The organism is Streptomyces sp. NPDC104371, from assembly GCF_055583785.1.
This window is the reverse complement of the sequence record NZ_JBVJNF010000001.1, coordinates 1-457,341: the sequence shown is the minus strand read 5'-3', so window position 1 is coordinate 457,341 and position 457,341 is coordinate 1. Positions and strand designations below refer to the sequence as shown.

Sequence of the window (457,341 nt, the reverse complement as noted above, 5' to 3'; positions counted from 1 at the left end):
TCAACCTCGGCGAGTGGGCGTGGCACATCATCGACTGCATCCGGGCCGAGAGCGTACGCAACCCGGACGACCGACTCCAGCGCCTGGCCTGCGAACTCACCGACCTGGTGCCACCACGTCCGTGCGACTCACCGCACCACCTCGGCTTCGCCGTACCGCTGCGCCTGCGGGCGCAGGATCCGGCCGACGAACGGGAGTTCACGCTCATCACCACGCTCACCCACTTCGGCACGGCCATCGATGTCACCGTCGCCGAACTACGACTTGAGGCGTTCCTGCCCGCTGACCAGGCGACCAGTGTCATGCTGGCCGAACTCATGAAGCAGTGACCCGGTCCCCGAACCGCCCATGACCCTTCGGAGAACCCCGCATGACCTGGACCGAACGCACCGTGATGCGCGACGGCGTCCGGCTGTCCTGCCGGGACTGGGGTGGGTCCGGTCCGCCCGTCGTCCTGTTGCACGGGCTGGCCGGACATGTCGGTGAATGGGACGCCGTCGCAAGGGAGTTGAGGTCTCGCCATCGCGTTGTCGCCGTGGACCAGCGAGGGCACGGAGCCAGTGAGCGCCGTCCGGCCGATGTGTCCCGCGCCGCGTACGTCGCCGATGTCGTCGCCGTCACGCACGGGCTCGGCCTGCACCGGCCCGTCCTGGTCGGCCAGTCGCTCGGGGGACACTGCGCCCTGCTCACCGCCGCCGCGCACCCCGAGCTGTGCTCCGCGCTCGTGCTCGTCGAGGCCGGTCCCGGCAGCGCGAACCCCAACGTGCAGGCGAAGATGGGGGGTTGGCTCGACTCCTGGCCCACGCCGTTCCCCTCACAGGAGGCCGCCGTCGCGTTCCTCGGTGGCGGACCGGTCGGTGAGGGCTGGGCGGCGGGGTTGGAGGAACGCGACGGCGGTTGGTGGCCTCGCTTCGACCGTGACGTGATGGTCGACTCCCTGGCGGAGAACGCCCGGCGCTCCTTCTGGGCCGAGTGGGCGAGCATCACCTGCCCGACCCTGGTGGTGCTCGCCCAGTCCGGCATCCTCCCCGCGAACGAGGTCGACGGCATGTTCGGGCGCCGTCCGCAGACGGTGGCGGTGAGCGTACTCGGGGCCGGGCACGATCTGCACCTGGAACGGCCTGCCGTCCTGGGAGGTCTCCTGCGGGAGTTCCTGGGGGAAGTCGTCGAACAGCCGGTCCGAGGGTAGATCTGAGTTGCTGTCAGGTCTCCCCGGAGGGGCTCAGTACCTCAACGCCGCCCGCCAGGCTGCCAGTTGTGCACCTCGACAGCCGCGTACCGGTCCACCGTCAGGACGGCGCGCGCCCGGTCCGGGTCCGGCGCCCGTACCAGCGCCGCGGTGCCCAGCCAGGTCGCGCCGTCGTCGGACAGCAGTGGCCCGTAGGCGATCAGCCCGTCCTGGTCGAGCGGCACCGTGAGATCGGCCGGCCGCCCCTCGCCGAGCCCGAGCACCAGGTACCGGTCGCCGTCGGCCAGGTCGCCGGGGAAGTCCCACATGGTGCGCCCCAGGAGGTTGCGCCACCGTCGCAGCAGCACATCCCGGTAGGCACCGGCCTGGTAGGTCGGCTCGTCGAAGGCGAACGCGCGGGCCGCGGCGGGATCGGGCAGATCGACGATGTGCACACTGCCGGTGGGCGTCTCGCCGTCGTCGGCCAGCGTCGGACCCCGGGCGATCATCTCCTTCGCGTACTCGTCCATGTACGACCAGTGCTCTTGCAGCAGTGCCTTGCGCAGCCCGAAGGAGCCGGGCCGGTCGCGGTGATAGCAGAAGTACTCCATGCCCGAAGGATCTCCCCAAGAAGGGCGGCGGGTCGAGCGGTTTCGCTGTCGGCCTGCCGCGCGGCGCTCCCGGCGGGCAGACCCCAGGCCGGTGGGTGGGGACAGCTACACCTCAGGACACCGGTGAGCACCATGGGCCGGGCCCCGCTCCCCTTCCTACCGTGGATCACACCCCGTTGACCTGCGGCAGAAGGAGCAAGGACCACCATGGTGGCATGGCACGAGCGGCCCCCGAGCGAGCGACGGCAAGTCGCCGAGCCCGCAGTCGAGTTGAGCGCGTTGCGGCGCGCCTACACAGGCAGGCAGGGGACCGTGCACGCACTGCGGGGCGTCGATCTCACGCTGTGGCGGGGCACGTTCAGCGCGGTGATGGGGCCTTCCGGCTCGGGCAAGAGCACGCTGCTGCAGTGCGCGGCCGGGCTGGACCGCCCGGACTCCGGCACGGTCCTGCTCGGCGGGCAGGACATCACCCGGCTCAGCGAGAACCAGCTCACCCGGCTGCGCCGCCGCGGCGTCGGCTTCGTCTTCCAGGCCTTCAACCTGCTGCCCGCGCTGACCGTGGCGCAGAACGTGCTGCTGCCGCTGCGGCTGGCCGGTGAGCGCCAGGACCGGGCGCGCGCACGGGAGTTGCTGGCCCAGGTGGGTCTGCCCGACCACGCCGACCGCCGCCCCGGCGAGCTGTCGGGCGGGCAGCAGCAGCGCGTGGCCATCGCCCGCGCCCTGATCACCCGGCCCGACGTGGTGTTCGCCGACGAGCCGACCGGCGCGCTGGACACCCGTACCGCGCAGGAGGTCCTGGGCCTGCTGCGGCACGCGGTGGACACCCTGGGCGCGACCGTCGTCATGGTCACCCACGACCCGGCAGCCGCCTCCCACGCGGACCGGGTCCTGTTCCTCGCCGACGGGCTGCTAGTGGACGAACTGGTCCGCCCCGACGCGGGAACGGTCGCCGCCCGGATGGCCACGCTGACCCGCCCCGTGGGCGGCTCCTACGCGGGGCGCGCCGCATGACGAACGGACTGGCCCGTGCCTGTGTGCGCTTCCGTCCGGCCTCGTTCGTGGGTTCCCTGGTGGCCCTGCTGTTCGCCTCCGCGATCACCACCGCCTGCGGTCTGCTGTTGCAGACCGGCGTCACGGTCGACAGCGCGCCCGTCCGGTACGCGCACACCCCCGTGGTGGTCGCCGCCGAACCGTACGCCCAGATCACCCGCAGGACAGGTGAGAACCGGGAGACCGTCCAGACGCCGCTGCCGGAACGCGCCCGGGTCGACACCCGGTTGGCGGCCCGGATCGCCGCCCGGCCCGGCGTCGCGGCGGCGATCGCCGACCTCTCCTTCCCGGTGCAGGCCTCGCGAGGTGGCGCGCTGCCCCCGCTCACCGGCCATGGCTACGCCTCCACGGGGCTCCGTACCTCCGCTGCCTCCGGTGTTCTCGCGGCCGGGCGCGCGCCGTCGGCGGGGGAGGTCGTCCTGGACGAAGCGACCGCGCACACCGCCGGGTTGGCGCCCGGTGCACGGGTGGCCCTGACGGCGCCGGGCGCGTCCGGCACCTATCGGATCTCCGGAGTGGCACCGGCGCGGGCCGGTGCGGCGACCGTATGGTTCGCCGACCCGGATGCCGAGCGGCTGTCCGGGCATCCGGGCCGGGCCGATGCCATCGCCGTCCACGCGCGCACAGGTGTGACCGACGACGAACTGGCCCGGCAGGTACGCAAGGCGGTCGACGGCAAGGCGAAGGTCCTCACGGGCGTCGCCCGCGGCGCCGCCGAGCAACCCGGGCTGGCCGAAGCACGGGAGGCACTGACCGGCCTGGGCGGCTCCTTCGGCGGTATCGCCGTGATGACCGCCGTCTTCGTCGTGGCGAGCACCGTCGGACTCGCCGTCGGCCAACGCGCCCGCGAATTCGCCCTGTTGCGGGCCGTCGGCGCCACACCGCGGCAGATCCGCCGCACCGTGGCCACCGAGGCCGCGCTCATCGCCCCGGTCGCCGGAGCGATCGGCGTCCTGCCCGGTCTGCTGCTGGCGCGCTGGTGGTTCGGGGAACTGGTCAGCCGCGGTGTGGTGCCCGAGGGGCTGCGGCTCGACACCGGGGTGATCCCGATGGCCGTGGCCGTCGGCGTGACCGTCCTCACGGCCCTGACCGCCGGGTACGTCGCCGCCCGGCGCCCCGCGCGGCTGCGCCCCTCCGAAGCGATCGGGGAAGCGGCGGCCGAACCGAACCGCCTCGGGCGCGTACGCATCCTGTCGGGCCTGGTCATGCTGGGTGGCGGGGTGACGCTGTCCGTGCTCGCCGCCGGGCTCGACGGATCCCAGGCCGCCAACACCGCGCTCGGTGTGGTGCTGTGCCTGCTGATGGCGGTGGCCCTGCTCGGCCCGTTGCTCGCCCGGCTCTTCGCCACCGTGCTCGGCGCCGCGCTGCGGGCCGGTGCCGGTGCGCCCGGTTCGCTCGCCGCCGACAACGCGCGGGTCAACGCCCGCCGTATGGCCTCGGCGATCACTCCCATCGCGATGGTCGCCGCGTTCTGCGGGACGCTGCTGTTCCTCCAGACCACGATCGCTCATGTGTCCGCCCAGCAGGCCCGAGCGGGCATCGTCGCCGACCGGGTGATCACCACGACCGGGCCGGGCCTGCCCGCCTCGACCGCCGAACGGGCCGCCCGGATCCCGGGAGTCGAGGCGAGCGTCGGGGTGCTGCGCACGGCCGTCGTCCATCGCTTCGACGGCGCGCTGTCCTCGGCGACCGCGCTGGGCGTCTCCGGAGACCCGGCCCGACTGCCGCAGGTGCTCGACCTCGGCGTCAAGACGGGCTCCCTGGGCGCGCTGGGCACGTCGGAGCAGACCGTCGCGGTCGACGAGATCCTGGCCGCGGAGGTCGGCCTGAAGGTCGGTGACCGCTTCGAACTGTGGCTCGGCGACGGCACCCGGGTACGCCCGAAGGTGGTCGCGACGTACGCGCGAGGACTCGGCCTCGGCCAGGTCCTGCTGCCGCGCGCCGCCGTGGCACCGCACGTCACCGCGGCGTACGACGCCCAGGTACTGGTCAAGGAGACATCGAGCGGCCAACCGGCGGCGGTCGCCGCGCAGTTGAGGGACCTCGGTCCGGGGCTGACCGTCCTGGACGCCGCCGGTTACACCGCCCAGGTGGGACATGACCTGGAGATCAACGCCTGGGCGAACCGTGTGATGGCCGCGGTACTCGGAGGGTTCGCCGCCATCGCCGTCGCCAACACGCTCGTCATGACCGTGCTGGACCGCAAGCGCGAGGTCGGGCTGCTGCGCCTGGCCGGTACGACCCGGCGTCAGGTGCGCGGCATGATGCGCTGGGAGGCCCTTCTGACAGCGGTCACCGGTCTGCTGATCGGTGGGGCGATCGCCGGGCTCGTCCTGTTCCCGATCGCGCGCGGGGTGACCGGGTCCGCGCCGTACGTACCGGCGGGCACCGCCTTGTCGTTGGCGGCGGGAACGCTGCTGCTCGCCTTGGGCGCGATGGGTCTGCCGACCCGAGGCCTGCTGCGCGCGCGTCCGCTGGACGCCGGTACCGCACGGAGCTGACGGAAGCCGGATCCGGGAAGTCACGTCCCCCGCGGCGGGCGGCGCGGCTTCCCGGATCCAATGCTCAGCTTCCTGGCGCGGCGTCCAGGAACGGCAGGACCGCCCCCGTCAGCGACGGGGAGGTGAGCACGGTGTCATGCGTGGTGTCCGGCAGGACGGCCAGCCGGGTCGCCGCGCGCCCGGCCCCGTCCCAGCCGGGGTGACGCAGGCCGCCGCCGAGCAGGCCGAAGAACTCCACGACATGCGCGGGCCGTACGGCGTCGGCGTCCCCGAACACCAGCAGGGTCGGTGCGGTGATCGCCTTCACCTCCACTGTCCAGTCGTAGTCCTGGTTCTTCAACTCGGCGATCTTGCCGATGAGTCGCGGCCAGTCCTCGAGCCGGGGCGCGAGGCGCGTGTACAGCTCGTAGGGCGGGGACTGCTTCATCGGCTCGGCAGCCGCGGCGGTCATCCGGTCCATCTGGGCCACGACCTCGGGGAACCAGCCGTCCCGCTTGCACGGCGTGGAGATCACCACCAGGCGGCGCACCAGGTCCGGATGGCGGAAGGCGGTGCACAGCGCCACATCGGCGCCGAAGGAGTAGCCCAGCACGTCCGCCCGCGCCAGGCCCAGATGCCCGAGGAGGGCGGCGATGTCGTCCGCCATCAGCTCGGGGCGCAGCGGGCGGTCGATGTCCGCCGTACGCCCGTGCCCTTGCAGGTCGACCAGGATCACCCGGCGCCGCTCGCCCAGGGCGGGCAGGAGGGGTGCGAACATCTCGCCCGCCCCCAACCCGCCGTGCAGCAGCACCAACGGCTGCCCCGGACCCGAGCCGTGCTCCTCGAAGTACAGGGACAGTCCGCCCACGTCGGCGTAGCTCACTCGGCTCACCCTTCCCCTTCCGATGAACGGACGAACAGTCGGTCATCGCAGGGACAGACGCCGATGGCCCGCCGAACTCATCGGTCCGGGGCGGCCGTTGTCGCGAGGTGCTGCTCTCACACGGCCTTGACGAGACGGTTGGCGAGCGTCGACATCGTGTACGTACCGATCCCCATGATGACTTCGAGAGCGTTGCGCTCCGTGTAACCCTGCGCCAGCAGGGACTTGAGCGTGTCGTCGGCCACGGCGCCCGCGGTGGCCACGGTGGCGAGCGTGAACGTCCGTATCGTCTCGAGCCGTTCGTCGGACAGCGGGCGCTCCTCGCGCAGGGCGGCGATGAGTTCGGTGTCCGCGTCGAGCTTGCGGAGCTTGCCGGTGTGGATGGCGACGCAGACATGGCACTGGTTGCGGACGGCGATCGTCATGATGACGACCTCCCGGGACAGCGGATCCAGTGTGCACTGCTCGAAGCTCGCGCTCAGGGACAGGAAGCCGTTGAGCAGTTCGGGCGACGTGGCCAGACGCGCCACCGCGTCGGGCAGCGTGCCGCCCCATGCCTTGGCCACGGCCTGCATCGTCGGTCGGGACTCCTGCGGAGCGCTCTCCACGGTGTGGGCGGGGAACATGCACCCTCCTAAGGTGGTCAACATGGCTGACGATCAGATGGTAAACCAGGTTGACCTTCTTGGCGAGGGTGCGGGGGAACGGGGGCGAGCGAAGAGCGCGGATACGGGTCGGTCGAGGGCCGGGTACGAACTCCCGCTGCTGCTGTTCGCCGGGTTCCGCACGCTCATCGACGCGGTGCACGCCGAACTCGCCCGGCAAGGCCATCCGGACGCCCGTCCCGCGCACGGGTTCGCCCTCCAGGCGATCGGCCCGGACGGAGCCGCCGCCAGCGACATCGCCCGCCGCCTGGGGATCTCCAAACAGGCCGCGGGCAAGACCGTGGACAAGCTGGTCGCCCTCGGCTACGCCGAACGCGCCGACGACCCCGCCGACGCCCGGCGCAGGCTCGTACGGCTGACCGCGCGGGGGCGCGACATGCTGGCCCGCTCGGCCGCGATCTTCGACACGTTGCGTGCGGACTGGGCCGCGGTCCTCGGCGAGGAGCGCCTGCGCGCCCTCGAGGACGACCTGCGGGCCGTGACGGTCCCCGGGGCCTTCCGGCTCGACGCGGCAGGGTGGATCGGCGGAACGAGCTGAGAGACGACCGGTGCCCCGGCAAGCACTGCCTGCCGGGGCACCGGTCGTCTCGGTCCTTGCTCCGAGGTCAGACCTCGCCACCGCGCCACGGCGGCGGGGTGGCCGACCTGCGCGCGGCCTCGTAGCGGTGCAGTACCCGGGTCAGTTGGCCCCGCAGCCGGTCCTGCAGCCGGTCCGCGAGTTCATGGGCCGTCGCCTCCTGGGCATGGACGACCACGTAGGTGTTCCGCACGACCAGTTCGGCCACGGCGGTCCAGGGCCGCGCGGTGTGGTGCGCCGCCGCCTTGGCGATCCTCACCTCACCGCCGGCGAGGGGGACCCCCGGCCGGTCGAGGAGCGCGTCGACCTTGGACTGGATGTAGGCCAGAGCCTCCTCCACGTTCCCTTCCGCCCGTACCCGTACGGCGACCATGGTGCCGGTGTTCTTGGCAGTCATGTGTCCGCTCCTTCTGATCGTGCTGATCGTTGGTCGGCAGGACCAGACTTCTGTGCGCGGCGGCTCGCGCCCATGGGCTGTCAGGCCCCACTGGGAGGCCCAATGGATCTAGCGACTTCGAGGGGGGCCTCGTCGGCCTATGCGCAGGTCAGAGCGGTGGGACGTTCAGCCCCATGGGCCGAGACCTTCGGCATCGGGCGCAAGCGGGCGGACCCGAGGAGAGTAGGGGGTGTCAGGAGAACGATGGCCTGAACATCCCCGAAGGGACCTGCCATGACCGCGCACGAGCACTCTCACCGGGGCCCGGTCTTCCACCTGCCTCCCTTCCGTAGACGCCGGGACCCCGCACCCGGAGGACGCGAGCCCACACCTGGACGCGAGCCGATGCCCGGACGGGAACCCGCCCCCGGACGGGAACCCGCCCCCGGACGTGAACCCGCGTCCGGGCGAGAAGCGGGACCGGGACCGGGGCGCGAGCCGATACCCGGACGGGAACCGGCGCCCGGACGTGAACCGGCGCCCGGACGTGAACCGGCGCCCGGACGTGAACCGGCGTCGGGGCGCGAACCCGCACGCGGACGGGAATCCGCACGCGGCCCCACCGCCACATCCGCATACGCCGCCTCGGCAGACACCCCCAGGCGCACCGCGGGCGCCCGAGCCCTCGCGGCTCTGCGCCTCCTCACCGGATTCATCTTCCTGTGGGCGTTCCTGGACAAGACCTTCGGCCTTCGCTACTCCACGCCGTCCGGCCAGGGCTGGATCGACGGAGGGTCGCCGACGAAGGGCTTCCTCAGCCGGGTCACGGTCGGACCGATGCAGTCGATCCTGCGCTCATGGGCCGGATCCTGGTGGGCGGACTGGCTGTTCATGCTCGGCCTGCTCTTCGTCGGGGTGGCTGTCATGGCCGGCGTGGCGCTGCGCCTGGCCGCGGTGGCCGGAACGCTGATGCTGGCGCTGATGTGGATCGCCTCCTGGCCCCCCGCCATCCACCGCGGGGACGGATCCCCGACCATGTCCACCAACCCGTTCGACAACTACCACGTGATCTACGCGGCCGCCCTGATCGCCGTCGCGGCGGCGGGCGCGGGCGCCACCTGGGGCCTGGGCCGACTATGGGCCCGGCTGCCGATCGTCCGCGACCACGCCTGGCTGCGCTGACCGCGGTACCCAGTGCCGCGACAGGCACGGGAAGAACCCTTGCAACACCACGGAATCGGGTCCCCCGATTCAGGAGGAGGAGACCATGCCCCGCACCATCACCGTGGGTCTCGACGGCTCGCCCGAGAGCCGTTCCGCCGCGGAATGGGCGGCCCGTGAAGCGACGCTGCGCGGACTGCCGGTCAAGCTGGTCCAGGCCTGGGAACCGATGTCCGAGCCCGTGGCCCTGGTACAGCTTCTCGGCGCCGACACCCGCCAGCACTGGACCGAGCGCATCCCGCGGGAGACCGCCGAGAACCTTCGGGAGTCCTACCCCGGCCTCGAGGTCACCACCGAGCAGCTCACCGGAGGCCCCGCCGAGGTCCTGACCCGCGAGGCGCAGGAAGCCGAACTGCTCGTCCTCGGCTCACGCGGCCTCAGCGGGCTCGGCGGCTTCCTGCTCGGCTCGGTCGGCCTCGCCGTCGTGGCGCGCACCGACCGCCCCGTCGTCCTGGTCCGCGCCGCCGACCAGACCAAGGGCAAGGAAGGCAAGGAGAGCGAGGGCGAGGACACCGCCGACACCACCGTCCGCCCCGTCGTCCTCGGCGTCGACATCGCCGAGCCCCACGAGAAGCTCATCGAGTTCGCCTTCGACACCGCCGCCCGCCATAAGGCCCCCCTGCGCGCCGTGCACGGCTGGAACCCGCCGCCGTACTACGCCTACGGCATGACCGTGGACGCCGGAGCGCACGAAGCACTGGCCAAGAGCGACGCCGCCGCCCTGGCCGAGGTGCTGCGCCCCTGGCGGGAGAAGTACCCCGACGTCGAGGTGGCCGAGGAGTGCCGCTGCGGCAGCCCGGCGAGCCTGCTGATCGAGGCCTCCCGCGACGCCTCGCTGGTCGTCGTGGGCCGCCGCATCCGCCGCGCCTCGGTCGGCGCCCACATCGGCTCCTTCACCCATGCGGTCCTGCACCACGCCACCGTCCCGGTCGCGGTGGTCCCGCACGACTGACAACCTGACCGAGAGACGGTGAACCGGCCGGGGGCGGCGTACGCCCCCGGCCGTCCCCATGAGCGCCTACGTGGGACGGGCGCGCGCACCGTTCGACGGGAGGAGAGCAGTGGAGATCATCGCGTACGGCGTCCTCGTGGACGAGGAGCCACTGCTGCGGGAAGAGTTCGGCAAGGCGTTCGGCGACCGGCACGAGCTGCGCTGTCTCCGGCTGTTCCTGGACAAGGACACCGTCCCGACCGCCTCCGGTCACGAGATCCTGCTCAGCAGCGTGAACGACACCCTGGACGCCGCGGTGCTGCGGACGCTGGCCGAGGGCGGCACCCGGATGATCGCCCAGCGCTCCACCGGCTACAACAACATCGACCTGAAGGCGGCCGAGGAGCTCGGGCTCTCGGTGGCCCGGGTCTCCTTCTACTCGCCGTACTCCGTCGCCGAGTTCGCCTGGACGCTGGCCCTCGCGATCGACCGCCGTATCGTCCGGGCCGCGCTGCGCACCCGGGACTTCGACTTCCGGCTCGACGGGCTGATGGGCCGCGATCTGCACGGCCGTACGGCCGGGGTGGTGGGCACGGGCAAGATCGGCGCGGCGTTCGCGCGGATCGCCCACGGCTTCGGGATGCGGCTGCTGGGCACCGACGTCGCGGAGAACCCCGAGTGTCTCGCCCTCGGCATGGAGTACGTCCCGCGCGAGCGGCTGTTCGCCGAGTCGGACCTGATCAGCCTGCATGTGCCGCTGCTGCCGGACACCCGCCATCTCGTCGACACCACGACCCTGGCGCTCATGAAGGACGACGCGATCCTGGTCAACACCGGGCGCGGCGGCCTCGTGGACACCGACGCGCTGCTGGAGACGCTGCGCGCGGGGCGGCTGGGCGGTGTCGGCCTCGACGTGTACGAGGAGGAGGCCGGCGTGTTCTTCCTCGACAAGTCGCTGGAAGTCATGACCGACGAACGCCTCGCCCGGCTGATGACCTTCAACAACGTCCTCGTCACCTCGCACCAGGCGTACTTCACCAAGGACGCCGTCGGCCAGATCGTCGAGACCACGGTGGCCAACATCGCGGACCACCTCGCGGGCCGCCATGGCGACAACACACTGGTCCGCCCCCGAGCCGCCTGACACCGGCCCCCTCGGGGCACCCGTTCGGGCCAACCGCAGGAGGACGGCCGACCCAGTCGCCTCCTGGGTCCGTCGGCATCTGACCAGGGACGATCGGCCCCTGCCCGCATCATCGCCGGGCGAGTTGACTGAGAACTACAGGCGCCGGGCCCCAGAACCCCCCGACGCCACACGTGCACATCTCGGCCGCGGTCGCGGCCGAACGCCACCCGCGGCGCACGGCCTCCCGACCACCGTCGGGCTCCCGTGCACCGCGGGCGGCCAGAATGGAGAGTCGTCATGACACACGCTCCGCAGCAGCCCCGCGCCTACTTCGCCGGTGGCGGCATCGCCTCGCTGGCCGCCGCCGTCTTCCTGATCCGCGACGGAGGCCTGCCCGGCGAGAACATCCACGTCCTGGAGGAACTCCCGCTCGTCGGCGGCGCGATGGACGGCGGCGGCGAGCCCGCCGGATACGTCAGCCGCGGCGGCCGGATGCTCGAGGACGAGGCCTACACCTGCGTGTGGAACCTCCTGGAGACCATCCCCACCCTCACCGACGACACCCTGTCGGTCCGCGAGGAGATCCGGCAGTTCAACATCAAGTGGCCCACCGAGGCGAAGGCCCGCCTGATCGGCGAGGGCACGACCGTCCTGGACGCCGCCGACTACGGCCTCGACACCCACGACCGGCTGGAACTGACGCGCCTGCTGATGCTGCCCGAAGCGGTCATCGGGGCCCGCCGGATCGAGGACTTCTTCTCCCCGCACTTCTTCGAGACCAACTTCTGGGCGATGTGGCGCACCACCTTCGCCTTCCAGACCTGGCACAGCGCCGTCGAACTCAGGCGCTACTTCCTGCGCTTCATCCAGGAGTTCCCGCGGATGCACACCCTCTCGGGCGTGCGCCGTACCCGGCTCAACCAGTACGACTCGATCATCCGCCCGGTGCGGGCCTGGCTGACGTCGCGCGGGGTGCGCTTCGAGCACGGCGTACGCGTCGTCGACGCCGACTTCACCACGGAGGAGGACGGCACCCGCCGCGTCCACCGGCTGCACCTGGAGCGCGACGGACAGCCGGAGACCCGCGACCTCGCCGAGACCGACCTCGCCTTCCTCACCATCGGCTCGATGACCGCCGACGCCTCCTACGGCAGCGACGACCGCGCCCCGGAGCTGATTCGCGACCTGCGCGACGGCGGCTGGCGGCTGTGGGAGACCCTCGCGGCCAAGGCGGACGACTTCGGGCGGCCGGCCGCCTTCCACGGCAACGTGGACGAGGCCAAGTGGGAGTCCTTCAGCCTCACCATGCGCAGCCCCCTGCTGCTGCACCGCATCGAGGAACTCTCCGGCAACCTCCCCGGCACCGGCGCGCTGATGACCTTCAAGGACTCCAACTGGCTGATGTCCATCGTCGTGCCGCACGCCCCGCACTTCGACGGCCAGCCGGAGGACGTGTACACCCTGTGGGGCTACGGCCTGTTCGTCGACAACGACGGTGACTTCATCGGCAAGCCGATGGCCGAGGCCACCGGCCGGGAGATCCTCACCGAACTCCTCGGCCACCTCGGCATGTCGGACATCGAGGACGAGGTCGCGGCGACCACCACCGTGATCCCGGTCATGATGCCCTACATCACCAGCCAGTTCGCCCCGCGCACCCCGAACGACCGGCCGCTGGTCATCCCGCGCGGCGCGGCCAACTTCGCCTTCCTCGGGCAGTTCACCGAGATCCCCGAGGACGTGGTCTTCACCGTCGAGTACTCCGTCCGCGGCGCCATGCACGCCGTCTACGGCCTTCTCGGCCTGCCCGACGAGATCCCCGGCATCTACCACGCCCTCGCCGATCCGAAGACCGCCTTCGGCGCGCTCAAGGCCGCGCTGGCCTGATGGCAAGTCCGGGGCGCGGGACGTGGGCGACCACATCCCGCGCCCCGGCCGTGCGTGCTCCGGTCGTACGCCGACACACACCCCGCCGCTGCTCGCGGGCCCCCGGTGCCGGGCGGACAGTAGGTGCCATGACCGACATGCCGGAACCGGACCCGCAGCACCCGCGCCGTGAGACACCGGAGGAACGCGCCGACCGCAACCTGATCGAACTGCTCCAGGAACTGCGGGTCGTGCTGACGGGCGTGCAGATCGTCTTCGCCTTCCTGCTCGGCGTGGCCTTCACCAGCCGCTTCCCGTACCTGGACCGCTTCCAGCACAGTACGTACGTGGTGACGCTGCTGCTCACCGTGATGGCCTCGGCCATCCTGGCCGCGCCCGTCGCCCTGCACCGCGGCCTGTTCCACCGGGGCGTGAAGCCGCGCATCGTGGCCCTGTCCGCCCGCCTCGCGCAGATCGGGCTGCTCTTCCTCGCCCTGGCGCTCAACGGGGCCGTCCTGCTGCTGATGGACATCGTGCTCGGACGTGTCGCGGCGATCGTCATCACCGCCCTCACCCTGCTGCTCTTCGCCGGGCTCTGGCTCGTGCTGCCGTGGGCGCTGCGCCGGGAGTGAACTGCCCTGGCATAGCGCTCTCGTGACGGCTCGTCAGCTTCGGGGCTCAGGGCGGGAAGGGGCCTCCCGCAGCAGGGACAGCCGCCGCGCGGTCAGTTCGTCGACGACGTCCGTGCCCGCGCGCCTGGCGGACTCCGGGCCGGACGCCTCCATCAGCAGGCTCGGGATCTTCGTCCCGTCGAACCGGGCGCAGACCAGCCGGTGGGCCGCGTACACCCGTTGCAACGCCGCGTCCAGCTCCAGGACCGCCGGGTCGTGGAGCCCCAGGGAGCGCAGGGAGGGCCGAGCCGCCCGGAGGGTCTTCACCAGCAGGGCGTGATCACGGGTCTGGAAGCCGCTGAAGCCCCGGCGGACCATCGGCGGAAGCATGGAGGGCCGCACCTCGTACTCGTAGTCCACGGGGCTGAGCCCGCCCGCGAACTTCATGGCGAGGGCGGAGTGGCGGCACATCTCCGACGCCAGCCCCAGCGCCCTGTTCGCCGCCCGCGCGTCGCCCGCCTTCAGCTCGCCCATGAAGCACTGGACGCCCGCGACGACGGCCTGGATGAGGACGAAGAAGAGCTGGTGTCCGACCCGCCAGTGCTCGTGCGGGCGCGGGCAGTCGGTCAGCGCCGCGTCGTCGTCGGCGGTGTGCGCGGGGCAGGCGGCGGGCGGCACGGCGGCGTCCGGGTACTCCAGCAGGCAACGCCAGCCCGACGACAGCACCTTCAGGTCGCGCGGGTCCCCGCAGCCGCAGCGCTCCTGGTGCGCGGCCACGACGTGATGCGTGTGCAGTCCGCCGAGCAGGAAGGCGTCCGTGGAGTGCTCCCTGGCCCGCGCGACCCCGAAGTAGACATCGTGCTCGTCGTGTTCGTCGTACCCCTCGACCCCCGGCCGGGGGATCACCGGGTCGCCCGCAGGGTGCGGTACGGCGTCCACGGCATCGAATCGCCGTGCCGCCGTGGCCAGTTCGGCCATACGGCGCGGCAGGGCGGCCGGGTCCGCCAGGACCAGCCATGGTTCCCGACACACCGGACACTCGCGGGCCTCGTGCACTGCGGCCACGGATCCCCCTCACCCTCAAAGCCATGACGCCGGCCACGCGGCGTCGAGCGATGACCATCGACCCTAGGTCTTCGCCCCACCCGTTCCAGCGGACCGTCACCGAACAAGCAGCGCACTGCAACGCCCAGGTCCGCGACGGCCGACGGCACTTGATGGCGGTGGTCATGTTCGCGTGGCCGGGATGGACAACACACGGGCGGACGCGGTCCGATGAACGGGCAGAGCCTGCACGCCGACCGGTCGCCCCAGGGCCTTCCAGCCCGTGGTTCTCGAAGGTAGGGACTGCATGAGCCACCCCGTCGTCGAGACACTCGCCCCGCTGTCCGGAACGCGCTGCGCCGTCGCGGGGACCAGCACCGCGGCGCGGGTGATGCGCGACCATCTGCGGTGCCTCGGCGGGGAGTTCGCGACCGACGGAGCCGACAGCGAGGGTGGTGACGGCGCCGACGACCACGCGGTGGCGGCCCGAGCAAGGGTGGACGGCCCGCTCGGAGCCGCCGGGACGGTGGTCCGCTGGGCCGACGTGCTGCCCGCCGACCTCGTCTTCGACGAGGCGTCCGCGCAGGCCGTGTGCGGCATCATGCACGTGCACGGCCGCCGCCACGGGCGCCCGCGGGCGCTGATGCTCGACGTCGCGGGCACCGCCGCCGGAGTCCTCGGCACCATCGGGCTGCTCGGTCAACTCGCCTGTGTCGACCCGGACATGGCGCGCCGGGCGGCGGCCACCGGGGTCGACCGCGCCGCCCTGCTGCTGAGCGCCCACTACCTGGCCGTCGCCTCCGCCGACTCCCCGCTCCCCGCGTGCCGCCCTGGCGGGCCCCCCTTTCGGAGCCTGGACGGGGTGTGGTTCGAGATCGAGGCCCTGGACGCCGAACCCTGGGCGCGCTTCTGGGCGGCTCTGGGGGCGCCGCGCGAGGCGGTTCGCGACGGCTGGCAGGCGTTCGCCGCACGCTTCTCCGTCGCCGCGGCCCCGCTGCCGCGCGCCCTGCACACCGCGACCCGCAGGCCCTTCGCCGAGGTGCGCGCGTCGGCCGAGCGGTGCGGGGTGAGCATCTGCCCGATCACGACGATCGCCGAGCGACGCCATGAACTGGGCCTGGACCAGCGGGCGTTGCCGCCCGACCCCTGGCTGCTCAGGCCCGGCCCGGAACCGGACCCGGCGGCACCCGACGCCGCGCGCTCCCGGACGGCCCGACCCGCGAGCGGACCCCTCGGCCCCCTCAGCGGCCTCGTCGTCCTGGAGGCCGGGCGCCGGATCCAGGGCCCGCTCGCCGCGCATCTGCTGCGGCTCCTGGGCGCCGAGGTCGTACGGGTCGAACCCCCCGGCGGCGACCCCATGCGGGGCATGCCGCCCCTGTGCGGCGACCACTCCGCCGTATGGCTGGCGCTCAACCACGGCAAGAGCGCCGTACAGATCGACATCAAGAGCGGGCGCGGACGGCGCGACCTGCTGGAGGCGGCCCGCGGCGCCGATGTCTTCCTGCACAACTGGGCGCCGGGCGCGGCCGATCGGCTCGGCCTGGACAGCGAGACCCTGCACCGGGCGAACCCCGCGCTGGTGTACGCCCACACCTCGGGCTGGTCGGACGCTGTACCGGAGCCGCCGTTGGGCACGGACTTCATGGTGCAGGCGCGGTCCGGCGTCGCCGACGCCCTGCGCCCCGACCCCGGCGAGCCGCCCCGCCCGACGCTGATGACGGTCGTGGACGCCCTCGGCGGCATGCTCGGCGCCGAAGCCGTGGTCGCCGGACTGCTGCACCGCCGACTGACCGGCCGCGGCAGCGCGGTGGAGTCCTCGCTGCTGTCGGCGGCGAACCTGCTGCTCGACCCGGTTCTCAGAAGCGGGCGCCCGCCGTACGGGCGGCGACCGGACCCCGTACCCGCCGCGCACGGCTGGGTCACCGTCCCCGACGCGGACGACCGGGGAGCGTACGACGGCCGGACGATCCCGGTGACGACGTCCCTGCGCGCCACCGACCCGGACGGACCACCGGCAGCCGTACTGACCACCACCGCCCACGGCTGCGCCCTGCCGCCCGGCCCCTGGTCGGCCGAGCCGCACCGGATATCACGGTAGACCTCCGGCGCCGTCCGCAACTCACCTCCCGCGACGGGGACTTCAGGGGTGCGCGCGGGCGAGACCGGCGCCGGGAACGCAAGCGACCACACTAGGGGGACATCCATGGTGGCTTCGCCGACGGGACAGGACTGCTGGCACATCGTGCCGCCCCGGCCGCTGCGGGTGCTGTGCCTGCGGCACACAGGGGAGGGGGAGTTCTGGCTGAACACCTGGCGCACACTGACCGCGCTGCTCTTCGAATGGGGGCTCGCCGGACCGCACACCCGCGCGGTCGGCGTGCTCTACGACCTCCCGGACCGGCCGGACGGCGGGATCCGCTACGACGCCTGCCTGAGCGTGGACCAGGCGGACGTGATCGAAGGCGACGTCTGGCGCTGCCTGGACAGCGTGCGCGGGCTCAGGTACGAGGTCATCATGAGCGAGGCGCCGCTCGCCCGGGTCGGCTCGCGGCACTCCCGGCGCCTGACCGACATGTCGGTGACCAGCGGTACGTGGGCGAAGAAGCCGCGCAGGGGCTCGGGCCTCGGCGCCCCGCTGTACGAGGTCTATCCGTGCAGCCCCATCTTCCTCGAAGGAGATGTCCCGGTGGTCGAGTGGTACCAGACCGTCCACGCCGCCCAGGACGGTCCGGTGCGTTGTGGCTCAGGTGGCTCAGGTGGCTCAGGTGGCTTGGGCGGTTCGGGCGGCTCGATCGGCTCGGTCGGTGAGCTGGTCAGTCGGCGGCATCGAGGCCACGACACGCGATCGTCCTGAGCCGGCGCCGGTCCACCTTGCCGGTCGGGGTGTGCGGCAACTCGCCCAGCAGCACCAGGCGTTCGGGGAGCTTGCGGTCCTCCAGCGCCCGGTGCCGCAGGCGGGCGACGAGATCCTCCAGGGTGAGCGTCGCGCCGGGGGCGGGCACCACGCAGGCGCACAGCCGTTCGCCCATCAGCGGGTCCGGCACGCCCACACACGCGGCGTCGCGCACCCCGTCGAGCTGGACCAGCACCTGTTCGACCTCCAGCGGGCTGATGCTCGCCCCGCCCCTGACGACGATCTCCTTGCGCCGGTCCACGACCGTCAGCCTGCCCTCGGCATCCAGCCTCCCGAGGTCGTCCGTCCGCACCCACCCGCCCGGAGTCCGGTACCGGGTGTTGAGATGGGGAGCGCCCACGTAGCACAGCGGGGTGAAGGGGCCGCGGGCCACGATCTCGCCGACCTGCCCGGGGCCGACGTCGTTCAGGTCGTCGTCCACCACCCTGATGTCCACGATCGCCGGATTGGGACGGCCCGACTTGGCGCCCTCGGCGTCGTCGGAGATCGTGCAGTGCACCCCGTCCGACGATCCGTACGTGCTGATGACGGGGCACGCGAAGAGCGCGGCGGCCCGGCGCGCGGTGGCGTCGTCCAGCTTCGCGCCGCCGACGACCACGGCGCGTACGCCGGTGAGGTCCGCGGTGGCGGCCGACGGGTCGCCGGCCATCATCCGCAGCATGGTGGGCACCCCGAAGACATGGCTGGGGCGGTGGCGGGTGATCAGGCGGAGCGCCTCGGCCGCGTCGAACCGCGCCTGGAGGACCAGCGTGCCGCCGTGCACCACGAGCGTTCCCACGGTGGCGTTGCTGCCGAACGCGGCGGACAGCGGCACCAGCCACAGGCTCCGGGGCCGTTCGCCGGGGTCGAGGACCTCGCCGACGACGGCGCCGAGGCCGGTGGCGAGCGCGTTGTGCGAGAAGGCCACCATCTTCGGGGCGGCCTCGCTGCCCGAGGACACCATGATCCGCGCGGCACCGTCCGGATCCGGGCGCACGGGCGCGGCAGGTGTGCGGCGCAGCAGATCGTCCAGGCAGGGGGCGCGGTCCGTGCGCTGAGCCGAGACCACCGTGTGCAGATGGGGCAGGGTACGGGTGAGCGCGAGCGCCGGGGTCAGGTAGTCGTGGCCCCGATGGGTGCCGGGGACGATGACGCAACTCGCCCTGGCCCCGGCGAGCAGCGCGGCGGCCTCCTTGCCGCCGCGCCCCGGCGGGAACGGCAGCAGGACGGCGCCCAGCGCGGCGACCGCCAGTTCGGCCACGCACGACAGACGGCTGTTCGGCAACTGGACCCCGACCACATCGCCCTGCTTGACGCCGTGTTCGGCGAGGCCGCCCGCCAACCGCAGGGCCAGGTCGCGCAGTTGACCGAAGCCGGTCTCGCCCTCGGTGTCGATGACGGCGGTCCGGTCGCCCGACCTGCGCGCCTGCTCCTCGAACAGGCTGAACAGGTCGAGATCGCGGTAGAGACCCTGAGCGGCCCAGCGACGGCGCAGGGGATACGGCACGAGATCGGTGAGGAAGGACGTCGAATGGTCGGTGGTGGTCAACAGGCACCTCCAGGTCCGGCGACGTGTCGGTGTCAGGGCGGAGTGTGTCGGGGTCAGGCCGGGGTCGTCTCCCCGCGCCGGTAAGCGGTGAGGACCGCCTCGCGCTGCCCGTCGTCGAGATAGCGGACGGCCTCGCGCACCGTCACCCCCGAGGAGCGGCCGGCCCGTGGCAGGAGCCAGCCGTGGACCTCGGCGGGGTGCTTCTTGCTCGCCTGCCGCAGCACCCAGCCGAGGGCCTTGCGGACGAAGAAGCGCGGGTCCTCCAGAAGCGGGTCGCCGATCTCCGTGAAGACCGGCCAGTACGGTGCGAATCCCGCGTCGTCGCCGACGGGGAGGAGGAAGCCGAGGATGCCCGAGCGGCGGATCCACTGGTGTTCCTCGGCGGCCCAGCGGCGGTAGGTGTCCACCACGGCGGGCTCCCGCAGCAGCAGCCGTCCCGCGACGGATCCGGCGAGCAGATCGACGAGGGCCCAGGTACGGCTGTCGCGCAGCAACTCCTCCAGGAGCGCGGTGTCTTCGGGGCGCAGCACGGGAACGTGCCGTTCGAGCAGGATCGCGGCGGCGATGCGGGACTCGTGCACCTCCGGGGCCCACAGCGCGCGGGTGCACGCCACGAGTTGAGGGTGACCGAGGCGGCCGTTCGCGCGGACGCTGTCGGCCACCGCCTTGCGGATGACCGGCAGTCTGACCCCGTAGTGCAGCAGATCGCTCTTGAGGTACCGCTTGGCGCCCTCCGCGGTCTGCGGGTCACCGGCCGCGCGCAGGCGGGCCGTGAGCTGCTCCACCAACCGCGTCGTCTCCGTCGTCTCCGCGTCCACCGGTTCGTCCCTTCTGTCACCGTCACTCGCGCCTACCCTGCGGGTGGTCGGGGGCGACAGGCAAGGCCAACGCGCGGGCCGCACGGGTGAGTGCGTCGGCGAGCTGACTCAACCGCTCAGTGACCAGGGGGTCTTGGAACCGTCCGTCCAGGTGTGCGGAGCGCGCGTCGGGGATCGCGACCTGGTCGGGCAGCATCCAGCCGTGCAACCAACGCACCGAGGTACGAAGCTGGTTCAGGGCGTTGCTGTTGGACCGGCCCCCCAGCGCGCTGACACCCGCGAACACCTTCCCCCGGGCATGGGGGATGTCCAACAGGTCCAGGGCGTTCTTCAGCGCCCCGCTCATCCCCCCGTGGTACTCGGGGGTCGCCAGCACCACCGCGTGCGCCCGCGACACCGCACGCCGCAGTACGGCGACCGCCGGATACTCCGGCCAGGGAGCGGTCTTGTCCCCGTCACAGAACGGCAGTCGCAGCTCGGCCAGCCGGAGCACCTTGGTCCGGCAGCCGAGTTCGGCGGCGCGGGCGAGAACGACGTCCAGGGCGGCGCCACTTGTCGAGTTCTTGCGCGCGCTCGCGGCGATACCGAGGATGTGGACAGGTCGTTCCCCGGGCATCACGTCTCCCCGACGGCGCGCGGGCCCGCGGTCATCAGACCGTCTCCGGTCCGCAGGCGTGCGCGGGGGCCTCGTACACGATCTCCAGGACCAGGCCGGTCTCCTTGCTGTGCACATGGCCGTAGGTGTGGCCGAGTTCGTCCGCCGGGGTGTACGCGAGCTGCTCGATGTCCGGCCGTGCGGCGAGGAAGTCCAGTACGGCGGGCACCTGTTCCGGCCATTTCACCGACAGCGCGTGGTGGGACATCAGGGCCGACTTGCGCCGGACGCCGTACGTGGCCCACTCACCGCGGGCGCGGCAACTGAACAGCTCGTACTCATGGCCGTCCACGCGGAGGTTGATCCAGTGCCCGGGTGTGCCGTACCGGCGGGGAGCGATGTAGGAGGGGCCGTGGCGGACGTCGCTGGTCGCGCCGAACGCCTCCACGGATGCGAGCCAGTTGTCGAAGTCGTCCTCGCTCACGTAGTCGCCCGCGTACACGGCCACGTGGTGGACGCTGTCCACCTGGAGCGTCGAAGGGTCGGCGGACGTGCCGAGGAACTCCTTGAGGACCTGCTCGGGCGTACTGCGCCGGGCCTGCTCCAAGTGGTCCACGATGCGGTCCAGATAGGCCGGATGGTCGTCCTGCGGCGGCAGTACCGCCGGGGCGTCGAAGAGCGTCACGTGATCACTCCTGCCGGGCTGTCGCGAACGAGGGTTCGGCGGTGGGGCTCGGGGGATGCGGTGGATGCAGCGGATTCGGTGAAGTCGGTGGAGTCGGTCGGGAGTCGGAAGAACGTCGCCGCGTTCTCCCGGGCGACGCGGTCGAGGAGAGCCGGGTCGACACCGGCGAGCCGGAGCCGCAGAACCGTCTTCGCCAGGCCCAGGGGATCGGCCGAGCCGAAATGGAGACCGGAGTTCAGCATCAGCCGGTCGGGGCCGAACTCCTCCAGCAGCGGGAGGAGTTGCTGGTGATCGGTCTTGAGGCGGACCTGGAAGAGCCGGTCCGAGGCCGGGGACACGGCGATGCCGAGGCCGCCGCAGCCCAGTCCGGCGGCGACCGGCAGCATCGGCGGCGCGACATCCATCAGCGCCAGGCGCGCCGGATCGACCAGACCGTCGCCGATCGCCTGTCGCAGCACCTCCACCATGCGGTGGAACTCCGGTATCCCGGGCGGCAGTTCCACCATCACCGGCTTGCCCAAGGCGGTCGCCAGCTCCAACTGCTTCGCGAACACTGTCAGTTCGGCGTCCGAGAAGCGCCGGATCGACAACTCGCCCAGCGCCAGCACCCGAGGATCGTCCAAGCGGGCCGCGAGCCGGTCGACGCCGTCCATGGCGCTCGCCAGATCGGCCATGTCGGCGGCGTGCACCGACAGGCCGAGCCAGACACGCACCCCGTAGTGGGCCGCGCGCCGCGTCTCGGTGGTCAGCAGCCGCTCGAAGCGCGCCTCGTAGGACGCGCCGCACGGCCGGGTCTCGTTCGACGCCGAACAGGGGATCAGCACGGTGTCCACCCCGCTGAGCGCCATCAGTTCGTAGTCGTCGGCGTTGCGGCCGTCCGCGTGGATGTGGTGGTCGAAGACCCGGGTGGGCGGGCGGCCGATCGCCTCGTCAGGCGGCAGTTGCGGCATCGTACTGCTCCTGCAGATAGGCGATGCTGCGCTTGAGAGCGGCGTCGAAGTCGTCCGAGTGGTTGTACAACTCGACGCTGTAGTAGCCCTCGTAGCCCTGCTCGTGGCAGATCTCGAAGAACGCGCGGAAGTCGATGTCACCGTCGCCAGGGATCTCGTGATGGTGATGACGGCCCTTGATGTCCTCCACCTGGATCACCGAGGTCGCGCGCAACGAGCGGGCCACGGAGGCGAGATAGTCCTCCTCGACGACACGGCAGTGACCGAGGTCCTGGGCCAGCGTGAAGCGCGGGGTGGCGAAGTCGTCGATCAGCGCGACCGCTTGGTCGTTGGTCTCGACGAAGAAGCCCGGCTCCGGCTCCATGGCCAGCACGACCCCGTCGCAGTGCTCGATCAGCCGGGTCAGGCCCTCCCTGAGCCAGCGGTCCGCGTCCTGCTCGGACACCTCCGGCTTACGGATGCCGCTCGCGAAGTTGATCACAGGCACGCCGAGGTCGGCCGCGATGTCCAGGGCCCGCTTGACGAGGTCGATGCGCCGCTCACGGCCCTCCCGCGTGGGGTGGATCAGCGACGGCTCGAACCGTTCGGCGCTCAGCAGGTTGTCGGCCCCGGCCGCCAGACAGCAGGCGACGATGCCGTAGCGCTCCAGGGCCGACGACACCCGGTCCGCGTCGGCCGGACCGAAGGTGAAGGGGTCGATGTGCTGGGGGTGCAGGGACAGTTCGATCGCCTGGTAGCCGGCGTCCGCGACGGCGCGCACCGCCTCGGTGACGGGGACACTGCGCAACCCGTTGGCGTTGTAGCTCGTCTTCAGCACGGTGGTTCCTCCGGTTCGACTCGGATGGGCAGTTGAGCCCTGATCGGTCAGTCGTGACCTTGCTCGGGCCGCCTTGCGCAAGGCGCTTCACACACCCTGGAGCGGGAAGGCGTCCAGGTATCCCTCGATGTCGAGCAGACCGTGCCCGCTCACACACACCACGATCACGGCCGGTCGGCGGGCGGCCGAGGCCTCGTCGATGGCCGCGCGCAGAGCGTGACACGACTCCGGTGCCGGCAGGAAGCCCTCCAGCCGCAGCACGAGCCGTCCGGTCTCGAAGATCTCGCGCTCCTCGTAGGCGACCGCGTCCAGCCAGCCCGCGGCGCGCAGCACGCCCACGGCCGTCGACCCGCTGTGCTGGCGCAGCCCTCCCACATGCGTCTCGGGCAACTCGTAGTCCAGGCCGAGGGTGTACGACTTCGACAGCGGCGTCATCCGGCCCGGATCCGCGTGATCGTAGCGCCAGGTCCCCTTGGTCAGCCGGGGCGCGGCGGCCGACTCCGCGCCGATCAGCCGCAGTCCGTCGCCGCGCGCCCGCTTCTGTTCCAGGAACGGCGCCATCAGCCCCATGAGGTTGCTGCCGCCGCCCACCGCGGCGACCAGGACGTCCGGCTCCTCGCCGAGAGCGGTGAGCTGCGCGCGGGTCTCCTGGCCGATCACCGTCTGGTGCATCAGCACATGCGGGAGGTTGCTGCCGGACACATAGCGCACCTCCGGATGCTCGGCCGCGTACGAGATGGCCTCGCCGATGGCCGTGCCGAGGGAACCGGAGGCGTGCCGACCCGACTCGAGTACCGCCCGGCCCACGGCCGTCACCGCGCTCGGGGACTCGTGCACCCGCGCGCCCAGCATGGACAGCACGGCACGCCTACTGGTCTTCTGCCGGGCCGACACCCCGGCCCAGAAGACGATGCTCTCCAGGCCGAACATCCGCGCGGCGTACTGGACCGCGTGGCCCCACTGCCCGGCTCCCGTCTCGGTGACCAGGGTGCGTACGCCCTCACGGGAGGCGAAGTAGGCTTGCGCGATCGCCGAGTTCAGCTTGAAGCTCCCGGTGGGGAGCTGGTCCTCGCGCTTGAGGTAGATCCGCGCCGGAGTACCGAGATGCCGCTCCAGGGCCCGCGCCCGCGTCAGCCGCGTCGGGCGCCCGATCTCCGCGTACCGGCGGCGCACCTCCTCGGGCACGGGCAGCAGCGCCGCCTCGGAGCGCTCCTGCTCCTGCACGGCCCGCAGCCGGATCCGTGTCATCAACTCCAGCGCGGAGCCGCCCTCGGCGTCCTGTGGGGGCGGCAACTCCTCGGGCAGGTACCTGGTGAAGTTGAGCCAGGCGGTGGGCACTTGGACGGCACCGTCCGGCGCGGGGCACGAGGTGCTGGACTCATCGGTCGATACGGACATACGCCTCGCCTCGTCGCTGGGGCTGGGTGGCCTACGCCCTAGCAGCCTCCGGAGTGGGTTGCCGCCTCACAAGGCGGCACAGGGCTTCGTGCCGAGGGGCATCAACGCGGCCGTGAGCGGTCTCGCCGGGCGTTGACCTTCTCGGGCAACCCACCGCCCGATCCTCCGGCCCCGCCGAACTCCCGTGGTCTGCTGGGGCTCCGGTTCGCTCCAGGGAGGGGACGGCGAGGCGACGATGACCACGCGTGAGGTGCCCACGGTCTGCCGGATGTGCCACGGGGGGTGCGGTGCGCTCGTGACGGTCGAGGGCGAGCGGGCCGTGTCGATCAAGGGCCACCCCGGCAACCCCAACAACGCCGGGTTCCTGTGCGCCAAGGGCCGGGCCTCCATCGAGCACGCCTACCACCCCGACCGGCTGAGGCAGCCGTTGCGCCGCACCGGCCCGCGCGGCAGCGGGAGTTACCGGCCGATCGGCTGGGACGAGGCGCTCGACGAGGTCGCCGAGCGCCTGGCCGCGGCACGCGAGCGGGACGGCGCCGAGTCGGTCGTCTTCGCCCAGGGCACCGACCGCAACTACCAGGAATGGCTGTTCCGTTTCGCCAACGCCTTCGGCTCGCCCAACGTGCTGGGCCCGGCGCACGTCTGCTTCTACCCCCGGGTCATGGCCGGCATCCTGACCCTGGGCGGATTCACGTTCTGCGACTACGAGCACGATCCCGAGGTCGTCGTCGTATGGGGCAGCAACAAGGCCGCCACGCACGGCGACGGCGTCATCGGCACCCGCCTGCTGTCGGCCGTCTCACGCGGCACCCGGCTCATCGTCATCGACCCGCACCGCACGGGGCTCGCCGCCCGCGCCGACTGCTGGCTCCCGCTGCGCCCCGGCACGGATGCCGCCCTCGCCCTCGGACTGCTGCACGTCGTCATCGCGGAAGGCCTGCTCGACAAGGAGTTCATCGAGCGACACACCACCGGCTTCGAACAGTTGAGGGACCACGTCCGCGACTGGGACCCACGGCGGGTGGCCGCCGTCACGGGCGTGCCCGCCCGACTGATCGTCCGCGCCGCCCGCCTCTACGGCACCGCCGGGTCGGCCGCCGTCGAACTGGGCACCGGCACCGCGCAGCACGCCAGTTCCTTCGACACCGCCCGCGCCGCCATCCTGCTGTCGGCGCTGTGCGGGAACATCGACCGGCCGGGCGGAGACGTGCTCTGGGACCCCCAGGGGATCATCGGCCGCCGGACCATGCCGATGAGCGAGGCGCTGCCCGCCGACCAGGCCGCCAAGCGACTCGGCGCCGACCGGCACCGCGTGCTCTCCATGTCGGGCTGGGCCCACCCCTCCGCCGTATGGCGGTCGGTGTTGGACGAGAACCCCTACCCGGTCCGCACCATGGCGGTCTTCGGCAGCAACCTCCTGGTGGCCTACCCCGACTCCGACCGGGTGCGCCGGGTGCTCGGCGCCCTGGACTTCCTGTGTGTCACCGACCTCTTCCTCACCCCGACCGCCGCGCTCGCCGACATCGTGCTCCCCGCCAGCGGCTGGCTGGAGCGCGACCAGATCGTGGAGCACGCCAACTACGTGGCCGCCCGGCGCGCGGTGACCTCGGTGGGGGAGTCCCGGTCGGACGAGGAGATCCTCAACGACCTCGCGGGCCGCCTCGGTCTGGAAGGCTTCTGGGACAGCGCCCGTACGGCGCTCGACGCCCGGCTGGCCCCGGCCGGTACCACCTGGCGCGAGCTGGCCGACGGCTACTACCGGCCCACCGAACTGCGCCACTTCAAGTACCGGGAGCGCGGATTCGCCACCCGCAGCGGACGCGTCGCCCTCTACCACGAAGGCCTGCTCCGCATGGGCTACGAGCCACTGCCCGTGTACGAGCCACCGATCCGGCAGCCCCGCCCAGGGGAACACCTTCTGACGAGCCGTCACTCGCGCTTCTACTTCAACTCCGAGTTCCGCAACGTGCCGTCCCTGCGTGCCAAGGAGCCCCACCCCCGCCTGGAGATCCATCCCGGCACGGCGGCGGCCGAAGGTGTCGAGGACGGCGACTGGGCGGTGTTGGAGGCGCGCGGACACCAGGCGCTGTTCCGGGTGCGGGTCACCGACGAGGTGCGCCCCGGCGTGCTGTGCGCCGCCGCCTCGTGGTGGTACCCCGAGCTGCCGCCCGACCGCTCCTGGCGGATCTCCAACGTCAACCGGCTGCTGCGCGACGGCGACGAGAACCCGGCGATGGGCTCGTCCACCCTGCGCGGCGTCCCCTGCACCGTGCGGCGCGCCCCCGACGACCTGGTCGCCGCCTGCCTCGACACCGCCCGCGCCGAGTGGGCCGACGAACTGGCCTGAACGACCGGCCCGCCCCGCACCAGGAGTACCGGAACACGCGGCAGTACTGGAGTACCGGAGCACCAGGAGGGATGACCACATGGCAGCGGCGACACCAGCGGGCCCGTCGTGGGCGGACGGGGTGAGCGACCACCAAGTCCGCGACGAGATCCGGCAGTTGTGCGCGGACGACCACGACTACGCGGACGGCACCGTCTTCAACTCCATCTGCTCCGAGCCGTTCTCGCTCGCCCGGGAGGTCTTCGCCGAGCACTTCAGCGCCAACATGGGCGACCACCGGATCTTCCCGAGCCTGCCCCGCGTCACGACGCTCGTCACCCGCATGCTCGGCGATCTGCTGGGCGCGCCCGACGCGGGCGGGGTGCCCACCTCCGGGGCCACCGAAGCCAATCTGCTCGCCGTACTGGCCGCCGTCCGCGACGCCCGCGGCCCCGGACGGCCCCGCGTCCTCCTGGCCCGCAACGCCCACTTCTCCTTCGAGAAGATCCTCGCGACGCTGCCGGTCGAACCTGTCTGGGTCGACCTGGACGCCCGCTTCCGCGCCGACACCGCCGTCTTCCGCGCCGCCCTCGCCACCCGGCCCGCGCTCGCCGTCCTCACCTCCGGAACCAGCGAGTGCGGCGCGGTGGACGACATCGAGACCCTCGCCCCCTACGCCGCCTCGGTCGGCGTCCCCCTCCACGTCGACGGAGCGAGCGGCGGGTTCCTGGTGCCGTTCGCCCGCGAACTGGGCCACCCGATCTCCGGCACCGGCTTCGAGATCGAGGGTGTGGAGTCGGTCTCGGTGGACCCGCACAAGTACGGCGGAGCACCGATTCCCTCCGGATACCTGCTCGTTCGCGACCCGGCCCGGCTGGAGGCGCTCCGCTCGCCCTCCCACTACCGGGGCGCCGCCGACCACTTCGGGCTCCTCGGCACCCGTTCCGGCGCCGCGCTGCTGGCCACCTACGCCGTGCTGCGACAGCAGGGCCGGGCCGGATACCGGGCGGCGGCCCGCGAGATCTTCCGCCTCCGCTCGGTGACCCTGGACCTGCTCGAACGGGCCGGACTCCGGGTGGCGTTCGCACCCGACCTCATGGTCGTCGGCGTCTCCTGCCCTGACCCGACCGCCGTCCAGCGGGAGATGGAACGCCGAGGGCTGATCGTCTCGGTCTCCCGGCGCTTCGGGTTCGTCCGCCTGGTGATCCAACTGCACCAGACCGACGACCAGTTGGCGGTCCTCGTGGACCACCTCGCCGAAGCGGTCAAGGAGACGTCCGCATGACCGACCTCGTCATCACCGCCCCCGGTCGGCTGGAGGTACGTGAGGCCGCCGCGGCCCGCCCCGGCGGACCGGACGACGTGGTCGTCCAGGTGGACCGGGTGACCCTGTGCGGCAGCGACTACGGGCTCTTCGACGGCGGGTACGGCGGACCCAGCAGCTACCCCCTGCGCTTCGGGCACGAGTGGGCCGGTCACGTCATCGACGCCGGGCCCGCCGCCACCGAGCTGCTCGGCCGCGCCGTGACCGGCGACTGCTCCCTGTGGTGCGGCCGGTGCCCGCAGTGCCGTACCGACCGCAACCGGTGCGCGCACATCGAGAAGTTCGGGCTGACCGTCGACGGGTTCTCCGTCCTGCGGCGCACCGTCGACCGGCGCTATCTGTACCCGGACGACCACGGCCTGCGCCCCGCCACCCTCGCGATGACCGAGTTCTTCGCGGTCGTCCATCACGCGCTGTCGACCGCGCGCCGGGCGGCTCAGGGCGCCGAAGTCCTGGTCGTCGGCGGGGGAGCGCTGGGCCTGGCGGCCCAACTGCTGCTCACCCGCGCGTTCGGCGCCACCCGCGTGCGTCTGCTCGAACGCGACCCGGTCAAACGACGCATCGTACGCGGCCTGTTGGAGCCCGAGACCGAACTGGGCACACCACCGGACCCCGAGGAGATCGAGGCCGTCCGCGGATACCGCACGATGGCCCGGCACGCACGGTATCCCCTCGTCCTGGAGTGCTCCGGTACGGCGGACGGCGTCAACTGCGCGCTGGCGCAGGCGAGTCTGGGCGGCACCGTGCTCTGGCTCGGCCTGGCGCGGCGCGGCATGCTCCGCCCCGATCTCGTCGTCGCCAAGGGACTGACGGTCACCGGATCCATCGGCGGCACGGGCGACTTCCCCGAGGCGATGCGCTTCCTCGCCGCACACGAGGAACGCGCCTCGGCCCTCATCACCGACCGCTTCCCCGCAGAGAAGGCCCAAGTCGCCCTGGCGGCAGGCCCCGAGGAACGCGCGGCACGCGTCAAGGCCCAACTCTGCTTCTCGGACGACGCGGACGCCTCCCCGGACGCGGAGGCCCGCTGATGAGGACCGCGACGGAACAGACCCTGGACAGGCTCGGCGCGCAACTTGAGTACGCGCTGTCCCGATCCCCCTACTACCGGCGGGCCTGGCGCGCCCACCGCGCCTCCGCACTCGGTGATCTCGCGGACCTGCGTACCCTGCCCTTCACCACCACCGACCAGATCGACGCGGCGGGCCCGCTCGGGCTCAGCGCGGTGCCCCCGGCCCGCATCGCGCGCTACGCCGAGTCCCGAGACGTACGCGGCCGTACCCTCGGCGCCGCGGCCACCGCCGCCGACCTCGAGCGCGCCTCGGCTGCCATGGAGGAGGCGCTGCGCGCCCATGTCAGCCCGGACGACCTGGCGTTCGTCGCCGTGCCGTACGAACTGTCCGGCGGCGCCCATGACATGGACCGCGCGCTGTCGGCCCTCGGCGCGGGCGTGGTCGGGGTGGGCGCGCTGTCCGCCGTGTGCCCACCGGCCCGGACGGTCGCCCTCATGGCCCGGATGCACCCGAGCGTGCTCGTCGCCACCCCCGACCGCGCGGCCCGTACCCACCACGAACTGGCGGTCGCGGGACACGATCCGCGCACGGTCGGCCCGCGCACCCTGCTGCATGTCGGCGGCGCCTGCGCACCGGCCAGAGCGGCCAAGGTCGCGGCGCTGTGGGGGACTTCGACCGTCTGGGCCTACGGCTCGACGCTCACCCCGGCGGCCGGACTGCCCTGCGCCCTGGGCGGCCTCCACCTCAACGACGCCCAGTACCTCGCCGAGGTCGTCGACCCCGACGGAGCCGACCCCGTACCCGACGGACACCCCGGCGAGCTGGTGCTGACCACCCTGACCGCCGAGGCCACCCCGCTGCTGCGGTGGCGCACCGGAGACCTGGTCCGGAGCACGCGCTGCGGCTGCGACGACCTCCGGCCGAGCCTCGAACAGCACGGCCGTGTCGAGGACCGATGGCGGTCACCGACCGGCCGCGCCCTGACCGCCGTCGAGCTGGAACAGGCGGCCCTGACCGTGGCGGGAACCGGCCTGTACTGCGTGACCGGCACTGTTGACGGGCAGCCGACCGCACGGATCGACACGACAGCACGGCTCGACGCGACCGCGCCGGACGTCTGCCACGAGGTCGCCGAAGCCCTGCGCCAACTCACGGGCGCCGCCTGGCAGGTGACGGCGGCCGACCGCCGGACCTTCCTGGACGCCACCGTACGGGCGGGCCGCCGACGCCTCGACCTACGCGATCTGGAGGCCGAATGAACCACCCCGTACGCTCGGTCGGCGTACTCGGCTCGGGACGGCTCGGCAGCGCCCTTGCCGCACGGCTCACCGGCCGACTGACCCTCGCCGTCAGCGACCGTGACCCGGCCGCCGCCCAGACCCTCGCCCGCCGCCTCGGCGTACCGGCCGTGGCCCCGGCGGAGCTTGCCGCCCGCTGCGAGGCCGTCCTGGTGTGCGTGCCACCCCCCGTCGTCGCCGACGCCATCGCCTCCTGCCGGGCCCACGCCGTGACCGCCGCGCCGACGACCGTGTTCGTGAACCTCGCCACCTCCGTACCCACCGCACAGCTTCGCGACGACCCCCGGCTCCGGGACCTGACCGTCGTCGCGCTCAAGCCCGTCTGCCAGTACACGGCCGTCGCCCACGGCGTACCCACCGTCTTCGTCACCCCGGACGCGGGCCAACTTCCGCTGCTGCGCGCCCTCGTCGGCGACCTGGGCACCGTACTCCTCGTCGACGAGAAGACGGAGAACACGATCGGGACGATCAACCGGATCGCCACCAAGGCGGCCCTGCACGCCTGTTCGGCCCTCCGCGAGGAGCTGGCCGAACTCGGCGCCGACCCCGCCCTGGTCGCCGCCGCCGTCACCAACGTCTTCGCCGGAACCGCCGTGGACTTCCCGCCGGATCCCGCCAACCCCTACACCGCGGCGCTGCTGCGCGAGTTGGCCGCCACCGGCAACGAACTCGCCTCCGGCAACGGATCCGTCACCGGCAACGGACCCGACACCCGCATCAACTCCACGGCGACGTCCGCCCGTTCCGTTGGCGGTGCCGTCCATCCCGCCGCCCGCCCGTAGTCCCGGGTCACGCGCCCGGCCAATCTGACCTCCTGGGGCACCAGACGACGAGAAGGGAACGGCACGTGGCACGCGTACCGCTCATCGAACTGACCACGGGGCTCAGGCCGGCCAGCCCCTATCACCTCGGCGACGGCATCACCGACCTGCTCCCGGACCACCTCGCCCGGCATGACTTCGACGAGCTGTTCCTGGTGTGCGGCGAGGGCATTCGCGACCTCCTCGCGAAGCCGCTGGCCCGGCGGCTGAGCGACGCGCAGCTCCCGGTCACCGTCCTCACCGTCCCCGAGAGCGAGGGCAACAAGAGCTGGACGCGGCTGACGGAGCTGTGCGAACGGCTGGTGCACGCGGGCGCCACCAAGCAGTCCATCATCCTGGCCCTCGGCGGTGGCATGGTCAGCAACCTCACCGGCCTCGCGGCCGGGCTGCTGTACCGCGGGGTGCGCTACGTCGACATCCCGACGACCCTGCTCAGCCTCACCGACGGCACGCTCAGCAACAAGCAGGCCATCAACGGGCGAGGCGGCAAGAACCAGTTCGGGCTCTACCACGCCCCGCTGTTCGTCTGGGCGGACGTCGCCCACCTGCGCACCGAGCGGCCGGTCAACCACAAGAGCGGCCTGGTCGAGGCCGTCAAGAACGGACTCATCGACGACAGCGCCTGGTTCGACCGGCTCGCCGCACAGCTCACCCCCGATCTGGCAGCCGTCCACGACGACCTGCTCGGCGTCTGCCACCAGATCGTCGAGTCCAAGCTGCGCATCCTCGCCACCGACCCGAGCGAGCGCGAGCGGGCCGTGATCCTCGAATACGGGCACACCGTCGGCCACGCCACGGAGTTCCTGTGCGGCGACCTCCCGCACGGCGTCGCCGTCGGCATCGGCATGTGCCTTGCCGCGCGCGTCGGCATGCGCCTCGGCATCACCCCGCCCGAGGTCCTGGAGAAGCAGGAATGGGTGCTCGGCGAACGGCTCGGACTGCCCACCCGCATCCCGCCGAACTGCACACCCGACCAGATCCTCACCGTCATCCGCACCGACAACAAGCGCCGCTCCAGCGAGGAGACCCAGCTGATCCTCCTCGACGCCATCGGCCGCGTGCACGACTCGGACGGCACCTTCGAGACACCCGTACCGGAGTCCGTACTCAAGATCGTGCTCCAGGAGAGCTGAGGTCCCATGGCCATCCTCCACCCCACCCCGCCCGCGGCGACCCCACCGCCCACGGGCCCGGCGCGCGAACGCTACTGCGCCGTACGCGAGCAGGCACTCGCCGAACTGCACGCCTTCGAAGCGCTCGGCAGCGCACGGGTACGCGCCTGGCAACTGGACCGGCTGAGCGAGCAGGTGGCGTACGCCCGCCGCGAATCCCCGTTCTACCGGCGCCAGTTCGCCGAGGCCGCGCTGCCCGACGGCAGCGACGGCGAGAAGCTGCTCGCCGCCCTGCCCTTCACCACCAAGAAGGACCTGCGCGAGGGCTATCCGCTGGACCTGATCGCGGCACCCCTGACCAGCCTCGCCCGCTACGGCGAGTCCACCGGCTCCACCGGCTCGCCCACCTCCTCCGCCATCACCTACCGGGACTGGGTGCGTGGCAACGTCTCCACCGAACAGTCCGTCGGACACCACTACGGCCCCGGCGACACCGTCTTCGTCGCCATCCCGTACGAACTGTCCTTCGCCGCCTACGACGTGGACCGCGCGCTCGAAACGGTGGGCGCCACCGTCGTCGGTGTCGGCATCCTGTCCGCCGTCTGCCCCATCGAACGCACCGCCCGCATGATCGCCGCGCTGCGCCCGGCGGGCATCGTCTGCTCCCCGACCCGCGCGCTGCGCCTGTTCGACCTGCTCACCGAGATGGGGCACGACCCGGCCGCCCTCGGCGTCCGTACCGTCCTGTACGTCGGAGAGACTTGCTCCCCGGCGAAGCTGGCGAAGATCGCGCGGATGTGGCAGGCCGAGCTGGTCCCGGCGTACGGCACCACGGAGACCAACTCCCTCGCGCTGAGCTGCGGGCACGGCAGGGCCCATCTGACCGAGGACCGGCACCTGTTCGAGGTGCTCGACCCGCTCACCGCCGCCCCGCTCGCCGACGGCACCACCGGCGAGCTGGTCGTGACCACGCTCGTCGCCGAGGCCATGCCGTTGCTGCGCTACCGCACGGGCGACCTCGTGTCGATCGCGCCCGGACCCTGCCCCTGCGGCAGCGTCCGGCGCACCGTACGCCACCACGGCCGGGCGAGTGACCGGCTCCTCGTGGACGGGCGGCCCATCGACCGCCTGGACCTGGAGGAGGCGGTCCTCTCGGTGCCCGGCACCGGCTTGTACTACGCCGCCGGGATGCGGGACGAGCGCTTGCACATCCGCGTGGAGTGCGCGGGCCGTGCGGCCCAGCAGGTGTGCACCGACATCGCCGACGGCGTCGAGGCCCGCTTCGGGGCCGCCGCCACGGTGACGGAGGTGGACCGCGCGACGGTCGGCCGTGCCATGGACCGGATGCTCAAGCCCGGCAACCTCACCCTGGAAGACCTGGAGGCGGTCCGATGAGCGGCCCTCTGCCCGCACCCCGGCCCGTCGGCCCCCTGGTCGCCGACCACGGGGAGTACGGCGGCGAGCACTGCGAGACCTCGTCGCTGCGCAAGCAACTGCTGGTGCACGGCGTCGACTTGAGCGAACCACTGCTGTTCGGCCTCGGCGGCGGCATCGGCTTCTGGTACCAACCGTCCGCCCCCGGCGGCCTGTTCCGCAGCATGACCTCCACCCGCAACGGCCCCTTCCCGGTGTTCATCACCCGACTGGCCCGCGCGCTCGGCCTCGTTCTCACCGTCCACCGCACCGACGCCCCCGACCAGGCACTGGACGAACTGCGCCGCGAACTCGCCGCGGGCCGCCCCGTGATCTGCTACGTCGACCTCTTCCACCTCCCGTACTTCCAGGCGAGCAGGCACTTCGGCGGACATGCGGTCGTGGTGTACGCGCTGGACGAGGAGACCGGCACCGCGTGGATCTCCGACCGCTGCCCGCGCCCCATGCCCGTCCCGCTCGACGCGCTGGCGACCGCGCGCGGCTCCACCCACCAGCCGTTCCCGCCCGCGCACGCCCGGCTGTCGGCCGACTGGTCCACCGCCCGGCTGCCCGACACGGACGGCTTCCGCGGCGCCGTACGCGCCTGCCACGCCGCACTGGTCGGCAGCACCCTGCCCAACGAGGGACTGGCCGGTCTGGAGGCGTTCGGCGCCGAACTCACCCGGGAGATCCGCACCGCCCCCGCCGAGCGCGTCATGGACCGACTCACCGCCGCGCACATCGACTTCGAGTTCGCCGGGACCGGCGGCAGCGGATTCCGCAACCTCTACCGCGCCTTCCTCGCCGAGGCCGACCCCTGGCTGTCCGGCGACGCGCACACCGCCGCCCTGACCGCCGTCGACCGGTCCCGGGCCGCCTGGGAGTGCCTGGACGAACTGCTGCTGCCCGACACCGGCGAGGCGGGCAAGGAACTGCGCCACACCTACCAGGACCGCGAGGACGCCCTGCGCTCAGGAGAGCCCGACCGGCTGGAACACGCCGCCGGACTGACCGCACGACTGCCCGACCTGCGCGCCGCCGCGGCCGGTGAACTCGACGCCCACCGCGACCGGTTGGCCGAACACACCGCGGCCGCCTTCCGTCGCCTGCTGCGCGCGGAACGCGCCCTGGCCGACGCGCTCGGCCGCATCTGACCGCCCCCGACCACCGCACCCCGTCGCTCCACCCGCCCCACCACAAGGAGAGGGCACCGATGACCGAAGCGAAGAGCGCCGCCCCCGCGGCCAAGGAGACCATCACCCGCAACTTCCTGGACACCCCGAGCTTCTGGCGCGAATACCCGGACCGCGACATCGAGTTCGTCCGCTGGTACCCCTGCAACATCACACCGCTGACCTCGGACCAGATCTTCTCCAGCATCGAGACACATCCCCGGACCGTCTCGTTCTATCTGCACATCCCGTTCTGCAACCAGGTGTGCACCAGTTGCCCGTACAACAAGCTGCACACCCGCAACACCCTCGTCACCGACTACCTCGAGGCCCTCAAGGCCGAGATCCTGCTCTACTCCAAACTCGGCTACCTCGACGGCGTGAAGTTCTCCTCCGGCTACCTCGGCGGCGGCACCCCCACCACCCTGCGCGCCGAGCAACTCGACGACCTCCTCGGCTTCCTGCGCCGCCACCTGGAGTTCACCGACGACTACACCGTCACCATCGAGAGCACCCCGGTCGACATCGACCAACGTAAGATCGACGTCCTGCTCCGGCACGGCGTGAACCGCGTGAGCATGGGCGTCCAGACCTTCCACGACCCCCTGCTGCGCTACCTCGGCCGGGCCAGGGCCCACACCGGTGACTCCGCGCTGCGCACGATCGAACTCCTCGACCGCAACGGCATGGAGAACATCTGCATCGACTTCATGATCGGCATCCCGGGTCAGACCCCGGAGCTGTGGGCGCAGGACATCGCCACCCTCACCAGCATCCCGGTGACCTCGTTCTCCGTGTACAACTACGCGGTCCTGCCCGGCTCCGAGGCCTTCTTCGCGGTGCAGAGCGGCATCACGCCGCCCTGCCCGAGCACGAAGGAGGCGGACGCCATGTACCACTACATGCATGAGGAGTTGCTCTCCAAGAACTACCTCGCGCTGACCTACAACGACTTCGCCGAACCCATGAAGCCCGAGTGGGCGGCGAAGGGCGCCCAGACCTTCCCGATCCTGCCCGACGGCTCCAAGCCCTACCAGGGCCTGAAGGCCGAGACCCTCTCGCTCACCGACCACCTCGCCCAGGTGTGGGGACGCTGCGGCGACATGGTGGCCATCGGCTCCGGCGCCTACGGCTACCTCAACAACCACCTGTACTGCACCGAACCGGACATCGGCCGCTACATCGAGACGGTCCGCTCCGGCCGGCTGCCCGCTGTCATGGGCTCCTACACCGACGAGCACGAACGCCGCTGCCGCACCCTCGTCCTCGGCCTCAAGCTGCTGCGCGTCAGCCGCGCCGAGTACCGCGCCCGCCACGGCGTCGACCCGTACGAGTACTTCACGGAGAAGATCGACGACCTCGTCGGCAAGGGGCTGCTGGAGGTCACCGAGGACGCGCTCCAGGTCACGTACCCCAAGGGCTGGCACTACATCGACAACATCTCCAAGACGTTCTACTCCGAGGCCAACCAGCGGCTGCCCCAGCCGACGTCGGCCAGCACCGAGATCCTCAACTGGCAGGTCAGGCCCGAGTCCGGAAGGCGGATGCTGAACATTGTCTGAGCAGCCCACGCGCATCTTCGACCTCGCCGAACGCGTCTCCGTACCGGACCCGTTCACCGAGATCGAGCAGTGCCGCGAATTCGACCGCACCATGCGGACCCAGCTCATCATCCCGATGCAGCACCTGATGAAGCTCCTCACACCTCATGTCTCCCAGGCGGCCGAGGTGTTGGAGGTCGGCTGCGGCCCCGGTCTCGTCTCCCTGCGCCTTGCCGCCCTGCACAGGCAGGCCGAGTTCGTCGCAGTCGACGCCAACGACCGGTTCCTCGAAGTCGCCCGCGAGAACGCGATCTTCGCCAACCTGGTCAGCTACGGCGGCCGCTTCACCTGCGACTACGCCCACAGCAACCATCTGCCCTTCGACGACGACTCCTTCGACGTCGTCTTCAGCTTCTGCGCCGTACCCCGATGGCGGCGTCCGGAGAAGACCATCGCCGAGTGCGCCCGTGTCTGCCGCCCCGGCGGCACCGTCGTGATCTATGACCTGGCGCGCGACGCCGACGAGGGCATGATCTCCTTCGTCCTCCAGTACTCGGCAGGCGAGGCCGACCAGTTCATGCGGTCGCTGCGCAGCGGCTACACCGTCCCCGAGATGCGGGAACTGCTCACCGGCCTCGGCCTCGGCGACTGGTCCGTCGCCCGCGAAGGCATCAACCTCGTCGTCTCCTCCGTCCCGCTCGGCGTCAACTACGCCGTCGGCGACCCCGGGATCTACGAGGACATCTTCACCGAGCGGTGACCGCCCGACCGGAGACAGGAGTACCCATGCAACCCACCCGCCATCCCCGGGTCGCCCTGCTGCAGACCCGGTGGCGCGAGGACCCCGAGGAGAACCTCCGGCAGGCCACCGACATGCTGGAGTCCCTTCAGGAGGGCACCCATCTCGCCGTCCTCCCCGAGTTCTTCCTCGGACCCCCGTTCTACTTCCCCGGCCGCCAGCATCTCCAGGGCGTCGTCGACCACCCGATCCCCGACCCCGTCTTCGACCGCCTCGGCGCCATCGCCCGGCGCAAGGGCTGCTGGATCATCTGCGGCTCCGTCATCGAGCGCACCGACGACGGCACGTACTACAACACCGCCGTCGTCCTCGACGACACCGGCGCGATCGTGGCCAAGGTACGCAAAGTCCACCTGTTCTCCGCCGAGTTCGTCGCCCTGCGCGCCGGAGAGGAGGCCGTCGTCCTCGACACCCCCTTCGGCCGGCTCGGCATCTGCGTCTGCTCCGACTTCTGGATCCAGGAGATGCCGCGGCTGCTCGCCCTCAAGGGCGCCGAGATCATCGCCGTACCGGCGGCGGCCCTGCGCAACAACCTCCCGGCCACCAAGCCGTGCGTGCTGTCGACCGCCGTGCTGAACGCGGCCGATGTGCTGTACGTCGGCAGCATCGGCAAGGTCAGCGGCGAACGCGGCGGACGCACCGTCACCATCGACCTCGCCGGACACAGCACCGTCGCCACCCCGGAGGGGATCACCGCCGAACTGGACGAGGAGGAGGCCGTCCTCTACGCCGACCTCGACCTCGAACGGCTCCGGCAGTTGCGGGAGATCGACTTCAGCTTCCAGAAGACCCTCTACTTCGGCCTCCACGGCCGCCGCCCGGAACTCTACGAACGGCTGCTCAAGCACGCCGACGGCGTGAGCGACCTCGGGCCCGTGCTCGGCGACTACTTCCGCCGACGTCTGAAGGAGACCTTCGAGTCCTCGTCCGCTCGCGAGTGAGAGGAGAGTGCCGTGCAGTTGCTCGGGACCACCAGCATCGACTGGAACAGGACGTACGAGACAGGGCAGTTCACCCACTTCTGGGAGATCAGCAACCCCTCCCAGGAACTGGTCGGCTTCCTGACCTCCCGTCCGCCGGGAGATGGCCGTACCGCCGTCGACCTCGGCTGCGGCACCGGCAGTGATGTCATCGAACTGGCCCGGCAGGGCTATCGGGCGACCGGCTTCGACCTCAGCCCGTGCGCGGTCGAGATCGCGACCGGCCGGGCCGCCGAGCAGGACGTCACCGCCGCGTTCCAGGTCGCCGACGTGCTGACGCTGCCCCTCGTGGACGGCAGCGTCGACCTGGTCGTGGACCGCGGCTGCTTCCACCACCTGGGCGACGACGACCGCGCACGGTACGCGGCCGAGGTGGGCCGCGTCCTCAAGCCGGGCGGCGAACTGTTCCTGCGCGGCGTACGGTTCACGACCTTCCCGTTCAAAGCGGTGACCGCGGAGGCGATGCACGCCTTCTTCACCCCGGCCGGTCTCGTGGTGGACCGGATCGTCCCCGCGGTCCTCAGCACCGACTCCACCTCGCTGGAGAAGAACGTCTGCCTGCTGCACAAGGCCGCGCCCGCGAACGCCCCGGAAGGGACCCGGGGATGACGGCGGCCCGGGGTGAACGCAACCCCTGGCAGATCCTCGGTGTGCTGACCATCGGGCTGTTCATGACGCTGCTCGACCTGACCGTCGTGAACATCGCCTTCCCCAGCATCATCACCGACCTCGGCGCGACGCTTGACGAGGGTCTGTGGACCTTCAGCGCCTACACCCTCGCCTTCGCCACCTTGCTGATCGTCGGCGGACGGCTCGGCGACTGGTTCGGCCCACGGCGCGTCTACCTCGCGGGCCTCGCCCTCTTCGTGGCCGCGTCGATGGTCTGCGGCGTCGCCGACGACGCGACGGTGCTGATCGCCGCCCGCGCCGTACAGGGACTGGGCGGAGCCCTCGTGGCCCCCCAGTTGCTGCCGGTCACGGCGGCGGTCTTCCCGCCCTCCAAATGGGGCGCCGCGTTCGGCGTGTCCGCGGCCCTGTCCGGACTCGCCATCCTCGCCGGACCCACCCTCGGCGGACTCATCGTCACCTATCTGAGCTGGCGCTGGATCTTCTACATCAACCTGCCCCTCGGACTGCTCACGCTCTTCCTCGTCGCACGGATCGTGCCCGACCTCCGGCCGGGCCGCCGCCGGTCGTTCGGCCTCGGCTCGACCGCGCTGCTCATCGCCGGGCTCGGCGCCTTCAGCTTCGCCCTCATCGAGGGGGAGCGCCTGGAGTGGTCCCCGCTGGTGTGGACGCTGCTCGCCGTCGGCGTGCTGCTGGCCGCGCTCTTCGCCCTCGTGCAGCGGCGCGGCCAGAACGGGAGCGCGCTGGTCCCGTTCGCGTTGTTTCGCAGTAGGAACTTCGCCATGATGAGCGGGGTCATCGCGATCATCGGCTTCGGGATGCTGGGCACCTTCCTCCCGCTGACCATCTACCTCCAGTCCATCCTCCACATGAGCCCCCTGCGGGCCGGGCTGACCATCGCCGCGATGCCGCTCACCTCGACCCTGGTGGCCGGTGGCGTGGGCAAGCTCGCCGACCGGTACGGCGGCCGGAACTTCCTGGTCGGCGGGTTGCTGCTGTTCACCACCGGGGTGGTCCTGCTCGCCGCCGTCAGCACCCCCGACGCGACGACCTGGCGGCTGATCGGCCCGCTCGCCCTCGTCGGCCTCGGCACGGGCATGGTCTTCGCCCCGCTCTTCGCGGTGGCCTTCGCCGACCTGGACCCGCAGCTCTCCGGCGCCGCGTCGGGCGTCATCAACACCGCGCAGGAACTCGGCGGTCTGATCGCGACGGCTGTCGTCGGCGCGATCCTTCAGGCCCGGCTGGTGGCAGGCATGCGCCACTGGGTCGACCAGCAGGCGCTGGCCCTGCCGGAAGCGGGCCGCGAGCGCTTCAGAGCCGCGTTCGACCCCCTGACGAGCGGGGCCGTCGACGTGACCACGAGCGGCCCGGCCGCGATCCCGAAGGGCACCGACCCCGACCAGGTACGGGCCACGATGTCCGCCTTCGCCGACGCGTTCGTCTCGGCGATGCGCGAGAGCTACGCGGCCCCGGCCGCCGTCCTCCTCCTCGGCGTCGTCGTCGCCCTGTTCAGCCGCCGCACACCGGCCCTCGCCGCCTCGGCAACCCCGGCCGCCGGGCCGCCCGGCGACCGACCCCACGAACCTCACGAGAGGACAGCCATGCCGGAACAGCACACCGCCGCGAGCGCCGAAGGGACCACGATCATCGGTCTCTACCAGGTCCAGAAGGGCAAGGAGGACCAGGTGCGGGAGGCGATCGCCCGGCACTGGCCGGTGCTCGCCCGCCACGGTCTGGTCACCGGCGCCCCCGCGAAGATCTACCAGGGCGAGTGGGGCGAGGGCACCTACTTCCTGGAGATCGCCACCTGGACCAGCGACGAGGCGCTCCACTCCGCCTTCTCGATCCCGGAGATCACCGCCATCTGGCAGGAGATCAAGGACCTCACCGTGGACCGCAACGGCCGCGACGGCGTGGAGTACCCCGCCGTGACCCGCCTGCCGGCCTTCGACTCGATCACCCCCGAGCCGTACGACGGCCCGGTCGCCACAGGTGTCGCCATCCACCAGATCCGGTCCGACAAGCTCGAGGCGATGCGCGAGCTGCTGGCACGGGAGTGGAACGTCCTGCTGGCCGAGGGGTTCATCCCGCGCCACCGGCCGCAGGCGTACCTCGGCAAGGACAAGCACGGCCCGTTCTCGATCTCCATCGTCGACTGGTACGAGCCGTCCGGCCCCGGCAAGGCCTTCATGAACGAAGCGGTCAACGGGCTGTGGCGTGAGGTCCAGGCGAACACGACGGGCCGAGCGGGACGGCCCGCCAGCGAATACCTGTGGGCCGAGGAGATCACCGCGGACAAGGGCACCGCAAAGTGAGGTGAGTGCGGCAGAGCGTAGCTGCGTCCCGCGCTCCGCCGCACCCCTCGAAAACTTGTGGCGAAAGGTGTGTTGGGCAGTTCTCGTGGCAGACGGGCCGCCGGTCTGCAAGGGTGGAGCCGTTCCCGGTCCGGCTCTTACGAGGATTGGCGCTCATGCCCAGCACAGCGAAGAAGATCGATTACAAGCGTGAACTCAAGACGCTGTACTCCGCCCGTAGACAACCCGCTCTCATCGATGTTCCGCCACTGGACTATTTGGTGATCGAAGGCGCCGGAGGGCCGTACTGCGAGGAATACCGGGACGCCGTCGCCGCCCTCTTCGCCGTCTCCTACAAGGCCAAGTTCCTGGCGCGGGATCTCGCGGGAGTCGATTTCGGCGTGATGCCGCTGGAGACGCTGTGGCACACGGACGGGGAGAGCACGGGAAAGGGCTCCTGGCGCTGGTCCGCCATGATCATGCAGCCGGAACCGGTCGACAAGGACATCCTCAACCGGGCCCTGGAAGCCGTCCTGGCGAAGAAGGAACGCCCCGCCGCCGTCGACACCGCGGTCTATCAGCGGCTGGACGAGGGGAGAGCGGCGCAGCTCCTGTATGTGGGCCCCTACGAGGAGGAGGACCCGGTGATCGACGGGCTGCACGCCTTCATCGAGGACAGCGGCGCGAAGCCCGACGGTGTGCACCACGAGATCTATCTCAACAGCCCCGACCGCACGGCCCCCGAGAAGCTGAAGACGGTCATCCGCCAGCCTGTTCAGCTCTGACCGGCCTCCGCAGCGGTATCCCCACCTGGGCGATCACTCGCGGGCTGTCCTTGGCCGGGCGCTGGTCGAGATAGGCGACGAAGGGCAGCGCGGCGGTCGGCTCCGCCAGGCCGCCCATCACCGCGGCGACGGCGAGGTGCATATAGCTGAAGGGGAGGAACTCCAGCGGGCCGGCGTGCCGCGCCAGCAACAGCCGCTGCTCCTTGACGACTTGGACGCCGATGCCGTCGTCCGGCTTGGCGCCGTCCGCCATCGTGACGCCCACGTCGTAGCGCATCGACTCGCCGAGGAATCTTCCCGGATCGTCGTAGCACAGGAGCACATGGCGGGCGGCTCCCTCGCTGTCGCCCTGCCGCGCGGACCACCGACTCACCTTGCGCCAGACCGAGTTGACGTCGCCGAGCAGGCCGAAGTGCCGGTAGAAGGCGATGGTCTGTGCGCCCTGGGTGACCGTGTCCAACCCTTCACAACACAAGCCGTACGAGGGCCAGGGGCTCTCCGGCCGAACGGACCGCGTGCTCGCCGGACAGCTTCCATAGGCTTCCCGGAACGCCCTGCTGAACGCGGCGGCCGAGCCGTAACCCGCCGCCAGCGCGATGTCGATCACCGGTTCCGCGGTGAAGACCAGCCGATACGCCGCCAGTTGCAGCCGCAGCCGACGGACGAATCGCAACAGCGGCTTTCCCGTGGCATCACGGAATATACGGCGGAAGTGGTGGGGCGCGGTGTTCGTTTCACGGGCCAATGACTCGATATCGATATGCGCCCAGCCGTCCCGTACCCACGCGGACACATACCGGACGGCATGCATGATGCGCTCGTCATTGCGCGCGATGGTGTCGTGCCGCATGCGTTTCCCCCGCTTCTCCCTCAAGGGAGCTGCCCCGCCGCTTCAGGAATCTCGCCCGCACCTCATGCATCGATCTACGGTGAGATCTTCAACACCATCATATTCACCATGCATTCGTATACTGCCCCCTTTTGGCTTGCGCCCGATCGGGTGAATAGCTCGCTCATTTGTGCGGTCACGGGAAAGGGCTCAAGAAGCGATGAGGCCGTTGTTCCTCAGCAGGGGCAGTACCTGATCCCGCACCGCCGGAGCCAGCCGTACGTCCGCCTCGGCGCCCGTGATCCACCGCATCCGCGCCAGCTCGGCCGCGGGCCGGGGCTCCTCGTCGATGCTCGCCTCGAAGACCGTCATCCTCATGGGCACGCCCTCCAGGGCCGCCACCGCTTCCACCTCGGCGAGGAACCGCGGCTCCAGCGGGCGTACCCCCAGCTCCTCGTCCAGCTCCCGGGCCAGCGCCCGCAGCGGCTCCTCGCCCGCCTCGGGCTTGCCGCCGGGCAGATAGAACACCTCGGGAGCGGCCTGCTTGCTCACCACCAGAAGGCGCCCCTCCTGGACGATCGCGGCGGCCACGACCACCAACGGCTCCGCTCCGTCCAGGCCTGCGGGAACGGTCACGGTCTGCTTCATGGGGAACTCCTTACGCACACAACCCCCGGCTGCGCCCGGGGAGGGCAACGTATCGCCGGACCCGCGGGCGCCCGGCAGCGGGGTGTCCTCGCAGGTCATGGCGGCGTCTCGGCATGCATGGTGACAGCACTCCGCCCTGCCGGGCAGAGACCGGCAGGGCGGAGGGTGGGGGGATCCGTGGGGGGTCCGGGGAGGTGACGAGGGTCAGGCCGCCGCGGTGACGGGCTGCGGCTCGTCGTAGACGCTCTCGATCTCGTCGACCGGGGACGCCGACGCGTTGTCGTACTTCGCGCGGTCGAGGATGTTCTCCCGCGCGGAGACGAGGACCGGGATGAGGGCCTGGCCCGCGACGTTGGTCGCGGTACGCATCATGTCCAGGATCGGGTCGATCGCCAGCAGCAGGCCCACGCCCTCCATCGGCAGGCCGAGGGTGGACAGGGTGAGGGTCAGCATGACCGTCGCGCCCGTCAGACCGGCGGTGGCCGCCGAGCCGATCACCGAGACGAAGGCGATCAGCAGGTACTCCTTGATCCCGAGCTGGACGTCGAAGATCTGGGCCACGAAGATCGCGGAGATGGCCGGGTAGATCGCGGCGCAGCCGTCCATCTTGGTCGTCGCGCCGAACGGCACGGCGAAGGAGGCGTACTCCTTCGGGACCCCGAGGTGGATCGCCGACTGCTGGGTGACCGGCATGGTGCCGACCGAGGAGCGGGAGACGAAGGCGAGCTGGATGGCGGGCCAGGCGCCCTTGAAGAACTGCACCGGGTTGAGCTTGCCGGCGAAGGCGAGCAGCAGCGGGTAGACGCCGAACAGGACCAGGGCGCAGCCGATGTAGATGTCGGCGGTGAAGGTCGCGTAGTTGCCGAGCAGGTCCCAGCCGTACTGCACGATGGCGCGGCCGATGAGTCCGGCGGAGCCGATCGGGGCGAGCAGGATCACCCACCACAGGGCCTTCTGCAGCAGCTCCAGGACGGACTCGGAGAGGGTGAGGATCGGCTGGGCCTTCGGGCCGATCTTGAGGATCGCGATACCGGCGACGACCGCCATGAAGACGATCTGGAGGACGTTCAGCTCGGTGAACGGCGTCACGACATCGGTCGGGATGATCCCCGTGAGGAAGTCGAGCCAGCTACCGGCGTGTTCGGGCTTGGCGCCGTCGGCCGGGGTGAGGGAGGAGCCGGAGCCCGGGTTGGAGACCAGACCGATGACGAGGCCGATGACGACCGCGATCAGCGAGGTGATCATGAACCAGAGCAGGGTCCGCCCGGCCAGGCGAGCCGCGTTGTTGACCTTCCGCAGGTTGGTGATGGACACCAGGATCGCGAAGAAGACCAGGGGGGCCACGGCCAGCTTCAGCAGCTGGATGAAGATGCCGCCGACCTTGTCGAGGGTGGTGGCGAGCCAGGAGGCGTCGTAGGTACGGGCGACATAGCCGAGCACCAGGCCGACGACGAGGCCGAGCAGGACCTGGGCCCAGAAGGGGACGGGTATCCGGAAGCCTGACTTCGCGGGCTTCGGATCAGCGGTGTTCGTGGACACGGACACACTCCAGTAGGGACGCGCGGGGAAGAGCTGAGCGGGACATACGGGAGCGGCGACCGTGGGAGGTCAACGGCGCCGCTGCATCGAGGAGTTCGCGATCAGACGCAACAAGCCGCGGACATGCAGCGGCAGAGATCGACATGCAGCCGCTCCACGAGCAGAACGCTCGTGATGGTGCGGCCGACACCACGCGGGGCGTCGAGGCGGCACACGGCTGCTGTCTTCATGACGGAGATACTAACACTTCTGCTTTGAGAACATCAAAGCCGTTCTTTGAGCCGGTCCGCGGGGGCCAGGTGTTCCGCGGGGGCCATGTGTGCGGCGGCCCCCGCAGACCGGCGTGTGATTTCGAACGGCTAGGCGAACTGCTGCTGGGCGGATCCGTTGCAGGTCTGGAGGCGCAGCGGGTCCTCGGCGGACGCCACGGTCAGGCACAGCCCGGTCGCGGCGGCCGGGCGGATCGTGCCGGACTGGCGGACGAACTGCTGGTTGGCGCCACCGCGGCAGTCCCAGAGGATCAGCCCCGTACCGGCCGTGTACGCGCTGTTCGGCACGTCCAGGCACCGGTCCTGGCTCAGCTCGGTGTGGAGGGACTTGCGGTCGGTGTCGTACCACCAGTTCTGGTTGCGCCCGCCGTGGCAGGCCCAGCCGATGACGGTGGTGTCGTTGGCGCTGGAGCCGCCCTTGGCGTCCAGGCAGGTGCCGTTCGCCTGGTTCTTCAGCGGCTTGAAGCTGTCGTCCCAGGCTGTCGGGTACAGCTTGGGGGTCCCGGTGCTGGCGGGGTCGGCGCAACCCGCTTCGGACAGGCCGGAGTTGTAGATCTGGGTGAAGCAGGACGCGAAGGCGGCGTGGCCGCGGGCGTTGGGGTGGAAGGACTGGCGGACGGTGTTGGAGTCCGGCGGGAAGTGGTCGCCGAGATCCAGCCACAGGCCGCGGACCCAGGTGTTGTCGGTGCAGACCTCATGGCCGTGGAAGAGCCGTGAGTTGTCGAGGTAGGTCGCTCCGGTGTCGAGGGCGGCCTGCCGGATGCCGCGCTCGAAGAGCGGTACGGCGGCGTTGCGGCCCCAGGCGGCGTCCTCGTCGTAGAAGGTGCAGCCGCCGGGGAGCTTGCCGGGGAAGTCGGGGTTGTCACCGGTGTCGGGGCTGATGGGGCTCGGATAGCCCATGACCACGAGCTTGTAGTCGCCGCTCGTGTACCCCGCGCCGGTCATCACGGTGCGCAGATCCTGGATCGACTGCTCGACCTTGGGGCGCAGCGCGTCGACGCGGGCCTGCCAGCCGGGGGAGTAGGCCGGGTTGCAGGCGCCCTGGCTGAGGAGCCAGCGCACCACGCAGTCGGTGACGACCGGGGCGAACTGGAGGTCGTCGTTGGCCCCGATGACCAGGACGATCATCTTGATGTGGGTGTTGCGGGCCTTGATGGCGAGGTTGTCGCTCTGGACGAGTTCGTCGGCGTACTGCTTGCTGCCGCCGATACGGATGTTGGCGGTGGTGGCGCCGGAACACGCGACGTTGTAGGTGACGTCGGCGGGGATGCCGGTGCGGTGGATCGCGGAGTCGGGCGAGCGATGGCACCAGTTGTCGGGGCCGTTGGTACCGGCCTCGTAGGTGCCCACGCCCTCACCGGAGATCTCGCTGTCGCCCAGCGAGATCAGTGAGGTCTTGCGCTGGTCCAGCGGGCGCTCGGCCGGGTCACCGTACAAGGCGGTGGCCTCGGTCGCGCGGATCTGCTCCAACTCGGCGGGGAGCGGGGCCGATACGGCGGCGGCGGGTGCGGCGGGTGCTGCCCCGGCGCTGGGTGCGCTCAGCCCCAGCAGACCGGCGGCGGCTGCCGCGATCGCGGCGACGGTACAGCGGACTCCTGGTCTGGTGCGTCTCACTACGCCTCCTGGGGACAGGGACTTGTGAATCCGTCCGCTCGTTTGTACTGGCGAGTAGGCGCGGTGGGAATACCTTGGACACGAGGAACCTGAGCAATGCTCAAGATTCTTGGCGCGCGTACTCGGGCAGCGGGGTGGGAGCGGTCCGGGTCGCCGGGCGCATGGCGAGGACCAGGACGCTCAGCCCGGCGAAGACGATCGCGGCGATGACCCCGGTGACGTGCAGACTCGCGGTGAACGCCGCCCGTGCGGCGCGCAGCAGCGCGGCGCCCTGATCGCCGGACAGGTGCCGCGCGGCGGCGACCGCACCGGCGAGCGAGTCGGAGGTACCGTCCATCCGGTCGCGGTAGACCACGGCGGCCACCACACCGAGCAGGGCGAAGCCGAGCGAGCCGCCGAGGTAGTTGCCGGTCTCCGACATCGACGCCGCCGAGCCGGCCCGCTCCGGCGGTACGGACCCCACGACCAGCCCGGTGCCCAGCGCGAACAACGGGCCCGTGCCCAAGGCCAGTACGGCGATGCCGGTCATCACCAGCGGCAGGCCGCTCGCATCGTCGACGCCGACCAGCAGCAGACTGCCCAGCGCCGACGTCGCCAGCCCACCGGCGATCGCGGTCGTCCGCTTCATCCGGCGGGCCAGCGTCGGCGCGGCCATGGTGCCGACCGCCACGCCCAGGCCCATGGGGGCGAACAGCACCGCCGACGCGAACGGCGAGTAGCCCAGCACGCTCTGCAGATACTGGGTCACCAGCAGACCCGTACCGGCCATGGCGAGCCCGGCGAGGACCAGCGCGACAAGGACGGCCGTGAACGGACGGTTGCGCAGCAGTCGCAGGTCCAACAGGGGGTCCGGCAGCCGCAGTTGGCGCCGTACGAACAGGGCCGCGACGGCGGCGCCGACCGTGAGGCCCGCCGCCGGGACGAGCACCACGCCCTCGACGGTGAGCTGCTTGACGCCGTAGACCATCGACAGCACGGCCATCAGCGACAGTCCGACACTGGCCGGGTCCAGGCGACCGGCCCGGTCGCTGCGGAACTCCGGCAGCAGGGCGGGCCCGGCGAGCAGCAGCAGGGCCATCGCGGGCACGGCGAGCAGGAACACCGAGCCCCACCAGAAGTACTGGAGCAGGAACCCGGCGAGCACGGGGCCGAGCGCGCCGCCGGTGAACTGGCACGTCGCCCAGATCGCGATGGCCTTCCCGCGCCGGCGTTCGTCGCGGAACATGCTGGTGATCAGGGCGAGGGTGGACGGTGCCAGGGTCGCGCCCGCGACACCGAGGAGCGCCCGCGTGACGATCAGCATCAGCGGACTGACCGCGAAGGCGGCCACGACCGACAGCACGGCGAAGGCCGCCGCGCCGATCAGCAGCAGCCGCCGACGGCCGATCCGGTCGCCGAGCGTGCCCATCGTGATGACCAGACCGGCCACCATGAGTCCGTAGCTGTCACTGATCCACAACTGCTGGACCGTGCCCGCCCCCAGGTCGGCGCTCAGCCGGGGGAGGGCGAGGAGCAGTGCCGTCGTGTCCAGTGCGACGAGCAAGGTCGGCAGTGTGAGGAGGGCCAGGCCCAGCCATGCCCGGTCGAGTCGCATATCCGAAGCGTCCTGTTCTCTCGATGCGTCATCTGTGGGTGGCACCTGTCGGTGTCGCCTGTCGGTCGGAGCGGTCGAGAGGTTCTTGACATCGGTGGGGGCGGCCGGAGATGCCGAGGAGGATGTCAAGACGACGGCGACGGCTCCGACCAACTGGTCGAAGGGCCCCGCCGGGGCTCGTGAACCGCGAGGAGTACGCGATGAAGTTCCTGATCAGCATGCACATCAGCCCGGCCGTGATGGACGCGCTGACCGACGACGAGAAGGCGGCGATCGGCGCCGGGCACGGCGCGTTCATCGAGGCGCTGAAGGCGTCCGGCGAGCTGATCACCACGCAGGCACTGGTCGACCCGTCCCAGGCCGCCGTGGTGTCCGTACGAGGCGGCCGACGCGTGGTGACCGACGGGCCGTTCCTGGAGTCCAAGGAGTACCTGGGCGGCTTCTACCTGGTCGACTGCGAGAACAAGGAGCGAGCGATCGAACTGGCGTCGCGGATCCCGGACGCCGCGGTCGAGGGGCTCGGCATCGAGGTACGCCAAGTGATGTTCGCCGACGGACAATTGGAGGCATGACACATCTGGCCTTCGAGGACCTGCTGCGTGACCTCGCGCCGCAGGTCCTCGGCACGTTGGTACGTCGGCACGGACAGTTCGAAGGGTGTGAGGACGCCGTACAGGAGGCCGTCCTCGCCGCGACCGTGCAGTGGCCGGTCGAGGGGGTGCCGAACAACCCGCGCGGCTGGCTGACGACTGTCGCGTCCAGGCGCCTCATCGACCAGATGCGCAGCGATCACGCGCGCCGCGAACGGGAGTTGGCGACGACCGCCGCCGAGGTGGTCCCCGAGGACGTACCGGACACCGACGACACACTCGTCCTGCTGTTCCTGTGCTGCCACCCGGCGTTGACCCCGGCCTCCCAGATCGCCCTGACACTGCGGGCGGTCGGCGGCCTGACCACGGCCGAGATCGCCCGTGCCTTCCTGGTGCCCGAGGCCACGATGGCGGCGAGGATCAGCCGGGCCAAGCAGCGCGTCAAGGCCGCGGGCAGCTCGTTCAGCCTGCCGGACGGCGTGGAGCGCGAGGAGCGGCTACGGGCCGTCCTGCATGTGCTCTACCTCGTCTTCAACGAGGGCTACACCGCCTCATCGGGCAGCGAGCTGCACCGCGCCGACCTCGCCCGCGAGGCGATCCGGCTGGCCCGGACGGTGCACGCGCAACTCCCCGAGGACGGCGAGGTGACCGGGCTGCTCGCGCTGATGCTGCTGACGCACGCCCGCCGCGCGGCCCGTACGACTCCCGCCGGAGACCTGGTGCCGCTGGACGAGCAGGACCGTACGACATGGGATCGCGAATTGATCGACGAGGGCACGGAGTTGGTCAAGACGTCGCTGGCGGCCACGGCCCTCGGCCCCTACCAGGTGCAGGCCGCCATCGCCGCCACACACGCCGACGCGGCCAAGGCGGAGGAGACCAACTGGCCGCAGATCCACGCCCTTTACCTGATCCTCGAACGCATCGCCCCCAACCCGATGGTCACCCTCAACCGGGCCGTCGCACTCGCCGAGACAGAGGAACCGGCGGCCGGACTGGCCCTGCTCGCCACGCTGGACGCGGACGAGCGACTGGCCGGACACCACCGGCTGCTGTCCGTACGAGCGCATCTGCTGGAGCAGAGCGGCGACTTGACGGGGGCGTACGAGCACTACCGCCGCGCCGCGAAGTCCACGGCCAGCATGGCCGAGCAACGCTACCTGGAGTCCCGGGCGGGCCGGGTGAAGCCCACGTCCTAGCTGCACACCTTCGATGCCCGGCAACGGCAGTCACCGGAAAACTGCCGACTTCCGGCAGTGTTTCGGCGGTGCGCAAGGGCGAAGATCTCGCTGTTCTCGACATGAGGGGGACGGGGATGTCAGCCAAGGGGGAACAGGTCGCGCCTGCCGGGGCGGGCTGGTCGAGGGCGGCCGCGTACGGCCTCGCGGGTCTGGTGCATCTGGTGACGGCGGGACTGCTGATCGGCGCTCTGCTGCTGGTCGTGCTCGGTTGGGGCACGGTCACGCAGCCAGTGCTCGGGCTGATTCTGCTCGGGCTGGTCACCCAGGTGCGCCCTCGTTTCGGTCGCCCCGCACCTGAACTGCCCACGCTCCGACGGGAACAGGCACCGGCTCTGTACGCGCTGCTGGACGGGATCGCGGACGCTGCCGGTGTGCGGCACGTCGACATCGTTCAGCTCAGCGCGCGCTTCACCGTACGTGTGTCCGCCGTGGGCATCCGCCGTGAGCTGCTGCTGGAACTGGGCGTCCCGCTGTGGTCGACGTTCACACCGCAGCAGAGGGTCGCGGCCATCGCGCATGAACTGGGGCACTTCGCGGCGCGTGACATCCGGCGCGGGCTGATGGTCGACATGGCCCTGAGAACACTGCGGAGTTCAGCGGAGTTCGCGGGCCGCCACCCGAGCGCGTCGGACGCGGCCCCGACCGCGATCGGCAACGTCCGGTACGCGAGCATCGCGGCTATGGCGACCGTCCGGTTCGCGAACCGGGGGCGCTTCGCGGACTGGGCGCTGTGGATCCCGGGACTGGTGGCGCAAGGCGTGGCTCGGTTGCTGACCCGGCTGACGCTCCCGGGGGCGCGGTGTGCGGAGTTCCAGGCGGACGCGGTGGCGGCGCGGATCGCTTCCACTCGGGCGGCCACGTCAGCTCTGCGCGATCGGCGACTGGCCGGCGCCGTCACCGCAGAGGTGCACCGACTCGCCATTGCCACGCGCTCGTTCGGCCGGAGTGGCGCGACCCCGGGCGCGGCGCGGGAATTCTGGAGCAGCGTGTCCGCGCATGCCGAGGGGTTGCCCGACCGGCTGGGGGACAAGGCCGAGGTGCCCAGCCGCGATGACATGACGCGGGCGGCCGTGGACACCCCGCGCCTCGTGACCGAGCGCCCCGGACTCCCGGTGCTCAGCCTGCGTATCGCGCGCCTGTCCCGAGCGGCGGCACAACCCGCGGCGCTCACGCTCGACGCGAGAGCCGCGGACGCCATCGAGGACGAACTCCTCGACTCGAAAGGGTTGTTGGCCCGACAGGTCATCCAGGACTGCGTCCGCAGCTGAACCGTACGGCACAGTCATCGGCGGGTGAGGTGGGTGAAGGTGACGCCGCTGGGGAACGCGGTGCGTTCGGCGACGTCGAAGACCGTGGGGTCGAACGCGCCGTCGAAGGCCGGGATTCCGGCACCGGCGACCACTGGGTAGTTCTTGATGAGCAGTTCGTCGATCTCGGGCAGGAGGGCGCCCGCGAGCTTGCCGCCGCCGCAGAGCCAGATGTCCAGGCCGGTGCCCTCCTCCCGCTTGAGCTCGCGCACGAGGGCGAGCGGGTCGCCCGGGACGACGGTGACGGCCGGGTCGATGTCGGGCTGGAGCGTGCTGGACACCACGTACTGGCGCAGGTGTGCGTACGGACTGGTGATTCCGGCGTCGAGGGCGACGCGGTAGGAGCCGAGGCCCTGGACGATCGTGTCGAAGCGCCGGTTGGGCGCGTCGGTGAGGCCTACGGCGGCGCGGTGGGCGCTCGGGACGGTCTCGGGGTACAGCGAGTTGATCCAGGTGAAGTAGGCGGCGGTCTGCTGTTCGTCGCCGCCGGGGAAGAAGTCGTACTCGCCGCCGGGTCCGGCGATGCGGCCGTCGAGCGTGACCGCGACGTAGTACACGAGCTTTCGCATCTCTGATGACCCCCATGCGTAGTACTCTGGTTGAAGTGGTCTGAACGTAGTACTACAACCGGAGTGGTGTCAATGGCGAGACGAAACGACCAGCGGCGCGCCGCGCTTGTCGACGCCGCGATCGAGGTGTTGGCCAAGGAGGGTGCGCGCGGTCTGACGTTCCGGGCGGTGGACACCGAGGCCGCCGTACCCGTCGGCACGGCGTCCAACTACTTCGCCAACCGCGATGACTTGCTCACTCAGGCGGGCGCCCGTGTGTACGAGCGACTGCAGCCCGACGAGGCCACGATCGCCCGCCAGCGAGCGGCCGGCCGCGACCGCGAGACGTACGTGGAGCTGATGCGTGAACTCGTCGGCCGCGTAGCCTCGTTCCGCACCGGCTACCTCGCGCTGCTCGAACTCCGCCTCGAGGCAACCCGTCGCCCGGAACTGCGCAAGGTTCTCACCGAGCGTGTCCGGGCCGACGTGGACGCCAACGTCGCGTACCACGAGGCCTCCGGCCTTCCCGGCGACGCGATGGCCGTCAAGTTGCTGATCCTGGCGCTGAATTGGCTGATCGTCGAGCAACTCACCCTGCCGGACGTCTTCACGGAGGCGGAACGCGAACAACTGGTGACGGCTGCGGTCGAGCGCATCGTGGCGGCGGAGTAGACGGTCGACGAGCGGGGGCCTTGCGTTCTGCAGAGCGCGTGTGGAGATTCCTTCCCCACGGCTCTTGCTGACGTGTGCGGCGACCAACGTGGTGATCAAGAGGTTCGGGACACGCTACCGGGCCTCGGCGCCCGGGACAGTGCCAGCACGCTCAGGCCGAACATCGCGACACCCAGGGGGAGATGGACCGACGGGACGTGTGCGATGCCCAACACGACCTGGATCGAGGCGAGGACGAGGAACCCCGACGCGTGCCAGATGGGCCGGGTGGAGCCGCCGCCCGGCTTCCACGCCAGTACCGCCGCGAGGACGTACAGCATCGACGCCCCGTACATCACACGCGCGCCGATGCCGTGCAGCGTCTCTCCGTACGACACGGTCAGCAACAGGCCCGCGGAGACCGCCTGAAGGAAGATCGTCAGGGTCTGCAACGCGATCGCGATCCGCAGGAACGAGGCGGCGCGTCCTGTCTTCGCCGTCGCCTGAGTGGAGTTCGCCGTCACCTGAGTGGCCATGTCACGGTCCTCGCTTCCGCCCTCGGGCAGTAGATCGATAAGGTCTCGACTGTCCGACGACACGGGCGGGTGAAAGGTAAGGCGGGGGGCGGCCGGAAGTATGGAGACTGTCGGGCTCGACACGGCGGACGTCGTCGGTGAGCGACGTCAACTCATCAATGTGGCCTACCGGTTGCTCGGGTCGGTGACCGAGGCCGAGGACGCCGTACAGGACGCCTACGCGCGCTGGTACAAGCTGCCGCGCAGCCGTCAGCGGGAGATCCGGTCCCCCAGCGCCTGGCTCACGACGGTGACCAGCCGCATCTGTCTGGACCTGCTGGGCTCGGCGCGGGCCCGCCGCGAACGCTATGTCGGCGCGTGGCTGCCCGAACCCCTGCCCGACCGCACCGAGTGGGACGACACCGGCGGCACCGCCACGACCGGCCCTGCGGACCCCGCCGACCAGATCGTTCTGGACGAGTCGGTGGACATGGCCCTCCTCGTTGTCCTGGAGTCGATGACGCCCGCCGAACGCGTGGCGTTCGTCCTGCACGACGTCTTCCGGTACCCGTTCGCCGAGATCGCCGACGTACTCGACCGGACCCCGGCGGCCTGCAAGCAACTCGCGTCCTCCGCCCGACGGCGCGTGAGCGCCGCCCGCGCCCCGGCCGCGGCGACCGGCCGGGCGGACGTGGTCAGGCATGTCAAAGAGGCATGGGAGAGCAAGAACATCCCTGCCCTCATCGGTCTCCTCGACCCGGCCGCCGTGATGACCGCCGACGGCGGCGGTCTGGTCGGCGCCGTCCTGCACCCGGTCGAGGGCGGCGCGCGCATCGCCCGCTACATGGCCGCCATCGCCGACATGGCTCCGGGGCTCGAACTCCTGGAGCGGACGGTCAACGGCGTGCCGGGACTGGTGGCCCGGCGCGCGGGCGTGGTCGTGACCGTGGCCGCGTTCGATGTCGACGACGGGTGTGTCACCCGGATCTGGGCGGTCCGCAACCCGGAGAAGCTGCGGTGGTGGGCGGGGGAGGAGTAGGACCCGCTGCGAGAGCCCCGTCGGCTGCCGGGCTCACCCCTCGGCCCGTTGGGTGATGGACGCCTCCGTGCGGTCGCCGGGGAATTCGTACCACCGGCGCGCCAGGCAGACGTACCGCACATCGGCCTCGACCAGGCTGAGGAACCCGGTCACGGTCTCGGACAGGCGTTGCTGGAGCCCCGCGTCGGTCAGTGTTCCGTCGTCCGCGAAGGCCTGGTAGCTGTTGGCGAGGCTGAACATGTCCGGATAGACGCGGGTGCCCAGGTGTTCCAGGGGGACCCGCAGCGCCCACAGCCCGCGGTTGCCGCCGACCAAGGACGGTGAGGCGGAGACGAGCAGCGCGTGCTTGGTCTTGAACGGCTGCGGTCGCACCCGCGAGACCCAGTCGATCGCGTTCTTCAACAGGCCTGGTACGGAGGCGTTGTACTCCGGAGAGGAGATGACGAAGGCATCGGCCTGCTCGATCCGGTCACGGAGCGAGAGAGCACCCTCCGGCAGTCCTTCGCGGGCCTCCACGTCGCCGTCGTACAACGGCATGTCGAAGTCGTGCATCGCGGCGTGGTCCACGGTGGCGCCGGTGTCGGAGATCAACCGGGCCACGAGGGAGGCCAGTCGGGCGTTGGAGGAATCGGCCCGCAGCGCGGCGCCGAAGACGAGCACCCGCAGCGGGTGGGGCTGGGCGTCCGTGGGCATGGGGTACGTCCTTTCGTCGCAGGGGCCCGTGCAGGGGCCCGTGTCAGGGCCGGGGCACCACGCGGACCATGGGGCGTGATCCATGGTGAGGTCTCGACCGTCCCGAGGGCGGCAAGGGCTCGCCCGGGACAGGGCGGTTGTGGGACCAGCGTGTTGACCACCTGCGTGGCGCGCGGCCGGACGGAAGGCGGCGCGCGGCCCGCGCGGAAGAGTGAACGGCCGCTCGCGCCCCGCCCGTTGACGTAGTGACCCAGGCCGCGAGGCTACGCCGGGGCGTCGGTCTGCTGGAGGTAGCAGGCCGTACCGGTACGGCGCGCCTCGGCGACGGCGGCCAGACGACGGAAGGCGGCTTCGCTCATCTCCCGCTGCCATTCCCGCACGGAGCGGACGGCGACTTCGCTGTGCTCGTCCGGGTCCAGGGCGATGCGGTCGATCTGCTCGGCGGTGAGTCGGCCGCCGTCGAAGACGAGGCCGAGCTTGAGCGCGGGCCAGTCGACCCGCTCGGTCAGGAAGTGCACACCGAGGAGCCGAGGTGTCTCGGCGAGACGCAGTCCGGTCTCCTCCAGACCCTCACGGACCGCGCAGTCCCACGGTGTCTCGCCCGGGTCCATGTTCCCGCCCGGCCATTGCCATACGTGCGGATCGCGCGCCGCGCGCAGTTGGATCGGGCGATCGGCTTCGTCGGTGATGAAGAAGCAGCCGTACACCGTGGCCTTGGGGAGCATGGCCACGTACTCGGCGGGTGGCAGCCAGTCGGCGCTCAAGGGCATCTCCCGTGGATCTACCAGGTGGTGGGGTCGGTGAGTTCGGTGAAGGGCTGGTGTGCGGCCCTGGGGATGCCGAGGCGTTCGCGGGCCTGGTGGACGGCGGCGAGTTGGTGGGTTGCCGACGGCCCCCAGTCGAACAGCTCCGCCGCCTGCTCCGGGGTGGCCAGCACGCGGACGTAGGTGCAGCCGGTGGCGGGGTCGGGCCGCACGGGCCCGACGGAGGTGAGCGTGGCGGCGTACCGGACGCGTGCGTACGGTTCGGCCGGGTCGGGGAGATGACCGAGGAACAGCGGCTCGCCGAGCTGGGCGGCGGCCTCTTCGGCGGCCTCACGGATCAGGGTGGTGACGGGGTCGCCGCGGTCCTCGGGTTCGGATGTGCCTCCGGGGAGGCAGGCGCCTTCGCCGTCGGGTCCGAGGAGGACGAGGACGCGGCCGTCCGGCGCGAACAGCCAGCCCCAGGACTGGCGCACCGTGAGGCCGTCGGGGACCGGGCCTGGATGGAAGGGGTAGTGGCGCGCGTGCCGGGCGGTGCTCAGGGCGCGGGTGGTGTCGAGGACGGTGGGGGCGAGCGGGAGGCCGTTCTCCAGCAGCACGGTACCGCCGCCGTTGATACGTGCACGCAGCGCGGACAGGGCTCGGCGGGCGTCACCTGGGGCCATGAGGTCGGGCAGGCGCGCGGGTTCGACGCACTCGATGGCCTCGATCTCGTGGCCGGGCAGCCGGACGGCGGCGATCTGGGCGTCGGTCCAGGTGCCGCCGTCGTAGACGTAGAGGATCTCGCCGGGGAACCGCATGGCGCTCGGTGCGCCGAAGCGGTCGGCGGAGACCCAGTCGACGGCGAGGCCGCGCTCTACGGTCGTGGTGATGCCGAGTTCCTCCCGCAGTTCGCGGGCTGCGGCGTGGGAGGGGGCTTCGCCCTTGTCGACGGCGCCGCCCGGCAGAAGGCAGGTATCGAGGTAGTCGACGTGCTCGACGAGGACCCGCCCGCGCTGGTCGGTGATGAGCACGGAGGTGCCGGACCACAGGGAGGCGGCGGCTCGCAGGGCCCCGTAGTCCTCGTCGGTCATCGAGGTACCGGGCAACTCGTCGGAGGCGGAGGGCGTTGTGGTCATGTTGCTCCGATCAGGCGGTGAAGCGGCGGTCAGGTGCTGGTCAGTTGATGCGGATCGCCCGGGACGGGGCCAGGCGTGAGCCGGGTGAAGTACTCGGTCTCGATGATCTCGCGGCGGGTCGCTTCGGGCAGGCGGGCGAGGATACCGGGCAGCGACCGCTCACGCGCGACCTCGCTCTGATGCGCGAGGATCCCACGCCACTTCACGTCGGCCCACGGCGCCACGTCCACGACCGTGGTCACGTACGCGTCCGGAACACAGAGCAGGCTCTTGCCAACTGCCGTAAGAAGTGGCCCCAGTTCACCGACGCCGCTCTCGGGGTGAGTACCCGCGTACAGCGCTCGGGGCTGCCACGGTTCCCCGGCGTCCGGGTACAGATGCGGAAGCCCGGCGGCCTCGAGGGCGAGGAGGGTGATCTGGTGCGTACGGCGGTGGTCCGGGTGGCCGGTCAGTTGGCCGAGTGCGTCATGGGTGACGACGACATCGGGGCGGAACTCCCTTACGTGCCGCACAAGAAGGCCGACCGGTTCATCGAGTGGCGCGTCACAGAGGCGAGTTCGTCCGGGCGCGGAGGACGGGTTGCGGGCGTCGGCGTAGCCGAGCATGCGCGGCTCACCCGCGCCCAACGCACGTAGAGCGTCGGCGAGTTCGGCCGCACGGTGACTGTTCGTGCTCCACGTGGTGGTGACGACCGCGGTGCGGGCGCCGTGGGCGGCATGTCGGGCCAGCACGCCGCCCGCGAGCAAGGACTCGTCGTCGGGATGGGCGAACACGCCCATCAAGGACGGGGGAGAGGACAGCGTCACGGAGTGCATTCTTCCACTGAACGGGTCCTCAGAGGATGACGGTCTCGTGTCCTCCGCCGCACCCGTTCGCCCGCTGTTCACCGAGCGGTTGCCCCAGCACATGACGCGCTCGCTGACGACGGATCCAACGGGAGCTCGTCCGGCCTCGTCCGGCCTCATCTGTCGGTGACCCCCGACAGCCACGCCGTGTCCTCCGGGCCCGGCGCGTCGGGGCCGGGCTCGGGCAGCCGTCGGACCTCGCCCGTGCGCAGGGCGACCGTGGCCCGTGGCCGCATCGGTCCGTCGCCTCTGCGGGAGAGTAGGACGAGTTCCCACACTGTGGCCGTCATGGCGTCGAGCCGGGTGGCGCAGTCGGCGGTGACGTGGCGCGGATTCCGGGTCCGGCCCAGGGACAGATGAGGGGTGAAGTGCCCGGCGCGTCCGACGCAGCGCGGGAACCGCCGCTGAAGGGAGCGGTACAGGTCCGACCACGGTGCCTCACCGGCTGCCGTCGGATCGAGCCACACGGTGAAGTACGCCGGGTGCCGGAAGGTACGCAGCCCCTCCAGCCGGGTCGTGAAGACCGGGGTCTCGGCCGCCGCCGCGGCGAGCAGCGGGGCGGCCCGCTCGAAGTCGGACTCCGGTACGAAGCCGAAGAGCACATTGACGTGTGGCGGCCACCGGTGGATCTGTGGGTCGTAGTCCCGGCGGATGTCCTGGATCGGCGGCCACAGCTCTGCGGGCGGGATCCAGGCCAGCGCCGTACGGGACGTCGGTGACACATCGAGGAAACGGACGGGCTCGCACGTGCCGCTGCTCGCGGCGACGCCCGGCTCCGCTCGCGCGTCCCGTACCCGCCCCGCCTCCGACGCGTCGACGCGGTCCACGCCCGTGGCCCGGTCCCAGACCACCTCGCCGTCCGCCTCGATGAACACCACCCGGTGCCACGGGATGTCGCCGCCGGGTACGAAGCACGGCAGCGGGACGCGTTCGACGGTGCCCCCGCGCTGGCTGATCCCCAGCACGAACCGGGCCGGATCGAACCTCGGGTCCCAGCGGACCTGGTGATAGATCTCGTCACTGGTACGCATCAGGACCCCTCTCTGCCCCCTGCTGCTCACCATCCTGGGCGCTCGGGGTCAGGGATTCCAGGCCGAGCGCGGCGACCGCTCGGTAACTTCGCCGGGCCGACCGGCAGGGTGATCACGAAGGTGCCTGTTCGGGCTCCGCGCCGGTAGGCCCAGGCGCCGCGGCGCGGGCCGGTGCCCGTACCGCCCGTCCCACCTCCGCCCGCAGCGTCACGAACTCCGGCAGGCCCCGTGTCGCGATCTGGTCGCGCCGCGAGGGGAGTTCGACCGGCAGGTCACGGGCGACGTGTGAGTCCGGGCCCGCGGAGAGCACGACCACGCGGTCGCCGAGGTAGACGCTCTCGTCGATGTCGTGCGTGACGAACACGATCGTGGCGCCGTCCGTGCGGTGCACCTCCAGGAGCAGGTCTTCCAGGTCCTCGCGGGTCCGCGCGTCAAGGGAGCCGAAGGGCTCGTCCATGAGCAGCAGCGAGGGGCGTACGACCAGGGCGCGCGCGATGGCGACCCGCTGCTGCATACCGCCGGAGAGCTGCCAGGGGTAGCGGCGGGCCGAGGCCTCCAGGCCGACGCGCTCCAGCATGTGCTCGGCCGCGGCGCGCCGCTCGGCCCGGCGCAGCCCCTGACGGCGCAGCGGCAGCGCCACGTTGTCGCGGACCGAGAGCCACGGCAGCAGCGAGCGGCCGTAGTCCTGGAAGACGACCGCGAGCCGGTCCGGCACACCGGTGACCGGCGTGCCGTCGATCGTGACCGCGCCCTCGCGGACGGGCAGCAGCCCGGCGATCGTGCGCAGCAGCGTCGACTTGCCACAGCCGGACGGGCCGACGACACACAGGAGTTGACCGTCCGGCACGCTCAGCGACACATCGCGCAGGACACGGTGCTCGCCGTACGACTGGCTCAGGGAGTCGAGTCGGAGCATCCGGGCCTCACCCGGCCCACGGTTCGTAGAGCACGCCCTCGCTGCCGCTGACGCGCAGATGGAGGAGGTGGGGGCCGTCGTCGTCGCCGAGCGACGTCACCGCGCGGTCCAGGGCCGGGCCGAGGTCGCCGGGGCGGTCCGCGTGATGCGCCGGGCAGCCGAACGACGCGGCGAGCCCGGCGAAGTCGATGCCGCCGATGTCCGTGCCGGGCACCGGGGCGACGCCGATCCGACGGCCGAGCGCGCGCACCGCCCCGTAGCCGCCGTTGTCGAGGACGACGAAGGTGACCGGCGCCCGGTGCCGGGCCGCCGTCCACAGTGCCTGCACCGAGTACAGCGCCGAACCGTCGCCCAGCACGCACACCACCCGCCGCCGGTCGGCGAGCGCGCGGCCGACGGCCAGCGGCAGGCCCCAGCCGAGCGCACCGCTGCCCGTGGTGAGGAATCCGCCCGGCAGATCGACCGGCACGCGCGCGTGCAGCGCGTCCCGGTGGCTGGGGGCCTCCTCGACGAGCACCCGGTCGCGGGGCAGGCGCCGGTGCAGTTGCTCCAGGACCAGTTCGGGCGTGAGGGCGCCGCCCGCGCTCACCGGCGCGGGCCGACCGCGGGCCGGGGGCGGTTCGCGGTCCGCCCTGCCGACCAGTTCGGTGAGCCGGGCGAGGGCGGGGCGCAGCGTGGTGATCAGGCTCGTGCCCGTCGGCAGCCACGCCGCCTGGGCCGGATCGCAGTCCAGATGGAAGAGCGCGGTGCCCGGCGCGAGCGGGGGGCTGTCGTCGGCCACGTGGTACGTGAACACGGGTGCCCCGAGCGCCACCACGACGTCGTACGGGGCCAGGCGCGCGGCCAACTGGCCCGCGACCGGCGGCAGGAAGCCCTGGAAGAACGGATGGGACTCGGGGAACCCGGAGCGGCCGGACAGCGGGCTGATCCACACGGCCGCGCGGATCCGCTCGGCCAGCGCGACCGCCTCCGGGAGCACCGCCTCGTCGTCCACACCGGGGCCGATCACCAGCGCGGGCCGCGCACAGGTGGCGAGACGGTCGGCGAGCGCGGCGAGGGCTTCCGGGTCGGCGGTGAATCCACTGTGCACCGTGCGGGGCTCGACCGGTTCGGCCGCCCGGTCCCAGTCGTCCTCGGGAACGGACACGAACACCGGCCCGCGCGGAGGCGTCATCGCGATGCGGTGCAACTCGGCCAGAACGGCCGGCACATCGGCGGCCCGGTCCGGCTGGCGGGCGGACTTCACGTACGGGCGCGGGAACCGGTCGGGTTCGTCGGCGCCGAGGAACGGGCGCAGTTGGAGCAGCGAGCGCGCCTGCTGACCGGCGACGATCACCAACGGCACCCGGTCGCGGTACGCGTTGAAGACGGCGCCCAGCGCATGACCGACACCGCCCGCCGAGTGCAGGCTGACGAACGCGGCGCGCCCCGTGCCCAGGGCGTGGCCCGCGGCCATGGCCACGGCGCAGGACTCCTGCAACCCGAGGACATAGGTGAAGTCGTCGGGCCAGTCGCGGAACATGCGCAGTTCGGTGGAGCCCGGGTTGCCGAACACGGTGGTCATGCCGGTGTCGCGCAGCAGCCGGACGACCGCGTTCAGGACTGTCGTCGTCACGTCTTCCTCCCTGTGCCGAGCAGCCGCCTCTCGACCGCCAGCAAGCCGGTGTTGAGCAGTTGACCCAAGACGCCGAGCAGCACCAGTACCGCCCAGACCGTGAGCAGGTCGGAACGCGACTGGGCGTCGGTGAGCAGGAAGCCGATGCCGTTCTCGGTGCCCGGCAGCAGCTCCGAGAACACCATGAGGATCAGCGCGAGCGACAGACTGAGCCGCAGCCCGGCGAAGACACGGGGCAGCGCGGAGGGCAGGATCACGAACCGGAGCCGTTCGACCGGGGTGAGCCGCAACACGGCGGCGACGTCCAGGCGCAGCGGATCCGCGGCGCGGGCGCCCTCCGCCGTGTTGACGAGGATCGGCCACACGGCGCTGAACACGATCGACGCGACCTGCATCGGCGTACCGAAGTCGAGGACCACGACGAAGACCGGGACCAGGGCGGGCGGCGGAACGGCACGCGCGAACTGCAACACCGGATCGCACAGCGCCCAGGCCCGCCGGGAGCGGCCGATCGCCAGCCCGAGGGCGATCCCGGCGACGGCGGCGAGCACGAATCCGGCCGCCATCCGGCCGAGGCTCGGCCCGATGGTGTCGAACGCGGCGTCGGTGAGGAACAGATGGCTCACCGGGCCGGAGAACCACAGATCGTAGGCGTGCCGCGCGATGCGGGACGGCGGCGGGAAGAAGACGCTGCCGTGCGCGCGTGCCGTCAACTCCCAGGCGCCGACGGCGATGGCCAGGACCGACCAGCGCAGCAGGGCACCGAGCGCGGGCCGCCGCGCGGCCTCGGCCGATGGCAGCGTCGTCACGCTCGCACCGCGCGTCGCTCGGGCGTCCACGGGAACAACCGCCGTTCCCCCCACACCAGTACGCCGTTGACGACCAGGCCGAGCGCCCCTGCCCACACCACGCCCGCGAGCACGTCCCGCGTGCCGTCCGTGGCCAGTTGGGCCTGTGCGATGAAGATCCCGAGGCCCTCGCCGAACCCGGACAGCAGTTCCGTGGCCACGGCCAGTACGAGCGCGACGGCCGCCGAGATACGGACACCGGCGGCGATGAACGGTGCCGCACCGGCCAGTTCGACCCGCCACAGCACCGCGGCCCGGCCGAAACCGAAGGCGCGGAGCGTGTCCTTGGCCAGCGGCTCGCTCTCCCGGAGGCCGTACACCGTGTTGAACAGGATCGGCCACACCGAGGCGTAGGCGATGAGCGTGACCTCGGTCCGGGCGCCGGAGCCGAGCAGCAGCGACACCAGCGGGATCAGCGCCACGGACGGCAACGGCCGCAGGAACTCCACGATCGCGCGCACCGCGGCCTCCATGACGGGCACGCTGCCGAGCAACAGGCCGACCGGCACGGCGATCACACAGGCGAGGGCGAGCCCCAGCGCCCAGGCGCGCACCGTGGCTCCGATGCCGTCGAGGAACGCGGAGTCTCCCGCCAACTCGACGGCGCGAGCGAGGACTTCGGACGCGGGCGGCAGATACGTACGCCGCACGATCCCCGCTCGTGACACGGCCTCGCACACGCCGAAGGCCAGCAGTACGCCGAGGACGCCGAGCCCGACGTCCCGGCGGCCGCGCCGACTCACTTGACAAGCAGCGTCGACGGGTTCACGGCCTTCTTCAACAGCCCCTGTTTCCGCATGAGTTCGGTCAGACGACGCAGCTCTTTCGGATCCGTGGCAGCCGGATAGGCGGGCAGTCCGATCGACTTCGCCTGCGCCGCGGACACCTTGGCGTACTTCGGCAACTCCTCGCGTACGGCCGACGGGTCCTCGTGCGCGATCTTCGACGCGGCCTCGATCGCGCGCCGGAACGCGGCGGCGGTGTCCGGGTGTTGCTTCGCGTACCGCGCGGTGGTGACGTATCCGCTGATGGGCAGCGACTCGACGGGGGACGCGCCGCCGTCGACGAGGACACGGGCCCGCAAGCTGTCCTGGATCGCACTGTCGAAGGGCTCGACCACATGCACCGCGTCGACCTGGCCCTTCTCCAGGGCGGGCCCCATCTGCGGGAACGCGATCTGCCGGTAGACGGGCCCACCGGCTCCCTGCTGCTCGAGAATCGCGTTCAGGGTCAGCGTCTGGATGTTGTTGAGGATGTTGACCGCGACCTTCTTGCCCTTGAGGTCGGCGGCGGTCTTGATGGGGGAGTCCTTCGGCACCAGGACATCCATCATGTGCGGAGCGACCCGTACGCCCTCCGCGAGGACGCGTACGTCGAGGGTGCCCTCCTCGTACGCCTGGAGGAACGTCACGTAGTTGGCGCTCGCGATCACGTCGACCTGGCCCTTGGACAGGGCGGGCAGCGCCTGGATGCTCTGCTGCACGGGCTGGATACGGACCTTCAGTCCCTCCTTCTCGAACAGGCCCCGGTCCTGGGCGATGTACAGCGCCGCGGAGTCCGTCAACGGCAGGGCGGCCACGGTGACTTGGGCCCCCTTACCGTCACCGGCCCCATCCGAGCCGCCGGACCCGCAGGCCGCGGCCAGCAACGCGAGTGCCGCCACGGCCGCCGCCGTCCTTGCCGTTTCCGTCCTTAACCGACGTAACGTCATAACCTCTGTTTACCAGGGACATGACGATGATCGCCACAGTGGGCGCATCGCCTGTACGGCAGGTACGGGCGTTCACCCGGCCAGGCAGCGGAGTTGCTCGTCGACAGCGGCCGTGAGCGGTTCGGCGAGTTGGTGGTCGGGATCGGTCACCGTGCTCAGGACCGCTCCGGTGTGGTGGTGGGTCATCGTGACGGCCAGCGGATGGCCCGGCCCCAGCGGCGGCAGGGCCGCCGCGGCGGTGAGTCGGGCGGTTCCGAGAGTGAGACCTCCCCGCGGGCCGGGCACGCTGCTGCACAACAGCGAGAAGTACCAGGGAGAGTCGACGTATCGGCCTGCGGCCGTGCTGAGGGCCGTGAACCGGTGCGGTCGTGAAGAGACCACGTCCGCCTGCGCGTTCGCGCGCTGATGAAGGCGCGCTCCGCGGATGCGCTGCTCCATGGCCGCCAGCCGCCGGTACGGATCTCGGTGGGTGGGAAGCGGCAGACGGACGGTCGCGTAGTGGTTGCCCAGTAGCGCCGCCTCGGAAACGGTGCGCACATCGACCGGGACCAGGGCGCAGACCCCGGGAAGTCGCGGGAACCGACCGGTCAGCCCCAGATCCTGGAGCGCGCCCGCGACCGAGGCGAGGAACACCGCCGTGTTCGACGCCTTCGTACCCGTGCCGAGGGCGTCCCGCGCGGCGGTCAGCACCTCGCGCGGCAGTCGGCTGAAGGCGATGTCGCGACGGGGCCCGACGGGACCGTGGAACGGCAGCGACCGCCCCTTGGGCAGAAGGTCGTCCAGCGCCCACGTGATCCTCCTGCCGAGCGACGGCGCGACCGACACAGGCTCCTGCCGTCCGGCGCGCGCCGGTTGCGGAGATGAGCCGGTGTCCAGGAGCGCGTAGAGCACGGTACGGAGGGACTGGCCGTCCAGGAGCGCGTGATGGGCCCGCAGCAGGAGGGCGAACCCGTTCTCGGCCGGGAGCAGGTGCAGTTGCCAGGGCGGGCGCCCGTGATCCAGTGGCGTCGCCAGGAGTTGGTCCAGCCTCAGCGGCGTGGGGCTCATGTCGCCGGGGGCGGTGATGTGGTGTTCGACATCCAGTTCGTCGGATTCCCGCCAATGCGGCCAGTTGTCGATGCCGGTTCCGTCGTCGGTGAGGTGGTGAGGCAGGGTCCGTAGCCGCCGGAACGGCTGAAGGCGTCGACGTGCTCGCGCGCGCAGCGCCTCCAGCGTGGGTGCCGGTCCCTCGAACCAACTCACGTACAGCGCGGTCATGCAGGCCGCGCCGCCGCTCTGCTGCCGGTGGAGCCATGCGTCCAACGGCGGCATGGCCGCGAGCCGTGCCGGATCGTCGGAGTCGAGCCGCTGGGTACAGGGTGACGCGGGTGGGTGGAGTGACACGGAAGGCTCCCGGTCTGCGGGTCGTTCGTTCGGCTGTGTCGCCGCTCGTCAGGCGCGGCGGGCGAGGGCGTCCGCGACGGTTCCGGCCCCGTCCTCCCGCGCGAGTGCACGGGAGACGGCTGCCGCGTTGCGGCGCAGCGCCTCGCTCTGGGTGGCCGTGGTGAGCGCTTCGGCCAGGCGGATCTCCGTCAACTCGGCGTAGGGCAGGCTCCGCGCGCTCACTCCGAGGCCCACCAGCCTTGCCGCCCACCAGGGTTGATCGGTCATGACGGGCACGGGGACGGCGGGAACGCCCGCGCGCAGTCCGGCCGCGGTGGTGCCCGCTCCGGCGTGATGGACGACCGCGGAGGTTCGCGGCATCAGCCAACTGTGCGGAACGGCACCGACGGTGATGATGTCGTCGTCGATCACGTCGAGGCCTGCCCAGCCGGACTGGACGATGCCGCGCAGCTTCGCACGACGCAGCGCGCCGGCCGCGAGTCGGCCGAGTCGCTCCGGGTCGCCCGGCATCATGCTGCCGAATCCGACGAGGACGGGAGGGGGACCCGCGGCAAGGAAGTCGGCGAGCAGATCGGGTGGTTGCCAGTGCGGGCACTCGTGCGCCCACCAGTAGCCCGCCACCTCCAACCCGGGGCGCCAGTCCGCCGGTCGCGGCAGTACGGAGGGGCTGTAGCCGTACCAGATCGGCCAGTTGCCGCGCTCGCGCTCGGCGCGCAGTCGACGGCTGCCGCGCGGGGCGAGCCCGAGACGACCGTGCACCGCGCGCACGGCCGGACCGTAGAGGGCGTCGAACGCCGTGTTCGCGATCCTGGCACGGAGCCGGTTGGCCGGGCTCGGTGGCCGCCAGGCCATGGAGCAGGGGGAGAAGTCCCGGCTGGGGACGTCGGGTTGGAGGAAGACGCCCGTCGTCGGGATGCGGTGGTACCGCGCGACGACCGAGCCGATCGGGGCCGCGAGGGTCGACAGCAGGATCAAGTCGGCCTTCGGGTCGACAGCGGTCAGGATTCCGTCGACCAGGGCGAGCGCGGCCTGCTCGCCGGCCCGGCGGAGTGCGCGCAGCGTCTTCAGCGGTCCGTCCGGCCGTCGTCCCCGGGCCTCGCCGCGACGGGCGTGCGCACTGATCAGAGCCCCGAACGGATCCGCCTCCATGGGGCGCATACGCAGACCGCAGCAGGACACCATGGCCGCGAAACGCGCGTGGGTGGCGATCTCGACATCGTGGCCCTCGGCCATGAGGCGGTGCGCCAGACCCGTGTACGGGGCCACGGAGCCGGTGGTGCCCACCGTGACGATCTGGATCCTCATCCGTCACACCGCCACCAGCGGCGAGATCCGCTCGGCGGTGCGGAGGTACTCGAGCGCCTCCAGTGGCTCACCGCAGAGGAACCGCATGATCAGATCGACGAGTTCGACCGGCCGCTCCACCGGCAGCATGTGGTCGGCGTCGGCCACCACCGCGAACCAACTGTCGGCGCAGGTGGCGGCGAGGGCGCGGCACTGACCGGGCGTCGTGAAGCTGTCGTGTTCCCCGGCGGCGACCAGGACAGGCATCGTGGGCGGCTCGTTCAGGTCGAGGCCTTCGTGGCGGAGCAGACGCTGGGTGTTGGCGATGAACTGCTCCTTGTCGTGCGGAGTCAGGTTCAGCAGCCGCCGCAGCAGGAACCGCCGCACCCGCGCCCCCGCGACCACCGACGCGACCGTGTCGACGTTCATGAGCAGGCCCAGGGTGACATCGGTGAACTCCTCGGTCTGTCCGGCCGTGAGGAGGTCGACGCTCCGGCACATCATGGCCCGCGCCTGTTCCGGGATATGGGTCATGGTGCCGACGAGCACCATCTTCGCCGCGAGGCCGGGACGCCGCTGCGCGAGCCGGTAGGCGACCGCGCTGCCGTACGAACCTCCGATGAGGTTCACCGAGGGCAGGCCGAGGTCGTCGAGCATGTGCCCCAGGGCATCCGCCAGGAAGTCGGTTCCGTAGTGCTCGGGAAGGACGGGGCTGGCCCCCCAGCCGGGCAGATCGACGGTGATCACGTCGGCGAACCCCAGCATCTCGCGCTCCAGACGACCCCAGCTCTCCTTCGTCTGGAACGCGCCGCCCACGAGCACCAGCGGCGCGATGCGCGCCGACGTACTGCGGACGCGTCGCGACTCGCACCGGAAGTCACCCCACTGATGTGGCCTGACGACAGCCTCACCCGGGCCCCCGTCCCGGTCGGCCGCGAATTCGGTCACCGACCTCATAGAACCTCCATTGCTCAGCATTACTCATCGAATTCTGCGCAATCATTCCAGATCCGGAAGGGCGCTTACTCGCGTCGAATGCAGAGGTGAATATGGAGGTGCTATGAAGGATTATCGGTTGAGCGAATTGGCGTGACGGCTGAGTTGAACGAATTGGCTCGAGGATCCACGCAGCCGTTGCGCTTGAGGATCGGGCGGCCGGGCTCTGAGGATGGGCGGCCGGGGCGGGTTCCGCGCTCAGCGGATATGCCGCGCCAACCCCGTCGCCTTGGTCATCAGCCATTCGAGAGGCCCGCGCCGCTGGAAGCGCGACCAGATGGTCGCGAATGCCATGGCGGCCAGGATGAAGCCGACCAGCACGTGCAGCGGCGATCCGGGCAGCTCCTCGATGCCGAGGAACCGTATGGCGAAGAGATGGAAGACGTACGCGCTCAGTGACATGGACCCGACCGCGATGATCGGCCGGGCCAGGGTGTGGAGCCGCGGGAGGGCGTCCATCGCGGCCAGGCACACCGCCACGACGAGGACCGCCACACCGGTGTTGCCCAGGATCGACAGCGTGGTCTCACTGTGCGGAGAGGCGGCCAGCAGCCAGGCAGGGGTGTCCCCGGACGGAGAACCCGAGGTGTCCGACCACCACATGCTCGTCCCGTCCCCGGCCCCCGCCGACGCACCGATGGCGTCCGCGACACCGGGGAGGTGCAGCGCCAGCCACGAGCCTCCGTAGCCGATGACCATGAGGGCCGCACCCGTGACGGCCAGGCGGGCCCGGATGACGGTGGACGCAAGATCCAGGCGGGCCACGGCCATACCGGCGATCACGAACGGGACCCACGACAGCGCCGGGTAGGCGCCGGTGAAGAGCAGCGAGACAAGGCCGTCGGCCTCACCGGGCGCATGGACGTCGTCACCGATCGTCTGCTGCACGACATAGAGCACCTGTGGCAGCACGAGGGCCGTGCCCGCGGCGATCGCCGCCAGGGGGCCCGGGCCCAGCCGGTACAGCGGCAGCACGAGCAGGAAGTACAGACCGTAGAAGGCGAGGATCACATCGACCGGGGTGCCGCTCACGGTCAGCCAGGTGCCGAGGCCGAGCAGGATCGCGGCCCGGATCACCACCTTGGCCTGCGCCTGGCGTCCGGCGAGCCCGGTCTTCGGCGCGCCGCGTCCGGTGATGAGGACGACGGCGAAGCCCGCCAGGAACGCGAAGAGCGCGGAGGACCTGCCGTGGGCCAGCTCCATCAGGAAGCCGGTCACACCGCCCTGCTCGGGGTCGGGACCCACGTGGGCCGCGTACATGCCGAACACGGCGAGTCCGCGTGCCAGGTCCAGCCCGATCAGGCGGCCTGCGGGTGCCTTCCCGCTGCCGCGCACGGGGGCAGGCGTGTGCACTGCGGGAGCTGCGACGTCTGTGTACTGAGCCATGCCGTCCAGGGGTGAGAGTGGGTGTGATCGCCGGGTGACCGGCGGATATACGGGCCGCCCCCACCACGCGGCGGGGGCCCACCCGCCGGGTGTCCACGGCCATGCCACTGCTCACGGAGCCGCCTCTGGGCTCGGTGTCGCAGTACAGCAAGTAAGGACAGCCATCGGCGTGTGTACTACGAAGGTACAGGCGAGGGTCGCGATAGAGGAGGTATGGCGCAGAAGGTGTGACTCTACTCATTTCCGGCACGCGCAAGGCCGCCGGAATTCCCCCGCGAACCTGTCATATGCATGTCCTAGGGTGGGGGACATGTCATCGCAGCAGCCTCAGTACAGCACTCCCGCCCCGTCGGCCTCACCGGCACCGGCATCGGCGACGCCCCGGCGTCCCGGCCTCGTCCCGGTCGCCCTGCTGGTGGCGGGTCTCCTGATCGGCGGGGGCGCCGTGGGCGCGGCCTGGGCCCTGAGCGATGGCGACGGGGCCGCCACGGGATCCGCCCCGGCGGACGACGCGCGCGACGCGTGCCGCGCCCTCGACGGATTCGACGAGTCGAAGTACAACGCGAAGGGACCGGAGGCCGAGATCGCGGTGAACCGGTTCACCGCGGCCGGTGCGCTCTCGCAGGCGGCGGCTGCGGGCGACAAGCAGTACAAGCCGCTCGCCGAAGCGGTCCGGCGAGCGCAGAACCTCCACGCGCGGACCTTCGAGTTCGGCAAGGAAGTGAAGCAGGAGCTGGCAACGGCCCGGAATCTCTGCGGTGACCTCTGACGAGGCCGTCGCTCAGTGAGCCGTGGTGCGGCGGAGCGGGTGATCCCGTTCACGGACTCCCGTGCCGAGCGTCACGGCCCGGCGCAGGGGCACCGCCGAGGTGAGGACGAACAGACCGAAGAGGGTGATAGGCAGCAGCCCGACCGGGCGCAGCAGCCAGGTCCAGTCGTCCCGCAACTGCGGCCAGTTGGTGATCCAGTTCGCGGTGACGTCCAGCGCCATCACCGCGCAGGCCGACCAGAGTCCCACGGGCCGTACGAGTCCCACCAGGACGACGACCAGCGGATCCAGGACGGCCAGGCTGACGAAGAACACCTGCAACGGGAGCGGGGCGAAGGACGCGTAGACATGGATCCCGCCCCTGAGCAGGTCCAGGAGATGAGCGCAGGTCCCCTCGAGGAAGCCGATCACGTACACCGCGAGGGCCCAGCGCACCCACCGCGGCTGGTTCCTCCACTGTTCCCGTGACCCACCCCTCACGTGGCCAACCTATGCGGCGCACCGGCATGGATCAAGGTGACGGAATGCGGTGGGCGGGTGTCCCGTTCGGGACCCCGCTCACTCATGCCCCGGTCCTGCGCTTCACCAGTCCCAGGTGTCGAAGTAGGCGGCCACGCCCGTGCGCCGGGCCTCCGCCACGGCGCTCAGGCGTGCGAAGTCCCGGGGTGGCATCAGCGCCTCCCAGTCGGGCAAGGGCAGGACCCGGACCTCGTCGTGCTCCTGCGGATTCACGACGATGGCGCGGATCTGCGCCGTGGTGAGCCGACCGCCGTCGAAGATCAACCCCATCGTGCTGTACGGCCATTCGGTGCCGGGCAGGCTGTACACCATCGCCAGCAGTTGGGGCGGCCCGGACGGCGTGAACCCGGTCTCCTCCTGGCACTCGCGCACGGCCGTCTGCCAGGGGCGCTCGCCCGGATCCATCGTGCCGCCCACCAACTGCCAAGGGTGGACAGGGGAGTAGACGGAGTGCAACTGAAGTGGCCGGTCGTCCTCGTCGGTGAAGTAGAAGCACGCGAAGGCGGTGGCCTTGAGTACCGTCTCGGCGTACTGCTCGGGCGGCATCCAGACGTGTTCGTGATCCCGCTCGCTCGGGACGGCCGGTTCGTCGGTGGAGCGCAGCCGCGCGATGCCCTCGGCGTCGGCGGACGCGGCAGCGTGGACCACCGGTCGCGCGGCCATGGCCAACGCGTCGGCTGCGGTCGACGATTCGGCGGGCGCCAACGCGTCGGCGGGGGCCATGTCGCGGTTCATGAGACGTCTCCTTACGGCGAGTTGCGTACGCGGCACGGGGCGTGCGGTCGGGTCGGGATCCGTCGCGTCCACGGGCGGCACGAGGCGGAGGCGGTCGGCCCCTGGGTCGTGGGCGATCGTGTCGCCGGGCAGTTGGAAGTGGATCGCGAGCCGTGCGCCCGCCGCATAGGCGTCCAGTCCGGCACGGCAGTACGCGACCATCGGGGCGGGCAGCGCGTCGAGGCGCACCCACTCCATCGCGTCGCAGACGTCCGGCTCCGCGATCCGTGGAACCCCCGTCCACCGCCGCACCTCGAAGAAGACCCCGGTACGGGCGGAACCGGCCGGTGACCGGTGGTGCACGGTGACGGCGGCGCGCACCTCCGCCGGTTCGATGACGACGCCGGTCTCCTCCCGCGCCTCACGCACCACGGCGGTGACGACGTCCTCGTGCGGGCCGTCCAGATGCCCGGACGGCAGATGCCAAAGACCGGCGGCGTAGACCGCACCGGCCCGCCTCGACAGCAGGATCTCCGGTCCGTGGCCGGTCTCCCGGCGCAGGAGCAGATGGACATCCAACGGCTCGGTGTGCCGCCCCGCCCCGCTCGTCCCGCTCATGCCTCACCCCAGCCCGACTCCGAGTACACGCGGCCCGCGAGAACCCCTTCGATCGCCACACGGGCGTACGGCACGATCTCCGTCGGCAGCTCTCGCGGCGCCCACCAGCGCCACTCCACGCACCGGTCGGGCTCCAGCACCTTGGGCGTGCCGGTCCAGGACCGGGCCCGGAAGACGAGTTGCATACGGGGGCGCGCGCCCGGGGAGCCGACGACGTGGACCGCGTGGACGAACTCGACATCGGCGGGATCGATGATGAGCCCGGCCTCTTCCTCGGCCTCTCGCACCAGGCAACTGACGGCGGACTCCCGCTCGCAGTGCCCGGCCAGGAAGTGCCAGACGTTCCCGGCGTACGCCGAGTCGGGGTGGCGCAGACCGAGCAGGAGACGGCCTTGGTCGTCCTCCAAGTGGAGGTGGACGCCGACGACATGAAGCTCCGTCCCGTCCGACGGGCGCGCGGTGTCGGCCGGAACGTGCTCGGCGGCGTGTCGGCGGATCAGGGCGCGAGTGTCCGGGCTCAGGCGCAGCCGGTCCAGCAGATCGGGGGTGAACCACCGGAGAAGTACGCCTTCGCGCAGGTCCACCGCGTCGGGGTCACCGTTCCAGCGGCCCGAGTAGACCTGGATGGGCACCGAGAGACCTTCGACACTCGTCGCCTCCTCCTGTGCGTACGGCTTCAGGTCGACGACCTCCAACCCTGGTGTCTCCTCCGCGAGTTCGCGCCGCAGTGTGGCTTCCAGAGAGGCGTCGCCGGGCTCGCGGCCCCCGCCGAGGAGCGCGAACGCTCCCGGTTCCCAGATGCCGTCATGGTGATCCCGGAGATGGAGCAGATAGCGTCCGCGGCCGTCATGGATCAGGACGGACGCGTTCACCGGCTCAGGTCTGCCGTCGAGCCCGGAGCCCAGCAGCTTGGCACGCACCGTGGGCGACGTGACCTCGGCGAACGGTCGCCACAGCGCCCCGGAGACCTCGTCCTCCTGCAACTCGAGCACCGGCGGCTGGTCCGCCACGAGGTAGAATGCGTATCGGAAGTCGTAGTGCCGGTGGGCGGGTTCGCCCTTGGCCGGGTTCGCGTCGATGGTGTGGACGTCGATGTCCAGCGGCGTACCGAGGAACTGCGGAGTCAGGCACAGGGCACCGGGCTGGATCCCGGTCTCCTCGCGCAGCTCCCGCAGCGCCGCGCCCAGCAACGAGCGGTCGTCCGCCTCGACGTGGCCGCCGGGAGCGAGCAGCAGCCCGGTCGCCTTGTGCGCGATGTGCAGCACACGCCGGTCGCGGTCGATGACGACCGCGCTGCACGTGACATGACCCGAGAGGGTCGCGCGGTCGCACGGGTCGCCAGGGCTGTCGAGGGCGGTCAGCAGCTCCAGGGCGGCGCGCTCCCCGGGATGCCGGTCCAGATACGTATCGACGGCCTCGCGCAGGTGGGACCGGGTGGGCGGCATGTCATCTCCTCACGCTGGAAAGGGACTTGAGGCACAGGTGAACCCTAGGGGGAGGCGGCCACGACCGTCGTCTCACGAGGCGTCCTCGACGGGTGAGGACGGGCGACGGGCCCCGGGCACCGACACGCCCGGCGAGGTCGTCAGCCCGTACTGGGCCGCCTGAGCGACGAACATGCCGTGATAGAGACCGTCTTGACGTGTCATCAGCTCGTCATGCGTGCCCTCTTCGGCCACGCTCCCCTGATCGAGTACGTAGATACGGTCCGCCTTGGCGGTCGCGGCGAGCCGGTGGGTGACGAGGACGACCGCGTGCCCCTGCTCGGCCAGGGACCACAGCCCCTCGAACGCCGCGATCTCCGCGTGCGGATCGAGCGCGGACGTCGGCTCGTCGACGAGCAGGAACGGCGCGCCCCGGTACAGGCTGCGCGCGGTGCCCAGCTTCTGCCACTGTCCGCCGGAGAGCTGCACCCCGCGCTCGTAGCCCTTGAAGACGATCGAGTCCCAGCCGTGCGGGAGGTTCTCGATGAGCGAGCGGACGTTCGCGGCCCCGGCGGCCTCCTTGACCCGGTCCATGTCCCGGACGCGGTCGCCCGCGCCGATGGCCACGTTGGCGGCGGCGGTCATCTCCCAGCGCGGGAAGTCCTGTGCGAGCAAGCCCACTTGGCCGAAGACCTGGGTCCGGTCCGCCTCCCGCAGTCCGACCCGTCCGCCCTGCTCGTCCTCCCACCACACCTGTCCCTCGGTGGGCAGCAGCAGTCCGGCGAGCACCTTGGTCAAGGTGGTCTTGCCGGAGCCGTTCGCCCCCACCAGGGCGGTCACCTCGCCTCTGCGGACCGACAGGCTCACCCCTTTCAGGGCGGGGGAGTCGGCCCCCGGGTAGGTGAACGACACGTCGGTGACGCGTACTTGGTCCACGGCAGCGGGCAGGGGAGTGCCGGTGGACGGGATGGCGTGCTCGGTGGCCACGTCGATGGCCGACTCGGTGTCGGTGAGGAACAGCAGTTCCTCGTAGAGCCTGTTGACCTGCTGGATGAGGGAGGTCAGGCGCGAGGTCGAGGTGCGGATGGCGATGACCGCGGTCCCGCCCACGGCGAGCGGCAGCCCACCGCTCGCCAGCAGCCACCACAGGAGCCCGTAGCACGCGAGCGACGCCAGCCCGGCGAACCCACCGGCCACGAGGTCCGTGGAGGCCTGCGCACGCGCCAGTCGCCGCTGTTCGGCCTCGGTCTGCCGCGACATCTCCTCGTAGCTGCCCAGGAGTTTGGTTCCGGCCGCGTGCACGCGGATCTCGCCCGCCGCGTGCGGACGGGTCAGATAGGCCAGGAGTGAGGCGATCGCCCGTCGGTGGTCGACCCAGTGCAGCCGTGAGATGTAGTCGCGGCGCGCGGAGCGGACGGCGCCCCATCCCTTGGGCAGCGCGATCGCCAGCAGCATCGGCAGCAGGGTCCAGTGCAGCGAGGCGAGGACGACCGCGGCTGCCGCCATGCCGATGAGCACGCTGCCCACGCCCACCGACAGCCGCAGCATGTTGCGGGCGGAGTCGGTACCGAACCTGCCCGCCTCCAGGACGCGTTGGACCTCCGGGCGCTCGGTCGCCTCCACCTCGACCCCGGTGACGGCCGTGTAGTACCGCGCCGACACCGCCCGCTCCACCTGTGGCTCCAACCGGCCCGACATCGCCGTCGACCACGCCGACAGCAGCGCCGTCGCCACCGCGGTGACCGCCAGGACCAGCAGCGAGGGCAGCGCCTCATGGAGCTTGTCGGCGGTCGGGCCGTTCGCGAACAGCTTCGTGAGGACACTGTTGACCGCGACCAGCCCCCAGGCGGCCGTCACCCCCTGCCCGAGCTGGGACACCACGACCCCGGTCAGCGCCCGGGGGTCCGTCTGCCATCCGGTGCGCAGCACCATGGTCACCATGCGCGGAAGCGCGGCTGCCATGTGCCCGAACGACAGCCGTGCCAGCGGCCCTTCATGGCGTACGAACGACTGGTCGTAGCGGAGCCTGCCCCCGTACAGCTCGCGCTCCGCATTCGAGATCCCGTTCTCGACCGCCTTGGCTCGCGTGCTCCTACGCGCCTGACGGCGTTCTCCGGCCGATGTCAACGTCGGTTCCCCTTGGCGCTCGCGGTTCTGTCTCCGGGCTCAACGACGCGGCGCGAATTTCGAACACATGTATTTCGGTCGCTCCGGGAACCCCGGTACTGAGCGGATCGCGACGGGTGCGCACCGCACCGGCCCTTGTGCCGCAAGAGTGCTCCGGTGTCACGGAGTTGGCCGAAACCCGACGTCGCTCCACGCGGACATCGGCGCCTACGCCCGCGTAGAGCGGTCCGTCACCTGCTGGCAAGGAGGCGCCGTACGGCGAGCGGGCGCACGTGCCCAACTCCTCGACTCACGCGAGGATCACGCGTGTTCCGCCCTTGGTCAGGACGGCGAGTACCTGGGCGAACAGGTCCCAGGGCTCGCCGTCGTAGGCCAGCGTCCGGGACAGGTGTTCGCGCGCCGTCGAGGAGTTCTGCCACCGCAGGGTGGCGGGGGCGGTGTAGCCGAAGGCGCCGCGCAGGCAGTCGTCGAGGGCGTCGAGGCAGCCGCCGAAGTAGCCGCCCGGCCCGTTGACCGCCTCACCGAGCGCCAGGTAGAGGCCTGGTTCGTCGGTGATATGGCTGCCGTCGAGTACGTAGGTGTGACCGGCCGGCCGGTCGTGACGAAGCCGTCGGCAGGACCTCTCGCGGACGAGTTCGAGCCAGGCCTCGCGGCGTCGGGTGTCAAGGCCCGTCCAGGCGCCCGAAGTGCCCGGCGGCCCGGCGATCCACCGCTCCCAGACGGACCGGGCGTGTACGGGCACAGGCGCGAAGCGCTCTCCGCAGAGTTCCAGATCGATCAGATCCGTTCCGTGGGACGAGGGCTGCCAGGCGCGGACCTGGGTGGACCACACCCGATCGGTGAGCCGCTCGCCCCGGTCGTCCCGTATCCCCAGGGCGACCTCCTCCAGGTTCAGCGCCCGCCGGGTCCCCTGCGCCAGCGCCGCCCGCAGCCGATCGCTCGGGGCGAGCCCGCGCAGGACGAGCGGGGGCGACGCCCGCTCCGGCGGCAGAACGCGAGTGAACTCCCGGCAGGAGCCCAGCCAGCGGTGCTCGTCGTGCACGCGGACGGGACCGCGGTGCCCCTCGGGAGGGCCCAAGTAGTCGTCCAGACCGGTGAGTACGAGGCTGGTCGCCCCGGAGGGCCGCGCCAGGCTCTCGACGTCCTCCACCAGCCAGGGCCCGTACGCCTCGTCGTCCACCGCAGAAGTGCGTGCCGCCTCGTCCGGTACCAGCCACACCCGGCTGCCGACCCAGCCCCGTACCGCGGCGCCTTCCGGTACCCAGTCGATCAGTTCGTACGTCCCGCGCCGGGGCTCTCCGAAGAGCCCGTCCACCGCGGCGGCCACGCCCCAGACATGTCCGTTCCCGGTGTCCGTCAGCGTGTACCGCCCGTACTCATCGCGGGCCTTCCCCTCCTGCACGACGGGAATCATGCCACCCTCGGGCCTTCACCGGGCCTTCACCGGGCGTTCGGCCGCAGGAACAGGCAGACGACGCCGACGAGGGCCATCAGCCCTTCCATGACCCACTTCGACGGGCTCGCACCGAGCAGCGCGCCGTGGATCAACTCGGAGAACGGCACGGTCAGCCAGAGCCAGCCGAAGGTCGGCAAGGTGACCAGACCCGCCGGTCGTCCGCTGACCGCGACCCACACCGCCACGCCCAGGAGCAGCCACAGGACGGACAGCCGCCGTCGCACGGAGTCGTCGGCCGGAGCCTCGTACGTCGCGGTGTGCCCGCGCACCGTCATCCGCACCACCGCGCCGTGCCATATCCGCAGCTCCGCGGGGTCGCCACGGCGCGCCTCGTCGTACGTGTCCTTGCCGACGCCGCGCCACGCCGTGCGCTCCCCGTAGCGCAGGCGCAGACGGTAGTACGGGGTGCAGCTCCGCACGCCGTCGGAGTCCGTGGTGCAGTTCTGACCGGCCTCCTTGCCGGTGACCGTTCCTGTCGCCCGCGCGACGCAGTCGGCCGCCGGTCCGTTCCGGCAGACGGACGCGTGCCGGAAGGTCATGGCACCGTCGTACGCTTCGGCCACCCACCGCGAACATCCGATGAGTCCGACGACGGCCGCCGCGAGGATCAGCGCCCGCAGCCACCGCCACATGCGCATGTGCCAAGCTCTCATGACCTTTCGACCCCGTGTCTCTCCCCGTTGGAGCGCTTCCAGGCCGGTGACGTCTACGGGTGAGGGTGCCCTCCCTGGCCTCGGTGGGAAACGCCGACCAGCCTGGCGGGCCACCGCTGTTACAGGATGGGTCCAGGCGCTGAACCTCCTTGCGCTGTGCGCCCTGGCTCGGGCGTCAGGATTCGCGCTGCGGGGCGCCGAGGTAGGTGAGGACCGCGAGGACCCGTCGGTGGCCGCTGTCCTCGGGAGGGAGGTCGAGCTTCACGAAGATGTTCCCGATGTGCTTGTGCACGGCCCGCTCGGTGACCACGAGGCGGTCGGCGATCTCGGAGTTCCCGTATCCCTGGGCCATCATCGCGAGTACTTCGCGTTCCCGCTCGGTGAGCCGCGCCAGAGGGTTGCCGCGCGTCACGAGCAACTGCCGGACCACCTCGGGGTCCAGCACCGTACCGCCCGCCGCTACCCGGTGCAGCGCGTCGAGGAAGTCGTCGACGCGGGCGACCCGGTCCTTGAGCAGGTAGCCGACCCCGGTGCCGTCGGCGAGCAACTCTCGGGCATAGGTGTCCTCGACGTACTGGGAGAGCACGAGGATCGGAAGGCCGGGGACGCGTTCCCTGGCGCGCAGTGCGGCCCTGATGCCTTCGTCGGTGAAGGACGGGGGGAGGCGTACGTCCACCACGGCCACGTCCGGCCGGTGGGAGCACGCGGCCGTCACGAAGGACTCGGCGTCCTCGGTCGTGGCGACCACCTCGTTCCCCAGCGCCTCCAGCATCGCGGAGAGCCCCTGCGCGAGCAGTGCGTTGTCCTCGGCTATCAGGATGCGCACGGGCACTCCACGGTGATCACTGTGGGCCCGCCGGGCGGGCTCTGCACCCGCAGCACGCCGTCGACCGCCTCGACGCGCTGCCGTATACCGCGCAGTCCGGTGCCCTGACCTTCGGCTGCCCCGCCTCGGCCGTCGTCGGTGATCTCCGCACGGACCACGCCCGCGGTCCTGGTCAGGGTGACCGACACGGAACCGGCGCGGCCGTGCTTGGCCACGTTGGTGAGCGCCTCGGTGACGGCGAAGTACACAGCGACCTCGACCTGCGCCGGTACGTCGCCGAGTTCACCGAGTTCCACGGTGGCGGGTATCGGGCAGCGGGCGACGACCGCCGAGACCGCGCCGGCCAGGCCCCGGTCGGCGAGGATCGGCGGGTAGACGGAGCGCAGCACGTCGCGCAACTCGGCCATCGCCTCCTCGGCGCCCTCACGTGCCCGGGTCAGGAGCGGGCCCACCGCCGCCGGGTCCGATCCCAAGGTCCGCTCGGCGAGCCCGAGTTGCATGGCAAGGGACACCAGCCGCGCCTGCGTTCCGTCGTGCAGGTCCCGCTCGATGCGGCGCAGTTCGTCACCGTGCGCGTTGATCGCCCCGGTACGCGTCCGGTCCAGGGTCGACACGCGCTCGGCGAGGATCGCGGCAGCCGAGGGGGCGAGCAGCCACCGGCTCACGGACGCCTCCAGCCTGGCGAGCACGGGCGGTCCGAACAGGGCGAGCAGCACGCTCAGCAAGAACTGAGGCAGTCCGGCGTAGACCGCGGATCCCCAGCCGTCGACCGGGATGCCCAGGATCAGCCTGATCGGTTCGTCCGCGGGGAACAGCCACCACAGGCCGATGAGTACGAGTACGGCCACCGGGAACAGGAACAGCGCCGCGCCGATGAGCCCGAGCACGGTGCCGGTGACCATCATGCAGGGCGCCCAGCGCAGGTCGCGGCCGGTCGCCGGGTCCGACAGCATCGTCATCAGGCGCCTTCGCGCATGCGGTCCGGCCGGCGCCGCGGAAGCCGTCCACCGTCCCAGCCGCTCGCGCTCGATGTCGGCCAGCCTTCGCAACAGCCGGAGTTCGAGCGGCAGTACGAGCAGACCCACACCGACGAGGCAGAGCACGGCCGAGTACATCAGCACGGGCACCAGCACGATCAGGGACAGTCCGCGGACGAACGCGACCGCGCAGTACCCGGCGGCACGGGCCGAACGCACCGCGCTCACCCGTGCCATCGATAACGTGTTCACAGCGGCCAGTCTTCCTCCCTCGGCTCCCCGGCGCAGTGGTGCCCGCTACACCATGAGTCGGTGAGCGCGCACGATCGCCCCGGTCGCCATGCCGTTCGTAGCGTCACCGCCATGAGACGAACGAACACCCCGGAGGACTCGCGCCCCGGTCTCGCCCCCTTCCTGGCGATCAGCTTCGTCGGAGCGTGGATCACGATGATCCCGCTCTGGCTCGGCGGCCTCCGCCGGACGAGCGCCGCGCAGGGGACGCCGCCGCTCGCGGCGCTGTGCATGATCCTCATGATGCTGGTGCCCGCGCTGACCGCCTTCGCCCTCACCGCGCGCCGCCACGGGCCGCGCGAGGCCGTGCGTGTCCTCGGACTTGCCAGAACCACACCATGGCGGCGCGAAGTTCACTCCGCCGCGACGGCGATCACGATCCCGCTCGCCCTCACCACCGTCGGCCTGACCCTGGCCACGCTCGTCGGCTGGTACACCCCCGCGCACCTGCCAGGGCCCGCCACGATCACGCCGCTCGTGCTGAGCGCGCTGGTGTCCGTACCGCTCTACTTCGGCGAGGAACTCGGCTGGCAGGGCTACCTGTTGCCCCGGCTGATACGCCATGGCAAGTTCCGCGGCCTGCTGATCGGCGGCGCGATCTGGGGGGCGTGGCACGTTCCGATGACCGCACTCGGCGGAAGCTACCCCGGCCATTCCGTACTGCTGGGCATACCCGTCGCCATAGTCACCGCCATGCTGCTCGGTACGGTGATCGCCGCCGTCCGGCTGTTCACCGGGTCGGTGTGGGCGGCCGTTGCGGCGCACCTGTCACTCAACGAGTTCGCGCTGCCGCTGACCCACGATGTCTCGGGCCCGGACCACCTCGTCGACCCGCTGCTCGCCGGGCCGCTGAGCATCTCGACCTGGCCGGCGACCACCCTCGCCGTGCTGGGCATCTGGCTGGCCTACCGTCGACGCACCGGGCACCAACACCCGGCGGCGCAGCAGCGGTCAAGCGCGTAAGTCCCGTCTGCCCCGCGCCGCCGCCCTCGAAGCTAGAGGTGCGTCAGCAACTCCGCGACCCTGTTGACGGCTTCGAGGACCGGCTGGCCCAGCGCCCCTGCGGTCGCGGCGATGGTGGCCACCGCGATCAGGGCGCGGTGCCGCTCCTGCGGGGGGCTCGCCTGGGAGGAGAGCGCGGGCAAGGAGTCGTCGATCACCCGCGCGGTCGCGGGCGCCACCTGGTCCCGTAACTCCCGCAGGAGGCCGGACAGTTCCTCGATGGCTTCGAGGAGAGCCGGGGGCGCTGGTTGCGCCGGGTGAGCCGCGCCGGAGTACTGGTTCATGATGCCCGTGTTGTTGGTCCCGCCGTACATGTTGACGATCTCGCCGCTCACTTCTTCAACACCCCCACATTGCCCACGCCGCCGTACATGTTGACCTGGTCGCCATAGTGGTACTCCCTGCGGTTGAACCGAACGGTCTCCACCCGCATATGGACGGTCTTGTCCGGGTTCTCGACCGCCTCCACGATGGCGCCGACGAGCCTGCGCAGCTCATGGTGGTCCGGCAGCGTCACCAGCGCGCTCGCCGTTCCGGACGTGTCGACGACCAGCGCGAACTTGCTCGGCGACGTCAGCACCTTCACGAACCGCGCGAAGAGCGCGACCGCCGCGAGGACGCCCACGAACCGCAGCTCCGGCGCCGCCCTCGCCACCGCGAGCCCGGCACCGCCCCCGAGCACGAAGTACCAGAACGCCTCCCAGCGCTTGGGCTTGAACTCGGCGGTATAGACCCGCGCGATGTTGTGTAGCGGATAGGCGGCCTCGCCCAGCCAGAGCAGGTGCTTGCCGACCCGCAGTTCGACAGTCTTGCCGTCGGCCGACGGGACCGGCTGCATCGGCGGCGGGCCCAAGGTTCCTCTCGTCTCCACAAGTCCCCCGTACGCCATACGACTCCATGGCCGCGTGGGACCATTAAGCATCGGTGCCTCTTCCTTTGGAAGGGGGGAGGCGGCGGGAACCGAATCTGTCCGGTCCGGGTCGGCGTCAGCGGCTCACAGCCCGGGAACCCCGGTCTCCGTCAGCTCACCGTCGGCCAGTCGCAGCCGACGGTTCACCCCGATCTCGCGCAGGAACCGTTCGTCGTGGCTGACCACCACGAAGGCTCCCTGGTAAGAGTGCAGCGCACTCTCCAACTGGCCCGTGCTGACCAGGTCGAGGTTGTTCGTCGGCTCGTCCAGGAGCAGCAGGTGCGGTGCCGGTTCCGCGCACAGGACGCAGGCCAGCGTGGCCCGCAGCCGTTCGCCGCCGGAGAGTACCCGGACCGGGAGATGGGCGCGGGCGCCGCGGAAGAGGAAGCGGGCGAGCAGGGTCATCCGCTCGGCCTCCGGCCGCCGCGGGGCGCGGTCGGCGAAGTTCTCCGCGACCGTACGGTCCAGGTCCAACAGGTCCAGACGTTGCGAGAGATACGCGATACGCCCCTCGGCCCGCTTGATCTCACCGCTCGCTGGGGCCAGATCACCGTTGAGCACACGCAACAGCGTGCTCTTGCCCGCGCCGTTGGGACCGGTCAGCGCGATGCGCTCCGGACCGCGGATGCTCAGCTCGACACCCTCGCCCGCGAACACCTCCTTCTCGCCGAACCGGGCCCGGAGCCGCTCACCGAGGAACAGCGTGCGACCGGCGGGCACACGGGTGCCCGGCAGATCCACGGTGATGCGCTGCTCCTCGCGCAGGGCGCGCTCGGCCTCGTCCAGCCGGGCCTTGGCCTCGCCGACCCGCCCGGCGTGCATCTGGCCCGCCCGCCCCGCGGACTCCTGTGCGCCTCGCTTCATGGCACCGGCGACGATACGGGGCAGACCGGCGCTCTTCAGATTGCGGGCGGCGTTGCTCTGCCGACGTTCGGCGCGCTCGCGAGCCTGCTGCATCTCCCGCTTCTCACGCTTCAGTTCCTGTTCGGCGTTGCGGACGTTCTTCTCGGCGACCTCCTGTTCGGCCCGTACGGCCTCCTCGTAGTCGGTGAAGTTGCCTCCGTGGAAGCGGAGTTCACCTCGGTCGAGTTCGGCGATGCGCTGCATGCGGTCGAGCAGGGCGCGATCGTGGCTGACCAGGAGCAGGCAGCCGGTGAAGTCCTCCAGTACGTCGTAGAGCCTGTGCCGGGCGTCGAGGTCGAGGTTGTTGGTGGGCTCGTCGAGCAGCAGGACGTCGGGCCGCTTCAGCAACTGGGCGGCGAGGCCGAGGGAGATGATCTGGCCGCCGCTGAGGGTGTCCAGGCCGCGGTCCAGGGTGAGGTCGGTCAGACCGAGGCGGTCGAGCTGGGCGCGGGTGCGTTCCTCGATGTCCCAGTCGTCGCCGATGGTGGTGAAGTGCCGCTCGTCGACGTCACCGGACTCCACGGCGTCGATGGCCTGGACGATCGGGGCGACGCCCAACACCTCGGCGACCGTGAGAGCTTCGGTCAGCGGGAGGCTCTGCGGGAGGTGGCCGAGGGTGCCGGTGACGGCCACCGACCCGCTACGGGGCCGCAGTTCACCGGCGATGAGCTTGAGCAGAGTGCTCTTGCCGCTGCCGTTGGGCGCGACGAGGCCGGTGCGGCCGGAGCCGAGGGTGAAGGACAGGTTCTCGAAGACGGGAGTGTCGTCGGGCCAGGCGAAGGACAGGTTCGAGCAGACGACGGACGCGTCGGACATGGAGATGACCTCATGGGGAGAGCGGGCGGGAAGCGCACTTCCGCCCTGGCAGCAGACAAGGGAACGGGGGGACGACAGCGAGACCACACGGCGGCGCGTCCACGCACCGGCCGGTGGCCTGTCGGGTCCGGGTATCACCCGGAGATGTCGTCGTCCACCACCATGTCTGGGCTCCTCGACGAGAGATCAGTGACCGTGCCAGCGTAACAGCAGGGGACTTGGGGGGGGCGGGGGATGCGCCATCGAAGGGGCGTCTGACGCTGGGTGGCGCCGCGTGGCATCGCGTGGTGCCGGGTGGTGCCACGTGGCGCCATCGGGTGCCACCGGTTCCGCCCGATGCTTTTGGGCTCCTGAGGCCGTGGGGACGTGGGTTGGTGCCACGCTGACGTCTCTCGCCTCTCGGTGTATGCCCAGTTCAGAGCGGTGTTCATCAACTTCCCTTCCGCTGGGTGCCATTGGGGGTTGCGGATGGCGCCATAGTGGTGCCACTATTGCGTCATGGACCTCACCCCGTATGTCGACTCCCTTCGCCGTGAACTCGCGGTGGCCGCCGAAGCAGGCGGTGACGAAGCCCGCGAACTGGCCGAACGGCTCACCGCTCCCTTGGAGTCGGCGACCCGGCTGACGATGCTCAACGTGCTCTCCGCCGCGATGGACGAGATCACCCGCGAGCTGGCCCCCGGCTCGGTCGACGTACGACTGCGCGGACTGGACCCCGACTTCGTGGTCACGCCGCCGCCCGCCGACCGGGGTCCCTCTGAAGCGGCCGCCGCGCCTCTCGAACCGCTCAAGGCCCCGCTGCCCGCCGACGGTGACGAGGGTGGCACCGCCCGCGTCAATCTGCGCCTGCCGGCGCACCTCAAGGCGCGCGCCGAAGAGGCCGCGAGCCGCGAGGGCCTGTCGGTCAACGCCTGGCTGGTGCGGGCCGTTTCGGCGGCCGTCGAGGGCGGCGCGCGGCCCCGTACGACGGAGAGGACCCGCACCGTCGGGCAGAGCTTCACCGGCTGGGTGCGCTGACCGCGCCCGCAACCACGTCACACTCCGTACCACCTCACACCCACACCACGTCCCACCAGCGGGGACGTCACGAAGACCCAAGAGGACGGGACAGCCATGCCTTCTTTCGACACCCCTGAGCCGATCGCGGTCACCGCACGCGTGGAGGCCGGTTCCATCCAGTTCACCGCGGGCGACCGCCTCGACACCCTCGTCCAGGTGCGGCCCCGCGACCCGAAGCGGGACCAGGACGTGCGGGCGGCCGACCAGACCGAAGTCACGTACACCGGCGGTGTTCTGACCATCAGGACACCCAAGTCCAACCTGTTCGGCCGCACCGGCACCGTCGACGTGACCGTCGATCTGCCCACGGGCTCGCGCATCGACATGACCGGCGCCTGGGCCCAAGTCCTCGGTGAGGGACAGCTTGGCGAGGTTCGCGTGAAGACCTCGTCCGGCGACGTCCGCTTCGACACGACCGGCCCGCTCCAACTGACCGCCGCCCACGGCTCGATCACCGTCGACCGCGTCGAGGGCCTCGCCGAGATCACCACCAGCTCCGGCAGCCTGCGTGTCGGCCTGGTCGACGGCCCCGCCGTCCTGAAGAACTCCCACGGCACCACCACCGTCGGCGCCGCGACCGGCGAGCTGCGGGTCAGCGGCTCCAACGGCGACATCGAGATCCGGCGCGCCGAGGGCTCGGTCACCGCCACCACCGCGCACGGCACCCTGCGCGTGGGTGAAGTGGCCCGTGGCACCGTCCAGTTGGAGACCTCCCACGGTGCCATCGAGATCGGTGTCCGCGACGGCGCCGCCGCCTGGCTCGATGTCGAGTCCGGCTTCGGCCAGGTGCGCAATATCCTCGCGTCGTCCACGGCCCCGGAGGACACCGAGGACACCGTCACGGTCCGTGCCCGCACCCGGTACGGCAACATCGACATCCGCCGCGCCACGGCCTGAGTACCGGCCCCGCGCGCGCACTCACCACCTCACCCCGATCACCTCATCCTTCGAGCCGGAGGACTCCATGCCTTCATCTGTCATGCCCACATCCAGGCGAAGCGACGGTTCACCGTTACCCGCCGCCATCTCCACCATCGGCCTGCGCAAGTCGTACGGCGACAAGACCGTTCTCGACGGCATCGATCTGCGGATCCCGGCCGGTTCCGTCTTCGCGCTGCTCGGGCCGAACGGCGCGGGCAAGACCACCACCGTGCAGATCCTGTCCACGCTCATCAGCGCCGACGGCGGACGGGCCCAGGTCGCGGGCCATGACATCGCCGCCGCGCCGGACGCGGTGCGCGCCGCGATCGGTGTCACCGGGCAGTTCTCCGCCGTCGACGGGCTGATCACCGGCGAGGAGAACATGCGCCTCATGGCGGACCTGCACCACTTGCCGAAGCGCGAGGGACGCCGCGTCACCACCGAACTGCTGGAGCGGTTCGACCTCACCGACGCCGCCAGGAAGCCCGCCCAGAGCTACTCCGGCGGCATGAGGCGCCGCCTCGACATCGCCATGACCCTCGTCGGTGACCCGCGGATCATCTTCCTCGACGAGCCGACGACCGGCCTCGACCCGCGCAGCCGCCACACCATGTGGCAGATCATCCGCGAGCTGGTCACGGGCGGTGTCACCGTCTTCCTCACCACTCAGTACCTAGAGGAAGCGGACGAACTCGCCGACCGTATCGCTGTGTTGAACAACGGCAGGATCGCCGCCGAGGGCACGGCCGAGGAGTTGAAGCGGCTGATCCCCGGCGGACACGTCCGGCTCCGCTTCTCCGATCCGGCCGCGTACCGGGGCGCCGCCACAGCGCTGCGCGAAGTCACCCGGAACGACGAGGCGTTGACGCTGCGGATCCCCAGCGACGGCAGTCAGCGCGAACTGCGCTCCCTCCTCGACTGGTTGGACGCCGCCGGTGTCGAGGCGGACGAACTGACCGTGCACACGCCCGACCTCGACGACGTGTTCTTCGCCGTGACCAGCAGCACCGCCGTGACCAGCGGCACCGTGCCGAGCCTGCCCGGCCGCACCCAGGAGGACGTCCGATGAGTTCCCTCTCCCTCGCCGTGCGCGACTCGTCCACGATGCTGCGACGCAACCTGCTGCACGCGCGGCGCTACCCGTCCATGACCCTGAACCTGCTGCTGACGCCGATCGTCCTGTTGCTGCTGTTCGTCTACATCTTCGGCGACGTGATGAGCGCGGGCATCGGTGGCGGGGGCGCCGACCGCTCCGAGTACATCGCGTATCTCGTCCCGGGCATCCTGCTGATGACCATCGGCAGTACCACGATCGGCACCGCGGTGTCCGTCTCCAACGACATGACCGAGGGCATCATCGCCCGCTTCCGCACGCTGGCGATCCACCGCGGGTCGGTGCTCATCGGACACGTCGTCGGGAGCGTGCTCCAGGCGCTCATCAGCGTGGTGCTCGTCGGCGCCGTCGGCGTGGCCATCGGCTTCCGCTCCACGGACGCCACGTTCCTCGAGTGGATCGCGGCGTTCGGACTGCTCGCGCTGTTCGCCCTGGCGCTCACCTGGATCGCGGTCGGGATGGGCCTGATCAGCCCGAACGCCGAGGCGGCCGGCAACAACGCGATGCCGCTGATCTTCCTGCCGCTCATCTCCAGCACCTTCGTGCCGATCGACGCGATGCCCGGCTGGTTCCAGCCGATCGCCGAGTACCAGCCGTTCACCCCGGCCATCGAGACCCTGCGCGGGCTGCTGCTCGGCACCGAGATCGGCCACAACGGGTGGCTGGCCGTCCTGTGGTGCCTGGGGCTGGCCGTGCTCGGCTACTTCTGGTCCATGTCGACCTTCAAGCGCGACCCGAAGTAGCACCCGAAGCAGCACCCGAAGGACCGGATCGGTACGGACCGGTCGGCACCGTGTGGGCCGCACCCCGAGGCAGGGGTGCGGTCAGCGGCCGTCGGCGTGCCACTCGGGGGCCAGGACCGCCCAGATCTCGGTGTCATGACGCACGCTGTCGTAAGGCCAGGACTCGCGCTGCACACCCTCACGTGTCATGCCGAGCCGCTGGGCCACGGCGGCGCTGCGCCGGTTGTCGGCCCGGCAGTGCCACTCGGCGCGGTGCACACCCCGGGAGGTGAACGCCCACTCCAGCAAGGTGTCGCACGCCTGCGTGATCAGGCCCCGGCCCTCGGCGGCCGGCTCCAGCCAGCAGCCGATCTCGCACGAGCCCCAGGCGGCGTCGAACGTCACGAACATCACACCGCCGACCAGCACACCGTCGAGCCAGATGCCGTAGAGGCGGGCGCCGTCCGCGGCCTGCCGCTCGGCGTACCGGCGCAACGTGACCCGCGCACCGTCGAGATCGTCGGTGACGAACGCCGCCCCCACCCACGGCCGGATGTGCTCGCGAGCCCGGTCCATATGGGCGGCGAACTCCTCGGCATGCCAGATCTCGAGCGGACGCAGACAGGCGCCGTCCCGCAGGGGGAGGGAGAACATGATGACCTCATTCACACAACAACCGTTATGGTTATGTACGGTAGCAGCATGCCACGTACCAAAGGGGACCACGACGCCCGCCGCCGCGACGTCTCCGAGGCGGTCTGGCGGGTCCTGGCCGCGCACGGCTTCGGCGGACTGACCATGCGCGCCGTCGCCACGGAGCTCGGCGCGACCACCGGCCTGCTCACCCACTACTTCCCCACCAAGCGCGACCTGGTCACCTGCGCCCTCGACCTGCTCGACACACGCAGCGGCTCCCGCCCCCGGCGCACCGCGGGCACCGGCATGTCCGCCGTGCGGGCCGCGCTGCTGGACATCCTGCCGCTGACCGGCGAGGCCACGGTCAGCAACCGGATCTGGGTGTCCTCCTGGGACACCGCGCTCGCCGACCCGGAGTTGAGCGACGACTACGCTCGCAAGTACGCCCGAAGCCGCGACAAGCTGCGCGATCTGGTCGCTGCGGCCCAGGAGTCGGGCGAACTGCCCGCCGGGGACCCGGCCCGTGTCGCCGCCGGTGCCCAGTCCTTCGTCCTCGGCCTCGTCGTACAGGCCCTGTTCGCCCCCGAGGCCTTCCCACCCGACCGTCAGGCGGAGCTGCTTGACGACTACCTGGCGGGGCTGGTCCCGCCACCGTCGCCCAACGACGGCCGTACAGCGCTGACTTGACGAGGGCGGCGCCTCGCCCTGCTCAGCGATCACGCCACGCCGGGGCCACGGCCACGAGCATCACGGCGGCCGTGAGAGCGAACGCGGCCGGGTACCCGGTACGGGCCGCCGCCGCGCCGAAGCCGAGCGCGCCGAGGCCCATGCCGCCGTCGTAGGCGATGTTCCACAGCGCGCTGACCGTCCCGTACCCGGACTCCCGCACCCGCGCGTACATCAGCGTGAGCGTCGCGTTCTGCGTCACCCCGAAGCCGACCCCGAACAGGGCGACCCCGGCCAGCACCGCCACCGGGCTGCTCGTCATCGCCGTCACCAGCAGCCCGGCGGACGACGCGAGCAGGCCGGGCAACACCAGACGGCCCGGACCGTGGCGGTCACCGAACCGCCCGGCGTACCAGCGGGCCACGGTCGCCATCGCGGGCTGGGCGAAGAGCGCGACCGCCACCAGCCCGGACAGCGACGCGGGGACGGCGACCGGCAGGAATGTCACGATGATCCCCGCGCCCAGCGCGGTCGTCGCGAACACCAGGGCGGGCCGGGCCAGCGCCCCGGTGCGCAGACCCGCGATGAGACCGGCGTCCCGGCCCGCGGACCGTTCCCGACCGGGCAGCCCCGGCACCACCACGACCACGGCCAGGGCCGCCACCCCACCGGCCACGCACACCGGGGTGAACCCCACATGACGGGCCAGCCACACCCCCGACGGCAGGGCCACCAGGGACGGCACACCCGACACGATCCCCACCAGCGCCAGCCCCTCGCCGCGCCGCTCGGGCGGGATCAGCGAGGCCGTCAGCGCGCCTCCGGCGACGACGGTGAGCGCGAAGCCCAGCCCGCGCAGCAGACACACCACCGTGATCCACACCATGCCGTGCCCGGCGGTCAGTATGAGCGCGGGCGCGCCCAGCAGCACCAGCCCCACGGCCAGCGCCACCCGGTAGCCGTACCGCGCGACCAGACGCGGGGTCGCCAACTCGCCGACCACCGTGGCGAACATCAACGCCCCGGTGGCCAAACCGGCGTTCCCGCCGCTGCGTTGGGCGTACAGCGGCACCACCGACAGCAGCAGGAAGAAGCCCGCGGAGGCGCCGATCACCGTCAGGAAGCGCAGCAGCAACGGCCGTGTCACCAACGGGGGTCGGGCAGGCGCGGGATGTGTGTCCGGGGGATGCGCGTCCGAAGGGCCCTCGGTCATGTCGTCGGACGGACGGCTGGATGGCGTGGTCATGTATCCGACGGTAGAGGCCGTCCGGCCCCTCGATAAGCTCCATTTCCATGCCGCTCGAGTGGTCCGGTCTGTCACCGGAACTGTTGCTCACCCTGGACCGGGGGAGCGGGGAAGGGCTGCGCGCGCAGCTCGAACGCCAACTCAGGGACGCCATCAGGGCCGGGCGTCTCGAGGTCGGCGAACGGCTGCCGTCCTCCCGCGAACTGGCCCGCCGCATGGGCGTCTCGCGCGGGCTGGTCCAGGACTGTTACGCCCAACTGCGCGCCGAGGGCTACCTCGCCACCCGGGTCGGCGCGGCCACCACCGTCGCGGCCCGCGCCTGCCCGCGACCGACGGCACCGGCCCCCGAACCTCCGCCCGCGCCCCGGCTCATCGCCGACTTCCGCTCCGGCGTCCCCGACCTCGGCTCCTTCCCGCTCGCCGACTGGCTGTGGGCGATGCGCGAGGCCGCCCGCGCGCTGCCGACCGAGGCGCTCGACTACGGCGAGCCGCAGGGGGCGCCCGTACTGCGCGAGGTCGTCGCCGGATACCAGCGGCGGGTACGGGCCGCCGCGGCCGACCCCGAACGGACCGTCGTCTGCTCCGGCTACGGCCAGGGCCTCGGCCTGGTCCTGCGCGCGCTGGCCGCCCACGGCATCCGCACCCTCGCCTACGAGGACCCCGGCTCACCCGGCGCCACGTCCCTGGCCGCCGCGCACGCCGGGATGACCGCCGTACCGGTGCCCGTCGACGAGGACGGCATCGACGTCCGGGCCCTGGAGGCGACCGGCGCGCGGGCGGTCCTCGTCACACCCGCGCACCAGTGGCCCACCGGAGTCGTCATGGCCGCCGAGCGGCGGCGCGCGCTGATCGCCTGGGCACAGCGCCGTGACGCCTTCGTCATCGAGGACGACTACGACGCCGAGTTCCGCTACGACCGTGAGCCGGTCGGCTCGCTGCAAGGCCTCGCCGCCGACCGCGTCGTGGCCGTCGGCACGGTGAGCAAGTCCCTCGCGCCCGCGCTGCGGTTGGGCTGGCTGCTGTGCCCGCCCGCCTTGGTCGCGTCCGTCGTGGCGTTCAAGGGGGCGGACGACCGCGGCTCACCTACGCTCGACCAGGTCGCGCTCGCCCGGCTGATCGCGTCCGGGCGCTACGACCGCCATCTGCGGCGGATGCGGACGGTGTACGCGGACCGGCGCGCCACCCTGGTCGAAGCGCTCGCGGCGCACGCCCCCGGCGTACAACTCACCGGGCTCGCCGCGGGCTTCCATGCCGTGGCCCACCTCGGCGCGGGCCGCACCGAGGAGCAGGTCCTGGCGGCGGCCCGCGCCCGACGGGTCGGCCTGTACGGCATGGCGGCCAACCGCTCGTCACCGGGCATCGATGGGGCCCGGCTCGTCCTCGGCTTCGGCAACGTGAGCGAGCGGGCGGTGGCGAAGGGTATCGCCGCCGTGGGTGACCTGCTGGCCGACTGACCTCCCTGGCGGGTGTCAGTGCCGGGGCGGCCGGACGGTGACGGGTGAACTCTCGCGCCCCGCCCGGTCCACCGAAGTGACGCTGTACGTCGCCCCGTTGGGGGCCACCGGAGCGGTCCACTCGGTGTGACGGGCGCCCGGGAGTACCGCTACCAGACCCTCGCCGTCGGCCGTGTGCTCGCGCAGTGCGTACAGCGCGGGGACATGGTTGCCGCGCGAGCGGACCTCGATCCGTGTCCCGCCGTCGGCCGTTCTGGTCGCCGACGCGAGCGGGGGCAGAGGAGCGGGCCCGTGGGCGAGCCTGGGCAGGAGGGGTGGCAGCGCGGGCCGCTGCCAGTGGTCGGCTCTCAGCCGCTCGACCGCGCCGATCCGGTCGGCACCGACGTCCACGGCGCTGAACAGGATCTCGCCGTCGATCTCCGGCAGCCCCTTGTCCAGGGTCAGATGCTGGGAGAGTTCGGCGGGGTCCTGCCAGGGGGCCGGTTGGCCGGGGTCACCGGCCTTGTACACGGCCTGGCCGATCCACAACTGCACGTCGGTGCCGCGGACCGCCTGCGCCCACCACGGCGCGAGGACGGCGTAGTCGGCCACCTGGAGGCCGATGTTCCAGTAGAGCTGCGGGGCGATGTAGTCGAGCCAGCCGTTGCGTACCCAGCCCAGGGTGTCGGCGTTGAGCGCGTCGTAGGACTGAGTGCCGTCGGTAGCCGAGCCGCGGGGGTCGCTCGCGGCGTTGCGCCAGATGCCGAACGGGCTGATACCGAACGCCGCTCGGGGCCGGACCGCGCGTACCCGTGCGCCCATCTCCCGCACCAGCAGGTCCACGTTGTGGCGGCGCCAGGCGGCCCGGTCGGTGAAGCCGGAGCCGTACGCGGCGAACGCGTCGTCGTCGGGGAAGTCCTGGCCGCTGACCGGGTAGGGGTAGAAGTAGTCGTCGAAGTGGACGCCGTCGATCTCGTAGCGTTCCACCGCGTCCATGATGGCGCTCTCGACGAAGGCGCGGGCGGCGGGGACGCCGGGGTTGTAGTAGAGCTGGCCGCCGTAGGAGACGACCCACTGCGGATGCAGTCGCGCCGGGTGGTCGGGCGTGAGCCGGGTGAGGTCGGATTGGAGCGAGATGTGGTACGGGTTGAATCACGCGTGCAGGGCCAGTCCGCGCTCGTGCGCGGCGTCGACCATGAAGCCCAGGGGGTCGTAGCCGGGGTCCTGGCCCTGGGTGCCGGTCAGGTACTGCGACCAGGGCTCGTAGCGGGAGGGCCAGAACGCGTCGGCGGCCGGACGGACTTGGGCGAAGACCGCGTTGAGCCCGAGTGAGCGGGCGTGGTCGAGCCGTGCGATGAACTCCGCCTGCTGCACGGCCGGGCTCAGCCCGGTCCGTGAGGGCCAGTCGATGTTGGCGACGGTGGCGATCCACTCACCGCGCAGCTCGCGGTCGCGGTACGCGGGCTCGGCGGAGGCGGCCGCGGCGGCGGCGGGCAGGGACATACCCGTGGCGGCCAGACCGGCCGTCAGCCCTGCGGCCCGCAGCAGGACGCGGCGCGTGGGGCGACGTACGGCGGAACTGTGGTGCGGGGTGTCGGTCACGCGGACTCCTCGGAGGACGACGGGAGCAGCTTGATCGACTCACGGTTCCCAGTACGCCGTGCCCAGTCAACGCGCGGGGACGGAAGTGTTACCGAACGGCCTGCGCCCGGCACCGGCGATCAGCCGAGGGCGGCCGTGCCGTGCCGTCGGACGACCGACGCCGCCCTCACCCTCGGGCGTTGGCGATTCCCAGGCCGTCCATGTAGTCGCGGACTCGCGTGAGTTGTCCGTCGCGGACGTGGAGTATCAGGAGACCGGGGACGGTGAAGGTGCTGTTCGTCGTCGGCAGCGTTCCCACCACGACATGCTCGGCGATGATCACTTCCGGGTCGTCGGTCCCGTAGGCCGCGATCTTCTTGACGGCCTCCACCTGGACGGGGCTGGCACCCCAGGCCGCCCGGTATCCCGCCCGTACGGCCTCGCGTCCTTCGTAGCGCGGAGGGAAGCCGGGAGAGGCGAACGGGAACTCGTGCACGGCGTCGACGGAGTACAGATCGGCGAGATCGTCCGCGGACTTGTCGAGCATGGCCTGGTAGTAGCAGGCCAGCACCTCACGCGGGGTGCGAACAGTGGGTACGTCAAGATGCGACACAGGGGTTACTCCATCCGCTCAACTGCCGTTGCCTCACTGGACCATAGGTATGGGGGCCGGGTGCAAGGCGCGACATGCGGCCGAGCGCGGCGTCAACCGCCGTAAGGCGAGGCGGCGTTGTGCCGACACGATACGCCGGACTCGCACTGCACGAGGAGGAAATCGCATCTCGCCGTCGGTCGGTCTGGGCGGCCGAAACCGGCCGGCAATCCGGGTGAGCGTGTGCCGATGGGGGAGACCGGCAGCCGGTCTCCCCCACCTATGGTGCGCAGCGTGCTCAGCGCAGGCGCAGCGCCTCGCGGACCGTGGTGAACAGGTCGGTCTGGTTGGTGACACCGAGGACGCGGAAGGCCTGCGGGCCCTGCGCGGCGATACGGACCTGGGTGCCGGTGTGCTCCTGGGACTGGCCCGGGGTGTTGGTGGAGTAGTTCACCTTGAGCTGCTGGCCCTCGTTGGTGACGAGCGTGGAGGACAGGCCGGGCGGGGTGGCTTCCAGCGGGACGATCTGGCTGGTGTGGCCGTGGTCGGCGGTGGTGACGACGAGGGTGTCGGGGTGCTTGGCCGCGTAGTCACGGGCGACCTTGACCGCGCGGTCGAAGGCGGCGGTCTCGCCGATCTGGCCGCAGGGGTCGGCGGCGTGGTCCTGCTTGTCGATCGAGGCACCCTCGATCTGCAGGAAGAAGCCCTGCTTGGAGTGCTTCTGCTTGGCCTCGAGGAGCTGGATCGCCTTGGTGGCGGAGTCGGCCAGGGTCGGCGTCGTCGAGGGGCGGTCGGGGTTGGAGGTCACACACCGCTGCGGGGCGGTGCCGCCGACCGCGGCGCCCTTGCCGGTCCACTCGGTGGGCACGTTGCCCGAGGCGAACAGGCCGAGCACCCGCTGTCCCGTCTTCACCTTCTTCATGCCCTTGTCGTCGGTGACGACCTCGTAACCGAGCTGCCGGGCCTGCTCGGTGACGGTCTGGCCCTTGTAGCGACCGGCGGTGATCTTCTGGTCGAAGCGCTGCTTGCCGCCGCCGAAGAGGACGTCGACCTTGTGGTTGACGGACTGCTCGGCGATCGAGCCGGGACCGCCCGCCGCGATGGTGTCGGTGGGGCAGTTGGCCATGTCGGCCGGGCCCTGGCAGGAGCGGTCCGTGACGTGGGAGGCGAGGACCGCCGGGGTGGCGTCGGTGAGCTCGGCGGTGGTGACGCTGCCGGTGGCGTAGCCGTTCTTCTGGGCGAGCTCCAGAATGGTGGGAACGGCCTTGTCGGTGCCGGGGGTCTTGGAGATACGGCCGTTGACCGTCTTGACGCCCGTGGCCCAACCGGTGCCGCTGGCGGCGGAGTCGGTGACGTAGTCCGGCGAACCGTCGGCGTGGACGGCGTACGTGGTGTAGGCGCCGGTCAGCGGGAACTTGTCCATGTTCAGGCGGCCGCTCGCGCCGACCGTGTAGTCACGGGCGAGGGTGATCTCCGAGTCGCCCATACCGTCGCCGATGAGCAGGATGACGTTCTTCGCCTTCCCGTTCTGGATCGCGGCCTTCGCGTGGTCCTTGCTGTCGGAGGCACCGGCGGTGGTGGTGACCGCCACGGCGGCCGTGGTGGCGACCAGCGCGGTGGCGATCATGAGGTGACGGCGGGTGGATCTGGGCATGGAAGTGACTCCTTGAAGCGTCCGACGACGAATGCGGGGGACCAACGGAAGCCACATCACCATGGGCTCGCAAAGCAGAGGTAAATGACTGGTTGAGTCGGCGTATCCAGGACATGACACGCCAGGCCGAACGCCAGGTCCGATACGCGCCAGCGCCCGGCGGTGGTGGCTGTGATGCTCGGTGCCATGAAGCGATGCGAAGGAAACGTAGCCATGGTCACGGGTGGCAGCAGGGGGATCGGCGCGGCCGTGGCCCTCCGACTGGCGGAGGAGGGCGCCGACATCGTCATCACCTACGAGAACAGCGCGGAGCGGGCCGCCGACGTGGTGGAACAGATCAAGGCCCGGGGGCGCCGGGGACTGGCCGTCCAGGCTGACAGCGCGGTACCCGAGGCGCTGACCGCGGCGGTCGACGAGGCCGCGGCCACCTTCGGCCGACTGGACATCCTGGTCAACAACGCGGGTGTGTTCCTCGTCAGCCCCCTGGAAGACCTGAGCCCGTCGGACATCGACCGCACCCTGGCGGTGAACGTCCGGGCCCCGTTGGTGGCATCCCAGGCGGCGGCACGACACATGGGTCAGGGCGGTCGCATCATCAGTATCGGCAGCAATGTCGCCGACCGCGCGCCCTTCCCGGGGCTGGCGCTGTACTCGATGAGCAAGACGGCTCTCGCCGGGATGACCAGGGGCCTGGCCCGAGAGCTCGGGCCGCGCGGCATCACGGTCAATCTGGTGCACCCAGGCCCCACCGACACGGATGCCAACCCCGCCGACGGCCCGAACGCCGAGACGATCGCTGCCCTCACCGCGCTGGGCCGCTACGCGGAGCCGACCGAGATAGCGGCCACGATCGCCCACTTGGCAAGCGCGGACGGCAGATACATCACCGGAGCCTCGCTCCACGTCGACGGCGGCTTCACCGCCTGATCCGGGAGCACCCGCGAGCGGCGGCCGATGCAGGCCGCCGCCCGCAGGGCGCGGTAGCCCTCACGTAACCTACGCGGTCATGACCCGCGCCTGGATACTGCCCCTCATGCTCGTGCTGATCGGCTCAGCCGTCGGGACCGCGCTGATCCTCCAGGGGAGCCTTGGCGCAGCCGTGGCACCCCTGCTGATATGCGTGCTGCTCGCAGGCATGAACTCGCCTCTGCTCTTCCCGAGATCGATCGGCGCGCTGGAGGCCGAACGCCGCAGCGCGGCCGACGGCCGACCGATCGTCTTCTGGCGGCCGGGCTGCAAGTACTGTCTGCGCCTGCGCATCCGATTGGGCCGCAGCGCCCACCAGTTGCACTGGGTCGACATCTGGCGCGACCCGGCCGGGGCGGCGGCGGTGAGAGCGGCCAACGACGGCAACGAGACGGTGCCCACGGTCGTCGTGGCAGGCCGCCCGCACACCAACCCCGACGCCGCATGGGTACGCCGACACCTCTCCCGCGCCCGGTGATCAGGAGCGACGCCCCGCACCCCCCTCCGGCCCGGACATACCGGGCTGTGCCTTGCAGGTCAGGTCGTGCAGGGGAAGTCGACCTGTGCGCAGGTAGGCGGTGACGTGCTGGTCGACGCAGGTGTTGCCGTACTCGCCGTACAGGCCGTGCTGGCGGGCTCCCTTCACGGTGAGGAGCCGGGAACTCGGCCACTGGTCGTGCAGCTCCTTGGCACCGGCGTAGATCGTGCGGGGATCGCCGGTGGCGGAGAGGAGCAGGGCCGGGGCGTCGTTGTCGAGCACGGTCGGTGCCTCGGCGGGCCGGTCCCAGAACTCGCAGGGGGTGATGTTGTTGGCCAGCGGCCCGGTGAGGGGGAACCGCTTCCGGGACTCCTCGACCGCGCGCCAGTAGCTGCCGACGCCGCGCCGTTCGGCCACGTCGCCACAGATGATCGCGGTCATCTGGCTGGAGGGGGCCGAGCCCACCTTGGTCAGCAAGAACTCCAGTTGCCCGGCGAGTTCTTCGGACGGCTCGACCGGCTTCCGGTCCGCGGCACGCGCCAAGAGGCTCACGGTCCGGGCCAGGTCGGCGCGCCGCTCGTCGAGGTCGCTGCCGAGGCCGCCGATGAAGACGGAAGGAAGCACATGCTCGTCCAGCCGGTACGTCTTCCCGAGCCGCAGCGGTTCCTTCGCGGCGGCGTCGAGGATGTGCCGCACCGTCGCCAGAACCTGGGCGCGCGTGGCGCCCAGTCCGTAGGTGCTGTGGCGTGCGGCGGCCCACGACGCCCACGCGCGCAGGGCCGCCTCGTTGGCCGCCTCGGCGCCGTGCAGCAGGGTCTGGCTGTAGTGGTCCGGGGAGTTGACGCTGTCGAGCACCATGCGGTCGGTGCGGCCGGGGAAGAGTTGTGTGTAGACCTCGCCGAGGTAACTGCCGTACGAGTAACCGAGGTAGGAGAGCGCGTCCTCGCCGAGGGCGGCGCGGATGACGTCCATGTCCCGGGCGGTGTTGCGCGTGGTGACGTACGGCAGCACGTCGCCCTGAGTGCGCTTGCACCGCCCTGCCAACTCGCGCGCGACGGCGACCTCCTCGCGGTACGCCGCCAGGTCGGCTCCCGCGGAGCGGACGAGGGCGGAGCCGAGGTCCCAGCCGCAGTCCAGTGGGGTGCTCCGGCCGACGAAGCGCGGGTCCATGCCGATCAGGTCGTAGCGGTGGGCTACCTGGCCCATCACCTTCGACTTGGTCAGCGGCATGTCGAGGCTGGGACCGGCCGGTCCGCCGTTGTTGAGCAGCAGCGCCCCCACCCGGTGGGCGGTGTCGGTGGCCTTCAGGCGGGACAGGGCGACGGTGATGGTGCGACCGCCGGGGTCGGCGTAGTCGAGCGGCACGGTGATGTCGGCGCAGTCGGCACCCGCGGCGTCCAGCGCTTGGCCGACTTCGTCTTCGGCGCCGAGGGCGCAGGCATGCCAGTCGACATGTTGGCCGTGGAAGCGGGCTAACGGGTCGCGGTCGGTGGCGGTGGCGGTGGCGGTGGCGGTAGCGGTGGTGGCGTGTGCGGTGGTCGTCGCGGTGGCCGCGAGAATCGCGACACACGCCACGAATGCCTTGGTTCGTCGGGAAGTGGACATGTCCTCACTCTAGGAGCGGTGGACACGTCGACACACTCCGGGAAGCCCCTGAATCCGGGTGGGGTTGACCCTGATCCTCGGCTACGGGACAGCCCTGAGAGCGACCCCTCGTCCCGCGAAGAACCGGGGCAGCACCTCCCACGGCACCTCCGCGAAGCGCTGGGAAACACCGGGCAGGCCCGACGGGTTGTGGATCCGGAGGTGAGTGGGCGAGCAGCCGACAGCGAGGACCAGGTGTCCACCACGGCTCGGCGGCGTGGTGTGCGGCTCGCGGATCGACGGATGCACCGAAAGCATGACCAGCTTGCCGTCTCCGAGGAGATTCGGAATCTCCTCCGGCGCCAGCCTCCCGTGTACCTCGGCCTCGATGTCCCACCTCTTCGCCACGCGTTCGGCGAACGGAGCGTAGATGAGCCCCTCCACGCCATCGCCGTCGGCGCGGCGTACGTAAGCACCGGCGTCCAGGAACTCCCGGGCCAACGTGACAAGGCCCGGCGACTCAAGTCCCCAGTGCTCCAGGGTCATCCGCAGACAGGCCATGCCACAGATCCGCCAGGACCAGAAGGCGTAGTCCGCGGCGGTGTCCGCCCCTGACCGGCGCCAGAGGGGATCGTCTTCGGCCTTCACGCGGCCGGACAGCAGATCGGGGACGAGCGCGGCGGACTCCCATTGCGAGGAGTACGGCACATCGTGACTGACTGAGATGGCTTCCATGGTCCCGTTCTGTAGGTCGGTGTGGATGGCGGTGTCAGCGGGCCTGATCGGTGGGTGCCAGGCCGGAGTTCCAGCCCCAGGCCGCGATCCCCACCCGGTTGCGGACCGCCAACTTGCGTTGCAGCCCGGCTACATGGGACTTGATAGTAGCGAGTGAGATGAACAGTTCCTCGGCGATGGCCCCGAGGCTCCGCCTGCCTCCTGGCGCGTGTTGAGGCCGGGCGGCTGTCCCGCGGATCGCTGGCGGCGAGGGGAAAGCAGGAATTAGTCTCGGGCCACGAGGTCGCAACCGTCGATGACGACCATGCGAGGAGAGACGTGGAACCGCAATCGTTAGAGGACCAGGTCAGCCCCGAAGTACTGGACCGTGTTCAGTCCAGTTTCGACCGGCAAGGACTCATGCGTCATCTGGGCGCCCGTATCACGCATATCGCTCCCGGCCGTGTGCACATCACGCTGCCCCGAGCGAAGGAAGTCTCCCAGCAGCACGGTTACATTCACGCGGGTGCCACCAGTGCCATCGCCGACAGCGCGGGCGGCTATGCGGCGTTCACGCTCTTCCCCGAGAACTCCACGGTGCTCACGGTGGAATACAAGATCAACCTCCTGGCCCCGGCCGGGGGTGACCACATCGAGGCGGTGGGGACCGTCCTCAAGTCCGGTCGGACATTGACGGTGTGTCAGCTCCAGGTCTTCAGTCACACAGAGGACGAGAAGAAGCTCATCGCCACCGGGCAGCAGACGCTCATCTGCCTTGAATCACGGCCGGATCAGTGAGGATCTGACCCCGTCCGCTCCCGCGTTCGGGAGCCGGCCGACCGGATGTGAAGGCAGGTCCGGTCGGCCACCGTGCTCAGTCCTCGTAGCCGTCGAGGTCGGTGAGGCGGATCTTGGACACCGTGTACGTACCCTGGCCCGCCGCCACCAGCTTGCCGCTGTCGCTGTAGACATCGCTGCGCGTGACATAGATGGTCCTGCCCGCCGTCACCACCTCGCTGGTGGCCAGGATGCCCTCGTGCCGCACCGGCCGGATCAGGTTGATGTGGTAGTCGACCGTGAGGACGCTGTAGGTCTCCTCCATCGAGTTGGCCGCCATGAACCCGGCGGTGTCCGCGACCTCGAACAGCATCGCCGCGTGCAGGAAGTCGGCGTTCTGCGTCAGATCGCCGTTGAAGGGGATGGCGACCCGGGCCAACCCCGCCTTCTCGATCTCGATGGTCTTGTTCAGGAACTGAGAGATCCTGCACTTCATACAGCAGCGGGTGAGCTTCTCGAAGTGAGTCGACGCGGAACCCAAGACTGTCTCCTTCTCTCCTGCCGAACGTGCTGAGCGCGGTGTCACGGTTGCTCGCGGCTATACGCGCGACACGATGAGACTGGCATTGATCCCGCCGAAACCGAAGGCGTTGATCAGACAACGACGCAGCTCGGTCTTCCGCGCCTCACCGGCGATGTCGACGTCGGAGAACGCGGGGTCGCTCTGTTCGTACTTCAGCGTGGGGGACACGGTCTGGTGGCGAAGGGCCATCAGCGCGGCGGCGAGGTTCATCGGGCCGTTCGCGGCGAACATGTATCCCGTGTGTCCCTTGATGGAAGTGACGACCGGCTGACGCCCAGCGCCGGTCAACAGCTCGCGCACGGCGGCGAGTTCGGCCGCGTCTCCCCGGACCATGCCGGACGCCTGCGCGTACACGCAGTCGACGGCGTCCGGGGCCACGCCCGCGTCGGCGAGCGCGCCGTCCATGCACCGTACGACATGGGGAGTCGAGATGCCGGTGAGGTCGTCGCATCCGCTGTTCGTGGCATAGCCGACCAGTTCGCCGTACACCTCCGCACCGCGCGCCTCGGCATGCGCGCCGTCTTCCAGCACGAAGACGGCCGCCCCCTCACCGACGACCATCCCGTCCCGGCGGCGGTCGAACGGGCGCGGCGTACCGGCCGGATCCTCGCCGCGGCTCAGAGCCATCATGGCCTGGAAGCCGGAGTAGGTGACCGGAGTCGTCACGGCCTCCGCTCCGCCCGCCAGCGCCCAGGTGCGGTCACCGGACCGGATCGCGCGCATCGCCTCACCCACCGCCTGGCAACCGCTGGCGCAGGCACCGGCGATCGTCATCTGCTCGTCCGCGATCCCGTGGCGCAACGCGATCGCGCTCGCCGCCATGTTGGGGATGAGCGAGGGGATGAGGAACGGACTGGTCTTGCGCACCCCTTGGCGCTCCTGTTTGAGGACACCGGCCTCGATGCTGGGCAGTCCTCCCATGGCCACGCCCAGGTAGACGGCTCCCCCCGACGGGAGATCCGGCCCCACCCGCGGGGCGCTCCCGCCGCCGTACGCCTCTCCGACCAGCCCGCTGTACGCCTCTCCGACCGGCCCGTCGCACGCCTCTGCGGTCAGTCCGCTGTCCTCGACCGCCCTGTCCGCGGCGAAGAGCGCGTACCGCACGAACGCGCTCATCCGCTTGAACTCGAACGCGTACGGACCCGGTGAGAGTGTCACCTCGGCGTCGTCGACCTCGCCCGCGAGACGGCTGTGGAACCGGGCCGGGTCGAAACGGGTCACCGGGGCGATTCCCGAGCGGCCGTCGAGGAGGCCCTGCCACAGGGCGTCGACCGTCGAGCCGAGCGAGCAGACCACTCCCGCACCGGTGACCACTACACGTCTGCGCCGCACCGAAGGACCGGGTCAGGCCTGCTGTCCGGACACGTCCTGGGCCTCTCGTACATAGCTCTCGAGGTCCTGCATCGTCTCGAGCTTCTCCATGACGGATTCGTCGAAGTCCACGGAGAAGCAGTCCTCCAGGTAGAGGAGCAGCTCGATCATCTTGAGCGAGCTCATCCCCTCGATGGAGGTGCTGATGTGGGACTGCGGGGTCAGATACGAGACGTCGCGCTCCACGAACTCACCGATGTGCCCGACGATCCGGGCGAAGAGTTCCTGGTCCTGCGTCGCGTCCTGCCGCTCTTCTCGCTTCTCTTCCTGCTTCTCTTCCTGCATCGCGGGTTCCCCTTCGGAGGTCATGCTCGTCGGCTCACTGGTGCGGCGGCCCGTGGTGCGGTGCCGTCGGTCGCGCGGTCGGTGGTACCCGCCGAGAAGGCTGCGGACGCGGCCCCGACGGCCCCGTCCTCGATCAGCTTCCGGCACAGATGGCGCTGGATCTTGCCACTGGTGGTCCGGGGCAGTCGCGCCCGGGGCACCCAGTGGTAGGTGACACCGCTGATCCCGAACGCCTCGTCGAGCGCGCGGCTCACCTGGCCGGTGACCTGCTGCCGGTCACGGCCCTCGGCGAGCCGCTCGTCGAGCAGGAGATGGAGTTGCTCCGTGTGCAGCGTCGCGTCACGGACACCGACCGCGACGACCGCCGGAGTGCGCGGGCTCCGGGTCACGCTCTCCACGAACCGCTCCACCTGGTCGGGAACGTAGTTGCGGCCCGCGATGATCACGATGTCCTTGCTGCGGCCGGTGACGTACAGCTCCTCGTCGACCTGATAGCCGAGGTCGCCCGTGCCCAGATGACCGTCCGGTCCCTTGAACGGTTCCTCGTCGGCCCCGTCCGTGCCCTGCGCGCCGGTAACCGTGTCGCCGGGCTCAGGAAGATACCCGTCGATCACGCTGGGCCCGGCGACCTCGACCTCACCGATCACGCGATCGGGCAGCGGCTTCCCGTCCGGGCCCACCACCCGCAGCGAATGACCGGGCACGACCGGGCCCACGCACATCATGGCCGTCGTGCGCGGGTCACCGGCCGGGCGGGGCTCGGCGTATCCCTTCGCCGCGGCGGCCTCGGCGTCGACCCGGTCGACCGCGTACGGCCGTGTGACATCGGAGATGGTGACCGCGAGCGTGGCCTCCGCGAGCCCGTACACGGGCCTGAGCGTCGTCTCGGGCAGCCCGAACGGGCCGAACGCCGCCTGGAATTCGCTCAGGGTGCCCTCGTGCACGGGTTCCGCCCCGCACAGCGCGACACGCCACGTCGACAGGTCGAGATCCGTGGGCGGTCGGCGCCGCGCCACGCGCGCGCAGATGTGGAACGCGGAACTGGGCGCGGGCGACAGGGTGCCTCGGTAACGGCTCATCCAGTGCAGCCAGGACATCGGATTGCGCAGGAAGTTGACGGGATCGGAGAGCACCATCGGGACGCCCGCCCGCAGAGCGTACGAGATCCCGATGAGCCCCATGTCATGGAAGAGCGGGAGCCAGCTCACCAGCGTGTCGTCGGCCGTGCCCCGGATCGCCTCGGCGATCGCCCGTACGTTGGCGACGATGTTGCCGTGTCGGATCATGGCCAGCTTCGGTACGCCGGTCGAGCCGGAGGTGGCCTGGAGATGGGCGAGCGACGTCGGTGTCGCGCGGGGCGCGTCCAGCGGTACGGGTGCGCCGCGCAGGGCGTCCGGCGTGGTCACCGGCACCGGCAGCGAGGGGGTGAGGACGGCCGCCAGTTCGGGAGTGGTGATGACCCGCCTGGCCTGCGCGTGTGTCACGAGCCGGCTCAGGTGTGCGGCGTAGCGGGAGGTGTCACCGGTGGTGGGCTCCGCCGCGACGATCGGTACGACCCCGGCGTAGAGACAGCCGAGGTAGACCGAGAGGAAGTCCCGCGACGTGGGCAGGACGACGACCACACGATCGGCCGCCTCGATCCCTTGCGCCGCGAGCCCGGAGACGCTCCGGGCGATCAGGTGGCACACATCGGCGTAGCTGAGCGAGAAGGTGTCCTCGGAGCGTTCGATGACATGGAACGCCGACCGGTCCGGGGTGCGGGCCGCGCTGTCGAGGAGCGCGTCGATGACAGTCGCCGCCGGGTGAGCGCCGGTCATCGGGCGTATCCCTTCACGAACTCGACGTCCGAGCGCTTGGACGACCGTCCCAGCCACGTGCGCAGGTCGCCGTACCGCGCGTCGAAGTCGGCCTTGAGCAGGTCCTCCTTCAAGGTGCCGGACGAGGTGTAGTACGGCTTCTCCAACTCCGTGAGGAATCGGATGTGTTGCTCCATACCGGCCCGCCCGCACTCGACGCTGCGCTGGTACGCCTTCAGCCGGGCCCGTCGCTGCGGACGCCGCTCGATCTCGAACGCCCGCTTGAAGAAGATCCCGTAACTGTCCAGGATGCCCTGCTGTAACTCGCTGGGGCGCATGTGGCGGGGGAAGATGCCGACGAACGAGTAGTGCTGGTACGTCGGCACCTCCATGATGATCCGGTGGTCCTCGATGTCCTGGCGCGCCCCGTACAGCAGATCCTGGAACGGGTACTCCGCCAGGCATACGAAGACGGGGTGCATGATCCGCGCCTCGGCGCACCAGTACGCGGTGGACTCGATCGCCTGACGGTCCTGGACGTCCAGCCCGAAGATGATCGCGGAGTGGATCGCGATGTCGTTCTCCGCGAAGCGCACCAGGCGCCGGGTCTGTTCCGAGGGGTCCACCCGCTTGTTGAAGGCCTGGAGGACACTCGGATCCTCCGACTCCACCCCGAGGCAGTACTCCTCGAAGCCCGACCGCTTGAGGTCGAGGACCAGGTCCATGTCGTCGGCGTGGTTGATCCGGCTCATGGCGATGAACTTGTAGTCGCGGTCGCGGAACGTCTCGGCGATCTCACGGCAATAGCTCTTGCGGGTCGTGAAGTTCAGGTCCGTGACATAGAACCGGGTGCAGCCGGTCTGCTCGTGGATGGCGTCGAGTTCGCTGCGTACGTCCTGCGCCGTCTTGGTACGGAAGCGGCGTCCGAGCAGCCGGATCGCGTAGCAGAACGAGCAGTTGAACGGGCAGCCGCGCGACATCGAGACCGTCGCCCAGTGCAACTTCGGTGCCCGCGTGAGGAATTGCGGGTTGATCGCGTTGGCGAAACCTCCGAACCGGGTGACCTTGTTCAGGGTCAGCTCGCCGTCGGCACCGATGTAGGCCAGGTTGTCCACGTCGGTGGCGGGCTGCCCGGCCTCCAGTGCCGTGATGAGCTGGACCGTCGGGATCTCTCCCTCGGCGGTCACCGCGTAGTCCGCGTAGCGCAACGCCTCGTAGGGCGCGAACGCCGCGTGCGGCCCGCCCATGATCACCACACAGTCGGACCGCTTGTGGCGCTGGATCAGCTCCAGCGTCTCGATGTTGGACCAGAAGTGCGTCGCGAGCGCCGAGATCAGGATGTAGTCGTAGTCGGCGAGAGGGAAGTCCTCGGGCTTCTCGCCCCAGAACATCTGACACATCTCGACCCGGGCCTGCGGGAACTCCTGCTGGACGAACGAGGCGACGTAGTAGATGCCGTCGTTGTAGGTGGTCGCCAGCGTCGACGCGTCGGGATACGCCTCGTGGAACCCCAGTTGCACACAGAGGATGTTGAGGCCCGTCATGACGCGGGGCCCGACGACGTGATCTCCTTCGCGGCGTGCCGGCGCGCGAACTCCTTGCGTACCTTGTCCTTCATCTCCTGCATGAGCTTGGCGGCTATGCGGTCGGGGTCGTTGACCCGCCGCTGCGCCCAGGCCAACAGGTCCCGCGCTTCGCTGCGGTTCATCTTCGGGTGCTTCCACACCAGGTTGTACAGGTCGTGCTTGCTGAGATCCGGCTCGTCGACCAGATGCTCCATCTGCCGGTACAGCCGGGTGCGGTGGAACGGGGTCAGCAGCGTCAACTGGCAGGCGAACAGCCCCTCTTGGCTGAGCTGCTCGATGTCGAACTGCATGTCCTCGATGCTGTCCTCGGCGAACCCGACCATGAACGTGCCCAGCGCCCGGCGCCCGTTGTCGATCAACTCACGTACCGTCTGCCGGACGTTGTAGACGTCGTCGCGCTTCTTCACATCGGCGATGTTCTTCTCGCGGTACGACTCGATGCCGACGATGGCGCCGTCCATGTAGCGGTCGGTGAGTTCGGGGATGCGCCCCCGGATCAGATCGGCGCGGGTCAGACAGATCCAGGGCAACTCACGCTCCGCCAGGGCGTCGACCACCTGTTCCGCGAGCGAGTTGGTGAGGAAGAAGCTCTCGTCGTAGATGATGACGTGAGCCACCTTCGCGTCCCGGTACGCGTCGAGCGCCGCGTAGGTGTCCTCCATGAAGATGGCTTCTTCTTTGGGATTGAAGAGCGGCGTCGAGCAGAACGTGCAACCGATGTTGCAACCGCGCTTCGAGTACAGATATCCGACGGGAGAGCTGATTCCCCTGAATCCGCTCTGCCCCATCATCGCGGGGTGCCGGACCCGGGGTAACGGCCTGTCGTATACGTACTGATGGATCGGCGCCTCGCCCGCCCCTTTCACCAGCCTGGTGAAGTGCTGGTCGATATCAGGCGTGAGTACGCCGTAGTTACCGCCCCAGATCTCGGGTACTTCCGCCTCGCGCGCGGCCTTGGCCATCTCGATCGCGACCGGCGTGGACCAGGTGTAGAAGCTGATCCCGACCATGTCCCACGGCTCGGAATGCAGGGCGTCGAGATACTCCTGCCACGTCGGGTATTCCAGGATCTCGACGTCCGGCACATTGTGCTTGATGAAGCGGAGACCGGTCGGCGGACACGTCACGGAGAGCCGGTCCTCGATATCCACGGAACAGGTCCAGGCCTGGTAGGTATCGGTCCGGTCGTACCAGTTCCCGCCTATTCCATTCGGCTCTATCAACGCCTCTTTAGGTGCCGTTGTCAGGAGCACTCTCTTCATGTACGTACCCTTCGCCTGGAATCTGTGGTCCCGCGAACAAGCCGTGAACAAGCCCTGATCGACAGCGCGTCAGAGGTGATGCGCAATGTCGGTGGAATAGACAGGAAAGAACGGGAGGTACTCCGCGGCCGTGACCCTATGAGCGGCTGATCTTAGGTGTCAACCCGTTCAGTGATCCTGAGTTGTGACGGCAGCCGAATTCAGGCCACCTGGATAGCGATACGAGATCCTGGGCGTCGATGCACGTGATCAGGAATCCAGAACGGGCCTGAACGTGCCTGGACTTGATCGCTATACCGGAACTGCCCAGCCGGGAACCCAGGTACCGGCGGCGTCGTGGTCGGCCGTGGTGGCAGCGAGGTGGGCGCGGAGGGCGGCCAGCGCCGGGTGGGGGTTGTCGCGGTGCCACAGGAGCGAGTGCGGGTAGACGGGCGTCGGGTCGGTGACCGGGATACGGCGCAGACCGTGGCCCGCGGGCCAGACGAGACGGGTCGACTCGCCCATGAAGGTGGCCAAAGCCGGGGTGTCGGCGACGGTGTCCAGGAGCGCGTCGGAGCCGAAGTTGGGGCCGGTCGCCTCGATGGTGAGGCCGAACTCGGCGACGAGATCGTCGTAGTAGGCGCCCCATTCCGTGCCGGGGACGATGCCCGGCATCCAGATCCGGTGCCCGACGAGCTGGGCGAGGCTCAGCGATCGGGCGCCCGCCAGCGCGTGGGCGGGGCCGGTGAGGAGCTGGAGCCGCTCGTCGAGCACCCGCACGGACTCGATGTCCTCGGGAAGGGGGCGGCCGGGCATGGCGACGGCGCGGAAGGAGGCGTCGATCGTGCCGGACCGGATGGCGGCGATGGCCGCCTCGATGTCGAACAGCATGACCACGTCGAGGTCGATCTCGGGATGCGCGCGGTGGAAGTCGCGCAGCAGGCCCGACTGCGCGCCACGCGAACTGATCACGTCGACGCGCAGCGGACGGCGGCCGGGGCGCACGGACGCGACCGCGCGCTCCGCGACGCGCAGCAGCTCGCGCGCGTGGGGCAGGAACGCCTGTCCGTCGATGGTGAGCCCGGAGCCGCGCGCGGTGCGCGTGAACAGCCGCACGCCGAGGGTGCGCTCCAGCGCCGCGATGCGCTTGGAGACGGCCTGCTGCGTGACCGCCAGCTCGGCGGCGGCCTCCTGGAACTGCCCCGCGTCGGCGGCGACGACGAAGGTCCGGACGGTGTCGAGATCCATGCCGACACCCTAGAGACACAACCAGTGGTTGTGACAGGCTGCCCTGTAGTTGTTTGATCCCTTGATACGGCGCTCGATTTGATGTCACCGAACGCGGATCAGTTGTACGGGGGAGTGCGGACCGGTTGTACAGGTGGGTGTGCGAGTGAACAGCGGCGAGCGGCGAGGGACGGCGGGTATGAGAAGCGGGCATCGGCTGGGACATCTGCTCGGCCACCGGCTGGGGTGGCAGTTCGGGTGGCTCTGGGCGGCGTACGGGACCAGCGCGCTCGGCACATGGCTCGCCTTCGGCGCGTTCCCCCTGATCGCCGTCCAGGTGCTGCACGCCGGACCGACCGAGGTCGCCGCGCTCTCCGCCGTCGGCGCCGCGGTGGGCGCGGCCGTGGCGGTGCCGCTCGGCCCGTGGGTGGAGTTCCGCCGCAAGCGACCCGTACTGATCACGATGGACCTGGTGCGATGCGCGGCGCTGCTGACGATCCCCGCCGCGTACGCGCTCGGCGCCCTCACCTTCCTTCAGCTCCTGCTGGTCTCGGTCGCCGTCGCGTCGGCCGACATCACCTTCCGTGCCGCCTCCGGCGCGTACCTGAAGACCCTGCTCCCGGCCGAGGACCTGCTCGTCGCCAACGCCCGCTTCGAGTCCACGTCCTGGACGACCACGATCATCGGACCACCGCTGGGCGGCGCGGCCATCGGGCTCCTCGGTCCGGTGGCGACCGTACTGGCCGACGCGGTCAGCTACCTGCTCTCGGCCCTGGGCATCCGTGCGACCCGTGGCCACGAGCCGCGGCCCGAGCGCCGGGAGACCCCACGTATGCGGGCCGGGGACCTGCTCGACGGCTGGCGGTACATCCTCACCGACCGGGCGCTGCGTCCGCTGTTCTTCAACACCGCCTTGTTCAACGGCCTGGTGATGGCCACCTCGCCGCTGATGGCCGTCCTGATGCTCGGTCAACTCGGCTTCTCACCCTGGCAGTACGGCCTCGCGTTCGCCGCGCCCTCGATCGGCGGACTGCTCGGCTCCCGGCTGGCCCGACCGCTTGTCACCCGGTACGGCCAGCACCAAGTCCTGGTCGCGAGCGGGGCGTTGCGGGCACTGTGGTCCATCGGCCTGGCCTTCCTGAGGCCGGGCACGGGAGGCCTGCTGCTCGTGATCGGCGTCGAACTCGGGCTCATCTTCTGCTGCGGGGTCTTCAACCCCGTCTATACCACCTACCGCCTCGAACGCACCCCGACCGACCGGGTCACCCGCACCCTGACCGCTTGGGCGGTGACGACCAAGGGCGCGACCGCGCTCCTGACGGCCCTCTGGGGCGTACTGGGCAGTCTGCTCGGCCCGCGTACGGCCATCGGCCTGGCGGGTGTGCTCCTGCTGGCGACCCCGCTGCTGCTTCCCCGTCGTACGGCGACGACCATCTCGGAGCCGGAGCCGGAGCCGGAGCCGGAGCCGGAGCCGAAGCTCCTATGATTCTGTTCCAGACGCGCGAAGTTGTGACGAGTGGGGATGGATCATGGGTGAAGTGACCGTCGCCGAGGTCGACGCGCTCGCGGACCGGGCGCACGCCGGACAGGTCGACAAGATCGGCGTGCGGTACGTCGACCACGTCCGCGCCGTCGCCGCCGGACTCGCGCCGCTCGGCCCGGCTCTGGAAATGGCCGGTCTGCTCCACGACATCATCGAGGACACCGACTGCACGGCCGAACAGCTCCGCGCCCTCGGCATCCCGGACCGGGTCGTCCGCATCGTGGAGGACGTCACCAACGCCCCCGGTGTCGCTTACGAAGACAAGATCCGGCGCATCACCTCCAGCCGGGACGCCACCTTGGTCAAGATCGCCGACAACGCGCACAACTCCCGTTCCGACCGTGCCGCCCAACTCCCCCCGGAGCAGCGGGCACGCCTCGCGGCGAAGTACCGGGCCGCGCGGGACATCCTGTGGCCCACCGTCGATCCCGAGCAGATCGAGACCATCGTGTCGATCGTCAATCCGGCACTCCTCGACGAACTCCGCTGACGGGCGGAGCGGCGGCAGGCGCCGGGAGCACGGCGGCAGATCGCTCCAGAAATTCTCGAGAACCCGCGTAATGCTCGCGCGGTAGCGCGCTCTCTTCCCATGTCCGGGCGGCGTACCGGACCGACCAGGGCCTGCGGAGGCCGACCCTTCCGCGCGTCCGAGGTGCGGTCGCCCGCCCATCCACGCGTGACGTCGTCACGCCCAAGACATGGAGGGGCCATGCCTGCGATCCGGGTGACAGAGGAGTCCCCGACCACTCGCCGTCGGCGCGCTCCGCAGCTCCCGCTCCCGGCGACCGGTGCGATCGGCGGCGGGGCGACGGTCAGCGTCCTGGCGTACGTCGGTGCCCCCTGGTGGGTGGTGCTGTGCTCGGTGCTGTGTACGGCGATGGCGAGCGTCGCCGTCGCACTTCTGCCACAGCAGTCCAAGGACCGGTCCGCCGTGGTCCAGGGGTACTTCCGTCACCGCGAGCGTATGTACCGACTGCGGCGTGAGCCGTCGCGGCAGCGAGCGGAGGGGAGGACCGAATGACGGCTGTACGCTCCCGAACGTCACGAAGGGCTGAAAGGCCGCCGGACAGGCTCAGTTGCCGCGCGATCCACTACCCGTGCTCAACGACCTGGCGGCGATGGCACGGTACGGAGGTACGCCTCCAACTCGGCCGCCCCGGCCAGCATCGCGCGCCCGCGGGTGGACAACCGTCCGTGCCAGTCGCGCAGCGTGGCCTCCAGCGGCTCGGGCCCGCCGGCCGCCCGTACCTGGGCGATCAACGGGGCGATCTGCTCCAACAGGTAGCCTCCGCGCCTGAGTTGGTGTGCCAGCCGGGCGTCCCGTACGTCGGCCTCGTCGTAGACGCGGTACCCGGTCCGCGGGTCGCGGCGCGGGCTCACCAGCCCCGCGCGCTCCCAAGTGCGCAGCGTGGCGGGGTGGATGCCGAGGTGCCCTGCCAGCGGTCCGATGAACCTGACGGCCCTGGAGGGCGCGTCGGGCTCGGGGGCCGCGGCCGGTTCCAGGCTGCCGAGGGCGCTCTCCACGGCCTGGAGGGTCCGCCGGTCCTCGAGGAGTTGAGCGTGACTCTCGTCGATGAGACGGAACGCCTCGTCGACCGCGCCCTGGTTCACGGCCCGCATGATCGACGCCGCCGTCCGATGACCGTGCCCAGGTATCAGGGCGAGGAACGCGCGCAGAGCCCGCGCGTGCAGCGACGTATAGGTGCGGTAGCCGTGAGGTGTGCGCTCGGCGGCCGGAAGAATGCCGGCCTCCTCGTAGTTCCTGACCGCCTGCGTGGACAGACCGTGCTCGCGCGCCAGATCAACGGGCCTGAGCCTGAGCCTGAGTCGATCGCAGCTTTGAAGGTTTCGCCCCATGATCCTGACGATATCGAGTGAAAGTCTCAATCGAGCGTTCAACGATACCGTTGAAGGCATGGCTCCTGACATCAAGGACACCGCCCACCCCATCGACGCCGACGCCGTCATGAGACTGCTCCCGGCCCGGCCCCGGCTGCTCGCCCTGGGCGAACCCACCCACGGCGAGAACGCTCTGCTGGACCTGCGCAACGAACTCTTCCGACAGCTCGTGGAGCAGGAGGGTTACCGGACGATCGCGATCGAGAGCGACTGCATGAGCGGCCTGGTCGTGGACGACTACGTCACCTCGGGCACAGGCACCCTCGACGAGGTCATGGAACACGGCTTCAGCCATGAGTGGGGCGCCCACGAAGGCAACCGTGAACTCGTACGCTGGATACGCGCGTTCAACGAAGGTCGGCCCGCATCGGACCGGCTCCACTTCGCCGGGTTCGACGGTCCGCTGGAGATCACCGGCGCCGCGAGCCCCCGGCAGGCCCTCGCCGCGCTCCACGGCTACCTCGCGGCCCGAGTGGACGCGGACCTGCTCCCGTGCACCGCCGACACACTCGACCGCCTGCTCGGCGCCGACGACCGATGGACCGACCCCGCCGCGATGATGGACCCGAAGCAGTCCGTGGGACAGTCCGCCGACGCGGGTCAACTACGCTTGCTCGCCGACGACTTGGTCGCGCTGCTCGACCAGCAGAAGCCGCATCTGCTCGCCGCGACCTCGCCGGACGCCTTGGACCGGGCGCGCCTGTACGGACGTACCGCCACCGGCCTGCTGCGCTACCACCATGGGATGGCGGACACCTCACCGGCCCGCATGACACGACTCTGCTCCCTGCGGGACCTGATGATGGCCGACAACCTCCTCGCCCTCGCCGCTCGCGGCCCGGCACTCGTCCACGCCCACAACTCCCATCTCCAGCGGGAGAAGAGCGCGATGCGGATGTGGCAGGGGCTGGTGGAGTGGTGGAGCGCCGGTGCGCTGGTGAACGCCCAACTCGGAGAGGAGTACGCCTTCGTGGCGACGGCGCTCGGCACGATCCGGCACCAGGGAGTGGACACACCGCCGCCGGACACCCTCGAAGGACTCCTGTACGGGCTCCCGGAAGACCGCTGTCTCATCGACGCGCGGCAATTGGCCACTGCCCTCGGCAACACACCGCCCGCGCCCCGCGTGTCCCCCTGGTTCGGCTACGCCCCGCTCGACCCGGCGCACCTGCCCGGCATCGACGGCATCGTGTTCACCAAGGACGTGTGCGCGACACCCTCCTGATCTCGGCGCCCGGAAACGGCGTCCGCTTGGTCTCGTTGACCAGGCGACGGGCGAACTCGCCCATGACCGTGGCGGCTTGGGCATGCCGGTCGATGATCGCGGCGATCTCGCGCGGGACGCCATTGGGCCGACGCCCGGCGATCCACTCACGCAGGAACGCCTCGTGGTCCGTACCGCCGCGCAGCTTCTCGGGCAGGTGGTAGCGGAGCAGATGACGCATGGTGTAGCCGTGGTCGTAGACGAGGTGGTCGGAGAGGAACTCCGCCTCAGCTGCCGTCAGTTCGAAGTCGGAGCTGAGAGCGAGTCCGAAGTCGGCGAAGTACAGCGTCCGGCCGTCGGTCAGGAGATTGGCGAAGTGGGCGTCGAAGTGGACGAGTCCGCGTGAACTCATGAAGGCCGTCCCTCGCGCTAGGGCCTCCTCCACCCATGGGTACGGCGAACCCTCCCCGCCTTCCGGCGCGGTGGTCAGGTGGTCGTGCAGCCAGCAGGCGAGCGTCTGCGGGACATGCTCCAAGAAGAGCACCAGGCTGGCCGAGGACCGGCCGATGGCCTCCAGGCGCTCGCGCACGGCCGACGAGCCTTCCCAGTACTTCACCGCCCCGTCGATGTCCCCGAACACGTCGGTGAACCCTTCGGGAGGGGAGTCCGGCAGGATGCGCCAGTGATACATGAGCGGAAAGCCCTCGTACTCGTTCCCGAGGACCCAGTGGGTGGTCATGATGTGCGTGGCCAGCTCGCGCCAGGCCCCGAACCCGGCCGAGCCCACCCCGTACTGGTAGAACATCGGCAGTCCGAAGAGGTTCGCCGTCGACCGTATGTTCTCGGGCCGCAACTCCCTGTCCGTGAGGGGGACTCGCTTGACGAACACGTGCGTGCCGTCGATGTCCAACTCCGCTGATCTGCCGCCGACACCGGCGCCGAGCGGGGCAGCGGAGGCCACGGCCTCACCGAGCCGACGGTCACTCATGAGGGACAGGCGCGTGGCCACGGTCCCGTACGCGGCGAGCCGCGCGGCATAGTGCGCGTCAGGGTGGTGCATCGACGACTCCTCGGGCCCGGAACCGGGGCTTCGATCCTCTCGCGAACACGGCCACGTTCGCGGACGCGGCCGAGCCTATCCCCCGGGTGAGCAACTTGCCCGCCGTCAGCGCCTCGTGCACTTCGACGCTCTCGGCGAACGGCGCCTACGCCACCGGCATGCAGTACCTGGTGCAGGGCGGTCACCCGCTGACCTGCCACTGGGACGGCACCGCGGAGCTGGCTGATCTCTGCCTCCACGTGATCGGTCCCGACGGTCGGAACCCGACGGCGAAACCCGGTGGCCGTTCCACACCTTCTACGACCTGGCACCGGCCGACAGCTCCGGTGTCTTCTGTGCCGTCGGCGCCTACTCCACGCCCATGAACGCCCGCGGTGACAACGCGATCCACGGCCTGATCGAGCGGTCCGCCACGATGTCCGCGGAGGCGGCCGGCCACTGAGTATCGGAGCGGCTCATTTCGCGGTCTCGTAGTGAGCGTCGTTCTTCGAGACCGCGTTCAGCAGCGGTTGCAGGCGGTCCACCAGCTCCTGGTACTCGCTCGTCCGGCCGTCCGACCACTGACCCAGCCCCACCACCATGGCGCGGCCCTGCCCGGTGAACGCCTGCACCATTCCGCTGTCGGCCGGGAGGGTCGGCAGGCCGGACCCGGGCGGTGGAGCCTGCGCGGCGACCTCGAAGTCCCCGAAGTTCAAGGATAGTTGGGTCACCAACTTCACCGTCTCCTGGGGGTCCTTCATCGTGAAGACGGCCAGGTCGAACTGATTGTCCCGCGCGTCCTTATAGAGGGCGATCTCCTCGCCGAGACATCCCTTGCCCGCGTTGATCTCGGCGGCCAGCGCCGATCCGACCGAATCGGGTTCGGTGCAGGACTTCAACACGACGGAGCCCAGCCTGGTGAACGTGCCGCCGTCGCCGTCCGGCACATGAGCCGGGAACGCCTCGGACAGGGGGATGATCGGCCGCTCTCCTGAACTACCGGTCGTCGCGGAGGCACTTGCCGCGGAGGCGGACGTTGCTGGCGTGGGCGCGGCAGCTTCGTGTACGTCAAACGAGGAGTCCGCGTCCGGCCGCAGAACCATGTAGGCCGCCGCGACCACAGCAACCGCGGCTATGCCCAGCGCGGCGTTCCGGGGCCACACACGCTTCCGGGCAGGAACCGACCCCTCCCTGATAGAAGCGCTTCGGACGAAGTCGTCGTCAAGTACCACGTTCCACTTGTCGTCGGTGGGTCTGTGATGACGCGGGGGAAGATTCTCATTGCTCGGCACGGTGGAACCGTAGTGAGCGGGCCTACAGAGATGAACACACCCCGGTCTCGGCGTGATCACTATTCGAACGAGCCGAGACGGTGACCAGCAGGGGCCCGATGACGGCCGTGACAGGGTGCACACATGTCGAACTCCGTCGCGTACCCGGTCTTCCGCACCACCGACCCCGTATAGACCCTTCGTGTGGCACGACAGCTTGCAGCAGTGCCGCGTCCGTCAGGGCTCGGACAGGGGCGCGGTCGCGGCCCCGGTGTCATGGGCGGCGCGTTCGGTGTCCGCGTCGCCCTCGTCGTCGTCTCCTTCGGGCGCCGTGCCCATTGTCTTCGGGCCCTCTTCCTCGCCCTCGTGTTCGTTCGGAGCGGCCTGGATGCCCACCCCCTGCGAGGTCGAGACGTTCTGGTCGATCGCGCCTCCTCCGCCGTCGTGGTCGCTGCCCGCGGTGCCCTTGCTCAGTGGTGCCAGCACGTTGGCCGTGCGGTCGACTTCGAGCCAGGAGTCGGCGTTGGAGTTGTCGATGGTGATCAGGGAGGGGCCGTGGTGTGTCTCCACGCCACCGGCCGGGGCGTCGGCCCAGGCGGTACCGGCGGCCAACTGGCCCTGGCAGAGCAGGCTGAGAGCGGCCACCAGGGCCGCGCGCGCCTTCGATGAGGTGGGTCCCATGTTCCGGAGTTCCTTTCCGACCGCGCGTTCCTGGTGGTCGGGTGCGTGAGAGCGGGGGCGGTACAGCGTGTGTGTCAGACGAGCGTGGGCTCGTGGACGGGGTGGTGCCTGCTGATGTTCCGCTCCAGCAGTTCCGTCGACCGCCGCACCCCGATTCCCGTGACCGGATCGAACTCGGGAAGCCGCCCGTCGGCCCGCTTGAGGTCCGTCAGCGCGGTGTCGATCGCGGAGTGCGCGGCGAACAGGCAGGGGGTGCTGTAGATGGCCACCTGGCAGCCCACATCGGTGAGTTCGCTGAGCGAGAGCCGCGGCGACTTGCCGCCCGCGATCTGGTTGAACAGCAGCGGCTTGTCACCGATCACATCGCGGATGCGCTTGATCCACTCGACGCTGCGGACCCCGTCGACCAGAACGACATCGGCGTCCGTCGCGGCCAACGCCTCGGCCCTGCGCAGGATCTCGTCCTCTTCCGTGGCGTCCGTGCGGGCGACGACCACCAGGTCCCGGCGGCTCTCCAGCACGAGGTTGAGCTTGTCCAGGTACTCCTCCAGTGGCAGCACCTGCTTGCCGTTCGCGTGACCGCACCGGCGGGGGCGCTTCTGGTCCTCCAGGATGACGCCGGAAGCGCCGATCCGTTCCAGCCGCTGTACGACATGGCAGGCGACCTCCGGGTCCACGTATCCGTCGTCGATGTCGACCAGCAGGTGGTGGGACGGGAAGGCCAGCCGCAGCCGCTCCACGAAGGCCAACATGTCGGGCCAGGCGATGAATCCGATGTCGGGAAGCCCGTAGTGGGAGGCGGCGAAGCCGAATCCGGACACGAAGAACCCGTCGTAGTGCCGGGCCACGACGGACGCCGAGTACATGTCGTAGATGCCGATGAGCGGAGTCGTTCCCGGGGACCGGACTTCTTTCCTCAGCACACTTCCGTAACGCATGACTTCTCCTTGAGGACCTGGTGTTCCAAGGGGCGGGGCGAGAGCGGTGATCGGTGGGCGGCCCGGGATTCCGGGCATCGTCGGCCGGAGCGGCGGGATGTGGGTCATCGGGGAAACGACGGCGGCACTCGGTCCGCACAGGACGCGATCTGCCCTCTCGCGAAGACACGGATACCTATACAGACATGACCGTCCCTATACCTACGGACACGCCGCTCTTGACCTTGTGTACGACCCTCGCGGGTAGGCGTCGCGGATCCGGTTGACGGTGCGGTGAAATCGACCGAACAGGCACTCGATATCTCGATACCTCGATATCGCGGTGCCTCACCGCATCCCAGGCAGGAGACGTAACTCCTCCACCTTCATCAGCCGAGCGAGAAGGAGGTACCCCAGGGCTGTCGTGAGCGCCCCGGCGGCCAAGGCGACGGCGATAGGCCCGGCCCCCGAGCTTCTTGCGCAGCAGGTACGCGGTCAGGGCGGGACCGGCCAGGTAGGAGAGGGTGGAGGCCCCGGCCATACCGACCACCGCCCAGCGGGCGGGCAGCAGCAGATGACAGGCCGTGGCCAGCGCGATGTTCACCCCGGCGGTCCAGGCGGCCATGAAGAAGGGGGTGCGGGTGTCCTCGTAGGCGTAGAAGCCGCGCAGCGGCAAGTACTGGGCGGAGAACGGGACAAGGCCGAGACCGAAGGCCTGCATCATGTACCCCAGCGGGCGGGTCGAGGCGGCGTCGGCCGCGTCGTGGGCGAACAGCAGCGACGAGATCTGCGGTCCGAGAGCGAGGAACACGAAGGCGGCGGGCACGATGACCACGCCGCTGCCCGTGCCCAGCGCCGCGGCCTGTAGCACCTGCCGGATCAGCTATGCCCGCACGATCGACTCGGGGCGGTCTCTCGACGCGAACGCGCCGCGGGCGAAGGTCACTTGCGTACGACGTCTCCGTATCCGGTGGGGGACGGAGTGATGCGCGCGAGGGCACCCGTTTCGAGTGCGGCCCACAGGGAGCGGTCGGGGCCGAGGGTGATGCCGTGCGGCTCACTGGCGGGGGTCGGCAGGTCGTGTTCGGTGATCGTGCCGTTGGTGGGGGTGAGGGAGCCGACGCGGTTGGCACCCCATTCGGTGAACCACACGGTTCCTTCCGCGTCGGTGGTGAGGGCGTGCGGGCGCGCCGCGCGGTCGGGGAGCGGGAATTCGGTGACATCGCCATGAGTTGTGATGCGGCCGATCTGACCCGCACCGATCTCCACGAACCAGAGCGCGTCGTCCGGGCCCGAGGTGATGCCGACCGGCGCCGCGCCCTCGGTCGGCAGCGGGTGGATGCGTACCGCGCCGTCGGTGTCGATGCGGCCGATGGCATCGGCCTGGTTCAGGGTGAACCACAGGGCGCCGTCGCCGCCAGCCGTGATCGCCGAGGGGAACGCGCCGCGGACGGGCAGGTCGTACTCGGTGACCTGCCCGTCCGGGGTGATCCGGCCGATACGGTCGGCGGCGGTCTCGGTGAACCACAGGGCGCCGTCCGGCCCTTGGGTGATCCCGAAGGGGCCGCATGCGGGCGTGGGCAGCGCGTACTCGGCGACCACACCGGCGGTCGTGACACGGCCGATCCGGTGGGCCCGGTTCTCGGTGAACCAGAGTGCTCCGTCGCGGCCGGAGGTGATGACCATGGGCCCGCAGTCCGCAGCCAGCGGGTACTCGGTGTGCTCACCGTCCAGGGTGAGACGGCCGATCCGGCCGCTGTGGACCTGGGTGTACCAGAGCGCGCCGTCCGGGCCCGCGGTGACCGTGTACGGGCCGCTCGCACGGTCGGTGACCTTGTGTTCTTCGATCGAGACGTCGGTGGTCAACGCAAGTCCCTTCAGGGCATGCCAGGAGTCGGTCCACGCACGGGCGGTGCTCGTCAACCGGATGGCGGGGTGTCGGTACGCAGGAACGCGGGTGGGGTGTCACGCCAGGCCGGGATGTCCAAGGCGTTCAGGGCAGAGACGATGCGCTTCTCCTCGTACACGAAGTGCGTCTCCATCAAGGCCGCGAGGCCATCGATCTCGCGCTGGACCTCGATCGGGTCGCGGCCCGTGCCGAGTTCGGCGACGAGCGCCTCGAGCCGTCGCAGCGATGCCTCCACCAGGTGATGGTCGCTACGCAACTCCTCGATGACGGTGGTCAGTTCAGGGTACTGCGTGGCGAGTACGTCGAACGCCGTGGCGTCCTCGCCGTGATGGTGCCGGTGCAGTGCCGAGCAGAACGTGAGGCAGTTCGTCCGCAGTTCGCGCAGCGGGGCGCCTTCGGTGAGATACGCTTCGACGTTTCCCCGGAGGGATGCGAGTTCCTCGCGAAGCCAGAGGTGTACTTCGATCAGTTGTGTGCCGAAGCCTCTCAGGCGTTCGTCAGATGTAACCAAGGTGAGTCCATTGGTTCCACGCCTCCATGCCCGCGACGGTCTCTTTGCCGGGTGCACTGCGACGCTGGCACAGAGTTCTATCGACGAGCCGATCCGCCTGTCAACCACATTCCTGTCCCCGAGCCGACCGACCGTTCCCGTGCGCGGCACTCCGGCCTCACATCACAACGCCCCCACCTGGAGCACGAGTTTGCCCGTAGTGGCACCTGACTCGATACGACGGTGGACCTCGGCGGCCCGCTCCAGCGGCAGCGTCTCGACCCGCACGCGCAGGTCTCCCGAAGCCGCAGCCGCCACCGCACGGCGCAGTGCTCGGCCTGTCTCCTGGGGGAAGTCGGCGTGCATACGGAGAAGGCGGCTCGGCGCTCGCCATCCCAGGCGTGCCGGCACTCGGCGCCGCCTACGCTGTGCTGGCAGCCGGAGAACTGCACCGAGCGGACATGGAGACGACATGAGCAGCGCACTTCTCGTGATGGACGTCCAACAGGCCATCGTGGACGTCGTGGACCACGACTCCGGATACCTGCCACGCCTGCGCCGGGCGATCGACGGGGCCAGGGCGGCGGACATCCCCGTGATCTACGTGGTCATCGCGTTACGTCCCGGATTCCCCGAAGTCGGCACGCGCAACAGGGCACTTGCCGCCATCGCACAGGCCGGTCTCTACGTCGAGGGCGCCGCGGGTACCGAGATCCACCCCGAGGTCGCGCCCCGGCCGGGCGAGGTGGTGGTCACCAAGAGACGGGCGAGCGCGTTCTCGGGCAGCGATCTCGACGTGGTGCTCAGGGCACGCGGTATTGACAGCCTCGTACTCACCGGAATCGCCACCAGCGCCGTGGTTCTCTCCACCCTCTGCCAGGCGAACGACCTGGACTTCGGCCTCACCGTCCTGCCCGACGCCTGCGTGGACCCCGACCCCGAGGTGCACCGGGTCCTTGTCGAGCGCCTGTTCCCGCAGTGGGCAGATGTCGTCACCGTCGACGACTGGCTCAAGACGCTCGCACCACACTGATGCGGCGAACACGGACGCGCGAGACCGTCCACACATGCAGCCCGAGCTGTTCCGCGATCCCGCGCAGTGTCACTGGACCACCGTCGCCTGCCATACCCCTCTCCCACCTCGCCGTGTGTAAACCGCCCTCATTCTCCGCCAACGGCGCACCTCGGCGAACCCGACGGACAACTACCCCAGTGGAGAAATGCGAATGTCAACTGATTTTGAAAGTACGGAAGTTGGCCTCGTGCCCGTGATCTTCACCACTCCATTTCAGGGCGTCCGCACAGTACACTCCCACGGCACCACAGGAACTTCATAATGGGAGAAGAAGCAGTGCAACAGTCAGTGCGACGGTTATTGTCCGTTCTCTTTTCCGGTCTGCTGCTGGCGATGGGGTTGTCACTCCTGCCCGCGGCACCGGCTCAGGCGGCAACGGTCTCCGCGGATGCGGAGAATGTCGCCAAATCCGCTGGTGAGAGATATGCGTTGAGGTCCGAAGCCAGCGGACTCTATGTCTCCGTCGACCCGGACAACAACGGACGGATGACGGCGAATGCTTCCACGGTGGGCCCGAAGGAACGATTCACGCTGCACACCAATCATGCGGGAAAGAACATAGCCCTGCGTTCCGAAGTAACCGGCTTCTTCGCCACGAGCGAGTTCGGGGCGACCGGTGACTACACCGGGATGATGCAGGCCAGAGGCGGATCCATCGGGACGTGGCAGCAATTCACTGTCGAATCCCGTGAGTCCGACGGACCGATGCAGATCGCCCTGAAGTCGGTGGTCACCGACAATGAGAAGTACATCAGTGTCGAACACTCCTTTGAGGGCGACAACAAGGACATGCTCCGGGCGCGCGCGTCGAGCGTCGGCAGTTGGGAGCGGTTCACGCTGCTGCGACTGGGCCAGGCCGGAGCGGGCGGAGGCGCTCCGGCTCCCGCCGCCGCACCTGCGTCCGACCTGAACGTCATGACGTGGAATGTCTGCGCCAACAACAACCCGGACTGCTGGGACAAGAACTTGGCGGGCAAGGACCAGGTGAGCGCGGAGATCGCAGCCCGATTGCCGCAGCCGGGCAGCGATCACGAGATCCTGCCGGACGTGATCTTCTTCCAGGAATTCTGTGAGAAGCACGCGAAGCCGGTGGAGCAGGCCTTGGAGGCGCGCACCGGACGCGAGTGGGATGTGCGCTTCGCCCCCACTCAGTACAGCCTGGGTCAGCTCGGTGAGTCGACCCTCGGTCAATACGGTGTGATGGCGCAGAAGGAATGCGCCAAGGCGGACGGACTCGACCGGGGCTCGTTCGGAGTGGCGTTGGCCGTGCCGGCCTCCAACACGTATTACAAGGGTTACACGCTTCAGTCTCCTGTCTCGTTCATATGGAAGGGCAAGGACACCAAGGCCGAACAGCGTCCGGCGCTCTGCGCGGACCTGCCGGAGCGTGCGGTGCAGGTGTGCACCTCCCACTTCAGCGCCGGTCAGGGCCTCGACGATCCGGACGGCGTCTACCGGAAGAAGCAGGCCGCGGAGTTCACAGGCATCACCGAACTGGCTCCCGCGGGTTACCACACGGTGTTCGGCGGAGACCTGAACTCGGTGCCGCCGGACTCGGGTTGGACCGGTTCCGACAGCAAGAACAGTGATGTGCTGACCAACATGTACGCGTCGTACCGCGAGTGCGCACAGCTCGGAGACGTGAACGCCGCTCGTAAGGGCGCGGCCACGGCGAACGCCGGTGATGACGGCAAACCGACGATGAAGATCGATTACATCTTCGCGCAGCGGAATGCGCCGTTCAAGAGTTGCGCGGTGTCCAGCACGCACGGTTCCTCGGACCATTGGACGCTGTACGGAACGGTCGCCCTGCCGGCTTCCTGAGCCGCCGTACGACCGTGCCGCTGCTCCCCGTTCCGGAGAAGGGAGGGGGAGTGGCGGTCGGGCGCGGTGGTGCGGTCTCAGCCGCAGGAGCAGTGGACGACCTCAGGAGCATTGCGGCGTGCCGCTGATACTGCACCCCGATATGCGCCCTGGGCGGCGACTTGAACATCCACGTGAGAGTGACTGTCCGTAGGGATGCTGCACAATCCGTGACGGATCTTCTAGAGTCAAAACGTCGTCAATGCCGTTTCTCTGGAGGATCCGTGGCAAATTTCCCGACTCGTCTGGCCATGCTGGGTTCGGCCGTGGCTCTGACCGCAGCCGTCCTCGCGCCCGCGCAGGTCGTCGGCGCGCAACACGCGGCCGCGGCGGCAGCCCACCAGTGGGTCGCCCTCGGTGACTCCTACACCGCCGGGGTCATCCCCGCGGCCGGTGACACCTTCGAAGTCCCGCGCGACGGCTGCGAGCGCACCGACCGGTCCTACCCGCAGGTCATCGACCGCGACCTCGGCTCACTCTTCGACCTGACCAACGTCAGTTGCGGCGCCGCCACCATCGATGACATCACCTTCAGAGCCCAGGAGCCGATCGGACGCCATCTGCCGCCCTTCTCCGAGGACCCGGACTACCCGTTCCCGGCGGTGCCTCCCCAGTCCGCGGCGGTGGGCCCGGGTACCGACGTGGTCACCGTCGGCGCGGGCGGCAACACCCTCGGCTTCGACGCCATCCTCTTCCAGTGCCTGCAACTGGGCGCGGGCAGCGACGGCGCGGGTACCCCATGCCGGGACGACCTGGCGGGCGACATCCCCAGCAGGCTGAACAGGGTGAGCAGGGACTACGACGAGATGCTCACCGTGCTTCACGAGCGCGCCCCGCACGCGAAGATCCTGGCCGTCGGCTACCCCACGATCATTCCCGAGGACACCTCCAAGTGCCGGTACAACGACTTGGAACAGTTCGGCTCGATCACTCCGGGCGACCTGGACTGGCTGCGTCAGGACGTCCTGGAACCCCTCAACAAGGCCATCGAGAAGTCGGCTGGCGCGCACGACGCCGCCCGCTTCGTCGACCTCTACAACTCCTCCCGGAACCACAGCGTTTGTGACACCGGCAAGTGGGTGGAGGGCATCTTCACCCGCGTCCCTGACCAGCCGGCCCTCGTACACCCCAACGCCAGCGGCCACCGCAACGCGGCCGACCATGTCGCCGCGGCGATGCTGGACACCATCAGCGTGGGCTGATCCGCACCGACACCCGCTCACTGCCCAGGGGTCGGGGTCCCTCGACCGTCACGTCATCGAAGCCGGTGCCCAGCAGCAGGCTGCGGCACCGGCGGGCGGCCCGTGGGCCTACGGTCAGGTCGGCGCGAGCGTGCGCGACCGTGAGCGTTGTCAGTGTCATCTGCTTGTATGGGTCCGTGGACTACGAGAGCGAGCTTGCTGCGATCCGGGAGTTATGCCTGGAGTGCTTGGGGGAGCGGCTGGGACCGAAGGTGGCCGCACTGGCCCAGCGGGGTTTCATGCTCAAGCCGGCGAGTGACGGCGCCCCGCCGACCGGCCGCTGTCAGGTCCGCGGCCCGGCACTCCTGGAGCCAGGAACACCCTGGCCGGAGAACAGGGCGGGTGTACCGCTCACGGTGGTCGCCGTGCTGGACACAGACGCCCTCGCCCCATGGCTCGGTGATGAACTGCCCGCCCGGCCCGGCTTGGTCAACATCTTCCACCTGGATCCGGACCCTCAATACGACGAGGATCCCCGGTTCGCGGAGACGCTGGGGCGGTACAGGAAATGGAGCCGCCGGTTCGACACCGATCTGGACTGCCAGATCGTCCTGGCCGACCCGGCGCGCGCGGTGGAAGTGTCCGCACCGGCACCGGCCAGGACCTTCGAACGACGTCTTCTGCACGCCGCCCCGGTCATCACCCTGCCCTCCGTGGACGGTGAAATGGTGGATCCGGTCCTGGAGACGTTGGACTACCGCATCGAGCCTGAGTTTGATGACGACGACTGGCAACCCCCGGCTGATCGGTTCGTGCAGGAGCCGTTTCGTGGTGTCTGGTGGGATCACTGCCGGACTGTTCTGAGACTCGGGTGCGAAGGGAGGTGGTTCCGTGCCGCCCAGGCCTTCGGCTGGCCATACATCGACACCTGGCTGATGGACAAGAAGGACGAGGAGTACACCCATCTCCTCACGCTCTCCGGCGATATCCTCGGGCCCCGCGAAGATGGAGTCCATCGCGTCATGGTCCCTGCGAGTGCGCTGCGGACCGGTGATTTCACAGACGTGGTGTACGAAATAGACGGATTGCACTGAACAGGAATCGTCTCGGTGATTTCGATTCCATGTCGCGGACCAGATCGAAGTCGTCCCGTCCCTTTGACTTGTCTGTGTAGTTGACCTCGCCGTCCATGGTGGACTTCTTCTCCACGTGCCAGTAGATGAGCACCCCCATGGCCGCCGTAGAGCGAGTGCCACTCCGTGAACAGGTTCTGATCGTAGGCCCGCACGTGTGTGGAGTCGGAGGCGACCGCGGTGGAGCCCTTGCTGCGGGCGGCGGAGGTGGAGTTCGCTATGGGGCGCTGGCCCTTCTTCGCGCCCGTCGTGATGACGAGCCGCTTGGCGATACGGCCGGAGTCGGCACGTTCAACATCTTGGCGAGCTGGGGCACGAGGCGGAAACGGGCTGTGTGGTACTGGATCGCTACCTTGCGCTTGCCGGTCCGGCACGGCGAGTCCACGGGGGCCGCGCAGGTGGACATCGGGCAGGTGTGCGGTCCGCCGGGCCGGTGTTTCACAGGTGACCACCCATGAAACACCTTCGGTCGGGTAGAGGGGGCGCGGGGTGGCGCCCGTGCTTACCCCGGTGCCCGGGGCTCGGCCGGATCCACCACGAGATCGGAAAGTTCAGCACGGAAGGCGCCTGTACAGACGCTCGGGTGTGCGAGACCGGTCCAGCGCCGTCAGCCGAGGGCGTCGAGCAACTCGCGCTCGCGCTGCGCGCTGAGGCCTGCGCGCCTTTCCCGGCCCAGCCCCTGCTCGCGTTCCCAGCGCAGCGTGTCGGCCAGCATCTCCGCCGGGGGCCGGTGACGCAGCCCCGCGGCGCGCGCCGAGGACCCGTCCCGGGCCGACCACCCTTCCCAGCCCGGCTCGACCAGCCACATCGGCAGCGATTCGGACCCCATGTACTGGGCCACGCCGTTGGCGAGCAGCCACGCCGATTCGGCGGTGACCACCGGACCGGTGTGCCCTCCGACGGCGCGGGACAGCTCGATCCACTCTTCGAACGGAACGACCGGGCCGACAGCGTTGTATGTGCCAGTAGTTCCCGCCTCCGCGGAGTCGAGCAGCCAGGAGGTGAGGTCCCGCACGTCGACCACTTGAGTGGGCATGGCCGGTGTGTCGGGGACCAGCATCGGCCCTCGCGGATCGCGTGCGGCGCGGGCGACCCAGTAGCCGGAGCGCCCGCTGTGATCGCCCGGGCCGCCGATGAGCCCGGCCCGTGCGATGAGGAGGCGGTCGCCCACAGCGGCCGTCGACGCCTGCTCGCAGGCGACCTTCGCCTCGCCGTACAACTCGCGGTCCACCTCGCTCCGGTCGGTCGGGGGGAGCAAGGCCGCGGACTCGTCCGCCCCCAGCGTGGCGTGGGAGGCGTAGGCGTTGCCGGACGAGACATACACCCAGTGCCCGGCCTTGCTGCCCAGCACGTCGAGCGCTCCACGGACGAAGCCCGGCTGCCATGACACCTCGACGACCGCGTCCCATACCCGGTCGAGTACGGGCTCGTACGCCGACGGATCGCGCCGGTCGGCGGCGACCAGTGTCGCTCCGTCCGCGACTTCTCCGCTCTCGCCACGCGCGAGGCAAGTCACCCGATGGCCGCGTTCGATCGCCTGCCGCGACAGCTCCCGAGCCACCCATGCCGTTCCGCCCAGAACCAGGATCTCCATACCGGCACACAAGCACCGGGATCACCGCCCGGTCCAGGCGGATTCGCTGACAGCAGATGGCCAACCGTCAGATCGATCTCAACCCTCGGGCAATGACGTCGGCCGGCCGAGGCGTCCAAACACCCGATCACGAAACGACAACCAGCCCGGCCCGACGCCGACGGTGTCCGCCGGGGTGCGGGGGCGGGGCACGGCGGCAGCCGGCCCCAGGTCGAGGCGCCCGGGTGATGGGGTGCCGGTAAGAACGCTGACAGCAGCCGCGCAAGCATCCCTCCAACTCCTCGAATGCGCCCTCGGTCGCGACCATGAGATCGTCACCCAATGTGCCCATGTCCAGGAGACGGTGGCGGCGAGGAGAACCAGGCCGTGAACATCGAGATCCGCCCGCTCATACGCGACACGGTCGCCCAGCTCGGCGCCGGTGTTCCCTACGCTCTGAAGGTCGTGGCCGGTCAACTGGCCGAGGAACCGGACCTGGGCCGCCCCTCAAGTCTGCCCGGCATCCTCACCGTGATGATCGACGGCGACGTGTTCGAGGACTGCCCTGCCCTGGCCATCGGCTACATCCGCGAGCCCGACCGGATCGAGATCCGGTACGTGAGCGTGGTGGATCCCTCGGACCCGACTGCGCCCCGACAGGAGGAGGGCCAAGGCCAGGACCGCCGACCCGCACCTCTTGTCCCTTCCGACCCCGCCGACGAGGCGCTCACCGCTGCGTGTCCTGTGGCTGTTGACCGCGGGTGACGACGGCGTCGACGGCGGGGGGTGTCTGCCCGGCAACCGGGCTCTGTTGACGCTGGACGCCGTGGCCGCCACCTACCGGATGAGGATGAACCTCCAGGCCGGTGAGGACAGTCGCAACGCCGAGCGCCCCGAGGACGAGCGGATCACCTTGTGGAAGCCGAGTTGGATTCCGGTCGTCGCCCTCGGCCCGGATGACCACACCTCGGGCCTGTACCTGGACATCGAGACCGGCTGCCTCGGCAAATGGTCCCGCTACTACGAAGCTCCCGACGACGAACTCGACACGCTGGTCACCTACTTGGAAGAGGTCGCCGACACGCTCGAGGCCCCGGACTTGGCCACGTGGGACAAGCCCGGCCTGATCGGCGGGACGCTGGTGTGGCTCAGCGGAATCGAACCCGCGCGGGAAGACCGATGGCAGCCCTTGACCGGCTGACCACACAGAGGAAGCAGCCTTCGAAGACTGAAATCCCCTGATCAGGCATCGCGTTGCTCTCTTCGGGGGATGCCATGTCATGACGGCCTCTACCGTCCGCCGCGGACAAGCTCCGCTGCGGACAAGGCTCGCTGCGGAATGAGCGAAGGAGACAGTGATGGTGTTCGTCGGGGTCCACGGAGAGTGGGGGCGCATCGACGTCACCCAGGCCGACCTCGGCTGCGGGCAGAGCAGGGAGAGCATCTACAAGCCCAAGAAGCCCGCGCCGCTGACCTGTTACGAATGCGACTGGCGGCTTCACCTGGTCCACAAGACCCACAGCGCGTACGACCTGTGGTTCCTGCGCCACGCCAACAACGCGCCCCACTGCGAGGCACGGACCGCGGGTGAAGGCATGGCCCATCATCTGCTCAAGCTCGATCTCGCCCACCACGCTCGTGCGGCAGGCTGGAGCGCTGAGTACGAAGTCGCCGCTCCTGACCGCTCCTGGCGCGCGGACGTGATGGCCACCTCGCCCGACGGCAGCCGACGCGTCGCCCTGGAGGCACAGATGGCCGCCATCTCGATCACCGATATCGAGGCCCGCACCGACCGGTACCGTGCGGCCGGGGTCGAAGTGTGCTGGTTCACCGACCGCAAGACCGTGCCCTGGCTCGACAACGTCCCCTCCGTCCGGATCGCCCGTCCCGACGACGGAGGCGACGTGCAGGTCACCGCCGGGGCCGCCCGCTTCGAGCCCCGGTGGTGCGAGGACCGAGGGGCATGCGGCGGATGCGACTGTTCGGCTTGCAACGAGGGTATCGACGTACCGTTGCCGTGCGAGGGGCACGGTGGGTGGTGCGCGGTCGACCCCTTGCCGCTGGGCCGCTTCGTGAACGCGATCTGCAAGAACACCACCCGCCCCCACCGCCTGCGCCTCGGCTGGAACACCAAAGGCACGTGGCGATGGATCACCCGCCGGTACTTCGACCTGGAGGAGGAACAACTCCAGGCCCAGACCCGCAAGTCCCAGATGGTCGAACGGCTGCTCGCGGTCAAACAGCGGCAACAAGAAGCGCGGCAGGGTGAGGAACAGCAGCACTTGGCGGCGATAGAGGCCCTGCTCCAGCGTCAGGAGGCGCTGACCAAACCGGTGGTGGAGTTCGTCTACCACGAGGCCGGCAGCTACCCCTTCGTCGCCGACAGCGGCAGCCCCGAGTTCGCCATGGGCGTGCCCGTGTACGTGAGTGGCAAGCCGTACGCGGTCATCTGCCCGGTAGCCGGTCGTGTCCCCGCGCTGCGCCGCCGCCTGGCCCCGCTGCTCCTCTTCGCCGCCTCCGAGCGCGAACGAGGCCGCATCGCCGCACAGGCCGCACCCGGCCAGCGAATCGAAGTCCTCACCGCCACCCTGCCCGCGGCGCAACCGGCCCCGCCACAGCGCGAACCGGACACCCTCACCGTCCGCCAGGCCGTGAGCGGGATGCTCGGCCTCGACAGAATGTGAGTGTGCGACGGCCGGTACTCGTGACCGCCGGGATGAGATGAGACGGGATGGGGCCGACCGGATTCGAACCGGTGTCTTCCCACACGCAGTGAAGGCGCGACAACCTCTGCGCTACGAGCCCCATCCCGCCGACGATCATACGAGCCATCTGCGCTCCGTCGCACTCGAATTGGTGAGCCGAAGCCGACGACGGATCACGCGCAGTCGGTCCCGCGAACTCGGCGCGGGCACGCTCACCCTTGCGTCCAGGTCAAGAGTGCCGATGGTAAGCCTTGTTCGCGATGCGCCAGCCGTCGTCGACGTGGACCAGCAGGAAGATGTCCGTGAAGGTGTCCGCGCCGTGCGAGAGCGTCATGGTCGCGGTCGCGACGGTGCCGTGGACGTCGATGGCGTCGATAGGGCGGGAGCGGGTCGGTTCGTCCGGGGCGGGTCTGCCGTGGAAGAGAGCGCAGTACTCGTCCAACGGCCATGAGACGAACGCTCCGTCACGGATTCCCTCGATGTGGGCGGTGGGCAGGAACGCGTCGCGGAAGTGGGAGGGGTCACCGGTGGCGTGTCCGCGGATGTAGGCGCGGAGCGGTGCGAGTACGGCGTCCTCCACGGCGGGGGTTGTGGCGGCGACGGCGATGTCTGCTTCAAGGTCGGCAGGGGTGTCGGCCACTCCGGTCGCGCTGCGCAAGGGGGTGTTGGACGCGGCGGCCAGCAGAGCCATGTCCTTGGCCAGCGCGCCGATGGTGAACTCCGCTGCGGACGCGGCGGGTTGGTCGAGGAGGAACGCGCGTTTGCGGGCCACGAGCCCGCCGAGCGCGCCGAGTTCGAGGATGTCCAGCACCTGGTCGCGGGGCAGTCCGAGGGCGTCGGCCTGCCGTAGCGCGTCACGCAGCGCGAGAACGGAGCCCGTGAGGCTGTTGTTGGCGATCAGCTTGAGTGCGGCGGCGGTGAAGGCGTCATCAACTCGTCGCACCATGCCCAGCGTTGTGAGAACGGGGCGTACTCGATCAAGCGCGTCCTGCTCGGCCTCGGCGGCGGCGAGAATCCGTAGGGCGCCGGTCGAGGCCGCCGGTACGGAGCCGAGTACAGGAGCGTGGACGTACGAAGGGCCGAACTGCCGGGCCAGCTCGGACGCTTCGGCGGGAGCGATGGTGCTGGTGTTCAGGACGATCGCGTCCGCGCGCAGCGAGTCACAGACCCTGTCGAGGACTTGGCGGCAGGCCGGGCCGTCGAACAACGCGAGGATGACGAGGTCCGCCTTCGCCACGGCGTCGTTCGGCTCGCCGGTCATCCGGACGGTGACCGAGGTGCGTCCGGAGCGTGTCCAGCCGACAACGTCCCAGCCCTGGGCGGCCAGTCGGGTCGCGATCGCGTCGCCCATGCGCCCCAGGCCGAGGACGGCGATCGTGTGCGGTGTGGTCATGGGTGCCAGCGTGCTGCACTGCAAGGACTGCGACAAGCGCAGAGTTCGCAGGCCTGCCCTGCGGAACTCGCATACCGTAGAGGCATACTGGTGTCATGGACCTGACGGTGTGGCGAACCTTCGTGACAGTGTGCCGACTTGGGTCGCTGTCGGCGGCGGCGGCCGAGCTGCATCACACGCAGTCGGCCGTCTCCCGGCAGATCGCCGGGCTGGAACGGCAACTCGGCGTACCACTGATGGAGCGCCATGCGCGCGGGGTGCGTCCGACGCCTGCCGGTGAGGTGTTCCGGCGCCACGCACTGGCCACGCTCAACGAGGCCGACCGCGCCGTACGCGCCGTACGGGACGCGGTCGACGGGGCGTACAACCGGCCGCTGACCGTCGGCGCGACACCCTCCCTCGCCGCGGGCATCGTCCCCGAGGCCGTCCGCTCCCTGCTGAAGCAGGCAGGACCCCTCCGATGGACCCTGCACCCCGGCCTGAGCGCACAACTGCACCATCGCGTGATGACCGGCGATCTCGATATCGCCGTCGTCACCGACGCGCCGCCGGGGCTGCCCCAAGACCCGCGGGTCGAACGCCGGTTCCTCGGGCTGGACGACATGGTCGTCGCGCTGCCCGTCGACCACCCACAGGCCGGGCGCGGCCCGGTACACATGCGGACGCTCGCCGAGCAGACCTGGGTCGAGGACAACGACGGATCGGCGGCGCTCCTGCGTCAGCACGCCGCCCGCGCCGGAGTCAGCGCCCGTATCGACCTCACCGCGGCCGATCTGCCCGGCAAGCTGGCGCTGGTCGCGACCGGTCACGCCATCGCGCTGATACCCGGGGTGCTGACGCGTGCGCTGCGGCCCGACGTCACCACGGTGCCCCTCGTCGACCCCCCGACCCGTGGCATCTACGCGATCACACCACGTCGCGACCCCCACCCCAGCGCGGCGTCACTGCTCGACCACCTCCTCACAGCCCTCGCCCCGGTCCGTACCCCGACGACGTCGGACCGGCCAGCCGCCACAGCGATGTGACCTCCGCGGCGCGGGCGGCGTGGAGGGGATCGGTGCGGTCCGAAGCGCGTGGATGCCGCGGCCTGGTGTCGATCTTGTCCACCACGCGCAGGCCCGCCGCGCGGATGGCGGTCAGCAAGGCGCCACGTGTCCGGAGACCGAGGTGTTCGGCGAGGTCCGAGAGGATGAGCCAGCCTTCACCACCTGGCTCGAGGTGGGAGGCCAGCCCGTCGAGGAAGCCGTGGAGCATGGCGCTGTCCGGATCGTAGACGCCCTGTTCGACCGCCGAGGTCGGCCGGGCGGGGAGCCACGGCGGGTTGCAGACGACGAGATGCGCGCGGCCGTCGGGGAACAGGTCAGGTCCCACGACATCGATGCGCTCGGTGAGCTTCAGCCGATGGACGTTCTCGCGGGCACAGGACAGGGCGCGCGGGTTGATGTCGGTGGCCACCATGCGGTCGAGCCCGCGGTGGGCGAGGACGACGGCGAGTACGCCTGTCCCGGTGCCGAGGTCGAACGCGGTACGAGGCCCGGCGCCGTGGGTCACTGACGCGGGCAGCGGTGTCCGCGCGACCAGGTCGACGTACTCGCCCCGGATCGGGGAGAACACGCCGTAGTGCGGGTGGATACGGGCGTTGACGGCGGGCACCGTTACGTCCTTCTCGCGCCACTGCTGCGCCCCGATCACGCCCAGCAGTTCGGTGAGGGAGACCACCATGGCTTCGTGCGGTGAGCCGTATGCCTCGACACACGCCTGACGTACCTCGGGGGCTCTGCGCAGAGCCAGGGAGTAGTCGTCCTCCAGCAGAACCAGGAGCCTGCCCAGCACGCGGGCCCGGTGGCTGCGGGCCCGGCGGTGCAGATGGAAGGACTCGGCCGGGCTGTCGCCCGCGCGGGGAGGCTTCCGGTCGATACGGCGGCCCATCGCGCGCAGGAGCTGGCGCGCGTTGTGGAAGTCGCCGCGCCACAGCAACGCCGTGCCCTCGCAGGCCAGTCGGTGGGCGGTGGCGGCCTTCATACGGTCATCGGCGACGACGACCCGTCCGGGAAGCGAGGCGGCGCTCTCGGAATGCCAGCGGGCGGAACGGACGGTGTGGGCTTCGGTCCAGTGGATGACGGACACCACGAACTCCTCGTGATCGAACGTGCGTTGGGCGTGCGGGGGCACGAAGAGCACTTCGACGAGGAGCGGGGGAGACGGCCTGTGTCACCGCACAGGCGTACGTGTCAGGGCGGGTAGAACTACCGCTCCCGCGTCGAAGCGCGAGAGGAGAAGTCGCCGAGAACCATGCCGAGTGGTATCACGACAAGCCCTTTCAGAGAGGTGGCGTACGAGGTTCCCACAGTTCTCTCCGCACAGGCAAACTCCGCTATATGGAGGCCACTTACGAGGGAGCAACCGGGAATCGGCGTACGGACAGAGGGGATGGACGGCCGCCCCGACTACGGTTGCCGCTCATGACCAGTACCGAGATCGAGATCACCGCGGAGCTGATCCGGGATCTCCTCCGCGACCAGCACCCCGACCTGGTCGATCGCCCGGTGAGGCTGGGTGCGCGTGGCTGGGACAACCAACTGTGGCGACTGGGTGACGACCTCGCGGTCCGGCTGCCCTGGGCGACGCAGTCCGCGGACGCGTTGCTGCGCAAGGAGCACACCTGGCTGCCCGCCCTCGCGCCACGCCTCCCCCTGCCGGTCCCCGTCCCCCAACGCCTCGGGGAGCCCTCCGAACGGTTTCCGCGGCCCTGGATCGTCACGACCTGGGTGCCCGGCTCGCCCGCCGATCGTGTCCCGGTGACGCGCGCCGCGCAGGCGGCCGAGAGCCTGGCCGCCTTCCTGACGGCCCTCCACCACCCCGCCCCCGCCGAAGCGCCCGCCGGTCGAGGTCGCGGGGGCCCGTTGACCGACTGCGCGGAACACTTCGCCAAGTGGCTTTCCTCGGCTGACGAGTTGGGGCTGGTCCCCGATCCGGAGGCCGTTCGCGCGGTGTGGGAGGACGCGGTCGCCGCGCCCGAGTGGGCGGGCCCGGCCCTCTGGCTCCACGGCGACCTGCACCCGGCCAACATCCTCACCGCGGACGGGACCTTCTGCGGCGTGATCGACTTCGGTGACCTCTGCACGGGCGACCCGGCCTGCGACCTCGCCGCCCCGTGGCTGTTGCTGCCGGAGGAAGCCATGGACCACTTCCGTACCGCCTACCGGCCGACCGCGGACGCGGCGACCCTGCGCCGCGCCCGCGGCTGGGCGGTGCTACGCGCGCTCGTAGGCATCCTCATCGGAGACGCGGGCGTTCATGGACGCCCCGGCGGCAAGCCCACCTGGGGACCACCTGCCCACGACGCGCTACGACGCCTCATCACAACGGCCCGCTGAACGATCGGCGTTGTACTGCCGGCACGCAGCCGAACCTGAGTAGCCGTACTCAGGCGCCGTGGCTGCCGCCCGCATCAGCATGGTGAACATGCTGATGCGGGTGGTGGATATCGGCTTGGCGGTTCTGCTCTCGGCGTTGGACGTGGCAGCGCTGGCCGCCTTCTGGTTCGCCGAGGGACTGAAACAGTGGGCGGCCCAGGGGCAGGCGGTTCCGGGCGCGGCGACCCGGGTCTTCCAGGCAGAGGGGGTGGGAGCAGCCGCCTTGACGGCGGCGAGCTATGGCCTCTTCCGCGCCGACATGCTGGTGGCCTGCGCCTCTCAGGCGCTCATAGCCGCACTCCTCGCCCTGATGCTGATCCTGAGCGCGGGGACCATCTGCCGCAGACGGGCCAGGAGTTGGCATACACGACGTCGTCTACGCCGAGCCCGCCACCGCTGGCACGAGTCACAACGCGAAGGCAACGGACACACACCACCTCCGCACCACCGACACCGCCCACGGTGACGCGCTGCTGTCCACTCAGGCTGATCGCACGCAGAAGGGATGCCCTGTCGGGGTTGCGCAGCCCCGGCTGTTCCGGACACGAGGGCGTGTGCCCGGGAATGGCTTGCGGCATCATCGATGGGTGATCACTGTTCGACCCGTGCTTGAGATCCCCAGCCATGAGCGCTTTGACCTCTGGCCGATCTCTGATGTCGAGCCTTACACCTTCCTTGCGCTCGACGGAGCGATGACGTCGGGCGACGTCGGTAGTGCGGTGATGGCTCTGGCTGCCTGCAATGACGTCGATCCTGGAGCGGACCGCCCGCCGCGCCCTGGTGATCCGCTCGGTGGCTTCCTCCACGGGCTGCTGACCAAGGAACCGCTGTTCGCCGCAGGCGGGTTGGAAGTGATGGACACCGTCACCGGTACCCGTCTCGTGCCGGGCTGTTGCGGTGGGCTGAAGGACCGAGGCGACTGGTGGGAAGCCCTCGACGGTGACGGTTCCGCTGCGTGGCTCGGTCACGATCCCTCACCCACCGTCGAACGCCACGGCTCCACGGTTCGCCTGACCGTCGACTCCGATGCGGACATCAGTCAGTGGATCGACGTGTCCGTAACGGAACTTCGCCACCTGCTGACGGGTGCGGAGAAGGATCTCGCCGACTTCCTGGACCTGGCCACCCGCTGGGCCACCGGGCAACTGCCGGGTCACGCGGAGCGCGTCGGCCATGCGCTTGCCCGCGCCTTGAGGCTACCGTCGCGGACCTGAGTGCGGGAGCACAGGCTGGTACGGGTCGTGCCCACGGCGCGCTTGAAGTGGATGGCGCCCCGCTCTCGCTCATTTCCTTCGCCGACGCGACCGACCCGACCAGGGTCGCATCGATGGAGTTGCCGGATCCGTCGAACGCCGCGCGTGCATTGCCCTCGTGCTCAGGCGAGTGCTGCCACAATGCCTCTTGATCATTCCATTGCCTGAACAGCCGGGGAGAACATCATGCCGAAGGTCCGACTGGTCACCAACCACGGTGACATCGTTCTGCAGCTCGACGCCGAGAAGGCGCCGAAGACGGTCGAGAACTTCGTCCAGTACGTCAAGGACAGCCACTACGACGGCACGGTCTTCCACCGGGTCATCGACAACTTCATGATCCAGGGTGGCGGCTTCGCAGCCGGTATGAAGCAGAAGAGCACCCGCTCCGCCATCCAGAACGAGGCGGACAACGGGTTGAGGAACAACAAGTACAGCGTGGCGATGGCCCGCACGATGGACCCGCACTCGGCGACGGCCCAGTTCTTCATCAACGTCGCCGACAACGACATGTTGAACCACAGTGGCAAGAACATGCAGGGCTGGGGCTACGCGGTCTTCGGCGAGGTCGTCGAGGGGCGGGAGGTCGTCGACGCGATCAAGTCCGTCGCGACCGGCTCCAAGGGCGGGCATCAGGATGTCCCGAAGAAGGACGTCGTCATCGAGCGCGCCGAGATCGTCGAGTGAGACGGCAGGTCACAGGTCCCGTCGGCGGACATGTCGTCGGCGGGTCAGCCGACGGCGGCCGGTCTGCCGACGGGAGCACTGACGACCTGCGCTAAGCTTGATCACGAGCTGGTCGTGCCGCAACTCGGGTCGGCTGGTGCTGCGTTGGTGGTCCAAGGAAAGACGCCCCGCTTCCTGCGGGGAGATGCAGGTGCAAGGCCTGCCCGGCACTCTCATCCGAACTCCGGTCCCGTGCAAAGGGACCGGAGTTCGTGCGTTGACAACTCACTCCACCCGTAAGGTCAGTTGTTGTTATTGACCTGGGTGTAGGCGGCGCTGTAGCCGGTGGGGCAGTAGAGGGTGTCGGAGCCGTCGCCCGTGTGCCAGCGGCCGTTGACGGTCACCTGGGCGTTGTTGACGGTGTCGCTCTTGCAGACCAGGACGAGTTGCCAACTGTTCTTGGGAGGGGTGGTCTGGCAGCTCACGGAGCCCCAGTTACTGCCCTGGGACGTGAAGCAGAAGGAGGTTGCCGAGGCGGAGGGGGCGGTCATCACTCCTGCGGCCACGAAGAGGGCAGCTCCGGTGCCGAGGACTGCGAGGCGACGACGCATGACATGCTCCTGTCGATGTTGTGAAGAGAGTGTGCGTCAGCATGGCGAAGATGTGAACGCCTGTATATGTACGTGTCACATTTGGCCGAAACTGATTGATCGGTGCCGGCAGTAGAGCACGCCGGTCACGTACAGGCCCCGTCACACGCACCCGCCATGCCCCGCGAAATCCGGGTGCGGCTGTTCGGTCGACCTTGGGAGCATGCCGGAATGGTCCACCGACTCGACTCTCTGGTCATCTGGCACACCCACCGCATCCCCTTCCCCAAGGGCCCCGCCGGGGACGGCAGTATCGCGGCGCGGCAGTTCGACGCCGCGTTGATGTCCGTGGGTTTCAAGCTCTCGGCACCCCTGCTCGAACATCTGTCGAAGCTGTCCGAGGGCACGGTCCTGGACACCGCCGTACGGACGCTGACCACCGTCCGTGAGATGGTCGGCGACCACGTCCGGCACAACGTGTACTTCATCGACTTCCCGGCCAACGTGCCGGACACCGTCGACTTCTGGACGCGATGCATCGCCGAGGCGCTCGCCGACGACCGGACGCGCGCGGGCACGCTGGAGCAGTTGAGCACCGGTGTGGTGAACCTGCTGACCCTCCCGTCGTACGGCACCTACCCGCACGCCTACGCCGAGATGCTGACCCACCACGACGAACTGATCGCGGCGGCGGGCGACCGTATGACGGTCCTGCACCTGGGCGACGATGTGGACGACGAACTCAGCGCCCTGTACCTGAAGTTGGCAGGAAGCAGCACGCCCCTGAACGAGGACGGCGTACGGGATCTGCGGGACCTCGCCGGTCACTGCGTGGACGAGCCGCAGCCGGAGAAGATCCCGGTGCGGGAGAACCGCGCGGTGGTCAACCAGGCCCGGCTGGCGGCCGGTTCGGGCCTGCTCCTGGACACGGTCACCGACGTGCTCCGCCTGGCCTGCGCCCTGGCGGGCGGTGACGTAAGCCTCCAGGAGCCGACACGGCTGCGGAGGCTGCCCCGTGCGGTGCGCCGGGCGCTGCTCGCCGGCGTCGACACGGTCGTCGCCGCGTCACCGGCCAAGCTCGGTGACGTACACGCGCACCGCGAGATGTGGAAGCGGCTCGGCGAGCGGCTGCACCCGCACGAGTACCCGCAATGGCCGTACGCGGCCGACGTGTTCGCCGTCGCCCGCGGCGAGAAGCCGGTGCGCTCCGTCGACGGCCGGGCGGAGCGACTGCTCGCCATGAGCGACATCATCGGGGCCGTAGACGTACTGAAGGCGGCGCCCGGCAAGCTGTTCCGCTCCCTGGACCGGCTGTTGCGCGACGCCCGTACGCAGGACGAACGGGACGCCGTCGTGACCGCCGCCGAAGAGGTCCTCCCTGACGTCTCCGGCCCGGTCGTGCTCTCGGTGCGCCAACACCTGCACAACCGCGCGCAGGAGACGGGCGAGCGCCGGGTGTTCGTCAACCGCCTAGGCCGGGCCTGGACCACCGAGGACACGCGCCCACCGGTGCCCGCACCCGAGCGCGAGCGGCTGATCGTCGCCCTGGACGGGGAGCTGCGCCGCCGACTGCCCACCGTGGACCACCTGTTGATCGACCCGGATGTCCTGGAAGTGGCGCTGCCGCTCAGCGGCAGGACGACCGCCTCCGGGCTCGGGGTGCTGCCGCGCGGCTCGCTCTCCCCGGTCGAGGGGAATCTGCTGCGCTTCTTCGTGTACTGGAAGCAGACCGAGCACACCACCGACTACGACCTGTCGGCGCTGCTGCTGAACGCCGACTACGAGACCGACTCCTGGCTGTCGTACACCAACCTCCGCGACGCCGGAGGCGAGCACTCCGGCGACATCACGGAGGCGCCCGACGGGGCCTCGGAGTTCATCAACCTCCAACTGGACGCGGTGCGCGGCGCGTTCATCGTGCCGCAGGTCAACATCTACTCCGGGGAGGGCTTCGAGGAGGTCGAGGAGTCGTTCTTCGGGTTCATGCTGCGTGAGACCGAGCAGAGCGGGCGCCCGTTCGAGCCGCGCACCGTGCGCATGAAGTCGGAGCTGCGCGGTCCCGGCCGGGTCGCGCTGCCAGTGGCCTTCCTGCGCGGTGCAGACGGCCGGTGGCGCGCCAAGTGGCTGCACCTCTACCTGAAGGGGAATCCCAGCTCCAACCGGGTCGAGGGCAACCAGGTGACGGTCGCGACGCTGCTGCGCGGCATCGTCGAGCGCGAGCACCTCACGGTGCGCTACCTCATCGACCTGATGACCGACGACGCGACGACGACCACCCTGTGGGACGGGACGACTCTCCCGGCGGGCCCCGTCACCTACATCGGCCTGGAGAAGCCCGACGGGCTGCATCCGCGGTCGCGTGTCGTCACGCCTGAAAATCTGCGTGACCTGATTCCCGGGTGACTGTTAACGTAGCCGTGGCGAGGCCATGAAGAGGCTTCCTTCTCATCACTCATTGAACTAGCCCCTTCGCTCTCCTCGCCACCGACTTGAGGCCTCCGGCCGTCCCGCGTACGAGGGATGGTCGGAGGCCTTCATACTCTCCGCGAAGGTGGCCGTGCGAGACAGGCGTCCACCGCGAGCGGAACCGGGGGAGAGCGTGAACCGGCCACTACTGTTCCTTGACGTCGACGGCCCCCTCAATCCCTATGCGGCCAAGCCGGAGAGGCGTCCCGACGGCTGCACCACGCTCAGGGTGCCCCGGGACGGTGGAACGCGAGAGGAACACGGAGGGCTCTCGAACCGGCGGAGACCCTTGCGGGTCTGGCTCAACCCGGAGCACGGGGGTTCTCTGCTGCGACTCGGCTACGAACTGTGCTGGGCCACCACGTGGATGGACGACGCCAATCGGTGGATCGCTCCGGTACTCGGCCTGCCCGAACTCCCTTTCGTCGACTTCGGTGACGCTCTGTTGCGGGAACGCCCCGACGGGATCCACTGGAAGACCGGTCCTCTGGTGGACTACGCCGACGGGCGTCCGTTCGCTTGGGTGGACGACGAACAGAGCGATCTGGACCAGGCGTACGTGACCGCCCACCACCGCGGGCCGGGGCTTCTGCACTACGTCAATCCACGGGTCGGTCTGCGCGAGGACGACTTCCACGCGCTCGCCGACTTCGCCCGGTCCCTGGAGCCGTTCGGCAGGCCGGGGCGTGGTCATGTGCCCAACTGGGCGGAGTCCTCCTCGGACTTACCGGCGAGCAGGTAGATCTCCTTGAACTGCCGCCGGTCGGTGGGCTGAGGCTCGCGAACCATCCGGGCCACCTCGGTCAGACCGGCCGTACGCAACAGCGCAGCGAGGTGATCCGGCGACCACCGATAGGCCGGTGCGACGGCGTGATCGAAGACCTGCGTCGGGTGGGACGGACCTTCGCTGGCGGAGAAGCCGATCAGGAGATGGCCGCCAGGAGCAAGCACTCGGTGGAACTCCGCCAGGATGACGGGAAGTTCGCGTGGCGGGGTGTGAATGACGGACCACCGGGAGAGTACGCCTCCGAGCGCGCCGTCAGCGATGTCCAGCGCGGCCATCGAGCCCACATCGAACCGCAGGGCCGGGTACGCCTGCCGAGCTGACTCGATCATCGCGGAAGAGGCATCGAAGCCACGTACCGCGAGCCCCAACTCCCCCAGGTGTGCGGTGATATGGCCAGGTCCACATCCCAGATCCGCGACCTGGCGGTTCCCACTCGCACTGACGACGTCGGCGAAGGCGCCCAACATCGCACGATCCAAAGGCCTGTTACGTAACTCGTCGCGGAACATCTGGGCATACACCGGGGCGGCGGCGTCGTAGGCCTCGCGGGTGACACTGAGAGCATCGTGGTCCATCACGCCCACGACCGTAGTGCCCGGCGCCAAGACGAGTCGAGTTGGGTACGTACCCTTCGCGTGCTGCGGCAAGGTGGTGCCGTACAGCCCGTGCTGAGCACCAGGACGCCGACGCCCGTGCGAGGATCGTGGTATGAACGATCTTCGCTTCCGGCTCGCCGAAGAGGCCGACCTCGCCACCCTTGTTCGGCTGCGTGACGATGCGGCCCGTTGGATGCTCGCCCAGGGCATCACCGGTCAGTGGCAACCTGGTCAGCTCGGCGAGGGCGACTTCCGTAAGGCCATGGAGAACGGTGAGATCTGGCTCGCCGAGGCTGCTGGTCGCCTGGTCGGAGCGTGGGAGCTGTGGTGGGACGACGAGGACGCGTGGGGGCCGCAGCCGCCAGTGGCCGGGTACGTGCATCGGTTGATGGTGGATCGGAGCAACGCCCAGCCGGGAACAGGGCGGTTGCTGTTGCGTACGGCGGAGCGTCGCATCGCCGCGGCGGGGCGGGCGTACGTCCGTCTGGATTGTCTCGCCGGTAACGCGCGCCTCAACTCCTACTACTTGGACGCCGGTTACCGGGTCGTCGGCCACAAGGCGGGCAAGCCGCAGCCGGGTGGCGTACCCAAGTCGTTCACCCTCATGGAGAAGCCCTGCGGGTCGGCCGCGGAGGCTGAGTGACCGCGGTGGGGCGGACACCCGCGCACGGTGACCATCACACAGGCGTCGCAGCCGTCGCTCACCCTGAGCAAGCAGGTGCGCACGGCCAAAGAGCGTGGCGGGGCGCGAGGCATGTACGACGCGTCGGACGAGCAGCCCAGGCAACGCCTGGCGGCGGGCGCTCAGGCCCCGTCAGCCTGCTGGCTCTGGAACCACTCCGGCGCCAGGATCGACATCACCGTCGCGTCCACCCACGTGCCGTCCCACAGCAGCGCGTCGCGCAGGACACCCTCGGTGACGAATCCCGCCTTCTCGTAGGCGCGGCGAGCCCTCGGGTTGAAGGCGTAGACCTCCAGTGAGATGCGGTGCAGGCCCAGCTTCTGGAAGCCGTGTCCGACGATCAGTCGGGTCGCTTCCGTGCCCAGTCCGCGCCCGTAGCTCCCGGGTACGAGACAGATGCGGAAGTTGCAGCTCTCGTTGTCCGGGTCCCACTCGTTGAGCACCACCTCGCCGACGACGTTCCCCGTCGTCCGCTCGACCACGGCAAGGTCCAGCCGGTCGTCCTGAGCCCCACGGGTGTCGTACCAGGTGCGTATGCGTGCCTCGTCGAGTTCGCCGTCGTCATGGCTGCCGGTCAGCCGTGATGTCTCCACGTCCTGGAACATCGGCATCAACGCGGGCACGTCATCCACCGTGACCGGCCGCAGCAGGACCCGATCCCCGCTCAGCGTGGGCTTGTCGAGGAAGCCGGGGCACGGAGCGCTACTCGCATGATCAGCCATGGCCGCATTGTGCCCGGCCACTCCGTCCGGTGTCCTCCCGTTTTCGACCCAAGCCGCCTGGTCACCGGAGGTAGTGGTTACAGCAGGGGTGGTTCGGGGGAGTCGGTGACCAGGCGGGTCAGCGCCCGCTCGTCCCTGTCGGTGGCGGGCATGAACACCACCAGATGCTGACTGGGGTTCTCTGCCACATCCAACTTCGTGTAGTTCAGGTTCAGTTGGCCTGCCGTGGGGTGGCTGAAGCGCTTCATCGTGGGCCGGAACGCCTGTACGGGGTGCTCGGACCACAGGGTGCGGAACTGGCTGCTGGTCTTGGTCAGGGTGTCGATGAGTTCCTGGGGGCGTGGGTCCTCGGGGTGCTTGCCGACGGCGATCCTGAACTGACCGAGGATGTCGCGGACTTCGCGTTGCCAGTCGACCAGCAGCGACTGCATCTGAGGGCGGGTGAACAGCAGCCAGATGCTGTTGCGCTCCTCCGGGGGAAGGTGGTGGAGGCCGCCCACGAGGGTCGCGTAGGCACGGTTGGCGGCCAGCAGGTCCCAGTAGTCGTTGGTGACGTGCGCGGGGTTCGGGTCGAGGGATTCCACCAGCTTCCGCAGGGTCGGGCTGATGGTCCCCGACTGCGGTTGCGGCTGCTCGGCCGGTAACGCCGTCTCCGCCAGCGTGAACAGATGCCGCCGCTCGGCCGGAGTCAACTTCAGTGTCTGCGCGAGGGCTTCGAGGACCTGTCGGCTGACCCGGATGTCCCGGCCCTGCTCCAGCCAGGTGTACCAGGTCAGGCTCACTCCGGAGAGCTGGGCGACCTCCTCGCGCCGCAACCCCGGGGTACGGCGCCGAGACCCCGGGTTCAGGCCGAACTGCTCAGGGGAGAGCATGCCTCGCCGGGACTTGAGAAACGCCGCCAGAAGCTCACGCTGCATGCCCGCCATACATGGACCCTCTCTCCACGCCTGTCCTGGTGGTCATTACACCAGCATGATCGCCCCTCTGTACCCCCTTCGCCGGACGCCGCATTCTCGTTCCGTGACCACGTCAACCACCACCATGATCCCCACCCTGGCGCCCTCAACTCCCGCCTGGGGCAAGCCCGTTGCCGTACTCGCCCTCGGCTCCTTCGCCATGGGAACGGACTCTTTCGTCCTGGCCGGCATCCTGCCCCAGATCGCGGACGGCCTGCACATCTCCACCGGCGCCGCCGGTCAGACCATCACCGCCTTCGCCCTCACCTACGCCCTCGCCGCACCCTTCCTCGCCGTACTGACCAGCCGACTGCCCCGCAAGCCTCTCCTCGCCGTCGCCCTCACCCTGTTCGTCCTCGCCAACCTCGCCTCCGCCGCCGCAACCGACCTCACCCTGCTGCTCACCGCCCGCGTCATCGCCGGACTCGGCGCGGCCCTCTACACCCCCAACGCCTCCGCCGCAGCGGCCACGCTCGCCGGACCCGCCCACCGGGGCCGCGCACTGTCGGTGATCCTGGGCGGCCTGACCGTCGGTACCGTCTTCGGTGTCCCCGTGGGCACCTTCATCGGACAGCACCTGTCCTGGCAGGCCAGCCTCGTCTTCGTCGCCGCGGTCGGCGCGCTCGCCCTGCTCGGCGTCCTGGTCGTCCTGCCCGCCCTCCCGATCCCGCCCGCGATCCCCCTCACCCAGCGCTTCGCTGTCATGGCCGACCGCCGCGTCCTGGCCATGGTCGCCTTCATGCTCCTGACCAGCGGTGCCGGCATCCTGATCTACACCTACACCGCCACCGTGCTCGGACAGATCGCCCACATCCACGGCACCCAGCTCGCCGCCGCCCTGCTCGCCTGGGGCATCGGCGGTGTCTTCGGCTCCTTCGGCAGCGGCTGGCTCACCGACCGGCTGGGCGCCGAACGCACCCTCACCCTCGCCATCGCCCTGCTGATCGCCACCCTCGCGGCACTGACGGTCAGCACCTCCTTCGTCGCCGTGCTGATCGTCATGGTGCTCAACGGCGCCGCGGGCTGGGCCGCTTCGACCCCCAACAACCACCGGCTCACCGAGCTGGCACCGAATCTCCCCAGCGTCGTCATCTCCTTCAACTCCTCCGGTATCTACCTGGGCCAGGCCCTCGGCGCGGCCCTCGGCGGCATCCTGCTCGACGACGGCGTCACCGCCCGCGTCCTGTGCCTGACCGGCGCGGGCATCGCACTCCTGGCCGCCGTCGTCCACCTGCTGATCCCGCGCCCGACCCCGAAGCACTGAACGAAGCGAAGGGGCACACACCTGCGGGTCGCACCACCGCGCACACGTGGGCCCCACCACCGCGCACATGCGGACCCCACCACCACGCACACGCGGGCCCACCACCGCGCACCCGTACCCCCACCCGCGCCCCACACCCGTACCGCACTCGCGCAGCACACCACTCACCGAAAGGCCGACAGATGACCGACCTCAGCGACCGCACCATCTTCCTCACCGGAGCCACCGACGGCCTCGGCCGCGCCGTCGCCGAAGAACTCGCCTCCCGCGGTGCCACCCTGATCCTGCACGGCCGCAGCAGAGCCAAAGGTGACCAGTTGCTGGCCGAGTTGCGCGCCTCCACCGGCAACCGCGAACTCAGCTACGAGACGGCCGACTTCTCCTGCCTCCAGGAGATCCAGGACCTCGCCACCCGCCTGCTGGCATACGACCGGCTGGACACCCTGGTCAACAACGCCGGTATGGGTGTGGAACTGCGACGCCGCGAGAGTCAGGAAGGCCACGAGCTGACCTTCCAGGTCGACTACCTCGCCTGCCACATCCTCAGCGTCCGCCTGGCCCCGCTCCTGGCCCGCAACGCCCCGGCCCGCATCATCAACGTCACCTCGGCAGGCCAGGCCGCCATCGACTTCGACGACGTCATGCTGCGACAGCGCTGGAGCGGCGAACAGGCCTATTGCCAGGCCAAACTCGCCCAGATCATCCTCACCTTCGACCTGGCGGCCACCCTGGAGAACGACGGCGTGACCGTCAACGCCCTCCACCCGGCCTCGTACATGCCCACCAAGATCGTCACCCACCTCTACACACCGCAGAGCAGCGTTGCCGAAGGCACCGAGAACCTCCTGCGCCTCGTCGAGGACCCCCGGTACGCGCACCGCACCGGCCGCTACCTCAACCGCGCCGACGAAGTACGCGCCCACTACCAGGCGTACGACGAAGAAGCCCGCCTCGCCCTGCGCTCCACCAGCGCCGCCCTCACGGGCACGCCCTTCCCCCGTACCGCAACGGTCTGTTGATCACGGCGCCAGGTCGAGGAACTCCCAATGGGCTTGGGGCTGTGCACCGGTGAGCCACTTCCCGCAGTTCTGCAGAACCATCGGACTGGAGGTGACGTGTTGCGTACCCGTGCCGAGATCACGCAGGAACCGGTCGATCGGCCCGCGCCGGATCGCCGTCGTCCCCGCCCATCGATGCATCGTCTGACCCACGTCGTACGCGGTCCGCGTAGCGTGGTTGAGTACCAGCCTGAGCAGGGTGTCCTGTTCGGTGCTCAGCAACTCGCCCGCGTCCAGGGTGCGTTCGATGTCCTGCCACACCTCCGTCGCCCACGCCCGCGCGGAACGCAGCCTGGCTTCGGCGGTCGCGTACTCCGCGTGGAACTGCGCGGTGTCGACAACGGCGTTACGGGTGCCGGTCTTGGCCGCGGCGACCGACTTCAGCTCGTCGAGCAGGCGCCGTCCGACGCCGAATGCCCAGCCGGTGTGCCCGATCGCGGACATGTTGACCAGGCCGAGGCGGTAGATCGCGCCGCCATGGGCGGGAGTTGTCGTCGTGGCGAGATACGTGTGCGTCGCCGGTACGTACACATCGGCGCAGTAGTAGTCGATACTGTGCGTCGCGCGCAGCCCGAGCACATCCCAGTTGTCGACGAGTTCCACCTGTGACTTCGGCATCGCCAGCACCCGCAACTCCCCGGTGCCCTCGACCTGGATCGCGCTGTGGATGTGCGTGGCGTGCGCCACTCCGGAGGCGAACTGCCAACTGCCGCTCACCAGATAGCCGTTCTCCACCGGAACGGCGCGGCCCGGCCGGGTGCCGTGCCCCGCCAACAACGCGTGGTCCCCACCGGCGGTGTCGGGGAACAGGTCCGCCGCCGCGACGGCACCGAGATAGGCCGCGGTGGTACCGGTGACCATCTGCAGCGCCATCATCGTCCAACCGGCCGCGGCATCGTGGTAGCTGACCCGCTCGATCGTCTCGATCAGTTGGCGCGGGGAGAACTCGTAGCCACCGAGGTCCTTGGGCAGTCCGGCCCGGACGATCCCGGTGTCCAGCAGGGCCCGCGCGGTGTCCTCGGTGAGTCTGCCGAGTTCCTCGGCCGCGCCCGCGCTCGCCTCAAGTGCCCCGCCGAGCGCGTCGATCCGCTGGAGCATCGCGGGACATTCCGAGCTGACATGTAATCCGGCCGAGTCCGCCATGGACGATCGCTCCTCGCTGTCGGTACCGAGCCAGCGTCACTGTAGCGAGAAGCCGCACCCTTCCCCAGCCCGCACGGCCGCCGGGTGCGATTCCAGGCCGAGGCCGCGCGGCGGATCCCACATCGGCCCGCTGCCCGCAGCGTCACCGGGCCACCCAGGAGCGCACGGTGACAGCGGTGCGGGCGCGGTAGCCACGGTGGCCGCCGCGCCCGCACCACGGGCTCTGTGCTGTCGGCTCAGCCGGTCCGCAGGCGGTGCACCCCTCCCATCTCGGTGCCGGCGTAGAGCCAGTCACCGTTCGGGCTGATGGTCATCGAGATCACGTCCAGGTTCTGCAGGCCACCGGAGACATTGGTCCAACTGCGCCCGCCGTCGGTGCTGCGCAGCACTCCACGACCGCCCTTGACCAGGTCGTTCGCGGTGAACGACGAGGTACCCGCGTAGATCGTGTCCGGGTTCTTCGGGGAGAGGACGATCTCCGAGACACGCAGAGGCAGTGGCCCGGTGTCCGCGGTGCGGAAGTGCGCGCCGCCGTCGTCGCTGACCCGGAGCGTGGAGCCGCCGATCACCAGGCGTCTGCCGTCCTTGGAGAGGGTGATGGCGGTGACCGCGCCGTCGGCGACCTTGGTGACGGTGGTGCCGAAGTCGTCCGAGCGGTACAGCCCGTCCGCCGCGCCCAGCCACAGCCGGTCGGGGTCGCGGGGGTCGGTGGCGACCGCCCGGAACAGCCGGTCCTGGTAGAGCTTCTTCCAGGTCGCGCCGCCGTCCAGGGTCCGGTAGACCCCGGGGCCGGCGAGGCTCGAGAAGGTGACGGCCACCCGGTCGTCGTCGACCGGGCCCACCGCCAGGTTCAGCGGTGTCTCGTTGGTCCGGCCGCGCTCCTGCCAGGTCTTCCCCGCGTCGTCGCTGCGAGAGACGTAGAAGCTGGACAGGGCGTCCTTGCGGATCTTCCAGACCGTGTCCGGGTGCTTGGGCGAGACGGCGAGCTGGCCGATCTTCCGTCCGAAGTACGCCTCCGATCCGCTCAGTCCCCACTCGGCGGTCCGCGGGGTGACCGGCCCGGTCGGCAGGGCGGTGCGGTAGATCTCGGAGTCGGTGCCGGCCAGCAGTTGCGGACCGTCGGACGCGTTCAGGACCGCCAGGTCGTAGGCGCTGACCCCTTGGACCCCCACGCGCCGCGGGTCGCTGCCGTCCTTGCCGGTGGTGAACATCCCGGCTCCCGGAGCGGACCACAGCAGGGAGCCGCCGGTCCAGGGCGAGAGGTCGGACATCACCGAGCCGCTGATGGGCTTGTTCACCACCGACCAGGACGCGCCGTGGTCCCGGCTGAGGTGCTGCTGCGCCCCGACCGTGAAGACGGCGAGGGTGCCCTTGGCCAAGGTGATCGACTGGAGCCCGCCGTCCTCGACTTGGCGCAGCTCCTTCCAATGGCCGCCGCCGTCCCGGGAGCCCACGACCTGGTCTTCGGTGATCACGGCGACCAGGTCCGCGTCGGCGGTCAGACCCCGCAGGCGTTCCTGGGCGGGTGCGTCGTACACGCGTTCCGCGGCCGGTGCCTCGTGGGCGTCCAGTACGCCGGGCAGCTTCCACACCGAGGCGGGGCCGCCCAGGTAGAGCGAGTCACCGCCGATCGCGGCGTCCAGGACCTCCGTGCCGAGCGGGTTCGGCCGCTCGGTCCAGGTGTCGCCGCCGTCGTGGCTGAGCAGCACCGCGTCCGCGGTGACCAGCGCGAGGACGCGGGACTTGGGGTCGCCGACCAGGGCGTAGAGATGGGTGTCGGGAACGTCCAGGCGCTGCCAGGTCTGTCCGCTGTCGCGGCTGCGCAGGAGCTGCCCCTGGTAGGTGAAGTCGAGCACGCTGTTCATGCCGCCGCCGGTCTGGGCGTTGACGGCGTACCAGAGGGTGTCCGGATGGCGGGCGTCGGTCAGCGCGGAGCCGGTGCCGTTCGCCACCGGCAGCCGGGAGAGCTGCCGCCAGGTCGCTCCGGCGTCGTCGGTCATCCAGGGGGCCCGGTTGACGTACTGCGTCAGGACCGCGGTGGACGGCTGGGCCTCCGTGGTGGCGATGTTGCCCGCGGCTCCGTTGGGCCCGATCGGCTCCCACCGTCGGCCGCCGGGCCGGTTGTCCTCCGGCAGCACCTCGAAGGCGGAACGGCCGCGCAGCCGCTCGCCGCTCGCGGTGTCGGCGCGCACCGAGACGGTGTACGTGCCCGCGCGGTCGCCGTCGAGCCGCGCCCGGTACCAGGTGCCGTGGTCGAGCTCGGCCACGATGTCGACCGGGCGGCCCTTCGGGGGAGTCACGGTCACGGTCGGGGGAGCGGCGAGCGGGGTGGGGCTGAAGACGAACGCGGTGGACTGACCGTCACTGGGATCCGGTGAGGTCTGCACCACCAGCGGCCGGACCGCCAGCAGGTAGGGCACCCGCAGGTTCGGCTCGCCGGTCCGCTCCGGGTCGGCGACCAGCCAGCCCGCGAGGTCACGGTCGGCGCTCGTGCCGACGTCGCCGGACACCCGTACGGTGACGGACCGGGTGCCCCCGGCGGGGATGGTCACCCGGGCCGGGCTGACGTGGGCGTCGCCCGCGTCCTTCCCGGCCGCCCGGGTGCTCAGCCGCAGCGTCGTCGACCGGTCGGAGGTGTTGCGCAGGGTGACCTTGCCGCTGCGAGCGACCCGGTCCCGTGAGAGGTCCGCGAGACCCAGCGAGAGGGAGGTCGGGGAGGCGATGACGGTGGCGTCGGCCGCGTCCGCGACGTCCAGCCGACCGGCGCCCTGCGCGGTCGTCGGAGCGTCCTCGACCGGGGTGGCCGAGCCGATCAGCCGGGCGCGGATCTCCTCCGCCGAGGCGCCGGGCTCCAGTTGGCGCAGCAGAGCGGCGGAGGCGGCGACGTGCGGGGCCGCCATGCTGGTGCCGGAGAGCCGGTAACTCCCAGGCTCCCACTGCTCCTTGGGCCAGGTGGAGCGGATCTCCACGCCGGGCGCCACCAGGTCGGGCGCCAACTGGAAGTCGGGGCCGGGGCCGCGCGAGCTGAACGAGGCGATCCGGTCGGTCACATCCTGGCCGGAGACGGATATCTCCACCTTCCCCTTGGCCAGGGCCGTGCTCAGCTCAGGCCACTGCGTCTCGGCCAGGCCCAGGACCGTGATCTTGTCCATCCGGAAGCTGTCCCCGGACTGCCGGGCGCCCACGTCCACTTGTACGGTGCCGGGGGCGGCCGGATCTCCGGTGCCTGCCTCGGTGCGCTGTGGGGCGAGGACCGGGCCGCCGCTGGACTCGGCGTATCCGAGCAGGGCGATCGCGCCGCGCTCCTCGGCCAGCCGCGCCTGCTCCAGCATGAGCGACGAGACGTACGACAGGCTCTGCGGCAGGATCGCGCGGTAGGCGACGACCTTGCCGGTCACATCGCCGACCCGGTCGTAGTCCTCCTCGGTCCCGTCACCGACGTCGACCAGCTCGCCGGTCACCGGCTTACGCGGCGGGTTGGCCGAGTACGGCGCGCGGTAGGTCTGGAGCAACTCCCGGCGTGGGGTGACCATATGGGCGGTGGGCAGGGTGAGCCCGCTGGTGGAGGCGCCGACCGAGAGCACGCCGTCGGCGAGGGCCGGGGTGCCCACGGTGCCGACGCCGGGGCCGCTGTTCCCGGCCGCCGCGACGACCACAACTCCCAGCTTGGTGGCGGCGGTTGCGGCGAGCCCCAAGGGGTCGGTGCCGTCGCCCGGCCCGCCCAGGCTCAGGTTGACCACGTCGGCGCGGTGCGGGTTCGCGGGGTCCACCGCGGCCTCCAGGCCGGCGATGATGTCCGAGGTGTAGCCGGCGCCGTCGGCGTCCAGCACCTTGTACGCGGTGAGTTGCGCCTCGGGGGCGACACCGAGCACCCCGTCCGGCCGCTGTCCGTCGGCCGCGATGATGCCCGCGACATGCGTGCCGTGGCCGTTGTCGTCCGTCGGATCGTCGTCGTTGTTGACGAAGTCGTGCCCGCCGACGACCTTGTGGACCGGGCCGAAGCCGCCGCCGAGGTCGGGGTGGCTGTAGTCGATGCCCGTGTCGATCACGGCGATGGTGGTGCCCGCGCCGCGGGCCTTGGTACCGCCGGGGTCCTTGCGCTGCCAGACCTGGGAGGCGCCGATCAGGTCGACGCTGGTGTCGGTGCTGGCCCGCATCCGGGTGTCGTCGAGTACCGCGGAGACGCCGGGCAGTTCGGCCAGCCGCTTCCGGTCGTCCGGTGACACGGTGAGAGCCACGCCGTTGACCAGCCCGGTGAGCTTCTTCCGGGGAGTGGCCTTGATCCCGGCGTCGTGCACGGCGGTGAGGAACCGATCCTGGGCGGTGCGCAGTTCGGCACGCCGGTCCCGTACCTCGCGCACCGCGGAGGCGGAGACCTCGCCGCGGGTGTCGATCCGCGCCTGGTCCACCGACTGGAGGGCGGGGCCGCCGTCGAGTCGCACCAGGACCCGCTCGGCGGCGCTTGCGGAGGTGGCGGCTGCTCGTGGGCTGCCTTGAACGGCAAGCCCGCTCAGGGCTACGGCAAAGGCCGTGGCCAGCACGGCAGTTCGTCTTCGTGAGAGGCGCATCGTCCAGTCGTAGCGAGCCACCGGTGTGATCGGCAACGCCGGGTGAAGTCCCCTTGCGGCCATTGGCACTCATAGGCCACGATCACGTTCCACAACACGGGGGAACTGATGTGGAGTTGGTCGCTCCCTGCTGAACTGACCCAGATCGAGGCGGACTTCGAGCGCGGCCATGGCGGTGTCTGGGAGGTGGCATGGAAGAACCCGACGACAGCGGCAGCCTGAAGGCGGTCGGAGTGCCCCGGTTCGACGAGTGTGTGTACCGGACGCTGCTCGGCCATCGCGACGCCACCCCCGCCGAGTTGGGCAGGGAGTTGGGCCTGCCCGCGGACCGGGTGGACCGCGCGCTCACCCGGCTGCGGCTCCAGGGACTGGTGAGCCGGTTGTCCGGGCGCCGACGGCGCTACACCGCCATCGAGCCGGACGCGGCGGTGGAGGCGTTGGTACGCCATCGCACCACGCAGTTGGAGGCGGTGCGCACCACCGCGGTGGAACTGTCGTCGCTGTTCCACTCGGTCCAACGCGGGGACGGCCGGGGCGGCGCCGTGGAACTGCTGGAGGGACCCCAGGCGTTGGGCCGCTGGTTCGTCCGGCTCCAGCACCAGGTCCACGAGGAGATGCTGGTACTGGACCGGCCGCCGTACGTGCTGGCGCAGAGCAACCCGGTCGAACCGGCCAGCCTGGCGGGTGGGGTGCGGTGGCGGGGGATCTACACGCCGGAAGCGCTGGAGGTTCCGGGCGCGATGGAGGAGATCGAGAGGCTGGCGGGGTTCGGTGAGGAGAGCCGGGTGCTGCCGAATCTCCCGATGAAGCTGGCGATCGCCGACCGCCAGGTGGCGCTGCTGCCGCTCAGCCTGGACCTGGACACCTCCCGCGCCCTGCTCGTCCGGGAGTCGACCCTGCTGAACGCGCTGATCGACCTCTTCGAGTGCTACTGGGAACGGGCGCTGCCGCTCGTACCCGGCGGGCGGCCCGCGACCGGTGGGCCGCATGCGGCGGGCGGCCCGGACTCCGACGACCTGGCGGCCCCTGACGGCCCGGACGAGGCGGACCGCGCGCTGGTCGCGCTCCTGGCCAGCGGCATGACCGACGCCGCGATCGCCCGCCGCCTGGGCCTGTCCACCCGCACCATGCGCCGCCGCACCCGCAGGCTGTTCGACGAACTGTCCGCGAGCAATCGCTTCCAGGCGGGAATCCAGGCGGCCCGCCGGGGTTGGCTGTAGGCCGACGGCGCGTGACGTTACGAAGTCCGGGCGCGCGCCGGGGCCGAGCGGTCCGGCGGGCTGTCGCTGTCGCGCGCATCCGGTACCGGGAGGGGAGCCGCCCGAGGCCTTGCTCGCGCGTGGCCGGACGGTGGTGATCGCGGCCGAGGGGCGCATCGTCCCTGATCGCGAACGCCGCGACGGTGTCGGGGAGTTGTGTGGCGGCGCCGCCTGGCTCGCCCGCCGCGCCTCCGAGTCGGTGGTGCTCACGCTGACCGGGACGGACGACGTGTGGCCGGTGGAGCGCACACTGCCGCGCTGGAGCGCGCGGAACCGGCCCGCCGTCACCGTTCGCGCGCGTAGGTTCCTCGTGGCCCCTGACGTGAAAGGGGCTGCCCTCACCGCGGCCATCAGCGCGACGATGTCCGAACTCATCGAGTGTGCTTGACCGGTGCTCGCCGGTCCGCGCGTCTACTGTGCGGCTGAGCTGTCGTCCGGCTGGGCCTGTGTGTCCACACACAACCCGTGCAGGAACATGTCCAGGAACCGGTCGCGTACGCCTTGCGGGCTGACCCCGCGCAAGCGGGCGAGGTACGTGCAGAAGCCCGCGATGGCGGCGGCGAAGGACTCCGCGGCCACGGCCACGTCGACGCCGGGCCTCAGTTCGCCGCGTTCCCGTGCGTCGTCGAGGACTTCCACCACGACGGCCAACTGCTGGTCCACGCAGTCGCGTCGGAACACCGCGTAGAGGTCGGGATAGTCGGGGAGTTCGATGGAACAGCGGGCGGCGATCACCCAGCGGGGACTGTCGAGGGTCTCCGCGACGGCGTCGTAGAGGATCCGCATGTCCTCGGCGAGGCTGCCGGTGCGGGGTGCGCGCAGGGGCACCGACAGCGTGGACAGGCCGGCCACGATCAGGTCGTCACGCTCGGGCCACCGGGAGTAGAGCGTGCGCTTGGCGACCTTCGCGCGTGCGGCGACGGAGTTGATGGTGAAGCCGGCGACGCCGTTCTCGGCCAGTTCGTCCACGACGGCGCGAAGTATGCGCTCGTCGGCCCCGCGGTCGCGGGGGCGGCCGGGCTTCGCCGGGGCCGGGGACGTGCTCGCCATGTGTGTCGCCTCCTGGATCTGCTGTGGTCCCAGTCTCTCAGGTGAAGTGCGCGCTGAGCCGCGGGGCGTCCGGCGCCGCGAAAGCCCCGGTGAGCCATTTCACTACCGAAACGGTTTCGTATTCATTGTCGGCGGGGTTAGTCTGCTGTCGTGCGAAACGGTTCTGTTTCGATAAGGATGCGGGTGATTCACTGTGGCCGGGCGTACGACAACCACGGCTGTGGCCGAACGAGGTGGCACACCGCGCGGGCGCCGCACGCGGATGACGCCGGAGCGAGAGGCGGAACTGTATGCCGCCATCCTCGATCTCCTCGGGGAAGTCGGCTACGAGGCGCTCACCATGGACGCCATCGCCGCGCGCACCCACTCCAGCAAGGCGACCCTCTACCGCCAGTGGACGGGCAAGCCGGAGTTGGTCGCCAAGGCGCTGCGCCACCAGAAGCCCGTCACCCTCGCCGAGATCGACACCGGCACACTGCGTGGTGACCTGTCTGCCATGGTGTCGCGACTGGACGACCAGCAGATGGAGAAGGACACCGCGCTCATGCGCGGTCTCATCCACGCTGTCCAGACCGACCCCGACCTCCTCCAAGCGCTGCGTGAGCTGTTCGTCGCGCCGGAACTGACCGGGCTGGACGTGCTGTTGACGCGGGCGGTCGACCGGGGGGAGGTCAGAGCGGACACTCCCGCCCTGGCCTACGTACCCCATCTGCTGCTCGGCGCCCTGATGTTCCAGCCGCTGGTCGCGGACAAGCCGGCCGACCCGGCCTTCCTGCGCGGCTACATCGACGCCGTGGTCCTGCCCGCCCTCGGGCTGTGATCCGGCCGCGCGGCACCGTCTGACGTAAGCCCTCCTCCTCGGCAGCCCTGCCCCTCGACTCCGCCCGACGTACGCGGTTCTCGCCGTCGGGGCGGCTCCCCCTGCCCTCTTTCGTCCATCCGACAACCCGACCGGGAGCAACTTCCTCGTGGCCATATTCCTCTACAGACTCGGCCGGTGGTCCTTCCGCAAGCGACGTCTCGTCGCCCTGCTGTGGGTAGCCCTGCTGGCCGTGGCCGGTGTCGGCGCGGTCAGCGCCGGCTCCACAGGCAACAACACCTTCTCCATTCCCGGCACCGAGGCGCAGAAGGCGTTCGATCTGCTGGACGAACGCTTCCCGGACATGCACGCGGACGGCGCTCAGGCGAACATCGTCTTCCGGGCCCCGGCGGGCGAGAAGATCACCGCCTCGGACAACAAGAGGACGGTCGAGGCGGCCGTGGCCGAACTCGGCCGCGGCAACAGACAAGTCGCCGCCGTCCTCGACCCGTTCACGGCACATGCCGTCAGCCAGGACGGCACCACCGCCTATGTGGTGGTCTCCTACAACGTGCAGTTCAGCGAGATGTCCCACACATCCCTGGACACGCTGGACCAGGTCCTCGACGAAGGGCGGCACGCGGGGTTGACCGTTGAGGCGGGCGGCACGGCTCTGGCGGAGATTCCGGAGGCCGGGGCCGCCGAGATCATCGGGATCGCGCTGGCGGCCGTCGTCCTGGTGATCACCTTCGGCTCGCTCGTCGCATCGGGTCTGCCCCTGGTCACCGCGATCATCGGTGTCGGTATCGGTGTCGCCTCGATCATGGCGCTCACCGAGGTCCTCGACCTGTCCAGCACCACCCCGACGCTCGCCTCGATGATCGGTCTCGCGGTCGGCATCGACTACGCGCTGTTCATCGTCTCCCGCTACCGGTCCGAACTCGCCGAGGGCCGCGACCGGGAGGAGGCCGCGGGCCTCGCGGTCGGCACGGCGGGCTCCGCGGTCGTCTTCGCGGGCCTCACCGTCCTGATCGCGCTCGCCGCACTGGCCGTCGTCAACATCCCGTTGCTGACCAAGATGGGCCTGGCCGCGGCCGGCACGGTCGCCATCGCGGTGATCATCGCGCTCACCCTGGTCCCCGCACTGCTCGGCTTCGCGGGCCGACGCGTCCTGGGCCGCAAGGATCGCAAGGGAACGCGCGCCACCGGGCTTCCCGCGAAGCCCAACATGGGCACCCGGTGGGCACGCTTCGTCCTGCGCCGCCCGGTCACCGTCCTGCTCACCGCCGTGGTCGCCCTCGGTGTGATCGCTGTCCCGGTCGGTGACCTGACGATGGGTCTGCCCGGCGATGGAGACCAGCCGCTCAGTACCACCCAGCGCAAGGCGTACGACATGATCGCCGAGAGCTTCGGCCCCGGCGTGAACGGTCCTCTGCTGGTGACCGTGGACGCGGCGGCCGACGGCGGTGACATCAAGGCCGAGGCCGCCCGGGTGAGCAAGACGATCACCGGGCTGAAGGACGTCGCGGCCGTCGGACCCGCCACCTTCGACAAGGCGGGGCGGACCGCCATCCTCACGGTCGTCCCGACCACCGCGCCCGACAGCGGCAGGACGGAGACGCTCCTGGCCGACATCCGCCACCGCACCGACAACAACGTCATGGTCACCGGGATGACGGCCATGAAGGTCGACGTGTCGGACAAGCTCAACTCCGCACTTGCCCCGTACCTGGCTCTCGTGGTCGGCCTGGCGTTCGTGCTGCTGACCCTGGTGTTCCGCTCGATCCTCGTCCCGCTCAAGGCGGCCCTCGGGTTCCTTCTGTCGGTGGCGGCTTCACTCGGGGCCGTCGTCGCGGTTTTCCAATGGGGCTGGGCCGCCGACCTGTTCGGTGTCGAACAGACCAGCCCGATCATGAGCATGATGCCGATCTTCATGGTGGGCGTCGTCTTCGGCCTGGCCATGGACTACGAGGTGTTCCTGGTGACCCGCATGCGCGAGGCATACGTCCACGGCGAGAGCCCCCGCCAGGCCGTGGTCACCGGATTCCGCCACGGAGCCCGTGTCGTCACCGCCGCCGCGGCCATCATGATCTGCGTCTTCGCCGGATTCATCGGCTCCAACGACCCCATGGTCAAGATGATCGGCTTCGGCCTCGCGTTCGCCGTCTTCGCCGACGCCTTCCTCGTCCGTATGACCATCGTCCCGGCCGTGCTCGCCCTCCTCGGCCAGCGCGCCTGGTGGCTCCCGAAGTGGCTCGACAAGGTACTGCCCAACGTCGACGTGGAGGGCGAGGGCCTCGTCAAGCATCCCGAGGCCGGATCCCGGGCCTCGGGTGAGGAACACGAGACTGCCGAGATCCGGGTCTGACACCCCCGGCCGCGCCGGACCGTGGGGACGGGCCAGGCGCGCCGCGAAGCCCGGCAGTGGTCGAACCGAACGGCCGACCACTGCCGGGCCGATTCGTTCCCTGGAGCCGGAGTCCTACTGAGGTACGGGGTCCGGCGCGAAGGTGGCCTATGGGGAGCACGCTCAGCAGGGACGTATCTCCGTCGCGTCGACGCGACGCCAGGACGTCGTGACCGGGGGTACGCCAGGGTCTATGCCTCGCAGGGGAGGTCGGTCGGTCGTCGTTGTACGGCGTCGGCGATGACCGCCGTCACGAGCTTGTTGACGGCTGACGTGGTGGGCGGGCCGGGGTCGCGGTCCGCGAAGAGGAGATGCCCGCCACCGACCAGGGAGAGAGTGAGCGAGTCGATATCGGCGTCGGCCGCGATGCGGCCTCGGTCACGCTCGTCGGAGAGGTACGCGGCGACCGCGGTCGTGGCCTGGGCGAGGATCGCGATGCCCCCTCCGGGCGTGGCCTGCCGCAGCCGTGCGCGCAGCTCGTCCCGGAAGGTGATGAGCGGGATGATGGCCACCGGAATCGGTCCGAACAGGGCCGTCAGCGCGGTGGCGAGGTTGTCGGCCACCGTGCCCGTGCCGGCGGACTCGCGCAGCGCACTCGCCTGCGTCTCGAGCCGCGCGGCCCGGTCGAGCACGAGGGCGGTGAGGAAGGCGTCGAAGTCGGCGAAGTACCGATGCAGGACGCCTTTGGCACAGCCCGCCTCGTCGGTGACGGCCCGGCTGGTCAGTCCGTTCGGTCCGTCCCGCAGAAGCACGCGCTCGGCGGCGTCGAACAGTTGCTGCCGCGCGTCTCGAAGGTGCACCCCAGTCGGCACTCGCAGATCCTCTCGTACGGTCGGCCCGTCGGCATCCGTTGCCTAGTGGGCGCGTGCCCACTAGGGTGGGCGCATGCCCATTTTACCGCGAGAGCAGCCCGAACTTCCCCCGGTGGAGCCGCATTTGGCGCGGCGGACGGCCGAATCGTTCGGCGTGGACGCCCCACGCTACGACCAGGCCCGGCCCGGCTACCCCGACGCGCTGGTAGCGCGGATCGTCGCGGGGAGCCCCGGTCCTGACGTGCTCGACATCGGCTGCGGCACCGGCATCGCGGCCCGCCAGTTCCAAGCCGCCGGGTGCGCCGTGCTCGGCGTCGAACCCGACGCGCGGATGGCCGACTTCGCGCGAGCTCGTGGCCTGGAGGTCGAGGTGGCGGCCTTCGAAGCCTGGCAGTCGGCCGGTCGGACGTACGACGTGGTCATCGCCGCGCAGTCGTGGCACTGGGTGGATCCGGTCGCGGGCACCGTGAAGGCGGCCCGTCTGCTGCGTCCAGGGGGACGGCTGGCGATCTTCGGGCACGTGTACGAGCCGCCCGCCGAGGTGGCCGAACCGTTCGCCGCTGCCTTGCGGCGGACGGCGCCCGACTCCCCACTCAGCGGCCAACCGTCCCGACGCCCGCTCGACCTCTACCAGGCGGCGTACGCGAAGTTCGGCGACAGGATCCGGGAGACCGAACAGTTCGAGGACCCCGAACAGTGGCGATTCGACTGGGAGCGGTCCTATACGCGCGACCAATGGCTGGAGCTGCTCCCTACCACCGGAGGCCTCACCCGGCTCCATCCTGATCAACAGGCCGAGATACTGGACACGGTGGGACGCGCCATCGACTCTCTGGGCGGTGGCTTCACGATGGGCTACACCACCCTGGCCGCGACCGCCGTACGTACCGGCGCGTCCTGAGCCTGTCCGCCGCGGGTCGTTTCCCTCCCGCTCGAAGACAGGCGGTTCGCCGAGCAGACCGTAGACGCTCTCGTACGCGGCCAACCGCCCGTCTCCTCAGGCCTCTTGCCACTCGGCGAGCAAGGCGGCGACCAGTGCCTTGTCGCCGGGCCCAGCCGGATTCCTCGCCCCAGAAGCGGCAGCGCCAGCCGACGGTGCCGTCGTCATGGTCAGCCTGACGATCTCCTGGTCGCCGTGGTGAAGTCGCCAGATACGGTCGGTGGTCAGGTCCTGATCGGTCATGTCCCCATGATGGCGATCACCACTGACAGACAGGGGACGAGGGCATCGCCCCGTACGCACCCGGCAGGTGGTAGATCGCGCACGGTACAGACTCGATACGATCTCGCCGTGACCACTTCCAGCGCCCGCACCACAGTCTTCGACATCGACGGCACGCTCTGCTTCGACGGACAGACGATCGACAGCCGGATCATCGCCGCCATCGAGACCTGCGAACGCGCCGGTCACCAGTTGGTCTTCGCCTCCGCCCGGCCGGTCCGCGACCTGCTGCCCGTTCTCGACGGGGCCTTCCCCACCGCCACGCTGATCGGTGGGAACGGCAGCCTTGTCTCCGTCGACGGCCAGGTGCGGGCGCGGGCCGCGTTCGAGGCCGGTGACCTCGGCAAGCTGCTGATCGAGGCCGACCGGTTCCAGGCGGGCTACCTCGCCGACGGCCCTTGGGACTATGCCTACACCGGTCCGGCCGACCACCCGATCCTCGGCCGCGTCGACCAAGGCCGCCTCGCCCGCCGGGTCGACCTCGCGGACCTCCCCGCCGTCGTGAAGTTCCTCGTGGTCGACGCGACCGACATGGCAGCCCTCGCCGAGGCGTGCCGCGTGCTCGGGATGACCGTCAACCACCACCTCGACGAGGCGATCATCGACTTCGCCCCGGGCACCACGAACAAGTGGGAGGCCCTGACCTCTCTGGGCATCGACCAGTACAACGCCTTCGGCAACGACATCAACGACCTCGACCTGCTGCGCAACGCGCGGCACTCGGTCCGCGTCGGCGCCCACCCCGGCCTGGACGACATCGCCCGTGTCACCGTCACCCCCGACCCGAGCGCCGTCGCCGCCGAGATCTCCAGACTCGCCACAGCGACACCCGCGGCCTGAGCCTCTTGTCTCCGGCTGGTTGCGCATCCACATGAGGACACGGTTGCAAGGGGGAGCAATGAAGCGGAGTGCACTGCGAGCGGTGGCGATCCTGGGCCTGTCAGGGGTGCTCATCACGGGCTGCAGCGATTCCGAAGACGTGAATCGCTCGGACCGGCCCTCGGCCTCCCCTTCGCCGTCGAGTGAGCCGGTCTCAGCGAAGGGGCAAGCCGCCGAGGGTGTGAAGCTCGCCCTTGAGGAGCGAATCTCGACGGATGAGCAGCGGTTCGGTTCGGGCGCGAACTCTCCCTGCTCGACGTCGTCGCCGCAGATGTTCACCGCGAAGTGCAAGGCGGCAGCCGATGCCACATCCGACGCTGCGGGCCTTGCCTTGAGCGAGATCGATGGGCGCCAAGGATTCGCGACGCTCGATTCCGCTGCCCGCAAGATCCAAGCTGCCGTGCGTACCTACGAAACCCTGGGATGCGCCCAGGAGCCGACGCGAGCGGACACCCGTGAGGCATGTCTGGATCCGGCTGCCGTGATCGCGCAGGGGTTCGCGGACCTGCGCAGTGGGGCCAACTTGGGTCTGGCCGGTAAGTAGCTCTGAAGAGAGGGCTGTTGACCGTCAGGGCGGTGGCGGTGACGCCCGCGGCGACCGCACACCGCGTCCGTGCCCACGCCCAGTCGGCCGGGCCTGCCAACCCGGTACAACAGCGCCCGTCGTCGCCAGGTGGTGTGGATCACGGACAGGGCGTCGATCGCATGTGTACCGTCCACCGGGGCACTTGGGCCCCGTGGCGCGTCGAAAGGCAGGGGCGGGGGAGTGGGGCAGAGAGCCTACGGGCAGGTCATGCGAGTCATCGCCTGCGCGCTGATGGTGTGGCAGGTCTGGATGGTGTGGCACATCGCCAGCCATGAGGCGTCCACCGTCCGCTGGACCTGCGACGCGGCCGAAGGCTGCGCCAGCGATCAGTTCGCCGCCGGGGCCTCCTTCGTCGGAGCGGTCTGCGCCCTCGTCCTCGGTCTGCTCTCCGCCCGGTTCCTGCACCGTGCCACGCCCGGCGCGGTGGTCGCGCTTTGCGCCGTCGCCTGCGCTGCCGGTTGGTACGACGCGGTCGCGGACGGCCAGGTCGAGTACGACACCGTCACCGGCTTCCACCTCTTCTTCCCGCTCGGCCGGTTCTCCGTCTCGGGATGGCTCACCTTCCTCTGGTCCGTCGCGGCGGCGGGCTGCCTCGCCGCATGCTGGGGCGCGGCCGTGAGCCTGCGCCGCACCGCCGGGCTGCGCAGGCTCTCCCGCCGTTACGCCACAGCCGACGCGGTGCTGGAGGGCTGGCGGTCGGTGGGCCGCAAGCGCGGCGAAGTCACCGTGGTCTTCGAGGACTTGGCCGGGGTTCGCCACGAGGTCCCCGCCGTCGTGGAACGCGTCGCCCTCCGGCGTGACGTCCTCGCCGTGTACGACACCGACCGCCCCGGCGACCCCGTACGCACCCGGGTCGCCGTACCCCGCCGAAAGCTGCTGCGCCTCTCATGAACCGAAACCGCTCCCTGGCCGCCGCCCGCAGGCTCTTCAGCAGCCCTGTCAGCCTGCTGTCCACCGTCCTCGCGGGACTCGCGTTCGCCGCGCTGGTCCAGGGCGCCGCGCACGGCCCCCGCTGGCTGCTGCTGACGGGGTTGCCCGCGACGGCCCTGGCGCTGGCGGTGTTCGGCAAGGCGGGTGAGCCGTCCCGGTCGGACCTCATGATCCCCGCGCTGCGCTCCGGCGGACCCCGCGCCTTCGCGCCCGCCGTGGTCCACTCGGTGAAGTCCGTACACAAGGAGACCGGTCGGCCCGCCATCGACGGACGGGCACCGGGCTCGGTGTTCGCCTTCGACCTGACCGTGGTGCCCGACGGCCGTCCCGCCTATCGGATCCAGGTCCGTCACCCGCTCGATGTGCAGGGGCTGCTGCACCGGTCGGGGGCGGTAGTCGAGTACGACCCCGAGCAGCCCTGGAGGGTCGTCATCCCCGACAACCCGCCGCGCGAGTGGCTGGCTCGCGCGAGCAGCCTCACCCCGCCCGCCGAGGTGAAGCGGTACGCCACCGGGGTACCGGCCGGCCTGGGGACCCTCGTGGCGAGCGTGGTCTTCGCGGTCGCCCTGCTCGTGCTCGTCCGACTGCTGGGCTGAACCCGCCGTCGGCCCCCGTCCGCACCTCGGACCGACGCCGCCCCACCTCGAACATCCCGCACCGCTGGATTTACTAGGACGTCCAACTATATAGTCGTGAGTACAAGGCCCGCGGTGCAGGGAAGCCGGTGTGATTCCGGCGCGGTCCCGCCACTGTGACCGGGGAGTACGCCGTCGAGCAGGACGCCACTGACGAGCTGGATGTCGGGAAGGCGGACGGCGCGCGCTGATCCGGAAGTCAGGATACCGGCCGCGGGATGTTCCGTGTTGTCCACGAGGATGGAGCTGACACGCATGGCACCGGTGTATACCCACGACCCTGGTGAGCCCGCCGTCTGACGGGGCTTCCGGCCATACGCGATCTCGCGCCCCGGCACCCGTACGCCCCTGCGTCCGAGTGCGGTACCGGCGCGGCCATCCCCGGATCCCTCCTGACGAGAGCAGGCAGTCATGGTCCGCGAGCACGAACGCGCCTCCGTGCGCGAGTTGACCCACTTCATCGGCGGCAAGCACACCCCGGGGACATCGGGTGCCTACGGCGAGGTGTACGACCCCAACACCGGCGAGGTCCAGGCCCTGGTGCCCCTCGCGAACCGCGCCGAGACGGAGGCGGCGATCGCCGACGCCGTCAACGCGCAACGCGCGTGGGGCGAGTGGAACCCGCAGCGCCGCGCCCGGGTCCTGCTGCGCTTCCTTCAGCTCGTCGAGCAGGAGAAGGACGCGCTGGCCCGGCTGCTGTCCGCCGAGCACGGCAAGACGATCGCCGACGCGCACGGCGACATCCAACGCGGCCTGGACGTCGTCGAGTTCGCGGCGGGCATCCCGCACCTGCTCAAGGGCGAGTTCACCGACAACGCGGGCACGGGCATCGATGTCCACTCCCTGCGCGCACCCCTTGGCGTGGTCGCCGGGATCACCCCGTTCAACTTCCCGGCGATGATCCCCCTGTGGAAGGCCGCCCCGGCCCTGGCCTGTGGCAACGCCTTCATCCTCAAGCCGTCGGAGCGTGACCCGTCGGTTCCGCTGCGGCTCGCCGAACTCTTCCTGGAGGCCGGTCTGCCGCCCGGCGTGCTGAACGTCGTCAACGGCGCCCGGGAATCCGTGGACGTCCTTCTCGAAGACCCCCGCGTGGCGGCCCTCGGCTTCGTCGGCTCCACCCCGATCGCCGCGCACGTCTACGCCACCGCCGCCGCCCACGGCAAGCGCGCCCAGTGCTTCGGCGGCGCCAAGAACCACATGATCGTGATGCCGGACGCCGATCTCGATCAGGCCGTGGACGCGCTGATCGGCGCCGGATACGGTTCGGCGGGCGAGCGCTGCATGGCGATCTCGGTCGCCGTGCCGGTGGGTGAGGACACCGCGGACGCCCTGGTGGCCCGCCTGAAGGAGCGGATCGCCGCGCTGCGGATCGGCCGCAGTGACGACCCCGAGGCCGACTTCGGGCCGCTGGTCGGCCGTGACGCCGTGGACCGTGTCCGCTCCTACGTCGATCTCGGCGTCGAGGAGGGGGCCGAACTTGTCGTGGACGGACGGGAGTTCACGCTCGACGGGCACGAGAACGGCTTCTTCGCCGGTGCCTCCCTCTTCGACCGGGTCACCCCGGACATGCGGATCTACCAGGAGGAGATCTTCGGCCCCGTCCTGTGCGTCGTCCGCGCCTCGGACTACGAGGAGGCCCTGCGCCTGCCCAGCGAGCACACCTACGGCAACGGCGTCGCCCTCTTCACCCGCGACGGAGACACCGCCCGCGACTTCACCCGACGCGTGAACACCGGCATGGTCGGCGTCAACGTACCCATCCCGGTACCGGTCGCCTACCACACCTTCGGCGGCTGGAAGCGCTCCGGCTTCGGCGACCTCAACCAGCACGGTCCGGACGCCGTCCGCTTCTACACCCGTACGAAGACGGTCACCTCCCGCTGGCCCGCGGGTCAGCGGGAAGGCGCCAGTTTCACGATCCCCACGATGAGTTGAGCGACCATGACCAGCACCCTGCTCACCGAGGACCAGCAGGCCCTCGTGGAGACCACCCTCGACTTCGCCCAGGACCACCTCGCCCCGCACGCCCTCGACTGGGACCGTGACAAGCACTTCCCCGTCGACGTGCTGCGCAAGGCCGCGGGGCTCGGCCTCGGCGGCGTCTACGTCCGGGAGGAGTCCGGGGGCAGCGGCCTCACCCGGTCCGACGGCGTCCTCGTCTTCGAGACCCTTGCCTCCGGCTGCCCGTCCATCGCGGGATACCTGTCCATCCACAACATGGTCGCCTGGATGATCGACCACTACGGCGACGACGCCCAGCGCGAGCGGTGGCTGCCCCGCCTGTGCGCCATGGAGGACCTCGCCAGCTACTGCCTCACCGAACCCGGCGCCGGGTCGGACGCGGCGGCCCTGACCAGCCGCGCCGTCCGGGACGGGGACGACTGGGTGCTCACGGGCGTGAAGCAGTTCATCTCCGGCGCCGGGGCCTCCCAGCTCTACGTCGTGATGGCCCGTACCGGCGGCGAGGGCGCCGACGGAATCTCCGCGTTCGTCGTCGACAAGGACGACCCCGGCCTCTCCTTCGGGCCGAACGAGCGGAAGATGGGCTGGAACGCCCAGCCCACCCGCCAGGTGGTCATGGACGGCGTCCGTGTTCCCGCCGACCGGCTCCTCGGGCGTGAGGGTGAGGGCTTCCGGATCGCGATGAACGGCCTCAACGGTGGCCGTCTCGGCATCGCCGCCTGCTCTCTCGGCGGTGCCCGCAGCGCCCTCGACCGCAGCCTGGCCCATCTCGCCGACCGCGAGGCGTTCGGCCAACGCCTCCTCGACGCGCAGGCGTTGCGCTTCCGCCTCGCCGACATGGCCACCGAACTCGCCGCCGCCCGCGCCCTGGTCCAGCAGGCCGCCCAGGCGCTCGACCGGGGTGATCCGCAGGCGCCGTACCTGTGCGCGATGGCTAAGCGGTTCGCCACCGACACCGGCTACTCGGTCGCCGACCGCGCGCTCCAACTGCACGGCGGCTACGGCTATCTCGGCGAGTACGGCATCGAGAAGATCGTCCGCGACCTGCGGGTGCACCAGATCCTGGAAGGAACCAACGAGATCATGCGCGTCATCGTGGCCCGTGGACTGACGGAGGCGTTCGGATGAGCGACGACGTCCTGTTCCACCGAAGCGGCCACGCCGCCCACATCACCCTCAACCGCCCCAAGGCCCTGAACGCCCTCACCCACGAGATGGTGCTCCGCATCGACGAGACACTCACCGAGTGGGAGCACGACCCGGCCGTCGCCACCGTCGTCCTCACCGGCGCGGGGGAGCGCGGCCTGTGCGCCGGTGGCGACATCCGCGCCATCCACGAGGACGCCCGGGACGGCGACGGCAGTGCCTCGGCCGCCTTCTGGCGCGACGAGTACCACCTCAATGCCCGTATCGCCCGCTACCCGAAGCCGTACGTCGCCCTCATGGACGGCATCGTCATGGGCGGCGGGGTAGGTGTGTCCGCACACGGCAGCGTCCGGATCGTCACCGAGCGGTCCCGTATCGCGATGCCCGAGACCGGTATCGGCTTCGTCCCCGATGTCGGCGGCACCTACCTTCTCGCCCTCGCCCCCGGCGAGTCGGGCACCTACCTCGCCCTGACGGGCGCGTCGGTCGGCGCCTCGGACGCCCTGCTGTGCGGGCTCGCCGACCACTTCGTGCCCTCGGCCTCGCTGCGGCCGTTCGTCGACGACCTCGCCGAGCTGCCCGTACCCGAGGCTCTCGCGCGCCATGTCCAGGACCCACCGGCGGGAGAGCAGGCCGGTCGGAGGGAGTGGATCGACACCTGCTTCGCGGCCGACACCGTGGAGGAGATCGTCCAGCGGCTCCTCGACCAGGGCGACCCGGCCGCCAAGGAGACCGCCGAGACCCTGCTCGCCAAGTCCCCGACGGCCCTCAAGGTCACCCTGGCGGCTGTGCGCCGGGCCCGCCGGCTCGGCCTCCTGGAGCGGGTCCTCGATCAGGAGTACCGCGTCTCCTGCGCGATGCTGGCCGCCCCGGATCTGGTGGAGGGCGTCCGCGCCCAGGTCATCGACAAGGACCGCAACCCCCGTTGGTCGCCCGCGACGCTCGCCGAGGTCACCGACGCGGACGTCCAGCGCTGCTTCGCTCCCCTCGGCGAGCGCGAACTCGGCCTCGCCGACGGGACCGACACCACCGAGGAGGTGGCCTGGTGAGCCGGACCGTCGCGTTCATCGGACTCGGACACATGGGCGGCCCGATGGCCGTCAACCTCGCCAAGGCCGGTCACCGGGTGCTCGGCAATGACCTCGTCCCCGCGGCCGTGGAGACCGCCGCCCGGACCGGCGTCGAGCCCGCCGCATCCGCGGTCGACGCCGTCGCCGTCGCCGACGTGGTCATCAGCATGCTCCCCGCCGGACGCCATGTGCTCGGCCTGTACGACGACATCCTCGCCGCCGCCCGCCCCGGCACCCTGTTCGTCGACTGCTCCACGATCGACGTCGCCGACGCGCGCACGGCCCACGAACGCGCGGTCGCCGCGGGGATGCGCGCCCTGGACGCACCCGTCTCCGGCGGAGTGGTCGGCGCCGAGGCCGCCACCCTCACGTTCATGGCCGGTGGGGGCGAGAACGAGTTCGCCGAGGCGCTCCCGCTGCTGGAGGCCATGGGCAAGAAGGCCGTGCACTGCGGTGGATCCGGAGCCGGGCAGGCCGCCAAGATCTGCAACAACATGATCCTCGGCATCTCCATGATCGCCGTGAGCGAGGCGTTCGTCCTCGGCGAGAGCCTCGGCCTGTCCCATCAGGCGCTGTACGACGTGGCCTCCACGGCGTCCGGGCAGTGCTGGGCCCTCAGCGTCAACTGCCCGGTCCCCGGGCCGGTGCCGACCAGCCCCGCCAACCGCGACTACCTGCCGGGCTTCGCCGTCTCCCTGATGGCCAAGGACCTGGGCCTGGCCGCCAACGCCGTCCGCGAGGGCAAAGTGCACGCCGAACTCGGGCTGCGCGCGGCCGAGTTGTACGCGGCCTACGCCGAACGCGTCGGTGACAGCGAGGACTTCTCAGGCATCGTACGAACCGTCAGGGAACGGAGCGGAGACGCCACATGACCACCGCATACGAGACCGTCCTGGTCGAACGCAAGGGCCGCACCGCCCTGCTCACCCTCAACCGTCCCAAGGCGCTCAACGCGCTGAACCTCCAGGTGATGGAGGAGGTCGTGGCCGCCACCGAGGCCCTCGACCGGGACCCGGACTGCGGCTGCATCGTCATCACCGGCTCGGCGAAGGCGTTCGCGGCCGGTGCCGACATCAAGGAGATGCGGCCCCAGGGGTACATGGACATGTACCTCGCCGACTGGTTCGCCGCCTGGGACCGGCTGGGACAGCTCCGCACCCCGACCGTGGCCGCCGTCGCCGGATACGCCCTCGGCGGCGGCTGTGAACTCGCCATGCTCTGTGACATCCTGCTCGCCGCCGACACGGCCGTCTTCGGCCAGCCGGAGATCAAGCTCGGAGTCATCCCCGGTATCGGCGGGTCCCAGCGGCTGACGCGCGCGGTGGGCAAGGCCAAGGCCATGGAACTGGTGCTGACCGGGCGCACGATGGACGCCGTCGAGGCCGAGCGGGCCGGGCTGGTCTCACGGATCGTGCCCGCCGTCGAACTGGTCGCCGAGGCGATGGCGGTCGCCGAGGTCGTCGCGGGCATGTCGCTGCCGGTGGCGATGATGGCCAAGGAGGCCGTCGGCCGAGCCTTCGAGACCACGCTCGCCGAGGGCGTCCGTTTCGAACGCCGCCTGTTCCACGCGGTGTTCGCCACCGAGGACCAGAAGGAGGGCATGGCCGCCTTCACCGACAAGCGGCCCCCCGTCTTCCGGCATCACTGAACCACACGCACGCGCGTGGCCCCGGAACCGCTCCGGGGCCACGCGCGTGCGCGGGTCCGATCGCGAACCCGCCCTGCGGAACCGGAGCCCGTCACAGCGCGGTGCTCTCCACCGGATACGGCACATACGTCCGCCGATCGGGATCGACGGCCAACCGCCCGCCCGCCGGTGGGCGGGCCCGCTGCACACAGTCACGGCGCTCGCAGATCCGGCAGCCGAGCCCGATCGGCGTCGCGGCGCGCGGGTCGTCGAGGGCGACACCCTCCGCGTAGACCAGGCGATGGGCGTGCCGCAGTTCGCAGCCGAGGGCGACGGCGTACTCGGCACGCGGGGCATGATGGCCGAAGCCCCCTCGGGTGATGGTGCGCGCCACCCAGAAGTACCGTTTGCCGTCCGGCATTTCGGCGACCTGGGTGAGGATCCGGCCAGGCGCGGAGAACGCCTCGTACACCGTCCACAGGGGGCAGGTGCCGCCGAGCCGGGAGAAGTGGAAGTCGGTCGCGGACTGCCGCTTGGAGATGTTCCCGGCCCGGTCGACCCGCAGGAAGGAGAACGGCACGCCCCGCCGTCCGGTGCGCTGAAGCGTGCTCAGACGATGGCAGACCGTCTCGAAGCCGACACCGAAGCGTGCGGAGAGCAACTCGATGTCGTAGCGCACTTCTTCGGCCACCGCGTGGAAGGCGGCGTACGGCATGAGGAGCGCGCCGGCGAAGTAGTTCGCCAGCCCGATACGGGCCAGCGCCGAGGACTCCGGCGAGGTCAACTGTGTGGCGCTGTCGGCCAGTTGGCTAAGGAGCGGACCGTGCTCCAACAGGGCTAGCTGGGTGGCGAGCTGGAAGGCGCGCTGGCCGTCGCTGAGCCAGGGGGAGAGGAACAGCAGCCCGGTGTCGGGAGCGAAGCGCCGCGCGTCGCCGGTCCGGCCCGGAGCGGCCTGGACGACGCGGACGTGGTGGCGCTCGGCGAGCAGCGCCGTGAGCGGGTCGGCCGCCTTGCCGGGACGCAGGTCCAGCGTACGGGCGGTCCGTTCGGCCTCGGTGTCGAGCGGCTCGAAGTGGTTGTGGTGGGCGTAGAAGAAGTCCCGTACCTCGTCGTGCGGTTCGGCGGGAGGCAGCAGGCCGTCGGCCGCTCCCGGGGAGCCGAGGGCGGCGGCCTGTTCGACCGTGTCGCGGTAGCGGCGGTGCAGGGCGACCAGGGCGCGGGCCACCTCGGGGTGGTCGCGGGCGGCCTCGGTGATCTCCTCGGCGGCGGGCAACGGCACTCCGCACGCCTCGTCGGCGAGCGCGGCCCGCAGATCGGCGGAGATACGGTCCTCGGCGGCCTCGGAGAAGAACTCCGCGTCGACCCCGAAGACCTCCGCGATCCGCAGCAGCACGGAGGCGGTCAGCGGACGCCGGCTCTGCTCGATCTGGTTGGCGTAGCTGGTGGAGATGCCGAGAGCATGGGCCATGTCGACCTGGTTCATGCCGTGCTCACGGCGCAGTCTGCGCAGCTTCGCATGAGCGTAGACCTTGCGGTCGGCCGCTCCTCGCGCCATGGCGCACCTCCTTGTCGCAAGCCGTGAGGGACGACATCCGGACCGTGACTTCTTACGAGGACTTCTTGCGAAGCCTACTTGCGAAGATAGCATCCGCGTTCTTCGCAGAATTCGCAGATTCGCAGCGCTGAGCTGTACGGATTCCACAGAGTGGAGAGGTGGTGGGGGAGCCGCGGAACGGGCACTGTCGATGACATCAGCACCGACCGGCCCGTCCGTACCGCGAGGAGTCCCGTGATCGAGCACCACGTCCGTGTCCACCCCAGCGCCGCCCGGCTCCCGCGCGAGGACCAACTCGCCTGGAAACTGGCCGTCGTGGCCACCAGCACCGAGGAACTCGACGCCGACAGCGCCGCGATGGCCGTCAACCGAGTGATCGACAACGCCTCGGTCGCGGTCGCCTCCCTGCTGCGCCGCCCGGTCGCCGTGGCCCGCGCCCAGGCCACCGCCCACCGCGCCACCGCCCCCGGCGCCTCCGTCTTCGGCACACGGGCTCGGGTCTCTCCCGAATGGGCCGCCTGGGCCAACGGCACCGCCGTACGCGAACTCGACTTCCACGACACGTACCTGGCCGCCGACTACTCCCACCCCGGCGACAACATCCCGCCGCTGCTGGCCGTCGCCCAGCACACCGGCCGTACCGGCGCCGACCTGCTGCGCGGGATCGTCGCCGCGTACGAGATCCATGTCGCGCTGGTCAAGGGCATCTGCCTGCACGAGCACCGCATCGACCATGTGGCGCACCTCAGCGCCGCCACCGCCGGGGGCCTCGGCGCGCTGCTGCGGCTGCCGACCGAGACCGTGTACCAGGCGATCCAGCAGGCCGTGCACACCACGACCGCCACCCGGCAGTCCCGCAAGGGCGAGATCTCGAGCTGGAAGGCGTACGCCCCCGCCTTCGCGGGCAAGGCCGCCATCGAGGCCGTCGACCGGGCGATGCGCGGCGAGACCTCCCCGTCGCCGATCTACGAGGGCGAGGACGGCTTCCTGGCCTGGATGCTGAACGGCCCCGAGTCGGACTACACCGTCCTGCTCCCGGAGCCCGGTGAGCCGCGTCGCGCGATCCTCGACACGTACACCAAGGAACACTCCGCCGAGTACCAGGCCCAGGCGATCATCGACCTCGCCCGGCGCCTGCGGGAGAAGACCGGCCCGCTGGACAAGGTGCGCTCGATCGTTCTGCACACCAGCCACCACACCCACAACGTGATCGGCTCCGGTGCGAACGATCCGCAGAAGTACGACCCGAGCGCCAGCCGCGAGACGCTGGACCACTCGGTGCCGTACATCTTCGCCGTCGCCCTGGAGGACGGCACCTGGCACCACGAGCGCTCCTACGCTCCCGAGCGCGCCGCCCGCCCGGAGACCGTCGAACTGTGGCGGAAGATCACGACGGTCGAGGACCCGGAGTGGACCCGCCGCTACCACGACCCCGACCCGGACCGCCGGGCCTTCGGCGGACGCGCGGTGATCACTCTGGACGACGGCTCGGTGATCGAGGACGAGCTGGCGGTGGCCGACGCCCACCCGGCCGGTGCCCGTCCCTTCGAACGCCCCGCCTACGCGGGCAAGTTCCGCACCCTGACCGAGGGCATCGTCACCCCGGCCGCGCAGGACGCCTTCCTGAACGCCGCCGAGCATCTCGCGGAACTGTCGGCGGACGACCTGGGCGGCCTGTTCCCGGCCGTCGACACGGAGACGGTCGCCGCGTACGACGCTCGCCTGCCGAAGGGACTGTTCTGATGGTGCTGCACACCCGGACCACGCCCGCCGAGCGCCGCCGGACCTTCCGCGAACAGCTCGCCTCGGGACGCCTGTTGCGCATCCCCGGCGCGATCAACCCGCTGTCCGCCCGGCTGATCCAGGACACCGGCTTCGACGCCGTCTACCTCTCGGGCGCCGTCCTCGCCGCCGACCTGGGCCTGCCCGACATCGGCCTGACCACCTCCGTGGAGATCGCCGCGCGTGCCCAGCAGACGACCAGGGTCACCGACCTGCCCGTCCTGATCGACGCCGACACCGGATTCGGCGAACCGATGAACGCCGCCCGCACCGTGCAGTTGCTGGAGGACGCGGGCCTGGCCGGACTGCATCTGGAGGACCAGGTCAACCCCAAGCGCTGCGGCCATCTGGACGGCAAGACCCTCGCGCCCCGCGAGGAGATGGTCCGCCGCCTCCGGGGCGCCGTGGACGCCCGCCGGGACCCCGACTTCCTGCTGATGGCACGCACCGACGCCCGCTCGGTCGAGGGCCTGGACGCGGCGATCGACCGGGCGAAGGCGTACGTCGACGCGGGCGCGGACGCGATCTTCCCCGAAGCCCTCGCCGACGTCCGCGAGTACGAGGCGTTCCGCGAGGCCATCGACGTGCCGCTGCTCGCCAACCTCACCGAGTTCGGCAAGACGCCCCTGCTCGACACGGCCACCCTGGAGAACCTCGGCTACAACATCGCCCTCTACCCGGTGACGCTGCTGCGCATCGCCATGGGCGCGGTCGAGGACGGACTGCGCACGATCGCCGCCGAGGGCACCCAGGAGTCCCTGCTGCCGCGTATGCAGACCCGCTCCCGCCTGTACGAACTCCTCGGCTACGAGGAGTACTCGGCCTTCGACTCGGCCGTCTTCGACTTCACCCTCCCGCCCGGAAACTGACCAGGCACCTGACCCATGAAGGCAGGCACCCCATGACCACCACCGCACCCGAGATCCACCGCGGACTCGCCGGTGTCGTCGTCGACACCACCGAGATCTCCACGGTCATCCAGGACACCAACTCCCTTACGTACCGCGGCTACCCGGTGCAGGACCTGGCCGCCCGCCGGTCCTTCGAAGAGGTCGCCTACCTCCTCTGGTACGGCGAACTCCCCGACGCGGCACAGCTCCGCGACTTCCAGGCCCGTGAACGCGCCCTGCGCCCGCTGGACCGCACCACGCTGGAACTGCTGACGAGGCTGCCCGAGACCTGCCACCCGATGGACGTACTCCGCACCGCCGTCAGCTACTTCGGCGCCGAGGACCCCACCGAGGACGACGGCAGCCTCGCCGCCAACCGCGCCAAGTCCCTCACCCTGCTGGCCAAGTTGCCCACCGTGGTGGCGGCCGACCAGCGCCGCCGCCGGGGCCTGGACCCGATCCCGCCCGACCCTGCCCTCGGGTACGCGGAGAACTTCTTCCACATGTGCTTCGGCAGCGTGCCCGACCCGGACGTGGTCCGCTGCTTCGAGATCTCCCTGGTGCTGTACGCCGAACACAGCTTCAACGCCTCGACGTTCACCGCCCGTGTGGTCACCTCCACCCTCTCCGACCTCTACAGCGCGGTCACCGCGGCGATCGGCGCCCTCAAGGGGCCCTTGCACGGCGGCGCCAACGAGGCCGTGATGCACATGCTGTTGGAGATCGGCGATCCGCAGCGTGCCGAGGCCTGGCTGGACGAGGCGCTGACCTCCAAGCGGAAGATCATGGGCTTCGGCCACCGCGTGTACAAGCACGGCGACTCCCGCGTCCCGATCATGCAGGAGGCCCTGGACCGGCTGGTGGCGCGCGCCGCGGACCCCGAAGTGACCCGCCTGGCCACGCTGCACGCGGCCCTGCGCCACGCCATGATCAGCCGCAAGGGCATCCACCCGAACCTGGACTACCCGGCCGGGCTCGCCTACCACCTCATGGGCTTCGACATCCCGGCCTTCACACCGATCTTCGTGATGAGCCGCATCACCGGCTGGACCGCCCACATCACCGAGCAGTTGACCCACAACGCCCTGATCCGCCCATTGGCGTCGTACGACGGCCGGGGGCAGCGGGCGGTACCGGGCGCGGCGTAGCCTGCCGACTTCCACCGCCAGGGGGCACCGGATGCACGGGCCCCGTCGGTAGGGTGCTGGTGGGAAGGCTGTGTCGGGGCCGGATGGCCGGTCCGCGGTCGGGAGGGGAACATCTGATGCCGAACGATCCGTCGCCGCGCGGTCCTGCGATCAGTCTGGTGAAGCTGAGCGAGGACGCTCCCGGCTTGGTGGAGCACTACGAGTCGGCCGCGGTGAGCCTGCGCAAGCGGGAGTTGGGCGGTCAGCGCGCGGCTGTCTACCTGGTGCTGGACCGCTCGGGCTCGATGCGGCCGTACTACAAGGACGGCACCATGCAGCACTTCGCGGAGCAGGTGCTCGCGCTCTCCGCGCACCTGGACGACGACGGCATCGTGCACACGACCTTCTTCTCGACGGACGTCGACGGCACCGCCGACCTGAGCCTGTCCGACTACGCGGGTCGGATCGAGAAGTTGCATCAGAGCCTGGGACACATGGGCCGCACCAACTATCACTGGGCGATGGACGCGGTCATCGACCACTACCTCACCTCGGAGAACGGCGCCCCGGCCCTGGTCGTGTTCCAGACCGACGGCGGCCCCACCAGCCGTCTGGCCGCGGAGCGTTACCTATGCAAGGCGGCTCGGCTGCCGTTGTTCTGGCAGTTCGTCGGATTCGGCGACCCCGACGAGAACGAGTTCGACTTCCTGCACAAGCTCGACGACCTCGCGGTCCCCGGCAAGCGGATCGTGGACAACGCGGGGTTCTTTCACGCCGGTCACACGCCGCGTTCGGTGAGCGACGAAGTGCTCTACGACCACCTGCTGCGCGAGTTCCCGCACTGGCTCAAGGCCGCGACCGCAAAGGGAATCGTGTGACACCGACGCACCGCACGGCTTGTGCCGGGACGTGTCAGATGAGGAAGGGGCGGGCGGTCTGGACCGTGACCTCGACGCCGGGGAGGAGGGCCTCGTAGGGCGTCGGGGCCAGCGTCTTGGAGTGCTGCTCCGGAATCAGCTCGACTGTGCGGAGCTGTGGGCAGCAGCGGGACAGCGGCGTGAGATCGGTGTCCTCCTGGACGTTCGTCACTCGCACGGTGCCGACCGTGGGCAGGTGCGGGGCGGACAGGAGCCCAGGAAGGCAATCATCCCTGATGGCCAGGTAGGTGAGGTGCGGGAGCCTGGCGACCTCGGCCCAGTCCTCGGGGCCGAGTCCGCTGATGCCGTCAGGGATGATGAGGTGGTCCAGCATCTGCCATGTACTCAGACCGCGCAGCCCCGTCTCCACGGCGGCCTCTTTCCACAGGCCCAGATAGGTCAATGGAGCGTCCTGAGGCAGGGTGCTCAGCCCGCCGGGCAGGTGCGTTGCGACGGTGAGTGCCTGGAGTGTGTGGAGTCGGTCCAGCCCGGCTACCCCGCCGAGTTCGTTCACGTACAGTGAGGTCAGGTCCATGTCCGCCAGGGGTGAGAGATCCTTGACCTGTGGACAGCGCCACAGATTCAGATGGCGGATCGACGGCAGGGAGGCGAGCGGACGCAGGTCGCTCAGCAGGGTGTTGTCGTAGAAGCCGAGGCTGTCCACCCGCTCGGGCAGTGCCCTCAGAACATCCGCAGGAGCGTGGTCGCCCATTACATTGATCCGTGCCAGATCGCCGAGGTGTGGCAGCGCTCGCACCTGTGCGGGCGAGGTGAGGTAGAGGTAGACGTCGTTGGTGTCGACATGAGCCAGCACCTCGTCGGCGTACACATCCGCGTCGAAGCGGTTCCACGCCCGCGTCAGATTGATCCGTACCCGCTGCGCGGAGTGCTCCCGGTACCGCGCCAGTACCGGCACAGCCGCGTCCGTCCCGACCAGTGCCGCCGTCGCCGTCACCGCCTCGGCTTCCTCGTCCGACAGCCCCTGCGGGCCCGGCAGCAGTTCCAGGACCAGCGGCCCGACCTCCGCCAGTTCCTTGACGTCGGCGTCCGTGCGGGGTGGCAGCAGCGTCGCCGCCACTTCCTCGACCCGGCACCGCACCGCCGGGTCGAGCTCGGTGGCGTGTTCCAGGCACGCCATCGCCAACAGATGGGCGCGCTTGTCCGAGGAGGCCGTCAACATATCCAGCAACTCGGCCCGTTCACGCGGCCGGGCCTGCGCCACCGCCATGCGGATGACGTCCGACCACTGGTCGTCGGCGGCGTGCTCCGCCAGCAGGCCGAAGTCACCGGCTTCCACGGCCGCCCGCGCCCCCAAGTAGTCCTGGAACGTACGGTGGACGAAGTGGACCGTGTCCGGAGTGGGGGAGAGCAACAGGCCAGTACGGATCAGGAAATGGCGTAGCACGGCGCTCGCGTCCCCGAGGACCTGCGCCGCCGGGATCGCCGGGAGCACCTCCGCGATGACGCTCTCCGCCCGGCTCCGGTCCATCTCCGTACGGCCGTTGCGGATGAGCCAGTGCGCGAGCCGCTGGAGGAGCTGGAGTTGGGGCTCCTCGCTCAACTCGGGGACCGCCATGTCGCGTTCGCGGTCGCGGCGGACCAGCAGCATGGAGAGGGCGGAGTCGTACAACTCCTTGCGCCCGTACGGGAGATAGCCGCGCCGGTCGCGGTGCAGGGCGCAGATCAGGCCGCACATCAGCGGGTTGGTGGCGAGGCGGCCCAGGTCGGGCTTGGTGCGGACGGCGTTGCGGAGTTGGGTCTCGTAGGTGGCCAGAAGGGCGTCCTCGTCAGGCGCACCGGTGGCCGCCGCCCGGTGCCACCGGCTGATGAAGGAGGCCACGTCCGACGGGCTCATCGCGGAGAGTCCGAGTTCGGTGAACCCGTCGGCGGAGAGCCAGTCCTCGCCCACGGCCGAGGGGCGCGACGTGACGAGGCAGCGGTTGCCGGGGTAGGTGTCCACCAGGTCGCGCAGCCAGGTCCGGGCACGATCGCGTTCGGGTTCCGGCACCTCGTCGAGGCCGTCCACCAGGACGAGTCCGCGCCCGCCGGTCAGGACGCGGTGCTCCCAGCCCTCCGGCTGGGTGTCGGCCAGCGGGCAGCCGACGGAGGAGAGGAAGTGCGCGGGGGACGGGAGGCGTTCGCCGTGCCGGGTGAGGGTGCGCAGGGGGAGTACGAACGGGATCCGGCCGGTGAGGTAGGCCATACGGTCTCCGGGGCCGGTCGCCGCGGACACCGCGAGCCACTGGATCAGCGTGGTCTTGCCCGAGCCCGCTACCCCGCGCAGCAGCACCCGCTCGTGGCCGGACAGTGCCTGATCGGCGGGGGTGGACACGAGGGAGGCGGGCACCGGCCCGAAGTCCGGTTCGTCCCTGCGTCCGATCACATCCAGGCTGAGGTAGGCGGCGTCCAGTGGCCAGCGGTCCGGTGAGTTGCTGAGATCGATGCCGTAGATCGTGAGCTTGCCGTGCTTCGTGGCGACGTAGTCGAGATAGCCGCGCTCGAAGGCGGTGTCCCGAGCGTCCGGGCGCGGGGTGCGGGCGAGCAACTCGTCGACCTTGGCGATGAGTTCCGCCTGTGTCCGGGTCTGTTCCACCAGGGTGCGTGCTACGAAGGTGGAGCGGCGGGTGAAGAACTCCAGAATCTGCAGGCAGGCCCACTCCGTCGCGGAGTCGAGGAAGAGCTGGGCGTCACTCGACAGCCCGTCCGGTGCGGGACCCTGCCGGCGCAGCCTGCGGGCCAGTTCCCGGTGACCGAGTCGTACGGCTTGGACGTCGTCCATGTCCAGGTCGCCGAGGGTGAGCAGTCTTCGGGCCAGCGCGTCCGCCACGGCGATCCGCTCGCGGGTGCGGAACGGGCGTTCGCCAGGCGAGTCGATCGCCTGCTGGACCAGGTGTTCCGCGAGCTTGTGCACATCCTTCTCGCCCAGCGTGCGCTTCTCGCCGCGGAACGAGACCAGGTCCTTCAACCGCACAGGCCTGTCGACCAGCCCAGCACCCGGCCCGTCCGCCACGAACAGCTTCCTGATCAGCGAGCCGACCAGATTGGAGGCAAGTTTGCCACCGAGCACCACAGGATCCATCCGCCACCCCCGTGCATTCCGGATACGGAGGGAGCGTAAACGGTGGTCCGGACGCCTGTCGCCGCAATCCGGCAACGCATACGCCCGCCGTCGATAACTCCGCCGCGCCACCGGAGCGCGATCGCCCACGTCAGCCCAAGTGCGCAAGCAGTTGCCCGACGCGCGCGGCGTCGGAAGGATGGGTGCATGCGTCGACTGCTGCTGCTCGCCCCGCTGTTGTTGTTCACCGTTGGCTGTGGAGTGGTGCAGTCCTCCGAGGGTGAGGCGACGGATGCCGCGCGCGAGGTGGCCAGGAAGGTGGGTGAGCGGCTCTACGGGCAGCGTCCGCGTACGGCGGAGGAGGTCGGGCGCTCCGCTTCCGGTATCGACGGGGTGGAGGTACTGCGGGTGACGGGTACCTCGACGCACGACGGGGACGGCGTCGACGTGATCGTCCGTACGTCCGGCTCCGCGTACAACGGATGGCTCGACCCTGAGGAGGTCGTCGTGCGGCGTTGTTTCGCGGTACGCGTGTCGCCCACGTCGGAATGGCGTGAGGAACCCCGTGACGTGGACTGCCCGCACGGCCCTCCGCTGACCTTCGACCCGCCGCCCGCCCCGCCCCGACTGCCGTACGAGGAACTCCGCGCGAAGCTTCCTCAGGTGCCGAAGGGTGGCCGGGCGGACGAGGCCGAGGTGCGCCGTACGCTCGTCGCCCTGGACCTCGATCCGGCGATCCGTACCGAGACGAAGGCGGACGGCGGCCGGGTCGGCGTTCTCCTGTCGGTGCAGGGCAACGGCTTCGACGCGCAGGACTGCCTTCTTGCCCGCGTGAGCCCCGGCGACACCAAGGTATGGGTGCCGTCCCGGATCCAGCGGATGCCCGGAGAGGGCGGCTGCACCATCGGTAACGCCCTGGACCCGCAACCGGCACCGCACTGACCGATGTCCAGACCCTGATACCCGGCGTCCGCGAGGACCTCCGCCGAACGCCCGCCCGCCGACGCTCGGTTTCCACAACCAGCCACACCTGAACCGCACTTCACCCACACACCTGAGCAACCACGGGTGACAGGAGCCGAGTTTGACGCCCTCAATGGCTAACCGCTATCTATTGAAGGGTCGTTGAGGGGGGCGGTCCGTGCAGGACGTGGTACTGGCATTGCTGGCCAAGGAGCCATCGCACGGGTACGACCTGCGCAGACGGCTGGCAGCGGCGCTCGGGCCGCTCGGGGAGACGCTGAACGCGGGGCAGGTGTATGTGACGCTCGCCCGGCTGGAGAAGGCGGGTCTGGTCGTTCAGGACCGTGAGGACGTACCGGTACGCGGTCCGCGGCGCAAGGTGTACGCGCTGACCGCCGCCGGGCAGGAGCGGATCGCCCTATGGGTGACCGAGAGCCTGGGGCCCAGGGCGGACGTGACGGAGGTTCACCTGAAGCTGGTGGCTGCCGCCGAGTCCGGGCTGGCCGATCCGCTCGCGCTCGTGGACGCCCGGCGGCAGGAGCTGAGACGCAGCCTGGCCCAGGCCCAGCACGCCGTTCTCGCTCACGACACCGACTCGGAAGCCGGTCTGCTCCTCGAGGGCATCGCGCTGCGGTTACAGGCCGATCTGCGCTGGCTGGAGGTGTGCGAGCGGACCTGGTCCGCCCGCACACCACGTGGGAAAGGCGAAGGAAAGCGATGACGAGGAACGCTCAGCACGGCCGGTCGCGGCCCAGAGGTACGGGCGACGGCCCGCTCGCGGCATGGGCCGGCGGTCGGCCGGGTGAGGGGGCAGGCCCGGTGCTGCGAGCGGCCGGCCTGACGCGGATGTACGGGGAGGGCGAGAGCCTCGTACGGGCCGTCGACGGGGTCGACCTCGACGTCCCCGCCGGGCAGACACTCGCCGTGACCGGGCCCAGCGGCTGCGGCAAGTCCACGCTGCTGCAGCTTCTGGGCGGCCTCGACCGGCCCACCGAGGGCGAGGTGTGGATCGGCGGGCAGCGCGTCGACAACCTCAGCGAGCGGGCGCTGGCCCGACTGCGGCGCCGCACCGTCGGGTTCGTCTTCCAGACCTACCACCTGTTGGACGAGCTGACCGCGGCGGAGAACGTCGAACTGCCCGCGCTGCTCGCCGGTACCTCACCGCGCGCCGCCCGCCTGCGCGCCGCCGAACTCCTCGACCTGGTCGGACTCGCGCACCGGGCCCGGCACCTGCCCTCGGAGCTCTCCGGCGGCCAGCGGCAGCGGGTCGCCATCGCCCGCGCCCTGGCCAACGAGCCGCTGCTCGTCCTCGCCGACGAACCCACCGGCAGCCTCGACACCGCCGCCACCCGCGACGTCCTCCGGCTCTTCGACGAGTTACGCGCCGCCGGTCAGACCCTGGTCATCGTCACCCATGACGAACGCGTCGCCGCCACCGCCGACCGGATCGTCTCCATGCGCGACGGGATCCTGGCCACCGACACCCGCCTGGACACCACCGGTGGCACCGGACTCGGCGCACTGTTCGGCTGGGAGAACTGACCATGGGACACCTGCTGCTGATAGCGCGCCTGATCCTGCGTGACACGCGCCGCCACCCCGGCGAGGCGCTCATGTTCCTGCTCGTCGTCACCCTCGCCGGTGCCAGTCTGACCCTCGGCGCCGCGACCACGAACGCGGTGTCCACCGGGTATGCGAACACCCGCGCGGCCACCGAAGGCCCCGACGTCATGGCCTCGACGCTGAGTCCGGACCCCTCCGGCCTCGCCGACCGCCTCGCCCACGCGCCCGGTGTCACCGCGCTCGGCGGCCCGTTCTTCGCGTTCGACACCACCGTACGAGCCCACGGCCAGACCATCCGCTCCGCGGCCATGGGACGCGACAGTTCACCGTCCGCCGTGGACCGGCCGCTGGTGACCTCGGGGACCTGGGTACGCCCCGGCGGTGTGGTGGTCGAGCGCGGCCTGGCGCAGGCACTCGGTGTCCACGTCGGCGACCGCATCACCCTCCGCGGGCGCAGCATTCCGGTCGTCGGGACCGCGATCAGCGCGGCCATCGGCGTCTATCCGTCGAGCGACGCGGCGCAGGGGCCCGGACCGTCCGAGTACGGCGGCATGGTGTGGCTCACCGCCGAGGACGCTCGCGCGGCGGCAGGCGACGCGCCCGTCGTCCACCTGATGTACCTCAAGCTGTCCGATCCCGCCGCGACCAGTGCCTTCGGCCGCTCGCCCGCCGTCAACGCCATCGCCGCCGACGGTGGGCTCAACTTCCACTACTGGCAGGACGTCCTCACCACGGACGCCGTCACGATCCAGTTCACCCGGCCCACCCTGGTCATCGGCGGCTGGCTGCTCGCCGTCGCCGCGCTCGTCACCCTCACCGCGCTCGCCACCGCCCGCGCCGCCCGTGACAACCGGCGCGCGACCCTGCTCAAGGCGGTCGGCGCCGGACCCGGTACGGTCACCGCCGTTCTGCTGGCGCAGTACCTGCTGCTGACCCTCCTGGCCACCGCACTGGGACTGACCGTCGGAACGCTGGCCGCACCCCGCCTGGTCGATCCCAGCGCCGGACTGGTCCACATCGTCAGCCCTCCGGACACCCGCACCGTCTTGGCCGCGGTCGTCCTCGCTGTCGTGGTCGCGGCCACCGGCGCGCTCGGCCCCGCCTTGCGTGCCGCCCGCACCAGTACCGCCCACGCGCTGGCCGACCCCGCGCATCTGCTCACCCACCACCCCCACCTGAACGCCATGACGGCCCATCTGCCCACGCCGCTGCTGCTCGGCGTCCGCTTGCTGGCCCGCCGACCCGGCCGCGCCGTCCTGGCCTGCGCCGGTACGGCCGCCACCACCCTCATGGTCACCGCGCTGCTCACCTTCCGCACCGAACTCGCCGACGCACCCGCCTTCAAGCGCACCGGCCCCGTCGAAGTACGCATCGACCAGACCGGCCAGGTGTTGCTCGGTGTCACCCTCGCGCTGGTGGCACTGTCCACGATCAACACCGTGCTCCTGGGCTGGGGCACCGCCGTCCAGGCCCGGCGCGCCCTGACCATCACCCGTACCCTCGGCGCCACGCCCGGCCAGGTCGTCACGGCGCTCTGCGTCGCCCAACTCCTGCCCGCCGTACCGGGAGTGGTGCTGGGCATCCCGACCGGGATCGGTCTGTACTGGCTCCTGGGTACGCAGACCACGCCCCCGGGATCGTGGCTGCTCGCCGCCGTACTCGTCATCCTGCTGGCCGTCGCGCTGCTGACCGCGCTCCCCGCGTGGGCGCACACCAACAGCCCCGCCGCACGCACCCTCGACGCCGATCCCGCCTGACCGGCCTCGGGACACCTCAGGATCACGCCGGGCGGACGAGTGGGATGATCTGCACGTGGAGAGTCCTGAAGTTCCGTGCCAACGCTCAGCCCTGCACCGTGTGTTGACGGCGGTGACACTGTGCGGCGTGCTCGTGGTGGCGGCGAGTGGGTGCTCCACGTCCGGCGGCGAGGGCACCGCGGCGACGGACCGGCCCTCCGCCGCTCCTCCCGCCGAGGTGGCCGTACCCGAGCCGGGCATGGCCTTCGACTACCAGATCGGCGGTGCCTACTCGCCGCCGTCCGGTGTGCGCGCGGTCTCCCGTGACCGTGCTGCGAAGCCCGCGCCGGGGCTGTACAACGTCTGCTACGTCAACGCCTTCCAGGCACAGCCGGACGCCACCGACTGGTGGCAGGCCCACCACCCCGACCTGCTGCTCCGTGACTCCGGTGGCGCACCGGTCGTCGACAGGGACTGGGGCGAAGCACTGCTGGACATCTCAACAGACGCCAAGCGCCAGCGACTTGCCAAGATCGTGGGGGAGTGGATCGACGGTTGTGCCGCGGCCGGGTTCCAGGCGGTCGAGGCCGACAACCTCGACTCTCACGAGCGCTCCAAGGAACTCCTCACCGCCGCCGACGACTTGGCCTTCGGCAAGCTGCTCGCCGACCGGGCCCACGCGGCCGGTCTGGCGATCGGTCAGAAGAACGCCGTGGAGCTGGCACGGAAGGGACGGAACCTCGGGTTCGACTTCGCGGTCGCCGAGGAATGCGGTCAGTACGACGAATGTGACGCGTACGCCCACGCGTACGACAACCGGGTGTTCGTCATCGAGTACACGGCTGACGGGCTCGCGAAGGTCTGCAAGTCCTGGGGCGAGGAGCTGTCGGTGGTCCTGCGCGACCGGAACGTCGTACCGGCCGGGGACGGCGCGTACCGTCGCCGCACCTGCTGAGCCGGTCACCCGCGGCGTGAGAGCGACCTGAGGACCGACTCGGCATGTGTCCACAGCAGGGCGCCGTCGATCTCCGGTACGACATGGCGATGTGCGCCGGGGATACGGGAAGCGAGCAGTGCTCCGTTGTCGGGTGAGTGGCTGGTGTCCTGCTCGCCGTACCAGATATCGACCGGCACGGTGATCTCGTCGAGGGCGAACGGCCACCGCGCCATCGCCAGGACCGTGTCGCGGGCGTAACCAGCGGACCCTTGGGTGAATGCCTCGTTCAAGGCCCGGCGGTAAGCGGCCGCGAAGCCAGGATCCTGGTACACGGCAAGGTCACACGCCGGGCTCCCGGCCATGACCATGTCCCACATCGCATCCGCGGTGAGGCTCGCGAAGAACTCCTCGGCGCCCGCGGGATCGCGTACGGTCCGCTCGACGAGACCACGCAGGCCCGCCTCCAGCACCGAGGCGAACTGCGGCGCGGCGACCTCGTCCGCGCCGGAGACAACAGCCAGTGCCGAGGCGACCCCCTCCGCGGCGCAGGCGAGAGCGAACGGTGCGCCTTGCGAGTTCCCGACCACGGCCGGGCGCTCCAGCCCGCGCAGCGCACAGAGTTGCCGCATGTCCCCGGCGAAGTCGGAGAAGGTCCGTCCGGGGGCGGGCGTCGAGGCACCGAGTCCCGGACGGTCCACCGAGACGAGGCGCACCCCGAGCGCCTCGACCACGCCTGCGCCGAACCCGAGCCACCGGCTCGTAGCCGCACCCGGACACAACAGAACAGGCACTCCGTCCAACGGCCCCCACTCGGCCCAGCCGAGCAACCGCCCGTCGGACAGGGCACTTTCGCCCAGCCGGGCAGGAACATCCACGTATCCAGTCACGATCGACATCATCGGCGAGGGACAGGGTGTCCCGCACCCGACTTTCACCGCGGTGCATGCAGACTTGCGCAACCTTTAAACTGTCATCGTGGAGATGACTGATGCGACTTGGGAGACCGCCGTGCTCGACGGCGGACCGGCGGACGGATTGCACATGAGGGTTCCCGACCGGCCACGGGTGATCCAGGTGACCTACCCCTGCCCCGTCGACGCCGCACCGCCCGGCGTGCGCGCGGAAGGCGTGTACGTCTACCGCCGGGACTGCGGCGTGACCGACGAACCGCTGAGGTACGGCTTCGACGTCGCCAGTCCCTGAGGGGGCACGGCGCGCTGCGCCGACGGACCGCGCGACGGGAGGGCCGACGTCCCGTCGCGCGCGTACGTCGTCCTCAGGCGTCCTCAGGCATCGGAGTCGGGCTTGCCGCGCGCCGCCGCATACGCCTGGGACGGTGTCATGGGGACGCCGTTGAGCTTGACCGTCTTGTAGGGACTCACCTTGGCGCAGGTCTTGGCCTCGTCGGCGGTGGAGGCGTGAGCGTTGGACGTCGCCGCGTGGACATCGGCCGGTGCCGGTGACGAGTCGCCGCCCGGGAAGCCGGTACCGCTCGGCCAGTCGGCGCCGATCACCAGGACCAGGCCCGTGCCGGTGCCCTGCTTCAGATGCGAGGAGGACAGCCCGAGCAGCTTCGCGACCGTCTGCGCCTCGGCCTTCTGACCGGTGCCGTAGGTCAGCGTGGTCGTCGCGGAGCTGGCGGCGTCGTGGGTGACCGTGGCGGAGCCGACACCCTGGTCGGTCAGGGCGGTCGCGATGTCCGCGGCGCGGCCGGTGACCGTGGTGCCGTTCCCTACCGTCACGGCGATCCGGGACGCGGGTACAGCGGAGGCGGTGGGTTCGGCGGTGGCCGAGGCCGCCGCGGACTTCTTGCCCGAACCGGTCGTCAGCGACTGGTCGTTGGCGATGGTGGAGAACAGGTCCTTCGCTCCCGTACCGGCCACCACGCGGTTGCTGTCGTTCGGATCCGGAGAGGTCTGCATCGTCGTGAAGGTCATCCGCTTGGCGGGGACCTTGTTCACGTCCGCCGCGAGCGAGATCAGCTTCTTCACACTGCCCAGCCCGTCGTCCACGGTCAGCGCCTTGGTGGCCGCGTCGGCCAGGTCGTAGACCGCGGTGGGGTCGGTGAGCGTGCCCGCGCTCTTGAACTTGCGGATCATCGAGCTGAGGAAGATGTGCTGCGAGACCGTACGGCCGAGGTCACTGCCGTCACCGAAACCGTGCCGGGAGCGCACGAACTGGAGCGCTGCCTCACCCTTGAGCGTGTGGGTGCCCTTGGACAGTTTCAGGTGTGAGTAGGTGTCGTAGACATCGTCGCTGACACAGACATCGACCCCGCCGACCGCGTCGGACATCTTCACGACGCCGGAGAAGTCGAGTTGGACGAAGTGGTCGATCGGGATGCCGGTGAGCTGATGGACGGTGGCCACCTGGCAGGCCGGGCCGTACGAGAGAGCGCTGTTGATCTGCCCGTGGTAGCCGGACGTGGACGCCTTCGAGGTGGGGTCGGTGCACGCCGGGACGTCGGTCATGGTGTCGCGGGGGATGCTCATCACGGTGGCGTTGGAACGGTCGGCGGCTATGTGCACCACCATCTCCACGTCCGCGTTCCCGTTGCCGGACTGGACGCCGGTCTTCGCGCAGCCACCGCCCAGCTTGCAGTCGGCGGCGCTGGTGCGGCCGTCCGAGCCGAGGACGAGGATGTTGATCGGGGTACGGCCGAAGGCGTCGGCCGTCTCGCTGCCGCCTCTCCCGTCGAGCGCGACGCTGTTGATGTTGTCGTTCAGATGCTCGTAGAACCACCAGCCGGCACCGGCGATCACCACGACGAGGAGGGACATGCCGATGCCGAGGAACTTCAACGCCCGCTTCCCGCGCCCTGTCGGGCGTGCGCGGCGACGTGATCGGCCGCCGCCCCGCGCACGGGACGCCGCCCTCGCCGCGGCCCGGCCGCCCGTAGGACGTCCTCCGTCGCGTTCGGCCGCACGCTGTCCGGGCACCTGGCGGGCGCGGTCGCGCGTGGCCCGGCCGCCCGTGCCGTCCCGGGGGTCGCTCATCTCCCACTCCCATGAATGGTCGTGCCGCCGGACGAGCCTTCGGACTACGACCAGCGTCAGCGGCAATGTACGGACAGGCGTGGTGGAACCCCCCGCCTTGGTTGCGTAGTTGCGCAATCTAGCAAACCAAAAGCCTGATCAGCACAGCCCCTGCCGCAAGGCACCCTTCGACGACGACCCCTACGACCACGGCCGACCCCCTGCTCCCCGGCGCGGGAACACCCCGGCATCCGGACACCTACACTGGTGCGCACAGAGGTGTCGGCTGTGTTGTGCGCGGGACGGGAGAGGGTTGTGTCGGGGAACCGCGGTGGTTTCGAGGATCCGTCCGCCGAGGTTCTCGCCGAGGCCGCCAACGCGTTCGGACTGCTCGCCTCCGCCGCCCGGCTGCACCTGATGTGGGCGCTGTCGCAGGGCGAGAGCGATGTCACGCATCTCGCCGACCGGGTCGGCGGTGCGCTGCCCGCCGTCAGTCAGCACCTGGCCAAGCTGAAGCTCGCCGGACTCGTCCGCTCGCGCCGCGAGGGCCGACGGCAGGTCTACTACGTCGACGATCCGGACATCGTCACCGTGGTACGGGTGATGGTCGGGCAGTTGACCGCGCGGTCGCAGCACGCCGTCGCTCCGGTGCGCGAACGGCGCGGGACCGGTGGCTGAGACCACCACGTCCTCGGCGTGGGACACCGGGACGCCTGGCTCGTCGGCCGTATCCGCGCCTCAGACGTCTCAGACAGCTCAGACGCCTCAGGACGAGGACGCTCCCGGGCTGTCCGCGCCGACCGTGCTGCAGACGCTGCGCCGACTGGACAGCGGTCCGCGCGGGCTGACCGAGGCGCAGGCCGAGGAGCGGGTGGCGCGACTGGGGGAGAACACCGGCCCCGCCCGGCACGGCGCCTCCTGGCCGCGACTGCTGCTGCGCAGCCTGCGCGATCCGTTCACCGCGGTACTGGGCTGCCTCGGGCTGGTGTCGGCGGTCGTCTTCGCCTGGAGCACCGCCTCGGTGATCCTTCTGCTCGTGGTGGTGAGCTGCGTACTGAGGGCCTCCGGGGAGCACCGGGCCGACCGGTCCGCGGCCGCTCTGCGCGAGCTGGTCGCCGCGACGGCCACCGTGCTCCGCCGGGCCGACGAGGAGGGCGCTCCGACGACCCGCGAACTGCCCGTGGCCGAGCTGGTGCCCGGTGATGTGATCCGGCTGGGGCCGGGCGACCTGGTCCCGGCGGACGTACGACTCCTGCGGGCCAGCGGCTTGACCGTGCATCAGGCCGCGCTGACCGGGGAGTCCGCACCGGTGGTCAAGTCCGCCGACGACCTGCCGCGCGCCGTCGGCGACAGGGGTCCTCAAGCGGAGCCGGGGGCCGGGGAGTTCGACCGGCCGCAGCTCTGCTTCCAGGGCAGCAGCGTGACGTCCGGCAGCGCCACCGCGGTCGTCACCGCGACCGGCGCGCACACCCGGTTCGCCGCCGCACACGAGCGCAGGGCCCGCCGACCGGAGGCGAGCGCCTTCGACCGCTCCGTCCATGGCATCTCCTGGATCCTGATCCGGTTCATGCTGCTGACCCCTCCGCTGGTGCTGATGGCCAACGCGACTCTGCGCGACCGCGGCCTGGAGACGCTGCCGTTCGCCGTGGCGGTGGCGGTCGGGCTGACCCCGGAGATGCTGCCGGTGCTCGTCACCCTCTGCCTGGCCCGCGGCGCCTCGCTGCTCGCCCGCACCCACGGCGTCATCGTCAAGCGCCTCCCGGCGCTGCATGACGTCGGTGCCGTCGACGTGCTGTGCCTGGACAAGACCGGCACCCTCACCCAGGACCGGCCCGTCACCGACCGCGCCCTCGGCCCGGACGGCCGGGAGGACCCGGAGGTCCTGCACTGGGCCGCCGTGAACGCGTGGTGGACGCTCCAACTCGCCGACCTGCCCGAACCCGACGCCCTCGACGAGGCGATCCTGGACGCCGTCGACGAGGACGCGCTCATGGCCTACGACGGGGTCGCGACCGTACCCTTCGCGCCGGACCGTCGATTCGCCGTCGCGGTCGTGCGCACCCCCGGTCGGCTCGGCACGCACACCCTGGTCGTCAAGGGGGACGTCGAGGCCGTACTGGAGCGTTGTGCCCTGCTGGACGACGACCGGGAACGGCTGCGCACGCTCGCTGCCCGGCAGGCGGACGGCGGCGTACGGGTCCTGGCGGTCGCCACCGCGGAACGTCCCTCCCGTACCCGCGACTACCGACCGGCCGACGCCCGCGGCCTGACCTTCCGCGGGCTGATCACCCTGCGGGACGCGCTCGCGCCGACCGCCGCCGAAGCGCTGAAGGTCCTCACCGACCGGGGCGTCACCGTCAAGATCCTCACCGGTGACCATCCGGGCACCGCTGTCCGCGTCTGCGCCGACCTCGGGATCCCGGTCGGCGCGGACGGCGTGCTCACCGCCGAGGCCGTCGACCGCCTCTCGGACACCGAACTCGCCGACGCCGTCGGCCGTACGACCGTCTTCGCGCGCTGCGCCCCGGCGCACAAGGCCCGGATCACCGAGGCCCTGCGCACCGCCGGGCACATCGTGGGCTTCCTCGGCGACGGGGTCAACGACCTGCCCGCACTGCGCACGGCCGACGTCGGCATCGCGCCCAGGAACGCCGCCGATGTGGCCCGGGAGGCCGCGGACGTGGTGCTGGCCGAGAAGGACCTCACCGCGATCGCGCACGCGGTCGCCGCGGGTCGGCACGCGGGCGGCAACATCGCCACCTATCTGCGGGTCACGCTGTCGTCCAACGTGGGCAACGTCCTCGCGATGCTCTCTGCCGGTCTGCTGACGCCCTTCCTGCCGATGCTCCCGGCACAGGTCCTGCTCCAGAACCTGTGCTTCGACGCGGCGCAGCTCACCTTCGCCCACGACCGGCCCGACCCCGCCGCCCTGCGTCGGCCGACCGTGCTGGACCCGAGGGACCTGCTGCGCTTCATCACCCGCTTCGGCGTGCTCAACGCCGTCGCCGACCTCGCCACCTTCGGCGTTCTCACGCTCGTGGTGCACGGGCCGGGCCCGGGGGACGACGAGGCGGTCTTCCACACCGGCTGGTTCACGGAGAACCTGATCACCCAGGCCCTGGTGATGGTGCTGCTGCGGGCCGGCCGCGGCACCGCGGAGAACCACCGGCCGACCCCGGTCGTCTGGGCCGCTCTCATCCTGGCCGTCATCGGCCTGGCGCTTCCCCTCTCACCCCTGGGGTCGTTGCTGGGCCTGATCGCTCTTCCGACGGTCTACTACGTGCTCCTCACCGCCGTCCTGGCCCTCTACGCCGCCGCACTCCTGATGGCCCGGAAGCGCGCCGCCGCACGCCTGGCCTGCTGACGGAGCCGGGCACTGCGGTGAAGTTCGGCGGGGCCTCACGACCCGTACAGCACGTCGATGTCCCCCGCGAAGTCCTGGAGCACCCGACCGCGCCGGACCTTCAAGGTCGGGGTGAGATAGCCGTTGGCCTCGGTGAGGTCGCCGGAGAGAACCCTGAACTTGCGGATCCGCTCGGCCGGGCTGACGGCCGCGTTGGCGTCGTCCACCGCCGTCTGTAGCCGGGCCAGCAGATCGGGGTCGTCGCGAAGCTGCGCCGGGGTGGCGTCCGTCGGCTTGCCGACGCTCTTCCGCCAGGCCGCCAGGCCCTCCTCGTCGAGGGTGATCAGGCCGACGATGAACGGGCGTTGATCGCCGACGACCACCACCTGGCTGATCAGTGGATGGGCACGCAGCCGGTCCTCCAGCTCCGTGGGGAGGACGTTCTTCCCTCCGGCGGTGACGATGATCTCCTTCTTGCGGCCCGAGACGGTCAGGAATCCGTCCTCGTCCAAGACGCCGACATCGCCGGTGCGCAGCCAGCCGTCGGCGCTCAACGCCTCTCTCGTGACAGGTTCGTTGCGCCAGTAGCCCGGGAACACCACCGGGCCGCAGAGCAGGATCTCACCGTCGTCGGCGATCCGGACCGTGACGCCGGGCAACGGCTGCCCGACCGTACCGACCTTGACCGCGGAGGGCAGGTTGACGGTGGCGGCGGCGCTGGTCTCGGTCAGCCCGTAGCCCTCGAGCACGGTCACGCCGACACCTCGGAAGAAGTGGGCCAGCCGGGCGTCGAGCGGGGCCCCGCCGCTGATGGCGTAGGCGAGGCGCCCGCCGAGAGCCGCCCGCAGATCGCGGTAGACGAGCCGGTCGAACAGGCGATGGACCAGGGTGAGCCCCCGGCCGGGGCCCCCTCGCTCCAGCGCCTGGCTGTACCGGACGGCGACCTGTTCGGCCCGCTTGAAGACGCCGCCGCGGCCCCGCTCCTGCGCGCGCTGCTGGGCGCGGCCGTGGACCTTCTCGAGCACCCTCGGCACGGACAGGAGGAACGTCGGCCGCAAGGCGGCCAGGTGGTCGGGCAGGCGAGCGAGGTCGGCGGTGTGGGCCAGGCGGGCGCCCTGCTCGACGCAGGCCACCTGGATCACCCGGGCGAACACATGCGCCAACGGCAGGAACAGCACGGTCGAGGCGTCCTGGCCGAAGATCTCCCGCAGCGCCGCGATCGAGGCACGGGCGTCGTAGAGCAGGTTGCCGTGGGTGAGTACGCATCCCTTGGGGCGGCCGGTGGTGCCGGAGGTGTAGATGATGGTGGCGGTGTCGTCCGCGCGGACCGCGTCGCGGCGCTCGTCGACCTGGGCGGCGGGCACGTGGGCGCCCTCCTGCCGCAACCGGGAGAGGTCACCGGCGTCGATCTGCCACACCCGCTCCAGCCCGGGAAGGTTCTCGTGGATCTCCTCCAGACGGCGGCGGTGTTCCGAGGTCTCGATCACCGTCGCGACGGGCTCGGAGTCCTCCAGTACCCACCGGATCTGCTCGGGCGCGGAGGTGTCGTAGATCGGCACCGGCACCGCACCGACCGTCCACAGCGCATAGTCGATCAGCGTCCATTCGTAGCGCGTCGCGGCCAGCAGGGCGACCCGGTCGCCGGGCCTGATCCCGGCGGCGAGGAAGCCCGCCGCGAGGGCGCGTACCTCGGTCGCGAACCGCGCGGCGGTCACCGGCTCCCAGCCGTTTCCCGTCGGCCGGTCGAACAGGACGGCATCGGGGCGATCGCTGCGGAACACCGTCGTGGCGAGCTGGTCCTGCGGCGGAATCCGGATCGTGGACGGGCTCTCGTACTCGCGCATACCCGCAGTGTCAGCGTGGAGCGGGGGCGAGACGTGCGGGGCGCGCCGGGTGAATTGCCCGATTGTGCGATTACACCGATGGGACACGGTGCAGTCCTTGTTCACGGAAGTGGGCCGGGGTGCACGGAGCAAGGGCGGACGCGCGAGGAAGGAGCACCGGGTGCGGGTTCGGGACCTCGCCGACGCCACCCCCGCGCGCCGTGACCGCTATGTCGACTTCCTGCGGGCGTTCGCCATCGTCATGGTGGTGATCGGCCACTGGCTGGCCGTGATGATCACATTCCGGGACGGCCGACTCGGCGGGGAGCACGTGCTCGCTGTGCTGCCGTGGACCCACTGGCTCACCTGGCTGTTCCAGGTGATGGGGATCTTCTTCCTGGTCGGCGGCTACGCCAACGCCGCGTCCTGGACCTCGGCCCGCGGCCGCGGGGACGGCTACCCCGACTGGCTGGGGTTGCGTGCGGACCGGCTGCTGCGGCCGACGACGGTGTTCATCGTGGTCGGGGTCGCGGTCGCCGCGGCTGCCCGGCTGGCCGGTGTGAACCCGGAGTTGGTGCGGCTGGCCGCCTGGGTGGTGGCCATCTCGCTGTGGTTCCTCGCCGTCTATCTGGTGGTCGTCGCCCTGACCCCCGCGATGCTGGACGCCCACCGGCGCTGGGGCCTGGCCGTCCCGGCGGCCCTCACCGTGGTCGCCGCCGGCTTCGACGCCCTGCGGCTGAGTACGCGCGTCGGCTACCTCGGCGCCGCCAACTTCCTGCTCGTCTGGCTGATCCTTCCTCAGCTCGGATTCGCGTGGCGCGACGGCACGCTGACCCGTACTCCGGCGCGCCCCTGGTGGCTGTTCCTCGGCGGGTCGGCCGCGCTGGTCGCTCTCACGACGGTCGGGCCGTATCCGGTCAGCATGGTCGGCGTGCCCGGGGCCGAGGTGCAGAACACCTCGCCGCCGACCCTCGCGCTGCTCGCCCTGGCCGTGGCCCAGACCGGACTGTTCCTGCTGCTCGCCGGGCTCCTGCGGCCCTGGCTGCGGCGGCGGCGCGTCTGGATGGCGGTGATCGCTGTCAACGGCGGGATCATGACGCTGTTCCTGTGGCACATGGTCCCGGTCCTCGTGGCGGCGCTGGCGCTCTACCCGACCGGCGTCATGCCCCAGCCGGAGATCGGGTCGGCGAACTGGTTCGCCTGGCGTCCGGTGTGGGTGGTGGCCTGCGCTCTGCTGCTGGGGATCCTGGTAGCGGTGTTCGCACGCTTCGAACGCCCGCGCGGCAGAGCGACGACGGCCACCGGGCCGGGGGGCACGGCGCGGTCGGCCGTCGTCCTGGTACTGATCGGCACGGCCGCGACCTGCGTCGGCATCATCCAGCTCACCGTCGGCGGCTTCCAGGGCGAAGGGCCCGCGGGTGTCCCCCTGGGGGCCCTGCTGCTCTACCTGGCGGGACTGGTCGCGTTCTGGGCAGCCCGTCGCGCGAGGGCTGACACCGGGTGAAGCGTGGGGAGGGGCTCAGGCCGAGGCAGTCCCGTGAGAACCGGCCACGAAAGCCAGGATGACAAGCAGACCGGTGATCCGGAGGTCTGGGGTGGGCGCGGCCGACGTCAACTGTCCCTGTCCTGGGCGGCTTTGAAGCCTCGGTCCTGGACCACTGGGAAGGCGTGCTGTGTGGTGGTGATCCAGGCGTCGATCTCGGCAGGGGACGACCTGATGGCGCTGATCAGCGCCTCGATCACGGCCAGCTTCGGCTTGCCGACGTTCCGGACGAGCTCGTCCGTCGACACCTCTCGGTACGGCATGCGCAGTTGCCACCAGAAGCGCATGAGGAAGCGGCATTCCTGCGGATCGCGGTCGTCCGCGAGGCGATCATGAATGACCCTTTGGACGCGCCGCCGCTGCTCGTCATCACGAAAGCCGTCGCTGAGGTCGGTCAAGGTCATGTACGGACAGTACAGGTACCGGCAATTCGCCGCGTGGGCCCGCGATTTCGCGGTCCGTTCGATGAGTCGGCGTGGTGCCGCGCCGAAGGACACGTTCCACCCGCTTCGGTCAAGATTTACTTTTGCGGAATCCGTCTGCATAGTGGCGCCTCGACATAGTGGCGGGTTGTACCGAGGGGGCCTTTCTTGTCGCAGATCGACGATGGTGCAGCGCGCGAGGTGGAGCTTGAGCGGGTTCAGGTGTCCGGCATAGGCGAGCTGTTCGACGAACGGCTGGCCGACGTACGGGCGCAGTTGGCTCGTGTGCTCGCGGCGCCGCCCGGCAGCGCGGGCGAGGCGTACGAGCGGGAGGTGACGGCCGGGCGTCTGGCGGGGGAGGCCCGTCGGCTGGAAGGCGCTGAGGAGGGGTTGGTCTTCGGCCGGATCGACCTGACGGACGGGACGGTCCTGCGGATCGGACGGCTGGGGCTGCACCGGGACTCGGACGACCTGCCGGTGCTGGTGGACTGGCGGGCCGAGGCCGCACGGCCCTTCTACGAGGCGACGCCGGTCCATCCCATGGGGCTGCGGCGGCGCCGCCATCTACGCCTGACAGGCCGCACGGTGGTGGGGGTGAGCGATGAGCTGCTCGACGGCTCCGCACCCACCGGACAGGACGTGGTCGCCGACGGCCCGTTGACGGCGGCGCTCCAGGCGAGGCGTACGGGGCGGATGGGTGCGGCGGTCGCCACGCTCCAGGCCGAGCAGGACGCGATCGTCCGGTCGTCGCACCGCGGGGTGACGGTGGTGCAGGGTGGTCCGGGCACGGGGAAGACGGTGGTGGCGCTGCACCGCGCCGCGTATGTGCTGTACGCGTTCCCGAAGGCAGCCGAGCACGGCGTGCTCGTACTGGGGCCGAACGCACGGTTCCTCGACTACATCTGCCAGGTCCTTCCCTCGCTCGGGGAGAACGACGTCGTCCTGGCGACGTGCGAGGAACTGGCCGGTGTCGTGCCGGGCGCCGCGGACCCCTTCGAGGTGGCGCGCCTGAAGGGGAGTGCCGCGCTGGCCGACGCGCTGGGCGCGGTGGTCCGCTCACGGCAGGCCCCGGGCGGCGACTTCACCGTCCGGGTCGGTCAGGAGTGGATCCGGCTGCCGGACGGGGATGTCGCACAGGCGCGGGAGACGGCGCGGACCAGCGGTCTCGCGCACAACAGGGCCCGTCGGCTGTTCAAGGAGCTCCTGGTCGATGCCCTCGTGCGCGAGCTGGCCCGCAGCGGCGCCGAGGCGCTGGAACTCATCGACGCTCAGGTCACGCAACTGACCGGCCTCGACCTGGATCGGGTCGCCGCGGCGGACCTGCGCCGCCTCGGCGTCGACGGCCCGCCGGCCACAGGCGCCGACGAGTTCGACGCCGACGCCGTGCGCGCGGACCTCATGGACGACGCCTTGCTCGAAAGCGCCGTCGAGGACCTGTGGCCGCGGCTCACGCCCGGCGACGTGGTCCGTACCCTGCTGACGGACGCCGACGCGCTGCCCGCGTACCTGCGGCAGTTCACCGACGACCAACGAGCCCTGCTGCGGCGGACACCCGGTGCGCCCTGGACGGACGCCGACGTGCCCCTTCTCGACGAGGCGGCGAGCCTGGTCGACGGCCCGCCCGAGCACGTATTCGGACACGTCGTCGTCGACGAGGCGCAAGAACTCACCGCCATGCAATGGCGGATGATCGTGCGTCGTTGTCCGGGCAGGTCGATGACGCTGGTCGGAGACTTCGCCCAGGCGGGCCCGGCGACGGTGGCCCTGGACTGGAAGGAGGCACTGGGCCCGCACCTCGGACACCGCTTCGACCTGCGCACGCTGACCGTCAGCTACCGGACCACGCAGGAGATCCTCGCCGTCACAGAGGACTTGCTCGCCCGGATCGCCCCGGACCGGCCACCGATCCGCTCGATCCGGCGCGGTGAGGCGCCTCGGACCCTCGCCGCGACCCCGGAGTCGCTCATCACCGCCCTCGTGCGTGAGGTGCGGGCGCAGGGTGCCGCGCACCCGGACGAGCTGATCGGGGTGGTATGCGCCGACGGCAGGACGGAGCAGCTCGCGGCTGCGGGGATCGAGCGGCACGCCCGGCTGGTACCGGCCTCACAGGCGCGCGGCCTGGAGTTCGACGCCGCCGTCGTGGTCGACCCGGACGGGATCACCGCCGCCCGCCCCGGAGGCGAACGTGACCTGTACGTCGCCCTCACCCGGGCCACCAAGCGACTGTGCACGATCACCGTTCCGCAGGCCGGGTAGATCACGCGGAGCCGTCCGGGGAACCGTGGGCCTGGGTGAGGGAGCGGGCAACTGATCGAACGTCAGTGCGTGACTCGCGGTACGACCAGGCCCGTTTCGTACGCGATCACCACCGCGTGGGTGCGGTTGTGTGCGCCGAGTTTGGTCAGGACGTTGCCGACGTGTGTCTTCACTGTCTCCGGGCCCACGCCGCAGGACTGCGCGATCTCCGGGTTGGACAGGCCGGTGGCCATCAGGCGCAGTACCTCTTCCTCCCGGGTCGTCAGGGCCGCGTGCGGCAGGGCTTCGGTGGAGTCGAGCGGGCGGGCGGTGACCATCTGGCGCAGGGCTGCCGGGAAGAGGATCGCTTCGCCTGTCGCGGCCACCCGTACCGCCTGTGCGATCTGCGGGACCGGGAGCCGCTTGAGGACGAAGCCGCTGGCTCCGGCGCTGAGTGCGGCGGTGACGTAGCCGTCGTTCTCGAAGGTGGTGATCACCACGACCTTCGGCGGCTCGGTCGCTCCGGACAGGATCTGCCGGGTGGCCTCGATGCCGCCCAGGCGTGGCATCCGTACGTCCATCAGGATCACGTCCGGCCGCAACTGCCGTGATCGCTCGACCGCTTCGATGCCGTCGGCGGCCTCCCCGACCACCGTGATCCCCGGCTGCATCCCGAGGAGCGTGCGCAGACCGCTGCGGGTCACCGCGTCGTCGTCCGCGATCACGAGGGTGACGGAGGTGCTCTCGCAGGCGCCGGTGGTGACGGCTGTGTGGGCGTCAGCGCTGGTCGTGACCGCCGCGCCGGCGGGTGAGCCGATCATGCGGGCAAGCGTACCGGCAGCCGGACCGCGAGCCGCCAGTGCTCCGGCCCGTCCGGGCCCGCCTCGAACTCGCCGTGCAGCAGTCGTACGCGCTCGGCGAGTCCCGGCAGCCCATGCCCGGACGTCGGGAAGGCACCCGACGTCATCTCCGGTCCGGTTCGGTTGACCACGCTGAGTTCCAGCGCGTCCTGTGCGGTCGCCACCGTGAGGTGGATCGGGCCGCCCGTTCCGTGCCGCAGCGCGTTCGTCAGTCCCTCTTGCAGGATCCGGTAGGCCGCGCGGGAGAGCGTCCCTTGTACGTGCGTGAAGTCGCCCGACAGACGCGGCTCCACCACCGCGCCCGCGTGCCGCAGCCGGTCGAGCAGTTCGGGCAGGTCGGCCAGGGTCCGGGTCGGCGCCGTCCCCGCGTGTTCCTCGCGGAGCATGCCCAGGACGTAGTCCAGGTCCTCGAGGGCGGCCCGGGTCGATTCCTCGATGCTGCGCAGGGCGGCCCGTGCCGCCACCGGGTCGGCGTTGAGTACCTCGCCCGCCACCGCCGCCTGGATCGTGGCCGCCGTCAGCGTGTGCCCGATCGAGTCGTGCAGTTCGTGGGCCAGCCGGTTGCGTTCGGCCGCCGTCCGCTCCCGCTCTTCCGCCAGTGCGAGCCGCTCGGCCGAGGACGGGCCGAGCAGCCTGGGCGCCAGCCACCGCAGGGCGTACGTCACGGCCACACACAGGGCCGCCGCGAGCAGCAGGCAGCCGAGCGCGGCTGCCCAGCTCTGCCAGCCGCTCTCCGGCCGCAGCGACCAGCCGTTCACACTCACCCCGGCCTCGGCGCCCGCCCAGCCACCGGGCAGGAGCAGACCGGCGATGAACAGCACGACGCCGAGCTGCGCCCCTGCCCACCCCAGCGCCACATGGGCCAGCAGCCACAGCGGGGTCCGCCAGCGGTCGGCGCCCGATGCCGGGGGAGAGGTCCGCCCGGCACCGAAAGAGCCCGCCCGTGGACGCTCGTCCAAGGGATCCGGCAGCGGCACGCCCAGCATCCGCCGAGCGCACGCGATCAGCACCCGTCGCGTCGTACGGGCCAGCCCGAGCACGCCGATCAGCACGGACCACACCAGCACGGTCACGGCGAACCGCACCACCACCGGGGCGGACGACCACGCCAGCGCCGGCAGCGCCGCGAAAGGCAGCAATGGAAGGCTCGCCAGTGCGCCGCAGTAGGCGAACAGCGCACCCGCGTACGTGGAGCCGCGCAGCAGCGGCCGAATTCCCCTGAACATAGCCAGATCAGTATGACCGGACGGCCCACCTGCACCCTCCCCCGATCGGGGGAGCGAATCCTCCCGCCTTCCCGTGATGTGTTCGCGGGTTCCCGAAACCCACAATCGGGGCCTCACTGACCGACGGGACGGAAGGACACGTTGATGAACGCCCAGGGAACCGAGACGCCGCTGGACCGCACGGCGTCCGCTCAGCATCAGGCCGTACGGCCTGGGACGGAACCGAAGAACGGCCTGGCCACAGCCGCCATGATCCTGGGCATCAGCGGCCTCGCCACCTCCGTCGTCTTCATCGGCGGCCCGCTCGCCGTGGTCGGCCTGATCCTGGGCATCGCCGCGCTGATGACGGCCAGGCGGACCGGCACCGGCCGGGGCAAGGCCGTCACCGCCTTGGTGACGTCGTCCCTCGCGATCGTGCTGTCCGCTCTGGTCGCAGTGCTCGTGGTCTGGTACGCGAACAAGACGCAGGCGTGCTACCGGCCGGACAGCTTCCACCAGTACACGCAGTGCGTCCGCGAGCACCTCAACTGACCGGACTCAGCTACCAGTTGACCCGCCGCCCACCCTCCTCGACAAGGACGAGCATCACCATGCGTAACAGAGACACCCGCCGAGCCACCCTGCTCACCGCCGGACTCGCGGCAACCTGCCTCTCGGCCCTGACACTCGCAACCGGCTGCGCGGTGCCCAAGCCCGCTGACGCCTCCGCCGCCAAGGACCCCCTGCGGCAGTACACGCAGCACAAGCTCCAGTGGAAACGCTGCGACGCGAAGAGCCCCGACGCCCTCGAGTGCACCACCCTCAAGGTGCCGCTGGACTACAGCGACCCCGGCGGCAAGACGATCGACCTCGCCCTGTCCCGGCTCAAGGCGGGCGACGCGAAGGAACGCCGCGGTGTTCTGCTGCTCAACCCGGGCGGCCCCGGCGCTCCGGGACTGACCCTGCCCACCGACCCGCTCATGAAGTTCCCCGCGGAAGTGAAGCGGCGCTACGACCTCGTCGGCTTCGACCCGAGAGGCGCCGGGCGGAGCGCCCCCGTCAGTTGTGGTCTGACCGCCGAGGAACAGTCCGACCATCCGTACAAGGCCGAGACCTTCGCCAAGGACGTGGACCGGGTACGTACGATCGCCGAGAAGTGCCGCACGCGGGCCGGTGACGTACTGCCGCACCTCACCACCCGCAACAGCGCCCGCGACATGGACGTCATCCGCGCCGCGCTGGGCGAGAAGAAGATCTCCTACCTGGGGATCTCCTACGGCACCTACCTCGGCGCCGTCTACACGCAGATGTTCCCCGAGCACGCCGACCGGATCGTCCTGGACAGCGCGACCGACCCCACGCGGGTCTACCGGGGCATGTTCCAGGACATGGCGAAGGCGGCCGAGCAGGCCTTCACGCGATGGACCCGATGGGCCGCCGAGCGGCACGCGACCTACGCACTGGGTGACACCCCGGCCGAGGTCCGCGAGACCTACTGGAAGCTGATCGCGCGGGCGGACCGCGAGCCCATCTCCTTCGACGGGCAGACCCTCACCGGTGCTGACATCCGCGCCGACAACAGCACGTTCTTCCACCTCCGCACGGCCACCGAACAGATCGCCGCGCTCAAGAAGGCGGCCGAGGGCGACAACCCGGCCGGGGGCGAGGACCCGGCTGAGTCCGGCGCGCCCGGTCAGACCGAGGAACCCGACGACAACTACGCCTCCGTCGCCTGGTCCGTCATGTGCGCCGACACCCGTACCTGGTCGCACGATCCCGAGGAATACCGCCGTGAGGCGATCCGCGATCAGGCCCGGTATCCGCTGTACGGCGACTTCGCGGCGGCCATCACACCGTGTGCCTTCTGGGGGCAGGGCAGTGAGCCACAGACCACGATCGGGAACACGGTCGGTGCGCTGATCACGCAGAACGAGTGGGACTCCCAGACGCCCCTGTTCGCCGGTCAGGCCCTGCACCGGGCCCTGCGCGGCTCCCGGATGCTCACGGTCGCCGGCGGTGAGGGGCACGGCGTCCTCTACGCGCCCGACGGCAACTCCTGCGCGGACAAGGCCGCCACGCGCTACCTGACCACGGGCAGGCTCCCCGACAAGGACCTGACCTGCCGGGCCGCGTCCGGGCAGAAGTAGCGGCACCGCACATCTCCCGTGTCTCGACGCACCGTTGCCGGTGCTCCGCGTCAGCGACCGGGCGCGCCTGGTGGCCCGGTTCTCTGTTCTCCGACCGCCACCAGGCCCGACTCGTAGGCGAGGATGACCAGTTGAACGCGATCACGCGCACCGAGCTTGGTCAGCAGGCTCGCGACATGAGCCTTGGCGGTGCCTGGGCTGATGTGCAGGTGTTCGGCGAGTTCGGCGTTCGACAGTCCGCGCCCGACGAGTGCCAGCACCTGGCGTTCGCGTGCGGTGATCCTCGGTAGTTCGGCGTGTTCGGGGCGGGTGCCGCCGTAGGCGACGAAGTCGGCGATGAGACGGCGAGTGATGCCGGGGGCGAGCAGCGCGTCACCGCGTGCGATGACGCGGACGGCGGTGAGGATGTCGTCCAGTGCCATGTCCTTGACCAGGAAGCCGCCGGCTCCGGCGCGCAGCGCGGCGTAGATGTTGGCGTCCTCGTCGTAGGTGGTCAGAACGACCACGCGGGTGGCGGGGACGTCCGTGGTGATCATCTGGGTGGCTTCGACACCGTCCATGCCCGGCATGCGCAGGTCCATCACCACGACGTCCGGGCGCAGTTCGCGCACGAGCCGGACGGCTTGCGCGCCCGTCCCGGCCTCGCCGACGACTTCGATGTCGGGCGTGGCGCCGATGACCATCCGCAGCCCGGCGCGGACGAGTTCCTGGTCGTCGGCGAGGACGACACGGACGGTCGTGGCCGTCATGGATGTCATCGTTCCTTCCTCCGGAGGGGCAGGCACACGCTCACCCGGAACCCGCCCTCGGGCCGCGGTCCGGCACTGAACCGCCCGTCCAGCAAGGCCACACGTTCACGCATGCCGCGGATGCCGTAACCGTCCTCGCCCGTGCCCGTGGTGCCGCCGGGCCCGTCGTCGGTGATCTCGATGGCGAGTGCGTCCGGGCGGTGCTCGATCGCCACGCGGCAGTGGCCGGCGTCGGCGTGCCGTACCACGTTGGTCACCGATTCCTGGACGATCCGGAACGCCGCGTGGTCGATCGTCGGCGGCAGCCGGTCCGGGACGCCCTGTCGGCGCACGTCCACTTCCACGCCTGCCGCGCGCGTGGTGGCGGTCAGCCGGTCGAGGTCGTCCAGCCCGGCGAGCGCGTCGGTGCGTGCGACCTCCGGGGGATCGCCGCCGGTGCCGGTGTCGGCCCGGCGCAGGACGCCGAGCATCTCGCGCAGGTCACGCAGGGTGTGGCGGCTGGTGTCCTCGATGGTCCGCAGAGCGCCTTCGGCCTGCCGCGGGGAGACGTGGATGACCCGATGTCCCGCTCCCGCCTGGATCGCGATGACACCGATGCTGTGCGCGACCATGTCGTGCAGGTCGCGGGCGATGCGCAGCCGTTCGTCGGTGACGGCCTGAGCGGCCTGGTGCCTACGCGCGCTCTCGTCGTACTCACGCTGCTGCCGTACGGACGTCCCGGCCAGCCACGCCGCCAGCACGCTCAGCGCCAGCAGCACCCCGAGCCCCGCGAAGCCCGGTACGAGCAACTGTCCCCAACCGCCGCTCGTCACCAGGCCGGTGAGCCAAGACGCCTCCTCGACCAGGAGCGTGAGGACCATCGCCGTGAACCCGTCCCGCCGGTCCCGCACCGCGGTGACATACATCAGGACCAGGCCTGCCGTCAGAAGCAGCGGCCACACCTGCTCCCACCGCAGACCCACCACCGCGCTCCCGGCAAGCTCGGCCAGCAGGACCGCCAGGACCGGCCGCGGACGCGCCCTGACCCAGACGACAGGCAGCGCCGCGATCACCGCCGCCGGTACGACGAGCGTGAGCGCCTCACCGCCCGGACTGCCCGGCGCGCGGCCACCGGTGTAGGTGGCGGTCAGCAGCACGGCCAGGGCCGCCGGGGCGCACGCGATCCGCATCAGGTTTCCAAGAGCCACAGCCGGAGCGTAGAGGGACGGCCGCGACCGTGACGTCAGACTTGGGACGTATGCCTGCGGGCATACGCCCGAGGACAGATCCGCGGGCCGGAAGATCTGCCGGGCGGCCGATGCCGGGCCCCGGTGCCCTCCGGCAGCGTGGACCGCGTGATCGAAGTCAACCAAATGACCAAGCGCTACGGGGACGTCGTCGCGGTCAGCAACCTGAGTTTCACCGTGCCGCCCGGCCTCGTGACCGGCTTCCTCGGCCCCAACGGGGCGGGCAAGAGCACGACCATGCGCATGATTCTCGGGCTGAACCGTCCCACCTCCGGAACCGCCACCATCGACGGTCGCCCCTTCACCGCGCGGCAAGCCGGGCTGCACCACGTCGGTGCGCTGCTGGACGCGGGCGACGTCCATCCGGGACGCAGCGCGCGGGCACACCTGTCCGCGCTGGCCCACACCAACGGGCTGCCCCGCCGCCGGATACAGGAGGTGCTGGAGGAGGTCGGGCTCGCCGACGCCGGGCATCGCCGGGTCGGCGGATTCTCCCTGGGCATGCGTCAACGGCTGGGCATCGCCGCCGCGTTGCTCGGCGACCCGCCCGTCCTGCTGTTCGACGAGCCGGTCAACGGCCTGGACCCGGAGGGCGTGCGGTGGGTCCGCGGTCTGTTCCGGCGCCTGGCCGCCGAGGGCCGTACGGTGCTGGTGTCCAGCCATCTGATGAGCGAGATGCAGAACACCGCGGACCGGCTGGTGGTCGTCGGACGCGGCGAGTTGATCGCCGAGGAGACCGTCACGGAGTTCGCCGCCCGCGGCGCCCGCGCCCATGTCACCGTGCGCACCCCGCAGGCCGCCCTGCTCGTACCGCTGCTGGCCGCCGCCGGAGCCACCGCCACCCCGGACGGCGCGGACGCCCTGGCCGTCACGGGCCTGCCCGCCGCGCAGGTGGGCGAGTTGGCCTGCCGCCACCGCATCGTCGTGCACGAACTCACCACGCACCACGCGTCCTTGGAAGAAGCGTTCATGGAACTCACCGCACACCACGCCCAGTACAGCGCGCAGGAGGCACGATGAGCGCCCCGGCGTCCGTCTCGGCCTCCGCCCCCGTGTCGGCCAACTCACCGTCGAGCGCCGCCGATCCGCGCGTACGCTGGCGCGGCCTGCTCACCGCCGAGTGGACCAAACTGTGGTCGCTGCGCTCGACCCGCTGGGTCCTCGGCGCGGGTGTCCTGCTGCTCCTCGCGGGTACCGTGCAGAAGAGTTGGGACGACTACAACGCCTGGCCGAGTTACCACGCGCTCGAGCGCGCCCACTTCGACGCGATGACCACCGCGTTCAGCAACATCAGTGCCATCCTGCTCGTCGTCGGCGCGGGCGTCATCGGCGCGCTGACCGTCGTCGGCGAGTACGCGACCGGCCTCATCCGCACCACCTTCAGTGCCGTCCCCGCGCGGCACCGTGTCGTCCTGGCCAAGCTCGCCGTCACCACGGCCGTCATGCTGGTGACGGGAGTGGTGGTGTCGCTGAGCACGTTCGCGGTCAGCCAGTCGATCCTTTCGGGGCGGGGGATCGCGGTATCGGTGAACGACCCGGGGGTGCCGCGCGTGCTGCTGGCCAACGCCCTGCTCGCCCCGCTCGCGGCGCTGGTCGGCATGGGGATCGGCGCGTTGCTGCGGCACACGGCGGGTACGGTCGTGGCGGTGATCGTCCTGTTGGTGGTCCTGCCGATGACATTCAAACCGACGGTCCATCAATGGGTGAACGACCTCTACATGTGGTTCCCGTTCTACGACTGGGCGCACTGCCTGTCCCTGCGCCGTCCGCCCGTGGGCACGGCCCTGCCCACGGTCACCGTCTCCTGGACGGCCTTCGCGGCCTGGGCCGTGGCGTCCGCCGCGGTGACCGTCGGGGTCGTCAGCCGCCGGGACGTGTAGAACCGGCAGGAGATCATCTACGGGACGCGGCCGCCCACAGGGAACCGCGCAGGCGGGGGCCGCGTCCTGCGGGGTGAACTGTGGGGAGACAACGGGACTTTGGGGGCGGAGTGCAGCCGGGAAGCGGACCAGGTGTGGGTCTCAGTCCCAGGGAGACGGCCGCCCTCCTGCTGAACAAGATTCATGAGGGCAACGACTACGCACGTGCCAGGAAGCAGAGGTTCCGACGAAGCGCTTCGGTGACCAAGATGCTCACGCTCGCGCTGTCCGCCGCGTCGACCGTCATCCTGGGCTTGCAGAACCTCAACACCTGGGCCGGTCTGGCGTTCGCCCTCGTGGCTCTGGGCACACTGCTGGGGGCCGTCGAACCGTTCTTCAACTGGCGCTCGCGGTGGGTGCTCATGGAGGAGACGCAGTACCGGTTCCAACGGCTCGCCGACGACCTGGAGTTCCTCCTGGCCGCCACGCCCGCCGACGACCTCACGCATGACCAGCTCGGTGAGGTCTTCGGCAGATACCAGGCGGTCTGGGAAGACCTGAGCCGCACATGGCTGGAGCACCGCCGGGAACCCGCGCCGTCGGCCGACGCCTAGGCGGTTCCCGTAGCGCCGCCGACTGGCGGTGTCGAGCATGCCTTCGATCACGTCAACCACCATGAGGGCGAACCACACATCGAGCAGGAGAGCTGTTTGTCCTGGGGTGATGGCCGCGCTCGGTAGTCGTCGGTCAGGCTTTCGTCAGGCTGCGGTACTTGAGACGACGACAACCGCCCGGCCTGGTGGGTGCGCGGACCGCTCGTCCGTCCGCTGAGGAGTGCATCAGCGCACTCCTCCTGACGTACCGTCAACCCCTGTCCGCGTAGTGAACGAGGCCGCGCGCGCCGTAGAGCGGACGCATGCCGTAGAGCTGCTCGCCCAACTGCCCTGCCCCATCGAGAGGTTCCGGTGTACACATACCTGCCCGGCACGACGCAGCCCCGGCTGTACCGCGCGCCGCAACCCCCGTGGCAGGCCGCCGCGTTCACCGCTCGGGAGTACGGGTGAGTCTCTCCGGCCACGCGGTACCGCTGGCCCTCGGCATGCCGGACCGCGACTCCTGGCTGATCCTCATCGGCTTCCTCGTCGCCCTGGTCCTGCTGGTCGGACTCCTCGCCCGTGCCGTGACCGAGCAGGGCGGTCTCCGCCGCGCCTGCCGCCGGATCGTGTGGGAGACACGGACGACCGCACGGGCGTTCACCGCACCGCCGCGCGCCTGTCTGCGGTACCGGCGCTCCGCCCGGATGCTGACTGGGTACTTCGCCGCCCCGGCCGCCGTCGATGTGGTGTGGGCGGCCCTCGACCGCGCGGACGCGGACGCGGGGGACGGCTGCTACGCGCCCGCCGCCCACGTGTCTCGTACCGGGGACCGCGTCCGCGTCGTCATCGCCGGGCGCGACCCGGCCGGTTCCGCCGGGCCGCCGATGCCCTGGACGGACGTGGCGGGCGAGCCGGGGACGTGGACATGGGCCGCGTCCGCTGCCGCGTTGCGGGCGCGGCCCGCGGGCTCAGGCAGCGGCGTACGGTTGCCGCTCGTCCTGGGAGTGGACCGCAAGGTGCCGGACGTCGTGGTCGTCGACTGGCTGCGCGGCCCCGCCGCACTGAGCATCGAGGGCGACGCTCGGGTCTCCCGCGGCGTGCTCCAGTCGCTGGCCGCGCAGGTGGACCGGGCTCCGGACGGTCCCCCGGTCATGGTCACCTCCGGTGTGCACCCGCGTTTCCCCGGGCGCCCGTTGGACGACGTCCTCGCGGAACTGACGGACCGGTCGACCTTGCCGGAACAAGCGCCTGCGTCGGAGATTCCGTACGAAGCGCCGCCGGTGGTGGTCTGTTGGGCGCCGACATCCGTACAGGCGGCCCGGCTCACGGAGTTGTGCGCGCGTGGACAGGTTCGCGTGCTCGCGGGCGGCCGACTGCCGGGTCCCTGCTGGGTCCTGCACGCCGAGCCGGACGGCCGACTGCTCGGGCCCGGCCCGCAGGTGGATGTGGAGTCGCTCGCGCTCGGCGGGGCGGTGGCCCGTGCGGTGCGACGGGGGTTCTCCCGGCCGCATCGCGTGCTGCCGGATGCCGGTGACGGACCTGGCCCTTCGGCCACCGGCCCTGTACGGGACACAGCCCCGCCCGAGCCCACGTCGGACCGTACCGATCCGGTACGCGAGCAGGCGGCGCCGGGCCGTCCCGAGTGGGATGCCCGGCCCGCCGAGGCCGGTGGTGCGGGCCGTGCATCGGGCGAACCCCTGGGCCGCGACGCCGACTTCGACGAACCCGCGGCTGTTCCGGCGGCCCCCGCCGCACCCGTTCCCGGGCGGCGACCGGCCGCCACAACACCCGTACCCCGTCCGGCCCGGTGCGCAGCCGACACCCCGGAGGACGACTTCGACCTTGCGGAACCGGACCGGGCCGCGGTCCCCGCCCCCGGACCGGCCGGGGTGTCCGCCGCCGACCCTCAGGAACGGACCCCGCGTACCCCGTGAAACTCTTGGTCACCGTCACCCCAGCCGCCCCGCAGGCCTCTGCGCCGACCCGGTCCGACTCCCCGTACGCCGCCCCCGCGCCGCGCGACCTGGTCCTGCGGGCCCCGGGCTCGACCACCGTCGGCGCACTGGCCGCACGGCTCGTCGGCGAACACGGCGAGCACGGCGAGCACGCGACCGGCGGCACGGCGCCCGTGCTCTTCCTCGACGACCGCAGACTCCCCGCCGACCTGCCACTGACCGCCACCGGTATCCGGGACGGCGCCACGCTCGGCCTCGGCGGTCCCGTACCGCCCGAGCCCGGCGGCGGATACGGACCCGGCCGTGCCGACCTGCCACCGCCGTCACGCTCCGCCGACGGCGAGCGGCTGCCCCGCCCGCCCCGTGTGGAACTCCAACTGATCGGCGGACGCGGCGCCGGACGGGTGTGGCCCTTGGACTGCGGTACGCACACCGTCGGCCCGGCGGAGGGCAGTGCGGTGCGGCTCCAGGGCCGTGAGGTGCCCGCCGACGGCATCCGCGTCACCGTCCGCCCGGACGGCACCGTGCTGCTGGACGCCGGTCCGGCGGTCGGCCACCGTACCGCCGTACGCCTGTCCGCGCCCGAACCGCCGCCCGCCCGGCCCCGCGCCGACGCCGCACCCCTGCCGCCCGCGCCGCCGCCCGAACTCCCCGACCTGTACGCCGACCCCCACGCCCCCGTCCCCGAGGGCTGGGTGGAGTGGCCGCTCGGCGATGAGCTGCGGATGGGCGAGTACCTGCTGCGGGTGGCCGAACCCACCGAGGCGGACGCCGCCGTGACGGTCTCCGACGACGGCGCGTACCTGGACTTCAACCGGCCGCCGCGGATCGTGCCGCCGCTGGTGCCGGAACGGTTCACACTGCCCTCACCGCCGGTGCCGCCGCCCCGGCGCACCGTCCCGCTGCTGGTGATGATCGCGCCGCTGTTCATGGGCGCAGGCATGGTCGTCTTCCTGCACTCGTACTTCTATCTGATGTTCGCGTTCCTGAGCCCGGCGCTCGCCCTCGGGAACTGGATCAGCTCCAGACGAAGCGGCTGGCGCGACTACCTGACCTCGGTCGCCCACTACCGCGCCCGGCGCTCCTCGTTGGAGGAGGACGTCAAGAGCATGATCGCGCGCGAGCGCGGCCTGCGGGTCAACGCCGGACCCGACCCGGCCGCCGCCGGTCTGTGGGCCGTCGGCCCCGGCGCCCGGCTGTGGGAGCGCCGCCGCGGCGACTCCGATCACCTGCTGCTGCGCGTCGGCACCGTACGCCAGGCCTCGCTGCTGACGATCGAGGACAGCTCCCGCGAGGACAACCACCGCTCCGTCACCTGGCAGATCCCCGACATGCCGATCGGCGTGAACCTCTGCCGGGACGGTGTCGTCGGCATCGCGGGCGAGACCGACGCGGCCCGAGCGCTCGCCCGCTGGACCGTCGCGCAGGCCGCGATCCTGCACAGCCCGCGCGACGTACGGATCACCGTGCTCACCGACGCCGCGGGCGCGCCCGCCTGGCAGTGGGTGCGCTGGCTGCCGCACACCCGCCCCGGCGCGGGCGGTCTCGCCGCGCCGCCGCCCGGCGGGCCCACCGTGACCGTGGGCAACGACCCGGAGACGGTCGCCAACCGGGTCTCCGAACTGGTCTCCGCGATCCGCTCCCGGACCCGCTCCCGTGAGTCGGCGATGAGCGGCGCGCTGCTGGCCGAACCCGACCTCGTCGTCGTCATGGACGGCGCGCGGCGGCTGCGCGACGTGCCCGGCATGGTGCGGGTGCTCAAGGAGGGCCCGGCCGTGCGCGTCTTCCTGATCTGTCTCGATCAGGAGGAGCGGATGCTCCCCGAGGAGTGCGTCACCGTCTGCGCGGTCGGCGCCCGCGAGGTGACCCTGCGCCGCACCGGCAGCGCCGACCTCACCGGTGTCCGCCCCGACCTGGTGGACACCGGCTGGTGCGAGCGGATCGGCCGCGCCCTGGCTCCCGTGCGCGACGTCACCCCGGACGGCTCGGACGGCCTGCCGAACCGCGTCAGGCTGCTGGACCTGCTCGGCCTGGAGCCGCCGCGGGCCGCGGAGTTGACCGCTCGCTGGACCAAGCACCCGGCCTCCACCGGCGTTCTGCTCGGCACCGGCTATACCGGCCCGGTCACCTTCGATCTGGTCAAGGACGGCCCGCACGGCCTGATCGCGGGCACCACCGGAGCCGGCAAGTCCGAACTCCTCCAGACGCTGGTGGCCTCCCTGGCGGCGGTCAACCGGCCGGACGAGATGACGTTCGTCCTCGTCGACTACAAGGGCGGCAGCGCCTTCGCGGGCTGCGAGCGGCTGCCGCACGTCCTCGGCATGGTCACGGACCTGGACAGTCACCTGGTCGAGCGGGCGCTGACCTCGCTGACCGCCGAACTGACCCGCCGTGAACGCGTGCTGGCCGACGCGGGCGCCAAGGACCACACCGAGTACCGGGCGAAGCGCCACCGCGACCCCGCGCTGGCGCCGCTGCCGAGGCTGCTGCTCGTCATCGACGAGTTCGCCACCCTGGCCCGCGACGTGCCCGAGTTCGTGCCCGGCCTGGTCGGCATCGCCCAGCGTGGCCGCTCACTCGGCCTGCACCTGCTGCTCGCCACCCAGCGCCCGGCGGGCGTGGTCACCGCCGACATCCGCGCCAACACCAACCTGCGGATCTCGCTGCGCGTCACCGACGCCCTCGACAGCCAGGACGTCCTGGAGGTCAACGACGCGGTGGGCATCTCCAGCGACACTCCGGGCCGTGCCCTGGCCAGGGTCGGTCATCGCTCGGTACTGCCGTTCCAGACCGCCTTCGTCGGCGCCGTACGCGACGACGGACCGGCCGCAGCCGCGGACACCGGGGCCGCGAGCGCGGGTACCGCGTCGGGTACGGAGCCCCGCCCCGGCGTCCGGACCAGCGAACTGACCTGGTCGCTGCTGGGCCGTGGAGCGGCCGAACCCGTCGAGGAGACCGCCGAACTCCTCGACGTCGTCCAGCGGGAGATGGACCACCGCGACGCGCCCACCGACCTGACGGCCCTGGTCGACGCGGTCACGGAAGCCGCCGCGCGGTTGCGGATCGAGCGGCAGCCCAGCCCCTGGCTGTCCGCGCTGCCGCACGCGGTGGCCCTGGCCGAACTGCCCGAGCGGCCCGACCCGGCCGACGGGCGCCTGGCCCCGGTCGTCTGGGGCCTGGCCGATCTGCCGGGTGCCCAGCGCCAGGAGCCCCTGGAACTGGACCTGACCCGCTTCGGGCACCTGTACGTTCTCGGCACCCCGCGCTCCGGCCGCTCCCAGGTCCTGCGCACCATCGGCGGGGCACTGGCCCAGCGGCACTCCAGCGCCGACGTGCATCTGTACGGCATCGACGCGGCCGGTGGCGCGCTGGCGCCGCTGTCCGAACTCCCGCACTGCGGAGCCGTCGTACCGCGCGCCGACCTGGAACGGCTCGGCCGCCTGCTGGCCCGGCTGACCGCCGAGATGAGCACGCGCCAGGAACTGCTCACCTCCCATGGCGCGGCCGACCTCACCGAACTGCGCGCCCTGCTGCCGCCCGCCGCGCGCCCCGCGCACGTGGTCGTCCTCATCGACGGCTGGGACTCGCTGGCCGCCCTGCTCGGCGACCACGACGGCGGCCGGCCGGTCCAGGAGCTGACCGCGCTGATCCGCGAGGGCGCCCCGATGGGCCTGCACGTCGTCGCCACGTCCGAACGCGCGCTGATGACCGGCAAGGTCGCCTCGCTCAACGACGAGCGGCTGCTGCTCCGGCTGACCGACCGCAACGAGTACAGCCTGGCGGGCATCCCGCCGAAGCAGGTGCCCGCCGTCGTCCCGCAGGGGCGCGGCTGGCGCGGCGGCAGCGCCATCGAGGTCCAGGTCGCCCTGCTCGGCGAACGGACCGGGAGCCCGGTCACCGGACGCGATCAGGCCGAGGCGCTCAGGCGGATCGGTGCGCGGGCCGCGCGGCGCGACCGCGATCTGCCCGCCGCCCGCCGCCCCGCACGCGTCCTGAGCCTGCCCCGCCAGGTGTCGTTCACCGACGCGTACGACAGAGTGCGGGCGGCCGACCGGCGCCCCCTGTGGGGACTGCTCGGCGTCGGCGGCGACGAACTGGGCGCGATCGGGGTGGACTTCGCGGCCGACGCGCCGTCCTTCCTCGTCAGCGGGCCGCCCGGCAGCGGCCGGTCCACCGCGCTCATCACGCTCGCCGTGTCGCTGCTGGCGGGCGGTACCCGGGTGGTCGCGCTCACCCCGAGGGAGTCGCCGCTGCGCGGCCTGGCCCGGCATCCGCGGGCCGTCGTTCTCCGGGATCCAAACCCGCTGGCCGACGAGGTGACCGCGGCGCTGAGTACCGAACCGGGGCCCACGGTGGTCCTGGTGGACGATGCCGATCTGCTCGCTCAACTGCCCGCTGCCGACGCGGCGTTGCGGGAGGTCGCCACCACGGGCCGGGACCGCGGCATCGGCCTGGTCGCCGCCGCCACCGCCGAGACGCTCACCGCGGTGGGCATCGGCTGGCTCGGCCTGGTGCGGCGGGTCCGCAAGGGCGTGCTGCTGTCGCCCCAGTCGCCGGGCGAGGGCGACATCCTCGGCGTGCGGGTGCCGTACGACCTGCTGCGGGGCCGTCCGACGCCGGGCCGCGGCCTGACCGTGGATCCGGTGACCGGCGCGCTGGTGTCGGTGCTGGTGCCGGAGACGGTGCTGCGCGACGGGGACACCGGCTGACCGGACGACGGTGCCCTGCCGCCGGACCTCTCGTCCGTCGGCAGGGCGCCGTCGTGTCGTACGGCCGTGTCAGCCGCCCTTCCTGGTGCCGGCGGCGATGTCCCCGTCCATCTTCTCGACGGTGTTCTTGATCTGGTTGAACTGACTGGCGAAGCTGTTGATGCTCTCCACCGCCTTGTGCAGTGACGCGGTGAGGTTGTTGTACGACTCCTTGAGCGCCGGGCTGCTCTGCTGCATGAACAAGCCGTTGTCGAGCAGGCCCTCGACGGTGGACTTGGTGCTCAGCAGCAGGGGGTTGATGTCGTTGACGGCTTGGTTCATCACACCGGCGACGCGTTGGATCTCGTTGTAGTTGAGGTTGATGTTGCCTGCGGGCATGGTGCTGACTCCCTGGGTCGGTGTGACGGTGGGTGGGAACCCCGACCGGGCTCGGGGTGCGTCGGGTCGGGCGTGTCGGGCCGGGGGAGGGGCCGTCAGGCGGCGGACTTCTTCGGCTTCCAGCCGGTGTCCCCCGCGGCGTCGTCGCTGGTCCACTCCTCCGTCCTGCCGTCGGTCACCACGGTCTTGGTGCCACTGCCGTCCGCATTGACCTCGATGGTGGTGGTCACCTCGTGGCCATCAAGATCGACGGAGGTGTGGGACGTGCCCTTCACCGTCTTCTCCTTGCCGCCCTTGTCGGGGCCGACGGTGGTGTAGGTGGTTGTCGTGTCGCGGTGACCGGTGTCCTTGTCGACGACCGAGGTGGTGGTACCGGTGGTGGTGCTCTCCTTGTCGTCGGCGCTCTTCGTCCTGCTGGCGAACTCGTCCTTGGTGGTCTTGCTCTCCGGCGTCTCGGTCGTCGTCGATGTGCCGGTGGTGTGCGTGACGCTGCCGAAGACGTCCGTCGAGGTCGAGTCGTACGTGCCGTCGGCGTGGTAGTTCGTGGTGTCGGTCGCCTTCAGGCCCGTCCTCGTCTCCATGGATGTGGTGACCTTCGTCGGACTGCCGTCCGGCCCGAACTCGTACGTCGTGGTGGTTCTGTTGCCGTGCCCGTCGTCGGTGGTCCACTCGTGGGGGCGCTCACCGGGCTTCTCGGGCTCCTTCGGCAGCAGGGAGGGATCGAGGTCCGGGTGCTCCTTCTTGGCCTTCTCCACCGCCTCGTGCCAGGCCTGCCACTGCTCGTTGCGCGTGTTCCACAGCTCGGAGGAGATCGAGGCGCTCTGCTTGGCCGCCTTGTTCGCCAGGTCGAAGTCCCAGTCGGCCCACTGCTTCGCCACTCCCTCGTAGAGGTTCTTGAGCTTCTCCAACTTCTCCTCGGAGCGCTTGAAGGCGCTCTTCCACGTCGTGTAGTACTTACGGACGGCCGTGACTCCTGCCTGCTCTCCCGGGCATGCCGGACCTGCTCCTTGAGGTCGCCTGCCTTCTGCGCGACGTCGTTGAGCAGTTCGTAGTCGACGGCGATGTCGGACACGGCCACCCCCTTCGCGCGAGCGCGATCGCTTTCAGGTCTCCTCGACTGCCGTGTCCAACGCGGCGAGGGCGAGCGATTTCACCCGGGCGTCGAGGAATTCAACCGATCGAGCTAACAATGCGGGTATATGTCGGTTTGATGCTCTACCATTGCGGCGATCGAAGTCACAGAGCGTTACATCTGTGAGCGCTCTGCCACGGGGGAGGAGCAGGGTGTGGCTACGCGTCCTGGAGACTGGGGGGCTCTGCGTCTCGGCGCGGACCCGACCCCGGGTGACGTGGCTGCCCTCACCACCATCGCCGACGCGATGCGCGCCCTCGCCGCCGACGCGGGCACCATCAACAACGGCCTCAAGGTGCTTCAGCAGACCTCCGGTGACGGCCGCCGCTTCATCGGCAGGACCGCCGACCAGCTACGCGGCATGGTCGACGACCACCTCCACAACTTCGTCGGCCATGTCGAGGAGTCCTTCCACCAGGCCGAGGCGGCGCTGCGTACGTACGCCACCGCCCTCGCACAGGCGCAGAACGACGCCGACCAGGCACTGGCCGCCGTCCATGGACTGGCCCACGACGACCCGCGACGGCAGACCCACATCGACCGGGCCGACGACGCGAAGACCACGCTCGCCCACGCGGCGCGCACCCTGGAAAGGACGCTGACCGAGGCCGGGTCGCTGATGGTCATGCCGGTCAGCGACTGCGAGTTGTTCTGGGAAGCCTTCAAGTGGCTGACCATCGTCCTCACGGTCATCGGCATCTTCACCGGCGGCGCCCTCGCGATCCTCGCCTGGGGCATGAACGCGGTCATGCTGATCAAGGCCATCGTCGACTTCAGCCAGGGCAAGGCCAAGGGCCTGGAACTCGGGCTCGCCTTCCTCGGCGTGCTCTTCCCCACCACCAGGGCCCTGCCGGTCGGCGCCATCATCAAGGGCCTGGGCGGCGTCCTGAAGGGAGGCGTCCAGGGCATCAGCCAGGCCGGGAAGAACATCAGCGCGGAGATCGGCCGCTTCTCCGTTCTGTACGGCGTACCCAAGACCGCGGTGGCGCCCCTGGTCGTCGCCGTCCACACCCTCAACGGTGTGAAGGGCGTGGGGAGCCTCGCCAAGGGCGGCTGGGGGTCCCTGGCCGGTGCCGTCAGCAAGGACTGGGTGAAGTTCACCGGTCAAGTCGACGGCGCCTGGGCCAAGTTCGGCGCATACGGAAAGATCACCGCCGGGCGGGCCGGCCGGATCGGCATCGTCACCTTCCTGCCCTTGGACTACGCCGAACTCAGCGTCCTGGGCCTCGCAGGCGCCGCGCGACTCGCCTTCGGCGAGCGGGTCCTGGGTATCAAGTACCCGGAACTGCACGCGCTGTTGGCCCATGCGGGGCGTACGGAAGCGGCGCTGCGCGGCGGCGCCGACGTCGGTAGCGGCACCGGCACGTTCGACAGGAACGGCGCGCTCGTGCCGTTCCGGCCGGTCGGTGCGCCCGGCACGCCGACGCCGACGCGGCCCGTCGGTGGGCCCGTCCCGGACGCCGTCGTACCGGGTGGATCCGTGGACCTGTCGCGCCTGCGATTCCCGGCGGGCCGCGTCCAGGGCGTGCACGTCACGCCCGGCGGACTCCCCGGCATGACCGCGCGCCCAAGTGGCCTGACCGTTCCGGACGTTCACGGCTCCGGTGCCACCCGGCTCATCCAGCAGGTGGACTTCGAAGCAGGGCACATCCGCCTGGACAACAACCTGTTGCTGCCCGCGCACACCGCCATCGACCTGCTCAAGGATGCCCACGTGTCGGCGCCGACAGCCCATGCGGTGACGGACGTTCCCACCGTCCGCGTCCCGGAGCCCTCCTCCGGCGCCGGTTCCGTCCACGGCATCGGCATCGGCGACGGCCAGGCGATGGCCCGCGGCGCCATCGGACACGGCGAGGCCCTGGAGGACATGTCCTTCCCCGAGCTACAGGCGCTGGCCTCGGGCGACGTCGCGGTGACCTCGTTCCACGGGGAGGGCATCAGCGTCCGCATCGGCGACGCGGCGCCGCGTACGTTCACCGCGCAGGACCTGGCGCACACCGTGCCCGGCGGCACGGCACGTACGGACCTGACGGGCGGGCTGGACGTGAAGGTCCCGGTGGGCAGTCCGGCGACGGGCGGTGCCCACGCCCCGCTGAGGGCGGAGATCCCGGATCAGGCGCCGGGTACCAGGGCGGGCGTCCCGTCCGGCGCCGGTTCCACGACCAAGGCGGCTCCTCGACCGGCTCTCGACCAACACGACGTGACGATGAGCCTGTTGGAATCCGGCGGACGTGAACCGGTCCGCGCCACCGGCCGCAGTGCTGCCATGGACCGGGGCGGTTCCGGGGTGTCGGCCCGTCAGGACCTCGACGGCGCGGGCGCGTCCGGCACCGTGGACCACAGCGCCCTCGACCTGATCGCCCACCCGGGCGGCAGCCCGGCCAAGGCCGCGGACACCGCCGTTCCGGCCGCGGTCAGGCCCACCGGACACCCGCCCACACCCACCTCCGTCCCCGCGCCCCCGGGCAACCGCTTCGCCGGTGCCGCGGCCATGAACCAGCGGCTGCGCGCCCGCGACGACCTGATCCTCGGCGGTTCGACCGGTCCCGAAGCCGGAGCGAAGCTCAACGCGTGGGCCGCGTACGAGAACGCGCTGTCGCAGCTCGGCAAGGCGGAGCGCAAGGTGGGTGGGCTGGTGCCGCCGGGCGCCGACCGGGGTGAACCCTCGCCCGCCCTGGCCGAGGCGCTGGACGACCTGGGCGCCAAGCGCGCCGAGGCCGCCGGGGCAGCGGCGAAGCTCGACGAACTGGGCGTCGACGCGGCACGCACCCGTCAGCAGATCAACGCCCTCACCGGCGGCATCTTCGGCGAACACGCCGTCGGCGGCGGTCCACCGCCGCACCCGCGACCGGAGACGCGGGCGATCCCGTCTGTCGACAAGGGAAAGGCGAAGGCGGACTTCGTGGAGCCCGAGCCCGAGCCCGCCCCGAGAAGCCTCCTCCCACGACACCCGGCACCGAAGGACCGGCTCGGCTTCGGGCCCGACGACGCGCTGGGCGCCCGCAGCCGGGCCACGGACCGCATCGTCACCGGAGGCACCGCGGGCTGGGAGGCCAGGCTGCGGCTCGACGCCTGGGATCAGTACGAACGGGCGTCCTACGGCCTGGCCGTAGCCCGGGGAGAATTGGACCGGGTACCCAAGGCGGATCAGCCCGGCTCGTCCACCGCCTCCGCCAAGGCCCTCGCGGCCCTGGACAGGCTGAGTGCCAAGCGCGCCGAGTTCACTGACGCCAAGGCCCGCCTCGATGAACTGGGCATGGATCCGCAGACCATTCAGCAGCAGATCGATGACGCCTACACCGCGATCGCCGCCGAGTGCTGGAAGCGCGGAAGGCCCGTTCCCGGGCCCGGCGGCGCGCCGTTCCACCACCCGAAGGCGCGCGACGTCGAGATGACCGGCCCCGCGCACCATGGCGACCACCACCAGATGCCTGGGCTGCGGTGGGAACCCGACCTCACCAGCCACACCACACCGGGCGACATTCGTGTCAACACCGCGTTCACCGACGCGTTCCAGCGCCTCGGCAAGAGCGACCAGTGGTCGCTGTCCGACGAGCAGTACCTGAACAACCTGCGCCACAGCGTGGACGAACAGCGCCCGATCTCCTATGTCGTCAACACCGTCGTCAGATACGACGACATCAGATTCGACGACATCGGCACAGTCAAGAGAATGGGCGGTCAGCAGACCGACACCTCCCTGACGTCGATCCCCGACTTCCTGAAGGCGGTCACCACCGGACTGCCGGACGGCTACCGGGGGCGGTTCGGTGTGGTGATCGGCATCAACGGTCCGAAGGAGGAACTGGGAAAGATCAACGAGGCGGTGCGCCGCGCCCTGGACGACGTTCGCGCGGACTTCCCGATCGCCGTCGTCGGTATCGGCTGGCATACCGGGAAGTTCCCGTACGGAACCATCCGTAACACCGTCATGACCAGCCTGGCCAGCCGGTCGATGGTGCACGCCATGATGGCCGGCGGTGACGGCGTGCCGCCCTCCCATCCGTACTTCGCCTTCATGGACTTCGACCGTTACCCGCACACCGTGCCCGGCGGACAGCACGTCTTCGACTACTTCGAGAAGAAGTTCGAGATGCGCGGCGTCGAGCGGGCGGGGGAACCGTCGGAGACGGCGCCGCTGCGCCCGCTGATGATGACCGGCGGCTACCGGGTGCCCGAGCCGCCGGGCCCTGGCGAGCCGGACTTGCTCCTGGCCGAGACCAACGCGCGCCTGGCGGACGGGGCGAAGGGGCGCGTCACCAAGGACCACCGACCCGACCTCGCCTTGCGGATCGGCGCGGACATGCGCGCCCGAGCCGGGCACGCCGGATTGCACCCACTGCTGCCGTACCCGCCCGAGCCCAACCTGTTCGTGGACGCCACCGCGACACTGGTGGACAGGATTCCAGGAAGCGAAGGCTGGTTGCCGCTGCGGTTCGGCCCCATGGAATCCGAAGCCAACCACCTGTGCGACGCGCTCAACAAGTTCAACGCCTGGGAGCTGGACAGCACCCTGCCCCGCCTCAGTCATGGCGACTTCAGGCAGCGGCCGGGCGCCATCGTCGACCGCGAGGCGCAACGGGAGATCGCTGCCGGCAACCACACGCTGCCGGTCCGCGGCACGGCCTTCGTCGCCGAGTTCGAGGAGGCGGCCATCGCCACTGATGTCTCCCGGATGATGGCCGGGCTCTTCGGCAAGCGCAAGAAGCTGCCCCAGGACCACGCCGGACTGGCGCAAGTGGAGCGGCTGTTCAGCAAGAAGGGATTCAAGAAGGGGCTGGGGCTGAGCGAAATCCGTGACCAGCGCTTCAAGCTCTCCCCGGAGAACGCGGATCGGATCAACCCGCTGCGGCCGTTCCATCCCCCTGACATCGCCGCACTGAGCGACAAGCTGGGCACGGACGCCAATGTGCTGGGGTCCCACATCTCCGCCAAGCTGGGTGACGACGCGTCGGTACGCGTCGGCATCCGCCAGGAGGACCTGCGCTTCATCACCTACGCCTACGCCCACAACGAGGCCCCGTCGCGCCTCCTGAACACGCTCGACCACGCCATCGTGTACGCCGCGCGCCGACCGCGGCCCACCTCGGTCCTGTACGCCTTCGAGAACGGCCCACCCGAGAACCTGCGTCTGCCCTCGGCGGAGCAGCTTCTGCGAGACGTGCGGGCCCAGTTGGGACATCGCGGCGGTGCGGTCGCCAAGAAGGGGATTCAGGGAGTGATCGACGCGGCGCTCAAGAGCAACCCGGGCATCGACCTCACTCCCCAAGAACTGTCCCTCGCGTTGGCCACAGGGCGTCTGCGCCGCATCCCCGACGACCGCGCCGCGGTCGGGGATGTCGCGTCGACGGACGTCTCGTCGATCACCGAGCCCCTGCGTGGCCTCACTCTCGCGTCCGATGACCTGGGACATGCTTCCGTCCGGGCCGCGGCCGAGGACTTCGCGCTCCAGCGCTATGCCAACGCCCTCGGACGCAAACTGCGCATCACCTTCGCGAACGGCAGCACAACCGATGTCACCCCCGAAGGGGCGGGAACGACGAGGCTGCCGGTGGTGAACATCGAGTGGACGCCCGTGACGACCCCCGTGCACGGTCCGAACGCCGCGCTCTGTACGAATCCGCAGTGCATGGACCCGGTGCATTTCCCGGACGGCGGCCACTGGACCGTGACCGGCGGCGACCCGGTCCCGGCCCCGGCCTCGGGTCGCAAGCGCGGCCACGACGATGAGGGCGCGTCAGGTGGCGCACCCCGCCCCAAGCGCCCGCGCCCGGCCAAGGGCAAGGCCCGGCTCGACGCCCCCGGCGACCCGGACACGCCCATGGGAGGCGTCCGATGACCACGGACCAGACGGTTCCGGTTGCCGCCACCGTGCACCAAGTGGCTCCCGGATGCCCCGGCGCACTGGCCGCAGCCCTGAAGGCCGCCTCTCCGGGTGACGAAGTGCGGATGGCGGCCGGGACGTACGAGGAGACGCTGCGTGTCGCGCGGGACGTGACGCTGCGGGCCCCGGACGGCGGCGGGGTCGTCCTCGCCGCGCCCGCCGGTACCACCCTGGCCCTCGAAGTCCTGCCCGGTGCCCGGCTGACGTTGGAGGGGGTGACCGTACGGGGCGGTGCGGCGGACCGGCCCGCCGTCCTGCTGTCCGGTGGCGTCACGCACTGGCACGGCGGCGGCACCCGCCATGGACGCCTCGAAGTGCTGCGCGACGCCGCGCTCACCATGACCGGCGCCCGCCTGACGGGCGCGGCACTGGCCGGGGCACTCATCCGTACCACCGGTGCGGTGCGGCTGGTGGACTGCGATCTGGAAGAAGCCCAGGGCACCGGCCTCGTGGTGGCAGGGCACTCCCGGCCGGAGTTGACCGGCAGCCGGATCAGGGGTGCCACCGGCTCGGGAGTGCGGGTCCGCGAGAACGCGTCCGTCGTGCTGCGCGACTGCCTGATCGACGCCGCGGGCCGCAGCGGGCTGCTGTGCGAGGACAGGTCGGCGGTGCTGCTCGTGGACTGCCGCGTACGCGACTGCGGCGGCGACGCGGTCCATGTGCTGGACTCCTCGCCGGTACCGCGGAACGGCGACCCGTTCGAGGCGGCGGACACCGCAGCATCACCACAGGCCGGAGGCGGACTGCTGCTGTACGGCTGCGAACTGACCGGCACGGGCGCCGACGCGCTGCACGTCACCGGATGCGGCGACGCCGTGCTGCTCGGCTGCGTCCTGCGGGACGTCGGCGGCTCCGGCGTCACGGCAGGGGAGCGGGCCCGGGTGCGGCTGGCCGACACCCGGATCGTACGAACCGCTTCGGCGGCCCTGACGGTCCACGGTACGGCCCGGCTGGAGGCGCGCGGCACGTCCGTACGCGGCTCGGCGGCCAACGGCCTGCTGGTCACCGACTCCGCCACCGCCCGGCTCACCGAGGGCGAAGTGACCGACTGCCGGTTCAGCGCCGCACACATCGGTGGTGCCGCCGAGGTGACGCTGACCCGGCTGCGCGTCGGCCGGACCCCCGAACACGGGCTGCACGCTGTCGCCGACAGTCGGCTCACCCTGACCGAGGTGCACCTCGCCGACTGCGGCATGTCCGGTCTCGACCTGTCCGGGAAGGCAGGCGCCGACGCCACGGAACTGTCCGTCGTCCGCTGCCGCGACGGTGCCGTCACCGCCTCCGAGGGGCCCGTCCGCCTGACCGACTGCACGGTCACCGACACCGAACGCGCCGGGTTCAGCTTCGGTCCCGGTGACGACACGGAACTGGTCGGCGGCCGGGTGCTGCGCGCCGGTACCGCTGGTCTTGTGGTCCGGGACGGCGCCACCGTACGCGTCCGGGACGTGGAGATCACCGAGGCGGCCGGGTCGGGGACAGTGGTCGCGGCCGACGCCGCCCCGCACCTGAGCCGGGTCCGGATCGTCCGCGCGGGCAAGAACGGCCTGATCGTGGACGCCGGGGGCGCCGGTGTCTTCGAGGACTGCGAGATCACCGCACCCGGCTATCCCGCCGTCCACCTGGGCGAGGCAGCCACCCCCGTGCTGACCCGGATCCGCGTACAGGACGCCGACGCCGACCTGAGCGGCGAGACCGGCGCCGAGCCGGAGGTGCGCGACTGCGTCTCCTGGCGGGTCAAGGACGCCCACTGGCCCGCGCCGCAGGCGCTCGTGCCGGCCACGGTCACCGCGGCGCCCGCCGGTCCCCCGGCCAGGGGCACCGTCACCACGGCCCCGGCCACCGAGGAGGACCTCGACGATCTCCTCGCCGAACTGCACCGGTTGATCGGTCTCGAGCGGGTCAAACAGGATGTCGCCTCACTCGTGAAGCTGATGCGCATGGTCCAGCGCAGGGAGGCGGCCGGGCTCGCGGCGCCGCCGCTCAGCCGCCATCTGGTCTTCGCGGGCAACCCCGGCACCGGCAAGACCACGGTGGCCCGCCTGTACGGGCGCATCCTGGCCGCCGTCGGCCTGCTGGAGCGCGGCCACCTGGTCGAGGCCGACCGCTCCGCCCTGGTCGGCGAGTACGTCGGCCACACCGGGCCGAAGACCCAGCGGGTCTTCATGGAGGCGATGGGCGGCGTGCTGTTCATCGACGAGGCGTACTCCCTGGCGCCCGCGCACGGCTCGGGCGGCGACGACTTCGCGCAGGAAGCCGTCGCCACCCTCGTGAAGCTGATGGAGGACCACCGCGACGCCGTCGTGGTCATCGTCGCCGGATATCCGGCGGAGATGGAGCACTTCATCGACTCCAACCCCGGCCTCGCCTCCCGTTTCAACCGCACGCTGCTGTTCGAGGACTACGGCACCGAGGACCTGGTGCGCATCGTGGAACAGCACGCGGCGACACACCAGTACGAACTGACCGACGCGGCGCGTGCCACGCTCGTCGGCTACTTCGACCACGTCCCCCGGGACGGCCGGTTCGGCAACGGGCGCTCGGCCCGGCAGACGTTCCAGGCGATGACGGAACGGCAGGCGTACCGCGTCGCGGAGAACGACGCGCCGTCCGGGGCGGACCTGCGCTCGCTGTCCGAACTGGACGTACCGGAACTGGATGTACGGGCCCTGGGCGTACGGGAACTGGATGTACGGGCCCTGGGCGTACGGGAATTGGACGTACGGGCCTTGGGCGTACGGGAATCGGACGTACGGGATGTCGACCGCGTAGACCAGCCCGCCCCCAGCGTGCCGCAACCGCTCCCGTCCGGCTCCGGCGCTCCCGTCCCCCCGGCCTGAGAGCCTGACCCGCCTCGCCCGCCCCCAGGAGGAACCACCGTTGTCACAGCCGAAGAAGAACACCGGCCCGGACGACCCGTCCCGGTCCGGTTTCGCAGAGACCTTCGCCAAGGGGCCGCGCACACCACTGCGCGGCCTGGTGCCCGGTCGGCGGGTGTGGAGGACCGTGCTGGGCCTGCCCGTGGTGGCCGGTGTCGGCGTCGGCGCGGTGGCGCTGGTAAGCCTCGGCGCCGCCCATGTCCGCTTCGGCGACGACCAGGCGCGGCCCGCCACCAGGACCGACGCGCCCAAGGACCCGGTGTCCGCTCCCGAGAGCCCGGTCGCTGTCAACACCCCGGAGATCATGGCCCTCGCCCGGTGCGGGAAGGACCAGGTGAAGGTCACCGCGAGACCCGGGAGCGCCTCGTACACACCGGACGGGAAGCCCGCGATCCACCTCGCCTTCACGCACACCTCCGGGGCGGCCGGCAGCGGCCGGGACTGCCGGGTCGACCTGGGGCGCAGGGCCACGCACGTGGAGGTCGAGGACTCCCACGGCGCGCACGTCTGGTCCCCCACGGACTGTCCGGGCCGCTACGGCACTTCGCGCTGGACACGCCTGGTGAAGGGCTCCCCGCTCGGTCTGGTCGTCCACTGGGACCGCCGCCGCAGCAAGCCGCACTGCGCCCTCGCGTCCCCGGGCACAGCGGCCGCGGGCATGTATCGGATCCACGCGTCGACCGACGTGGGTTCCGCGGACGCTTCCCTCGTTCTGAAGCCCAAGCCGGTGGGCGCATGGCCACTTGACGAGCGATCGGGTGCGGCGGACACCGCGGGAGCGCACGACGGCATCGCCACCGGGGTGGCGTGGGGCGCCGGACCTGGCGGGGCGGCCGAGTTCGACGGCGTCAGCAGCCAGATCACCACCAGGGGGTCCGTGCCCGACGCGGGCCCTGGACGCGGCTTCACCATCTCCGCGTGGGTCTACCTCGACACCGGCAGGCCCGACGCCTTCGCCACCGCGGTCAGCCAGGACTCGGGTGACGTGAGCGGCTTCTTCCTCCAGTACTCGGGTGCCGACCACCGCTGGGCGTTCTCCAACGCGGGCGCTCGCAGCCTGTCTTCCAGCGCGCCCACCGAACGACGCTGGACGCATCTGGTCGGCGTCTACGTCGCGAACGGCAGCCAACTCCGGCTCTATGTCGACGGAAAGTACCAGGGCACCGAGACCGCGACACAGCCCATCACGGAGAGCGGACCGTTGGTCATCGGCCGGGCCATCGTCGACGGGAAACAGACGGATTTCTTCCGCGGCGCCATCAAGGACGTCCAGGTCTTCGACGCCGCCCTGACCACCGAGCAGGTCTATGCGCTGGGGCAGTGAGACGATGTGCGGCCGACTCTCACCGAGGGCCCGTACGAGGTGATCGGACCTGAGCCTGTCGGCTGTCACCGACCGGTCGGCCCGGACGGACGGCCGTGTGCGTCAAGCTCGACACTGATGTCGGATTCTTGCCAGCGGACGGCCGCCCCGCACTGTTTGACTACCCGCATGACCACCGAACAGATGGCCAACGCGCGCCTCTTCCGCTCTCTGCACACCCCCGCCGAACCGCTCGCGCTCGCCAACGCCTGGGACGTCGCGAGCGCCCGTGTCATCGAAGCCGCGGGCGCGCCCGCGATCGCCACCACCAGCGCCGGGGTCGCCTGGTCGCTGGGCTCCCCGGACGGCGACGCCCTCGGCCGAGAGCAAGCGCTGGAGCTGATCTCCCGGATCACCGCCGCGGTCGCGGTCCCGGTCACGGCCGACATCGAAGGCGGATACGGGCAGGACGCGGCCGACGTCGCCGCGACCGTCGCCGGGGTGATCGCGGCGGGCGCCGTCGGCGTCAACATCGAGGACGGCACCCGGCACCCGGACGAGCTCGCGAAGCGGCTGGCCGTCGCCCGGCAGACCGCTGACCGCGAAGGCGTGGACCTCTTCCTCAACGCCCGTATCGATACGTACCTGTTCGGTCTCGGGGAGGCGGACACCCGACTCGAGGAGACCCTGTCCCGGGCGCGCAGGTACGTCGACGCCGGGGCGGACGGCATCTTCGTCCCCGGTGTCACCGACACCACCGTGATCGAGACGCTGGCCAAGGGCATCTCCGTACCGCTGAACGTCATGGCCGCCCCCGGCGCCCCGACCGTTGCCGAGCTGGGCGCCCTCGGGGTGGCCCGCGTCAGCCTCGGTCCGGGCGTAGCGCAGGCCGCGTACGCCGCCGCCCGCCGCGCGGCACGGGAACTCTTCGACACCGGTGCCTACGACTCCCTCACGGACGGCATCGCCTTCCCGGAACTCAACGCGCTGCTCGCCTCGCGTCACTGACCGGCGGTCTGGGCCGATCCCGGCGTACCGTCCGAGGACGGACTGACGAAACCGCCGATCTTCTGTTCGAGCAGCTCGGCCAGCCGTAGTGGGGTGCGGTCCTCGAACATCGGGCCGATGAGCTGTACTCCCACCGGCAGGCCCTCGGGGGACCGGCCCGCTGGTACGGCGGTGGCGGGCAGGCCCGGCATAGTGGGCACACCGGCCCAGACGAGCTGGTCGAGGTACGGGTGCTCGACCCCGTCGATGTCGATCCGGCGTTCCCTCGGATCGGGGTTGTGGTCGTGCGGGAACGCGGGAGTGGGCGTGATGGGGCACACCACCGCGTCGAACTCGGCGAAGAGCTGCCGCCAGCCATGGCGGTGGAGTTCACGACGGTGGTTCGCCCCGATCCAGTCGCGGTGGCTGAACACCATGGCGCGCAGCCGCACCGCGTCGAGACTCCGGTCGTCCGCGCTCAGCCGGGCGGCGTGGGCCCGCAACTGCTCGTGCGCTTCGACGGGAAAGTGCGCGACGGAGCTGGAGATCAGCAACTGCGTGTAGATCACCGCGGCTTCGGTCAGGTCGGGAAGCAGCGGGCTGTGTCGTTCGACACGGGCGCCGCCGTCGACGAGCGCGTCGGCCACCCGGTTCACGCCCGCCCGCACGGCGGACCCGGTCGGAATGAGCGGATGCTGGTCGAGGACCAGGACCCGGAAGTCGCACAGCCGCTCGTGGCGCGCGGGCGGCAGCGTCACCTCGTGCGCCACACCGAACGTCAGCGGGTCCGGTCCGGCCATGACGTCGAGCAGGAGCGTGAGGTCGCGGGCGGAGCGCGCCATCGGCCCGACCACGGCGAGGTCGTGTTCAGCGGGCAGTACCGGCGCGAGCGGCGGGACCATACCGCGCATCGCCGTCAGCCCGAGTGTCGGCTTGTGTGCGTAGACACCGCAGAAGTGCGCGGGGGTGCGGAGCGAACCGGCGAGGTCGGAGCCGATGGACAGCGCTCCGAATCCGGACGCCAGGGCCGCCGCCGATCCACCGGAGGATCCCCCCGACGTACGACCGTGATCCCACGGGTTGTTGGTGGTGCCGTACAGCTCATTGAAGCTCTGTATGTCTTGCAGCCCCAACGGTACGTTGGTCTTGCCGAGCACCACCGCGCCCGCGGCCTTGAGCCGCGACACCTGCACCGCGTCCTCGGCCGGTACGTAGTCCCGGTGTGCGGGCATGCCCCAAGTCGTGGGCAGCCCAGCGACGTTGTAGGACTCTTTGACCGTCACCGGAATGCCGAGCAGCGGCCGGTCCTCACCACGGGCGCGCGCCTGGTCGGCATCGCGCGCGGCGGCCCGCGCACGGTCGAAGTCCGGCACACAGACCGCGTTGATCGTCTTGTCGTCCCGCTCGATACGGGCGATCGCCTCGTCGGTCAGCTCCGCCGAGGTCACTTCACCGGCACGCAAGGCAGCCGCGAGTTCCTCAGCCGTCAGGAGATTCCATTCCATGGCTCCGACCGTAACCACCTCTGGAACAGGTCACGAAATACCGTTTCGCGCAACGCGGTCGGACGTATTGGCGAAAGTTGGCGTAGACCAGTGAACGACATGAAAGCCCCGTCGTTCAAGGTGAGTTCACTACAAGACGCTTGGCGGGCGACTAGGGCTCATGCATACTCCTGCTGCACACCGCCCATACCGTGAGTCAAGTAGGAGGCAATTCATGCGACTTCGTGTTCGTGCTGTACTGAGCACGCTAGCCCTCGTCGCCACCGCACTCTTCGCCCCCGGCGTCGGCGTGATGGCCTCCACGGACGCCTTCGCGGCGACCAAGCTCACCCATGCCCAGGCCACCGCCATGTTCCGCGCCGCGGGCATCACTTGGTCCTCGTCCGGCGGCTGCTCCGACCGAAACGGCTCGACGTGCACGTCCTTCGACGGACTCAACCAGGCCACCGCTCAGGGAGCGGTCACCCTCAAGCAGGCCAGCGGCTGCGCCATCAATATCACCGGCGGCACCGAGACCGGACACGCGAGCGGCACGTACTCGCACTGGAACGGTTACAAGCTCGACTACGGCAAGAACACCTGCCTGACCAACTACGTTCACAACGCCTTCACTTACATCGGGCTGCGCGGCGACGGCTACCCCCAGTGGAAGGCGGCCTCCGGCAACATCTACGCGGACGAGGGCACCCACTGGGACGCCCTGTACTACTCCTGCGGCTGCTGACACCCTGCGGGGAGTCTCATTCAGAGGGTGTCTCCTGCTTCTCGTACTGACAGCGGACGTGGCCGCCGCGCTGTTGGTCGTCATCGTGCTCGCCGTCCGAGGGCTGGGCCGGAGGGACACCGGGTCTTTCTGACAGTCCACGCGCTGGGGTCCTGGCCCTGACCCACGGGAGGCCGTCACCGCTTGCTCAGCGGTGACGGCAGCGGTGACGGCGAGGATCCGACCGGCCGAGCTCGGCCGTTCCTTCACCCACTGGGCCCCTGGAGAACGCCTCTGATCCAATCGCTGATCGGAGGAGCGGTGAGATCGGTCGCGATCGTGTCGGAGAAGCCGCAGGCGGGTGCGCTGCCGCGGCTGATGGCTCCGATCAGGACCCCTCGGCCGTTCTGGTAGTCGGCCCAGACCGGGCCGCCCGAATCTCCCTGGCAGGGCGAACCGAACGTAGCGCTGGCCGTGCACAGTTCGATGTCGGGTCGAAAGCCACCCGGGGGCCGATTGCAGGTCTCCGGCGGCAGGACGTACGTGTACAGCGACTTGAGCCGGACAGGCGGTTCGCAAGCAGGCGAGGGGTCGTTGCAGGTGCGTCCCCAGCCGGCGATGAGGACCCGGAAGGCACTGCGAACAGGCTGGACCCTGGGCCCGAGGAAGGCCGGTGGGGCGGCCACATCATGGTCGAGCTTGAGCAGCCCGACATCGAAGGGCCCTGCCGCGCCGCCGCTGTTGTAGCTGGGATGCCGGTACACGGCAACCGCCTTCGCGACCTCGCCGCCGGTCCGGTCCACGGATCCGACGTGGACGGTCGTGGTGCGTTCCGTGAGGGGAAAGACGCAGTGGGCCGCCGTCACGACCCAGTGATGGCCGATCAGGGTTCCGCTGCACGACTCCGAGCCGGAGGCACCGGTGCTCTGGATCGCGGTCGTGGCGGGGAAGTCTCCGGGCGTGACGTACATGCCGCCGATGATCTTGGGACGCGGAACACCGTTGTCGGACGGGCTGTCCGCCGCGGCAGCGGATCCCGTACTGGTGACGGTCACCATGAGGACGCCTACTGCGACAGTGGCGACCAGACACCTTACTCTGGTGAAACCTTCATACAATGTGCGCATATGGTGATATGTAACATCGTGATCACTTCGCTTCAGGGAGCGACTCGCGTGATCGTCTGCCCCCGTGACGTGACCTACGACGCCGCGCCGCTACACGGTCACGTCAGGCCGAACCACGGCAGGCACTCCGACAGCCCCTCCACCTTCACCGGGGCCAGTCGGTGTTGCTGCCACTGTTCAGCGGTGAGGCGGAGCCTGTGCAGCACAGCGGGCTTGGCTCGTACGGCATGACGTTCGATGCCGTCCTCTTGATACCCGAGCTTGCGCGATACCGTCAGCGAGGCTGTGTTGTCGGCATATGCGCCGGAAACAGCGTGCTGCGCGCCGAGCCCGACGAAGGCCAGGTGAAGGACAGCCGCGCGCATCTCGGTTCCCAGGCCCTGGCGGTGATAAGCCCTGCCCAGCCAGGATCCGGTGCCTACTTCACGGCGGACCGAGAAGTCCCGGGCGCTGATGCCCTGCGTACCCACGACGATGCCCTCTCGCACGACTGCCAGGTTCAGCACCCAATTCTCCGGCTGCCACTCGCTCCAGCAGCGCCAGTGGTACTGGAGGACATTCTGAGCACGCTGCTCGGGCGTGACATCGGTCCATGCCACGTTGAACGGCTGCACCGCCGGATCATGCACACCATCGGCGGCCAACGACGCCAACGCGGCGAGATCATCCAGATTCGGCAACCGCAACTCCAGCCGCGGCGTGGTCAACCGCAGGCCCGCGAGCGGCCAGTGGGTCAGCAGGTTCATGACCAGGGATTCTCCCCACTCCCGACCATCGTGACCACTGAATTTTCGAGGGCAGGCGTATGGGTGAGGCCGTTGTCGGCGAAGAGCGAATGCGGCTGTGCCAGGCGGCGGGGCTGATCGACGTGGGGGCGGTCAACGCGGCGGTGCGCGCGGCCGGTCACGTGCAAGGGCCCCTCTCCTGTCAGAGCAGATCGCGCAGTTGATCGAGCAGGAAGCGGACAGAGGCGGAGATGACGGCGCTCAACGTCAGCTTGCGCACTTCGGTGAGCTGTGAACGCCGGTGCTGCGGGCGGTGGTTGTGGTTGCGCGACATGGTGATGTCCTGACGTCGTAGGGATTGCACGGACGGTCGGCCTTCCGGTCTCCCATGTTCAGGAGCCGTGAGTGCCCTACGCTGAAGTGCGATGACGCCCGCATCCTGGTCACAGATCACCCAGTTCGAAGGCATGCCGTATCCGCTCCTGGGCAGGACGCTGCGATGAAACGCGACGGGGCGCGGGCGGGGCACGGCCAGGAGAGGGCCGCGAGAACCGGAAGCAGTGGCAAGCGGCTCATCTCACGGCCCGCGGTGGCACCAGGCCCACTGCGTACCTTGAAGAACCTGATCTACGGGGCATACGTGGCGGCCGGTGCGCCGACCCTTGACGACATGGCGCTGGCGGTGGCCGAGGACGACGCACTGCGCGCCTGTCCGTCCCGGGACACCGTCAACCGTCTGATCGGCGAGGCGACGACGGCCGGGAAGCAGGCGGACGTCACGGCGCTAGTGACGGTGCTGACGCGGATGGCCGGAGGCGACACGGAGCAAGCCGCCCGCGACGCGGCCTCGTTGTGGACTCGAGCCCAGCTCGCCGAGCCGCTCGGCCGTCCCGTCACCGACATCGATCCGTACGATCTCGAAGTCCATCGGGCGATCACGCTGCGGGGCGTCGGCGGCCTGCCCGCCTATGTGGAACGCGACCACGACATCGAACTGCGTCGGCTGGTCACCGAGGCCGCTCAGGGTGCCAGTCGACTCGCGCTGCTGGTGGGGACGTCGTCAACGGGCAAGACCAGGGCATGCTTCGAAGCCGTCCGACATCTGCCGCGCGACTGGAGGTTGTGGCACCCCATAGATCCGGAACGGCCCCAGGCCGCGCTGTCCGCGCTCGGCCAGGTGGGCCCCAGGACCGTGGTCTGGCTCAACGAAGCCCACCACTACCTGTTGCACCACGAGCACGGCGAGTCCATTGCGGCCGGTCTGCGTACGCTCCTGTCGGACGACACGCGGGCTCCGGTCCTTGTCCTCGGCACGATCTGGCCCGGTCCCGGCTACTTCGACGCCTTGCGCACCACACCGTCCCCCGGCCGCCCGGATCCGCATGCCCAGGCGCGGGTCCTCCTCGCGGGTCGAGTCCTCCACGTCCCGTCGGCCTTCTCTCCCTCCGAGGTCGAGGAACTCCGGCAGTCGCACGACCCACGTCTCGCGGCGGCTGCCGCGTCGGCTCAAGACGGCATGATCACCCAGTACTTGGCCGCCGCGTTCGAACTGATCGACATCTATGCCGCGGCGCCCCCTGGAACCAGGGCTCTCCTCGACGCCGCGATCGACGCACGTCGGCTCGGCCACCCGATCGGCCTCCCGCTGCCCTTCCTCGCCGCCGCGGCCGAGGCGTACCTGACCGACAGCGAGTGGGAGCTTCTGCCGGACAACTGGCTCGAGCAGGCCCTGAATCAGCTCACCGATCCGATCAAGGGAGCACGCGGCCCCCTGCACCCGCAAAGGCGTCCGCGGGGCTCCACGGGGTCGGCAAGTCCGGCCCCCGGACAGACATATCGACTGGCCGACTTCCTCGAGGACCATGGCCGAGGCGAACGCCGTCTCGAACGTGTGCCCCCACTGTTCTGGCAGGCAGCCCTGCGGCACTGCGACACCGAAGGCGCCCGCGCCCTCGCATCGGCCGCGGCGGCCCGAGGCTTCGCGGAGACCGCATGCCGCCTGTGGGCCAAAGCCGGTGACCACGAGAAGGTGGCGCACGCTCTGACGGAGATGCTGCGGCCGGACGAGGCTCTGCCGTGGTACGAGCGCGCCGCGGCCGACGGGAGGGCGCGGGCTCTCCGCGACGCCGGCCGCTGTCTGGCGGAGACGGGTCGCGCCGATGAGGCCCTGGACTGGTACGAACGTGCCGCTGCCGCCGGTGACACGGAGGCTCTCCTGGACGCGGGTGACCAACTCGCGGAGGCGGGGCGCCTCGACGAGGCTCTGGTGCGGTTCGAGAACGCGGCGGCCGGAGGCGTCGACGACGCGCTCCTGATGGCCGCCGGCCACCTTCTGACGGCGGGGCGTCCGGAGGAGGCACTGACGTGGTACGAGCGAGCTGCCGCCGAGGGGGATCCCAAGGCGCTGCACTGGGTCGCGGCAGACCTGACCAGGGCCGGGTATCGCGATGAAGCCGTGGTCTGGTACGCGCGGACCGCCGCGGCACAGCGGACCCCGGGCGCGTACCGCTGGGCGGCCGACCGCATGGTGCAGGCGGATCATCTGGATCAGGCTCTCGTCTGCTACCGGAGTGCGGCCGATGCAGGGGACAGGGACGCGCTCCTGGTGGCGGGCGACCGGCTCACGGACGTCGGCCGCCTGGACGAGGCTCTGCGGTGGTACGAGGATGCGTCCGACGCCGGTGACTCGGGAGCGCTTCGCTGGGCCGCACAGCAGTTGGTGACGGCAGGCCGCGCGGACGAGGCCCTGGCCTGGCTGGAACGGGCGGCCGGTCTCGGCGATGAGGAGGCCCCGCGCCGTCTGGGCGATCAGCTCGCCGCGGCCGGACGTCTGGACGAAGCCCTGACCTGGTACGGGCGGGCAGCCGACGCAGGCGATGTCGCCGCACTGCACGCGGCAGGCGATCGGCTGGCCGACGCGGGACGTCTGAGCGACGCCCTTCCCTGGTACGGACGCGCCGCCGCCCGGTCGGGACCGCGTCACCTCCGCCTGGCGGGAGAGCGGCTCGCCGACGCGGCACGGTGGGACGAAGCGCTGGTGTGCTTCGAGCGGGCGGCCGAAGGCGGCGACACGGAAGCTCTGCGCCTGGCCGGTAACCGGTTGGCGGGGGAGGGGCGTCTGGAAGAAGCCCTGGCGTGGTTCGAGCGTGCCGCTGAGCACGGCGACGCACGGGCACTCCTGCTGGCGGGTGGCCGGTTGGCGGAGGAGGGGCGCCTGGATGAGGCCCTCACCTGGTACAGGCGGGCGGCCGAAGCGGGTGAGACCCGCGCGAGCGATGACCGCGCTCTGTCCGAGATCGCCGACCAGCTCGCCGACGACGGGCGTCTCGACGAAGCACTGACCTGGTACGAGCGGGCGGCTGAATTCGGCGATGAGGAAGCGCTGTTGATGGCGGGCGACCGACTCGTGGAGGTCGGTCGTCTGGAAGAGGCGCTGCCGTGGTTCGAACACGCGGCGGAAGCCGGGGACATGGACGCCCTCCGCTGGGCAGCCGCCCGGCTGTTCGAGGCGGGCCGTACGGACCAGGCGTTGGCGTGGTTCGAGCGCGCGGCCGACAACGGTGACGACGCCGCTCTCCACTGGGCAGTCAACGCGCTCGCGTCCGAGGGTCGTTGGAAGGAAGCCGAGCGCTGGTCGGCGCGCGCGTCCGCAGCCTGCGGCCCGGATGCCTGGGAGCCGATGGCACAACAGCTCGCGTCGGCGGGCCGTTTGGACGAAGCTCTGACGTGGGCGAAGCGGGCAGCCGACAACGGGCGGATCACGGCGCTGCGTTGGGCGGCCGACCACCTGGTGAGGGCGGATCGTCTGGACGACGCGCTTCCCTGGTACGAGCGGGCAGCCGCACAGGGGGACGGTAACGCCGTACGGAAGGCCGCCCATGAACTGTGGAACGCGGCACGCTTCCTCGAAGCGCAGCTCTGGTTCGAGCGCGCGGCCTCCGACGGGAGCGATGCGGCGCTGCGTTGGGCGGCCGACCGGCTGGTGATGGCGGATCGTCTGGACAACGCGCTTCCGTGGTACGAACGAGCGGCCCTCAAGGGCGACACCGACGCGCTGCAGGTGGCAGCCGGTCAATTGGCCGTCGCGGGCAGGACGGAGGAGTCGCTCACCTGGTTCTGGCGAGCCGCGGACGTCGGCGTGAGCCTGCGCGGCGGCTGGTTCCCCGCCCTGAGTCGCAGCCTCCTCGGCGACACGGCCGACGTACTCCTGCGCTACGGGCGGGACCCCACCGGGGCCCTCGCCCACCCATGGCAGATGGAACCTGGCTGACGTACGGGGTGCCCGCCGAACGGTGGAGCAGGTTCGGCGGGCCGGGTGATTCCGGGCTATCCCGTCTGGGCCTTGACGAAGCGCGCCAGCCGTTCGACGCCGTCCGTGATCTCCCGGTGCGTCAGATAGCTGACCGAGAGCCGCAGGCTGAAGTCGCCACCGCCCTGCGGATAGAAGTACGACATGGGTGTCCAGATGACCCCGAATTCCTCAGCCGAGCGGACCAGCGCGGAATCGTCGGCGCGGAACGGGACGTCGACAGAGAGGAAGAAGCCGCCGCTCGGCTCGTTCCATCGGATGCCCAGCGCGGCCCGGTCGCTCTCCGGGAAACAGCGGTCGAGTGCTTCGAGGGTCACCCGCATGGCCTCGCCGTAGTGGGACGCGGTCCGGGTGTTGAAGCGTGAGGTCCGGCCGTTGGCGGTGAGGAGCATACCGGCGACGACCGCCTGACTCACCGGCGACGTGTTCACGGTCACCATGCTCTTGATCTTCGTGAGTTCGTCCGCCAGCAGCCCGGTGCGCCCCTGGGCGTCCGTGACGGTCTGGTCCGCGATCACGAAGCCCACGCGTGCGCCGGGAAAGAGCGTCTTGGAGTAGGAGCCCAGATGCACGACCCGGCGGTGCCGGTCCAGGGACTTCAGGGTCGGTAGCTGCGTTCCGGGGCTGACCATCCGGTACGGCGTGTCCTCCAGGATCAGCAGGTCGTGGCGGTCCGCCAGCTCCAGCAGTTCCCGACGGGCGCTCAGCGGCATGGTGGTGCCGGAGGGGTTGGAGTGGTCGGGGACCACGTAGAAGGCGCGCGGGCGTCGGCCGCGTGCCCGCTCGGCGAAGAGCGTCGCCTCCAGGGTCGCGCGGTCGAAGCCGTCGCGGCCCTCCTCGACCGGGGTCACCTCGACGTCCAGCAGCCGAGCCGCGCCGGTGATCCCGACGTAGCAGGGGCTGGAGACCAGCAGGGCGTCCTCGGGCCCCGACATCAGCGCCCGCACCGCCAGGAGCATCGCCTCCTGACAGCCGACGGTGACCACGATCGACTCGGGCGTCACGTCGATGCCCTCGTCCTTGCGCAGCGAGTCGGCGATCAGTTCGCGGATCTGGCCGCTGGTGGGGCCGTACTGGAAGAGCGCCGAGCGGATCTGCCCGGGTGAGGCTCCGCCCGCCTCCAGATGGTCCAGATAGCGGCGCAGGTACGCGAGGACGTGGTCGGCCTCGAAGAATCCGTCGTAGGGGCGGCCGGGTGCGAAGGAGATCGCGTCGGGGTAGCGGTGCGTGATGTCGTTGAGGAAGGTCATGGTGTCCAGCACCGGGTCACGGACGCTGCCGTGCAACTCCTCCTTGCTCAGGGCGAAGTCGTCGGATCCGCTACGTCCGGCGGGTGCGGACGGAGAGAGGGCGGAGTGGGTGGCGTGGGCGGCGTTCGTCGGGTGGGGCGTCGGCCGGTGGGAGTTCGCCGGGTGGGGTGCGGGCCGGTGGGAGTCCGTCGTAGTGGCCACCAAGTGGGGCCCCGCATCGGCGACGGTGGCGGTACCGGTGAAGGTCATCGCCTCCGCCAGTTCCTCGACGACCATGTCCAACACCTCCCCGACGCCGTCCTCCTGGCCCACCGCCAACCCGTGCAGCACGGGCCGTCCGAGGAGCACCGCGTCGGCACCGAGCGCCAGCGCGGAGAGCACGTCACGCCCTCGCCGGACACCGCCGTCGAGGAGGACCGGACAGTTCCCCGCCACAGCCGCCGCGATCTCCGGCAGGACGTCCAACGTGGCCGGAAATCCGTCCAGTTGGCGGCCACCGTGGTTGGACACGACGATGGCGTCGGCCCCGGCCGCGAGGGCGCGGTGCGCATCGGCCGCGGTGAGGACCCCCTTGACCAGCACCGGCAGGGAGCTGATGGAACGCAGCCAGTCGATGACCGACCAGTCGAGGGTGTCATCGAAGGCGGTGCGTGCGTGGTCCGCGGGCGAGGCGAATCCGTCTCCGGTGAGGTTGGCGGGCGTGACGCCCTCCGGCAGCCGGAAGTCGTTGCGCAGGTCGCGCAGCCGTCGGCCGAGCCGGGGCGCGTCCACCGTGAGGACCAGCGCCTCGAATCCGGCACGCTCGGCACGCTCGACGAGTTCACGTGTCAGGGCGCGGTCGCGGAAGCAGTACACCTGGAGCCAGAGCGGGGCGTCCGCCGCCTCGGCTATGTCCTCGAAGGTGCGTCCGGCGAAGGTGCTCACCACGAACGGCAGTCCGGCGCGCCCGGCGGCCCGTGCGGTGGCGACCTCCCCGGAAGGGTGGGCCATCGTGTGGTACGCGACGGGGGCGACGGCGAGCGGCGCGGCCCAGGTCCGCCCCAGGATCCGGGTCGCGGTGTCGGGTCGGCCGACGCCCGACAGCACGCGCGGCAGGAGCCGCGTACGGTCGAAGGCGTCGGTGTTGGCCGCCAGCGTCCGCTCCTCCCCGGCGCCGCCTTCCAGGAAGTCCCAGGTGGCGCGAGGGAGGGCCACCGAGGCCCGGACCGCGTAGTCGGCCAGGGTGTGCAGGCCCCGCGGGGCGTCCGCGCCGGTCATCGGGCGGCCAGGTGGTCGTGTTGCACGGCCTCGTACAGGGCGCGGATGTTGGCGCTGCCGAACCCCCGGGAACCCTGGCGCTGGATGAGCTCGTAGAAGAGGGTGTTGCGCTCGTAGGGCGAGCGGCTGAACAACTGCAGGAGGTAGCCCCACTCATCGCGGTCGGCGAGGATCTGGCCGGCGCGCAACTCGGCGATCTCCCCACGCATTTCGGCGAATCGCTCGGCGAGCATGTCGTAGTACGTGCCGGGGGTGGTGAGGAACTCCACGCCGCGGTCCCGGAATTCACGTACCGTGGGGATGATCTCGTCGACCAGGAAGGCCAGATGCTGGACGCCGGGACCGCTGTTGCGGTCGAGGAACGCGTCGAGCTGCCCGGGGTTCTTCGTCAGGTCGGGGGCGACGAGGGTGAAGGTGACGCCTCCGGAGGCGCTGCGGACGACGATCGAGTCCATGGCCTGTCCACCGACGGCGACGTACTCGGAGGAGTAGCGGTCCATACCGAAGGCGTCCCGGTAGTAGTCGGCGTACTCCGCCAGCCGGTTGCCCTCGACGCAGACGGCGACATGGTCGAGCAACCGGATCCGGCCCGTGGGTTCGGCCGGTGGCTCGGGCGCGGCCACCCAAGGGCGGCCCGGGGGCAGGGCGGGCTCCGCGTCGTCGTCGAGGTGCGGCAGCAGAGTGTGGGTGACGTCGCCGAAGCCGGACACGACCGGGTGGCCGTACTCGGCGTCGAGTGGCTTGGCACCGGCCGCCACTGCCGCGGAGCGGGTCTCCGCCACGTCGTCGCAGGTCAGCGCGATGTCAGAGATGCCGTCGCCGTGTTGGTCGAGGAAGGTCGAGATTCCCCGGCCCGAGGTGACGATCAGATGTGTCGTGCCCTGCCGCAGCAGGACGGAACTCCGGTCGGACTGCACGGCGTCCGCGACGCGGAGGAAGCCCATCCCGCCGACGAAGTGGTCGACGGCGGAAGGTGCGTCTTTCGTGTAGAGCTCGACGTGCGCTATGTCGTGGACCGACACAGAAGTACCTCCTGAAGGACCGATGACGGGATGTTGATCGGCTACCAGCGCCACTCCTGCCGACCGCACAGGTGTCCGGCCTCGCTGCCGGGTCCTGGCGCCAGGTCATGAACTCCGTTGGTCTGTCTGACCTGGTGCCGGTCCTCGGCAGGTGCCGTCGACGTGCGTGGTCGATGTGTCGTCGCGTGAGGTGGCCCGGTCAGGGCTCCTCGCCCATCGCGGGGGTGAGCGGCGCCGGGTGGAGCCGGATGAACGGGGCGCCGTCGCACTCCCTGCCGGGGAAGGAGAGGTCGGCGGTGCCCAGGTGCGCTTCGACGTGGCGGTAGGACATGGGGTCGATGCCGGAGGAGTCGGCGCCGATGAGGGTCTTCTTGCCGGTGAACTCGGCCAAGCCCAACGGGTAGTACGTGCAGTACTTCCTCACCGGAACCTCCGAAAGCGGCAGTCGGCGAACACGACCACGCGCAGCGTCGATGAAACCGGTCGCTGGGGTTCATCGGAAGGCCGCGAAACGTGTTGTCGCGTGAACAGGCGCTCACAGAGTACGACAACGATGCGTGCTCATCCATAAGTTGGTGCCCTGTGTGGTGAGGCGGGCGAGATGTTCGGAGCGGCACGGGGCGGCGGCGAGACCGGAAAGGCCAGGTAGCTCCGGGGACGACGCTCGTATCCAGGGCTGACCATCGGCTTCAGTCCTTCACCGCCATGGGTTTTGCGGGCCGAGACACCGCTGACGAGAGGCGGTCCGTTCGCGTCGAATTGGGGGAGTCGGCCGCCCCTGGCAGTCACTTGCCGTGTTTGCCGGTAATGGTGGAATTCACGATCGGAGTTGCCACCTTCGATTTCACACCCGTGCATTATGCTGTGATCTTTGTCACGGCATCCGGGTAAATGATCATGTCTTCGTGTGTCCACATCCCGGGGTTCCTATGCAACGATGCCAGCGTGCCATCCTCGGGCAAGGCAAAAGAGTTCATCCGGTCCGGTCCATCGATCGTCTGAATCAAATACGGGGGCGAGTATGTCGACAATGATCGTCATCGGATATCGAGGCGATCTCGACCAGGCGCTACGACGCCGCGGTCTGAATCCTTTCTATGTGGTCCAGCCTCCCAGGGGCGCACCGGACGACCGGGAATCCTGCTGGGTCACCGATTTCGAGAATGCTCAGGAAGTGCTGCGCGCGGTGCTCGCCCGAGGGCTCGATGACGTGGTCGGTGCCCTGTCCGTCCATGAGATGGGGGTGTTCACCGCAGCCTGTCTGCGACAGCAGTTGAACCTTCCTGGAAATACGGATTCGCGCACTGTTCTCTCCTTCCGTGACAAGTACCTCCAGAAGAGCGGACTTCCTCCGGAGGTCCGGCGGGCGCGTTGTCGACATGTAGCGAGAGACACTTCTTACGAGCAACTCGTCGACGATCTGGGCAAGGTCTTCGTCGTCAAGCCGGCGGCCGGGGCCGGCGCCCTGCGTACGAGCATCATTCGTTCCGCCGAGGAGTACGAACAGGCCCTCGCGCTCTTCTCGGGGACGTCGGACGTGGAGACCGTCGCCGAGTCGTTCGTCGACGGGCCGGAGGTCTATATCGACGGCATCTGGCGAGCTGGTGAGCTCCAGTGGTCCGCGATGGGCCGCTACCACGACGCGCCGGTCGACGCCGCCCAGGACGGGACCCTCGCCGCATGGGTGCTGGAGAGAAGGCTCCACCCCGAGCTGTTCCAGCAGTCCGAGACCATCGCCCGCCAGGTCCTCGGAAGCCTCGGCGCTCCCGACTGCGTCTTCCACTTGGAGATCTTCGAGGAAGAAACGGCCCTCACGTTCGGCGAGTGCGCCATTCGAATTCCCGGTGGGCTCTCCCCGCAGATCTATGAGAAGACATACGGCGTCGATCTGTTCGACGTCGAGATCGGTCTGGCACTCGGTGAGCCGCCGACCCAGTCGGGGCGCGACGGAGCGCCTGACCGTTTCTACGGTTGTATCCTCCTACGGCGTCCCGACAGCGGACATCTGACCCAGGAGGATTTCGAGCGCGCCTTCCAGTTCGACGAGATCAACTACGACTCGTCACCGGATGCGCCGACCGGCCCCTACGGCCTTGTCGGCCAGGCACTTGTGTCCGCCCCGAGCGAACCCGAACTCGAGAAGAAGGTTCGCGACATCGTCCGATTCAATGTGACCGGCGGCGCGGAGAGGGTGGCGTCGCGCTCATAGGAGGGCCTTGCCGAGTGTGCGCGGTGCGGCGCATGGGGGAACCTGAATCCCGCCCACGCCTGCCCCACGATCAGTGATTTGAAGATGAAACAGATCATTGCCTTCGCCACTCAATAACATCGCACGTATCGGCTCGCTCAGGGGTGGATGGCATGGTTGGTCGCTGCGTGAGTTTCGGGTCGCGGCGGAATTCCGCCGACTGACTGCCTCACGCCCGGAGAACTCCCTCTGAGCCGCCTGCCTCCTCCGTCGTACTGGGTGGACCGTCCACGTGTGCCCGAAGAGCCTGGCGGGCGCCATGACGAGGTCAACTCCTCAACAAGCGGCGACTCTTGAACAACTGCCACCGAACCGACGTACTGAACGGAAGGCCCAGCCAGGTGAATGCCGACAGAGAGAGTGTCATCGCCACCGCGACCGACCCGGTGGTCCGCGACTTCCTCCGCATGGCCGACGACAGCATCGTCGCCGTACTGCCGTACGCGTTGTCTGTCGCAGGGCACCTCGCGATCGCGGATCAATTCACCGACTCCGCAAGGAGTGTTGAGCACCTTGCCCAGTCGCTCAACGTGGCACCCGGAGCCCTGGAACGCCTCCTGCGCACCCTCGCCAGTTGTGGGTTCTTCACCGACGAAGGTGAGGGCCGGTTCTCCCTCACCCGACTCGGCCAACTCCTCCAGACCGATTCGCCCGTATCGATGCGGGCAACCCTCAGCAACGTCGAGTCGTACCGGGCCTGGCTCGGCGCGGTCGACACCATAGCCACCGGCCGACCCGCCTTCGACAGCGAGTTCGGGGCCGGATTCTTCGCCCACAAGGACCACAACGATCAGTTGGGCGCCATGTTCGACGAACGCATGCGGGAACGGGCAAGCCGCCTCTACTCGGTCCTCGCCACCCTCCCCGCCTGGAAGGACACTCACTGTGTCCTCGATATCGGCGGTGGAAAGGGCGCCGTGCTCGCCTCGATCCTCACGGCCAACCCGCACCTCAGCGGAATCCTCTTCGACCGGCCCAGCGTCGTCGAGCGGGCCGAGCTCTCGGGGGAACTCGCGCCGCTCAGGGACCGTTGCCAGGTGGCGGCGGGCGACTTCTTCAAGGAGATCCCCGAGGGAGCCGACGCACACCTCATGTGCAGTGTCCTGCATGACTGGGAGGACGAGGACGCCATCACCATCCTGACCCGGAGCAGTGAGTCGCTCCCCGTGGACGGCCGCTTGCTCATCTGCGAGATGCTCCTGCCGGACTCGAACGAACCGCATCCGGCCTGGTGGAGCGACCTGGGCATGATGGTCGTCCTCGGCGGACGTGAACGCACGTTGGACCAGTACAGGTCTCTGCTCCAGCGCGCGGGGCTGCACATCTCGGATGTCACTCCGCTTCCGGACTCCTTCTTCAGCGTCATCGAAGCGCGTACCAGCCCGGTCTGACGGACAGCGACGGCGGTTCGGTCGGCGGGGCGCGGGCGCGAGATCGGCCGATTCCCGGGACACCGTGATCATCACGCGGCACAATGGCGGCGAAGGCGTGAAGGCCCCGCACGACGAGACGAACCAGGAGCGCAGACGTGAGTGAGAGTCGCACCTCGTCGGTCGAGACGCCAAGGGTGAACACCGGTGTGGCGCACAACGCGCGTGTGTGGAACTACTGGTTGGGCGGCAAGGACCATTACGAGGTCGACGAACAGGTCGGTGGGCACGTGGCCGGGTTGTTCCCGGTGATCCGTGATGTGGCCCGCGCGGACCGTGAGTTCCTCGGGCGGGCGGTCCGCTTCCTGGCCGCCGAACGCGGGGTGCGCCAGTTCCTCGACATCGGCACCGGGCTTCCGACGGTCGACAACACCCATGAGACAGCGCAGCGGATCGCTCCCGCGTCGAAGGTCGTGTACGTCGACAACGACCCGATCGTCCTGGCCCACGCCCGCAGCCTGCTGACCAGTTCCCCCGAGGGTGTCACCGACTACATCGACGCGGACGTGCACGACGTGGACGCCATCGTGGAACGCGCCGCCGCCACCCTGGACTTCGACGAGCCGGTCGCGGTCATGATGCTCGGCATCCTCAACTTCGTCCTGGACACCGACACCGCGTGTGACGTCGTCCGCCGCGTGATGAGCGCGGTCCCGTCGGGGAGCTTCCTGGCCCTGACTCATCCCACCTTCGACGCCGACCTCGGTGGCGAGGACAATGTGGCGGCCATGGCGTTCTGGAACGAGAACGCCACACCCCCGATCACCGCCCGCCCCCGCGCCGAGGTGGCCGCCTTCTTCGAGGGACTGGATCTGGTAGAGCCGGGTCTGGTGTCCTGCGCGAAGTGGCGCCCCGACGCGGGCGCGCCCGGTGTCGTTCCCCAATTCGGCGCCGTGGCCTTGAAGCCCTGACACGAGGGCGCACCTCGCCGGGTCCGGCGACTATGGGTGAGCCTGACCGACCCTTGCCGCATGGAGCCGGTCGGCGGTTGTGGATCAAGGTCTCACGAGGACCGGGCTCACCGCTTCCGGTCGCGCACGGCCGCGGCGACCGTCACCGCCGTGCCGACGAGGACCGGCAGAAGCATCGCCGCGAGGAGCCATGCGGGCACGTTCGGGTCCGGCGTGGCACGCCAGAGCATTCCGCAGCCCACGAGGAAGGAGATACCGATGCAGGTGTTGAGCAGCAGCAGGGCGCCTGCGATCCGGCGTGCCGAGGCCCGGCTGCCGGGCCTGTTGTACAGGGATGATGTCGCCTGTACGGCAGCAAACGGTGCGGCGTTGGCGTTCGATAACTCGTCGCGTGGTGTCAGCCGCAGCGTCATCTCCGCACAGCCGGTCATCAATACCGTCACTCCCGCATACACGAAGACCAGCACGAACGCGCTGCCGATCGACCTGTCCGTCCAGGCGTCCACTCCATGGACCCCGATGTGCTTCGGTATCCGCCCTGGCAGGTGTGGGTAGCGGAGCGCGCCCCAAGTCGACAGCACGACGAGCAGGAGGGCATTGGGGAGCAACCAGAGCCGGACAGGGGAAGAGAAGAGCGCCATATGACCGATCATCTGATGAGAGCTTGAGATTGGAAAGCGCATACCTGTGACATCGAGTCCCTGCTGCCCCGGACGCCCAGCCGCCGGAACGAGCGCAAGTCCTTCCGGCTGGTGTCGGGGCCGGGCCGAAACTCCTTGGACGGTGCGGGAACCGGCTTGCTGAAATGGGGGACGGCCGCTGTTGGCGTCGAAGGGATGCGGCGATGACCGAGATCAGGCTGCACCTCTCGGTGCGCGACCTCACCGACGCGGACCTGCCGTCGTGCAGTTGGGCCGGCTCACCTAAGCACGTGCGTGAGCTTGTCCACCAGATCCGCCGAGCCGAGGCGGGTGAGATCGACTACCTGGCGGTCTGCGCGCCGACCGGGCTCCCGGTGGCGGTCGGCGGCGTCGACTACACGGTCAAGCCCGGCACCGGCACGCTCTGGCAACTCAGCGTCCACCCGGCCCTGCAGTCCTGCGGGATCGGCACGCTGCTGATCCGCTCCGCCGAGCAGCGGATCAGCGCCCGGGGCCTGACCCGCGCCGAACTCGGCGTCGAGGAGAGCAACCCGCGCGCCCGCGCCCTCTACGAACGCCTGGGCTACCGGGCCTTCGGTCGCGAGCTTGACTCCTGGGACGTGGAGGCCGAGGACGGCTCGCTCCAGCGGTACGAGACCATGTGCACGCTGATGCGCAAGGACCTGGCATGACGCTGGATTTCGCGGCGTTCGTCGCCGAGGCAACGGCCGACCCGGCCGTCGTCGGGCTCGTCCTCAAGGGCTCCCAGGCCCACGACGGCATGACCACCCGTCACTCCGACCACGACCTCTACGTCATCCTCGCCGACGACCCGACGAGCGAGCTGGCCGTGCTCAACGGCTACCGCTCGGCGCGGCTCGACCTGGTCGTCACCACTCTCGAACAGTTCCGTCGGCCCGCGGACTGGGAGCGGTACGCCATTGCCCGCTCCCGGGTGCTGCTCGACCGCCGCGACGGTGAAGTCGCCCGGATCGTCGCCGCGATGGGACGGCTCGGCGCCGAGGAGGCCTTCCGGGCAGGCGCCACCCTGCTGGACGCCTACGCCAACTCGCTCTACCGCTCGGTCAAGAACCACCGCGATGGCAACCCCCTGGCCGGCCACCTCGACGCGGCCACCAGTGTCGGATTCCTGCTCGACCTGCTCTTCGCCCTGGACCGCCGACCGCGCCCCTACAACAAGTACCTGGCCTGGGAGCTGGACCGCTTCCCGCTGCCCGGCTGGGAGAGCGCCGAACTGCTGGACACCGTCGCCCGGATCACCGCGACCGGCGAAGTCGCGCTGCAACAGCGGCTCTTCGTCCGCGTCGAGGCGGCTGCCCGGGTCGCCGGGCACGCGGCGGTGCTGGACGCCTGGGGTGAGGACCTGCTGCTGATGCGGCCCCACCCGGACGTCCCGGGCCATCGGCCCATCTGACCCAAGCCAGCGTTCGGATCTTGGTCACCGAGCCCACCAGAGGGCCGACCGCCTTGGCCACGCGGAAGCTCTCCCCGCGCTCCGCTTCCCGGAAGCCGTGCTTCTTCGGCTGTTCGGGAGTCAGTCCGGCGGAGGCCACGGACCCGCGAGCAGCCGTTCGGCCTCTGTGACGATCGCTTGTTCGTGTGTCCCGTGCTGGATTGTCTCCCCGTCGTTGTACGCATCGACCTTGTCGACAAGCGGTTGAAGCGACCGGGGCCGGGCCAGTGCGCCCCAGCCCTCGTACGTGATCACGTCACCGCCCGCGCCGGGAGCCAGGCTCCCGTTCACGATCAGCCGGAGCCACCAGCGCACGAGTTCCCAGCGTGCCGCCTCCCAAGGGATGCCGGTGTCATCGCCGGGAAGGCTCTCAGACAGACCGAGTTCGGCCAGCACCCTGTCGAAGAGCCCGTCGGCGCGTTCGTGCTCGGTGCGTGACAGTCCGGCGAGCAGCGGAAGTGACTCCGTCTCGACGTCGAGGACCAGGGCCGTAAGCCCTGCCTCGATCAGTTGGTGGGGGTAGTGCTGGCGGCCGATCAGGCGCTCCAGTGCCAGCATCCGCAGGCACTCGACAGCCTCTTGGGCGTTGACGGCGTAGGGGGTGTGCGGGGTGGGCGCGGTAACGTCGGTGCCGGGACCGCCGTGGACGAAGTACGACCAGAACCCGACAGTCGTGTGGGCCGGGAGACTGCTCGCCCGGCCGGTGAACTCATGTCGTATGTAGTCGGCGAGGTCGCGCCCGTAGATGATGATGTCGGTCTGGTGGACGGACAGTACGGGGTGGCCGCGTTCGCCTGCGGCGCCGGGCAGGTAGCGGTGGCTGTAGACAGGGACCAGTTGCGGTACGGTCGCCAACTCCGACCGTGCGACCCGCAACGCGTCGGATGTCTCTGCGGGCCTCGGACTCCAGGCAGGGTGCCAGAAGCTGTTGTGCTCGACGTCGAAGAGCACGCCCTCGACCGGCCGGGAGAGCCGATCCGCCAGATCCTCGGGGTCGCCGTCGCGCCAGTCCGGCCAGTGCCGTGACCCGTGCGGGAGCCCGGCGGCGAGGAAGACCCTGTGGTCCGCCGAGAACGTGAAGCCGAACCGTGCCTCGACCGCGTCGAGTTCCCTCTCGCTGAGGCCCGGCCCGATCTCGGCTCGGAGCAAGCTCTGAAGCTCCCTGGCGGCTTCCACGGTCAGCGGCGGGGGCGACTGCGCGGTCATCCCGGCAGCATAATGACCGGCACGACCGGCGACGAAGTCCACAGCGGCCCAGCCACCACGGAACAACACGACCGACAGCACGGGGATGTCGTAGGCCTTGTCCGCGTGGAGCGGCGATGATTTCTGCCGGGAAAGCACAATGCGTCCATTGTGTAATTCCGTCAAGACCTGGACCGCTTCGAGAGGGTGTATGACCTCTCGTTCAACTAGCCGGTAAATCATGATAGATTCAGCCGATTCACTGTTTCCGTAATATCGAGCAGACCATGGGTGAGGCAGATGGCGACCAGTGGCGAGTCGTCCGTTCAACAGGCCGGTCTGCGGGCGGAGATCGAGGACACTCTGGCCTACCTGACGTGTTCACTGGTCGCCCGCAGGACGCGTGCCACGCCCGAACACGTGACGTGGCAGCAGTACGACGTGCTGGAACTCCTGCGGCTCCGGGGGCCGATGACGCCCTCGGTGCTGAGTGAGTCCCTGGGGGTCTCGCGGCAGACCATGTCCAAAGCGCTGCGCATTCTCAAGGACCAGAATCTGGTGGAGCAGTCGGCGCAGAGCGCGGACAAGCGCGAGCAGACCACCTCGATCACGATGCGCGGACACCGGTTCCTGGCCCGCGCCGCCCGGGGGAGACGGGAGAACGCCAGGCTCGTCGAAGACGCCCTGTCGGCGGAGGAACAGGCCGCTTTCGTCGAACTGTGCGGCAAGGTGGCGAATGCCCTGAACGCCGCGCCTCCGTCATTTCCCCTGCGCGATCTGTGAGCCGCGTTCCGCAAGAACATGAAGCCGCGGAGGCCGATCGGCGCATCCGGTCACCTGGCGGCTCGGCTGAGGTCCTTCCTCAGGTAGGTGGCGGTGAGGGAGCCCTCCGCGTCGAGGAGTTGGCGCGGGGTGCCCTCGAAGACCAGGTGGCCGCCGTCCCGTCCCGCGCCGGGGCCGATGTCGATGATCCAGTCCGCGCGTTTGACGACGTCGAGGTCGTGCTCGACCACGACGACCGTGTTGCCCTTGTCGACGAGGGTGTCGATGAGGTCGATCAGCCGGTCCACGTCGGCCATGTGCAGACCGGTGGTGGGCTCGTCGAAGACGAACAGCCCTGAGGACTCCTTGAGCCGGTCGGCCAGCTTGATGCGCTGGCGTTCACCGCCGGACAGCGTGGACAGCGGCTGCCCGAGGGGGAGATAGGGCAGGCCGACATCGCTGAGTGTCGCCAGCCGACGGACCACGGACTTCTCGGTGAAGAAGTCCAGCGCCTCCTCGACGGTCAGGGCGAGGGTCTCCACGATGTTCTTGCCGTTGAAGCGCAGGTCCAGCACCTCGTCGCGGTAACGGCGTCCCTCGCATTGCTCGCAGACGGTGGTCACCGGCTCCATGTAGGCCAGGTCGTTCTGGATCTCACCCCGCCCCTGGCAGGCCGGGCAGGCTCCGGCGGAGTTGAAGCTGAACATGCCCGGTTCGGTGTGCGTGGCCTCGGCGAAGAGCTTTCGCACGGTGTCCATGATGTTGACGTAGGTGGCGGGCGTCGAGCGGGAGGAGGAGCCGATCGCTCCCTGGTCGATCACGATGGCGTCGGGGAACTGCGGGACCAGCGCGCCGTGGACGAAGGAGCTCTTGCCCGATCCGGCGACGCCGGTCACCACGGTCAGCACTCCCTCGGGGATGTCCACCGACAGGCCTTTGAGGTTGTGCAGGCTCGTCCGTCTCGTCGCGAGCTTGCCGCGCGGTACGCGGACACTCTCTTTGAGTCCGGTGTGGCGGCTCAGGCGGCGTCCGGTGACGGTGTCGGCCTCGCTCAACTGGACCGCGGTGCCTTCGAAGACCACCTCACCGCCGTGGGTCCCGGCGCCCGGCCCCATGTCCACCACATGGTCGGCGATGCCGATCACGTCGCGGGAGTGCTCCACGACCAGCACGGTGTTGCCCATGTCCCGCAGGGCGAGGAGCAGTTCGTTCAGCCGGTGCACATCGTGTGTGTGGAGTCCGATGCTGGGTTCGTCGAAGATGTACGTCAGGTCGGTGAGGCTGCTGCCGAGGTGGCGGACGATCTTCAGCCGCTGGCCCTCACCACCGGACAGTGTGGAGGTCTCCCGGGCAAGGCTCAGATAGCCGAGACCCACCGACTCGACACGCCGCAGTACCGACAGCGCGGCGTCCACCATGGGCTTGGCGGCCTGGACGTCGATGCTCTCCAGCTCAGGGATGAGGTCGCCGATCTCCATCGCGGCGTAGTCGGCGATGTTCTTCCCGTTGATCTTCGATGCGCGCGCCGCCTCGCCGAGGCGAGCGCCTCCGCACGCCTCGCAGGCCCCGGCAGTGACGACCGCCTCGACCGCCCGCCGCTCCTTGTCCTTGAGCTTCTCCAAGCCGCCTTTGAGATAACGACGGTTGAAGCGGACGACGATTCCCTCGTACTCGTTGGAGTAGGTGTGTTTCCGGCCTGGGCGCTCGACCTTGAACCCCTCGCCGTACAGCAGGAGTTCCCGGTCCTTCCGGCTGAATTCCCGCAACGGTCTGCCGGGGTCGAACAGTCCCGACTGCGCGTAGAGCTGCCACTGGAAGCCGCCCACACCGAACAGCGGCGAGCGGATCGCCCCCTCGTTGAGTGACAGATCCTCGTCCAGCAGTCGGCCGAGGTCGAGCCGGGCGACCCGGCCCAGGCCCTCGCACTCCGGGCACATACCGCGCGGGTCATTGAAGGAATAGGCGCTGGACTCACCGGCCGAGGGATGTCCGTGACGGGAGAACAGCACGCGCAGCGCCGGGTTGACCTCGGTCATCGTGCCGACCGTGGACCGCGAGTTGCCGCCCACGGGACGCTGGTCCACCACGATCGCGGTGGACAGATTCCTGATCACGTCCACGTCGGGGCGCTCGTACTTCGGCAGACGGTTGCGGATGAACCAGTTGTACGTCTCGTTGAGCTGGCGCTGGGACTCCACCGCGACGGTACCGAAGACGATGGACGACTTCCCGGAACCGGACACCCCGGTGAAGACGGTCAACTCCCCTTTGGGGATGGTGAGTGACACGTTCTTGAGGTTGTTCTGCCGGGCGCCCTGGAGAATGATGCAGTCTTCGGTGTGCCGCTCCCGCCGGGCCGCCATGAATTCGTTCCTCCCGTCGAGGACGGTCGCCCGCCCGAGCGCCGGCCATATGGTTTCCGTTTGGAAACCAAATTAGCATCCGCTGGATCGGCGAGCTACCGCGTATGCGTGTTCACGGGGATGAAGTCCTCCTGTATGGGGGTGCGTACGACCGCGTTGACGCGGATGCCGTGCGCGGCGAACTCCATCGCGAGGTGCTGTGACCGGGAAGGTTCACCGTGACCGGAACGCGGCTCGTGGGTCGAGCGCACGCGAAACGGCTGGTATTACTGGGGCATGCAGGAAGAGACCGCACGCTCCGCGATCGACACGTTCATCTCCGCGTTCAACGCCTCGGACGACAGCTATGTGACCGCCCTGCTCTCCCAGGCCCTGACCTCAGACGTGGTCTTCTGGGGGCCGTTGGGCCGCAGCGAAGGAATCGTGGCGGTCGAGCGGTTCGTGCTGGACATCCGGCGCCACCCGGCGGGGACCGGCACGATGGTGCGCTGCTCAGCGGTGGACATGCCGGACGAATGGGCCCGGTACCAATGGGTCTTCACCACGCCTGATGGAGGCCCCCGCCTGGCCGGAACGGACGTCGTCCATCTGCGACGGAGCCTCATCGACCAGGTCATCGTCTTCGCGGGGGAGATAGAGCCGTTCGCCTCCTGAGCCATCCTTCTGCCGCTGTCCTTCTCCTGAACTTGCCCCGTCGGCGTTCGGGAGAGCACTAACCGCGGGCGGCCGCGAGGCTGTTGGCGAGTTGGAGCAGGTCCGCGGCGAGCGGCGAGTTGGCGCTCCAGACCGCTTCGAAGGAGATCTGCACCTCGCGGCCCTCGCTCAGCAGCGGTCGGTGGGGGACATCGGGCGAGGTGAGCTTGGAGCGGGGGACCAAGGCCGAGCCCAGGCCCAACTTCGTCCAGTCCTCCAGGACTTGGTAACTGGCGGCTTCGCCCGGGTAGGTGCGCAGGGGCATCTCGTGCGCTTGGAAGAGCTGGGTGGTGAACGTGGTCAGGCCACAGGCGTCCGGCACCAGGATGAAGCACTCCTTGCAGGCCTCTTCGAGTTCGACAGGAGTCGTCTGCCCGGTGTCGGGGCTGACGACGACGATCGGCTCGACGTCGATGACACGGTGCTCGAAGCGCGGCATCGCGGTCACGGCCGGGATCAGGACGAGGTCGAGGCGGCCGGCCTGTAGGCATGCGCGCAGTTCTCGCATGTTCGCCTCGCGCAGGACGAGGTCGCGCGGCACGGGCAGGTCCTGGACCATGCTGAAGGCGCGAGCGACCAGGTGGGAGCCGATCAGCGGGGAGAGACCCACACGGATCTTCTGACCGCCGGGTTCGGTCAGCCGCCTGGCCTCTGTCGTGACGGCGTCGAGCGCGTCCAGGGCGCGCTCGATCAGGGGCAGGACCCGGGCACCGAACGCCGTCCGGGTCACACCGCGCGGGGAGCGGTCGAACAGCTTCTCTCCCAGGCGCTCCTCCAGTTTCGCGATGCCGTTGGACAGCGCGGGCTGGGTCACCCCGTAGGCGCGTGCCGCGGCGCTGAACGACTTGGTCTCGGCGACCGCCCGCGCGTACCGGAGCCCTTCGAGATTCAAGCGATCAGCCATAGCCACCGTTTATCGCTCCATTCGCCGATGTCCCCTACCAAGCTGTTCAGGTCGCACCTACGGTAGGTCTCCGCTCATTCGACATAACCAGCAGCTATGAGCATCACTCTGTTCCCCGGAGGAAGGGTCCCATGTTCGGCGGTAGCTGCGCACACTCCGACCGCACTGGGCGTCGACCGCCGCCCTGCCCATGCCCATGCCCGTGACCCCGCCCCGGAAGGGAACATGACCAGCACCGCACCCGTCGGCTCGACGGCCGTCCCCATAGCCTCCGACCCGGACCAGGCGCAGCGCCGCGTCCTGCGCGTCCTGGTGGCGTCCCAGATTCTCAGCGGCGCCGGACTCGCCGCAGGCGTCACCGTCGGCGCCCTCCTCGCCCAGGACATGCTCGGCTCCACCAGCCTCGCCGGACTGCCCAGCGCCCTGTTCACCGCGGGCTCCGCCCTCGCCGCCGTCGTCGTCGGCCGCATCTCCCAGGCCCGCGGCCGTCGTCCCGGCCTCGCGACCGGCTACCTCGCCGGTGCCATCGGCTCGGTCGGCGTCATCGTCGCCGCCGTCCTCGACAACCCCGTCCTGCTGTTCCTCGCACTGTTCGTCTACGGCGCGGGCACCGCGACCAACCTCCAGGCCCGCTACGCCGGGGCCGACCTCGCCGCACCCGGCCACCGCGCCCGTGCCGTCTCCACCGTCCTGGTCGCCACCACCCTCGGCGGCGTCACCGGACCCAATCTCGCCGCCCCCACCGGCACCTTCGCCGAAACCCTCGGCATCCCCGGCCTCGCGGGCCCCTTCATCCTCTCCGGCGTCGCCTACGCACTCGCCGCACTCGTCCTCGCCCGCTGGCTGCGCCCCGACCCGCTGCTCCTGGCCCGCACCGTCGCCCAGGCCCAGGAAGCCGACGCCACCGCCGACCCGGCCGCCGCCGATGCCGCCGACACGAGCGAGGGCCGCAGCGGCGTGGTCGTTGGCGCGTTGGTCATGATCCTCACCCAGTTCGTCATGGTCGCGATCATGACCATGACGCCGGTCCATATGCACGACCATGGTCATGGCACCGCCGCCTCCGGTCTCGTCATCGCCATCCATGTCGGCGCCATGTATCTGCCGTCACCCCTGACCGGCTGGCTCGTCGACCGCTACGGGCGGATGAAGATCGCCGCTGCCTCCGGCATCACCCTGCTGGCCGCAGGCCTCCTCGCCGCCATCGCACCCGGTGACTCCGTCGTGTTCCTCGCCCTCGCGCTGGCCCTGTTGGGGCTGGGCTGGAACTTCGGGCTCGTCTCGGGCACCGCGATCATCACGGACACCGTGCCCCTGGCCACCCGCGCCAGGACCCAGGGCCTGGTCGATGTCTCCATCGCCGTCGCCGGGGCCACCGGCGGCATGGCCTCCGGCATCATGGTCGCCACGACCAGCTACCCCGTCCTCGCCCTCACCGGCGGCGTCCTCTCCCTCGCCCTCCTGCCCGCCGTCGCGGCCACCGCCCACCGCCGATGAGTACGCTCGCGAACTCCGGAATCCCCGCACCGTGCCCGGCACTCACACGAGCACCACTCGGGCATGCCCCAACAGCTCATCTTGCCCATGACGGGCAGAACGCCACATGTAATTGAACCCAGTTGCGAGAGGGGGGAGTCAAGTCCCAGTCGTAGATGGGTCGGCAGACGTGGTAGTTGCATCCGACCGGAAGGTAGAGCCCGGTTGCCGCGGCGGGTGGCCCGTCTTTGGTGACGGCGAAGATGTCCTTCGCTCCCTTCCGGAAGGCCGCGGTTCCGCCGGTCAGTAGCAGCGTCTCGGCGTATACATCCTTGCGAAGGGCGAACTTGTCCGCCTCCTTCGGGTTGTCCGGGACGCTGGAGTCGGCCTCGAGGTCGGGAAGGTCGCGCTCCGGCACACTGGCGGTGTGTAACTCGCGGGCGGCGTTCCCCGTGTTGAGATGCTCCCGGATTCGCTTCCAGCGGGAAGGGCGCAACTGCATGGTGCGGGGGGCCAGTACGAGGTCCATGGGCTGCTCGCCTTCCCAGCCGGGGAACATCGGAGCGGTACGCATCGGCAGATAGACCAAGGACCGCGGCGATCGCGCCGCCAGCAGCCACAGTGTGCCGATGCGTCTGCCGTCCGTCCGGTCCACGTACATCTCGTAATGACCGCGGGCCTTGTACAGCGCGCCGTTCCGCAAGGGGCTGGCCGGCCGGATCACCCGGTACTCCGTACCCGCCAGACGCACCCGCTGCACGGCGATCTTCACCCGCAGGCTGTCCCGGCTCAGGGGCGCCCTGGAAGCGGTCATGCCGATACCTTCCTGTGGTCGATCCGGTCGATCCAGCCCGGCAACTCCGGTGCAGCGGTGGGCCGTTGCCGCTCAGGCCGACTCTAGATCGGCTCACTGACCAGAAGCCACCCAGGGGCTTCGGCGCAACCGCAGCGGGGTGTACACGGCGAGGGCCACGAGGAACGCGACGTAGTACGAGAGGTCGGCGCCGTGCAGTGCGACCGCGACCGGACCTTCGTACAGGCTGGTGTTCATGAACGGCACGGCGGCGGCGAAGGCGATGGCGAACGCGAGCAGCGCGGGCCGGGCGGGTCGCGGCCGGGCGGTCTCGACGGCGAGTTCGACCGGGGCGCCGCCCCGTGCCCGTGCCCGTGCGAGCCAGTCGACGATGACGATCGCCACGAACCCGGGGATCCAGTAGCCGACGAACAGCAGCACGTTCTGGAAGCGGGCCGTGGTGTCGGCGGCGTGCATCCACAGCACCAGAGGGAAGCCGAGCACGGCGGCGAGGGCGGCGGCCACCGGACGCGGAAGCCGCACCCCGACGGTTTGCAGTGCCAGGGAGCCGCTGTAGTCGTTCATGGCGTTGCTGCACAGAGCCGCCAACGCCACGGCGAGCAGCCCGAACGCGCCCAGCGGCCCGCCGCCCAGCAACTTGTCCACGCCCGCGGCCGTCTGGTCGGTCATGACAGACGCGCCCCACAACCCGAGTGTCTGGACGGCCGTGAAGGACACCACGAGGCCGAGCAGGGTGCACCAGAACATGCGGGGCCGTGAGGTGGTGGGCGGCAGGTAGCGGCTGAAGTCGCTGGCGTACGGGGCCCAGGAGAGCGCCAGGCTCAGGGCGACAGTGCTGGTCAGGATGGCCGCACCGGCCCGGTCGGCGCCGTGTGCGGGGCCGGTGCCGACGGGGTGGACACCGTCGAGGAGCCGCCAGGCGATCAGCGCGAACGCGGCGGCGAGCACGAAGGTCATGACGCTCTGGAGCCGGTGAATGGCCTCGTAACCCAGTACGCCGAGGGCGCCTTGGGCCAGCATCATGACCAGGACGCCGAGCCAGAACGGCCAGCCGCACAGCCGTGCCAGCGCGTCCCCGCCGAACAGTCCGATCAGCGCGTCCCAGGCGACCGTGGACAGCCACTGGAGCATGCCGGGCACTGCCACGCCCCGGCCGAACGCGAGCCGGGCCAGGGGCAGTTGACCGGCCCCGGTCCGGCTTCCCCAGGTGCCCAGGTATGCGGTGGGCACCGCCCCGACCACGGTGCCCACCACGACGGCCGTGAGCGCGGTGGCGAAGTCCAGGCCGAGGGCGATGCCGACGGTCCCGGTGAACACACCGGTCATGGTCAGATTGGGGGCGAACCATACGGTGAACAGGCGCCCGGGACCGCCGTAGCGACCGCTCTCGGGGACCGGCTCGATGCCGTGCGCCTCGATGTGGAGATCGCCGGGGGCCGCGGGCATCCGTCCGTTGAAGACGGCCCGCTGGTCGTCGGCGGGCACCCCGCCGGGAACATGCGCCAAAGGCATGGAAGACATCCCTCCGCCAGTACGAACTGGTTCAGGTTCAACGGGTGTGATCTCAGCCCTCGTTGGGGCACCCCGTGTCCGGTACGACCGACAGGGTAACCCCTCGTCCTGACACGTCCGTCGCCGCGGTCGGTTCTCCGCTCCGCTGTGCCCGCGGTGGCGCTCCTCCCTCGGCATGCGCCGTCACACGGACGTGATTACTCTTTGTGGGCGTGCGATTCCGCAGTGAAGTCGTGGTGTCGCCGCACCGGCCCGGCAGGAACCGGCACGGCCCGAGGAAGCTCCTGGCAGCCGCCTCGAATCGGAGGAGCCCCCATGAGGAATCGTGTTCTCTCCTGCTCTGTGCCCCTCGCCGCCACCACCGGCCTGCTGACCGGGCAGACGGCGCCGGCTGTGGCGGACGCCCCGTCGACGGCCGTCCGGACCAGCTCCCGAACAGCGGTCGGCACGCAGTACAACACGACCCACGTATACGTCCGACCAGGCACCATGCCAGCCTTCGCCGCCGCGTGGAAGGCCACCTTCGGCGGCACCAGCACCGCCGTCTCGGTCACCGACGTCACCCCCACCCCGAGCCGGACCAAGTCCCAGCTCCTCTTCTCGCCCGTCGGCACCCTGTCGGTCTTCGACTTCCAGACGCCCGTCCCGTACCCGTTCGGGGCGGAGCGCACCGGGTGGCTGGTGACGAGCATGCCCGCGGGGATCCAGCAGGCCCGTGCCAGCGGCGCGGCCACCGCATCCGTGTCACCTCCCCCTTCGGCAGGACCGTCATCTCGGTGACCAACGGACACCTGCCCTACCCGTACGGGCGCGAGGTCACCGGCTACCGGGTGGCGAACCTCGCGGCGACCCTGAGCAAGGCCGAGGCCGCCGGTGCCACCGTGCTGTCGGGTCCCCACCGCTCGGGCGGACGTGACAGCGCCGTCGTGCGGTTCCCCGGCGGCTACATCGCCGAGATCCACGACGTCTCTCGCTGACCTCGCCTGCGGTGCGTGCCCGCGTAGTCCAGGTCGGCCAGCAACCGCTCCACGTCCGTCATGAGTGAGCCGTAGACGTGCCACGCGCCCGGCTTGGTGAGGTTTCCCTGACCGATCAGGTCGGTCAGGGTGTCGTGCCAGGTCAGCGCGCCCTCGAGCGCCTCCCGCAGCCGCTCGCGAGGGCCTGCGGGGCCGGTCTCCGTGCGCAGGTCGTCGACCAGGCTCTGGACCGCCGCGCCCGCCAGTCGCAGGGTCTCGGCGTAGCGCTCGAGGAACTGGAGCCCCAGATGCTGGTCGGGGTGGTGGTCGTAGGCGTTGTCGGCGAGGGTCCGCGCGATTCCGCGCACCTGGAGCGACACCCCGCGCAGGGCGCTGAACAGTTCGCCGTACGTCACGTCATGTGGCCCATGGGTGACGCAGCGCGCGTTCCAGCGCAGACTCTCGTCGGCCTCGCGCACCTGTTCCTGAGTGAACGCCAGGTGCTTCTCGAGTTGGCGTCCCCGGTGCAGCCAGCCGTGTGCTTTGGAGCGCAGGTCCCCTTGGGCCAGGCCGGTGCCCATGTCGTGCAGCAGTTCCCCGACGGCACGGGCGAGAGCCCTGACGGCGGAGTCGGAGTCGTCCACGTGCAGCGGGGGCAGCACCAGGGCGTTGACCGCGATGCCGACGGCCGCGCCCGCCAGTGTCTGGAGCACGGGCGAGACCAGGCCGCCCATCGGATCGCCCGCCATCGCGGCCAGTGCGACGACCGCGGTGGAAGCGACCTGCAGCCGTCCGTCGGACGTACGGCGAGGTCCCGCCAGAACCGTGAGCAGAGCGATGACCGCGATGGCACCCGCGGTCGGCCCCAGCAGCCGGACGGTCATCAGGGCGAGGACCAGGCCGACGACCTTCGACGCGATGCTCTGCAGGGCGTTGGTGACCGAGCGGTACACCGTGGACGCGTTGACCATGAGCAAGGCGGTGGCGACCGCCACATAGGCGCGCCCTTCGGGAGCCGCCGGGCCCGCGATGACCCAGGCGAGCAGCGCTGCCGTCAGCGCCTTGATCCCGTAGACCAACTGGCGGGACCGCCGGTGACGGAACCCGCTGACGAGGTGGTGCGCCCGCCTGATCGAGGGCACCGGCAGGCGGCCGGGCAAGATGGTTGAAAGTTGCACAAGTAGATGGTTGCACCCTCTGCCCGGTTCGCGTCGAGCGATGGACGGGTGACATCCCTCACCGCCGGACCGGCGTGGAACCCCTCACGGGGAGGCACTCGATCGCGCGGGCCGACCGAGACGCCTGCCCCCAGGATTGCGGCTAGCCTCCCGAGTCCATTTCGCCTTCTCGGTGCCGGTCCCGCGTCACAGGGCCGGCACCGCACGCTGAAACGGCGGGCCCGCGTTCCCTCGTGCGTTGCCCGACGTCGGCTTTCGCCCACCACCACCGCGCCCGGCCCACCGCCGCGGCCCTGGCCGTACGCGGCGGACGGATCGTCGCCATCGGCGACGACGCGTGGATCGCTCCCTTCGTAGGGCCGGACACCCGCGTCATCGACGCGCTCAACCGACGCGTCATCCCGGGGCTCAACGATTGCCCGCCCGCGGCCAACGGCCCCAGCGGCGCCGCCGATTCACCCGTCCCCGACCCGGAGGATCGCCATGTCACAGACCCCCGCGCCCTCCAGTACGCCCAAGGCAGCCGACGGAAGCGACCACCCTCCTCCCACACCAGGGGTGATCGCGGGCCACAGCGCCCTGGAATTCCTCCTGACGCTGGTGCTCCTCTTCGGCGTCACCACGATCTGCGGTGGGTGATGGGCCCGTCCTCCCTCTCCGACCGGGTCCCTCGGATCCACCTGCAACTGCTGATCGTCGGCGTAGCGGTCGGGGTGCTCATCGCCGCGCTCGTCCTCAGCCCACCGGGCCGGATGACCGGCGGACACATGAACCCGGCGATCTCCTTCGCCACATGGCGTTTCGGCGTCTTCCCCGGAGTCGCCGTCGTCCCCTACATCGTGGCGCAACTCATCGGATCCACCCTCGGCGTCCTCCTGGCCGGCGCCGCCTGGGGACCACCGGCCCGCCGACCACCCACCTCCTACGCCGTACTCCAGCCCGGCGCGGGCTGGACCGCCCTCGAGTTGTTCTTCGCGGAAGCGGCCAGCATGGGCCTCATCGTCTACCTCGTCGGGCACTTCCTTCAGGCTTCCCGGCTTGCCCCCCTGGGACCGGGTGGGCAAGCACCGAGCCGCCCTGACCTACCGGCTGTGCGGCACCCAGGAGAGCGGTGCTCCGCTGCCTGGATCACCGCAAGAAGACACGCTGCCCTGAACCGGCCACCACCGCGTCCAGGACACCGCCTCCATCGCAATGGACCGCACGGAAGGGGCCCGCCGTCATGCGTGCTCTGCGCTTCGACCGTTTCGGTGACCCCCATGTTCTGTCTCTCACCGAATGCCCGGACCCGACAGCCCAGCAGGGCAACGCCGTCATCGCGGTCAAGGCTGCCTCGGTCAACGCCTCGGACGTGAAGAACGTGGCGGGACGCATGGAAGGAACCCTCCTTCCCCGAATCCCGGGACGGGACTTCTCCGGCGTCGTCATCGACGGCCCCCCTGACTGGACCGGGGTTGAGGTGTGGGGAACCGGGGGCGACATCGGCTTCACCCGCGATGGCTCACACGCCGAGTTGCTCGCCATCCCCACCACAGCGCTCGCCCGCAACCCCCCCGGCTGAGCTTCGAAGAAGCCGCCGCCACGGGAGTCAACTTCGTCACCGCGTGGCTGGGCACGGTCGAGACGGCGCGGCTGACCGAAGGGGAGAGCATCGCGGTGATCGGCGTAACAGGCGACGTGGGCGGTGTCGTTGCCCAGATCGCCCGCTCCCTGGGAGCCCACGTGATCGGGCTCGCCCGGACACCACCGGCCGACAACACCCCCGCCGCATCCGCCATGGACGCTTTCGTCCCGCTCGACAACGACGCACAAGATCAGCGCCGTAGGGGCCCGGACCGTGGAGATCGACCTCGTCGACCTGTACCACAACGAGACCCGGATCCTGGGCTGTGACAGCCGTCAACTGGATGTCACCCAGAGCAACGCCTACCTCGACCGGCTCGCGCCCTCCTTCGAATCCGGACAGTTCCAACCCCTGCCCGTGGCGCACCGCTACAGCCTGGAGAACGGCAGAGAGGCCTATCTCGCGGTGGCGAACAAGGAACCAGGACGTGCCGTGATCTTCCCCTGACACGTCCCGGTGAGAAATGGGAAGGCGGATGAGCCCGAGGTGTGGGCAGAATGTGCGCGCCTCGCACTCGACAGGAATGGACCCAACGACCGTGGCTCGTGCCGTCACTCTGATCCGCTCCACCGCCCTGTCCGACGTCGCCGAGTACGCCTACGCGGCCACGGCGCCCGCCGACTCCCGTCTGATCTTCCTCGCCGGGGCGTGTCCGCTCAACGACGACGGCTCGACGGCGGCGGTCGGGGACTACGCCGGGCAGGCGTTGAAGGCCGTCGAGAACATGAAGGTCGCTCTCGCCGCCTCCGGCGCGTCTCTCCAGGACGTCATCAGTACGAGGGTTCTGGTCGCGTCGGCCCGGCAGGAGGATCTGGTGGCTGCCTGGAAGGTGGTCCGGGACTCGTTCGCCGATCACGACGTCCCCAGCACCTTGATGGGCGTCACCGTGCTCGGTTACAAGGACCAACTCGTCGAGATCGAAGCCGTGGCCGCCGTGCTCGACTCGTGAGCCACTGACGTGCCGCAGGGCCTGAGACCGGACGTCCCTGACGGGAATCCGCTGGCTATGCTGTCGGCCATGATCAGCGGAGTGACCCCGGAGCCCGCCGTCCTCGATGCCATGGAGCTGACTTCCGATCCTGAACTGGACGCCCGGTTCGCGGAGTCGGCCCACCGGATCCTGGCGGACCTGGTCAGTGGAGGTGCCGCGCTGGGGTGGGTCGAACCGCCCTCCAGGGACGAGGTGGTGGACCTTCTCGGCCACGTCGTCTCCGCGGTGCGGGCCGGGGATGCGGCCCTGCGCGCCGCCTACCTCGACCGTCGGCTTGTCGGGTTGGGGTACTGGCTCCGCTACGCCCGACCGACCCATCGGCCCCACGCCGATCTGGAGAAGATCGCGGTAGCCGCCGCTGCCCATGGCCGTGGTGTCGGGCGGGCGCTGACCACCGCCTTGATCGCCGACGCCCGGAAGGCGGGGATCGAGGTCCTCACCCTGGACGTCCGTGGCGACAACACCAATGCCCTGAACCTCTACCGGTCGCTGGGCTTCACCGAATACGGCCGTCTGCCCGACTTCGTCGCCGTCGGCGAACAGCGCTACGACAAGGTCTTCTCCATGCTGGACTTGCGCCGACAAGGCTGACGCGAGGCGGCGTGGGTGACGCACAGACGGGCCGTACGGCGTCCTTCAGCACGCGCAGGAGACGCCCGAGCGCGGGGCGGTCAGGTCGTCGACCGGGCGCTGCTCGGTACCGGTGGCAGAGTCGTAGGCGTAGCCCTCGCGCGCCCAGTACTCGAAGCCGCCGAGCATCTCCTTGACCCGGTAGCCGAGGCGTGCGAAGGCCAGCGCCGCACGGGTCGCGCCGTTGCAACCGGGGCCCCAGCAGTACGTGACCACGGTCCGGTCCGGGTCGATCAACTGCGGTGCCAGATCGGCGATCTGCGCGGTGGGGAGGTGGAGGGCGCCGGGGACGTGGCCCTGGTCCCAGGCGGCATCGCCGCGGGTGTCGACCACCACGACCCCGGGTGCGCCGGACGCCAGATCGGCGTGGACGTCGGAGACATCCGTCTCGAAGGCGAGACGGGCGGCGTAGTGGGCAGCGGCCTCGGCCGGAGCCGCGGCGGGCACGTTCAGGACGGCGCTGGTGATCTCGGCGGAAGCGGCGGCAGACATGGGGGTACCTCTGGTTCTCACTGGTCGGTCCGGGATCCTGCGGGCCGTGCCGGGTCTCCCCGGTCGGCGACGGCTCCATCCTCTGACCCCTGCGCCCGCCCCTACGAGTGGCGTGAACGCCTCAGGTCGTCAAGATTCCGCCAGGCAGCGCGGGGACGCGCGTGAACGTCTTGCGGTAGGCCGTGGGTGACGTACGCATCTGGCGGGTGAAGTGGTGCCGATACGTCGCGGTGCTGTCGAAGCCGACCGCGGCGGCGATCTCGTCCACGGTGCCCTCGCCGGACTCGAGCAATGGCAGGCTGGCGGCCACCCGTTGGGCGATGACCCAGCGCATGGGGCTCACACCGTTGCGGCGGGTGAAGTGCCGCGCGTACGAGCGTTCCGACATGCGCGCGGCCCGAGCCAGGGTGCGCACGGACAGCGGTGTGCGCAGATGGCGCAGCGCCCAGTTCATGCTCCGCGTGACGCCGTCGTCTTCCGGGACGATCTCTCCCACCGCCGCCTCGATGAACTGGGCCTGCCCGCCCTCCCGGTGTGGCGGGACGACGAAGCGGCGCGCCACCGCGTTGGCGACGGCCGCACCGTGATCGGCCCGGACCAGGTAGAGACACAGGTCGATACCGGCCGCGCTGCCCGCGCTGGTGAGGACGTCGCCGTTGTCGACGTACAGCACGTCGGGGTCGACCTCGATCTCGGGATGCCGTTCGGCGAGCGTGCGGGCGTAGCGCCAGTGGGTGGTGGCGCGCCGTCCCTCCAGCAGGCCGGTCGCGGCCAGCGCGAACGCCCCCGAGCAGATCGATACCAGGCGCGCCCCTCGTGCATGGGCCCGCAGCAGCGCGTCCACCAGGGCGGGGGAGACCTCCGCCCCGGCCTCGGCCACCCCCGGCACGATCACCGTGTCCGCCGCGGCCAGCGCATCGAGCCCGTGCTCGGCGCGCAGCGTGAACCCGCCGACTGCCCGCAGCTCCCGGCCGGGTTCCTCGGCGCACACCCGCAGCTCGTACCAGGGCAGGTCGCCCAGCTCGGGCCGGGACAGACCGAAGACCTCCACCACCACGCCCAGTTCGAAGGGCGCCATTCCCTCGAAGGCCAGTACAGCCACCGCATGCGTCTTCATCGAGGCTGGATCCTAACCGCCGCCATGCTGAGCCTGCTCAGTCGCGGAGGTCGGCTTCCGGCGAACATTCGTGGGTGCCGAACATGTTCGGTACGGTGGAAGGCGTGGCGAGAGTCGGCCTGCGCGACGTTCGCACTGCCAGTCAGCAAGTCCGCCCGGAGCGGCCACCCTCAAGGACGCGACATCATCGCCAACTGGGCGTAACCGGACAGAATCGAGAGGCCGCCAGCCATGTCCCAGGCACCGAATCCCACCGACACCGACACCAGTGCTCAGTCCGGCACGCCGGACACGGCGACGCTCCTCAAGCTCATGCCGTTCGGCGCGTCGGTCGGAATCCGGCTCACCCAGGCGACCAGGGAACAGGTGGTCGGCACCCTCGACTGGGCCGAAGAGCGCTGCACCGCCGGTGGCATCCTGCACGGCGGCGCACTGATGGCGCTGGCCGACAGCGTCGGTGGCGTGTGCGCCTACCTGAACCTGCCCTCAGGCGCTGCCACTTCGACGATCGAGTCGAAGACCAACTTCTTCCGCGGTGTGCGCTCCGGACAGGTCACCGCAACCGCACACCCCCTTCACGTCGGCGGTCGAACCATCGTCGTGCACACCGAAATCCGGGACACCGACGAGAAGTTGGTCGCACTCATCATCCAGACGCAAGCCGTTCTGCACAGTCGCTGAGACGAGGTCACCCGGCGGCCTGGTCGTCTTCCACCGGGTAGGGCACGAAGGTGCTGCTGTTCTGGTCGATGAGCAGCGGACGGCCCAGTGGTGGGGCGGCCCGCTGGGAGCAGTCGAGGCGTTCGCAGACGCGGCAGCCCATGCCGATGGGGGTGGCGGCGGAGGCGTTGGCGAGGTCGAGGCCGTCGGAGTAGACGAGACGGTGGGCGTGGCGGATCTCGCAGCCGAGGCCGACGGCGTAGGTCTTGCCGGGCTCACCCCAGCCGCCTCGATGCCGGGTGACGGCCCGCGCGGTCCACAAGTACCGCTGCCCGTCGGGCATTTCGGCGATTTGGACATGGATGCGTCCGGGCGCGGCGAAGGCCTCGTAGACGTTCCACAGAGGGCAGGTGCCGCCCGCCCGGGAGAAGTGGAAGCCGGTCGCGGACTGGCGTTTGGACAGGTTGCCCGCGCGGTCGACGCGTACGAAGGAGAACGGCACGCCGCGCAGTCGTGGCCGTTGAAGGGTGCTCAGGCGGTGGCAGATGGTCTCGTAGCCGAGACCGAAGTGGTCGGTGAGACGCTCGATGTCGTAGCGGGCTTCCTCGGCCGCCGTGTGGAACGCGGAGTAGGGCAGGATCAGGGCGGCGGCGAAGTAGTTGGCGATGCCGATACGGGCGAGCGCGTGGGTGGGCGATCCGGGTGGGAAGTCCTCGGTGGCCAGCCGGTCGAGGTCCTCGCCATGTTCGAGCAGGGCGAGTTGGGTCGCCATCCGGAAGGCACGCTGACCGGGCCGTAGTCGCGAGGACAGATGAAGGGTGCGGCTTCTGTCGTCGTAGCGGTGCAGCCGTGCGCCGGGCTCGGCGGCCAGGCGCACGCCGTGTGCCTCGGCGAGTCTCGCGGTGAGGGCCCCGATCACCTCCCCCGGTCGGACGCCGATCTCACCGGCGAGGCGTTCGGCCGAGAGGTCGGAGTCGTGCAGGTAGTTCTGGCGGCGATAGAAGAAGTCGCGGATCTCCTCGTGGGGCGTGGAGGTGGTGTCCCGGTTCCGGCCCCGGCCGTCCGCCGCGCCCGCCAGGCGCTCGGACAACTCCTGGTTGCGTCGGCCGAGGTCGAGAAGGACCTTGGCGACACCGGGCAGCCGGGCAGCCAGGTCACCGAGGTCGGCCGCGGACACCCGGGACTCGGCGATCTCCCCGGCGAGTGCCTCCCGGAGGTCGGCCAACAGACGCGTGGTGTCGCGCTCGGAGAAGAACCCCGGATCCACGCCGAACGTCTCGGTCAGCCGGAGCAGGACGGGCACGGTGAGGGGGCGGGAGTCGTGTTCCATCTGGTTGAGGTAGCTGGGTGAGATGCCGAGCACGCGGGCAAGATCCGCCTGACTCATCCGCCGCTCCTCGCGCAGCCGCCGCAGCCGCGCGCCCGCGTACATCTTGCTCACCGAACCGCTCCTCCCTACCGGGACCCGATGCGGTCAGCGTAAGGGAGCAATCCACCTGTTGACCCTTCGCAAGATTGGCAATCGGCGGCAGGAAGATTCGCAAAGATTGGCATGCGTCCCCGCTTGAGGGCACTCAGTGCCAGTGCCAGAGTCGTAGTGCGGCCCGCCGGACCCGGTAGGAAGAGCCCGGAACCGGGGCACGACTTCCGCCCTGACGTCGGAGATCCCGGCAGCGGCAGCCACCTGCACCGGCATCATCGCTCAACTCCACCTCCCCAGTGACGGCGAGCCGCATCCAGCAGACGACACCCAGTGCCACCTCTGTTCATCCGGACGGCGGGATTGGCAGCCAGTACAGACAGAAGAAGACGGAGACAGCCATGGCAGAAGTGAGGACGCAGGCGGCCGAGGAACTGGCGCGGCGCTGGGCCACCGACCCACGCTGGCAGGGCATCGAGCGCACCTACAGCGCCGAGGACGTCGTACGACTGTCCGGCAGCGTCCGCGAGGAGCACACCCTGGCCCGGCGCGGCGCCGATCGCCTGTGGCGCCAACTGCACGAGCAGGACTACATCCACGCGCTCGGCGCACTGACCGGCGGCCAGGCCGTCCAGCAGGTCAAGGCGGGGCTCCAGGCCATCTACCTGTCCGGCTGGCAGGTCGCCGCCGACGCCAACCAGGCCGGCCACACCTACCCCGACCAGAGCCTGTACCCCGCCAACTCCGTGCCCCAGGTGGTCCGTCGGATCAACAACGCGCTGCTGCGCGCCGACCAGATCGCCACCGCCGAGAACGCCGGTGACACGACCGACTGGCTGGCGCCGATCGTCGCGGACGCGGAGGCCGGGTTCGGTGGTCCGCTGAACGCCTTCGAGTTGACCAAGGCGATGATCGCCGCGGGCGCGGCGGGCATCCACTACGAGGACCAGCTCGCCTCCGAGAAGAAGTGCGGCCACCTCGGCGGCAAGGTGCTCGTGCCCACCTCGCAGCACATCCGTACCCTCAACGCGGCCCGCCTGGCCGCCGACATCGCCGACGTGCCGACGGTCGTCATCGCCCGTACGGACGCCCTCGCCGCCAACCTGCTCACGACCGACGTCGACGAGCGCGACGCGGAGTTCGCCACCGGCGAGCGCACCGCGGAGGGCTTCTACCGGGTGCGCAACGGCATGGCTCCGGTCATCGCCCGCGGCCTGGCCTACGCACCGTACGCGGACCTGATCTGGGTCGAGACCGGCACCCCGGACCTGGAGCAGGCCCGTGAGTTCGCCGAGGCGATCCATGCGCGGTACCCGGACCAGATGCTGGCGTACAACTGCTCGCCCTCGTTCAACTGGAAGGCGGCCCTGGACGACGACCAGATCGCCAAGTTCCAGCGGGAGTTGGGCGCGATGGGCTACCGCTTCCAGTTCATCACGCTGGCCGGCTTCCACTCCCTCAACCACGGCATGTTCGACCTCGCCCGCGGCTACGCCGAGCAGGGGATGACGGCTTACGTCGACCTCCAGGAGAAGGAGTTCGCCGCCCAGGCCCAGGGCTTCACCGCCGTCAAGCACCAACGTGAGGTCGGCACCGGCTACTTCGACCTGGTCTCCACCGCCGTCAACCCCTCCTCCTCCACGACCGCCCTGACCGGCTCCACGGAGGAAGAGCAGTTCCACTAGGGCCTGTCGACTGCCAATTCTCGCCTGCTCCAACGGAATTGACAGGCCTCCAGGCCCTCGGCCGAGCGGAGGCGGGCGACCGTCTCCGCCCCCTCCGCTCCCATCCCTCAGGAGAGCCCGATGACCACCACCGCACTCACCCACGACGTCCGTGTCCTCGCCGCCCCCGGTCACCGGCACGACGAGATACTCACCCCCGCCGCCCTGGACTTCGTCGGCCGACTGGCCGCCGCATTCGGCGAGCGGCGCCAGGAGTTGCTCAAGGAGCGCCGACGGCAGGCGCTGCGGCTGGCGTCGGGCTCTCCGCTCGACTTCCCTCTGGTCACCGCCGCCGTCCGCGCCGACCCCGACTGGCGGGTCGCACCCATCGCCCCCGGTCTCACCGACCGCCGGGTGGAGATCACCGGCCCGCCCGACCGCCGGATGACGGTCAACGCGCTCAACTCCAGTGCCAAGGTGTGGATGGCGGACTTCGAGGACGCCACCGCTCCCTTGTGGGACAGCGTGATCGGCGGGCAGCTCAATCTGCTCGACGCCATCGAGCGGCGCATCGACTTCACCACGCCCGAGGGCAAGGAGTACCGGCTGGGCGAACAGCTCGCCACCGTCATGGTCCGCCCGCGCGGCTGGCATCTGGAGGAGGAGCACCTGGAGTTCGACGGCCGCCCGGTACCGGCCGCGCTCGTCGACTTCGGCCTCTACTTCTTCCACTGCGCCCAGCGGCAGATCGACGCCGGGTACGGCCCGTACTTCTACCTCCCCAAGCTGGAGAACCGGTACGAGGCACGGCTGTGGAACGACGTCTTCCTCCTCGCTCAGGAACTGCTCGGCATCCCGCGCGGCACGGTCCGCGCCACGGTCCTGATCGAGACGATCACCGCCGCGTTCGAGATGGAGGAGATCCTCTACGAACTGCGCGAGCACAGCGCGGGGTTGAACGCGGGCCGCTGGGACTATCTGTTCAGCCTGATCAAGACGTTCGGCCACCGCACCGACTTCCTTCTCCCCGACCGGGCGCGGGTCACGATGACCGCCCCCTTCCTGCGCGCGTACACCGAACTCCTCGTGCGCACCTGCCACAAGCGCGGCGCGCACGCCATCGGCGGCATGGCCGCCCATGTGCCCGGCAAGGACCCGGCCGCGAACGAGGCCGCGCTCGCCAAGGTCCGCCTCGACAAGGAGCGTGAGGCCGAGGACGGCTTCGACGGCTCCTGGGTCGCCCACCCCGCCCTCGTCCCCGTCTGCCGCGACGTCTTCGACGGTGTCCTCGGTGACCGGCCCCATCAACTCGACCGCACCCGTGACGACGTCGAGGTCACCCCGGCCGACCTGCTGTCGGTGCGCCGGATCAGCGGCCCGCCCACGCCGGAGGGGGTGCGCACCAACGTCCATGCCGCACTGCGGTACTTCGCCGCCTGGCTGCGCGGTCAGGGCGCCGTCGCCATCGACGGCCTGATGGAGGACGCGGCCACGGCCGAGATCGCCCGCGTACAGATCTGGCAATGGCTGCGGCACCGGGTCATCGACCGCGAGACCGTGGAGCACATCCTCGACGACGAGATCACAGCGCTCAGAGCCGAGTACCCCTGGGCGCCCGCCGACGACATCCGAGCCCTGTTCGAACGCACCGCGATCAGCGGTGAGTTGCCGCTGTTCTTCACCCCCGACGCCTACACCCGCCACCTCGTACGGAAGTCGGAGGCCGCAGCATGAGCGCGGGCATCACCCGCGTCGGCGTGGTCGGCGGCGGCCAGATGGGCGCCGGTATCGCCGAAGTCTGTGCGCGGGCCGGGCTGGACACCGTGGTCTGCGAGGTGGACGCGGTGGCCGCCCGCAGGGCACGGGACCGGGTGGCCGCCTCCCTCGACCGCGCCGTACGACGGGGCAAGCTGAGCCGCGAGGCCGCCGACGACGCGCACGCCCGGCTCGTCTTCACCGGCAGCCTGGACGACCTGGCCGACCGGCACCTGGTCGTCGAGGCCGTCATCGAGAACCCGGACGCCAAGACCGAGGTCTTCGCCGCCCTCGACAAGATCGTCGAGGATCCGGCGGCCGTCCTCGCCACCAACACCTCCTCCCTGCCGATCATGCGGCTCGGCATGGCGACCACCCGCGCGGACCGGGTCGTAGGACTGCACTTCTTCAACCCCGTCCCCGTCCTGCCGCTGGTCGAGGTGGTCACCTCACTGCACACCTCGGCGCGGACGATCGCCGTGGTCGAGGCCTTCGCCACCGGCACCCTCGGCAAGACGGTCATCCGCTCCCAGGACCGGGCGGGCTTCGTCGTCAACGCCCTGCTCATCCCCTACCTGCTCGCCGCCGTGCGGATGGCGGAGTCCGGGTTCGCCACCGCCGCCGACATCGACGCGGGCATGGAACTGGGCTGCGCCCACCCGATGGGGCCGCTGAAGCTCGCGGACCTGATCGGCCTGGACACCGTCGCCTCGATCGCCGAGTCCCTCTACGACGAGTTCCGCGAACCCCTCTACGCGCCGCCGCCGCTGCTCCAGCGGATGGTGGAGGCGGGACTGCTCGGCCGGAAGACCGGCCGGGGGTTCCACCGCTACGACCAGGGCTGAGGGCCCGGTACGGCGAGGGGCGGGAAGCGCGAGTGCGGAGCGTCCCGCCCCTCGCCGTACCTCATTCGGCAGGCACCTTCTCACCTTCCGCATGCTGGACGGCGTTCTTCCATTCGCGGCGCCACCCCGTAGGCTGACCGCAGCAGTTGGTTCGCCCCGTCCGCCAGGCGGGGTGTCGTAAGAGGGAACCCGGTGGGAATCCGGGACTGCCCCGCAGCGGTGAGCGGGAACGACCGCCGTCATACGCACTGGGTCCGACGTACCGGGCCTGGGAAGCGACGGCCATTAGGTGTCCTCCGTCCAGGAGGGCGTGCCCGCGAGTCCGAAGACCTGCCGACTGCCCGCGTACGGACCGTTCCGTGCGCGGACATCCCGGTGACCTCGAGGGCGGGTCGGCGTACACACCAGACGGAACGACCGTGCTTGTGCCGCGCGGGGTCATGGCCGTCCGGTTCGTCATTCCCTTCGCGCTCTCGTCCCGTCTCCGGGATCTCAGGGATTCATCTCGCGAAGGAGATCTCCGTGACAACGAAGTCCGCAGCCGCGGCAGCACGGGCCACCGTGTACGGCTACCCCCGCCAGGGACAGAACCGTGAACTGAAGAAGGCCGTCGAGGGCTACTGGAAGGGCCGCGTCACCGCCGACGCCCTCCGGGCCACCGCCGCCGAGCTCAGGCGGAGCAACCGGCAGCAGCTCGCCGACGCCGGTGTCCACGAGGTGCCGACCGGTGACTTCTCGTACTACGACCACGTCCTCGACACGACCGTCATGGTGGGCGCGATCCCCGAGCGGCACCGTGCCGCCGTCGACGCCGACGCGCTGGACGGCTATTTCGCGATGGCCCGCGGGACCCAGGAGGTCGCTCCGCTGGAGATGACCAAATGGTTCGACACCAACTACCACTATCTGGTCCCTGAGCTGGGCCCCGACACCGTGTTCACGGCCGACTCCACCAAGCAGGTCGCCGAGCTGGAGGAAGCCCTCGCCCAGGGCCTGACCGCCCGGCCCGTGCTGGTCGGCCCCGTCACCTACCTTCTGCTCGCCAAGTCCGCCCCCGGCGTGCCCGCCGACTTCGAGCCACTCACCCTCCTGGACCGGCTGCTCCCGGTGTACGCCGAGGTCCTCGCCGACCTGCGCGCGGCCGGTGCCGAGTGGGTCCAGCTCGACGAGCCCGCCCTCGTACAGGACCGCACCCCGGCCGAGCTGAACGCCGCCGAGCACGCCTACCGCTTGCTGGGCGCCCTCACCGACCGGCCGAAGCTGCTGGTCGCCTCCTACTTCGACCGGCTCGGCGACGCGCTGCCCGTGCTGGCCAAGGCCCCGGTCGAGGGCCTCGCCCTGGACTTCACCGAGGCCGCCGCGGCCAACCTGGAGGCCTTGGCCGCCGTCGGCGGACTGCCCGGCAAGCGCCTGGTCGCCGGTGTCGTCAACGGCCGCAACATCTGGATCAACGACCTGCGGAAGTCGCTGTCCACGCTCGGCACCCTCCTCGGGCTCGCCGACCGAGTGGACGTCGCCGCCTCCTGCTCCCTGCTCCACGTGCCGCTGGACGCGGCGGCCGAGCGCGACATCGAGCCGCAGATCCTGCGCTGGCTGGCCTTCGCGCGGCAGAAGACCGCCGAGATCGTCACCCTCGCCAAGGGACTTGCCCACGGCACCGACACCATCAGCGGCGAACTCGCCGCCAACCGCGCCGATCTCGCCTCCCGCGCGGACTCGCCGATCACCCATGACCCCGCCGTACGAGCCCGCTCCGAGGCTGTGACGGACGCCGACGCCCGCCGCTCTCAGCCGTACGCCGAACGGGCCACCGCACAGCGTGCCCACCTCGGTCTGCCGCTGCTGCCGACCACGACCATCGGCTCGTTCCCGCAGACCACCGAACTGCGCACCGCACGCGCCGACCTGCGCACCGGGCGCATCGACACGGCCGGGTACGAGGAGCGCGTCAAGGCGGAGATCCAGGAGGTCATCTCCTTCCAGGAGAAGACCGGCATCGACGTCCTGGTGCACGGCGAGGCCGAACGCAACGACATGGTGCAGTACTTCGCCGAGCAGCTCACCGGCTACCTGGCCACACAGCACGGCTGGGTCCAGTCGTACGGCACCCGCTACGTCCGGCCGCCGGTCCTGGTCGGCGACATCTCCCGGCCCGAGCCGATGACGGTGCGCTGGACGTCCTACGCCCAGTCCCTGACCGACCGCCCCGTCAAGGGCATGCTCACCGGCCCGGTCACCATGCTCGCCTGGTCCTTCGTCCGTGACGACCAGCCCCTCGGCGACACCGCCCGGCAGGTCGCCCTCGCCCTGCGCGACGAGGTGAACGACCTGGAGGCGGCCGGGACTTCGGTGATCCAGGTGGACGAGCCCGCGCTGCGCGAGACGCTGCCGCTGCGGACCGCCGACCGTGCGGCGTATCTGGCGTGGGCGACCGAGGCGTTCCGGCTCACCACGAGCGGGGTGCGGCCGGACACGCAGATCCACACCCACATGTGCTACGCCGAGTTCGGTGACATCGTCCAGGCCATCGACGACCTCGACGCCGACGTCATCAGCCTGGAAGCCGCCCGCTCCCACATGCAGGTCGCTCGCGAACTGGCCGCTCACGGCTACCCGCGCGAGGCCGGGCCGGGCGTCTACGACATCCACTCCCCGCGCGTCCCGAGCACGGACGAGGCCGCGGCCCTCCTGCGCACCGGCCTGAAGGCGATTCCCGCCGAACGGCTGTGGGTCAACCCCGACTGCGGCCTGAAGACCCGCGGCTGGCCCGAGACCCGCGCCTCCCTGGAGAACCTGGTCGCCGCCGCCCGCACCGTCCGCAGCGAGCTGCCCACCTCCTGACCGAGCAACCCATGGGCCGGGACGCCACCAGCGTCCCGGCCCCTTCCTGCGGCACCGGCAGGGGCGGGACAGCGGTGAGCGGGAACGACCGCCGTCCTACGCACGGGGTCCGACACATTCGGGTGCGGACGGCGGGGCGAGCGGCCTGGTCAGCGGGACAGGGCGCAATCTCCGCACAGGGCCCCCTTGCGGCCCGGAGCGGCGCGGTAGATCAGGCAGCAGCTACGGCGCCGGTACGTTCCGCCGGGCGTCCTGGCGCTCGCACCACGCAACGGGGGCCTCTCCAGGAGAAGCGCGGTGAGGGCGCGGGTCCGCGCGGTGACCTCCGGGCGGGACACTGTGATCATGGTCGCCGCTCCGTTGACGGCCGAGGCGGTGTTGCCCCACAGGATGTGCCGGGAGACCGAGAACCGCGCCATGGCGTCGGCGAGTTCGCGCAGCGGGCCGTCCAGCAGGCGGCTGCTCAGGTCGTCAGCGAGCTGCGAGAGCGAGCCCTCCCCGCCGCCGGTGAAGGCGTCGTCAGGCAGCGACAGCGGCAGCGGGCCGCCGAGCACGGGTTGCCACCACAGATCCGCGAGGCCGGGCGCGAGGACCAGACCGTGCAGTACGGCGGCAGCCAGCGCCGGGGAGACCAGCCGTGCGGCCAGCCCCAAGTGTGCGACAGACGCCGCGACCCGCGTCTCGACCGCGGCAGGCGGCTGCCCGCCGGTCGCGGCCAACCGGTCCCGTACGTCACTCACCCGGGCGTCGAGCAGCGGACGGGAGAGTGACTGCCAGGGCTCGGACGGGTGCGTACCGGGCGGGTGGGTCTGTACGGCGAAGAACGGGCCGAACGCGGCGATCTCCTCGATCACCGTGCTCTCCGTAGGGTTGCTGGTCATGCCGGGACGGGGTCCGATTCGTGCGAGGGGGGCGGCATCCGGACGTACGGTGCCGAATCGGGCCTGGAAACGCCACTCAAGGCGAGCCCTCCTTCGGGATCGTGCGTCCCTTTGCGTATGCGGGCGGAGTGAGGGCTCAGTATCTGACTCGCCCGCAACCTCGCGGTGGCGGGCTCACAGTGGCGCGACCGTGCTGGATTCCCACCAGCTTCCTCAAGCCATCACTACGCAGGGACCGTATGGCCCGTATCTCCGGCCGTCAATCCAGCGTGTGCCGAATCGGGGGGCGGAGCAGTGGAGTCGTGGATGTGACGAGGGCGGGTGCCGGGGGAGTCGGTGCGCCCCCCCGGCACCCGCCCTGGCTCACAGTGTCAGCCGATGGTCGGCCACATGCTGCTGCGGGCAGAGAGCTTGCCGTTGCCGTCACCCGGGTACAGGTACAGGCCGCCCGAGCTGTTCACGGCGGCGATGTCGGCCTTGCCGTCACCGTTGTAGTCGCCGCCCATCAGGACCGGGAACGAACCCCATGTCGGGTCGGACCACATGGCGTTGCCGTACTTGAACTTGCCGGTGCTGGTACCGGTGTAGAGGTCGAGCTGCCCGGACTGGGCGATCGCCGCCACGTCGTTGAGGCTGTCACCGTTGAAGTCGCTGCTGGCGATCAGCTTCTTGTTCCAACTGTCGTCGTTCCACGCCTCGCTGCGCGAGCCGTCCAGCACACCGTTCGCAGCCGTGGGGTACGCCCACAGCCGCCCGGTCGGAGCGACCGTGATCAGTCCGTCCCGGGTCCAGCCCTTGGCTCGGTAGGTCGCGATCGAGGGGAACGAACCCCAGGTCGCGTCCTTCCACATGGACAGCGGGGAGCCCAACTGGCCGGTGGCGGTGCCGGGGTAGAGGCTCAGGTTGCCGTCGACGTTGATGGCGGCGATGTCGGCATTGCCGTCGCCGTTGAAGTCGCCGCCGAAGATGCGGGTCTTGCGGCTCCAACTGCCGTCGTGCTTCCACAGTTCGCGGCCGTAGACCAGGGTGCCGTCGGGGGTGGTGTAGAAGGCGTGGATGTTGCCGTCCTTGAGGATGGCGGCGACGTCGGGGCGACCGTCGTTGTTGAAGTCGGCTGTGGTGATCAGGTCGGTGACATCGGCGTGCATGGTCGCCAGCCGGTTTTTGGCGATCCAGTCGGCGAGGTCGTCGACGCGCGTGTCGACGGCTCCGGTGCGGGTCTCGGCCGGGTCGGTTCCCCAGCATCCGCCTTGGAAGGAGCGGGAGTTGATGCCGACAAGACGGAGGGTGGCTCCGCTTCCGGTCATCGCGGGGCCGCCGGTGTCACCGGCGCAGACCGCGGCGCCGTCCTGACCGGTCAGGGGCAGGTCGCCGCCCTGGACGGCGGAGGAGGCGAAGGTGGCGGTGTGCAGCTTCAGCGGCGACCACTCGGTCTTGGTGCGGCCGTACCCGGCCACGCTCACGGAGGAGCCCGCCTCAGGAGGACTGGTGGCGATCTGTACGGGGGTGATGTCGGTGACGGGTTTGTCCAGGCGCGCCAGCGTGAGGTCCCGGTCGCTGCGCGGCACGAGTTGGGTGACCTTACGGACCTGCCCGGCGGTCCCGGTCAGGTCCGTACGCCCGATGGTCGCCGTCGTCGCGAACGTGGGAGCGCCGGCCTTTAAGGACGTCGGGTCGGACGGGTCGCTGGCGAAGCATGTCGACGCCGTCAACAACCACTGCGCGTCGACCAGTACGGCCGAACACGATCTCGTTCCGTCACCTATGTCCAGACGGGCCGTGAACGCATGTGAAGTATCCGTCTCCGGCACGCCGGACACGGCTTGCGCGGCGGGACCGGTCAGAAGTAAGGGCGCGGCGAGGAGAGCGGCGGCGATGACTGCTGTGCGACGGAGGGACGTACGGGGGCGGTGCATCTGATCGTCAACTCTCCAGGTTTGTCGGGTAATTGTCTGACTCATTTCCATCCATTCCAAATGGCAATCCAAGAAGGCTGCCAAGGACTGCTGATGCTGCATAGCGTGCGCCGAAGTAACGGGCCGCCAAAGAAGGATGCATCAGGGAAGTTCATTCCGCCCGCTGTTCCCGGTTACTCGCTTGCCGAGTGCGGCCGAGGCCACGTAGTTCGCTGACCGATGTGCGCGTACGTCGCCGAGGCGTGCACGGCGACGGCACTCGGTCGGCTCGCCGACGCGCTTTCCGACGAGTCGGTGGTGTGGCGGTTGATGCGTATTCGCGGGTATTGGTGAATGCGCTGTGCCGGTAAAAGGAATAGGCCTTGCTCACTGCCTGGGGGAGATTGGCCAGGGCGAGAGCCGTCCACAGCGCGGCAAGTCCTCCGACTGTGGCTACCGGAGCGGCGACAACGACCAGGGCTCCGTAGCGGATAGAGGTACGCCGCGCTGTCGCTGTCGCTGTCGCTGTCGTGCTTCGTCGCGTAGTCGGAGGTCAGAGGGACGGTGGCCTGGCCGACGGCCTGGTTCGGTGTGATGAACGCGGTGTGATGAGCGGCATCACGCCGCGGAGTGCGCCCGCCACCGTGGCGGTGGCGGGGCTGAACACGGCCATGGCGATGGCGAAGGCCGCGAGGGTGGCCGCTCGGGCGCTGTCTCGCTCCGTTCAGCAGCAGGAGCCCGGTGCCGCGGCGGCGGCCGACCCCGTGCCCTCGGTGATGGCCTTGGTCGCGCGGATGATCGCGGAGTGCATGTCGTCGGCGACCGTGTGGGCGGGAGTGATCTCGATGTCGGTGAACCCGGCGGCTTCGAGGCTCGTCCGGTATTCGGTGAAGGAGAGCGCGCCGACGATGCAGCCGACGTAGTCGCCGCGTTCCGCTCGCTGAGCGGGGGAGAGGGTGTCGTCGGCGACGACGTCGGAGATACCGATCCGGCCGCCCGGGGTCAGGACGCGGAACATCTCGGCGAAGACGGCGGGCTTGTCGGTGGACAGATTGATCACGCAGTTGGAGATCACGACGTCGATGGTGCTCGCGGGCAGCGGGACGGCCTCGATGGTGCCCTTGAGGAACTCGACATTGGTGGCGCCTGCCTTCTTGGCGTTGGTCAGGGCGAGGGCGAGCATCTCCTCGGTCATGTCCAGTCCGTAGGCCTTGCCGGTGGGCCCGACGCGGCGCGCGGACAGCAGAACGTCGATGCCGCCGCCGGAGCCGAGGTCGAGAACGCGCTCACCTTCACGGAGGTCGGCGACGGCGGTGGGGTTGCCGCAGCCGAGCGAGGCGGCGACAGCCTCGGTGGGCAGGACGTCCCGCTCGTCGGCGGTGTAGAGGGCGGAGCCGAAGGTGTCGTCGACCTCGATGGCCTGCGGGCCGCAGCAGCCGGTGCCACCCTCGGCGACCTGAAGGGCAGCCGCGGCATAGCGGCGGCGGACGGTCTCGCGCAGGTCGGTGTTCTGCTCGCTCATGACATGACTCCTCGAACGACCGGACTGAGCAGCCCGGATGGGACTGTATTGACGTTCCTCGATGCAAGGTTGCGCCTTGAATCGAAGTTCGTCAACATAGAAGTATGTCGAAACAAGAGCTTGTGGTGCTCGACCAGGACGACGAGGCCGAGGGGTGCTGCCCGACGCTGCTGAGCGCTCCGCTGGGCGAGGAACAGGCCGCGGAGCTGGCGCCGGTGTTCAAGGCCCTGGGCGACCCGGTGCGGCTGCGGCTGCTGTCGATGATCGCCTCACAGCAGGGCGGCGAGATCTGCGTCTGTGATCTGACTCCGGCGTTCGAGCTGTCACAGCCGACCATCTCGCATCACCTCAAGCTGCTGAAGCAGGCCGGGCTGATCGCCTCCGAGCGGCGGGGCACGTGGGTGTATTACCGGCTGCTGCCCGAGAAGACGGACCGCTTGGCCGCGATCCTGACCCGTCCCGGCGACCCGAAGGATCAGCCCGGTCAGCCCCGCCAGCCCCGCCAGCCTCGCGGCGATTCGGCCGGGGCCGTCTCGTGAGCCAGGAGACGACGGCCGCTCCGTCGGCCTCGGTGGCCAGGCGGCTGTCCGTCGTGGACCGGTACCTGGCCGTGTGGATCGTGCTGGCGATGGCTGCCGGGCTCGGTCTGGGCCGTCTGGTCCCCGGTCTGGGCGACGCGCTCGCGAAGGTGACCGTCACCGGGGTCTCGCTGCCGATCGCGCTGGGCCTGCTCGTGATGATGTATCCGGTCCTGGCGAAGGTCCGTTACGACCGCCTGGACACCGTCACCCGCGACAAGCGCCTGCTGATCCCGTCCCTGGTCATCAACTGGGTCCTCGGTCCGGCCGTCATGTTCGCCCTGGCCTGGCTCTTCCTCCCGGACCTGCCGGAATACCGGACCGGGCTGATCATCGTGGGGCTCGCCCGCTGTATCGCCATGGTCATCATCTGGAACGACCTGGCCTGTGGTGACCGCGAAGCCGCCGCCGTCCTGGTCGCCCTGAACTCCGTGTTCCAGGTGGTCGCGTTCTCCGCCCTGGGCTGGTTCTATCTGTCCGCCCTGCCCGGCTGGCTCGGCCTGGAGCGGACGACGCTGGACATCTCGGTGTGGGAGATCGCCCGTAGCGTGCTGATCTTCCTCGGCATTCCGCTCGTCGCCGGGTTCCTGACCCGCAAGCTGGGCGAGAAGACCAAGGGCCGCCACTGGTACGAGACACAACTGATCCTCCGTATCGGCCCGTTCGCCCTGTACGGGTTGCTGTTCACGATCGTCGTGCTGTTCGCCCTGCAAGGCGACGCGATCACGTCACAGCCGTGGGACGTGGCGCGGATCGCGCTGCCGCTGCTGGTGTACTTCGCCGTGATGTGGGCCGGGTCCATGGCCCTGGGCAGGGCCGTGGGCCTGGAATACCCCAAGGCGACCACGCTGGCGTTCACCGCCGCGGGCAACAACTTCGAACTCGCCATCGCGGTGGCCATCGCGACGTTCGGCGCGACCTCAGGACAGGCCCTCGCCGGCGTCGTCGGCCCCCTCATCGAGGTGCCCGTGCTGATCGGCCTGGTCTACGTCGCGCTCGCCGCCCGCCGCTACTTCCCCACTCCTGAGCCCCCGTCAGCCCCTCCGGCTGCACCCAAGGAAGGCCTCACCCATGTCTGACACCGCCCCGAAGCCGTCGGTGCTGTTCGTGTGCGTCCACAACGCCGGACGCTCGCAGATGGCCGCCGCCTTCCTCACCCACCTAGGCCAAGGCAAGGTCGAGGTCCGCTCGGCCGGCTCCGCCCCGGCTGACACGGTGAACCCGGCCGTGGTCGAGGCGATGGCCGAGGCCGGGATCGATATCTCCACCAAGACACCCAAGGTACTGACCAACGAGGCCGTGCAGGCGTCCGACGTCGTGATCACCATGGGCTGCGGGGACACCTGCCCCGTCTTCCCCGGCAAGCAGTACGTGGACTGGAAGCTGGACGACCCCGCCGGGCAGGGCGTCGACGCGGTCCGCCCGATCCGCGACGAGATCGAGAACCGCGTCCGCGACCTGCTGAACGAACTACTGACCGAGGCGGCCCGGGAACCCTCGGACGACCCTGTCAGCCCCGACCGCCTCCCGTAATCGGCGGTTCTCGACTTCGAGGACGTCCGGTGTAGTCGGGGCTGTTCGGCGAGTCGCCGAAGGGTGATCGCGCCGCTGGCGCGGACGAGAACGGTCTGCTCGAACGAGGGGCGGGTGCTGGAGAATTGGTGCGCCCGGCTACCCACCCTGGCCCGTTGTGCCGCTGAATACGCTTTGTCGGTAAAAGGATTGGGTCATGCTCCCTGCGGCAGCGGGTGCGCGTCAGTGCCCGCTGCTGTAGCAGAGCACACCGGAGGCAACTCGCCAGAACAGATCCCCCACTTACTGGACTGGTCGCTGAAGGCCGGGTCCCACGCGTTGATAGGTGGGCAAGAGGCGCAGTTCGGTGAACTGCCAGGGGATTCGCCTACGCGTCCCACTCCCGCGAACGCAGCCTCACCATCGAGCTGGTCAACCGCGAACTGGCGGTCCAGACACGGTGGTGCTTCACCCGCCAGATCCAGCAGATGGTCGAGGACGGGCAGGACCCCCTTCATACCCGAGCGGTACGGCTGGCGCTTCCTGCGCACCGCGTACTTCCGGCTCACCACAGCCCGCGCCCCAGGAGACCGCGCAACACGTCCTGATGCGCGAGGCCATCATGAAGACCAGCGGGCTGGCCGAACGGCCGCGCGCCGCGCAGGACGCTCTACGCGAGAGCATCGGCTGAGAACACGGGGCATGGAGAGACGGCGGATGGACGCTGGCAGCGTCGCGCTGGTCGTGATCGACACGCAGAACGGCCTCGTGAACCACCACAGCCGCCACGTCTTCCATTGGCACCGGCCCCAGGGACCTCCCGCGACCGACATCGTCCCCGATCTCGCTGAAGCCGCTGCCCACGACCGGGTATACGCTCTTCACCCCCGAGGCCACCGAACTGATCCGCCAGGCTGGCTGGACCGACCTCGTCTTCTGCGGAATCGCCACCGAAAGCTGCGTCCTGAAGTCCGCCGCCGACGCCGTCGAGCACGGAAACGCACTCTGGATCGTCACCGACGCCTCCGCAAGCGACGCCGGCCTCCCCGTCGCCCGCCGTCTGATCGGAACTGGCCAACTCGCCACCTCCGGGCACGTGATGGGACAACTCACTGCGTACGCCGGGGCCCCGGTGCTGGAATAGCCCTATGGCCCGCCACTCAGGACACCGACCTGGTCATCATCGGCGGCGGCCCGGTCGGCTGCGCCGCCGCCCGCATGGCCGCCAGCGTCGACCTGCGCTCGATCCTCGTCGAACCGGACACTCTGTGCCGCGACCTCTACCGCATCCCGGCCCTGAACAACGTCCTCGGCGGCTACCCCGCCGGACCGAAACTGGCCGACTCCATCACCACGGAGCCAAAGAGCGCGGAACTGTGCCGCCTCGAACTCGGTCACCATGCCACCGAGCTCCGCGCACGGTCACGGTGGACACCGGCGCCCGCCTCACAACTCGCGGAGCGAAACGCGAAGTTCAGTGGATATGCCGGAATTCCTGAAAGTGTCGAAAAACGTGCCTGCCCGGTGGTAAACACACAGGTCATGCAGTCTGCTCCCCGTGCCCGCGGGGATGGTCCCAGGTCCGCGCCCGTCCCCTGCTCGGCGGGCACCTGCTCCCCGTGCCCGCGGGGATGGTCCCAGGTCCGCGCCCGTCCCCTGCTCGGCGGGCACCTGCTCCCCGCGCCCGCGGGGATGGTCCCACACCGCCGTGCCCGGAGTGCTCGACCGCGACCTGCTCCCCGCGCCCGCGGGGATGGTCCGAAGGCGCTGACATCGATGCTGCCGTAGTCGATCTGCTCCCCGCGCCCGCGGGGACGGTCCCGACCGGGCCAGCCCCGAAGTCTGGGCGCTTCACTGCTCCCCGCGCCCGCGGGGATGGTCCCGACGTGGTGGTCGCCTACGGATTCACGGCGCCCTGCTCCCCGCGCCCGCGGGGATGGTCCCTCCAGCGTGTCGAGCTTCTTGGATTCGAGGACCTGCTCCCCGCGCCCGCGGGGATGGTCCCGAGTGGCGTGTCACCACCGGGGACCCGAGCGTCTGCCCCCCGCGCCCGCGGGGATGGTCCCCAGGGCACGTTCACCGTGTCTGCCTGGTTGCTCTGCTCCCCGCGCCCGCGGGGATGGTCCCTGCCGTGCGTGTGCGGGGAGCAGCTGGCCGCCTTCCTCATCATCGTCATGGGCCTGGGACCATCCCCGCGTGTGCGGGGAGCAGCGTCGCGTCCCGCCCGACGAACCGTCGACCGGGGGACCATCCCCGCGTGTGCGGGGAGCAGTCGCCCGAGGTCCGGCGCGGGGGCGGTCTGCCGGGACCATCCCCGCGTGTGCGGGGAGCAGCGTGGTCGCGGTCGCCGAGCGCCCACGTGACGGGGACCATCCCCGCGTGTGCGGGGAGCAGGCTGCGTGACCTGTGCTTCTGTCACGCAGCGCGTGGGGTTTCCGGCACTTCCAAGGATTCCGACATATGTCCCATAGTGTGCCGTTCGGTCCTTCGGGATGAGCTGACGGTGCATTTTAGAGTGCTTTTGGATGATGGCTGAGCGGCTTGAGGAAGATCGAGTCGATTTCCGTGGAAAGCGCCGCGAGCTGGGCTTTCTGCGTGTAGTCATCTGGCATGGAACGTGAGAGGGACGGGGAGGGCCGTTCGGGGCTGCATGGCCGGTTGAGCTGTCTGGCTCGGCTTGCCTGGGCGAAGTACGACCGGCAAGGCGACGGCTGGCTGCCGTTGTGGCGGCATATGGAGGACAGTGCCGCCGTGGCCGGGCTGTTGTGGGATCGGTGGCTGTCGGCGAACGTGCGTCGTCTCGTATCGGAGGTGCTGCCAGAGGGCGAGGAGGACGCGCGGCGGCTGGTGGTGTGGCTGGCCGGGGTGCATGACATCGGGAAGGCGACGCCCGCGTTCGCGTCTCAAGTCGATCCGCTGGCTGACGTGATGCGGGCCGCGGGTCTGGAGATGGGGACACGTCGGCAGCTCGGGCCGGATGTTCGCTTGGCGCCTCACGGCGTGGCCGGGCAGTTGCTGCTGACGCAGTGGCTGGAGGAGCGGCATGGGTGGACCGGGCGGCAGTCCGGTCAGTTCGCGGTGGTGGTCGGCGGGCACCATGGCGTGCCGCCGGATCACGGTCAGTTGAAGGACCTGGACGACCGGTTCCACCTGCTGCGCTCGCCGGGCGTGAGTGAGAAGTTGTGGCAGCAGGTGCAGGACGATCTGCTGGACGCCTGCGCCGACGAATTCGGTGTGCGCGAACGGCTCGCGGCATGGCGGTCGGTGAAGCTGCCGCAGCCGGTGCAGGTGTTGCTGTCGGCTCTGGTGATCGTGTCCGACTGGATTGCCAGCAACACCGACCTCTTCCCGTACTTTCCCGATGCCGCCGGGCAGAGCAGTGAGGAGCGGGTCGCGGCGGCGTGGCGAGGGCTGCAGTTGCCGCCCGGGTGGCAGGCCGAGGAGCCGCCCGTGGACGTGGGGGAGCTGTTCCGTAGCCGGTTCGATCTGCCGGTGGGTGCCACCGTACGGCCGGTGCAGGAGGCGGCGGTGCGGCTGGCGCGGTCGATGCCGGAGCCGGGTCTGCTGATCGTCGAAGCACCGATGGGAGAAGGCAAGACCGAGGCGGCGCTGGCGGTGGCCGAGGTGTTCGCCGCTCGCTCGGGCGCGGGTGGGGTGTTCTTCGCGCTGCCGACGATGGCGACGGGGAACGCGATGTTCCCGCGGCTCCTGGAGTGGTTGGACCGGCTGCCCGCAGAGGAAGGCACCAACTGGTCCGTGCTGCTGGCGCACTCCAAGGCCGCGCTGAACGAGGACTTCGCGGACCTGATGCGTGCGAGCGCGCATCGTATCGCCGCCGTCGATGTCGATGTCGACGCGGGTGACTATCGATCGACGTGGCGACCCGCGCGCGATGAGCGTTCCGCATCGGCGGACCTGGTGGCCCATGCCTGGCTACGGGGCCGGAAGAAGGCGATGTTGTCGTCGTTCGCCGCAGGCACCGTGGATCAACTGCTGTTCGCCGGGTTGAAGAGCCGTCACCTGGCGCTGCGTCATCTGGCCGTTGCGGGCAAGGTCGTGCTGATCGACGAGGCGCATGCGTACGACACGTACATGAGTACGTACCTGGACCGGGTGCTGTCGTGGTTGGGCGAGTACCGGGTGCCGGTCGTGGTGTTGTCGGCGACGCTGCCGGCTGCGCGGCGGCGGGAGTTGGTGGAGGCCTACGCGGGAGCGGGGCCGGTGGCCGCCGAGGGGGCGCGGTTTGAAGCGGTGGGCCGGGCGACGGCGTATCCGCTGCTGACGGCGGTGGCGCCGGGCGGGACCCCGGTGGTGGAGTCGCCCGCGGCGTCCGCTCGCGGGACGGAGGTGCGCCTGGAGCGTCTCGACGATGATCTGAAGGTCCTGGCGGACCGGCTGGCCGTCGAGTTGGAGGGCGGCGGGTGTGCGCTGGTTGTCCGCAACACGGTGAAACGGGTACTCGAGACGGCGCGGGTGCTGCGTGAGCGGTTCGGCGCGGATGCGGTGACGGTGGCCCACTCGTGCTTCGTAGACGTGGACCGGGCCGCGAAGGACGCCGCCCTGCTGGCCCGGTTCGGGCCGCCGGACCGTGCCGTCGAGCGACCGCGCGGGCCGCACATCGTGGTGGCCAGTCAGGTTGCCGAGCAGTCCCTGGACGTCGATTTCGATGTACTGGTGAGTGATCTGTGCCCCGTGGACCTGCTGCTGCAGCGGATGGGCCGCCTGCACCGGCACCAGCGCGGCAAGGGTCAGTCGGAGCGGCCGGTGCGGCTGCGGACGGCACGGTGTCTGGTGACCGGTGTGGACTGGTCGGGGGCTGTGCCGGTGCCGGTGCGGGGGTCGGTCGCGGTGTACGGGGCGTATGGGCTGCTGCGGTCGGCGGCGGTCCTGGTCGAGCATCTCGACGGGCGGACGGTGCGGTTGCCGCAGGACATCAGCCCGCTGGTGCAGGGCGCCTACGGGGAGGGCTGTGCCGCTCCGGCCGAGTGGGCGGAGGCATTGCAGAAGGCGTTCGTGGAGTACGAGGCGCACCGGGAGGACCAGGCGGCGCGGGCCGGTGTGTTCCGGCTGGACGCGCCGGGCAGGCCGGGGCGGCCTGTGATCGGCTGGGTCGCGGCGGGTGTGGGGGACGCGGACGATACCCGGGCCGGTCGGGCGCAGGTCCGTGACGGCCGGGAGAGCCTGGAGGTCGTGGTGGTGCAGCGGCGGCCGGACGGTTCGCTGGCCACCGCGGACTGGATCGCTGACCGCATGGCGGGGCTGGAGCTGCCGGTGGACCGGGCGCCGTCGGCGAGGGCGGCGAAAGCGGCGGCTTCGTGTGGGCTGCGGCTGCCGGTGCAGTTCTCGTACGCGGAAGTGATGGACCGGGCGATCGCGGAACTTGAGCAACTGTACGTTCCGGCTTGGCAGTCGAAGGAGTGCCATTGGCTCGCCGGCCAGCTCGTTCTCGTGCTGGACGCCGATTGTCAGACCCGTCTGGCAGGGTTTCATCTCCGATACAGCCCTATGGACGGACTGGAGGTGACTCGTGACGGGACGTGAACGGCCCTTGGGGGAGAGCCGGTTGTCGTTCGATCTGACGGCGCGGCCGTGGATCGGGGTGCTCAGGCGGGACGGCACGAAGGACGAGGTGTCCTTACGAGAGGCGTTCGGCCGGGCCGGTGAGCTGCGCCGGATCGTCGGGGATGTGCCTACGCAGGAGTTCGCGCTGCTGCGGCTGCTGCTCGCGGTCGCGCACGACGCGTTGGAGGGGCCCCGAGACCTCGACGAGTGGGCAGAACTGTGGGCGGACAAGGACTGCTTCGCGCCGGTGGCCGCCTACCTTGATGAACACCGCGGCAGATTCGATCTGTTGCACCCGAGCATGCCGTTCTTCCAGGTGGCCGATCTTCGGACGGCGCGGGACGAGGTGTTCTCCCTCAACCGGATCGTTGCCGATGTCCCCAACGGGGAGCCGTTCTTCACCGCCCGGATGCCGTCGGTGGAGCGGCTGGACTTCGCGGAAGCGGCCCGCTGGTTGGTGCATGCCCACGCCTACGACACCTCTGGCATCAAGACCGGTGTGGTGGGCGACAGCCGGGCCAAGGGCGGCAAGGTGTATCCGCTCGGTGTCGGCTGGGCCGGCAGTCTCGGTGGCGTCTTCGTGGAGGGTGCGACGTTACGCGAGACGCTGCTGTTGAACCTGGTCGCGGCTGACACCGCAGGTCTGGAGTCGAACGAGGACGACCGGCCTGCCTGGCGGCGCGAGCCGTGCGGGCCCGGGGCGGCCACCGATCGTCGGCCGTCCGGGGTGAGGGACGTGTACACGTGGCAGACGCGGCGGCTGCGGCTCCACTTCGACGAGACCGGTGTGCAGGGTGTCGTGCTCGGTTACGGTGATCCGCTCGCCCCGCGCAATCTGCACACCCGCGAGCCCATGACGGCTTGGCGGCGCAGCCCCGCGCAGGAGAAGAAGCTCGGCCGGACCCCGGTGTATCTGCCGCTGGAGCATGACCCGGCGCGGGCGGTGTGGCGGGGGCTGTCCTCGTTGATCGCGGAGCGGCCGGTGGCCACTCAGGGCAGCGAGGCCGCGGCCCGGCTGCGGCCCGGCATCCTGGAGTGGGTTGCCCGCCTTGCCACCGAAGGTGTATTGCCGCGTGGGTTCCTGATCCGCACGCGGGTAGTGGGCGCCGTCTACGGCACTCAGCAGTCCGTGATCGACGAGATCGTCGACGACCGCCTGTCCATGGCTGTGGTGCTGCTGCACCGTCAGGACCGGGCTCATGCGCGGCAGGCCGTCGATGCCGTGACGGACGCGGAGAGAGCCGTGACCGCGCTGGGTGACCTGGCGACCGATCTGGCGAAGGCGGCCGGCTCGGAGCCTGAGGGTGCCCGCGCCAGGGCAAGGGAACGCGGGTTCGCCACGTTGGATGATCCCTACCGGCTGTGGTTACGGAACCTGGCCACGGCGCCGGATCCGCACGCGGAACGCGTCAGGTGGCAGCAGGAGGTCCACGGTCTGGTGGGCCGACTCGGATCCCGTCTGCTGGCGGAGGCCGGTGACGCGGCGTGGGAGGGCCGGATCGTCTCGTCCGCCAAGGGCCCGGTGTGGCTCAACTCCGCTTCCGTCGAGGGCTGGTTCCGCTACCGGCTCGGCACCGCTCTGGGTTGGCCCGACCGCTCCGGCACCGGCTCCCGCGGGACCCCCGAGGGCCCCGGTCCGGAGGTCGTGTCCGGTACCGACTTCCCCGTTGAAAGGGCTCTCTCGTGACCACCGCCACCGGCCTCGACATGACCATCACCAGCCTCGACATGCCGGAACGCGTCCGGCAGACCGTCGGCGACCACATCGTCCGCCTGCAGCGCGGCTACCTGGCCGATGAGAGCTACGCGGTCGGAGCTTTGGCCCGGCTGCGCCGGGGCGCGGGCAAGGAACCCCACCAGGTGCCCGATCTGCTGGGCCTGGTCGACACCGGCGGACTCTACGACCCTGCCCCCGACAGCGGCCGTCGCCCGCGCGAGGAGGATCTCGCCCGCGCCGAAGACGCCGTGCACGTGGCCCTGACCTTGTGGGCCTTGCACCAGCAGTCCCGGAGCACCGGCATGCACCAGCCCCACCACCGCGACAAGCCCGCCGGTCTGGGTGCCGCGGTCCGCCGCCTGATGCCCGCGGGCGACATCGACGAAGCCGTCCTGAAGCGGCTCATTCGCGCAGGAACCGCCCCGCACCTCGGCGCCCTCGCGCAGCGGCTACGGGAGATCGTCATGCTGCTGCGCCGCGACGACCTCCCCATGGACTACACCCTGCTGGCCGGACAGCTGTATCTCTGGCAGCTACCCGGCGGCCGGGAAGCCGTACGCCGCGCGTGGGGCCGCTCCTTCCACGCCTACCGCGCCTCGAACAAGAACGGTGCAGGCACCGAGGGCCCAGCCGGGACCACGTCTGCTGCCACGACCGACCCCGACTCCGATTCCACCGTGAAGGACGCCTCGTGAACCGCCTCTTCCTCGATGTGCACGCCCTGCAGACCGTGCCGCCCAGCAACCTCAACCGCGATGACACCGGGGCCCCCAAGAGCGCGGTGTACGGCGGCGTTCCGCGGGCCCGGGTCTCCAGCCAGGCGTGGAAGCGTGCCACCCGCGCCTGTTTCACCGACGAGCATCTGCTCGACCCCAGCGAGCTGGGGGTGCGTACGAAGAAGGTCGCCGAGGTCGTCGCCGCTCGCATCACGGCCCTTGACGAGTCGATCGACGAGGCGGACGCGCTGCGCCTGGCGGCCGTTGTGGTCGAGACCGCCACTGGGTCGAAGATCGAGGCGCCCAAGCGGAAGACCAGTAAGGCGAAGGGGAAGTCCGAGGACGCGGACGAGGCCGCCGGGGGCGAGGCAGCGCCCCAGTCGAAGTACCTGATGTTCCTCAGCTCCCGTCAGCTCGACGGTCTGGCCGCGCTCGCTGTCGAGGGTGCCGCAGACATCGCCGGGTTCTTGAAGGAGAAGGACAACAAGGCTCAGGCCAAGCAGGTGGCCGACACCCGGCACTCGGTGGACATCGCCTTGTTCGGTCGGATGGTCGCCGACTCCGCCGACTTCAACGTCGATGCCGCGGCCCAGGTGGCCCATGCCATCAGCGTCCATCGCGTCGACATCGAGTCCGACTACTACACGGCGGTCGACGATGAGAACACCGATGCTGAGAGCGGCGCGGGGATGATCGGCACCGTCGACTTCAACTCCGCGACCCTCTACCGTTACGCCGCCGTCGGAGTGCACCAGCTTGCCGCCAATCTCGGCGAAGGGCTGCGCGAGGACGAGCCTGTGATCACGCCTGTCCGGCGCGCTGTCGAGGCGTTCGTGCACGCCTTCGTCGCCTCCCTGCCCAAGGGGAAGATCAACACGTTCGGGCACCACACGCTGCCCGACACCGTCGTCGTCAAGCTCCGCACCACCCGCCCGATCAGCTTCGTCGCCGCCTTCGAGGAACCCGTCACCGCCGACATGAACGGCGGCCACCTGCGGGAGGCCTCCGCCCGCCTGGCCGACTACATCCCGGAGATCGAGCGGGCCTACGGTGACGACGCCTCCACCCAGACCTGGGTGCTGCGCATCGGGTCCGCCACCGACAAGCTCTCCGGCATCGGCGCGGAAGTACCCAGCCTGCCCGCGCTCGTCGAGGCGGTCGGGCAGAGCGTTGCCGAACGCATGGAGAAGCCCGCATGAGCGTGCTCACCCTGCGGTTGGCCGGCCCCCTGCAAGCGTGGGGGGCCTCGGCCCGGTTCGCCCGGCGCACCACTGAGTCGGCCCCGACCAAGAGTGGCGTGATCGGCATGCTCGCCGCAGCCCAGGGCTTGGACCGCGGCGACGACGCAGCCCTGGCCCGGCTTGCCGCGCTGCGCTTCGGCGTCCGCATCGACCAGCCCGGGACCCGGGTGCGGGACTACCAGACAGCTCAGCATCAGATCACCGGCAAGTCGATGCCGGTCTCCGAGCGCTACTACCTCGCCGACGCCGTCTTCGTCGCCGCCCTCGAAGGCGAGCAGACACTCCTCGAGGAACTGGACGCCGCCCTTCAGGCACCCGTGTACGCGCCCTACCTCGGCCGCCGCTCCTGCCCGCCGGCCCGCCCCGTACGACTTGGCCTGCATCACGGGCTCGGCCTCCGGCAGGCTCTGCGCGAGGAACCCTGGCAGGCCGCCGCCTGGTACCGCAAGGGACACCGCCAGGACGTGACCGTGTCCGTGAGCGTCCTACGTGAGGCCGAGGCCGACGAGGACAGCGCGGACACGCTGCGCGACCAGCCACTGAGCTTCGCGGCCGAACACCGCCGCCACGCCCTGCGCACCGTCGTCACCGAGACCGTGGACCTGTCGAACCCCGACCGCGAACACGCCTCCGCCTCGGCGCCCGAGCACGATCCGCTCGCCGCACTGGAATGGCTGGAAGAGCTGGAAGAAGAGACCGCCTGATGTACCTGTCACGATTCCGGTTCAACACCGCGCGGCCCGGCGCGCGGCGCCTGCTGTCCTCCCCGCAGTCCCTGCACGCGGCCGTGATGTCGTCGTTCCCTAACCTGCTGCCCGCAGACCCGGCCGCTCCGACAACGGCCGACGGGCAGCGCGTGCTGTGGCGGCTGGACCGCAACAAGCCGGCCGAGGTCTTCCTGTACCTGGTCAGCCCCGACCAGCCCGACCTGACCCATCTCGTGGAGCAGGCCGGCTGGCCCGCAGCGTCCCAGCCGGGCAAGCCCGGCTGGCAGACCCGCCCCTATGGCCCCTTCCTCGAACGGCTCGCCCCGGGCTCCGTCTGGGCGTTCAGGCTCACCGCCAACCCGGTTCATCACATCCGCCGCAAGGACGGTGAACCGACCAAACGCACTGCGCACATCACGCCCGTGCACCAAATGAAGTGGCTCCTCGACCCAGCCCGGCAAGAACGCGCTGGCTTCCGCGTCGTCGAGAAGCCCGATGCCGAACGGCTCCTGCCGGACGGCACCACCCACACCGGCCACCCACACCACGGCGACCGTTACGAACTCACCGTCCGCGACCAGCGCCACCTGTCCTTCTCCAAGTCCCGCGGACCCTCGAGGTCCCCGGTCAGCCTGGTCACCGTCACCTACGACGGCCGTCTCGAAGTCACCGACCCGCAGCGACTGCGTCGGACCCTTGTCCAGGGCCTGGGCAAAGCGAAGGCATATGGCTGCGGACTGATGACGCTCGCTCCGCTCACGTCGGCAAGGTGAGCCAGTGACAACGGTCGGACAACGCAGCACCCTCACCCCACGCCACCTCACCCGCACCGGCGAGCGAACCTCCTTCGTCTACCTGGAACGATGCGTCGTCCACCGAGACGCCAACGCCATCACAGCCGAGGACGCCGATGGCACCACCCACATCCCGTCCGCCACCATCGGCACACTCCTCCTCGGACCCGGCACCCGCATCACCCACCAGGCGATGAGCGTGCTCGGCGAGACCGGAGCCGCCGTCGCCTGGGTCGGCGAACACGGTGTCCGCTACTACGCCGCAGGACGAGCCCTCACCCGCTCCTCCGCCCTCGCCGAAGCCCAGGCCCTGAAGTGGGCCAACCCGCGCACCCGGCTCGCGGTCGCCCGAGCCATGTACCGACTACGCTTCCCGGACGAAGACCCCGCAGGCCTCACACGACAGGGACTCCTCGGCCGTGAGGGCCGCCGCGTCAAAGCCTGCTACCAAGAGCACGCCGCACGAACCGGCGTCCGCTGGCACGGCCGCAGGTACACCCCCGGCGACTTCACCAGCGGCGACGCCGTGAACCAGGCCATCACAGCCGCCGCACAGTGCATGTACGGCATCGCCCATGCCGTCGTCGCCTCCCTGGGCTGCAGCCCGGCACTCGGTTTCGTCCACTCAGGCCACGAACTGTCCTTCGTCCTCGACATCGCCGACCTCTACAAGACCGAGATCGGCATCCCACTGGCTTTCGACGTCGCAGCCGAGGACGAACAGGACGTAGGAACCCGCACCCGCCGCGCACTTCGCGACCGGATCAACGAGACAGCGTTGCTCAACCGCTGCGTCGACGACATCAAACGCCTTCTCCTGCCGGAGGGCGGCACGCGTCCGGCAACCGAAGACCTGGACCAAGTGACGCTGCACAGCGACCACGGACGAGAGGTCCCGGCAGGCCGCAACTACGCCGCAGACGACGAGAACTTGGCCGACATCGACGGAGGACTCACAGACCGGGCGAGGCTCTGGTGACCGTCATCATCCTGACCAACTGCCCACCTGGCCTGCGAGGCTTCCTCACACGCTGGCTCCTCGAGATCTCACCGGGCGTCTTCATCGGCAACCCGTCAGCGCGCGTACGCGACGTTCTGTGGAACGAGGTCCGCGAGTACGCTGGCCAAGGCCGCGCACTGCTCACGCACACAACCAACAACGAACAGGGCTTCACCTTCCGAACCCACGACCACAACTGGCACCCCACCGACCACGAGGGCCTCACCCTGATCCGCCGCCCGAACACCCCGTCAGCGGCTGCGCCAAAGCCCGGCTGGAGCAAGGCATCCAAGCGCCGCAGATTCCGCACGAGCTGACCGGATGACCGAAGTGCGAAGTATGCCGGAACCAGCGAAAGTCATTGAAAACCAGGCGCTGCAATTCCAAAACAGCAGATCACGAAGTGTGCTCCCCGCACCCGCGGGGATGGTCCCCGCTCTCCGACATCAACAGGGGTGATTGCCACGTGCTCCCCGCACCCGCGGGGATGGTCCCTGTTGAAGCTTGGCGTATGTCGGCCGACATAAGTGCTCCCCGCACCCGCGGGGATGGTCCCTCGCTGCATCCCGGCCGAGGGCGGCCGGGATGGTGCTCCCCGCTCCCGCGGGGATGGTCCCTCGGCGTTGTAGGCGAGGATCGTCCGGCCCTTGTGCTCCCCGCACCCGCGGGGATGGTCCCCAAGGCGAACGGCACGGTCTGGCTGGGAGAGGGTGCTCCCCGCACCCGCGGGGATGGTCCCGCGTCATCGACCTGACGCAGGCCGCTCTGCTCGTGCTCCCCGCACCCGCGGGGATGGTCCCATGCTGCCCGGATTCACACCTCTCGTCCAGGCGTGCTCCCCGCACCCGCGGGGATGGTCCGACGCCAGTTGCGAACCTCCCCATCCTGTCGGCGTGCTCCCCGCACCCGCGGGGATGGTCCCTTGGTGGAGACACTGCGCGGACTCGTCTCGAAGGTGCTCCCCGCACCTGCAGGGATGATCCCGAGGCGCCCGTTTCCCCGGGCAGGCAGCCGTCCCTCTTCCGAACCTCCTGTAGCAACAGCACCCCGCTGCTACGCTTCCGGCATGGCGAAGAGCATCGAGGTTCCCGTGGACGACGCGGCCTATGCGGTGCTCGAGGCTGAAGCCGAGCGCGTCGGCATTACCGTCCCTGAGTTGGTCGGGAAGGTACTCGCCCACGACGTCGGCAAGCGCCGATTCCTCACCGCCGCCCAGCACTTCGCCACCGCCTGGGGCCCCGCCTTCGACGAGGAGTTCGGGCCGGTCCGCCCCGACGGTGCTGCTGCGTGATCCTCTACATCGACCGGGCCTGGCTCCTCGACATCGCTCATCAGCGACTCAGCACGGACCCGGACGTCACCGACTACGGCTTCTCTGAACTAACTGAATAGCCTCCGAGTGAGGGATGCACGTTCGCACTTCGCCTCCGGCGAGGTGCTTCTTTGTTTCTGAGGTCGGGTCTGTGTCGGTGGCTCCTGTTAGGGTCCGCGCCGTGACCTCAACCGATCATCTGCTCGCATTGATCCGGGACACCCCGGACGTCGCTGACCTGCTCCATTCCTCCTTCGAGTTCGGCATTTTCCGCAATGAACACGGTGAGGCGGTCCGCGCAGCCTCCGGTGCATCGTTGGAGCCCATCGCCGGTGACTGGGCCGGCGGGACCTTCTTCCTGTGCCATGACGAAGACGGGCGACGCCCCGTGATGTATGCCAGCTCCGAGGGCCAGGGCGGGCTGATCGCCGATGACTTGAAGCAAGCGTTGGAGATCATCACTGGTCTGGCTGTGTGGCAGGACTGCCTGAAGTTCTCAGGCGGCGGAAGGCTGGAGGCCATGGAGGCCGCTGCTGTACTCCTCGAAAAGGATCGAGTCAGCGATGAGCCTGAGATCGTTGAGTATCGGGCGCAGGTTGCTGGGGCCTTGTCGCTGGACAGGGTGCCTGTGTCCGAACTCGTCGCCCGACTGAGGAATGCGGTGATGAGGACGGAACCGAACCACCTGGTAGTCACCGAGTCGGGGGATGAATACGACTCTCTTTTTGGAGAGTTCGTGCCCACCGACAACCCGGGCTGGCGATGAGCCGAGCCTGGGCTCGCTGCGTCAGTCATCGTCTGCTGAGGGTTCCGGGCTGGTGACGGTTCGCCCGACCACCCGGCTGAGGTCGGGCATGCCGAGGTGGACGGCGGAGCGGCCGTCGAGCTGGGCGAGCTTGGCCTTCGCCCCATCGAGGCTGACTTGGAGGCCGACGACTTCCCCGCGCCAACCTTCACGTTCGGCTTCTTCGATGCGGGCAATCAGGTTGTCGCGGATCTCCACCAGGCGGGGCCGCTGGTCGGGGTCCGGACGGAGCATCGAACAGCGGACGCACGCGTGTTCGTGGATGCAGGCGGTGCCATAGGCGCGGCCGCAGGTGCCGAGGGAGACCTTGCGGAGTTCGAAGTGCCCCAGGAACTCCTGCCATTCTTCGTTCGTGGGGATGCGGTATTCCTCGCTGGGCCGCACGGACCGGCGCCGGGCGATGAAGGCGCGGTGCTGTTCGATCGCTTCCTGGGGGTAGATCGCCTTGTAGCCCATTGTGGTGTTGATGTCGCGGTGGCCGCAGATGATCTGGGCGATGTGGGGCGGCAGGCCGTTCATGATCATGTCGGTGACGAACATCCTGCGGAAGTCGTGCGGGGTGAGCCGTAGGGGATTGCCTTCGGGGTCGGTCAGGCCTTCGCCCTGGAGGATGTCGTTGATGAACTTGCGGAGGACGGTCCCCGTGACCGGCCGGTCCTCGGTGCCGAGCTTGTATTGGAACAGTAGTGGGAGGGGCGGGTTCCAGACGCGTTCGTGGGTGTCGTAAGCGCTGATGAGCGGGATGGCGCCGCTGGCTCCGCGGACGCGGCTGACGATGGTGCTGAGGGCATCGGCAAGTTCAGGACTGATCAACAGGAGTCGCTCGGTGTCTGTCTTGGACGGCGCGATCTGGAGGAGGGGGACGAGTTCACCGGTGGTGGGCAGCCGGTATTGCACGAAGCTGTGATGGTTGAGCTCGTGTAGTTCTTCGATCCGGATTCCGGTGTGCCGCAGGACTTCGATCGAGGCCCAAGCCCAGAAAGTGGCGTGCTCCTCGTGGGTGAGGTTGCGCACTGCACCCGTGGCGGTGTTGGTCACGCGGATCGTGTTTGCGTCTCGGTGGACGGTGGTTGGCCGCAGGTAGGTGATGCCTTCGACGGTGAGAGTGGTGCCGGGTTCGGTCTCCTCAGCTGCGGCCAGCAGATGGGCGGCGGTTCTGCGACGGCGCTCTGCGATTGCGACCACGGTCGGTAGTAGGGGTAGCCGATGACGGGTGCGCTGGTGGCTGCGAGCCCGGGCGCGTTCGAGCTGCTTGCGCTGGCTGACTTCGTGTGCACGGATCGGGCAGGGGGCGACATGTGTTGCCCAACGGGCCGGCTCCTCGGCGGCCCATTGAGCAATGTCCAGGTAGAAGGCCCGCACCAGGGTCAGGCAGTGGTTGACGTTGGTCCGTGGCTCTTTGATCTCGCTGAGGCGGCCGTCCGCTCCGCGGGCAGGTCGGGTCTTGAACATGATGCGCTGCTTCCAGGCCGCGGCGACATCCGGTGGCACGTCCAGCGAGTCGATGCCGGGATGGTGTTCTTCCAGGTTGCGCCAGAACAGCAGGCCGATCGTGTAGGAGAGCGCTTTGAGGGTCGTGTAGTCGAGCGCCGCCTGGCGTTCCTTCAGGTACTCGACGAGGAGGTCCCGGACGGGACGGCAGCGAATGCCGTAGCGGTCGATGAGCTGCTCGCATGTCATCTGGCCTTGAGCCGCGCGGAAGGCTCGAGCGCTCAACGGCGCGTCGGGCGGGAAGGCCCCGTAGCCCACGAGGAGTTGGTAGAAGAGCGTTTTGCCCTGGCCGCCCCTTGAGTGCGTGGTGTCTTGAGTGTCGAGGATCTCGATGCAGTCGCCGACAGTGATGTCGGCGACCGTCCCGCCCTTGGTGGCCAGGATGGTCGCGATCCGCTTGAGGGCGACGTTGGAGGCGAAGCGCCGCGGCACTGGCGTCATGCTCGCGACCTGGTCTCGCAGGCGGGCGACACCCTCAGGGTCGCGGATCTCCTCCATGGCGGTGGCCAGGCTGGTGAAGGGCTGGCTGAGCATCCACTGCATGCTGGGCCGGAAGGCATCCGCGCAGATGAGCCGGCGAAGGCCCGTGCTGAGGTCCTTGAGGCTATAGCTCTTGTCCCAGCCGCGGGCTTCCAGCCAAGGCTCTGCCAGCGACTTCCAAGTGTCCTGGCCCAGATGTTCTTCGGCTCCGGAGGCGAGCCACTTCTCCTGCCAGTTCAGGCCCGGGTGCATGCCCAGCCAGCCGAGCACCGCCGCGACGCCGCGACGGACGCTCGGCAGCGTACTGGGCCGCACCCCTGTGCAAAGCAACTCGACCAGGTCCTCAGGTGATTGCTCGGCCGCTGGCCAGGAAGCAGGGTTGGCGCGGGCAGGGTAGCGGGCCCGAAGAGCAGCCTGGCTCTGGGCGCCGATACTGGGCTCCTCGCGTTGCTCTGGCAGCCGCAGCCCGGTGCGACGAGCGACGGTCCCGGTCCTGTTCACGGAGTCACCCGCCCGAACAACACATCCAGACTCTCGGACGAGTAGCCAGGAGCCGGGGGCGGCGCCTGCCGGGCGGCGGCGTTCGCCTCCTGCCGGGCATGATGAGCCAGAACGTTCTCGATCACCTCGTCGCCAGTGGGCGTCATGTAGATCTGAGTGGTCGTCAAGCTCGCGTGACCCATAACCCACTGGACGTCGACGAGCGGGATCTTCGGATCCCTCGACATGCGGTAGCAGGCCGAGTGCCGCAGGTCATGGAGGGTCCAGTTGGATCCTAGGTTTCCGTTCACGCGCTCGAACATGCGGTGAGCCGCGTGATAGGTCAGCGGCCGCAGCGGTCTGCGCAGAGTCCACCACAGCCGCCGGGACCGTCCCTTGGGCAGCAGGCCCCGTAGCTCAGCCTGGTAGAGCCGCAGCCAGACGAACGCGTCGGGTGAGGCGGGCAGCGGCTGGACCGCTCCGGAGCCTTTGCGGACCACGCTGATCAGTTGCTGGCCGGGGTCGGCGTCGCAGAACCGGGCACCCAGCAGCTCGGAGGCACGGGCTCCAGTGGAAATCCAGAACGCCACCAGAGCACGGTCGCGGTTCGAGCCGAGCGCGGCGAAGATCTCGTTGAAACGCTCGTCCGGGATCATCCGAGGAATCCGCTTGGGAACCTTGGGCCGGTAGCGGCCCTGACGCTCGTTGCGGAACAGGTCCATCGGGTTGTGATGGGCGTTCGCCCTCTCTCTGGTGCGGTCCCTGACCAGGGGGAACGGGTTGACCAGCGGCCCGGTTCCGGCCTCTTGATGGAACTCGTAGAACTTCCGCAGCACCGTCTCGGTGTGAGCCCGTGTAGACGCCTGATACTTCCGGCCCGGCCTGGGCTTGCCCGTCACCGCGTTCACCGAGCCCTCCGACCGTCGCGGTGAGCCGCCGGTTCGCGGTATATCCGTGTGCTGCAGCCAGCGCATGAAATCCCGGGCCTCCACTCGGGTTGCCCGACCCCACCCGACCTCAACTGCTGCCAGGAACCGCCACCATCGCAACAGTCCGTTGCCGTACGCGTGCACGGTCGACGCGGACCGGTGGCATCCCAGCAGATCCCGGAAGTACTCCGCCACCGGCTCAACCGTCGCCCCGGAGGCGTCCACCATCCGGTATGGCTCCCATTCGTCCCCCGTCTTCAGCAGCTTGCCGACTTGAGGGACGACCAAGGCCGACAGATCACGTACAGGCGTCTCTGACTTGCTCATGGACGGACTAACGCCCGGATCTCAGGAACGTCACCTGACCTGCGAAAAGAAGAGAACTAGTTCAGTTAACGTGGCAGCCTCGCCGCGGCCGTCGCCCGGCACGCCGATCAGGTTCTCGACGTCCCCGTGTACGCCGAACCGCACCACCGGGCAGCAGCCCTCATGCACCAACTGGTCCGCGTACCGGCGCTGGAGACACGCAACGAGTTGTTCAGCGCGGTCGTCGCCGCGGCGTACCTCACGGCGAGCGGTCTGACGGTGACGGTGGGTGCGAAGGATGCCGCCGCGCTCGCCGCCCGGGTCCGCGACGGGCTCGACGTACGCGACCTCGCCCACGAGATCAAGCAGGACTGGATCACCGGCTGAACCGGGCTGTTCCGAAGCGTCCTGCCGGTCCCGCTCCACGCCGGGCCTTCTCGATCTCCTCGTCCAGCGCCATACGGAGACGGTAGCCACGCCTGCCGACCGGCAAGCTCCGAATGGCCAACTCCCTTATGTTGCAGGTGATTTACCCCCGTTCGGGCGCGTCCCCGTTCCGGTGCGAGCCAAACCCTGCTCGCGCAGTCGCTCCAGCCGCGCTGCGGCCAGCAGCACACGACTTCGGCACCGCACCCAGATACAGCAGGGGTACTGGGCCGAGGCGCGCTGACTCAGGACGGGTTCGGAACTGTCCGGTCGCGGTGCTTGTTCAGCAGGTCCGTCAGCTTGGCGAGTTCGTCCTGCGGCATCTTGTGGATCACAAGTTGCGCGGCGAAGACCCCGTCGTCGTACGGGAACTTCTTGTTGCCCACCGCCCGCAGGTACTTGATGGGCTCCTGCCCGATCCGCTGCTGCAACTCGGGCGTCAGGTTCAGCAAGGCGAGGCGTTGGGACACCCAGCCCTGCGACTTGTGGAGCCGCTTCGCCAGCGCGGACTGGGAGCCGTGAATGGCCAGGAGTCATTGCAGGGCGCGGGCTTCGTCGAGTTCGGCGAGATCCTGGCGGTGGATATTGGCGACGAGCGCCGATTCGAGGAGGGCTTCGGAGTCGCCGCCCTGGTCGTCGTCGACCCACGCCTTCACATGGACCAGACCGGCTTCGCGGGCCGCGGCGAGGCGGCTGCTGCCGTCGATGACCACCTGCGTGGTGCGGGTCCAGTTCGCTCTCACGGGTCGCGTTCGCCCTTATGTATGTGTCTGGGCTCATGACCGTGAGGGGTTGCTTCTGCCCGTGCTCCTTGAAACCGCCTGTGAGTTCGGCGAGGTCGCCGAAAGAGGTGCCACGCCTTCGGTGCGGACGCCGGTGCCAGCGGCGACTGCCTGTCGGTGGGCACTCACAGGGGTCGCGGTGGTGTTGTCGAAGCGACCGCCACCTGCGGTGCGTAGGACAGCAGGGGCCGCTTCGGCGAGCCCTCCGACTGTGGCTGCCGGAGCGGCGACAACTGCCGGGAGTTCGTAGCAGATTGAGGTCGACGCGAAACTCGGCGCGGTGTGCTTGAGGCCGATGCCGACGACTGTCTGTAGCGCGTCCGTGACGACCACGGCCACGGCCAGCACCAGCGGCAGAAGGGCTCGCGTACTCCGCGGTGTCAGCGACCAAAGCGTCGCCCTTCAATGTCAACGGGGGCACAGAGCCGTTGGACGCGACAAGCGCTGACGAGTGCCACAACGTCAGGAAGTTGAGCAACTGTCAGGAATTGGCGTCCCGAAGTCTTGCCGTCGCGTGAGCCATTGGCCAGGATCGGCACTCGCCAGGCAACTCCGCCCCCAGCCGACCGCACCGGAGGCACCATGCGTCTGCGTCGCACCGCCACCACGCTCGCCTTCGGCACCGCCCTCCTGTGCGCGCTGCCCGCAGTGGCTCCGGCCCAGGCTCTCAGCGCGCCCGCCCGCATGGAGGCGCCATGGGGAGCGGGGGCCACGACCCGGCCCACCGGCACCGTCACCACGCCCGACGGCGTGGTCCACCTCGCCGACAGCCAGGGCCGGGCGTTGCGGCTGCACGGCTTCAACCTCGGCAAGGACGACATCGTCACCCGCGACCGCGTCGCCCGGTTGGCGCGCGACGGATTCAACCTGATGCGGCTCGACATCCAGTGGGAGAAGGTGGAACCCCGCAGAGGCCGGTACGACACCGCCTACCTCCGCTACCTCGACCAGGTGCTCGACTGGGCCGACCGGTACCACGTCCTGGTCCTCGTCGACTGGCACCAGGACGTCTACGGCCCCGCCTTCGGCCACGACGGCATCCCCGCCTGGGCCACCCGCACCGACGGGCTGCCCTTCGAGCCCGACCCGGACGACTGGTTCTCCGACTACTTCCAGCCCGCCGTCCAGGCCGCCTTCACCCATCTGTACGACGACCCCGACCTGCGCACCGCCCAGGCCGCCGCCTACGCGAAGGTCGCCACCACCCTGCGCGGACACCGCTCGCTGCTCGGCTACGACCTGTTCAACGAGCCCTTCGGCCCCGTCCCCGGGGACCCGACGGACCCCGCCGACCAAGTAGCCGCCTCCACCGCGCTCGAACAGGGCCGGCTGCCTGCCATGTACCGGCGCCTCATCCGGGCCGTCCGCGCCGTCGACCGCGACGCGTGGCTGTTCGTGGAGCCCACCGTCCTCGTCGGCCAAGGCGTCCCCACGAGCCTTCCCGGCTTCGCCGACCCGCGCCCCGGCGCCGCCCGCATCGGCTACGCCCCGCATGCCTACGACACCGCCGTCGAGTCGGGTCAGGACTGGGACCCGGCCGGGCAGTTCATCGAGCGGTACGAAGCCGCCATCGGCGCCTACCCGGCCACACACCGGCTGCCCGTCGTCGTCGGCGAATGGGGGCCGCCCAAGGCCACCACGCCCGGCAACGCCCAGCTCGTACGCCGACAAGTCCTGTCGATGCACGGCTTCGCCACCGGCTGGGCCATGTGGTACGACTGCGACGCCACGGACGGCGGCGGCTACTGCGCCCGTGACCGCGACGGCAGCCCCGCACCCGGCAAGGAACCCGCCTTCGCGCCCTACGCCCGAGCCGTCGCCGGCTCTCCGGGAGCCGAGACCTACGACCCGGCCGCCCGGACCTACACCCTGACCCTGACCGCCACGCCCGTGACCCGCGGCGCCTGGACGACGCTCACCCTCCCCACCGCCGCGTACCCCAGAGGCGCGCGCATCACGGTGGAGGGCACGCGCGCCACGGTCGTTCACAGCGCCCCCGGCGAGGCGGACGTACTGCTTCCTGTGGCACGCCCCGGCACCGCGGTCACCGTGACCGCGACGGCACGCTGACGCCGCCCGGCTCCTCGCCGAAGGCCTCGGCTGGTTCCCCGGAAGCGTCTTTCAGAACACCGACAGGTCAGTGAGGGTCGTGAAGCGGTCCAGGGCCGCCACACCGGCCACGGAGTTGCCCCGCTCGTCCAGGCCCGGACTCCACACGCACAGCGCGCACCGGCCCGGCACGACGGCGATGATGCCGCCGCCGACGCCGCTCTTGCCGGGCAGCCCCACCCGGTAGGCGAAGTCACCGGCCGCGTCGTACGTCCCGCAGGTGAGCATGACCGCGTTGACCTGCTTGGCCTGGCGGCTGGCGAGCAGCCGGGTGCCGTCCGCGCTCAGGCCGTGCCGGGCGAGGAACGTGGTGGCCAGCGCGAGGTCGGCGCAGGAGGCGGTGATCGAGCACTGGCGGAAGTACTGTTCCAGCAGGATCGGCACCGGGTTGTCGATGTTGCCGTAGGACGCCATGAAATGGGCGAGGGCGGCGTTGCGGTCGCCGTTCACGGTCTCGGACGAGGCGACCTCCTCGTCGAAGTCCAGCCCAGGGTTGCCGCTCTCGGCGCGCAGGAAGCCCAGCAACTCGCCCGCCGCGTCGCCGGTACGGGTCTGGAGCCGGTCGGTGACCACCAGGGCGCCGGCGTTGATGAACGGGTTGCGCGGGATGCCGTTCTCGTACTCGAGCTGTACCAGGGAGTTGAAGGGGTTGCCGGAGGGTTCGCGGCCCACGTGCTCCCACAGTTCGTCGCCCTCGCGCGCCAGGTCGAGGGCAAGGGTGAACACCTTGGTGATGGACTGCGCGGAGAACGGTTCCCGCCAGTCGCCCACGCCGTACACCGTGCCGTCCAGTTCCGCGACGGCCATGCCGAAGGCGCGGGCGTCACGGGCCGCGAGCGCCGGGATGTAGTCGGCCGAGCGCCCGCGGCCGGGCGTGTGCCCGATCTCCTCGGCGACGCGCTCCAGGACCGGCAGGTAGGTCGGGGACGACGTCATGATCGCCATTCTGCCCCCGGGCCGGTCCCGGTGCGCTGCGGTGGTGCGACAGGAGGCTGCGGGAACACCATCGCTGTCCGCCACATCGCCGTCCGCCACGGCACGAGCGCAGACCTCTCCTTCGCCATGGCCGCCCACCACTTGCCACTGGCCCGGCGAGATGGGCCCCGGTCACACCAACGGCCTCGGCCGAAACGGTGCCCACGTCATTCAGATGGAGACCGATTCCACCGAACCGAGTACGCAGTACAGTGGGCCGCGCCTACATTGATGGGAAGGGGAGACATGTCGACAGCGGTGCGTGTGGTGCTTCAGCGCGAGGTGACCCTGGAAGCGGTGGGTGTTCTCTCCTGGCGTGAGGACTGGAACACCGTTGCGCTGAGTCGTAAAGGTGAGCTCCCGGAGCGCGAGGTCTGGCAGACGAAGAACGGTGACACGGTCATCACGTTCCTCGGAGACCACATCACTGGACTTCGTTATCTCGTCATCGACGGAGCGCAGCAAGAGAGTGTCCTTGACCTCGTGACCGGTCAATTCCCGTGCTGGACACACGAGGAGGCGCTGGACTTCCTGTCGCAGGCGCGGGACCGGGACGAGAAGATCCACGGTATCTACCTGTCCGCGGTGAGCGCGCCCTCCCGCGAGGGCGGACGCCTCGCGGCTGACTTCCGGGAAGCCTCCTCGGATCCGGACCCGGACGTACGCCATGCGCTGCTGGTGGCGATCGGTTATCTGGGCTCTTGGCCGTCCCTGCGTGAACTCGCCGCGTCCATGCGGAGCGACGATCCCGACGACGGTGTGCGGCGCGATGCCGGCTACTTGCTCGAGGGGCTCGAACTTGACGCTGTTCACGGTGGGGGAACAAGCGGGTGATGCCTGTCGGGCTCACACGAACTGTCCGTCAACGGGGGCGTCAGGAGACGCAGATGGGTATGAACACGGCCGCCTATGACGACGGTGGGATCCGGTGCGACGATCAGGGGCTCACCATCCGCCGCTACTACCTTTGGGGAGCGAAGCGGATCCGTTACACCTCGATCAGGGGCGTCGAAACACTCCCTCTGACCGGTCTGAACAGGGTGCGGAAGTGGCGGATCTGGGGCTCGGGAGACTTCGTCCACTGGTGGAATCTCGATCGGAAGCGGCCCAAGAAGAACGTCGCGCTTGTGATCGACGTCGGACGCCGCGTGTACCCCACGATCACTCCGGACGCCCCGACCACTGTCGCCCGGATCCTCGCCGAGAGGATCAACTGAACGAGCTGGGTGGTCAACAGGCCATCAGTGATGGGCTGTTGACCCTCTGCGTTGGAGGGGGGTCCGCTCCGTTCCGTCATACGGTTCAGGCCAACCGCGATTCCATCCGCGGTCCTCAGCAGCGAACCCGTACACCACTCTCAGCCGCCGCCCAGCCGGTTGAGTACCACCCCCAGCAGATCCCCCTCCGCCACATACCCGAAGTGCCGGGAGTCCTGGCTGCGCAGGGCGTCCCCGCGCACGACCAGCGCACCGGGCGGAACCACCGCGTCCTCGACCGTGTCACGCACTTCGGGCGGCACCGCGTCGCCCGCCACCGCCGAGACCCGCTTGACCAGCCAGTCCAGACGATCGTCCCCCTCGCCGTACACGAACGGGTTCCGGAAGACCACCGCGTCACCCACCCGCGCCCGCGTGGTGCGCCGCACCACCAGCCGGTCGCCGTCCGCGAACGTGGGAGCCATGCTCGACCCCGTGACCCGGACGATCGAGAAGCGCGACCGCAGCACACGGTAGGAGAGCAGCAGCACACCCGCGCCTGCGGCGACTGCCGCCCCGGCCCGCGCGACCCCCGTCATACGACCGTCCTCTCGTCCGGGGCCCGTTCATCGAGACCGTCCGTGTAGCCCGACGCCTGCAGGCTGAACAACCGGGCATAGTGCCCGTCCAGCTCCATCAGCTCGGCGTGGGAACCGAGTTCGCCGATCTGCCCGTCGACCAGCACCGCGATGGCGTCCGCCTCGCGCAGCGCACCGAGCCGGTGCGAGACCAGCAGCGCGGTCCGCCCCCGCCGGTGTCGGCCGAGGGCGCGATGCACCTCGTGCTCGGCCTCCGGATCCAGACCCGAGCTGGGCTCGTCGAGGATTAGCAGATCGGCGTCGGCGCGCATCAGCGAGCGGGCCAGCGCGACCCGCTGCCACTGGCCGCCGGAGAGAGTGACCCCCGGCGTGCCGTCGTCCTCGTCGAGATGGACCCGGCTGAGCTGGGTCGCATACCCCTCGGGCAGCCTCCGCAGCGTCTCGTCGATGCCCGCTTCCGTCGCACTGGCGCGGATGCGCTCCAGATCGTCCCGGTGCGGCAGATGACCGATGCCTATGTTCTCGGCCGCCGAGAGGTCGTACGTCATGTAGTCCTGGAACGTGACACCGATCCGACGGCGCAGCTCCGTCACGTCCATGGTCCGGATGTCGGTGCCGTCCCACAGGATCGCGCCCTTCTCGGGGTCGTAGAACCGGCACAGCAGTTTGATGAGGGTGCTCTTCCCGGCCCCGTTGCGGCCCACCAGGCCGAGCGCGGTCCCCGCGGGGATGGTCAGGTTCACCCCCCGCAGCACCCAGGGGCCGGCCGGGTCGTAGCGGAACCAGACGTCCCGCAGTTCTACGCCCGCGGTGAGCGCCGGGGCACGGTCCTCGCCCCCGGGCAGGTCGTCGGGTTCGTCGAGCAGATCGAGGTAGTGGCCGAAGAGGCGGGCACCCTCGGCGGCCATTCCGGCCTGGAGCACGATCCCGGTGAACGCCCCCTGCACCCCTGCCGCGGCGGCGATGAACAGTGTCACGTCGCCGACCGTGAACCTCCCATGGGCCGCGCCCACGACCACCACGACCGTACCGAGCCCCGTGACCACCGCGTTGAGCGCGGCGAAGCCCGCCTGCACCAGGGCGCCGCGCCGGGCCACCGCGAGTTGGGCCTCGGTGGCGTCGCTCAGCGCGCGCACCAGCCGCCCGTTCAGGAAGCCGCCGAGCCCGAACAGCCGGATCTCCTTGGCGGCACGGGGGTCCGTCAGCAGCGAGCGGTAGAAGAGATGCCGGCGCAGCCGGGCCGAACTCAGCTCCCAGACCACCACCTGACGGCGAGCCAGCGAGAGCCGGGCCAGCAGTGCGGCACCGCCGACGAGGAACAGCAGGCCGGTCATAGGAGGCCAGACGGCGAGCAGGGCCCCGGTGAAGCCGCTGATCGCGGCCACCGCGCGAACGGCCTCCTGAGTGAACATGGTGACGTTGTGCGGCGCGTCCTCCGAGGCCTGCTGGGCGAGCCGCAGCCGGTCGTGGAAGGCGGGATCCTCGAACCGCCGCAGTCCCCGGAACCGGTCGACCTTGGCGAACAGGGTCCGTTCGACTTCGACGATGAGCCGCCGACGGACCAACTCGTCGAGGTAGGAGGCCAGTTGCATCAGTACGGCCACGAGCGCGGCGAGGACGGCTGTCGTGACACCGAGGAGGACGGCCTTGTGGGTGTCGGTGTGTGTGCCGCGGCCGAGCTCGTCGAAGAGCAGCTTGGTGAGCCAGGCGATGGCCGCCGGCATCACCCCGACCCCCACGGTCGTGGCCAACAGCAGCGAGGCCCCGAGGGGGGTCGCACGGAACTGCAGGACGACCACCGCCCAGGCGGCACGGGCCCTGAGCCGGTTCCCCGGAGGCGCGGTGGCCTCCGGGGAACCGGCCGATGGATCGCGAGACGCCATCAGTTCGCGCGCTGCCTGTCGGGCACGAGTCGCAGCGGCCGGTGGCCCATGCTGCCGATCACGCGCTTCATGTGTACGTCCCGGTCATCGGTGTGATGGTGCGAGCCGTGGCACGGGGCTGTGTCAGCACGTGCCGCTCACGACGCAGGGACCGTTGCAGCTGTAGATGTACTTCTTGTGGCTCGAGCACTTGCAGAACGAGCCGTGCTCGGGGACGCAAGCGCCCGCCTTGTCCTCCTTCAGTAGCACGCCGAGGAGTTTGTCGCCCAGCTTGCCGATCACACGGGTCATCGTGGACCTCCGTCGAAAGAGTGGAGACCGGAACCATGGGTGAGATCCGGACGGGGCAGAAGTTACGCCGCGATGTCAAAGGAGCGCAAGAGTAAGCAAGTTGATGAATTACCTAAAGATTACTGTGTGGCAACTGATCTCGAATGTGACCACTGTTGCTCGAGTCGACTTCGGTCTACATTGCCGTTGGCCCGGTCGTCTCAGGGAGGTGGGCTGCACGTGGCGTATGTCCTGTTAGCGGTGCGACTCCTCATCGGTGTCGTATTCGCGGCATCCGTAATCGGAAAGGTGCGCGGCGTCGCGGCGTTTCGCCGTTTCGAGGAAGCCGCCCGCGCCATGGGGGTGCCGACCAGGCTGAGCCGTCCGGTGGCGGTGGCCGTGGTCGCGGGGGAGTGCGCCGCCGTGCTGCTTCTCGCCCTGGGGCCGGGCGGCGCGCCCGGCTTCGCCCTGACCCTGCTTCTGCTCACGGCCTTCACGGTGGGAATCGTCCGTACGCTGCGGAGCGGGACCAAGGCGTCCTGCGCCTGCTTCGGAGCCTCGACCGCGCCGATCGGCCGCCGCCATGTGGTCCGCAACTCCGTGCTGCTCGCCCTCGCCGCGTTCGGCCTGGTTGCCGCGCTGTCGGGGACGGCGATGCCCTCCGAGGCGGCGGGCATCGCCGTCACCGCGTTCGGCGCGTTGACGGGCGCTCTGCTCGTCATCTTCACGGACGAGCTCGGCACGCTCTTCGAGGACGACGCTCCCCGCACCCCGAGCCGGGTCCGCAGGACCTCCCCGTAGCTGCCGCACCTCGTGCGGGCCGCGTCCGACCCAGGCGTCGGGCTCGCGCGTCGCGCCATCCGTCCTGGCGGCCAACCCGCCCCCACGATGACACGAGACCCCGGAGTCACCCATGCCCTATCTGGTCACCGCCGTCGTCCTGATCGCCGTGCTCTGCCTGCTGAACCTGCTGCTCACCTTCGGCGTCATCCGCAAGCTCCGTGCCCAGGTCAAGGAGAAGGCCGACCGGGTGGTCGACGGGCTGATCATCCCGGTCGGCTCGGCCGTGCCCGGCTTCTCGGCCGTCACCACCGCCGGTGAGCGCGTCAGTCGGGACAGCCTCGGCGAGACCATGCTCGGCTTCTTCACGCCCGGGTGCGAGGCGTGCAAGGAGCGGCTGCCGCTCTTCGTGGACCAGGCCCGCGCGGTCACCCGTGAGACCGGCCGCAGTGTTCTCGCCGTCGTGCACGGCACCGAGGAGGAGACCCGTGCGCAGGTGGCCGCGCTGTCCGAGGTCGCCCATGTCGTGGTCGAGTCGAACGACGGTCCGTTGGGCGAGGTCTTCGACATCACCGGCTACCCGGTCTTCGGCCTGATCGACGCCGACGGCACCCTGTCCGCCACCACCTTCGACCCGGCTCGCATTCCCGCGCCCTCGACGGCCGCGGTCTGACTCTGACTCGGGATATCGAATTCCTCGACTCCGACTCCAACTCCGATTCCGATCCCGACGCCATGATCCAGATTTCAAGATCCAGATTCCATGACGCTGTGGAGCGGCGTTTCGGGAACGGAATTTGAGGATCCGCTGTGAGAAGACCGGCCGTTTGAGATCACCGGCCGTGCTGCTGCCTGCTGCCTGCGGCCAGGCCCCGGCGCCGGGGGCAGGTCGGAAAGGGATAGGTGCGGACACTCGGCGCAATACCCGGCTGGAATTCCCCGCCGGGTATTGCGCTGGTGGCGATGCCCGAGAACCGAAGAGGGCGTCCGCATCCGCGCGAACCCTCCTCCCGCCACGTCCGCCGAAGTGAACCGGCGAAGTCAATCAGGCCAACTCACGCTCCACACAGGCCCGTTCGAGCGCATTGGCCCCCATACTCACTGGCATACATACGGCACTCCAGGGAGGCAGAGCATGCTCCACACCACCCGCCGCAGAGCCCTCACCACCCTCGGCGCCGCCCTCGTCGGCGCTGTCACCGCCCCCGCGGCGTACGCACAGGGGAGTGAGCGCCGCCGTGACCCCCGCCCGCTGCGCCATGCCCACGCGCACAACGACTACGATCACGCCCGGCCCCTGTTCGACGCGCTGGACCACCGTTTCGGCAGCGTCGAGGCGGATATCTACCTTGTCGGCGGGCAGTTGCTCGTCGCCCACGACCCGGCGGATCTCGACCCCTCCCGCACTCTCGAATCGCTCTACCTCCAGCCCCTGGCGCGGCGCATCAAGGCCAACCACGGCTCCGTCTACCGCGGTTGGCGCGAACCCCTGCAACTCCTCATCGACATCAAGACGGACGGCGCGTCGACCTACCTCGAACTGGACCGCCGCCTCCAGCGCTACCGGCACCTGTTCACCTCGTACGCACACGGCAAGGTGCGCCCCGCCGCTCTGACGGCCGTCATCTCGGGTGACCGTGCCGCCCGCGGCCCGATGGAGGCCCAGAAGGTGCGCCACGCCTTCTACGACGGGCGGCTGTCCGACCTCGGCACGGCGACCCCGGCCACCTTCACCTCACTGATCAGCGACAACTGGACCCTCAACTTCACCTGGCAGGGCGACGGCCCGATGCCCGCCGCCGAGCGCGACAAGCTGCGCGGCATCGTCCGTGCCGCCCACACGCGCGGACAGCAGGTCCGCTTCTGGGCCACGCCGGACGAGCCGGGCCCGGCCCGCGACGCGCTGTGGCGTGAACTGCTCGCCGCCGGCGTCGACTTCCTGAACACCGACGACCTGGCCGGCCTCGAAACGTTCCTCGACGCCCACGACATGGCGTAGGCCCTCCCCGGCGAGGACCAGGTGAGGCCGACACGTGAACGGTGGCTTCGTAGTTGCTTGTGGGCCGTTCAGCGGCCGATGTCGTCCAGTTCGGCCAAGTCCTCATCAGAGAGGGAGAGTCCCGCACCGACGATGTTCTCGCGCAGGTGTGCCGTAGAGGACGTGCCGGGGATGAGCAGGATGTTCGGAGATCGCTGGAGCAGCCAGGCCAGAGCGACGGACATCTGTGTCGTCCCCAGTTGAGCGGCGACCGTCGAGAGCGCCGAGGACTGAAGCGGGGTGAAGCCTCCGAGAGGGAAGAAGGGCACGTACGCGATGTCGTCACGGGCGAGCCGGTCGATGAGCTTGTCGTCGTGACGGTGGGCGAGGTTGTACATGTTCTGCACGCACACGATCGGCGCGATGCTCTGTGCCTCGGTGACCTGCTCCTCGGTGGCGTTGCTGACCCCGAGGTGGCGGATCAGGCCCTGTTGCTGGAGTTCCACGAGCGTCTCGAACGCTTCGGCGAGCGAGCCGGGTTGGGGACCTTCGGCGTTGCCGAGTCGGAGGTTGACCAGGTCGAGTACGTCGAGCCGGAGGGACCTGAGGTTGTCGTGGACCTGGCGGCGTAGATCTTCGGGACGTCGGGCCGGAGGCCAGCCACCCTGTTCGTCGCGGGTCGCGCCCACCTTGGTCACGATGTGCAGCGACTCGGGGTAGGGGTGCAGTGCCTCGCGGATCAACTCGTTGGTGACGCGCGGCCCGTAGGCGTCCGCGGTATCGATGTGGGTGACACCGAGGCCGACCGCTTCACGCAGTACGGCCAGGGCACCCTCGCGATCGGCGGGCGGCCCCATGACCCACGGGCCGGACAGTCGCATGGCACCGTAGCCGAACCGGGTGACGGTCAGGTCACCCAGAGTCCAGGTGCCACCGGGAAGAGAGAGGGAGGGCGTGCTCACCGTGTTGCCTTTCGTCGTGTACTCGGGGGGTGGCGTCCGCCGCCTCCCTGCATCAGCATGGGAGAGGAACTTCCCTTCGGAAAGTAGGCACTTGGGAGTGCGTAACCCACCCATCGGTGAGAGGTGCGATCAGTGACGACGATGAAGGCGGCCGAGAAGAGGGCTCAGGCCAAGGTGGAGTACAACGCGTTCCTGGCAGGGTGCCCCAGCCGGCAACTGCTCGACCGGATCTCGGACAAGTGGGTCGTCCTGATCCTGTGTGCGCTGGGCGGTGACAACAACCCAGGACCCTCCGGCGCAGCGCACGCAGCCACTCCGAAGGCGATGCGCTACTCCGAGATCTCTCGTCTTCTGGCCGGGGTCAGCCAGAAGATGCTGACCCAGACGCTACGGTCGCTGGAGCACGACGGTCTGCTCACCCGCACCGTGACGCCGACCGTCCCTGTCACCGTCTCCTACGAGCTGACCGACCTCGGCCTCTCGCTCCACCACATGACGCGCGGACTCAGAGACTGGGCGCAGACACATATGGCCGAGGTCCTCACCAACCGCGAGAACAACGACGCCCGCACCTCCTGAGATCGGGCTGGCGTGGACCCTGCGGAACCTGGGGGGGCGGGCACCCATCATCGGCGCCCGCACCCCTGCGCGGTTGAAGGACAACCTGAAGGAGTCGGCCTGGTCTGCCGCGTCAGTGGAAGGCGCTGCTGTAGGCGTTGAGGGCGGGCTGGCCGCCCAGGTGGGCGTACAGGACATGGGAGTCCTTCGGGATGTCTCCGCTGCGTACGAGGTCGATGAGTCCGGCCATGGACTTGCCTTCGTACACCGGGTCGATGATCATGCCCTCGAGGTGTCCGGTGAGCCGGATGGCATCCAGGGTGGACTGGACGGGAATCCCGTAGTAGTCACCGGCCCAGCCTTCCAGGACCGTGATCTCGTCGTCGCGCAGGTCCCGGCCGAGGCCGATGAGTTCGGCGGTGTTCCGGGCGATCTTCTCCACCTGCGCACGGGTCTCGGCTGTCTTCGCCGAGGCGTCGATGCCCAGCACGCGGCGGGGTCGGTCCTGGCCCGCGAAGCCGGCGATCATGCCCGCTTGGGTACTGCCGGTGACGCTGCACACGACGATCGTGTCGAAGAAGACGCCCAACTCGCGCTCCTGCTGCTGCACTTCGGAGGCCCAGTTGGCGAAGCCGAGGCCGCCGAGGGGGTGGTCCGAGCCTCCGGCGGGGATCGGGTACGGAGCGCCGCCGGCGGCCCGGATGTCCTCCAGAGCCTGGTGCCAGCTCTCCTTGAAGCCGATGCCGAACCCTGCCTGTACGAGACGTACGTCGGCCCCCATGATGCGGGACAACAGGATATTGCCGACCTTGTCGTTGACCGGGTCCGGCCAGTCCACCCAACTCTCCTGTACCAGCACGGCCTTCAGCCCGGCCCTGGCGGCGACCGCGGCCACCTGGCGGGTGTGGTTGGACTGCACCCCGCCGATGCTGACCAGGGTGTCAGCGCCCTGCCGGAGCGCGTCGGGGAGCAGGTACTCCAGCTTCCGGGTCTTGTTGCCGCCGTAGGCCAGCCCGCTGTTGCAGTCCTCCCGCTTGGCCCAGATGCGGGCGCCGCCCAGGTGATCGCTGAGCCGTTCCAACGGGTGTACCGGGCTGGGGCCGAACAGCAAGGGGTAACGCTCGAAGTCGTTCAGGGACATGGGTGACTCCTTGCAGGGATGCGCCCGTTGTCCGGGCTGGGGTCAGTGTGAGGAAGTAGCGCTGCCGCGACCGGTGGGTGGTTCCTCGTCATCGAGGAGCATGGTGTCGAGCAGCGGCAACAGCGTCTGCCAGTTGGTCCGGGTTGCGGCCACTGCCCCGTCGACATCCCCGGCCTCGCACAGCGCGATGATCCGGTCATGCTGAGCGACCGAGCCGCGACCGCTCAACGAGGAGAAGCGCAAGCGCTCCAGACGCCGCAACACCGGTGTGAACTGCTCGAGGACGGTGCGGACGGCGGCGTTCGCGCAGGCGGCCACCGCAACGCCGTGGAAGTCGTCATCAGCGGCGAGCGCTGCGCCGACGTCGTTGCGGCGCAGCGCGTCGGCGAAGCGCGCGTTGGCTTCGCGCATGGCGTCAAGCTCGGCCGCGGACAGGTGGGGAACGGCCTCGCGAACAGCGAGTTCATGCATGGCCGCCGTGACCGACTGAGCGGCGCGCACAGCCCGGACGTCCAAGGGACTGACGATGGTGTAGCGGCCGGGTTTGGTCTGCACCAGACCGGTCTGCTCCAACCTCGCCAGAGCCTCCCGAACCGGCGTACGACTGACGCCGAGCCATTCCACCAGGTCACCGTCGTTGAGGCGTTCCCCGGGAGCGAGTGTGCCCTCGACGATGGCGTCTCGAATCGCCTGGTAGGCCTTCTCGCGAAGGAGCGACCTGGAAACGAGCCCTCGGCTCTGCGGAACTGGCATGCAATATATTGCATGTTGCGGAGCCACCGCTGTCAATAGGCCCGACTGGTGGTGCTGTTGCTGTGGGCCTTCGCCGCGATCGTGGGCGGCTACGCGGTGCTGCGTCGGCGCGACGCCTGACCACCGGTGCCCCGGTTTCCGGGGCGACGATCACGCAGTCCACACCGTGTGGTGGCCCACAGCTGACCAACTCCCTTTCAGATGACCGGTCATCGGCCGCCGTCCCGTCGTACCGGACACGTACGACGTCGCCTCCGCCAGCCGGTAGCAAGGGATCGGAGCATCGGCACGCAGCCGGTTCGAGCGAACCGTTCGGCGAACGCCCGCAGGGGCGCGGCCCCGCACTGGCTCTGAGCCGTCGACGTTGTACCGCCGCGGCGCACTGGACGGGCTGTCGGCCCCACGCGGCGGCGACGGTCGCGGAGTTCGCCCGTTCTGCTGAGGTGCGGGGCGGCATCTGGTTCAATTCAACCGAGGAAGCCGCGGTGTACCTCTGGGAGGATGTGGCGTGGTCGCGCCCGGTGGACCGAACGAGCCGAAGGGCGCCCTCTCCACGTCGATCCTCCGTCGGCTCCAGTCGCTGCGGGCGGCGCTCGCGGAACATCCCCAAACGCCCCATGCTGAGCGCGAGTTGGCGGCCGCGCTCATGAAGCGGTACGGATCGGGGGCGCCCGAGCAGCGGGACGGGACCGTCGCGGTCCGGATGGAGCCGGACAGGACGGTGGAGGTCCTGGTGCTGGACCCGGACGTCGAGCGAGCCCCCCGACAGATCGTCGAGGAGGTTTGCGCGCTCCAGGGCTGCTCGCCGCAAGAGGCCCGCCTGTGCTCCCAGATCTGGTACGCCGAGAGCCGCGAGCCCTGGATGACAAGCGAGCACGTCGCCCTCTCGGCGGCCTGTCGTACGGCACGGGACCGCCTGCCGCGCGTGCACCGCCCGCGAGTGGGAGTGGACCGGCTTCCCCACCCCGGACACCGTCATGGAGCTCGCCGACGCCTACTCACTGGAACCGGTGTTCCCGTCGGCCGCCCTCCATGTCAGCGCCGGTACGCACCAGGCGTGGCCCCGCCCGAGAGAGAAGCGAGAAGAGATCGTATGACTGCGCATGTCCCGCCCGCAGGTGCCGACGCCACCGCCGAACTCGCCGCCGACGCCCTCGTCCGGGCCCGCGCGGTCGGCGATCGCGGGGCGGAGGCACGGGCGCTGTGCGACCTGGGAGCGGCGCTGACCCGGGCCGGCCGGGAGAGCGAGGGCCGGTATCTGTGCCGCCGCGCCGCGGGCCTGGCCGCCGAGGTCGGCGACCGGCAGGCCGAGGAGGCGGCGTTCGGTGCGCTCGGCCACCCCCTTGCCGAGCTGGATGCGCTCGGGGAGCGGTGGCGGGCCGTGTTGCTGGAGGGCGGGGACGAGACCGGCTTCTTCGCGAGCCCCGCCGCCGCGCGGTCCGACTCGTCCTACGCCATGGGCGGGCGCCCGGACGACGCCCCCGTCAGACTCACCGGCATCCCGGTCGTCGAGCTTGCCTGCGGCTTCGTCGCGGTGAAGTTCCTCGGGCCCTTCGTGGAGAGCTTCGCCGGCAAGCTCGGCGAGCGGCTGGGCGAATCAGCGGTCACCGCCGTGGGCCGACTGCGGCTGCTGTGGGACCGTCGCAGTGGCCGCCGGGACCTGGACGTCCTCACGCCCGGCGGGCGTACGACGCTGGTCCTCCCCGAGGACTTCGACGACGCCGCGCGCCTCGCGGCTATCGACCTGAACCTCGGCGCGGACGGCGTACGCGGAGCCGAACTGCACTGGGACGCCGACACCGGCACCTGGCGCCCGGCGAGCAACTGACCACAACATCAACGAAGATGGGGGACCAGATGCCTGAGCAAGCCGTGTGCGACACCTGCGGCACAGCGACACTGCGCTCAAGCGGCTATCACCTGCCGACCAAGGATGTGGTGATGTCGGAGGCGTATTGGCGCATCGGCTTCCAGACCGTGATCGGCATCGTGCGCGTCCTGGACCGGGACGAGCGCGCCCAGACCGGCGTTTTCGGCCGGCTGATCACCCAGTCCGGGAGCAGTGACACCCCTTGGCTGGTCTGCGAGGAGTGCAGCGAGTGGTTCGTCTTCGACCGCGCTGCCGCCCGCGAGCACGCGCGACGCGGCACCGTCCCCGAGGGCTCGGGCGCGGTCGATCCCGCAGGCTTCGCGCTCGTCGCCGCCGCCGCGTGGGAGCACGTCGTGGGCCGCTGGCCGGCAGGCGTTCAGCAGCCGACGGTCGGCGAAACGTGCGACCTGTGCGCGAAGAAGATCTACGAAGGTGAGTTGTCCGGCCGGATCGGGGCCGGGACGGTGGAGGCGTACTTGGCGTCCGGCGTCCTGGAGACTCCGCCGCTGAGCCCGCCCCGCGCGGACCGGAAGGGCTGGCTGGCGTGCTGGATCTGCGTCAGTCGCCTCCAGGCAAGGGCGCAACGGGCGCGGGACGGCCGGTGACGTCCGAACGGGCCCGCGTCCAGGCGCTGTTCGAACAGGGCAGGGACCTCTTCCTGCGTGGCCAGTACGAAGAGGCCGTACAACTGCTCGCTCCGGCCGCTGAGTCGGGCCCGACCTCGGCGGGCCTCCAGTTCATTCTGGGTGCCAGCAGGTGGAACAGCGGCGATACCGCCGGTGCCCTGTATCCGCTGGCGCTGTGCGTGTACTTCGACCCAGAGGACGGCGGCGGCCGGTTCGCTCTCGGGGTGGCGCTGCGCGCGCTCGGCCAGCCCGAGCAGGGGGCCGTCCATGTCGCCTACGCCGCCTACCTCGGGAACCCGCAAGCTCCGGCGCTGCTGCGGGAGTCGGGCCTGTCGCACTGCCCGGACTGCGGCGGCCCGGTCGCGTCGGGGGCGGCCCGCTGCGACGGCTGCGTGGGCATCCCGCGGGCGATCAGCGCGCCACGCCCGCGCACCTGGCTGTGGTCCCACCTGCGCTCCGACGACGCCCGCTCGCGGCTCACGCTGCCGTACGAGCGGCTGGCCGACCTCGGCCGCGGCCACCTCACCCGTTACGTGCGCGAGGGCGACCCCCGCGACATCGACAGCGCCCTGGCATACCTGGAGTTGGCCGCGGCTACCGCCTCCGTCGCCGACCGCCCCGCCTGCCTCACCGAACTCGGCAGCGCCTACCGTCGGCGCTTCGCCTGCCATGGACTGCCCGCGGACGTGGACCACGCGATCGACTGCCACGAACAGGCCCTCGACCTGGCCGCCGTCGACGCCCCCGAGCAGGTGCGCATCCTCGCCAACCTCGGCGTCGCCTACGGGGCCCGCCACGAGTCCACCGCGGCCGCCGCCGACCTGGAGCGGGCCATCGCCTTCCTGGAACGGGCGATGGCAGCCCCCACCGAGGACCCGGACGAGCACCTGCCCGCCATGGCCGGCGCCGGCCTCATGTACTTGCGTCGCCACCGGGAGGGCGGCGACGAGGCCGACCTTGACCGTTCGATCGCACTCCAGGACACCGTCGTCGAGGCCACCCCACCCGGCCACCCCCGGTACGCCGGCCGCATGGCCAACCTCGCAGTGGCCTACCTGGAGCGCTACGAACGCCGACGCCGTCTCTCCGACCTGGAACGGGCTCTGCCCCTCGCCGACCGCGCGGTCGCGGCGACCCCCCACGACAGCCCGGCCCTGCCGATCCGGCTGGCCGCGCGGGGCAGCGCCTGGTTGCAGCTCCATGTGGCGGGCCTGGCAGGCAAGTCGGCGGACAGGCGGGACAGCTCGCCGGGCCCCGCCGCCGACCGACCCTTGGACCGCGCGCTCGACGACCTGCGGCGGGCGTTGGACGCCGCGCCCGATGGTCAACCGCACGTGGCCGACGTCCTCGCCGAGCTGGTCAGGGCGTACCTCGTCCCCGGCGCGCAGCAACGGGCGCCCGACCGGCGGACGCTGGAGGCGTGGGAGGCACGGCTCGCGGCGGCGCGTGGGGCCACGCCGAGCAGACGGGCCGTGGCCGGGCGGAATCTGGGCGTACTCGCCAACGCTCTGGGCGAGTACGACCTGGCCGCTCGCGTGCTCGACGCCGCCATCGCCCTGACGCCCGCCGTACCGCTGCGCGGCACCGACTGGACCGACCAGGAGCGGCGGTTCGGCGAGCCCCGAGGCCTGGCCAGCCAGGCGTTCGCCGCGCATTGCGCCCGCGGGGAACCGCTCCAGGCGGTCCAGCAGGCCGAACTGGGCCGCGGCATCCAGTTGGCGACCTTACTCGACGCCCATGACGACCTCGCCGACCTGGAACGCGAACTGCCGGAACTGGCCCGGCCGTTCCGTCAGGTACGCAAGGAGCTCGCCGAGGGGTCGGCGGCCGAGGCCGTGCTGTGGGACCGGTACGGGCAGCTCGTCGCCCGGATCCGCGAGCACCCCCGATTCACCCGGTTTCTGCTGACGCCCCGCGTCGAAGAGCTGCGGAGGGCTGCGGACGGCGGCACGGTGGTCGTCGTCAACTCCGCCCGGAACAGAGCCGACGCGGTCCTGGTCGGATCCGACGGTGACCTCCACCATGTGCCGCTGCCGGACCTCGCCGCCGGTGACGTGGAGGCCCAGTCCGAGGCCCTGGCCGGCTCCGCGTCCGCCGGGCGGCGCGACCAGGCCATGGCGGACCGGCTCGGCTGGCTGTGGGACACGGTCGTCGGGCCGGTCGCGGAGGCGCTGCCTCCGGGCGACGGGCCGCGCCGGGTCTGGTGGCTGCCCATCGGGCTGCTCGGGATGTTCCCGCTGCACGCCGCCGGTCACCCCGGTCGGCCCGGCGCCCTGGACGCGTTCGTGTCCTCGTACACCCCGACGCTACGCATCCTCGCGCACGCCCACGACCGCCCCGCGGCGACGGCCCGGCGGCAGTTGACCGTCGCCCTGCCGAGTACGCCCGGCCTGCCGGGGCTGCCCGGCGCCCTCGCCGAAGCCCTCGACCTGCACCGTCACCGTCCCGACCAGCCGCCGCTGCTCAACGAGGACGCCACCACAAGGCAGGTCGCCGCCGCCCTGTCCACCTCCACCTGGGCGCACTTCGCCTGCCACGCGCTAGCCGACCACGCCGCGCCCTCGCGCAGCGGGCTGCGCCTGAGCGACGGCATGCTCACCATCCCGGAGATCAGCCGGCTCGCCGTGGCCGACGCGCAACTCGCCTACCTGTCAGCATGCTCCACCGGCCACCGCAGCCCGGAGCACGTGGACGAGTCGCTGAACCTCGCCTCCGCCTTCCAGCTCGCCGGGTTCCGGCACGTCATCGCGAGCCTGTGGCCGCTGGCCGACACCTTCGGCGCGGTGGCGTCCCGCGCCTTCTACGCCGAACTGTCCGACACGGCCGACGACGCCGCCGGAGCGCTGCACCGTACGACGCTCGCCCTGCGCGACCGTTACCAGGGCCGACCCGACCTGTGGGCCTCGCTCATCCATAGCGGCCCGTGAGTCGAGGCGTGGCGAGGCCTGCTGGCCGCAGCGGTCGGCAGGCTGCCCTGGAAGCCGGTTACGGTCCGGCCGTGTCGGCGGAGTGTCCGGAGTTTCCGGGAGGGCAGGTGGCGGCCCATGCTGCCTCGATCATCCCGAAGATCTCGTCGAGCGCGGTCTGTGGATCGGCCGCCTCACGGGCCAGCGAATAGGCGTCGATCGCGAACCTGGCGATGGTCCGGCAGGCCGTGGTGGTCTGTGGCAGGGCGGGGTCGGCGGCGATGGCCGTTGCCAGTGCCTCCGCATGACGCAGCCGCATCGATTCCTCGTACTCCCGCAGGGCGGGTGATGCGTCGATCATGCGCCAGATCGGGGCGGCGCTGTCCGCCGTGCAGTGTCGTACCAGGGCCTGGACCTCGCGGCGCAGCGCGGGGATGAGCGGCTCTTGGGGCGCCCGGCCGGTGACCGCCTGCGTGAGGCGTTGCTCGAAGTCCTTGTCCTGCTCGAACACCAGGGCCTCTTTCGAGGCGAAGTGGGAGAAGACCGTGGTGACGGCCACGTCGGCTTCGGCGGCCACGTCACGGATGCCCACGTCGTCGAAGCCGCGGTCCAGGAAGAGTCGCAGGGCGGTGTCGGCGATCTTCTGGCGGGTCGCGGCCTTCTTGCGCTCACGGCGTCCGGACGGCACGGTCATGATCCAAAGCTACCAGATGCAAAACCAAAACAGATGTTAAATGCTAACCGTTAGTGCTACGGTCTGCCGCATGAAGAGAGTGAGCTTCGCCGAGTTCGGCGGTCCGGACGTGCTACGACTCGTGGACGCCGAGGAGCCCCACGCGGGCCCCGGCCAGATACGCATCGCCGTGCGCGCGGCAGGCGTGAACCCCGTGGACTGGAGGATCCGTGAAGGCCAGAAGCTGGGGGCGCATCCGATCGAGTTGCCCTCCGGAGTCGGGCTGGACGCCTCCGGAGTGGTGGACGAGGTCGGCAAGGGTGTCGAGGGGGTCGAGGCCGGCGACCATGTGTTCGGCGAAGGCTCAAGCACCTATGCCGAGTTCGCCGTGCTGTCGGCCTGGGCCCGTATGCCCGAGGGGCTGACGTTCGAAGAAGCGGCCGGGTACCCCTCCGTGGTGGAGACCGCGCTGCGCATCATCCGTGAGGTCGGTGTGCGGTCCGGGCAGACACTGCTGGTCAGCGGCGCGTCCGGGGGAGTCGGATCTGCGGTGCTGCAGATCGCCCGCGACCGCGGCATCACCGTGATCGGCACCGCTGGGACCGCGAACCAGGGCTATCTACGCGACCTGGGCGCCCTTGCCACGACATACGGCGAGGGCTGGGTCGAGCGAGTGCGGCAGCTCGGCCATGTCGACGCGGCTCTCGACCTGGCCGGGTCGGGCGTGATCCGTGAACTCGTCGAGCTGACCGGGGATCCGCGGAAGGTCATCTCCATCGCCGATCTCGGTGCACCCGCGCTCGGTGTCCGCTTCTCCGGCGTGGCCGGGAGCGTACCGGACGCGCTCGCCGAGGCCGTCGACCTCATCTCCCGAGGGAAGCTCCATATCCCGGTCGAGAAGTCGTACCCGCTGGCCGAGGCCGCGGCGGCGCACATCGACAGCCAGGCGGGCCACACGCGCGGGCGCCGGGTCCTGATCGTCTGAAGGGAGTGGAAGGGCTCAGTGGGCGGGGCGAGGCAGTACAGCAAGGGCTGTCGAGGCGATACCGGTCAGCCTCTCCTCGCTCGCTCCCGCCTTGCCCAGCGCTTCGATGCCGCGCAGTACGGCGAGCACCAGTGCGGCCAGCTTTCCCGGATCCGCGTCCGCGGCGATATCACCATTGCGCTGACAGGCCGCGATGTCGTCTTCCAGGAGCGCCTGCAGCGCCTCGATGGCCGCGCGCGCCCGCTTGGCCACCGTCTCGTCGTGTTCGGCCAGTTCGGCGGCGCCCTTGGCCAACAGACATCCGCGGTGGGCGGTGTCCGCGACAGTCGCCGCCGCCACCGCGTACACGTGGGCGGACAGTCGCGCGTAGGCGTCCGCGTCGTCGCCACGTAGCTGCTGGCTCACGGCGTCGACGACGGAGCCGCAGTAGTCGTCGAACACGCGGTGGAACAGTTCCCGCTTCCCGCCGAACGCGCCGTACAGGCTGCCTTTGCCGAGCCCCGTCGCCTCGGCGATGTCTTCCATGCGCGTGGCGGCGTACCCACCTGACCAGAACCGCTCCCGGGCGGTGTCCAGCACCTGCTGCTCGTCGAACTTCCTAGGTCGCGCCATGGGGTCAGCCTACCCATTCTTGACTGGTTCGTCCATAACGGTCTAGCGTTATGGACGAACCAGTCAAGAATTGAAGGGTGGGTGCGGTATGACGCAAGTACTCGCAGGCAAGGTGGCGGTGGTCACCGGAGCCGGCAGTGGCATTGGGCTTGCCATCGCCAGGCGGTTCGCCGCGGAGGGGGCACGGGTGTTCCTGGCCGGTCGCCGTCAGGAGCCACTTGACGCGGCCGTCGCGGAGATCGGGCCGATGGCCACCAGTGTGAGGGCCGACGTTTCGGTACAGACGGACCTCGATGACCTCTACTCGGTCGTACGCGAGAAGGCGGGCCGCATCGACGTGCTGGTCGCCAACGCCGGCAGCGCTGTCCCTCAGCGTCTCGGCGAGATCACGGAGGAAGCCATCGACGCCACCTTCGGTACGAACGTGAAGGGCACGATCTTCACCGTGCAGAAGGCGTTGCCCCTGCTGTCGGACGGCGCCTCGATCGTGGTGACGGGATCGACCAGCAACCTCCGCCCCGAACCGAGCCTGGAAGTCTACGGCGCGTCGAAGGCAGCGGTGCGCAACCTCGTGCGCAGTTGGGCGCTCAGCGCGCAGGAACGGAAGTTCCGGGTGAATGTGCTGAGTCCCGGCCCGACCGAGACCCCGGGCCTGATCGGCGCCGTAGGCTCGGACCACCAACTCGCCTCCGAGGTGCCGCTCGGCAGGATCGGCCGCCCGGATGAGATAGCCGCCGTGGCGACGTTCCTGGCCTCGGACGCTTCCAGCTTCGTCAACGGCGCCGACTGGTTCGTCGACGGAGGCCAGGCGCAGGTCTGACCACGTCCCTCATGCGGTGGGTGTACGGGGGGCACCCCGGTTCACCGAACGGCCTTGTCCATGAGGCCTGACCGGGGCCACCACCGGCGTCAAGCGTCGGCCGACGGGTCTGGCACCCTCGCCTGGAGACGGACACGGCCACGGCCACCGCCGATCATGTGTCGACAAACGAAGATCAGCGGTGGCCGTGGACCCTGCCGGATGGCAGTCGGTATTCGAGGGCCTGATGGCAGGGCCCCCGGAGTGGGCCGACCAGATGGCACAGCGAAAGCCGAGCCGTCCGCTTGGGTGGTTCGCTCATGTGCCGACTGTCAGTCGTGTCGTGTGTCTCTTGCCTCTGTCGTGTCAGGTTCGCGGTCTTGCCTGGTCAACCGCAGCGCGAGCGTGGCGATCAGCGCGCAGCCGGTCATGCCGAGGAACAGCGGCATGACGGTGTGTCCGCCCGCGATGCCCATCAGAGGCGCGACGGCCGCGCCGAGGGCGCTTTGCAGTGTGCCGAGCACTGCCGAACCGGTGCCGGCCGCATGCGGCACACATCCGAGGGCGAGCGCGGTGGCGGTGGCGAAGACCTGTCCGAGACCGAGGAAGCCGATGCCGATCAGGCAGAGGGCCCACGCCCGGTTGAGATGCCCAGTGGCGGTGACGAGCAGGGCCACGGCGCTTGACGCCAGCAGTACGGCCAGCCCGAAGTTCAGCAGAAGCCAGGGGCGATAGCGGCCCACGAGGCGGGTCGTGGCCGCGCTGGAGGCGGTGGCGGTGAGGGCGCCGACGGAGAAGGCGATGGATGCCTGGTTGACGCTGAAACCCAGAACGTTCTGCAGGAGGAAAGGGGAGGCGGAGATGTAGCAGAACAGGGTGGCGCTGGCGAAGCAGAAGGCGAGGGTGTAGCCGAGATAGGAGCGGTCGGTCAGGACCGAGACAGCGGTCTTCAGTGTGCCGCCGATGCCGTTGGCATGTCGGTGCTCGGCGGGCAGGCTCTCCGGGACGAGGAACAGCGCGGCAAGGAACATGAGCGCGGACGCGCCAGCCAGCGCCCAGAACACCGCACGCCAGCCGCCGGGGCCGTTCACTATCGCGCCGCCCGCCAGCGGCGCCACGATGGGGGCGATGCCGCCCAGGGCCATCAGCGTTCCAAAGATCTTCGCGGCGGACGTACCGGACGCGACATCCGAGACCACGGCCCGACCTACGACGACACCGGCGGCGCCGCTGAATCCCATGAGGAACCGCAGGCCGGTCAGCAGCTCGAGCGAGGGAGCGACGGCGCACAGCGCCGTGACCGACGTGCAGATGCCGGTTCCGACGAGGATCGGCTTGCGGCGTCCGTACCGGTCGGAGAGCGGCCCGAGCGCGAGCTGACCGGCCGCGAGCCCGACGAGGAAGGCGGTGAGGGTGAGTTGGACACCGGCGGCGTCCGTGGACAGATCCCGAGCCATGACCGGAAAGCCCGGGAGGTACATGTCCGTGGACAGCGGGATCACGAACGACAGCAGCGCGAGGGTCGCGGTGAGACGGCCCGGCGGGGACGGGGGTGCCGACTTCGACACCGCCTGGTCGACGTGGGTGGAGGCATGGGAGGTCATCGCCGCTCCGAGGATCGAGGGGACAGCAGGCGGGGTAACTATAGATATATAGCTATAGGGAAAGCTAGGATGGGTGTGTGACCACGGATGATGCTGAACTCCACGACCAGGCACTGCTGCGCGAAGCCAGGGAGCTGACCCCAGCGGTCTACGCCCTCGCGCGCGTCCTGCGGCTGCGAGGGGTCGCCGAGGCCGGGCTCATTCCGCTACCGCCGTCGGACTTGGAGGTCCTGCGCTATGTGCTGGAATCCCCAGGCACGGGAACGAGCGCACTCGCGCGTGAACTCGGGCTGCACGGGAGCAACGCGAGCACGACCGTGCGGGGCCTCGTTGCCCAGGGTCTGATCCGCCGTGAGGCCGATCCGCAGGACCGGCGAGCCGTGAGGCTGTATCCGACGTCGGACGCCCAGCACGGAATGGCGCGGATCGAAGACGCCTGGGCGGGCCTGTTCGCCAACGCGCTGGCCGCACTGTCCGCCGACGACCGCGCCGCACTCGCTGCCGCGACGCCTGCGCTGCGCACGCTCGGCTCCACCTTGCGAGACCTCCGCAACACCACTCGCGATTGACAGCGCCCCGGGAGCCGCGCGTCGGCAAACGCGACACCCTCAAGTGAAGTAGGGGTGTGGTGAGTTGTTCAGTGTGACCGGCGTTCCGAATTCGCTGAGCGTCGACTCTCGCGTGCCGCTCTTCGTGACCGGGAAGGGCGTGGCTGACGATTTCGCATGTTGATTTCCCGGAGCGCGACTGGACCGACTCGCCGTGGCGTTTCGACCCGCGCTGTGCAGCGTTACGCGCCGGGTAGCTGACGAAGCCCCAGTAGCGATCAGACGGTTCGACAGGGTGTGACGTCTCGGCCGTGGATCGTGGATGACGGCTTGCGGGCGCTGATCGAGCCGCTGTTGCCGCCGTGGCGCGAGCCGGTCACCAGGGCCGAAGTTGGTGGCAGGCCGGTTGTGCTGGTCATGGCTCCAGCGGAGCGAAATCCAGGTGCGTAGAAGCTGGTTGGCACTCGTATGCTCATGCGGGCTCATGGAGGGGGAGGCGAAGACAGTGAAGCTTGCTGAGGCACTGGCAGAACGTGCGGAAGCGACGCGCCGTGTAGAACAGTTGCGAGCGCGCGTCGTCGGCAGCGCGCGGTACCAGGAGGGGGAGACCCTCGCCGAGGACGCGGCTCAGCTGTTGGCTGAGGCCGGTGAGGTGATGGACGCTCTGGAAGCGTTGATCCGGCGGATCAACCGGACCAATGCCACCGTGGAGATGGGTCCGGACGGCACGCTGACCGATGCTCTCGCACGCCGGGATGTCCTGCGGCTGCGTCACTCCGTGGTCACCGCGGCGGCGGACGCGGCGGCGGGTAAGAGCGAGCGGGGATACGGCCGGCAACTTCGGTCTGAGCTGTTGATGCTCTCCGCGCTTCCGGTCGCCGAACTGCGCGGTCAGGCGGATGCGCTCGCCCGGGAGATCCGCGAGGTCGATGTGCGGATCCAGCGTACGAACTGGGAGGTCGATCTGCTGGACTGAGTAGTCCAGCAGGGTGGGAACGATGTGGAGCAGGTAGCGGCTTCGGAGGCGTGCACACACCGAGGGCTGGCGGTTTTCCAGCCCACTCCTGGCGCGTGAAGAGCAACGCGGGGGTTCGACTCCCCATCAACAGTGCAGCTCAGTACCGCGTACAGGTGACGGTGCACATCGCACAGCACATCACCACGTGCAGATCCGAGGCGGCGAGGGCGGGTTCGGGGCTTTCCACATCGCAGCACCAATGAAGTGCTCAGTCACAACGGGGGTGACTGAGCACTTCAGTTGGCGGGTGCGCACATGAGTCGGCGATCGCTGCGATCGCTCAGATGCGCATCTCCGGGATGCCGCGGACTGCGTACGCCAGCAGGCGGGCGTCCTTCAGACAGGCCGGGGAGAGCGAGAGGCCGAAGCGCTGCTCGATGACTCCGAGGGTGCGTCGATAGGTCTCCGTGCAGTGCTCGTCTTCGGGAGCGATGAGCGTTCTCCCGTCGGGCCGCAACACGTGCCCGCCCACGAGTTCGGGAAGCAGCAAGTCAGGTTCGCATCTTCCTCTGGTCCGCCCGATGCTCCATCGGAGACTACGACCTGGCGATCTCTTTCCGGAGCTGGTGGGTGAAGCGACGCAGGAGGTCCAGCGTCTCTTGGAACTCGGCCCGGCGGTCGTCCCTGCCGTCGGTGGGCCGGGTGCTCCAGACCCGACGTGCGAGAGCATCGGCGAGATCGACGGTGTCGCTGGCGCACAACAGGTAGAGGGCTGAGCGTGCTTCCTGCATCCGGTTCGCCAACTCGTTGGCTCCGGGGCCGTCGTCACTCAACTGGGTTTCCTTCAGGTAGTCGAGTAACTGAACTACCGCCGTGTTGAAGCCGATCCCGGCTTTGAGCTTCTGTTCGCGGAGCCACATGCGGTCCTGTCGGCGCGCGGTGAACCACGAACCGAACACCACCCCTATGAGGCCGATAGCGGCCCCGATGGCCACGGACAGGATGTTCCCCACGGTCAGCTCCCCCCGAGATGTACAACCGACGCCAGGCTACAGAGACCGTTGGGCGCCATACTCGGTGAGCGCGCTCACGTGCGAGTGTCCGGCAGGCCGGTGGACCGGTCATGGAGGGGAACCCGGGCGCAGCCGGGAGTGGCGCCGGGGGAGTCAGGGCGGGGGTGTGGCGAACCGGCTCCGGTGCCGCCGCGCGGTAAGCGCAGGCGACCAGAACAGCCGCGTAGGCCGAGAGGACGGTGAACCAAGTGACAACGAGGCGCATTTCGGCCTTGATCGACTCCTCATAGACCTCACGCGTCACCTTGCGGAGGTCAGCATGGTTGGCCAGGTAGTAGACGCCGTCTTCCTGCGTCGGCTGTCCGCCGGACGGGAGACCCCCCACGGCCAGGCACACGACAGCGCCACCGACGAGTACCCCGGCCGTGACGACGAGTCGGCTCGGAGCCATGCGGAGCAGCTTGCCCGGCCCGATGCTCCGCGCGGCTGACATGGCACGCAGCGCGGCTAGGCCGAACAGCGAGAAGGTCAGGCCGAGGACCACAAGAGTCGTTGCACGCGGCAGGAGCGGGCTGCCCGGTAGGAGCGTCAGCCCGACGATGAGTGTGCTCAGTGCGGCGAGTAGCAGAGCCAGTGCGATGTGCACCTTGTACGTGGTGGCCATGCGCTCTCCTTGGTCCTGGACTCAGCGCGAGTATCGCCTCATCCGTCTCACGGGTTCCATGTGCAACCACGGCAGCGAACACGCGCGCAAGCTGCGGTGAACTGGCACCTGAGAGGGCGTTCTGTGGACTGCCGTCTTGAAGCCGCCGGCCAAGGGCTTGGATCAGGTCGCGTACCCTCGGCCCCGTGCCCCGTAAATCGAAGAGGTCCCGTCGGCTGGTTGCCGCCGGGCGCGCGTATCTGTGGAGGCTCCGCCACAGTCACAGCGTGGCGGACGGCGTCCATTCCTGCTGTAAGACCCTCACGCTGAACCCGCAACCGGCTGGCACTGGCGGCCCACTGCGCATCGTCTTTGCTGAGGGCCCGGACCGGTACGTGAGCGGGGCTCCCTTGGGCTCTGGAGACGTGGGACACGTCCGGGGCGCCTCCTTGAACTTGCACGAACCCGGCGCCGTCCGAGCCCTGCTCGACGCGGCGTTGGCCCACGGATGGCAGCCGGGAGAGCGGCGGGTGGTGGAGATCGACGGCTGGTCCTTGCTGGAAGCGGCAGCCGCCGCGCGGGCCGTGGCCACCGGCTCCGCGAGCCCGAAAGATCGACTCCGGTGACTTTGCTGATCCTCGAACCGCCCTCCAGGAGCCGATTCTTCACCGACAGGAAGTCGGGCAAGAACGCGGAGCGCGAGGAACTGCGGAAGCGCCTCGACGGCCTCCGGATGTGACAGCCTCGGCCGATGACATGACGGGTGATCAAGACTGCGGACTCCCGCCCGAGATCAGTATGAGTATCCCGAGCGATCGACTTCGACCTGATCGAGACCCAGTTCCGCCACCTGATGCGCGTGGCCGTCTTCGTACGCGAGGGCGCCATCTCCTCCTCCACGCTGCTCAAGCGCCTGCGCTCCGGGTCCCGGAAGAACGCCACCTACGCCGCCTTTCGCGAGGTCGGCCGCGTGATCCGCACCGTGCAGTTCCTTCGGTATCTGTCGGATGCGCCGCTTCGCCGACGGGTGACCGCGGTGACGAACAAGGTGGCTAGCTGGTGACGACCTTCACGGGAGCGGGCCGGTATACGCCAGACTTCTGCCGCGAGGGTCAGCCTCCAACACCGTGGCCTGGGCAGGGATTTGACAGTGCTGCCACGGGAACGGGGTCTGTGACGGTGCTTGTGAGCCCTCGCCGTATTTCAGAGGGACACCCGCGCTGCTCTGCCAGCGGCAGAACACCGGCCGGACCGGGCTGGACGATCACTACTGTCCAGTCTCATGACGACGATTACGACGCGTACGGTCGAGTACCCGGCCGACGGTCTGACGATGATCGGGCACCTCGCGCTCCCGGCCGGTGATGACCGTCGGCCCGCGGTGCTGCTCGGGCCAGAGGGCATGGGGCTCAGCGACGTCGAGCGCCGCCGGGCCGATGCTCTCGCCGAACTGGGATACGTAGCGCTGGCCTTCGACCTTCACGGCGGGCGCTATTTGGGTAACCCTGAGGAGATGCTGGCCCGTTGCATGCCGCTGCTCGCCGACCCCGACCGGATGCGGGGCATCGGTCATGCGGCGCTCGACGTGTTGCGCGCCGAACCGCGGACCGACCCCGACCGGATCGCCGCCGTCGGCTACGGCACCGGGGGCGCCATCGGGCTGGAACTCGGACGTGACGGCGTCAACCTGCGCGCGATCGCGACAGTCAACGCGCTGACCACGGGCCGACCGGGCGAGGCGGCGCGCATTCGCTGCCCGGTGTGGGCCGGGGTCGGGTCGGAAGACCCGATCATGCCGCCCACGCAACGGGGCGCGTTCACCGCCGAAATGCAGGCCGCAGGCGTCGACTGGCGCCTCGTGGTCTACGGCGCAGCCCTGCACGCCTTCCACCACCCACCGGTCGACCACACCGTGCGCCCCGGCGTCGGCTACCACCCACGGCACGCGCAGCGAGCCTGGCGCGACGTCGTCGACCTGCTCTCCGAGTGCCTGCCCGTGACCGAGGATCTGGCCAGTCCAAGCTCGGCTACTCGCTAACCAGCGCTTACCGGTCACTACGGCACATTTCTGACGTGTTCCGGTCCCGCCTCTTCCGTCAATACCGCAGGGCGCCAACGACGCGCTCTCTGCCCAAGACCGAGGCCTCCACGCAACCTTCGGGAGTGACGAGGGGGTACCGACCCACTTGGCGCTGCGCAGCGCCGCCGACACGATCACCACCCTCATCATGATGGTGCTGCCTCACCTCATGGGCGTCGTCACTGGTGGAGCTGCTGCTGTGGGCCTTCGCCGCGAGTGTGGGCGGCTACACGGTGCTGCGTCGGCGCGACGCCTGACCGCGTCGCAGGACCGCGGCCATCCTGGACGAACAACGCGGGTGGCGCTGACCCAGCCCGTGGTCCGATCCGATAACGGTGGGAATCAGCGCCCACATCATGCGCGGCCGGTCGGTCGAGCGAGCACGAACGGGGCCGGACACCCCAAAATCGGCCCCGGGGAACAATGGGACAGCCGTTGGCGCTAAGGGCTGGTCTTGCTGGCTACTCAGTCTCCGTGAGCTGATGGACCTGGCCCTGGAGACGCTGCCGGAGTTCGGCTTCCTCGGGCGTGATCGGGGCGTCCGGGCGCCGGATGAGGGCACGCCGTGGGCTGGGGATGTCGTCGGCGCCCTGGAGGTCGTTGAAGTCGGCGCGGGCCGCCGCGACGGCTTCGGGGTACGCCTCCTTCTTCTCGTGCTCGGCGAGCGCGCGGTAGATGCTCGCGACGCTGGGGGTCTGGCCCTTGCGTTTGCCGATGGGGATGATCAGGTCGGGCTGGATCTGCTTGACTGACTCGCCGTTCGCGCGGCGTCGGAGCACGGTGTGCAGCATGTCGTCGGTGATGACGGGGGGTCGGCCGCCGTGCTTGCCATTGCGGGCCGCCGCGTCGAGTCCTTCCAGCGTCGACTCGCGGACGTTCTCCCGCTCGGTCTCCGACATCGCGGCGAAGAACGCGAACAGCAGGCGGCCCGGCCCGCTGGGGTCGTACATCCCGGGCAGTGGTCCGGCGAGCATCTCCAGGACCAGGCCGTGGGCGGTGAGGTGGTCAGCGTGCGCGGTGAGTTCGGCGGCGTCGCGGCCGAGGCGCTTCATCTCGTACACGGTGAAGATGACGCGGCAGTGCGGGGCGTGGGCCTTGATCTGCCGGGCGAGTGCGAGCGCGGCCTCGAACTGGGGGCGGACCCGTACCCGGGTGCTGATTTTCTCGGAGAACACCTTGTCGCGCGGGATGCCGTGCTTGGCGAGCGCGTCGAGCTGGGACTGGAGTTCCTGGGTGAGTGTCGAGCACCTCGCGTACCCGATGCGAATGTCCGCGCTCGGGGTGTCCGGCGCGAGGGCGAGCGGGACCGCGGTGCCGGGGCGCCACGGTTGTCCGGGTCCGCGGTCGGCGGGGGTGGGCATGCGCAGGAGCTTGGCGAGCCGGGGCACCTTGGTGAAGCGGCCGGTGTGGTAGGTCCCGGCGACCGCGCCGGAACGCGAGCGGCACGGCGAGCCGGGCTCGGCCCGGCAGCGGGGGCAGGGGTAGCGCTCGACGTCGTCCGCGTCGCTCGGGAACGCCCCTTGAGGGGCCGTCATGCCCCAGATGCCGTCACAAACGATTCTCAGAAGTACCCGAACTCACCTTTGGTGAGAACGAGTTCTGCGAACCGAACCGGCGCTTCGCGATCACCGGGCTGCCCTCTTTGATCTTGCTCGGGCAAAGGACCGTTTGTGAGAACCGCGCGGCATTGAGGGCCTATTTGTCGGAGCCGGCCGGTGCGTACAGATTCGCCCTACGGTTTGCCGCCGTCAGCCCGAGCGTTGCCGAGGAGCGCGATCACCGGCTGTACTCCTCGGGCTCTGCTTGACCTACGATGACGCAGTGAAGTTCGTGATGGTGCCGGGTGGTTGGCAAGGCGCATGGGTGTTCGACTCGGTGGCTGCTGAGCTGCACCGAGACGGTCACCACGTCGAGGCGGTGACCCTGTCGGGGTTGGAGTCGGACGGCCCAGTCGATGTGGGCCGCCCGCCGAACCTTGACACCCATATTGACCAGGTAGCTGAGATCATTGACCGTGGCGACGGAATGCCCGTCGCGCTGTGCGGACACAGCTACGGCGGGATGGTGATCGCCGGTGTCGCGGATCGGCTCGGCGACCGCCTCGATCAGCTCGTCTTCATCGACGCCTACGTCCCGGACGACGGGGATTCGTGTTGGTCTTTGACCAGCGACAGCTTCCGGGAGTTGTTCATAGCCGGCGCCCGCGCCGACGGCCGATGGGTCGCAGTCCCCGAAGGACTCGACCCTCGCGCGCGACCGCACCCACTGGCGAGCTTCGTCCAGTCGATCAGGCTGGGAGGCAACCCCAGCCACGCGCTCGGCCGAACGTTCATCAGTGGTGGCGCGTGGCCGGGTAGCCCGTTTGTCTCCCTGACCGAACGGCTGCGCAACGACTCAGGCTGGCGGGTTCACGAGATTCCCGTCGGCCACAACATCGCCCGCCGCGACCCGCATAGCCTCGCGGCCGTTCTCGGCGCATTGCCGCCCGACTCCGTTTGAGGCAGTCGTTCACTCCTCTGTGCCACCGTCCTCGTTGAGGTGGACGGCCGCCGGGTCGCGCAGGGGCTGCAGGCCCTCGCGCGGCGGGCGGGCGGCGAAGCTGTAGCGGCCCAGGCAGTTGAGGTTGGCGTGCTTGAGTAGGGAGACACGGGCGACGTCCTCGTCCAGGACGTCGTGCTCCCGCTCCTCCGCGAGGAGAGCCCGCAGGTGCGCGACGGAGGCGTCGAGGTAGCGGGTCGTCCAGAGCACGGTGGCATCGAGGACCAAGCCGAGCGCGCCGAGCTGGTCCTCTTGCCCCGTCCGGTACGCCTGCATGATCTCTCCGCGCTTGCCGTGGCAGATGTCGCGGGCGAGCTTGTGGCGGGACTCCTGAACGGTGAGCTGCCGGTTCATCTGCCGGCGGTAAGTGTCGTCGACCGGGTCAACGACCCGCAACAGATGCAAGGTCTTGGCGATCCGCCCGTACTCGGCGAACGCCTGCCCCAAAGGCGTGGACCGCCCCTCGCGGCCGAACATCCGCAGCAGGTCGTACGCGCGGACCTGCCCGGTCACCAGCGATCCGGCGACGCGCAGCATGTCCGGCCAGTGCGTGGTGACCTTGGTCAGGTTCACCTTGTTGCGGGCCAGGTCCTCCAGCGGCCCGTACCCGCCGGTCTCCACGCCGGGCAGCTCAGCCCGCCAGAACCGCTGGTCGTTAAGGTCCTTGAAACGCGGCGAGAAGTTGTAGCCCAGCATCGTGAACAGCCCGTGTTGCCCGAGTCCGCCCGGCACACCCGCACACCGCGGTGCCGGCACGCGTCGAACAGGACGTTGATCCCGCCCTCCTCGTCGCGGATGACGATGAAGTTGTCCTCGCCGATCTCGCGCAGGACGTAATCGCCCTTGGCCTCGACCTCCGACTCGTGCGCGCGGTACACCCAGTACCGGCCGAAGATCTTCCGTAGTTCGAGGTCGTAGACCTCCTGGTTGCCGAACAGTCCGGCGGGGATCTCGCCGTACACGAGCCCCGTGGCGAGTTCGTCGAGAAGCGCGTCGGCTCTCGTGCGTCAGAAGAAGATGGAAAGGTCGTGCGTCCCGATCGCCGTGAGATCAAGCAGGACTTCGTGGCGCGGGAGGCGCAACGCACCGTCTTCCCTGCACAGTTGGCCGTGCCGCTCACCTGAGAGCAGTTGAGGCTGCGTCTGCTCCTGTCGTGTGCGGTAGACGAGCAGGTTGCTGCGGACGTGCACGAGGTCGGGATCCTCGGCGTCCGCGGTGGCCCTGACGCCGGTCACGAAGTGGCGGATACGGGACGGCGGGTCCTCCGCCCAGGCGTACTGGGTCTCGTGCCGCGCCACCCGGCTCTCCAACGACCCGTACGTCTCGTCCAGGTGGAACGCACCGGCCACGAACCCGGTCCCACGCGCCCGCTCCACGGTCTGCCGGATCGGCACCTTTGCGGACGGCAACAGGCTGGAGCCGATGGGGAGTTGAGGCCGCCCGGGGGAGCTGCCCTGCTCGGACATCCGGGCTCCGGGCCTGGCCTGCGGCGATTCCGCGCGGGGCGGTGGCCTCCACCGCGCGAAATTGATCCTTCGACGCCGCTGTCGGTCCTCGCCGCGAGGGTTACCGGGTCGGCTGCGACAGCCCCGCACGAATGGCGGGTGAGTGGCCGGAAGTCTGAAGCGCATGGCGGTGCTCGGCGGCAGTGCACCGGTGTGAGTATCGAGCCGAAGCGGCGCAAGCCGTGGAGAGTACGAAGCGATCAAGGCAGAGAGCGAGCACGTCATGAGTTGGCCGGCAGGAGAAGCGGCGTTCGTCACCGGTGCGGCATCGGGGATCGGGCTCGGAATCGCAAGGGCGCTCGTCGCCGCGGGGGCCAAGGTCGCGCTCGCCGACATCGACGGCGCGAGGCTGACGGAGGCGGCCCGGGAGCTGACCGAGGCCGGGGGCACGGTCACCACGGTGGAGCTTGACGTGAGCGACGCCGATCAGTGGGCGGCTGCGGCCGACCGTGCCGAAGAAGCGCTCGGGCCGATCTCGATCCTGTGCAACAACGCGGGCGTCTCCGGCGGGGGCCCGGTCGACCAGACACCTCTGGAACTCTGGCGCTGGATCTACCGGATCAACACCGAGGGCCAGTTCATCGGCGTCTCGACGTTTCTGCCCCGCATCAAGAGCCGTGGCGGGCGCGCACACATCATGAACACCGCTTCGATGACCGCCCTGCTGCCCACCGCGGGCCTGAGCGCCTACTCCTCCTCGAAGATCGCCAGTGTCGGCTTCTCGATGGTGCTGCGCGACGAGCTCCGAGGATCGGACGTCGGTGTCTCCGTGCTGTGTCCCGGCACGGTGGCCACGCGCATCAACATTTCGGCCGAGGACGCGCAGGCGAAGCTGCTCGGCCGTCAGCCTGATGCCGCTCTCACCGAGCAGATGGGCACTGTGCTGGCCCAGGGTGCCGACCCCGACATGGTCGGACAGCAGGTGGTCGAGGCGATGCAGGGCAGGAAGTTCTACATCTTCACCCACGGCGATTTCGAACCGCTCGTCCGTGACCTGTACCGCGAGGTCGAGCAGGCGTTCGCCGAGACGGACGACCGTCACGGCCCCGACCCGTCGGCACGGATGCTGGTCAGCGGGGAGGACCCGCTCGCCTCGTAGCGGCTTCTGTTGCCCCCTCTGCTCCGACGCGGGGGCCATGGCGGCGAGGAAGGTACCTCGCCGCCATGGCCCTAGGAGGTCCTCGGAGTCGGCCGCTCGACGCCGCGGATATCGGTGAGCCGCAAGAGGAACTCGGCAGCTCCGTAACGGACCTTGCCCGCAGCCGTGCGCGGGTCGTATCCGAGTTCGCGCGTGAGTGCTTCGTGGCGTGCCTGGAGGGTGGAGTGGTGCATGCCGAGGGCAGCGGCGGCGGCACGGATACTCTCTGCTCCGACGAGTGCCTGCAACACCTGCGCCGTGCGGGCGTCCAGGCGGGCGAGCGCCATCACGTCGTCGTGCGGAGCCCGGGGGTCGTGGGCTCGCGCGAGCATCAGCAGCGCCCCGAGATCGGTCGCGTCGACCACGGGCACAGCCGGTTCGGTGAGCCGCAGCGCGATCGCCGCGCCCTCCCAGGAGTCGGGTGCGTGATCGGCCCGCACCCATGGCCCCAGCCCCGCGGGCGTTGCCGAGGGCTGCTCGTCCCCTCGGCGCAACTGCGCGCGCATGAGCCCGTATCGGGTCGGGACAACCACCGAGGACGGGGCCGCCGGTGCGTCTGACCGAGTCGCGACGATCCGGATCCGCGATCCGGGCTCGAGTCGCAGCCTGGCGAGCGCGGTCGTCCGCTCGGCGAGGGTGCGGGTCGGGTCGATGGCGATCTCAAGCTCGCCGACCTGGTTGTGCCGGGCCTCGAGGAGGTCGAGGGCAAACGCGAGGCGTTCGACGATCATCTCGTCGTCGGCATGACGCGGTCCTACGCGCTCCAACCACACCGCCCCGACGGAACACGGCCGCTCCGGCCCACGCGTCAGCGGCTCGGCCTGGGGGCTCTGTCCATCGGGGCCGCGCCGACTGACGCGCCCGCGCCGCTCTGCGCCGGCCACGACGCCGGACAGGGCGGCGGCGCCGCGCAGCAGACTGTCCAGACCCGCTCCGGCAGCGATGAGCGTGTCGAAGTAGACGACGACCTTCAGGGTCTCGCTCGCCTCGGGATCAAGGGTGGTCAGCCGTCCCACGAGTTCTTGCATCTGTGTCTGCATCTCAGGGCAGCGTACTGCGTACCGATCTGCGCTCCGCCTTCGAGGAGGCGGGTGGCTCAAGCGCTCGGGCTACCGGCGCCGCCTGCGCCGGGTCGTGCCGCGGAACCCGGGTTCCGCGCACGACCCGTGGGCGCCCGCTGTCCCGCGCGGGTGATGCCGTCATCCGCCGAGGAGGCGTCCGACCCAGGCGTCACGGGTGCTGATCATCGCCTTGCCCAGCACGCTGTCCGGCGCCGTGACATCGAACCCATGGAACGCGCCCGGCCACACATGCAGCTCGGCCTGGACACCGGCGGCCCACAGCCGCGAGGCGTAGGCGACGTCCTCATCACGGAACACCTCCGCGGACCCGCAGTCGATGTAGGTGGGCGGCAGGCCGGAGAGGTCGGTCGCCCGCGCCGGCGCCGCGTAGATCGTCACCTCGTCCGTCCCACGGCGGTCACCCAGAAGCGAGTTCCAGCCCATCAGGTTGCTCTGGCGGTCCCACAGTCCGACACCGTCGAACTGCCGGGTCGAGACCGTCTGGTCGCGGTCGTCGAGCATGGGACAGATGAGGACCTGCCCGATCAGCGACGGGCCCTTGCGGTCGCGGGCCAGGAGCGCGGTGCCCGCGGCCAGACCGCCGCCCGCGCTCGCACCGACGACCATCAGCCGCTCGGGGTCGATGCCGAGCTCGGCGGCGTGCTCGGCCGTCCACACCAGCCCGGCGTAGCAGTCCTCCACCGGGTACGGGTCGGGGAACTCGGGGGCCAGCCGGTACTCGACGGTCACCATGACGGCGTCGTGCTCGATCACCCAGGGGAGCATGTGCTGGATGCTGGCGAAACGATTGCCGGTGATCATGCCTCCGCCGTGGGTGTGGTAGATCCCGGGCCCCACGCCCTGGTGGTCCTTCCGCGCGATGGTGCTGACGAGGATCTGGCCGCCCTGATGCCCGGCGATGGTGACGTCGCGGACCGCGAGGCCCAGGGCGTCGAACTCCTCCGCGGTGACCTGGTACGCCGGGTTCTGGCGGATCAGCGGGATCATCTCGTGGGTGAAGGTGAGCGGAATCTCGTTCGCTATGGAGGTGAGCGTGACGTCTAGCTCGGCGTCGTACGGGGGCCGGGGGATGGCGGGGGTGGCCATGAGGGTTCCTCTGCGGGTGGGTGGTCAGACATGACGGATGCGTCGGCCGGTGTGGCGGTGTCGACGGTTCGGCAGGACACAACCGTCAGGGAGCGACCGCGGTGCTGAGGGGATCGATCAGGATCTTCGCGTGCCGCTCGGGGTCCCCGAGCGCGGTGAACGCGGCGTCGATGCCGTGCAGGCCCACGGTGCCCGTGACGAGCGGAGCCGGGTCGACCGTCCCGTCGGCCAGCATGTGCAGCGTGTCGCGGTACTCGCCGGGGTTGTAGCCGGCGGAGAACAGGAAGTCGATCTCCTTGCCGATCGCCCGCATCGGCTGGATGGTGTCCGGCTCCAGACAGGCACCGGCCACGACCAGCTTGCTCATCATCGGGGCCGCCTCCACGAGGCTGTCGATCATCCCGGGGACGCCGACGCACTCGAACGCGACGGCACCGGAATCACCGAGCTGGAGCTGGTGCATCGCCCGGAAGGCCAGCCACCACGGCGCCTTGGGCGCCTTGCGCATCTTCTCCATCGCGTCGAAGCCGAGGTTGATGTACTCGGGGAGGGTGCCGAGCTTGGGCGGGTTCGGTGACGACTCGAACGGGTCGGCAGTGCGCGGGTCGACCACCACGTGGGCGCCCAGCCGGGCGGCCAGCCTCCGCCGCGTGGGGGAGAAGTCCGACGCGATGATGGTGCGAACGCCGCCCGCCTTGAGCATCCCGATGATGGCGAGCCCGACCGGACCGCAACCTATGACGTAGGCGGTCTGCTTCTTGCTGATCCGGCTGCGTCGTACGGCGTGCCAACCGACGGCCATCGGCTCGGTGAGGACAGCGTGCTGGGCCGAGAGCCCGTTCGGTACGTCGAACGTCATCGACTCCTGCACGACGATCTGCTCGGCGTAGGCGCCCGTGGCCTGCGCGGATGAGCCGACGAGATACGGCGTGCGGCCGGTACGGATCATCGGCATCGACACGACCAGGCTTCCCGGACGCCACCGGCGATGCGTGTCGGGACCGTAGCCGACGACCTCCCCGCAGATCTCGTGGCCGAAGACGACCTCGTCGCTGCTTCGCGGAGAGTCGTTGTAGCCGACGGACGCGAACGTGTCGGCCAACTGGTCCGGGTAGGCACGCAAATGGAGATCCGAGCCGCAGATACCCGCGCGGGCGACTTGGAGCAGGATCTGGCCGGGCCCCGGCCGTGGCGCCGGGATGTCCCGCACCGTGAACTCGCCTTGGCTGCAAACGACGGCCTTCATCGTGGACACGAGTGGTGAACCTTTCGCTGTCGGACTGTGGTGGTGTGGTGGTGGCCCTGGCCGGTCAGACGCCGAAGGCGCGCCCGACCCATGCGCCGCGGGCGGCGGTCATTCCGTACGCGATCGCGGTGTGCGGCGCGAGGATGCCGAAGCCGTGGACTCCGCGGAGCCGGACATGCGGTTCGGCCTGAACGCCCGAGCTGCACAGGGCGGTCACGCAGGCGACGTCCTCGTCGCGAGGATCGCGATGACCCGTCGGGTCGCGCCCGCGGGAACCCCGGCGTTGACAGTCGGGACAGCCTCGACCTCCGGGTCGAACGGCGGACGGGCGAGAGCGGAAGAAGACATCGTGCGTTCCTTTGAGCATCGGCGGCCAGGCCGAGACCCGGGTTCGTGTCCGCCGACGCGTATCCGAGCGGTCGTATCGGCGCCGTGACAGTCGCCGCAGCGCCGGACCATGGCGCGCCCCTACGACGTATTCCGGTGCTCACAACCCCTGTGACGTGCGCTTTCAAGGTTGCCGGAGCGCTCTGGCCGACGACACCCGCCGTTCGCGGCAGATGTCAGCCGTTCAACCCGCCGTTCGAGCGCCGCGAGGGTCGGAGAGGGGGCCGGTGTGGAGCGGGCCACGCCGCCATGATGGAAGTGACCCGGCCGCGGGCCGGTCCGGTTCGTCGACGCCCCGGCCCGGCTGCTCGTACGGCCCGCAGGAGGTGGCGGCCCGGATCTGTCGGCGCATGCCGCACGTCGGCGCGGCGCTATCGCGGCTGATGCCTACGAAGTCGGTACGGGGGGAGTCCCGCTTGCCTGCACGCCAGCCCGGTCGTCCCGAGGTGTCTGTGCAGAAGTGTTCGGGGCGGCGGCGAGTGCGCGCGCGGCTTCGATCACGGTCTCGCGGCGGCGGGCCAACGCGGCCTGTTCGCTCTCCTCGCCCAGGGCGATCCGGCACATCCTGGGAACGGCGAAGTTCCATGAGATCAGACCCATGATGGTGAACAACAGGTCCTGGGCGGCGCGGACCCGCGCGTCTTCGGGGAGATGGGGAACCGTGCCGCCGTCCACGAGATCGACGGCGGCGAACAGCTTCTCCTTGTTCCCGTAGTACAGGTAAATGGCCTGCTTGTTGGCCTGGGCTGCCGCTGCGATCCGATCGACCCTGGCCCCGGACAGGCCGTGCTCGGCGAACTCGGCCGTGGCGGCAGGTGAAGATCCGCCGTCTGGTGCCCTCCGCGCCATAGCCCATGAGTACTTCTCAACGAGGCTTTCGACAGGGCAGGGCATGTCGACCACGTGCTGGTCACCGCGGGCGACGCCAGCGGGATGGGCCCGCTGACCGGCCTGTCGACCGATGACATCCGCGCCGCTGTGGGGGTCCCCCCTGCTCGAAGAGCTTGGGGGAGCGTGCCGGGCGTTGCGACGGGGCGAACGTTGCCTGCCGCGGCACTGGTCCTGTTAGTTGGCGGGCACTGGCTTGGCGGAGGCAAATGATTGTCGCGGCGGCTGGCTGCGGCCGGCCCCGGGGTACACCGCGCGCTGACCGAGGCAGCCGCGCAGGCGGTCGCCGGAGATACGAGCGTCTTCGCCGCGGTCGTCGCGGAGGTGCTGGACCGGGCTGGCGGCCCGCTGTGGGACGGGTATGCCATCCGATGATTCGGTGGGGCGCGATCACACCACCAGAGGACTATGCCCACGATCAGCTAGCTGAGGCCCGTTGTCCGGCGCGGGCGCGGGCGCGGGTGGTGGCGAGGCGATAGGAGTCGGTCGGGAAGCCTCAACCTGCTCTACCACCAGGGCCGCGCCGAAGGCGACAAGTCGGTCACCACCCCGCAGCGCTTCGCCCGCCTCCTGCTCACCCGCCCTGAGAACCTGCGGGACAAGAACACCGCGCTCCTGCGGTCACTCACCGAAGCCTGCCGAGATGACCGAACTCGCCTGTCTTACTGCAGAGTTCGCTCAATTACTGACCCCAGCAGAGGGCAACGACGCCAAGCTCACCGGCTGGGTCGCCACGGTCAACGTCGCTGATCTACCCCACTTGCACCCCTTCGCGAACGAACTCGAACTCGATCGCGCCGCCGTCGACACCGGACTCACCCTCCCGTACCACAACGGCCGCACCGATGGCGTCAACACGCGAACCAAACGGATCATGAGGCAGATGCACGGCCGAGCCGGGTTCTCCCTGCTCCGCCACCGCTTCCTCCTCCAGTGATCACTACACACCGCTACCGCCGGTTACGGGACAGAGCCGTTCGTTTTGACAGACCCCTGCGCTAAGGGTATCGGTGGTCGGCAGCCGGTCACGGGGCTTTGGGCGGGGTCGGGGTCTGATTCATGTGTTTGGCGCGGTAGACGCTGCAGACTTGCGTGCCGAAGGAGCGCAGGCGCCACATGGTCTTGGAGGAGGGCTTCTGGATTGTGTCGATGCTGGGGTGGTGCTGTTCGTCTTGGGCGACGTTGTTGAGGGCGTAGACCTTGCCGTCGGGTGCGGTGAAGGTGATGGCGAAGCCCCTGTAGGGGGTCGTGTCACAGCGGACGTCGCCCGAGGAGACTGTCACGGGCCAGGCGGCGCCGAGTTGGTTGGCCGTGATGTGCTGCGGGTTCTTCGTCGCGGCTGGCCACTTGGTGATGGCGTCGCCTTCCTGGGATGAGCAGCCGGACAGGGCCAGGGGGAGGATCAGGGCGGCCGTTGTCGCGAGCAGGACGCCGGCTCGGGAGGTGCGCGCGCGCATGCGGGTGATCATGAGTTTTCGGCTGCCTTTCGGGTGGCGTGGGTGATGGCGAAGGTGAGCAGGACGGTGGAGGCGAGACTCACGGGAATAGTCACGGACATGCGGTGGAGGTCCAGGTAGTTGGCCCACGAGTAGGGGATCAGCGGCCAAAGCGTCTGCTGCATGGAGGTCCCGCCGACGAGCACGCCAAAGAGGATGCCGATGATTCCGACGACCACAGCGACGGCCTGCGAGGTGCGCATGGTCAGCCAGAGGGTGAGTGTGGTGAGCATCGCGCCGACGGTCGCACCGGTGAGCCCGAGGGGCCAGGCGTGGCTGGCCGGGATGCCTGCCGTCAGGTAGAGCAGCGCGGTGATCAGCGACAGGCCGACGGTAATGGCGGTCGTGACGGCTGTGAGGGCGAGGGCAGGGCCGGTGGTGCCGGTGGCGCGGGATGCTACTGCCCGCCAGCCTTGAGCGGCGGCATTCCACACGACCAGGCCCAGGACCAGGGTGCCGATGGGCAGGGCCAGGAGCGTGAACAGCTGGATGCTGGTGTCCGGATCGTGCCAGGACAGCCACAGGGCGATCAGTGCGATGGCGCCAGGGCACAGCCAGATCAGCGCGGTGCCGCGCAGCATTCCGAGTACGGCGCCGACCAGGCGTGGCTTGGCCGGCGCAGGGTGCGGGGCTGGTTCTGTCACCGTGTTCAGGATCGCGGTGGCTCCCGGCGAGTAGGCCGGCCGTTCAACTGCCGTGCGGTGCTTGGCGGTATGGGGTCCGGACAGGCTCAGTCGGGGCAGTAAGAGGAAGGGGATCGCGAGCAGCGCCCCGAGGATGGCAGGCGGCCAGGGGGAGGCGCCGGCCAGCGCGGAGTGGGGTTCTAGGGCGACGCCGTTGGCGTGTGTGCTGAGGACCGGCAGGGCGCCGCGGTCGAGCCAGGTGAACGGCAGGACCGTCCAGGCGGTGGACTCGGCCTTGACCACCCCCAGCACCGTCCACACGAACCCGGCGGCGAGGGCCGCCCCGGAGTGCATCTGCCGGGCGAGCCACAAGGTCATTGCCAGCAGGCCGAGTTGGGAGATCCAGGGAATCAGTACAGCCTCGATCGCGCGATCCGCGGGGACCCGATGGTCGCTGGACAGCAGGCCGAGTAGCAGCAGAGGCGTGCTGGCCCCGAGTACGTTGAGCAGCAGAGACCGTACGGCCAGAGCGGTGAACCGGCTCAGGTGCCGGTAGCCCGGGGGCACCGGACGGTAGCAGGTCCCGCCGCCCCGGGCGCCACGGTCGATGCGGGTCGCGGTGACCGCCAGCAGCACGGTGAGCATCGGGCCGACGAACATCGCCCACAGGTTCTGGTAGCCGAGGACGTCCTTCCAGGTCTTGCCGGAGCCGGTGGCGAGGAACATCGCGCAGTCGGCGAGCGCGTACGCCACTCCGCCCAAAGGCAGATAGGCGACGGCACTGCGCCGCCAGATGGCGAACTCCGCGCGCAGGATCTCGGGCAGGCCGACAACCGGCGTCATGGGGGCGGTAGCACTCACGGGGCCACCGTCCGGGCCGTGCCGGAGGATCCGGCCAACGTAAGGTAGGCACGTTCGAGGTCCCCGTCCGGTGCCAGATCGGCGAGGCTTCCTTGGTAGCGCAGGCGCCCCTGCGCGATCAGGCCGATGTCGTCGGCGACCGAGGCGACCTCGCCCAGCAGATGGCTGGAGAGCACGATGGTGCGACCGGTGTCGGTGAAGCCGCGCATCATGGCCCGCAGAGCGGCGATGCCTTCCGGGTCGAGGCCGTTCTGTGGCTCGTCCAGGATGAGCAGGTCAGGGTCGCCCAGCATGGCGATGGCCAACGCCAGGCGTCCCTTCATACCGGTGGAGAAGCTCTTCGCCTTCTTCCGGTCGGTGCGGTTCAGTTCAACCGTGTCCAGTGTTCGATCGACCTCGGTCTCGGGCAGTCCGAGCAGCTGGGCGTGGATCATCAGGTTCTGCCGGGCGGACAAGTGTCCATAGAAACTCGGGCCGTTGATGCTCGCGCCGATGCGGGACAGGGCTTGGCGCTCCCACTGCCGCCCGAACAGCCGTACGTCGCCTTGAGTGGGTGGCAGTAGGCCCAGGATCATCTTCAGCGTGGTCGACTTGCCTGCGCCGTTGGGTCCGAGCAGGCCGTAAATCCTGCCGGGCCGTACGATGAGGTCGACCGAGTCGACAGCGGTCTGGCGGCGGAAAACCTTCGACAGGCTCCGTGTCTCGATCACCGGTGCCACCGGGGGTTCTCCGACAAGTTGCTGCAGTTCGGGAATCGCTGGCATGACACTTCTTTCTGCTACGCGGTGTAGCAATTTTGGGTAGGGGTGCGCCCGCTCTCGGGAGAGGTCGCTCGCAGCACGACGTATCGATCACGCCCGCGGATCCTCGGCGTGCGCACGTGGGGGGGTAGCTTCCCGGAAACCGGGGAAGTTCAGAGAAGGACGGCGGCGGCGCCGACGGCCGCGATGATCAGCGCGCGGACAGTCCAGGACTGCCAGGCGGGCAACACCCTGGGAGGAACGGCCAGCGCCTGGGCGCGGTGGACGAGTTCGACGCCGGGGTCCAGGAACCCGACACCGCCGCCTACAGGGGCGAAGTCGGGCCCGGTCAGCCGGGTATGGGTGTCGATCTGTGCGCACAGGGCCCGCGCCACAGCTGCGGCTCCGTCGGCCGCGCGGGCGTCCTGGTCGGCCCACAGCTCCGCGGCAAGGCGGATCTCACCGAGGATCGCCTTGCGCCCGGGAATCCACCACCATGAGCGCAGAGCGCACGTAGCCAGAAAGATCCACATGGGGTGGCGCGCCTGGGCATGGGCCTGTTCGTGCCGGATGATCGCCGACGCCTCGGCGGACTGAGCTACGGAAGAGGAGAGGATGATCCGGGGCCGCGCAAGGCCGACGGTACTCGCCAGGTTCCGTACGGCCTGCCCCGCCTCATCGCCGAGTCCGCCCCCGGCACCGCCCGCGAGACCGTCCGCGATCCAGATGTCGCCACACTGGCGGGGAGCCAGCTGCGCGACTGTGCGCGCAGTACGCACCACGTGCACCGCGCCGGCCACGAATGACACGGCCAGGGATAGCAGCGGCACGATCGAGGCCGCCAGCATCAGCTGCGCGCCTACGGCCGACAGTACCCGCTCGGGATCGGCGTCCGTGATGCCGTTGCTGATACCCCAGGCGATCGGCGCCCGCCAGGGCAGTGCTTCCCTCAGCGGGCTGTGCGGCAGGTAGGGAACCGTCATGGCCAGCAGAGGAGTCAGGGCCGTTCCTACGGTCAGGACGAACCGTTCGCGCGCGGGTAACCGCTCAGTCAGGCGGCGCAGCAGATGCCACAGGCCGACGGTGGCCGCGGGACACCATGCGGCGAGTATCACCTGCGGATAGCCCAGCCAGCTCATGTTCATGCGGCCCCCTCCGGCGACTGCGGCGTATCGCCGGGGTCGGCGGGCGGGTCGGCGATGCCGGCCAACAGGGCGCGGACGTGCGCGAGCTGTTTGGCGTCGCCGCTCACCGCTCGGACGAAATTCGCCACGGCCAGATCGCCGAAGCCGTCCACCACTTGGCGAACCTGCTCGTCTGCCACCCGCTGCTCGACCTCGGCGCGGGTCTGCCGCGGCCAGTAGACGTACTGCCGGCCTTCCTTGCGCCGGTCGAGCAGGCCCTTGACCACGAGGCGTTCCATCACCGTCTTCACGGTCGTGTACGCCTGGCCGCTGTCGAGATTTCGGGCGCAGCCGGCTACGTCCGTCTCGCCCTTCGCCCACATGACATTGAGGATCGCCAGCTCCAGCGGCCCGAAGTGAGCCGCCAGACCCTGACGTCCTGGTTCGCGCTCTGCCGATCCCCGATGCGATGACATGCTACAGAGCATAGCAGTTCACTTCAGGGCCGGCAGAGATTCTGAACTCCCTTTCATTACAGGTGCTTTCAGTACTCGCCGAGCGAGCCCTCGCGCCGGGCCCCTGACATCCCGGCGGCGAAAGTAGCCACCCCGACGGGCAGCATCACGGCCGCCCATAGAGCCATGTGCACGAGCGATGGGGCTACCTGCGACAGAACGGCGTCGACCAGCAGCGACTTGCGTATACCGTCCAGCGCCTGGGTGGTGGGCATCGCGCGGGCGACAAGGCACGCGTCGAACACCTCTACGCGATCGCCGACGGCGAGGTCATATCCGAGGACGGCGAGCCTGAAGTCATCTTCTGCCTCGACGAGTTCGGACCACTCAACCTGATGCCCCACCCGGGTCGGCAATGGGCCGAGCGCGGCGGCAAGCACAAAGACCCCGACCGCGAACCACGCCGCAGGCGGCGGGCGACCTACAACCGCTACGGCGGAGTGCGGCACCTGTTCGCCGCCCTGGACCTGTCCAGGGACAAGCTCTACGGCCACATCAAACCGGTCAATGAGCGGACGCAGTTCCTGGAGTTCTGCCGCTACCTGCGCAGCCTCCACCCTCCGACGGTGCGGATCGCGATCGTCTGCGGCAACTTTGCCCCGCATCTGACCACGAAGAGGTGCCAGCGGGTCGGCACCTGGGCGGCTGCGAACAACGTCGAGATCGCCTACACCCCCACCAACTCCTCCTGGCACAACCGCATCGAGGCCCAGTTCACGGCGCTGTGCTACTTCACCCTCGACGGCACCGACCACGCCGACAACCAGCGCCTACGCGCCGTCGTCGACAGGGCGAACGTTGCCTGATGCGGCACTAGCCCTAGCTTGCTCACCCGGAGAGTGCTTCTGTCCGTGCAGCCGACAGGACTCTGGTAGAAGTCCCACCGTCGCAGGTCAGAAGCACTCTCCGGCTAGTTGATCAATACCTGGCCCGTCAGGCTGGGTGGCTGAGAGCCATCAGCCGGCGTCGCCGATCAGCTTCCAGGGCTCGTGGTCGGCGTCGGCACCGGTGCCCGGGGCGCTGCCCTTCGTCTCCCACTTGGCCTTCCAGACCTTGCCGTTGTACTTGACCGTGGTCTGCTCGATCGGCTGGCCGGCCGGGGAGTAGATCTTGGTCGCGTCCCAGTTCCCGGCACTACAGCCACCGGCCGGCGGGGTCGCCGTACCGAGTCCCTTGAGGTTGTCGGTCACCGGTGCGTACGCCGTACCGCCGATCGACAGACTCGTGTTCACCGGACCGGTGATCGGGAGGAAGTAGATGATCGGCAAGTCGAGCGACTTCCCGGCCGGGATGATCTGGCAGTAGTCCAGCGTCGTGCTGACCCGGTGGAACGTCGTACCGGGTGCCAGCTTCCACTGGCCGCCTTGGGCATCGGTCTGCCAGTTGGCGTCCTTGACCAGCGGTGACGTAGAGGCCGGAATGTCGAACGACAGCTTCGTGTCCTTGCCACCGCCGAGCGTGCGCCCGGTGTTGTTGGTGATCCGGACGGTCGGCTGCAACGGCCACAAGTTCGCCGTGGAGGTGGGGTAGTTGACCATCTCGACACTCAGGTCGGCGGTCACCGTCGGCGCGGCACCTTCGCTGCCGGTGCGCAGACTGTTGTCATAGGCACCGATATTGCCCAGCTTCTCGTTCAGCCGGGTGGTCAGCGTGTACCCCATCCCGCACGGGGTGTCCGGCTGGACGTCCGCCGGGCAGGAGTAGTCGCCGCCGAGCTCCCACATCATCACGCCGCCCGCACCGGTCGACTTGACCAGATCGGTGACCGCGTCGATGCCCTGCTCGTCCTCGGTCGACAGGAACACCTTCTTGTCCGCGTTCCACAGCCACGATGTCTTCGTGGTGTCGTCCCAGTACCGGGTGTACTGGCCCGTACGCCGGTCGGTGATGTCGGTCTCCGGTGTCAGCCCGACGCTGCGTGCGTAGACCGGCGTGATGTTCTTCTCCAGGTTCTTGGTGTGCCACAGCGGGTTCGTCCCGGAGCCGAGCTCGCTGCCGTTGTTGGTCTCGTCGTGCCAGATGTTGTCGATACCGAAGGCACCGTCACCACACGGCCGTTTGACGCCCGTACCCGGCTCGCAGCCGCTCGGCTTCTGCGACGTGCCCCACATACCGTGCGTACCGCCGGTGACGTTCTGCCAGCCGCGTGTGTAGTAGGGCACACCGATGTTGACGCGCCCGGCCTGCATCGCGCCACGCATGTACTTCATCGCCCAACTGGTGTTGAAGTACCCGATCTTCCCGTACTCCGGAGTGGCGTACTGATCGGCCAGTTCCGGGTCCTTGCCGTCGTCGAACAGCGCCGCGTTCGGACCCACGACGTCGTTCCAGGTGCCGTGGTAGTCGTAGGCCATCAGGTTGGTGAAGTCCTGGTAGTCCAGCGCGGTCTGGTTCGCCATCCCGCGGGCCAGGTAGCCGGAGGCCGACGACGCCGAGGTGAGCAGGTAGTACTTGTTGTCCGCGACCGAAGCCCGGTTCAGCGAGTCCCGCAGCGTCTTCATCAACGCGGCGTACGTCGTGGGCAGACCCTTGCGACGCGGGTTCGAGGCCGCCCAGTCGGTCGGATTGCCGGTGTCCTCGAGGACCGTGGGGTACTCGAAGTCGATGTCGACACCGTCGAACCCGTAGGTCCGCAGGAAGTCCACGACCGAGCTCGAGAACGTGTCGATCCCGCCCTGGTTGACCGAGCCGTCGGCGTTGGTGGTCATCGCGTAGAAGCCACCGGAACCGGCCCAGCCACCGACCGAGATCAGCGTCTTCACCCGTGGGTGCAGGCGTTTGTACTTCGTCAGCAGGTTGAAGTGCCCCTTGTAGGGCAGCGAGGGGTCCATCTCGGCGCCGACCTCGCCGGGCCACTCCTTCTGGGTGGCGTTCGAGTCGACCTTGATCCGGTTGTTCTCCACCGACGCGAACGCGTAGTTGAGGTGGGTCACCTTCGACCACGGGATGTTCTTCACCAGGTAGTGCGGCGTGCCGTCGGCACCCGTGCGGCCACCGTTGAAGTAGCCCACGACCCGGCGGTCCCGGCCCTGGCCGAGCCATTCCCGGCCGTCACTCTGATAGACCTTGCAGTACGGCGTCGCCACGCCCGGCGTGGTCGCCAGACCGTCCGGCCGGCAGTCGCCGGACGCACCCGGCCGCGAACCGCCGTCGTCGCCACCGGGGTGCGACTCCATCGGGTCACCGACACCACCGTTGACACCGAGATCACCGGCGCCGCCGTCGCTGCGGCTGCCGTCGCCGTAGCTCGGCACCAGCCAGCCCTCGATGTCACCGGCACCACTCGCCGCGGCCGCCTTGACGGCGGTCTTCGCCGTCGTGCCGGAGCGGGTCACGGCGAAGTCCTCGATCTTGTCGCCGTCCAGGTCGGCGAAGGTCCCGTAGGTGCCCTGGAACGGATCGTCGGCGCGGATCACGCCCAGTGACTTCCAGCCCTTGGTGACGCTCCACGGAGCGCCGGTGTTCTGCCAGGCCCGGACCTCACCGGTGGTGTACTCGACCCGGACCGTGTCGGCCTTGCCGTCACCGGTGATGTCGGCGAAGGCGACCTGCGCGCCGCGCGCCTCACCCGGGGTGGCGAAACCCTCGACCTTGTCCCAGCCGCCCTGAGTCGGCATTCCCGTGCCCTTGTTCAGCCAGGCGGTCGGGAAGCTCATCCGGTCCAGCGTGATCAGGTCGTCGCGGCTGTCACCGTCGAGGTCGGTGAAGTACATCTCCGGCTCGTAGCCGAGGTTGTTCGCGACGATCGTCTCGCTGCCCCAACTGACCTTGTCGCCACTGCTGGTGTTCCGCGACATCCGCATCGCGGCGACGCCGGTCGGCGAGTCGGCCGCCGGCAGGATCCGGATGTAGTCGTCCTTGCCGTCACCGTCCAGGTCGGCGAAGTAGACCAGCGACGGGTCGTTCCCGCGGTCGGCCGGGCTGATGTCGCCCAGCGAGACCGCGGCCTTGCGCGGGTCGTCGTTACGCCAGCCGGTGACCTTGCCGTCCGTACCGACCACCGCGTAGTCAGCCTTGCCGTCGCCGTTCAGATCGGGGAACCCGATCTTCGAGCCGGTCGCGGCGGCGTCCCGGATCTTGCCGATCGGCTCCCAGGCGTAGGAGCGGCCGCTGATCATGTGCTGCAGGACCGCGATCCGGACGCCTTCGGTGAAGGCGTCCGCGATCTTCTGGTAACCGGCGTCGGTCGGGTAGATCTCGTTGGTGATGTCCTGCGGGGTGACCGAGCCCAACTCGACCAGCACCAGCCGTGCGCCGCCCTTGATCTTGTCGTAGGCGATCGTGCGGAGCGCGCTGTTGTAGGCGTCGATCCGGGCCTGGTACGTCGGGTTCGTCGACGGCGGCAGCGTCCCGAGCAGGACCGTGGTCGTCGGCGAGGCCCGGTAGATCGCGTCCAGGAAGCCCTCCATCTTCCCGGCCGTCGCCGTACCGTCGGCACCGCCGGCCAGGTCGGCCGTGCCCGCGACCAGGGTCATCATGTTCGGCCGCAGCGTCTGCAGCGCGGGGATCGACTGGGCCTGGATGTCGTCGATGCCCTTGCCGTCGAACCCCATGTGGTCGGGGTCGCCGCGCTTGCCGTTCTTCAGCTCACCGACGAAATCCGCGCGCTCGAAGAGGCTGGCCAACGCACCGCCGAGCACCGCAAGGGCGGTCAGGCTCTTCACGTTGGTGTTCAGCTCGTCCCGGTAGCCGACGTCGTCGGTGCTGTACATACCGGCCGTGATCCCGTCACCGGTCGGCATCACCCGGAGCTCGTCGATCGACGGGCTGGCGCCGGCCGCGTTGAACTGGCCGGACTGGACCGGCCGGTGGTCGGAGTTGCCCTCGGGCCGGACCGTGACCGTCGGCCTCTGGTCGAGGTGGGTGGTGACGAAGTAGTCAAGCTCACCACCGCTCTGGTGGGTCGCGTGATCTGAGCTGTTGATTCGCATGTTCGGCGGGAAGTTCGCCCGGTTGGCGAGGTCGTCCGGGTCGACGTTGAAGTCGCCACCGATCGTCGCGTGGTAGGTGGCGCCACGCTGCTCCTCGAGGCGCGCGATCTCGTCGTCGATGGCGTCCAGCATCGCCGCGGAGTCACCGCCACCGCCGGACAGGCCGTGCACGGTGAAGTACCACTCGTTGCCGAACCGCGCACCGAGCGCGTTCCGGCCGGCGTCGACCGGGTTGCCGACGACGATCAGCTCGTCGGGCGCCTCGGTCAGGACGAGCGCGTTGTTGACCCGGCCGCCGATCCGGCGCGGGTTGGTCGCGTCGTCGTCGGACTGCAGGAAGTAGACCTCACGGGTCGGGATGGCATTGCGGTAACCGCTGCCGACGGTCCAGGTCCGGTGCTGCACGGTGAACTGATGTGTGCCGCCCTGGCTGTCGACCGTGGTGAAGGTCTGGTCAGGCTGTGCGACGCTGTTCTGCGGCGGGTGCGGGCCGACCTCCTGAAGCATCAGGATCGGCACCTGCAGCGCCAGCCGCTGGACCGTGTTGGTCCACTTGCTGCCGTTCTGCGCCTCGTTACTGGCCCCCTGCATGTTCCAGGTGACCAAGGGCGTGGTGGCCGCGGGGAAATCGGTGGCGGCGGCCGGAACGGTGACTGACGCTGCCAGCCCGGCCATCACCACCACTGCGGCGATCAATCGGCGTAACAAGAGCCCCCCATTTCTCATATCCAACAGATCGGGAACAACCGATTCCAAAGCTAAATACTTTCCCAAATATAGGCGTTGCGGCATGACCTCGGCGAGCCTTCCCTGGCGCGGTCCGGTGACCGTGGCCGAGAAGGTGCTGTGGCCGGAGACCTTCTTGGCCATGGCGTCACACAGGTCGTGCCAGATGATCCGGGTGCCGGCGTCGGCGGCAGGGTTGGCCTGTTGGTCGAGGTTCTGGCGCAGATGGCGCTCGTGGGTGACTGCGGCGCGGAGCTCTTGGGCGGCCTGACGGTACTGACTTTCGAGGGCTCTGGTGTGATTCGCCCGGCCATCTCTGGTGACCGCGGGGTCAGTTGCCGTGCGGCGACGCCGCTCCACCCACTGGATCGGGGGAGAGGCGGCGTCGCCGGGCATAGGACGGGGAGCGGACTCAGCCGAGCCGGACCATGTGGTCGAAGTCGGCTCTACCGACCGCTACTCAGACCGCGTCGCATCGCCACAGCCCCTTCGGGGTCGTGTTGTGTGGCCCTCAGGCGCGCACCAGGAGGACCACCTCGCGTGCTGGGATGATGCCGTCCGCGCGGTCCTGAAGGGTGGTGATGCCGAGAGCGATGTCACGGCACATAGCCTCGACTTCGATCCCGTCACTGCGGTCTGCGAGGAACATAGCCGCCACCCTCAGCAAGTTGGCGGCTTCCGGCTCCGCCTCCACACCGCGGCCGACGGTCTCCGTCCCCAGGGCGGCGATGCTGGTTGCCAGACGGCGAGCTTCTCTGATCGGGCGGTCTCCATGCGTAGGGGCTATGAGTCGTGGCGCCCGTTCCACCGCGTCGGGAAGGGCCTCGAGGAGTTCCATAAGAAGTTGAGGGGACGAGGGGCGGATCAGCGCCTGACCCGAGCTGATGTTGATCGAGGGGAAGGTCGCGACAGGGTCGAAGACACGCATCGTGTCCGTGAGAGCAAGGGCCGTGCCGGTGAACAGGCTGTGAAACCACGGATCAGTGCGCTGATTCGGGAACACAACGCCCGCGTCGGTGTTCTCGACGGCGCCGATCCTGCTTCTGACGGCCCGCTCGTACAAGGGCAGCCAGGGAGTGGTCGCCGCCTTTGCGGCGGCGGTCACACCAGAGCTGATCGTCGCCCGGGAAGCAGTAGCCGTGGAAGTTAGCTTGCGGATGCTCCAGTGGGTGAAGGGACACCCCAGCCTGGCCGGGCGGGTTTTGGCCGCCGCGACGATGAACTCGCCCTTGTCATCGCTGATCAGGCGGGGACGGCCTCCCACTCATTGAGGGTCCAGCGCGGCCAGGCCCTTCTCGCTGAACGCATGAATCACATCCCGGACCGTGTCCTCGGCGCACTAGTGAGTCGAGGAACACGTCGGCCGCCGCCTGGACGGTCAACGCCTTCCCGGTCGGCGGCTGTACGACGGTAGGCACCGCTTGCCCCTTGCCGCAGACAACAGGACCGCTGTCAGTGAGCGGCCGTAGCCTGTCCCTACGATCTTGGAGGGGAGCAACGATGGGGTTCTCGGGAGAGGTGGTCTTCGGCCGCAGCGACCGTCCACTGCTGGAGGCGCCGGTGTTCGAGGGAATCCACGGCAGGGACATGGTCCAAGTCAATCGGCCACGCGCAGGTGGCTGGCAGACGCTGCAGTTTGACGACGATGTCATCAAGAACCCGGAAGCGACGCTGCGGGCGCTGGTGGAGTGGACAGGTGCTCCGGCCTGCATAACCTCCGTCTATGACAGTGACGTTGGCATTGTGAATGGTCTAGGGCCAGGCGTGGAGCTCTGGGGCGCCTGCCTGAACCTGGAGACAGCAGCCGGATTGTGGGCGGAAGTTCCTGATGATGTCGATGACATGAGCGAGTGGGTCATTACGCCAGCATTCGCTGAGGCCGTCGACCGTAAGCGCGCCGAGCTGGACGCCCGGGTGCCGGGCGATGCGCAAGGGGCACTGGATTGGGCCCGCTCCGCAGGCTTCGGGCACTCGGTCGCTATGGCGTCGATCGAAGAGGTACTGCGCTCGCGAGAGGTCTTCGTGGAGGACTTGTTCGTTGAGCTGCTTGATCGGCTGGGTTTCCCAGAGGACGTCGACCCAGAAGGCCGACGCTGATCTCGTCCGCCAGTCATTCTGGTCGTGGCTGGCCATCGGTGGGCCGGGAAGCGGGAGTCTGCTGTCCCCGCCGGTATGCGGGGATGCGTAGGCCAGATAGTCCGTCCCGGCTCGTTCGGCGTAGCGCATCGCCCGAGTACATCCAGTACGCAAGCGATGCTCCGTCTTGCGATGCAACCGTGGCGGGCCCTTGATCGTCATTGCCGGGGAGCGCCAGTGACATGATCCCCGCCGCATCACCCAGCACAGTGCCCGCTGCCCGCGCCGATCAGGACGAGGGCGCGCACCGCGGCGAGATCGCCCGGAGCGAGCTGGAATGACGTCGCGTTCGGGGGCGTGTGGCCGTCCAGTTGGCCACATGACCGGGGCTGCGTCACCAGGCGGGACATACCGGGGCGGGCGTGACCTGCGGGGCGGAAGGGGAGAGGCGAATGGGGCATACCGAGGGCAAAGCGACGGAGGCCGAGCCGCAATCCGAGGAGACGGCAGCCTCGGGCGAGGAAGCGAAGGCCGATGGGGCAGACGGGACGCGCCCAGACGGAGAGGCGGCGATCCCAGCCACGAACACGGATACGGGTACGGGTACGGGCACGACGAGCGTCGGGTCGGAGGGGCAGTCCGACTCGGCCCCGTCCCGCCGTCGGCGGCGCTGGCGTTGGGTCCGTCGTGCCGTCCTCGCCCTCGTGCTCGCGTTGCTTCTGCCGCTCCTCGCCGCCGAAACCGCCCTGCGGGTGAACTACGTGGGCGACCCCGTCGACGGGGCGCGTACCAGAGGCCGGGACGCGATCTGGCTGGGGCATGCCTGGGTGGACGGGCGGAAGACCGACGCCGATGTCGCGGCCCTGGCCAAGCAGTTGGGCGGTACCGGCATCCGGGATCTGTACGTGCACGCCGGGCCGCTGGAGCACGACGGCACGCTGCCCGCGTCGGCCTACCGCAACGCCCGCTGGCTGATCCCGGCCGTGCACCGGGCCCTGCCCGGCGTCCGCGTGCAGGCGTGGCTGGGCGACGTACTGGCCACCGAGAGCCCCGACGGGTTGAGGCTGGAGCGGGCGCGGACGCGGGCGGCCGTGGTCGACTCCACCCAGGAGATCCTGGCCGCCGGTTTCGACGGTGTCCACTTCGACCTGGAGCCGTTGCACTCCGGCGACCGGAACTACCTCGCTCTCCTCGACAACCTGCGCGCACTCACCCGCGCCCACCACGCCTTGCTGTCCGTCGCCGCCCACCAGATCGACCCGCTCCCGGCGTTCCACTCCGTCTGGGGCACGCTCGCAGGCCACCCCAAGTGGTGGTCACAGGCGTACTTCGGCCAGGTCGCCCGGCGGGTCGACCAGATCGCCGTCATGTCGTACGACACCATGCAGCCCCTGCAGAGCCTGTACGGCGGCTATGTCGCCCAGCAGACCTCTCTCGCCCTGGAGGTCACCCCGCCCACCACCGACCTTCTGATGGGCCTGCCCTTCTTCCACGAGAACCGCTTCGGTCACTGGGCACACGCCGAGACGGTCCCGGCCGCCGCGCGTGGCGTCCGTCTCGGTCTCTCCCGCACGGATGCGGACCGCGCCCGCTTCGGCGTCGCCCTGTACGTCGACTTCGCCGCAACGGAGGCCGACTGGACGGCCTACCGCGAGGGCTGGGTCCGTCCGTGAGACGAGGTCGGCTGGGACTGTCCGGACGGCGTCACCGCACCGGCCAACCACGAGAACGACCAACCCGGCGAGGTGCCGTGCCGGACGTCGTCAGGCAGGCGGGACTTCCGCAACAGGCCCTAGAAGGGCTCAGCGGACCGTAGAAGAGTCTGCGGAAGGTAGGGGGATTCGACGCGGATGGTCCAGCCGCGGCGGCGGGCGTGGCAGGCCAGTGCCAGGATGTCGAGGTTGACGGAAGCGTCCGGGTCGTCGGCGCGGTCGGCGACCCGGTAGTGGTCGCGGTGGGCTTCGAGGGCGTCGGCCAGGGCGAGGTTGAAGCTCTCCTCGTCGCCCTCTACGAGCTGCGACAGCAGCACGGCCGGCGGCATGGCGAAGCCCCAGTCCTTGGCCCTCTCATGCTGTTGCAGCGCCCGCCGCGCCGCCGTCTCGGGATCGGTGCCCTTCAGGTAGGCGTGCAGGGCCTCGCGGTACGGGGCGAAGGCGGAGCCGTCCGGGCGGGCGAAGGTCGGGCCGGTGAGGACCAGCGGGGCGAGGTCCTCACGTGCGCCGGTGATGAGGGCCAGGGCAACGGCCGTCTGCCAGTTTCCGGCATCGGCTTCCTCGCCGCGTTCGGCCGGGTAGCGCAGCGTACGGCCGTCGATGGTCACTTCGGCCTCTGTACCCGGCTCTGCCAGGGCGATACGGAACAGGGCCGCCCCTGTCCGGGAGGCCAGACGAAGGTTCGCGAGCTGAGCGTCCGTGACGTCGCCGAGGGCGCCCGCGCGCCGCTTGAACAGGCACTCCTGATCGCGCATCACGTCGGCCAGCCGCCAGACCATGAGGGGTTCGCCTTCGGCGGAGGTGAACGCCTCCCGGAGCCTCTCCTCGTACCTGGCCTCGATCTGCGGGGCCACGGTCCGCTCGCAGGTCGGCCGTTCCACCACCAGGGGGCCCGCGGCGAGTGCGTCGACCGCGTCCGGGCGCCGGTCGCGGCCGAAGCCGCCGACCCTCGGGCCTCGGGTCTCGAAACCGGTGATCAGTGCGTGCGGGAGGTAGTCGGAGCTGACGGCGGGTGCCCAGCCCAGGGTCCGGTACGCGAGAGCGGCGAGGGCGATGGGGATCAGCGGGAGGAGAGAGCTCGGGGAGGCGGCGTGGCCGTGCACACTGGCGTGCCTGACCAGGAGGTCGGCCAGCGCGGCATCGAAGGCCTCCCGGTCCTCGGCGGCCAGGGCGCGCAGCGTGCGCAGGGCCGCGCTGTGCGGCCGGTCCAGGAGTGGTTCGCCGGTCTCGGCGGCGCGGGTACGGATCCGGTCCAGGGCCGCGTCGACGGCGGCGAGCTTGGACTGCGCGCTCGGCGGGTACTCCTCGTCATCGTCGTCGCCGGTGTCGTCCAGGACCACGGCCATCAGTCCGGTGGCGAACTCGCCGATGGGCGTTGCCCGTTGCTGTTCGGCGAACTTCTGCCGGGCGAAGTAGAAGGCCTCACCGTGCCGCTTGGCCTTGTCCATGAGGAGCGTCAGGCAGAGCGCGTCGATCCACTCCCCAAGCGTGACGCTCTCCTCGGGGGCATCCTCGTCCGGGTCGTAGTCCATGCCGAAGTTCACGTAATTCAGGAAGATATGGAAGCTGGCGTGCGGGTGGTAGGCGGCGTATGCGACGGCACCGGCCGCGGCCTCGGAGGCGTCCTTGAGGGCGGCCTTGGCCTCCGGGGTGCCGAGGTCGGGTGTCTCGACGGAGAGGGCACCCAGATAGTCAAGGAACTCGTCGGCGATCAACTGCCAGTCGTAGGTGGTCATCCGGCCGGCCTTCGACATGGTCCACACCTGCCCCCCGATCCGGTTCGTGAAGTCCTCGCGAGCTGCCGCGACGACGGTCCGGCTCACCTGGTGACGTTCTATCCGCACGGGCCTGCTCCTTGATCGAATCACTGCGGACAGCCTAGGTGTGACGTCTGACAGACCAACTGGGGCCGACCTTCTCGAAGTTGTCCGGAACGGCGCTCAGAGTGAGGACGGAAGAGGTGGAAGAAGCGGAAGAGGCCCAACGCCAACTGGGCCTGTTCGCCTACTCGTAGACGGTAGCCGCGTCGAGGGCTCGTGCGAGGAAGGTCCAGTCGCCGTTGGCCGGAAGTTCCTTGCCGAAGTTCTGGTACCAGCCGTCCGAGTCGGCTGTCCACGCGGCGAGGGCTTCGAGGAAGCGGTCGAGGGTGTGGTTCTCCCAGTCGTGCCCTCGCCGAAGGTAGTCCTGGTGCAGGTCGCGGACGAACGCGACCAGCTCAGCGCGTGTGCGTATCTCGTCTTCAGGGGTGAGCAACATGGGAGCAATCTAGCTTTTGGGTGCCAGCAGGCGCTGAGCGTCGACCTCTACAGGGGGTTGTCCTGGAGCCAGGTCAGGACCTGGTCGGCGTGTTCGTTCGGGGGGAAGATCGGATAGAAGGCGTGCTCGACCACGCCGTCGCGGATGATCAGAGTCAGCCGCTTGTAGAGCGTCAATCCGCTGGTCTCGAAGATGGGCAGGCCGAGTTCCCGCGCCAGGCTCCGTTCAGGGTCGGAGAGCATCTGGAACGGCAGGTGGAGCCGCTCGACGACCTCGCGCTGATAGTCGGTCTCCTGGCTGGAGAGGCCGAACACGCCGTCCGCACCGGCGGCGAGGAGACCTTGGTGATGATCACGGAAGGCGCATGCCTCGGGGGTGCAGCCGCGCGCTCCGGGGATCGAGTCCCAGCCGTCGGGCAGGTCGACGCCCGGTTGTCCGGTGAGCGGATAGATGTAGATCACCGTGCGGCCCGCGCCGAGCGCGTCGAGGCGGACAGTCGCGCCGTCAGTGCCCTGGAGTTCCAGGTGCGGCACCTTCATGCCGGGCAGATGCGCAGCCGCGCCGTCGTCCGCGGGGACGGGCAGGTCGGCGGGCACGCTCGTGTAGTCAGTCATCAGGTCCTCTCCTTCGTCGACCGGTGAGACGCGGCTACCGCGGTGGGCGGCCTGTCGCAGTTGCGCGATCAGTGCTGCCCGGCGGGCAGTGAGTCCCCCGATCCGCTGGGTGAGCTCGTCGATCGCGTCCCGGTAACCGGCCAGCGAGGCCGGACAGTCGTCTGCGTGTCGATGACCGGCCGTGAGGCACTCCAGAAACGGGCGGGTACGTTCGACAGGAATTCCGAGACTGCCCAGCGCTCGGATCTCCTGTGTGAGTCGTACGTCGTGCTCGTCGTAGTTCCGGTAGCCATTGGCCAACCGCTCGGGCGTGAGCAAGCCCAGCGATTCGTAGTAGCGCACCGCTTTCGTCGTCACGCCCGCCCGGCGGGCCAGCTCACTGATTTGCATGCCTCTCACCTCGAAGAACGCTAAACCTTGCCCTTGAGGGTAAGGTCAAGCAGGACATGGTGCCGATGGCCTGCCGTTCCTCGTGTGTCAGCGGTGGGCCCTGGAGTTGAGGCTTCAGCGGTCCGGCGAGGGCTGCGACGATGATGCCGGGACGGGCGAGCCTCTTCGGCTCGTCCTGGAGGGTCATGACGTCGGTGAGGGCTCGTGCCACGGTGCCGGATCCGGTTGCGGTGAGGACAAGACGGTCGACGAATCGTGCGGCCGCCCGCTCACCGAGCGTGGGCCCTTCCTCGGTGGCACCTGGGTAGAAGACATCAGTTCCCGTGGCGAACATCCATGCCGTGTCGACCGGTTGCGCGACCGCTCTCTGAACGCGGCGGGCGAGGCCAGGAGTTCCCCAACCGTGGCGCTGGATGACCTTGTCCAAGATCACGGCGCTCTGGGCCGCGACCGACATGCCGTGGCCGTAGGTCGGGTTGAAGGCGGCCACCGCATCACCGAGTACAAGGAAGTTGTCAGGCAGGGTCGCCTTCTCGTAGAAGCGTCGGCGATTGGCCGTCATATGAGTGACGCGAACAGGGCCGAGCGGCGTTGCCTTGCCGATCAGTTCAGCCACGATGGGGTGGCGCAGGCCCAGGGCGAAGCGCTGGAAGTCCTGGGCGTCGTCGGTGGGTTGACCACCGCGGGTTCCGGACAACGTGACGAGCCAGCGTCCGGCCTCGATGGGCATGATGATTCCGGCCCGGCCAGGAGCACCTGCCCGCGCATCGGCCTGGACGTTGATGATGGGCCAGGAGTCGGGCAGCCCTTCGGGGGCCTGGTAGACGCGGCTTGCGTATACAAGGCCGGAGTCGACCTCACGCGTGAGGGGCTCGTGCGCGCCAAGGTCCTTCAGCCAGAGCGGTGTGCGTGATTGCTTGCCGCTGGTGTCGACGACCAGGTCGGCGAGGAGCGTGTCCTCCTCGCCGGTGTCGCGGGCGCGAACGGTGACGCCGGTGACCGCCGCGGAGTCGCCGGTCAGGCCGGTCACGGTGGAGCGCTCCATGACGGTGATACGGCGGTCGACGTCGGTGAGCACCCGCTTGCGTACCACCCAGTCGAGAAGGTCGCGGCTGCAGGCGATGGCGTAGTGGCTCTCGCCCCAGCGTCGGAACCAGCCCTTCGGGCTGTAGGCGACCATGCCGGTGGTCAGCGGGACGCGGCGCGCCCCGGCCGCGTCAAGTTCCTTGGTCGTACCCGGAATCAGGGCCTCGATCGCCTCGGCGCCACCGGACCACAGGATGTGGGTGTGATGGGCTTGGGGGAGCCCGATACGGGGCTCGGGTCGGTCCGGCAGGACGTCACGTTCGATGATGACGACGTCCGTCACCTTGGCGAGAACCCGCGCGGTGAGCATGGCGGTCAGGCCTCCGCCGATGACGACGGCGCGTCGGGGACGACCGGGACCGGGTGTGTCCCGCGCACTGGCAGTCATGGGGCCACATTTCCTTCCGTAGCGGTCCGGCGGACCGCGTCGCTGGGGAGATCGCGCAGGGCGTGGGAGACGGAGACGAGGTCGCTGATGCCTTTCGCCGACGGGCGTGCCGGACGCGGAGCCCGGCGGTCGGCTGACTGAAGGAGGACGACGGCGGCCTTGAGGGCGGCGGCATCGGCGAGTGCCTGGGCCTCGGCCGGGGCCTTGCCCTGAGCGAGGTAGGTCTTCAGGAGCCGATCGCGCTGATCGAAGTCCACGTAGGCCTGGAGCTGCCGTACGGCGTCGCCGACGAAGGTCCTGCGGTGGGTGAGGCGTAGGTGCGGTGAGGCGAATCGGCCGATCGCGACGGGCGCGGACGCGGCCGGCACGTGGTGCAGCGTGTGGGCGAGCAGGCCCAGATCCTTGTACTCGCGGCTCGCGGCGCGGCGTTGTGACAGTCGCTCTCCGGCGTGGGGGGCGACGAAGCCGATGCCGATGAGAAGGCCGGACAGCGCGGCGACAGGCCGCGCGACGCTGGTGCTCAGCCAGGCGAGATCGGTTCGGCCGTTCCACCGTGCGACGACGGGCGTCAGCTTGGAGAGGTCGAACAGGAGGTTCATCGCGTAGCCGACGGTGAGCAGGACGACGCCGGTGTGCAGCCAGCCGGTGCCGCGGACGCGGCTCTCCCAGGTCCACAGCAGCGCGGAGGTGAACAGGACGGCCACGGTGTGCGCGAGCAGGTACAACAGGATCATCTCGCGCGTCCACGGAGTGGCGGCGTAGTACGTGTCGAAGTCCCGCAGGCGCTCGACGTGGTGGTCGCCGAGCAGGAAGCACACCCACAGGCCGATCAGGAACGTGCCGTAGCTTCCGTAGACCCACCAGATGGCGCGCCGGACGCTCTCCGGTGTGCCGCCCCGCCACTTGATGATCAGCAACAGGCAGGAGGCGCTGAAGCCGGTGAGGAGGCTGTAGACCCAGGGCGCGGAGAAGTTGGTGATCCCGGTCAGGTCGTTCACCACGGCGATGGTGGACGGTGCGGCGAAGAAGAAGATCGCGACCGCGACTGTCAGGAGCCTGCCGACCTGTCGTGCCATGGAGTCACGGCGCGTGCGTAAGACGGTCGGCACCTTGTAGACCAGCCCGAGACCGAGGACACCGGCCGTGATCCAGAATGCGTCATTGATCGTCAACGTCAGCCCTGCAGGCCGGTGTAGCCGAGAGAGGCACCGATGCGTCGCGCCACGCCGTCGAGTTGTCGGGTGTCGGGAGTGGCGAGCCATCTGGTCATGTGGCTGCCCAGGAGGAGACCGAACCCTTCCGCCGCCAGTTCGTCCTCCTGGTTGGAACGAGAGCGGGCGGCTATGTGGCGGGCCAGTTCGGCCCACTGGATCCGGTCGCTCAGCGCCGCTCGTGCGACCACCGCGGCATCACCCAGGTCGTGTCCGCGGTGACCGGCGTGCATGTGCCACAACTCATGCCCGAGGACGACGAGTTGGTGATCGGGCGGGAGGTTCTCCTCGACCACGATGACGTCCTGGTCCCGCAAGTCGAGCCACAGGCCTGTGGTGTCGGCCATGGCCTCTGGGAAGGCGCGCGTGAGCAGGGCGACCGGTCGCCCGCCTCGGCGTTCGCTCATGACGTCGCACAGGGTGGTGAACAAGGTGTGCGGTACGGTCGGAACGTCGACCTTGTCGGCGACGGCCGCGCCGAGGCCGGTGACGAGCTTGCGCTGTTCCTTGGCGATCGCTCGCGCAGTGGGCTTCTTCAACGCCGGCCCTCCGGGTTCACCATGCGCTGGATCCGGTCCCGGACCACGTCGAGGTCCGAGGCGACGGACTGCACCGTTTCGGACAGTCCGGTCGTGTGGGAAAGGGCCTCGACATCGAGGATGTCATCGCGGCTCCTGCCGCCGGCCGCACATAACGCGTCAATTCCGGCCGGCGTCACCGCAAGCGTGGGACAGGGCTCACTCATAGGCTTCTTCCTTGGCATCTTCCTTGCGAGAGGGGCTCGACAGCGGCCACTGTATGAGCACCGATCCGGCACAGCCTAGAAGTGATGCCCGCGCATATGATCGGCGGCATGGCACTGCGACTTGTCAATGTGAACTTCAAGGCTCGGAACGACGCGGCGCTTGGCCAGTTCTGGGCGGAGGCCCTCGGCTGGGGTGTTTCCAGCGAGGGACCCGGCGTGACCAACGTCGAACCCGTGGGCTTCAACTGGCCGGACCCCGCCGCCGTTTGCGTCGATGTCGTCACCGTTCCGGACCCCGAAACGGTGAAGTACCGCGTGCACATCGATCTCGCCACCACCTCCGCGGACCATCAGGCGGAGTTGGTCGCGCGGCTGAAGCAGCTTGGTGCCACGCCCGCCGATGTGGGTCAGGGGGATGTTCCGTGGACGGTCCTTGCCGACCCTGAAGGCAATGTGTTCTGCGTGCTGGAGCCTCGGGAGATCTACCGGGACACCGGGCCGATCGCCGCGATAGTGGTCGACTGCGCGGATCCGCGAGCCATGGCACGGTTCTGGGACGAGGCGATGGACTGGACCCTGCATGAGGTGACCGACGATCACGCGCGGTTCCGCTCGGCCAAGGGCGTAGGCCCGTACTTGGAGTTCCTCCGCACGTCCGACGCGAAGACCGTACGGAACCGCGTCCATCTCGACGTGATGCCGTACCGCGGTGATGATCAGGAGGCGGAGGTGGCCCGGCTGCGGAGCCTGGGTGCCACCCCCGCCGATGTCGGCCAGGGCGATACGCCGTGGAAGGTCCTGGCCGACCCCAACACTCCTGACTACCAGTTCTGAGGATACGCGCACGTCAGCGCCAACGACAGAGCCCCGCACGGCACTTGGCCGCACGGGGCGTTTTGCTGTCTGCGCGCGTCTACGAGTGGCGCAACACGTCCTCGGGGGTCGGGCCCGCACCGAGCGCCACAGCGTGGCTCGGGCAGGCGTACAGGGTCACCCCGGGGCCGCTCTGCCGCTCGATGTACCGCACCGGGACGGGCGCGTACGTCCACTGTCGGCAGCGGCAGCACTCGGCCCCGTGGGGGGCAAGCTCGGCACGGAGCAGCGCGGCTCTGTGGTCGGCGGAGGTCACGCGTTCACCCGCTCCCGCTTCACGAGACTGCCGAGTGGCAGCGTCGGAAAGTCGTAGTCGAGTCCGAGGGCGGCGAACTCGGCGGCCCATACGCGTTCGCGCTGTAGCTCGGGCAGTTGTCGCGAGCGCGCGTCTTTGAAGATGGCCCGTACGTCCTCGGCTGACGGAGCGGTCCACGGGCGGGACCAGGGCGACAGGGGGTGGGGTTCGGGTGTGGTGGTCGGCGCGGTGAGGAATGCGGCGCTGTGGCGTCCCGGTTTGTTGGGGATGAACAGGGCGAGCGCCCACAGCAGTGCACGGGCGATAGAGTCACGCATGGTCGTTTCAGCTCCTGGTTAGCTGTTTCGGCAAGCCCCGGGCGGACCGGTCCTACGCGGTCCCTCGGGGCGCTTTGGGTTTCAGTTGGCTGCGAGCAGCGCGGGCGGGATCTCGTTCGTCCCCAGCACGGTCACGCCCCGCAATTTGCGGTACAGCCGTTGGGCGAGCATCCCGGGGTATCGCGGCTTGTTGAAGCTGGAATAGGCGTCTTGCTCGGACGGAATCCAGCGCCTCATGTCCTCGCTGACGCGGTAGAGCGTTCCGGATACGCCGCTGATCACCGACTTACGGACCAGCAGCACCCGCACGCTCTGTTCTTCCCGCAGGAATGAGCAGCGGCGCAGCGATACGGGCAGGCAGGCACCGCATACGGGGGGCGTGTCTGTGGTGATCCGGTCGAGCGGTTTCGGCCCTTTCTCCCCTGGTCGCTGCCACTCCACGAACACCGTGCCCGCGCTCGTCTCCGCCGGTTGAGCGCACACCTGGCACAACAGCCCCGTCATGCATTCGCGCTGCCGCAGCGGGTCCATGCAGTCGAACATGACGCGCCCCCGCTCGCCCTCGGGCGGCCTGGTCATGCGCGCCCACAGATTCCCGTGCGCGTCCCGGTCGTCCCGGCGAGGGTGCACGTACGCGATGCGGGGCACGCCGTTGCGCGGTACCTCGATGCACAACTCAGATTCGCGGGGGCCAAGCTCGTTGCTGTATGCAGCGACGTAAGGCACGAGTGCGGGCACGGCTGAGCTTTCTACGTGAGATCGGATAGGAACGCCCCGCCCGTGTGCCACGGGGCAGCACGCGAACGGGGCGGCGGAACCTCGCACGGTGCGCACCGTGGTTCGGCCCCTCATCCGCTGCTGAACGCGCCCAGCGGCCCCGCAACGGGTCTGGCAACCCGCTTGGGCCGCTCATCCCCCGCGAAGGGGTGGTGCGGTCCGAAACGGGCGTCTGTGGTGCTAGTGAGAGCTAGGCTCCGGTCATGCCCGAGCCCTTCGTGAACGGCGACGTACACCACCGCGCGTGCGGTATCTGTCCGTCGCGGTTTCATGCGGTCGGCGAGTTCGACGTGTTCGAGCGTCCGACCCCGGAATGCCCGTTCAACAAGGCCGACGGGCACCGGTACTTGAGCGACGGGACACCGGTGTGTGTCCACCCCGAAAAGGTCGGGCTGCCCGCGAAGCGCTACAAGAGCGAGGGCGAGCCGCTGACGGTCGAGTTGCAGCTACCGCCCGACCCTTCCGCGGTGGTGCCGTACCTGCATGACGTGCTGTACGGCGCGGCCCCGGTTCTCCTGGTTGACCTGATCTCTCAGGCACAGCAGCAGATCCGGCAGCGCTTCCCGGAACTGGACCCGCTCACGGTGATGCGGCAGGCACTCAGCTAGCCGCTACGCGGGGACGGGCTCGAACGTAATGCTGTGCGCGAGCCCCATCCGGCGGAAGCCCGCCGCTTCGTACCTCCTGCGCAGGATGCCGAGCCGGCGAGCCACCTCCGCGTGTGTGAGCCAATACCGGGCGGGCGGCTCGCCCCACGCCGCGCGGTACGCCTGGTGCGTGTAGTCATCCCGCGTCCAGTCGGTGTGCTCCTGGTCGGTCTGGTGGATGATCTGAGCGCCGACCCGTGCCGTGATCCGGGCGAGGATCTGCGGCTGCGCGATCATCGCGTGCGTCATCTCGTCCACGGGCACGGCGATGGGGATTTCCGCCGCGCGCTCGTCGCCGGTCGCCTCGAACACGGCGGCCTTGAGGCAGAGCGCCCGCAGCCCCTCGATGAACAGCGGGGCCGCGTCGTCGGCCTGGTCGTACTCGCTGATGACCGGACCGCCCGTAAAGCACGTCCAGTCCTCGTCGTAACGCAGGCTCGCGGCCCTGAACGCGGCGAACTCCGGATCGGCCTCGATGGCCGTCAGGATCTCCCGTGCGCGCTCTGCGGTGCGCTCGGCATGGGGAAGGGTGTTCACGACTGTTCTCCTTCGGTCATGGTGCGCGATTGAGGTTCGGGGTGCTCGGCTCCGCCGTGTCCGTCATACGGTGCCGAGCGGCCCGCCCTGGTTACAGAGAAAGGGGATGAGCCCACCCACCTTGCGGCGCGGCTTCCTGTGGCTCGTGCGACCAGGGCGGGGACTTGTGGGCTGTCCGTCGTCGGCGGGCAGCGTGGTGCTGGACTCGGGCGGGGGAACGGCCACGGGCCAGACAGTCAAGGTGAAGCGGCATCCCCTATCCGGGATGACCACGGACAACGGAGCCCCGTCCTTGAGTTGGTCTCGGGCCGCGTGGTGCTCCTCGGGGTCCAGACTCCAGAACCGCAACTCCGTGGGGCAGTCGGGCACGGGCACGGTGTCCACGCGCATCCACGGCTGAACCCACGCTGAGCGCTCCGGGTCCGGGTCGAGTCGGTCCGCGATGCGCTCCGCCTCACTCTGTAACCACCGCAGCGCGAACTTTGGCGAGATCGTTCGGAAGGTGCCGAGGACGTACGGGACCGTCTCGCGCGTCCCGAACACCTCTCCTTCCGCTCGAACCTCACACCAGTAGGACCGAGCCGGTATTCCCGCACTGGACCGCTCGGGGTTCCCCGTGGCCGTTCGTGCGTGCTTCTCCATGTCCGGGCCCTCCCTGCGATGTCATCCCTTGCGGTGGCTGTGCTCGCACTAGGCAACCGTCCGACCACGCACAGCGGTACCGTTGGGAAGAGGGCAGGAGTTAAGAGCGTTAAGCAGTCAGAGCACGGGAGTTGGGGACCAGTGACGACACGACAGCCGAACGCCGGACTTGAGCGGCTGTACCGCGAGAGCGGTTGGACCCTGCGGCAGTTCGCCCAAGAGGTCAACCGCATCGGGACCGAGCGCGGAACCCCTCTCAAGTACCAACAACCCTCAGTGCACCAGTGGTTGAGTGGCCACCTGCCGAAAGAGACTGTGGGGCCGCTGATTCTGGAAGCACTCGCCCGTAGACTCTTCCGCCCCATCACGCACGCCGACGCAGGATTCCCGGCACCCCCGGAAGAGTCCAACAGTCACCCGACTACCGTTGAAGGGCTGGTAGACCTCGGGAGGCAAGACATGGACCCCTCACGCCGTAGCGTCCTGAGTGCGGGGCTGTTCTCCGTGGCCCTTACTGTCCCTGGGTGGCCGGATGTTGTGGGGCGCATGGAAGCGGTTCAGTCGGGAAAGACGCAACGCATAGGAATGGCCGACGTGAACATGGTCATCGCTATGACAGAACGCGTGTCTGACCTGGACGACCAATTCGGGGGTCGGCACGCTCGCCCGATGGCAGCGGCATTCCTCGTGAACACGGTCGCCCCCTACCTTCGAGCCGACGCGACAGAAGAAGTACGCAAAGCCATGATGTCAGCGGCTTCGGATCTCTGCTATCTCACCGGATATATGGCCGTGGATGAGGGGGTTCACGGTCTGGCGCAACAGTATTACCTCAAGGCGCTAGAGCTAGCAGGGGCCGCGGAAGACCACCTAACGTATTGCACAACCCTACGCGGAATGAGCGTTCAGGCAGTTGATCTACGCCACGGGAAGACTGCGATGCGTCTTGCTGATGCAGCCGCTTCTGCGTCTCCGCAGGCTGGTCCCCGAATGCGCGCCTTTCTGGCCGGGCAGCAAGCGCACGCCTCTGCGCAGCTTGGAGAGCGCACAAAAGCGCTTATGTATCTGCGAGAGGCCGAAGTGGCGATGGAAAAGGCTGAATCCCAAACCAAGACGTTTGGCTCGTACAACCCTTCTTCCCTGACCTACCACGCGGGGCAAGTTCGGTACGAACTGGGCGACGTTCGGGGATCAGTCAAAGACCTAGAGGAATCCGATAGGCTGCGGCATAGCTCATTCAAGAGAAACCGGATTCGTTATCTGTCCATGCTTGCCGAACGTCAGCTAGAAATTGGCCACCTCGAAAGCGCGTGCGCCACATGGGTCAAGGTCGTGGAAATGTACCCCGACGTTCAATCGGGGCAGTGCGACAAAGCCATGTCAACGATGCAGGCTCGGATTCGTCCCTACCTCAAGAATCAGACTGCCCGTAGTCTCTACGAGCGCGCACGGCTCGTCACCCCGCCACCGGTTGCGGTCTGAGCGTAAAACAAGGAAGCCCCCGCACTCATCATTCATTAGTGAATGATGCGCACGGGGGCGGGTTTTTCTGTTAGATCAGTCGGGGTCACCTCCGCGAAAACGCCTCAATGAGCCATGCGAGTTTTTTGCCTCCCTGCCGCTCAACTAACGGGCGGGTCGGGGGTACCCCCCTGGTTAATACGGCGGACGCTCGGTCGCTTCGCGACGTGACCGCGCTTCCGCAGCGAATCCACCAGGTTGATTGCGTGCTGTCTCTCGGTTATGGCACGCCGAGCAGAGCGGACGCAGATGCTTCCACGCGTCGGGGTTCGCTTCACCGCGTGCTATCAACTCGCGTCGGCTGTGTGGGAAATGGTCAGCGACATTCACGGGCTGACCACACAGCACACACCACGGATTGGCGTACAGGTAAGCCCTCCGCGTGCGCTGCCATTGCGTGGTGTAGCAGCGCCACCGCGTGAGGCGCGTTCCTTGTTTGCCTGTCGCTGGTGTTCCTTGCAGCGGCCCCCTGCCGTCAACTCGGGGCATCCGGGTATCGGGCAGGGGGTACGGGGATCACGCGGCATGGGGGCCGTTCGGTGGGATCACCGGGGGGTCAATCGGAGTTCCGTCCGGGTGGCGGGGTGTGAGGTCGATAAGCGTGAGCCGGCCAGCGTGCCGCATTGGCTGAACTCCCCTCGGCATTACGGTCTCAGCGTCTGTCGCAGTATCGGCCCATGCGGGCCGCCCGTCCTCATTTCTCGGGAAGTACGGGTAGTCGCCGTCCGGTCCGGGGTCGAGTGCGTCTACTGCCATCATCAGTCCTTACTGTCCAGGAAATCATCACGAGTCTTGCGCAGTTCTTCGGCGAAGTCGGCGGCCTTCTCCGCAGCCATCTTCTCGGCGTGGTCCTCAAGGTCGCTGAGAATGGCGACAGCATAGAAACGTTGTTCCGGCACTGTGACGGCTTCCCGTATTGCCCTCTGTGCGCGCTGTGCCTCATCAAGTACGTGCCTGCGCTTATGGCGAGCTGCACGAAACTCGACGTATGCAGCGAACCAGGGTTCAGCGGAAAGCGCCTCGTAGAAACGTGTCCGGGCGTCGTCGCCGGAATTCGCTGCTTCTTCGGCCCGGGACTGCCAGGTATCGGCGAACTCGCGGTCATAGACCGCCCCGCGCTCGGCCCTGCGGGTCGCCTCGGCTTCCTGCGCTGCCTCCAACTGCGCCTGTGCGTCAGCGAGCGGAGCGGAGAGCTTTTCTGCCTGAGCCTGGAGCTTGGCTACACGCTCTGCGGCCTTCTCGATTTCGTTGTTGGCCATATCAGTTGGCACCCTTCGTCACGTCGCGGCCGTGCTCGGCTGCAATCTTCTTGTCGTTCTCGTAGTAACCAAGGCTTATCCGGATGGACGTGCCGAGCTTCTCGAACACTTCGGGACGCGAGTCACGCAGCTTGGCGAGTTCTTCCATGCGCTCATCCCGCTTGAACGCGTCGGCGCGGCTCTGGCCCTTGTCGCGCTTCCCATCCAGGAATTCGGCGCGGTTGAGATATTCACTCATGGTTCTTTCCTTCTTCTGTGTTTGGGCATGAAAAAGCCCCTGCGTATGTCACGTCAGGGGTTTGTCGTTGAAGTTCTGGTATTGCGGGCGAGGGTGCCTCTACGCAGAGAGCTTTTCCGGAGCGCCGATCAGCGCACGAGCGGCCATCTGCGTTGCCTGGTACACGTCCGTGCGGCAGTCAGCCGAGCAGTACAGCGGACGGCGACCACGCCCCGCGTAGTGCAGTTCGTTGGAACAGTTCGGGTGCGCGCACGTACCGGGCCCCGTGTCCTCGGCTCGCTGCCGTGCGTCGGCGATGAGAGCCAGCGTCGTGCGTGCGGCGGCCTGGTCGCCGTTCAGGGCATTCTGTGCGGCGCTCTCAGCGCGTCGCAGCAGCGCGCAGACCTCAATGTGTCGTGTGGTGTCCATCGTTCCTCACTGGTGCAGGGAGAGGGCCGTACAGGCTCTCTTGGTGGTTACGGGAGGGCAGAGGTTTCCGCGCCCTCGGCGTTGGCTGTCGGCGAGTATGTGCCGCCGCCTGGTTCATGGGTAGTAGGGACCAAAGGTCGCCCGCAAAACTGTTCAGGTCGGATGAATCGGACACCAAGTGTGATGCAGGCAACATTTCAATGCACTGGAATCGTCGGCGCGGACCGAGCAGCGGACGGCAAGCAATGGCGGGGTGTTGAGGGTGACGGCAGAGACTTCGATCTCCCTTCTCTCTATTGATGCGAAACGGTAGGTGTTCTGGGTTGTTGATTCCTGCGTGAGTGAACTGGTGGGGGACGCACGACAGTTGTCGCCGTCGGCGCAGGAGGCTCTTCGGCTGCGGGCGGTGGCTGCGTTGGTGGCGGGCCGGACTCGTGAGGATGTCGCGGCGGTGTTCCAGGTCTCGCTCAAGGCGGTGGACAACTGGTGGGCGAAGTGGCTGGTCGGCGGGCGCGAAGCGCTCGTAGCCCAGCCACGTGGACGCCGGATCGGTGAACATCAGGTTCTCGATGAGGCCGAGCAGCAGGCGATCCGGCAGGCCGTATTGGATCACCGGCCCTGTGATCTGGGGCTGACGGGGCAGCTGTGGACACGGGCTGGCGTGGGAGACCTGATCGCGAAGCTGTACCGAGTGCGGCTGACCGAGCAGGGAGTGGGCAAGTACCTGCGCCGCTGGGGCCTGTCGTTCCAGCGCCCGGACAAGCGGGCCGTCGAGCAGGATCCCGAGGCTGTGCGGGTCTGGCACGAGGAGACGTGGCCGGCGGTCCGCGCGAAGGCGAAAGCCGAGGGCGGCGAGGTCCTCTTCGCCGACCAGGTCGGCATCCGTTCTGACCAGGTCACCGGCCGCACGTGGGGCGCCAAAGGGTGCACCCCGATCGTGCGCCGCTCGGGCAACCGGTTCTCGGTGAACGCGATGTCCGCGATCAGCACCAAGGGCCGGATGCACTTCATGGTGTTCACCGAGACCTTCGACGCCGACGTGATGTGCCGCTTCCTGGACCGGCTCATCGGCCACTTCGCCCGCAAGGTGCACCTCGTCGTGGACGGCCACTCCGCCCACCGCTCCCGTAAGGTCCGCGCCTGGCTCGCCGAACACCCCGACCGGATCGAACTGCATTTCCTGCCCGTGTACTCGCCCGAGCTCAACCCCGACGAACTGGTCAACGCCGACCTCAAGCGCAGCCTGCCCATGCACAGCCGGGCCCGAGGCCAGGCCCAGCTCGCCGCCGAGACCCGCCGGTTCTTTCACCGCCGCCAACGCCAGCCGCACATCGTCCGCAGCTACTTCGGCGGCCCACACGTCCGCTACACACTCGAATAGAACCCTTTGAGTTTCGGATCAATAGGTTTTTCTTGGCTTTCCCAAAAGCAGTCGAGGTTCGACGCCCTCAACACCTTTTCGCCTCTCGCTGTCCTGCGGTCCGCCGGGGTGAGCCGGCGAGCAGCCCCAAGCGGCTGTGACCGATAGCGAGGATGAGTCCTAGCGTCTCATTCTTTGTGGAGAGCAACAGGATCTCGGCAGGCATGACGGTGCGATGACGAGATGACGAACAGAGGGCCGTTCTCTCTTCTCTCTTGGTTTTTCTGGTTCTTCCCAAAAGACAGCAAGAATCGTCACTTCGTCATCTCTCATCTCCTCCTCTCTCGCTGTCGGCTTCCCCGCTGAGCAGCTGCCTGCGGGCGCGCCAGAGCCCCGGCGTCCACAGGGGGCGTCCAGGGCTCTTGAGGGGTGTAGCGGGCGTGTGGGGCTATGCGGCGACCAGCTCCCGGGCGGGCTCGGCCAGACGCACATGGGAACCTTCGAGCAGGGTGTCCCCGCGCGTTTCCGATTCGAGCGCTGACGCCACGTCCGCGAGGGCTTCCGCCGCGGGGTCCAGCTCACCGGACATGATGAAGTCCACGCGGCGCGTGTCCAGCGTCCGCCAACCGCCACGGGTGCCACGCCGGACGTTCAAACGCACCCCGGCTTCAATCAGCAGCGCCCGCCGTCCCGCCGTGTCCTTCTCGGCCCACTCGTCGGCGAACGTACGGCCCGTGGGAGTCACTACGCGCTGCGGCTCCGTCTTCTGCCGGGACTCCAGATCGGCTATGCGGTTGTCGAGCGCGTCCGCCCGCTTCTGCCACTCGGCCGCAGCGTGCTTGGACTTCTGCCGCCCCTTCTGCTCCTGGTGCTCGGCGAACTCCGCAATAGTGGCACGCAGTTCGGGACCCGGGTCGTATCCGGGGATGGTCACAACGTGAGTCGTCTCGATAGGGCCGACCAGGCGCAGGAACTCTGCGGTCACGTACTCGTCTGCCCAATCGCCCCTGATGTTCGCGGACTTCTCGCACTTGAACCCGCGCGAGTACGGGTTGCACTTGTACGTGGGGTGCTGGTTCTTCTTGCCTTCCTGCTTGTTCAGGTACATGCGCCCGCCGCACGAGTCGCAGTGAATGACCCGCAACAGCAGCGCATCCGTGTCCTTGCGGTCCCCGTTTTCTATGCTGCGCTCGTCCAGTACCGCGCCGATGCGGTCGAACTCCTCGCGTGTCATGATCGGCGTTTCGGTCTGCAAGATCGGGTTGCCCTCGGCGTCACGGACGGGCTTGCCCTTGTGCATCTTCCAGCCGAGCAGCGTTTCGTTTCGCAGCATCCGCGTAATGACCGCCGGATTCCACAGGAACGCGTCCTTAACGAGCCCCTTGACTCCACCGGTCCGCCCGCCGGTCTTCCGACCCTTCTTCACTGCCCAGTGATCACGCGGACTCGGAACACTGTCCGCGTTCAGCCCCACAGCGATAGCCGAAACGGTCTTGCCCTCGAACAACTCCCGCACGATACGCGCGATCACCTCGACCGCATCCGGATCGGGGACGAGCGTCCACCCCACCCCGCCGTGTTCCTCGGGCATGGGCGCGGGCATGTAGCCGTACGGCGGACGCGAACCGCGCCACCGCAGCACCATGTTCCGAATGGCAGCCATAGCCCCGGTAACACGGTCGGAAATGGACTGCGCCTCTACCTGAGCGGCAAAAGCAAACATGGTCAGTTGGAGTTCTGCCATCGGGTCCATGGGATTACGGAAGTCGAACACCATGCGCCCGCCCCCGCCGATCCCCTCGGCGAACACCAACACCTTTCGGTGCGTGCGAGCCCACTTGGCGAGTTCGTGCATGTCCGCCATAGACCGGATCGCACGGTCGAACCGCCACCACACCAGGGCGTCGAACTCATCGGGCCGCGCGAGCCATCCGCCGAGCGCGGGACGGTCAAAGGGACTGATCTTGGAAGCGGATACGTCAAGGTCCACCGCTTCGCGAAGCGCGTCCCCCTCGCCAAAGCTGATGTTGTGCGCGGCTGCCGCCTGGTCGTCGGCCTCGCGCTGCCGCTCGGGGCTGGTGGTCTCGTCGGTGAGCACGGACAGACGGACACACCGCACCCCCCGAAGCGTCTCGGTGTAGACCGTCCCCGCGAGCGGGTTCCCGGGGTCATGCGTCGTCTCCACGTACTCTGTGGAGGGCAGAGGTTTCCTGCATTCTTTCTGCTCCACGCTTTTACGGGAGAGCGGAGGTATCCCGCGTCCTTCTTTCTTCACCCCACGTATAGGGGCCGAGGGATTCCCGCTACCAGGCTTGACCAGGGCCGATGCCACCATGCCGACACTCCAGAACCTCTAGTTCTGAGTGTTGGGAGACCCGGAGGGCAACGAGTTCTGCGTCCTCGGCACCCCGCGCTGACGTTCACCTGCGAGTCGACGGGGAGTCTGTGACGGAGCGGATCGCCACGCGCCACGCAGGGCCAGTTGAATCATCGACCAGCCGGCTCACCCGGCGAGCGTCTCCAGCGCCTCCTTCGTCGCCCCGTCGTCGGGGAGGTAGGCCAGCAGATGGTGGCCGGGCTCGTCCACCGCGGCGAGCTTCACGTACCGCAGGCGGAGGTCCCCGGCCACCGGGTGCCGGAAATGGCGTACGGCGGGATGGAACGCCGAGGTCTCACGGCGGCCGTACCAGCGGGCCGCGTCCGGGTCGGCCAGCAGCTCCTCGGTGATCTCCGCGTAGCGGCCGTCCTCCGGATGCCGGGCGGCCTTCGCGCGGAACTGGCCGAGCAGGCTCCGCGCTTCCGGCTCCCAACTGGCCAGCAGCGTACGGCTCGGCGGCCAGCGGAACACCAGCCACAGCAGGTTGCGCTGCTTGGGCGCCAGCCGCGCCAGATCGGTGAGCAGCGCCGTGTACCCCGCGTTCCAGGCCAACAGGTCCCAGTGCGGGTCGAGTACCGCGGCCGGGTTCGGCACCAGCGACTCCACCAACGACAGCAGGTTCCGTGACACCCACCCGGGCGGGGGCCCGGCCGGGCCGACGTGCTCCACGAACGACAGCACATGCGCGGTCTCGTCCGCGTTCAGCCGCAGCGCCCGCGCCACGGACCGCAGCACCTGCTCCGAGGTACGGACCCGGCCCTGCTCCAGCCAGGCGTACCAGGACCGGCTGACCCCGGCCAGGGCGGCGACCTCCTCGCGCCGCAGTCCTGGGGTACGGCGCCGCGGCGAGCCGGGCAGCCCCACGTCGGCGGGCTTCAGACGCTCGCGGCGGGAGCGCAGGAAGGCGCCCAACTCCCGGCGTGGGCCCTCGGTTCCGCTGCCGTACACGCCCCGCTCCTCCCCGCACCGCAGGCCTGCTCCCCGGGTTGGCGCACCCCGCCCAGGGTGTGAGTAAGGGTAATCGGCTACGGGGCCGTCCCGACCTGCCGCGCTGGTGAGCTGGATCTTGTCCGACAACACCGGCAGGCACGACAAGGAGCCTCATGGAGACCGCCGACTCACCCCGCACCCCCACGCCCCCTCCGGCCACCGCGGACGGAGACCCGGTCGCGCGGGTGATGCCCGCCGCCTCGTTACGCCTGCTGCGCGCGGCCGGTTTCGTCAGCAACTTCGACCGCTTCTGCATCCCCCCGATGCTGCTGGCCATCGGCACCCAGTTCGGTGTCCCGCTGACCACGGCGATGCTCGCCGCCAGTGGCTACTTCCTCGCCTACGGCCTGATGCAGCCGGTCTGGGGCCTGGCGAGCGACCGGCTGGGCCGGGTGCGGGTCATGCGGATCTCGCTGACCGGGGCCGCCGCCGCTGCGCTCCTGTCCGCCCTCGCGCCCGGTGCGACGGTGCTGATCGTGGCGCGCGTCGCGGCTGGCGCGTGCTTCGCGGCGTCCATCGCCGCGTCGATCACGTACGTCGGGGACACCGTGCCCGCCGCGGTCCGCCAGCGCCCGCTGAGCGAGCTGATGACCGCGTTCGCGCTGGGCACCGCCGTGGCCACCGTCGTCGCGGGGGTGCTTGCGCACTACGGGAGTTGGCGGCTGGTCTTCGCACTTCCCGGCGTGATCGCCGCCTACCTGATCGTCGCCCTGCGGCGGCTGCCGGAACCGCCGCGCGCCGCACCCGGTGCGCTGCTCGCTCCGTTCAAGGTGGTGCTGAGCTCCCGCCAGCAGTGGTACGTCATGGCCGTCGCGATGCTCGAAGGCGCTGTCCTGCTGGGCTTCTTGACGTACATCGCCCCGGCGCTGGAGACACGGGGCGCCTCGGCGACGCTGGCCGGTGCGGTGTCCGCGCTGTACGGCGTGGGTTCGATGCTGGCGGCGCAGATGGTCAAGCGGCTGGTCGGGCGCTGGACGCCGGTGCGGCTGATCGTGGTCGGCGGGGCGCAGATGGCGGTGGCGTTCGGTCTGGCGGCGGCCGGCCTGTCCCTGCCCGCGTCGGCGGGATGCGCGCTGCTGCTCGGCGGCGGCTGGTCGTTCATGCACTCCACGATCCAGTCCTGGGCCACCGCCCTGTGCCCGACCGCCCGTGCCACCGGCGTCGCGATGTTCGGCGTGGCCCTCTACGTCGGCAGCGCCCTGGCCAGCGCCCTCGCCGCCGACGCCGCGGAACACCACGCCTACCAGGGCATGTTCCTGACGGCCGCGATCCTCAGCGTCCCGCTGACCGTGGCCGCCGCCGTGGGCCGCGCCCGTCACGGGAACTGACCGTGCCCGCGCACGCCGGGTTCTGCCGAACGGGGGCCCGTGAGTTCGTGAGGTCGTTGATCGGCCGGGCGTCGCTCACGGGCCGCGGCGGTGTGCTGGTGGGCTGGCGGGATGTGAGGTTCACGCTCACCATCGACCAGCCGATACGGCCGTCGGCGTCGGCGTCGGCGTAGGTCCCCCCCCCCGCGACGGACTCTCGGATCCGGTGGCCGCACCGACGAGTGGGGTCGGGCCGCATGCCGCCGAGTTCCTTGTGCTGCTCGGAAGCCGAGGGTCCCATACGAACGGCTGTCCGCCTCCCCCCGAGGCGGACAGCCGGCTTCGCGCGCCTGTGAGCAGGCCCTAGTTGTGGCCACCGTCCCGCAGACAACGCCAGGTTGCCGGGCCGACGGCGCCGTCGGCGGTGATGCCGCAGGCCTTCTGCTGCTCGATGACTGCGTCCTTGGTGTTCTGGCCGAAGATCCCGTCAACAGCACCGGGGTTGGAACCCCAGAACTGCGTCAGACACTGGATCTCCCGCACCCGGTCCCCGGTGTCGCCCTTGCTGACCACGACGTTCCACGCCCAGCTGTAGCCGGCCGTGTAACCGTGGTAGTTCGCGCTGACCCGCCACTTGACGTTGCACGAGGCCGTGACACTGTACTGCCGGGCGGGTGCCGCGGTGGCGACCGGCGCGGTCGCGACCAGACCACCGAGGCCGAGAACCGCGGCGCCGACCACCACGGCGCTGCGTGTACGCAGAGAGAGCATGTATTCCTCCCGCAAGGGTTCCTTGAGGCGTCGGACTGACGTGCCACCGAGCTTGGGGGCCAGCCGGGCGGTGATGCCACAGTCCACCGGCAAGTGCCCCGATTCTGGGACGTCCCACCCAGGCGACCTGCGAAAACATCAGGCACGACGGCGATTTCGCGAGACGGCTGGGACGGCGGACCGAAAATCTCCTTCTGCCGCTTGCGGCCTGTGTGTTGGCCATGGTGCCCATGGAACGCGCCGGGGCCGCGTATCTGGTGTGGATGGGCGGCAGGATGCTGTGGGCCACCTGGCGTCACTCGAGGGACGAACGCCCCTCGGCCCGCCGCTGTCTCGACCGCATCACCGGTACGGTCATCGCCGCCTTCGGTCTCCGACTCGCCCTCGGCGACTGAGGTGTTGGCCAACGAGTACGCGGTCTTGGGCTTCGGCCGAAACGCCCCGCCGTACGAGCGGAGACGGACCCTCCCGCCGTCGGGGGGGCGTCGACGGAGGGGAGACGATCAGTTCCTTTGGGGCGGAGATAACCGCGTCCACGCGGACTCCGGGACGTACGACGAATTAGTGGGAATCATCGACGAGTTCACCGAAATACTCGCCCCGCAAGCACGGTTGACCCGCCGGTACGACCTAGTGGCGCCCTACGCGGTGCGTGACCTGTCACTTCGTCACTGTGCCGGACGCGGAGTCCGTCGACGTCCAAGGTGTCGTGTCGTCGCCGCAGGTGGGCATCTCGGACTTCCTGAAGCGAAGGTGGGGGAGCGCGTATTTGTGCCACGTAAGCTAGGCCACCAGGTAACTGTAACTACGCCTTCCCGTCGAGAAGTTGGCAAGCGGCATCATGCAACTTGCGCGGTTGGAGGCGGAGCCTGTTGTCCGAGCCGGCAGCGTGGCAGACTGCACGAGGCTGGCTGACCGTCCGGCACAAGCGCATACCGCCTCTTCAGGGAGAATGACCCATGCCCAACACAGAACCGTCGTTACCGCACATCGACACCAGCAAGCCGCACTCCGCCCGCATGTATGACTGGTTTCTGGGAGGTAAGGACAGCTATCCGGTCGACTGGGAGGCGGCCGAACAGGTAAAGGAGTTCTTCCCGCAAGTGGAAGAGCTTGCGCGGGCTAACCGGAACTTCATGCACCGAGCCTCCCGCACACTGGCGCAGATGGGAATACGGCAGTTCCTCGACATCGGAACGGGAATTCCGACCGAACCCAACCTGCATCAGGTGGTTCAAGAAGTCGCCCCGGAGTCCAAGGTCGTCTACGTGGACAACGACCCGATCGTGCTGCGCCACGCACAGGCACTCCTGAAGAGCTCTCCTGAGGGGCGTACGGATTACATACAGGCAGATGCATGCATGCCTGAACTGATCATCGAAGCTGCCAAAGAGACGCTGTCCTTCGATGAGCCAGTGGCACTCTCCATGGTCGCCCTACTTCACTTCATTCCTGACGAGTTCGGGGCGTTCGACGTGGTGCGTCGCCTGGTCGAATCTCTGCCGGTCGGAAGCTGCCTCGTCCTCTCTCATGCGACAGCAGACTTCGAGCCGGATACGTGGCATGCGGTCGTGGACGTGTATCGCCGCAACGGAACCCCGGTGCAAGTGCGTTCGAGGACCGAATTCGCACGGTTCTTCTCCGGCCTGGAACTCATCGAGCCGGGAATAGAGTTCGTGACCAACTGGCGCCCCGAAGCCGCCGAGCAGGGGCTTGGAAATCGCCTTCCTCTGTACGTAGGAGTAGCCCAGAAGTAGGCCGAGGCACCGGTTCCGCCGGGCCACGTCGTGTTACGGCGTGGAAGGCCGCTGCGGGGAGCGGAGTACGAGCAGAGTGATCTCGCTGGGGGCGAAGACGCGGAACGGTGGGCCCCAGAAACCGGTGCCGCGGCTGGTGTAGAGAAGGGTGCGGGTGCCGTGGCGGCTGAGGCCGGCGAGGGCGGGCTGGTCGATGCGGACGAGGTGGTGGAAGGGCCAGATCTGGCCGCCGTGGGTGTGGCCTGAGAGTTGGAGGTCGATGCCGTCCGCTGCGGCCCGGTCGACGAACTTGGGCTGGTGGGCCAGGAGCAGGACGGGCAGGTCGGGGTCGGCGCCGTTCAGGGCTCCGGCGAGGTGGGCGCCATGGCCGGCCAGGCCGGAGGACTCGGCGGTGACGTCATCCACGCCAGCGACCACCAGGGTGTCGCCGCCGCGTTCGAGCAGCAGATGACGGTTGCGCAGCGGCTCCCAGCCCAGCTCGTCCATCAGGTCGACCCAGCCCTGGGCCTCGCTGTAGTACTCGTGGTTTCCGGTGACGTAGACCTTGGCCCGGGTGGCTCGCACCGTGCCGAGCGGAGCGGCCTGGGCGCGGCGGCGTTCGGCCGTGCCGTCCGCGATGTCGCCGGTGTGGCAGACCAGGTCGGCCTCCAGCGAGTTGACCTTCGCGCAGACCCGCGCCGACCAGCGGGCGCGATCGAGCGGGCCGTAGTGGGTGTCGGTGATGAGGACGACGCGGGTGCCGTCCAACCCGGCTCCCAGGCGCGGGAGTTGTATGTCGAGCTGGCGCACCCGTGGCACTCTGCGGGCCTCGACGTACCCCCAGGCGAGCAGCACGGCGGCTACGCCGAGGACCGCCCAAGTGACGATCCGGGCCCGGTTCTGACCGTCGCCTACGTCGGCCACGGCCAGGGCGAGGCGCAGCAGGACGCCGAGCAGGACGGACCAGGTGAACAGTACCCAGCTCGTCCCGAGGAGGGTGTCTCCGACGATCGCCGCCCAGTCCTGCTGCCGTCGGCCGTGGCCGCGCATCATCGCGAGCGGCATGGCGATCAGACCGAGCACGAACAGGGCGGTGCCGCCCAGCGTTACGGGAAGCGGCCAGTGCTGGCCCGCGTGAAGCAGCACCCAGCAGGGCACGGTCCACAGCAGGACGGGGGCGATCAAAGGGATGTAGCGCAGCAGGCGGCGCAGTCGGCTCGGCCGGGTCGCCTGCCCTGCACCGTCCGAAGACTGTGCTTCGCTGGTGGCGGTCACGCTTCCCCTCCTCAAGCAACCAGACTGCCGACGCGCGCACTTTAGCTGATCGTCCTATCTGACGTTCCTAGCCTTCTGAGCCATGAGTTCTGCCGCAGGCGCTACGCCCTGAGGAATGTGAGCACGGCCAGAACGCGGCGATGCCCATCGGTGTCCACCGGCAGATCCAGCTTGTTGAAGATGTTCCCGATGTGTTTGTTGACGGCTGCCGCGCTGATGAACAACTGAGCCGCCAGATTGGCGTTGGAGTGTCCCTCCGCCATCAGGCTGAGGACCTCCTTCTCCCGGGCGCTCAGGCGCTCCAGCGGGTCCTGACGCAGCCGCACCAACTGATGGATCACCTCGGGATCGACGACCGCGCCGCCGACGGCGACCCGGTCCACCGCGGCCATGAAGTCGGCCACCGCCCCGATGCGTTCCTTCAGGAGATACCCCACCCCGGCGCCGCCGCAGGAGTCGAGCAGCCGCATCGCGTACGAGCGCTCGACGTACTGGCTCAGCACCAGGACCGGCAGTCGCTTGTGGACCTCGCGCAGGGCCACCGCGGCCCGCAGCCCGTCGTCACCGTTGGACGGTGGCATCCGTACATCCGTGATGACCAGGTCCGGCGGGTCCTTCCGGACGGCCTCGACGAGGGCGTCCGCGTCGCCGACGGCGGCGACGGTCTCATGCCCGAACCGCTGCAGCAGGCCCACCAAGCCCTCGCGCAGCAGAACGGCGTCCTCGGCGACGATCACGCGAAGTGGCACGGGACCTCCACATGCAGCAGCGTGGGGCCGCCCTTCGGGCTCGAGACCCGCATCCGGCCACCGAGGGCCTTGAGCCGGTCGGCGAGCCCGGTCAGGCCGCTTCCGGCCTCCGGGTCGGCGCCGCCCCGCCCGTCGTCCGAGACGTCGAGGACCAGCAGGTCGGAGTGGTAACGGCCGCGGACCGCGGCGTGCGCTGCGCCACTGTGCCGGACGATGTTCGTCATGGCCTCATTGATCAGGTAGTACATATTGGTCTCCAGTTGTCTCGGCAGCCGTCCCGGGAGCTGGAGGTCCACCGTCACCGGTATCGGGAACCGGCTCGCGTAGTCCTGGACCGCGGCGACCAGCCCGTGGTCCGCCAGCACCGGCGGATTCAGCCCCCGGATCAGGCTCCGCAGCTCCGTGTGCGCAGTGGCCAACTGCCTCTCCGCCTCGGTGAGTCGGTCGGCGAGCGGCGAACCCTCCGGTATGTCCAGACGCATCAGACCCAAGGTCATGCCCAGAGACACGAGCCGCTGCTGCGCCCCGTCGTGCAGGTCCCGCTCGATCCGCACCCGCTCCGCGTCGAAGGAGTCGAGCAGCCGCGCCCGCGAGGCTCGCACCTCCGTCAGGTCGTCGCCCAACTCCTCGTCGCGGGGGGCCAGGAACGTCCGGGCCAGCGCGGCCCGCGCCCCTGCCCACGAGGTGACCGTGTACGGGGAGGCCAGCAGCACCACGGCGCCGAACACCGCCCACGGCCAGGTGCTCCGGTCCTGGCCCGCCGACTCGAAGGTCAGCACCGGCACGCCGAACGAGAAGCAGAGCACCAGCAGATCCAGCCACCACAGCGCGGCTGCCGAGATCAGCGTGAACACCAACTCCCGCCAGGTCGCCTGCTCCGTCAGACGCGTCGACACCCAGCTCCGCAGCCCCGGGGCCTCCGGCTCCCGGTGCGGATTCGGCAGGCTGTCCAGGTCGACCAGCCGCAGCCGGTGCCGCTCGGCCGTCGCCACCGCCGTCGAGGACAGCACCACCCCGACCAGCGGCGCCACCCCGACGAGTACGACCAGCAGCACGAGCCCCGCCACCAGACCGGTGGAGAACACCAGCACGGCGGCGGCGCCGACCACGACCCCGCTGGCCAGATAGGCCAGTGAACGCCAGGGCCAACTGGACGTGAGGAAGCTCAGCGGTCGCTGAGCCATCGCCTGCCAGGCCGTCTTCGAACGCATGCCGCAAAACTATCCCAGGCGTCCGTTTCTCCCAGTAGAGCTAGCTCCACTTGAGGAGTAGAGCGCAGGTCAGTGCGGGACCTCGTACCCCCTTGTTGGAATCAGAGCCATGACGACCACCAGCCACGCCCCCGCACAGGATGCGGTCCAACTCTTCACCGTACGAAAGGTCTACGGGGCCGACGACCGCTCCGTCACCGCACTGGACGGAGTCTCCATCGGCTTCCCCCGCGGTACCTTCACCGCGATCATGGGTCCGTCGGGTTCCGGGAAGTCCACGCTGTTGCAGTGTGCGGCGGGCCTGGACCGCCCCACCGGGGGCCGGATCATGCTCGCCGGTGTCGACATCGGACAGCAGAACGAGAAGGAGCGCACCCGGCTCCGCCGCGAGCGCATCGGCTTCGTCTTCCAGGCGTTCAACCTGGTCGAGTCGCTGACGGCCGCTCAGAACGTGGAGCTTCCCTCCCGCTTCGCCGGTCGCCGGGTCGGCCACGAGCAGGTCGCCGCGGCCCTCGCCGCCGTCGGCCTCGCCGAGCGGGCCGGGCACCGCCCCAGTCAGCTCTCGGGCGGCCAGCAACAGCGCGTCGCTCTCGCCCGAGCGCTTGTCACCCGCCCCGACGTGCTCTTCGCGGACGAGCCCACCGGCGCCCTCGACACCGTCACCTCGCGCGAGGTGCTCCAGATGATGCGCATGCTCGTCGACCGGGAGGGACAGACCACCCTCATGGTCACCCATGACCCGGTGGCCGCCGCCGTCGCCGACGACGTCGTCTTCCTCAAGGACGGCCGCGTCGCCGACCGCATCACCCTCACCCGGGACCCCGACGGACGCGACGCCGCCTCCATCGCCGCCCACATGGCCCGGCTGGAGGCGTGATGCTGATCCTCGCGAACATCCGTGAGCGCCGGGCCGGATTCCTCGGCGCGTTCGTCGCCGTCCTGGTCGGCGTCGCGCTCATCACCACCACCCTCGTCATCTACGACTCCTCCCGGCCCGACGTCCAGCCCCGCTACGGCGGCACCACCGCCCTCGCCCTGCCGAACCAGGTCCGTGCCCAGGGCGGAGGTGGCACGGAGGAGCGGATGCCGTGGAGCCGCGCCGAGGCGGCACCACTCGTCGAGAAGCTGGAGGCGGTGCCCGGCGTGGACGCCGTCGTCGTCGACCGTTCCTTCTACGCGCAGGCGTTCCGCGACGACCGGCCTGTCGCTGACGAGGGCGCCCTCGACGCCGGGCACGGCTTCGCCAGCACCCGGCTCGCCCCGTACAAGCTCGTCACGGGCCGCGCCCCGGCCGCGGACGACGAGGTCGTGATCGACCGTGCCCTCGGCGTGCCGGTCGGCTCCGACCTCACCGTCAACATCACCGCCGGGCGCACCCCGTTCAAGGTCGTCGGCACCGTCGACGGACCCGGCTACTACTTCAGCGACGCCTTCGCCGCACGGCAGGAACCCGGCGTCCGAGCCATCGGCCTCATCGCCGAACCCGGCACCTCCGCGGGCACCATCGTGCAACCGGCCAAGAGCGCGGTAGGCGCCGCCGGTACCGTCGTCTCCGGCGACGGACGCGCCGAACTCCAGCCCGAGTACATCGAGCACAAGCGGTTCCTCGGCACCCAGCTCATCGGAGCCATGGCCACCCTCGCCCTGTTCACCACGATCTTCGTCGTCGCCTCCATGCTCGTCCTCTCCACCGGCCTGCGCCGCCGCGAGATCGGCCTGCTGCGCACCATCGGTGCCGCGCCCCACCAGGTCCGCCGCATGGTCCTCGGTGAAGCCGCCGTCGTCGGTCTCCTCGGCTCGCTCGTCGGCTGCCTCGTCGGCGTCGCGGCGGCGCCGCTGCTGCGGGACATCCTCGAAAGCCTGGACGTCACCTCGCCCGACCTGAAGATCACCGTCGCCGCCTGGCCCCTGCTCACCGCCGCCACCATCGGTGTCGGCGTCAGCGTCCTCGGTGCCTTGGCCGCGGGCCGACTCGCGGCCAAAGTCGCCCCCATCGAGGCGCTGCTCGACAGCCGCTCCGCCGACAAGACCATGGGGCGCGCTCGTTGGATCAGCGGCCTCGGCTTCCTCGGCCTCGGCGTCGCCCTCGCCGTCGGCACCGCCACGGCGGCCACCGACGACCGCGTCACCATGGCCATCTTCGCGACCATGGCGCTCATCGTGGCCGCCGCGCTCCTCGCCCCCGTCGTCGTCGGCCCCGTCGGCCGGGCCCTCACCGCCCCGTTCCAGAACTCCGGTTCGGCCGGTCCGCTGCTCGTCCGCGCCGAACTCGGCGCCGACTCGCGCCGCGCCGCCTCGCTCGCCGCACCCGTCATCGCCGCCGTCGGTTTCGCCGTCCTGCTCAGCGGCATGGTCGAGACCATGCGCGTCGCCTACCCGGCCGGTGAGGCCCTCAAGGTCCAGGGCCAGTTGATCGTCACCCCCGACGGGACCCCCGGCAACACTGACGAGGTCGTCGCCGCCCATCCCGTGGGCAAGGCCGCCCTGCCCACCCGCGCCGCCGTCGGCGAGCCCGGCAGGCAGACCGTCATCGATGTCCTCGGCTCCCGCGATGCCCGCTGGAGCAAGCCCGGCCAGGCCGTGCTCGGCGAGCGGACCGCCAAGTCCCTGGACCTCAAGGCCGGTCAGCAGGCCACCGTGCGCTTCGCCGACGGCGAGAGCGTCGGCCTGCACGTCGCTCAGGTCCTCCCGGACGACCCCGCCCGCGGTGACTTCGTCGTCTCCCGCGACCTGGTCCGTCGTCACGACCCGGCCGCCCTCACCGACGACATCTTCGTCCCCAAGGCCAACCGCCCGACCGAACTCGTGCCCGGCACCGCCGTCCACGACGCCCTCCAGTACGCCTTGGACGACTACAACACCGACGCCGAGCTCACCGACAGCCTCGCCGTCATGCTCATCGTCATCGCCGTCGGCTACAGCGGCATCGCCGTCGCCAACAGCATGGCCATGACCGCCCACAGCCGACGCCGTGACTTCGCGGTGCTGAAGTCCGTCGGCGGCACCGACCGCCAACTGCTCCTCTTCTCTGTCGGCGAGACGTCCCTCGTCGTGGCCGTCGGCGCCGCCCTCGGCGTCCTCGTCACCCTCCCGCCGCTCGCCGGAATGGCCTCGGGCCTGTCTCAGACCACCTCCACCGACGTCGGACTGCACCTCGACGCCGGTACCGTGGCCGGAGCGATCGCCGGATCCCTGCTCCTCGCCGTCACCGCCAGTGCCTTCGTCACCCGGCGCACCTGACCGGTCGTCGACGGCGTTCGACTCTTCCCGTGCGCGGGCGTCCCGGCGGGGCCCCGAAGCGGGCCCGGACCTGTCGACCGCGCGCGTGCGGGCGGTGGACCGTTGCCCAAGAACCCCCATGACTCAGCGACAGGCAGCGGGGTCCGAGGCCGTTCACCGCGGTGCGGGCGGGACCGGGGGAAGACGCAGCACGAAGGTCGAGCCGCTGCCCAGGGTGCTGCGGGCCTCGACCGTGCCACCGTGAGCCTCGATCAGCTTGCGCACGATCGACAGGCCGAGCCCGCTGCCGCCGGTCCGGCGGGAGCGGGACTTCTCGGCCCGCCAGAAACGATCGAAGACGTGCGGCAGGTCCTCGGGCGCTATCCCCGGGCCCGTGTCGGAGACCTCGACCCGGACGCCCGCCCCGGTGGTGGCCTCGGCCGTCCTCTCGGCCGGAGCCGCAACGGGCAGGTCACCGGCCGCCTTCAGGAGCACGGTGCCGCCGGGCGGCGTGTGCCGGATGGCGTTCGACACGAGGTTGCCGACCGCCTGCCGGAGCCGTACCGGGTCTGCCAGCACCGTCAGTTCCGTGTCCGCCGCCACCACGAGCCGCACCCCCGCGGCCTCGGCACGCGGGCCGTGCCCCTGAACCGTCTGGGCGAGCACGTCGGCCACACCCAGCCGCTCGGTGATCAGCCGGAGTTCTCCCGCGTCGGCCGCCGAGAGGTCCCGCAGGTCGTCGATGACGTGCTGGAGCAGCACCGCCTCCTCCAGCACAGAGGCCACCAACTCCTCGTCCGGCTCGGCGACACCGTCCTCGACCGCCTCCAGCCAGCCGCGGATATTGCTCAGCGGTGTGCGCAGCTCGTGCGCCACATCGTTCACCATCGCCTTGCGGGCCGACTCCAGTTGCTCGCGCCGCTGTGACATCGCGTTGAACGCGGCCGACAGCCGGGCGATCTCGTCGCCGCCCGTCACCTCGACCCGTGCCGAGACGTCCCCGGCCTCCATCCGCTGTGCGGCCAGGGTGAGTCTGCGCAGCGGCCGGACGAGCCGGATGCCCGCGAAGGCCGTGACCGCGACCGTCACCAGCAGCACGAGCGCGGCGCTCCAGGCGATCCGCAGCTTGTTGGACGCCGACAGGTCCAGGAAGGTGGTGGCGGTCCGGTCGCCGGGGCTGCTGGCGTAGAGCTGGGCGACGGGTGCCACGTACGGCTCCAGTTGCTCCGCACGCCCGCTCGCGACGCAGTCCTGTACGTCCTTGTCGGGCGCGCGGGGCGCGGAGGACTCCGTGCGTTCCGTCTGCCAGGCCCCGTCGAGCGGCAGCACCGTCACCTCGCCCAGCCCCCGTCGCGCCAGGCAGCTGTTGACCAGGCCGTTGAGGGTGTCGAGCGCCTTGCGTTCGGAGGGCATATGGCTGTTCAGCGCCGCAGCCCCGCACCGGTTCGCGGCGGACTGTCCGTCCGGCATCCGCACGGCGGGCCGACCGCTCGGGCCGACCACCGTCCGCGCCGCGATGCCCGCGCTCCGCAAGCACGTGACGACGCTTCGGGCCGTCTGCTGAAGCCGGGCGCGGTCCGCGTCCGACAGCCGGTAAGGGCCGACCACACGTGGATCGATCCCTCCGTCGCGCGCCGCGGCGGGCAGCAACTGCGGATCGACCGCCAGCGGGTTGACGATGGCGGTCGGCTTGGGCGACGGCACGTACGGGCGGCCGGGCAGCGGAGCGGAGTCCGCCAGCGTCCGGTCGCCGTCCCGCAGGACGATCCGGTGCCCTGTCGCCCGTCCGAGCTCGGCCACGGTGGGTCCCACCGCATCCCAGCTCCGGTGCCGCGCCGCGTAGCCGACCAGCGCGTCGTACGTCTTCGTGTCGTCGGCGAGTGCCTTGCCCTGCTCCTGACGGATCGCCACGGCCGTCATCCGTACGACCACCCACGCCGTGGCCGCGATCGAGCACACCGACACCAGCACCGCCACGGCAAGCAGCCGCAGGAGCAGGCTGCGCCCCGCGAGCACGGCGAACACCGAGCCCGCGGACGCGTCACGACTCATCGCACGCCCTCGGGCCGGGACGGGAACCGGCCGTCGGAGAGCTTGTATCCCACCCCGTACACCGTCACCAGGCACATCGGCCGACGCGGGTTCTCCTCGATCTTCTTCCGCAGGTTCATGACGTGCACATCGACCGTCCGTGTGGTGATGTACCGGTCGAAGCCGTGCAGCCGCTCCAGAATCTGCGACCGGCTGAACACCTGCCCCGGACGGCTGGCCAGCACCTCCAGCACCCGGAACTCCCCCGGGGTGCAGACGATCCTCCCGCCGTGCGCCCATACCTCGTGCCGGGCGGGGTCGACAGTCACCGTGCCCGCGGTCAGCACATCGCCGCCTCGCACACCGCCCGCCGCGCCGGGCGCCGCCGGGGCGCGCCCGCTGCGCCGCAGCAACGCGCGGACGCGGGCCATCAGCTCACGCGGGCTGAACGGTTTGGTCAGGTAGTCGTCCGCGCCCAGGTCCAGCCCGAGCAGCAGATCGTCCTCGCTGGACCGGGCGGTCAGCATCAGCACCGGCAGCCCTTCGAGACCGGCCTCCGACCGTACGGTCCGGCAGACGTCGAGTCCGTCGAGGCCGGGCATCATCACGTCGAGCACCAACAGGTCCGGCAGCCGACGGCGGATCTCGTCGAGCGCGGCCCGGCCGTCCTGGACGAGAGTCACCCCGTGGCTCTCGCGTTCCAGGTAACGGCGGATCAACTCCGCCTGCTTGACGTCATCTTCGGCAACGACAACATGCGCACACATGCGACGAGTGTAGGAACGCCCGTGACGTGCTCAAACGCGGCCGAGAACGGGAAAACGGCAGGACCATCACTTCATGACAAGCCTCTGACAATTGCGCGGCAGGCTCCGGTGCCATGAACAACGAGACAGACCGGTCGCGCCCCGACGCCGACGCCCTCGCCACGGCGCGCGCCCCACGCTCAAGGCTCGGTATCCGGACCGCCGCCTTGAGCGCCGCCCTGCTGACGGTGGGCTTCGCCCTCACGGCCTGCGGAGGCGGGGACACCGACAGCGGACAGCGAGGGTCGGACAGCGACGTGGCCTCCCTGCCGACGTCCTCGTCGAGCGGTGGAAAGGCCGGGGACGCCCCTTCCACGCAGTCCTCCGACGCCGCCGTCGAGGCCAAGCGCCCGCAGGAGCGCCTCGACAGCTCCCAGAAGGAGATCGACCAGCTCTGGGACACGTACTGGGCCTGCCTGCAATCCCACGGCGTCCCGATGAACACCGCGCGGGTCGCCCAATCCGGCGGGCAGGCGCCTCCGTTCCAGGACCAGAAGACCACGGACAAGTACAAGGCGCAGTACCAGGCGTGCCGGTACAAGATGCCGCTCCAGCCGGTCGAGGTGCGCCCCGAGACCAACCCGCATTACGCGGACGACCACCGCGCCTACGTCGGCTGCATCAAGGCGAAGGGCCTGAAGATCCACGAGACCTTCGACTCCGCCGGGACCGCCAACGGCTGGACGTTCGACGACGACTTCCCGAGCGGCACCAGCGAACAGCTCATCGAGAAGGCCGACCACGACTGCCTCCTGGAGGTGTTCGGTGGCAAGGGCAAGAAGTAGGGCCGCCGCGCACCCGTCCGCCGACGGCGACAGCCGAAGCCGCAGCCGAACCCGCGGTCGGATCGCGGTCGCCATCGCCGTACTCGCCGTCGTCGCGGGCGGAGCCTGGGGCGGGACGGTGCTGAAGCAACACGGGGACGCCGGGCATGCCAAGCCCGCCGGGCCGCCGTCCGCGCAGACCACCCTCGTCCAGCGCACCGACCTGTCCGACAGCAAGACGCTGCCCGGCACACTCGGCTACGGCACGGCGGTCACGCTCAAGGGCGCGGGCAAGGGCCTGATCACCAAGCTGCCGACGAGCGGATCGACGGTGACCCAGGGCAAGCCCCTGTACTGGCAGGACGACCAGCCGGTCATGGTCTTCTACGGCGACACCCCGGTGTTCCGCACGCTGGACAAGGCGGCCGTGAACGCCCACGCCAGCGGCGCCGACGTGACCATCCTCGCCGACAACCTGAAGGCCCTCGGCTACAGCATCGGCCCCGAGTCCCACACCACGCAGTCGTCCACCGGCACCGGCCGGGCGCCCGGGACCGTACTGACGTCGTCCCTCCTCGACGCGCTGAAGCGCTGGCAGCGCGACACGGGCCAGCCGCAGACCGGGACGCTCTCGGTCGGTCAGGTGGTCGTACTGCCCGGCCCGGTCCGCGTGGGCACGGTGAAGGCACAACTCGGCGACCCGGTGGCGGAGGACGTCCTGGCCGTGACCTCCCAGCAGAAGGCGGTGACAGTGACGGTCGACGCCACCGACGCGGACCGGATCCACCAGGGCGACAAGGTCTCCCTCACCCTTCCCGACACCAAGCAGGTGTCCGGGAAGGTGACGTCGGTCGGCACGACGGTGCAGGGCGGCGGGGGTGACGGAGCCGACCCGTCCGGCGCCAACACCCCACCGACGTTGCAGGTCACCGTGGTGCCGAAGGACAGTGCCTCGCTCAAGAACCTGGAGGCGGCGTCCGTTCAGGTGACGTTCACGACGGAGACCCGCAAGAACGTCCTCGCCGTGCCGGTGGGCGCGCTGCTCGCACTCCACGAGGGCGGCTACGCGCTCCAGCGTCCGGGCGGCCAACTGGTCGCCGTGCAGACGGGGTTGTTCGCCAAGGGACAGGTCGAGGTCTCGGGTGCCGGGATCAAGGAGGGGGAACGGGTGGTGACGGCGTCGTGAGAGCCCGCCACCGCCCGCCCCGCGAGGCCACGCCGCCCGTCCTCGCCGTACCCGCCGAGCCGTCCGCCGTGCTGCGGCTCACGAACGCGACCAAGGCGTTCCCCGGCGGCGTGACGGCACTCGACGACGTGTCCCTGACCATCCACGAGGGCGAACTGCTCGCCATCGTCGGCCCGTCCGGCTCCGGCAAGTCCACGCTGCTGAACATCATGGGTACGCTCGACCGGCCCACCCGCGGCACCGTGCGGATCGCGGGGCAGGACGTGGCGTCCCTGAGCGACCGACGGCTGTCCGCGCTGCGCGGACGCTGGCTCGGCTTCGTCTTCCAGCAGTTCCACCTGACGGACGGGCTGACCGCGGCCGAGAACGTCGCCACCAGCCTGCTGTACGCGGGGGTGCCGCGCAGGCGGCGTGCCCCGCTCGCGCTCGCCGCGCTGGAACGGGTCGGGCTCGGCCACCGGGTCGGGCATCTGCCGCATCAACTGTCCGGCGGTGAACGACAGCGCGTCGCGATCGCCCGCGCGCTGGTCAACGAGCCGGCCCTGGTCCTCGCGGACGAGCCGACCGGCGCACTGGACTCCGCCAACGGCCAGGCCGTTCTCGACCTGCTCGTCCGACTGAACCGAGAGGGCACCACCATCGCTGTGATCACGCACGACGGGACCATCGCGGCGCGGCTGCCACGCCAGGTGGAGATGCGCGACGGGCGGATCGTCGGGGACACGGGACCGTGCCGGGGCCCGGCGGCGGACCAAGACACCGGCGCCGCGCCGACGGCCGGACTCGCCGCGACAGGACGGTCCGCGCCCGGCGCCGACCGGACCCCGGGGGAGAACCGATGAGCACCGCCCCCGAGACACTCACCCGTCCGGCCCGGCAGAGCCCGTCCGACGTGCTGCGGCTCGGGCTGCTCGGCATCCGGACCCGCAGGCTGCGTGCCGCGCTGTCCGCGCTGGGCATCTCCATCGGCATCGCCACCCTCGTCCTCGTGACGGGCATCCCGACGTCCAGCCAGCGGGCGCTGAACGACCAACTGTCCGCGCTCGGCACGAACATGCTCCGCGCGGTGGCCCAGCCGGACCAGAACCCTCCGGTGGTGTTGCCCGCGTCCGCCGACAAGATGGCCGCCCGCATCGGCCCGGTCACGGCGACCGGCGAGGTCGCCAACACCCATCAACTGGTGCACCGTTCGGACCGGACCGACCCCAATGACGGACTGGGCCTCACGGTCCTCGCCAGCAGCGACGACCTGCTGACGGTGGTGAACGGGCGGGTACGGGCGGGGAAGTTCCTCGACGCGGCGACCGACCGGCTGCCCACAGCGGTCCTCGGCTACGAGGCGGCGTCGCGTCTCGGCGTGACCAGCCTGGTACCGGGCCGTCCGGCACCGCAGGTCCTCGTCGCGACGGAGTGGTTCACGGTCATCGGCATCCTCGATCCGCTGCCGCTCGCGCCGGACCTGGACCGCTCGGTCCTGGTCGGCTGGGAGGCGGCCAAGAAGACCCTCGCGTTCGACGGGCATCCGACCGTGGTCTACGTGAAGGCGCACGAGGACGCCATCGAGGCGGTCTCGTCCGTGCTGCCGGCCACGCTGAACCCGCAACTGCCGGGACTGGTGCAGGTCAGCCGCCCTTCGGACGCCTTGGCGGCGAAACGGGCGACGAACAGCGCCTTCTCCTCCCTGTTCCTCGGCCTCGCGGGGGTCGCCCTGCTCGTGGGCGGGATCGGCGTGGCGAACACCATGTACATCTCGGTACTGGAACGCCGCAAGGAGATCGGCCTACGGCGCGCGCTCGGCGCGAACAGGGGCCAGATCAGAGGTCAGTTCCTCACCGAGTCGGTGGTGCTGTCACTTCTCGGCGGGGTCGCGGGCACGGCGATCGGGGTACTGGCCACCGCCGGTTACGCCGTCTACGAGGGCTGGCAGCCCGTCATCCCGCTGACGGTGCTCGGTGCGGGCGTGGGCGGTGCCGTGGTCATCGGGGTGGCGGCTGGCGTGTACCCGTCGATCCGTGCGGCACGACTCACCCCGACCGAGGCACTCGCCACGACATGAACTGAGCTTGGGCCAAAGCTCACGTGGGCGGTAGTGGCTCATGTCGGGGATCAGCAGGAACTCGACGCCGGCAACCAGGCCTGCGGTGCGTTTGCCCCCCACGGGGGTCGATCAGTATTCGTCCAGGCCGTGGATCACCAACGTCGGCACCAGAGTTCGCGCAGTGCGCCGAGCTGTCGGCCCAGCCCTGCGGGGTAGAGGGCGCGGGCATAGCTGTCCGGCCTGCGCAACGGCCCACTCGACCGGCCCGTCGCGGGCCTGCGTGATTGCAGCAGCGGCGGGCTAGGCACGGACACCGAGTGGCGTCCTCTCCGCGAGGGTGCCACAGGCGGAACACACGCGCGAGGGCACGGAGCTACCCCCGCGGGTGTGGGACGACACTGCGGGAGAGAGCTACCCCCGCGGGTGCGGGGACGACCCCCGGTCTTCGCCGACGCCCTGGCCGAGCGGCGGGCTACCTCCGCGGGTGCGGGGACGACGATCACCGTCACGCTCGCCACGCTCCTGTTCGTGAACTACCCCCGCGGGTGCGGGGACGACTCCCCGCACAGGATCGCTCCGCCTTCCAACAGCGAACTACCCCCGCGGGTGCGGGGACGACCGCCCCTCCCCGGCCTGGCGGGAAGATCGTGGGGAGCTAACCCCGCGGGTGCGGGGACGACCGGCCGGTGCCGGCGCAGTGCCCGCACTGGCCGGAGCTACCCCCGCGGGTGCGGGGACGACAGGTCGCGGAAGACGAGGAAGCGGGAGTGCCTCGAGCTACCCCCGCGGGTGCGGGGACGACTGTACGGACACGTGCTTTCACCTCTTCTCTGCCGAGCTACCCCCGCGGGTGCTGGGACGACGCCAAGATCTCGGCCGTCCTGAAGTCTGCGGAGGAGCTACCCCCGCGGGTGCGGGGACGACACGTCGACGAGCAGGGCCTTGACCGGGCGGATCGACCTACCCTCGCGGGTGCGGGGACGACCGATGGGACGGACACGAGGGCCCTCGCCCCAGGGAGCTACCCCCGCGGGTGCGGGGACGACCCGGTCGCTCAACTCCCGCTCTAGCGCCCGGGAGAGCTACCCCCGCGGGTGCGGGGACGACGGGCCCTGGAGCGTGAATCTCGGCGACGTCAAGGAGCTACCCCCGCGGGTGCGGGGACGACACCTGCTCGCCGAGCGTCTCGGCGGCGTGAATGGAGCTACCCCCGCGGGTGCGGGGACGACCGCCGCCACGGCCGCCCGATCGTCGCCCTACGCGAGCTAACCCCGCGGGTGCGGGGACGACGTCGTGCTTCCGTCGGGATGCCCTTGGTCGTGCGAGCTACCCCCGCGGGTGCGGGGACGACCCCGCTTCCCGCGCACCGTCCTCCCACACCCACGAGCTACCCCCGCGGGTGCGGGGACGACACCGCAGAGCAGCGTGAGCAGCGCGTGCAGGACGAGCTACCCCCGCGGGTGCGGGGACGACGTCATCCACGCGGTGGAGGTAGCGGTCGAGCGGGAGCTACCCCCGCGGGTGCGGGGACGACCAGCCATCGAAAAACAATATCGGGCTTTAGTCAGAGCTACCCCCGCGGGTGCGGGGACGACGCCTGAGAAACGCCGACCGGGGGCCACGTCAGAGAGCTACCCCCGCGGGTGCGGGGACGACGATACGGTCGTCGTGCGTCACGGGGTGCACTCCGAGCTACCCCCGCGGGTGCGGGGACGACCACCGTGCTGCTCGACGCCGCCGCCGACAAGCAGAGCTACCCCCGCGGGTGCGGGGACGACGAGGGCGTCGGGCTCGAAGGCCGCGGCGGGGAGGAGCTACCCCCGCGGGTGCGGGGACGACGCCTCCCCGCACGAGATCGCCCGCTTCGCCCGCGAGCTACCCCCGCGGGTGCGGGGACGACGGAAACGCGGTCTGACCGGCCGCCCGACTCCCGGAGCTACCCCCGCGGGTGCGGGGACGACTCGACCTCGCGTAGTCGTGGGAGTCGCTGGCCAGGAGCTACCCCCGCGGGTGCGGGGACGACCCATCGAGATTCCCAAGGTGGCCGAGTACACGAGAGCTACCCCCGCGGGTGCGGGGACGACGGGCTTTGACGTTTCGGCCCTCTGGGCACCCAGGAGCTACCCCCGCGGGTGCGGGGACGACTCCGGGGCCGAGCGGGCGGCTACTCGCCGGGGTGAGCTACCCCCGCGGGTGCGGGGACGACGCCGTGGGTGCCCTTCGCCAGGTTCACGCTGACGAGCTACCCCCGCGGGTGCGGGGACGACCTCGGCGACGTGTTCGAGCCCGACCCGGACGACGAGCTACCCCCGCGGGTGCGGGGACGACGACATGGCTGACGGCCTGGCCCGCGACGACCAGGAGCTACCCCCGCGGGTGCGGGGACGACTCGTCCGCCGCGTTGTCCATGTCGCCGTAGAGGGAGCTACCCCCGCGGGTGCGGGGACGACTCGTCCGCCGCGTTGTCCATGTCGCCGTAGAGGGAGCTACCCCCGCGGGTGCGGGGACGACCTCCGCGCGGGTCGGGCCGGGGCGATCAGTGTGGAGCTACCCCCGCGGGTGCGGGGACGACGCCATCGGCCCCGGCGCCTCCGGCAAGAGCACCGAGCTACCCCCGCGGGTGCGGGGACGACATGGAACAGGTCCAGCGGTGCACACGCGTGCCGGAGCTACCCCCGCGGGTGCGGGGACGACCAACAGACCGACAGCCAGCCCGGCGACGAGCGGGAGCTACCCCCGCGGGTGCGGGGACGACTCGCTGATCTCGACCGGCATCCGGGCGCCGACCGAGCTACCCCCGCGGGTGCGGGGACGACGGTGGACCACACCTCGTAGGCCAGGCGCTGGAGGAGCTACCCCCGCGGGTGCGGGGACGACGGGCCGACGTACCAGTCGTCGCGCGGCGGCTGGGAGCTACCCCCGCGGGTGCGGGGACGACGCCCGGCACGACAGGTCGTCGTCGACCACGGCGGAGCTACCCCCGCGGGTGCGGGGACGACACCCCGGACCAAAACCCCGATTCCGTAAGGCAAGAGCTACCCCCGCGGGTGCGGGGACGACGGGCCCTTGAGCGTGAATCCCGGCGGCGCCAGGGAGCTACCCCCGCGGGTGCGGGGACGACGCTGCCCGCCGTGCTCGCCGGTCCTGGAAGACCGAGCTACCCCCGCGGGTGCGGGGACGACACTTCGTGACCTGCGGTGTTGTCAGGGGATCATGTCATTTTGCTTCACCTCGTTCGAGGGCCGCCAGGGCTGTCCGCTCTGGCGAGGGCGGGCCAGGAGGGTCAGGCCGTCGAAGTCGACGGGGGTCCAGCGGTCGCGGCCGGCGGTGCGGGCGGACCAGCCCTGTTCCGTGGCCGCCGGTTCGATCATGACGGCCTGGCCGTCGCGGATGCGCTCGGCGAGGACGCTCCAAAGACGTTCACGGATCCGGGGATTGGGGTTGCCGACGTAGACACCGGCGGTCAGTTCGACGAACCAGCGGGTGAGGTGTCCCCGGAGCCCAGGGGGTGCCGCGATGAGCACGATCACGGTCGTCCCGGCGCTCACGGGGTCGTCCCTTCGGGGCTGGGGTCGGTGGGTTCCGGGATGACGTCGAGGTGGTGCGTGGCGCTCCAGTTACGGCCGCCGCGGACGACGGTGTCGCCGTCGTCCCAGAGGACGCCGAGGTCCTCGTCCGGCAGGTCGCCGCCGTCGGGAACGAGGAGCTGCTTGACATCGGCGACGACGCGGGGCAGGAGTTTGCCCCGCACGACAGCGTCCCGCAGAGCCGTACGCGCGTCACGCTCCGAGGTGAGGCCCTGCGCGGCGAGGTCGAAGGCGAGGGGGATGGTGTACTCGGCCTTGTACAGGTCGGCTACGTCCAGAACGAAGGAGAGGGCGTTGCCGGTGTGGACGAAGCCGAGGGCGGGGCTGGCGCCCAGTCCGGTGACGGCTGCATGGCAGATGCCGTAGAGGGCCGAGTTGGCTGCGGACAGAAGCCGGTTGACGTCGTCGCCGGCGGCGAACGCGTCCCCTGGCTTGTAGTCGCGTTTGGTCCAGGGCACCCCGGTCCGCTCGGAGTGCTGGGCGTAGAGCTTGCGGATGCGGGTGCCTTCGCGGCCGCGGAGCTGTTGGAGGGTCAGGCCGGTGGTGTCCTCGCCGGGGAAGCGCATGTCGTACATGCGGCGGGCGACGGCGACGCGTTCCTTGGGACGTGTGACCAGCCAGGCCTGGCGGAGCTGGAGTCGGGAGCCGCGCGCGGTACTGGTGCCGGTGGCGTAGAGACGCACGCCCTGCTCGCCGACCCAGCACACGGCGGTGCCGGAGTCGGCGAGCAGGGTGACGGCGGGGTGTGTGACCCGGCTGCCGGGACCGATGAGGAGAACGGCGAGCCAAGCAGCCGGGACGTGGACGGTGCGTGCCCTGTTGACCAGGACGATGGCGTTGTCGTCGCGGTCGATGTGACAGCGCTCGGCGTAGAGGCTGGTGATGCGGTCCTCAAGCCGGTGGAGGTCCTGCGGTCCGGTCCGCCACCAGGGTTCAGCCATGGTTCGCCTCGGTGGTGCGGATCGGGGCGAGGGTGAGCAGGCCCTGTCCGTAGCCTTTGGCGGGGCCTATGCCGTCGAGGAGGGTGGCGCGCAGTGTGTCGGGGTCGGTGACGCGAAGGCGTCCTTCGAAGGTGGCGGTGGACAGGGTGACGCGGGGGCCGTCGGGGCGCTTGCGGAAGCGGAGGATGTCGCGGCTCACGATGGTCACTGCGGGGCCGGCGGACAGGTCTTGGCCCTCGGTCTGCAAGCCGGGGGCAGGGGGAGTGGCGGTGGCGTCGGGGATGGTGAATCCGTGGCGTTCACACCGCTTGAGGAGCCATTCGAGCTGCTGGGCGGCGGTGCGGTGGGCTACGCGGAAGCCGCGGTGGCGGCTGCCGTTGTCGGCACTCTCCTTCAGGCGGGCGGCCTGCTGTTCGCTCGGCCGGCTGGGCCGGGGGACGTTGTGGACGGGGTTGGCGGTGAGGCGGAAGCCGAACTCGCGGCCGCGCACGAGGTGTTCCAAGACAGGTGTGTAGTCGGCGACGAGCGGGTCGCCTCCATCGGCTCCGGGCCAGCCTGCGTCGTCGACGAGGTGGGCCCAGGAGGGGCGGTTCTCGGTGAGGACGAGGATCTCGGCTCGGTGTGGGGTGTTGCTGTCCAGGCGCCACAGAACGCGTTCGGTGACGGGCTGTACGGCCAGTCCGGACAGGATCGCCGCGTGCAGGCGGTGCGGGCTGGAGAGCAGGGCCAGGGCGGCGCGGCGGGCCGGGTTGAGGGCGATTTTCGACAGGTAGGGCATGTGGTCACCAGCCCAGGAGGGCGAACGGGTCGTGGTCGGGCTGTCCGGCGGTGCCGGTGTCCGCTGCGCAGTGGGCCGGCTGGGTGCGGCCGGTGGGCACGGTGACCCAGAGGTGACGGACGGTGCGCTGGCCGAACCGGGTTCCGGTCTTGAGGTCGTAGGTGTCAGGGACGTCGACGGTGCGCTGGTCACCGGTCGGGTCATCGACGGTGGCCTCGAGGGACACGGTGGTGCTGTGGGTCTGGCGGCGGCGGTGGCTGCCCGCCTGCCACGGCACGTTCTCCAGGGCTTCCTTCAGCCGGGTGTCGGCGCGGAGTCCCAGGCTGACGGGTCCGGTGGGCGGGCAGGAGCGGCGGCCGAGGGAGAGGGGGAAAACGGGGTTGCGGACGGCTTCTTCCAGGCCCTGCATCAGGGCTTTCGGACCGCGGAGGGCGGCGACGAAGACGGCGTCCTGGAGGTAGAAACGCTGGGTGACGCCGGTGTACTTGGGTGGGGTGGTTCTGGTCTGCTGTCCCTTGGTGTTGGCCTTGGCCGACAGCAGTGGCAGCCCACGGTAGTCGCTGTAGGTGTGGTAGTCCCGCAGCAAGGTGCCGGGCTGGTCCACCCGGACGCCGAGTTGCAGGCTGACGAGATCGGTGAGGGAGGCCTCGCGTGCGCGGCCTTCGGCGGCGGCCAGGAGGCCGAGGACGCCGGACTTGGTCGGCTGGGGGCGGGTTTCACGACGGTTGTAGCGGGACGGTCCGCCCCAGGACTGGAGCGGGGCGGCCAGCCGCAGCACGAGGACGGCGTGGTCGGTGCCGGTCATCGGGCGCCGGCCTCCGCGGTCTCGGCGGGGGCGATTTCGCCTTCGGTGAGCCAGTCTCCGACCAGGGCGCCGACGGACTCGAGCAGGGCGGGGAAGGGCAGGGAGGAACCGAAGACCTCGGTGATCTTGTCACCTTCGGTGGTGTAGGTGGCCAGGGTCCGCAGCGGGTTGTTGCCCCAGGTTTCGCCAACCGCCTTGAGTTCGTCGGCGAGCCGGACGACGGATTCCGAGGCCAGGCCGGTGACACCGGTGACCGGCTCCTCGTAGGCGGAGACCAGGTTCACCGGCTGGTCGGTACGGACAGTCAGCAGCACCAGGTGGGGCAGGGTGCGGTGGGCGAAGGAATTCTGGTGCCCGGTGGGCATGGACCGGGCGAACGCGTCGACGAACCGGACCGCGGTGCTGCGGATCTCCTCGCTGTCGGTGAGGTTGTCACGCAACTGGTGCACGCCGAGGACGGCGTAGCGGTACAGAGTGGAGGAATTGAACTCGACCGTGCCGATCATGCCGGCGCCGTGGTCGTCGGTGTTCTCGTCGTCGACGGCGGTGTAGTAGTCGAACTCGGTGCGTACGGCATGGGTGGACAAGGCGTGCGCGACCTGGACGGAGGCGTCCACGTTCAGGGCGGGCAGGTCGGCGATCATGCGGCCGAACAGGGCGACCTCGGCCGGGTGCCCGGTGGACAGCGTCTGGACGACGGCGAGATTCTTCACCTCGTTCTTGAGGTCGTCGTCGGGCAGGGCAGCGAGCTCGTCGGCTCGTCCGTCGAGCAGCCGGACCAGGGCGTCGAGCTGCTTCTTGCCGAAGAACAGCAGGTAGGCGGAATGGTCGTCCTTCTTGGTGGACTTGGCGATGCCGAGCGGCTCCAGCAGGGCGGCGGCCAGGCGGTCGGCCTGCTCGCCGGTGAGGTCGGCGCCGACCTCGGCGGCGGGGCGGGCAAGGCGCTGGGCGAGGAGGGCGGCGATCCGCTTGGTGCGGGTGGCCCGGTCGGCCTCCGGCACGTGCTTGGCGTACTCGGTGCGGGTGGCCCGCTTCCACGCCTGCGAGGAGACGCGGGCACGGCGGGCGCCGCCGTAGACGGCCTGCTTGGGGGTGCCGGAGTCGTCCCGGTTCACATTGGACGGCGGCAGGCTCTGCAGGATGTGGACTTCGACGAAGAGGGCGGGCTGGCTCATGGCATGACTCCTTGAAGGAGGGCGCCTCATGAACGAGGCGCGAATGAAGGCGGGTTGGGGTGATCGGGTACGCCGGGACGGAAGCCCGGTGCCGTGGCCTGCTGGTCCGCCTGGGTGGCGTCAGTAAGAAGTGGCGATGTGGAAGTCGCGGTCCCACCGCTGACGGAAGCCGGTAGCGGCGTCCGGGCGGCGGGGGTCGTCCCAGGTCCGCAGAGCGGTGCGGAGCAGGTCGTAGTCGAGTCCGACTCCGGCCTGGTTCAACAGCGGGACGAAGGACCGCAGGTGCATGGCGAGTTCGTCGGCGTCGGCGGAGGTGAGCAGAACGCCGAAGCGCCGCTCCAGCGCCGCGGTGGCACCCTTGCCTTCACTGCCCGTGGCAGCCTTCTGGAGGAGCAGGCCGGCGGCGGTACCCGGGCTGTTGCCCGCGAGGTGCATACGGCGGCCGTGCGTCTGCTGGTGGCGGGCGAAGAGAGTGAGTGCGGTGTGCTCGGCCGCCAGGTCCCGGGTGAGAGAGCCCTTGTTCCGCCACTCGGACGCCATGCGGGTGCGGTGGAACGGCCACATCGCGGCGACCGTGCCCGGCTCGCGGCCGGTACCCGAGCGCAGCGCGGCCAGTTCCGCTCCGGCATCCGGGCTGTCGGGGTCGAACGTCACCCAGTACGGGGCCCGCTCCTGGCCGGCGGCCTCCCCGTCTCCCCGGCCCGGTGTGCCGGGATCGGTGTACTGCAGGCCCCAGGACCGCAGCACCCGGTTCCTCTCAGGCCTGTCGAAATGGGTCAGTTCGCGGAACAGGCGCGTGTAGTCCAGGCCGATGCCCGCATGTCGCAGGAGCGGCACGAGCCGCTGAAGGTGCTGCACCAACTCGTGGAGGTCCTGGGCGGTCGCGGCCGCGATCAGCCGTCGCTCCATGGTGGCCTCCGTCAGGGCGTCGCCATGGCGCAGCAGCAGACAGGCGGTGCCCAGACCGACACCCGGCTGATGGACGGGTTCGGACGCGGCATGCTGATGCAGCCCGAACAGGGTGAGCGTGTGGTGCTCTGCGACGTAGCGGTCCGGCAGGTCGTCGAAGCCGTCGCCCTGCAGGGGAACACGGTGGACGGACCGTATGGAGGGGACGGTGCCGGCCTCCCGGCCGACGCCCTCGCGCAGAGCCCGCAGGTTCCGTGCGACGTACTCGGAGAATTCCGGGCGCCGCCCTTCCTCGCGCGCTGACTGCCAGTCCTTGACCGCCTCTTCCCAGAAGAGCAGCGAGGCCCGGCTCGCCGCGGGACGGACGCTGGGGGTGCTGCTGGTGGTCGTCATGCTACGGCGGTCTCCTCGCGCTTGACGCGGCGTTCCTCAGCAGCTCGCGTCAGGATTTCGGCGAGCCTCTTCCGGAAGACACCGACGGCCTTGCCGCTGCGGTAGACGAACTCCTTGTCGCCGTTCTTCACCGTGCGGCCCACCACGGCCCGCGGCGGGGCTGCCGCGAGCAGGAGACCGGCCTCCCGGTCGGCGGCGATCTGCACGGACTGCTCCCACGCGAGCTGGGCGCGCTCCAGGAGTTCCTCGTCGTCCTCGTCGACGGTCCGAAGACCGGCGAGCAGACGGCGCATGGTCCCGTCGAGGGAGTGCAGGAACTGCGCGGACGGCCGGTTGCCCTTGTCACGGGGCAGCGGATCGCCACCGGCGGCGCGCCGCAGGTCATTGTTCAGACCGTCCAGGGCCCGGGCAACCTGGTCCACCTGCGCCACGCACTCCAGCAGGGCTTCACGCAGCCAGTCGTCCTGAGCCAGCAGGGCCTTCACCGGCAGGGGCAGATCATCGCCGATGGCGTTCTCCACCACGGCGGACTGCGTGCCGTACTCAAGCCCCGACGTCTCGACACCCAGCGGATACCGCTCGGACAGCACCCTGCCACCCTGCAGGTCTCCGATCTGACGCAGCAGCAGCGAAGTGTAAGGGCCGTCGCTCTGCACGGGCAGGGTCATCGCCAGGAGCGTTCCCAGGCCCTGCCAGGCAGCGCGGCCCGAGGTGTGCCGACGGGGCCGTCGGTGAGGCTGCCCCCTCTTCGGCCTGGCGGTGTGCTGCCACGCCGTGTGCGGCTCGAACTCGGGCGTCCGCGCCAGGCGGTCACCGGCCGACACGATCGCGCGGTGCACCCGCATTCCCTGCTCCGTCTCGCAGGCGATCAGACGGATCCGGCGGGCCTGGAAGGTCAGCAGGTCCAGCAGGCCGGTCGCCGGGCGCTCGGACCAGGCGGCCTCGGCCGGTGACTTGCAGCCCAGGCCTGCCGGGCGCTCGGCCCACGCCCACTGCGGCCGGTCCTCCGGCCGAAGTCCGTCGGGCAGGATCGGAGTGTTCAGCAGCAGCGTCTCGTACAGCGTCTTCCCGGTGGGTACGATCGCTCCGAACTGGCCCAGCGGTCCGGTCGGGTTGCCGGTCGTCTTCCCGTTCTTCGCCTGTGGGTCCCCCACGGCGCCGGTCTTGATCGACGCTGTGTCCCAGCAGTGCGCGTGCAGCAGCCACAGTGCCGCGTCCCCCGGCGTCAGCAGTAGCTCGTCAGCCTCGCTGAGCGCGCTGAACAGAGGAACGTTGTTCCCGGATGCCACAGACGGCACCAGCTGAGCGGCCGTCTTCGTCTCCCCGCTCAGCGCCTCCAGGCCGGCGACCTGGGCGAACGGGCGCTCTGCGTCGAACAGGCGGAACCGGTCCCCGTAGCGGGGCCCCAGGTAGTGCGCGAGTCGGTCGCGTTCGTCTTGCGAGAAGTGGCCGCGGTGGAACCGCTCACCCCACTCTCGCCGGGTACGGGGTGCCCCGAGGGCGTCGATCATCACGGGCAGCAGCAGTTGCCGGAGCACCACCGGCAGCATCGTGTGTACCGGCAGCTGGAGACGCCGGACGGTATGCGCTTCGGATAACGCGCCCACCAGGCCGACGGACTGCTCGACGCCGTCGTGGAAGACGGCGCCGAGCAGTCCGCTGTGGACGAGGTCTCCCTCGCTGGCCATGACTGTTCCCCTCCATGAGCTGACATTCCCGCGCCCTGCGGACGCGTTGACCAAGAGTCAACTCCTCGCTGACGGTGATGAGTTGATCTCAACCGGTCACTGAAAGCGTGGCACGCAATGCTTGTTACTTCAAGCGGAACAGGCGAACTCGGCAATGGGGGCCGACCGGGTCACAGTGGTTCCCGCGGGGAGCAGGTACTCTGCGCAAGGCTCGTGGAGCCGGAGCCCTCCCCGAGTACGGGGGTGTTCCCGCTTGTTACTTCGGTCAGTACGAGAAGTCGTCCCCGCAAGCGCGGGGTGAGGCGGTCCTGGCCCGGCTTCACGGCCGACTCACCTCACCTCTCGCTCGATGACCAGCCCGAGCACGTCGTGGTACGACACCCGATCCGCGCCCAGCAGTATCGTGCCGTCCTCCTCCAGTACGAGGGCTCGGTGGTAACGGAGCCAGGGCCGGTCGGCCCACCCCGGAAGCGGGCTCAACTCAGCCTGGGCGGCGTCCGTCAGACGCGGTGGGAGGCGGACGATGCCACCCATCAGTCGGTCGGTCGCCTCGTCGTCGTCCACCTCGCCGTGCACCCCGAGCCAGGTCCCGTCGACGGCTCGGAAGCCACCGGAAGACCGTCGGACGATGACCACTTCGACGGACGGCTCGCCGTCACGGACGACGGCATCAAGCTGCTCCTCGGAGGCGGCCCGGCTGCCTGCATAGTGGAGCCCCTCCAGGGTCGGAAAGGCCCACTCCCGGCGACGGCACAACAGGTACTCCTCGGCGCTCTTCTCCCGCTCCCGTTCCTTCACCTGCCACTGTTCCCACGCGCCGGCCTCGTTCCAGCCCGCCGGACAGATCTCGGCGTCCCCGTAGGCCTGTGCGACCAGACCTGGTACGTCGGCGGGAATGCTCCACCCCGATGCCGTCGGTTCGCCCGCTTCATCAGTCGTCAGAGCGCCCGCGGCCTTCGTCACCAGGGCCGCCGCCCGCAGCAGCGACCACGCGCCGTAGATCCGCTCCGAGGCACGCAGAAATCGCGGCGCTCCGTCCCTTCCGGGCGCCACGCCGGTGACCAGTACCCAGGGAACCCGGTGTACGGCCGGACGGCAGATACCACTGTGGCGGTGCAGTCTGCCGATGCGCTGCAGGAGGAGGTCGGTGGGCGCCAAGTCGGTGATCAGCACGTCGGCGTCCACGTCGAAGGACTGCTCGGCGAGCTGAGTGGCGATCACCACCATGCGCTCCGGGCGGTCGTCACCGGCCTGCGGCCCCATCAGACGCAGGCATTCCGCCGTCCGAACCGCACGGTGGGCAGCGCACAGCCGTGCGTGCAGAAGGTACAGGACGCCGTCGAAGCCTCCGTCCCGCAGATCGCGGTAGATCGCCTGAGCCCGGTCGACCTGGTTGACCACCACCAGGGCGACCCCTCCGTCGGAGACGGCATTCCGTACGGCCGCGGCGACCCGCGTCCCCGAGGGCTCCGTGTCGGGCAGCCAGTCCAGCCGCACAGGCGCCGACTCCCGCCAGGACCGCACCGCCTCCCGGGACGTCTCGGCGACCGCCCGGCCGTTGACACCGTAGGCCACTGTGACGCACGGGTACCCGGCCGGCTCCGGCACGGGTCGGTGCACGTCCGCCATGCCGAGTACGCCGGACAGGTAGGCGTCGACGAATTGCTGCCGCTGAGCGGGCGGCAGCGTCGCGGACAGCAACACCACGGGAACCCCCGCCTGCCCCAACCAGCGCAACGCCTCGACGAGGAACTGCCGCATATAGACGTCTGCGGCGTGCACCTCGTCCACGACGACGACCTTCCCGGCCAGCCCGGCGAACCGGAGCATGACGTGCCGGGTGCGGGTCGCCGCATGCAAAAGGTGGTCGACCGTGCCGACCGCGAACGCAGTGAGCAAGCCGCGCTTGTCACCCAGGAACCAGTACGCCGGCCCGTCCGCCTCGGGGCCGGCAGCTCGAGCTGCCGAAGACTGAGCGGACGTCATGCCGTAATCGGCATCCTCGTCGATCGCGCCGAAGTCGTCGTCGGCCATGTCCGTAGCGTCGTGGTGGCCCCCGTCCTCGCATCCGCACCCGCCGCCGTCCGGGCGCGGCTTCCCGTCCCAGATGGCTCGCCACCAGGCGTTGAACCGTCGGCGGCCGTGCAGAAGCGCGACCTGTGGCTCGAGTTCCGGGTCGAAGGTGCGTACCCACTGCAACACCTGCTCGTACATCGGATCGCTCGTCGCCTGGGTCGGCATCGCCACGAACACTCCGTCCAGGCCGAACCTCGCCGCCAGCACCTCGGCGGCCGCGAGCGCCGCCTTCGTCTTCCCCTCGCCCATCGGGGCCTCGGCCACCAGCAGTCCCGGCGTCGGCATCGACCATGCCCGCTCCACCAGATCCCTCTGGGACGCCCGCGGCTGCACGCCCAGCCGGTGGGTCAGCGGGTCCAGCGGGTTCTCCGGCAGGGGAAGGTCCCGCCAGCCGCCACGAAGGCGCAGCCGCTCCCACGCCGCCTCCGCACGACGGCGCGCCCCGGCAGAGGAGATCAATCCGGCGTCTGCCAGGCCGGGGAAGTGGCTGCTGTCGCTGGCGATCCAATCCGCCATCACGATCAGGCCCGACAAGGCCAGCTGCTCGGCCTTCCGCAGGGAGCCCAACGGCCGCGCATCCGCCAGGTTCTCGAAGCCGACGGCGCGCGTGAACACGTCCACGACCGCCCGCTGGGCCTCCTCCCAGGTTGCGCCCCGGCCCTGGGCCCCGCGTGGCGGCCTGAGAGCAGCGGCCGACGGAAATGCCCCGTGGTGTCCGGCGACCAGCGGCCACACCCACCCGGCGGCCTCCTCGCCGCCCCACTCGGCGACCAGCCTCGGCATCAGCAGCACGGCTCCGGCCACGTCATGTCGCCATCGCGTCTGCCGGTCCGTCGGCAGCCGTCCCCACGTCAGCCCCGCCGCCAGTACCGGCGCGGCCTCGGCCGCGTCCATGGCCTGGAATGCCGGGCATGCCTTTCCGCAGTCGTGGATGCCACACACCCACATGAACCATAGCCGCCCCCGACCGCCGCTCATCTCGTCCAGCCGCCGCCGGAACGCGGCCGACACGTACCGATCCCACATCACCCCCGCCACAGCAGCCGTGTCCAGTAGATGCCCCAGCAGCAGATGGGTCCGCCCGCCGTTGCGCGCAGCCGACTTCCCCCACAGCCGTGACACCCGCTCGACGGCCTCCGGCGACAGCCCCATCGCCTTCATCAACTCGACAACCGAAGCCTCGCTGACCACGGAAATACCCCCCATCCACCGTTCCGGGCACCATAGGCCCTGCCACTGACATCGATGCTGGCGTCACTGTGGAAGATGCCGCTGCCGGGTCGATGAGCTTCTATCGGGCGCATCTCGACCGCGCCCGGAACGCGGCCGACTTCGACACCCCGACAGCGCCGTCAACTGCCGCAGCGAGAGGTCGGTCCGCCAGTACGTGGCAACCAGCAGGCCCCGGCTCGCTTCCCTCGGTGTTGACATTGCTCAGGCTCTCGGATCAGCGCGCACTCCACTGCCCTCCGCCTCCGCGACAACAACCGCCAAGTCAGACCTGCGCTTCCCCCGCAGTTCGCCTGGGGCAGACAGGAAGGATTGGCCAACGCGGTAGGTGATTCCCTGTGCCCGTAGCCCCTACGGCCGCCGAGCACATCCACGACGGGCCAGGCCGCCCTGGCGGCCCTCGAAGCAAAATGGCATGATCCCCTGACAACATCGCAGGTCACGAAGTGTCGTCCCCGCACCTGCGGGGGTAGCTCGCCGAACTCCCCCGGTACGTCGAGCTCATGGAGGTCGTCCCCGCACCTGCGGGGGTAGCTCCCCGACCCAGGCGAGCACGAGCAGCGGCAGCACGTCGTCCCCGCACCTGCGGGGGTAGCTCGCGATGGGTTTCAGCGGCTTGGGAAAAGGACGCGTCGTCCCCGCACCTGCGGGGGTAGCTCGCAGGCAGGCGGCGGACTGGCTGGACGCACTGGGTCGTCCCCGCACCTGCGGGGGTAGCTCCCTGTCCGGCGTGCGCGACCTGTCCCTGATGACGTCGTCCCCGCACCTGCGGGGGTAGCTCGCGTTCTGGACTCAGCTACTCGCCCGCCTGTCCGTCGTCCCCGCACCTGCGGGGGTAGCTCACTGGGCAAGAAGGTGGGCCCTCTGCCTGTAGGGTCGTCCCCGCACCTGCGGGGGTAGCTCGCAGGGCCAGGGCGGCCACCGCACGCCGTTCGAGTCGTCCCCGCACCTGCGGGGGTAGCTCTCCCAGGCGAATATGCCCAACCCCTGCACACACGTCGTCCCCGCACCTGCGGGGGTAGCTCGACGGCGCTGACGGCCGTGATGGGCGCCACCGGGTCGTCCCCGCACCTGCGGGGGTAGCTCCTGGGAGCTGCACGCCGGCCGCGTCGAACGGTAGTCGTCCCCGCACCTGCGGGGGTAGCTCTGCATGAGCTGTGACCGTTCCGGCCGTGCGTGAGGTCGTCCCCGCACCTGCGGGGGTAGCTCCTGGTGGGCCTTGAGAGTGGAGAGGGCCAGCGCGTCGTCCCCGCACCTGCGGGGGTAGCTCGGCCGCGCAGGTGGCCGAGCTGAACTGACCGACGTCGTCCCCGCGTCTGCGGGGGTAGCTCGCGCTGCTCCGCCCACGGGTTCAAGATGGCCTCGTCGTCCCCGCGTCTGCGGGGGTAGCTCGGGGTGCTGGGCTCTGCCCGGCGGGCACGTCGAGTCGTCCCCGCGTCTGCGGGGGTAGCTCTCGCCCTCTCGCACGGGCAGGCGTGGACCGCCGGTCGTCCCCGCGTCTGCGGGGGTAGCTCGCGGGGCCACCGCGTGAACAGCGACACCGACCGGTCGTCCCCGCGTCTGCGGGGGTAGCTCGATGGGCACGAAGGAGACGCCCGAGCCGCTGAAGTCGTCCCCGCGTCTGCGGGAGTAGCTCGCCGGTCGCCACTCCCGTATTCATCGAGGGCGAGTCGTCCCTGCATCCGCGGGGACGGTCTTGTCTCCTCGTTGACACGACAGGCGCCGGGTGCTCGTTCGGTGCACCCGACGGTGTGGCTGACTTTCGGTGGCTCAGGTCAGAACCCCTTTCCAACTCGGGTACGAGGCACCGGGGTTGCGGCAGCACCCGCATCCGAGCGCGCCAACTACCCCGGTACCACCAGTACCGGAGCCCTGATCTTGAAGAATTGATTGAGAAGGCGTTGGCCCGGATTCGCGCTCAGTTCCCGGACCTTGACCCGCTTACGGTTCTTCGCCAGGCGCTCGGGTAGCCGCTACGCGGCGGCTACGGTGAGTTCTTCCGCAAGGCTGCCAGCCTCAAGTACGACAGCGACTGGCAGTGCTTCACGGGCTCGTCGTCGCTGAGTACGACCAGGAGAAGGACAAGTTGGCGCGCCGGTCCGGCGACCCGCTGACCGGCTGCTGGGCAGCCAACGTCAGCGGTGTGGTGGCGCTCTACCAGAACCGGCACGCCGAGGGGGAGGAGCGCTTCACCCGCGCCATGGACATCGAGGACTTCCGTGCCCTGGAAGACCGGCCCGGCGAGGCAACCGCGTTGTGCAACCTCTCGCGCATCCACCTGGCCACCGGCCGCCCAGCGAGCGCTGTGGACTTGGCCCGTCGGGGCACGGCGATGTACGAGGACATCAGGCACGCCTTGAAAGTCGCTGGCGGCCAGTGCGCGCTTGGGCTCGCTCTCACGCAGAGCGGACAACTCTCTGAGGCGAGTGAGTGCCTGCACCAGGCTCTCCAGGCGTTCCGCGACAGCCGTCAGCGGCTCTGGGAAGGCATGACCTTGTTCCGCCTCGCCGAAGTCGAAATCACCGTAAGGCAATTCGCCCAGGCAGCCGCTGACACCGAGATGGCCCTCACGCTCCTGCGCGGTGTCGGCGGGGACCGGCGGTGGCATGCGGCTGCGGTCTCTGGCAGAGGTTGTCGACCACCTCGGCGCGAGCGGGACGACCGGCGTCGTAGACGGCACCGAGATCCAGGCCCGCCGTCCCGCCGCCGGACGCAAGGACTGCGACGGGGCCGTTTCCGGTAAGAACAAGCAGAACGTTGTGAAGAGCATGGTGGTCATGGATGGTGAAGGCCGCGTGCTCGCCAGTTGGGACCGGCCAGGCTCCTGGCCGACAGGACCGCGGTCGAAATCCTGGCCGATGCCGGCTACCAGGGACTGGGCGCCCAGACAGCCGGCCGGACAGTGAGACCACCGCACCGCAAGTTCGAGAAGAACGCCCCGGACTGGTACGCGAAGATGCGCGAACGCCAGCGCAAGGCGCACTCCTCACTCCGTATCCGGGTCGAGCACGGCATCGCCCATCTGAAGAACCGGCGAGCCGTATCTCGACACCTCGGCCGCCGCGAGCACATCAGCGACACCGTCCAAACCATCGCCAGCCTGCTGTCCCACCGACAGACTGTGGACCTGAACCCGACACGTCAGAAGTGAACCCGGGCCACACCGAAGTTCGCGACGTCTCCGCGCTTGCCGTGCGCGAGTTCGTTAGGTGTGCCCGGCCATTCCCGCCGGGCCCGCACGCCTGTCCTAGCGGAACGCGGCGACGTTGCGGGCGGCCCAGGCGGAGAAGGGGCGCGGGGCGCGGCCGAGGACCCGCTGGACGTCAGGGCTGATGCGCAGTTCGGCCTGGTTCGGTGCGCCGAGGATGTCCAGGGTGTCGTCGGCCAGCTCCGTCGGCATGGCCTGGCTCATGGCGGTCCTGGCCTCGGCGCGGGTGAGCTCGTGGAACCGCACCGGCGACCCCAGCGCTTCGGCGATCGCCGCCGTCTGCTGACGCGGCGTGATCACCTCGGGGCCGGTCAGTTGGTACACACTGCCCGCGTGCCGGTCGTCCAGCAGACAGGCCGCCGCGACTGCCGCGATGTCCGCCGGGTCGACGATCGGCACGCCGACATCGCCGAAGGGCGCGGCAACGAGCCCCTGCGCACGGACGGACCCGGCCCACCAGAGAGCGTTGGAGGCGAAGCCACCCGGCTGCAGGATCGCCCACTCCAAACCGGATTCCCGCAGCGTGTCTTCGAGTTCGCGCATCGCGATCCGCGTCGACCCGAAGGGCCTGGTCACCACGCCCTGGCTGGAGAGCAGCACGACCCGCCGGACTCCGGCGGACGCGGCCTCGCCGATGAGTTCGGCAGGGCTGTTCTCGGCGGCGTGCAGGTTGCCGGAGAGCAGCAGGAAGAGCGCCGTCGCCCCGGCCAGCGCGGGCTTGAGCTCGGTCGGCCTGGTCAGGCCGGCCTTCAGATGGCGGACGCCGTTCGGCACCGTCGCCGAGTGCCGCGAGACCGCGGTCACTTGCTGCCCCGCCTCGGCCAGCGCCTGCGTCAACGGTCGGCCGATGTTCCCGGTCGCTCCGGTCACCACGATCATGATCAGCTCCTCGTCAGATGTCCTGGGTGGCTCCGACGTTAGGAGGACGGACCAACTCCCGGTAAGGACATACCTGGAGGTAAGCTCATGACATGGTGGGAGGCGTGCAGTACAGAGGGACCGAGGCAGGCAGTCGGTATGACGTGTTTCACACTGACTGCCCCGCGCGCAACATGGTCGACCACGTCACCAGTAGGTGGGGCGTCTGGGTGTTGATCTCCCTGCGGAGCAACGACCTGCGCTTCTTCGAACTGCGCGAGAGCATCCACGGCATCAGCGAGAAGATGCTCGCCCAGACCCTGCGGGTATTGGTCCAGGACGACCTGGTCTGGCGGAAGGTCGAGCCGACGACGCCACCTCAAGTCACTTACGGCTTGACCGAGTTCGGCCGTGAGGTGAGCGAGCCGCTGACAGACCTGTTCGACCGGATCACCCGACGGCTGCCGCCGGGCGGCGGCGTGGACCAGGACCTGTCTGACAATTGACCGTGGGGCAGGTCGAGGTGAGTCGACCGGCGCGGCGTGAGAGCGGACAGAGCTCTTGTTGCCGCAGGCGGACGGGCGCGGTCGTCCGTGGCGTGATCACCGACAGGTGGTCAACGGAGTGCTGTGGCGGTTGCGGACCGGGGCTCCACGGTGCGATCCGCTCGAGCGGTACGGCCCGTGACAGACCGTCTACGACGGTTTCGTCCGTGGGGAGGCGGACGGTACATGGGTGAAGCTGCCGCAGCACGTCCAAGTCCGTGACGACGCGGTGGGCCGGGTGGGGTGGACCGTCGCCGCCGACTCCACCATCAACCGGGCCCAGGCCGGAACACCTCCGCGTCGACGGGATGAACCGGGCGTTGCCGGGCGGCACTTGAAGGAGCGGGCGGAACACCCCGTATCCGCAGGGGTGTTCCGCCACGATGCTTACGAGCTGTCCGACCGATCGTGTGTCCGTCGCCTGCTCAGTTCCTGTCGTGGGCGGTTCGGGTTCCGCCTGAGGGGCTTCCGGCGGGAAGTGGATGGGGCTGAGCAAGTACTGCGCTCGTTCGGGGCTGGGCCGGTTGGTGAGTTATGGAGCGATGGCCGCGCGCATCTCGCCGATCAGTTCCTCCAGTTCCGCCGGGCTGAGCCAGAGTGCGTGCTGCCGGTAACCCACCCGATCGGCCACAGGATCAGCTCTGCCGCGGTCGAGGTAGGTGGTGAACTCGGCCAGCAGGGCGGTCATCGCGGTGGCGAATGCCTGCCGGTGGTCCTCGGCGGTGAGCGTGCGGACCACCTCGGAGCCGATCACGGCCCGGTCCTGTCGCAGCCGGTAGTGCCGTTCCACCGCGCCGCGTACCCTGCGCTCCTCGGCCACCTCCAGGACCCCGCCGCCCACCAGCAGGTTCTCCTTGGCGAACGTGCTGCTACATCGAAGGATGTACGGGCGGTTCATCCGCTTCTACGACATCGTGACGGGACTGGCAGCCGAGACTGGACGGGTACCTGAGGCAGGGCCTCAGGCAGTGGCACCCGGGGGTTGGCCCCGAGTTCCTCAGTAAGCCCCGAACCGGGAGGTACCGTGTCTGCCCTTCGTCTCCGTGCGCCTGCCTCCGCACCTGTATCCGGACGGTACCGGGTCATGGCTCGGGCACTGGGCGGTGGCCTGGTCATGGCCGTGGCGCTCGGCGCAGGCACCGCGCTCGGTCCTGCCCTGGCGGACATCGCTGGTGTCGGTGGCCTGCCCGCACGGCTGATCCCGGCGGCATTAGTCACGGCGCTCGCCGTACCGCTGATCTTCCGTCTCGCGAGCCCCGGCTCCCTCGGGTTCGGCAGTGTGGCCCGGAGTGCGCGGGCGTTCCTCACCGGTGCGGGGGTCACGGCCACCGCGGCGGCGCTCGTTCTGGGCGCGGGAACGGCCGGCGGCATGCTGCATTGGGGGCGGCCCGACCTCGCGTCCCTCACCGGATTCCTCCTCTCCAACACCGCGGTTGCCTTCCTGCTCGAAGCCCTGCCGGAGGAGACAACACTGCGCGGCTACACCTGGACCTCGCTGCGCGAGCGCTTCGGTGCCACGGCCTCGGCCCTGCTCACAACGGCAATCTTCCTGCTGGTGCCGGGAGTCGCGTCGGTGGTACATGCCGCAGTGGCGCGGCTGATCGGCGATGAACCCGGTCCGGTGGGGCTGGCCCCGGACGGGCAGAACCCGGTCGACTATCTCATCCTGCTGACCGTGTTCGGGCTGATGCTCGTCGCCGCCAGGACCGCACTGGCGGGCGCGCCGTTGTGGGCCGGGATCGGGGCGCACCTCACCTTCCTGACGGTCAACCGGATCGTGCTGGAGGGCAATGAACGTGACGCGGGCTGGCCCGTGGAGCAGATGACACCCGACGTGGTGCTGCTCGTCCCGGCATACATTCTGGTCGCTGCCGTCGGGTTCGTGGTGTGTGGCCGAATCACACGTCGCGGCTCTTGGGCGAAACGCGAATACCGCAGGTCACACCACTGAAAGCAAGGTGACGGACTCGCGGTCCGCCACGAGGCTGTTGTCCTTGTTGCTGCCGTCAACGAGTGGTTGTGAGGTACTGGTCCGACGACAACTCGAACACCCGGACATGTCGGCCGCCGGTGGGATTGACCGTCTCACGGACCGGATGCATCCCCAGTTTGGTCATGATTCGTTCGGAGGCGTCGTTGCCCACCTGGGTGATGCTGACGATCCGCTCGAGCTCTCGCTCTTCGAACCCGAACCGTACGGCGGCCGCAGCGGCCTCGGTGGCCAAGCCCTGCCCCCAGTGGGAACGTCCCAGCCGCCAGCCGACCTCAACCGCCGGCAGTGCCTCCGGCAGGAAGTCGGGCACCGAAAGGCCGGTGAACCCGGCCAACTCGCCAGTGGAGCGCATCTCCACGGCGAACAAGCCGAAGCCCTGCGACTCCCACTCGCTCTCCCAAGTCTGGATCCCGCTGCGAGTCTGCTGTTCGTCACGGACGCTGCCGTCACGGATCCACCGCATGACCTCGGGGTCGGCATTGATGGCAGCCATGGGAGCAACGTCTTCCTCGCGCCAGCGACGCAGGACCAAACGGGGAGTCTCAAGCGTGACCATCAAGTCATTGTGGAGCACAACATCGGCTCCCCGCCAGCCTCACCAGGCACTCTCGATACACGCCCTGGAACTCGGGTGTCGTCGAGGGCCACGTCAGCCGGATCAGGATGTTCCAAGCGGCAGATGCCCAGCCGCGTCGGCTTCGCCTCAGGCAGCGGCTTTGGCCGCCACCCGTGCGATCAGCTTCTCGCGGAGGGAAGGCCATTCATCCACGAGGACGCTGTAGTACAACGAATCACGGCGCGTGCCGTCCTGACGCGTCATGTGGCTGCGCAACGTCCCTTCGTAGAACAGCCCCAGCCGGGTCATCGCCTGCTGGGACCGTACGTTGAGGTTGTCGGTACGCAAGGCGATGCGAGCCAGGCCCAGATCGTCGAAGGCGTGTGCCAACAGCAAGAGCTTGGACTCGGCGTTGTACGGGCCGCCCCAACAAGCACGATCGAACCAGGTCGCACCAATCTCAGCACGGCCTTCAGCAAGGTCAAGCTCATACAGGCTGGTCGAGCCGACCACTGCCTCGTCCGTCAGGCGCTGGACAGCGAAGCACCGCCTGGCTTGATCCGCCAGCATCTGGCTGATCATCTCCCGCGTCTCTGCCAGGGAGCCGGGGCGAGGCCGAGGCATCCACCGCCAGACCTCGGGATCCGACGCTGAGGGGAACAGCTCTTCTGCATGATCGACGGACAGCGGAACGAGACGGACAGCGCGGCCACTGGGGGAGTCGTTGCTCATCGCTGCAACATAGCTTCGGGAACATTGCCCCACCGCTGAGACGAAGATCATGTTGCCTTCATCACGCCCTGCAACCACGGAAGTTGGACTCGGGCTTGAGGGCGGGCGGTGTTTGTGCACGGGGCCGGGGGTGTCTGGCTAGGGGCGGGTGAGTCGGAGTGTTTACCGGTTCCGACTGTGTCAGCGGCGGACACGTAGGTGTCGTCGCCGTTCAGACCGCGCGCGATGACTGCTGTGATGACAACTCGGCCCCTTTCGCCGGTCGGCAGCAGCGTGACCACTCGGTCCCCGGCCGTCAGGCCGGTGGACTCCGCTGTGTGCTCGTCGATGACGAGGAAGTTCGTTGATGGCAAGGCGAGCGTGCCGGTGAGCACGGGCGGTGTGATGGTGGTGCCCAGCGCTCCCCTGAAGAACAAGCAGCACTTTCCAGACATATGGCGACTGGAATCAAGCTTCCTTTGATGTGAGAGTGTCGCTAGATTCCTCCATCACATCCATTTGAGCGGATATCATCCGCTATTCCTCAACGGAGGCAGCTTGAAAGGGATTTCGCTGAGCGCAGCCTCCATTGCTGTCGCGGTTCTGGCTTCGGCTCTGACGGTAACGGCATCGGCGTCGGCATCAGCCACGGCAGCGGCGCCGACTCGCGCCGCCGCGTGCAACCTCAATCATGCGCACCGCGACATAGACACGAAGTCGGTGATGACCCAGGGATCCAGTACCGCCCTTCGCCCGGGGCCGTACGCCGACTGCACTCCTTACGTGTCGCTTCCGGCCGGTGTCGTGTTCGACTACCACTGCTCCACCGTTAACTCCGTCAAGAACGTATGGACGTATGGAGAAGCGCACTACAGCGGGCGTATTCAGCCGGGTTGGATCTACAACCCGAACCTTCCGGACGGCGGCAGCAAGAAGCTCTGCTAAAAGGCGCACCGGCAAGCTACGCCTTGGCTGTCGGCCGGCCGGTCGGCCTGGTCGCCGCGGTGGTCGCGTTCTCCACGACTCACCCGCCCGCACCGTCGTGGATCGTCTGCTGCCCCTGTCGCCTCCCTCAGGTTCTAACCTCGATCTTGCATGAGGGCCCGTCAGCTCGCGGACGGGCCTTTTCTGTTGCTACCAGTGGGGAATTGATGCTTGTGGGCAGGTTGAGGGCCCGGCTGTCGCGTCGGGTGTGCGCCGGGTGGCGTAGCGACACCAACGCAACGGTCGCCGACCAGGTGTGGGCGAGGGCACCCGTCCGGAGGATCGCCGCGGACCTCGGCCGTAGCCCATCGACGATCAGCCGCGAGATACGCCGCAACCGTCACTCCATCAAGGGCCAGTACCGGCACCACGCCGCCGAGGCCCGCGCCGAGTCGCGCCGACTCCGCCCAAGACCGGGGAGAACTGCGCCGGGACCTGGTGAAGGCCCTCCGTACCGGCTGGGCCTGCCGCAAGTTCCGTCGCCAGGCCCAGCAATGTCAGCCCCGCTTCCGCGAGTTGACGGGCGACGGCCTGCCGAAGCGGAGGACCGGGCGGTGCCCAGCCGCTGGGAGGGCGACCTGACCATCGGCAAGGACGGAGCCTCCGCCATCGGCGCGCTAATCGAATGCGCCACCCCTACGTGATGCTCCTTCACCTGCCAGGCAGCCGCGGCACCGAGCTGGTCCGCGATGGTGGAGGCCGTAACCGCTCTGCCGACCACCACGCATGTTACGGTACTGAGTACCACATGAAACTCAGTACCAGGGAGTCTGTCATGGATAGCCGGACCATCGTGTTGACCGGCGTGACCCGCGGTTTCGGCCGCGAGTTCGTCGAGTTGCTGATCCGGGAACGGCCGCAGGACCACTACGTCGTGCTGGCTCGCCGGGGCGGCGAGCGCCTCGCTGCGGAACTCGTCGAGGCCACCGGCGCTTCCGGGGTCACAGGCCTGGACTGTGACCTCGCTTCGCTCGCCGAGATCAGGCGGGCGGTGGAGGAGATCCTGCGTGGGCTCGACACCGGGTACCTGCCACCGCTCGGTGGCTATCTCGGCAACGCCGGCCTGACGGTCACGACGACCGAGAAGCGCACCACGGACGGGTACGAGATGACCTTCGGGGTCAATGTGCTGTCCCACTACCTGCTCGTCAGGGAGTTGCTGCCCCGGTTCACCGGTCCGGGCTGGATCGTGCTCACCTCGAGCGACTGCCACTTCGGGCAGTTCCGCTACACGCTCGGCGCCACGCCGCCGCCGCGCTGGGAGGCGCCGGAACGACTGGCGACGCCTCGTGCCGGTGGCGCGCGGGAGGCCGGGCGGGCGTACGCGACCAGCAAACTCGGCGTCGTCCACCTGACCCACGCGCTGGCCCGCCGCCTGCCCGAGAGCGTCGGCGTCTACTCCTACAACCCGGCACTCGTCGCGGGCACCGATTTCTTCCGCCACGCCCCGGGGCCCGTGCGGACCGTGCTCAACGGATTCTTCCAGCTTCAGCGATTCCTCGGCCGGGGCATGACGCCGCAACAGGCGGGCGCGCGGCTCGCTGAGACGATCCTGACCGGGCTGACCGCCGGGACCGGGTCCTACCTCGATCGGGGCCGCAACGTGCCGTCGTCACCAGAGTCGTACGACGAGGCCCGCGAGGAGGAGCTGTGGCGCGAGGCCGGCCGCCTGGTCGACGCCGACCGCGGGGCGGAACGGGCGGATATCCTGGCCGAATGAGCGCGAACAAGTTTCCGGTGGAGTCATTGCGGGACCGCAAACGCCGCCAGACCCGGGAACGGATCATCGAGACGGCCTTCGTGCTCTTCATGGAGCGGGGGTTCGATGTCGTCACTGTGGACGAGATCGCCCAGCGTGCCGAGATCGGCCGCACCACCTTCTTCCGTTACTTCGGCGACAAGCAGGAAGTCGTCTTCTCCACCGAGGACGACTTCCTGCGCGCGCTCACCGCGGCCATGAGCGATGCGCCCACCGAGCCGCTCAAGGATCTCGCGCAGGCACTGGCCGCATCTCGGCGGCTGCTGCTCGTGATCTGCACCGAGGCCGCCCGCAACCCCAGCCACTACGCGGTTTACCACCGTCTGGTCAAGCAGCACCCCGAGCTCGAAGACCGCCACACCCGCAAGACCCGGCACTACGCCGACCTCCTCGAGAAACACCTGATCGACCACGGCACCCCACCGGCCACCGCCGTTCTTGCCGCCCAGTTGACCGTCGCCTGCTACCAGGCGGCGTGGCGCCTCGGCGGCCACGACGCGACGGCGGTGCTCCGCGAGGCGAATGACGCCTTCGACCTCCTGCTGGGCGCCACCGCCGCATAACCGACGGACCGGCCTACGCTCGGCCGGGACCTGCGCGACCTCGCAGCGGACTCGATCACCAATCCAGCACTCAGGCAGATACGTCGTCATCTGACGTAGCGGGCGTCGAACAGTCGGCGGACGGTGTCCAGGTCGACGCGCCGGTCGCCGTGGACGACCGCGAACTTGAGGCGGGTGGTGCACAGCACTCGAGCGCCGCCGCCGACTCCTGCCCGCCCGGCTGGTCGTGTACTTCGTCCTGGCCCTGCGCCTCTTCGAGCGGGGGTCGTACGAGGAGGTGCAGCGGTATCCCGGGCAGCCGGGCCCTCGCGCAGGTGAACCGGTCGTCGTTGTGCCGGGCTTGCGCTCGGCTCGGGGAGGACGTGCGATCACCCCGGGCCAGTGCGGCGACGCCCGGCAACTCGTCCTCTCATGGAACGAATCCGTGTCGGCCGACTCGGCGCCTGACGGTCCCGCACCCGACCGGACCACCTCGGGGGCGACAAGGCCTATTCCCCTTGGCGTATCCGCCGCTACTGAAACTGAACTCGTGATGTCGGTCTCGCGGAGCCAAACCGTACTCAGCTCTCCTGGGGTGGATACCATTCGTACGTAATAGGGGCCGTCTTAGGCCAGGTCTTCCGGACCTGCTCCAGCCGTTCGAGGTGCTCCTCTATCCAGTTCTCCTGCGGCTGGATCCACAGCACCGCGCTGAGGCGGTCGGGATCGTGGATCGTCACGTCCAGAGAGCGGTCCTCTTGCATGTGGAGAACGAGGTTCAGCCCGCGATCCCCACCGATGCTCGCAGCTGCGCCGGGAGCGAGGCCGGTCAGCTCCTGCTGCCAGGCGTCGAGGTCCCGCTGGGAGAGATAGAGCTCTAGCCGGGCATCAACGAAGCTGGCGTGAGCCAAGACCTCAGCCTCGAGAACGTTGGGACTCGGCAGCACACTGTGCTCGTAGCGACCGACCACGCGAACGATGCAGCGGTCGCCATCCGAGTCCTCCAAGTGGATCAGGTCTACCGCGTCTGATTCGGTCATCGCCGGCCTCACTCTCTCTGGTACTGGTCTGGCGTGCATCCTGCCTCATCACGGTTCAAGTGAACGCCGCAGCAAGCCAGGCCGGTATCCGAGAGACAGCCGTCGATCACCTCGGGGCGGTACTGCAGCATCTTGAGCTTGCGCTTCACGGCGCGGGTGATCTGGCCGAGGTCAGCGGCGGCGAGGTTCCCGATGCCGCGTTTGACCAGCGACCAGATACCCTCGGCCGGGTTGAGGTCCGGTGCGTAGGACGGCAACTGGAACACGGTGAGCCACTCGGCGTTCGCATCGATGAACTCGCGTATCCCTGCGGTCAAGTGGAGGCGGGCATTGTCCCAGACCAGCACGATGGGACCGCCGAGCTGAATGCGGGCACGAACGATCAGGTCGCGGAAGTCCCGCCACCCGAAGCCCTTCGGCTCGCTCTTACGCCCCGGTACTCGCGCACGCGGTAGATCAGCCTGGACCGCTCACCAGGCTTGTAGCAGATCATGCCCGCCATCGACATCCGGCCGGAACCGCGGCCACGTACCCGCACGACCGGGGTCTGACCGATCCGGGACCAGGTCTTGGCACGCGGCGGAGTCATCGATTGCCCAGCTTCGTCCCCGAAGACGATCCAGGCCCCACGCTTTGCCGCAGTGGTCTTACCCGCGGCCAGGTCTCCTTCTTCCACACCTTGACTGCCTCGTCGTCCCGCTCGATCGCCCGTCGGCGGGCCGCTGCGGCGAGTTGGGCTTCGGACAGGCCGAGCCCGACTGCGGTGGCGCCCTCGGCGGCGAGCGCCCTGGACCACTGGCAGGCGCCGCAGCCGAGTTCGAGGACGCGCTTGCCGGTGACATCGCCCAGGGCGTGCAGGTACGCGTCGGGGATGGAGTACATACCCCACAGCTGGGGTGGGGCGCCGATCTACGGGTCGTGCTCGTGCTGGTAGGTGCTGCTGATCCGGTTCCAGAGCCGCCGGTTGGCGGGGATGCTGTCCACGTGCCGACTCCAGTACTGCCTGCCGGGGGCGGTCAACACGGTGAGGGCACTGGTCGGCCCTCGCCTCGGTCCGGCCCTGGCTCGGCCCATGATCCGCCGGACGAACCCTAGCGCCGGTTGCGCGGGTGATTACGCGCCGTGCGCTCATTGCCGTGCTTGTACGCACCTGTCCAGCGAGCCATCACCAACTGGGCGTCACCCGACTCGACCTCCGCAAGGAACTTCTGGGCACGTGCACCACGCAACGTGCCGGCCGAACGGCCCTGATGAGTGATCGTCACGGTGCCGTCAGGGCGTTGGTCATAGGTGAAACCGAAGGGTCTTGGCATGGCCGGGATCCTAGGCGGTCGGGCTGACATGCCGTAACCGAATTTGGACAGTACGGTCCGACGACATGATCCGCCGGACAGGTCCTAGGAGTTACTCCACCCGGTTGTGCTGGAATACGAGTCCAGCAGGTCCACCACGAAGACCAGGGTCGAGCCCGCCGGGATCAACGGCGAGGGCGACTGATTGCCGTAGCCGAGACGTGGGGGAACGATGATCTCGCGCCGGCCGCCGACCTTCATCCCCCTCACTCCCCGGTCCCAGCCCTTGATGACCTTGCCGCTGCCCAGAGCGAACTTGAACGGCTGGCCCCGGTCCCAGGAGGCGTCGAACTCCTTCCCGGACTCGAAGGTCACACCGACATAGTGGACCCTGACCACCATGCCCGGCTTCACCTCAGGCCCGTCCCCGACGACCAGGTCCCGGATGGTCAGCTCGGTAGGAGCCTCACCCTCCGGGACGTCGACCTCGGGCTTCGTCAGTTCACTCATTGCAGCCTCATCACTTTCCGTCGGAAGCCGTCGCACGGACCAGCCGGACACATGGGCACTCCATGCGGCAGATGCTCACGCTACCGAGAATGCCGACCCGTGGAGCACACCAGATCCAGCGGCCACACGTGATGATCTTTCGCACAGCCGATGAACGTGACCGGTACGCACAGGTCACGCAGTGATCGTAAGAACGAGACGAGGTGCAGACGACGATCGGCGCATCTCGCGACGTACCGACCGAACGTCGGACTTCGCAGGCGCAACTCTCGCCGGTTCCCTGGCTGGCCTGACGTGCGGGACTCCAGCTTCCATCCTGACAGCGACGATCGAGCAACGGGACGGGAGTGCATGCAAAGCCGGAACTGTGGTGGGGAGACCGAGGAAGCTGCTGGTCGGGCGGTCTGGCGGGCAGGGTGCGGTCGGCTGCCAGCCGTTCCGCCCGTAGGCGTACGTCCTGGTCGATGAGCTGCGGGTCGGTTTGCCAGTCGTCCACGCTCTCAAGGCACTGTGGGACCACCGCACGGTAGCCATCGAACACGCCACCGCTACCGCCCTGTTGGCTCGCATCAGCACGGGCCAGCGCCCAAGCCACAGCTTGGGGGCGCCGCCGACAGCCGCCGCCGCTCATGGCGACTGTCGACGGCGCCCCCACAGCAGGGTGTGGCTCCTTCGACGTACCCTGCTTGCCGCTGGCCCCATCCAAAACCGGTGGTTCCTGTGCTCGTTCACTGATCTGGCACAGGAGCTACTGACCCGCAGCGGGACGGCGGCACGGTAGGAACGCTCTTCGTGTTCCCGCACCCGGTAGAGCGGGGTAGCGGGGCGGGGGGCCGTCGTTGTCGTGGTTCCACGGGATCGGGCTGCTGTGTCGGCGGAGGCCTCGGGGCACCGGCGCGACGCCGCCTGTGGATGGTGAGCCTGCCGAGCTCTTGCCCGCCGGGGTAGCGGTGCCGTGGACGGGCGAGTCGGTGCCGACCATGGCCTTGTCGGTCGGCGAGTTGGTCGAGGAAGGCGTGTCGGATGGTGTCAGCCAGGGCGCCGGCTAAGGGCTCGTAACACGATCATGGTGAGACGCGGTCTATCTTTGTTGGGGTGTCCTCCCTCGCTATTACCGCTTCTTCGCACTCATCGGCGTCTGCCGCTATCGTCTACGCGGCGCTCCTGGATGCAGAATCCTGGCCGTCGTGGTCCGCCTACGCCGACGTCGAGTGGGATGTGCCTGCGGGAGTCGACCGACCGGCACGTGTGGACGATCTGCGCACCATCCGTTCCTGCACTGGACGTGTGTGCTGCCGCGAGCGCGTCATCGAGATGGTTCCCGACCAGCGGTTCAGCTACGAACAGGCCGCAGGGCTGTTCACATCTCATCGAGGGTCTGTGGACCTGGCCCGAGCCCCCCACGGCGGCACCGACATCACCTGGTCAGCGACCTACCAGCACGCCCTCCCTCTCTTGAACATGCTCAGGAGACGGCGCCTGCAGATTTGGGTCCACGATCTCGCGTCATACGCCAACTCAGTTGTGAGCCGTAACTCCTAGAATGGCAGCGCAAGCTCATGATCCGACCTCATTGAGGCGCCTCCAGCAGATAAGGCTGCAGCCCAATGAGACGAAGCCGTCGTGGAGTTCGAGGCGTCGTTCCCATCGGACGGCGAGTCGTTTGAACTGGTGGAGCAGGGCGAACGTCTGCTCGACGGCGTAGCGAAGCTTGCCCAGGCTCTTGATGTGCGGGGCGCCCTTGCGGGAGATGATCGGCAGGATCCTGCGGCGCCGCAGTTCCAGGTGTACGGCCTTCGAGTCGTACGCCTTGTCGCCCAGGACAGACTCGGGGCGCCGTCGCGGTCGGCCGGGCCGGCCAGCGACGGGCGGGATGCCGTCCACCAGATTGAGGGTCTGGGTGATGTCGTTGACGTTCGCCGCCGTGGCAATCACGTGCAGCGGAGTGCCCTTCCCGTCGCAGATCAGGTGGTGTTTGCTGCCCGTCTTCCGCCGGTCGACCGGCGAAGGACCGGTCGCGGCCCCCCTCTTTCGCGCGGATGTGAGAGCCGTCCGCGCATGCACGGGACCAGTCGAGTTCACCGGCCGCGTTCAGCTCGGCGAGCAGGATGCGGTGCACTTACTTGAAGACGCCAGCCTTCTGCCAGCGGCCCAGACGGCGCCAGCAGGCCTGTCCGGAGCCGAACCCCAGCTCCGGAGGCAGGAGTTGCCAGGCAATGTCCTGGTGCAGGACGTACAAGATGCCCTGCAGACACAGCCGGTCATCCGCCGGCTTCGGCCCCGGCGACCGCTCGGCCACGGTGGGAGCAGCGGTTCGATCCGTGCCCACAAGTCGTCCTCCACGATCCACGGCCGAGTCGTCACACGACGCGAACGGCCGAATCATCGCATCAGTCACGCCCGACCAGAGAACCTCAACAAGATCCTGTTACGAGCTCCAAGCACCACGGTCATCCAGCTCTGGCCGTGGATGTCACGCGAGTGCCAAGATGCGTGCCGAAGCACAGAAGACAGAGGGCGGGGAACGTATGCGACCGATGTCGGCAATGCGTGAATGAAGTACACGGCGCAAGGTAACTACCGCTGCGGGGCTGCAAATGCTGTTGCTGGGCGTGTTGATCACCGCCCTGGTCATCTGGGACCTCTGGTCCGTCTCCGCCGCCATCGCGGTATGGGCTGGTCCGGCCCTGGGAGGAGTGGTCGGTACCTGGGCTGCCTCGAAGACATCTGCCAGGTGACGATCAGTTACCGCTTCACGGAATCTGAGGCAGAACTGCTTGAAGTGAACGAAGCCACGTGGTCCTGGGCCAGGACCAACGACGGTGCCCAGTAGCGGATTTCCGGCGAAGTCGGCCTCGGTGACTTCCCTGATGATCAGGCGTATTCGGCGCACCCGGGCGCACGGCTCAGGATCAGGCTGCCATTTGCCAGGCGCTGACGAGTGAGCGCGCGGAGGGGAACCGGCGTTCCGGGGCTGCGGCAGTAGCTGTCCTGATGACTTCCAATTGCTCAGGTGTCCCGCGCCATTCCTTCTCCTCGTCGCCCGCGTCCAAGAGGAGGCGGAGTGTCCGCCCCAGAGTAAACACGGTTGTCCGAATGTCGATCAGCGATCCGCGTATGAACTCCTCTGGCGCCATATAACGCGTCGACCCGGGCAGTCGGTCCGCCTCCAGGACGAAGGGCCCCGCCCGGTATTCGTCCAAGTCGCACAGCACCATGCGGTGCTCGTTGAAGTCGTACAGCATGCATCCGTCATAGAAATCAACTGCGACAAACCCTGCTTCTTCCACGGCCAGATGGGCAGAGAGGATGGATTCCAGTGCGGCATGAATTCGGGGGAGGGGCTGAGTCCTGAACTGTGCCATCGGGCTGTGAGCGGTTGTTCGACCCCCATGGCGTGAGAGGGGCGGATGGTAAAGAACCTCACCACTCATCCATGGGTAGACCAGTACAAGGCCGTCTTCTGTGGTGAAGGAATTCACCAGGGGCACGATGGCCGGGTGCGCGATCCTCTGGTGAACTGACGTCGCCCGCAGCAGGGAGGAGATCCCATGCGGCGTCAAAGCGCCTTTCACGAACCAGCGTTGCCCTGATGCCAGCAGTCCGTACGAGACGCAGCCAGAGTCCTGCTCTTCGAACCTCTGGAAGACGGTTCCCAACTGGCCAAGATCGGCTCCGAGCGTCGCAACGTGCGTGACGTCATGAAATGGGTTCGTCGTCATTTCGTCCATGCTGCCAGCCGTTCTTGCCGAGCCATGCACATCTCGCGAACCGCACGTTGCACGTGACCGTCGAGACTTCCTTCCCAAGTCGAGGCGGACCAGAGGGCAGTGGCACCGCGGGCAGCGTCAGAAGTGGATGCCGTAGAGAGAGCGCGGGCCGAGCACAGCATCGAGGCCGGCCGCCAGCGCGGGTTCGAACTGCTCGCCGACAGGGCTGACGCGTAGCGGGGTGCGCAGGTGTCGCCACATTTCGGCGGCTGGATCATCATCTGCGGCAAGGTCGTGCCTGAGCGCTTCGAGTCGTACGTCCCAGCGGCGCGGTGCCGCGGCCGCACCGTCCGGTACGGCGAGGACAGGCACCGTCAGGCGGATGACCTCGCCCACTTGGTCGAGGAGGGTGCCCAGCACCCGTACGCCGCCGGGGTCCGCCAGCAGGCCGACGTCTTCGTAGAGTTCGCGGACCGCCGCCTCGGCGAAGGACTCGCCCGGCTCCACGGACCCGTCGGCCAGCTCCTACGTGCCACGCCGGTGACGGCCGAGAAGGACACCTTCGGCGCCATGGACGATCACCCTGACCCCCCAGCGCGGCGTTCGTTGGCGGCAGCGAACTACTGCGGGAGCGGCACGCGCTCCGGGCGGCGGGCCTTGTAGAGCCGGTAGGAGACGGCGTTGTTCGGCTGCGGGGAGTCGATCGCCGTGACCGACTCCAGGATGAACCCATGCTCGCCGAGGAGGTCTTCCCACAGCCTCGGCGTGAGCACCCACATGTGCACGGTGTGGTCCTCGGTGGTGCCGGGCAGCCGCAGAACCTCGGGTCGCGCGGCCACCTCGCTGGAGGGCCCGCGGCCGGTGGAGTTGGTGTGCAGCGCGGAGAAGATCAGTCGGCCGCCGGGCCGGATGCCGTTGGCCAGGGCGGGTAGCAGCCGTCGCGGGTCGGTGAACGGGAGGCCGCTGACGGAGTAGACCAGGTCGTACGGGGGCGCGGCGCGCAGGTGGTCTGCCGCGTCGGTGCACTCCAGGCGCGGACCGCGAGTGTTCTGGTAGCGGGCGGTGGCGCGCTCGTGCTGGGTGGGGGAGGAGTCCACGGCGGTGACCTGCGCGCCGGGGGCGGCCAAGCGGGCGGCGTGCTGGCCGAGCCCGCTGCCGAGGTCGAGCACGCGCAGCCCCCTCACATCGCCGAAGATCTCGACGCCGGGGCCGACCTCGGGGATGTCCCAGGCCCACCCCTCCAGTTCAGGCAGCTCGATTCCCCGGGCGAGCTGGTGGGCGCCGTACGTGGTCCAGGCGGTTGTGTTCTGTGCATCGGTGTCCGGCATCAAGTGCTCTCCAGCAGCAAGAAGAAGGGTGGTCAGGGGCGCAGGGTGTAGCAGCGCAGGACATCGAGGTCGGCGGTGCGGACGGTGGACCAGTCGGCCGTGAGCAGCTCTTCGTCGGCCGCGGTGATCCCGAGCTTCCGGAGGGCGGGATCGGTGGTCGTGCGGCGGCGGGCGATCTCGGTGACGACCCAGAACGTGCCGCCGGGTGCCAGGAGGAGGCGGACGCGGTCGATGAACGCGGCCTTGTCGTCCATCCACCGGTAGACCAGGCGGCAGGTGGCGACGGCGTAGGCGACATCCGGCAGGGCGGCCGGGTCGCCGGTGGTGATGTCCCAGCATCGCCAGGCCGGTCCCGAGGCCGTGCCGGTGTCCTGGGCGGCGGCGAGGGTGAGGGCGCTGGGGGAGCAGTCGACGCCGGTCGTGCGGTATCCGAGCTCGTGATGCGGGTAGCGGGCCAGGATGCCGTCTCCGCCGCCGATGTCGAGAGCGGGGCGAGCACGGCCAGGACCGAGGTGATCGTGCATCAGCCGTAACTCGGCTTCGTACAACGGCCGGTACCGGCGGCCTTCGGCCCAGAGCGGTTCCCAGTAGGCGGCGTTCGCCGTGGACCCGGTCATGGTCACGGTGTTCCTCTCCGGGCAGTCGGCACGGCCGCGGGAGCGTGCGAGGCGGGCGCGACCCGCCGGGCTCTCACTACGAGGCCCCATCCCTCTCCGGGACACCTGAGCAGGGCCTTCACGCGCAGGAAGCACCTGCGGATGCCGCTCACAGCGCGACCTCCTTCATGAGCCGGTCCAGGGTTCGCCGGCCCCGCGTGGTGACCTCGGGATGATCGTTGTCCGGGCCCCAGGCCAGGCAGTTGACCGCGTCCAGCGCGGTCAGGCAGCGCAGCGCGTGCCGCTCGGCGCCGGTCAGCTCCCGCCCGTACGAACGGAGGAACGCCGTCTCGCGGTCGGGGTGGTCAAGCCACTCGGTGACGGTGAGGATGACCAGGTCCTGCACACGGGCGGCCGGACGGGTGCGTTCGAAGTCGACGAGCGCGAGTCCGGAGGCGGACCACAGCCAGTTCCGCGGCTTTCACTAGGCTTCCCAATGTTGTCGGGTAATCGGCTCATGGCTCGCCCTTGGAGAAGTGATGTGGGATCGCTGGAGTGTCGAGTTCTACGACTTTCTGAAGCCGCCGCCGTCCTTGGGTGAGGGCATACTCGGAGAATTCAGTGATCTGCACGACCGGGCGGCGAGGAATGGAGCTCAGCATGGCACGCCGGTCCTTGTCACTGTCTCGGGCTTTGCCGATCCAGGCGTGAATCTGTTCTTTCGCGTCTCGCCGATGAAAGCGCGCGGGGCTCGGACTTGGAAACGGTACGCGTACACGCTGGTCGTGTGGTTGAACTTCCTGCAGGTGTTCGACAAGGGCTGGCGGGAGGCGACGGCGCGGGACGTGGAGGCGTTCAAGGACTGGCGCCTGACCGATGTACGCAATGACGACCGGATCAAGGCGGTCAGTTTCGACACGGACCGTGCCGCTCTGAACACCTTCTACACCTGGGCGTGGGGGAAGTACGGGGTCCAGAACCCGGTGTCCGGGGTCGCTCTGGCGTCGAGCTCCGGTGGTCGTCCTGGACAGGGGATCGGTCCTGGGGGAGAGCGGCGCGATGGGCTCCGGCCAGCGGGTTCACGTGGTCGGCAGGTGAAGTGGATGCTGCGTGCGCCCTTCGAGCAGTGGCGGGACATCGGTCTGCGCGGCTACGGCTTCGACGGGTTGCGCAGAGCCGGCTGGTCAGGAGCGAACGAGGACCGGGACGCGGTCTTCGTCGACGGGTTGTACGGCACGGGGCTGCGCCTTCAGGAGTGGGGGAGCGTCCTGGATGTAGAGATCCCGCGTTCCGCTGGAGGCCGTCTTCCACGGGCCTGGTTGGCGGCGGCGTGCGTGAAGGGCGCCAAGGAGGGGCGGTGGTACCGAATACCGAGGGCGGTACTGCGGGAGATCGAGGGCTACGCCGACCCGTTGGAGGGTTCCCGGACGCAGGCGATACGCCGAGCTCAACGGCGAGGGACCTACGAAAGGATCTCGTACAAGCGGGTGGTCCGTGGCTACAACGCCCGAAACCGGCTGCTGTATCTGGAGAGCGGGGGATCGCTCTCGGTAGACGTACTGGGCCCCGACGAGCGCCGTCTGCTGTTCCGGCGCACCGCGTCCGGGCTGGAGCCGCTGGCACTGTGGCTGTCGCCGAACGGGTTGCCGAAGAAGTTCGAGGGCTGGGAGGACACGTTCACCGCCGCCAACGAGCGGATCCAGCGGGTCTGGGCGCAGGCGGGCGGGGAGGGGCTCGTGCCGTTGTGGTGCCGCCCGCACATGTGCCGGCACTCCTTCGCCCTCAAGTGGTATTCGCTGCTCTCGACTGTGTGGCAGCCCCAGCTGGATGGGTTCACCGAGCAGGAACTCCTGGACATCCGGGAGCTGTTCGGCGGCGTGTGGTAGGCGCTGTCCCTCATGTTGGGTCACGCCGACCCGTCCACAACGCGGGACACGTACCTGGAGCCGTTCACCGCACTGCAGGTCGACTACTTGATGGAGTTGCTTGACAGCGAGGAGGCCCAAGCGGTCGAAGTGCTGATCCGCACCGTGGCGGAGCAGGGCGGACGGACACTGACCAGTGTCGCTCGCCCGAGCGCCCATGTTCAGACGGGGGACCGGGCGTGAGCGGCGGAGGGCGCGGCGGGCGCCAGGCGGGCATGCCGCCGAGCGACTGGCGGCCCCCCGAGCGGCTACTGGAGGCATCCGGGGGTACTGCGGTGCGCGTCATCGAGGAGTCCGGCGACCGCTCGCGGGTCTTCGACTTCGCCAACATCCAGGACCCCAAGGGGAAGCAGGTCGTGATTGATGAGGGCCTGCAACGCTGGTTCGCCTCCGCCTTCGCGGAACGTACATCGCCTCGTTCGGGCGTGAAACGGGTGAGAGGGGCCGAGAGCCTCTACTCGGTACTGTCCTGGCTCGCCCGCTACTTCTCCGTCCAGAGCCCAGCCGTCCGGGGGCCGGGAGACGTCACCGAGGCGCACGTGGTGGAGCTGTGGACGCACACGGAAGGACGAAACGCCGCCTCGCAGTGCACCCACCTTCATCGGCTCCGGCAGCTGTGGCGCGATGACGAGAAGCTGTCGAAGGAGGTGCGAGACGCGCTGTACAGGGAGCCGATGCCGGAGGTGACGGAGCTTGCCGACGTCCCGGAGTACGACGACGACGCCATGCAGAGGATCATGGTCGCCCTGCGGCACGACATTCGGGTGGCGCGGGACCGCATCCGGTCCGGCCAGGATCTCCTGGCCCGCTTCCGAGCCGGACAGGTCGGATCCGGGCATCCAGACCACGAGCTTGGCATGCTACTGGACGTCTTCGAGCGCACAGGTGATCTTCCACGGGTGCCTGGAGGCACCATGGTGAGCGTGGTGTGGAAGCTGGGAGGGTCCAAGGTGATCACTCGGCGGTTGTGCCTTTCCTCGCGGGAGTTGACGGCGTTCGGCCTGTTGCTGACGGCATTGACCGCGGAGAACTTCGGCACGGTGGCGGCCTGGCCCGCCGCGCACTACCGGCCGGATGGTGGAGTCGAGGGAGTTCCCCAGGTCGCGCTGATCGAGGCATCCAAGCCCCGGCCTGGCCCGGAGCGCGAGCACATGGTGACACCTGTGGAAGATGTGCCGGAAGAACTGGCCGATCTGCTGATCGCCGATGATCCAGAACACCGGCTGTTTCGTTCACCGCTACGGGTCTACCAGCTGCTGTTGGACCTGACTCAGCTCGCCCGGCGCCACGGCGGCCACAGCTCGGCCTTCGCCGGATTCCGAACGCAGACATCCGGAGCGAAACGCTGGACGCGGGGGGCCGACGCCAAGAACATCGCTCGATGGTCCGTTCAGCACGGATTTCCTACCAAGGAGCCCACCAAGGACGGAGTCGAGCCGGTGGAGGCGCGGCGACTGCGGCAGACCGGCATCGAGCGCAAGCGGCGCCCGGTGGCCCACAGCCGGTCCACCATGAACGACCACTACCTCGCCCGCAGCCAGGACGTCGCCACCCAGTCCCGCGTCGTCGTCGCGGACGCGCTGCGCTCCCAAGTAGCCGCTGCCCGCAAGCGACGCAGCATCGCCGTACTGCCGGCCGCGCTGGTTGCCCGGGCCGCCTCCGACCTGGAGGGCGCCGCCCGGGACGCCGGGCTGGATCCTACGATCCTCCGACGTCTGGTCTCCGGTGAACAGGACACCGTGCTGGCGGGGTGCACCGATCACCTCAACAGCCCGGGGGCCCCTCCGGGCGAACCTTGCGCGGAATCGTTCCTGGCTTGCCTGGGATGCGAGAACGCCCGCGCCCTACCCCACCAACTCCCCCTGCAAATAGCGGCCTTGGATCAAATGAGCATCCTGAAGGTTCACACCGACGTGGCGACGTGGAACGCGAGACACGCGGTGCACCATGAGCGACTCGAGGACCTGGTGGGGCAGTACCACCAGTCCGAGCAGGACCAGGCACGCCGGCGACTCACCGGGCGCCAGTCGGAAATGATCAATGACCTGATGGCCGGACGGATGGACCTGCGATGACCACGGCCAATGACGCTGCCGCTACTCCGCCGGCGCTGCTGAGCGAGCTTGCGCACAGGGAAGTTCTCCATACCCGGTCTCTGTGGCACGGAATCGACCGCGCGGCACTGTCGAGGGTCGGGGATCGCGTCTGGTCACTGGCGGAAGCCCAGCCGGACCGGCACCTCGAACCGATCACGCTCCACTGGCCGACGTTCCCGAACCTGCTGGAATACGACTTCAAGGTCTTCATCCTGGCAACCCTCGACAGCCCGTACCCGCCCGCTCTGGGTAGGTTCACGGGGATCAAGCAGGCGAGCGTCTCCACGGTGAACAATTGGTTCAAGCGCCTGCGCGCCTTTGCGACCTGGCTGCGGCATCGCGGCATCGATCGGCTCTACGAAGTGAACGACCGCGATCTCGACCTGTATCTGGATCATGTCCGGTCCATACAGGCCAGCACGAGCACACGCCGTCAGCTCTTCAGCGCCGTTCGGGCCGTGTGGGCCTATGCGCCACATTTGCCTCCAGAATGCCGTATGTTCGTCACGGAGCCGTGGCAGGGACGCTCACCGGGCGAGCTCGCGGAGGATATCCAGACCGGCCACGGCAACAAGACCGCGAGGATCGCGGTGGACACGATGATCCCCCTGCTGGACTGGGCCCTGCGGATCGTCGAAGACATCGGCCCGGATGTCCGTGATGCCTGGCGAGAGTTCCGTCAGCTGCACACCGGAACCCACCCCGGTCAGGCGCGGTTCGCCGGTCTGCCGCGTCCCGAGCGGATGAATCTCTTCCTCCGGGACGCACGCCGCACAGGCATCGCACTGCCTGGTGACCCCGAGAACCCCGGCGCGATTCACTACAAGTACCTGGCCTGCCTCCTCGGGCTTCCCGTGGCGTCCAATTCCATCGGCCTCGGGCTCCGTTCGATCGCCGAAGCCTCCGGGGTCCCGGTGGCCGGGGACTTCTTCATCGGTAGTGTCACTGGTCAGGTCGACGGGCGCCCATGGAGGGACAAACCGATCGCCGCGTCCGAACTCCCGCACCTTGTCTGGGTGGTGACGGCAGCGTGCTTCGTCATCGTGTCCTATCTATCCGGTATGCGCCCCGGGGAAGTGTCCAATCTCCGCCGCGGCTGCCGTGCGGAGGATCCCGATTCCGGGGAGCTACTGCTGCTCGGGCACCTCGGCAAAGGCCACGACCGCACCGCGGCCGAGTCGCGCAGGCCGGCCAGCCGCCCTTGGGCGGTCGTCCGCCCCGTGCATCTCGCCATCGACCTGCTGGAGACGCTTCACGCAACCGACCTGCTCTTCCCGACCCGGCTGCCCGGCAGCGGCGGCCGCAGGAGTCGAATGGGCGCTATGACGTGGGGATCCAGCAAGGTCATCCGTGAGCTGCAGAGGCTCCAGGACTGGGTGAACTCCACCTTCACCCCCGCCGATGGGACAGTGGCGATTCCTCCAGATCCCATCAAGCACCTGCACGGGTCGCGCTTTCGCCGCACGCTCGCGTATTTCATCGTGCGTCGGCCTTCAGTACGGCCATCTCAAGACGAAGGTCACTCTGAATTACGCCGCCGCCGGCGACGATTCCTGGCTGGACGACGTCGCAGTGGAGCGTCTGGAGATGGTCCTCGAGCAGTCCGAGGACGACTGGACCCGCCTGGCGGAGGACAACGAGCACGTCAGCGGGCCGGCAGCAGCCGAGTACCGACGCCGGTCCGCTGGCGCCGCGGCCTTTCTTGGCCGCACCGTACGCGCGCAGGCGAGCGTCAAGCGACTCCTTGAGCAGAGCGACACCGACATCCACCACGGCGAAGCCATGACCTGCGTCCATCGCGCCGAAACCGCTGAGTGCCGCAAGGAGAAGCTGCTGCTGGGGCTGCCCGCCGACGATGGGCCCGACGAATCGCTGTGCCACAGCACCTGCGCCAACCTCGCTTACACCGACCGGGACATCGCCGAACACCGCAGGCGACTGCCCGTCCTGGAAATTGAGGCCCGTGACCCGATGACTCCACGTCCGCGCCGGGACCGAGCTGCCGCGAAGGCGGCGCAGATCTGCGCGGTGATCGAGCAGCACGAGGCGTCACGCCCGGAAGTCACACACATGGAAGGAGGCCGGGTCGCATGACACGAAGGAATCGAGACCGGGAAGCCGAACGTCAGGACATACGCGCCGCCGCAGAACGCCTTCTGGCCGGGACGCCCCTGCGCTCGCCCGTCGGAAAGCTCACGGGGACCGAGCTGATCGCCGAGTGCGGGCTCCGGCGCGACGTCGTCTATGGCGATCACAAGGAGCTCGTGGACGAGTTCCGGGCACGAGCCAAGGCACAGAACTTCACCCCGCAGGTCGTCCAGAGCATGGCCGAGGAGAACACCACGCTGCGCGAAGCCCTGGCGAAGATCAAGGCGGAACTTACAGCGGAGTGAGAACGGGTTCACGCCCTGGTACGCGCTGCCACCGAGCTGTCCCTGGAGCTGGAGCAGACCCGCGAAGAACTCGCAGCGGTGCAACAGGTCACCCGGCTTCCGGGTCCGCGAGGAACTGGACGAATGCCCGGCTGAAGCTCGGCACATTCCACGGTGCGGTCAGGTCGGGCAGCGTCGGGCCACGGCGTCGGGGACCTCGCGGGTATTCGGGCTTGACTGGTGAGCTCGCATGTTCGGTCGTGAGTAGCAGCGGTACAGCGGTTAGCGCTAAGCCTCCGGGGCAGGTCAGCGGCCGTGATTGGCGCTGAGGGTGATCACGCTCGGGGGCCCGATATCACGGACTACCTGGCCGAGCAGCTGGGCGTCGAGGACGCCTCGTGCGTGAAGCGGTACACCGAGCGGCAGATGACGCCGTACGAGCACGCCTGGGAGATCCGGGACGCCTACGGCTACCGGGACTTCGAGGACGCGGGGTGGGGCCGGCGGTTCCGCACCTTCCTGCATGGCCGGGCCTGGACGCACGCCGAGGGGCCGGTGGCGCTGTTCGACCACGCGGTGGCGTGGCTGCGCCGGCACCGGGTGCTGCTGCCGGGCGTCTCGGTGCTGGCCCGGCAGGTGCCGGCGGGCGGTGGCGGAGAAGCGGCTGCACGCCACGGTGGCCCGGGCCGCGCACCGCGCGGACGCCGCGCTGCCGGGGGAGCTGGTGCGGCTGCTGGAGGTGCCTGACGGCGCCCGGGTCTCCGAGCTGGAGCGGCTGCGCCGGCCGCCGACCCGCACGACCGGCACCGCGGTGGCGCGGGCGCTGGACCGGGTGAACGAGATCTCGGCGTTCCAGCTGGGCCGGGTGAACCTGACCCGGGTGCCGGTGAACCGGCTGACCACCCTGGCCCGGTACGGGCTCGCCTCGAAGGCCCAGACGCTGGAGCGGTCGGCGGAGCCGAAGCGCACCGCGCTGCTGACCGCGGTGGTCCGCAGCCTGGAGGCGGCGGCGATCGACGACGCGCTGGACCTGTTCGCGCTGCTGATGGCCACCCGGCTGATCAACCCGGCCCGGCGGGTCTCCGACCGGGAGCGGCTGGTGATGTTGCCGCACCTGGAGAAGGCGTCGCGCACGGTGGCGAAGGCGGCCCGGGTGCTGATCCGCGAGCTGGAGCTGACCGACGAGGTCGAGGCGGATCTGGATGTGGCGGCGCTGTGGCGGGCACTGGAGGAGGTCGTCTCGCGGGCCGCGGTGAACAGCGCGGTGCGGGTGGTCGAGCAGCTGGTGCCCGAGGACGACGACTCGGCGGAGATCGCGCTGCGCCAGCAGCTGACCGGCCGGTACAACACGGTGCGCCCGTTCCTCGCGCTGCTGGGCGACAGCGACGCGCTCGGGGCCGCGCAGGGCGGGCGCCGCGTGCTGAAGGCGGTGCGGCGGCTGCCGGTGCTGGCCCGGCGCAAGGTGGCCCAGCGCCCGCTGCTGCCCAAGGAGATCGATGCCGAGCTGGTGCCGCCGGCCTGGCGCAAGGCGGTGTACTCCAACACCGCGCTGCCCGAGGGCGCGGTCGACCGTGACGCCTACGTGGTGTGCGTGCTGGAGCAGCTGCACCGCGCGCTGACCCGGCGCGACGTCTTCGCCGCGCCGTCGAACCGCTGGTCCGACCCTCGGGCGCGGCTGCTGGACGGCGCCCGGTGGGAGGCGGTGCGCGAGGACGTGCTGGCCGGCCTGAGCCTGACCGAGCCGGTGGACGAGCACCTGGACGGGCTGACCTGCGGGCTGGACACGGCGTGGCGGCAGATGGCGGCCCGGCTGGAGGAGGCGGGCCCGGCGGCGAAGGTGGAGATCGTGGTGCCGCCGGAGGGCGGGCGGGCCCGGCTGAGCGTGGACAAGCTCGGCGCGCTCGGCGAGAGCCGGTCGCTGAACTGGCTGCGCAAGACCACGCTGGCGATGCTGCCGCGCATCGACCTGCCGGACCTGCTGTTCGAGGTGCACTCCTGGACCGGGTTCCTGGACGCCTTCACCCACGTCTCCACCAGCGCGACCCGGATGGAGGGCCTGCCGGTCAGCCTGGTGGCGCTGCTCGTGAGCGAGAGCTGCAACATCGGGCTGACCCCGGTGACGAACCCGGCCTACCCGGAGCTGACCCGCAGCCGGCTCTCCCACGTGGACCAGAACTACCTGCGGGCCGACACGATCGCAGCCAGCAACGCCCTGCTCATCTCGGCCCAGGCGCGGGTGCCGCTCGCGCAGAGCTGGGGCGGCGGAATGCTCGCCTCGGTGGACGGCCTGCGGTTCGTCGTGCCCAAGCGCAGCATCAACTCGGCGCCCTCGCCCAAGTAGTTCGGGCAGAAGAGGGGTCTGACCTGGCTCAACGCACTGAATGACCAGGTGTCGGGGATCGGCGCGATGCTGGTGCCCGGCACCCCGCGCGACTCCCTGTTCATCCTGGACACCCTGCTGAACCTGGACGGCGGGGTGCGCCCGGAGATGGTGGCGACCGACAACGCCTCGTACTCCGACATGGTCTTCGGGATCTTCAAGATGCTCGGCTTCCGCTTCGCGCCGCGCTTCCGCGACCTGGCCGACCAGCGGTTCTGGCGCGCCGACATCCCCGGCGAGCAACCGGCCAGCGGCTACGGGCCGCTGGAGGCCATCGCCCGCAACAAGGTGAACCTCAAGAAGATCCGCGAGCAGTGGCCCGACATGCTGCGGGTGGCCGGGTCGCTGATCACCAACCAGGTCCGCGCCTACGACCTGCTGCGGATGTTCGGCCGCGAAGGCCACCCCACCCCGCTGGGGCAGGCGTTCGCCGAGTACGGCCGGATCGAGAAGACCTTCCACCTCTTCGACCTGGTCGACCCGGTGGACGACACCTACCGGCGCCGGATGAACCGCCAGCTCACCGTGCAGGAGTCCCGCCACACCCTGGCCCGCGCGATCTGCCACGGCAAGCGCGGCCACATCCAGCAGGCCTACAAGGACGGCCAGGAGGACCAGTTGGCCAGCCTCGGACTGGTCCTCAATGCCGTGGTGCTGTGGAACACCCGCTACCTCGACGCCGCCGTCGAGCAGCTGCGGGCGCTGCCCGCCGACCAGCGCGAGCACGACGTCCTGGACGAGGACGTCGCCCGCCTGTCCCCGCTCAAGGCCGGCCACCTGAACGTCCTGGGCCGGTACGCCTTCACCCCCTCCCAGCCCGAAGGCGCTCTGCGTCCGCTGCGCGACCCGGACGCGGTGGACGACGACGACCAGGACGACGAGTAGCTCCGGCGGCCCAACCGCGAGGAACGGGCGGGCTGGGGCGTCGTTGAGCCGGTGCGCGGGCCCGGGCCCGCGCACCGGCGAAGGGAGTGGAAGGTGCCGAACGTGGCCACCGCCGAGCAGAGGGCGGCCCAGCGCCGCATGGTCGGGCGGGTCAACTGCGGCGGGGTGCTCAACCGTGACGGTCTGGCGTTCTGGCGCGAGGCCGACTGCGGGGAGTACTGGCCCGACGCCGACGAGGTCGCCGCGGACCTGGCGGTGCTGCAGGTGCCCTGCGAGATCGTGACGGCCTACCGGTTCCCCTTGGCGAACGACCATTCCAAGCGGGCCCGCAAGGGCTACGAGGTGCGGATCGCGACCAAGGACCTGCCCTCGCTGGAGGTGTGGATGCCCTCCCTCAAGGAGCGTCGCACCCCGATGCCCGAGGACGCGCCCGGCTGGGGCTTCGTGTACTTCCAGCCCTCCCCCGGGCAGATGGGGCTCTGCATCCGCACGAACATGGCGGCGGCCTGGCCGTGGTGGAGCGAGAAGCAGGCCGCCCGGATGGGCCTGTTGTGCGCCGAGTGCGGTTGGGACCTGCGCAAGAACGACGGCGATGACGACCACGTGGCCTACAACATCCCGAGAAGGCCCGGCGGCTGGCGCCTGCTGTGCGGGGCCTGCTGCAACCACGGCGAGGACGTCATGGGCCCGGACGATGCCCCCGCTGGCTCGCCCGTGCCTGCCCAGGCGGTGCCGTCCGTGCCGGCCACCTTCACCGCCGGCGGTGCCTCGTGATGCTGATCCCCGACGCCGTCCTCGGGGCAACGCCCCCACCCGCCCTCCCTTCCCGCTCCGGGAGGGAGGGCGGGTTCTTTTACCCGGTTCTTTCTATAGGGCGTCAGCACCACCGGACGCCGGTCGACCGGCGTCCGGTACGACCTGCGCGGACGCGGCGCGCCGGGCCCGCGTCCGCGCCGGTCGGGGCCGCCGCCTCGGGCAGGACCTCCGCAACCCAAAGACGATGCCGAGCGAGCTGCGCGGCTGACGGCATCGGAGCCCGCCACCCGCAGCCGTTCCCCCGCTCCGGGTGGCTCCCCTGCCCGGCAGGACGGGGCGCCGTCCTGCCGGTGCGCGGGCCGAAGGGCCCGGTCGCTCAGGTTCTGCCGGGTTTGCCCGTCGAGACCAGCAGGAGGACGGACGAGCCCGGTGCCACCGGTTCTGCGCCGCCCCGGGGGTCACTGCTGATCACCTGCCCGGCGGGAGCGTTCCAGTCCGTGTGCCGCATGATCGTGCAGCTCAGTCCGAGTCCGCGCAGCAGGCTTCCGGCCTGTTCGACCGGCATGCCGGCCAGGTCCGGCAGCGCGATGCCCGCTCCCGTGGTCTGCTCCTGCTCCTGTGTCGGAGTCGCATCGGCGCTTCTGCTCTTGGGGGTGCCGGTGGCGAGCGGGGTGCACGCCCCGTTCGCCGGTGGGGACAGGGACGGGGAGGCGCCGGGCGCGGGCGGCACGGGCTTCAGCGCGAAGAACCCCACCGTGGCGCACGCCAGCACGCAGCACGCCGCAGCGGTGCCGAGGAGCGCCCGGCGGGTGCGGCTGCGGCTGACGACTCGCTCGATCGCGGCCGCGTCGACGACCGGCGCCGTCGGCCCGTCGGCGAAGGAGGCCACCGCGGCACGCAGCTCGGCTTCGAGGCCCGGCTCGAACGGGGCGGGTCCGGACGACGTGTTCCTCACTTCGTACCTCCGAAAGCGGCCGACGGGGTGTGCGGCGCCTGGGCGCCCGATACGGAATCGCGCAGCTTGACCAGGCCGCGGGCGAGCTGGGACCTCACCGCACTCGAAGAGATGTCCAGGACGCCGGCGACCTGCCGGGCGTCCAGATCGTGCAGGTAGTACAGGACCACCACGCTGCGCATGCCCATCGGCAGCCCGAGCAGTGCCTCGATCAGTTCCGCGCGCAGATCCACCTGCCCGAACCGGTCCCGGGGGTCGGCCGTCTCGGGCACCCCCGACAGCCCGGGGCGCTCGCCCAGGCGCGACAGCCGCCGCCAGCGGTCGTTGGCCAGGTTGACCAGCACTTTGCGCACGTACGCCTCCGGCGAGTCCGCCACCTCGACCTTCCGCCAGTGTCGGCACGCCCGCTCCAGCGCCTCCTGCACCAGATCCTCGGCCACGTGCACGTCACCGGTCAGCGCATACGCGGTGCGGAACAACGCTCCCGACCGCTGTGCGACGAACTCCGTGAATCCGATGCCCGGACCGCTCCTGCGAAACCTCACCCGCCGACCTCCTCTCCTCGTCCCGTCCCGATCACTGCCCCCATGACGGCGGAACGGGGCCGGGTGCTGCACCGAGCCGCCGGCAGTGACGTGAATCACAGCTGGGACGGAAAGGGTGTCCCAGGACCTCGCGCCGCTGCCGCCCGGGGTGGGGGCGGGGCCCGGCGTCCCGCGCGGGCGGACGCGACGCCGCTCTCGACCTCGGCGAGTTCGCCCCCGCCGGCCCCGTCCTGCGGGTCATCCCCGGCGGCCGGGACAACCGGCCCGGGTCGGCAGGGTAACGGCCGGCCGTCGCCTTCGCCGTGCTCTCGGAGCCACTCGGCGACATCGTGCACCTCGTGCACCCGGCGCCCGGTGCCTTCCCCGTGCAGGTCCATGTCCTCGGTGTCGAGGGCGATCAGGATCGCGGTGCCGCGCAGGGCGGAGGCGACGTTCAGCAGGTCCTCGTCGCGGTAGTCCTGCATCCGCCAGCCGAGATCGCCCATCCGCTCGACCAGCAGCCGCAGGCCGCCCGCGGCTGCCACGGCCTGGCGGGCGAGAGCGGCAAGCTCGGCGTTCCGGTCCTCAGCCACACCTCCAGCGTGCGCCCGTTCTGGCCGGGCCGCCCCCGGCAGCGAAGATCATTCCTTAGCGCTAACCGCTGTACCGCTGCTACTCGCGACCGATGTTGCGGTGTCGCGTATTCCAGCTCAGAGCGCCCCAATCGGTCACTTTGGGTCATGCGGGCGGTGTCCAGGGTCCGGCCCGGAGTGAGTATGTTCGTCCGATGGCGCGTTCGAAGCGCTTCGGGAGGGGAGAGTGCCGGTGGACGTCGTCGCGATTATGGAAGCACTGGCTGAACAGGGCGTAACGGTGCTCTTCAAGGCCGACGCTGAGCGGATGGCAGAGAGGGGCAAGCCTTGGACTTTCGTCGCCAGTGGAGCGCCGTTGCGCGAGGACGTCCTTGTGCGAACCGATGCCGCGTCTGTGGAGCAATGCCTCGCAGTGTGCTTGCCCCGCCTGCGGGAGCTGGGCTTTTCGTTCCCTGAGCTGAGAGAGCGGGTGTGACCGAACCGCCGCCCTGGATGTCAGTGCCGACTGCTTACATGAGCCCATGGACACCGTGCACACGACCGCCGCCCTCCTCCCGGACCCCGCCGAGCTCCGCGCACACCTGCGCGCGCTGGCCGTGCTGGACCAGGCGATCTGCCGCGACCCGCGGTTCTCCCGCTACTCCTTCTCCACCACCTGGGGGCCTGGGACGGAGGCGGCCATGATGGACAACGGCTCGGGTGACGACTTTTCCGTCCTCTTCACCCCGGCCGGTGTGCTCGTCCGCGGCTTCGACCACGAGTCGGAGATGAGCCCGTACGCCACGGACGACGAACAGGTCTGGCCCGGTGTCATCGACGAGGTGCCCGCCGCGCTGCGCCCGCTCCTGAACGACCCGGCCTTCGTCGACGAGGGCCTCGGCGCCCCGCGGGTCACCGCCTGCCTGTGGTGGGAGACCGGCGGCAGCGCCTGGCGCACCGGCTCGGGCATCGAGTTCCCCTCGGGCAGCCCGGACCCGGACGGCTCCGGGCACCTCTTCCGCCTCCTCACCGACCGCTCTTCCGAGGCCGTCCAGGCGCACTTCGAGGAGGACTACGGGCGGCCCGTCCCCCTCGACACCGTCCGCCACGTCCTCGCGGGCCACCCCCTGACCCCCGAAGCCGCCCACGGCCTCAACCCGGCCGCCCTCTCCGACGAGGCCCTGCTCCGCCGGATCGCCGCCGACCCCGAGGTCGAGGCGTACCTCGCCTGCGACGGCGAGTTCGACCTCGCGCGGACCGACCCCATCGAGTCGATCGCCCTGCCGGCCGGTCTCCCGGTGGAGCCCGTGGCCGGCTGCAACGCGGGAGGCACCCACTACCTCTGCGGCCCGGCCGGCTCCGACCGCGTCCGCCCCGTGCTCTACACCGACTCCGAGGGCCAGGCTTCCCTCATCGCGGAGTCCCTCGCCGAGGCCCTGACCCTGGCCATCGTCCTCCCCTCCTGGCACGACGCCCTGGCCGGCTTCCGTCCCCCCGCGCTCAACGCCGACTACCTTGAGGACAACCCGGACCACCCCGAGGTCCGCGACCGCCTCCTCGCCGCCCTCCGCCTCCCCTTGGCCACCGAGCCCGAGGTCCTGGCCCGCCTCCTCACCACGGCCGCTCGCACCGTCCCGGACGGCTTCCTCCCTTCGGTTGAGGGCGAGGAGGACGCGCCCTTCGAACCGATGCTCCGTCTGCCGGGCGAGTAGGACAGCCCCGCCGCGCGCCGCCTTCCGGACCCGACGCACCGCTACAGCGAAGCCATGACCGCACTGCCCGACTGGAGGCGCCCGCCCCGCGCGGAGGGCTGTTCGCGGAGGACGTGGACCGCCTTCCCGAGGTTCGGCCCAGCGCATGCCGGATTTTCGGCAGGAGACTTTGGGGGGATCGACCTCAAGGACGTGGAGGGATGGGCCGTCACCGGGCATCACAATGACGTCGGGCGTGCGAGGCTCGCACCATGACGACGGAGAGCAGCCAGCAGTACGGGAAGCACAAGAAGTTCCGCCAGTTTGTCGACTGCCCGCGCTGCGGCTACACCGACTTTCCTCCCGGCCAACTCAATGAGGAACAAACGATTGAGACCCGGACGTGCGAGGACTGCGGCACGGAGGTAGACACAGAACCATTCTTTACCGCGCCTCCAGGCGAAGCCACCCACACCTTCGATAGCTGAGATCCAGGGGCCAAAGTTCCGACAACTTCAGACCCGACAGTCGACTTGCCTAATGAAGCGGCTGGTTGTCGCCGTGGATGTAGCCGACGGGGACTGGGCCGACGCGGCGGAGCTGGGCGGCGTGGTCGCGGATCACCTGCCGCTCGTCTTCGGTGAGCCGGTCTCCGGCGCGGGCCAGGTACTTCTCCGCCCCGTCGGCCGCAGCCCGCAAGGACGCCTCGGCCTCGGCCCGGTCGTCGCGGTCGAGAGCACCAGACTCGTGAAGACGGGCGCACAGGACGCCGGCCTGCCGGTGCACTGACTGCCACTCGCCCTCGGCCAGTCCGAGCCCCGGCGCCGGGACGCCCGGCGCCGCGGTGAGCAGCACAGCCAGGTCCTCCGCACGGCTGTCGATGAGGTGGGGTGCGCGGCCCTGTCCGAGGGTGGGAACGACGTGGCGGTAGGCCCGGGTCTCGCGGGTGAAGAACTTCACCGAGGGCGAGACCTTCACGTACCAACGGCCCCCGCCGTCGCCTTCCAGCTCCCACACCCGGGAGCGGTACCAGTCGTGCGAGGCGTCGCGGACGGCTGTGATGGGTCCGATGTGTTGCTCCGCCCAGCGCCGAACCGTCGCGGGCAGGGGTTTGGTCTGCCTCACGCCGCACACCTCACGTTCCGGTGCGCGGCGGGCGCCGGGCGGCTGCGGCTGTCGGCGGGGCTCGGGGAAGGGGGCACAGTCTGCTCCTGGGCGGGACGACGGGCGGGGCGCATGTGGTCAGCGGTCTTGTGAGAGGTGAAGGAGTTCGGCGAAGGTTCCGTTGGCGTGGACGAGGTCGTCGTACCGGCCCTGTTCGGTGATCCGGCCGTGCTCCATCACGATGATGTGGTCGGCGATTCTGGTGTTCTCCAGGCGGTGGGTGACCACGATGGTGATGCGGTCGGCGGCGATGGCCTTGATCTGCTCGAAGATCTGGTGCTCGCCACGCGGGTCCATCTGGGACGTAGGTTCGTCCAGGATCAGCAGTCCCGGGCGGCGGTAGAGGGCACGGGAGCATGCGATGCGCTGCCACTGCCCGCCGGACAGCTCCGAGCCGCCGAAGACCTCGCGGGAGAGCAGGGTGTCCAGGCCCGCGGGGAGGTCGTCGACGGCTTCGCGCAGGCCGACCGCATCGATCGCCTCCCACACGGGGACGTCGTCGTAGGTACGGGGCTGGCCGAGGGTGACGTTCTCGCGGAGCGGCATCGGCCACTGGGCGAAGATCTGCGGCACCAGACCGGTCTGCGCCCACACACCGGCGGGGTCTACCTCGGCCAGGTCGGTGCCGTTCCAGCGGACCTTGCCCTTGTCGGCCAGGTAGATGCCGGTGAGCAGGCGCGTGAGTGTCGACTTCCCCGAGCCGTTCGCGCCGACGATCGCAAGGATCTGACCGCGCTTCAGAGTGAGGGAGACACCGTCGACAGCGGGTTTGTCCTTGCCCGGGTACTGGTAGACGGCCTCCTCGAGCCGGATCTGCTCGACCCGGTCGACGGGCCTGCCCGCGCCGCGCTCGGGAGTGCGGGCCGCGGCATCGTCGAGGAAGGCCTGCATGTCGCTCAGGTAGAGGCTGGTGTGGAAGACCGCGGCACCGTTGACGACGACCTGGGAGAGCGCGGCGAGCGTGGTCTGCACGGCGATGACGGCCGTGGCCGCGACCGCCAACTCGATCCGGCCCGAGACCGCCAGCCACGCCAGAGCCCCCCAGGTCGCCACCAAGAACACCCCGCCGGCGAGCGCCGAGAGCACCGCGATCCGCAAGGTCCGCGGCGCGGCGGCCAGGGTGCGCCGGTCGCACCGGTCGGACAAGGCCCGGTACCAGTAGACGAGGTAGTCGGTCATCGAGTTGGCGCGGACCTCGTCGCCGTACTTCGACGTGGTCGCCCACCAGCGCATCATCCCCCGCACGTTGCGGTCGGCGATGTTGGCGTAGTGGATCTCGTAGTCGACCCTCGCGGTCAGGACCGCCCCCACCCCGGCCGGAAGTACCGCGAGCAGGAGCAGCGGCAGCATCAGCGGATTCAGCACCGACAGCACCCCGCCCGCGGTGACCATCCGGATCAGCGCGGACAGGAACCGCTGCGCGTCGGTGACCATCACCTGGGTGCGGATCACCCCCATCTCGGCCGCCTCGTGCCGATCGGAGAACCCCTCCTCCGCGTACGCCGACGCCTCCACCCGGCACACCGCCTCGACCAGCGCGCTGTCCGTCTCCGTCGTCAGCCGAGGGGTGATCCGCCGCTCCGCGTAGGTCGCCACCGCCGCCGCGCCGCGGCCCAGAGCCGCGGCGAGCGCGACCGCCACCAGCGCCGGCACGGCTCCGTGCAGCCGGTCGCCGGCCGACCCGTCGCCGAGGACGGGCTTCATGGCCTGGGCGGTGGCGGTCAGCAGTACGGCGGCCGAGACGCCCGTGACCACCTGGCAGCTCAGCAGCAGTTGCACGGCGCGGCGGTCGGTCCGCCACGAGAGCCGGGCGATCCGGCCCAGCACGGCCGGGATCTGCCTGCACATCCGCCGGAAGGAGACCTCGGCGAGCGGATTGACGGAGTACTGCCCGCTGTAGGTGATCTCCGCCGGTGGTGGCGGAGGAGGCGCGGTGGCCTGGTCTTCGTTCGTAGCGGCCGAGGTCAACGTGGGTCCCCCTTGACGGTCGTCCAGCGTGGTCGTGAGGCTCAACGACCCGGCCGGGATATCGAACACATGTGTTTCGGTCGATCCTGGAATCCCGAGATAGAGCGGGCGGCGGCGCGTGGAGGATGCACGGACCCAACCGCCGCAACAGGTATGCGAACGTGGGTGGTTGGCCGAATCGCCGAGGATGGTGTTCGCGGGCCCAGGAAGTGATGCCACCATCTCGGATGCCTTGGCCGCGTACCTGGAGCGCCACCCGGATGAGGCGGAGCTGCTGACCCAGCCGGTGCAGACGCTCGCCAGCGGTGAGAACTTCGCCTCGCTGCGCAGGTTCCTGACGTACGTAACGGTCGGCGCGCTGGTGGTGCGAGCACCAGGCCTACGGGATCACGTTGCAGCCCGGCGGCCATCTCGAGCCGACTGACACCACGTTGATAGACGCGGCTGCGCGCGAGCCCTCCGAAGAGACCGGCCTCGATGCCGCCGCCGTGTTCCTGGCGGATCCGGTTCCCGCGTATGTCGAGTTCGGACGCGTTCCGGCGCGCCCGGAAGAGAGGGAGCCGGACCACTATCACCTCGACATCGGGTTCGCCTTCACGACGGACTGCGCGGATCGGGGGCGTGCCGTAGTCGCGGGCGGCGATCTGCTCGATCAGCGAGCCGAGTGAGGGAGTGGCGGGCCGGGCCCGCGCTTCCGGGTGGGTGACGCCGACGAAGCCGCCGCCGACGTTGAAGGCGAACCGGCTGCCGGGCCGGTCGCCCGCCGCTGTCACTACCCGCGGCGGTGTCGCACGTTCGAGGGGCGGTCTCCGTGAGACCGGCCCTGCACGACCGGAGTTCCGTTATTCGGCGGCTTGCTCGAACGCCGCGAGCATCTCCGGCGACCACGTCAGACTGCCGTCCCGTAGGTCGTCGATCACTCCCTGGAGCCAGCGCTCCTCGGTGTCGAGGAGAACGAGAAGGTATTCGCACTCGATCAGCGTGATGCGTGGAAGGTCCGCAGAGGGCCCGGCGATCTGGCGCTCCAGTTCGGTGCGCCGGGCGGTGATCCGCTCCAGTCGCCGCTCCAGGAGGGGTGCCACCTCGTTCGGACTGAGCATGGCCAGGTTCGCCAGCGCCGCCGGGAACACCGGGAACTCCGCCTTGGGAACCGCCACCATCTGCTCCAGCCATTCGCGGGCGACGACCCGCCCCTCGTCGGTGACCTCGTAGACGGTCCGCTCCGGGTACTGCTGGTCCCGTTCGGTGTGTCGGACGGCGATCAGCCCGCCCGCCTGCAACCGCTCGATGGTGCGGTAGAGCCCGGCCCGCTGGCCGACGTTGACCACCAGTTCCTTGCCCCACTGCTTGAGCAACTGCTGGATCCCGTACGGATGCAGCGGTCGGTGGTGCAGCAGGACCAGCACAGTCAGGCCGAGCGGCGAGTTCTTCACGGGGGCGGTCATGCACGGCATCGTAGTCATCGTGCAAACTAGTTGCACTGAGACTAGTTGCCTTGCAACTATAGGCGTGGGCGCGGCGGCGAGCAGAGGCGAGCCGGTCGACGCGGGCGTTTGGCAATACCCGCACACCCAACAAGACGCGAAGCCTGGGAGGGGTCGTGAAGGGCAGTAACGGCAAGGGCGGTCACGCCGCCGGGGTACGGACGGCGCTCGTCATCGGAGGGGGTGTGGCGGGTCCGGTGACGGCACTCGCCCTCCAGAAGGCCGGGATCGAGGCGACGGTCCACGAGGCGTACCCGACCGCGGCGGACGGGATCGGTGCCTGGCTCGGCCTGGCGCCGAACGGTCAGGCGGCGCTGGCGACGGTCGGCGCGGATGTGGCAGTGCGGGCGGCCGGGCAGCCGGTGCCCGGTGTGGTGATGGCGGACGGCGCCGGGAACCACTTCACCCGCTTCGACGGCTTCCCTGGACTGCCGGCCACGATGACGATGCCGCGCGACCGGTTGTTCCGGGCGCTGACAGATCACGCGGTCGCCGAGGGCGTCCGCTTCGTCTACGGAAAGCGGCTGGTCGACGCGGTGGAGACGGCCGACGGCGTCACCGCGCACTTCGCCGACGGCTCGACCGCCACCGCAGACCTGCTGATCGGCGCCGACGGCATCCGGTCCACCGTCCGTAGGGTGATCGACGCCCAGGCACCCGCGCCCGAGTACGGCGGCGTGCTGAGCCTCGGCGGCTACGCGGCGGTGACGGACGACCTCCAAGCGGAGCTGAAGGTCGAACCGGGCGTGATGTACTTCGCGTTCGGCCGCGCGTTCATGGGGTACTGGCGGGGCCCGGACGGGCAGATGATCTGGTTCGCCGGGCTGCCCATGGACAACCCGCCGAGCCAGGCCGAGTTGGCGCGTGTGCCCGCCGCCGAGTGGATGGGAAGGCTGCGCGAGCTGTATGCCGGTCACTTCCCGGGTGAGCACCTGTTGCGGCACACCGAACCCGAATCGCTCATGGTGGTCGGCCAGATGGAGCGGATGCCCTCCGTACCGTACTGGCACCGCGGGCGGATGGTGCTGGTCGGCGACTCGGTGCACGCGCCGTCCTCCAGTTCCGGGCAGGGGGCCTCGCTCGCCATCGAGAGTGCGGTCGAACTGGGCCGGTGTCTGCGTGATCTCCCCACGTACGGCGAGGCGTTCGCCGCCTATGAAGCGCTCCGCCGTCCGCGTGTGGAGGCCGTCGGGATGAACGCCGCGGCCGCCAACAAGGTCAAGGCGGGCAAGAGCGCCCCGCCCGCGCCGTCGGCACCCGAGGAGATGTTCCGTGCGCTCCACTTCCACCGGATCGATTGGGAAGAGACGGCGGAGGAGACACTGCGGGGCATGGTCGGCATGTAGGCAGGGGCGGGCCGCCGGGGTGACCCCCTGACGGCCCGCCCCACGACAGCCTGCCCCCCGTAGCGGTCCTCCAGTGAGACGTCGGTCGGTGTCCTCATGTGCTCACCTACGCGCACCGCGTCCGGCAGCGGCAGTTGCCTCCCGGCTGGGGGTCGGCAGCCGACCTGCTGTGAACCGATAGCGTCAAGGAAGCGTCAAAGCGCATGTCACAGGGCAGGGTTGACGGTGTGCGGAGGTTCCGCACGACTGGTGGCATTGTGGGAGGGGACGACCGGTGAGGGTCGGTAAGGGGCTGGAGAAGGTCGAAGTACGGCTGAAGTGGGACCCGAGTCCGGTGGGGGAGTCACCACGCCATCTCGACATAGTCGCCGCGACCTATGCCGTGGACGATCCGTTCGGCAGGCCGGTGTATGTCGTGCACTACGACAGCCGCTCGCCGGACGGCACGATCAACATGAACCGGCACAGCCAGACCGGCATGGGCTTCGGGTTCGTCGAGGTGATGTCCCTCGAGTTCGAGCGCCTGTCCAGCGCCTACTCGCGGGTGGTCGTAGGCGTGATCATCCACCAGGAGCCGGATCCCCGCACCTTCGGGGACATGTCCAACGCCGGAGTGGTGATCGTCGAGGGCTACCAGGAACTGCTCGCCGACGACTTCTCGGGCGTGGCGGCAGCGCGAACGACAACGGTCGCGGAGTTCGCCAGGAACGACTCCGGCGCGTGGGAGATGCACGAGATGATCTGCGGGTCCGACAGTGATCCAGCAGCGTTCATATCCGAAATGGGCACGGTCCGCCCCCGTATCTGATCTCGCGCCGATTGCCGACGACAGTGGAGCGCGGCTCGACGCGAGTCGTGCTCCACCGTCTCCGGACGGACCCGGTGGTCCGTCCGGAGACGTCAGACCGTCACGGCAGTGCGTGGACGTGCGGGCCGACCGCATTCGACCAGGCGTTGCCCGAGGCCGCGTCCCAGTTCGTCGACCATGTCATCGCGCCCCGCAGACCGGGGTACGTCTTCGATGGCTTGAAGGTGCCGCAACTGCTGCCGGCCGTCAGGCAGTCCAGGGCGTTGTTCACCACCGTGGGGGAGACATAACCGCTGCCCGCCCCGCTCGGGGAGGCGGGGACGCCCAGGCCCACCTGGGACGGGGACAGGCCACCCTCTAACTGGATGCAGGCAAGGGCCGTCAGGAAGTCCACGGTGCCCTGGCTGTAGACCTTGCCGTCGCAGCCCAGCATCGAACCGCTGTTGTAGTACTGGGTGTTGACGACGGTCAGGATGTCCTTGATGTTGAGCGCCGTCTGGAAGTAGCCCATCGACGTCGACTGCATGTCGATCGTCTGCGGGGCCATGGTGATGATCAGCGACGAGCCCGCCTTGGCCGACAGTTGGCGCAGCGCCTGTGCCATGTAGGTGGCGTTCAGGCCGTTCTCCAGGTCGATGTCCACCCCGTCGAAGCCGTATGTCTGCATCAGGGAGTACACCGAGTCTGCGAAGTTCGCCGCGGACGTCGGGTCGCTCACCGACACCGTGCCGTCCTGGCCGCCCACCGAGATGACGACCTTCTTCCCGGCCGCCTGCTGTGCCTTGATGTCCGCCTTGAACTGGTCGACCGTGTAGCCGCCTAGGCCGCTGGAGTCCAGGGAGAAGGACACCGCGCCCGGCGTGCCGGTCGCGTCCGCGAAGGCCACCGCGATGATGTCGTACTGCGAGGGGACGTCGGAGATCTTCTGGACCGTCGCGCCGTTGTCGAAGTTCTGCCAGTAACCCGTGACCGCGTGCTTCGGCAGGGAACCGCCATTGCCGTTGCCACCGCCGGACGAGGTCGTCATGGCCGTCACCGACGCCGACTTCGCCGACTCGCCCGCCGCGTTGGTCGCCGTCACCTGGAAGGGATAGGACGTCGAGGGCGCAAGGCCGGTCACCGTCGCCGACGTGCCCGTCACCGCCGCCACCTTGGTGCCGGACCGGTACACGTTGTAACCCGTCGCGTCCCGCGCCGTGTTCCACGCCAGCGAGACGGAGGAGGACGTCGTGGAGGAGACCATGAGGCCCGTGGGGGTGGAAGGGGCTGTCGGGGCCGGGCCACCGCCGCCTCCGTCCGGGCCGAACACCGACACGTCGTCGGCGTAGTACGCCGCCTGCCCGTACCAGCCGTGAAGGTACACCGACACTGATGTCGTGGAGGCGCCGGTGGTGAACGTCGTCGACAGTTGCTTCCAACTCGTCGCGTCCGCCGTCCAGGTGGACACGTCCGTCGTGCCGGTGCCCGTCGCGCCCAGGTAGGCGTACCCGCCCTGCACCCAAGCGCTCAGTGTGTACGTCGAGTTGGGCGCGACCGCGACTGTCTGGGTGCACTGCGCGTTGTCCTGGCCGGACGGCGTCGCCTTCAGCGCGGCGGTACCGCCGCGCACCGGGGACGACACGGTCGTCCCGCTGTCCGCGGAGCAGGTCCAGTCGCTCAGGCCCGACTCGAAGCCGGTGTTCTTGACGTTGTTCACGTCTGCGGCAGTTGCGGGCCCGGCGCCCAGGAAGGAGAGGGCGAGTGCGGCGACGGCAGCCCCGGCCAGGGTGCGTCTGCGACGGAACATGCCTGGAATGCGGTCCACTTGAGCCTCCGATGGGGGAGAGAGGACGGGTGGGGGGCATTACGGAACGGTGGCCACCGCCTGAGCAACGAATTTGGTCCAGACCAATTGGGATGTCAAGACCTCTGGCAAGCAAGGGTAGTTGCGGGTGTTCTCCCGTCGGCAGGGCATGGATCGAGTACAGAGGCGGCTGTGCGCCGACGCGTGGACGAGGCCCGTGGCCGCACCGTCGTCAGTGGATCACCGAACCCGGTCACTCTTCTTGCGCAGCAGGCTGGTGATCTGTCGGCCCGTGGCCTGCGTGAGCCGGGCGCCAGGGTGGCGTCGGAGGCCCAGCGTTCGGGCCGGCCGGCGTGCGTACAGGTCGACGGCCGACTCCGCGAACTCCGGGTCCTGCTCTTCTCTGTTCTGGGTTGGTGTTTCAGAGGAGGGGAAGTTGGACCTGTTCTTCGTGAGACGGCCGCTGGTGGAGCGGTACGGGGATGGGCTCGCCGGCGGTACGGCGGTGGCCCTGTTGGACCGGCAGGTGATCCCGGACGGGACGCCGATCGTGCTGGGGCCGGACATGCGGCCGGTCGAGCCGCTGTCGTCGTGGTTCCGTCACCTCGCCTACCTGGGCCGGGTCCCGGAGACGATGCGTTCGTACGGGTACCTCGTGCTGCGGTTGGCCGAGTACCTCGCCTCGCGGCAGACGGACTTGCTCGCTGCGGGCGAGGCCGATCTGCTTGCGTACCGGCGCCAACCCTTGGACGTCCAGGCGGTGCCGATCGACCCGGTGACGTGGGACCGGGAGGCGTCGACGGTCAACGGGCTGTTCGCCTGGCTGACCGAGGCCGGGCACCGCTCCAGCGGGCCGCTGCGGATGCCCAAGGCTTACGGCTCGGGGATGTCGCACGGCATGCAGGTGCGGCATCTCGCGCTCGATCAGTACCTGTTCTTCCGCGACGTCGGACTGGGCGGGCAGTGCCCCGACGGCGAGGTCGACGTCGCTTTCCGGGGCGGGTTTCCGCACCGCAACCGGGCGGGAGCCGAGCTCGCGCTGATGACCGGGACGCGCAAGCGGGAGTGGTTGACGACATCGACGACTTCGGCCGCCTCTCGGGGTGCTGAAAGGGCGGCGCCGGACGTTCGCCATGGCTCGGATGCCGCCGAGCTGCGGCGGATCACGGTCCGCGAGTGCGACGGCGGCCTGGAGGCGATGGCGGTCTTCCTGGGCCAGGGCGGGTTGATGCTGGGGCCCTCGTCCTGGGACCGGATCCGGCGCCACGCCTGGGAGAGGGTGTCCGCCTTCGCCCAGCGGGGGCCGACGCCTGTGCTTCCGCGCAGGCCCTGGCGCTTCCACGACCTGCGACACACGTTCGCCCTGCGGCTGCTCAAGCACCTCACCCAGATGTTGATCGAGGCGGAACTGCGGCGGGCCGACCCGCGGCCGCTGGTGACGTTGGCCGAACACATCTCGATGAACCCGCTGCTGGTCGTCCAGCGCGCTCTGGGACACGCGAGTCCTCGCACCACCTACGAGTACCTGGCTTACCTGGAGGACCCGATGACCTACGTCGACCAGGCATTTCGCACCTGGTCGGACAGCGACTGGGCCTCCTATGCGGACATCGCAGTCTGGCTGCTGGAGAGGGACGCAATGCCCAGGAGGGGTGAGCGCACACGGGACTTCACCGAGCCCACTGTAGGTACTCAGAATCTGCGTCATGTTCTCGTGAGCGATGACCTCTGAATAGCACTTATGACGCGGCGCTGAGATTCCCGGTCTGGAATGATCACCCTTTCGAGTAGTCGAAAGTACGTGTGCTCGTTCGCGCCGCAGTGCCCGTGTAACTGTCCTGCGATGCAAGGCCAGTTACCCGAGCGCTGGGGTGGACGGTGGATGTAGAGGTGTGTGTTCGGCTTGCCGAGGATGAGGCGTCCGAGGGCCTCGCCTGGGAGTCGGTGCCGTTGGAGATGCTGTACTCGGCCGAGCCGTGGCGGACGTTCCGCTGGTACATGGGGCAGAAGCACTACTCGGGTTCGTACTGGTCGAGTACGCAGTCGGATCACGTCATCTACGAGTCGCGGCTGGAGCTCGCGCGGCTGCTGTACGCCGACTTCGACCGGGACGTGACGGCCATCGTGGCCCAGCCCTTCTTGCTGAGAACCGACATGGACGGCGCGCTGCGCCGGCACATTCCGGACTACCTGATGACCTCCACCACGGGCCCGTTGGTCGTCGATGTCAAGCCGCGCCGCCGGGTGGTCCGGCCGGAGCACGCGTTCACCTTCGCCTGGACCCGCGAGGCAGTCGAGTCCCGCGGCTGGCGCTACCAGGTGTGGAGTGAACCGCCGGACGCCGAGTTGGCCAACGTCCGGTTCCTCGCGGGCTACCGCCGCGACTGGCTGTTCGAGCCGGACGCGTCCGAGGGGATACACAACGAGGCGGTGGACGAGGAGCCGCAGCCGGAGCGGCTCTTTGATCCGGTCATCCTCAACGAAGTACGCGACCGGGTCGCGGACGGGGGCACGCTGGGAGAGGCGTTCGCTTGTCTGCCGGACCGTCCGGCTCCGCTGGTGCGGGCCGCCATCCTGCATCTGCTGTGGAAACAGCAGTGGCTGACCGACCTGAGCGTTCCGCTGAGCGCCCGCAGCGTGCTGAGGAGCGCGTCGTGAGCCGGGCCGCAGTACGCGTGGGGGTAGGGAGTCGCTTCTCCTACGACGGCGAGATCGTTGAGGTGGTCGAGCTCGCCAGCACGCAGGCGGGCGGTGAGGTGGTCCTCAAGGACGGCCGGGGAAGGCTGCTGCGCCTGGCCGTCAAGGAGCTGCTGCTCTCCGACCGGGCCCGCATCATCCCGGACGGGCCTGGGCCTGCCTCCGGCGACCCGCAGGAGACGGCGGCGGTGGTGCTGGCCCGCCTGGACGCCGGCGAGCGGGAGATGGTGCTGGAGCGGGCCGTGCACGTGAGGGAGGTGCTCACCGGGTTCCGCAGCGGCAGCGAGGAACTGTCGGCCGTGGGGGAGCCCCGCGCCGCCTACACGGCCGGCGAGCCGTTGGAGAGTCGGTACGCGGCGAAGGCGGCCGAGCTGGGGGTGGCACGCGCGCGCGGTCAAGCGGTGGGTCGCGGCCTTCCGCCAGGACGGCGAGGCGGGACTGGTGCCGGCCCGCAGCGGGCCGCGTTCGGGGCACCGGAACGCTGAGCCGTGGTCGGAGGCGGCGCTGGAGGTGATGGTCGAGCACACGGGCCAGTCCAAGCCATCGCGCAAGATGGTGATCGAGCGGACTCGGGCCCGGCTGCTGGCCAGGGGGTTCGACGAGGAGGACCTGCCCAGCCGGGCGACGTCCTACCGCCTCCTGGAGGATCTGGAGCGGCGTCATCCGACGGTCCGGCTGAGTATGAAGCGGAACCGGGACATCGCCTCCCGGCCCGGCGGGGTCTACGGGAAGCTGCGGCCGACCCGGCCGGGCGAGTACCTGCTGATGGACACCAACCGGCTGGACGTCTTCGCCCTGGACCCGGTCACTCTGCAGTGGCTGCAGGCGGAGCTGACCGTCGCGATGGACTGGTACACGCGCTGCATCTGCGGGATCAGGATCACGCCGGTGTCGACGAAGGCCGTCGACGCCAGAGTCGCCCTCTACCAGGCGTTCCGCCCCCGCTCCGCGGGCGAGGACTGGCCGGCGCACGCTCTCTGGCCCGAGCACGGCATTCCGCGCTCGGTGCTGATCGACGTCACAGCATTGGAGGGGCCGATGCCTTCGGCGGCGTCGCCGGCGCTGGTGCCGGAGACGGTGCTGGTCGATCGCGGCAAGGTGTTCGTCTCGGAGCATCTGACCAGCGTCTGCCGCCGGTTGGGTATCTCAGTGCAGCCGGCCCGGCTGCGGACGGGCCGGGACAAGGGCCCGCTGGAGAGATTCTTTCTGACTTTGCGCGAGGACCTGCTGCAGGGCCTGCCCGGCTACAAGGGGCCCGATCTGCACTCGCGCGGCGAGCGCCCGGAGGGGGAGGCGTTCTTCTTCCTCCACGAACTTGAGGCGATCATCCGTGAATGGGTGGCCTGTGTGTATCACGTGAGGCCGCACACCAGTCTGATCGACCCGGGCGTGCCGGGACTGCGGATGTCGCCCGCGGCGATGTTCGAGCACGGCCTGAACAGGGCCGGCTACATCGAGGTCCCGCGCGATCCGGACCTGGCGTTCGAGTTCCTGCGCGTGGAACGCAGGAAGATCCAGCACTACGGCATCGATCTCGACGCACGCCGCTACAACGGTGCCGCCCTGGACCCCTATCGCGGTCTGCTCAGCGATGAGCGGGACGGCAAGTGGCCGATCGCGGTGAACCCGGACGACGTCAACACGGTCTACTTCCGGGATCCCGAGAGCCGCCGGTGGAACGCGCTGGCCTGGGAGCACGCACCGGGGCGGGACATGCCGGTGAGCGAGGAGGCACTGCAGTTCGCCCGGCGCCTGGCCGCGGCCCGTGACCGGTTCCCGGACGACAAGGCCGCGGTCCGTGACCTGTTCGAGCGGTGGAACCTCGGCCTGGGTACCTCGCTGGTGGAACGCCGGATGGCGCTGCGGCTCGCCCGGGAACAGGCGGCCCTGGACCTGCCCGAGGCCGAGGAGAGCGTCGCCACGCTGCCGAGCGTGAGGCGCCTGATGGAACTCCCCGACGAGGCAGAGCCGCACCCCGCGGCCGAGGCCGCGCAGGAGATGGGCGACGACGACGTGGTCGAGGACGTCGGGCTGGAAGACGACAGCGACTTCTACACCGACGCCCTGGAGGACGCGTGAACGACGAGAGCACCTGGACACCGGGAGACGCCCACCGCCTGGACGCGCTGACGCTGTCCCGCAAGGAGGGCTGGGCGGCGTTCGCGGACGCACAGGCGCGCGTCCAGCCCGAACTGCTGGCACGCAGCGACTACTTGGCGCTGGGCGAGCGGGCGCGGGCCGAGTGCGACCAGGCCCGGCGACTGTGGCACGCGAACCTCGGTCCGTTGCGCACCCCGCAGCTGGCCGAATTGCACGAGGACTTGTGGGACATCGTCGACAGCAACCTCCAGGACGGCGACAAGGCCAAGGGCGCCGTCGCGGTGGACGCCTTCCCCAGGCTCGGCAAGACCACCGCGGTGCTGGCCTTCGCCCGGGACTTCCACCGCCGGGAGATCGCCGAGGGCGGCGCGTTCACCGTCGGCGGGCACGAACGGCTCCCGGTCTGCCGGGTGGGCCTGACCGGCAACACCGGGATGAAGGACTTCAACCGGGCGATGCTGGAGTTCTTCGGCCACCCCGGCCGCACCACCGGCACCACGGCCCAGTTCGCCCAGCGCGCCCTGGACTGCGTGCTCTCGTGTGATGTGAAGCTCTTGATCGTCGATGATCTGCACTTCCTGCGGTGGAGGGCGACCGGAGGCGTCGAGGTGAGCAACCACTTCAAGTACATCGCGAACGAGTTCCCGGTCACCTTGCTGTTCATCGGCGTCGGCCTGGCCAGCCGCGGACTGTTCTCCGAGGGCGAGACCTACGACAACGCGGTCCTGGCCCAGACGGGCCGGCGCACGACCCGCCTGGACATGAGGCCCTTCGAGCTCAAGAGCGACCAGGGCCGCGCCGAGTGGCGGCAGCTGCTGCTGGCCCTGTAGAAGCGCCTGGTGCTCAGGGAGAAGTACCGGGGCACGCTCGCCGACGAGCTGTTCGACTACCTCTTCATCCGCTCCAGCGGCCACATCGGCTCGCTGATGACCCTCATCAACCGCGGTTGCCAGCGAGCCGTCCGCACCGGCGCCGAGCGTCTCGACGAGGATCTCCTCAGCCGCGTCAAGATCGACCAGGCGGCCCACCTGGCCCAGGACGACGTACGCAATCTCCTGAAGGGCCAGCGCTCCCGACGGACCCGCCAGAAGGCGGCTCGCCGGTGACGCACGCGCGGACTCTGCCGATCCGCCTCGCCCCGCAGCCGGGCGAGGCACTCGACTCATGGTGGGAGGCGGTCGCCCACCGGCTGGGCACCACCACCGGCGACGTTCTGTCTTCGATGGGCCTGCTGCCCCGTGGCTACTGTCGGCCGGTGGACTCGGGCGTCCTGGGCCGCCTGGTCCCCCTTCTCGACGCGGACCAGGCGGCAGCCGTCGCCTGGTCGGCTGGCCCCACCCGAGCGCAGGTGCACGCCATGACGTTGGCCTGCTACGACGGGCAGGTCCACGTGGTCGACACACGGCGGCGCCGGGTCGAGGCGAGGCATGTCTGGGGGAGGTCCCGCGGGTCCCGCTACTGCCCGGCCTGCCTGGCCGAGAACGGCGGCAGATGGCGGCTGAGCTGGAGACTCGGCTGGTCCTTCGCCTGCCTCGATCACCACCTGCTGCTGGTCGACGCCTGCCCGCGCTGCAGCCGCATGTCGCGGCACTTCCCGGCGACCACCAGGCACCCGCTTGCTCCGGGCCGCTGCCACAGCCCTTCGGAGAACGACTCCCCGCCGGCACGCTGCGGCCAGCCGTTTGAGGAGGTTCTTGCGCTCACGCTCGCCGCACAGGGATCCACGATCGCGGCCCAGAAGCGCATCGAGAAGGCGATCTCCTGCGGACAGGCCGGCTTCGGCGTCTACCAGGACAACCCTCAACCCAGTCTTGCGCTGTTTGGAGACCTTCGGGCACTGGCCTGCATCCTCCTTCGCCGCGTCCCTGAACGGCTGTCGGGCTTCGCCCCATCGGAGATCCTGACGCTGCACCAGCGGCCCCTGCCTGAGAAGCGGCGGTCCTTCGGCCCCGTCGAGAAGACCCGTCCGGGACGACTTGCCCCGCAGCGGGCCGCGACTGCCGCGATCGCCGTCAGCGCGGCTCTGCATATGCTCGAGCAAGACGACGCCCACAAGGCCGGAGCCGCTCTTCGCCAGCTGATCAGTGATGCCGACGGCAGCATTCCGCTCAGGGTCGGGCACCGATGGGCCCACACTAGCCCGGTCTTCGACGCCCTCCACCTCGCGACCCTGGCGCCCCGCTTCAAGCACACCGACCAGTTGCGTTACCGCACTGTGGACCGAATGCCGCGCAGGCCCGGCCGCTCGGCGGCAACGCGGGTCGCCGAGCGGGCCCGCAAGATTCCAACGCAGCTCTGGCCGGCCTGGTCCGCCCGGCTGAGCCCTCAGAACGGGGCTCTGTCGCGTACGATCCGCCCGGCCCTGTCGTGCTACCTCCTGCTGATCGGAGGCACGGGAGACTTCAACGCGGCGGCCCGCCTCCTTCAAGCACCAGTAGAAGACAGGCTGGGATCTCACATGACATTCCGGCTCACGAAGCGGAACCACTTCCAAGCCATCAGTCTCGGCCTGTCCGCGCTGGCGGACTACCTCGACCAGGAGGGATCGCCGATCGACTACAACCGCCGCACGGTCGACTACCGTGACCTGCTGCCCCTGAGCACCTGGCGACAGCTCTGCCGGGACATCGGATTCGAAGCCGGCGGAGTACGGCGCCACCAGTTCGCCCGAGCGTTGCTGTTCGAACGACTCAGCGGGCTCTCCGCAACCCTCGCGCCGACCACCTACGCGCCCAGCACCCAGGACTGCGGACCATGCTGCGGACCTTCGAGACCGATCTCACCCCGGCGCTGATGAGCCAACTCGAAAGACACACAACCGAGTTCCTCGCCCGACAGGGAATCCGCAATGAACCTCTCTCCTGGCAACCCCCGACGGACACCATGCGCGATCTTGAGTTGCCAGAGTGCGACCTGCGGGACATCGACCCCGGGGTGCTGCACCGGCTCATCAGGGACGAATGCCTGACGACAGCTCAGGCCGCACGACGCCTCGGCGTCAGCCATGACACTGTCCGCTTCGTCCTGCAGGAGCAGCCGGCCCCTCCAGGGGCAGCGAAGGGTGCGAAGTGGGAAAGAGGAGCGACTGTTCGTCGGGCTCGCGAAGCTCTGCCCAGGGACAAGCTCGCCCGCTTCTTCCTCGACGAATACCGCTCGCTCAAGTGGATCGCGGAGCATGCCGGCGTGAACGTCGACGCCGTCAAGGTCCTGGTCCACGAATACGGCATGACACGCGACGGCAAAGCGACCCGCTGGCGCCAGATCGATCTCGACTGGCTCCGCGCCCAACGGGCCGCCGGACGAACCTGCCGCGAACTCGCCGAGGAGACCGGCTTCTCGCTCGGAATGATCAGCTACCTGGGCCGGCGGCACGACCTGCCTGGCCGCCACACGATGGAAGCTACTGAACCGGCCGCTTGGGCATCTCCGACCTCGCAGGGAGGCGTGATCATCCGGATCACTCTGTACGAGAAGAAGGACGGCGCCGCGAACAGCGATCCTCTCAAGCGCTCGCAGATCGGCTGGAGCGACGGGCTGTACGACCGGTAACTTCACGACATCGCCCGTGGCGTCTGGGTCATGCGGCGGGATCATCCGCCAAGCCATGGAGATCGACTGGGTTGTCGATGTCGCCGCTGGGCGACGGGCCCGCCTCGCCGTCAGCCCCAGCCTCGGGTGGAGCTGACGCGTCGGGCGCCCTTCCTGGGGGATGGCTTGTTGCTGCGGAAGCTGCTCAGCAGCTTGCTGAGTGCTGCGGTCAGGTCCGCCAGTGTCCGCACGTACGCCAGACGTCCGGCGCAGAGCATGTCGGGTCGCCTCGAAGGAACGGCGCCGGCCTTGCCGGGACGGGCATGGGAGGTGGGTGGGGCAAGTCTGGACGGCGGCCAGGTCCGGCATACAGCCCATGATGCAGGGCTCGCCGGGCGCCGCCACAGCCCGGGCATGTTCGGAGGGAGTCGAGCAGGGGCTGAAGGTAGTCGAGGGACCCCGCTGGCGTGAGTGAGCGACGGCGGTGGCTAGGATTTTGGGTGTAGGGCTGGTGTCATGCAGTGCCGCTGAGCGGGGTAGGGGATTTTGACGTGCCAAGTGCCTGTGCGGCTGAGCCGTGTGGGTCTCCGGTCTGGCGCCAAGTCGGGGTTCACGACGGTTGGTGGCCCTGTTGACGAGGCGTCTGGTGTTGTTCAACGGGAGAGCTGCCAGGGGCAGTGGCCTCCCGCTTCAACGTGCGTCGTCCTGTTCACGGCTTGATGGCGTGACAGTAATGCGGAGACGATGAGGGGGAGCGGTGGAGATAGAGTCCGACGCGCACGTCGAATTATCAACGCGCGTGTTCGATGGCGTGGAAAGGCTGGGGTGGGAGTACATTCATCCAGTTCCTCACCCCCGCCCAGATCATGAAAATCCACCAGTATGGCATGACCCTCCCATGCCCACTTATCGAGGAGGCGCACTCCCTCGACTTTTGGGATGTGTCTTCGGTGGGATGTTTTTTGCGGGAGCTTTATTTGCGGCGTTGGGGAGCCTTGTCGTTGCTGCCGTGGCGTGGATCCCTGTCGGGATAATCCTCATCATGCGCGTCGCTCCCTATATTGGATATAAATGGAAATTGTCGGTTGCGAAGCAGAAACGGGAAGAACTCAGAGCGGCTCACGAGGCCGCGTCCGAGCGGTGGAAGACGGATGTCCTCGCGCACGATGCCTCGGAGCGGCGGCGCGTCGACGAGGCGTTGCGGTGGTTTCCGGTTCATCTCGTATCCCGCCCGCGTCGGGTTGATGTCTATGGCGGCACGGCGGATGGGTGGGCGGCTCTTCTGGTGACTCTGGGGGCGTCTCTCCTCGCCAACGGAAAGGGACTGTGGCTCCTCGATCTCAGTCATCAGACGGTGGGGCGGGAGCTGGCGGCCTTGGCCGATACGCGAGGGGTACCGGTGGTGCGCGTGGAGCTGCCGTCGGCCTCCGCGCCGCCTGACCTGTCGTGGGGATTGTCCGCGGAGGAGCTGGCCGAGGTGCTGGCGGAGGCCCTTTCCACACTGCGGCCGGACGGGGCCGACGTTGACTTGCGCGCGACGGACGCCAGCATCCTGCACTTTGTGCTCGAGCGACTGAACGGGGCGGTTACCTTCGGCCGGATCGCTTCCGGACTGGAGGTCCTCCTGCGCGTCCACGAACCCGACCGCGCGCCGGAACCGCTGTCGGCCGGAGAACTGGACAGCCTCACCACGGCCATCGATGTCGTCGGGCAAAGCGAGCGGGTTCAGAACGAGCTGCGCTTCGTATATGACGTGACGCGTCTGCTGGCCCGCGCCCAGCACAACCCCCTCACCCTCCCCGCCCCGGACCAGTGGCTGGCTCCCGGGCAGTTGACCATCCTCTCCACGCACGATGTGACCGAGCGCCGCCAGGACGTCATCGACCGCGTCGTCTTCTTCCTCATCCTGCATCAGCTTCGCCGTGGCCGCGTCCCGGCGGACGCCGGCACTTTGGTCATCGCCGGCGCGGAGCATCTAGGACGCTCTGCTCTGGAATCCATGGCTCGCCAGGCGCGCGTCGCTGGCGTCCGGCTCATGCTTCTGATGACACATGTGCGCGAGGACATCCGACCGCTTCTCGGAGGTCAGGACAGCGCGACGGTCCTCATGAGGCTGGGAAACGCCGAGGAAGCGAAAGCCGCCGCCGAATTTATCGGCCAGGGGCACAAATTCGTGATGAATCAGCTGACGCGGCAGGTAGGCGAATCACACTCCAGGGGGCGATCCCACAGCTACGGCGGAGGTGTTAGCGAGACGGGGGGATGGTCGACTAGTTGGCAAAATACCGTCGACAGTTCGACTGATAAATCCGTGACGCGCGGCGAGATGGTGTCCCGAGTCTATGAATTCACAGTGGAGCCGACACAAATCCAATCGCTGCCGCCCACCGGACTCATTTTGATCGAGACGAGTCCGCAAAGCCGCCGCGTCGTGTTCGGCGACTGCAACCCTGCCATCACCCTTCTACCGCACGTGGCCGATGCCCCGCGGCTACTCGAGTAGGGAGGCGATCGCTGTGACGGGCTGCGGTGAGCCCCGCGCCTCTTCCAGCAAGGCATCGATGATCTTAGAGGGCTTCCGGTTTCATCGGCTGCGGGACATTCCCCGGCAGGCTCCCGAAGACCAAGAGCCGGACCGTACGCCGGCGGAGTTGTTCGCCGCACTCGCCGCCGCACGGGCCGAGTTCAACGACCGCCCAGGGGCGGCACTGGCCGTGGTGTGGTATAGGGCCCCCGGCAGCCAGCAGCTCGATGTCCTGGTGGGAGGACGTCCCTTCGTACCGTTCGCCAGAGACCACGGCCAAGCTACCGGAACTCGCGGCTACCCCCTGCTCTACCCGCCAGGTGCGGTGGCCGTGCCCGCCCAAGTCCCCGACTTGGCCGGCTTCACATCCTGGGCCCGCTGCCAGGGACAGGCCGATCCTCTGTGGGCGCCGGCAGCGGACCGGCCGAAGGTCATGCGCGGAGGCTTCGATGACCACGTCGGCCACATGCGTGACCCGTTCGCCTGGATGGTGCTTGCGGAACCCCTCAGCGATGAGGGGCTGGAGAGCGAGCGCGTGGCCCTGACCCGGAGAATCCCGGGGCTCAGGCAGCGAGAGAACTCCGAACTGGACCGCGTCGCACTCGAACGCGCCCAGGCCCGGTACCGGGAGCTGTCCAGGGCCCGCCCCAGCGGGATGTGGAACATCCACGTCCTGGTCGGCTCACCCGACGCGCCCACCACCCGCCGAGCAGCCGCACTCCTCTGCAGCTCCGCCGACCTGGATGAGCACCCCTACACCCTCATGCCCGGACCGCCGGTCGGAGATCTGACACAGGCATGGGCCGCGGCAGAGGCCCCGGCCGGTGAACCGGCCTCTCCCTTCCCCGCGAGCACGGAGCTACTGGCCGCGCTGGCCCGCCCGCCGCGCAAGGAACTTCCCGGCGTCCGTCACGTCGAGCGCGCCGACTTCGATGTCACCCCCGAATCAACCGGAGACATTGTGCTCGGCTCGGTTCTTGATGAAGCCGACCAGCCGATCAGTGTCCTGGGCATCACCACGGACACCCTCAACCGGCACGCCTTCGTCGCAGGCGCCACCGGCTCCGGAAAATCGCAGACCGTACGACACCTGTTGGAGTCCCTGCACGACATCGAAGTCCCTTGGCTGGTCATCGAGCCGGCCAAGGCCGAATACGCGAACATGGCGGGCCGACTGGCCGATCGCGCCGAAGTCACGGTCATCCGTCCCGGCGCCCCCGACGATGTCCCCGTCGGCCTGAACCCGCTCGAACCGGAGCCCGGGTTCCCGCTGCAGACCCACCTCGACCTCGTCCGCGCCCTCTTCCTGGCCGCCTTCGAGGCCACGGATCCGTTTCCGCAGGTCCTCAGTCAGGCACTGACCAGGTGTTACCAGGAGATGAGCTGGAACCTGGCGCTGGGCACCCGCCGAGGCGTTCCCAGGGCACCACGCTATCCCGGCCTGGCCGACGTGCAGAAAGCCGCCTTGGAGGTCGTGGACAACATCGGATACGGCAAGGAAGTCGCCGACAACGTACGCGGCTTCATCGACGTACGGCTCGGATCGCTTCGAATGGGCACCCCCGGGTGGTTCTTCGAGGCCCAGCACCCCATCGACATGAGCAGCCTCCTGGACCGAAACGTGGTGCTGGAGATCGAAGACATCGGCAACGACCAGGACAAAGCGTTCTTCATCGGAGCGGTACTGATCCGGATCTACGAACACTTGCGAGTCCACCGCACCGACACCACCGGAGGCGGCGGGCTGCGGCATGTCACAGTGATCGAAGAAGCACACCGACTCCTTAGAAACGTCCCGCCGGGCAGCCCAGCCGCCCACGCGGTAGAACTCTTCGCCTCGCTGCTCGCCGAGATCCGAGCCTACGGCGAAGGAATTGTGGTCGCCGAGCAGATACCGTCGAAGATCCTGCCGGACGTCGTCAAGAACACCGCACTGAAAATCGTCCACCGCCTTCCGGCAGCTGATGACCGCGAGGCCGTCGGCGCGACGATGAACCTCACCCCCCAGCAGTCCCGGCACATCGTCTCCCTCCCACCAGGCCGCGCGGCCGCCTTCGCGGACGGCATGGACCGCCCCCTGCGGATCGCCGTACCGCTGGGACTGACCCGCGAGAGCACAAGGCAAGCCACCCGAGCCCTTCCCACAGCGTCGAACCCGCACTCCGCGCTGGGATATATGGATTGGGACCGGCCCCCTGTGCTGCGCGAAATCAGCCTCGGCAGCGATCTGGCCGAGGACCCTGACCTGATCCTCTGGATCGAGTTACTGACGATCGCCCATGTATGCGGCTGGTCCTCGCCGCAGCCCCACGCATCCTGGCTCGAGAGACTGCGGAACCGGGCCGACAAACGGATCCTTGAGTGCGCCATCGCTGCGCGCATCAACGCAGCAGTCGACGACCGTTCGGCAGGGCTATCGGACTTCTATCCGTCGGAGAGCCTGCTGGAGCACTTGACGGCCTCAGCGATGCGTGTCCTGGCCGGAGGCAGCGCCTGCCCACGCGGTGAAGTCGAGTGGCAGGCAGGTACCTGGCGTTGGGCGGACGTGTACCGGGCACTCAAGACGGCCGGCACATCGGGCGGGGGCCCTCACCCCGACACAGCGGCTTGGACCACCCGCGGGCTGCGGCTGGAGGGCCACACCGTCGCAGAGCAACTGGAAGCCTGGAAAGCGCACCCCGACACCTGGCGCCCCTCGGAAACCACGGTGAGGGGCCAATCCATGGCTTGGCGCCAGGCATGCGATGCATTGCACAACGCGAGAGACCCCCAAGAGCGACTGAAGAAGGCAGCCTCCTTCCTCCATGTGTCTTGGTGGCCACTGAAGTCGTTCGTGCGGGCCGTAACCACAACAGACGGGGACAAGCCATGAGCATGGACGGACCAGAAAGGCCGACTGAGCAAGAGATCCCGGAGACTCAGACACCGGACAACGGTTCCTCGCAGGGCGATGATGAGCCCGGCCACACCACAATGGAGGACATTGATGCCGCTGATTCCTCCCGCGGTGGCGCAGAAAGCGAGGGCGCCACTGACAGCGCGCCGGAGGATCTGGAAGAGCCGGTCGACGGCAACCAAGATACGGTGAAGCCGGGGGTGGAGGCCGACGGCGATGGTACGCCGGAGGATCCGGGGGTACAGGTCGATAACGGATTTCCAGGTCACGGTGAAACAAGGCATGCGACAGCGGGCGATATCGATGCCGTAAGTGATGCTGATTATGACGCTCACGACGGTGATGCACGGAGCAGTCCGCTGAAGTCGGAGGACCCGCTGTCCGCCCCTGCGGACGACGGAGCCGCCATCGGCGTGGATCTGAGCGATCCGGAGAGCTCGGGCAAGCGGTCTGCTGAATCCAACAGCGCCGGTGAGGGATCCGCTTTTATGGCAGAGACTGCGGCTGATGAGGAGCTGGCTGCACCGGAGAGAGTCGCAGAAGCGACTCGACGTGAGGGCGACGGGGATGTGACAGATTGTCCGGCTGCAGAGCCGAATGGTTCTCACGGGGATACTCAAGCATCCGCCGATCACCCAGAGCTGGATGATGGCCCTGCAGACATCCGGGGTATGGACGGCTCTGCCGTTGCTGAAAGACCGGCTGAGGCCGGAGAATTGACCGATGCGCTAAGCCCATTTGAGATAACTGAGTCGGAAGAGACGTTGGAATCTGACGCTTCGGTGGAGACCGCTACCTTTGATACGGCTCCATTGAGCTCGGACGCTCGTGACATACCCGAGCATTGGGCTGGAGAGGAGGAAACGTCCGGCTCAGATGAGGCTCCGGACCCGACAGAAGCCTCGGCACCGGCGGAGGATGCGCAGGAACCGGAGACTTCGCCGGTAGAAGTCCCGGTTCAAGACGTCTCGGAGTCGACTGGGGCTCACTCATCAAGCACAGACGAGCATGGTGCCGGAACAAACGTAATGAGCCTCGGCGAGGTAGAGAAAGATAGAGAGTCCCAGGGAGATAACACCCAGCGTTACCCTGATCTGTCATCCCTCGAAGAGGGGCGACAGAGCGCGGAGACTATTCGGCAAAGTGAAGTTGGGCCTCTCAAGCCCCCAGCGCGAGAACTACTCGAAGGCGAAGGTGTTCTTCTTGACCCTTCGCAAGGGCTTCAATCTCGAACAAGGGAAATGTTTGACGATGTCGAGATCGGCGAGCATGGTGACCAATACAGCAAATATCTTTGGACTATAGATCAACGCGGGGTAAATGTGGCTCTCGAGCGGACCCCTTTTGACACGCCCAGGGGTAACATCGTGCATACCAACATAAGCTCCGAGGCGTCGATTGGCGGGGAGGCTTGGTTCGGCCCGAACGACTCGGTCACCATTAATGCAGGTTCAGGGCGTTTTGGTGATGGTGCTGGGATAACAGAAAAGCAGTGGGATGCCGCAGCGCGGGCTTGGGAATATCTCGGATATCAGGTCACACAGATTCCGTACGGAAGGCGATGAAATGAAGGTCTGGGAACTGGCTTCAGCATGCCGGGCTGATTTGCGCGCCCTGGATAGAATTTCTGGAGTTCCAGAATGGCGCGAATATCTCGAATGGCTGCGACGTATGAACTCTTTGGTTAGAGATCGGGACCGCGAGAAACTTGATCACGAACTACCTGACGACCTGTGCCGAGCTGTTCTTGAGGGCGTTACAGCTCGCTATCATGTGACTGAGGGCTATGTTCGAACTGCAGGAAACGATCCAGAGGCAGGTGAACTATCGGCTGTAGATGTATTCAACCTGTACGGTGGAAGTTTTCTGGAAGATGTTAACGAATCAGGGTTGGCATGTATCCCTTTCCCGTGAGCGGCTGCGACGCCGGTCGGGCCGTGTCGAGACCGTTTTCAGCACCGTTCTCTTGCTGCTCTGCGCAACGGTCGGGCGCCGCTCCCAATTGTTTTGCCGAGAGCATGAGCCCCAGCTTCCAAAAGACCGGGGCCGGTTGACGCCCAGGGCTGGTTCAGAGCTCCGGTGATCACGGGTGTTGCTGGTCAGGGCAGGTCGATGAGGTCGAGCCGGCGGGTGTGGGGCTGGTAGGAGAGGTGGCGGAGCCGGCGGCGATGCTGTGGTGGCCCGCGCTGCGCAGAGCGTTGATCGCAAAGTTGCGCAGGGACCTCTGGTCGGCAGCACGACATACCCGGTCGCCGCCCCGGGAGAGGTAGATCCCTCCAGGACGTCCACCAGCGATACCCCGTTATGACGGGGGCGCATGGTCTCTCCTGAGCAGGCCGCCTCGGCCTCTCCGACCACGAGGCGGCCTCGCAGGGAGGCGTGATGATTCAGATCACTCTTGGCAAGAAGAAGGACGTCGACCCGAACAGCGATCCTCGCCAGCACTCACAGATCGGCTGGCGCGACGGGCTGTCCGATCGGCAGCTCTACGAGATCGCCCGCGGAGTCTGGGTAATGCCTGGTGCGCGCGTCGAACGAGAGCGGTTCGCGGTGGTCAACGGAGGCGGAATCATCCGCCTGGCCATGGAGGTCGACCGGGTTGTCGACGTCCCTGGTGGGCGCCGGGCTTTCGAAGGCCGCATCCTTGGTCCTGGACATCCCGTCTATGACCACTACGTCGGCAAGCCATGTCCATGCTGGTGGCCACCGAGCCCGGCGCCGAGATCGCCCTGGGACTCCAGCTCAAGCACGCGGCCACCAGGGCACTGGCCAACCGATCCACCCAGGGCTATGGCGCCTCCGACGCGAACTGGGCGCGCTTGCTAGACACCGCCATCGAGGACGCCCGCTTCATGCGCCTTCGAGACCTCTACGACCAGCACCACGCAGGCGCCGTGATCGGCTACGGCCCTGGCGCCGACAAACTCACCGACACCTTCGACACGGTCAAGAGGGCCGCTCTCGCAGCCACCCGCACCGCGAAGACCGGTGACAAGCGGACCGAATACGACCTGCTGCACAAGGCCCGCGTCACGCTCCGTTTCGGCAAGCTCAACCACTGCACCCTCGACCACAACCACCCCGAGGGCGCGAAGTGCCTCGAAGAAGCGGTCATCCCCGCCGGCCACGCCGGCCCGCTGATCGACCGCTGCCAGCCCGGCCGCTGCCACAACAGCGTCATCACCCCCGATCACCTCAAGATCTGGCAGAGCGAGGAGCACAGCCTCCTGACCCTGCTGGAGACACCCAAGATCGCTCCTTGCCGCCGGGACCAACTCAACCGACAGCTCGAAGACGTCCGCGCAGTGATTCGAAGGGCCGAGAAATGACCCAGCCCACCACCGAGACGATCACGGACCAGGTCTCCACCGAGACGGTGAAGGCCCTGCGAGCCGCGATGGAACGACTCCTCGCGGGCCGCCCCACCTGCACCGATGGGCGGCTGGTCAAAGAGAACCTTTACCGCGAAGCCGGTGTCAGCCGGGCCACCATGAACCGGGCCCACCGCATTCTCGCCGAATGGGACCGGCGCACGGCTGCCACCGACGCTCGCACCCCCGGCGAAGCCCGACGCGATGACGAACTCCAGGAACTACGGGTCGAGGTGCGGACCCTCAAACGCGAGCGGACCAGCTCCAAGGCCGACTCGACGCCTCCCCAACCGTCATCGCCGCCCTCCACCACGACAACGCAGCACTCCGCGACGAACTCAACGGCCGCGGAGCCGTCGTCACCCTGAACGAACACCGAGCCACCCGAACCGACACCATCGGCCCCTGCTGACTGGCTCAGCCCTGCGGATAGCCGATCAACACACAGCTATTGGGCCGCTACGTGACGTGTCCAGCTGCCTCTAGAGTGGCCCCATGCGCACTCTCTGCGCAAGTGCGCAGCAGATTCTCAGCAAATTACAAACGTGCGTGCGGAATATTCAGAAAGGGGTGACCTGCTATGTGTGCAGCTCGCGAGGACCGTGCGGCAAACTGGGAGCAGGCAAGTGCGCAAGCGCAGAGCAAGCGACGAAGGGGGCGGCGACGCGTGGCTCAGCCGAAAACGCCTACGGTCAACCGACGGCAGCTTGGCGCCGAGCTCCGGCGCCTACGAAAGGCCCGCGGGCTCCTGGCCACAGACGTAGCGGCGCACCTGCAGTGCTCCGAGACCCGGATCAGCCGCATGGAAACAGGCAAGGGCCGGGTCACGCCGAAACCCGATGAGATCACAAAGCTCTGCGAGTTGTACGGCGTCACCGACGAACGCCAAGTGCAAGCGCTCCAGAGCATGCTCACCGACTCGGAACAGCCGGGCTGGTGGGACGCCCAAAGAGAAGTTCTACCGAGCGGCCTTGAGGTGCTGCTGGGCCTGGAAACCGACGCGCGTGCTGAACTCGCTTGGGAACCCGTACTGGTCCACGGGCTCCTGCAGACTCCCGCCTACGCTCGCGCGGTTCTGACCGCCTATCCGGGCAACCGGCCGCACGACATCGAAGACCTGGTGTCGGTACGGGAGAAGCGGCAAGAGCTTCTGTCGCCCACCCTTGAGGACCGCGAGCCACTCGAACTGTGGGCGATCCTCGATGAACAGGTGATCCGTCGACCTGTCGGCGGGCCAGAGGTCATGCGTGAACAGATCCGGCACCTGGTCGAGGTGGCAAAAGGGGCGCATTCCGGCCTCGGAGGGGCGTTCTCCCTCCTGGAGTTCGAGGAGTCTGACCCGGTTGTCTACGTCGACAGCCCCGCCGGAAACCTCTATTTGGAGAAGAAGCTCGACGTACGGCGTTTTACAACGATGTTCGACCTACTCAAGGCCAAGGCCCTTGATCCTGAAGAGACCGCGGCGCTGCTCCAGGACGCCGCAGAGGAGAAGCAATGACCAGCAGCACCGGTCGTCCCGCACCGGCCGACTTCCTGCCAGACCTGAAGTGGTTCAAGGCCTCAGCGTCCTCCGGCAGCGGCGGGTGCCTCGAAGTGGCTTTCCTGCCTGACGGACGCGTCGCTCTCCGCGACAACGAGGACCTGAACAACCCGCCCTTCGTCGTGACCCGCCACGTGTGGGAGTGCTTCCTGGCCGGCGCCAACAACGGCGAGTTCAACATCCCAATCTGACATAGGTTCCGAATCGCACCCTCGCTCTGGACGACTACAGTGCCGAGCAGGACGAGTGTGTAACCGGCCAGTTCGGCGCTGTCGTCGATGCTTCAGGGCAATGCAAGACGGCCTCGCCTTCGCTGTCGAGCCGGAGGCGAGGAAGGCGTTCCTCGCCTCCGTCGCCTAACCTGCTCCACTGCACGACCAAGGCCCCGCGCCTCCTCACCGCGGGGGCAAGCTGTAGGGCCTCGATCATGGGTGCTCACCCGCTTCGGGGCAGGGCACGGTCCGCTCGAGCCGGAGCTTGAAGTGGAGCCGCTTCATACGCCGTCTCCTTTAGGCGAAGGCGGGGTCGGCCCGTGGCTCACTTCAGGCTGGGTGATGCCCTGGCCACGGTAGGGCTCGTTGACGGTGACCCCGTGCACGAGCCAAGCCGCTCATCGCCGAAGCCGAGTGCTACCTCGCCCGCTAGCTAGGGCTTCGGGCTGATCACCATGGACCACAAGCCGGAACTGACCGACTTCTACGCCCGCCTCGGGTACGCCCACGGAGCCCAGTTCGTCATCCACACTCCCGGCCCCCTGATCGCCCGGCCCGCCCACACCGGCGTGATCCATTCCTTCACGCTGCTGGAAGGCAACGTCCGGCTACGCATGATCGCTGGCTATCCCGACCCGATGGTCTCCGGCCTGGTCTCCCGCACCCACGTTCCGGTAGGCACCCAATTCCTCCCCGGCCGCAGCCTGTTCGTTCCCCGCGGCGCGTAGCCCCAGCTGGCACCTCAGGCCAAAGCACTCGCCGGTCCGGCTGCGGACCATGGCGCCGCGTTGCGCCAACTGGGTGATTGCTGCTTCGAACGGGTGGAGATGTCCAACGATGCTCGGGCAGCGGGTGCAGGGTGTGGGCGAAGAGCCTGCGGAGAGAGACGGACCCAGCTGATGACCCTGTTCGGAGTCGAGGAAGTTCTCCCGCGTGGCAACGAGTCGGAACTGTCCGGGCCCGAGCTGAGGGAACAGGTGGCCAAGGCGGCCGACGCACTGTCCGCGACCGTCGGCGAGGACCCGCAGGCCCTGCGGCGCCGTCTGCTCAAGCTGGTAAACCTGCCCCGACTGTCGAACACCGACGACCATGATCTGCGGGAAGTCCTCCGGGAGCTCCGCGTATGCGAGCAGGAAGGCACGGGCGCGTACCGTACCCGCCTGCGACGCGTCACCCGAGTGGACCGGCCAGCAGGCATCGGCCAGCTTCCACGGCCCCGGTCGGTCAAGTCGGCCAGCGCTGCGGGTGCCTGCGGACTGTGCAGCGACGGATATAACGTTGGTGATCTGATCGGCCGGACGCCGTCCCCGGAGGAACTCCCCTGCATCCCGATGGGCTGGCTGTGCTGGCACTGCCTGGTGCAGCGGCGCCAGCAGCCGCGCCGCCGCGATGTACTCCTGCGGGTCTTCCACGCTCTGTTCGCCAGCGACGGGGTCGGGCTGAACGGGATCGAGTGCGGCGTGCTGCTGGATTGGCTGACCGAGGAACCAGCGCTCGCGAACAGCAAGCCGTGGACGGCTGATCCACTGGAGAACACCCTCGCGCGGCTGCGGACTAGCGTCGCCGAAGGCAAGCCGACCACCTGGATCAGCACCCCGACCGCGCACACCATCGTCGCGGTACTGCAGGAGGTTCCCTTCTCAACAGCCTCCACGGTGCAGGACACCAAGATGCTCAGCGCTATTGTCCAGCGCCTGGCCGAATGGGAGACCAACCCCGCAGCCGTCCCGTCCTCGCGGTACGGAACGGGCTGGCGTTTCCGTCAGCAGGTCCTCACGCTCACCGAGCACCCCACCGTGCTCTCCCAGCTCGGCGGCCCGTTCTTCCTCTACCAGTGCAAGACTACGAAGACGGGGCAACTTGTGGAGCCCTCGTAGTCCTCACTCGGGCCGCCGATGGGCTGCCGTCAGCGGCAGGGCTCAGCGACGGGCTGCCAGTGCTCACACGGCCGGGGCGCACCGCTGGCATCGTTTGTAGTTTCGGCCGCCCTTCGGCCCGGTCCTCTCGGCGATCCAGGCCCGGGCTTCCTGCGGGGTCATGACCTCGAAGCGGGGATAGTTGCGCGATCCTTCGAAGTCCTCGCTGGAGCTGTGGGGGTCGGCGGTGTGGCTGAAGGCGTTCAACGCCACCACGTATTCCCCGCTCGTCGGCCGGGCGTAGTCCGACGGCATCTCACGCCTGACGACGGAGCAGGACGTCTCGTGAAGGCCTTGACGGCCTGCGGCGAACGGATACTTCTTCGGCTGCTGCAGCCGCTGCCAGCGGTTGTCCGCCTTCGTCAGTAGGCCGTCGAACCACGAGCGGTGTTTCTCGCACAGCACGCATCCCCCGGCCTCCAGGCACGCATTGCGGAGGTCGTCAGGGTCTTCGGCTTCCCAGCACCGGAGCGCGTCGTACAGCAGGTCGACTGATTTGAGCAGCACGCTGTGGGCATCGTGCGCGGTGACCCGTCCGTCGCCGATCCGTTCCAGGAGCTCCAGTACGGCCGGCAGCTCCACGGTGTAGCCCCAGCCCTCGCGGATGGGGCCCCGTCGCTCCTGCGCGAACAGCTCGCCGAAGCCCAGTCGCACGGCCGACATCGTTCCGGTGGCGAACTTCAGGTCCACCGCGGCGCCGCCGCGCGAGAACTCCGGCGCGGGCTCGGGGTCCCACAATTCCAAGGCGTCGGCCGGACGGGCGGTTTCAGCGGTGTCACTCATCCGGGGCTGGGGCACCAACTCCCGCTGCGCGACCGGCTCACGCCGCGCGCGGCGTGAGCGCTTCTTCTGCTTCTTCTTTGGCACCTGAACTCCTGCCTCTCCACGTCTGCTCCATCAACTACTGGACGCGAGCACGGTCAGGCGCCGTGGCGCGCCGGATTGTCAGCCGACGGTGGTGGAACATCCCTTGTGGTCGTCCCCGGCAGGGCAACAGCGCGTCACGCGATGCCGAAGCCGGGCAGCAGCACCTCCTGCATGTGGTTGACGCCAGGGAAGAGGCGGATGCGCTCGTAGGGCAGGTCGCGCCGGTCGACCGCCTGCTCTCGCACGCCCCAGAGCGCGTCGGGCAGCGTCACCGTCTCCGTGTACTCGTTGCAGCCGTGGGTGCAGGCGAAGGTGTCCTCCCACACGGTGACGTTCTCGGTGCTGCCCGGCAGACGCATGGCGTGGATCAGGACCGCGCCCTCCTCACCGTCGCATGTCTCGCCGTGCCCGTCCGAACTCCCACACGGACATGGCTTGCCGGGCTCCTGTTCCGAGTCGTCCCACGACAGCTGGGCCTTCAGAGCCCGCCGTGCGGCTTCCTCCTCGTCGACGGCCCGGCCGGCCGCGGCTTTCTCTCCCTGATGCCTCGTCATAGCAATTTCGTCTGCCTGGACCCCCCTCCCCCAGTGGGTGGCGATCTTCGGCGTCAAACCGTCTTCCGTGACTGAGAACCGCCCGGCACACTGGGTCCGCCGGTTTAGTGATCAGGGGGATACATGGAGTTAGAGGTCCTAACAAAGGCGTCGGACGTGGCGGTAGGTGATCAGGCAGGTCGCGAGGCCGAGGAAGGCTTCGTGGATGTCGTCGCGTCGCTCCC

Annotated in this window: 412 protein-coding genes, 1 tRNA gene, 17 pseudogenes, 3 CRISPR repeat arrays and 4 riboswitches (1 of these 437 only partly in view); of the genes and pseudogenes, 223 read left to right on the top strand and 207 right to left on the bottom strand. The window is 69.7% G+C overall.

Features of this window, described 5'->3' with window-relative positions:
- Positions 1–329: the final stretch of a helix-turn-helix domain-containing protein gene (locus tag ACZ60T_RS02150; protein WP_469663680.1), read on the top strand. The gene continues 475 nt to the left of window position 1, outside the view; the window shows 329 of its 804 coding nt (coding positions 476–804); its start codon lies beyond the left edge, outside the window; the stop codon is at positions 327–329.
- A gap of 41 nt (positions 330–370) precedes the next feature.
- Complete coding sequence (locus tag ACZ60T_RS02145) at positions 371–1,189, top strand: alpha/beta fold hydrolase (RefSeq protein WP_469663678.1); 819 nt, start codon at positions 371–373, stop codon at positions 1,187–1,189.
- 41 nt (positions 1,190–1,230) lie between these two features.
- Here the strand turns inward: ACZ60T_RS02145 and ACZ60T_RS02140 are convergent, their stop codons facing one another.
- Positions 1,231–1,779 carry a YciI family protein gene (locus ACZ60T_RS02140; RefSeq protein WP_469663676.1) on the bottom strand — a complete coding sequence of 183 codons (549 nt, stop codon included), beginning with the start codon at positions 1,777–1,779 and terminating at the stop codon, positions 1,231–1,233.
- Between the two features lie 207 nt (positions 1,780–1,986).
- Between ACZ60T_RS02140 and ACZ60T_RS02135 the strand changes: the two genes are divergently transcribed.
- Positions 1,987–2,790, top strand: a complete 804-nt coding sequence (locus tag ACZ60T_RS02135; RefSeq protein WP_469663674.1) for an ABC transporter ATP-binding protein — start codon at positions 1,987–1,989, stop codon at positions 2,788–2,790.
- Positions 2,787–5,330: an FtsX-like permease family protein gene (locus tag ACZ60T_RS02130; protein WP_469663672.1), complete on the top strand. Its 2,544-nt coding sequence runs from the start codon at positions 2,787–2,789 to the stop codon at positions 5,328–5,330. Before ACZ60T_RS02135 ends, ACZ60T_RS02130 begins: the two co-directional genes overlap by 4 nt.
- Before the next feature lie 64 nt (positions 5,331–5,394).
- Here the strand turns inward: ACZ60T_RS02130 and ACZ60T_RS02125 are convergent, their stop codons facing one another.
- The gene (locus tag ACZ60T_RS02125) at positions 5,395–6,192 is read right to left on the bottom strand and encodes an alpha/beta fold hydrolase (protein WP_469663670.1); all 798 of its coding nucleotides are present in this window, start codon (positions 6,190–6,192) and stop codon (positions 5,395–5,397) included.
- A gap of 116 nt (positions 6,193–6,308) precedes the next feature.
- Positions 6,309–6,818 carry a carboxymuconolactone decarboxylase family protein gene (locus tag ACZ60T_RS02120; RefSeq protein ID WP_469663668.1) on the bottom strand — a complete coding sequence of 170 codons (510 nt, stop codon included), beginning with the start codon at positions 6,816–6,818 and terminating at the stop codon, positions 6,309–6,311.
- A 22-nt stretch (positions 6,819–6,840) separates the two neighbouring features.
- Between ACZ60T_RS02120 and ACZ60T_RS02115 the strand changes: the two genes are divergently transcribed.
- The gene (locus ACZ60T_RS02115; RefSeq protein WP_469663666.1) at positions 6,841–7,395 is read left to right on the top strand and encodes a MarR family winged helix-turn-helix transcriptional regulator; all 555 of its coding nucleotides are present in this window, start codon (positions 6,841–6,843) and stop codon (positions 7,393–7,395) included.
- A gap of 67 nt (positions 7,396–7,462) precedes the next feature.
- Here the strand turns inward: ACZ60T_RS02115 and ACZ60T_RS02110 are convergent, their stop codons facing one another.
- Positions 7,463–7,831, bottom strand: coding sequence for a hypothetical protein (locus tag ACZ60T_RS02110; protein ID WP_469663664.1), 369 nt, complete (start codon positions 7,829–7,831; stop codon positions 7,463–7,465).
- Positions 7,832–8,215: 384 nt separating this feature from the next.
- On the opposite strand from ACZ60T_RS02110, the gene ACZ60T_RS02105 reads away from it, so the two are divergent.
- The 5 genes from ACZ60T_RS02105 (at position 8,216) to ACZ60T_RS02085 (ending at position 13,586) form a co-directional block, all read left to right on the top strand.
- Complete coding sequence (locus tag ACZ60T_RS02105; protein ID WP_469663662.1) at positions 8,216–8,992, top strand: hypothetical protein; 777 nt, start codon at positions 8,216–8,218, stop codon at positions 8,990–8,992.
- 85 nt (positions 8,993–9,077) lie between these two features.
- Positions 9,078–9,983, top strand: coding sequence for a universal stress protein (locus tag ACZ60T_RS02100; RefSeq protein WP_469663660.1), 906 nt, complete (start codon positions 9,078–9,080; stop codon positions 9,981–9,983).
- 109 nt (positions 9,984–10,092) lie between these two features.
- Positions 10,093–11,106: a 2-hydroxyacid dehydrogenase gene (locus ACZ60T_RS02095; protein ID WP_469663658.1), complete on the top strand. Its 1,014-nt coding sequence runs from the start codon at positions 10,093–10,095 to the stop codon at positions 11,104–11,106.
- 279 nt (positions 11,107–11,385) lie between these two features.
- A complete protein-coding gene (locus tag ACZ60T_RS02090) occupies positions 11,386–12,975 on the top strand; it encodes an oleate hydratase (RefSeq protein ID WP_469663656.1) in 1,590 nt (529 codons plus the stop codon).
- Between the two features lie 128 nt (positions 12,976–13,103).
- A complete protein-coding gene (locus ACZ60T_RS02085; protein WP_365632056.1) occupies positions 13,104–13,586 on the top strand; it encodes a DUF6328 family protein in 483 nt (160 codons plus the stop codon).
- 33 nt (positions 13,587–13,619) lie between these two features.
- Here ACZ60T_RS02085 and ACZ60T_RS02080 read toward each other — a convergent pair whose 3' ends face one another.
- Positions 13,620–14,630 (bottom strand): hypothetical protein, encoded by a 1,011-nt coding sequence (locus tag ACZ60T_RS02080; protein ID WP_469663654.1) that lies wholly within the window; start codon positions 14,628–14,630, stop codon positions 13,620–13,622.
- A gap of 286 nt (positions 14,631–14,916) precedes the next feature.
- Here ACZ60T_RS02080 and ACZ60T_RS02075 point away from each other — a divergent pair, with 286 nt between their 5' ends.
- Entirely contained in the window at positions 14,917–16,707 is a 1,791-nt protein-coding gene (locus ACZ60T_RS02075; protein WP_469663652.1) for a CoA transferase, read from the top strand.
- A gap of 105 nt (positions 16,708–16,812) precedes the next feature.
- Positions 16,813–17,463 (top strand): hypothetical protein, encoded by a 651-nt coding sequence (locus tag ACZ60T_RS02070; RefSeq protein ID WP_469663650.1) that lies wholly within the window; start codon positions 16,813–16,815, stop codon positions 17,461–17,463.
- Here ACZ60T_RS02070 and ACZ60T_RS02065 read toward each other — a convergent pair.
- The 7 genes from ACZ60T_RS02065 to ACZ60T_RS02035 form a co-directional block, all read right to left on the bottom strand.
- On the bottom strand, positions 17,423–19,051 hold the full coding sequence (locus tag ACZ60T_RS02065) for a class I adenylate-forming enzyme family protein (protein WP_469663649.1): 1,629 nt from the start codon (positions 19,049–19,051) through the stop codon (positions 17,423–17,425). The two genes, ACZ60T_RS02070 and ACZ60T_RS02065, sit on opposite strands and share 41 nt — an antisense overlap.
- A gap of 53 nt (positions 19,052–19,104) precedes the next feature.
- Positions 19,105–19,869, bottom strand: a complete 765-nt coding sequence (locus ACZ60T_RS02060) for a DNA alkylation repair protein (RefSeq protein WP_469663647.1) — start codon at positions 19,867–19,869, stop codon at positions 19,105–19,107.
- Positions 19,870–19,891: 22 nt separating this feature from the next.
- Positions 19,892–20,485 (bottom strand): NADPH-dependent FMN reductase, encoded by a 594-nt coding sequence (locus ACZ60T_RS02055; RefSeq protein ID WP_469663645.1) that lies wholly within the window; start codon positions 20,483–20,485, stop codon positions 19,892–19,894.
- Between the two features lie 34 nt (positions 20,486–20,519).
- Positions 20,520–21,149, bottom strand: coding sequence for a hypothetical protein (locus ACZ60T_RS02050; protein ID WP_469663643.1), 630 nt, complete (start codon positions 21,147–21,149; stop codon positions 20,520–20,522).
- The gene (locus ACZ60T_RS02045) at positions 21,146–22,099 is read right to left on the bottom strand and encodes a deoxyribonuclease (protein WP_469663641.1); all 954 of its coding nucleotides are present in this window, start codon (positions 22,097–22,099) and stop codon (positions 21,146–21,148) included. Before ACZ60T_RS02045 ends, ACZ60T_RS02050 begins: the two co-directional genes overlap by 4 nt.
- On the bottom strand, positions 22,080–22,916 hold the full coding sequence (locus tag ACZ60T_RS02040; RefSeq protein WP_469663639.1) for a sugar phosphate isomerase/epimerase family protein: 837 nt from the start codon (positions 22,914–22,916) through the stop codon (positions 22,080–22,082). Before ACZ60T_RS02040 ends, ACZ60T_RS02045 begins: the two co-directional genes overlap by 20 nt.
- A gap of 87 nt (positions 22,917–23,003) precedes the next feature.
- Complete coding sequence (locus tag ACZ60T_RS02035; protein WP_469663637.1) at positions 23,004–24,314, bottom strand: TrpB-like pyridoxal phosphate-dependent enzyme; 1,311 nt, start codon at positions 24,312–24,314, stop codon at positions 23,004–23,006.
- A gap of 235 nt (positions 24,315–24,549) precedes the next feature.
- Here ACZ60T_RS02035 and ACZ60T_RS02030 point away from each other — a divergent pair, with 235 nt between their 5' ends.
- The 14 genes from ACZ60T_RS02030 to ACZ60T_RS01965 all read left to right on the top strand — a co-directional run bounded on the left by ACZ60T_RS02030 (position 24,550) and on the right by ACZ60T_RS01965 (position 41,819).
- The gene (locus ACZ60T_RS02030) at positions 24,550–26,661 is read left to right on the top strand and encodes a molybdopterin-containing oxidoreductase family protein (RefSeq protein WP_469663635.1); all 2,112 of its coding nucleotides are present in this window, start codon (positions 24,550–24,552) and stop codon (positions 26,659–26,661) included.
- A gap of 79 nt (positions 26,662–26,740) precedes the next feature.
- The gene (locus ACZ60T_RS02025) at positions 26,741–27,925 is read left to right on the top strand and encodes an aminotransferase class V-fold PLP-dependent enzyme (RefSeq protein ID WP_469663633.1); all 1,185 of its coding nucleotides are present in this window, start codon (positions 26,741–26,743) and stop codon (positions 27,923–27,925) included.
- Entirely contained in the window at positions 27,922–28,995 is a 1,074-nt protein-coding gene (locus ACZ60T_RS02020; RefSeq protein ID WP_469663632.1) for an alcohol dehydrogenase catalytic domain-containing protein, read from the top strand. Before ACZ60T_RS02025 ends, ACZ60T_RS02020 begins: the two co-directional genes overlap by 4 nt.
- Positions 28,995–30,236 carry a phenylacetate--CoA ligase family protein gene (locus ACZ60T_RS02015; RefSeq protein WP_469663630.1) on the top strand — a complete coding sequence of 414 codons (1,242 nt, stop codon included), beginning with the start codon at positions 28,995–28,997 and terminating at the stop codon, positions 30,234–30,236. Before ACZ60T_RS02020 ends, ACZ60T_RS02015 begins: the two co-directional genes overlap by 1 nt.
- On the top strand, positions 30,233–31,057 hold the full coding sequence (locus ACZ60T_RS02010; protein ID WP_469663629.1) for an NAD(P)-binding domain-containing protein: 825 nt from the start codon (positions 30,233–30,235) through the stop codon (positions 31,055–31,057). The genes ACZ60T_RS02015 and ACZ60T_RS02010 overlap by 4 nt, the downstream gene beginning before the upstream one ends.
- A 65-nt stretch (positions 31,058–31,122) precedes the next feature.
- Positions 31,123–32,229, top strand: a complete 1,107-nt coding sequence (locus tag ACZ60T_RS02005) for a 2-deoxy-scyllo-inosose synthase (RefSeq protein WP_469663627.1) — start codon at positions 31,123–31,125, stop codon at positions 32,227–32,229.
- Between the two features lie 6 nt (positions 32,230–32,235).
- Positions 32,236–33,603, top strand: coding sequence for a phenylacetate--CoA ligase family protein (locus ACZ60T_RS02000; RefSeq protein WP_469663626.1), 1,368 nt, complete (start codon positions 32,236–32,238; stop codon positions 33,601–33,603).
- On the top strand, positions 33,600–34,775 hold the full coding sequence (locus tag ACZ60T_RS01995) for a BtrH N-terminal domain-containing protein (protein ID WP_469663624.1): 1,176 nt from the start codon (positions 33,600–33,602) through the stop codon (positions 34,773–34,775). The genes ACZ60T_RS02000 and ACZ60T_RS01995 overlap by 4 nt, the downstream gene beginning before the upstream one ends.
- A gap of 59 nt (positions 34,776–34,834) precedes the next feature.
- On the top strand, positions 34,835–36,355 hold the full coding sequence (locus ACZ60T_RS01990) for a coproporphyrinogen-III oxidase family protein (RefSeq protein WP_469663623.1): 1,521 nt from the start codon (positions 34,835–34,837) through the stop codon (positions 36,353–36,355).
- Complete coding sequence (locus ACZ60T_RS01985) at positions 36,348–37,094, top strand: class I SAM-dependent methyltransferase (protein ID WP_469663622.1); 747 nt, start codon at positions 36,348–36,350, stop codon at positions 37,092–37,094. The genes ACZ60T_RS01990 and ACZ60T_RS01985 overlap by 8 nt, the downstream gene beginning before the upstream one ends.
- A gap of 26 nt (positions 37,095–37,120) precedes the next feature.
- Positions 37,121–38,074, top strand: coding sequence for a carbon-nitrogen hydrolase family protein (locus ACZ60T_RS01980; RefSeq protein WP_469663621.1), 954 nt, complete (start codon positions 37,121–37,123; stop codon positions 38,072–38,074).
- A 12-nt stretch (positions 38,075–38,086) separates the two neighbouring features.
- Positions 38,087–38,722, top strand: coding sequence for a class I SAM-dependent methyltransferase (locus tag ACZ60T_RS01975; RefSeq protein ID WP_469663619.1), 636 nt, complete (start codon positions 38,087–38,089; stop codon positions 38,720–38,722).
- Complete coding sequence (locus ACZ60T_RS01970) at positions 38,719–41,055, top strand: MFS transporter (RefSeq protein WP_469663617.1); 2,337 nt, start codon at positions 38,719–38,721, stop codon at positions 41,053–41,055. Before ACZ60T_RS01975 ends, ACZ60T_RS01970 begins: the two co-directional genes overlap by 4 nt.
- A 155-nt stretch (positions 41,056–41,210) precedes the next feature.
- A complete protein-coding gene (locus tag ACZ60T_RS01965) occupies positions 41,211–41,819 on the top strand; it encodes a GyrI-like domain-containing protein (protein WP_365631987.1) in 609 nt (202 codons plus the stop codon).
- Here the strand turns inward: ACZ60T_RS01965 and ACZ60T_RS01960 are convergent.
- From ACZ60T_RS01960 to ACZ60T_RS01935, 6 genes are all read right to left on the bottom strand, one after another.
- The gene (locus ACZ60T_RS01960) at positions 41,794–42,669 is read right to left on the bottom strand and encodes a helix-turn-helix domain-containing protein (protein ID WP_469663615.1); all 876 of its coding nucleotides are present in this window, start codon (positions 42,667–42,669) and stop codon (positions 41,794–41,796) included. The two genes, ACZ60T_RS01965 and ACZ60T_RS01960, sit on opposite strands and share 26 nt — an antisense overlap.
- Before the next feature lie 189 nt (positions 42,670–42,858).
- Positions 42,859–43,296 carry an NUDIX hydrolase gene (locus tag ACZ60T_RS01955; RefSeq protein ID WP_469663613.1) on the bottom strand — a complete coding sequence of 146 codons (438 nt, stop codon included), beginning with the start codon at positions 43,294–43,296 and terminating at the stop codon, positions 42,859–42,861.
- Between the two features lie 204 nt (positions 43,297–43,500).
- Complete coding sequence (locus ACZ60T_RS01950; protein ID WP_469663611.1) at positions 43,501–44,835, bottom strand: dicarboxylate/amino acid:cation symporter; 1,335 nt, start codon at positions 44,833–44,835, stop codon at positions 43,501–43,503.
- Between the two features lie 101 nt (positions 44,836–44,936).
- Complete coding sequence (locus tag ACZ60T_RS01945) at positions 44,937–45,065, bottom strand: hypothetical protein (RefSeq protein ID WP_289738320.1); 129 nt, start codon at positions 45,063–45,065, stop codon at positions 44,937–44,939.
- 129 nt (positions 45,066–45,194) lie between these two features.
- Positions 45,195–46,718, bottom strand: a complete 1,524-nt coding sequence (locus tag ACZ60T_RS01940) for a ricin-type beta-trefoil lectin domain protein (RefSeq protein WP_469663608.1) — start codon at positions 46,716–46,718, stop codon at positions 45,195–45,197.
- Positions 46,719–46,818: 100 nt separating this feature from the next.
- On the bottom strand, positions 46,819–48,312 hold the full coding sequence (locus tag ACZ60T_RS01935) for an MFS transporter (RefSeq protein WP_469663606.1): 1,494 nt from the start codon (positions 48,310–48,312) through the stop codon (positions 46,819–46,821).
- 200 nt (positions 48,313–48,512) lie between these two features.
- On the opposite strand from ACZ60T_RS01935, the gene ACZ60T_RS01930 reads away from it, so the two are divergent.
- From ACZ60T_RS01930 to ACZ60T_RS01920, 3 genes are all read left to right on the top strand, one after another.
- Positions 48,513–48,884: a YciI family protein gene (locus ACZ60T_RS01930; protein WP_365631969.1), complete on the top strand. Its 372-nt coding sequence runs from the start codon at positions 48,513–48,515 to the stop codon at positions 48,882–48,884.
- The gene (locus tag ACZ60T_RS01925; RefSeq protein WP_469663604.1) at positions 48,881–50,101 is read left to right on the top strand and encodes an RNA polymerase sigma factor; all 1,221 of its coding nucleotides are present in this window, start codon (positions 48,881–48,883) and stop codon (positions 50,099–50,101) included. Before ACZ60T_RS01930 ends, ACZ60T_RS01925 begins: the two co-directional genes overlap by 4 nt.
- Before the next feature lie 116 nt (positions 50,102–50,217).
- Positions 50,218–51,411 carry a M48 family metallopeptidase gene (locus tag ACZ60T_RS01920; protein WP_469663602.1) on the top strand — a complete coding sequence of 398 codons (1,194 nt, stop codon included), beginning with the start codon at positions 50,218–50,220 and terminating at the stop codon, positions 51,409–51,411.
- A 14-nt stretch (positions 51,412–51,425) separates the two neighbouring features.
- On the opposite strand, the gene ACZ60T_RS01915 is transcribed toward ACZ60T_RS01920, so the two are convergent.
- Positions 51,426–52,019: a dihydrofolate reductase family protein gene (locus tag ACZ60T_RS01915; RefSeq protein ID WP_469663600.1), complete on the bottom strand. Its 594-nt coding sequence runs from the start codon at positions 52,017–52,019 to the stop codon at positions 51,426–51,428.
- 72 nt (positions 52,020–52,091) lie between these two features.
- Here ACZ60T_RS01915 and ACZ60T_RS01910 point away from each other — a divergent pair, with 72 nt between their 5' ends.
- Complete coding sequence (locus ACZ60T_RS01910) at positions 52,092–52,670, top strand: TetR/AcrR family transcriptional regulator (protein ID WP_469663598.1); 579 nt, start codon at positions 52,092–52,094, stop codon at positions 52,668–52,670.
- Between the two features lie 95 nt (positions 52,671–52,765).
- On the opposite strand, the gene ACZ60T_RS01905 is transcribed toward ACZ60T_RS01910, so the two are convergent.
- Positions 52,766–53,185, bottom strand: coding sequence for a hypothetical protein (locus ACZ60T_RS01905; RefSeq protein WP_469663596.1), 420 nt, complete (start codon positions 53,183–53,185; stop codon positions 52,766–52,768).
- Between the two features lie 100 nt (positions 53,186–53,285).
- On the opposite strand from ACZ60T_RS01905, the gene sigJ reads away from it, so the two are divergent.
- On the top strand, positions 53,286–54,203 hold the full coding sequence (gene sigJ, locus ACZ60T_RS01900; protein WP_469663595.1) for an RNA polymerase sigma factor SigJ: 918 nt from the start codon (positions 53,286–53,288) through the stop codon (positions 54,201–54,203).
- A gap of 33 nt (positions 54,204–54,236) precedes the next feature.
- On the opposite strand, the gene ACZ60T_RS01895 is transcribed toward sigJ, so the two are convergent.
- The 14 genes from ACZ60T_RS01895 to ACZ60T_RS01830 form a co-directional block, all read right to left on the bottom strand.
- Positions 54,237–54,896 (bottom strand): NADPH-dependent FMN reductase, encoded by a 660-nt coding sequence (locus ACZ60T_RS01895; protein ID WP_469663593.1) that lies wholly within the window; start codon positions 54,894–54,896, stop codon positions 54,237–54,239.
- A gap of 263 nt (positions 54,897–55,159) precedes the next feature.
- Complete coding sequence (locus ACZ60T_RS01890) at positions 55,160–55,660, bottom strand: NUDIX domain-containing protein (RefSeq protein WP_469663591.1); 501 nt, start codon at positions 55,658–55,660, stop codon at positions 55,160–55,162.
- A gap of 17 nt (positions 55,661–55,677) precedes the next feature.
- Positions 55,678–56,775, bottom strand: coding sequence for an NUDIX domain-containing protein (locus ACZ60T_RS01885; RefSeq protein ID WP_469663589.1), 1,098 nt, complete (start codon positions 56,773–56,775; stop codon positions 55,678–55,680).
- Positions 56,776–56,804: 29 nt separating this feature from the next.
- Positions 56,805–57,590, bottom strand: coding sequence for a PIG-L deacetylase family protein (locus ACZ60T_RS01880; protein WP_469663587.1), 786 nt, complete (start codon positions 57,588–57,590; stop codon positions 56,805–56,807).
- A 146-nt stretch (positions 57,591–57,736) separates the two neighbouring features.
- Positions 57,737–58,651, bottom strand: a complete 915-nt coding sequence (locus ACZ60T_RS01875) for an RNA repair domain-containing protein (RefSeq protein WP_469663585.1) — start codon at positions 58,649–58,651, stop codon at positions 57,737–57,739.
- 112 nt (positions 58,652–58,763) lie between these two features.
- Positions 58,764–59,567, bottom strand: coding sequence for an ABC transporter ATP-binding protein (locus ACZ60T_RS01870; RefSeq protein ID WP_469663583.1), 804 nt, complete (start codon positions 59,565–59,567; stop codon positions 58,764–58,766).
- 7 nt (positions 59,568–59,574) lie between these two features.
- Positions 59,575–61,182, bottom strand: coding sequence for a benzoylformate decarboxylase (mdlC, locus tag ACZ60T_RS01865; RefSeq protein WP_469663581.1), 1,608 nt, complete (start codon positions 61,180–61,182; stop codon positions 59,575–59,577).
- Positions 61,179–61,991: an ABC transporter permease gene (locus tag ACZ60T_RS01860; protein ID WP_469663579.1), complete on the bottom strand. Its 813-nt coding sequence runs from the start codon at positions 61,989–61,991 to the stop codon at positions 61,179–61,181. The genes mdlC and ACZ60T_RS01860 overlap by 4 nt, the downstream gene beginning before the upstream one ends.
- Entirely contained in the window at positions 61,988–62,773 is a 786-nt protein-coding gene (locus ACZ60T_RS01855; RefSeq protein ID WP_365631928.1) for an ABC transporter permease, read from the bottom strand. The genes ACZ60T_RS01860 and ACZ60T_RS01855 overlap by 4 nt, the downstream gene beginning before the upstream one ends.
- On the bottom strand, positions 62,770–63,693 hold the full coding sequence (locus ACZ60T_RS01850; protein WP_469663576.1) for an ABC transporter substrate-binding protein: 924 nt from the start codon (positions 63,691–63,693) through the stop codon (positions 62,770–62,772). Before ACZ60T_RS01850 ends, ACZ60T_RS01855 begins: the two co-directional genes overlap by 4 nt.
- 120 nt (positions 63,694–63,813) lie before the next feature.
- A complete protein-coding gene (locus ACZ60T_RS01845; RefSeq protein ID WP_469663575.1) occupies positions 63,814–65,124 on the bottom strand; it encodes a wax ester/triacylglycerol synthase domain-containing protein in 1,311 nt (436 codons plus the stop codon).
- A 48-nt stretch (positions 65,125–65,172) separates the two neighbouring features.
- The gene (locus ACZ60T_RS01840) at positions 65,173–66,429 is read right to left on the bottom strand and encodes a glycosyltransferase (protein ID WP_469663573.1); all 1,257 of its coding nucleotides are present in this window, start codon (positions 66,427–66,429) and stop codon (positions 65,173–65,175) included.
- A gap of 3 nt (positions 66,430–66,432) precedes the next feature.
- Positions 66,433–67,356: an alpha/beta fold hydrolase gene (locus ACZ60T_RS01835; RefSeq protein ID WP_469663571.1), complete on the bottom strand. Its 924-nt coding sequence runs from the start codon at positions 67,354–67,356 to the stop codon at positions 66,433–66,435.
- 246 nt (positions 67,357–67,602) lie between these two features.
- The gene (locus ACZ60T_RS01830; RefSeq protein ID WP_469663570.1) at positions 67,603–68,790 is read right to left on the bottom strand and encodes a DUF418 domain-containing protein; all 1,188 of its coding nucleotides are present in this window, start codon (positions 68,788–68,790) and stop codon (positions 67,603–67,605) included.
- Between the two features lie 310 nt (positions 68,791–69,100).
- Here ACZ60T_RS01830 and ACZ60T_RS01825 point away from each other — a divergent pair, with 310 nt between their 5' ends.
- Positions 69,101–69,559, top strand: coding sequence for a hypothetical protein (locus ACZ60T_RS01825; protein ID WP_469663568.1), 459 nt, complete (start codon positions 69,101–69,103; stop codon positions 69,557–69,559).
- A gap of 12 nt (positions 69,560–69,571) precedes the next feature.
- On the opposite strand, the gene ACZ60T_RS01820 is transcribed toward ACZ60T_RS01825, so the two are convergent.
- The 8 genes from ACZ60T_RS01820 to ACZ60T_RS01785 all read right to left on the bottom strand — a co-directional run bounded on the left by ACZ60T_RS01820 (position 69,572) and on the right by ACZ60T_RS01785 (position 79,125).
- The gene (locus tag ACZ60T_RS01820; protein ID WP_469663566.1) at positions 69,572–69,994 is read right to left on the bottom strand and encodes a hypothetical protein; all 423 of its coding nucleotides are present in this window, start codon (positions 69,992–69,994) and stop codon (positions 69,572–69,574) included.
- Positions 69,995–70,141: 147 nt separating this feature from the next.
- Positions 70,142–71,410 (bottom strand): NUDIX domain-containing protein, encoded by a 1,269-nt coding sequence (locus ACZ60T_RS01815; RefSeq protein WP_469663564.1) that lies wholly within the window; start codon positions 71,408–71,410, stop codon positions 70,142–70,144.
- A complete protein-coding gene (locus tag ACZ60T_RS01810; RefSeq protein ID WP_469663562.1) occupies positions 71,407–72,855 on the bottom strand; it encodes an NUDIX domain-containing protein in 1,449 nt (482 codons plus the stop codon). Before ACZ60T_RS01810 ends, ACZ60T_RS01815 begins: the two co-directional genes overlap by 4 nt.
- Positions 72,856–72,927: 72 nt before the next feature.
- Positions 72,928–74,961 (bottom strand): ABC transporter ATP-binding protein, encoded by a 2,034-nt coding sequence (locus ACZ60T_RS01805; protein ID WP_469663560.1) that lies wholly within the window; start codon positions 74,959–74,961, stop codon positions 72,928–72,930.
- A gap of 289 nt (positions 74,962–75,250) precedes the next feature.
- Positions 75,251–76,375 carry a barstar family protein gene (locus ACZ60T_RS01800; protein ID WP_469663558.1) on the bottom strand — a complete coding sequence of 375 codons (1,125 nt, stop codon included), beginning with the start codon at positions 76,373–76,375 and terminating at the stop codon, positions 75,251–75,253.
- A gap of 26 nt (positions 76,376–76,401) precedes the next feature.
- A complete protein-coding gene (locus tag ACZ60T_RS01795) occupies positions 76,402–77,070 on the bottom strand; it encodes a hypothetical protein (protein ID WP_469663556.1) in 669 nt (222 codons plus the stop codon).
- A gap of 175 nt (positions 77,071–77,245) precedes the next feature.
- A complete protein-coding gene (locus ACZ60T_RS01790) occupies positions 77,246–77,896 on the bottom strand; it encodes a response regulator transcription factor (protein ID WP_365631892.1) in 651 nt (216 codons plus the stop codon).
- Positions 77,884–79,125 carry a sensor histidine kinase gene (locus ACZ60T_RS01785; protein ID WP_469663554.1) on the bottom strand — a complete coding sequence of 414 codons (1,242 nt, stop codon included), beginning with the start codon at positions 79,123–79,125 and terminating at the stop codon, positions 77,884–77,886. The genes ACZ60T_RS01790 and ACZ60T_RS01785 overlap by 13 nt, the downstream gene beginning before the upstream one ends.
- 111 nt (positions 79,126–79,236) lie before the next feature.
- Between ACZ60T_RS01785 and ACZ60T_RS01780 the strand changes: the two genes are divergently transcribed.
- Positions 79,237–80,127: a CPBP family intramembrane glutamic endopeptidase gene (locus ACZ60T_RS01780; RefSeq protein ID WP_469663552.1), complete on the top strand. Its 891-nt coding sequence runs from the start codon at positions 79,237–79,239 to the stop codon at positions 80,125–80,127.
- Positions 80,128–80,159: 32 nt separating this feature from the next.
- Here the strand turns inward: ACZ60T_RS01780 and ACZ60T_RS01775 are convergent, their stop codons facing one another.
- The 3 genes from ACZ60T_RS01775 to abc-f all read right to left on the bottom strand — a co-directional run bounded on the left by ACZ60T_RS01775 (position 80,160) and on the right by abc-f (position 82,795).
- Complete coding sequence (locus ACZ60T_RS01775) at positions 80,160–80,501, bottom strand: hypothetical protein (protein ID WP_469663550.1); 342 nt, start codon at positions 80,499–80,501, stop codon at positions 80,160–80,162.
- Positions 80,498–81,019, bottom strand: a complete 522-nt coding sequence (locus tag ACZ60T_RS01770; RefSeq protein WP_365631880.1) for a DUF6232 family protein — start codon at positions 81,017–81,019, stop codon at positions 80,498–80,500. The genes ACZ60T_RS01775 and ACZ60T_RS01770 overlap by 4 nt, the downstream gene beginning before the upstream one ends.
- A gap of 141 nt (positions 81,020–81,160) precedes the next feature.
- Complete coding sequence (gene abc-f, locus ACZ60T_RS01765) at positions 81,161–82,795, bottom strand: ribosomal protection-like ABC-F family protein (RefSeq protein ID WP_469663548.1); 1,635 nt, start codon at positions 82,793–82,795, stop codon at positions 81,161–81,163.
- A 498-nt stretch (positions 82,796–83,293) separates the two neighbouring features.
- Between abc-f and ACZ60T_RS01760 the strand changes: the two genes are divergently transcribed.
- The 4 genes from ACZ60T_RS01760 to ACZ60T_RS01745 all read left to right on the top strand — a co-directional run bounded on the left by ACZ60T_RS01760 (position 83,294) and on the right by ACZ60T_RS01745 (position 86,632).
- On the top strand, positions 83,294–83,812 hold the full coding sequence (locus ACZ60T_RS01760; RefSeq protein WP_469663546.1) for a hypothetical protein: 519 nt from the start codon (positions 83,294–83,296) through the stop codon (positions 83,810–83,812).
- A 96-nt stretch (positions 83,813–83,908) separates the two neighbouring features.
- Complete coding sequence (locus tag ACZ60T_RS01755) at positions 83,909–84,751, top strand: DUF4097 family beta strand repeat-containing protein (protein WP_469663544.1); 843 nt, start codon at positions 83,909–83,911, stop codon at positions 84,749–84,751.
- 82 nt (positions 84,752–84,833) lie between these two features.
- Complete coding sequence (locus ACZ60T_RS01750) at positions 84,834–85,844, top strand: ATP-binding cassette domain-containing protein (RefSeq protein ID WP_469663542.1); 1,011 nt, start codon at positions 84,834–84,836, stop codon at positions 85,842–85,844.
- Positions 85,841–86,632 (top strand): ABC transporter permease, encoded by a 792-nt coding sequence (locus ACZ60T_RS01745; RefSeq protein WP_469663540.1) that lies wholly within the window; start codon positions 85,841–85,843, stop codon positions 86,630–86,632. The genes ACZ60T_RS01750 and ACZ60T_RS01745 overlap by 4 nt, the downstream gene beginning before the upstream one ends.
- Before the next feature lie 81 nt (positions 86,633–86,713).
- Here ACZ60T_RS01745 and ACZ60T_RS01740 read toward each other — a convergent pair whose 3' ends face one another.
- Positions 86,714–87,265, bottom strand: coding sequence for a GNAT family N-acetyltransferase (locus ACZ60T_RS01740; protein ID WP_469663538.1), 552 nt, complete (start codon positions 87,263–87,265; stop codon positions 86,714–86,716).
- Between the two features lie 48 nt (positions 87,266–87,313).
- Here ACZ60T_RS01740 and ACZ60T_RS01735 point away from each other — a divergent pair, with 48 nt between their 5' ends.
- Positions 87,314–87,934 carry a TetR/AcrR family transcriptional regulator gene (locus tag ACZ60T_RS01735; protein ID WP_469663536.1) on the top strand — a complete coding sequence of 207 codons (621 nt, stop codon included), beginning with the start codon at positions 87,314–87,316 and terminating at the stop codon, positions 87,932–87,934.
- 22 nt (positions 87,935–87,956) lie between these two features.
- On the opposite strand, the gene ACZ60T_RS01730 is transcribed toward ACZ60T_RS01735, so the two are convergent.
- A complete protein-coding gene (locus tag ACZ60T_RS01730; RefSeq protein ID WP_469663534.1) occupies positions 87,957–89,159 on the bottom strand; it encodes an MFS transporter in 1,203 nt (400 codons plus the stop codon).
- Positions 89,160–89,206: 47 nt separating this feature from the next.
- Between ACZ60T_RS01730 and pdxR the strand changes: the two genes are divergently transcribed.
- On the top strand, positions 89,207–90,613 hold the full coding sequence (pdxR, locus tag ACZ60T_RS01725; protein WP_469663532.1) for a MocR-like pyridoxine biosynthesis transcription factor PdxR: 1,407 nt from the start codon (positions 89,207–89,209) through the stop codon (positions 90,611–90,613).
- 315 nt (positions 90,614–90,928) lie between these two features.
- Here pdxR and ACZ60T_RS01720 read toward each other — a convergent pair.
- The 3 genes and pseudogenes from ACZ60T_RS01720 to ACZ60T_RS01710 all read right to left on the bottom strand — a co-directional run.
- A pseudogene (locus ACZ60T_RS01720) lies at positions 90,929–92,095 on the bottom strand (glycoside hydrolase family 10-like protein); the annotation flags it as partial.
- A 265-nt stretch (positions 92,096–92,360) separates the two neighbouring features.
- Positions 92,361–92,786, bottom strand: coding sequence for a nuclear transport factor 2 family protein (locus ACZ60T_RS01715; RefSeq protein WP_469663530.1), 426 nt, complete (start codon positions 92,784–92,786; stop codon positions 92,361–92,363).
- Between the two features lie 277 nt (positions 92,787–93,063).
- The gene (locus ACZ60T_RS01710) at positions 93,064–94,419 is read right to left on the bottom strand and encodes an alkaline phosphatase (RefSeq protein WP_469663528.1); all 1,356 of its coding nucleotides are present in this window, start codon (positions 94,417–94,419) and stop codon (positions 93,064–93,066) included.
- A 186-nt stretch (positions 94,420–94,605) separates the two neighbouring features.
- On the opposite strand from ACZ60T_RS01710, the gene ACZ60T_RS01705 reads away from it, so the two are divergent.
- Entirely contained in the window at positions 94,606–95,346 is a 741-nt protein-coding gene (locus tag ACZ60T_RS01705) for a 3-oxoacyl-ACP reductase family protein (RefSeq protein WP_469663526.1), read from the top strand.
- Between the two features lie 79 nt (positions 95,347–95,425).
- A complete protein-coding gene (locus ACZ60T_RS01700; RefSeq protein WP_469663524.1) occupies positions 95,426–95,863 on the top strand; it encodes a glutaredoxin domain-containing protein in 438 nt (145 codons plus the stop codon).
- On the opposite strand, the gene ACZ60T_RS01695 is transcribed toward ACZ60T_RS01700, so the two are convergent.
- The 3 genes from ACZ60T_RS01695 to ACZ60T_RS01685 all read right to left on the bottom strand — a co-directional run bounded on the left by ACZ60T_RS01695 (position 95,864) and on the right by ACZ60T_RS01685 (position 98,471).
- Positions 95,864–97,468 (bottom strand): alpha/beta hydrolase, encoded by a 1,605-nt coding sequence (locus ACZ60T_RS01695; RefSeq protein WP_469663522.1) that lies wholly within the window; start codon positions 97,466–97,468, stop codon positions 95,864–95,866.
- Positions 97,469–97,549: 81 nt separating this feature from the next.
- Entirely contained in the window at positions 97,550–98,182 is a 633-nt protein-coding gene (locus ACZ60T_RS01690; RefSeq protein WP_469663520.1) for a C39 family peptidase, read from the bottom strand.
- 34 nt (positions 98,183–98,216) lie between these two features.
- Entirely contained in the window at positions 98,217–98,471 is a 255-nt protein-coding gene (locus tag ACZ60T_RS01685; protein WP_469663518.1) for a response regulator transcription factor, read from the bottom strand.
- 110 nt (positions 98,472–98,581) lie between these two features.
- Between ACZ60T_RS01685 and ACZ60T_RS01680 the strand changes: the two genes are divergently transcribed.
- Positions 98,582–98,959, top strand: a complete 378-nt coding sequence (locus ACZ60T_RS01680) for a PaaI family thioesterase (protein WP_289736938.1) — start codon at positions 98,582–98,584, stop codon at positions 98,957–98,959.
- Positions 98,960–99,035: 76 nt separating this feature from the next.
- On the opposite strand, the gene ACZ60T_RS01675 is transcribed toward ACZ60T_RS01680, so the two are convergent.
- The 7 genes from ACZ60T_RS01675 to ACZ60T_RS01645 form a co-directional block, all read right to left on the bottom strand.
- Entirely contained in the window at positions 99,036–99,479 is a 444-nt protein-coding gene (locus tag ACZ60T_RS01675) for a PaaI family thioesterase (protein WP_365631832.1), read from the bottom strand.
- 57 nt (positions 99,480–99,536) lie between these two features.
- Positions 99,537–100,853, bottom strand: coding sequence for a beta-ketoacyl-[acyl-carrier-protein] synthase family protein (locus ACZ60T_RS01670; protein WP_469663516.1), 1,317 nt, complete (start codon positions 100,851–100,853; stop codon positions 99,537–99,539).
- Positions 100,854–100,865: 12 nt separating this feature from the next.
- Complete coding sequence (locus tag ACZ60T_RS01665) at positions 100,866–101,201, bottom strand: acyl carrier protein (RefSeq protein WP_469663514.1); 336 nt, start codon at positions 101,199–101,201, stop codon at positions 100,866–100,868.
- Positions 101,198–102,994 carry an AMP-binding protein gene (locus ACZ60T_RS01660; protein ID WP_469663512.1) on the bottom strand — a complete coding sequence of 599 codons (1,797 nt, stop codon included), beginning with the start codon at positions 102,992–102,994 and terminating at the stop codon, positions 101,198–101,200. The genes ACZ60T_RS01665 and ACZ60T_RS01660 overlap by 4 nt, the downstream gene beginning before the upstream one ends.
- Positions 102,991–104,517, bottom strand: a complete 1,527-nt coding sequence (locus tag ACZ60T_RS01655; RefSeq protein WP_469663510.1) for a B12-binding domain-containing radical SAM protein — start codon at positions 104,515–104,517, stop codon at positions 102,991–102,993. Before ACZ60T_RS01655 ends, ACZ60T_RS01660 begins: the two co-directional genes overlap by 4 nt.
- Positions 104,514–105,821: a B12-binding domain-containing radical SAM protein gene (locus tag ACZ60T_RS01650; protein ID WP_469663508.1), complete on the bottom strand. Its 1,308-nt coding sequence runs from the start codon at positions 105,819–105,821 to the stop codon at positions 104,514–104,516. Before ACZ60T_RS01650 ends, ACZ60T_RS01655 begins: the two co-directional genes overlap by 4 nt.
- Positions 105,822–106,112: 291 nt before the next feature.
- On the bottom strand, positions 106,113–107,048 hold the full coding sequence (locus ACZ60T_RS01645; protein ID WP_469663506.1) for a LysR family transcriptional regulator: 936 nt from the start codon (positions 107,046–107,048) through the stop codon (positions 106,113–106,115).
- A 178-nt stretch (positions 107,049–107,226) separates the two neighbouring features.
- On the opposite strand from ACZ60T_RS01645, the gene ACZ60T_RS01640 reads away from it, so the two are divergent.
- From ACZ60T_RS01640 to ACZ60T_RS01630, 3 genes are all read left to right on the top strand, one after another.
- The gene (locus tag ACZ60T_RS01640) at positions 107,227–108,513 is read left to right on the top strand and encodes an MFS transporter (RefSeq protein ID WP_469663504.1); all 1,287 of its coding nucleotides are present in this window, start codon (positions 107,227–107,229) and stop codon (positions 108,511–108,513) included.
- 43 nt (positions 108,514–108,556) lie between these two features.
- The gene (locus ACZ60T_RS01635; protein ID WP_365631807.1) at positions 108,557–109,060 is read left to right on the top strand and encodes an HD domain-containing protein; all 504 of its coding nucleotides are present in this window, start codon (positions 108,557–108,559) and stop codon (positions 109,058–109,060) included.
- A gap of 219 nt (positions 109,061–109,279) precedes the next feature.
- On the top strand, positions 109,280–109,591 hold the full coding sequence (locus ACZ60T_RS01630; protein ID WP_469663502.1) for a hypothetical protein: 312 nt from the start codon (positions 109,280–109,282) through the stop codon (positions 109,589–109,591).
- A gap of 80 nt (positions 109,592–109,671) precedes the next feature.
- Here the strand turns inward: ACZ60T_RS01630 and ACZ60T_RS01625 are convergent, their stop codons facing one another.
- Positions 109,672–110,427 (bottom strand): TioE family transcriptional regulator, encoded by a 756-nt coding sequence (locus ACZ60T_RS01625; protein ID WP_469663500.1) that lies wholly within the window; start codon positions 110,425–110,427, stop codon positions 109,672–109,674.
- Between the two features lie 58 nt (positions 110,428–110,485).
- Between ACZ60T_RS01625 and ACZ60T_RS01620 the strand changes: the two genes are divergently transcribed.
- Positions 110,486–111,694 carry an erythromycin esterase family protein gene (locus ACZ60T_RS01620; protein ID WP_469663498.1) on the top strand — a complete coding sequence of 403 codons (1,209 nt, stop codon included), beginning with the start codon at positions 110,486–110,488 and terminating at the stop codon, positions 111,692–111,694.
- Here ACZ60T_RS01620 and ACZ60T_RS01615 read toward each other — a convergent pair.
- The 8 genes and pseudogenes from ACZ60T_RS01615 to ACZ60T_RS01580 form a co-directional block, all read right to left on the bottom strand.
- Positions 111,663–112,733: a protein kinase family protein gene (locus ACZ60T_RS01615; RefSeq protein WP_469663496.1), complete on the bottom strand. Its 1,071-nt coding sequence runs from the start codon at positions 112,731–112,733 to the stop codon at positions 111,663–111,665. The genes ACZ60T_RS01620 and ACZ60T_RS01615 overlap by 32 nt on opposite strands.
- A 455-nt stretch (positions 112,734–113,188) precedes the next feature.
- Entirely contained in the window at positions 113,189–113,875 is a 687-nt protein-coding gene (locus ACZ60T_RS01610) for a hypothetical protein (RefSeq protein WP_469663494.1), read from the bottom strand.
- Positions 113,876–114,220: 345 nt separating this feature from the next.
- Entirely contained in the window at positions 114,221–114,664 is a 444-nt protein-coding gene (locus ACZ60T_RS01605) for a hypothetical protein (protein ID WP_469663492.1), read from the bottom strand.
- 74 nt (positions 114,665–114,738) lie between these two features.
- Entirely contained in the window at positions 114,739–115,602 is an 864-nt protein-coding gene (locus ACZ60T_RS01600) for an isocitrate lyase/PEP mutase family protein (RefSeq protein WP_469663490.1), read from the bottom strand.
- 327 nt (positions 115,603–115,929) lie between these two features.
- A pseudogene (locus ACZ60T_RS01595) lies at positions 115,930–116,422 on the bottom strand (lipid II flippase MurJ); the annotation flags it as partial.
- A gap of 101 nt (positions 116,423–116,523) precedes the next feature.
- Positions 116,524–117,447, bottom strand: a complete 924-nt coding sequence (locus ACZ60T_RS01590; protein WP_469663488.1) for a Vgb family protein — start codon at positions 117,445–117,447, stop codon at positions 116,524–116,526.
- A 53-nt stretch (positions 117,448–117,500) separates the two neighbouring features.
- Positions 117,501–118,001, bottom strand: a complete 501-nt coding sequence (locus tag ACZ60T_RS01585) for a hemerythrin domain-containing protein (RefSeq protein WP_469663486.1) — start codon at positions 117,999–118,001, stop codon at positions 117,501–117,503.
- Between the two features lie 162 nt (positions 118,002–118,163).
- Positions 118,164–118,454 (bottom strand): zinc-binding dehydrogenase, encoded by a 291-nt coding sequence (locus tag ACZ60T_RS01580; RefSeq protein WP_469663484.1) that lies wholly within the window; start codon positions 118,452–118,454, stop codon positions 118,164–118,166.
- On the opposite strand from ACZ60T_RS01580, the gene ACZ60T_RS01575 reads away from it, so the two are divergent.
- From ACZ60T_RS01575 to ACZ60T_RS01560, 4 genes are all read left to right on the top strand, one after another.
- Positions 118,453–119,013, top strand: coding sequence for a cysteine hydrolase family protein (locus tag ACZ60T_RS01575; RefSeq protein ID WP_469663482.1), 561 nt, complete (start codon positions 118,453–118,455; stop codon positions 119,011–119,013). The two genes, ACZ60T_RS01580 and ACZ60T_RS01575, sit on opposite strands and share 2 nt — an antisense overlap.
- Positions 119,014–119,316: 303 nt before the next feature.
- Positions 119,317–120,879: an endonuclease/exonuclease/phosphatase family protein gene (locus ACZ60T_RS01570; protein WP_469663480.1), complete on the top strand. Its 1,563-nt coding sequence runs from the start codon at positions 119,317–119,319 to the stop codon at positions 120,877–120,879.
- A 305-nt stretch (positions 120,880–121,184) separates the two neighbouring features.
- Positions 121,185–122,120 (top strand): SGNH/GDSL hydrolase family protein, encoded by a 936-nt coding sequence (locus ACZ60T_RS01565; protein ID WP_469663479.1) that lies wholly within the window; start codon positions 121,185–121,187, stop codon positions 122,118–122,120.
- Between the two features lie 140 nt (positions 122,121–122,260).
- Positions 122,261–123,193 (top strand): DUF1963 domain-containing protein, encoded by a 933-nt coding sequence (locus ACZ60T_RS01560; protein WP_469663477.1) that lies wholly within the window; start codon positions 122,261–122,263, stop codon positions 123,191–123,193.
- A gap of 100 nt (positions 123,194–123,293) precedes the next feature.
- Here ACZ60T_RS01560 and ACZ60T_RS01555 read toward each other — a convergent pair.
- From ACZ60T_RS01555 to ACZ60T_RS01545, 3 genes and pseudogenes are all read right to left on the bottom strand, one after another.
- Positions 123,294–123,453 (bottom strand): annotated as a pseudogene (locus tag ACZ60T_RS01555) (Tn3 family transposase); the annotation flags it as partial.
- Positions 123,450–123,695 carry a zinc finger domain-containing protein gene (locus ACZ60T_RS01550; protein WP_469663475.1) on the bottom strand — a complete coding sequence of 82 codons (246 nt, stop codon included), beginning with the start codon at positions 123,693–123,695 and terminating at the stop codon, positions 123,450–123,452. The pseudogene ACZ60T_RS01555 and the gene ACZ60T_RS01550, both read right to left, overlap by 4 nt.
- Positions 123,696–123,839: 144 nt before the next feature.
- Entirely contained in the window at positions 123,840–124,826 is a 987-nt protein-coding gene (locus tag ACZ60T_RS01545; protein WP_469663473.1) for an NAD-dependent epimerase/dehydratase family protein, read from the bottom strand.
- A gap of 366 nt (positions 124,827–125,192) precedes the next feature.
- Here ACZ60T_RS01545 and ACZ60T_RS01540 point away from each other — a divergent pair, with 366 nt between their 5' ends.
- The 3 genes from ACZ60T_RS01540 (at position 125,193) to ACZ60T_RS01530 (ending at position 127,489) form a co-directional block, all read left to right on the top strand.
- Positions 125,193–125,570 (top strand): hypothetical protein, encoded by a 378-nt coding sequence (locus tag ACZ60T_RS01540; RefSeq protein WP_469663472.1) that lies wholly within the window; start codon positions 125,193–125,195, stop codon positions 125,568–125,570.
- On the top strand, positions 125,557–126,006 hold the full coding sequence (locus tag ACZ60T_RS01535; protein ID WP_469663470.1) for an SMI1/KNR4 family protein: 450 nt from the start codon (positions 125,557–125,559) through the stop codon (positions 126,004–126,006). Before ACZ60T_RS01540 ends, ACZ60T_RS01535 begins: the two co-directional genes overlap by 14 nt.
- Positions 126,007–126,163: 157 nt before the next feature.
- Entirely contained in the window at positions 126,164–127,489 is a 1,326-nt protein-coding gene (locus ACZ60T_RS01530; RefSeq protein ID WP_469663468.1) for a competence protein CoiA family protein, read from the top strand.
- A gap of 48 nt (positions 127,490–127,537) precedes the next feature.
- On the opposite strand, the gene ACZ60T_RS01525 is transcribed toward ACZ60T_RS01530, so the two are convergent.
- Both ACZ60T_RS01525 and ACZ60T_RS01520 read right to left on the bottom strand, forming a co-directional pair.
- Positions 127,538–127,611 (bottom strand) — tRNA-OTHER (locus ACZ60T_RS01525).
- Between the two features lie 128 nt (positions 127,612–127,739).
- A complete protein-coding gene (locus tag ACZ60T_RS01520) occupies positions 127,740–128,903 on the bottom strand; it encodes a nuclear transport factor 2 family protein (RefSeq protein WP_469663466.1) in 1,164 nt (387 codons plus the stop codon).
- A 95-nt stretch (positions 128,904–128,998) separates the two neighbouring features.
- Here ACZ60T_RS01520 and ACZ60T_RS01515 point away from each other — a divergent pair, with 95 nt between their 5' ends.
- Positions 128,999–129,928 carry a LysR family transcriptional regulator gene (locus ACZ60T_RS01515; RefSeq protein WP_469663464.1) on the top strand — a complete coding sequence of 310 codons (930 nt, stop codon included), beginning with the start codon at positions 128,999–129,001 and terminating at the stop codon, positions 129,926–129,928.
- Here the strand turns inward: ACZ60T_RS01515 and ACZ60T_RS01510 are convergent.
- Positions 129,864–131,030 carry a methyltransferase gene (locus ACZ60T_RS01510; protein WP_469664715.1) on the bottom strand — a complete coding sequence of 389 codons (1,167 nt, stop codon included), beginning with the start codon at positions 131,028–131,030 and terminating at the stop codon, positions 129,864–129,866. The genes ACZ60T_RS01515 and ACZ60T_RS01510 overlap by 65 nt on opposite strands.
- A 335-nt stretch (positions 131,031–131,365) precedes the next feature.
- On the opposite strand from ACZ60T_RS01510, the gene ACZ60T_RS01505 reads away from it, so the two are divergent.
- From ACZ60T_RS01505 to ACZ60T_RS01490, 4 genes are all read left to right on the top strand, one after another.
- Positions 131,366–132,280 carry an aminoglycoside phosphotransferase family protein gene (locus ACZ60T_RS01505; RefSeq protein ID WP_469663462.1) on the top strand — a complete coding sequence of 305 codons (915 nt, stop codon included), beginning with the start codon at positions 131,366–131,368 and terminating at the stop codon, positions 132,278–132,280.
- 58 nt (positions 132,281–132,338) lie between these two features.
- Positions 132,339–132,785, top strand: a complete 447-nt coding sequence (locus ACZ60T_RS01500) for a hypothetical protein (protein ID WP_469663460.1) — start codon at positions 132,339–132,341, stop codon at positions 132,783–132,785.
- A 139-nt stretch (positions 132,786–132,924) separates the two neighbouring features.
- Positions 132,925–133,533, top strand: a complete 609-nt coding sequence (locus tag ACZ60T_RS01495) for a hypothetical protein (RefSeq protein WP_469663458.1) — start codon at positions 132,925–132,927, stop codon at positions 133,531–133,533.
- A gap of 225 nt (positions 133,534–133,758) precedes the next feature.
- The gene (locus tag ACZ60T_RS01490; RefSeq protein ID WP_469663456.1) at positions 133,759–134,259 is read left to right on the top strand and encodes a peptidylprolyl isomerase; all 501 of its coding nucleotides are present in this window, start codon (positions 133,759–133,761) and stop codon (positions 134,257–134,259) included.
- Positions 134,260–134,540: 281 nt separating this feature from the next.
- On the opposite strand, the gene ACZ60T_RS01485 is transcribed toward ACZ60T_RS01490, so the two are convergent.
- Positions 134,541–134,849 carry a hypothetical protein gene (locus ACZ60T_RS01485; RefSeq protein WP_365631738.1) on the bottom strand — a complete coding sequence of 103 codons (309 nt, stop codon included), beginning with the start codon at positions 134,847–134,849 and terminating at the stop codon, positions 134,541–134,543.
- Between the two features lie 210 nt (positions 134,850–135,059).
- Between ACZ60T_RS01485 and ACZ60T_RS01480 the strand changes: the two genes are divergently transcribed.
- Both ACZ60T_RS01480 and ACZ60T_RS01475 read left to right on the top strand, forming a co-directional pair.
- Entirely contained in the window at positions 135,060–137,231 is a 2,172-nt protein-coding gene (locus ACZ60T_RS01480) for a TerD family protein (protein ID WP_469663455.1), read from the top strand.
- Between the two features lie 196 nt (positions 137,232–137,427).
- Complete coding sequence (locus tag ACZ60T_RS01475; protein WP_469663453.1) at positions 137,428–138,036, top strand: hypothetical protein; 609 nt, start codon at positions 137,428–137,430, stop codon at positions 138,034–138,036.
- Here the strand turns inward: ACZ60T_RS01475 and ACZ60T_RS01470 are convergent.
- Complete coding sequence (locus tag ACZ60T_RS01470; protein WP_469663451.1) at positions 137,985–138,659, bottom strand: class I SAM-dependent DNA methyltransferase; 675 nt, start codon at positions 138,657–138,659, stop codon at positions 137,985–137,987. The two genes, ACZ60T_RS01475 and ACZ60T_RS01470, sit on opposite strands and share 52 nt — an antisense overlap.
- Positions 138,660–138,789: 130 nt before the next feature.
- Between ACZ60T_RS01470 and ACZ60T_RS01465 the strand changes: the two genes are divergently transcribed.
- Positions 138,790–139,320: a GNAT family N-acetyltransferase gene (locus ACZ60T_RS01465; RefSeq protein ID WP_469663449.1), complete on the top strand. Its 531-nt coding sequence runs from the start codon at positions 138,790–138,792 to the stop codon at positions 139,318–139,320.
- A gap of 161 nt (positions 139,321–139,481) precedes the next feature.
- On the opposite strand, the gene ACZ60T_RS01460 is transcribed toward ACZ60T_RS01465, so the two are convergent.
- Together ACZ60T_RS01460 and ACZ60T_RS01455 are read right to left on the bottom strand one after the other, a co-directional pair.
- Entirely contained in the window at positions 139,482–140,081 is a 600-nt protein-coding gene (locus ACZ60T_RS01460) for a GNAT family N-acetyltransferase (RefSeq protein ID WP_469663447.1), read from the bottom strand.
- A gap of 77 nt (positions 140,082–140,158) precedes the next feature.
- Entirely contained in the window at positions 140,159–141,007 is an 849-nt protein-coding gene (locus ACZ60T_RS01455; protein WP_469663445.1) for a helix-turn-helix transcriptional regulator, read from the bottom strand.
- A 94-nt stretch (positions 141,008–141,101) separates the two neighbouring features.
- Between ACZ60T_RS01455 and ACZ60T_RS01450 the strand changes: the two genes are divergently transcribed.
- Both ACZ60T_RS01450 and ACZ60T_RS01445 read left to right on the top strand, forming a co-directional pair.
- The gene (locus ACZ60T_RS01450; RefSeq protein WP_469663443.1) at positions 141,102–142,301 is read left to right on the top strand and encodes an MFS transporter; all 1,200 of its coding nucleotides are present in this window, start codon (positions 141,102–141,104) and stop codon (positions 142,299–142,301) included.
- Positions 142,302–142,483: 182 nt separating this feature from the next.
- A complete protein-coding gene (locus ACZ60T_RS01445; protein ID WP_469663442.1) occupies positions 142,484–143,320 on the top strand; it encodes an SDR family NAD(P)-dependent oxidoreductase in 837 nt (278 codons plus the stop codon).
- Here the strand turns inward: ACZ60T_RS01445 and ACZ60T_RS01440 are convergent, their stop codons facing one another.
- Together ACZ60T_RS01440 and ACZ60T_RS01435 are read right to left on the bottom strand one after the other, a co-directional pair.
- Entirely contained in the window at positions 143,321–144,457 is a 1,137-nt protein-coding gene (locus tag ACZ60T_RS01440; protein WP_469663440.1) for an acyl-CoA dehydrogenase family protein, read from the bottom strand.
- A gap of 281 nt (positions 144,458–144,738) precedes the next feature.
- Positions 144,739–149,070, bottom strand: a complete 4,332-nt coding sequence (locus tag ACZ60T_RS01435) for a S8 family serine peptidase (protein WP_469663438.1) — start codon at positions 149,068–149,070, stop codon at positions 144,739–144,741.
- Between the two features lie 191 nt (positions 149,071–149,261).
- Between ACZ60T_RS01435 and ACZ60T_RS01430 the strand changes: the two genes are divergently transcribed.
- Both ACZ60T_RS01430 and ACZ60T_RS01425 read left to right on the top strand, forming a co-directional pair.
- The gene (locus ACZ60T_RS01430) at positions 149,262–150,290 is read left to right on the top strand and encodes a helix-turn-helix domain-containing protein (protein WP_469663436.1); all 1,029 of its coding nucleotides are present in this window, start codon (positions 149,262–149,264) and stop codon (positions 150,288–150,290) included.
- A 109-nt stretch (positions 150,291–150,399) separates the two neighbouring features.
- Positions 150,400–150,717 carry a hypothetical protein gene (locus tag ACZ60T_RS01425; RefSeq protein ID WP_469663434.1) on the top strand — a complete coding sequence of 106 codons (318 nt, stop codon included), beginning with the start codon at positions 150,400–150,402 and terminating at the stop codon, positions 150,715–150,717.
- Between the two features lie 23 nt (positions 150,718–150,740).
- Here ACZ60T_RS01425 and ACZ60T_RS01420 read toward each other — a convergent pair whose 3' ends face one another.
- Positions 150,741–151,379, bottom strand: coding sequence for a TetR/AcrR family transcriptional regulator (locus tag ACZ60T_RS01420; RefSeq protein WP_469663432.1), 639 nt, complete (start codon positions 151,377–151,379; stop codon positions 150,741–150,743).
- 262 nt (positions 151,380–151,641) lie between these two features.
- Between ACZ60T_RS01420 and ACZ60T_RS01415 the strand changes: the two genes are divergently transcribed.
- The gene (locus tag ACZ60T_RS01415; protein WP_469663430.1) at positions 151,642–152,199 is read left to right on the top strand and encodes a TetR/AcrR family transcriptional regulator; all 558 of its coding nucleotides are present in this window, start codon (positions 151,642–151,644) and stop codon (positions 152,197–152,199) included.
- A 148-nt stretch (positions 152,200–152,347) separates the two neighbouring features.
- Entirely contained in the window at positions 152,348–154,546 is a 2,199-nt protein-coding gene (locus tag ACZ60T_RS01410) for an MMPL family transporter (RefSeq protein ID WP_469663428.1), read from the top strand.
- A 230-nt stretch (positions 154,547–154,776) separates the two neighbouring features.
- On the opposite strand, the gene ACZ60T_RS01405 is transcribed toward ACZ60T_RS01410, so the two are convergent.
- Positions 154,777–155,397 carry a TetR/AcrR family transcriptional regulator gene (locus tag ACZ60T_RS01405; protein WP_469663426.1) on the bottom strand — a complete coding sequence of 207 codons (621 nt, stop codon included), beginning with the start codon at positions 155,395–155,397 and terminating at the stop codon, positions 154,777–154,779.
- 73 nt (positions 155,398–155,470) lie between these two features.
- On the opposite strand from ACZ60T_RS01405, the gene ACZ60T_RS01400 reads away from it, so the two are divergent.
- Complete coding sequence (locus tag ACZ60T_RS01400) at positions 155,471–156,298, top strand: class I SAM-dependent methyltransferase (protein WP_469663424.1); 828 nt, start codon at positions 155,471–155,473, stop codon at positions 156,296–156,298.
- Between the two features lie 96 nt (positions 156,299–156,394).
- Here the strand turns inward: ACZ60T_RS01400 and ACZ60T_RS01395 are convergent, their stop codons facing one another.
- Positions 156,395–156,580 (bottom strand): hypothetical protein, encoded by a 186-nt coding sequence (locus ACZ60T_RS01395; RefSeq protein WP_469663422.1) that lies wholly within the window; start codon positions 156,578–156,580, stop codon positions 156,395–156,397.
- A gap of 108 nt (positions 156,581–156,688) precedes the next feature.
- On the opposite strand from ACZ60T_RS01395, the gene ACZ60T_RS01390 reads away from it, so the two are divergent.
- From ACZ60T_RS01390 to ACZ60T_RS01350, 9 genes are all read left to right on the top strand, one after another.
- The gene (locus ACZ60T_RS01390; RefSeq protein ID WP_469663420.1) at positions 156,689–157,459 is read left to right on the top strand and encodes an HAD hydrolase family protein; all 771 of its coding nucleotides are present in this window, start codon (positions 156,689–156,691) and stop codon (positions 157,457–157,459) included.
- Between the two features lie 82 nt (positions 157,460–157,541).
- On the top strand, positions 157,542–158,042 hold the full coding sequence (locus tag ACZ60T_RS01385) for a hypothetical protein (RefSeq protein ID WP_469663418.1): 501 nt from the start codon (positions 157,542–157,544) through the stop codon (positions 158,040–158,042).
- Positions 158,043–158,291: 249 nt separating this feature from the next.
- Positions 158,292–158,975 carry a hypothetical protein gene (locus ACZ60T_RS01380; protein WP_469663416.1) on the top strand — a complete coding sequence of 228 codons (684 nt, stop codon included), beginning with the start codon at positions 158,292–158,294 and terminating at the stop codon, positions 158,973–158,975.
- Complete coding sequence (locus ACZ60T_RS01375; RefSeq protein ID WP_469663414.1) at positions 158,972–159,610, top strand: hypothetical protein; 639 nt, start codon at positions 158,972–158,974, stop codon at positions 159,608–159,610. Before ACZ60T_RS01380 ends, ACZ60T_RS01375 begins: the two co-directional genes overlap by 4 nt.
- Before the next feature lie 95 nt (positions 159,611–159,705).
- A riboswitch (cobalamin riboswitch) is annotated at positions 159,706–159,879 on the top strand.
- A 181-nt stretch (positions 159,880–160,060) separates the two neighbouring features.
- On the top strand, positions 160,061–161,584 hold the full coding sequence (locus ACZ60T_RS01370) for a CoA-acylating methylmalonate-semialdehyde dehydrogenase (protein WP_469663412.1): 1,524 nt from the start codon (positions 160,061–160,063) through the stop codon (positions 161,582–161,584).
- A gap of 6 nt (positions 161,585–161,590) precedes the next feature.
- Positions 161,591–162,739, top strand: coding sequence for an acyl-CoA dehydrogenase family protein (locus ACZ60T_RS01365; protein WP_469663410.1), 1,149 nt, complete (start codon positions 161,591–161,593; stop codon positions 162,737–162,739).
- Positions 162,736–163,806: an enoyl-CoA hydratase/isomerase family protein gene (locus ACZ60T_RS01360; RefSeq protein ID WP_469663408.1), complete on the top strand. Its 1,071-nt coding sequence runs from the start codon at positions 162,736–162,738 to the stop codon at positions 163,804–163,806. Before ACZ60T_RS01365 ends, ACZ60T_RS01360 begins: the two co-directional genes overlap by 4 nt.
- Positions 163,803–164,699 carry a 3-hydroxyisobutyrate dehydrogenase gene (gene mmsB / locus ACZ60T_RS01355; RefSeq protein WP_469663407.1) on the top strand — a complete coding sequence of 299 codons (897 nt, stop codon included), beginning with the start codon at positions 163,803–163,805 and terminating at the stop codon, positions 164,697–164,699. The genes ACZ60T_RS01360 and mmsB overlap by 4 nt, the downstream gene beginning before the upstream one ends.
- A complete protein-coding gene (locus ACZ60T_RS01350) occupies positions 164,696–165,475 on the top strand; it encodes an enoyl-CoA hydratase (protein ID WP_469663405.1) in 780 nt (259 codons plus the stop codon). The genes mmsB and ACZ60T_RS01350 overlap by 4 nt, the downstream gene beginning before the upstream one ends.
- 91 nt (positions 165,476–165,566) lie before the next feature.
- Here the strand turns inward: ACZ60T_RS01350 and ACZ60T_RS01345 are convergent, their stop codons facing one another.
- Entirely contained in the window at positions 165,567–167,009 is a 1,443-nt protein-coding gene (locus ACZ60T_RS01345; RefSeq protein ID WP_469663403.1) for a short-chain fatty acyl-CoA regulator family protein, read from the bottom strand.
- Positions 167,010–167,243: 234 nt separating this feature from the next.
- Here ACZ60T_RS01345 and ACZ60T_RS01340 point away from each other — a divergent pair, with 234 nt between their 5' ends.
- From ACZ60T_RS01340 to ACZ60T_RS01325, 4 genes are all read left to right on the top strand, one after another.
- Positions 167,244–168,752, top strand: a complete 1,509-nt coding sequence (locus ACZ60T_RS01340) for an MmgE/PrpD family protein (RefSeq protein ID WP_469663401.1) — start codon at positions 167,244–167,246, stop codon at positions 168,750–168,752.
- 2 nt (positions 168,753–168,754) lie between these two features.
- Positions 168,755–169,660 carry a methylisocitrate lyase gene (gene prpB, locus ACZ60T_RS01335; RefSeq protein WP_469664713.1) on the top strand — a complete coding sequence of 302 codons (906 nt, stop codon included), beginning with the start codon at positions 168,755–168,757 and terminating at the stop codon, positions 169,658–169,660.
- 32 nt (positions 169,661–169,692) lie between these two features.
- Complete coding sequence (locus tag ACZ60T_RS01330) at positions 169,693–170,829, top strand: bifunctional 2-methylcitrate synthase/citrate synthase (RefSeq protein WP_469663399.1); 1,137 nt, start codon at positions 169,693–169,695, stop codon at positions 170,827–170,829.
- Positions 170,830–170,945: 116 nt separating this feature from the next.
- On the top strand, positions 170,946–171,686 hold the full coding sequence (locus ACZ60T_RS01325) for a vWA domain-containing protein (RefSeq protein WP_469663397.1): 741 nt from the start codon (positions 170,946–170,948) through the stop codon (positions 171,684–171,686).
- 34 nt (positions 171,687–171,720) lie between these two features.
- On the opposite strand, the gene ACZ60T_RS01320 is transcribed toward ACZ60T_RS01325, so the two are convergent.
- A complete protein-coding gene (locus tag ACZ60T_RS01320; RefSeq protein WP_469663395.1) occupies positions 171,721–174,804 on the bottom strand; it encodes an NACHT domain-containing protein in 3,084 nt (1,027 codons plus the stop codon).
- 186 nt (positions 174,805–174,990) lie between these two features.
- Here ACZ60T_RS01320 and ACZ60T_RS01315 point away from each other — a divergent pair, with 186 nt between their 5' ends.
- From ACZ60T_RS01315 to ACZ60T_RS01295, 5 genes are all read left to right on the top strand, one after another.
- Positions 174,991–175,725: a translation initiation factor IF-2 gene (locus tag ACZ60T_RS01315; protein ID WP_469663393.1), complete on the top strand. Its 735-nt coding sequence runs from the start codon at positions 174,991–174,993 to the stop codon at positions 175,723–175,725.
- A 199-nt stretch (positions 175,726–175,924) separates the two neighbouring features.
- A complete protein-coding gene (locus ACZ60T_RS01310; RefSeq protein WP_469663392.1) occupies positions 175,925–176,467 on the top strand; it encodes a PadR family transcriptional regulator in 543 nt (180 codons plus the stop codon).
- Positions 176,464–177,288, top strand: a complete 825-nt coding sequence (locus tag ACZ60T_RS01305; RefSeq protein WP_469663390.1) for an ABC transporter ATP-binding protein — start codon at positions 176,464–176,466, stop codon at positions 177,286–177,288. Before ACZ60T_RS01310 ends, ACZ60T_RS01305 begins: the two co-directional genes overlap by 4 nt.
- 2 nt (positions 177,289–177,290) lie before the next feature.
- Positions 177,291–179,066 carry an FtsX-like permease family protein gene (locus tag ACZ60T_RS01300; protein WP_469663388.1) on the top strand — a complete coding sequence of 592 codons (1,776 nt, stop codon included), beginning with the start codon at positions 177,291–177,293 and terminating at the stop codon, positions 179,064–179,066.
- A gap of 127 nt (positions 179,067–179,193) precedes the next feature.
- Complete coding sequence (locus ACZ60T_RS01295; RefSeq protein WP_469663386.1) at positions 179,194–180,000, top strand: endo alpha-1,4 polygalactosaminidase; 807 nt, start codon at positions 179,194–179,196, stop codon at positions 179,998–180,000.
- Between the two features lie 5 nt (positions 180,001–180,005).
- Here ACZ60T_RS01295 and ACZ60T_RS01290 read toward each other — a convergent pair whose 3' ends face one another.
- Positions 180,006–180,878: an alpha/beta fold hydrolase gene (locus tag ACZ60T_RS01290; RefSeq protein ID WP_469664711.1), complete on the bottom strand. Its 873-nt coding sequence runs from the start codon at positions 180,876–180,878 to the stop codon at positions 180,006–180,008.
- Between the two features lie 85 nt (positions 180,879–180,963).
- Here ACZ60T_RS01290 and ACZ60T_RS01285 point away from each other — a divergent pair, with 85 nt between their 5' ends.
- On the top strand, positions 180,964–181,185 hold the full coding sequence (locus ACZ60T_RS01285) for a hypothetical protein (protein WP_365632622.1): 222 nt from the start codon (positions 180,964–180,966) through the stop codon (positions 181,183–181,185).
- A gap of 83 nt (positions 181,186–181,268) precedes the next feature.
- Here ACZ60T_RS01285 and ACZ60T_RS01280 read toward each other — a convergent pair whose 3' ends face one another.
- A complete protein-coding gene (locus tag ACZ60T_RS01280; protein WP_469663384.1) occupies positions 181,269–182,978 on the bottom strand; it encodes an LCP family protein in 1,710 nt (569 codons plus the stop codon).
- A 294-nt stretch (positions 182,979–183,272) separates the two neighbouring features.
- On the opposite strand from ACZ60T_RS01280, the gene ACZ60T_RS01275 reads away from it, so the two are divergent.
- Together ACZ60T_RS01275 and mgtA are read left to right on the top strand one after the other, a co-directional pair.
- Positions 183,273–183,635 carry an ArsR/SmtB family transcription factor gene (locus ACZ60T_RS01275; RefSeq protein WP_469663382.1) on the top strand — a complete coding sequence of 121 codons (363 nt, stop codon included), beginning with the start codon at positions 183,273–183,275 and terminating at the stop codon, positions 183,633–183,635.
- A 109-nt stretch (positions 183,636–183,744) separates the two neighbouring features.
- Entirely contained in the window at positions 183,745–186,321 is a 2,577-nt protein-coding gene (gene mgtA, locus ACZ60T_RS01270; protein ID WP_469664710.1) for a magnesium-translocating P-type ATPase, read from the top strand.
- A 35-nt stretch (positions 186,322–186,356) separates the two neighbouring features.
- Here the strand turns inward: mgtA and ACZ60T_RS01265 are convergent, their stop codons facing one another.
- Positions 186,357–188,144, bottom strand: a complete 1,788-nt coding sequence (locus ACZ60T_RS01265) for an AMP-dependent synthetase/ligase (RefSeq protein ID WP_469663380.1) — start codon at positions 188,142–188,144, stop codon at positions 186,357–186,359.
- 160 nt (positions 188,145–188,304) lie between these two features.
- On the opposite strand from ACZ60T_RS01265, the gene ACZ60T_RS01260 reads away from it, so the two are divergent.
- Positions 188,305–189,627, top strand: coding sequence for an acyltransferase family protein (locus tag ACZ60T_RS01260; RefSeq protein WP_469663378.1), 1,323 nt, complete (start codon positions 188,305–188,307; stop codon positions 189,625–189,627).
- 107 nt (positions 189,628–189,734) lie between these two features.
- On the opposite strand, the gene ACZ60T_RS01255 is transcribed toward ACZ60T_RS01260, so the two are convergent.
- On the bottom strand, positions 189,735–190,070 hold the full coding sequence (locus ACZ60T_RS01255) for a hypothetical protein (protein ID WP_365632637.1): 336 nt from the start codon (positions 190,068–190,070) through the stop codon (positions 189,735–189,737).
- Positions 190,071–190,256: 186 nt separating this feature from the next.
- On the opposite strand from ACZ60T_RS01255, the gene ACZ60T_RS01250 reads away from it, so the two are divergent.
- A complete protein-coding gene (locus ACZ60T_RS01250) occupies positions 190,257–192,344 on the top strand; it encodes a HelD family protein (RefSeq protein ID WP_469663375.1) in 2,088 nt (695 codons plus the stop codon).
- A 62-nt stretch (positions 192,345–192,406) separates the two neighbouring features.
- Here the strand turns inward: ACZ60T_RS01250 and ACZ60T_RS01245 are convergent, their stop codons facing one another.
- Together ACZ60T_RS01245 and ACZ60T_RS01240 are read right to left on the bottom strand one after the other, a co-directional pair.
- Positions 192,407–193,144, bottom strand: coding sequence for a response regulator transcription factor (locus tag ACZ60T_RS01245; protein WP_365632642.1), 738 nt, complete (start codon positions 193,142–193,144; stop codon positions 192,407–192,409).
- Entirely contained in the window at positions 193,141–194,409 is a 1,269-nt protein-coding gene (locus tag ACZ60T_RS01240; RefSeq protein ID WP_469663373.1) for a sensor histidine kinase, read from the bottom strand. Before ACZ60T_RS01240 ends, ACZ60T_RS01245 begins: the two co-directional genes overlap by 4 nt.
- A gap of 144 nt (positions 194,410–194,553) precedes the next feature.
- On the opposite strand from ACZ60T_RS01240, the gene ACZ60T_RS01235 reads away from it, so the two are divergent.
- Together ACZ60T_RS01235 and ACZ60T_RS01230 are read left to right on the top strand one after the other, a co-directional pair.
- The gene (locus tag ACZ60T_RS01235; protein WP_469663371.1) at positions 194,554–194,940 is read left to right on the top strand and encodes a DUF4190 domain-containing protein; all 387 of its coding nucleotides are present in this window, start codon (positions 194,554–194,556) and stop codon (positions 194,938–194,940) included.
- 59 nt (positions 194,941–194,999) lie between these two features.
- Complete coding sequence (locus tag ACZ60T_RS01230) at positions 195,000–196,535, top strand: alpha/beta hydrolase (RefSeq protein ID WP_469663369.1); 1,536 nt, start codon at positions 195,000–195,002, stop codon at positions 196,533–196,535.
- A gap of 50 nt (positions 196,536–196,585) precedes the next feature.
- Here ACZ60T_RS01230 and ACZ60T_RS01225 read toward each other — a convergent pair whose 3' ends face one another.
- Together ACZ60T_RS01225 and ACZ60T_RS01220 are read right to left on the bottom strand one after the other, a co-directional pair.
- A complete protein-coding gene (locus ACZ60T_RS01225; RefSeq protein WP_469663367.1) occupies positions 196,586–197,284 on the bottom strand; it encodes a response regulator in 699 nt (232 codons plus the stop codon).
- 5 nt (positions 197,285–197,289) lie between these two features.
- Positions 197,290–198,471 carry a sensor histidine kinase gene (locus ACZ60T_RS01220; RefSeq protein WP_469663365.1) on the bottom strand — a complete coding sequence of 394 codons (1,182 nt, stop codon included), beginning with the start codon at positions 198,469–198,471 and terminating at the stop codon, positions 197,290–197,292.
- Between the two features lie 147 nt (positions 198,472–198,618).
- Here ACZ60T_RS01220 and ACZ60T_RS01215 point away from each other — a divergent pair, with 147 nt between their 5' ends.
- From ACZ60T_RS01215 to ACZ60T_RS01195, 5 genes are all read left to right on the top strand, one after another.
- Positions 198,619–199,530: an ABC transporter ATP-binding protein gene (locus ACZ60T_RS01215; RefSeq protein ID WP_469663363.1), complete on the top strand. Its 912-nt coding sequence runs from the start codon at positions 198,619–198,621 to the stop codon at positions 199,528–199,530.
- The gene (locus ACZ60T_RS01210) at positions 199,527–200,390 is read left to right on the top strand and encodes an ABC transporter permease (protein ID WP_469663361.1); all 864 of its coding nucleotides are present in this window, start codon (positions 199,527–199,529) and stop codon (positions 200,388–200,390) included. Before ACZ60T_RS01215 ends, ACZ60T_RS01210 begins: the two co-directional genes overlap by 4 nt.
- A gap of 80 nt (positions 200,391–200,470) precedes the next feature.
- Entirely contained in the window at positions 200,471–200,983 is a 513-nt protein-coding gene (locus ACZ60T_RS01205) for a DUF4231 domain-containing protein (RefSeq protein WP_469663360.1), read from the top strand.
- 446 nt (positions 200,984–201,429) lie between these two features.
- Positions 201,430–202,899 carry a hypothetical protein gene (locus ACZ60T_RS01200; protein WP_469663358.1) on the top strand — a complete coding sequence of 490 codons (1,470 nt, stop codon included), beginning with the start codon at positions 201,430–201,432 and terminating at the stop codon, positions 202,897–202,899.
- A complete protein-coding gene (locus ACZ60T_RS01195; protein ID WP_469663356.1) occupies positions 202,896–207,629 on the top strand; it encodes an FtsK/SpoIIIE domain-containing protein in 4,734 nt (1,577 codons plus the stop codon). The genes ACZ60T_RS01200 and ACZ60T_RS01195 overlap by 4 nt, the downstream gene beginning before the upstream one ends.
- 69 nt (positions 207,630–207,698) lie before the next feature.
- On the opposite strand, the gene ACZ60T_RS01190 is transcribed toward ACZ60T_RS01195, so the two are convergent.
- Both ACZ60T_RS01190 and ACZ60T_RS01185 read right to left on the bottom strand, forming a co-directional pair.
- Complete coding sequence (locus ACZ60T_RS01190) at positions 207,699–208,007, bottom strand: hypothetical protein (RefSeq protein WP_469663354.1); 309 nt, start codon at positions 208,005–208,007, stop codon at positions 207,699–207,701.
- 95 nt (positions 208,008–208,102) lie between these two features.
- Positions 208,103–208,915 carry a hypothetical protein gene (locus tag ACZ60T_RS01185; protein WP_469663353.1) on the bottom strand — a complete coding sequence of 271 codons (813 nt, stop codon included), beginning with the start codon at positions 208,913–208,915 and terminating at the stop codon, positions 208,103–208,105.
- A gap of 378 nt (positions 208,916–209,293) precedes the next feature.
- Between ACZ60T_RS01185 and ACZ60T_RS01180 the strand changes: the two genes are divergently transcribed.
- From ACZ60T_RS01180 to ACZ60T_RS01165, 4 genes are all read left to right on the top strand, one after another.
- A complete protein-coding gene (locus tag ACZ60T_RS01180; protein ID WP_469663351.1) occupies positions 209,294–214,978 on the top strand; it encodes a hypothetical protein in 5,685 nt (1,894 codons plus the stop codon).
- Positions 214,975–217,860, top strand: a complete 2,886-nt coding sequence (locus ACZ60T_RS01175) for a right-handed parallel beta-helix repeat-containing protein (RefSeq protein ID WP_469663349.1) — start codon at positions 214,975–214,977, stop codon at positions 217,858–217,860. The genes ACZ60T_RS01180 and ACZ60T_RS01175 overlap by 4 nt, the downstream gene beginning before the upstream one ends.
- Before the next feature lie 40 nt (positions 217,861–217,900).
- Positions 217,901–219,223 (top strand): LamG domain-containing protein, encoded by a 1,323-nt coding sequence (locus tag ACZ60T_RS01170; RefSeq protein WP_469663347.1) that lies wholly within the window; start codon positions 217,901–217,903, stop codon positions 219,221–219,223.
- A 168-nt stretch (positions 219,224–219,391) separates the two neighbouring features.
- On the top strand, positions 219,392–220,210 hold the full coding sequence (locus ACZ60T_RS01165; protein ID WP_469663345.1) for an isocitrate lyase/PEP mutase family protein: 819 nt from the start codon (positions 219,392–219,394) through the stop codon (positions 220,208–220,210).
- On the opposite strand, the gene ACZ60T_RS01160 is transcribed toward ACZ60T_RS01165, so the two are convergent.
- A complete protein-coding gene (locus ACZ60T_RS01160; protein WP_469663344.1) occupies positions 220,204–221,694 on the bottom strand; it encodes an amidase in 1,491 nt (496 codons plus the stop codon). The two genes, ACZ60T_RS01165 and ACZ60T_RS01160, sit on opposite strands and share 7 nt — an antisense overlap.
- Positions 221,695–221,908: 214 nt before the next feature.
- Between ACZ60T_RS01160 and ACZ60T_RS01155 the strand changes: the two genes are divergently transcribed.
- On the top strand, positions 221,909–222,418 hold the full coding sequence (locus ACZ60T_RS01155) for a hypothetical protein (RefSeq protein WP_365632703.1): 510 nt from the start codon (positions 221,909–221,911) through the stop codon (positions 222,416–222,418).
- Positions 222,419–222,663: 245 nt separating this feature from the next.
- Here ACZ60T_RS01155 and ACZ60T_RS01150 read toward each other — a convergent pair whose 3' ends face one another.
- The 3 genes from ACZ60T_RS01150 to ACZ60T_RS01140 all read right to left on the bottom strand — a co-directional run bounded on the left by ACZ60T_RS01150 (position 222,664) and on the right by ACZ60T_RS01140 (position 224,583).
- Positions 222,664–223,455 carry a S1 family peptidase gene (locus ACZ60T_RS01150; RefSeq protein ID WP_469663342.1) on the bottom strand — a complete coding sequence of 264 codons (792 nt, stop codon included), beginning with the start codon at positions 223,453–223,455 and terminating at the stop codon, positions 222,664–222,666.
- A 167-nt stretch (positions 223,456–223,622) separates the two neighbouring features.
- Positions 223,623–224,270 (bottom strand): GNAT family N-acetyltransferase, encoded by a 648-nt coding sequence (locus ACZ60T_RS01145; protein ID WP_469663340.1) that lies wholly within the window; start codon positions 224,268–224,270, stop codon positions 223,623–223,625.
- Positions 224,271–224,451: 181 nt separating this feature from the next.
- A complete protein-coding gene (locus tag ACZ60T_RS01140; RefSeq protein ID WP_365632711.1) occupies positions 224,452–224,583 on the bottom strand; it encodes a hypothetical protein in 132 nt (43 codons plus the stop codon).
- A gap of 279 nt (positions 224,584–224,862) precedes the next feature.
- Between ACZ60T_RS01140 and ACZ60T_RS01135 the strand changes: the two genes are divergently transcribed.
- Entirely contained in the window at positions 224,863–228,519 is a 3,657-nt protein-coding gene (locus ACZ60T_RS01135; RefSeq protein ID WP_469663337.1) for a tetratricopeptide repeat protein, read from the top strand.
- 56 nt (positions 228,520–228,575) lie between these two features.
- Here the strand turns inward: ACZ60T_RS01135 and ACZ60T_RS01130 are convergent, their stop codons facing one another.
- From ACZ60T_RS01130 to ACZ60T_RS01120, 3 genes are all read right to left on the bottom strand, one after another.
- A complete protein-coding gene (locus tag ACZ60T_RS01130; RefSeq protein ID WP_469663335.1) occupies positions 228,576–231,065 on the bottom strand; it encodes an aminotransferase class I/II-fold pyridoxal phosphate-dependent enzyme in 2,490 nt (829 codons plus the stop codon).
- Positions 231,062–232,087: a 4-hydroxyphenylpyruvate dioxygenase gene (gene hppD, locus ACZ60T_RS01125; protein WP_469663333.1), complete on the bottom strand. Its 1,026-nt coding sequence runs from the start codon at positions 232,085–232,087 to the stop codon at positions 231,062–231,064. Before hppD ends, ACZ60T_RS01130 begins: the two co-directional genes overlap by 4 nt.
- 199 nt (positions 232,088–232,286) lie before the next feature.
- A complete protein-coding gene (locus tag ACZ60T_RS01120) occupies positions 232,287–232,511 on the bottom strand; it encodes a hypothetical protein (RefSeq protein ID WP_469663331.1) in 225 nt (74 codons plus the stop codon).
- A 606-nt stretch (positions 232,512–233,117) separates the two neighbouring features.
- On the opposite strand from ACZ60T_RS01120, the gene ACZ60T_RS01115 reads away from it, so the two are divergent.
- The 3 genes from ACZ60T_RS01115 (at position 233,118) to ACZ60T_RS01105 (ending at position 236,676) form a co-directional block, all read left to right on the top strand.
- Positions 233,118–234,296: an ATP-grasp domain-containing protein gene (locus tag ACZ60T_RS01115; protein WP_469663328.1), complete on the top strand. Its 1,179-nt coding sequence runs from the start codon at positions 233,118–233,120 to the stop codon at positions 234,294–234,296.
- 380 nt (positions 234,297–234,676) lie between these two features.
- A complete protein-coding gene (locus tag ACZ60T_RS01110) occupies positions 234,677–235,726 on the top strand; it encodes a methyltransferase (RefSeq protein ID WP_469663326.1) in 1,050 nt (349 codons plus the stop codon).
- Between the two features lie 137 nt (positions 235,727–235,863).
- Positions 235,864–236,676, top strand: a complete 813-nt coding sequence (locus ACZ60T_RS01105) for an SAM-dependent methyltransferase (RefSeq protein WP_469663325.1) — start codon at positions 235,864–235,866, stop codon at positions 236,674–236,676.
- A gap of 107 nt (positions 236,677–236,783) precedes the next feature.
- Here the strand turns inward: ACZ60T_RS01105 and ACZ60T_RS01100 are convergent, their stop codons facing one another.
- Entirely contained in the window at positions 236,784–237,317 is a 534-nt protein-coding gene (locus tag ACZ60T_RS01100; protein ID WP_469663324.1) for a DUF1648 domain-containing protein, read from the bottom strand.
- A 146-nt stretch (positions 237,318–237,463) separates the two neighbouring features.
- Here ACZ60T_RS01100 and ACZ60T_RS01095 point away from each other — a divergent pair.
- Together ACZ60T_RS01095 and ACZ60T_RS01090 are read left to right on the top strand one after the other, a co-directional pair.
- A pseudogene (locus ACZ60T_RS01095) lies at positions 237,464–238,009 on the top strand (GNAT family N-acetyltransferase); the annotation flags it as partial.
- Positions 238,006–238,752 (top strand): hypothetical protein, encoded by a 747-nt coding sequence (locus ACZ60T_RS01090; protein WP_469663322.1) that lies wholly within the window; start codon positions 238,006–238,008, stop codon positions 238,750–238,752. The pseudogene ACZ60T_RS01095 and the gene ACZ60T_RS01090, both read left to right, overlap by 4 nt.
- 120 nt (positions 238,753–238,872) lie before the next feature.
- On the opposite strand, the gene ACZ60T_RS01085 is transcribed toward ACZ60T_RS01090, so the two are convergent.
- Entirely contained in the window at positions 238,873–240,135 is a 1,263-nt protein-coding gene (locus ACZ60T_RS01085; protein ID WP_469663321.1) for an SMI1/KNR4 family protein, read from the bottom strand.
- Between the two features lie 141 nt (positions 240,136–240,276).
- Here ACZ60T_RS01085 and ACZ60T_RS01080 point away from each other — a divergent pair, with 141 nt between their 5' ends.
- Positions 240,277–240,759, top strand: coding sequence for a MarR family winged helix-turn-helix transcriptional regulator (locus ACZ60T_RS01080; RefSeq protein WP_365632742.1), 483 nt, complete (start codon positions 240,277–240,279; stop codon positions 240,757–240,759).
- A 50-nt stretch (positions 240,760–240,809) separates the two neighbouring features.
- Here ACZ60T_RS01080 and ACZ60T_RS01075 read toward each other — a convergent pair whose 3' ends face one another.
- Entirely contained in the window at positions 240,810–243,101 is a 2,292-nt protein-coding gene (locus ACZ60T_RS01075; protein ID WP_469663318.1) for an ATP-binding cassette domain-containing protein, read from the bottom strand.
- A 276-nt stretch (positions 243,102–243,377) separates the two neighbouring features.
- Here ACZ60T_RS01075 and ACZ60T_RS01070 point away from each other — a divergent pair, with 276 nt between their 5' ends.
- The gene (locus ACZ60T_RS01070) at positions 243,378–243,755 is read left to right on the top strand and encodes a nuclear transport factor 2 family protein (protein WP_469663316.1); all 378 of its coding nucleotides are present in this window, start codon (positions 243,378–243,380) and stop codon (positions 243,753–243,755) included.
- 58 nt (positions 243,756–243,813) lie between these two features.
- Here the strand turns inward: ACZ60T_RS01070 and ACZ60T_RS01065 are convergent, their stop codons facing one another.
- A complete protein-coding gene (locus tag ACZ60T_RS01065) occupies positions 243,814–244,698 on the bottom strand; it encodes a LysR family transcriptional regulator (RefSeq protein WP_469663314.1) in 885 nt (294 codons plus the stop codon).
- Positions 244,699–244,923: 225 nt separating this feature from the next.
- Here ACZ60T_RS01065 and ACZ60T_RS01060 point away from each other — a divergent pair, with 225 nt between their 5' ends.
- Positions 244,924–246,195 carry an MFS transporter gene (locus tag ACZ60T_RS01060; RefSeq protein ID WP_469663312.1) on the top strand — a complete coding sequence of 424 codons (1,272 nt, stop codon included), beginning with the start codon at positions 244,924–244,926 and terminating at the stop codon, positions 246,193–246,195.
- 76 nt (positions 246,196–246,271) lie between these two features.
- On the opposite strand, the gene ACZ60T_RS01055 is transcribed toward ACZ60T_RS01060, so the two are convergent.
- Both ACZ60T_RS01055 and ACZ60T_RS01050 read right to left on the bottom strand, forming a co-directional pair.
- Positions 246,272–246,988 carry a hypothetical protein gene (locus tag ACZ60T_RS01055; protein WP_469663310.1) on the bottom strand — a complete coding sequence of 239 codons (717 nt, stop codon included), beginning with the start codon at positions 246,986–246,988 and terminating at the stop codon, positions 246,272–246,274.
- A 93-nt stretch (positions 246,989–247,081) separates the two neighbouring features.
- The gene (locus ACZ60T_RS01050; protein ID WP_469663308.1) at positions 247,082–248,500 is read right to left on the bottom strand and encodes a purine-cytosine permease family protein; all 1,419 of its coding nucleotides are present in this window, start codon (positions 248,498–248,500) and stop codon (positions 247,082–247,084) included.
- A riboswitch (TPP riboswitch) is annotated at positions 248,492–248,585 on the bottom strand. It overlaps the preceding gene by 9 nt.
- A gap of 230 nt (positions 248,586–248,815) precedes the next feature.
- On the opposite strand from ACZ60T_RS01050, the gene ACZ60T_RS01045 reads away from it, so the two are divergent.
- Both ACZ60T_RS01045 and ACZ60T_RS01040 read left to right on the top strand, forming a co-directional pair.
- Positions 248,816–249,280: a hypothetical protein gene (locus ACZ60T_RS01045; protein WP_469663306.1), complete on the top strand. Its 465-nt coding sequence runs from the start codon at positions 248,816–248,818 to the stop codon at positions 249,278–249,280.
- A complete protein-coding gene (locus ACZ60T_RS01040; protein WP_469663304.1) occupies positions 249,277–249,477 on the top strand; it encodes a hypothetical protein in 201 nt (66 codons plus the stop codon). Before ACZ60T_RS01045 ends, ACZ60T_RS01040 begins: the two co-directional genes overlap by 4 nt.
- On the opposite strand, the gene ACZ60T_RS01035 is transcribed toward ACZ60T_RS01040, so the two are convergent.
- On the bottom strand, positions 249,444–250,634 hold the full coding sequence (locus tag ACZ60T_RS01035) for an FUSC family protein (RefSeq protein WP_469663302.1): 1,191 nt from the start codon (positions 250,632–250,634) through the stop codon (positions 249,444–249,446). The genes ACZ60T_RS01040 and ACZ60T_RS01035 overlap by 34 nt on opposite strands.
- A 483-nt stretch (positions 250,635–251,117) precedes the next feature.
- On the opposite strand from ACZ60T_RS01035, the gene ACZ60T_RS01030 reads away from it, so the two are divergent.
- The 6 genes and pseudogenes from ACZ60T_RS01030 (at position 251,118) to ACZ60T_RS01005 (ending at position 253,840) form a co-directional block, all read left to right on the top strand.
- Entirely contained in the window at positions 251,118–251,273 is a 156-nt protein-coding gene (locus ACZ60T_RS01030) for a hypothetical protein (protein ID WP_469663300.1), read from the top strand.
- Positions 251,273–251,611: pseudogene (locus tag ACZ60T_RS01025) on the top strand (aquaporin); the annotation flags it as partial. The gene ACZ60T_RS01030 and the pseudogene ACZ60T_RS01025, both read left to right, overlap by 1 nt.
- Positions 251,612–251,856: 245 nt before the next feature.
- Positions 251,857–252,195: an alcohol dehydrogenase catalytic domain-containing protein gene (locus ACZ60T_RS01020; RefSeq protein WP_469663298.1), complete on the top strand. Its 339-nt coding sequence runs from the start codon at positions 251,857–251,859 to the stop codon at positions 252,193–252,195.
- Between the two features lie 276 nt (positions 252,196–252,471).
- Entirely contained in the window at positions 252,472–252,705 is a 234-nt protein-coding gene (locus ACZ60T_RS01015) for a hypothetical protein (RefSeq protein WP_469663297.1), read from the top strand.
- Positions 252,706–252,796: 91 nt separating this feature from the next.
- Positions 252,797–253,207 (top strand): RidA family protein, encoded by a 411-nt coding sequence (locus ACZ60T_RS01010; protein ID WP_469663295.1) that lies wholly within the window; start codon positions 252,797–252,799, stop codon positions 253,205–253,207.
- A 69-nt stretch (positions 253,208–253,276) separates the two neighbouring features.
- Entirely contained in the window at positions 253,277–253,840 is a 564-nt protein-coding gene (locus ACZ60T_RS01005) for a GNAT family N-acetyltransferase (RefSeq protein ID WP_469663293.1), read from the top strand.
- A 45-nt stretch (positions 253,841–253,885) separates the two neighbouring features.
- On the opposite strand, the gene ACZ60T_RS01000 is transcribed toward ACZ60T_RS01005, so the two are convergent.
- Both ACZ60T_RS01000 and ACZ60T_RS00995 read right to left on the bottom strand, forming a co-directional pair.
- Positions 253,886–254,371: a rhodanese-like domain-containing protein gene (locus ACZ60T_RS01000; protein ID WP_469663291.1), complete on the bottom strand. Its 486-nt coding sequence runs from the start codon at positions 254,369–254,371 to the stop codon at positions 253,886–253,888.
- Positions 254,372–254,492: 121 nt separating this feature from the next.
- Positions 254,493–255,488, bottom strand: coding sequence for a helix-turn-helix domain-containing protein (locus ACZ60T_RS00995; RefSeq protein WP_469663289.1), 996 nt, complete (start codon positions 255,486–255,488; stop codon positions 254,493–254,495).
- Positions 255,489–255,719: 231 nt separating this feature from the next.
- Between ACZ60T_RS00995 and ACZ60T_RS00990 the strand changes: the two genes are divergently transcribed.
- Positions 255,720–256,169, top strand: coding sequence for a PaaI family thioesterase (locus ACZ60T_RS00990; RefSeq protein ID WP_469663287.1), 450 nt, complete (start codon positions 255,720–255,722; stop codon positions 256,167–256,169).
- Between the two features lie 7 nt (positions 256,170–256,176).
- Here ACZ60T_RS00990 and ACZ60T_RS00985 read toward each other — a convergent pair whose 3' ends face one another.
- Positions 256,177–257,589, bottom strand: a complete 1,413-nt coding sequence (locus tag ACZ60T_RS00985) for a short-chain fatty acyl-CoA regulator family protein (protein ID WP_469663285.1) — start codon at positions 257,587–257,589, stop codon at positions 256,177–256,179.
- A gap of 380 nt (positions 257,590–257,969) precedes the next feature.
- On the opposite strand from ACZ60T_RS00985, the gene aceA reads away from it, so the two are divergent.
- The 4 genes from aceA (at position 257,970) to metE (ending at position 264,673) form a co-directional block, all read left to right on the top strand.
- The gene (gene aceA / locus ACZ60T_RS00980) at positions 257,970–259,253 is read left to right on the top strand and encodes an isocitrate lyase (RefSeq protein ID WP_365632795.1); all 1,284 of its coding nucleotides are present in this window, start codon (positions 257,970–257,972) and stop codon (positions 259,251–259,253) included.
- 120 nt (positions 259,254–259,373) lie between these two features.
- A complete protein-coding gene (gene aceB / locus ACZ60T_RS00975) occupies positions 259,374–260,966 on the top strand; it encodes a malate synthase A (protein WP_469663283.1) in 1,593 nt (530 codons plus the stop codon).
- The gene (locus tag ACZ60T_RS00970) at positions 260,963–261,832 is read left to right on the top strand and encodes a 3-hydroxybutyryl-CoA dehydrogenase (RefSeq protein WP_469663281.1); all 870 of its coding nucleotides are present in this window, start codon (positions 260,963–260,965) and stop codon (positions 261,830–261,832) included. The genes aceB and ACZ60T_RS00970 overlap by 4 nt, the downstream gene beginning before the upstream one ends.
- A gap of 130 nt (positions 261,833–261,962) precedes the next feature.
- Positions 261,963–262,184: riboswitch (cobalamin riboswitch) on the top strand.
- A 170-nt stretch (positions 262,185–262,354) separates the two neighbouring features.
- Positions 262,355–264,673 carry a 5-methyltetrahydropteroyltriglutamate--homocysteine S-methyltransferase gene (metE, locus tag ACZ60T_RS00965; RefSeq protein WP_469663279.1) on the top strand — a complete coding sequence of 773 codons (2,319 nt, stop codon included), beginning with the start codon at positions 262,355–262,357 and terminating at the stop codon, positions 264,671–264,673.
- A 149-nt stretch (positions 264,674–264,822) separates the two neighbouring features.
- Here metE and ACZ60T_RS00960 read toward each other — a convergent pair whose 3' ends face one another.
- The 3 genes from ACZ60T_RS00960 to arsM all read right to left on the bottom strand — a co-directional run bounded on the left by ACZ60T_RS00960 (position 264,823) and on the right by arsM (position 268,971).
- Entirely contained in the window at positions 264,823–265,554 is a 732-nt protein-coding gene (locus ACZ60T_RS00960) for a (2Fe-2S)-binding protein (protein WP_469663277.1), read from the bottom strand.
- 116 nt (positions 265,555–265,670) lie between these two features.
- Positions 265,671–265,792, bottom strand: a riboswitch (cobalamin riboswitch).
- A gap of 133 nt (positions 265,793–265,925) precedes the next feature.
- Positions 265,926–267,470, bottom strand: a complete 1,545-nt coding sequence (locus tag ACZ60T_RS00955; RefSeq protein ID WP_469664708.1) for a trypsin-like serine protease — start codon at positions 267,468–267,470, stop codon at positions 265,926–265,928.
- Between the two features lie 703 nt (positions 267,471–268,173).
- Positions 268,174–268,971, bottom strand: coding sequence for an arsenite methyltransferase (gene arsM, locus ACZ60T_RS00950; protein ID WP_469663275.1), 798 nt, complete (start codon positions 268,969–268,971; stop codon positions 268,174–268,176).
- A 104-nt stretch (positions 268,972–269,075) separates the two neighbouring features.
- Here arsM and ACZ60T_RS00945 point away from each other — a divergent pair, with 104 nt between their 5' ends.
- The 16 genes and pseudogenes from ACZ60T_RS00945 (at position 269,076) to ACZ60T_RS00870 (ending at position 284,876) form a co-directional block, all read left to right on the top strand.
- A complete protein-coding gene (locus ACZ60T_RS00945) occupies positions 269,076–269,510 on the top strand; it encodes an ArsR/SmtB family transcription factor (protein ID WP_469663273.1) in 435 nt (144 codons plus the stop codon).
- Positions 269,507–270,628, top strand: a complete 1,122-nt coding sequence (gene arsB / locus ACZ60T_RS00940; protein ID WP_469663271.1) for an ACR3 family arsenite efflux transporter — start codon at positions 269,507–269,509, stop codon at positions 270,626–270,628. The genes ACZ60T_RS00945 and arsB overlap by 4 nt, the downstream gene beginning before the upstream one ends.
- Positions 270,621–271,082, top strand: coding sequence for an arsenate reductase ArsC (locus ACZ60T_RS00935; protein ID WP_469663269.1), 462 nt, complete (start codon positions 270,621–270,623; stop codon positions 271,080–271,082). The genes arsB and ACZ60T_RS00935 overlap by 8 nt, the downstream gene beginning before the upstream one ends.
- A 359-nt stretch (positions 271,083–271,441) precedes the next feature.
- Positions 271,442–271,752 (top strand): annotated as a pseudogene (locus tag ACZ60T_RS00930) (helix-turn-helix domain-containing protein); the annotation flags it as partial.
- A 105-nt stretch (positions 271,753–271,857) separates the two neighbouring features.
- A complete protein-coding gene (locus ACZ60T_RS00925; RefSeq protein ID WP_469664706.1) occupies positions 271,858–272,205 on the top strand; it encodes an isochorismatase family protein in 348 nt (115 codons plus the stop codon).
- Positions 272,202–272,512: pseudogene (locus tag ACZ60T_RS00920) on the top strand (pyridine nucleotide-disulfide oxidoreductase); the annotation flags it as partial. The gene ACZ60T_RS00925 and the pseudogene ACZ60T_RS00920, both read left to right, overlap by 4 nt.
- A 1,159-nt stretch (positions 272,513–273,671) precedes the next feature.
- The gene (gene cas3 / locus ACZ60T_RS00915) at positions 273,672–276,602 is read left to right on the top strand and encodes a CRISPR-associated helicase Cas3' (RefSeq protein WP_469663267.1); all 2,931 of its coding nucleotides are present in this window, start codon (positions 273,672–273,674) and stop codon (positions 276,600–276,602) included.
- A 22-nt stretch (positions 276,603–276,624) separates the two neighbouring features.
- Positions 276,625–278,310: a type I-E CRISPR-associated protein Cse1/CasA gene (gene casA / locus ACZ60T_RS00910; protein WP_469663265.1), complete on the top strand. Its 1,686-nt coding sequence runs from the start codon at positions 276,625–276,627 to the stop codon at positions 278,308–278,310.
- A 20-nt stretch (positions 278,311–278,330) separates the two neighbouring features.
- Positions 278,331–279,035, top strand: coding sequence for a type I-E CRISPR-associated protein Cse2/CasB (casB, locus tag ACZ60T_RS00905; protein WP_469664704.1), 705 nt, complete (start codon positions 278,331–278,333; stop codon positions 279,033–279,035).
- Positions 279,032–280,255: a type I-E CRISPR-associated protein Cas7/Cse4/CasC gene (gene cas7e / locus ACZ60T_RS00900; protein ID WP_469663263.1), complete on the top strand. Its 1,224-nt coding sequence runs from the start codon at positions 279,032–279,034 to the stop codon at positions 280,253–280,255. The genes casB (ACZ60T_RS00905) and cas7e (ACZ60T_RS00900) overlap by 4 nt, the downstream gene beginning before the upstream one ends.
- Entirely contained in the window at positions 280,252–281,001 is a 750-nt protein-coding gene (gene cas5e, locus ACZ60T_RS00895; RefSeq protein ID WP_469663261.1) for a type I-E CRISPR-associated protein Cas5/CasD, read from the top strand. The genes cas7e (ACZ60T_RS00900) and cas5e (ACZ60T_RS00895) overlap by 4 nt, the downstream gene beginning before the upstream one ends.
- Positions 281,001–281,777, top strand: coding sequence for a type I-E CRISPR-associated protein Cas6/Cse3/CasE (gene cas6e / locus ACZ60T_RS00890; protein ID WP_469663259.1), 777 nt, complete (start codon positions 281,001–281,003; stop codon positions 281,775–281,777). Before cas5e (ACZ60T_RS00895) ends, cas6e (ACZ60T_RS00890) begins: the two co-directional genes overlap by 1 nt.
- Positions 281,778–281,781: 4 nt before the next feature.
- Positions 281,782–282,777, top strand: coding sequence for a type I-E CRISPR-associated endonuclease Cas1e (cas1e, locus tag ACZ60T_RS00885; RefSeq protein ID WP_469663257.1), 996 nt, complete (start codon positions 281,782–281,784; stop codon positions 282,775–282,777).
- Positions 282,774–283,115, top strand: coding sequence for a type I-E CRISPR-associated endoribonuclease Cas2e (cas2e, locus tag ACZ60T_RS00880; protein WP_469663256.1), 342 nt, complete (start codon positions 282,774–282,776; stop codon positions 283,113–283,115). Before cas1e (ACZ60T_RS00885) ends, cas2e (ACZ60T_RS00880) begins: the two co-directional genes overlap by 4 nt.
- Positions 283,116–283,203: 88 nt before the next feature.
- A CRISPR array of direct repeats spans positions 283,204–283,782; the repeat unit is 29 nt; unit sequence GTGCTCCCCGCACCCGCGGGGATGGTCCC.
- Between the two features lie 82 nt (positions 283,783–283,864).
- A complete protein-coding gene (locus ACZ60T_RS00875) occupies positions 283,865–284,089 on the top strand; it encodes a hypothetical protein (RefSeq protein ID WP_469663254.1) in 225 nt (74 codons plus the stop codon).
- A 202-nt stretch (positions 284,090–284,291) separates the two neighbouring features.
- Entirely contained in the window at positions 284,292–284,876 is a 585-nt protein-coding gene (locus ACZ60T_RS00870; RefSeq protein WP_469663253.1) for a hypothetical protein, read from the top strand.
- Positions 284,877–284,897: 21 nt separating this feature from the next.
- Here ACZ60T_RS00870 and ACZ60T_RS00865 read toward each other — a convergent pair whose 3' ends face one another.
- Together ACZ60T_RS00865 and ACZ60T_RS00860 are read right to left on the bottom strand one after the other, a co-directional pair.
- A complete protein-coding gene (locus ACZ60T_RS00865) occupies positions 284,898–287,387 on the bottom strand; it encodes a tyrosine-type recombinase/integrase (protein WP_469663251.1) in 2,490 nt (829 codons plus the stop codon).
- Positions 287,384–288,523, bottom strand: a complete 1,140-nt coding sequence (locus ACZ60T_RS00860; protein ID WP_469663249.1) for a tyrosine-type recombinase/integrase — start codon at positions 288,521–288,523, stop codon at positions 287,384–287,386. Before ACZ60T_RS00860 ends, ACZ60T_RS00865 begins: the two co-directional genes overlap by 4 nt.
- A gap of 225 nt (positions 288,524–288,748) precedes the next feature.
- On the opposite strand from ACZ60T_RS00860, the gene ACZ60T_RS00855 reads away from it, so the two are divergent.
- Positions 288,749–288,988, top strand: a complete 240-nt coding sequence (locus ACZ60T_RS00855) for a hypothetical protein (protein ID WP_469663247.1) — start codon at positions 288,749–288,751, stop codon at positions 288,986–288,988.
- A 284-nt stretch (positions 288,989–289,272) separates the two neighbouring features.
- Here ACZ60T_RS00855 and ACZ60T_RS00850 read toward each other — a convergent pair whose 3' ends face one another.
- Both ACZ60T_RS00850 and ACZ60T_RS00845 read right to left on the bottom strand, forming a co-directional pair.
- On the bottom strand, positions 289,273–289,479 hold the full coding sequence (locus ACZ60T_RS00850) for a hypothetical protein (protein ID WP_469663245.1): 207 nt from the start codon (positions 289,477–289,479) through the stop codon (positions 289,273–289,275).
- A gap of 81 nt (positions 289,480–289,560) precedes the next feature.
- Positions 289,561–289,770 carry a hypothetical protein gene (locus tag ACZ60T_RS00845; RefSeq protein WP_469663243.1) on the bottom strand — a complete coding sequence of 70 codons (210 nt, stop codon included), beginning with the start codon at positions 289,768–289,770 and terminating at the stop codon, positions 289,561–289,563.
- 621 nt (positions 289,771–290,391) lie between these two features.
- Between ACZ60T_RS00845 and ACZ60T_RS00840 the strand changes: the two genes are divergently transcribed.
- Positions 290,392–291,879: a cellulase family glycosylhydrolase gene (locus ACZ60T_RS00840; RefSeq protein ID WP_469663241.1), complete on the top strand. Its 1,488-nt coding sequence runs from the start codon at positions 290,392–290,394 to the stop codon at positions 291,877–291,879.
- Between the two features lie 51 nt (positions 291,880–291,930).
- Here the strand turns inward: ACZ60T_RS00840 and ACZ60T_RS00835 are convergent, their stop codons facing one another.
- Positions 291,931–292,863: a glutaminase gene (locus ACZ60T_RS00835; RefSeq protein WP_469663239.1), complete on the bottom strand. Its 933-nt coding sequence runs from the start codon at positions 292,861–292,863 to the stop codon at positions 291,931–291,933.
- A 276-nt stretch (positions 292,864–293,139) separates the two neighbouring features.
- On the opposite strand from ACZ60T_RS00835, the gene ACZ60T_RS00830 reads away from it, so the two are divergent.
- Both ACZ60T_RS00830 and ACZ60T_RS00825 read left to right on the top strand, forming a co-directional pair.
- Complete coding sequence (locus tag ACZ60T_RS00830; RefSeq protein WP_469663238.1) at positions 293,140–293,727, top strand: HEAT repeat domain-containing protein; 588 nt, start codon at positions 293,140–293,142, stop codon at positions 293,725–293,727.
- Positions 293,728–293,780: 53 nt separating this feature from the next.
- Complete coding sequence (locus ACZ60T_RS00825) at positions 293,781–294,110, top strand: hypothetical protein (protein ID WP_469663236.1); 330 nt, start codon at positions 293,781–293,783, stop codon at positions 294,108–294,110.
- A 140-nt stretch (positions 294,111–294,250) separates the two neighbouring features.
- On the opposite strand, the gene ACZ60T_RS00820 is transcribed toward ACZ60T_RS00825, so the two are convergent.
- From ACZ60T_RS00820 to ACZ60T_RS00810, 3 genes are all read right to left on the bottom strand, one after another.
- Positions 294,251–294,688: a S26 family signal peptidase gene (locus ACZ60T_RS00820; RefSeq protein WP_469663234.1), complete on the bottom strand. Its 438-nt coding sequence runs from the start codon at positions 294,686–294,688 to the stop codon at positions 294,251–294,253.
- Positions 294,685–296,571, bottom strand: a complete 1,887-nt coding sequence (locus ACZ60T_RS00815) for an ABC transporter ATP-binding protein (protein WP_469663232.1) — start codon at positions 296,569–296,571, stop codon at positions 294,685–294,687. The genes ACZ60T_RS00820 and ACZ60T_RS00815 overlap by 4 nt, the downstream gene beginning before the upstream one ends.
- A gap of 123 nt (positions 296,572–296,694) precedes the next feature.
- Complete coding sequence (locus ACZ60T_RS00810; protein WP_469663230.1) at positions 296,695–296,862, bottom strand: hypothetical protein; 168 nt, start codon at positions 296,860–296,862, stop codon at positions 296,695–296,697.
- 72 nt (positions 296,863–296,934) lie between these two features.
- Between ACZ60T_RS00810 and ACZ60T_RS00805 the strand changes: the two genes are divergently transcribed.
- The 3 genes from ACZ60T_RS00805 (at position 296,935) to ACZ60T_RS00795 (ending at position 299,620) form a co-directional block, all read left to right on the top strand.
- Positions 296,935–297,642 (top strand): MauE/DoxX family redox-associated membrane protein, encoded by a 708-nt coding sequence (locus ACZ60T_RS00805; RefSeq protein ID WP_469663228.1) that lies wholly within the window; start codon positions 296,935–296,937, stop codon positions 297,640–297,642.
- A 112-nt stretch (positions 297,643–297,754) separates the two neighbouring features.
- A complete protein-coding gene (locus tag ACZ60T_RS00800; RefSeq protein WP_469663226.1) occupies positions 297,755–298,294 on the top strand; it encodes a TlpA family protein disulfide reductase in 540 nt (179 codons plus the stop codon).
- A gap of 462 nt (positions 298,295–298,756) precedes the next feature.
- The gene (locus ACZ60T_RS00795; protein WP_469663224.1) at positions 298,757–299,620 is read left to right on the top strand and encodes a phosphatidylinositol-specific phospholipase C/glycerophosphodiester phosphodiesterase family protein; all 864 of its coding nucleotides are present in this window, start codon (positions 298,757–298,759) and stop codon (positions 299,618–299,620) included.
- A gap of 68 nt (positions 299,621–299,688) precedes the next feature.
- Here ACZ60T_RS00795 and ACZ60T_RS00790 read toward each other — a convergent pair whose 3' ends face one another.
- Positions 299,689–300,561, bottom strand: coding sequence for an aldo/keto reductase family oxidoreductase (locus ACZ60T_RS00790; protein WP_469663222.1), 873 nt, complete (start codon positions 300,559–300,561; stop codon positions 299,689–299,691).
- A 141-nt stretch (positions 300,562–300,702) separates the two neighbouring features.
- Here ACZ60T_RS00790 and ACZ60T_RS00785 point away from each other — a divergent pair, with 141 nt between their 5' ends.
- Positions 300,703–301,140 carry a winged helix-turn-helix transcriptional regulator gene (locus ACZ60T_RS00785; protein ID WP_469664702.1) on the top strand — a complete coding sequence of 146 codons (438 nt, stop codon included), beginning with the start codon at positions 300,703–300,705 and terminating at the stop codon, positions 301,138–301,140.
- Positions 301,141–301,252: 112 nt separating this feature from the next.
- Here the strand turns inward: ACZ60T_RS00785 and ACZ60T_RS00780 are convergent, their stop codons facing one another.
- Both ACZ60T_RS00780 and ACZ60T_RS00775 read right to left on the bottom strand, forming a co-directional pair.
- Positions 301,253–302,260 carry a 1-aminocyclopropane-1-carboxylate deaminase gene (locus ACZ60T_RS00780; RefSeq protein ID WP_469663220.1) on the bottom strand — a complete coding sequence of 336 codons (1,008 nt, stop codon included), beginning with the start codon at positions 302,258–302,260 and terminating at the stop codon, positions 301,253–301,255.
- Positions 302,261–302,302: 42 nt separating this feature from the next.
- Entirely contained in the window at positions 302,303–303,013 is a 711-nt protein-coding gene (locus ACZ60T_RS00775) for a GntR family transcriptional regulator (RefSeq protein WP_469663218.1), read from the bottom strand.
- Between the two features lie 1,093 nt (positions 303,014–304,106).
- On the opposite strand from ACZ60T_RS00775, the gene ACZ60T_RS00770 reads away from it, so the two are divergent.
- From ACZ60T_RS00770 to ACZ60T_RS00760, 3 genes are all read left to right on the top strand, one after another.
- Positions 304,107–304,841: a hypothetical protein gene (locus tag ACZ60T_RS00770; RefSeq protein ID WP_469663216.1), complete on the top strand. Its 735-nt coding sequence runs from the start codon at positions 304,107–304,109 to the stop codon at positions 304,839–304,841.
- Positions 304,842–304,954: 113 nt separating this feature from the next.
- Complete coding sequence (locus tag ACZ60T_RS00765) at positions 304,955–305,488, top strand: hypothetical protein (RefSeq protein WP_469663214.1); 534 nt, start codon at positions 304,955–304,957, stop codon at positions 305,486–305,488.
- Positions 305,485–308,436: a CHAT domain-containing protein gene (locus ACZ60T_RS00760; protein WP_469663212.1), complete on the top strand. Its 2,952-nt coding sequence runs from the start codon at positions 305,485–305,487 to the stop codon at positions 308,434–308,436. Before ACZ60T_RS00765 ends, ACZ60T_RS00760 begins: the two co-directional genes overlap by 4 nt.
- Positions 308,437–308,494: 58 nt before the next feature.
- Here ACZ60T_RS00760 and ACZ60T_RS00755 read toward each other — a convergent pair whose 3' ends face one another.
- Entirely contained in the window at positions 308,495–309,109 is a 615-nt protein-coding gene (locus tag ACZ60T_RS00755; protein ID WP_469663209.1) for a TetR/AcrR family transcriptional regulator, read from the bottom strand.
- 70 nt (positions 309,110–309,179) lie between these two features.
- On the opposite strand from ACZ60T_RS00755, the gene ACZ60T_RS00750 reads away from it, so the two are divergent.
- A complete protein-coding gene (locus ACZ60T_RS00750) occupies positions 309,180–310,073 on the top strand; it encodes an NADP-dependent oxidoreductase (protein ID WP_469663207.1) in 894 nt (297 codons plus the stop codon).
- Between the two features lie 15 nt (positions 310,074–310,088).
- Here the strand turns inward: ACZ60T_RS00750 and ACZ60T_RS00745 are convergent, their stop codons facing one another.
- Positions 310,089–310,685, bottom strand: a complete 597-nt coding sequence (locus ACZ60T_RS00745; RefSeq protein ID WP_469663205.1) for a TetR/AcrR family transcriptional regulator — start codon at positions 310,683–310,685, stop codon at positions 310,089–310,091.
- A gap of 88 nt (positions 310,686–310,773) precedes the next feature.
- Between ACZ60T_RS00745 and ACZ60T_RS00740 the strand changes: the two genes are divergently transcribed.
- Positions 310,774–311,505 carry an SDR family NAD(P)-dependent oxidoreductase gene (locus ACZ60T_RS00740; protein ID WP_469663203.1) on the top strand — a complete coding sequence of 244 codons (732 nt, stop codon included), beginning with the start codon at positions 310,774–310,776 and terminating at the stop codon, positions 311,503–311,505.
- 311 nt (positions 311,506–311,816) lie between these two features.
- Here ACZ60T_RS00740 and ACZ60T_RS00735 read toward each other — a convergent pair whose 3' ends face one another.
- Entirely contained in the window at positions 311,817–313,088 is a 1,272-nt protein-coding gene (locus tag ACZ60T_RS00735) for a multidrug effflux MFS transporter (protein WP_469663201.1), read from the bottom strand.
- Positions 313,089–313,165: 77 nt separating this feature from the next.
- Between ACZ60T_RS00735 and ACZ60T_RS00730 the strand changes: the two genes are divergently transcribed.
- On the top strand, positions 313,166–313,657 hold the full coding sequence (locus ACZ60T_RS00730; RefSeq protein WP_469663199.1) for a MarR family winged helix-turn-helix transcriptional regulator: 492 nt from the start codon (positions 313,166–313,168) through the stop codon (positions 313,655–313,657).
- A 257-nt stretch (positions 313,658–313,914) separates the two neighbouring features.
- Here ACZ60T_RS00730 and ACZ60T_RS00725 read toward each other — a convergent pair whose 3' ends face one another.
- Positions 313,915–314,055, bottom strand: a complete 141-nt coding sequence (locus ACZ60T_RS00725; protein ID WP_469663197.1) for a hypothetical protein — start codon at positions 314,053–314,055, stop codon at positions 313,915–313,917.
- Positions 314,056–314,141: 86 nt separating this feature from the next.
- Here ACZ60T_RS00725 and ACZ60T_RS00720 point away from each other — a divergent pair, with 86 nt between their 5' ends.
- The gene (locus ACZ60T_RS00720) at positions 314,142–314,612 is read left to right on the top strand and encodes a DIP1984 family protein (RefSeq protein WP_469663195.1); all 471 of its coding nucleotides are present in this window, start codon (positions 314,142–314,144) and stop codon (positions 314,610–314,612) included.
- A gap of 322 nt (positions 314,613–314,934) precedes the next feature.
- Here ACZ60T_RS00720 and ACZ60T_RS00715 read toward each other — a convergent pair whose 3' ends face one another.
- Both ACZ60T_RS00715 and ACZ60T_RS00710 read right to left on the bottom strand, forming a co-directional pair.
- Positions 314,935–315,144, bottom strand: a complete 210-nt coding sequence (locus ACZ60T_RS00715) for a hypothetical protein (RefSeq protein ID WP_365632913.1) — start codon at positions 315,142–315,144, stop codon at positions 314,935–314,937.
- A gap of 46 nt (positions 315,145–315,190) precedes the next feature.
- Entirely contained in the window at positions 315,191–315,607 is a 417-nt protein-coding gene (locus ACZ60T_RS00710) for a hypothetical protein (protein WP_469663193.1), read from the bottom strand.
- A gap of 319 nt (positions 315,608–315,926) precedes the next feature.
- Here ACZ60T_RS00710 and ACZ60T_RS00705 point away from each other — a divergent pair, with 319 nt between their 5' ends.
- The 4 genes from ACZ60T_RS00705 (at position 315,927) to ACZ60T_RS00690 (ending at position 318,288) form a co-directional block, all read left to right on the top strand.
- The gene (locus ACZ60T_RS00705) at positions 315,927–316,097 is read left to right on the top strand and encodes a hypothetical protein (protein WP_469663191.1); all 171 of its coding nucleotides are present in this window, start codon (positions 315,927–315,929) and stop codon (positions 316,095–316,097) included.
- 602 nt (positions 316,098–316,699) lie between these two features.
- Entirely contained in the window at positions 316,700–316,876 is a 177-nt protein-coding gene (locus ACZ60T_RS00700) for a hypothetical protein (RefSeq protein WP_469663189.1), read from the top strand.
- A gap of 188 nt (positions 316,877–317,064) precedes the next feature.
- On the top strand, positions 317,065–317,313 hold the full coding sequence (locus ACZ60T_RS00695) for a Tn3 family transposase (protein ID WP_469664701.1): 249 nt from the start codon (positions 317,065–317,067) through the stop codon (positions 317,311–317,313).
- Positions 317,314–317,532: 219 nt separating this feature from the next.
- Positions 317,533–318,288, top strand: a complete 756-nt coding sequence (locus ACZ60T_RS00690) for a dienelactone hydrolase family protein (protein ID WP_469663187.1) — start codon at positions 317,533–317,535, stop codon at positions 318,286–318,288.
- Between the two features lie 503 nt (positions 318,289–318,791).
- Here ACZ60T_RS00690 and ACZ60T_RS00685 read toward each other — a convergent pair.
- Positions 318,792–319,865: a recombinase family protein gene (locus ACZ60T_RS00685; protein ID WP_469663185.1), complete on the bottom strand. Its 1,074-nt coding sequence runs from the start codon at positions 319,863–319,865 to the stop codon at positions 318,792–318,794.
- A gap of 286 nt (positions 319,866–320,151) precedes the next feature.
- Here ACZ60T_RS00685 and ACZ60T_RS00680 point away from each other — a divergent pair, with 286 nt between their 5' ends.
- Positions 320,152–320,829 carry an alpha/beta fold hydrolase gene (locus ACZ60T_RS00680; RefSeq protein ID WP_469663183.1) on the top strand — a complete coding sequence of 226 codons (678 nt, stop codon included), beginning with the start codon at positions 320,152–320,154 and terminating at the stop codon, positions 320,827–320,829.
- A gap of 9 nt (positions 320,830–320,838) precedes the next feature.
- On the opposite strand, the pseudogene ACZ60T_RS00675 reads toward ACZ60T_RS00680, so the two are convergent.
- From ACZ60T_RS00675 to ACZ60T_RS00665, 3 genes and pseudogenes are all read right to left on the bottom strand, one after another.
- A pseudogene (locus tag ACZ60T_RS00675) lies at positions 320,839–321,576 on the bottom strand (Tn3 family transposase); the annotation flags it as partial.
- Between the two features lie 44 nt (positions 321,577–321,620).
- Positions 321,621–321,746 (bottom strand): annotated as a pseudogene (locus tag ACZ60T_RS00670) (hypothetical protein); the annotation flags it as partial.
- Positions 321,747–321,875: 129 nt separating this feature from the next.
- The gene (locus ACZ60T_RS00665; protein WP_469663181.1) at positions 321,876–322,334 is read right to left on the bottom strand and encodes an aromatic-ring-hydroxylating dioxygenase subunit beta; all 459 of its coding nucleotides are present in this window, start codon (positions 322,332–322,334) and stop codon (positions 321,876–321,878) included.
- A gap of 262 nt (positions 322,335–322,596) precedes the next feature.
- Between ACZ60T_RS00665 and ACZ60T_RS00660 the strand changes: the two genes are divergently transcribed.
- Positions 322,597–323,472, top strand: coding sequence for an SDR family NAD(P)-dependent oxidoreductase (locus ACZ60T_RS00660; RefSeq protein ID WP_469663179.1), 876 nt, complete (start codon positions 322,597–322,599; stop codon positions 323,470–323,472).
- A gap of 71 nt (positions 323,473–323,543) precedes the next feature.
- On the opposite strand, the gene ACZ60T_RS00655 is transcribed toward ACZ60T_RS00660, so the two are convergent.
- From ACZ60T_RS00655 to ACZ60T_RS00630, 6 genes are all read right to left on the bottom strand, one after another.
- On the bottom strand, positions 323,544–324,551 hold the full coding sequence (locus ACZ60T_RS00655) for a hypothetical protein (RefSeq protein ID WP_469663177.1): 1,008 nt from the start codon (positions 324,549–324,551) through the stop codon (positions 323,544–323,546).
- 159 nt (positions 324,552–324,710) lie between these two features.
- Positions 324,711–325,679, bottom strand: a complete 969-nt coding sequence (locus ACZ60T_RS00650; RefSeq protein ID WP_469663175.1) for an alpha/beta hydrolase — start codon at positions 325,677–325,679, stop codon at positions 324,711–324,713.
- Between the two features lie 85 nt (positions 325,680–325,764).
- On the bottom strand, positions 325,765–326,925 hold the full coding sequence (locus tag ACZ60T_RS00645; protein ID WP_469664699.1) for a zinc-binding dehydrogenase: 1,161 nt from the start codon (positions 326,923–326,925) through the stop codon (positions 325,765–325,767).
- A gap of 64 nt (positions 326,926–326,989) precedes the next feature.
- Positions 326,990–327,142, bottom strand: coding sequence for a hypothetical protein (locus ACZ60T_RS00640; RefSeq protein ID WP_469663173.1), 153 nt, complete (start codon positions 327,140–327,142; stop codon positions 326,990–326,992).
- Positions 327,139–327,273, bottom strand: a complete 135-nt coding sequence (locus tag ACZ60T_RS00635; RefSeq protein WP_469663171.1) for a hypothetical protein — start codon at positions 327,271–327,273, stop codon at positions 327,139–327,141. The genes ACZ60T_RS00640 and ACZ60T_RS00635 overlap by 4 nt, the downstream gene beginning before the upstream one ends.
- 426 nt (positions 327,274–327,699) lie before the next feature.
- A complete protein-coding gene (locus tag ACZ60T_RS00630; protein WP_469664698.1) occupies positions 327,700–328,206 on the bottom strand; it encodes a TetR/AcrR family transcriptional regulator in 507 nt (168 codons plus the stop codon).
- 480 nt (positions 328,207–328,686) lie between these two features.
- Between ACZ60T_RS00630 and ACZ60T_RS00625 the strand changes: the two are divergent.
- Positions 328,687–329,137, top strand: a pseudogene (locus ACZ60T_RS00625) (transposase); the annotation flags it as partial.
- A gap of 88 nt (positions 329,138–329,225) precedes the next feature.
- Here the strand turns inward: ACZ60T_RS00625 and ACZ60T_RS00620 are convergent.
- From ACZ60T_RS00620 to ACZ60T_RS00600, 5 genes are all read right to left on the bottom strand, one after another.
- Positions 329,226–329,657, bottom strand: coding sequence for a hypothetical protein (locus ACZ60T_RS00620; protein ID WP_365634904.1), 432 nt, complete (start codon positions 329,655–329,657; stop codon positions 329,226–329,228).
- A gap of 8 nt (positions 329,658–329,665) precedes the next feature.
- Entirely contained in the window at positions 329,666–331,180 is a 1,515-nt protein-coding gene (locus ACZ60T_RS00615) for an ABC-2 family transporter permease (RefSeq protein ID WP_469663169.1), read from the bottom strand.
- A complete protein-coding gene (locus ACZ60T_RS00610; protein WP_469663167.1) occupies positions 331,177–331,944 on the bottom strand; it encodes an ATP-binding cassette domain-containing protein in 768 nt (255 codons plus the stop codon). Before ACZ60T_RS00610 ends, ACZ60T_RS00615 begins: the two co-directional genes overlap by 4 nt.
- 149 nt (positions 331,945–332,093) lie before the next feature.
- Positions 332,094–333,065, bottom strand: coding sequence for a M48 family metalloprotease (locus tag ACZ60T_RS00605; protein ID WP_469663166.1), 972 nt, complete (start codon positions 333,063–333,065; stop codon positions 332,094–332,096).
- Positions 333,062–333,520: a BlaI/MecI/CopY family transcriptional regulator gene (locus ACZ60T_RS00600; RefSeq protein ID WP_365634893.1), complete on the bottom strand. Its 459-nt coding sequence runs from the start codon at positions 333,518–333,520 to the stop codon at positions 333,062–333,064. The genes ACZ60T_RS00605 and ACZ60T_RS00600 overlap by 4 nt, the downstream gene beginning before the upstream one ends.
- A gap of 188 nt (positions 333,521–333,708) precedes the next feature.
- Here ACZ60T_RS00600 and ACZ60T_RS00595 point away from each other — a divergent pair.
- A pseudogene (locus tag ACZ60T_RS00595) lies at positions 333,709–334,365 on the top strand (transposase); the annotation flags it as partial.
- A 150-nt stretch (positions 334,366–334,515) separates the two neighbouring features.
- Here the strand turns inward: ACZ60T_RS00595 and ACZ60T_RS00590 are convergent.
- Positions 334,516–339,612 carry a glycosyl hydrolase family 18 protein gene (locus ACZ60T_RS00590; RefSeq protein WP_469663164.1) on the bottom strand — a complete coding sequence of 1,699 codons (5,097 nt, stop codon included), beginning with the start codon at positions 339,610–339,612 and terminating at the stop codon, positions 334,516–334,518.
- A 115-nt stretch (positions 339,613–339,727) separates the two neighbouring features.
- Positions 339,728–340,480, bottom strand: a complete 753-nt coding sequence (locus ACZ60T_RS00585; protein WP_469663162.1) for a hypothetical protein — start codon at positions 340,478–340,480, stop codon at positions 339,728–339,730.
- Between the two features lie 236 nt (positions 340,481–340,716).
- Between ACZ60T_RS00585 and ACZ60T_RS00580 the strand changes: the two genes are divergently transcribed.
- Positions 340,717–341,313, top strand: a complete 597-nt coding sequence (locus ACZ60T_RS00580; protein WP_469663160.1) for a hypothetical protein — start codon at positions 340,717–340,719, stop codon at positions 341,311–341,313.
- 236 nt (positions 341,314–341,549) lie between these two features.
- On the opposite strand, the gene ACZ60T_RS00575 is transcribed toward ACZ60T_RS00580, so the two are convergent.
- Positions 341,550–341,690: a hypothetical protein gene (locus ACZ60T_RS00575; protein WP_469663158.1), complete on the bottom strand. Its 141-nt coding sequence runs from the start codon at positions 341,688–341,690 to the stop codon at positions 341,550–341,552.
- A 54-nt stretch (positions 341,691–341,744) separates the two neighbouring features.
- Between ACZ60T_RS00575 and ACZ60T_RS00570 the strand changes: the two genes are divergently transcribed.
- Positions 341,745–342,965 carry a glycoside hydrolase family 18 protein gene (locus tag ACZ60T_RS00570; RefSeq protein WP_469663156.1) on the top strand — a complete coding sequence of 407 codons (1,221 nt, stop codon included), beginning with the start codon at positions 341,745–341,747 and terminating at the stop codon, positions 342,963–342,965.
- 119 nt (positions 342,966–343,084) lie between these two features.
- On the opposite strand, the gene ACZ60T_RS00565 is transcribed toward ACZ60T_RS00570, so the two are convergent.
- From ACZ60T_RS00565 to ACZ60T_RS00535, 7 genes are all read right to left on the bottom strand, one after another.
- Complete coding sequence (locus ACZ60T_RS00565; RefSeq protein WP_469663155.1) at positions 343,085–344,848, bottom strand: immunity 49 family protein; 1,764 nt, start codon at positions 344,846–344,848, stop codon at positions 343,085–343,087.
- Between the two features lie 160 nt (positions 344,849–345,008).
- Positions 345,009–345,260, bottom strand: coding sequence for a DUF7660 family protein (locus ACZ60T_RS00560; protein WP_469663153.1), 252 nt, complete (start codon positions 345,258–345,260; stop codon positions 345,009–345,011).
- 47 nt (positions 345,261–345,307) lie between these two features.
- A complete protein-coding gene (locus tag ACZ60T_RS00555) occupies positions 345,308–346,264 on the bottom strand; it encodes a redoxin family protein (RefSeq protein ID WP_469663151.1) in 957 nt (318 codons plus the stop codon).
- Positions 346,251–347,738: an NAD(P)/FAD-dependent oxidoreductase gene (locus tag ACZ60T_RS00550; RefSeq protein ID WP_469663149.1), complete on the bottom strand. Its 1,488-nt coding sequence runs from the start codon at positions 347,736–347,738 to the stop codon at positions 346,251–346,253. The genes ACZ60T_RS00555 and ACZ60T_RS00550 overlap by 14 nt, the downstream gene beginning before the upstream one ends.
- Entirely contained in the window at positions 347,735–348,910 is a 1,176-nt protein-coding gene (locus tag ACZ60T_RS00545; RefSeq protein ID WP_469663147.1) for a hypothetical protein, read from the bottom strand. Before ACZ60T_RS00545 ends, ACZ60T_RS00550 begins: the two co-directional genes overlap by 4 nt.
- Before the next feature lie 2 nt (positions 348,911–348,912).
- Positions 348,913–349,488 carry a toxin-antitoxin system, toxin component gene (locus ACZ60T_RS00540; RefSeq protein WP_469663146.1) on the bottom strand — a complete coding sequence of 192 codons (576 nt, stop codon included), beginning with the start codon at positions 349,486–349,488 and terminating at the stop codon, positions 348,913–348,915.
- On the bottom strand, positions 349,485–349,694 hold the full coding sequence (locus ACZ60T_RS00535; RefSeq protein WP_469663144.1) for a hypothetical protein: 210 nt from the start codon (positions 349,692–349,694) through the stop codon (positions 349,485–349,487). Before ACZ60T_RS00535 ends, ACZ60T_RS00540 begins: the two co-directional genes overlap by 4 nt.
- 108 nt (positions 349,695–349,802) lie before the next feature.
- On the opposite strand from ACZ60T_RS00535, the gene ACZ60T_RS00530 reads away from it, so the two are divergent.
- On the top strand, positions 349,803–350,528 hold the full coding sequence (locus tag ACZ60T_RS00530; protein ID WP_469663142.1) for a VOC family protein: 726 nt from the start codon (positions 349,803–349,805) through the stop codon (positions 350,526–350,528).
- 79 nt (positions 350,529–350,607) lie between these two features.
- On the opposite strand, the gene ACZ60T_RS00525 is transcribed toward ACZ60T_RS00530, so the two are convergent.
- From ACZ60T_RS00525 to ACZ60T_RS00515, 3 genes are all read right to left on the bottom strand, one after another.
- Complete coding sequence (locus ACZ60T_RS00525; RefSeq protein ID WP_469663140.1) at positions 350,608–350,823, bottom strand: hypothetical protein; 216 nt, start codon at positions 350,821–350,823, stop codon at positions 350,608–350,610.
- Positions 350,820–351,140, bottom strand: a complete 321-nt coding sequence (locus ACZ60T_RS00520; protein ID WP_469663138.1) for a hypothetical protein — start codon at positions 351,138–351,140, stop codon at positions 350,820–350,822. The genes ACZ60T_RS00525 and ACZ60T_RS00520 overlap by 4 nt, the downstream gene beginning before the upstream one ends.
- An 81-nt stretch (positions 351,141–351,221) precedes the next feature.
- Positions 351,222–351,878 (bottom strand): hypothetical protein, encoded by a 657-nt coding sequence (locus tag ACZ60T_RS00515; RefSeq protein ID WP_469663136.1) that lies wholly within the window; start codon positions 351,876–351,878, stop codon positions 351,222–351,224.
- A 242-nt stretch (positions 351,879–352,120) separates the two neighbouring features.
- On the opposite strand from ACZ60T_RS00515, the gene ACZ60T_RS00510 reads away from it, so the two are divergent.
- Positions 352,121–352,525, top strand: coding sequence for a hypothetical protein (locus ACZ60T_RS00510; RefSeq protein ID WP_469663134.1), 405 nt, complete (start codon positions 352,121–352,123; stop codon positions 352,523–352,525).
- 3 nt (positions 352,526–352,528) lie between these two features.
- On the opposite strand, the gene ACZ60T_RS00505 is transcribed toward ACZ60T_RS00510, so the two are convergent.
- Positions 352,529–353,101, bottom strand: a complete 573-nt coding sequence (locus tag ACZ60T_RS00505) for a hypothetical protein (RefSeq protein ID WP_469663132.1) — start codon at positions 353,099–353,101, stop codon at positions 352,529–352,531.
- 783 nt (positions 353,102–353,884) lie between these two features.
- Here ACZ60T_RS00505 and ACZ60T_RS00500 point away from each other — a divergent pair.
- Positions 353,885–355,225, top strand: a complete 1,341-nt coding sequence (locus ACZ60T_RS00500) for a tetratricopeptide repeat protein (protein ID WP_469663130.1) — start codon at positions 353,885–353,887, stop codon at positions 355,223–355,225.
- A gap of 797 nt (positions 355,226–356,022) precedes the next feature.
- Here ACZ60T_RS00500 and ACZ60T_RS00495 read toward each other — a convergent pair.
- The 3 genes from ACZ60T_RS00495 to ACZ60T_RS00485 all read right to left on the bottom strand — a co-directional run bounded on the left by ACZ60T_RS00495 (position 356,023) and on the right by ACZ60T_RS00485 (position 357,169).
- Positions 356,023–356,523 carry a hypothetical protein gene (locus ACZ60T_RS00495; RefSeq protein ID WP_469663128.1) on the bottom strand — a complete coding sequence of 167 codons (501 nt, stop codon included), beginning with the start codon at positions 356,521–356,523 and terminating at the stop codon, positions 356,023–356,025.
- A gap of 1 nt (position 356,524) precedes the next feature.
- A complete protein-coding gene (locus ACZ60T_RS00490) occupies positions 356,525–356,761 on the bottom strand; it encodes a hypothetical protein (RefSeq protein ID WP_469663126.1) in 237 nt (78 codons plus the stop codon).
- A 99-nt stretch (positions 356,762–356,860) separates the two neighbouring features.
- Positions 356,861–357,169 carry a hypothetical protein gene (locus ACZ60T_RS00485; RefSeq protein ID WP_469663124.1) on the bottom strand — a complete coding sequence of 103 codons (309 nt, stop codon included), beginning with the start codon at positions 357,167–357,169 and terminating at the stop codon, positions 356,861–356,863.
- Between the two features lie 337 nt (positions 357,170–357,506).
- Here ACZ60T_RS00485 and ACZ60T_RS00480 point away from each other — a divergent pair, with 337 nt between their 5' ends.
- A complete protein-coding gene (locus ACZ60T_RS00480) occupies positions 357,507–358,550 on the top strand; it encodes an IS630 family transposase (RefSeq protein WP_469663122.1) in 1,044 nt (347 codons plus the stop codon).
- Between the two features lie 427 nt (positions 358,551–358,977).
- Here ACZ60T_RS00480 and ACZ60T_RS00475 read toward each other — a convergent pair whose 3' ends face one another.
- Both ACZ60T_RS00475 and ACZ60T_RS00470 read right to left on the bottom strand, forming a co-directional pair.
- Positions 358,978–360,648 carry a recombinase family protein gene (locus ACZ60T_RS00475; protein ID WP_469664696.1) on the bottom strand — a complete coding sequence of 557 codons (1,671 nt, stop codon included), beginning with the start codon at positions 360,646–360,648 and terminating at the stop codon, positions 358,978–358,980.
- 384 nt (positions 360,649–361,032) lie between these two features.
- Positions 361,033–361,854 carry a helix-turn-helix domain-containing protein gene (locus ACZ60T_RS00470; RefSeq protein WP_469663120.1) on the bottom strand — a complete coding sequence of 274 codons (822 nt, stop codon included), beginning with the start codon at positions 361,852–361,854 and terminating at the stop codon, positions 361,033–361,035.
- Positions 361,855–362,009: 155 nt separating this feature from the next.
- Here ACZ60T_RS00470 and ACZ60T_RS00465 point away from each other — a divergent pair, with 155 nt between their 5' ends.
- Positions 362,010–363,224 (top strand): MFS transporter, encoded by a 1,215-nt coding sequence (locus tag ACZ60T_RS00465; RefSeq protein WP_469663119.1) that lies wholly within the window; start codon positions 362,010–362,012, stop codon positions 363,222–363,224.
- Between the two features lie 342 nt (positions 363,225–363,566).
- Here ACZ60T_RS00465 and ACZ60T_RS00460 read toward each other — a convergent pair whose 3' ends face one another.
- Positions 363,567–363,974, bottom strand: coding sequence for a peptidoglycan-binding domain-containing protein (locus tag ACZ60T_RS00460; protein ID WP_469663117.1), 408 nt, complete (start codon positions 363,972–363,974; stop codon positions 363,567–363,569).
- A gap of 230 nt (positions 363,975–364,204) precedes the next feature.
- Between ACZ60T_RS00460 and ACZ60T_RS00455 the strand changes: the two genes are divergently transcribed.
- On the top strand, positions 364,205–364,369 hold the full coding sequence (locus tag ACZ60T_RS00455) for a hypothetical protein (protein WP_469663115.1): 165 nt from the start codon (positions 364,205–364,207) through the stop codon (positions 364,367–364,369).
- 564 nt (positions 364,370–364,933) lie between these two features.
- Complete coding sequence (locus ACZ60T_RS00450) at positions 364,934–365,731, top strand: SAM-dependent methyltransferase (RefSeq protein ID WP_469663113.1); 798 nt, start codon at positions 364,934–364,936, stop codon at positions 365,729–365,731.
- Between the two features lie 33 nt (positions 365,732–365,764).
- Here ACZ60T_RS00450 and ACZ60T_RS00445 read toward each other — a convergent pair whose 3' ends face one another.
- The 3 genes from ACZ60T_RS00445 to ACZ60T_RS00435 form a co-directional block, all read right to left on the bottom strand.
- Positions 365,765–366,985, bottom strand: a complete 1,221-nt coding sequence (locus ACZ60T_RS00445; protein ID WP_469663111.1) for a metallophosphoesterase — start codon at positions 366,983–366,985, stop codon at positions 365,765–365,767.
- A 101-nt stretch (positions 366,986–367,086) separates the two neighbouring features.
- Positions 367,087–367,734 carry a response regulator transcription factor gene (locus ACZ60T_RS00440; RefSeq protein WP_365633562.1) on the bottom strand — a complete coding sequence of 216 codons (648 nt, stop codon included), beginning with the start codon at positions 367,732–367,734 and terminating at the stop codon, positions 367,087–367,089.
- Positions 367,719–368,945: a sensor histidine kinase gene (locus ACZ60T_RS00435; RefSeq protein WP_469663109.1), complete on the bottom strand. Its 1,227-nt coding sequence runs from the start codon at positions 368,943–368,945 to the stop codon at positions 367,719–367,721. The genes ACZ60T_RS00440 and ACZ60T_RS00435 overlap by 16 nt, the downstream gene beginning before the upstream one ends.
- Positions 368,946–369,054: 109 nt before the next feature.
- Between ACZ60T_RS00435 and ACZ60T_RS00430 the strand changes: the two genes are divergently transcribed.
- Both ACZ60T_RS00430 and ACZ60T_RS00425 read left to right on the top strand, forming a co-directional pair.
- Positions 369,055–369,822 carry an ABC transporter ATP-binding protein gene (locus ACZ60T_RS00430; RefSeq protein ID WP_469663107.1) on the top strand — a complete coding sequence of 256 codons (768 nt, stop codon included), beginning with the start codon at positions 369,055–369,057 and terminating at the stop codon, positions 369,820–369,822.
- Positions 369,822–372,185: an ABC transporter permease gene (locus ACZ60T_RS00425; protein ID WP_469663105.1), complete on the top strand. Its 2,364-nt coding sequence runs from the start codon at positions 369,822–369,824 to the stop codon at positions 372,183–372,185. Before ACZ60T_RS00430 ends, ACZ60T_RS00425 begins: the two co-directional genes overlap by 1 nt.
- 153 nt (positions 372,186–372,338) lie before the next feature.
- Here the strand turns inward: ACZ60T_RS00425 and ACZ60T_RS00420 are convergent, their stop codons facing one another.
- Together ACZ60T_RS00420 and ACZ60T_RS00415 are read right to left on the bottom strand one after the other, a co-directional pair.
- On the bottom strand, positions 372,339–374,216 hold the full coding sequence (locus ACZ60T_RS00420) for a sensor histidine kinase (RefSeq protein WP_469663103.1): 1,878 nt from the start codon (positions 374,214–374,216) through the stop codon (positions 372,339–372,341).
- On the bottom strand, positions 374,213–374,962 hold the full coding sequence (locus tag ACZ60T_RS00415) for a response regulator transcription factor (RefSeq protein WP_365633550.1): 750 nt from the start codon (positions 374,960–374,962) through the stop codon (positions 374,213–374,215). Before ACZ60T_RS00415 ends, ACZ60T_RS00420 begins: the two co-directional genes overlap by 4 nt.
- Positions 374,963–375,075: 113 nt before the next feature.
- On the opposite strand from ACZ60T_RS00415, the gene ACZ60T_RS00410 reads away from it, so the two are divergent.
- The 4 genes from ACZ60T_RS00410 (at position 375,076) to ACZ60T_RS00395 (ending at position 379,007) form a co-directional block, all read left to right on the top strand.
- The gene (locus ACZ60T_RS00410; protein WP_469663100.1) at positions 375,076–375,786 is read left to right on the top strand and encodes a hypothetical protein; all 711 of its coding nucleotides are present in this window, start codon (positions 375,076–375,078) and stop codon (positions 375,784–375,786) included.
- A complete protein-coding gene (locus tag ACZ60T_RS00405) occupies positions 375,767–376,951 on the top strand; it encodes an efflux RND transporter periplasmic adaptor subunit (RefSeq protein ID WP_469663098.1) in 1,185 nt (394 codons plus the stop codon). Before ACZ60T_RS00410 ends, ACZ60T_RS00405 begins: the two co-directional genes overlap by 20 nt.
- Positions 376,952–377,019: 68 nt before the next feature.
- Positions 377,020–377,793, top strand: a complete 774-nt coding sequence (locus ACZ60T_RS00400) for an ABC transporter ATP-binding protein (protein ID WP_469664695.1) — start codon at positions 377,020–377,022, stop codon at positions 377,791–377,793.
- The gene (locus ACZ60T_RS00395; protein WP_469663096.1) at positions 377,790–379,007 is read left to right on the top strand and encodes an ABC transporter permease; all 1,218 of its coding nucleotides are present in this window, start codon (positions 377,790–377,792) and stop codon (positions 379,005–379,007) included. Before ACZ60T_RS00400 ends, ACZ60T_RS00395 begins: the two co-directional genes overlap by 4 nt.
- A 3-nt stretch (positions 379,008–379,010) precedes the next feature.
- Here ACZ60T_RS00395 and ACZ60T_RS00390 read toward each other — a convergent pair.
- The 9 genes and pseudogenes from ACZ60T_RS00390 to cas3 (ACZ60T_RS00350) all read right to left on the bottom strand — a co-directional run.
- Positions 379,011–379,222, bottom strand: a pseudogene (locus ACZ60T_RS00390) (alpha/beta fold hydrolase); the annotation flags it as partial.
- A 175-nt stretch (positions 379,223–379,397) separates the two neighbouring features.
- Positions 379,398–382,171: a CRISPR direct-repeat array (repeat unit 28 nt; unit sequence GAGCTACCCCCGCGGGTGCGGGGACGAC).
- Positions 382,172–382,192: 21 nt separating this feature from the next.
- Entirely contained in the window at positions 382,193–382,537 is a 345-nt protein-coding gene (cas2e, locus tag ACZ60T_RS00385; RefSeq protein ID WP_469663094.1) for a type I-E CRISPR-associated endoribonuclease Cas2e, read from the bottom strand.
- Complete coding sequence (cas1e, locus tag ACZ60T_RS00380) at positions 382,534–383,517, bottom strand: type I-E CRISPR-associated endonuclease Cas1e (protein WP_469663092.1); 984 nt, start codon at positions 383,515–383,517, stop codon at positions 382,534–382,536. Before cas1e (ACZ60T_RS00380) ends, cas2e (ACZ60T_RS00385) begins: the two co-directional genes overlap by 4 nt.
- On the bottom strand, positions 383,510–384,295 hold the full coding sequence (cas6e, locus tag ACZ60T_RS00375; RefSeq protein WP_469663090.1) for a type I-E CRISPR-associated protein Cas6/Cse3/CasE: 786 nt from the start codon (positions 384,293–384,295) through the stop codon (positions 383,510–383,512). The genes cas1e (ACZ60T_RS00380) and cas6e (ACZ60T_RS00375) overlap by 8 nt, the downstream gene beginning before the upstream one ends.
- Positions 384,296–384,299: 4 nt before the next feature.
- On the bottom strand, positions 384,300–385,100 hold the full coding sequence (cas5e, locus tag ACZ60T_RS00370; RefSeq protein WP_469663088.1) for a type I-E CRISPR-associated protein Cas5/CasD: 801 nt from the start codon (positions 385,098–385,100) through the stop codon (positions 384,300–384,302).
- The gene (cas7e, locus tag ACZ60T_RS00365) at positions 385,097–386,275 is read right to left on the bottom strand and encodes a type I-E CRISPR-associated protein Cas7/Cse4/CasC (protein ID WP_469663086.1); all 1,179 of its coding nucleotides are present in this window, start codon (positions 386,273–386,275) and stop codon (positions 385,097–385,099) included. The genes cas5e (ACZ60T_RS00370) and cas7e (ACZ60T_RS00365) overlap by 4 nt, the downstream gene beginning before the upstream one ends.
- Before the next feature lie 120 nt (positions 386,276–386,395).
- Complete coding sequence (gene casB, locus ACZ60T_RS00360) at positions 386,396–387,577, bottom strand: type I-E CRISPR-associated protein Cse2/CasB (RefSeq protein WP_469663085.1); 1,182 nt, start codon at positions 387,575–387,577, stop codon at positions 386,396–386,398.
- Positions 387,574–389,265, bottom strand: a complete 1,692-nt coding sequence (gene casA / locus ACZ60T_RS00355) for a type I-E CRISPR-associated protein Cse1/CasA (RefSeq protein ID WP_469663083.1) — start codon at positions 389,263–389,265, stop codon at positions 387,574–387,576. The genes casB (ACZ60T_RS00360) and casA (ACZ60T_RS00355) overlap by 4 nt, the downstream gene beginning before the upstream one ends.
- A 330-nt stretch (positions 389,266–389,595) precedes the next feature.
- Positions 389,596–392,547 carry a CRISPR-associated helicase Cas3' gene (gene cas3 / locus ACZ60T_RS00350; protein ID WP_469663081.1) on the bottom strand — a complete coding sequence of 984 codons (2,952 nt, stop codon included), beginning with the start codon at positions 392,545–392,547 and terminating at the stop codon, positions 389,596–389,598.
- A 472-nt stretch (positions 392,548–393,019) separates the two neighbouring features.
- Positions 393,020–394,207: a CRISPR direct-repeat array (repeat unit 28 nt; unit sequence GTCGTCCCCGCACCTGCGGGGGTAGCTC).
- A 402-nt stretch (positions 394,208–394,609) separates the two neighbouring features.
- Between cas3 (ACZ60T_RS00350) and ACZ60T_RS00345 the strand changes: the two genes are divergently transcribed.
- Both ACZ60T_RS00345 and ACZ60T_RS00340 read left to right on the top strand, forming a co-directional pair.
- Positions 394,610–395,314, top strand: coding sequence for a tetratricopeptide repeat protein (locus ACZ60T_RS00345; protein WP_469663079.1), 705 nt, complete (start codon positions 394,610–394,612; stop codon positions 395,312–395,314).
- 63 nt (positions 395,315–395,377) lie between these two features.
- Positions 395,378–395,722 carry a transposase gene (locus ACZ60T_RS00340; RefSeq protein ID WP_469663077.1) on the top strand — a complete coding sequence of 115 codons (345 nt, stop codon included), beginning with the start codon at positions 395,378–395,380 and terminating at the stop codon, positions 395,720–395,722.
- Between the two features lie 96 nt (positions 395,723–395,818).
- Here the strand turns inward: ACZ60T_RS00340 and ACZ60T_RS00335 are convergent, their stop codons facing one another.
- Positions 395,819–396,658: an SDR family oxidoreductase gene (locus ACZ60T_RS00335; RefSeq protein WP_469663075.1), complete on the bottom strand. Its 840-nt coding sequence runs from the start codon at positions 396,656–396,658 to the stop codon at positions 395,819–395,821.
- Positions 396,659–396,750: 92 nt separating this feature from the next.
- Here ACZ60T_RS00335 and ACZ60T_RS00330 point away from each other — a divergent pair, with 92 nt between their 5' ends.
- On the top strand, positions 396,751–397,143 hold the full coding sequence (locus ACZ60T_RS00330) for a winged helix-turn-helix transcriptional regulator (protein WP_469663073.1): 393 nt from the start codon (positions 396,751–396,753) through the stop codon (positions 397,141–397,143).
- A gap of 55 nt (positions 397,144–397,198) precedes the next feature.
- A pseudogene (locus ACZ60T_RS00325) lies at positions 397,199–397,552 on the top strand (transposase); the annotation flags it as partial.
- Positions 397,553–397,714: 162 nt separating this feature from the next.
- Here the strand turns inward: ACZ60T_RS00325 and ACZ60T_RS00320 are convergent.
- Positions 397,715–398,080, bottom strand: coding sequence for a hypothetical protein (locus tag ACZ60T_RS00320; protein WP_469664778.1), 366 nt, complete (start codon positions 398,078–398,080; stop codon positions 397,715–397,717).
- A gap of 216 nt (positions 398,081–398,296) precedes the next feature.
- Here ACZ60T_RS00320 and ACZ60T_RS00315 point away from each other — a divergent pair, with 216 nt between their 5' ends.
- Positions 398,297–399,133: a CPBP family glutamic-type intramembrane protease gene (locus ACZ60T_RS00315; RefSeq protein ID WP_469663071.1), complete on the top strand. Its 837-nt coding sequence runs from the start codon at positions 398,297–398,299 to the stop codon at positions 399,131–399,133.
- Positions 399,134–399,188: 55 nt separating this feature from the next.
- On the opposite strand, the gene ACZ60T_RS00310 is transcribed toward ACZ60T_RS00315, so the two are convergent.
- Together ACZ60T_RS00310 and ACZ60T_RS00305 are read right to left on the bottom strand one after the other, a co-directional pair.
- Positions 399,189–399,731: a GNAT family N-acetyltransferase gene (locus ACZ60T_RS00310; RefSeq protein WP_469663070.1), complete on the bottom strand. Its 543-nt coding sequence runs from the start codon at positions 399,729–399,731 to the stop codon at positions 399,189–399,191.
- A gap of 147 nt (positions 399,732–399,878) precedes the next feature.
- Positions 399,879–400,463, bottom strand: coding sequence for a GNAT family N-acetyltransferase (locus ACZ60T_RS00305; protein WP_469663068.1), 585 nt, complete (start codon positions 400,461–400,463; stop codon positions 399,879–399,881).
- Positions 400,464–400,961: 498 nt separating this feature from the next.
- Here ACZ60T_RS00305 and ACZ60T_RS00300 point away from each other — a divergent pair, with 498 nt between their 5' ends.
- From ACZ60T_RS00300 to ACZ60T_RS00280, 5 genes and pseudogenes are all read left to right on the top strand, one after another.
- Complete coding sequence (locus ACZ60T_RS00300) at positions 400,962–401,387, top strand: SH3 domain-containing protein (RefSeq protein ID WP_469663066.1); 426 nt, start codon at positions 400,962–400,964, stop codon at positions 401,385–401,387.
- A 281-nt stretch (positions 401,388–401,668) separates the two neighbouring features.
- Positions 401,669–402,052 (top strand): annotated as a pseudogene (locus tag ACZ60T_RS00295) (helix-turn-helix domain-containing protein); the annotation flags it as partial.
- A gap of 149 nt (positions 402,053–402,201) precedes the next feature.
- Positions 402,202–403,146, top strand: coding sequence for an SDR family NAD(P)-dependent oxidoreductase (locus ACZ60T_RS00290; RefSeq protein WP_469663064.1), 945 nt, complete (start codon positions 402,202–402,204; stop codon positions 403,144–403,146).
- Entirely contained in the window at positions 403,143–403,748 is a 606-nt protein-coding gene (locus ACZ60T_RS00285; RefSeq protein WP_469663062.1) for a TetR/AcrR family transcriptional regulator, read from the top strand. Before ACZ60T_RS00290 ends, ACZ60T_RS00285 begins: the two co-directional genes overlap by 4 nt.
- A gap of 358 nt (positions 403,749–404,106) precedes the next feature.
- Positions 404,107–404,264 (top strand): annotated as a pseudogene (locus ACZ60T_RS00280) (IS5/IS1182 family transposase); the annotation flags it as partial.
- Between the two features lie 44 nt (positions 404,265–404,308).
- On the opposite strand, the gene ACZ60T_RS00275 reads toward ACZ60T_RS00280, so the two are convergent.
- The 4 genes and pseudogenes from ACZ60T_RS00275 to ACZ60T_RS00260 form a co-directional block, all read right to left on the bottom strand.
- A complete protein-coding gene (locus tag ACZ60T_RS00275) occupies positions 404,309–404,767 on the bottom strand; it encodes a DUF5959 family protein (RefSeq protein ID WP_469663060.1) in 459 nt (152 codons plus the stop codon).
- A gap of 8 nt (positions 404,768–404,775) precedes the next feature.
- Positions 404,776–405,481: pseudogene (locus tag ACZ60T_RS00270) on the bottom strand (IS630 family transposase); the annotation flags it as partial.
- 377 nt (positions 405,482–405,858) lie between these two features.
- Complete coding sequence (locus ACZ60T_RS00265) at positions 405,859–406,080, bottom strand: hypothetical protein (protein ID WP_469663058.1); 222 nt, start codon at positions 406,078–406,080, stop codon at positions 405,859–405,861.
- An 84-nt stretch (positions 406,081–406,164) separates the two neighbouring features.
- Entirely contained in the window at positions 406,165–406,569 is a 405-nt protein-coding gene (locus ACZ60T_RS00260) for an FKBP-type peptidyl-prolyl cis-trans isomerase (RefSeq protein WP_469663057.1), read from the bottom strand.
- Between the two features lie 1,095 nt (positions 406,570–407,664).
- On the opposite strand from ACZ60T_RS00260, the gene ACZ60T_RS00255 reads away from it, so the two are divergent.
- The gene (locus ACZ60T_RS00255; RefSeq protein WP_469663055.1) at positions 407,665–408,111 is read left to right on the top strand and encodes an SRPBCC family protein; all 447 of its coding nucleotides are present in this window, start codon (positions 407,665–407,667) and stop codon (positions 408,109–408,111) included.
- Between the two features lie 15 nt (positions 408,112–408,126).
- Here the strand turns inward: ACZ60T_RS00255 and ACZ60T_RS00250 are convergent, their stop codons facing one another.
- The 7 genes from ACZ60T_RS00250 to ACZ60T_RS00220 all read right to left on the bottom strand — a co-directional run bounded on the left by ACZ60T_RS00250 (position 408,127) and on the right by ACZ60T_RS00220 (position 412,609).
- On the bottom strand, positions 408,127–408,633 hold the full coding sequence (locus ACZ60T_RS00250) for an IS5 family transposase (RefSeq protein WP_469663053.1): 507 nt from the start codon (positions 408,631–408,633) through the stop codon (positions 408,127–408,129).
- Between the two features lie 55 nt (positions 408,634–408,688).
- Positions 408,689–408,898 (bottom strand): transposase, encoded by a 210-nt coding sequence (locus ACZ60T_RS00245; protein ID WP_469663051.1) that lies wholly within the window; start codon positions 408,896–408,898, stop codon positions 408,689–408,691.
- 583 nt (positions 408,899–409,481) lie between these two features.
- Positions 409,482–410,300 carry a protein kinase family protein gene (locus tag ACZ60T_RS00240; RefSeq protein ID WP_469663049.1) on the bottom strand — a complete coding sequence of 273 codons (819 nt, stop codon included), beginning with the start codon at positions 410,298–410,300 and terminating at the stop codon, positions 409,482–409,484.
- Between the two features lie 117 nt (positions 410,301–410,417).
- The gene (locus ACZ60T_RS00235; protein ID WP_469663047.1) at positions 410,418–410,786 is read right to left on the bottom strand and encodes a hypothetical protein; all 369 of its coding nucleotides are present in this window, start codon (positions 410,784–410,786) and stop codon (positions 410,418–410,420) included.
- A 113-nt stretch (positions 410,787–410,899) separates the two neighbouring features.
- The gene (locus tag ACZ60T_RS00230) at positions 410,900–411,607 is read right to left on the bottom strand and encodes a class I SAM-dependent methyltransferase (protein WP_469663045.1); all 708 of its coding nucleotides are present in this window, start codon (positions 411,605–411,607) and stop codon (positions 410,900–410,902) included.
- A 32-nt stretch (positions 411,608–411,639) separates the two neighbouring features.
- Complete coding sequence (locus tag ACZ60T_RS00225) at positions 411,640–412,224, bottom strand: class I SAM-dependent methyltransferase (protein WP_469663043.1); 585 nt, start codon at positions 412,222–412,224, stop codon at positions 411,640–411,642.
- 148 nt (positions 412,225–412,372) lie between these two features.
- Entirely contained in the window at positions 412,373–412,609 is a 237-nt protein-coding gene (locus tag ACZ60T_RS00220; protein ID WP_469663041.1) for a hypothetical protein, read from the bottom strand.
- Between the two features lie 133 nt (positions 412,610–412,742).
- Between ACZ60T_RS00220 and ACZ60T_RS00215 the strand changes: the two genes are divergently transcribed.
- The 8 genes and pseudogenes from ACZ60T_RS00215 to ACZ60T_RS00180 all read left to right on the top strand — a co-directional run bounded on the left by ACZ60T_RS00215 (position 412,743) and on the right by ACZ60T_RS00180 (position 422,635).
- On the top strand, positions 412,743–414,089 hold the full coding sequence (locus ACZ60T_RS00215) for a site-specific integrase (RefSeq protein WP_469663039.1): 1,347 nt from the start codon (positions 412,743–412,745) through the stop codon (positions 414,087–414,089).
- Between the two features lie 12 nt (positions 414,090–414,101).
- On the top strand, positions 414,102–414,311 hold the full coding sequence (locus ACZ60T_RS00210; RefSeq protein ID WP_469663037.1) for a hypothetical protein: 210 nt from the start codon (positions 414,102–414,104) through the stop codon (positions 414,309–414,311).
- Positions 414,312–414,403: 92 nt separating this feature from the next.
- Complete coding sequence (locus ACZ60T_RS00205) at positions 414,404–416,203, top strand: hypothetical protein (RefSeq protein WP_469663036.1); 1,800 nt, start codon at positions 414,404–414,406, stop codon at positions 416,201–416,203.
- On the top strand, positions 416,200–417,972 hold the full coding sequence (locus tag ACZ60T_RS00200) for a site-specific integrase (protein WP_469663034.1): 1,773 nt from the start codon (positions 416,200–416,202) through the stop codon (positions 417,970–417,972). The genes ACZ60T_RS00205 and ACZ60T_RS00200 overlap by 4 nt, the downstream gene beginning before the upstream one ends.
- A 34-nt stretch (positions 417,973–418,006) precedes the next feature.
- Positions 418,007–418,318: a hypothetical protein gene (locus ACZ60T_RS00195; protein WP_469663032.1), complete on the top strand. Its 312-nt coding sequence runs from the start codon at positions 418,007–418,009 to the stop codon at positions 418,316–418,318.
- Positions 418,315–418,617 (top strand): hypothetical protein, encoded by a 303-nt coding sequence (locus ACZ60T_RS00190; protein ID WP_469663030.1) that lies wholly within the window; start codon positions 418,315–418,317, stop codon positions 418,615–418,617. Before ACZ60T_RS00195 ends, ACZ60T_RS00190 begins: the two co-directional genes overlap by 4 nt.
- Before the next feature lie 333 nt (positions 418,618–418,950).
- A pseudogene (locus tag ACZ60T_RS00185) lies at positions 418,951–421,861 on the top strand (Tn3 family transposase); the annotation flags it as partial.
- Between the two features lie 102 nt (positions 421,862–421,963).
- Complete coding sequence (locus ACZ60T_RS00180; RefSeq protein WP_329863035.1) at positions 421,964–422,635, top strand: hypothetical protein; 672 nt, start codon at positions 421,964–421,966, stop codon at positions 422,633–422,635.
- A 358-nt stretch (positions 422,636–422,993) separates the two neighbouring features.
- Here the strand turns inward: ACZ60T_RS00180 and ACZ60T_RS00175 are convergent, their stop codons facing one another.
- From ACZ60T_RS00175 to ACZ60T_RS00165, 3 genes are all read right to left on the bottom strand, one after another.
- Positions 422,994–423,572 (bottom strand): PASTA domain-containing protein, encoded by a 579-nt coding sequence (locus tag ACZ60T_RS00175; RefSeq protein ID WP_469663028.1) that lies wholly within the window; start codon positions 423,570–423,572, stop codon positions 422,994–422,996.
- Positions 423,569–424,051, bottom strand: coding sequence for a SigE family RNA polymerase sigma factor (locus tag ACZ60T_RS00170; protein WP_387134050.1), 483 nt, complete (start codon positions 424,049–424,051; stop codon positions 423,569–423,571). The genes ACZ60T_RS00175 and ACZ60T_RS00170 overlap by 4 nt, the downstream gene beginning before the upstream one ends.
- Positions 424,052–424,212: 161 nt before the next feature.
- Complete coding sequence (locus ACZ60T_RS00165; RefSeq protein ID WP_469663026.1) at positions 424,213–424,689, bottom strand: hypothetical protein; 477 nt, start codon at positions 424,687–424,689, stop codon at positions 424,213–424,215.
- A 232-nt stretch (positions 424,690–424,921) separates the two neighbouring features.
- On the opposite strand from ACZ60T_RS00165, the gene ACZ60T_RS00160 reads away from it, so the two are divergent.
- The 3 genes from ACZ60T_RS00160 to ACZ60T_RS00150 all read left to right on the top strand — a co-directional run bounded on the left by ACZ60T_RS00160 (position 424,922) and on the right by ACZ60T_RS00150 (position 426,847).
- On the top strand, positions 424,922–425,164 hold the full coding sequence (locus tag ACZ60T_RS00160) for a hypothetical protein (protein WP_342284680.1): 243 nt from the start codon (positions 424,922–424,924) through the stop codon (positions 425,162–425,164).
- Between the two features lie 46 nt (positions 425,165–425,210).
- Complete coding sequence (locus tag ACZ60T_RS00155; RefSeq protein WP_469663024.1) at positions 425,211–426,380, top strand: hypothetical protein; 1,170 nt, start codon at positions 425,211–425,213, stop codon at positions 426,378–426,380.
- Between the two features lie 251 nt (positions 426,381–426,631).
- Complete coding sequence (locus ACZ60T_RS00150) at positions 426,632–426,847, top strand: hypothetical protein (RefSeq protein WP_342284677.1); 216 nt, start codon at positions 426,632–426,634, stop codon at positions 426,845–426,847.
- A gap of 49 nt (positions 426,848–426,896) precedes the next feature.
- On the opposite strand, the gene ACZ60T_RS00145 is transcribed toward ACZ60T_RS00150, so the two are convergent.
- Both ACZ60T_RS00145 and ACZ60T_RS00140 read right to left on the bottom strand, forming a co-directional pair.
- Complete coding sequence (locus tag ACZ60T_RS00145) at positions 426,897–427,484, bottom strand: VIT1/CCC1 transporter family protein (protein WP_469663021.1); 588 nt, start codon at positions 427,482–427,484, stop codon at positions 426,897–426,899.
- Between the two features lie 117 nt (positions 427,485–427,601).
- Positions 427,602–429,491, bottom strand: coding sequence for an ATP-binding cassette domain-containing protein (locus tag ACZ60T_RS00140; protein WP_469663019.1), 1,890 nt, complete (start codon positions 429,489–429,491; stop codon positions 427,602–427,604).
- 169 nt (positions 429,492–429,660) lie between these two features.
- On the opposite strand from ACZ60T_RS00140, the gene ACZ60T_RS00135 reads away from it, so the two are divergent.
- Positions 429,661–429,915, top strand: a complete 255-nt coding sequence (locus ACZ60T_RS00135) for a hypothetical protein (protein ID WP_469663017.1) — start codon at positions 429,661–429,663, stop codon at positions 429,913–429,915.
- A complete protein-coding gene (locus ACZ60T_RS00130; RefSeq protein WP_469663015.1) occupies positions 429,884–430,159 on the top strand; it encodes an NUDIX domain-containing protein in 276 nt (91 codons plus the stop codon). The genes ACZ60T_RS00135 and ACZ60T_RS00130 overlap by 32 nt, the downstream gene beginning before the upstream one ends.
- A gap of 174 nt (positions 430,160–430,333) precedes the next feature.
- Here the strand turns inward: ACZ60T_RS00130 and ACZ60T_RS00125 are convergent, their stop codons facing one another.
- Positions 430,334–430,936: a PadR family transcriptional regulator gene (locus tag ACZ60T_RS00125; protein WP_469663013.1), complete on the bottom strand. Its 603-nt coding sequence runs from the start codon at positions 430,934–430,936 to the stop codon at positions 430,334–430,336.
- Positions 430,937–431,091: 155 nt separating this feature from the next.
- Here ACZ60T_RS00125 and ACZ60T_RS00120 point away from each other — a divergent pair, with 155 nt between their 5' ends.
- The gene (locus tag ACZ60T_RS00120; RefSeq protein WP_469663011.1) at positions 431,092–432,321 is read left to right on the top strand and encodes an FAD-dependent monooxygenase; all 1,230 of its coding nucleotides are present in this window, start codon (positions 431,092–431,094) and stop codon (positions 432,319–432,321) included.
- 274 nt (positions 432,322–432,595) lie between these two features.
- Positions 432,596–433,129, top strand: a complete 534-nt coding sequence (locus tag ACZ60T_RS00115) for a TerD family protein (RefSeq protein ID WP_365634312.1) — start codon at positions 432,596–432,598, stop codon at positions 433,127–433,129.
- A 100-nt stretch (positions 433,130–433,229) separates the two neighbouring features.
- Here the strand turns inward: ACZ60T_RS00115 and ACZ60T_RS00110 are convergent, their stop codons facing one another.
- Entirely contained in the window at positions 433,230–434,915 is a 1,686-nt protein-coding gene (locus ACZ60T_RS00110) for a chitinase (protein WP_469663009.1), read from the bottom strand.
- Between the two features lie 433 nt (positions 434,916–435,348).
- On the opposite strand from ACZ60T_RS00110, the gene ACZ60T_RS00105 reads away from it, so the two are divergent.
- From ACZ60T_RS00105 to ACZ60T_RS00050, 12 genes are all read left to right on the top strand, one after another.
- Entirely contained in the window at positions 435,349–436,644 is a 1,296-nt protein-coding gene (locus tag ACZ60T_RS00105) for a hypothetical protein (RefSeq protein ID WP_469663007.1), read from the top strand.
- A gap of 158 nt (positions 436,645–436,802) precedes the next feature.
- Positions 436,803–437,570, top strand: coding sequence for a TnsA-like heteromeric transposase endonuclease subunit (locus ACZ60T_RS00100; protein WP_469663006.1), 768 nt, complete (start codon positions 436,803–436,805; stop codon positions 437,568–437,570).
- The gene (locus tag ACZ60T_RS00095; protein ID WP_469663004.1) at positions 437,567–438,094 is read left to right on the top strand and encodes a hypothetical protein; all 528 of its coding nucleotides are present in this window, start codon (positions 437,567–437,569) and stop codon (positions 438,092–438,094) included. Before ACZ60T_RS00100 ends, ACZ60T_RS00095 begins: the two co-directional genes overlap by 4 nt.
- 28 nt (positions 438,095–438,122) lie before the next feature.
- Positions 438,123–439,688, top strand: coding sequence for a Mu transposase C-terminal domain-containing protein (locus ACZ60T_RS00090; protein WP_469663002.1), 1,566 nt, complete (start codon positions 438,123–438,125; stop codon positions 439,686–439,688).
- Positions 439,685–440,539: an AAA family ATPase gene (locus ACZ60T_RS00085; RefSeq protein WP_469663001.1), complete on the top strand. Its 855-nt coding sequence runs from the start codon at positions 439,685–439,687 to the stop codon at positions 440,537–440,539. The genes ACZ60T_RS00090 and ACZ60T_RS00085 overlap by 4 nt, the downstream gene beginning before the upstream one ends.
- Before the next feature lie 9 nt (positions 440,540–440,548).
- Complete coding sequence (locus ACZ60T_RS00080; protein WP_469662999.1) at positions 440,549–440,815, top strand: hypothetical protein; 267 nt, start codon at positions 440,549–440,551, stop codon at positions 440,813–440,815.
- Complete coding sequence (locus tag ACZ60T_RS00075) at positions 440,812–442,503, top strand: TniQ family protein (protein WP_469662997.1); 1,692 nt, start codon at positions 440,812–440,814, stop codon at positions 442,501–442,503. Before ACZ60T_RS00080 ends, ACZ60T_RS00075 begins: the two co-directional genes overlap by 4 nt.
- A complete protein-coding gene (locus tag ACZ60T_RS00070) occupies positions 442,464–443,258 on the top strand; it encodes a hypothetical protein (RefSeq protein WP_469662994.1) in 795 nt (264 codons plus the stop codon). Before ACZ60T_RS00075 ends, ACZ60T_RS00070 begins: the two co-directional genes overlap by 40 nt.
- A gap of 1,021 nt (positions 443,259–444,279) precedes the next feature.
- Positions 444,280–445,740: a hypothetical protein gene (locus tag ACZ60T_RS00065; RefSeq protein WP_469662993.1), complete on the top strand. Its 1,461-nt coding sequence runs from the start codon at positions 444,280–444,282 to the stop codon at positions 445,738–445,740.
- Positions 445,741–445,798: 58 nt separating this feature from the next.
- Positions 445,799–448,633, top strand: coding sequence for an ATP-binding protein (locus tag ACZ60T_RS00060; protein ID WP_469662991.1), 2,835 nt, complete (start codon positions 445,799–445,801; stop codon positions 448,631–448,633).
- Complete coding sequence (locus tag ACZ60T_RS00055) at positions 448,630–450,222, top strand: prolipoprotein diacylglyceryl transferase (RefSeq protein ID WP_469662989.1); 1,593 nt, start codon at positions 448,630–448,632, stop codon at positions 450,220–450,222. Before ACZ60T_RS00060 ends, ACZ60T_RS00055 begins: the two co-directional genes overlap by 4 nt.
- Position 450,223: 1 nt before the next feature.
- Positions 450,224–450,571 carry a hypothetical protein gene (locus ACZ60T_RS00050; protein ID WP_469662987.1) on the top strand — a complete coding sequence of 116 codons (348 nt, stop codon included), beginning with the start codon at positions 450,224–450,226 and terminating at the stop codon, positions 450,569–450,571.
- 531 nt (positions 450,572–451,102) lie between these two features.
- Here ACZ60T_RS00050 and ACZ60T_RS00045 read toward each other — a convergent pair.
- On the bottom strand, positions 451,103–451,315 hold the full coding sequence (locus ACZ60T_RS00045) for a hypothetical protein (RefSeq protein WP_469662985.1): 213 nt from the start codon (positions 451,313–451,315) through the stop codon (positions 451,103–451,105).
- Positions 451,316–451,344: 29 nt separating this feature from the next.
- On the opposite strand from ACZ60T_RS00045, the gene ACZ60T_RS00040 reads away from it, so the two are divergent.
- The 6 genes from ACZ60T_RS00040 (at position 451,345) to ACZ60T_RS00015 (ending at position 455,657) form a co-directional block, all read left to right on the top strand.
- Entirely contained in the window at positions 451,345–451,986 is a 642-nt protein-coding gene (locus tag ACZ60T_RS00040) for a hypothetical protein (protein WP_469662983.1), read from the top strand.
- The gene (locus ACZ60T_RS00035) at positions 451,983–452,396 is read left to right on the top strand and encodes a hypothetical protein (RefSeq protein ID WP_469662981.1); all 414 of its coding nucleotides are present in this window, start codon (positions 451,983–451,985) and stop codon (positions 452,394–452,396) included. The genes ACZ60T_RS00040 and ACZ60T_RS00035 overlap by 4 nt, the downstream gene beginning before the upstream one ends.
- 299 nt (positions 452,397–452,695) lie before the next feature.
- Positions 452,696–453,526 carry a helix-turn-helix domain-containing protein gene (locus ACZ60T_RS00030; RefSeq protein WP_469662979.1) on the top strand — a complete coding sequence of 277 codons (831 nt, stop codon included), beginning with the start codon at positions 452,696–452,698 and terminating at the stop codon, positions 453,524–453,526.
- Positions 453,523–453,759, top strand: a complete 237-nt coding sequence (locus tag ACZ60T_RS00025) for a DUF397 domain-containing protein (protein ID WP_469662978.1) — start codon at positions 453,523–453,525, stop codon at positions 453,757–453,759. The genes ACZ60T_RS00030 and ACZ60T_RS00025 overlap by 4 nt, the downstream gene beginning before the upstream one ends.
- A 476-nt stretch (positions 453,760–454,235) precedes the next feature.
- Positions 454,236–454,508, top strand: a complete 273-nt coding sequence (locus ACZ60T_RS00020; RefSeq protein ID WP_469662976.1) for a hypothetical protein — start codon at positions 454,236–454,238, stop codon at positions 454,506–454,508.
- Between the two features lie 171 nt (positions 454,509–454,679).
- Complete coding sequence (locus ACZ60T_RS00015) at positions 454,680–455,657, top strand: hypothetical protein (protein WP_469662974.1); 978 nt, start codon at positions 454,680–454,682, stop codon at positions 455,655–455,657.
- Positions 455,658–455,720: 63 nt separating this feature from the next.
- On the opposite strand, the gene ACZ60T_RS00010 is transcribed toward ACZ60T_RS00015, so the two are convergent.
- Together ACZ60T_RS00010 and ACZ60T_RS00005 are read right to left on the bottom strand one after the other, a co-directional pair.
- Positions 455,721–456,479 carry a hypothetical protein gene (locus ACZ60T_RS00010; protein ID WP_469662972.1) on the bottom strand — a complete coding sequence of 253 codons (759 nt, stop codon included), beginning with the start codon at positions 456,477–456,479 and terminating at the stop codon, positions 455,721–455,723.
- Positions 456,480–456,697: 218 nt separating this feature from the next.
- Complete coding sequence (locus tag ACZ60T_RS00005) at positions 456,698–457,117, bottom strand: hypothetical protein (protein WP_469662971.1); 420 nt, start codon at positions 457,115–457,117, stop codon at positions 456,698–456,700.
- Positions 457,118–457,341 lie beyond the last annotated feature (224 nt).

Coding starts and splice junctions, on each gene's coding strand:
- ACZ60T_RS02145 (WP_469663678.1), top strand. CDS start 371: ATGACCTGGACCGAACGCACCGTGATGCGCGACGGCGTCCGGCTGTCC.
- ACZ60T_RS02140 (WP_469663676.1), bottom strand. CDS start 1,779: ATGGAGTACTTCTGCTATCACCGCGACCGGCCCGGCTCCTTCGGGCTG.
- ACZ60T_RS02135 (WP_469663674.1), top strand. CDS start 1,987: ATGGTGGCATGGCACGAGCGGCCCCCGAGCGAGCGACGGCAAGTCGCC.
- ACZ60T_RS02130 (WP_469663672.1), top strand. CDS start 2,787: ATGACGAACGGACTGGCCCGTGCCTGTGTGCGCTTCCGTCCGGCCTCG.
- ACZ60T_RS02120 (WP_469663668.1), bottom strand. CDS start 6,818: ATGTTCCCCGCCCACACCGTGGAGAGCGCTCCGCAGGAGTCCCGACCG.
- ACZ60T_RS02115 (WP_469663666.1), top strand. CDS start 6,841: ATGGCTGACGATCAGATGGTAAACCAGGTTGACCTTCTTGGCGAGGGT.
- ACZ60T_RS02110 (WP_469663664.1), bottom strand. CDS start 7,831: ATGACTGCCAAGAACACCGGCACCATGGTCGCCGTACGGGTACGGGCG.
- ACZ60T_RS02105 (WP_469663662.1), top strand. CDS start 8,216: ATGCCCGGACGGGAACCCGCCCCCGGACGGGAACCCGCCCCCGGACGT.
- ACZ60T_RS02100 (WP_469663660.1), top strand. CDS start 9,078: ATGCCCCGCACCATCACCGTGGGTCTCGACGGCTCGCCCGAGAGCCGT.
- ACZ60T_RS02090 (WP_469663656.1), top strand. CDS start 11,386: ATGACACACGCTCCGCAGCAGCCCCGCGCCTACTTCGCCGGTGGCGGC.
- ACZ60T_RS02085 (WP_365632056.1), top strand. CDS start 13,104: ATGACCGACATGCCGGAACCGGACCCGCAGCACCCGCGCCGTGAGACA.
- ACZ60T_RS02075 (WP_469663652.1), top strand. CDS start 14,917: ATGAGCCACCCCGTCGTCGAGACACTCGCCCCGCTGTCCGGAACGCGC.
- ACZ60T_RS02070 (WP_469663650.1), top strand. CDS start 16,813: ATGGTGGCTTCGCCGACGGGACAGGACTGCTGGCACATCGTGCCGCCC.
- ACZ60T_RS02055 (WP_469663645.1), bottom strand. CDS start 20,485: ATGCCCGGGGAACGACCTGTCCACATCCTCGGTATCGCCGCGAGCGCG.
- ACZ60T_RS02045 (WP_469663641.1), bottom strand. CDS start 22,099: ATGCCGCAACTGCCGCCTGACGAGGCGATCGGCCGCCCGCCCACCCGG.
- ACZ60T_RS02035 (WP_469663637.1), bottom strand. CDS start 24,314: ATGTCCGTATCGACCGATGAGTCCAGCACCTCGTGCCCCGCGCCGGAC.
- ACZ60T_RS02030 (WP_469663635.1), top strand. CDS start 24,550: ATGACCACGCGTGAGGTGCCCACGGTCTGCCGGATGTGCCACGGGGGG.
- ACZ60T_RS02025 (WP_469663633.1), top strand. CDS start 26,741: ATGGCAGCGGCGACACCAGCGGGCCCGTCGTGGGCGGACGGGGTGAGC.
- ACZ60T_RS02020 (WP_469663632.1), top strand. CDS start 27,922: ATGACCGACCTCGTCATCACCGCCCCCGGTCGGCTGGAGGTACGTGAG.
- ACZ60T_RS02015 (WP_469663630.1), top strand. CDS start 28,995: ATGAGGACCGCGACGGAACAGACCCTGGACAGGCTCGGCGCGCAACTT.
- ACZ60T_RS02010 (WP_469663629.1), top strand. CDS start 30,233: ATGAACCACCCCGTACGCTCGGTCGGCGTACTCGGCTCGGGACGGCTC.
- ACZ60T_RS02000 (WP_469663626.1), top strand. CDS start 32,236: ATGGCCATCCTCCACCCCACCCCGCCCGCGGCGACCCCACCGCCCACG.
- ACZ60T_RS01995 (WP_469663624.1), top strand. CDS start 33,600: ATGAGCGGCCCTCTGCCCGCACCCCGGCCCGTCGGCCCCCTGGTCGCC.
- ACZ60T_RS01990 (WP_469663623.1), top strand. CDS start 34,835: ATGACCGAAGCGAAGAGCGCCGCCCCCGCGGCCAAGGAGACCATCACC.
- ACZ60T_RS01980 (WP_469663621.1), top strand. CDS start 37,121: ATGCAACCCACCCGCCATCCCCGGGTCGCCCTGCTGCAGACCCGGTGG.
- ACZ60T_RS01970 (WP_469663617.1), top strand. CDS start 38,719: ATGACGGCGGCCCGGGGTGAACGCAACCCCTGGCAGATCCTCGGTGTG.
- ACZ60T_RS01965 (WP_365631987.1), top strand. CDS start 41,211: ATGCCCAGCACAGCGAAGAAGATCGATTACAAGCGTGAACTCAAGACG.
- ACZ60T_RS01960 (WP_469663615.1), bottom strand. CDS start 42,669: ATGCGGCACGACACCATCGCGCGCAATGACGAGCGCATCATGCATGCC.
- ACZ60T_RS01955 (WP_469663613.1), bottom strand. CDS start 43,296: ATGAAGCAGACCGTGACCGTTCCCGCAGGCCTGGACGGAGCGGAGCCG.
- ACZ60T_RS01945 (WP_289738320.1), bottom strand. CDS start 45,065: ATGAAGACAGCAGCCGTGTGCCGCCTCGACGCCCCGCGTGGTGTCGGC.
- ACZ60T_RS01935 (WP_469663606.1), bottom strand. CDS start 48,312: ATGCGACTCGACCGGGCATGGCTGGGCCTGGCCCTCCTCACACTGCCG.
- ACZ60T_RS01930 (WP_365631969.1), top strand. CDS start 48,513: ATGAAGTTCCTGATCAGCATGCACATCAGCCCGGCCGTGATGGACGCG.
- ACZ60T_RS01925 (WP_469663604.1), top strand. CDS start 48,881: ATGACACATCTGGCCTTCGAGGACCTGCTGCGTGACCTCGCGCCGCAG.
- ACZ60T_RS01920 (WP_469663602.1), top strand. CDS start 50,218: ATGTCAGCCAAGGGGGAACAGGTCGCGCCTGCCGGGGCGGGCTGGTCG.
- ACZ60T_RS01915 (WP_469663600.1), bottom strand. CDS start 52,019: ATGCGAAAGCTCGTGTACTACGTCGCGGTCACGCTCGACGGCCGCATC.
- ACZ60T_RS01910 (WP_469663598.1), top strand. CDS start 52,092: ATGGCGAGACGAAACGACCAGCGGCGCGCCGCGCTTGTCGACGCCGCG.
- ACZ60T_RS01905 (WP_469663596.1), bottom strand. CDS start 53,185: ATGGCCACTCAGGTGACGGCGAACTCCACTCAGGCGACGGCGAAGACA.
- sigJ (WP_469663595.1), top strand. CDS start 53,286: ATGGAGACTGTCGGGCTCGACACGGCGGACGTCGTCGGTGAGCGACGT.
- ACZ60T_RS01895 (WP_469663593.1), bottom strand. CDS start 54,896: ATGCCCACGGACGCCCAGCCCCACCCGCTGCGGGTGCTCGTCTTCGGC.
- ACZ60T_RS01885 (WP_469663589.1), bottom strand. CDS start 56,775: ATGACCACAACGCCCTCCGCCTCCGACGAGTTGCCCGGTACCTCGATG.
- ACZ60T_RS01880 (WP_469663587.1), bottom strand. CDS start 57,590: ATGCACTCCGTGACGCTGTCCTCTCCCCCGTCCTTGATGGGCGTGTTC.
- ACZ60T_RS01875 (WP_469663585.1), bottom strand. CDS start 58,651: ATGCGTACCAGTGACGAGATCTATCACCAGGTCCGCTGGGACCCGAGG.
- ACZ60T_RS01870 (WP_469663583.1), bottom strand. CDS start 59,567: ATGCTCCGACTCGACTCCCTGAGCCAGTCGTACGGCGAGCACCGTGTC.
- ACZ60T_RS01840 (WP_469663573.1), bottom strand. CDS start 66,429: ATGAGGATCCAGATCGTCACGGTGGGCACCACCGGCTCCGTGGCCCCG.
- ACZ60T_RS01830 (WP_469663570.1), bottom strand. CDS start 68,790: ATGGCTCAGTACACAGACGTCGCAGCTCCCGCAGTGCACACGCCTGCC.
- ACZ60T_RS01825 (WP_469663568.1), top strand. CDS start 69,101: ATGTCATCGCAGCAGCCTCAGTACAGCACTCCCGCCCCGTCGGCCTCA.
- ACZ60T_RS01815 (WP_469663564.1), bottom strand. CDS start 71,410: ATGAGCGGGACGAGCGGGGCGGGGCGGCACACCGAGCCGTTGGATGTC.
- ACZ60T_RS01810 (WP_469663562.1), bottom strand. CDS start 72,855: ATGCCGCCCACCCGGTCCCACCTGCGCGAGGCCGTCGATACGTATCTG.
- ACZ60T_RS01800 (WP_469663558.1), bottom strand. CDS start 76,375: ATGATTCCCGTCGTGCAGGAGGGGAAGGCCCGCGATGAGTACGGGCGG.
- ACZ60T_RS01795 (WP_469663556.1), bottom strand. CDS start 77,070: ATGAGAGCTTGGCACATGCGCATGTGGCGGTGGCTGCGGGCGCTGATC.
- ACZ60T_RS01780 (WP_469663552.1), top strand. CDS start 79,237: ATGAGACGAACGAACACCCCGGAGGACTCGCGCCCCGGTCTCGCCCCC.
- abc-f (WP_469663548.1), bottom strand. CDS start 82,795: ATGTCCGACGCGTCCGTCGTCTGCTCGAACCTGTCCTTCGCCTGGCCC.
- ACZ60T_RS01760 (WP_469663546.1), top strand. CDS start 83,294: ATGGACCTCACCCCGTATGTCGACTCCCTTCGCCGTGAACTCGCGGTG.
- ACZ60T_RS01755 (WP_469663544.1), top strand. CDS start 83,909: ATGCCTTCTTTCGACACCCCTGAGCCGATCGCGGTCACCGCACGCGTG.
- ACZ60T_RS01750 (WP_469663542.1), top strand. CDS start 84,834: ATGCCCACATCCAGGCGAAGCGACGGTTCACCGTTACCCGCCGCCATC.
- ACZ60T_RS01745 (WP_469663540.1), top strand. CDS start 85,841: ATGAGTTCCCTCTCCCTCGCCGTGCGCGACTCGTCCACGATGCTGCGA.
- ACZ60T_RS01740 (WP_469663538.1), bottom strand. CDS start 87,265: ATGTTCTCCCTCCCCCTGCGGGACGGCGCCTGTCTGCGTCCGCTCGAG.
- ACZ60T_RS01735 (WP_469663536.1), top strand. CDS start 87,314: ATGCCACGTACCAAAGGGGACCACGACGCCCGCCGCCGCGACGTCTCC.
- ACZ60T_RS01730 (WP_469663534.1), bottom strand. CDS start 89,159: ATGACCACGCCATCCAGCCGTCCGTCCGACGACATGACCGAGGGCCCT.
- pdxR (WP_469663532.1), top strand. CDS start 89,207: ATGCCGCTCGAGTGGTCCGGTCTGTCACCGGAACTGTTGCTCACCCTG.
- ACZ60T_RS01710 (WP_469663528.1), bottom strand. CDS start 94,419: ATGCCCAGATCCACCCGCCGTCACCTCATGATCGCCACCGCGCTGGTC.
- ACZ60T_RS01705 (WP_469663526.1), top strand. CDS start 94,606: ATGAAGCGATGCGAAGGAAACGTAGCCATGGTCACGGGTGGCAGCAGG.
- ACZ60T_RS01700 (WP_469663524.1), top strand. CDS start 95,426: ATGACCCGCGCCTGGATACTGCCCCTCATGCTCGTGCTGATCGGCTCA.
- ACZ60T_RS01695 (WP_469663522.1), bottom strand. CDS start 97,468: ATGTCCACTTCCCGACGAACCAAGGCATTCGTGGCGTGTGTCGCGATT.
- ACZ60T_RS01690 (WP_469663520.1), bottom strand. CDS start 98,182: ATGGAAGCCATCTCAGTCAGTCACGATGTGCCGTACTCCTCGCAATGG.
- ACZ60T_RS01680 (WP_289736938.1), top strand. CDS start 98,582: ATGCGTCATCTGGGCGCCCGTATCACGCATATCGCTCCCGGCCGTGTG.
- ACZ60T_RS01665 (WP_469663514.1), bottom strand. CDS start 101,201: ATGACCTCCGAAGGGGAACCCGCGATGCAGGAAGAGAAGCAGGAAGAG.
- ACZ60T_RS01660 (WP_469663512.1), bottom strand. CDS start 102,994: ATGACCGGCGCTCACCCGGCGGCGACTGTCATCGACGCGCTCCTCGAC.
- ACZ60T_RS01655 (WP_469663510.1), bottom strand. CDS start 104,517: ATGACGGGCCTCAACATCCTCTGTGTGCAACTGGGGTTCCACGAGGCG.
- ACZ60T_RS01650 (WP_469663508.1), bottom strand. CDS start 105,821: ATGAAGAGAGTGCTCCTGACAACGGCACCTAAAGAGGCGTTGATAGAG.
- ACZ60T_RS01645 (WP_469663506.1), bottom strand. CDS start 107,048: ATGGATCTCGACACCGTCCGGACCTTCGTCGTCGCCGCCGACGCGGGG.
- ACZ60T_RS01640 (WP_469663504.1), top strand. CDS start 107,227: ATGAGAAGCGGGCATCGGCTGGGACATCTGCTCGGCCACCGGCTGGGG.
- ACZ60T_RS01635 (WP_365631807.1), top strand. CDS start 108,557: ATGGGTGAAGTGACCGTCGCCGAGGTCGACGCGCTCGCGGACCGGGCG.
- ACZ60T_RS01630 (WP_469663502.1), top strand. CDS start 109,280: ATGCCTGCGATCCGGGTGACAGAGGAGTCCCCGACCACTCGCCGTCGG.
- ACZ60T_RS01625 (WP_469663500.1), bottom strand. CDS start 110,427: ATGGGGCGAAACCTTCAAAGCTGCGATCGACTCAGGCTCAGGCTCAGG.
- ACZ60T_RS01620 (WP_469663498.1), top strand. CDS start 110,486: ATGGCTCCTGACATCAAGGACACCGCCCACCCCATCGACGCCGACGCC.
- ACZ60T_RS01615 (WP_469663496.1), bottom strand. CDS start 112,733: ATGCACCACCCTGACGCGCACTATGCCGCGCGGCTCGCCGCGTACGGG.
- ACZ60T_RS01605 (WP_469663492.1), bottom strand. CDS start 114,664: ATGGGACCCACCTCATCGAAGGCGCGCGCGGCCCTGGTGGCCGCTCTC.
- ACZ60T_RS01600 (WP_469663490.1), bottom strand. CDS start 115,602: ATGCGTTACGGAAGTGTGCTGAGGAAAGAAGTCCGGTCCCCGGGAACG.
- ACZ60T_RS01575 (WP_469663482.1), top strand. CDS start 118,453: ATGAGCAGCGCACTTCTCGTGATGGACGTCCAACAGGCCATCGTGGAC.
- ACZ60T_RS01580 (WP_469663484.1), bottom strand. CDS start 118,454: ATGTCGTCTCCATGTCCGCTCGGTGCAGTTCTCCGGCTGCCAGCACAG.
- ACZ60T_RS01570 (WP_469663480.1), top strand. CDS start 119,317: ATGGGAGAAGAAGCAGTGCAACAGTCAGTGCGACGGTTATTGTCCGTT.
- ACZ60T_RS01545 (WP_469663473.1), bottom strand. CDS start 124,826: ATGGAGATCCTGGTTCTGGGCGGAACGGCATGGGTGGCTCGGGAGCTG.
- ACZ60T_RS01530 (WP_469663468.1), top strand. CDS start 126,164: ATGGTGTTCGTCGGGGTCCACGGAGAGTGGGGGCGCATCGACGTCACC.
- ACZ60T_RS01520 (WP_469663466.1), bottom strand. CDS start 128,903: ATGACCACACCGCACACGATCGCCGTCCTCGGCCTGGGGCGCATGGGC.
- ACZ60T_RS01515 (WP_469663464.1), top strand. CDS start 128,999: ATGGACCTGACGGTGTGGCGAACCTTCGTGACAGTGTGCCGACTTGGG.
- ACZ60T_RS01505 (WP_469663462.1), top strand. CDS start 131,366: ATGACCAGTACCGAGATCGAGATCACCGCGGAGCTGATCCGGGATCTC.
- ACZ60T_RS01490 (WP_469663456.1), top strand. CDS start 133,759: ATGCCGAAGGTCCGACTGGTCACCAACCACGGTGACATCGTTCTGCAG.
- ACZ60T_RS01485 (WP_365631738.1), bottom strand. CDS start 134,849: ATGCGTCGTCGCCTCGCAGTCCTCGGCACCGGAGCTGCCCTCTTCGTG.
- ACZ60T_RS01480 (WP_469663455.1), top strand. CDS start 135,060: ATGGTCCACCGACTCGACTCTCTGGTCATCTGGCACACCCACCGCATC.
- ACZ60T_RS01465 (WP_469663449.1), top strand. CDS start 138,790: ATGAACGATCTTCGCTTCCGGCTCGCCGAAGAGGCCGACCTCGCCACC.
- ACZ60T_RS01460 (WP_469663447.1), bottom strand. CDS start 140,081: ATGGCTGATCATGCGAGTAGCGCTCCGTGCCCCGGCTTCCTCGACAAG.
- ACZ60T_RS01455 (WP_469663445.1), bottom strand. CDS start 141,007: ATGGCGGGCATGCAGCGTGAGCTTCTGGCGGCGTTTCTCAAGTCCCGG.
- ACZ60T_RS01445 (WP_469663442.1), top strand. CDS start 142,484: ATGACCGACCTCAGCGACCGCACCATCTTCCTCACCGGAGCCACCGAC.
- ACZ60T_RS01440 (WP_469663440.1), bottom strand. CDS start 144,457: ATGCTCCAGCGGATCGACGCGCTCGGCGGGGCACTTGAGGCGAGCGCG.
- ACZ60T_RS01435 (WP_469663438.1), bottom strand. CDS start 149,070: ATGCGCCTCTCACGAAGACGAACTGCCGTGCTGGCCACGGCCTTTGCC.
- ACZ60T_RS01430 (WP_469663436.1), top strand. CDS start 149,262: ATGGAAGAACCCGACGACAGCGGCAGCCTGAAGGCGGTCGGAGTGCCC.
- ACZ60T_RS01420 (WP_469663432.1), bottom strand. CDS start 151,379: ATGGCGAGCACGTCCCCGGCCCCGGCGAAGCCCGGCCGCCCCCGCGAC.
- ACZ60T_RS01415 (WP_469663430.1), top strand. CDS start 151,642: ATGACGCCGGAGCGAGAGGCGGAACTGTATGCCGCCATCCTCGATCTC.
- ACZ60T_RS01400 (WP_469663424.1), top strand. CDS start 155,471: ATGCCCATTTTACCGCGAGAGCAGCCCGAACTTCCCCCGGTGGAGCCG.
- ACZ60T_RS01395 (WP_469663422.1), bottom strand. CDS start 156,580: ATGACCGATCAGGACCTGACCACCGACCGTATCTGGCGACTTCACCAC.
- ACZ60T_RS01380 (WP_469663416.1), top strand. CDS start 158,292: ATGCGAGTCATCGCCTGCGCGCTGATGGTGTGGCAGGTCTGGATGGTG.
- ACZ60T_RS01375 (WP_469663414.1), top strand. CDS start 158,972: ATGAACCGAAACCGCTCCCTGGCCGCCGCCCGCAGGCTCTTCAGCAGC.
- ACZ60T_RS01370 (WP_469663412.1), top strand. CDS start 160,061: ATGGTCCGCGAGCACGAACGCGCCTCCGTGCGCGAGTTGACCCACTTC.
- ACZ60T_RS01365 (WP_469663410.1), top strand. CDS start 161,591: ATGACCAGCACCCTGCTCACCGAGGACCAGCAGGCCCTCGTGGAGACC.
- ACZ60T_RS01360 (WP_469663408.1), top strand. CDS start 162,736: ATGAGCGACGACGTCCTGTTCCACCGAAGCGGCCACGCCGCCCACATC.
- ACZ60T_RS01350 (WP_469663405.1), top strand. CDS start 164,696: ATGACCACCGCATACGAGACCGTCCTGGTCGAACGCAAGGGCCGCACC.
- ACZ60T_RS01345 (WP_469663403.1), bottom strand. CDS start 167,009: ATGGCGCGAGGAGCGGCCGACCGCAAGGTCTACGCTCATGCGAAGCTG.
- ACZ60T_RS01330 (WP_469663399.1), top strand. CDS start 169,693: ATGACCACCACCGCACCCGAGATCCACCGCGGACTCGCCGGTGTCGTC.
- ACZ60T_RS01325 (WP_469663397.1), top strand. CDS start 170,946: ATGCCGAACGATCCGTCGCCGCGCGGTCCTGCGATCAGTCTGGTGAAG.
- ACZ60T_RS01320 (WP_469663395.1), bottom strand. CDS start 174,804: ATGGATCCTGTGGTGCTCGGTGGCAAACTTGCCTCCAATCTGGTCGGC.
- ACZ60T_RS01315 (WP_469663393.1), top strand. CDS start 174,991: ATGCGTCGACTGCTGCTGCTCGCCCCGCTGTTGTTGTTCACCGTTGGC.
- ACZ60T_RS01305 (WP_469663390.1), top strand. CDS start 176,464: ATGACGAGGAACGCTCAGCACGGCCGGTCGCGGCCCAGAGGTACGGGC.
- ACZ60T_RS01300 (WP_469663388.1), top strand. CDS start 177,291: ATGGGACACCTGCTGCTGATAGCGCGCCTGATCCTGCGTGACACGCGC.
- ACZ60T_RS01290 (WP_469664711.1), bottom strand. CDS start 180,878: ATGTCGATCGTGACTGGATACGTGGATGTTCCTGCCCGGCTGGGCGAA.
- ACZ60T_RS01285 (WP_365632622.1), top strand. CDS start 180,964: ATGACTGATGCGACTTGGGAGACCGCCGTGCTCGACGGCGGACCGGCG.
- ACZ60T_RS01280 (WP_469663384.1), bottom strand. CDS start 182,978: ATGAGCGACCCCCGGGACGGCACGGGCGGCCGGGCCACGCGCGACCGC.
- ACZ60T_RS01265 (WP_469663380.1), bottom strand. CDS start 188,144: ATGCGCGAGTACGAGAGCCCGTCCACGATCCGGATTCCGCCGCAGGAC.
- ACZ60T_RS01255 (WP_365632637.1), bottom strand. CDS start 190,070: ATGACCTTGACCGACCTCAGCGACGGCTTTCGTGATGACGAGCAGCGG.
- ACZ60T_RS01245 (WP_365632642.1), bottom strand. CDS start 193,144: ATGATCGGCTCACCCGCCGGCGCGGCGGTCACGACCAGCGCTGACGCC.
- ACZ60T_RS01240 (WP_469663373.1), bottom strand. CDS start 194,409: ATGTTCAGGGGAATTCGGCCGCTGCTGCGCGGCTCCACGTACGCGGGT.
- ACZ60T_RS01235 (WP_469663371.1), top strand. CDS start 194,554: ATGAACGCCCAGGGAACCGAGACGCCGCTGGACCGCACGGCGTCCGCT.
- ACZ60T_RS01230 (WP_469663369.1), top strand. CDS start 195,000: ATGCGTAACAGAGACACCCGCCGAGCCACCCTGCTCACCGCCGGACTC.
- ACZ60T_RS01225 (WP_469663367.1), bottom strand. CDS start 197,284: ATGACGGCCACGACCGTCCGTGTCGTCCTCGCCGACGACCAGGAACTC.
- ACZ60T_RS01210 (WP_469663361.1), top strand. CDS start 199,527: ATGAGCGCCCCGGCGTCCGTCTCGGCCTCCGCCCCCGTGTCGGCCAAC.
- ACZ60T_RS01190 (WP_469663354.1), bottom strand. CDS start 208,007: ATGCCCGCAGGCAACATCAACCTCAACTACAACGAGATCCAACGCGTC.
- ACZ60T_RS01175 (WP_469663349.1), top strand. CDS start 214,975: ATGACCACGGACCAGACGGTTCCGGTTGCCGCCACCGTGCACCAAGTG.
- ACZ60T_RS01165 (WP_469663345.1), top strand. CDS start 219,392: ATGACCACCGAACAGATGGCCAACGCGCGCCTCTTCCGCTCTCTGCAC.
- ACZ60T_RS01160 (WP_469663344.1), bottom strand. CDS start 221,694: ATGGAATGGAATCTCCTGACGGCTGAGGAACTCGCGGCTGCCTTGCGT.
- ACZ60T_RS01155 (WP_365632703.1), top strand. CDS start 221,909: ATGCGACTTCGTGTTCGTGCTGTACTGAGCACGCTAGCCCTCGTCGCC.
- ACZ60T_RS01150 (WP_469663342.1), bottom strand. CDS start 223,455: ATGGTGACCGTCACCAGTACGGGATCCGCTGCCGCGGCGGACAGCCCG.
- ACZ60T_RS01145 (WP_469663340.1), bottom strand. CDS start 224,270: ATGAACCTGCTGACCCACTGGCCGCTCGCGGGCCTGCGGTTGACCACG.
- ACZ60T_RS01140 (WP_365632711.1), bottom strand. CDS start 224,583: ATGTCGCGCAACCACAACCACCGCCCGCAGCACCGGCGTTCACAGCTC.
- ACZ60T_RS01130 (WP_469663335.1), bottom strand. CDS start 231,065: ATGACCGGCGCGGACGCCCCGCGGGGCCTGCACACCCTGGCCGACTAC.
- ACZ60T_RS01115 (WP_469663328.1), top strand. CDS start 233,118: ATGATCGTCATCGGATATCGAGGCGATCTCGACCAGGCGCTACGACGC.
- ACZ60T_RS01100 (WP_469663324.1), bottom strand. CDS start 237,317: ATGGCGCTCTTCTCTTCCCCTGTCCGGCTCTGGTTGCTCCCCAATGCC.
- ACZ60T_RS01090 (WP_469663322.1), top strand. CDS start 238,006: ATGACGCTGGATTTCGCGGCGTTCGTCGCCGAGGCAACGGCCGACCCG.
- ACZ60T_RS01080 (WP_365632742.1), top strand. CDS start 240,277: ATGGCGACCAGTGGCGAGTCGTCCGTTCAACAGGCCGGTCTGCGGGCG.
- ACZ60T_RS01075 (WP_469663318.1), bottom strand. CDS start 243,101: ATGGCGGCCCGGCGGGAGCGGCACACCGAAGACTGCATCATTCTCCAG.
- ACZ60T_RS01070 (WP_469663316.1), top strand. CDS start 243,378: ATGCAGGAAGAGACCGCACGCTCCGCGATCGACACGTTCATCTCCGCG.
- ACZ60T_RS01065 (WP_469663314.1), bottom strand. CDS start 244,698: ATGGCTGATCGCTTGAATCTCGAAGGGCTCCGGTACGCGCGGGCGGTC.
- ACZ60T_RS01060 (WP_469663312.1), top strand. CDS start 244,924: ATGACCAGCACCGCACCCGTCGGCTCGACGGCCGTCCCCATAGCCTCC.
- ACZ60T_RS01055 (WP_469663310.1), bottom strand. CDS start 246,988: ATGACCGCTTCCAGGGCGCCCCTGAGCCGGGACAGCCTGCGGGTGAAG.
- ACZ60T_RS01050 (WP_469663308.1), bottom strand. CDS start 248,500: ATGCCTTTGGCGCATGTTCCCGGCGGGGTGCCCGCCGACGACCAGCGG.
- ACZ60T_RS01045 (WP_469663306.1), top strand. CDS start 248,816: ATGAGGAATCGTGTTCTCTCCTGCTCTGTGCCCCTCGCCGCCACCACC.
- ACZ60T_RS01030 (WP_469663300.1), top strand. CDS start 251,118: ATGTCACAGACCCCCGCGCCCTCCAGTACGCCCAAGGCAGCCGACGGA.
- ACZ60T_RS01020 (WP_469663298.1), top strand. CDS start 251,857: ATGCGTGCTCTGCGCTTCGACCGTTTCGGTGACCCCCATGTTCTGTCT.
- ACZ60T_RS01005 (WP_469663293.1), top strand. CDS start 253,277: ATGATCAGCGGAGTGACCCCGGAGCCCGCCGTCCTCGATGCCATGGAG.
- ACZ60T_RS01000 (WP_469663291.1), bottom strand. CDS start 254,371: ATGTCTGCCGCCGCTTCCGCCGAGATCACCAGCGCCGTCCTGAACGTG.
- ACZ60T_RS00995 (WP_469663289.1), bottom strand. CDS start 255,488: ATGAAGACGCATGCGGTGGCTGTACTGGCCTTCGAGGGAATGGCGCCC.
- ACZ60T_RS00990 (WP_469663287.1), top strand. CDS start 255,720: ATGTCCCAGGCACCGAATCCCACCGACACCGACACCAGTGCTCAGTCC.
- aceA (WP_365632795.1), top strand. CDS start 257,970: ATGGCAGAAGTGAGGACGCAGGCGGCCGAGGAACTGGCGCGGCGCTGG.
- aceB (WP_469663283.1), top strand. CDS start 259,374: ATGACCACCACCGCACTCACCCACGACGTCCGTGTCCTCGCCGCCCCC.
- ACZ60T_RS00970 (WP_469663281.1), top strand. CDS start 260,963: ATGAGCGCGGGCATCACCCGCGTCGGCGTGGTCGGCGGCGGCCAGATG.
- ACZ60T_RS00960 (WP_469663277.1), bottom strand. CDS start 265,554: ATGACCAGCAACCCTACGGAGAGCACGGTGATCGAGGAGATCGCCGCG.
- ACZ60T_RS00955 (WP_469664708.1), bottom strand. CDS start 267,470: ATGCACCGCCCCCGTACGTCCCTCCGTCGCACAGCAGTCATCGCCGCC.
- arsM (WP_469663275.1), bottom strand. CDS start 268,971: ATGAGCGAGCAGAACACCGACCTGCGCGAGACCGTCCGCCGCCGCTAT.
- ACZ60T_RS00945 (WP_469663273.1), top strand. CDS start 269,076: ATGTCGAAACAAGAGCTTGTGGTGCTCGACCAGGACGACGAGGCCGAG.
- ACZ60T_RS00935 (WP_469663269.1), top strand. CDS start 270,621: ATGTCTGACACCGCCCCGAAGCCGTCGGTGCTGTTCGTGTGCGTCCAC.
- cas3 (WP_469663267.1), top strand. CDS start 273,672: ATGGAACGTGAGAGGGACGGGGAGGGCCGTTCGGGGCTGCATGGCCGG.
- casB (WP_469664704.1), top strand. CDS start 278,331: ATGACCATCACCAGCCTCGACATGCCGGAACGCGTCCGGCAGACCGTC.
- cas5e (WP_469663261.1), top strand. CDS start 280,252: ATGAGCGTGCTCACCCTGCGGTTGGCCGGCCCCCTGCAAGCGTGGGGG.
- cas6e (WP_469663259.1), top strand. CDS start 281,001: ATGTACCTGTCACGATTCCGGTTCAACACCGCGCGGCCCGGCGCGCGG.
- ACZ60T_RS00875 (WP_469663254.1), top strand. CDS start 283,865: ATGGCGAAGAGCATCGAGGTTCCCGTGGACGACGCGGCCTATGCGGTG.
- ACZ60T_RS00860 (WP_469663249.1), bottom strand. CDS start 288,523: ATGGTGGACGCCTCCGGGGCGACGGTTGAGCCGGTGGCGGAGTACTTC.
- ACZ60T_RS00840 (WP_469663241.1), top strand. CDS start 290,392: ATGCGTCTGCGTCGCACCGCCACCACGCTCGCCTTCGGCACCGCCCTC.
- ACZ60T_RS00835 (WP_469663239.1), bottom strand. CDS start 292,863: ATGGCGATCATGACGTCGTCCCCGACCTACCTGCCGGTCCTGGAGCGC.
- ACZ60T_RS00830 (WP_469663238.1), top strand. CDS start 293,140: ATGTCGACAGCGGTGCGTGTGGTGCTTCAGCGCGAGGTGACCCTGGAA.
- ACZ60T_RS00825 (WP_469663236.1), top strand. CDS start 293,781: ATGGGTATGAACACGGCCGCCTATGACGACGGTGGGATCCGGTGCGAC.
- ACZ60T_RS00820 (WP_469663234.1), bottom strand. CDS start 294,688: ATGACGGGGGTCGCGCGGGCCGGGGCGGCAGTCGCCGCAGGCGCGGGT.
- ACZ60T_RS00815 (WP_469663232.1), bottom strand. CDS start 296,571: ATGGCGTCTCGCGATCCATCGGCCGGTTCCCCGGAGGCCACCGCGCCT.
- ACZ60T_RS00810 (WP_469663230.1), bottom strand. CDS start 296,862: ATGACCCGTGTGATCGGCAAGCTGGGCGACAAACTCCTCGGCGTGCTA.
- ACZ60T_RS00805 (WP_469663228.1), top strand. CDS start 296,935: ATGTCAAAGGAGCGCAAGAGTAAGCAAGTTGATGAATTACCTAAAGAT.
- ACZ60T_RS00800 (WP_469663226.1), top strand. CDS start 297,755: ATGCCCTATCTGGTCACCGCCGTCGTCCTGATCGCCGTGCTCTGCCTG.
- ACZ60T_RS00795 (WP_469663224.1), top strand. CDS start 298,757: ATGCTCCACACCACCCGCCGCAGAGCCCTCACCACCCTCGGCGCCGCC.
- ACZ60T_RS00785 (WP_469664702.1), top strand. CDS start 300,703: ATGAAGGCGGCCGAGAAGAGGGCTCAGGCCAAGGTGGAGTACAACGCG.
- ACZ60T_RS00780 (WP_469663220.1), bottom strand. CDS start 302,260: ATGTCCCTGAACGACTTCGAGCGTTACCCCTTGCTGTTCGGCCCCAGC.
- ACZ60T_RS00775 (WP_469663218.1), bottom strand. CDS start 303,013: ATGCCAGTTCCGCAGAGCCGAGGGCTCGTTTCCAGGTCGCTCCTTCGC.
- ACZ60T_RS00770 (WP_469663216.1), top strand. CDS start 304,107: ATGACTGCGCATGTCCCGCCCGCAGGTGCCGACGCCACCGCCGAACTC.
- ACZ60T_RS00765 (WP_469663214.1), top strand. CDS start 304,955: ATGTCGGAGGCGTATTGGCGCATCGGCTTCCAGACCGTGATCGGCATC.
- ACZ60T_RS00755 (WP_469663209.1), bottom strand. CDS start 309,109: ATGACCGTGCCGTCCGGACGCCGTGAGCGCAAGAAGGCCGCGACCCGC.
- ACZ60T_RS00750 (WP_469663207.1), top strand. CDS start 309,180: ATGAAGAGAGTGAGCTTCGCCGAGTTCGGCGGTCCGGACGTGCTACGA.
- ACZ60T_RS00745 (WP_469663205.1), bottom strand. CDS start 310,685: ATGGCGCGACCTAGGAAGTTCGACGAGCAGCAGGTGCTGGACACCGCC.
- ACZ60T_RS00740 (WP_469663203.1), top strand. CDS start 310,774: ATGACGCAAGTACTCGCAGGCAAGGTGGCGGTGGTCACCGGAGCCGGC.
- ACZ60T_RS00735 (WP_469663201.1), bottom strand. CDS start 313,088: ATGACCTCCCATGCCTCCACCCACGTCGACCAGGCGGTGTCGAAGTCG.
- ACZ60T_RS00725 (WP_469663197.1), bottom strand. CDS start 314,055: ATGACCAGCACAACCGGCCTGCCACCAACTTCGGCCCTGGTGACCGGC.
- ACZ60T_RS00705 (WP_469663191.1), top strand. CDS start 315,927: ATGGTTGGCCAGGTAGTAGACGCCGTCTTCCTGCGTCGGCTGTCCGCC.
- ACZ60T_RS00690 (WP_469663187.1), top strand. CDS start 317,533: ATGACGACGATTACGACGCGTACGGTCGAGTACCCGGCCGACGGTCTG.
- ACZ60T_RS00685 (WP_469663185.1), bottom strand. CDS start 319,865: ATGACGGCCCCTCAAGGGGCGTTCCCGAGCGACGCGGACGACGTCGAG.
- ACZ60T_RS00665 (WP_469663181.1), bottom strand. CDS start 322,334: ATGTCCGAGCAGGGCAGCTCCCCCGGGCGGCCTCAACTCCCCATCGGC.
- ACZ60T_RS00660 (WP_469663179.1), top strand. CDS start 322,597: ATGAGTTGGCCGGCAGGAGAAGCGGCGTTCGTCACCGGTGCGGCATCG.
- ACZ60T_RS00655 (WP_469663177.1), bottom strand. CDS start 324,551: ATGCAGACACAGATGCAAGAACTCGTGGGACGGCTGACCACCCTTGAT.
- ACZ60T_RS00650 (WP_469663175.1), bottom strand. CDS start 325,679: ATGGCCACCCCCGCCATCCCCCGGCCCCCGTACGACGCCGAGCTAGAC.
- ACZ60T_RS00645 (WP_469664699.1), bottom strand. CDS start 326,925: ATGAAGGCCGTCGTTTGCAGCCAAGGCGAGTTCACGGTGCGGGACATC.
- ACZ60T_RS00635 (WP_469663171.1), bottom strand. CDS start 327,273: ATGTCTTCTTCCGCTCTCGCCCGTCCGCCGTTCGACCCGGAGGTCGAG.
- ACZ60T_RS00630 (WP_469664698.1), bottom strand. CDS start 328,206: ATGCCCTGCCCTGTCGAAAGCCTCGTTGAGAAGTACTCATGGGCTATG.
- ACZ60T_RS00620 (WP_365634904.1), bottom strand. CDS start 329,657: ATGCGCGCGCGCACCTCCCGAGCCGGCGTCCTGCTCGCGACAACGGCC.
- ACZ60T_RS00610 (WP_469663167.1), bottom strand. CDS start 331,944: ATGCCAGCGATTCCCGAACTGCAGCAACTTGTCGGAGAACCCCCGGTG.
- ACZ60T_RS00605 (WP_469663166.1), bottom strand. CDS start 333,065: ATGAACATGAGCTGGCTGGGCTATCCGCAGGTGATACTCGCCGCATGG.
- ACZ60T_RS00600 (WP_365634893.1), bottom strand. CDS start 333,520: ATGTCATCGCATCGGGGATCGGCAGAGCGCGAACCAGGACGTCAGGGT.
- ACZ60T_RS00590 (WP_469663164.1), bottom strand. CDS start 339,612: ATGCCCGGCGACGCCGCCTCTCCCCCGATCCAGTGGGTGGAGCGGCGT.
- ACZ60T_RS00580 (WP_469663160.1), top strand. CDS start 340,717: ATGGGGTTCTCGGGAGAGGTGGTCTTCGGCCGCAGCGACCGTCCACTG.
- ACZ60T_RS00570 (WP_469663156.1), top strand. CDS start 341,745: ATGGGGCATACCGAGGGCAAAGCGACGGAGGCCGAGCCGCAATCCGAG.
- ACZ60T_RS00560 (WP_469663153.1), bottom strand. CDS start 345,260: ATGTTGCTCACCCCTGAAGACGAGATACGCACACGCGCTGAGCTGGTC.
- ACZ60T_RS00555 (WP_469663151.1), bottom strand. CDS start 346,264: ATGCAAATCAGTGAGCTGGCCCGCCGGGCGGGCGTGACGACGAAAGCG.
- ACZ60T_RS00550 (WP_469663149.1), bottom strand. CDS start 347,738: ATGACTGCCAGTGCGCGGGACACACCCGGTCCCGGTCGTCCCCGACGC.
- ACZ60T_RS00535 (WP_469663144.1), bottom strand. CDS start 349,694: ATGAGTGAGCCCTGTCCCACGCTTGCGGTGACGCCGGCCGGAATTGAC.
- ACZ60T_RS00530 (WP_469663142.1), top strand. CDS start 349,803: ATGGCACTGCGACTTGTCAATGTGAACTTCAAGGCTCGGAACGACGCG.
- ACZ60T_RS00520 (WP_469663138.1), bottom strand. CDS start 351,140: ATGCGTGACTCTATCGCCCGTGCACTGCTGTGGGCGCTCGCCCTGTTC.
- ACZ60T_RS00510 (WP_469663134.1), top strand. CDS start 352,121: ATGCCCGAGCCCTTCGTGAACGGCGACGTACACCACCGCGCGTGCGGT.
- ACZ60T_RS00495 (WP_469663128.1), bottom strand. CDS start 356,523: ATGGCCAACAACGAAATCGAGAAGGCCGCAGAGCGTGTAGCCAAGCTC.
- ACZ60T_RS00490 (WP_469663126.1), bottom strand. CDS start 356,761: ATGAGTGAATATCTCAACCGCGCCGAATTCCTGGATGGGAAGCGCGAC.
- ACZ60T_RS00485 (WP_469663124.1), bottom strand. CDS start 357,169: ATGGACACCACACGACACATTGAGGTCTGCGCGCTGCTGCGACGCGCT.
- ACZ60T_RS00465 (WP_469663119.1), top strand. CDS start 362,010: ATGGAGACCGCCGACTCACCCCGCACCCCCACGCCCCCTCCGGCCACC.
- ACZ60T_RS00460 (WP_469663117.1), bottom strand. CDS start 363,974: ATGCTCTCTCTGCGTACACGCAGCGCCGTGGTGGTCGGCGCCGCGGTT.
- ACZ60T_RS00455 (WP_469663115.1), top strand. CDS start 364,205: ATGGAACGCGCCGGGGCCGCGTATCTGGTGTGGATGGGCGGCAGGATG.
- ACZ60T_RS00450 (WP_469663113.1), top strand. CDS start 364,934: ATGCCCAACACAGAACCGTCGTTACCGCACATCGACACCAGCAAGCCG.
- ACZ60T_RS00435 (WP_469663109.1), bottom strand. CDS start 368,945: ATGCGTTCGAAGACGGCCTGGCAGGCGATGGCTCAGCGACCGCTGAGC.
- ACZ60T_RS00430 (WP_469663107.1), top strand. CDS start 369,055: ATGACGACCACCAGCCACGCCCCCGCACAGGATGCGGTCCAACTCTTC.
- ACZ60T_RS00425 (WP_469663105.1), top strand. CDS start 369,822: ATGCTGATCCTCGCGAACATCCGTGAGCGCCGGGCCGGATTCCTCGGC.
- ACZ60T_RS00420 (WP_469663103.1), bottom strand. CDS start 374,216: ATGAGTCGTGACGCGTCCGCGGGCTCGGTGTTCGCCGTGCTCGCGGGG.
- ACZ60T_RS00415 (WP_365633550.1), bottom strand. CDS start 374,962: ATGTGTGCGCATGTTGTCGTTGCCGAAGATGACGTCAAGCAGGCGGAG.
- ACZ60T_RS00410 (WP_469663100.1), top strand. CDS start 375,076: ATGAACAACGAGACAGACCGGTCGCGCCCCGACGCCGACGCCCTCGCC.
- ACZ60T_RS00395 (WP_469663096.1), top strand. CDS start 377,790: ATGAGCACCGCCCCCGAGACACTCACCCGTCCGGCCCGGCAGAGCCCG.
- cas1e (WP_469663092.1), bottom strand. CDS start 383,517: ATGGCTGAACCCTGGTGGCGGACCGGACCGCAGGACCTCCACCGGCTT.
- cas6e (WP_469663090.1), bottom strand. CDS start 384,295: ATGCCCTACCTGTCGAAAATCGCCCTCAACCCGGCCCGCCGCGCCGCC.
- cas5e (WP_469663088.1), bottom strand. CDS start 385,100: ATGACCGGCACCGACCACGCCGTCCTCGTGCTGCGGCTGGCCGCCCCG.
- cas7e (WP_469663086.1), bottom strand. CDS start 386,275: ATGAGCCAGCCCGCCCTCTTCGTCGAAGTCCACATCCTGCAGAGCCTG.
- casB (WP_469663085.1), bottom strand. CDS start 387,577: ATGACGACCACCAGCAGCACCCCCAGCGTCCGTCCCGCGGCGAGCCGG.
- casA (WP_469663083.1), bottom strand. CDS start 389,265: ATGGCCAGCGAGGGAGACCTCGTCCACAGCGGACTGCTCGGCGCCGTC.
- cas3 (WP_469663081.1), bottom strand. CDS start 392,547: ATGGGGGGTATTTCCGTGGTCAGCGAGGCTTCGGTTGTCGAGTTGATG.
- ACZ60T_RS00335 (WP_469663075.1), bottom strand. CDS start 396,658: ATGATCGTGGTGACCGGAGCGACCGGGAACATCGGCCGACCGTTGACG.
- ACZ60T_RS00330 (WP_469663073.1), top strand. CDS start 396,751: ATGGTGGGAGGCGTGCAGTACAGAGGGACCGAGGCAGGCAGTCGGTAT.
- ACZ60T_RS00320 (WP_469664778.1), bottom strand. CDS start 398,080: ATGAACCGCCCGTACATCCTTCGATGTAGCAGCACGTTCGCCAAGGAG.
- ACZ60T_RS00315 (WP_469663071.1), top strand. CDS start 398,297: ATGGCCGTGGCGCTCGGCGCAGGCACCGCGCTCGGTCCTGCCCTGGCG.
- ACZ60T_RS00310 (WP_469663070.1), bottom strand. CDS start 399,731: ATGGTCACGCTTGAGACTCCCCGTTTGGTCCTGCGTCGCTGGCGCGAG.
- ACZ60T_RS00305 (WP_469663068.1), bottom strand. CDS start 400,463: ATGAGCAACGACTCCCCCAGTGGCCGCGCTGTCCGTCTCGTTCCGCTG.
- ACZ60T_RS00290 (WP_469663064.1), top strand. CDS start 402,202: ATGGATAGCCGGACCATCGTGTTGACCGGCGTGACCCGCGGTTTCGGC.
- ACZ60T_RS00285 (WP_469663062.1), top strand. CDS start 403,143: ATGAGCGCGAACAAGTTTCCGGTGGAGTCATTGCGGGACCGCAAACGC.
- ACZ60T_RS00275 (WP_469663060.1), bottom strand. CDS start 404,767: ATGACCGAATCAGACGCGGTAGACCTGATCCACTTGGAGGACTCGGAT.
- ACZ60T_RS00265 (WP_469663058.1), bottom strand. CDS start 406,080: ATGCCAAGACCCTTCGGTTTCACCTATGACCAACGCCCTGACGGCACC.
- ACZ60T_RS00260 (WP_469663057.1), bottom strand. CDS start 406,569: ATGAGTGAACTGACGAAGCCCGAGGTCGACGTCCCGGAGGGTGAGGCT.
- ACZ60T_RS00240 (WP_469663049.1), bottom strand. CDS start 410,300: ATGGACGAAATGACGACGAACCCATTTCATGACGTCACGCACGTTGCG.
- ACZ60T_RS00230 (WP_469663045.1), bottom strand. CDS start 411,607: ATGCCGGACACCGATGCACAGAACACAACCGCCTGGACCACGTACGGC.
- ACZ60T_RS00225 (WP_469663043.1), bottom strand. CDS start 412,224: ATGACCGGGTCCACGGCGAACGCCGCCTACTGGGAACCGCTCTGGGCC.
- ACZ60T_RS00215 (WP_469663039.1), top strand. CDS start 412,743: ATGTGGGATCGCTGGAGTGTCGAGTTCTACGACTTTCTGAAGCCGCCG.
- ACZ60T_RS00210 (WP_469663037.1), top strand. CDS start 414,102: ATGTTGGGTCACGCCGACCCGTCCACAACGCGGGACACGTACCTGGAG.
- ACZ60T_RS00200 (WP_469663034.1), top strand. CDS start 416,200: ATGACCACGGCCAATGACGCTGCCGCTACTCCGCCGGCGCTGCTGAGC.
- ACZ60T_RS00195 (WP_469663032.1), top strand. CDS start 418,007: ATGACCTGCGTCCATCGCGCCGAAACCGCTGAGTGCCGCAAGGAGAAG.
- ACZ60T_RS00190 (WP_469663030.1), top strand. CDS start 418,315: ATGACACGAAGGAATCGAGACCGGGAAGCCGAACGTCAGGACATACGC.
- ACZ60T_RS00155 (WP_469663024.1), top strand. CDS start 425,211: ATGGACACCGTGCACACGACCGCCGCCCTCCTCCCGGACCCCGCCGAG.
- ACZ60T_RS00150 (WP_342284677.1), top strand. CDS start 426,632: ATGACGACGGAGAGCAGCCAGCAGTACGGGAAGCACAAGAAGTTCCGC.
- ACZ60T_RS00125 (WP_469663013.1), bottom strand. CDS start 430,936: ATGACCGCCCCCGTGAAGAACTCGCCGCTCGGCCTGACTGTGCTGGTC.
- ACZ60T_RS00110 (WP_469663009.1), bottom strand. CDS start 434,915: ATGTTCCGTCGCAGACGCACCCTGGCCGGGGCTGCCGTCGCCGCACTC.
- ACZ60T_RS00090 (WP_469663002.1), top strand. CDS start 438,123: ATGGTCGAGCACACGGGCCAGTCCAAGCCATCGCGCAAGATGGTGATC.
- ACZ60T_RS00070 (WP_469662994.1), top strand. CDS start 442,464: ATGCTGCGGACCTTCGAGACCGATCTCACCCCGGCGCTGATGAGCCAA.
- ACZ60T_RS00065 (WP_469662993.1), top strand. CDS start 444,280: ATGCGCGTCGCTCCCTATATTGGATATAAATGGAAATTGTCGGTTGCG.
- ACZ60T_RS00060 (WP_469662991.1), top strand. CDS start 445,799: ATGATCTTAGAGGGCTTCCGGTTTCATCGGCTGCGGGACATTCCCCGG.
- ACZ60T_RS00055 (WP_469662989.1), top strand. CDS start 448,630: ATGAGCATGGACGGACCAGAAAGGCCGACTGAGCAAGAGATCCCGGAG.
- ACZ60T_RS00050 (WP_469662987.1), top strand. CDS start 450,224: ATGAAGGTCTGGGAACTGGCTTCAGCATGCCGGGCTGATTTGCGCGCC.
- ACZ60T_RS00045 (WP_469662985.1), bottom strand. CDS start 451,315: ATGTCCAGGACCAAGGATGCGGCCTTCGAAAGCCCGGCGCCCACCAGG.
- ACZ60T_RS00040 (WP_469662983.1), top strand. CDS start 451,345: ATGTCCATGCTGGTGGCCACCGAGCCCGGCGCCGAGATCGCCCTGGGA.
- ACZ60T_RS00035 (WP_469662981.1), top strand. CDS start 451,983: ATGACCCAGCCCACCACCGAGACGATCACGGACCAGGTCTCCACCGAG.
- ACZ60T_RS00025 (WP_469662978.1), top strand. CDS start 453,523: ATGACCAGCAGCACCGGTCGTCCCGCACCGGCCGACTTCCTGCCAGAC.
- ACZ60T_RS00020 (WP_469662976.1), top strand. CDS start 454,236: ATGGACCACAAGCCGGAACTGACCGACTTCTACGCCCGCCTCGGGTAC.
- ACZ60T_RS00015 (WP_469662974.1), top strand. CDS start 454,680: ATGACCCTGTTCGGAGTCGAGGAAGTTCTCCCGCGTGGCAACGAGTCG.
- ACZ60T_RS00010 (WP_469662972.1), bottom strand. CDS start 456,479: ATGAGTGACACCGCTGAAACCGCCCGTCCGGCCGACGCCTTGGAATTG.
- ACZ60T_RS00005 (WP_469662971.1), bottom strand. CDS start 457,117: ATGACGAGGCATCAGGGAGAGAAAGCCGCGGCCGGCCGGGCCGTCGAC.